At 69.9% G+C, this 327707-nt stretch carries 305 protein-coding genes, 6 tRNA genes and 7 pseudogenes; 133 read left to right on the plus strand and 185 right to left on the minus strand.

Translation table 11 applies throughout. From position 1 onward, the window contains the following. The 5 genes and pseudogenes from AB0M63_RS33515 to iolC form a co-directional block, all read right to left on the minus strand. Positions 1 to 287, minus strand: a 287-nt coding sequence (locus AB0M63_RS33515) for an aldehyde dehydrogenase family protein (protein WP_366021996.1), incomplete at its 3' end; no start/stop codon positions are given. A 14-nt stretch (positions 288 to 301) separates the two neighbouring features. Further along, positions 302 to 2185 (minus strand): 3D-(3,5/4)-trihydroxycyclohexane-1,2-dione acylhydrolase (decyclizing), encoded by a 1884-nt coding sequence (gene iolD, locus AB0M63_RS33520; RefSeq protein WP_366021997.1) that lies wholly within the window; start codon positions 2183 to 2185, stop codon positions 302 to 304. A gap of 32 nt (positions 2186 to 2217) precedes the next feature. Further along, positions 2218 to 2550 (minus strand): annotated as a pseudogene (locus tag AB0M63_RS33525) (5-deoxy-glucuronate isomerase); the annotation flags it as partial. Between the two features lie 178 nt (positions 2551 to 2728). After that, positions 2729 to 3646: a deoxyribose-phosphate aldolase gene (locus AB0M63_RS33530; protein ID WP_355921169.1), complete on the minus strand. Its 918-nt coding sequence runs from the start codon at positions 3644 to 3646 to the stop codon at positions 2729 to 2731. Positions 3647 to 3711: 65 nt separating this feature from the next. Beyond that, positions 3712 to 4662 carry a 5-dehydro-2-deoxygluconokinase gene (iolC, locus tag AB0M63_RS33535; protein WP_355920957.1) on the minus strand — a complete coding sequence of 317 codons (951 nt, stop codon included), beginning with the start codon at positions 4660 to 4662 and terminating at the stop codon, positions 3712 to 3714. A gap of 342 nt (positions 4663 to 5004) precedes the next feature. Here iolC and AB0M63_RS33540 point away from each other — a divergent pair, with 342 nt between their 5' ends. The 3 genes and pseudogenes from AB0M63_RS33540 (at position 5005) to AB0M63_RS33550 (ending at position 6590) form a co-directional block, all read left to right on the plus strand. After that, positions 5005 to 5850, plus strand: a complete 846-nt coding sequence (locus tag AB0M63_RS33540) for a helix-turn-helix domain-containing protein (protein ID WP_366022199.1) — start codon at positions 5005 to 5007, stop codon at positions 5848 to 5850. 131 nt (positions 5851 to 5981) lie between these two features. Then, positions 5982 to 6133: pseudogene (locus tag AB0M63_RS33545) on the plus strand (glycosyltransferase family 1 protein); the annotation flags it as partial. 256 nt (positions 6134 to 6389) lie between these two features. Beyond that, positions 6390 to 6590 carry a MerR family transcriptional regulator gene (locus AB0M63_RS33550; RefSeq protein WP_266461912.1) on the plus strand — a complete coding sequence of 67 codons (201 nt, stop codon included), beginning with the start codon at positions 6390 to 6392 and terminating at the stop codon, positions 6588 to 6590. A gap of 402 nt (positions 6591 to 6992) precedes the next feature. On the opposite strand, the gene AB0M63_RS33555 is transcribed toward AB0M63_RS33550, so the two are convergent. Both AB0M63_RS33555 and AB0M63_RS33560 read right to left on the minus strand, forming a co-directional pair. Then, positions 6993 to 8036: a zinc-dependent alcohol dehydrogenase family protein gene (locus tag AB0M63_RS33555; protein WP_366022200.1), complete on the minus strand. Its 1044-nt coding sequence runs from the start codon at positions 8034 to 8036 to the stop codon at positions 6993 to 6995. Between the two features lie 54 nt (positions 8037 to 8090). Continuing rightward, positions 8091 to 9290 (minus strand): cation:proton antiporter, encoded by a 1200-nt coding sequence (locus AB0M63_RS33560; protein ID WP_366021998.1) that lies wholly within the window; start codon positions 9288 to 9290, stop codon positions 8091 to 8093. A 61-nt stretch (positions 9291 to 9351) separates the two neighbouring features. Here AB0M63_RS33560 and AB0M63_RS33565 point away from each other — a divergent pair, with 61 nt between their 5' ends. The 3 genes from AB0M63_RS33565 to AB0M63_RS33575 all read left to right on the plus strand — a co-directional run bounded on the left by AB0M63_RS33565 (position 9352) and on the right by AB0M63_RS33575 (position 12982). Further along, positions 9352 to 10302 carry a PrsW family intramembrane metalloprotease gene (locus AB0M63_RS33565; RefSeq protein WP_355920963.1) on the plus strand — a complete coding sequence of 317 codons (951 nt, stop codon included), beginning with the start codon at positions 9352 to 9354 and terminating at the stop codon, positions 10300 to 10302. A gap of 83 nt (positions 10303 to 10385) precedes the next feature. After that, the gene (locus tag AB0M63_RS33570) at positions 10386 to 10625 is read left to right on the plus strand and encodes a heavy-metal-associated domain-containing protein (protein WP_366021999.1); all 240 of its coding nucleotides are present in this window, start codon (positions 10386 to 10388) and stop codon (positions 10623 to 10625) included. 104 nt (positions 10626 to 10729) lie between these two features. Beyond that, positions 10730 to 12982 carry a heavy metal translocating P-type ATPase gene (locus AB0M63_RS33575; protein WP_366022000.1) on the plus strand — a complete coding sequence of 751 codons (2253 nt, stop codon included), beginning with the start codon at positions 10730 to 10732 and terminating at the stop codon, positions 12980 to 12982. A 615-nt stretch (positions 12983 to 13597) separates the two neighbouring features. Here the strand turns inward: AB0M63_RS33575 and AB0M63_RS33580 are convergent. Together AB0M63_RS33580 and AB0M63_RS33585 are read right to left on the minus strand one after the other, a co-directional pair. After that, positions 13598 to 14887 carry a citrate synthase gene (locus AB0M63_RS33580; RefSeq protein ID WP_033287238.1) on the minus strand — a complete coding sequence of 430 codons (1290 nt, stop codon included), beginning with the start codon at positions 14885 to 14887 and terminating at the stop codon, positions 13598 to 13600. Positions 14888 to 15067: 180 nt separating this feature from the next. After that, positions 15068 to 17314, minus strand: a complete 2247-nt coding sequence (locus AB0M63_RS33585) for an ATP-dependent RecD-like DNA helicase (protein ID WP_366022001.1) — start codon at positions 17312 to 17314, stop codon at positions 15068 to 15070. Between the two features lie 264 nt (positions 17315 to 17578). On the opposite strand from AB0M63_RS33585, the gene AB0M63_RS33590 reads away from it, so the two are divergent. The 7 genes from AB0M63_RS33590 (at position 17579) to AB0M63_RS33620 (ending at position 25709) form a co-directional block, all read left to right on the plus strand. Continuing rightward, positions 17579 to 19018: a PHB depolymerase family esterase gene (locus AB0M63_RS33590; protein WP_366022002.1), complete on the plus strand. Its 1440-nt coding sequence runs from the start codon at positions 17579 to 17581 to the stop codon at positions 19016 to 19018. Between the two features lie 234 nt (positions 19019 to 19252). After that, entirely contained in the window at positions 19253 to 20272 is a 1020-nt protein-coding gene (locus tag AB0M63_RS33595) for a LacI family DNA-binding transcriptional regulator (protein ID WP_366022003.1), read from the plus strand. Continuing rightward, the gene (locus AB0M63_RS33600; protein ID WP_366022004.1) at positions 20269 to 21798 is read left to right on the plus strand and encodes a sugar ABC transporter ATP-binding protein; all 1530 of its coding nucleotides are present in this window, start codon (positions 20269 to 20271) and stop codon (positions 21796 to 21798) included. The genes AB0M63_RS33595 and AB0M63_RS33600 overlap by 4 nt, the downstream gene beginning before the upstream one ends. Continuing rightward, positions 21788 to 23734 carry a substrate-binding domain-containing protein gene (locus AB0M63_RS33605; protein ID WP_366022005.1) on the plus strand — a complete coding sequence of 649 codons (1947 nt, stop codon included), beginning with the start codon at positions 21788 to 21790 and terminating at the stop codon, positions 23732 to 23734. Before AB0M63_RS33600 ends, AB0M63_RS33605 begins: the two co-directional genes overlap by 11 nt. 47 nt (positions 23735 to 23781) lie before the next feature. Further along, positions 23782 to 24684 carry a ribokinase gene (locus AB0M63_RS33610; protein WP_366022006.1) on the plus strand — a complete coding sequence of 301 codons (903 nt, stop codon included), beginning with the start codon at positions 23782 to 23784 and terminating at the stop codon, positions 24682 to 24684. Then, complete coding sequence (rbsD, locus tag AB0M63_RS33615) at positions 24681 to 25070, plus strand: D-ribose pyranase (RefSeq protein ID WP_366022007.1); 390 nt, start codon at positions 24681 to 24683, stop codon at positions 25068 to 25070. The genes AB0M63_RS33610 and rbsD overlap by 4 nt, the downstream gene beginning before the upstream one ends. Positions 25071 to 25331: 261 nt before the next feature. Then, positions 25332 to 25709: a DUF937 domain-containing protein gene (locus AB0M63_RS33620; RefSeq protein ID WP_366022008.1), complete on the plus strand. Its 378-nt coding sequence runs from the start codon at positions 25332 to 25334 to the stop codon at positions 25707 to 25709. A 95-nt stretch (positions 25710 to 25804) separates the two neighbouring features. Here AB0M63_RS33620 and AB0M63_RS33625 read toward each other — a convergent pair whose 3' ends face one another. The 4 genes from AB0M63_RS33625 to AB0M63_RS33640 form a co-directional block, all read right to left on the minus strand. Beyond that, a complete protein-coding gene (locus AB0M63_RS33625; protein WP_355920995.1) occupies positions 25805 to 26161 on the minus strand; it encodes a hypothetical protein in 357 nt (118 codons plus the stop codon). A gap of 272 nt (positions 26162 to 26433) precedes the next feature. Continuing rightward, positions 26434 to 27234 carry a sugar phosphate isomerase/epimerase family protein gene (locus AB0M63_RS33630; protein WP_366022201.1) on the minus strand — a complete coding sequence of 267 codons (801 nt, stop codon included), beginning with the start codon at positions 27232 to 27234 and terminating at the stop codon, positions 26434 to 26436. A 35-nt stretch (positions 27235 to 27269) separates the two neighbouring features. Then, positions 27270 to 28421: a dihydrodipicolinate synthase family protein gene (locus AB0M63_RS33635; RefSeq protein WP_366022009.1), complete on the minus strand. Its 1152-nt coding sequence runs from the start codon at positions 28419 to 28421 to the stop codon at positions 27270 to 27272. Then, positions 28418 to 29575 carry a Gfo/Idh/MocA family oxidoreductase gene (locus AB0M63_RS33640; protein ID WP_366022010.1) on the minus strand — a complete coding sequence of 386 codons (1158 nt, stop codon included), beginning with the start codon at positions 29573 to 29575 and terminating at the stop codon, positions 28418 to 28420. Before AB0M63_RS33640 ends, AB0M63_RS33635 begins: the two co-directional genes overlap by 4 nt. Before the next feature lie 262 nt (positions 29576 to 29837). Between AB0M63_RS33640 and AB0M63_RS33645 the strand changes: the two genes are divergently transcribed. Continuing rightward, entirely contained in the window at positions 29838 to 30884 is a 1047-nt protein-coding gene (locus tag AB0M63_RS33645) for a LacI family DNA-binding transcriptional regulator (RefSeq protein WP_366022011.1), read from the plus strand. A gap of 2 nt (positions 30885 to 30886) precedes the next feature. Here the strand turns inward: AB0M63_RS33645 and AB0M63_RS33650 are convergent, their stop codons facing one another. Further along, the gene (locus AB0M63_RS33650) at positions 30887 to 31387 is read right to left on the minus strand and encodes an NUDIX domain-containing protein (RefSeq protein ID WP_366022012.1); all 501 of its coding nucleotides are present in this window, start codon (positions 31385 to 31387) and stop codon (positions 30887 to 30889) included. 43 nt (positions 31388 to 31430) lie between these two features. On the opposite strand from AB0M63_RS33650, the gene AB0M63_RS33655 reads away from it, so the two are divergent. After that, positions 31431 to 32462, plus strand: coding sequence for an NAD-dependent epimerase/dehydratase family protein (locus AB0M63_RS33655; protein WP_366022013.1), 1032 nt, complete (start codon positions 31431 to 31433; stop codon positions 32460 to 32462). A 70-nt stretch (positions 32463 to 32532) separates the two neighbouring features. Here the strand turns inward: AB0M63_RS33655 and AB0M63_RS33660 are convergent, their stop codons facing one another. Next, complete coding sequence (locus AB0M63_RS33660) at positions 32533 to 33312, minus strand: helix-turn-helix domain-containing protein (protein WP_366022014.1); 780 nt, start codon at positions 33310 to 33312, stop codon at positions 32533 to 32535. A gap of 55 nt (positions 33313 to 33367) precedes the next feature. Here AB0M63_RS33660 and AB0M63_RS33665 point away from each other — a divergent pair, with 55 nt between their 5' ends. The 3 genes from AB0M63_RS33665 (at position 33368) to AB0M63_RS33675 (ending at position 36588) form a co-directional block, all read left to right on the plus strand. Continuing rightward, positions 33368 to 34669 carry an MFS transporter gene (locus tag AB0M63_RS33665; protein ID WP_366022015.1) on the plus strand — a complete coding sequence of 434 codons (1302 nt, stop codon included), beginning with the start codon at positions 33368 to 33370 and terminating at the stop codon, positions 34667 to 34669. 168 nt (positions 34670 to 34837) lie between these two features. Then, positions 34838 to 35770 (plus strand): bifunctional helix-turn-helix transcriptional regulator/GNAT family N-acetyltransferase, encoded by a 933-nt coding sequence (locus AB0M63_RS33670; protein WP_355921019.1) that lies wholly within the window; start codon positions 34838 to 34840, stop codon positions 35768 to 35770. A gap of 17 nt (positions 35771 to 35787) precedes the next feature. Continuing rightward, positions 35788 to 36588, plus strand: a complete 801-nt coding sequence (locus AB0M63_RS33675) for a sugar phosphate isomerase/epimerase family protein (protein ID WP_366022016.1) — start codon at positions 35788 to 35790, stop codon at positions 36586 to 36588. Between the two features lie 60 nt (positions 36589 to 36648). Here AB0M63_RS33675 and AB0M63_RS33680 read toward each other — a convergent pair whose 3' ends face one another. From AB0M63_RS33680 to AB0M63_RS33690, 3 genes are all read right to left on the minus strand, one after another. Next, positions 36649 to 37491 (minus strand): ABC transporter permease, encoded by an 843-nt coding sequence (locus tag AB0M63_RS33680; RefSeq protein ID WP_366022017.1) that lies wholly within the window; start codon positions 37489 to 37491, stop codon positions 36649 to 36651. 32 nt (positions 37492 to 37523) lie between these two features. Beyond that, positions 37524 to 38129, minus strand: coding sequence for an ABC transporter ATP-binding protein (locus tag AB0M63_RS33685; protein ID WP_355921028.1), 606 nt, complete (start codon positions 38127 to 38129; stop codon positions 37524 to 37526). Between the two features lie 75 nt (positions 38130 to 38204). Continuing rightward, positions 38205 to 39299: a polyprenyl synthetase family protein gene (locus AB0M63_RS33690; RefSeq protein ID WP_366022018.1), complete on the minus strand. Its 1095-nt coding sequence runs from the start codon at positions 39297 to 39299 to the stop codon at positions 38205 to 38207. A gap of 172 nt (positions 39300 to 39471) precedes the next feature. On the opposite strand from AB0M63_RS33690, the gene uppS reads away from it, so the two are divergent. Then, positions 39472 to 40209 (plus strand): polyprenyl diphosphate synthase, encoded by a 738-nt coding sequence (gene uppS, locus AB0M63_RS33695; RefSeq protein ID WP_355921034.1) that lies wholly within the window; start codon positions 39472 to 39474, stop codon positions 40207 to 40209. A 37-nt stretch (positions 40210 to 40246) separates the two neighbouring features. On the opposite strand, the gene AB0M63_RS33700 is transcribed toward uppS, so the two are convergent. Beyond that, positions 40247 to 41176 (minus strand): phytoene/squalene synthase family protein, encoded by a 930-nt coding sequence (locus AB0M63_RS33700; protein WP_366022019.1) that lies wholly within the window; start codon positions 41174 to 41176, stop codon positions 40247 to 40249. A 139-nt stretch (positions 41177 to 41315) separates the two neighbouring features. Here AB0M63_RS33700 and AB0M63_RS33705 point away from each other — a divergent pair, with 139 nt between their 5' ends. Next, a complete protein-coding gene (locus tag AB0M63_RS33705; RefSeq protein WP_366022020.1) occupies positions 41316 to 42560 on the plus strand; it encodes an MFS transporter in 1245 nt (414 codons plus the stop codon). Here AB0M63_RS33705 and AB0M63_RS33710 read toward each other — a convergent pair. Further along, the gene (locus tag AB0M63_RS33710) at positions 42538 to 43113 is read right to left on the minus strand and encodes an alpha/beta hydrolase (protein WP_366022021.1); all 576 of its coding nucleotides are present in this window, start codon (positions 43111 to 43113) and stop codon (positions 42538 to 42540) included. The two genes, AB0M63_RS33705 and AB0M63_RS33710, sit on opposite strands and share 23 nt — an antisense overlap. 50 nt (positions 43114 to 43163) lie before the next feature. Here AB0M63_RS33710 and AB0M63_RS33715 point away from each other — a divergent pair, with 50 nt between their 5' ends. Beyond that, entirely contained in the window at positions 43164 to 44105 is a 942-nt protein-coding gene (locus tag AB0M63_RS33715; RefSeq protein WP_366022022.1) for a LysR substrate-binding domain-containing protein, read from the plus strand. Here AB0M63_RS33715 and AB0M63_RS33720 read toward each other — a convergent pair. From AB0M63_RS33720 to AB0M63_RS33745, 6 genes are all read right to left on the minus strand, one after another. Further along, positions 44081 to 44725 (minus strand): GNAT family protein, encoded by a 645-nt coding sequence (locus tag AB0M63_RS33720; RefSeq protein ID WP_366022023.1) that lies wholly within the window; start codon positions 44723 to 44725, stop codon positions 44081 to 44083. The genes AB0M63_RS33715 and AB0M63_RS33720 overlap by 25 nt on opposite strands. 4 nt (positions 44726 to 44729) lie before the next feature. Next, positions 44730 to 45986, minus strand: a complete 1257-nt coding sequence (gene aroA, locus AB0M63_RS33725) for a 3-phosphoshikimate 1-carboxyvinyltransferase (RefSeq protein WP_355921052.1) — start codon at positions 45984 to 45986, stop codon at positions 44730 to 44732. Positions 45987 to 46089: 103 nt separating this feature from the next. Continuing rightward, entirely contained in the window at positions 46090 to 46662 is a 573-nt protein-coding gene (locus AB0M63_RS33730) for an ATP/GTP-binding protein (RefSeq protein ID WP_355921055.1), read from the minus strand. Between the two features lie 22 nt (positions 46663 to 46684). After that, on the minus strand, positions 46685 to 47068 hold the full coding sequence (locus AB0M63_RS33735; protein WP_355921058.1) for a DUF742 domain-containing protein: 384 nt from the start codon (positions 47066 to 47068) through the stop codon (positions 46685 to 46687). A gap of 8 nt (positions 47069 to 47076) precedes the next feature. Further along, positions 47077 to 47514, minus strand: coding sequence for a roadblock/LC7 domain-containing protein (locus tag AB0M63_RS33740; protein ID WP_355921061.1), 438 nt, complete (start codon positions 47512 to 47514; stop codon positions 47077 to 47079). A 2-nt stretch (positions 47515 to 47516) separates the two neighbouring features. Further along, the gene (locus AB0M63_RS33745; RefSeq protein ID WP_355921064.1) at positions 47517 to 49961 is read right to left on the minus strand and encodes a nitrate- and nitrite sensing domain-containing protein; all 2445 of its coding nucleotides are present in this window, start codon (positions 49959 to 49961) and stop codon (positions 47517 to 47519) included. A gap of 535 nt (positions 49962 to 50496) precedes the next feature. On the opposite strand from AB0M63_RS33745, the gene AB0M63_RS33750 reads away from it, so the two are divergent. From AB0M63_RS33750 to AB0M63_RS33760, 3 genes are all read left to right on the plus strand, one after another. After that, on the plus strand, positions 50497 to 52281 hold the full coding sequence (locus tag AB0M63_RS33750; protein ID WP_355921067.1) for a glycoside hydrolase family 3 N-terminal domain-containing protein: 1785 nt from the start codon (positions 50497 to 50499) through the stop codon (positions 52279 to 52281). A 111-nt stretch (positions 52282 to 52392) separates the two neighbouring features. Next, positions 52393 to 53019 carry a hypothetical protein gene (locus AB0M63_RS33755; protein WP_355921070.1) on the plus strand — a complete coding sequence of 209 codons (627 nt, stop codon included), beginning with the start codon at positions 52393 to 52395 and terminating at the stop codon, positions 53017 to 53019. A 63-nt stretch (positions 53020 to 53082) separates the two neighbouring features. Beyond that, positions 53083 to 54093 (plus strand): LacI family DNA-binding transcriptional regulator, encoded by a 1011-nt coding sequence (locus tag AB0M63_RS33760; RefSeq protein WP_366022024.1) that lies wholly within the window; start codon positions 53083 to 53085, stop codon positions 54091 to 54093. On the opposite strand, the gene AB0M63_RS33765 is transcribed toward AB0M63_RS33760, so the two are convergent. The 5 genes from AB0M63_RS33765 to AB0M63_RS33785 form a co-directional block, all read right to left on the minus strand. Then, a complete protein-coding gene (locus AB0M63_RS33765; protein WP_366022025.1) occupies positions 54090 to 54902 on the minus strand; it encodes a carbohydrate ABC transporter permease in 813 nt (270 codons plus the stop codon). The genes AB0M63_RS33760 and AB0M63_RS33765 overlap by 4 nt on opposite strands. After that, positions 54902 to 55801: a sugar ABC transporter permease gene (locus AB0M63_RS33770; protein WP_355921078.1), complete on the minus strand. Its 900-nt coding sequence runs from the start codon at positions 55799 to 55801 to the stop codon at positions 54902 to 54904. Before AB0M63_RS33770 ends, AB0M63_RS33765 begins: the two co-directional genes overlap by 1 nt. Then, positions 55776 to 57077 carry an extracellular solute-binding protein gene (locus AB0M63_RS33775; protein WP_366022026.1) on the minus strand — a complete coding sequence of 434 codons (1302 nt, stop codon included), beginning with the start codon at positions 57075 to 57077 and terminating at the stop codon, positions 55776 to 55778. Before AB0M63_RS33775 ends, AB0M63_RS33770 begins: the two co-directional genes overlap by 26 nt. 51 nt (positions 57078 to 57128) lie before the next feature. Continuing rightward, a complete protein-coding gene (locus AB0M63_RS33780; RefSeq protein WP_366022027.1) occupies positions 57129 to 58220 on the minus strand; it encodes an LLM class flavin-dependent oxidoreductase in 1092 nt (363 codons plus the stop codon). Positions 58221 to 58356: 136 nt separating this feature from the next. After that, positions 58357 to 58431 carry a putative leader peptide gene (locus AB0M63_RS33785; protein ID WP_355873567.1) on the minus strand — a complete coding sequence of 25 codons (75 nt, stop codon included), beginning with the start codon at positions 58429 to 58431 and terminating at the stop codon, positions 58357 to 58359. A 99-nt stretch (positions 58432 to 58530) separates the two neighbouring features. Here AB0M63_RS33785 and AB0M63_RS33790 point away from each other — a divergent pair, with 99 nt between their 5' ends. Both AB0M63_RS33790 and AB0M63_RS33795 read left to right on the plus strand, forming a co-directional pair. After that, a complete protein-coding gene (locus AB0M63_RS33790) occupies positions 58531 to 58851 on the plus strand; it encodes a hypothetical protein (RefSeq protein ID WP_366022028.1) in 321 nt (106 codons plus the stop codon). Positions 58852 to 58880: 29 nt separating this feature from the next. Then, entirely contained in the window at positions 58881 to 59135 is a 255-nt protein-coding gene (locus AB0M63_RS33795; RefSeq protein ID WP_366022029.1) for a hypothetical protein, read from the plus strand. A 17-nt stretch (positions 59136 to 59152) separates the two neighbouring features. Here the strand turns inward: AB0M63_RS33795 and AB0M63_RS33800 are convergent, their stop codons facing one another. The 14 genes from AB0M63_RS33800 to AB0M63_RS33865 all read right to left on the minus strand — a co-directional run bounded on the left by AB0M63_RS33800 (position 59153) and on the right by AB0M63_RS33865 (position 76586). Continuing rightward, positions 59153 to 60568 (minus strand): S28 family serine protease, encoded by a 1416-nt coding sequence (locus AB0M63_RS33800; RefSeq protein WP_366022030.1) that lies wholly within the window; start codon positions 60566 to 60568, stop codon positions 59153 to 59155. Between the two features lie 72 nt (positions 60569 to 60640). Next, on the minus strand, positions 60641 to 61021 hold the full coding sequence (locus AB0M63_RS33805; protein ID WP_355921089.1) for a hypothetical protein: 381 nt from the start codon (positions 61019 to 61021) through the stop codon (positions 60641 to 60643). A gap of 183 nt (positions 61022 to 61204) precedes the next feature. Next, complete coding sequence (locus AB0M63_RS33810) at positions 61205 to 64924, minus strand: ABC transporter ATP-binding protein (RefSeq protein ID WP_366022031.1); 3720 nt, start codon at positions 64922 to 64924, stop codon at positions 61205 to 61207. Positions 64925 to 65029: 105 nt separating this feature from the next. Next, positions 65030 to 66265 carry an MFS transporter gene (locus AB0M63_RS33815; protein ID WP_366022032.1) on the minus strand — a complete coding sequence of 412 codons (1236 nt, stop codon included), beginning with the start codon at positions 66263 to 66265 and terminating at the stop codon, positions 65030 to 65032. Then, positions 66262 to 67587 carry a hydrolase gene (locus AB0M63_RS33820; RefSeq protein WP_366022033.1) on the minus strand — a complete coding sequence of 442 codons (1326 nt, stop codon included), beginning with the start codon at positions 67585 to 67587 and terminating at the stop codon, positions 66262 to 66264. The genes AB0M63_RS33815 and AB0M63_RS33820 overlap by 4 nt, the downstream gene beginning before the upstream one ends. Continuing rightward, complete coding sequence (locus tag AB0M63_RS33825) at positions 67584 to 68846, minus strand: ATP-grasp domain-containing protein (RefSeq protein ID WP_366022034.1); 1263 nt, start codon at positions 68844 to 68846, stop codon at positions 67584 to 67586. The genes AB0M63_RS33820 and AB0M63_RS33825 overlap by 4 nt, the downstream gene beginning before the upstream one ends. After that, on the minus strand, positions 68834 to 69793 hold the full coding sequence (locus AB0M63_RS33830) for a transketolase (protein WP_366022035.1): 960 nt from the start codon (positions 69791 to 69793) through the stop codon (positions 68834 to 68836). Before AB0M63_RS33830 ends, AB0M63_RS33825 begins: the two co-directional genes overlap by 13 nt. After that, a complete protein-coding gene (locus tag AB0M63_RS33835; RefSeq protein ID WP_366022036.1) occupies positions 69790 to 70605 on the minus strand; it encodes a thiamine pyrophosphate-dependent enzyme in 816 nt (271 codons plus the stop codon). The genes AB0M63_RS33830 and AB0M63_RS33835 overlap by 4 nt, the downstream gene beginning before the upstream one ends. Beyond that, positions 70602 to 72479 (minus strand): M20/M25/M40 family metallo-hydrolase, encoded by a 1878-nt coding sequence (locus AB0M63_RS33840; protein WP_366022037.1) that lies wholly within the window; start codon positions 72477 to 72479, stop codon positions 70602 to 70604. The genes AB0M63_RS33835 and AB0M63_RS33840 overlap by 4 nt, the downstream gene beginning before the upstream one ends. Beyond that, entirely contained in the window at positions 72476 to 73534 is a 1059-nt protein-coding gene (gene argC, locus AB0M63_RS33845) for an N-acetyl-gamma-glutamyl-phosphate reductase (protein WP_366022038.1), read from the minus strand. Before argC ends, AB0M63_RS33840 begins: the two co-directional genes overlap by 4 nt. Next, positions 73527 to 74846, minus strand: coding sequence for a DegT/DnrJ/EryC1/StrS family aminotransferase (locus tag AB0M63_RS33850; RefSeq protein WP_366022039.1), 1320 nt, complete (start codon positions 74844 to 74846; stop codon positions 73527 to 73529). The genes argC and AB0M63_RS33850 overlap by 8 nt, the downstream gene beginning before the upstream one ends. Then, entirely contained in the window at positions 74843 to 75478 is a 636-nt protein-coding gene (locus tag AB0M63_RS33855; RefSeq protein WP_366022040.1) for a DegT/DnrJ/EryC1/StrS family aminotransferase, read from the minus strand. Before AB0M63_RS33855 ends, AB0M63_RS33850 begins: the two co-directional genes overlap by 4 nt. Positions 75479 to 75516: 38 nt before the next feature. After that, a complete protein-coding gene (locus AB0M63_RS33860) occupies positions 75517 to 76401 on the minus strand; it encodes a RimK family alpha-L-glutamate ligase (protein ID WP_355921121.1) in 885 nt (294 codons plus the stop codon). Then, on the minus strand, positions 76398 to 76586 hold the full coding sequence (locus AB0M63_RS33865) for a lysine biosynthesis protein LysW (RefSeq protein WP_355921124.1): 189 nt from the start codon (positions 76584 to 76586) through the stop codon (positions 76398 to 76400). Before AB0M63_RS33865 ends, AB0M63_RS33860 begins: the two co-directional genes overlap by 4 nt. Positions 76587 to 77187: 601 nt before the next feature. On the opposite strand from AB0M63_RS33865, the gene AB0M63_RS33870 reads away from it, so the two are divergent. Beyond that, a complete protein-coding gene (locus tag AB0M63_RS33870) occupies positions 77188 to 78027 on the plus strand; it encodes a LuxR C-terminal-related transcriptional regulator (RefSeq protein ID WP_358849730.1) in 840 nt (279 codons plus the stop codon). Between the two features lie 37 nt (positions 78028 to 78064). Here the strand turns inward: AB0M63_RS33870 and AB0M63_RS33875 are convergent, their stop codons facing one another. Continuing rightward, positions 78065 to 79099 (minus strand): esterase-like activity of phytase family protein, encoded by a 1035-nt coding sequence (locus tag AB0M63_RS33875; RefSeq protein ID WP_366022041.1) that lies wholly within the window; start codon positions 79097 to 79099, stop codon positions 78065 to 78067. A gap of 46 nt (positions 79100 to 79145) precedes the next feature. After that, a complete protein-coding gene (locus AB0M63_RS33880) occupies positions 79146 to 79991 on the minus strand; it encodes a serine hydrolase (RefSeq protein WP_355921133.1) in 846 nt (281 codons plus the stop codon). A 145-nt stretch (positions 79992 to 80136) separates the two neighbouring features. On the opposite strand from AB0M63_RS33880, the gene AB0M63_RS33885 reads away from it, so the two are divergent. Beyond that, positions 80137 to 82398 (plus strand): glycosyltransferase family 39 protein, encoded by a 2262-nt coding sequence (locus AB0M63_RS33885; RefSeq protein ID WP_355921136.1) that lies wholly within the window; start codon positions 80137 to 80139, stop codon positions 82396 to 82398. Positions 82399 to 82547: 149 nt separating this feature from the next. Next, entirely contained in the window at positions 82548 to 83354 is an 807-nt protein-coding gene (locus AB0M63_RS33890) for an endonuclease (protein ID WP_355921139.1), read from the plus strand. A 43-nt stretch (positions 83355 to 83397) separates the two neighbouring features. On the opposite strand, the gene AB0M63_RS33895 is transcribed toward AB0M63_RS33890, so the two are convergent. Then, positions 83398 to 84267 (minus strand): MerR family transcriptional regulator, encoded by an 870-nt coding sequence (locus AB0M63_RS33895; RefSeq protein WP_366022042.1) that lies wholly within the window; start codon positions 84265 to 84267, stop codon positions 83398 to 83400. Positions 84268 to 84403: 136 nt separating this feature from the next. Here AB0M63_RS33895 and AB0M63_RS33900 point away from each other — a divergent pair, with 136 nt between their 5' ends. The 4 genes from AB0M63_RS33900 to AB0M63_RS33915 all read left to right on the plus strand — a co-directional run bounded on the left by AB0M63_RS33900 (position 84404) and on the right by AB0M63_RS33915 (position 87005). Further along, positions 84404 to 84766, plus strand: a complete 363-nt coding sequence (locus AB0M63_RS33900; protein ID WP_366022043.1) for a nuclear transport factor 2 family protein — start codon at positions 84404 to 84406, stop codon at positions 84764 to 84766. Positions 84767 to 84827: 61 nt separating this feature from the next. Next, the gene (locus AB0M63_RS33905) at positions 84828 to 85778 is read left to right on the plus strand and encodes an alpha/beta hydrolase (protein WP_366022044.1); all 951 of its coding nucleotides are present in this window, start codon (positions 84828 to 84830) and stop codon (positions 85776 to 85778) included. A gap of 3 nt (positions 85779 to 85781) precedes the next feature. Beyond that, the gene (locus tag AB0M63_RS33910; protein WP_366022045.1) at positions 85782 to 86084 is read left to right on the plus strand and encodes an antibiotic biosynthesis monooxygenase family protein; all 303 of its coding nucleotides are present in this window, start codon (positions 85782 to 85784) and stop codon (positions 86082 to 86084) included. Between the two features lie 138 nt (positions 86085 to 86222). Next, a complete protein-coding gene (locus AB0M63_RS33915) occupies positions 86223 to 87005 on the plus strand; it encodes a VOC family protein (RefSeq protein ID WP_366022046.1) in 783 nt (260 codons plus the stop codon). A gap of 13 nt (positions 87006 to 87018) precedes the next feature. Here the strand turns inward: AB0M63_RS33915 and AB0M63_RS33920 are convergent, their stop codons facing one another. From AB0M63_RS33920 to AB0M63_RS33930, 3 genes are all read right to left on the minus strand, one after another. Next, positions 87019 to 88704 carry a thiamine pyrophosphate-binding protein gene (locus AB0M63_RS33920; protein ID WP_366022047.1) on the minus strand — a complete coding sequence of 562 codons (1686 nt, stop codon included), beginning with the start codon at positions 88702 to 88704 and terminating at the stop codon, positions 87019 to 87021. Beyond that, positions 88701 to 89669: an agmatinase gene (gene speB, locus AB0M63_RS33925; RefSeq protein WP_355921160.1), complete on the minus strand. Its 969-nt coding sequence runs from the start codon at positions 89667 to 89669 to the stop codon at positions 88701 to 88703. Before speB ends, AB0M63_RS33920 begins: the two co-directional genes overlap by 4 nt. A gap of 63 nt (positions 89670 to 89732) precedes the next feature. Next, positions 89733 to 91190 carry a sodium:solute symporter gene (locus AB0M63_RS33930; RefSeq protein WP_366022048.1) on the minus strand — a complete coding sequence of 486 codons (1458 nt, stop codon included), beginning with the start codon at positions 91188 to 91190 and terminating at the stop codon, positions 89733 to 89735. A 122-nt stretch (positions 91191 to 91312) separates the two neighbouring features. Between AB0M63_RS33930 and AB0M63_RS33935 the strand changes: the two genes are divergently transcribed. Both AB0M63_RS33935 and AB0M63_RS33940 read left to right on the plus strand, forming a co-directional pair. Continuing rightward, on the plus strand, positions 91313 to 92785 hold the full coding sequence (locus AB0M63_RS33935; RefSeq protein WP_366022049.1) for a PucR family transcriptional regulator: 1473 nt from the start codon (positions 91313 to 91315) through the stop codon (positions 92783 to 92785). Between the two features lie 79 nt (positions 92786 to 92864). Continuing rightward, complete coding sequence (locus AB0M63_RS33940) at positions 92865 to 93653, plus strand: phosphatase (protein WP_355923583.1); 789 nt, start codon at positions 92865 to 92867, stop codon at positions 93651 to 93653. 11 nt (positions 93654 to 93664) lie between these two features. On the opposite strand, the gene AB0M63_RS33945 is transcribed toward AB0M63_RS33940, so the two are convergent. The 5 genes from AB0M63_RS33945 to AB0M63_RS33965 form a co-directional block, all read right to left on the minus strand. Continuing rightward, on the minus strand, positions 93665 to 93994 hold the full coding sequence (locus tag AB0M63_RS33945; RefSeq protein ID WP_366022050.1) for a hypothetical protein: 330 nt from the start codon (positions 93992 to 93994) through the stop codon (positions 93665 to 93667). Between the two features lie 18 nt (positions 93995 to 94012). Then, a complete protein-coding gene (locus tag AB0M63_RS33950) occupies positions 94013 to 95020 on the minus strand; it encodes a cation diffusion facilitator family transporter (RefSeq protein WP_366022051.1) in 1008 nt (335 codons plus the stop codon). A gap of 4 nt (positions 95021 to 95024) precedes the next feature. Beyond that, the gene (locus AB0M63_RS33955) at positions 95025 to 95897 is read right to left on the minus strand and encodes an acyl-CoA thioesterase II (protein WP_355923577.1); all 873 of its coding nucleotides are present in this window, start codon (positions 95895 to 95897) and stop codon (positions 95025 to 95027) included. A gap of 36 nt (positions 95898 to 95933) precedes the next feature. Next, entirely contained in the window at positions 95934 to 97091 is a 1158-nt protein-coding gene (locus AB0M63_RS33960; protein ID WP_355923575.1) for an acyl-CoA dehydrogenase family protein, read from the minus strand. Positions 97092 to 97609: 518 nt separating this feature from the next. Next, a complete protein-coding gene (locus AB0M63_RS33965) occupies positions 97610 to 98209 on the minus strand; it encodes a TetR/AcrR family transcriptional regulator (RefSeq protein WP_366022052.1) in 600 nt (199 codons plus the stop codon). Positions 98210 to 98323: 114 nt separating this feature from the next. On the opposite strand from AB0M63_RS33965, the gene AB0M63_RS33970 reads away from it, so the two are divergent. Genes AB0M63_RS33970 through AB0M63_RS33985 form a run of 4 tightly spaced genes read left to right on the plus strand, consistent with a single transcriptional unit; the run spans position 98324 to position 104021 of the window. Next, positions 98324 to 99940 (plus strand): carboxyl transferase domain-containing protein, encoded by a 1617-nt coding sequence (locus AB0M63_RS33970; protein ID WP_366022053.1) that lies wholly within the window; start codon positions 98324 to 98326, stop codon positions 99938 to 99940. 14 nt (positions 99941 to 99954) lie between these two features. Then, positions 99955 to 101907 (plus strand): biotin carboxylase N-terminal domain-containing protein, encoded by a 1953-nt coding sequence (locus AB0M63_RS33975; RefSeq protein ID WP_366022054.1) that lies wholly within the window; start codon positions 99955 to 99957, stop codon positions 101905 to 101907. 8 nt (positions 101908 to 101915) lie between these two features. Next, positions 101916 to 102854 carry a hydroxymethylglutaryl-CoA lyase gene (locus AB0M63_RS33980; RefSeq protein WP_366022202.1) on the plus strand — a complete coding sequence of 313 codons (939 nt, stop codon included), beginning with the start codon at positions 101916 to 101918 and terminating at the stop codon, positions 102852 to 102854. Positions 102855 to 102860: 6 nt separating this feature from the next. Beyond that, positions 102861 to 104021, plus strand: a complete 1161-nt coding sequence (locus AB0M63_RS33985; RefSeq protein WP_366022055.1) for an acyl-CoA dehydrogenase family protein — start codon at positions 102861 to 102863, stop codon at positions 104019 to 104021. Positions 104022 to 104027: 6 nt separating this feature from the next. Here AB0M63_RS33985 and AB0M63_RS33990 read toward each other — a convergent pair whose 3' ends face one another. Both AB0M63_RS33990 and AB0M63_RS33995 read right to left on the minus strand, forming a co-directional pair. Continuing rightward, positions 104028 to 104663: a biliverdin-producing heme oxygenase gene (locus AB0M63_RS33990; RefSeq protein WP_366022056.1), complete on the minus strand. Its 636-nt coding sequence runs from the start codon at positions 104661 to 104663 to the stop codon at positions 104028 to 104030. Continuing rightward, positions 104660 to 105763: a class 1 isoprenoid biosynthesis enzyme gene (locus AB0M63_RS33995; RefSeq protein ID WP_366022057.1), complete on the minus strand. Its 1104-nt coding sequence runs from the start codon at positions 105761 to 105763 to the stop codon at positions 104660 to 104662. The genes AB0M63_RS33990 and AB0M63_RS33995 overlap by 4 nt, the downstream gene beginning before the upstream one ends. Positions 105764 to 106025: 262 nt before the next feature. Between AB0M63_RS33995 and AB0M63_RS34000 the strand changes: the two genes are divergently transcribed. The 6 genes from AB0M63_RS34000 to AB0M63_RS34025 all read left to right on the plus strand — a co-directional run bounded on the left by AB0M63_RS34000 (position 106026) and on the right by AB0M63_RS34025 (position 113154). Continuing rightward, a complete protein-coding gene (locus AB0M63_RS34000; protein ID WP_355923560.1) occupies positions 106026 to 107075 on the plus strand; it encodes an ABC transporter substrate-binding protein in 1050 nt (349 codons plus the stop codon). A 142-nt stretch (positions 107076 to 107217) separates the two neighbouring features. Next, the gene (locus tag AB0M63_RS34005; RefSeq protein ID WP_366022058.1) at positions 107218 to 108039 is read left to right on the plus strand and encodes a siderophore-interacting protein; all 822 of its coding nucleotides are present in this window, start codon (positions 107218 to 107220) and stop codon (positions 108037 to 108039) included. 100 nt (positions 108040 to 108139) lie between these two features. Continuing rightward, complete coding sequence (gene desA / locus AB0M63_RS34010) at positions 108140 to 109582, plus strand: lysine decarboxylase DesA (RefSeq protein ID WP_366022059.1); 1443 nt, start codon at positions 108140 to 108142, stop codon at positions 109580 to 109582. Then, complete coding sequence (locus AB0M63_RS34015) at positions 109566 to 110849, plus strand: SidA/IucD/PvdA family monooxygenase (protein ID WP_366022060.1); 1284 nt, start codon at positions 109566 to 109568, stop codon at positions 110847 to 110849. Before desA ends, AB0M63_RS34015 begins: the two co-directional genes overlap by 17 nt. Continuing rightward, positions 110846 to 111379 (plus strand): GNAT family N-acetyltransferase, encoded by a 534-nt coding sequence (locus AB0M63_RS34020; protein ID WP_366022061.1) that lies wholly within the window; start codon positions 110846 to 110848, stop codon positions 111377 to 111379. Before AB0M63_RS34015 ends, AB0M63_RS34020 begins: the two co-directional genes overlap by 4 nt. Beyond that, on the plus strand, positions 111376 to 113154 hold the full coding sequence (locus tag AB0M63_RS34025; RefSeq protein ID WP_366022062.1) for an IucA/IucC family siderophore biosynthesis protein: 1779 nt from the start codon (positions 111376 to 111378) through the stop codon (positions 113152 to 113154). The genes AB0M63_RS34020 and AB0M63_RS34025 overlap by 4 nt, the downstream gene beginning before the upstream one ends. 77 nt (positions 113155 to 113231) lie before the next feature. Here the strand turns inward: AB0M63_RS34025 and AB0M63_RS34030 are convergent, their stop codons facing one another. Beyond that, positions 113232 to 114773, minus strand: a complete 1542-nt coding sequence (locus AB0M63_RS34030; RefSeq protein WP_366022203.1) for a beta-N-acetylhexosaminidase — start codon at positions 114771 to 114773, stop codon at positions 113232 to 113234. A 99-nt stretch (positions 114774 to 114872) separates the two neighbouring features. Here AB0M63_RS34030 and AB0M63_RS34035 point away from each other — a divergent pair, with 99 nt between their 5' ends. Next, complete coding sequence (locus tag AB0M63_RS34035) at positions 114873 to 115751, plus strand: DUF4429 domain-containing protein (RefSeq protein ID WP_355923547.1); 879 nt, start codon at positions 114873 to 114875, stop codon at positions 115749 to 115751. A gap of 65 nt (positions 115752 to 115816) precedes the next feature. On the opposite strand, the gene AB0M63_RS34040 is transcribed toward AB0M63_RS34035, so the two are convergent. Next, positions 115817 to 117382 (minus strand): metallophosphoesterase family protein, encoded by a 1566-nt coding sequence (locus AB0M63_RS34040; RefSeq protein WP_355923545.1) that lies wholly within the window; start codon positions 117380 to 117382, stop codon positions 115817 to 115819. Positions 117383 to 117547: 165 nt separating this feature from the next. Between AB0M63_RS34040 and AB0M63_RS34045 the strand changes: the two genes are divergently transcribed. Then, on the plus strand, positions 117548 to 117805 hold the full coding sequence (locus AB0M63_RS34045; RefSeq protein WP_019065776.1) for a hypothetical protein: 258 nt from the start codon (positions 117548 to 117550) through the stop codon (positions 117803 to 117805). Between the two features lie 13 nt (positions 117806 to 117818). Beyond that, entirely contained in the window at positions 117819 to 119636 is a 1818-nt protein-coding gene (gene glmS, locus AB0M63_RS34050; protein WP_355923542.1) for a glutamine--fructose-6-phosphate transaminase (isomerizing), read from the plus strand. Between the two features lie 70 nt (positions 119637 to 119706). On the opposite strand, the gene AB0M63_RS34055 is transcribed toward glmS, so the two are convergent. Continuing rightward, entirely contained in the window at positions 119707 to 120276 is a 570-nt protein-coding gene (locus AB0M63_RS34055) for a GPR1/FUN34/YaaH family transporter (protein WP_355923540.1), read from the minus strand. Positions 120277 to 120397: 121 nt separating this feature from the next. Continuing rightward, complete coding sequence (locus AB0M63_RS34060; protein ID WP_355923538.1) at positions 120398 to 120925, minus strand: universal stress protein; 528 nt, start codon at positions 120923 to 120925, stop codon at positions 120398 to 120400. A 301-nt stretch (positions 120926 to 121226) separates the two neighbouring features. Here AB0M63_RS34060 and AB0M63_RS34065 point away from each other — a divergent pair, with 301 nt between their 5' ends. From AB0M63_RS34065 to AB0M63_RS34080, 4 genes are all read left to right on the plus strand, one after another. Next, positions 121227 to 121547 carry a hypothetical protein gene (locus AB0M63_RS34065; RefSeq protein WP_355923536.1) on the plus strand — a complete coding sequence of 107 codons (321 nt, stop codon included), beginning with the start codon at positions 121227 to 121229 and terminating at the stop codon, positions 121545 to 121547. A 386-nt stretch (positions 121548 to 121933) separates the two neighbouring features. Continuing rightward, positions 121934 to 123202: a helix-turn-helix domain-containing protein gene (locus AB0M63_RS34070; protein ID WP_355923534.1), complete on the plus strand. Its 1269-nt coding sequence runs from the start codon at positions 121934 to 121936 to the stop codon at positions 123200 to 123202. A gap of 131 nt (positions 123203 to 123333) precedes the next feature. After that, positions 123334 to 123936: an oligoribonuclease gene (orn, locus tag AB0M63_RS34075; RefSeq protein WP_366022063.1), complete on the plus strand. Its 603-nt coding sequence runs from the start codon at positions 123334 to 123336 to the stop codon at positions 123934 to 123936. A gap of 81 nt (positions 123937 to 124017) precedes the next feature. Further along, positions 124018 to 124090: transfer RNA gene (locus AB0M63_RS34080), tRNA-His, on the plus strand. A gap of 80 nt (positions 124091 to 124170) precedes the next feature. Here the strand turns inward: AB0M63_RS34080 and AB0M63_RS34085 are convergent. Further along, a complete protein-coding gene (locus tag AB0M63_RS34085) occupies positions 124171 to 124902 on the minus strand; it encodes a serine/threonine protein kinase (protein WP_366022064.1) in 732 nt (243 codons plus the stop codon). A 4-nt stretch (positions 124903 to 124906) separates the two neighbouring features. Further along, positions 124907 to 125521 carry a TetR family transcriptional regulator gene (locus AB0M63_RS34090; RefSeq protein WP_366022065.1) on the minus strand — a complete coding sequence of 205 codons (615 nt, stop codon included), beginning with the start codon at positions 125519 to 125521 and terminating at the stop codon, positions 124907 to 124909. Positions 125522 to 125642: 121 nt separating this feature from the next. Between AB0M63_RS34090 and AB0M63_RS34095 the strand changes: the two genes are divergently transcribed. Both AB0M63_RS34095 and AB0M63_RS34100 read left to right on the plus strand, forming a co-directional pair. Further along, entirely contained in the window at positions 125643 to 126419 is a 777-nt protein-coding gene (locus AB0M63_RS34095; RefSeq protein WP_366022066.1) for a VOC family protein, read from the plus strand. 11 nt (positions 126420 to 126430) lie between these two features. Then, positions 126431 to 127177 (plus strand): SDR family NAD(P)-dependent oxidoreductase, encoded by a 747-nt coding sequence (locus tag AB0M63_RS34100; RefSeq protein WP_366022067.1) that lies wholly within the window; start codon positions 126431 to 126433, stop codon positions 127175 to 127177. A gap of 98 nt (positions 127178 to 127275) precedes the next feature. On the opposite strand, the gene AB0M63_RS34105 is transcribed toward AB0M63_RS34100, so the two are convergent. After that, positions 127276 to 128037 (minus strand): SDR family oxidoreductase, encoded by a 762-nt coding sequence (locus tag AB0M63_RS34105; RefSeq protein ID WP_355923522.1) that lies wholly within the window; start codon positions 128035 to 128037, stop codon positions 127276 to 127278. Between the two features lie 197 nt (positions 128038 to 128234). Here AB0M63_RS34105 and AB0M63_RS34110 point away from each other — a divergent pair, with 197 nt between their 5' ends. Next, positions 128235 to 129074, plus strand: a complete 840-nt coding sequence (locus AB0M63_RS34110; protein ID WP_366022068.1) for a helix-turn-helix transcriptional regulator — start codon at positions 128235 to 128237, stop codon at positions 129072 to 129074. Between the two features lie 32 nt (positions 129075 to 129106). Here AB0M63_RS34110 and AB0M63_RS34115 read toward each other — a convergent pair whose 3' ends face one another. Continuing rightward, positions 129107 to 130570 carry an MDR family MFS transporter gene (locus tag AB0M63_RS34115; protein WP_366022069.1) on the minus strand — a complete coding sequence of 488 codons (1464 nt, stop codon included), beginning with the start codon at positions 130568 to 130570 and terminating at the stop codon, positions 129107 to 129109. Positions 130571 to 130653: 83 nt separating this feature from the next. Between AB0M63_RS34115 and AB0M63_RS34120 the strand changes: the two genes are divergently transcribed. Continuing rightward, a complete protein-coding gene (locus AB0M63_RS34120) occupies positions 130654 to 131262 on the plus strand; it encodes a TetR family transcriptional regulator (protein ID WP_366022070.1) in 609 nt (202 codons plus the stop codon). Positions 131263 to 131279: 17 nt separating this feature from the next. Here AB0M63_RS34120 and AB0M63_RS34125 read toward each other — a convergent pair whose 3' ends face one another. The 5 genes from AB0M63_RS34125 to AB0M63_RS34145 form a co-directional block, all read right to left on the minus strand. Then, on the minus strand, positions 131280 to 132335 hold the full coding sequence (locus AB0M63_RS34125) for a LacI family DNA-binding transcriptional regulator (RefSeq protein ID WP_355923514.1): 1056 nt from the start codon (positions 132333 to 132335) through the stop codon (positions 131280 to 131282). A 110-nt stretch (positions 132336 to 132445) separates the two neighbouring features. Next, positions 132446 to 133900: a GH1 family beta-glucosidase gene (locus AB0M63_RS34130; RefSeq protein WP_355923512.1), complete on the minus strand. Its 1455-nt coding sequence runs from the start codon at positions 133898 to 133900 to the stop codon at positions 132446 to 132448. A 165-nt stretch (positions 133901 to 134065) separates the two neighbouring features. Further along, a complete protein-coding gene (locus AB0M63_RS34135) occupies positions 134066 to 134986 on the minus strand; it encodes a carbohydrate ABC transporter permease (protein ID WP_355923510.1) in 921 nt (306 codons plus the stop codon). Positions 134987 to 135000: 14 nt separating this feature from the next. Further along, positions 135001 to 135993, minus strand: coding sequence for a sugar ABC transporter permease (locus AB0M63_RS34140; protein ID WP_355923508.1), 993 nt, complete (start codon positions 135991 to 135993; stop codon positions 135001 to 135003). 268 nt (positions 135994 to 136261) lie between these two features. Then, complete coding sequence (locus AB0M63_RS34145; protein WP_355923506.1) at positions 136262 to 137584, minus strand: extracellular solute-binding protein; 1323 nt, start codon at positions 137582 to 137584, stop codon at positions 136262 to 136264. Positions 137585 to 138065: 481 nt separating this feature from the next. Between AB0M63_RS34145 and AB0M63_RS34150 the strand changes: the two genes are divergently transcribed. The 3 genes from AB0M63_RS34150 to AB0M63_RS34160 all read left to right on the plus strand — a co-directional run bounded on the left by AB0M63_RS34150 (position 138066) and on the right by AB0M63_RS34160 (position 141552). Next, entirely contained in the window at positions 138066 to 139109 is a 1044-nt protein-coding gene (locus AB0M63_RS34150; protein ID WP_366022071.1) for a LacI family DNA-binding transcriptional regulator, read from the plus strand. A 110-nt stretch (positions 139110 to 139219) separates the two neighbouring features. After that, the gene (locus AB0M63_RS34155) at positions 139220 to 140644 is read left to right on the plus strand and encodes a GH1 family beta-glucosidase (RefSeq protein ID WP_366022072.1); all 1425 of its coding nucleotides are present in this window, start codon (positions 139220 to 139222) and stop codon (positions 140642 to 140644) included. Positions 140645 to 140835: 191 nt separating this feature from the next. Further along, a complete protein-coding gene (locus tag AB0M63_RS34160) occupies positions 140836 to 141552 on the plus strand; it encodes a hypothetical protein (RefSeq protein WP_366022073.1) in 717 nt (238 codons plus the stop codon). Position 141553: 1 nt separating this feature from the next. Here AB0M63_RS34160 and AB0M63_RS34165 read toward each other — a convergent pair whose 3' ends face one another. The 8 genes from AB0M63_RS34165 to AB0M63_RS34200 form a co-directional block, all read right to left on the minus strand. Beyond that, on the minus strand, positions 141554 to 143548 hold the full coding sequence (locus tag AB0M63_RS34165) for a beta-galactosidase (protein WP_366022074.1): 1995 nt from the start codon (positions 143546 to 143548) through the stop codon (positions 141554 to 141556). Next, positions 143545 to 144861: a glycoside hydrolase family 36 protein gene (locus AB0M63_RS34170; RefSeq protein ID WP_366022075.1), complete on the minus strand. Its 1317-nt coding sequence runs from the start codon at positions 144859 to 144861 to the stop codon at positions 143545 to 143547. The genes AB0M63_RS34165 and AB0M63_RS34170 overlap by 4 nt, the downstream gene beginning before the upstream one ends. A 40-nt stretch (positions 144862 to 144901) precedes the next feature. Next, positions 144902 to 145795 (minus strand): carbohydrate ABC transporter permease, encoded by an 894-nt coding sequence (locus tag AB0M63_RS34175; RefSeq protein ID WP_355913546.1) that lies wholly within the window; start codon positions 145793 to 145795, stop codon positions 144902 to 144904. Then, positions 145792 to 146772: a sugar ABC transporter permease gene (locus AB0M63_RS34180; RefSeq protein ID WP_355913543.1), complete on the minus strand. Its 981-nt coding sequence runs from the start codon at positions 146770 to 146772 to the stop codon at positions 145792 to 145794. Before AB0M63_RS34180 ends, AB0M63_RS34175 begins: the two co-directional genes overlap by 4 nt. Next, positions 146769 to 148067 carry an ABC transporter substrate-binding protein gene (locus AB0M63_RS34185; protein ID WP_355913540.1) on the minus strand — a complete coding sequence of 433 codons (1299 nt, stop codon included), beginning with the start codon at positions 148065 to 148067 and terminating at the stop codon, positions 146769 to 146771. The genes AB0M63_RS34180 and AB0M63_RS34185 overlap by 4 nt, the downstream gene beginning before the upstream one ends. Positions 148068 to 148341: 274 nt before the next feature. Further along, positions 148342 to 149808 carry a cellulose binding domain-containing protein gene (locus tag AB0M63_RS34190; protein ID WP_366022076.1) on the minus strand — a complete coding sequence of 489 codons (1467 nt, stop codon included), beginning with the start codon at positions 149806 to 149808 and terminating at the stop codon, positions 148342 to 148344. 109 nt (positions 149809 to 149917) lie between these two features. Beyond that, positions 149918 to 151345 carry a HAMP domain-containing sensor histidine kinase gene (locus AB0M63_RS34195; protein WP_355913534.1) on the minus strand — a complete coding sequence of 476 codons (1428 nt, stop codon included), beginning with the start codon at positions 151343 to 151345 and terminating at the stop codon, positions 149918 to 149920. Next, positions 151342 to 152046 (minus strand): response regulator transcription factor, encoded by a 705-nt coding sequence (locus AB0M63_RS34200; protein ID WP_355913531.1) that lies wholly within the window; start codon positions 152044 to 152046, stop codon positions 151342 to 151344. Before AB0M63_RS34200 ends, AB0M63_RS34195 begins: the two co-directional genes overlap by 4 nt. Before the next feature lie 142 nt (positions 152047 to 152188). On the opposite strand from AB0M63_RS34200, the gene AB0M63_RS34205 reads away from it, so the two are divergent. Beyond that, complete coding sequence (locus AB0M63_RS34205; RefSeq protein ID WP_355913528.1) at positions 152189 to 152716, plus strand: hypothetical protein; 528 nt, start codon at positions 152189 to 152191, stop codon at positions 152714 to 152716. 20 nt (positions 152717 to 152736) lie between these two features. Here AB0M63_RS34205 and AB0M63_RS34210 read toward each other — a convergent pair whose 3' ends face one another. Next, positions 152737 to 153606 (minus strand): fused MFS/spermidine synthase, encoded by an 870-nt coding sequence (locus AB0M63_RS34210; protein WP_355913525.1) that lies wholly within the window; start codon positions 153604 to 153606, stop codon positions 152737 to 152739. A gap of 351 nt (positions 153607 to 153957) precedes the next feature. Then, the gene (locus AB0M63_RS34215) at positions 153958 to 154392 is read right to left on the minus strand and encodes a hypothetical protein (RefSeq protein WP_355913522.1); all 435 of its coding nucleotides are present in this window, start codon (positions 154390 to 154392) and stop codon (positions 153958 to 153960) included. A gap of 272 nt (positions 154393 to 154664) precedes the next feature. On the opposite strand from AB0M63_RS34215, the gene AB0M63_RS34220 reads away from it, so the two are divergent. Then, on the plus strand, positions 154665 to 156137 hold the full coding sequence (locus AB0M63_RS34220) for a hypothetical protein (protein ID WP_366022077.1): 1473 nt from the start codon (positions 154665 to 154667) through the stop codon (positions 156135 to 156137). 16 nt (positions 156138 to 156153) lie between these two features. Here AB0M63_RS34220 and AB0M63_RS34225 read toward each other — a convergent pair whose 3' ends face one another. Beyond that, on the minus strand, positions 156154 to 156750 hold the full coding sequence (locus AB0M63_RS34225) for a histidine phosphatase family protein (RefSeq protein WP_355913516.1): 597 nt from the start codon (positions 156748 to 156750) through the stop codon (positions 156154 to 156156). A gap of 219 nt (positions 156751 to 156969) precedes the next feature. On the opposite strand from AB0M63_RS34225, the gene AB0M63_RS34230 reads away from it, so the two are divergent. From AB0M63_RS34230 to AB0M63_RS34260, 7 genes are all read left to right on the plus strand, one after another. Beyond that, positions 156970 to 157923 carry a phosphatase PAP2 family protein gene (locus tag AB0M63_RS34230; protein ID WP_355913513.1) on the plus strand — a complete coding sequence of 318 codons (954 nt, stop codon included), beginning with the start codon at positions 156970 to 156972 and terminating at the stop codon, positions 157921 to 157923. Beyond that, the gene (locus tag AB0M63_RS34235) at positions 157874 to 159019 is read left to right on the plus strand and encodes a hypothetical protein (RefSeq protein ID WP_355913573.1); all 1146 of its coding nucleotides are present in this window, start codon (positions 157874 to 157876) and stop codon (positions 159017 to 159019) included. The genes AB0M63_RS34230 and AB0M63_RS34235 overlap by 50 nt, the downstream gene beginning before the upstream one ends. Then, a complete protein-coding gene (locus AB0M63_RS34240) occupies positions 159010 to 160605 on the plus strand; it encodes a hypothetical protein (RefSeq protein ID WP_366022078.1) in 1596 nt (531 codons plus the stop codon). Before AB0M63_RS34235 ends, AB0M63_RS34240 begins: the two co-directional genes overlap by 10 nt. After that, positions 160602 to 161942 carry an AAA domain-containing protein gene (locus AB0M63_RS34245; protein WP_366022079.1) on the plus strand — a complete coding sequence of 447 codons (1341 nt, stop codon included), beginning with the start codon at positions 160602 to 160604 and terminating at the stop codon, positions 161940 to 161942. The genes AB0M63_RS34240 and AB0M63_RS34245 overlap by 4 nt, the downstream gene beginning before the upstream one ends. Before the next feature lie 340 nt (positions 161943 to 162282). After that, positions 162283 to 162654, plus strand: a complete 372-nt coding sequence (locus AB0M63_RS34250; protein ID WP_355913507.1) for a hypothetical protein — start codon at positions 162283 to 162285, stop codon at positions 162652 to 162654. A gap of 134 nt (positions 162655 to 162788) precedes the next feature. Next, a complete protein-coding gene (locus tag AB0M63_RS34255; protein ID WP_366022080.1) occupies positions 162789 to 163403 on the plus strand; it encodes a bifunctional DNA primase/polymerase in 615 nt (204 codons plus the stop codon). Next, positions 163394 to 163467, plus strand: a tRNA-Lys gene (locus tag AB0M63_RS34260). Before AB0M63_RS34255 ends, AB0M63_RS34260 begins: the two co-directional genes overlap by 10 nt. A 47-nt stretch (positions 163468 to 163514) precedes the next feature. Here the strand turns inward: AB0M63_RS34260 and AB0M63_RS34265 are convergent. Beyond that, entirely contained in the window at positions 163515 to 164831 is a 1317-nt protein-coding gene (locus AB0M63_RS34265) for a M6 family metalloprotease domain-containing protein (RefSeq protein WP_366022081.1), read from the minus strand. A 375-nt stretch (positions 164832 to 165206) separates the two neighbouring features. On the opposite strand from AB0M63_RS34265, the gene AB0M63_RS34270 reads away from it, so the two are divergent. After that, on the plus strand, positions 165207 to 167033 hold the full coding sequence (locus AB0M63_RS34270; RefSeq protein ID WP_366022082.1) for an EAL domain-containing protein: 1827 nt from the start codon (positions 165207 to 165209) through the stop codon (positions 167031 to 167033). Here AB0M63_RS34270 and AB0M63_RS34275 read toward each other — a convergent pair. The 3 genes from AB0M63_RS34275 to AB0M63_RS34285 all read right to left on the minus strand — a co-directional run bounded on the left by AB0M63_RS34275 (position 167024) and on the right by AB0M63_RS34285 (position 169743). Then, positions 167024 to 168142, minus strand: coding sequence for an LLM class flavin-dependent oxidoreductase (locus AB0M63_RS34275; RefSeq protein WP_366022083.1), 1119 nt, complete (start codon positions 168140 to 168142; stop codon positions 167024 to 167026). The genes AB0M63_RS34270 and AB0M63_RS34275 overlap by 10 nt on opposite strands. Before the next feature lie 84 nt (positions 168143 to 168226). Further along, positions 168227 to 168961 carry an aspartate/glutamate racemase family protein gene (locus AB0M63_RS34280; protein ID WP_355913492.1) on the minus strand — a complete coding sequence of 245 codons (735 nt, stop codon included), beginning with the start codon at positions 168959 to 168961 and terminating at the stop codon, positions 168227 to 168229. After that, positions 168958 to 169743, minus strand: coding sequence for an aspartate/glutamate racemase family protein (locus tag AB0M63_RS34285; RefSeq protein WP_355913489.1), 786 nt, complete (start codon positions 169741 to 169743; stop codon positions 168958 to 168960). Before AB0M63_RS34285 ends, AB0M63_RS34280 begins: the two co-directional genes overlap by 4 nt. A gap of 172 nt (positions 169744 to 169915) precedes the next feature. On the opposite strand from AB0M63_RS34285, the gene AB0M63_RS34290 reads away from it, so the two are divergent. Together AB0M63_RS34290 and AB0M63_RS34295 are read left to right on the plus strand one after the other, a co-directional pair. After that, complete coding sequence (locus tag AB0M63_RS34290; protein WP_366022084.1) at positions 169916 to 170878, plus strand: D-2-hydroxyacid dehydrogenase; 963 nt, start codon at positions 169916 to 169918, stop codon at positions 170876 to 170878. Positions 170879 to 170900: 22 nt separating this feature from the next. Next, the gene (locus AB0M63_RS34295) at positions 170901 to 172283 is read left to right on the plus strand and encodes an amidase (RefSeq protein WP_366022085.1); all 1383 of its coding nucleotides are present in this window, start codon (positions 170901 to 170903) and stop codon (positions 172281 to 172283) included. Here AB0M63_RS34295 and AB0M63_RS34300 read toward each other — a convergent pair. Continuing rightward, positions 172264 to 172758, minus strand: coding sequence for a DUF3830 family protein (locus AB0M63_RS34300; RefSeq protein WP_366022086.1), 495 nt, complete (start codon positions 172756 to 172758; stop codon positions 172264 to 172266). The genes AB0M63_RS34295 and AB0M63_RS34300 overlap by 20 nt on opposite strands. Positions 172759 to 172805: 47 nt before the next feature. Here AB0M63_RS34300 and ehuB point away from each other — a divergent pair, with 47 nt between their 5' ends. The 6 genes from ehuB (at position 172806) to AB0M63_RS34330 (ending at position 177016) form a co-directional block, all read left to right on the plus strand. Beyond that, positions 172806 to 173726, plus strand: a complete 921-nt coding sequence (gene ehuB / locus AB0M63_RS34305; RefSeq protein ID WP_366022087.1) for an ectoine/hydroxyectoine ABC transporter substrate-binding protein EhuB — start codon at positions 172806 to 172808, stop codon at positions 173724 to 173726. Further along, a complete protein-coding gene (gene ehuC, locus AB0M63_RS34310; protein ID WP_355913474.1) occupies positions 173723 to 174442 on the plus strand; it encodes an ectoine/hydroxyectoine ABC transporter permease subunit EhuC in 720 nt (239 codons plus the stop codon). The genes ehuB and ehuC overlap by 4 nt, the downstream gene beginning before the upstream one ends. Beyond that, a complete protein-coding gene (ehuD, locus tag AB0M63_RS34315; protein ID WP_355913471.1) occupies positions 174439 to 175089 on the plus strand; it encodes an ectoine/hydroxyectoine ABC transporter permease subunit EhuD in 651 nt (216 codons plus the stop codon). The genes ehuC and ehuD overlap by 4 nt, the downstream gene beginning before the upstream one ends. Positions 175090 to 175099: 10 nt before the next feature. Further along, positions 175100 to 175876 carry an ectoine/hydroxyectoine ABC transporter ATP-binding protein EhuA gene (ehuA, locus tag AB0M63_RS34320; protein ID WP_355913469.1) on the plus strand — a complete coding sequence of 259 codons (777 nt, stop codon included), beginning with the start codon at positions 175100 to 175102 and terminating at the stop codon, positions 175874 to 175876. 220 nt (positions 175877 to 176096) lie between these two features. Next, entirely contained in the window at positions 176097 to 176855 is a 759-nt protein-coding gene (locus AB0M63_RS34325) for an IclR family transcriptional regulator C-terminal domain-containing protein (RefSeq protein WP_355913466.1), read from the plus strand. Between the two features lie 87 nt (positions 176856 to 176942). Continuing rightward, positions 176943 to 177016, plus strand: a tRNA-Lys gene (locus AB0M63_RS34330). Between the two features lie 91 nt (positions 177017 to 177107). Here AB0M63_RS34330 and AB0M63_RS34335 read toward each other — a convergent pair. From AB0M63_RS34335 to AB0M63_RS34360, 6 genes are all read right to left on the minus strand, one after another. Beyond that, positions 177108 to 177506: a hypothetical protein gene (locus AB0M63_RS34335; protein WP_366022088.1), complete on the minus strand. Its 399-nt coding sequence runs from the start codon at positions 177504 to 177506 to the stop codon at positions 177108 to 177110. A gap of 39 nt (positions 177507 to 177545) precedes the next feature. Continuing rightward, positions 177546 to 179162, minus strand: a complete 1617-nt coding sequence (locus AB0M63_RS34340) for a long-chain-fatty-acid--CoA ligase (protein ID WP_366022089.1) — start codon at positions 179160 to 179162, stop codon at positions 177546 to 177548. 40 nt (positions 179163 to 179202) lie between these two features. Then, positions 179203 to 179661: a DUF3592 domain-containing protein gene (locus tag AB0M63_RS34345; RefSeq protein ID WP_366022090.1), complete on the minus strand. Its 459-nt coding sequence runs from the start codon at positions 179659 to 179661 to the stop codon at positions 179203 to 179205. 80 nt (positions 179662 to 179741) lie between these two features. Then, complete coding sequence (locus AB0M63_RS34350; protein ID WP_366022091.1) at positions 179742 to 180347, minus strand: lytic polysaccharide monooxygenase; 606 nt, start codon at positions 180345 to 180347, stop codon at positions 179742 to 179744. A 98-nt stretch (positions 180348 to 180445) separates the two neighbouring features. Next, positions 180446 to 181594 carry an SPFH domain-containing protein gene (locus AB0M63_RS34355; protein ID WP_366022092.1) on the minus strand — a complete coding sequence of 383 codons (1149 nt, stop codon included), beginning with the start codon at positions 181592 to 181594 and terminating at the stop codon, positions 180446 to 180448. A gap of 63 nt (positions 181595 to 181657) precedes the next feature. Further along, positions 181658 to 182989 carry a peptidoglycan-binding protein gene (locus AB0M63_RS34360; protein ID WP_366022093.1) on the minus strand — a complete coding sequence of 444 codons (1332 nt, stop codon included), beginning with the start codon at positions 182987 to 182989 and terminating at the stop codon, positions 181658 to 181660. A gap of 177 nt (positions 182990 to 183166) precedes the next feature. Here AB0M63_RS34360 and AB0M63_RS34365 point away from each other — a divergent pair. The 4 genes from AB0M63_RS34365 to AB0M63_RS34380 all read left to right on the plus strand — a co-directional run bounded on the left by AB0M63_RS34365 (position 183167) and on the right by AB0M63_RS34380 (position 188461). Next, a tRNA-Lys gene (locus tag AB0M63_RS34365) sits at positions 183167 to 183240 on the plus strand. Positions 183241 to 183536: 296 nt separating this feature from the next. Then, positions 183537 to 184250, plus strand: a complete 714-nt coding sequence (locus tag AB0M63_RS34370) for a FadR/GntR family transcriptional regulator (RefSeq protein ID WP_355913445.1) — start codon at positions 183537 to 183539, stop codon at positions 184248 to 184250. 315 nt (positions 184251 to 184565) lie between these two features. Beyond that, on the plus strand, positions 184566 to 186530 hold the full coding sequence (locus AB0M63_RS34375) for a glycosyltransferase family 2 protein (protein WP_355913442.1): 1965 nt from the start codon (positions 184566 to 184568) through the stop codon (positions 186528 to 186530). Beyond that, positions 186527 to 188461 carry a kelch motif-containing protein gene (locus AB0M63_RS34380; protein WP_366022094.1) on the plus strand — a complete coding sequence of 645 codons (1935 nt, stop codon included), beginning with the start codon at positions 186527 to 186529 and terminating at the stop codon, positions 188459 to 188461. Before AB0M63_RS34375 ends, AB0M63_RS34380 begins: the two co-directional genes overlap by 4 nt. On the opposite strand, the gene AB0M63_RS34385 is transcribed toward AB0M63_RS34380, so the two are convergent. Then, positions 188462 to 189490 (minus strand): glycoside hydrolase family 6 protein, encoded by a 1029-nt coding sequence (locus AB0M63_RS34385; RefSeq protein ID WP_366022095.1) that lies wholly within the window; start codon positions 189488 to 189490, stop codon positions 188462 to 188464. It abuts the gene before it with no gap. A 152-nt stretch (positions 189491 to 189642) separates the two neighbouring features. On the opposite strand from AB0M63_RS34385, the gene AB0M63_RS34390 reads away from it, so the two are divergent. Next, positions 189643 to 190392, plus strand: a complete 750-nt coding sequence (locus AB0M63_RS34390) for an ANTAR domain-containing protein (RefSeq protein WP_366022096.1) — start codon at positions 189643 to 189645, stop codon at positions 190390 to 190392. Positions 190393 to 190660: 268 nt separating this feature from the next. On the opposite strand, the gene AB0M63_RS34395 is transcribed toward AB0M63_RS34390, so the two are convergent. Both AB0M63_RS34395 and AB0M63_RS34400 read right to left on the minus strand, forming a co-directional pair. Beyond that, entirely contained in the window at positions 190661 to 191344 is a 684-nt protein-coding gene (locus AB0M63_RS34395) for a class F sortase (RefSeq protein ID WP_366022097.1), read from the minus strand. A gap of 6 nt (positions 191345 to 191350) precedes the next feature. Then, positions 191351 to 191926, minus strand: coding sequence for a hypothetical protein (locus tag AB0M63_RS34400; RefSeq protein WP_355913427.1), 576 nt, complete (start codon positions 191924 to 191926; stop codon positions 191351 to 191353). Positions 191927 to 192076: 150 nt separating this feature from the next. On the opposite strand from AB0M63_RS34400, the gene AB0M63_RS34405 reads away from it, so the two are divergent. After that, complete coding sequence (locus AB0M63_RS34405; protein ID WP_355913568.1) at positions 192077 to 192856, plus strand: HAD-IIA family hydrolase; 780 nt, start codon at positions 192077 to 192079, stop codon at positions 192854 to 192856. On the opposite strand, the gene AB0M63_RS34410 is transcribed toward AB0M63_RS34405, so the two are convergent. The 3 genes from AB0M63_RS34410 to AB0M63_RS34420 all read right to left on the minus strand — a co-directional run bounded on the left by AB0M63_RS34410 (position 192802) and on the right by AB0M63_RS34420 (position 195061). After that, positions 192802 to 192972 carry a hypothetical protein gene (locus AB0M63_RS34410; protein ID WP_366022098.1) on the minus strand — a complete coding sequence of 57 codons (171 nt, stop codon included), beginning with the start codon at positions 192970 to 192972 and terminating at the stop codon, positions 192802 to 192804. The two genes, AB0M63_RS34405 and AB0M63_RS34410, sit on opposite strands and share 55 nt — an antisense overlap. 32 nt (positions 192973 to 193004) lie before the next feature. Beyond that, positions 193005 to 193790: an LPXTG cell wall anchor domain-containing protein gene (locus AB0M63_RS34415; RefSeq protein ID WP_366022099.1), complete on the minus strand. Its 786-nt coding sequence runs from the start codon at positions 193788 to 193790 to the stop codon at positions 193005 to 193007. Positions 193791 to 193927: 137 nt separating this feature from the next. Next, positions 193928 to 195061: an ROK family transcriptional regulator gene (locus AB0M63_RS34420; protein WP_366022100.1), complete on the minus strand. Its 1134-nt coding sequence runs from the start codon at positions 195059 to 195061 to the stop codon at positions 193928 to 193930. A 92-nt stretch (positions 195062 to 195153) separates the two neighbouring features. Here AB0M63_RS34420 and AB0M63_RS34425 point away from each other — a divergent pair, with 92 nt between their 5' ends. Then, positions 195154 to 196233, plus strand: a complete 1080-nt coding sequence (locus AB0M63_RS34425; RefSeq protein WP_355913415.1) for a Gfo/Idh/MocA family oxidoreductase — start codon at positions 195154 to 195156, stop codon at positions 196231 to 196233. After that, positions 196230 to 196748 (plus strand): heme-degrading domain-containing protein, encoded by a 519-nt coding sequence (locus tag AB0M63_RS34430; RefSeq protein WP_355913412.1) that lies wholly within the window; start codon positions 196230 to 196232, stop codon positions 196746 to 196748. Before AB0M63_RS34425 ends, AB0M63_RS34430 begins: the two co-directional genes overlap by 4 nt. 70 nt (positions 196749 to 196818) lie before the next feature. Here AB0M63_RS34430 and AB0M63_RS34435 read toward each other — a convergent pair whose 3' ends face one another. The 4 genes from AB0M63_RS34435 to AB0M63_RS34450 all read right to left on the minus strand — a co-directional run bounded on the left by AB0M63_RS34435 (position 196819) and on the right by AB0M63_RS34450 (position 199413). Then, positions 196819 to 197676 carry a fumarylacetoacetate hydrolase family protein gene (locus tag AB0M63_RS34435; protein WP_355913409.1) on the minus strand — a complete coding sequence of 286 codons (858 nt, stop codon included), beginning with the start codon at positions 197674 to 197676 and terminating at the stop codon, positions 196819 to 196821. Between the two features lie 130 nt (positions 197677 to 197806). Beyond that, positions 197807 to 198463, minus strand: coding sequence for a membrane protein insertase YidC (gene yidC, locus AB0M63_RS34440; RefSeq protein WP_366022101.1), 657 nt, complete (start codon positions 198461 to 198463; stop codon positions 197807 to 197809). A gap of 71 nt (positions 198464 to 198534) precedes the next feature. Further along, a complete protein-coding gene (locus tag AB0M63_RS34445; protein ID WP_355913403.1) occupies positions 198535 to 198825 on the minus strand; it encodes a DUF6412 domain-containing protein in 291 nt (96 codons plus the stop codon). A gap of 60 nt (positions 198826 to 198885) precedes the next feature. Further along, positions 198886 to 199413 (minus strand): helix-turn-helix domain-containing protein, encoded by a 528-nt coding sequence (locus AB0M63_RS34450; RefSeq protein WP_355913400.1) that lies wholly within the window; start codon positions 199411 to 199413, stop codon positions 198886 to 198888. A 69-nt stretch (positions 199414 to 199482) separates the two neighbouring features. Here AB0M63_RS34450 and AB0M63_RS34455 point away from each other — a divergent pair, with 69 nt between their 5' ends. Next, positions 199483 to 200880 carry an MFS transporter gene (locus tag AB0M63_RS34455; RefSeq protein ID WP_366022102.1) on the plus strand — a complete coding sequence of 466 codons (1398 nt, stop codon included), beginning with the start codon at positions 199483 to 199485 and terminating at the stop codon, positions 200878 to 200880. 10 nt (positions 200881 to 200890) lie between these two features. On the opposite strand, the gene AB0M63_RS34460 is transcribed toward AB0M63_RS34455, so the two are convergent. Further along, positions 200891 to 201670 (minus strand): class E sortase, encoded by a 780-nt coding sequence (locus tag AB0M63_RS34460; RefSeq protein WP_366022103.1) that lies wholly within the window; start codon positions 201668 to 201670, stop codon positions 200891 to 200893. Positions 201671 to 201923: 253 nt separating this feature from the next. On the opposite strand from AB0M63_RS34460, the gene AB0M63_RS34465 reads away from it, so the two are divergent. The 4 genes from AB0M63_RS34465 (at position 201924) to AB0M63_RS34480 (ending at position 209068) form a co-directional block, all read left to right on the plus strand. After that, the gene (locus AB0M63_RS34465) at positions 201924 to 203399 is read left to right on the plus strand and encodes a beta-1,6-galactanase (RefSeq protein WP_355913391.1); all 1476 of its coding nucleotides are present in this window, start codon (positions 201924 to 201926) and stop codon (positions 203397 to 203399) included. Between the two features lie 44 nt (positions 203400 to 203443). Then, positions 203444 to 204601 carry an MFS transporter gene (locus AB0M63_RS34470; protein WP_366022204.1) on the plus strand — a complete coding sequence of 386 codons (1158 nt, stop codon included), beginning with the start codon at positions 203444 to 203446 and terminating at the stop codon, positions 204599 to 204601. Positions 204602 to 204708: 107 nt separating this feature from the next. After that, positions 204709 to 205728: an SEC-C domain-containing protein gene (locus AB0M63_RS34475; RefSeq protein WP_366022104.1), complete on the plus strand. Its 1020-nt coding sequence runs from the start codon at positions 204709 to 204711 to the stop codon at positions 205726 to 205728. Positions 205729 to 205903: 175 nt separating this feature from the next. Beyond that, positions 205904 to 209068, plus strand: a complete 3165-nt coding sequence (locus AB0M63_RS34480) for a DUF3427 domain-containing protein (protein ID WP_366022105.1) — start codon at positions 205904 to 205906, stop codon at positions 209066 to 209068. Positions 209069 to 209225: 157 nt separating this feature from the next. Here AB0M63_RS34480 and AB0M63_RS34485 read toward each other — a convergent pair. Next, positions 209226 to 209582 (minus strand): annotated as a pseudogene (locus AB0M63_RS34485) (ATP-binding protein); the annotation flags it as partial. Positions 209583 to 209785: 203 nt separating this feature from the next. Here AB0M63_RS34485 and AB0M63_RS34490 point away from each other — a divergent pair. From AB0M63_RS34490 to AB0M63_RS34540, 11 genes and pseudogenes are all read left to right on the plus strand, one after another. Beyond that, a complete protein-coding gene (locus tag AB0M63_RS34490) occupies positions 209786 to 210631 on the plus strand; it encodes a helix-turn-helix transcriptional regulator (RefSeq protein WP_366022106.1) in 846 nt (281 codons plus the stop codon). After that, positions 210631 to 210837 (plus strand): DUF397 domain-containing protein, encoded by a 207-nt coding sequence (locus AB0M63_RS34495; protein WP_366022107.1) that lies wholly within the window; start codon positions 210631 to 210633, stop codon positions 210835 to 210837. Before AB0M63_RS34490 ends, AB0M63_RS34495 begins: the two co-directional genes overlap by 1 nt. A gap of 420 nt (positions 210838 to 211257) precedes the next feature. Beyond that, positions 211258 to 211794 (plus strand): DUF6879 family protein, encoded by a 537-nt coding sequence (locus AB0M63_RS34500; RefSeq protein WP_366022108.1) that lies wholly within the window; start codon positions 211258 to 211260, stop codon positions 211792 to 211794. A gap of 395 nt (positions 211795 to 212189) precedes the next feature. Continuing rightward, positions 212190 to 212402, plus strand: coding sequence for a hypothetical protein (locus tag AB0M63_RS34505; RefSeq protein WP_366022109.1), 213 nt, complete (start codon positions 212190 to 212192; stop codon positions 212400 to 212402). Continuing rightward, the gene (locus tag AB0M63_RS34510) at positions 212386 to 212904 is read left to right on the plus strand and encodes a DUF6879 family protein (protein WP_366022110.1); all 519 of its coding nucleotides are present in this window, start codon (positions 212386 to 212388) and stop codon (positions 212902 to 212904) included. Before AB0M63_RS34505 ends, AB0M63_RS34510 begins: the two co-directional genes overlap by 17 nt. Next, positions 212894 to 213724, plus strand: coding sequence for a Scr1 family TA system antitoxin-like transcriptional regulator (locus tag AB0M63_RS34515; protein WP_366022111.1), 831 nt, complete (start codon positions 212894 to 212896; stop codon positions 213722 to 213724). Before AB0M63_RS34510 ends, AB0M63_RS34515 begins: the two co-directional genes overlap by 11 nt. A gap of 640 nt (positions 213725 to 214364) precedes the next feature. Then, a complete protein-coding gene (locus AB0M63_RS34520) occupies positions 214365 to 214802 on the plus strand; it encodes a hypothetical protein (protein WP_366022112.1) in 438 nt (145 codons plus the stop codon). 95 nt (positions 214803 to 214897) lie between these two features. Continuing rightward, positions 214898 to 215269, plus strand: a complete 372-nt coding sequence (locus AB0M63_RS34525; RefSeq protein ID WP_366022113.1) for a hypothetical protein — start codon at positions 214898 to 214900, stop codon at positions 215267 to 215269. An 84-nt stretch (positions 215270 to 215353) separates the two neighbouring features. Next, positions 215354 to 215965: a DUF5753 domain-containing protein gene (locus tag AB0M63_RS34530; protein ID WP_366022114.1), complete on the plus strand. Its 612-nt coding sequence runs from the start codon at positions 215354 to 215356 to the stop codon at positions 215963 to 215965. A 308-nt stretch (positions 215966 to 216273) separates the two neighbouring features. Next, positions 216274 to 217119: a hypothetical protein gene (locus AB0M63_RS34535; protein ID WP_366022115.1), complete on the plus strand. Its 846-nt coding sequence runs from the start codon at positions 216274 to 216276 to the stop codon at positions 217117 to 217119. Positions 217120 to 217445: 326 nt separating this feature from the next. After that, positions 217446 to 218378 (plus strand): annotated as a pseudogene (locus tag AB0M63_RS34540) (hydrolase); the annotation flags it as partial. 94 nt (positions 218379 to 218472) lie between these two features. On the opposite strand, the gene AB0M63_RS34545 reads toward AB0M63_RS34540, so the two are convergent. Further along, on the minus strand, positions 218473 to 219837 hold the full coding sequence (locus AB0M63_RS34545) for a HupE/UreJ family protein (RefSeq protein WP_366022116.1): 1365 nt from the start codon (positions 219835 to 219837) through the stop codon (positions 218473 to 218475). Continuing rightward, positions 219834 to 221114 carry a DUF3500 domain-containing protein gene (locus tag AB0M63_RS34550; protein ID WP_355913349.1) on the minus strand — a complete coding sequence of 427 codons (1281 nt, stop codon included), beginning with the start codon at positions 221112 to 221114 and terminating at the stop codon, positions 219834 to 219836. The genes AB0M63_RS34545 and AB0M63_RS34550 overlap by 4 nt, the downstream gene beginning before the upstream one ends. A gap of 379 nt (positions 221115 to 221493) precedes the next feature. On the opposite strand from AB0M63_RS34550, the gene AB0M63_RS34555 reads away from it, so the two are divergent. Further along, a complete protein-coding gene (locus tag AB0M63_RS34555) occupies positions 221494 to 221796 on the plus strand; it encodes a hypothetical protein (RefSeq protein WP_366022117.1) in 303 nt (100 codons plus the stop codon). 510 nt (positions 221797 to 222306) lie between these two features. On the opposite strand, the gene AB0M63_RS34560 is transcribed toward AB0M63_RS34555, so the two are convergent. The 3 genes from AB0M63_RS34560 to AB0M63_RS34570 all read right to left on the minus strand — a co-directional run bounded on the left by AB0M63_RS34560 (position 222307) and on the right by AB0M63_RS34570 (position 225743). Next, positions 222307 to 222732, minus strand: a complete 426-nt coding sequence (locus tag AB0M63_RS34560; RefSeq protein ID WP_366022118.1) for a hypothetical protein — start codon at positions 222730 to 222732, stop codon at positions 222307 to 222309. Positions 222733 to 222797: 65 nt separating this feature from the next. Then, positions 222798 to 224339: an MFS transporter gene (locus tag AB0M63_RS34565; RefSeq protein WP_355913340.1), complete on the minus strand. Its 1542-nt coding sequence runs from the start codon at positions 224337 to 224339 to the stop codon at positions 222798 to 222800. A 51-nt stretch (positions 224340 to 224390) separates the two neighbouring features. After that, positions 224391 to 225743: a DUF445 domain-containing protein gene (locus AB0M63_RS34570; RefSeq protein ID WP_355913337.1), complete on the minus strand. Its 1353-nt coding sequence runs from the start codon at positions 225741 to 225743 to the stop codon at positions 224391 to 224393. A 115-nt stretch (positions 225744 to 225858) separates the two neighbouring features. Here AB0M63_RS34570 and AB0M63_RS34575 point away from each other — a divergent pair, with 115 nt between their 5' ends. Further along, positions 225859 to 227181, plus strand: coding sequence for an SGNH/GDSL hydrolase family protein (locus AB0M63_RS34575; protein WP_366022119.1), 1323 nt, complete (start codon positions 225859 to 225861; stop codon positions 227179 to 227181). A gap of 62 nt (positions 227182 to 227243) precedes the next feature. After that, a pseudogene (locus tag AB0M63_RS34580) lies at positions 227244 to 227393 on the plus strand (SGNH/GDSL hydrolase family protein); the annotation flags it as partial. Positions 227394 to 227418: 25 nt separating this feature from the next. Here the strand turns inward: AB0M63_RS34580 and AB0M63_RS34585 are convergent. The 4 genes from AB0M63_RS34585 to AB0M63_RS34600 form a co-directional block, all read right to left on the minus strand. Then, complete coding sequence (locus AB0M63_RS34585; RefSeq protein ID WP_366022120.1) at positions 227419 to 228264, minus strand: DUF1707 domain-containing protein; 846 nt, start codon at positions 228262 to 228264, stop codon at positions 227419 to 227421. Between the two features lie 33 nt (positions 228265 to 228297). Continuing rightward, complete coding sequence (locus tag AB0M63_RS34590; protein WP_355913328.1) at positions 228298 to 229290, minus strand: ABC transporter ATP-binding protein; 993 nt, start codon at positions 229288 to 229290, stop codon at positions 228298 to 228300. 5 nt (positions 229291 to 229295) lie between these two features. Beyond that, entirely contained in the window at positions 229296 to 230072 is a 777-nt protein-coding gene (locus AB0M63_RS34595; RefSeq protein WP_366022205.1) for an ABC transporter permease, read from the minus strand. 82 nt (positions 230073 to 230154) lie between these two features. Next, positions 230155 to 230955: an ABC-2 family transporter protein gene (locus AB0M63_RS34600; protein WP_355913325.1), complete on the minus strand. Its 801-nt coding sequence runs from the start codon at positions 230953 to 230955 to the stop codon at positions 230155 to 230157. A 222-nt stretch (positions 230956 to 231177) separates the two neighbouring features. Between AB0M63_RS34600 and AB0M63_RS34605 the strand changes: the two genes are divergently transcribed. Continuing rightward, the gene (locus tag AB0M63_RS34605) at positions 231178 to 233601 is read left to right on the plus strand and encodes a transglycosylase domain-containing protein (RefSeq protein ID WP_366022121.1); all 2424 of its coding nucleotides are present in this window, start codon (positions 231178 to 231180) and stop codon (positions 233599 to 233601) included. Between the two features lie 59 nt (positions 233602 to 233660). Here AB0M63_RS34605 and AB0M63_RS34610 read toward each other — a convergent pair whose 3' ends face one another. Together AB0M63_RS34610 and AB0M63_RS34615 are read right to left on the minus strand one after the other, a co-directional pair. Then, positions 233661 to 234017: a co-chaperone GroES gene (locus tag AB0M63_RS34610; protein WP_026178110.1), complete on the minus strand. Its 357-nt coding sequence runs from the start codon at positions 234015 to 234017 to the stop codon at positions 233661 to 233663. Between the two features lie 52 nt (positions 234018 to 234069). Further along, the gene (locus AB0M63_RS34615; protein ID WP_355913319.1) at positions 234070 to 234408 is read right to left on the minus strand and encodes a DUF3618 domain-containing protein; all 339 of its coding nucleotides are present in this window, start codon (positions 234406 to 234408) and stop codon (positions 234070 to 234072) included. Positions 234409 to 234502: 94 nt separating this feature from the next. On the opposite strand from AB0M63_RS34615, the gene bcp reads away from it, so the two are divergent. Further along, positions 234503 to 234970, plus strand: coding sequence for a thioredoxin-dependent thiol peroxidase (gene bcp, locus AB0M63_RS34620; RefSeq protein ID WP_355913316.1), 468 nt, complete (start codon positions 234503 to 234505; stop codon positions 234968 to 234970). 219 nt (positions 234971 to 235189) lie between these two features. Here bcp and AB0M63_RS34625 read toward each other — a convergent pair whose 3' ends face one another. Next, positions 235190 to 235714 carry a GNAT family N-acetyltransferase gene (locus tag AB0M63_RS34625; protein ID WP_366022122.1) on the minus strand — a complete coding sequence of 175 codons (525 nt, stop codon included), beginning with the start codon at positions 235712 to 235714 and terminating at the stop codon, positions 235190 to 235192. A 144-nt stretch (positions 235715 to 235858) separates the two neighbouring features. Between AB0M63_RS34625 and AB0M63_RS34630 the strand changes: the two genes are divergently transcribed. From AB0M63_RS34630 to AB0M63_RS34640, 3 genes are all read left to right on the plus strand, one after another. Further along, positions 235859 to 236485 (plus strand): HNH endonuclease signature motif containing protein, encoded by a 627-nt coding sequence (locus AB0M63_RS34630; protein ID WP_366022123.1) that lies wholly within the window; start codon positions 235859 to 235861, stop codon positions 236483 to 236485. Beyond that, a complete protein-coding gene (locus tag AB0M63_RS34635) occupies positions 236482 to 237321 on the plus strand; it encodes an HNH endonuclease signature motif containing protein (RefSeq protein ID WP_366022124.1) in 840 nt (279 codons plus the stop codon). Before AB0M63_RS34630 ends, AB0M63_RS34635 begins: the two co-directional genes overlap by 4 nt. A 28-nt stretch (positions 237322 to 237349) precedes the next feature. Beyond that, a tRNA-Leu gene (locus AB0M63_RS34640) sits at positions 237350 to 237427 on the plus strand. Between the two features lie 42 nt (positions 237428 to 237469). Here the strand turns inward: AB0M63_RS34640 and rdgB are convergent. The 4 genes from rdgB to AB0M63_RS34660 all read right to left on the minus strand — a co-directional run bounded on the left by rdgB (position 237470) and on the right by AB0M63_RS34660 (position 239731). After that, the gene (gene rdgB, locus AB0M63_RS34645; RefSeq protein WP_355913307.1) at positions 237470 to 238072 is read right to left on the minus strand and encodes an RdgB/HAM1 family non-canonical purine NTP pyrophosphatase; all 603 of its coding nucleotides are present in this window, start codon (positions 238070 to 238072) and stop codon (positions 237470 to 237472) included. Between the two features lie 31 nt (positions 238073 to 238103). Further along, positions 238104 to 238511 carry a hypothetical protein gene (locus AB0M63_RS34650; protein ID WP_355913304.1) on the minus strand — a complete coding sequence of 136 codons (408 nt, stop codon included), beginning with the start codon at positions 238509 to 238511 and terminating at the stop codon, positions 238104 to 238106. Between the two features lie 145 nt (positions 238512 to 238656). Then, a complete protein-coding gene (gene rph, locus AB0M63_RS34655; protein ID WP_355913301.1) occupies positions 238657 to 239394 on the minus strand; it encodes a ribonuclease PH in 738 nt (245 codons plus the stop codon). 103 nt (positions 239395 to 239497) lie between these two features. After that, complete coding sequence (locus AB0M63_RS34660; protein WP_043679504.1) at positions 239498 to 239731, minus strand: glucose PTS transporter subunit EIIB; 234 nt, start codon at positions 239729 to 239731, stop codon at positions 239498 to 239500. Positions 239732 to 239881: 150 nt separating this feature from the next. Between AB0M63_RS34660 and AB0M63_RS34665 the strand changes: the two genes are divergently transcribed. Both AB0M63_RS34665 and AB0M63_RS34670 read left to right on the plus strand, forming a co-directional pair. Beyond that, on the plus strand, positions 239882 to 241174 hold the full coding sequence (locus tag AB0M63_RS34665; RefSeq protein WP_355913297.1) for a PTS transporter subunit EIIC: 1293 nt from the start codon (positions 239882 to 239884) through the stop codon (positions 241172 to 241174). 192 nt (positions 241175 to 241366) lie between these two features. Continuing rightward, complete coding sequence (locus AB0M63_RS34670) at positions 241367 to 242617, plus strand: PTS transporter subunit EIIC (RefSeq protein ID WP_366022125.1); 1251 nt, start codon at positions 241367 to 241369, stop codon at positions 242615 to 242617. Between the two features lie 87 nt (positions 242618 to 242704). On the opposite strand, the gene AB0M63_RS34675 is transcribed toward AB0M63_RS34670, so the two are convergent. Next, positions 242705 to 243457, minus strand: a complete 753-nt coding sequence (locus tag AB0M63_RS34675) for an MBL fold metallo-hydrolase (protein WP_355913291.1) — start codon at positions 243455 to 243457, stop codon at positions 242705 to 242707. A gap of 215 nt (positions 243458 to 243672) precedes the next feature. On the opposite strand from AB0M63_RS34675, the gene AB0M63_RS34680 reads away from it, so the two are divergent. Further along, complete coding sequence (locus tag AB0M63_RS34680) at positions 243673 to 244098, plus strand: type II toxin-antitoxin system PemK/MazF family toxin (protein ID WP_355913288.1); 426 nt, start codon at positions 243673 to 243675, stop codon at positions 244096 to 244098. A 1-nt stretch (position 244099) separates the two neighbouring features. Here AB0M63_RS34680 and AB0M63_RS34685 read toward each other — a convergent pair whose 3' ends face one another. The 7 genes from AB0M63_RS34685 to clpS all read right to left on the minus strand — a co-directional run bounded on the left by AB0M63_RS34685 (position 244100) and on the right by clpS (position 249158). After that, the gene (locus AB0M63_RS34685; RefSeq protein WP_366022126.1) at positions 244100 to 245050 is read right to left on the minus strand and encodes a cysteine synthase; all 951 of its coding nucleotides are present in this window, start codon (positions 245048 to 245050) and stop codon (positions 244100 to 244102) included. A gap of 6 nt (positions 245051 to 245056) precedes the next feature. Then, on the minus strand, positions 245057 to 245335 hold the full coding sequence (locus tag AB0M63_RS34690) for a MoaD/ThiS family protein (RefSeq protein ID WP_355913282.1): 279 nt from the start codon (positions 245333 to 245335) through the stop codon (positions 245057 to 245059). 99 nt (positions 245336 to 245434) lie between these two features. Continuing rightward, positions 245435 to 245530, minus strand: coding sequence for a putative leader peptide (locus AB0M63_RS34695; protein WP_019065921.1), 96 nt, complete (start codon positions 245528 to 245530; stop codon positions 245435 to 245437). Between the two features lie 112 nt (positions 245531 to 245642). Then, positions 245643 to 246071 carry a M67 family metallopeptidase gene (locus AB0M63_RS34700; RefSeq protein WP_355913279.1) on the minus strand — a complete coding sequence of 143 codons (429 nt, stop codon included), beginning with the start codon at positions 246069 to 246071 and terminating at the stop codon, positions 245643 to 245645. Between the two features lie 517 nt (positions 246072 to 246588). Then, positions 246589 to 248016 carry an amino acid permease gene (locus tag AB0M63_RS34705; RefSeq protein ID WP_355913273.1) on the minus strand — a complete coding sequence of 476 codons (1428 nt, stop codon included), beginning with the start codon at positions 248014 to 248016 and terminating at the stop codon, positions 246589 to 246591. 206 nt (positions 248017 to 248222) lie between these two features. Then, the gene (locus tag AB0M63_RS34710) at positions 248223 to 248828 is read right to left on the minus strand and encodes a DUF2017 domain-containing protein (protein WP_355913270.1); all 606 of its coding nucleotides are present in this window, start codon (positions 248826 to 248828) and stop codon (positions 248223 to 248225) included. 12 nt (positions 248829 to 248840) lie between these two features. Then, positions 248841 to 249158, minus strand: a complete 318-nt coding sequence (clpS, locus tag AB0M63_RS34715; RefSeq protein ID WP_355913267.1) for an ATP-dependent Clp protease adapter ClpS — start codon at positions 249156 to 249158, stop codon at positions 248841 to 248843. An 80-nt stretch (positions 249159 to 249238) separates the two neighbouring features. On the opposite strand from clpS, the gene AB0M63_RS34720 reads away from it, so the two are divergent. Both AB0M63_RS34720 and AB0M63_RS34725 read left to right on the plus strand, forming a co-directional pair. Further along, the gene (locus AB0M63_RS34720; protein ID WP_366022127.1) at positions 249239 to 250585 is read left to right on the plus strand and encodes a nicotinate phosphoribosyltransferase; all 1347 of its coding nucleotides are present in this window, start codon (positions 249239 to 249241) and stop codon (positions 250583 to 250585) included. 89 nt (positions 250586 to 250674) lie between these two features. After that, on the plus strand, positions 250675 to 251259 hold the full coding sequence (locus AB0M63_RS34725) for an isochorismatase family protein (RefSeq protein WP_366022128.1): 585 nt from the start codon (positions 250675 to 250677) through the stop codon (positions 251257 to 251259). On the opposite strand, the gene AB0M63_RS34730 is transcribed toward AB0M63_RS34725, so the two are convergent. From AB0M63_RS34730 to AB0M63_RS34745, 4 genes are all read right to left on the minus strand, one after another. After that, the gene (locus AB0M63_RS34730) at positions 251256 to 251789 is read right to left on the minus strand and encodes a DUF1062 domain-containing protein (protein ID WP_355913258.1); all 534 of its coding nucleotides are present in this window, start codon (positions 251787 to 251789) and stop codon (positions 251256 to 251258) included. The genes AB0M63_RS34725 and AB0M63_RS34730 overlap by 4 nt on opposite strands. A gap of 220 nt (positions 251790 to 252009) precedes the next feature. Continuing rightward, a complete protein-coding gene (locus tag AB0M63_RS34735; RefSeq protein ID WP_366022129.1) occupies positions 252010 to 254223 on the minus strand; it encodes an MMPL family transporter in 2214 nt (737 codons plus the stop codon). A 90-nt stretch (positions 254224 to 254313) separates the two neighbouring features. Then, the gene (locus AB0M63_RS34740; protein ID WP_355913252.1) at positions 254314 to 254661 is read right to left on the minus strand and encodes a hypothetical protein; all 348 of its coding nucleotides are present in this window, start codon (positions 254659 to 254661) and stop codon (positions 254314 to 254316) included. Between the two features lie 135 nt (positions 254662 to 254796). Continuing rightward, positions 254797 to 257139, minus strand: a complete 2343-nt coding sequence (locus AB0M63_RS34745) for an immune inhibitor A domain-containing protein (RefSeq protein ID WP_366022130.1) — start codon at positions 257137 to 257139, stop codon at positions 254797 to 254799. 433 nt (positions 257140 to 257572) lie between these two features. Between AB0M63_RS34745 and AB0M63_RS34750 the strand changes: the two genes are divergently transcribed. Beyond that, on the plus strand, positions 257573 to 257887 hold the full coding sequence (locus AB0M63_RS34750) for a hypothetical protein (RefSeq protein ID WP_355913245.1): 315 nt from the start codon (positions 257573 to 257575) through the stop codon (positions 257885 to 257887). Between the two features lie 94 nt (positions 257888 to 257981). Here the strand turns inward: AB0M63_RS34750 and AB0M63_RS34755 are convergent, their stop codons facing one another. After that, on the minus strand, positions 257982 to 258599 hold the full coding sequence (locus tag AB0M63_RS34755; RefSeq protein WP_355913242.1) for an RDD family protein: 618 nt from the start codon (positions 258597 to 258599) through the stop codon (positions 257982 to 257984). 89 nt (positions 258600 to 258688) lie between these two features. After that, positions 258689 to 260512, minus strand: a complete 1824-nt coding sequence (locus AB0M63_RS34760; protein ID WP_366022131.1) for an RDD family protein — start codon at positions 260510 to 260512, stop codon at positions 258689 to 258691. 231 nt (positions 260513 to 260743) lie between these two features. Here AB0M63_RS34760 and AB0M63_RS34765 point away from each other — a divergent pair, with 231 nt between their 5' ends. Beyond that, the gene (locus AB0M63_RS34765; protein ID WP_366022132.1) at positions 260744 to 261217 is read left to right on the plus strand and encodes an SsgA family sporulation/cell division regulator; all 474 of its coding nucleotides are present in this window, start codon (positions 260744 to 260746) and stop codon (positions 261215 to 261217) included. A gap of 31 nt (positions 261218 to 261248) precedes the next feature. On the opposite strand, the gene AB0M63_RS34770 is transcribed toward AB0M63_RS34765, so the two are convergent. Beyond that, a complete protein-coding gene (locus tag AB0M63_RS34770) occupies positions 261249 to 262655 on the minus strand; it encodes an FAD-linked oxidase C-terminal domain-containing protein (protein ID WP_355913236.1) in 1407 nt (468 codons plus the stop codon). 91 nt (positions 262656 to 262746) lie between these two features. Between AB0M63_RS34770 and AB0M63_RS34775 the strand changes: the two genes are divergently transcribed. After that, positions 262747 to 264222, plus strand: a complete 1476-nt coding sequence (locus tag AB0M63_RS34775) for a tetratricopeptide repeat protein (protein ID WP_366022133.1) — start codon at positions 262747 to 262749, stop codon at positions 264220 to 264222. A gap of 9 nt (positions 264223 to 264231) precedes the next feature. On the opposite strand, the gene nthA is transcribed toward AB0M63_RS34775, so the two are convergent. Genes nthA through hppD form a run of 4 tightly spaced genes read right to left on the minus strand, consistent with a single transcriptional unit; the run spans position 264232 to position 266568 of the window. After that, the gene (nthA, locus tag AB0M63_RS34780) at positions 264232 to 264813 is read right to left on the minus strand and encodes a nitrile hydratase subunit alpha (protein WP_366022134.1); all 582 of its coding nucleotides are present in this window, start codon (positions 264811 to 264813) and stop codon (positions 264232 to 264234) included. Next, positions 264803 to 265099, minus strand: a complete 297-nt coding sequence (locus AB0M63_RS34785; protein ID WP_355913228.1) for an SH3-like domain-containing protein — start codon at positions 265097 to 265099, stop codon at positions 264803 to 264805. Before AB0M63_RS34785 ends, nthA begins: the two co-directional genes overlap by 11 nt. After that, positions 265092 to 265382, minus strand: coding sequence for a hypothetical protein (locus AB0M63_RS34790; protein ID WP_355913226.1), 291 nt, complete (start codon positions 265380 to 265382; stop codon positions 265092 to 265094). Before AB0M63_RS34790 ends, AB0M63_RS34785 begins: the two co-directional genes overlap by 8 nt. A gap of 40 nt (positions 265383 to 265422) precedes the next feature. Beyond that, entirely contained in the window at positions 265423 to 266568 is a 1146-nt protein-coding gene (gene hppD / locus AB0M63_RS34795; protein ID WP_366022135.1) for a 4-hydroxyphenylpyruvate dioxygenase, read from the minus strand. Positions 266569 to 266694: 126 nt separating this feature from the next. Here hppD and AB0M63_RS34800 point away from each other — a divergent pair, with 126 nt between their 5' ends. From AB0M63_RS34800 to AB0M63_RS34830, 7 genes are all read left to right on the plus strand, one after another. Then, a complete protein-coding gene (locus tag AB0M63_RS34800) occupies positions 266695 to 267186 on the plus strand; it encodes an Lrp/AsnC family transcriptional regulator (protein WP_355913220.1) in 492 nt (163 codons plus the stop codon). A gap of 12 nt (positions 267187 to 267198) precedes the next feature. Further along, positions 267199 to 267846: an ABC transporter permease gene (locus tag AB0M63_RS34805; protein WP_355913217.1), complete on the plus strand. Its 648-nt coding sequence runs from the start codon at positions 267199 to 267201 to the stop codon at positions 267844 to 267846. Then, entirely contained in the window at positions 267839 to 269083 is a 1245-nt protein-coding gene (locus AB0M63_RS34810; RefSeq protein WP_366022136.1) for a betaine/proline/choline family ABC transporter ATP-binding protein, read from the plus strand. The genes AB0M63_RS34805 and AB0M63_RS34810 overlap by 8 nt, the downstream gene beginning before the upstream one ends. 14 nt (positions 269084 to 269097) lie before the next feature. Further along, positions 269098 to 269892 (plus strand): ABC transporter permease, encoded by a 795-nt coding sequence (locus AB0M63_RS34815; RefSeq protein ID WP_355913558.1) that lies wholly within the window; start codon positions 269098 to 269100, stop codon positions 269890 to 269892. Next, positions 269889 to 270845, plus strand: a complete 957-nt coding sequence (locus AB0M63_RS34820; protein WP_355913211.1) for a glycine betaine ABC transporter substrate-binding protein — start codon at positions 269889 to 269891, stop codon at positions 270843 to 270845. The genes AB0M63_RS34815 and AB0M63_RS34820 overlap by 4 nt, the downstream gene beginning before the upstream one ends. 81 nt (positions 270846 to 270926) lie before the next feature. Further along, positions 270927 to 271523, plus strand: a complete 597-nt coding sequence (locus AB0M63_RS34825) for a helix-turn-helix domain-containing protein (protein ID WP_366022137.1) — start codon at positions 270927 to 270929, stop codon at positions 271521 to 271523. Further along, entirely contained in the window at positions 271523 to 271708 is a 186-nt protein-coding gene (locus AB0M63_RS34830; RefSeq protein WP_355913555.1) for a hypothetical protein, read from the plus strand. Before AB0M63_RS34825 ends, AB0M63_RS34830 begins: the two co-directional genes overlap by 1 nt. Here the strand turns inward: AB0M63_RS34830 and AB0M63_RS34835 are convergent. The 6 genes and pseudogenes from AB0M63_RS34835 to AB0M63_RS34860 form a co-directional block, all read right to left on the minus strand. Further along, the gene (locus AB0M63_RS34835) at positions 271705 to 272499 is read right to left on the minus strand and encodes a S16 family serine protease (protein ID WP_355913205.1); all 795 of its coding nucleotides are present in this window, start codon (positions 272497 to 272499) and stop codon (positions 271705 to 271707) included. The genes AB0M63_RS34830 and AB0M63_RS34835 overlap by 4 nt on opposite strands. 100 nt (positions 272500 to 272599) lie before the next feature. Beyond that, positions 272600 to 273241 carry a helix-turn-helix domain-containing protein gene (locus AB0M63_RS34840; RefSeq protein WP_355913202.1) on the minus strand — a complete coding sequence of 214 codons (642 nt, stop codon included), beginning with the start codon at positions 273239 to 273241 and terminating at the stop codon, positions 272600 to 272602. A gap of 329 nt (positions 273242 to 273570) precedes the next feature. After that, positions 273571 to 275397, minus strand: a complete 1827-nt coding sequence (locus AB0M63_RS34845; RefSeq protein ID WP_355913199.1) for a DEAD/DEAH box helicase — start codon at positions 275395 to 275397, stop codon at positions 273571 to 273573. A gap of 147 nt (positions 275398 to 275544) precedes the next feature. Next, positions 275545 to 275812: pseudogene (locus AB0M63_RS34850) on the minus strand (death-on-curing protein). Next, positions 275809 to 276006, minus strand: coding sequence for a hypothetical protein (locus AB0M63_RS34855; protein WP_355913196.1), 198 nt, complete (start codon positions 276004 to 276006; stop codon positions 275809 to 275811). Before AB0M63_RS34855 ends, AB0M63_RS34850 begins: the two are co-directional and overlap by 4 nt. Before the next feature lie 22 nt (positions 276007 to 276028). Next, on the minus strand, positions 276029 to 277492 hold the full coding sequence (locus tag AB0M63_RS34860) for an MFS transporter (RefSeq protein ID WP_366022138.1): 1464 nt from the start codon (positions 277490 to 277492) through the stop codon (positions 276029 to 276031). Between the two features lie 142 nt (positions 277493 to 277634). Here AB0M63_RS34860 and AB0M63_RS34865 point away from each other — a divergent pair, with 142 nt between their 5' ends. The 3 genes from AB0M63_RS34865 to AB0M63_RS34875 all read left to right on the plus strand — a co-directional run bounded on the left by AB0M63_RS34865 (position 277635) and on the right by AB0M63_RS34875 (position 278512). Beyond that, complete coding sequence (locus AB0M63_RS34865) at positions 277635 to 278105, plus strand: DUF2975 domain-containing protein (RefSeq protein ID WP_366022139.1); 471 nt, start codon at positions 277635 to 277637, stop codon at positions 278103 to 278105. Continuing rightward, positions 278105 to 278326 carry a helix-turn-helix transcriptional regulator gene (locus tag AB0M63_RS34870; protein WP_355913188.1) on the plus strand — a complete coding sequence of 74 codons (222 nt, stop codon included), beginning with the start codon at positions 278105 to 278107 and terminating at the stop codon, positions 278324 to 278326. The genes AB0M63_RS34865 and AB0M63_RS34870 overlap by 1 nt, the downstream gene beginning before the upstream one ends. 114 nt (positions 278327 to 278440) lie before the next feature. Beyond that, positions 278441 to 278512 (plus strand) — tRNA-Cys (locus AB0M63_RS34875). 1263 nt (positions 278513 to 279775) lie between these two features. Here the strand turns inward: AB0M63_RS34875 and AB0M63_RS34880 are convergent. From AB0M63_RS34880 to AB0M63_RS34945, 14 genes are all read right to left on the minus strand, one after another. After that, the gene (locus AB0M63_RS34880) at positions 279776 to 281023 is read right to left on the minus strand and encodes a site-specific integrase (RefSeq protein WP_366022140.1); all 1248 of its coding nucleotides are present in this window, start codon (positions 281021 to 281023) and stop codon (positions 279776 to 279778) included. Positions 281024 to 281108: 85 nt separating this feature from the next. Next, a complete protein-coding gene (locus AB0M63_RS34885) occupies positions 281109 to 281324 on the minus strand; it encodes an excisionase family DNA-binding protein (RefSeq protein WP_366022141.1) in 216 nt (71 codons plus the stop codon). A 480-nt stretch (positions 281325 to 281804) separates the two neighbouring features. Next, positions 281805 to 283280 carry an ATP-binding protein gene (locus tag AB0M63_RS34890; protein WP_366022142.1) on the minus strand — a complete coding sequence of 492 codons (1476 nt, stop codon included), beginning with the start codon at positions 283278 to 283280 and terminating at the stop codon, positions 281805 to 281807. A gap of 2 nt (positions 283281 to 283282) precedes the next feature. Then, complete coding sequence (locus AB0M63_RS34895; RefSeq protein ID WP_366022143.1) at positions 283283 to 284170, minus strand: bifunctional DNA primase/polymerase; 888 nt, start codon at positions 284168 to 284170, stop codon at positions 283283 to 283285. 89 nt (positions 284171 to 284259) lie between these two features. Next, positions 284260 to 284550, minus strand: a complete 291-nt coding sequence (locus AB0M63_RS34900) for a hypothetical protein (protein ID WP_366022144.1) — start codon at positions 284548 to 284550, stop codon at positions 284260 to 284262. A gap of 18 nt (positions 284551 to 284568) precedes the next feature. Continuing rightward, a complete protein-coding gene (locus tag AB0M63_RS34905; RefSeq protein ID WP_366022145.1) occupies positions 284569 to 285036 on the minus strand; it encodes a hypothetical protein in 468 nt (155 codons plus the stop codon). A 20-nt stretch (positions 285037 to 285056) separates the two neighbouring features. Next, complete coding sequence (locus AB0M63_RS34910; RefSeq protein ID WP_366022146.1) at positions 285057 to 285251, minus strand: hypothetical protein; 195 nt, start codon at positions 285249 to 285251, stop codon at positions 285057 to 285059. Between the two features lie 13 nt (positions 285252 to 285264). After that, a complete protein-coding gene (locus tag AB0M63_RS34915; RefSeq protein WP_366022147.1) occupies positions 285265 to 285519 on the minus strand; it encodes a hypothetical protein in 255 nt (84 codons plus the stop codon). A gap of 22 nt (positions 285520 to 285541) precedes the next feature. Continuing rightward, positions 285542 to 285793 carry a hypothetical protein gene (locus AB0M63_RS34920; RefSeq protein WP_366022148.1) on the minus strand — a complete coding sequence of 84 codons (252 nt, stop codon included), beginning with the start codon at positions 285791 to 285793 and terminating at the stop codon, positions 285542 to 285544. A gap of 141 nt (positions 285794 to 285934) precedes the next feature. Beyond that, entirely contained in the window at positions 285935 to 288163 is a 2229-nt protein-coding gene (locus AB0M63_RS34925) for a cell division protein FtsK (RefSeq protein ID WP_366022149.1), read from the minus strand. An 82-nt stretch (positions 288164 to 288245) separates the two neighbouring features. Beyond that, entirely contained in the window at positions 288246 to 289070 is an 825-nt protein-coding gene (locus AB0M63_RS34930) for a phosphoadenosine phosphosulfate reductase (RefSeq protein ID WP_366022150.1), read from the minus strand. Next, positions 289070 to 289930, minus strand: coding sequence for a protein spdB (locus AB0M63_RS34935; protein WP_366022151.1), 861 nt, complete (start codon positions 289928 to 289930; stop codon positions 289070 to 289072). Before AB0M63_RS34935 ends, AB0M63_RS34930 begins: the two co-directional genes overlap by 1 nt. Beyond that, complete coding sequence (locus AB0M63_RS34940; RefSeq protein ID WP_366022152.1) at positions 289927 to 290526, minus strand: hypothetical protein; 600 nt, start codon at positions 290524 to 290526, stop codon at positions 289927 to 289929. Before AB0M63_RS34940 ends, AB0M63_RS34935 begins: the two co-directional genes overlap by 4 nt. Continuing rightward, positions 290523 to 290813 carry a hypothetical protein gene (locus AB0M63_RS34945; RefSeq protein ID WP_366022206.1) on the minus strand — a complete coding sequence of 97 codons (291 nt, stop codon included), beginning with the start codon at positions 290811 to 290813 and terminating at the stop codon, positions 290523 to 290525. Before AB0M63_RS34945 ends, AB0M63_RS34940 begins: the two co-directional genes overlap by 4 nt. A gap of 500 nt (positions 290814 to 291313) precedes the next feature. Here AB0M63_RS34945 and AB0M63_RS34950 point away from each other — a divergent pair, with 500 nt between their 5' ends. After that, positions 291314 to 292072 carry a helix-turn-helix transcriptional regulator gene (locus AB0M63_RS34950; protein ID WP_366022153.1) on the plus strand — a complete coding sequence of 253 codons (759 nt, stop codon included), beginning with the start codon at positions 291314 to 291316 and terminating at the stop codon, positions 292070 to 292072. A gap of 2 nt (positions 292073 to 292074) precedes the next feature. After that, complete coding sequence (locus tag AB0M63_RS34955; RefSeq protein WP_366022154.1) at positions 292075 to 292548, plus strand: NUDIX domain-containing protein; 474 nt, start codon at positions 292075 to 292077, stop codon at positions 292546 to 292548. Here AB0M63_RS34955 and AB0M63_RS34960 read toward each other — a convergent pair. The 15 genes and pseudogenes from AB0M63_RS34960 to AB0M63_RS35030 all read right to left on the minus strand — a co-directional run bounded on the left by AB0M63_RS34960 (position 292536) and on the right by AB0M63_RS35030 (position 308941). Next, positions 292536 to 293102, minus strand: coding sequence for an HD domain-containing protein (locus AB0M63_RS34960; protein WP_366022155.1), 567 nt, complete (start codon positions 293100 to 293102; stop codon positions 292536 to 292538). The two genes, AB0M63_RS34955 and AB0M63_RS34960, sit on opposite strands and share 13 nt — an antisense overlap. 1 nt (position 293103) lies before the next feature. Beyond that, a complete protein-coding gene (locus tag AB0M63_RS34965) occupies positions 293104 to 293565 on the minus strand; it encodes a GntR family transcriptional regulator (protein ID WP_366022156.1) in 462 nt (153 codons plus the stop codon). 132 nt (positions 293566 to 293697) lie between these two features. Next, complete coding sequence (locus AB0M63_RS34970) at positions 293698 to 295266, minus strand: hypothetical protein (protein ID WP_366022157.1); 1569 nt, start codon at positions 295264 to 295266, stop codon at positions 293698 to 293700. A gap of 189 nt (positions 295267 to 295455) precedes the next feature. Further along, the gene (locus AB0M63_RS34975; protein ID WP_366022158.1) at positions 295456 to 296175 is read right to left on the minus strand and encodes a DinB family protein; all 720 of its coding nucleotides are present in this window, start codon (positions 296173 to 296175) and stop codon (positions 295456 to 295458) included. 140 nt (positions 296176 to 296315) lie between these two features. After that, entirely contained in the window at positions 296316 to 297485 is a 1170-nt protein-coding gene (locus AB0M63_RS34980; protein ID WP_366022159.1) for an SUKH-4 family immunity protein, read from the minus strand. Positions 297486 to 297665: 180 nt separating this feature from the next. Then, positions 297666 to 298056: pseudogene (locus AB0M63_RS34985) on the minus strand (phosphotransferase). A 51-nt stretch (positions 298057 to 298107) separates the two neighbouring features. After that, a complete protein-coding gene (locus AB0M63_RS34990; protein ID WP_355913170.1) occupies positions 298108 to 300423 on the minus strand; it encodes a molybdopterin cofactor-binding domain-containing protein in 2316 nt (771 codons plus the stop codon). Next, on the minus strand, positions 300420 to 302054 hold the full coding sequence (locus AB0M63_RS34995) for a 2Fe-2S iron-sulfur cluster-binding protein (protein WP_366022160.1): 1635 nt from the start codon (positions 302052 to 302054) through the stop codon (positions 300420 to 300422). Before AB0M63_RS34995 ends, AB0M63_RS34990 begins: the two co-directional genes overlap by 4 nt. Further along, the gene (locus AB0M63_RS35000) at positions 302051 to 302944 is read right to left on the minus strand and encodes an FAD binding domain-containing protein (RefSeq protein WP_355913164.1); all 894 of its coding nucleotides are present in this window, start codon (positions 302942 to 302944) and stop codon (positions 302051 to 302053) included. The genes AB0M63_RS34995 and AB0M63_RS35000 overlap by 4 nt, the downstream gene beginning before the upstream one ends. Before the next feature lie 255 nt (positions 302945 to 303199). After that, the gene (locus AB0M63_RS35005) at positions 303200 to 304831 is read right to left on the minus strand and encodes a beta-N-acetylhexosaminidase (RefSeq protein ID WP_366022161.1); all 1632 of its coding nucleotides are present in this window, start codon (positions 304829 to 304831) and stop codon (positions 303200 to 303202) included. A 1-nt stretch (position 304832) separates the two neighbouring features. Then, a complete protein-coding gene (locus AB0M63_RS35010; protein WP_366022162.1) occupies positions 304833 to 305678 on the minus strand; it encodes a carbohydrate ABC transporter permease in 846 nt (281 codons plus the stop codon). Continuing rightward, positions 305675 to 306556 carry a sugar ABC transporter permease gene (locus tag AB0M63_RS35015; protein ID WP_366022163.1) on the minus strand — a complete coding sequence of 294 codons (882 nt, stop codon included), beginning with the start codon at positions 306554 to 306556 and terminating at the stop codon, positions 305675 to 305677. Before AB0M63_RS35015 ends, AB0M63_RS35010 begins: the two co-directional genes overlap by 4 nt. A gap of 4 nt (positions 306557 to 306560) precedes the next feature. Continuing rightward, the gene (locus tag AB0M63_RS35020) at positions 306561 to 307856 is read right to left on the minus strand and encodes an extracellular solute-binding protein (protein ID WP_366022164.1); all 1296 of its coding nucleotides are present in this window, start codon (positions 307854 to 307856) and stop codon (positions 306561 to 306563) included. A gap of 195 nt (positions 307857 to 308051) precedes the next feature. Beyond that, positions 308052 to 308339 carry a DUF3039 domain-containing protein gene (locus tag AB0M63_RS35025; RefSeq protein WP_078632165.1) on the minus strand — a complete coding sequence of 96 codons (288 nt, stop codon included), beginning with the start codon at positions 308337 to 308339 and terminating at the stop codon, positions 308052 to 308054. A gap of 29 nt (positions 308340 to 308368) precedes the next feature. Continuing rightward, positions 308369 to 308941 (minus strand): YqgE/AlgH family protein, encoded by a 573-nt coding sequence (locus AB0M63_RS35030; protein ID WP_366022207.1) that lies wholly within the window; start codon positions 308939 to 308941, stop codon positions 308369 to 308371. A gap of 253 nt (positions 308942 to 309194) precedes the next feature. Here AB0M63_RS35030 and murA point away from each other — a divergent pair, with 253 nt between their 5' ends. Then, complete coding sequence (murA, locus tag AB0M63_RS35035) at positions 309195 to 310541, plus strand: UDP-N-acetylglucosamine 1-carboxyvinyltransferase (protein WP_355913149.1); 1347 nt, start codon at positions 309195 to 309197, stop codon at positions 310539 to 310541. A gap of 296 nt (positions 310542 to 310837) precedes the next feature. On the opposite strand, the gene AB0M63_RS35040 is transcribed toward murA, so the two are convergent. From AB0M63_RS35040 to AB0M63_RS35065, 6 genes are all read right to left on the minus strand, one after another. After that, positions 310838 to 311119 (minus strand): HU family DNA-binding protein, encoded by a 282-nt coding sequence (locus AB0M63_RS35040; RefSeq protein ID WP_105974351.1) that lies wholly within the window; start codon positions 311117 to 311119, stop codon positions 310838 to 310840. A 406-nt stretch (positions 311120 to 311525) separates the two neighbouring features. Next, on the minus strand, positions 311526 to 312953 hold the full coding sequence (locus AB0M63_RS35045) for an NAD-dependent malic enzyme (protein WP_355920272.1): 1428 nt from the start codon (positions 312951 to 312953) through the stop codon (positions 311526 to 311528). A gap of 306 nt (positions 312954 to 313259) precedes the next feature. Then, entirely contained in the window at positions 313260 to 315572 is a 2313-nt protein-coding gene (locus AB0M63_RS35050) for a UvrD-helicase domain-containing protein (protein WP_366022165.1), read from the minus strand. 171 nt (positions 315573 to 315743) lie between these two features. Further along, complete coding sequence (locus AB0M63_RS35055; RefSeq protein WP_355920278.1) at positions 315744 to 316499, minus strand: zf-HC2 domain-containing protein; 756 nt, start codon at positions 316497 to 316499, stop codon at positions 315744 to 315746. 38 nt (positions 316500 to 316537) lie between these two features. After that, positions 316538 to 317059 (minus strand): sigma-70 family RNA polymerase sigma factor, encoded by a 522-nt coding sequence (locus AB0M63_RS35060; RefSeq protein WP_019056398.1) that lies wholly within the window; start codon positions 317057 to 317059, stop codon positions 316538 to 316540. A gap of 329 nt (positions 317060 to 317388) precedes the next feature. Then, positions 317389 to 317982, minus strand: a complete 594-nt coding sequence (locus tag AB0M63_RS35065; RefSeq protein WP_366022166.1) for an ABATE domain-containing protein — start codon at positions 317980 to 317982, stop codon at positions 317389 to 317391. A gap of 288 nt (positions 317983 to 318270) precedes the next feature. Between AB0M63_RS35065 and AB0M63_RS35070 the strand changes: the two genes are divergently transcribed. Both AB0M63_RS35070 and AB0M63_RS35075 read left to right on the plus strand, forming a co-directional pair. Next, entirely contained in the window at positions 318271 to 319632 is a 1362-nt protein-coding gene (locus tag AB0M63_RS35070) for a nitrate/nitrite transporter (RefSeq protein ID WP_355920285.1), read from the plus strand. A 125-nt stretch (positions 319633 to 319757) separates the two neighbouring features. Next, on the plus strand, positions 319758 to 320918 hold the full coding sequence (locus AB0M63_RS35075; protein WP_355920288.1) for a uroporphyrinogen-III synthase: 1161 nt from the start codon (positions 319758 to 319760) through the stop codon (positions 320916 to 320918). Positions 320919 to 320996: 78 nt separating this feature from the next. Here AB0M63_RS35075 and acs read toward each other — a convergent pair whose 3' ends face one another. From acs to AB0M63_RS35095, 4 genes are all read right to left on the minus strand, one after another. Next, the gene (gene acs / locus AB0M63_RS35080; protein ID WP_366022167.1) at positions 320997 to 322973 is read right to left on the minus strand and encodes an acetate--CoA ligase; all 1977 of its coding nucleotides are present in this window, start codon (positions 322971 to 322973) and stop codon (positions 320997 to 320999) included. After that, positions 322970 to 323620, minus strand: a complete 651-nt coding sequence (locus AB0M63_RS35085; RefSeq protein ID WP_355920294.1) for an acetate uptake transporter — start codon at positions 323618 to 323620, stop codon at positions 322970 to 322972. Before AB0M63_RS35085 ends, acs begins: the two co-directional genes overlap by 4 nt. A 167-nt stretch (positions 323621 to 323787) precedes the next feature. Continuing rightward, positions 323788 to 325008 (minus strand): acyltransferase, encoded by a 1221-nt coding sequence (locus AB0M63_RS35090; RefSeq protein ID WP_366022168.1) that lies wholly within the window; start codon positions 325006 to 325008, stop codon positions 323788 to 323790. Continuing rightward, positions 325005 to 327131 carry a bifunctional polysaccharide deacetylase/glycosyltransferase family 2 protein gene (locus AB0M63_RS35095; RefSeq protein WP_366022208.1) on the minus strand — a complete coding sequence of 709 codons (2127 nt, stop codon included), beginning with the start codon at positions 327129 to 327131 and terminating at the stop codon, positions 325005 to 325007. Before AB0M63_RS35095 ends, AB0M63_RS35090 begins: the two co-directional genes overlap by 4 nt. Before the next feature lie 323 nt (positions 327132 to 327454). Between AB0M63_RS35095 and AB0M63_RS35100 the strand changes: the two genes are divergently transcribed. After that, the coding region (locus tag AB0M63_RS35100; RefSeq protein ID WP_366022169.1) for a hypothetical protein at positions 327455 to 327707 on the plus strand (253 nt) is incomplete at its 3' end.

Raw genomic sequence — 327707 nt, forward strand, 5'->3', positions numbered from 1 at the left:
TGCACCTTGCCGTGCTCGGCGGTGATCAGCTCGGCGATCGCGTCCCGGTTGGCGTCCAGGAGCGCGCGGAACTTGAAGAGGATCGTCGTCCGCTTCGCGAGGGACGAGGTGCCCCAGGTCGCGTAGGCGTCCTTGGCCGCGGCGACCGCCGCGTCGACCTCGTCGACCGACGCGAAGGCGACCTTCGTGGTGACCGCGCCGGTCGCCGGGTCGGTGACCGGCCCGTAGTTGCCCGAGGCGCCTTCGACGGTCTTGCCGCCGATCCAGTGGTTGACGATCTTCGTCATGCCCAGATACTCCTTCACAGATGGCGGCGTCGGGTGGAGACGTGCCGTTCGTACAGCTCACGTGCCTTGACCGCGGACGACCGGGTCGCGGTCTCGGCCACAGGTACATCCCACCAGGCCTGCGCCGGGGGCGCGCCCGACACTGTGTCTGCGGTTTCGGTCTCCACGTAGACACATGTGGGAGTGTCGGCGTCCCGCGCCGCCGCGAGCGCCTCACGCAGGTCACTGACCGTCTTGGCGCGCAGCACGCGCATACCGAGGCTGGCCGCGTTGGCGGCGAGGTCGACGGGCAGCGGGCGGCCGGTGTAGGTGCCGTCGTCGGCCTGGTAGCGGTAGGCCGTGCCGAAGCGCTCGCCGCCCACCGACTCCGACAGGCCGCCTATGGACGCGTACCCGTGGTTCTGTATGAGCAGCACCTTGATCGCGATGCCCTCCTGGACGGCGGTCACGATCTCCGTCGGCATCATCAGGTAGGTGCCGTCGCCGACCAGCGCCCACACCGGCCGGTCCGGGGCGGCCAGCTTCACGCCGATCGCGGCCGGAATCTCGTAGCCCATGCAGGAGTAGCCGTACTCCAGGTGGTACTGGTCGACCGAGCGCGTCCGCCACAGCTTGTGCAGATCGCCGGGGAGGGAACCGGCCGCGTTGATCAGGATGTCCGACTCGTCGACGATCTCGTCCAGCGCGCCCAGGACTTGGGGCTGCGTGGGGCGTACGTCGGGCTCCTCGGCCTCGTAGCAGGCGTCGACGCGCTGCTCCCAACGCTCCTTGTCCTCGCGGTACTCGGCGATGTAGGACGGCGCGACCCGGTACTCGTGCGGGCCCAACTCCCGTGCCAGCGCGGTCAGTCCGCTGCGGGCGTCCGCGATCAGCGGCTGACCGGCGAGCTTGTGGCCGTCGTAGGCAGCGATGTTGAGGTTGAGGAAGCGGACGCCGGGGCGCTCGAAGAGGGTGCCGGAGGCGGTGGTGAAGTCGGTGTAGCGGGTGCCGACGCCGATCACCAGGTCGGCCAGCCGGGCGAGTTCGTCGGCGGTGGCGGTGCCGGTGTGGCCGATGCCGCCGACGTCCTGCGGGTGGTCGTGGCGCAGGGAGCCCTTGCCGGCCTGGGTGGAGGCGACCGGGATGCCGGTGGCGGCGGCCAGTTCGGCGAGGGCGGCCTCGGCGCGGCTGTGGTGGACTCCGCCGCCCGCGACGATCAGCGGGCGCTGCGCGGCCCGAATCGCCCTTACGGCTTCGGCGAGTTCGGCCGGGTCGGCGCCCGGTCGCCGTACGGACCAGGTGCGTTCGGCGAAGAACTCGTCCGGCCAGTCGTACGCCTCGGCCTGGACGTCCTGCGGGAGCGCGAGGGTCACTGCGCCGGTCTCGACGGGGTCGGTGAGCACGCGCATGGCGTTCAGGGCGGCGGGGATCAGCGCCTCGGGCCGGGTGATCCGGTCGAAGTACTTCGACACCGGGCGCAGACAGTCGTTGACCGACACATCGCCCGCGTACGGGACTTCGAGCTGCTGGAGCACCGGGTCGGCGGTACGGGTCGCGAAGGTGTCACCGGGGAGGAGCAGCACCGGGAGGTGGTTGATCGTGGCGAGCGCGGCGCCGGTGACGAGGTTGGTCGCGCCCGGACCGATCGAGGTCGTGACGGCGTGCGCCGAGAGGCGGTTCGACTGGCGTGCGTAGCCGACCGCCGCGTGCACCATGGACTGTTCGTTACGGCCCTGGTGGTAGGGCATGTCGTCGGCGTACTCGATGAGCGCCTGGCCGAGTCCGGCCACGTTGCCGTGGCCGAAGATGCCCCAGGTCGCCTCGATCAACCGCCGCCGTACACCGTCCCGTTCGGTGTACTGCGCGGACAGGAACCGTACGAGCGCCTGCGCGACCGTCAGCCTCGTCGTTGAGGTCATCGGTAACCCTCTGTGCTTTCTACGTGGTCCGTGAGGACGTCGGATCCGCCCTCATGGGAGGGGAATACGCGCCGACGGCCGAAACCGTTCGGGACCCCTCGGGTGCCGCTGTCGTGCTGTTCCACCGGAACCTCCGGCGCGGGGCCGTAGCGAGCGGGGAGTCGTCGCTCGCACTTCGCTCCTGCCAGGGCGAAGCGGCCTCCCGCGCCGGAGGCGATCTGAGCCCGGGCGTCACGGGGTGTGTAGGCGAGGCCGGTGACCTCGGCGAACACACTTTCCCTGCCCGGGAGTTGGAACTCTTCGTCCGCAATTCGCACGGTACATCCACCGCCGAGCACTAGGGCCTGTTGCGAAAGTCCCGTCGTCCGCCCGAAGGGCGGGCCCGGCGGCGTCCGGTGCGTGCTCTCGGCGTGCCGGGCCCAGACCCTCGTACTGGACGTACTTGGGTTTGGGCCCGGTGCGGCGAGAGTACGTGCCGGGCGTCGCCGGGCAGGCGGAACTTTCGCAACAGGCCCTAGCACGGCGGTCGTCATCAGGCGGCCCTCACAGCAGGCCTACGGCGGTGTCGACGGCGGCGGCCACATCTCCGTCCGGCGGGTAGAGCAGCGAGCGGCCGACCACCAGGCCGCGGACGGTGGGGAGTTGGAGGGCGCCGCGCCACTTCTCGTAGGCGCCGTCCTGGTCGTCGCCGACCTCGCCGCCGAGCAGCACGGCCGGGAGCGTGGAGGTCTCCATGACCTGGGCCATGTCGTCCGGGTTCTCGGTGACGGGCAGCTTCAGCCAGGTGTAGGCCGACGTGCCGCCCAGGCCCGAGGCGATGGCGATCGACTTGGTGACGGCCTCGGCGGACAGGTCGTTCCGCAGCTTCCCCTCGTCGGTGCGGCGGCTGATGAACGGCTCGACGAACAGCGGGAGTCGGCGGGCCGCCATGTCGTCGATCGCACGGGCGGTGGACTCCAGGGTGGTGAGGGAGCCCGGGTCGTCGTAGTCGATGCGCAGCAGCAGTTTGCCCGCGTCGAAGCGGAGCCGCTCGATGTCCTGGGCGCGGTGGCCGGTGAAGCGGTCGTCGAGTTCGAAGCGGGCGCCCTGGAGGCCGCCGCGGTTCATCGAGCCCATGACGACCTTGCCGTCGAGGGCGCCGAGGAGGAGCAGGTCGTCCAGGATGTCGGCGGTGGCGAGGACGCCGTCGACGCCGGGCCGGGACAGCGCGAGGCAGAGGCGTTCGAGGAGTTCGGCGCGGTTGGCCATGGCGAACCTGCGGTCGCCGACGCCGAGCGCGCCGCGCGCCGGGTGGTCGGCGGCGACGATCATCAGCCGGCCGGCCTCGTTGAGCAGCGGCCGACGGACCCGTCGGGCGGCGGCCTCGGCGATCGCCTCGGGGTGCCGGGTGCGGACCCGGACGAGCTCGGAGATGTCGACGCGGGGGCCGGTGCCGCCCTCGTGACCGGAGGGGCCCGGCAGACCGACGAGGCCGTCCCCGCCCTCGTGTTCGTGCTCGTGTTCGGCGCCCGCGACGCGGCCGGCCCTCACAGGACCGCTCCGGCTGCGATCGCGTCCTCGACCTCGGTGGCCGTGGGCATCGCGGAGGAGCACTCCAGGCGCGAGGCGACGATCGCCCCGGCCGCGTTGGCGTGCCGCATGATCTTCTCCAGGTCCCAGCCGGCCAGCAGACCGTGGCAGAGGGAGCCGCCGAAGGCATCGCCGGCGCCGAGTCCGTTGAGGACGTTGACGGGCAGCGGGGGCACCTCGGCCGACTCGCCGTCCCGGTTGACCGCGAGGACACCCTTGGGGCCCTGCTTGACGACGGCGAGTTCGACACCGGCGTCCAGCAGCGCGCGGGCGGCTGCGTGCGGTTCGCGTACGCCGGTGGCGACCTCCACCTCGTCGAGGTTGCCGACGGCGACGGTGGTGTGCCGCAGGGCCTCCTCGTAGAAGGGGCGGGCCGCACTCGGATCGGCCCAGAACATCGGGCGCCAGTCGAGGTCGAAGACCGTCGTCCCGGACTTGGCGCGGTGCGCGAGGGCCGCGAGCGTGGCCGTGCGGCTGGGCTCCTCGCTCAGGCCGGTGCCGGTGATCCAGAAGATGCGGGCCTCGTGGATCGCGTCCAGGTCGAGGTCGTGGGCGTCGATCTCCAGGTCCGGGGCCTTGGGCTGCCGGTAGAAGTACAGCGGGAAGTCGTCCGGCGGGAAGACCTCGCAGAAGGTGACCGGGGTCGGCAGTCCGGGAACCGGGGTGACCCAGCGGTCGTCGACGCCGAAGTCGCGCAGCGCCTCGTGCAGATAGGTGCCGAAGGGGTCGTCGCCGGTGCGCGTGATCACCGCCGTCTCGCGGCCCAGCCGGGCGGCGGCGACCGCGACGTTCGTCGCCGAGCCGCCGAGGAACTTCCCGAAGGTCGTCACCTGGGGCAGCGGCACGCCCGTCTGCAGCGGATAGAGGTCCACCCCTATCCGCCCCATGGTGATCAGGTCGTACGCCATCGACTTCCCTTCGCGCCCGCGCGTCCGGGCTCCCTGGGGCCCGGACGCGAAGCGGCTTCGTTTCGGCTCTCTCCGGTTTGTAGCCCCGCCCCCCGAGCCCTGTCAATGTTTTGTCCAGACATACGGACCAGACCTGGACACCTTCACGGTAAGGGCTTGCGGTCGGACGGTCCGGATCGCTGCGGCCCCACACCCCTATCGGGGCGCCACGACCCGTAGGACGATGGCCGGATGTCTGCTTCCGTGCGCGTCCGTACCGGAGACGGGCCCGGCGGGTCCTGGGAGACCGTGCTCGGGTCGCCGCATCCCCGGCTGCGGCCCGGGGTGATCAGTTATCGCGGGATGCGGCTCGCCCTGGCGCGGCCCCGGGCCCGGCTGGAGGCCCCCATCGGGGCGGCGACGCTGCTGCTCGGGTTCGAGGGGTCCGTGCGGATCTCGCGGGTGGGGCGGGCGCCGGCGACCTTGGGGTCGGTGTTCTGCGGGCCTACGACCACCGCGGCGCTCGGTGAGCACAGCGGGCGGCTCGCGGGGGTCGAGGTGCTGCTGACGCCGTGGGCCGCGTTCACGCTGTTCGGCACGGCTCAGCACGAGCTGGCCGACCGGGTGGTGGACCCCGACGAACTGCCCCACGAGCTCGACCGCCGCTGGGCCGGCATCGGTGAACTGGCCGCCGCGCTCGCCGCGTTGCCGACCTGGACCGCCCGATTCGGGCTGCTGGACGACGTGTTCACCCGCTGGTCGGCGGCCGGTGTGCCGAGTTCGACGCGGGTAGTGCGGGCCTGGTCGGAGCTGGTGCGGACCTGGGGCGCGATGCCGGTGCCCCGGCTGGCCGACGAAGTGGGCTGGAGTGTAAGGCAGTTGGAGAACCGTTTCCGGGAGCAGATCGGGCTCGGCCCCAAGGTCGCGGCACGGGTCCTGAGGTTGCAGCGGGCCCGGCGGCTCCTCGCCTCCGGCCGGAGTCAGGCGGAGACGGCGGCGGTCTGCGGCTTCTACGACCAGGCGCATCTCAGCGGCGAGTTCAAGGCGATGACCGGGTGTACGCCTGGGCAGTTCACGGTGGCCAGGGTGGCTCCGCCGGGAGCGCGGAGCGGGATGCCGGCCGGGGACCGGATGACGGGCGAGGCGACGAGTCTGCTGCTCGCTCCCGGTCGCGGTGCGGATTTCTCCAAGACCGGCCGGGCGCGCTGATGCAGGCTGATCACCTGGCCCGGTGATCCCTGGGGATGCGCAGGCCTCCGGTGGGTCGTCGGGCCCGGGGGGATGCGGGGAGCCGGTGGGCCGGGCCCGGCGCAGCGGGTCCGGCCCACCTTGCTGCGCACCCCGGCACGGCGCTCGACGCCCTGGAGGCGCTGGTACGGCGCGGGCGGCGGGCGGTCCTCGTGGTCGCCGGGGCGGGCCGCTGCGGGCCCGGCTCGAACAGCGGGCGCGGGAGCGCGGGTTGCCGGTCACCTTCCTCGGTCACGTCTCCGACCACTTCGCGTGCGATGTCAACGCGCCGCGCCCGTACGCCAGCGTGCGCCTTTGCGTCACCTGTGTCACAAAAGCCCCCCTCGTGTCACACATGTCGCGTGTACGCGGGTCTTGCGTCACACCCGGTCCACAGCCGCTTCCCGTTCCTCACTCTGTGTCGTTGAGCGGGCAAAGGCTTTGTGATCGCCAGCGCAGCGCACGGCTCCCCCGACGGCCGCCCCCGGCCGCCGCCGCGGCGCGCGCGGGGAGGTGCACTCATGACCGACCGACGGCTCTGGTCGTACAAGGAAATCGCGGCCCACATCAAGGTCCAGCCCGACACCGTCCGCTCCTACCGCAAGCACGGCCTGCTCCCCCCGCCCGACCACGTGGAGAGCGGCAAGCCGTACTGGTACGCGGACACGGTCCGAGCGTGGGTCGCCTCCCGGCCGGGCAACCGGGGGCGCAGGGAGGACTGAGCAGAGGGGGCGTGGACGCGGTGCCGGGGTCCGGGGCCGCGTCGGTCGCTTGGCGAGCGGGCGGTCAATTCGGTTGCCGGTGGGGCCGATCGCCGCCCCTTCGGCTTCGCCTTCGCCAGGTCGAAACGCCGACGGCATCGGGCAGTTGATCCAGGACCCGGAGGTCGTCCGCCGCGTCTTCGGGACTTGGATCCGACCAACACCGGAGCGACCGCGTTCCGGTGCGCGTCCCGGACCGGCCGCCTCGACCTCGCCGTCACCGCCCCCCATAGCCGGGACATCGACACAGAGACGCCCACTTGATCGTCGGCTACAGCTTCGATCAACTGGACTCGCATCACCTCCAGTTGGAGGTCTACGGCCACACCCACCGGACCCGGCGGGTGCGTCAGAAGGCCGGGTTCAGCTCCACGGCTCGATGACCGTCACCCCCGCCCCCGGCGCCGTCCCCATCGCGGCCAGTGCCGTCGGGGTCGCGTCCAGGGTGATCGTGGAGGTGGCCAGGAGGTCGGGGCGGAGCACACCGGCGTGGACCAGTTCCAGCATCGGTGGGTAGGTGTGGGCCGCCATGCCGTGGCTGCCGAGGAGGTCCAGCTCCAGGGCGAGCGCGCGGGCCATGGGGACCGGGGTCGTGCCGGAGGGGGACGGGAGGAGGCCCACCTGGATGTGGCGGCCCCGGCGGCGCAGGCCGTTGACCGAGGCGGCGCAGGTCGTCGGTGAGCCCAGGGCGTCCAGGGACAAGTGGGCGCCGCCGCCCGTCAGTTCGCGTACCGCCTGGGCCGTGTCCGGGACGCTCGCGCCGTTCACGCACTCCGCCGCCCCGAACTTCCTTGCCAGGTCCAGTGCTTGGGGCGAGACGTCGACGGCGACCACCCGGGCCCCCGAGGCCGCCGCGATCATCACCGCGGACAGACCGACTCCCCCGCAGCCGTGCACCGCGACCCACTCCCCCGCCGCGACCCGGCCCCGCTGCACCACCGCGCGGAACGCCGTGGCGAACCGGCAGCCGAGCGAGGCCGCCGTCGCGAAGGACATCTCCTCCGGTATCGCGACCAGGTTCACATCGGCGTGGTCCAGCGCCACGTACTGGGCGAAGGAACCCCAGTGCGTAAAGCCGGGCTGGGTCTGGCGCTCGCACACCTGCTGGTCGCCGGCCGCGCAGGCCGCGCATGTTCCGCAGGCGCAGACGAAGGGGACGGTGACGCGGTCGCCGGGGTGCCATCCCGTCACCCGGGCGCCCACCGCCTCCACGACACCGGCGAGTTCATGCCCCGGTACGTGCGGCAGCGTGATGTCGGGGTCGTGGCCCTGCCAGCCGTGCCAGTCGCTGCGGCAGAGGCCGGTGGCCTCGACCCGTACGACCACTCCGTGGGCGGCGGGATGGGGATCGGGCACCTCACGGACCTCGGCCGGGTCACCGAACCGCTCGAAGACCACCGCTCGCATGTGTGCTCCCATCGTCGTCACGGTCTGCGGGTCCATCGTGACCCCTTGCGCCCCTCACCAGGACTCGGCCCCCTCGGCCACCCCGTCCCCCCGTACCCGCTCGCCCCGCAACCGCAACGCGACCAGCGGAAACACCAGCACCGACACCATCGCCGCCCCCACCAGCGCGGCCGCGTCCGCCGTCCGCAGGACCTTGTCGTCGACCCCGATCGTGGTGATGGCGACGACCAGGGGCAGCGCGGTGGAGGCGAGGAGGGTGAGGGCGCGCCGGTCCTGTCGTAGGAGATCGCGTGGGGCGAGGACGTAGACCGGAAGGCCGCGGACGAGGAGGAACAGCGCCAGGAACACCGGGAGGAGGAGCAGGGCGTGGCCGCCGGAGAGGAGGGCGTCGAGGTCGAACTCGATGCCGGTGACCACGAAGAACACCGGTACCAGGAAGCCGAATCCCATCGCCTCGACCTTCTCCAGGACCGAGCCCGCGCTGCGCGGCACCGCCCCGTGCAGCACCAGCCGGGTGATCAGCCCCGCGGCGAAGGCGCCGAGGAGGGTGTCGAGGCCGAGGGCCTGGGAGATGCCCAGCATCACGGCGAGGAGGAAGACCACGAACCGTACGGCGAACTGGCCGCTGCTGTGCAGGGTCTTGGCGACGACCCGGGAGAACCACGGGGGACGCGGGCGCAGCGCCCACCACACCGCGCCCGCGGTGAGCAGCGCGAACGCGGCGAGCAGTGCCGTGGAGCGGCCGGGCGCGCGCCCGCTGAGGAGCAGCGCCATGGCGATGACCGGCCCGAACTCCCCCACCGCGCCGAACGCCATCATCACGGAGCCGAAACGCGAGTGCAGGTCCCCGGCGTCGCGCAGCACCGGCAGGACCGTGCCGAGGGCGGTGCTGGTGAGGGCCGTACCGACATAGACGCCCCTGGACCAGTCGGTGAGGACGGTGGCCAGGGCGAGGCCGGCGGCCAGGGAGATCAGCCAGGCGCGCACCGAGCGGCTGAGGGTGTCCCCCCGGATCCGGTCGAACTCGATCTCGTACCCGGCGAGGAAGATCAGCATCGTCAGACCGAGGTCGGAGAGGGTGTCGATCACCTGTCCGTCGCCCGCCCAGCCGAGTACGTCGGGGCCGACGAGGATGCCCAGCAGGATCTCGAAGATGACCAGCGGGACCGGTAGCCACCTGCCGATCCCGTAGGCCAGCAGGGGTGCCAGTACGGCGATGGCCATGATCAGGATGAGCGTCCCGGACTGCGACATGAGGCGTATCTACCATAAAGTGCCGGTAAATCTGCCCTGTAGGAGTACGAGGGGATTTGCCGTGACCTACTCTCCGCCGCCCGGCGCGCCCCGGGCCCGTATCCCCGGGCCCCAGCAGCCGCCGCCGACGTACCCCCAGATCCGTACCGGCCGGTGGAAGCACTGTCTGGGCGGCGGGCTGGCACTGTGGGGGCTGACCGCGCTGGTCACGTACGCGACGCGGAACACCACACTGCTGCCGACGCTGATCCTGCTCGGCAGCTTCCTGGTTCCGGTGACCTTCGTGCTGTGGGCGTACGAGCGGCATGGGCGCGATCTGGGCGTCAGCGTGATCCTCGGCTGCTTCCTGACCGGCGGCACGCTCGGGGTGCTGGGCGCCTCGGTGATGGAGTACTACCTGCTGCATCCCTCGCTGTGGATGTTCGTCGGCGTCGGGCTGATCGAGGAGGCCGTGAAACTGGGGGCGCTGATGTTCGTGCTGCGCCGGCAGCCCCGGCTGCACGGGATCCGCGCCGGTCTGGTGCTCGGCGCGACGGTCGGCTTCGGTTTCGCGGCGCTGGAGAGCGCGGGGTACGCGTTCAACGCGGCCGTCTCCGCGAAGGGCATCGATCTGCGGGCGCTGCTGGAGACGGAGATCCTGCGCGGGGTCCTCGCGCCCTTCGGGCACGGCCTGTGGACGGCGGTCGCGGGTGCCGTCCTGCTCTCCTACCGGCAGTTGAACGGGCGCTTCCGCTTCACCGGCCCGGTCGTCGGCACATACCTCGGTGTCTCGCTGCTGCACGCGCTGTGGGACTCGACGCACGGCATCGCGATCTGGCTGGTGGCGCGACTGTCGGGCGCCGGCCTGGACAGACGGTTGTTCGGACAGGGGTACATCCCGACGCCGACCGACCAGCAGGAGCATCTGTTCACGATGTTCTCGGTGGGCGGCCTGGTGCTCGTGGCCCTGCTCGGCGTCGGCTGGGTACGGTCGCTGGCCCGCCGCGACCCCTCTTGGAGAAATACCCCCTAGGGGTATAGTGTGGAGTACCGGATGAGCCACCGTGGGCCACTCCGACCCCAACCGCCTCCACACGCCTCCCCGAGGAGAACGACATGACCTCCCAGACCGACACCCAGGGTTCCGTCACCACCGTCTACAAGGTGAGCGGGATGAGCTGCGGACACTGCGAGGGCTCCGTCTCCGGCGAGATCTCCGCACTGCCCGGCGTCACCTCGGTGAAGGCCGTCGCCTCGACCGGCGAGGTCACCGTCGTGTCCGCCGCCCCGCTCGACGACGAGGCGGTCCGCGCGGCCGTCGACGAGGCCGGTTTCGAGCTCGCCGGCCAGGCCTGAGCGGTACCAGTCGGCATTCGTACGACGCTTCTGTTTCCGACCGGGCCGTGCCGACCAGCTGATACTGGCTCCGCATGGTCCGGTCCGATGTCTGGAGTCCGGACATGACCAGCACCACCGCAGAAACCTCCACGACCCCGATAGCCGCGGCCCCCGCAGCGGCCGAGGTCGAGCTGCTCATCGGCGGGATGACCTGCGCCTCCTGCGCGGCCCGCGTCGAGAAGAAGCTCAACCGCATGGACGGCGTCAGCGCCACGGTCAACTACGCGACCGAGAAGGCGAAGGTCAGCTACCCGGCGGGCATCGTCCAGGTCGCCGACCTCATCGCGACCGTGGAGAAGACCGGGTACACCGCAGAGGAACCCGCACCGCCGGAACCCGAGACACGGACGGCCCCCGACGACGATCCCGAACTCGCCTCCCTGCGCGAGCGGTTGACCGTCTCCGCCCTCCTCGCCCTGCCCGTCGTGCTGCTCTCGATGGTCCCGGCCCTCCAGTTCGACAACTGGCAGTGGCTCGCGCTCACGCTCGCCGCGCCCGTCGTGGTCTGGGGCGGACTCCCGCTCCACCGGGCCGCGTTCACCAACGCCCGGCACGGCGCCGCCACCATGGACACCCTCGTCTCCGTCGGCACACTGGCCGCGTTCGGCTGGTCGCTGTGGGCGCTGTTCTGGGGCGACGCGGGCATGACGGGCATGCACGACGAGTTCCGCCTCACCGTCTCGCGCACGGACGGCGCCTCGACGCTCTACCTCGAAGTGGCCGCCGGAGTCGTCGCGTTGATCCTGCTGGGCCGCTATCTGGAGGCCCGCTCCAAGCGCCGCGCGGGAGCGGCCCTGCGCGCGCTCATGGAGTTGGGCGCCAAGGACGTGGCAGTGCTGCGGGACGGGCGTGAAGTGCGGCTTCCCGTGGCCGAGTTGGCGGTCGGGGACCGGTTCGTCGTACGGCCCGGGGAGAAGATCGCGACCGACGGCACCGTGGTCGAGGGCGTCTCGGCGGTCGACGCGTCGATGCTGACCGGCGAGTCGGTGCCGGTGGACGTGGCACCGGGTGACACCGTCACCGGCGCGACCGTGAACGCCGGCGGGCGGCTCGTCGTAGCGGCGAGCCGGGTCGGCTCCGACACCCAACTCGCGCGGATGGCGCGGCTGGTGGAGGACGCGCAGAACGGCAAGGCCGAGGCGCAGCGGCTCGCGGACCGGATCTCCGGGGTCTTCGTGCCGGTGGTGCTGCTGATCGCGCTCGGCACGTTCGGCGTGTGGCTCGCGGTCACCGGCGACACGGCCGCCGCGTTCACCGCGGCCGTCGCCGTGCTGATCATCGCCTGCCCGTGCGCGCTGGGCCTGGCCACCCCGACCGCCCTCATGGTCGGCACCGGCCGCGGCGCCCAGCTCGGCATCCTCATCAAGGGCCCCGAGGTCCTGGAGTCCACCCGCCGGGTCGACACCGTCGTCCTCGACAAGACCGGCACGATCACCACCGGGCGTATGACCCTCCAGGAGGTCCACGCCGCCGAGGGCACCGACGAGCGGGAGTTGCTGCGGCTCGCGGGCGCCCTGGAGCACGCCTCCGAGCACCCCGTCGCCCGGGCCGTGGCGGCGGGCGCGGAACAGCGCGTCGGCGCGCTCCCCCAGGTCGAGCACTTCGAGAACGTGCCGGGGCGCGGCGTACGCGGGCGCGTGGAAGGCCACGAGGTCGCCGTAGGACGCCTCTTCGACGCTCTCCCGGAGGAGTTGGCCCGGGCCAGGTCCGAGGCCGAGAGCGGCGGCCGTACGGCCGTGGTGATCGGCTGGGACGGAGCGGCGCGCGGAGTCGTCGCGGTCGCCGACGCGATCAAGGAGACCAGCGCCGAGGCCGTACGGGAGCTGCGCGCGCTCGGGCTCACGCCGGTGCTGCTGACCGGCGACAACCGCGCGGTCGCGGAGGCCGTGGCGGCGGCGGTCGGCATCGACCAGGTCATCGCCGAGGTGCTGCCCGAGGACAAGGTCGACGTCGTACGGCGGTTGCGGGGCGAGGGGCGGACCGTCGCCATGGTGGGCGACGGGGTCAACGACGCCGCCGCGCTGGCCACCGCGGACCTGGGTCTCGCGATGGGCACCGGGACGGACGCGGCGATCGAGGCGAGCGATCTGACGCTGGTGCGCGGGGACCTGCGGGTGGCCGCGGACGCGATCCGGCTGTCCCGCAGGACGCTCGGCACCATCAAGGGCAACCTCGTATGGGCCTTCGGATACAACGTGGCGGCGCTTCCGCTGGCCGCCGCGGGCATGCTGAACCCCATGATCGCGGGCGCCGCGATGGCCTTCTCCTCGGTCTTCGTGATCTCCAACAGCCTGCGACTTCGGACATTTCGCTGAAGACCCGCAAAGTTACCGGGAGTTACGGGAACCTGAAGCAAGAGTCCCCCTAGAGACAGAAGACGGCCTCACATAAGCTCTTCACAAGGCTCGCGCATCATCCTTACGCTGGGGTCCCGACCACGACATCGGGGCTCTTGCGTACCTAAGGGACATATGCAAGAGACGCAGATCACAGTGATGTGAACGTAACCATCGAAGGGGTTCGAAGGTCTAAGTTGACGATGTCAGTAAGCGTCTTGGGGGGCGCGAACTGGCATCTGAGGATGTCTTGGGGGACTTCCTCAGAGATGCGTTGCCGGGACACGTACAACCGGGGAGCTTTGAGCGGCCCTCCCGACGTGCGATGTCCCGGCCAACCGCACACATCACTGGCACCACCCAGTAGTACGAGGAGTTTTGCTCGTTCTGCTCAACGAGCCTCGGCTCGATCTGACCTCGGTCCGATCGGGCTTCGGCTCAACAGCGATTCAGGCGCTGTCTCTCAAAGGCGCCCGGCCGGATCCCGTGGGGGGAATCCGCACCGGGACATGGGAAGGCGCCCTGTACGCCGGCCCGTGGGGGGACCGTCGGCAGGGCGCCTTCTTCTTTGACCTCAGGCCTTCCGCGCCTGGATCAACGACCTTCCACCGGCACGAAGTCGCGCTCGACCACGCCCGTGTAGATCTGGCGCGGGCGGCCGATGCGGGAGCCGGGCTCCTTGATCATCTCGTGCCACTGGGCGATCCAGCCCGGGAGGCGGCCCAGGGCGAACAGGACCGTGAACATCTCGGTCGGGAAGCCCATGGCCCGGTAGATCAGGCCGGTGTAGAAGTCGACGTTCGGGTAGAGGTTGCGCGAGACGAAGTAGTCGTCGGACAGCGCGTGCTCTTCGAGCTTGAGCGCGATGTCCAGCAGCTCGTCGGACTTGCCGAGGGCCGAGAGGACGTCGTGCGCGGCAGCCTTGATGATCTTGGCGCGCGGGTCGAAGGACTTGTACACCCGGTGGCCGAAGCCCATCAGGCGGACGCCGTCCTCCTTGTTCTTCACCTTGCGGATGAAGGAGTCGACATCGCCGCCGTTGGCCTGGATGCCTTCCAGCATCTCCAGGACCGACTGGTTGGCGCCGCCGTGCAGCGGGCCCCACAGCGCGTTGATGCCGGCCGAGATCGAGGCGAACATGTTGGCCTGCGAGGAGCCGACCAGGCGGACCGTGGAGGTCGAGCAGTTCTGCTCGTGGTCCGCGTGCAGGATCAGCAGCTTGTCCAGCGCGGAGACGACGACCGGGTCGAGGTCGTACTCCTGGGCCGGGACGGAGAAGGTCATGCGCAGGAAGTTCTCGACGTAGCCGAGGTCGTTGCGCGGGTAGACGAAGGGGTGGCCGATCGACTTCTTGTACGCGTACGCCGCGATCGTCGGAAGCTTGGCGAGCAGCCGGATCGTGGAGAGGTTGCGCTGCTTCTCGTCGAACGGGTTGTGGCTGTCCTGGTAGAAGGTGGACAGCGCCGAGACGACCGACGACAGCATCGCCATCGGGTGGGCGTCGCGCGGGAAGCCCTTGTAGAAGTTCTTGACGTCCTCGTGCAGCAGGGTGTGCTGCGTGATGTCGTTCTTGAACACGGTGAGCTCGTCGACGGTCGGCAGCTCGCCGTTGATCAGCAGGTAGGCGACCTCCACGAACGTGGAGCGCTCGGCCAGCTGCTCGATCGGGTAGCCGCGGTACCGGAGGATGCCCTGCTCACCGTCGAGGTAGGTGATGGCGGATTTATAGGCGGCGGTGTTCCCATAACCGCTGTCCAGCGTCACCAGACCGGTCTGGGCACGGAGCTTCCCGATGTCGAAGCCCTTGTCGCCGACGGTGCTGTCGATCACCGGGTAGGTGTACTCGCCGTCGCCGTACCGCAGTACTACAGAGTTGTCGCTCACGTCATCCCTCACCGACGTTGTGCCTCTTCTTCGAGGTTGCCCTGACTGTCTCTACCATCCCCCATTTGGCGCAGGAGAGTGCACTCGGGGTCGACCATTGGGCCTATTGGCGGCACTCAGTGCCGCCAACCTGTTCATCCTGCCCCCTCCACCCCTGCATCTGGAAGTGCTGTGTGACCTTCACGACTCATTTGATCGATCATTTTTTACGCTCAGTCTGAAGTCCAGTGCCGTGCAGCGCCGGCCCGCCGACACCGTCCGCACCGCCTGCCCGACCGCCTTGCGCGAACCGACCAGCACGACCAGCTGTTTGGCCCGGGTCACGGCCGTATACAGCAGGTTCCGCTGGAGCATCGTCCACGCGCTCGTGGTCACCGGGATCACCACGGCCGGGTACTCGCTGCCCTGGGAGCGGTGGATGGTCACCGCGTAGGCGTGCGCCAGTTCGTCCAGTTCGTCGAAGTCGTACGGCACCTCCTCGTCCTCGTCCGTCAGCACGGTGAGGCGCTGGTCCACCGGGTCGAGTGAGGTGACGACGCCTACCGTGCCGTTGAAGACGCCGTTCTCACCCTTCTCGTAGTTGTTGCGGATCTGGGTGACCTTGTCGCCGACCCGGAAGACCCGGCCGCCGAACCGCTTCTCCGCCAGGTCGGGGCGGCCGGGCGTGATCGCCTGCTGGAGCAGTCCGTTGAGGTTGCCCGCGCCCGCCGGCCCCCGGTGCATGGGCGCGAGCACCTGGACGTCCCGGCGCGGGTCGAGCCCGAACTTGGCCGGAATCCGCCGTGCCGCCACATCGACGGTGAGCCGGCCGGCCTCCTCCGTGTCGTCCTCGACGAAGAGGAAGAAGTCCTTCATGCCGTCCGTGAGCGGATGCTGCCCGGAGTTGATCCGGTGCGCGTTGGTCACCACGCCCGACTGCTGGGCCTGGCGGAAGACGCGGGTGAGGCGTACGGCCGGGATCGGGCCGCCCTCGGCCAGCAGGTCCCGCAGCACCTCGCCGGCGCCGACGCTGGGGAGCTGGTCCACGTCTCCGACGAAGAGGAGGTGAGCTCCTGGGGGCACGGCCTTGACCAGCTTGTTGGCGAGGAGGAGGTCGAGCATGGAGGCCTCGTCGACCACGACCAGGTCCGCGTCCAGGGGGCGGTCCTTGTCGTAGGCCGCGTCGCCGCCGGGCTTGAGTTCCAGCAGGCGGTGGACGGTCGACGCCTCGGCGCCGGTGAGTTCCGCGAGGCGCTTGGCGGCCCGGCCGGTCGGGGCGGCGAGGACGACCTTGGCCTTACGGGCCCTGGCCAGCTCCACGATGGACCTGACGGTGAACGACTTGCCGCAGCCGGGGCCGCCGGTGAGGACCGCGACCTTCTTCGTCAGCGCGAGCCGGACGGCGGCCTCCTGCTCGGGGGCCAGCTCCACGCCCGTACGCCCCTTCAGCCAGCCCAGCGCCTTGTCCCAGGCCACGTCGTGGAAGGCGGGCATCCGGTCCGCCTCCGTGCGCAGCAGGCGGCGCAGCTGGGCGGCGAGGGAGAGTTCGGCGCGGTGGAAGGGGACGAGGTAGACGGCGGTGACGGGCTCCGCGTCGCCGTCGGGGCCGGGGACCTTCTCCCGTACGACGCCGGGGTCGCCCGACTCCTCGTCCGGCAGGGCGAGTTCGGCGAGGCACTCGATGACAAGGCCGGTGTCGACCTGGAGCAGCTTCACCGCGTCGGCGATCAGGCGTTCCTCGGGGAGGTAGCAGTTGCCCTGGTCGGTGGCCTGCGAAAGGGCGTACTGGAGGCCCGCCTTGACGCGCTCCGGGCTGTCGTGCGGGATGCCGACCGACTGGGCGATCCGGTCGGCGGTGAGGAAGCCGATGCCCCAGACGTCGGAGGCGAGGCGGTACGGCTGGTTCTTCACGACGGAGATGGAGGCGTCGCCGTACTTCTTGTAGATGCGGACGGCGATGGAGGTGGACACCTCGACGCTCTGGAGGAAGAGCATGACCTCCTTGATCGCCTTCTGTTCCTCCCAGGCGTCGGCGATCTTCTTGGTGCGCTTGGGGCCGAGCCCCGGGACCTCGATCAGCCGCTTGGGCTCCTCCTCGATGATCCGGAGGGTGTCGACGCCGAAGTGCTGGGTGATGCGGTCGGCGAAGACGGGGCCGATGCCCTTGACGAGGCCCGAGCCGAGATAGCGGCGGATGCCCTGGATGGTGGCGGGGAGGACCGTCGTGTAGTTCTCCACGGTGAACTGCTTGCCGTACTGCGGATGCGAGCCCCAACGGCCCTCCATGCGCAGGGACTCACCGGCCTGGGCACCGAGCAGCGAGCCGACGACCGTGAGGAGGTCACCGCCGCCCCGGCCGGTGTCGACACGGGCGACCGTGTAGCCGTTCTCCTCGTTGGCGTACGTGATGCGCTCCAGGACGCCTTCGAGGACCGCCAGATTCGACATGGTCCGACGCTACAGCCGGGGTCTGACAGGGGGATTCCGGGTGTGGACAGCCGCCCGCGTTGCGACTCGTTCCCACATGTGCCTTCGCTAACAAACTTCGGGACTCATCGACCCCTCACCTGGGCAAAAGGCTATTCCTGACGGTTTTTTCACAGCTCTTTGCCAACTTGCCTTCGTAACGTCGCAATCTGATCCTGGAGTCGGCCGACGGAACCGGGCCGAGCCGGAAGCGACGATCACTCGTCATCGACGAAGGAGCGAGCAGTGGTGGAGAGGCGCACGTTCATCGCCGGAGCCGCGGCGGCCGGAACGCTGGCCGCGGTCGGCGGTGCGGTCTACAGCGCGGCGGCGGACCCGGACGAGGCGAGTCCGAAGACCGATCGCGTCCTGAACGCCACCGCGATCACCCAGGTCTTCGGCGACGGTCAGAAGCTCGTCGCGGTGGCGGTCGAGTACGACCGCGCCATCGACACCGCGTCCCTGTCGACCTCGACGTTCGACGTCACCGACCGCAAGGTCACGAAGGTCTACGCGAACACCAGGGCCGCACTCGCCGAGAAGGGCCGGGACGGCCGCTACGTCATCGTCGAGCTGTCCCCCGACGACACGGCGGCGGCGCTCTGGGTGACCCAGCAGGGCTCCGGCACCGGCCCGAGCGGCTCCGCCGGCGTGTCGAGCTCCAAGAGCTCCACGAGCAGCGCGAGCAGCGCGTCCAGCCCGTCCGCGAGTGCTTCGAGCAGCGGCGGTGGCGGTGTGGGCGAGGGCGGGCCGAAGGTCGGCGACAGCACACCGGGCGGAACGATCGTCGCGGCGAAGGCCACGCTGACCCAGAAGGGCACCGTCACCACCGCCGACGGGACCCGCTACGCGGCCGACAGCACGACGCTGACCACCAGCAAGGTGATCAACCTGATCGTCGACGACTTCAAGCAGTTCTCGTACCACGATCCCGCGACCGGCCAGACCCTGAAGTACAACCTGTTCGTCCCGAAGGGCTACGACCCGGGCAAGAGCTACCCGCTGGTGCTGTTCATGCACGACGCGAGCGTGGTCAACGTCGCGACCGAAGGGCCCCTGGTGCAGGGGCTCGGCGCGGTGTGCTGGGCCAGTACCACGGACCAGGCCCGGCACGAGTCGTTCGTCCTGGCGCCCGAGTACGGCTCGGTCGTGGTCGACGACACCTACAAGCCGTCGCCCCTGTTCGACGCCACCGCGAACCTCGTCAAGGCGGTGACGAAGAAGTACAGCATCGACTCCAAGCGGCTCTACGCCACCGGCCAGTCGATGGGCGCGATGATGACGGTCGGCCTGAACATCAAGTACCCCGATCTGTTCGCCGCCTCCTTCGTCGTCGCCGGGCAGTGGCCGTCCGGCCAGGCCAAGCCGCTCGCCGAGAAGAAGCTGTGGATCGTCGTCTCCCAGGACGACGACAAGTCCTACTCCGGCGAGAACGCCATCACCAAGGTCATCAAGGCCGAGGGCACGAAGGTCGGCACCGCGGTGTGGGACGGGCAGTCCACCTCCGCGCAGTTCGCCGCGGACGTGCGCAGCCTGGAGAAGCAGAAGGCCCCGGTCAACTACGCCTCCTTCCAGGCCGGTACGACCGTGAAGTCCGGCTCCGGCACGAGCGCGCACATGGGCACCTGGCACATCGCGTACACGATCCCGGGCATCCGCGACTGGATCATGCGGCAGTCCGGCTGAGACCTGCCCGCCCCCTATTGCGTTGTGGGGGGGCAGTGCGCCTCGTAGTCGGCACGGGCCGCGTCCGCCGCGTGCGTGGCCGCAGCCCCGCCCGGCGAGATCACGCCAGCGCACCCCGCCCCGTCACGATTGCATCTCGGCCGCCCCCGACCCCTTGCCCCACCCTCATGTAATCGATTCCAATCCTCCGTACACGAGGTCGTGTAATCGATTCCACGAGGAGGTGGACCGGCGATGGCAAGCATCAAGGACGTCGCTGCCCGGGCGGGGGTCTCCGTCGCCACGGTGTCGCGGGTCCTGAACGACCATCCGTCGGTCAGCGACGACGCACGCACGCGCGTGCTGGCCGCCGTCGGGGCGCTGGGCTACCGCCCGAACGCCGTCGCCCGCTCGCTGCGCACCGACCAGACCCGCACCCTCGGGCTGGTCATCAGCGATGTGATGAACCCCTACTTCACCGAGCTGGCCCGCTCCGTCGAGGAGGAGGCCCGCGCGCTCGGCTACAGCGTCATCATCGGGAACGCCGACGAGCGGCCCGAGTTGCAGGACCACCACGTACGGACGCTGCTGGACCGTCGTATCGACGGACTGCTCGTGTCCCCCACCGACGGCGGCTCCCCCGGGATGCTGGACGCCGCCCGCGCGGGGACGCCGATGGTGTTCGTGGACCGGTGGATCCCGGGCGTGGACGTGCCCGTCGTGCGGGCCGACGGACGGGCCGCCATCCGGGACCTCGTCGCGCATCTGCACGGGCTCGGGCATCGCAGGCTCGCCATCATCGGGGGCCCCGCCGCCACCACGACCGGCAGTGAGCGCGTCGCCGCCTTCCGGGACGCGCTCGCCGAGTACGGCATCCCGCTCCCCGACGCCTACATCGGGCAGGGCGACTTCCAGGCCGAGAGCGGACGGCGGGTCACCGAGGGCTTCCTCGATCTGCCCGAGCCGCCCGAGGTCGTGTTCGCCGCCGACAACCTGATGGCACTGGGCGCCCTGGACGCCGTACGCGCGCGTGGGCTGCGGGTTCCCGAGGATCTCGCACTGGCCGCGTTCGACGACATCCGCTGGTTCGTGCACACCGATCCGCCGATCACCGCGATCGCCCAGCCCACCGGCGAGTTGGGGCGGGCCGCCGTGCGCGCCCTGGTCGACCGGATCGAGGGGCGGGCCCCGCGGTCCGTCACCCTTCCCGCCCGGCTCGTCGTGCGCCGCTCGTGCGGCGAGCCGGTATCCCCTGTGCAAAGGAGCACGTCGTGAGCGACCCGGACGAGTTGCTGCGCATCGAAGGCATTCGGAAAACCTTCCCCGGTGTGGTCGCGCTGGACGGCGTCGACTTCGATCTGCGCCGGGGCGAGGTCCATGTGCTGCTCGGTGAGAACGGCGCCGGCAAGAGCACCCTCATCAAGATGCTCTCCGGCGCCTACCGCCCCGACGGCGGACGCATCCTGGCCGGTGGCGAGGAGGTGCGCATCCACAGTGCGCAGGACTCCGCGCACCTCGGGATCGCCACCATCTACCAGGAGTTCAACCTCGTTCCCGATCTGACGGTCGCCGAGAACATCTTCCTGGGACGGCAGCCGCGCCGCCTCGGGATGATCGACCGGAAGCGGATGGAGGCCGAGGCCGCCGTCCTCCTGGAGCGCGTCGGCGTGAACGTGTCGCCACGCGCGCGTGTCCGTGAACTCGGCATCGCACGCCTCCAGATGGTCGAGATCGCGAAGGCGCTCAGCCTGAACGCACGCGTGCTGATCATGGACGAGCCGACCGCCGTCCTCACCTCCGAGGAGGTCGAGAAGCTCTTCGTCATCGTGCGCCAACTGCGCGCGGACGGCGTCGGGATCGTCTTCATCACCCATCACCTCGACGAGATCGCCGCCCTCGGGGACCGGGTCACCGTCATCCGGGACGGGAAGAGCGTCGGGCAGGTGCCTGCCTCCACGCCCGAGGACGAGCTCGTGCGGCTCATGGTGGGGCGGTCCATCGAGCAGCAGTACCCGCGTGAACGGGCCGACGCCGGGGCCGCGTTGCTCACCGTCGAGGGGCTCACCCGGGACGGGGTCTTCCACGACATCAGCTTCGAGGTGCGGGCCGGTGAGGTCGTCGGTATCGCCGGGCTGGTCGGTGCGGGCCGCACCGAGGTCGTACGGGCGGTCTTCGGGGCCGATCCGTACGACAAGGGGGCCGTGAAGGTCGCCGGCTCCGCACTGCGCGGGCACGACGTCAACGCGGCCATGGCGGCCGGGATCGGGCTGGTGCCCGAGGACCGCAAGGGCCAGGGGCTCGTGCTCGACCAGTCGGTGGCGGAGAACCTCGGGCTCGTCACCATGCGGGCCGCCACCCACGGCGGGCTCGTCGACCTCAAGGGGCAGCGCGAGCAAGCCGCGCGGATCGCCGGGCAGTTGGGCGTCCGGATGGCCGGACTCGGCCAGCAGGTACGGACGTTGTCCGGTGGCAACCAGCAGAAGGTCGTCATCGGCAAGTGGCTGCTCGCCGACACCAAGGTGCTGATCCTGGACGAGCCGACCCGTGGGATCGACGTCGGCGCCAAGGTCGAGATCTACCAGCTCGTCAACGAACTCACCGCCGCCGGCGCCGCCGTCCTGATGATCTCCAGCGATCTGCCCGAGGTCCTCGGCATGAGCGACCGGGTGCTGGTCATGGCACAGGGCCGGATAGCGGGCGAGTTGACGGCCGCCGAGGCGACGCAGGACTCCGTGATGGCACTCGCCGTCAGTACACCGAACCAGGCAACTACCGCTGTGGAGGGCCACCGTGGCCACTGACACGCTCAAGGGCACGACGGGCGCGAGTGGCGCCTCGGGAATCCGCCGACTGCTGCTGGACAACGGGGCGTTGACCGCGCTCATCGTCCTCGTCGTCGCCATGTCGGCGCTGTCCGGCGACTTCCTGACCACCGACAACCTCCTCAACGTCGGCGTCCAGGCGGCCGTGACCGCGATCCTCGCCTTCGGCGTCACCTTCGTGATCGTCTCGGCGGGCATCGACCTGTCGGTGGGCTCGGTGGCGGCCCTGTCGGCCACGGTCCTGGCCTGGAGCGCCACCCAGCACGGCGTCCCGGTCGTCCTCGCCGTCATCCTCGCGATCGCCACCGGCATCGCGGCCGGCCTGGTCAACGGCTTCCTCATCGCCTACGGCAAACTGCCGCCGTTCATCGCGACGTTGGCGATGCTGTCGGTGGCGCGCGGGCTGTCGCTGGTGATCTCGCAGGGCTCCCCGATCGCCTTCCCCGACTCGGTCTCGCACCTCGGCGACACGCTCGGCGGCTGGCTGCCGGTGCCGGTCCTGGTGATGATCGTGATGGGCCTGATCGCGGCCTTCGTGCTCGGCCGGACCTACATCGGCCGCTCGATGTATGCGATCGGCGGCAACGAGGAGGCCGCGCGCCTCTCGGGGTTGCGCGTCTCCAAGCAGAAGCTCGCGATCTACGCCCTGTCCGGTGTCTTCGCCGCCGCCGCGGGCATCGTCCTCGCCTCCCGGCTCTCCTCGGCGCAGCCGCAGGCCGCCGACGGCTACGAGCTGGACGCGATCGCCGCGGTCGTCATCGGCGGCGCCTCGCTCGCGGGCGGCACCGGCAAGGCGTCCGGCACCCTGATCGGCGCGCTGATCCTGGCGGTGCTGCGCAACGGCCTCAACCTCCTTTCCGTGTCCGCGTTCTGGCAGCAGGTCGTCATCGGTGTCGTCATCGCGCTGGCCGTCCTTCTGGACACCGTGCGGCGCAAGGCGGGCGCGACTCCCGTCTCCGGCGCCTCCGGTGGTGTCAGGGGCAAGCAGGCGACGACGTACGCGCTGGCGGCCGTGGTCACCGTGGCGATCGTGGGCGCGACCTCCTTCCTGCACAACGACTCCGCTACGGCCGGCAAGCCCAAGGTCGGGCTGTCCCTCTCCACGCTCAACAACCCGTTCTTCGTGCAGATCCGCTCGGGCGCGCAGGCCGAGGCGAAGCGGCTGGGCCTGGAGCTGACGGTCACCGACGCCCAGAACGACGCGTCCCAACAGGCCAACCAGCTCCAGAACTTCACCAGTTCCAGCTACGGCGCGATCATCGTCAACCCGGTGGACTCGGACGCGGCGAGCAACTCCGTGAAGGCCGCAGACAAGGCGAAGATCCCGGTCATCGCGGTGGACCGGGGCGTCAACAAGGCGGCCGTGGACACGCTGGTCGCCTCCGACAACATCGCCGGTGGTGAACTCGCCGCCAAGACGATCGCCGAGAAGCTCGGCGGCACCGGCAAGATCGTCATCCTCCAGGGCCAGGCGGGTACTTCGGCCGCGCGGGAGCGGGCCGAGGGCTTCGCCAAGGGGCTGAAGGCCTACCCCGGCATCCAGCTCCTCGCCCAGCAGCCCGCCGACTTCGACCGCACCAAGGGCCTCGACGTGATGTCGAACCTGCTCCAGGCCCACCCCGACGTCCAGGGCGTGATCGCGGCCAACGACGAGATGGCCCTCGGCGCGATCAAGGCACTCGGCTCCAAGGCCGGCAAGTCGGTCTCGGTGGTCGGTTTCGACGGCACCCCCGACGGCCTGACCGCCGTGAAGCAGGGCACCCTGTACGCGTCCGTGGCACAGCAGCCGAGCCAGTTGGGCAAAATCGCCGTGGACAACGCCCTGCGCGCGGCTCAGGGCAAGAAGGTGGAGTCGACGGTGAAGGTGCCGGTGAAGGTGGTCACGAAGGAGAACGTGGCCGGGTTCACCGGCTGACAGCGGTAAAGGCACCATGCCAAGTCACCACTGTGGGGAGTCAATTGATGTACGACTACGACCTCCTGGTCGTGGGATCGGCCAACGCCGACCTCGTGATCGGCGTCGAGCGGCGGCCGGGCGCCGGTGAGACGGTGCTCGGTTCCGACCTGGCCGTCCACCCCGGCGGCAAGGGCGCCAACCAGGCGGTCGCCGCCGCCCGGTTGGGTGCCCGTACGGTCCTGCTGGCCCGGGTCGGCGACGACGCGTACGGCCGGCTGCTGCTCGACTCGCAGCGGGCGGCCGGTGTCGACACGGTGGGGGTGCTGGTCGGCGGGGCGCCCACCGGGGTCGCGCTGATCACGGTGGACCCGTCAGGGGACAACAGCATCGTGGTGTCGCCGGGGGCCAACGGAAAGCTGTTCCCCGTCGACATCCAGGCCGCCGCGTGTCTCTTCCACGCCTCCCGGGTGGTCTCCGTGCAGTTGGAGATCCCGCTGGAGACGGTCGTGGAGGTCGTACGGAGTCTGGCGCCCGGGAGCCGGTTCGTGCTGAACCCGTCGCCGCCCCGGCCGCTGCCGTCCGAAGTCCTGGCGGCCTGCGACCCGTTGATCGTCAACGAGCACGAGGCGAAGGTGATCCTCGGGGACGCGTGTGTGAGCGAGCGGCCCGAGGACTGGGCGCGGATCCTGCTGGCGAAGGGGCCGCGTTCGGTGGTCGTGACGCTGGGCGCGGAGGGCGCGCTGGTGGCCTCGCGGGAGGGGGTGACCCGGGTGCCGTCCGTGAAGGTCGACGCCGTGGACACCACGGGCGCGGGCGACGCGTTCACCGCGGCGCTGGCCTGGAAGCTGGGCGCGGGTTCGTCCCTGGCCGAGGCGGCGGCGTACGCGGCCCGGGTCGGGGCGGCGGCCGTCACCCGGAAGGGCGCCCAGGAGTCCTACCCGACGACGGACGAGGTCGCCGCGCTGTGAAGAAGGCAGGGATCCTCAACCGTCATCTCTCCGGTGCGCTGGCCGAGTTGGGGCACGGGGACGGGGTGCTGGTGTGCGACGCCGGGATGCCGATCCCGGCCGGCCCCCGGGTCGTGGACCTGGCGTTCCGGGCCGGGGTGCCGTCGTTCGCGGAGGTGCTGGACGGGCTGCTGGCCGAGCTGGTGGTGGAGGGGGCGACGGCGGCGAGCGAGATACGCGGCGCCAACCGGGCCGCCACCGCCCTGCTCGACGCCCGCTTCCCCGACCTGGACCTCGTCTCCCACGAGCGGCTCAAGGAGTTGTCGGCGGGGGCCCGGCTGGTCGTACGGACGGGCGAGGCGCGGCCGTACGCGAATGTGCTGTTGCGGTGCGGGGTGTTCTTCTAGGACACGACCTGAGGCCTGTCGGGTCGGCGCGGGGGCCGGGCACATTCGAGGGGGCCCGGTCCGTCGACCAAGCCCCCTCGGCTATTCCCCTCCAACATCAGGACCCCTCGCGATCCCCCCAGATCCCCCTCCAAGAGTCCTGATGCCAAGTACGACCCGCGGAGTACGGGGAGGGTTGTACGGCATCCGAAGATTTTTTCCGGCGCTCTCCGAGACGCCTTCCGGGTGCCGGTGAAACGGGGCGGACGTAGCGTTTCAGGCATGAGCGAAGACGCTGCTACGACCTTCCGCGACGACGTCCTCGACGAGCTGGGCGACGACCGGGTCCAGGAGATCGCGGACGTGCTGGGTACGGACGAGGCGGGCGCCCTGGACGTGGTCGGCGCGACCGCGTCGGCGCTGTCCGGCGAGGCGGCGGCCGTCGAGACGCCTCAGGAGGCTCCGCTCCAGGGCGTGGCCACGCTGGGCGGTTTCGCGACCGGCGGGCTGATGGCGGGGGTGCTGGCCAAGGCGGCGAAGCCGGTGGCGAACGCGGTGGCCAGGAGGACGGGGCTACCGCCGGCGGCCGTCGCACGGGTCGTCGAGATGCTGGTCCCGGTGGTGCTGACCGTGCTGACGAAACGGGCGGCGAAGAAATAGATCGGGCGGGTACGGCATACTCCTGACCTCCTGCCCCACCCCGGATCGGACGGGGTGGGGCAGGGCTCAGGGGTGTGTCAGCGGTTCGGCCGGCGTCAGCGGACGGTGACCGAGACCGCCTTGGACACGGTGGCGCCGTCCTTGACGCGCAGGACCTCGACGCCCTTCTTCTGGAACTTGTCGGTCAGCTTGTAGGCGCCGCGGTTGACCTTGGCGGTCACCGGCAGGGACTTCCAGGTCTTGCCGCTCTTGACCTGGAGCGTCACCTTGCCGGCGTCCTTCAGACCGGTGGTCTTGCCGGTGAAGGTGACCACGTCACCGAGCTTCACGGTGGTGTGGTTGGCCTTGAGGGTGATGCTCGGCGCCGGGGCGGGCGCGGCGAAGGCGGAGGTGGCGCCGACGGCGACGAGCGCGGCGGAGGCCACGGATACGGCGGCGATACGGACGTTCACAGATAACTCCTTGTTTTGATTCAGAGAATTACTTCTCTTATGCAGCTCTCAGGCTTCTCTCATACGGGAGAAAGCCCGGCCTACCGCGTTTCCGGGCTTTCTCCCGGCCCCGCGGCGAGCACGATCCTATAGACACGACCTGGGGAGATACGGTTCCGGAAGGCTACGGAAAACGTAAATCGACAGGTCGTTCACAGGAATTGCGCGCACCGCGCGGCCCGTGATCTGCATTTATAAAAAGGAGCTGTGTGAAGGTGACTCTCACATTCCGGCTACCGAATGACGTGCTCCACGAACCGCGCCGCCGTCTCCGCCAGCACCTCGCGTCCGTCCCGGGCCCACAGGCCGTCGTTGAACAGTTCGACCTCGATGGAGCCGGTGTATCCGGCGGCCTCGACGTACGACTTCCACTCCCGCATGTCGATCGAGCCGTCCCCGATCTGGCCGCGGCCGTTGAGGACACCCTCGGGCAGCGGTGTGGTCCAGTCGGCGAGCTGGAAGGTGTGGATACGGCCGCCCGCGCCCGCCCGGGCGATCTGCTCGGGCGCCCGGTCGTCCCACCAGATGTGGTAGGTGTCCACCGTGACGCCGACCTGCTGGGCGGGGAACCGCTCGGCCAGGTCGAGGGCCTGGGTGAGCGTGGAGACCACACAGCGGTCGGAGGCGTACATCGGGTGCAGCGGCTCGATGGCCAGCCGTACGCCCCGCTCCTCGGCGTAGGGCCCCAACTCGCCCAGCGCGTCGGCGATCCGCTCCCGCGCGCCGTGCAGGTCCTTGGAGCCGGCCGGCAGACCGCCCGACACCAGGACGAGGGTGTCCGTGCCGAGGGTGGCCGCCTCGTCGACGGCCCGGCGGTTGTCGTCCAGGGCGCGGGCGCGCTCGGCCGGGTCGATCGCCGTGAGGAAACCGCCCCTGCACAACGTTGTCACGGTGAGCCCCGCGTCGCCGACCAGCTTCGCGGTCTCCTCGACGCCGTAGGCCTGGACGGGCTCCCGCCACAGGCCGACGCCCGGTACGCCCAACTCCAGGCAGGCGTCGACCAGTTCGGGCATGCTGAGCTGCTTCACCGTCATCTGGTTGATGGAGAAGCGCGCCAACTCGGGATTGCTCACTGGGTCACTCCGTACAGGGCGAGCAGGTTCTTCATCCGTTCCTCGGCGAGCTTCGGGTCGGGGAACAGGCCCAGGCCGTCGGCGAGTTCGTAGGCGCGGGCGAAGTGCGGGAGGGAGCGGGCCGACTGGAGGCCGCCGACCATGGTGAAGTGCGTCTGGTGGCCCGCGAGCCAGGCCAGGAACACCACGCCGGTCTTGTAGAAGCGGGTCGGCTTCTGGAACAGGTGGCGGGACAACTCGACGGTGGGGTCGAGGAGTTCACGGAATCCGGCCGCGTTCCCGGTGTCCAGGACGCGGACCGCCTCCGCCGCCAGCGGGCCCAGCGGGTCGAAGATCCCCAACAGGGCGTGGCTGAAGCCCTGTTCGTCGCCCGCGATCAGCTCGGGGTAGTTGAAGTCGTCGCCGGTGTAGCAGCGGACGCCCTGCGGCAGCCGGCGCCGGATGTCGATCTCCCGCTGAGCCTCCAGGAGCGACACCTTGATGCCGTCCACCTTGTCGGGGTGGGCCGCGATGACGTCGAGGAAGGTGTCCGTGGCCGCGTCCAGGTCGGACGAGCCCCAGTAGCCCTCAAGTGCCGGGTCGAACATGGGGCCGAGCCAGTGCAGGACGACCGGCTCGGTGGCCTGGCGCAGCAGATGGCCGTAGACCTCCAGGTAGTCCTCGGGCCCCTTGGCGACGGCCGCGAGCGCGCGGGACGCCATCAGGATGGCCTGCGCGCCGGACGCCTCGACGAGGGCCAACTGCTCCTCGTACGCGGCCCGTACGTCGGCCAGGGTGCCGCCGGTGATCTGGTCGGTGCCGACACCGCAGGCGATCAGGCCGCCGACCGCCTTGGCCTCGGCGGAGGAACGGCGGATCAGCTCGGCCGCGCCCGCCCAGTCCAGGCCCATCCCGCGCTGGGCGGTGTCCATCGCCTCGGCGACCCCGAGCCCGTGCGACCAGAGGTGGCGGCGGAAGGCGAGGGTGGCGTCCCAGTCGACGGCGGCGGCCGAGTCGGGGGACGTGTCGGCGAACGGGTCGGCGACGACGTGCGCCGCCGAGAACACCGTACGGGAGGTGAAGGGGGTGCCGGTGGTGACGGCGAAGGGTTCGGGCCGGGGCTCGTAGGCCCGCAACCCGCCCTTGGAGTCGGGGAGTTGGATGGTCACAGCGTGATCTCCGGAACCTCGAAGCGGCGGCCCTCGGCGGAGGACTTCAGCCCCAGCTCGGCGAGCTGGACGCCGCGGGCGCCGGCCAGCAGGTCCCAGTGGTAGGGGGCGTCGGCGTAGACGTGGCGGAGGAACAGCTCCCACTGGGCCTTGAAGCCGTTGTCGAAGTCGGTGTTGTCCGGCACTTCCTGCCACTGGTCGCGGAAGACCTCGGTGACGGGAAGGTCCGGGTTCCAGACCGGCTTGGGGGTGGAACTGCGGTGCTGGGCCCGGCAGTTGCGCAGCCCGGCGACGGCGGAACCCTCTGTCCCGTCCACCTGGAACTCGACGAGTTCGTCGCGGTTGACGCGGACGGCCCAGGAGGAGTTGATCTGGGCGATGGCGCCGCTGTCGAGTTCGAAGATGCCGTAGGCGGCGTCGTCGGCGGTGGCGTCGTAGGGCTTGCCGTTCTCGTCCCAGCGCTGCGGGATGTGGGTCGCGGTGATGGCCTGCACGGACTTGACCCGCCCGAACAGCTCGTGCAGGACGTACTCCCAGTGCGGGAACATGTCGACGACGATGCCGCCGCCGTCCTCGGAACGGTAGTTCCACGACGGGCGCTGGGCGGTCTGCCAGTCGCCCTCGAAGACCCAGTAGCCGAACTCGCCGCGGATGGACAGGATCCGGCCGAAGAAGCCGCCGTCGATGAGCCGCTTGAGCTTCAGCAGACCCGGCAGGAACAGCTTGTCCTGGACGACACCGTGCTTGATGCCGGCGGCGTCGGCGAGCCGGGCCAGCTCCAGGGCGCCGTCGAGGCCGGTCGCGGTCGGCTTCTCGGTGTAGATGTGCTTGCCCGCCGCGATCGCCTTCTTGAGCGCCTCCTCGCGGGCCGAGGTGACCTGGGCGTCGAAGTAGATCTCGACGGTCGGGTCGGCGAGGACCGCGTCGACGTCCGTGGAGACGTTCTCCGGGTCCAGCCCGTGCTGCTCGGCGAGCGCCTTCAGCGCGTACTCGCGCCGGCCGAGGAGGATCGGTTCCGGCCACAGCACCGTGCCGTCACCGAGGTCCAGCCCGCCCTGCTCGCGCAGCGCGAGGATCGAGCGGACGAGGTGCTGGCGGTAGCCCATGCGCCCGGTCACGCCGTTCATGGCGATACGCACCGTCTTGCGTGTCACGTGTTTCCCTTCGTCCGCGTGCGTCCCAGCGACGCAGCAAGCGCTTTCTATCTACGCAGAAGCTAGCCTTTGCACACTGGTCTGTACAAGACCGTGATGGGGTCGAGTTGTTCGAGGGGGCGAACGGTAGGGGTGGATGGCCTTATCGTCTGCTCGGCAGGGGGCTTTCTATGAGCGGCCGACAGGCTTTCTTTGAGCAACCTGTGCACAGACGCCTACATGGCGTACGTACGACAAGACGCGCGACCGGAGGACGAACGACATGACGGTGACCCTGGCGGACGTGGCGGCCCGCGCCCAGGTCTCCCCCGCGACGGTGTCGCGCGTACTGAACGGCAACTACCCGGTCGCGGCGACCACCCGTGAGCGGGTGCTGCGAGCGGTCGACGAACTCGACTACGTCCTCAACGGTCCCGCGAGCGCGCTCGCGGCGGCCACCTCCGACCTGGTCGGCATCCTGGTCAACGACATCGCCGACCCCTTCTTCGGGATCATGGCGAGCGCGATCCAGTCCGAGATCGGCGGACCGGGCGGCCGGGCGGGCGGTGAACGGCTCGCGGTGGTCTGCAACACCGGCGGCTCCCCGGAGCGCGAGCTGACCTATCTGACCCTGCTGCAACGCCAGCGGGCGGCGGCCGTCGTCCTCACCGGCGGTGCGATGGAGAACGCCCCGCACGCGGCGGCGGTCGCGGCCAAGCTGCGGAAGCTGGGCGAGGCCGGGACCCGGGTGGTCCTGTGCGGCCGGCCTCCGGCGCCGGACACGGGGGCGTTCGCGCTGACCTTCGACAACCGCGGCGGCGGCCGGGAACTGACCGAACACCTCATCGGCCTCGGCCACCGCCGCCTCGGCTACATCGCGGGCCCGGAGGAACGCACCACCACCCGGCACCGCCTGGAGGGCCACCGGGAGGCACTGGCCCTGCACGGGATCGACGAGGACCCCCGCTGGACGGTCCACGGACGCTACGACCGCCGCTCGGGCTACGAGGCCACGCTGGAGCTGCTGCGGCGGGACCCGTCCCTGACGGCCGTGGTCGCGGCGAACGACTCCGTCGCGATGGGCGCGTGCGCGGCCCTGCGCGAGTCGGGGCTGCGGATCCCGGACGACGTCTCGGTCGCCGGCTTCGACGATCTGCCGTTCAGCGTGGACGCGGTGCCTTCGCTGACGACGGTGCGGTTGCCGTTGTCGGAGGCGGGGGCCCGGGCGGGGCGGATCGCGATGGGGCGGGAGGAGCCGCCGCCGGGTGGGATCGCCACGGTTCGGGGGGAGTTGATGGTTCGGGGGTCTTCGGGGGCGCCGCGGAAGTAGGTTCAGTTCCAACCGTCGAGCGAGACCTGGTCCCCGCCTGACAGATAACCGCGCAGGGCACTGGCGGTGGTCTCCACGAACGCGTCCGGGATCACCTCGGTACCGACCCAGCGCACTTGGTCGTGCTTGCGTGGCTCGCGGTTCTCGGGTTCGCCGGTCCATTCATGGGTGGCGAAGACGATGGTGAGGAAGCCGTTGGGGGCTTCGACGCCCCAGGCGCCGTGGATGACGTGAGCGACCTTGAGGGACTCCGGCTTCACGGTCAGGCCGGTCTCCTCGTACAGCTCGCGTACGGCGGTCTGCGTGATGGGCTCGCCGGGCTCGCTCTTGCCGACGGGGAGGTCCCACATGCCCTGGGCGAACTTGGCGTTCTGGCTCCGCTGGAGGAGCACAACCCGGTTGGTGGCCTTGTCGTGGACGATGACGGCGGCGACCAGCAGGGTCATGGATTCGAGGGCGGGCGGTAGGGCTTTGGGCTGGTCGTCGGTTGTCCGCTGAGCCACGGCTGGTGTCCCTTCGTCGACCGGGTTGCTCTACGATCCGACCATGCCTCGTGCGCTGCTCCTCGGCGGAACCGGTCTGATCGGGCGGGCCGTTGCGCTGCGTCTACTGGCGGGCGGCTGGCAGGTGGCGGTCACCGGGCGGGACCCGGCCCGCATGCCGACCGAACTGACCGTCGCCGGTGGGAAGTTCATCGCGGCAGACCGAACCGATGACAGGCAACTGCGGGCAGCCTTCGGGGCCGGTGCGGATCTGCTCGTCGACTGTCTCTGCTTCACCGCGGCCGACGCGCGGTCGTTGGTGTCGCTGGCCTCGAACGCCACTTCCACCGTGGTGATCTCCAGCCGGGCCGTGTACGTCGACTCCGTGGGACATCACGTCAACTCGGATACTGCGCCACGATTCGAAGGGCCGATCCGGGAGTCCCAGCCGACGTTGACGCCGCGCGACGACATCGACCGCCGTTCGCGCGAAGGGTACGGCCCGAACAAGGTCGCCGCCGAGCAGGTGGCGCTGGACAGCGGGCTGCCCATCAGCGTGTTGCGTCCCTCGCGGATCCACGGAATCGGGGCGTCCCCGGCGCGTGAATGGGCCGTCGTCAAACGGGTGTTGGACGGCCGTACGACCCTGCCACTGGCCCATCGGGGCGCCGGGGTCGTCCACGCCAACGCCGCCGCGAACCTCGCCGCGCTCATCGAGACGGTCGCCCAAAAGCCCGGCACCCGCGTCCTCAACTCCGCCGACCCGGACGCACCGACCGCACGGGAGATCTGCCGCACGATCGCGAAACACTTCGGCCACGCCTGGAGTGAGATCCCGCTCGACGACACGGCACCGCCTGAACTGGGCCGCACCCCCTGGGACTCCCCGCACCCGATCGTCCTGGACACCTCCGCCGCAACGACGCTCGGCTATCAGCCGGCGGGTACGTATGCGACCACCATCGCGCCCGTGCTCGACTGGCTGGCGGCGGGAAAGGGTGAACCACCTGCCGACGCAGGCTATTTCGAGGAGTACTTGGACTACGCGGCCGAGGATGCGTTTCTCACAGGGCGGGCGGGACAGGCGGGAGGGTGAGGAGGTGGGGGTGGATACGGAGCCGGATCGATTCTGCTCGTCCCCGTGCTCGCGTCAGACTTCGCGGAGTTCAACCGGCCGGGTTACCAGGCCCGATCCGATAAGTTCCCGGCGTCTGCCCCATCGTCCGGCTGAACGTGTCGATGAACGCGCTGGTCGTGGCCCAGCCGCACTGGTGGCCCGTTTCGCTGACGGTCGCTCCCTCCGCGAGGAGGACCATGGCGTGGAAGACGCGGACGTTGGTCCTCCACTGCGGGTACGTCATGCCGAACTCGGTTCTGAACAGCCGGGCCAGGGTGCGTTCGCTCACGCCGATGCGGCGGGCCAGCCAGGTGGCGGTGCGGGGCTGGCTCAGGTCGTCGGTGACCAGTGAACACGCTTGCCGCAGCAGGGAGTTGTGGGGGGTGGGAAGCGTCAGCGGTTCCACCAGGGCGCGCCGTAGCCGGTCCCGCAGGACGGCGCGCAGGCGGCGTGACTCCTGCTCCGGGAGGTCCGGTTCGCTGCACGCGATGATCAGTTCACGGACCAGGGCGTCCACAGCCACCACGACCGGCGTCCCGGAACTCAGCGGAGCGTCGTGGGCGGCGAAGCCGATCGTGTGCACGGAGCTGTGCCCGTACACCCGGTGCTGATGCCACATGTCCGCCGGAAGCCAGATGGCACGCGCGCTGGACGCCACCAAGGATGCCTCGCCCGTCTGCACGGCCAGCACGCCGGCGCTGACGTAGAGAAGCTGGTGGTAGCCGTGCCGGTGGCGGCCGATGACGTCACCGGCGAGGTGGGCGTGGGTGGTGTCCCTGGGCTCCGCCCCCGGCTCCTCCGCCTCGACCGCCTGGCTGTTTTCCGACATATGACGGCAGAATAACGGAAGCGCGGCACCGAGCCGTCCTGCCAGCGTGATGACCATGCCGACGACCTCCCCGCCCACGCCCCCGCCCGCGCTGAAGACCCGCCTCGCCTCCGGGCTGCGCGGTGCCGCGCTCGACACCCGTCCACTCGAACTCCCGGTCTTCCGGCGCCTGTTGGTCGGACAGAGCGCCTCCTACATCGGGGCCATGGTCACCAGCGTCACGATCCCGGTCCAGGTCTACGCGCTGTCCCGGTCGTCGCTGGCCGTGGGCCTGACAGGAGTCGCCGGCCTCGTGCCGCTCGTGGTCTTCGGCCTCTACGGCGGTGCCGTCGCCGACCGCTTCGACCGCCGGACCCTGTACCTGGCGTCGGCGTGTGCGACCTGGGTGATCACTCTGGCCCTGCTGCTCCAGGCGGTCGCCGGGGTGCGCTCGGTCCCGCTCATCCTCGGCCTCGTCGCCGTCCAGGCCGGCGCCTTCGCCGTGTCGTCGTCGGCGCGGGACGCGATCATCCCCCGTATCGTCGCGACCCCGCTGGTGCCCGCCGCGAACACGTTGAACTTCACCGCCGGCAATGTCGGGCAGGTCGCCGGACCACTGATCGCGGGCGTCCTGATCTCGCTGCCGAACGGCTACTGCTGGGCGTACGGCGCCGACGCCGTCCTGTTCTCCCTCCTCCTCTACTCGGCGCTCCGCCTGCCCCCGGTCGTCCCGACCGGCTCGGGGACCGGCACGCTCGGGCTGCGCTCGGTCCTCGACGGGCTGCGGTTCATCGCCGCCGCCCCGGTGCTGTGGATGTCCTTCGCGGTCGACATCGCGGCGATGACGCTGGCCATGCCGACCGCGCTGTTCCCGGCGGCGGCACAGACCCGCTTCGGCGGCGGGGTGGGGCTGCTGTACTCGGCCATCGCCATCGGGTCGGTCGCGGCGGGGCTGTTCAGCGGATGGATCGGACGCGTGCGCCGCCAGGGCCGGGCGCTCGCCGTCGCCGTGATCGCCTGGGCGGCGGCCGTCGCCCTCGCGGGCACCGTCCACCACCTCTTCGCCGCCGCGGCCCTGCTGGCCACCGCCGGAGCGGCGGACCTCGTCAGCGCGGTCTACCGCCAGACGATCCTCCAGACCTACGCCCCCGACGCCCTCCGCGGCCGCCTGCAAGGCGTCTTCACCGTCGTCGTCGCGGGCGGCCCCCGCCTCGGAGACCTACGCGCCGGCGCCATGGCCTCCACCACGGGCTTCGGCCTCGCATGGACGGGCAGCTCGCTGCTGTGCGTGGTCGTCGTCCTCGCGGGCGCGCTGCTGGTACGGCCGTTCTGGCGCTACGACGTCACGCCGACGCCACCCCCTCCCGCGCAGCCGTAGAGCGGGCCACCACGCACGGCAGGTGGACGCGACCGGCCGTAGCCCTGCACGCATGTCCGGGGTTCTGGTGGGCCTGGGCCGTTGCCTCGCGCACCCCGGAGGACTACGGTCAGAACCGCAATACCTCTGACTGAGTCAACTACCCTGAGCGAGCACCGGGAACCGACCATGACCGTCCAGGACATCCGCTCCTTCAACCGCTTCTACACGAACGTCATCGGCGCCCTCGACTACAGCCGCCACCTCTACGCCCCGTACACCCTCACCGAGTCCCGCGTGCTGTACGAACTCGCGCACGCCCCGCACACCGACGCGGCCGATCTGCGTACCGAACTGTCGCTGGACGCCGGGTACTTGAGCCGGATCCTGAACCGGTTCGAGCAGGACGGGCTGATCGAGCGGGGGCCCTCGAAGCGGGATCCGCGGCGGCGGGAGGTGGCGCTCACCGTGCGGGGGCGGGAGACCGCCGGGCTGCTGGCCGAGCGGGCGGACGAATCCGTCGGGGCGCTGCTCGCGACCGTGCCGGCCGCCGACCGGCCCCGGCTCTCCGAGGCGCTGCACACCGTACGGGCGATCCTGTCGGACGGGCGCCGGCCGCGGCCCGAGGATGTCGTGCTGCGGGAGCCGGGGCCGGGTGATCTCGGGTGGATCGTGCAGCGGAACGCGGCGCTGTATGCCGCCGAGTACGACTTCAACGCCGACTACGAGGGGCTCGTGGCCCGGATCGTCGCCGATTTCGCCGAGGATCACGATCCGCATCTGGAGCGGGTGTGGATCGCCGAGCTGGACGGACGGCCGGTGGGGTGTGTGATGTGCGTGCGGGACGAGGCGCCCGGTACCGCCCGGCTGCGGCTGCTGCTCGTCGAGCCCGACGCGCGCGGGCTGCGGATCGGGGACCAACTGGTGTCCGCGGTCGTCGAGTTCGCGCGCGGAGTCGGTTATCGGGACCTCGTGCTGTGGACGAACGACATCCTCGGCGCCGCCCGCCGCATCTACCAGCGGCACGGTTTCGTCCTCAGCGCCGAGAAACCGCACCGCTCCTTCGGGCAGGATCTCGTCGGCCAGGACTGGCGTCTCGACCTGCACACGACGGGCGAGTGACGAGTAGGGTTTTGACCATGAAGTTCGCGTTCTCCACCCTCGGTGTCCCCGGGCTCCCGCTGCCCGCCGTACTGGACCTCGCCGTCACGCACGGCTATCACGGCGTCGAGTTGCGCGCGCACCCGGAGGAGCCCGTGCACCCCGGTATCGACTCCGCCCAACGGGCCGACGTGGTCGCCGAGTTCAAGGCGGCCGGGGTCGAAGTCCTGGGCCTCGCCGGGTATGCGCGGGTGGCCGCGCCGGGGGACGACGAGGTCGTACTCGCGGAGGTTCGTGAACTCCTGGAGCTGGCGCGGGACTTGGGCGCGCCCTTCGTGCGGGTCTTTCCCGGTGGCGGCACCGAGCAGCCGGTGGCGGAGGGCGACGCCGCGGCCGCGCGGCGACTGGGCACAGCGGCGGAGTGGGGTGCCGACCTCGGCGTACGGATCCTGCTGGAGACGCACGACTCGCACCGCACCGGCGCGGACGCGCTCCGCGTGCTCGGGCCGGTCGGGCACCGGAATGTGGGCGCCCTCTGGGATGTGATGCACACCTGGCTGGGCGGTGAGCAGCCGTCGGAGACGTTTGCCGCGCTGGGCCCGTATCTCGGATATGTGCAGGTCAAGGACATCGCGTCGGCCGAGGACACGACCCCGCTGCCGCTCGGGGCGGGTGTGCTGCCGCTCGCCGAGTGCGTGGAGGTGCTGGCCCGGCACGGGTGGGACGGCTGGCTGTGCTGGGAGTACGAGAAGCGGTGGTACGAGGCCGCCGCCCCGCTGGACGGTCTGCTGGCCGCCGGTCACGATCATCTGGCGCGGCTGCTCAACGACTCTGCCTGAATCACATCGTGGGCGGGGGTGGGGTTGCTGGGAACCGCATGAGTCGCAGCCGACCGAGTCTCAGTGCAGATTTTCGGGCTCGACGGCAACCGGCCTACTGAGGTGTGTCGCCGTCACCGCGTCGCCCCCGGACCGCCGCATCTTGGGATGGGCGTTGCGCGTGCGGTGGTGGAAGGTGAGGAGGGCCAGGAGGGTCGCGCCCGTGAACCACACGAGTTCGAGGGCGAGGTGGGCCGGGGTCGGGGTGATGGAGAAGCCCGCGGCGGTGGCCGCCTGGGAGGTGCCGTAGGTCGGCAGGAAGCGGATGAAGGAGCTGTCGGCCCCGGAGCTCCACATGGGGTTGGGCAGGAGGTCGTCGAGGACGCTGATCATGACCAGGGCGAACATACCCTCGACCTCCCGGTGCAGGACGGATCCGAGGATGACGCCGATCGCCCCGTAGGTCAGGGCGGCGCAGAACAGGGCGGCGGCGAGCTGGAGGGTCTGTTCGGGCGTCCAGAAGAGGCGGGTGACGGCGGTGGCGTAGACGGCGACGAAGGCGGAGGTGAGGGTGAGTGAGGTGGCCTTGGCGGTGACGAGGTGGAAACGGGGGTAACCGGCCATCGCCAGGCGGCGGTCGAAGCGATGGCCGGTGAACGTGGCGGCGAACATCATGAAGCCCGTGATCAGGGTGACCGCCATGATGGCGCCGGTGATCTGGGTGAGTTCGTTTCCGGCCGGTGCCAGATGTTCTCCGGTGGAGCGCAGGCGGAGTGGCGCGGGCCGGTCCGGGATGGAGACGTAGGCGAGCGAGATCCACAGCGGGATGTAGACGACGATCAGCAGCATGGCGAAACGGTTTCGGCTGTGCTCGACCAGGTCGTAACGGGCGGCGGTCGCGTACAGGGTCAGGTGTCGTCTCATGGAGCTCATCGAGTTCATGCCGCTCATGCCGCTCATGCCGTCGCCGTTTCATACGGGCGCAGGACGCCGCCCTCCAAGTGCCAGAGCTCGTCGAGGCGTTCGATGTCGTAGGCCAGGTGGGAGACGACCAGGACGGAACGGCCGGCGTCGCGAAGGCGGGCGGCCAGGTCCCAGAAGCGCTGGTAGGTGTCCCAGTCGAAACCCTGGTAGGGCTCGTCCAGCAGCAGGACCTGGGGATCGTGCATGAGCGCCAGGGTCAGGTTCAGCTTCTGCCGGGTGCCGCCGCTGAGCACTGCGGCGCGTTCGTCGGCGTACTCGGAGAAGTGAAGGACGTCCATCACCTCCTCCGCGCGCTTCAGATCGGGCAGTTGAAAGGCCGCCTTGAAGTACCGCAGGTGCTGGCGGACGGTGAGGGCGTCGTTGAGGACCACGTCCTGCGGGCAGTAGCCGAAGCGGCCCGGGTAGCGGACGGTTCCGGCCCGCGCCCGCAGTTCACCGGCCAGGATCTTCAGCAACGTCGACTTGCCGGCGCCGTTCTCGCCGACGATCCCGGACAGCCGGCCCGGCCGCAGGTCGAGGTCGATGCCGCGCAGGACGTCGCGCCGGCCGTAGGCGTGCCGTAGGCCCCGTACTTCCAACGTCCGTCCTCCTTGGTCCACTTCCTTTGATCCGCCGCGTCTTCAACGCTCGGCGGTCAAGGGCGGACACGGGGGCTACCGGGTCCTTCGGGTGTTCCACGCCGGCAGTTGCTCGAAGACGGCGACGGCGTCCTCGCGCCAGTGCCGGCGCCAGGTCGCGGCCTCGGCGGAGGCGGCCTCGGCGTGCCGGTCGATGGCCGACTGCAGGCGGGTGTGTACCTCGTGGCGGTAGGCGATGTCACGGATCCGGTCGATCGTCCGCGCGGTGCGGTCGGGGTTCCCGAGAGCGGACCTGACGGTGGCGTGGTCGTCCCCGTCCGTGGCGGCGAGCAGGTCACGGACCAGGTGGGTGACGCGGCCGGCCCGCAGGTCGGCGCCGAGGGGCTTGCCGGTGATGTCCGGGTCGCCGAAGAGGTCGAGGTAGTCGTCACGCAGTTGGCCGCTGAGGCCGGCCAGGCCGGCGTAGCGGCGCAGGCTCTCCTCGTGCTCGGCCGGCTTCTCGCCCGCGGCCAGCAGGCCCAGGCGCAGGGGGGCGAGGATGGAGTAGCGGGTGGTCTTGTATTCGTACACCGTCTCCAGCAGTGCCTCGTCGGCGGACGGGGTGACGTCGCGTTCGAGGTCGAGGATCTGGCCGATGACGGTGTCCGTCGTCACGCCGAGTTGTACGTCGATCATGGCCTGTCTGCGATCGGCGGGGAGGTCGGCCCGGAACAGCTCGCGCAGGGCCAGGAAACCGGCGAGATCACCGGTCATCATGGCCAGTCCCAGCGCGGTCTGCGGGTTCTGAGGAAGGTCCTCGCGCAGCGCGTAGTACGTCGAGGGGCCGCCACGGCGCAAGGGCGAGTCATCGATGATGTCGTCAAGGACGAGCGCGTGGCTGTGGAGGAGTTCGAGACTCAGCGCCGCCTCCAGCAGCCCCGGGACCTCGGCCTCCGGCTCCTCCTCCGCCGTGACGAGGCGGGCCGCCTCATAGAGCAGGGCGACCCGGATCCGCTTCCCGCCGCGCAGCGACAACTCCGCCAGCAGGTGCAGACACCGGGGCGTGAAGCGACCCAGCCGCGAGCCGTCCATGTCGTCGGCGAGCTCGGCGAAGTACTTCTCGAAGGCCGCGTCGAATCGCCGCTGGTGACCGGCGGCACGCTGCAAGGCGGTGGGGGCACTGCTGTTCATCTGCGATCAGGCCGTCTTTCCGTCATCTCGTGTCCTCAGGGATGTCGGTGGCCAGACTGCCATCGCCGTGGAACACGCCGCGGCTTACGCTTCCGCGCGCCCCCGCGCGCCCCTCGTACGGGGCGGGCGCGTCGCGGTTGATCACTGATCGCCGCTCCTACGATGACGCTCCATGACGACTGGTTCCAGCCGCCGGAGCACACCTCGGCCCGGCGACCGCAGCGGCCCGGTGCCCGGGCACATCGCCGTCATCCTGGACGGAAACCGCCGCTGGGCCAGAGCCGAGGGCCGCGACTGCGCCTGGGGATACCTGCGGGGAGGCGACCGGGCCCGGCAGTTCCTCGGCTGGTGCGACGCCGCGGGAATCGACGTCGTGACGCTGTACGCGGTGTCCCTGGACAACCTGCGGCGCGAGGACGACTCCGTCGCCGCCAGCCTGCGGGCGGTGGCCGTGACGCTGCGGCAGCTCGCCCGGGAGACCCGCTGGCGGATCCGGCTGATCGGCCGGATCGATCTGCTCGACGACCGGATCGTGCGGCAGCTACGGGACACGGTGGACCCCACCCACGCGGTGAGCGGGCCGACGGTGAACATCGCCCTCGCGTACAGCGGACGCGAGGAGATCCTCCAGTCCCTGCGAGTGCTGCTGTCCACCCCGGAGGGCATCACGCAGGCGCGGGCCGGGCTCACTCAGGACATGCTCGCCCGGCATCTCTACACCGGCGGGCTTCCCGACCCGGACCTCATCATCCGGCCCTCCGGCGAACAGCGTCTGTCCGACTTCATGACCTGGCAGTCCATCTACAGCGAGCTGTACTTCTGCGAGACGGGCTGGCCGGGGTTCGACGAGTACCATTTCGAGCGGGCGCTCGCCCACTTCGCGTCCCGCAGCCGCCGCTACGGGCAGTGACAGCACCGGATTCCGACGCTCCAGGATCCCGGGCCGCTCACCGCCGGGTGGCCGCCGCCGCCCGCACCGTCCTCGGCCACGACCGGGCCCCCACCTGGAAGGCGAACGAGGCCAGCCCTCGCGTACCCAGAGCCGTCGGGCGGGTGAAGACGTCGTAACCCTGCCGTTCGACCTGGGTCAGCATGACACGGTAGTGCTCGACGACCGCCCACACGAACGGTTCGCAACGGGGATGAACCAGCTCGGCGACCTCCACCCCGCGGGCGAACAACTCACGGGCGCGCCGCACCTCGAAGCGGATCAGACCGCGCAGTCGAGGCGTGGGCCGGGCCGCGCGCAGCTCGTCATGGGTCACGCCGAAACGCCGCAGGTCCTCGGCCGGCAGGTAGATCCAACCCCGGCGGAGGTCCTCCGCGACATCCCGCACGATGTTGGCCAACTGCAAGGCCACGCCAAGCTCGTCCATGGCCTGGTCGGCTCGGGCGTGGGTCGGCTCCATCACCCGCAGAACCATGCGTCCGAACGACCCGCAGATCCCCTCGGCGTACTCGCGAAGCTCCTGCCAGGTGGCGTACTCGCGCACCTCCAGATCCACGAGCCACCCGTCCAGCATCGTCTCGACGTCATCGAGATCGAACGCGTACACCTCCGCTGTGTGGGCGAACGCCTGCCCCAGGGGATCGGCGCACTGGCCGCGACGCAGATCGGTGAGCATCCGCTGACGCCACACCTCGTACCGGTCGGCGCGCGTTTGGGGGTCCCCGCTGTCCAGCAACTGATCCGCCCACCGGGCAACCGCGTAAACGGCCCAGATGTGCGGTCGCTTGTCCGGGGGCAGCAGCAACGTACCCGCCCAGTCAGCACGCCCGTCGAAGGCCAGCAGCAACCGGCCGCACAACCGGTACGCCTCCCGCAGCACCGGATCAGTGATCCCGGCCCGGTCCAGAGCACTCCGGTCACCCAGCATTCGGTATCCGCCCTTCGGTCAGCAACGCCTGCCTCATGGCAACGCCGCTGGCCGACCCGGGTCACTCCCCTCTCTTGTAAGGTGCTCCGATGCCCCCGCGCCCCGCTCTCCGCCGCCCCGTCGTGCCCTCGTCCCGGTCATGAGCCTCACCCGTACGTTGATCGACATCCGGCCGTTGCGGACGTCACCGGTGTTCCGGCGGCTGCTGATCGGGCGGACGGTGTCCGTGCTCGGCTCGTTCATGACCGCGGTGACCGTCATGTACCAGGTCTGGGACATGACCCGCAGCACGGTCTGGACCGGTGGGGTCGGGCTGGCGAGCGCGGTGCCCATGGTGGTCGTCGGTCTGTTCGCCGGTTCGTGGGTGGACCGGGGTGACCGGCGGCGCATCTTCCTCTTCAACACGGTGGCGCAGGCGGTCTGTTCGCTGCTGCTGGCCGTCCAGGGGTTCACCGGTCATGTCCCGGTGCTCGGCGTGCTCGCGCTGATCGCCGCGCAGTCCGGGTTCGGCGCGGTGGGCGGCCCTGCGTCGGGTGTGTTCATACCCCGGCTGCTGCCGAAGGACCAGGTCGCGGCGGGCCTGGCGCTCAACACGATGTCGTTCACCACGATGATGCTCGTCGGCCCCGCGTTCGGCGGCCTGCTGATCGGCTGGGCGGGCATCGGCGCCTGCTACCTCGTCGACGCGCTCACCTTCCTCATCGCCTTCTACGGCGCCTTCGGCCTGCCCGCGCTGCCGCCCGAGGGCGAGCCGTCGCGGGCCGGACTGCACGGGATCCTCGACGGCCTGCGCTTCCTGGCCGGCCACCGGGTGGTGCGCGGCGCGCTGCTCACCGACCTGGCGGCCACGGTGCTGGCGATGCCGGTCAGCCTCTTCCCGCTGATCAACTCCGAGCGGTTCGGCGGCAGTCCACGCACCCTGGGCCTGTTCCTCTCGGCGATCTCGGTCGGTGGCATCACCGCGTCCGCGTTCTCCGGCGCGGTCACCCGGCTCGGCCGTCCCGGTCTGGTGATGCTGCTCGGCGCGAGCACTTGGGGCGCCGCGTTGGCGGCCTTCGGCCTGATGACGAACCCGTGGGCGGGCCTCGGCTGCCTCGCGCTCGCCGGTGGGGCCGACGCCTGTTCGGTGGTCTCCCGCAGCACGATCGTCCAGACGCACACCCCGGACGCCCTGCTGGGCCGGGTCTCCGCCGCCGAACAGATCGTCGGCCAGGCGGGCCCCAACCTCGGCAATCTGCGCGGCGGCCTGGTCGCGGGCGCGACCTCCGGGGCTACGGCCATGGTCACCGGCGGGTTGTTGTGCGTGCTGGCGGTGCTGACCGTGGGCGCGAGCACACCCGAGCTGCGGGCGGCCGACCCCGCTACGCCGACGGTCGAGCCGTGAGCTTCGTCGTCTCGTCCAGGCACCACTCCAGCACGGCGGGCCAGGGGCCGTACCCCGCGTCCAGGTCGAGGTGCCCCGCACCCGGGATGATCTCGGTGGGGATGCCGAGCGGGTCGCCGTAGACGGCTCCGGCGCCTTCCGGGCAGTACGGGTCGTCGTCACCGGCGGCCAGCCGGGTCACTCCGGGGAGCGTCAACTCCCCAGCGGGCGGGGCGAATTCGGCGATCTCGGGATGCCCTACGACGACGGAGGCGGACGGCGGTGCGACCAGCAGTACCCGGTCGACGTCGCCGTCCCCGACCAGCCCGCGCGCGACGGCGTGCAGCCACAGCAGGACGGAGGCGCTGTGCGCGACGACGACCCGCGGCCCGCCGAGGTCGAGCCGGCGGCGCAGTTCGGCGAGCCACGCCTCCAGGTCGGGGTCGTCGGCATCGGGCAGTTGGGGATAGTCGACGTCGTGGCCGAGGGCTCGGAGCCGGTCGGTGAGCCAGTGCTGCCAGTGGCCCTTCGGGCGGTGGTTCTGCCAGCCGTGGAGGATGAGGTAGGCGGTCATGTGCCGATCCTCGCCGCGTCCCACCCTGTCGATCAAGTTAATCTTTTGGGGTGGAACAGGTAAGCGGGACCTTCACGATCGACCTACGGCGCCTGACCGTCCTGCGGGAACTCCAGCGCCGGGGCAGCCTGGCGAGGACGGCCGAGGCCCTGCGGCTGACCCCCTCGGCGGTGTCGCAGCAACTGGCGGCCCTGGCCCGGGAGGCGGGGGTCCCGCTCACCGAACGCGAGGGGCGGGGCGTACGGCTGACCGGTCAGGCCCGGGTGCTGCTGGCGCATGCCGATGCCATCGCCGCCCAACTGGAGCGGGCGCGCGCCGACTTGGCGGCGTACGGGGAGGGCGGGCGCGGGTCGGTGACCGTGGGCTGTTTCTCCAGCGGGATCCTCGGGCTGCTGCCTCCGGTGCTGCGAGATCTGGGGGAACGGCTGCCGCAGGTGCGGGTGGACGTGGTGGAGGCGGAGCCGCCGGACCTGTTCACCGCGCTCGACTCCGGGCAGGTCGATGTGGCGGTGGCGGTGGACTTCGCGAAGGCGCCGCCGCACACGGACGACCGGTACAGCAGGGAGGACCTGTTCACCGACGTGCTCGATCTCGTCGTACCCGCCGGCCATCGGCTCGTCGGCCAAGGGCCGGTGGGGCTGCGGGAGTTGGCACGGGACGCGTGGATCGTGGGGGCGGCGGAGAGCTGCTGCGGCGCGGTGGCGCGCTCGGTGTGCGCGGCGGCCGGGTTCACACCGGACGTACGGCACGCGGTGAACGACTGGGGTGCGCTCGCGGCGCTGGTGGAGGCGGGGCAGGGGGTGGCGTTGATTCCGCGCCTGGTGCGGGACTTGTACGTGCGGCGCCGGGTGGTGGTGCTGGAGACGGCCGGGGAGCCGGCGGCGCGGAACGTGTTCGCGGCGGTGCGGGCGGGCTCGGACGGGGACGCGGTGCTGGGCGTGGTGCGCGACCAGCTCCGAACGGCCGGTCAGGCGTGGGCAGTTGGCGGGTGAACCGTGAATCCGGCCACCCGCGCCTCCAGCTTCGCCCTGCACTCGCCCCACTCCGCCGCCGTGATCGAGAAGATCGCGGAGTCCCGCAACCGCCCCTCCTCCCCCGGTGCCCAGGACCGCGACCAGTTCCGCAGCACGCCCTCGAAGCGGGCGCCGGTGCTCTGGATCGCCGCCCGTGAGCGGCTGTTGCGGGCGTCCGTCTTCAGATCGACCCGGGAGACCCGCCACTCCTCGAAGGCGTGCCGGAACAGCAGGAGTTTGGCCTCGGCGTTGATGCCGGTGCCCTGGGCGGAGCCGGCCAGCCAGGTGAACCCGACCTCGATGGCGTCGAGTCGGGCATCGCTGATCCAGGAACGGGGTTCCCAGTAGGCCGTGGCGCCGACCGCCTTCCCGGTGGCCGTCGACACCTGGGCGTACGGGGCGAGTTGCCCCGTCGCCGCGCGGGCCGACTGAGCGTCGATGTACGCGTCCACCTCGTGCGCCCTCGGGACCCAGGTGAACGCGTAGGACCCCCGGCTCTCCTCCGCCGCCACCGCCAGCTCGGCGGCGTGCCGGTGGTCCAGTGGCTCCAGGCGCACCAAGTCGCCCCGCAGCACCGGAGCGTCCAGTTCGAAACCCACGTGCCTACACCCCTCGCCCGGGCAGCAGTCGCCCCCTCAGCTCCCCGAACGCCTCGTGGAAGCCCGGGAAAGTCTTCCGTACGCACCCCGGGTCGTCGAACGAAATACCCGGCACGCGGAGCCCCGTCACCGCGAAGGACATGACCATGCGGTGGTCGCCGTAGGACTTGATCTCCGTGGGCGTGACAGGGTCCGCGCCCGGCCTGATCTCGATCCAGTCCGGGCCCGTCGCCACCTCGACGCCCAGTCGCCGGAGGTTCTCCGCGCAGGCCTCCAGGCGGTCGCACTCCTTCACCCTGGTGTTGCCCACGTCCTCGATCCGGACCGGGCCGGAGGCGAAGGGGGCGATCGCGGCCAGGGTCGGCATCGTGTCCGAGATGTCCCGCATGGTGGTGGTGAGGCCACGCAGCTCGCCGGTGCCGCGGACGCGGGTGCCGGTCGCGTCGACCGACACCTCCGCGCCCATCCGGCGCAGTACGTCGACGAAGGCCAGGTCGCCCTGGAGCGCGCCCGTGCCGAGCCCCCGTACCGTCACCTCGGCTCCCGGTGTCACCGCCGCCGCGGCGAAGAAGTAGCTCGCCGTGGACGCGTCCGGCTCGATGTCGTAGGTCGTCGCCGTGTAGCCGCCGGGCGGGACCACGTAGACCGTGCCCTCCCTGCGGACCTCCACGCCGAACGCCCGCATCATCGCGATGGTGATCTCGACGTAGGGGGCCGACACCAGGTCCGTGACCCGGATGCGGAGGCCCTTGCGGGTCAGGGGGCCGAGCAGGAGGAGCGCTGTCAGGTACTGGGAGGACTGGCCCGCGTCCAGGACCACTTCGCCGCCCTCCACGCCCGACGCCCGTACGGTCAGCGGGTGGTGGCCCTCCGCATCCTCGTGGCGCAGGTCCACACCGAGGTCGCGCAGGGCGCGGGTCAGGGGCAGCAGCGGCCTGCGGCGCATCTGCGGGGAGGCGTCGAAGCGGTACGTTCCCCGACCCGCCGCCGCCAGGGTCGGCAGGAAGCGGGCCGTCGTCGCGCCGTCCCGGCAGTACACGTCCGCCTCGGTGACCGCCGGGCCCTGCGGGCGGCCGTCGATCTGCCAGGCGTCCGGGGTCCGGCCCACCCGGTAGCCGAGCCGGGTCAGGCCCTCGGCGAAGCCCTCGGTGTCGTCCGAGCGGAGGGGGCGCCGGAGGGTGGTGACTCCGTCGGCGGCGGCCGCGAGAAAGAGCGCGCGGGCGGTGACGGACTTGGAACCGGGGATGTCGACTGCGGGCATGTCCTCATGATCGGGCGAGCGCGGGCCCGGGCGCCGCCGCGTCCACGGGATGGACCGCTGTCCGTCGCCCGCGCGTCACCCGGAAAACCGCCCCCGATCCCGCCTACGCCTTCGTCCTGGTCGCGATGAGGTGTTCGACGAGGGCGAGCAGCAGGTCGCGGCCGACCGCCTTCTCCCTCATGTCGCCCATCACCAGCGGGACTTCGGGGTCGAGGGTCAGCGCGTCCCGGATCTCCCGCTCGTCCCGGTCCATCCGGCCGTAGAAGCAGTTGACGCCGATGACGAAGGGGATGCCGCGGCTCTCGAAGAAGTCGATGGAGGCGAAGCTGTTCTCCAGGCGCCGGGTGTCGGCCAGCACGACCGCGCCGAGGGCGCCGCGCACCAGGTCGTTCCACATGAACCAGAACCGTTCCTGCCCCGGTGTCCCGAAGAGGTAGACGACCAGGTGGGGGTTGACCGTGATGCGGCCGAAGTCCATGGCGACCGTGGTGGTCGTCTTGTCCTCCACCCCGCCGACGTCGTCGACGCCCTCGCTCGCGACCGTCAGATACTCCTCGGTGCGCAGCGGCGCCACCTCGCTGACCGCGCCGACCAGGGTCGTCTTGCCCACGCCGAAGCCGCCGGCCACGAGGATCTTGGCCGCCGTGGGCGCTGGGGGTGCTGGCGGCGCCGTCATCGTGTCCACTCCGTCTATCGGTTCAGAGTCTGCGTAGACCATCTCTCACCGCCCGCAGAAGAGTCATGTCCGTGTCGCTTCCGACCGCCACGGCGAGCGGCGGCCTCGCCGTCACCTGGCCGAGCGCGACGAGGTCGTCGATGAGGATCTTCGTGACCGACACCGGCAGGTTCAGCTCGGCGGCCACCTCCGCCACCGCCACCGAGGTGCGGCACTGCCGCAGGATCGAGCGGTGTTCGGGCTGCAGCCCGCGCTGGGAGGAGCGGCCCGCCGCCGATTCCACGGTGGTCACCATGGTGACCAGGGTGAGGTCGTCCCGCGCGGGAGCCGTCCGGCCCTGGGTGATCGTGTAGGGCCGGACGGAGAGTTCCTCCGGGTCGCCCGCGCCTGCCTCCAGGTCGTCCATCCAGTGGCTCACTCACGTACACCGCCCTCGACGGACGCCGTCGCGATACCGCGTACCTCGGTGCCCAGCCGCCGGCCCACCTGCTGCATGAGGGTGTGCATGGCCACCGCCATCACCTCGGCGTCCACCTCCTGGGAGGCCACCACCGCCAGATGGGTGCCCTCGCCCGCCGCCGTGATGAACAGCCACAGCTCGGCCATCTCGACGATCACCTGCTGCACCGGCCCGCCGCCGAACAGCTTGCCCGCACCCCGGGCCAGGCTCTGCTGGCCGGTGGCCACCGCCGCCAGGCGCTCGGCGTCCCGGCGGGCGATGGAACGGGACTGGCTCACCACCAGCCCGTCGTCCGACAGCACGATCGCGTGCTGGGTGCCTGGCACCTGTTCGACCAGGCCGTCCAGCAACCAGTCGAGATCCTGATGCGTGGCGGTCGTTCGCTCTGTCATGGTCAGTCTTCCGTCGGTATCCGTCTGCGGTACGGCAGGACCTCGGGGTGGTCCTGCTCTCCGGCACTGTCGTCCGCCGTGCCGGCGCGGTTGATGGGGCCACCGCTCGTGGTGGCCGGTTGGGTGGCGTGGGTTCCCTGCCGGGCCATCCGGGACTGGCGCTGGAAGGCGCCGATCGTCGCGCCCGAACGCCCCGGCCCGGTCTTCCGGGCGGGCGACCGGTCCTCGGCCGTCGGAGCCGGGCGGACGTCCGCGTCCGGGTCCCGCAGCTCGTCGACGAGGCTGGCCATGCGCACCCGCTTGGGCAGCGGCATCGTGGACGGCAGCCCGCCGGACTCCGGCGCGCCGGTGCGGCGCGGGACCGTTCCGGTGCGGCTACGGCCGTGCTGGACACCGGACCGGGAGGGACCGGGGCGGGACGGGGCGTCGAAGCCCGGGTCCGCGGCGGAGGCGAACACATCGGTCCGCGGGCCCGGTACGGGAGCCGGGCCGGGCACGGACGCCGGCATGTGGTCCGGCGGCGGGGGCCACGTGCCCGCGCCGACCGGCTCGGGCACCTGGTCGAGCAGCTCGTCGAAGACGGGGTCGGGCACCGCCTGGGGCCGGCGGGCGTCCTCGTCGATGACGAGTTCCTCGGGGATGAGGACGACCACCCGGGTGCCGCCGAACGACGAGGGCCGCAACTCCACCTGGAGTCCGAGGCCGTGGGCCAGCCGCGCCACCACGTACAGGCCCAGCCGGATGTCCTCGGCCCGCGACATCACGTCCATCCGGGGCGGCTCGGCCATCAGCCGGTTCGCCTCGTCGTACTCCTCGGTCGTCATGCCCATCCCGCGGTCCTCGATCTCGACCGCGAGACCGCGCCCGACGCGGGACGCGTACACCTCCACCGGAGTGGGCGGCTTGGAGAACGACACCGCGTTCTCCATCAGCTCGGCCAGCACGTGCACGACCAGACCGACCGCGCGCTCCGACAGCCAGACCCGGCCGTCCACCTCGATCTGGACCCGCCGGTAGTCCTGCACCTCGCTCTGCGCCGAACGCAGCACGTCCACCATCAACACGGGCTTGCGCCAACGCCGTTGGGGCTGGCCGCCGCCCAGGATCACCAGGTTCTCCTCGTACCGCCTGAGCCGGGCGGTCAGGTGGTCGAGGTCGAACAGGCCCTCCAGGACCTCCGGGTCCTCGTGCCGGCGCTCCAGCTCGCTGAGCTTCTTCATCTGCAGGCCGATCAGCAACTGCGTGCGGCGGGCGATGCGTTGGAGCAGTTTCTCGAAGCCGCGGAACTGGCTCACCTGGGTCATCGTGGTGTCCAGCGCGCTGTGCCGGGCGAGGTTGAGTGCCTCGCCCAGTTGTCCCAGCTCGTCCTGCGCGTGCTGGATCGGGGGCAGTTCGGCGTCCGGGTCGACCGGCTCACCGCGCCGCATCCGCTCCACCACGTCCGGCATCCGGGTCTGGAGGTCGAGGGCCGCCTGCCGCAGCGCGAAGATCCGCCGCCGCAGGGTCCTGGTGAGCAGTGTGCTGACCACGATGACCAGGACCACCGCGCCCGCGCCCAGGAGGCTGGTGAGGAGCAGCCTCGTCTCCAGCGAGCCCAGTTCGGCGTCGATGGAGACAATCAGCCCGGTCCAGAAGTCCGCGTTGACCTGCTGGAGCGGAGCCGCGACCTGCCCAAGGGCGGTGCCCCACTTCTTGGCGACCGCAGGGGAGAGCGTGGTCGTACCGGAGGCGGAGCCGTGCAGGACGCTCTGCTCGACCGCGGTCTTCTGCTGCCACGCGCTGCCGGCCAGCAGCTTGCGGTAGCGGGCCGCCAGGTCGGCGGACATCGCCGGGACGACCTTGTTGTCGTAGATGAACGCCTGGGAGCCCACGAGTTCGGACAACTGGCCGCGTTCGTCGGCGGTCAGTTTCCCGGTCGCGCCGGCGCGGGTGACGATCGCGCTCTCGCGCGAGATCATCTCCATGCCCCAGAGCGAGTCGTTGGCCGGCCGGATCCGGTAGTCGATGTCGTCCATGCCCAGTTTGCTCATGGAGGTGAACAACTGGAGGTCGGTGGCGACCAGTCCGGTGTAGGCGTCGTAGGTCTCCTGCTGGGAGGCGGTCTTGTTGTCCACGGCCTCCCGGTAGGCCGTCAGCTTCTGCTGCTCGGCGATGACCTGGGTGACGCCGTGCTTGATGTCGGACGGGGCGCTGAACCCGCCGGCGTCGAGGTCCTCGATCTTCTTCATCGCCGCGTCGGTGAAGTCGCGCTGCTTCTTCAACTGCGTGCGGTAGGTCCCGGGGTCGGCCAGGTCGGCGGCGCTCAGGCGCCGTTCCTCCTGGAGGCCGTAGAACGCGACCGCGACCAGGACCGAGGCCTGGTGGGAGGAGTCGCTGCGCGCCTTCTGCTGGCGCCAGTCGGTGAACAGTTGCAGGGAGGTCGTCGCCCACAGGGCGGCGAGGGTCACGCACGGCACCAGGGCCAGGACCAACAGGACCGTGCGCAGGGAGAGTTGCCTACCGCCTCCCCTCTCGGTACGACCTGGTCTTTTCGGCGCTCGTGCATGCACTGCCACGGATGTCCCCAGCGCGCTCGGAGTGACGGGTGCGATACAGCCCGTTCGATCTCGCGAGATGCTACCGCCCGTCACGACCGAGAAACACGGCAGGACGCAAACGATTTAGCGAACGCCTGAACGATCATTCAGAACGCAGGAGGTCACAGCACATTCGCACCCTCCACCCCACCCTCACCAACTTCCCAAATTCATCAACGACCCGGGAACCCGTCCCGCCCGCCGTCCGTCCAATCAGCATGCTGCCGGACGAGTCTCCGCGGTACGGCGTCGGCCCTCGCTGCTGGCTGCGATCGCTGACCAACCCTCTCCTCCGTACCGCGGCCGGCGGCAGGCCGTCATCGGCGCGCCCCCCTCCAACTGCGCCGATGGCGGCCCCCCTCCGAGGTACGGTGCGGTCCCCCTCCGGCATCCGTAAGGAGCGCACATGCCCTCCAGACGTACCGTTCTCGCCGCGACCATGGGCGTCACCGCGTCCCTCGCGGTCGGCGGCACCGCCCACGCCGACGACCAGACCCTCCGCTCGCTGATCTCCCGCATGTCCCTGCCGGAGAAGGTGGGCCAGCTCTTCGTGATGCGGGTCTACGGCCACTCCGCCACCGCCCCCGACCAGGCCGACATCGATGCCAACCTGAGCGAGATCGGCGTGCGCACGGCCGCCGAGCTGATCGCGAAGTACCGGGTCGGCGGCATCATCTACTTCACCTGGGCGCACAACACCCGCGACCCGCACCAGATCGCCGAGCTGTCCAACGGCATCCAGAAGGCCTCGCTGGGCCGGCCGCGCGGGCTGCCCGTGCTCATCGCCACCGACCAGGAGCACGGCGTCGTCTGCCGCGTCGGCGCGCCCGCCACCCTCTTCCCGGGCGCGATGGCGATCGGCGCCGGCGGTTCCCGGGCCGACGCCCGTACCCTCGGCCGGATCTCCGGCGCCGAGCTGCGCGCGATGGGCATCAACCAGGACTACTCCCCCGACGCCGACGTGAACGTCAACCCGGCCAACCCGGTCATCGGCGTACGGTCCTTCGGCGCCGACCCGGACGCGGTGGCGGGCCTGGTCGCCGCCGAGGTGAAGGGGTATCAGGGCAGCCGGGTGGCCGCGACCGCCAAGCACTTCCCGGGGCACGGCGACACCGCCGTGGACAGCCACTTCGGGTTCCCGGTCATCACGCACAGCCGCGAGGTGTGGGGGAAGCTGGACGCCGTCCCCTTCCGTGCGGCCATCGGCGCGGGCATCGACTCGATCATGACCGCGCACATCATGGTCCCGGCCCTCGACGACTCCGGCGACCCGGCCACCCTCTCCCACCCGATCCTCACCGGCATCCTGCGCGGCGAACTCGGCTACGACGGGGTCGTGGTGACGGATTCGCTGGGCATGGAGGGGGTGCGACAGAAGTACGGCGACGACCGGGTGCCGGTGCTCGCGCTCAAGGCCGGGGTCGACCAGCTCCTCAACCCGCCCTCCCTGGACATCGCCTGGAACGCCGTCCTCAAGGCAGTACAGGACGGGGAGTTGACCGAGGCACGGCTCGACGAGTCGATCCTGCGGGTGCTGCGGCTGAAGGCACGGCTGGGGCTGTTCAAGGATCCGTACACCACCCCGGCGGGCGTGGACCGCACGGTCGGCACCGCGGCGCATCTCTCCGCCGCCGACCGCATCGCCGAGCGGACGACCACCCTGCTGGTCAACTCCTCGGGGCTGCTGCCGCTGTCCCGTCGTACGCACGGGAAGGTCCTGGTGGTCGGCGCCGATCCGGCCTCCCCGACCGGTACGACGGGACCGCCCACCGGTGTACTCGCGGCCGCCCTGGGCGAGTCGGGCTTCACGGCGACCGCCCGGTCCACCGGCACGGACCCCTCCGCCGCGACCGTCACGGCGGCCGTGGCCGCGGCGCGGGAGGCGGACGCGGTGGTGGTGGCGACGTACAACGTCACGGCGGGCAGCTCGCAGAAGACCCTGGTCGAGCAACTCCTCACCACCGGGAAGCCGGTCGTGGCCATCGCCGTCCGCAACCCCTACGATGTGGCTCAACTCCCCTCGGTTCACGCCTACTTGGCGTCCTACTCCTGGACCGACGTCGAACTGCGGGCGGCGGCACGGGTGATCGCGGGCCGGGTCCGGCCGCGCGGCAGGCTTCCGGTGGCGGTACAGCGCGCGGACGATCCGGCGCAGGTGCTGTATCCGATCGGGCACGGGCTGTCGTACTAGGGGTACGTTCCGCCCCCGCTCCGCCCCCGCCAACGGGACCAAAGCCCCCCGCACATCTGGCGTGCGCCCGCCACCGCGGGTCACGCTGGGCGGGGGCAGTCGGGGGGATCGATGTCGAGATGGAGCGTGGGGGTGGCGTGCGCGCTGCTCGCCGCCCTGGTGACCGGCTGCTCGTCCGCGAGCGGCTCCGAAGCGGGGGACGGCCGGCTCGGCGGGAAGGCGTCCGCCGCGTCGGCGACCACCCAACCCTCCGGGTACGGCGCGGTGTTCCTCGCCGTCGACGAGTGCAGCTCCTTCGGCACCACCAGTTTCACCGAGGTGCCGTGCACCAGTGAGCGGGCCGCGGCCCGGGTCGTCGCCCGCTACGACGGCGAGGTGGGCAAGGGTCCCCCGTGCCCGGCGACCACCGACTTCGTCCTGCACATCGGCGCCCAGGGCTCCTCGGACCCGAACGGCGACAGCGCCGTACCGAGGGGCTACGCCTGTATGCGCAACCTGGAACCGCCGCACCCCGGCGATCCGGGCGGCGGGGGCGGGCCCCGCACGATCGTCGGCGACTGCGTCTACGGCTCGGGCAGCGGACAGGTCCGGGAGACGGCGTGCGACGGCTCGGGGGCGAGGAAACCGCAGTACGAAGTGGTCAAGGCGGTGCTCCGGCGGGCGAGTTGCCCCGCCTCGACCGCCCTGTACGTCCAACTCGGCGGCGCCCAGCCGGTGGGCTGCGCCCGGCCTCTGTGAACGCCGCATGTCGGCCTCCGCCGGGGCCGCCGGAAACCGGCCGCGCCGCCATAGGGTGGGCCGATGCGTGCGCGGATCGGACGGATCGGGCTCAGGGACGTGGCGGAGCGCGCCGGGGTGTCCATGCGGACCGTGTCCAACGTGGTCCGGGGCACCGGGCGCTTCTCCGAGGACACCCGGGGCCGGGTGCTGCACGCGGTCGAGGAGCTGGGCTACCGCCCCAACACCGCCGCGCGCAGGCTGCGCACCGGTCGTAGCGGGGTCCTGCTGCTCGCCGTGCCCGAGCTGTCCATGCCGTACTTCGCGGAACTGGCCGGGCATCTGCTCCGCGAGGCGGCGGCACACGGCTGCACGCTCCTCGTCGAGGCGACCGGCGGGCATCCGGAGGCCGAGCTGGAGATCGCCCTGGGCCGCACGGACCCCCTGGTCGACGGGGTCATCCTGAGCCCGCTCACCCTGGACGACCGGGCCGCCGCGCGGGCGGAAGTGCCGCTGGTGCTGCTCGGGGAGCGGGTGCACGACCTGCCCTGCCCGCACGTCACCATCGACAACACGGGGGCGGCACGCGAGGCGACGGCCCATCTGCTGTCCCGGGGCCGCCGCCGGATCGCGGTCATCGGGCGGCAGACCGTGCCCTACGCGGCGACCTCGGCGACACGGCTCGCCGGTTACCGGGAGGCGCTCGCCGCGGCGGGGGTGCCCTACGACGAGACGCTCGCGCCGGCGGTCGACGCGTACCACCGGGCCGACGGGGCCGCCGCGATGCGGACCCTGCTCGATCTGGCCGAGCCGCCGGACGCGGTGTTCTGTTTCGCGGACGCGATGGCGGAGGGGGCGCTGCACTCCGTGCGGGAGCGGGGGTTGAGTGTGCCGGGGGATGTCGCGGTGGTCGGTTTCGACGATGTGGAGGCGGCTCGGTACACGGCACCACCGCTGACGACGGTCGTGCCGGACAAGGAGGAGCTGGCCCGGCTCGCGGTGAAGGCGTTGCTTGAGCGGATAGACGGGGTGGAGGACAAGGAGGCGACGGTGCTGGTGGCCGGTCACCGTCTTGTCGTACGGGAGAGTTCCTAGCCGCGTACCGCTCCCGCCGTCAGACCCGAGACGAACTGCTTCTGCAGCAGGACGTAGACGATCACCACCGGCGCCGAGGCTATGACGACTCCCGCGAACAGCAGGGGGTACTGGGTCAGGAACTCGCCCTGGAAGTTCAACAGGGCCAGGGGGAGCGTGCGGTGGTCGTCGGAGCGGATGAACAGGAGCGGGTAGAGCAGGTCGTTCCAGTCCATGACGAAGAGGAAGATGGCGGTCGTCGCCAGCGCCGGGCGGGTGAGGGGCATGGCGATGGAGCGGAACGCCCGCAGCGGGCCCGCGCCGTCCAACTCGGCTGCCTCGTACAGCTCTTCGGGGATCGAGCGGAGGAAGCCGCCGAGGATGAACACGGCTGTCGGGAGGGTCATCGTCGTGTCCACGATGACCAGGCCAAGCAGGCTGTCGGTGAGGCCGAGGCGGTCGAAGAGGACGTACTGCGGGACGATGGCAGCCTGGGCGGGCACCGCGAGGCCCGCGACCAGGACGCCGAACACGATCCAGCTCACCCGGCCCGGCACCCGCGCGCAGAAGAACGCGGCGAGGCTCGCGACCACCAGGGTGAGCAGCACCGCGCCCGCCGTGACGACGGCGCTGTTGACGAACGCGGCGCCGAGGCCGCCCTCGTTCACCGCCCGCCGGTAGTTGGCCAGTCCGAGTGAACTCGGGGGCGAGAGCGGGGAGTCGAAGAGTTGCGGCAGGGTCTTGAAGGTGCCGAACAGGACTACCAGCAGCGGGAGTACGACGACGGCGGCACCGAGTGTGAGGACGAGCGGCCGTAGGGTCTTCGGCATCAGGTCACCCTCCGTATCGCCCGCCGCTGCACCCAGGTGAGGAGCGCGATGAGCGCCATGAACACCAGGGACTGGGCGGCGGCGTAGCCGAACTGGTTGTTGGAGAAGGTCGTGTAGACCCGGGTGGAGAGGATGTCGAGGGCGGGGGACGGCGGGTTGCCGCCGAGGCCCAGGACCAGGTCGAACGCCTTGAAGGACTGGACGGTGGTGTACGCGACGACGATCCCGGTCGCCGGGGCCACCAACGGCCAGGTGACATAGCGGAAGCGGGTCCAGGGGCCGGCGCCGTCCAGTTCGGCCGCCTCGTACAACTCCCTTGGTATCGCCTGGAGTCCGGCGATGAAGACGACCATCATCTGGCCCGCGTGGAACCACACCTGAGTCAACGCCAGCCAGAACACGGCCGAGTTGGGGTTGCCCAGGTAGATGGACTGCCAGTCCCCCAACCCCACAGCTCTGAGTGCGGAGTTGAGCAGGCCGCCGTCCGGGTCGTAGACGAATCGCCAGACGAACGCGACCGAGACCGACGACAGGACCGTGGGGAGGAAGAAGACGGCCCTCAGGAGTGTGGAGGCTCGGGTGGTGCGGACCAGGTACAGGGCCAGCAGCAGGGCCAGGAGTGTCTGGGCGAGGACGACGGTGACCGTGAGCTTCAGGTTGTTCTCGGCCGCGTTCCTGAACGTGTCGTCGGCGGTGGCGAGTTGGGTGAAGTTGTGCAGGCCGACGCTGTGGTAGGTGGCGCTGTAGCCGTCCCAGTCGGTCAGGGCGTACTGGACCGCCTGGATCGTCGGGTAGGCGAAGAAGAACAGGTAGAGGGCGAGCGCGGGCACCGGGAAGAGCCACAGTGCCCGCGCCGTGCGCCTCCCCCGCCGGCTACGACCGCTTCTGGTCGATGACACGCTGGGCCTCCTCGGCCGCCTGCGCCGGCTTCTTGCCTCCTACGACGGCGACCGCCGCGTTCTCGACCGCCGTACGGATGTCCAGGTCGAGGAACTGGAAGCGCGGGGCGAGCAGGGTCTTCTTCGTCAGCCAGGGGGCTACGGCCTTGAGGTCCTTGTTGGTGTAGTCGACGCCCTGGACGGTGACGTGCTGGCCGGTGCCGTTGGCGTAAGTGCCCGCGTTCGCCGGGTCGCTGAGGAACTCCAGGAAGGCGTAGGCGGCGGGCTGCACCTTGGAGGCGCTGTTCACGCCGAGGATGAACGTGGTGTTGAAGACGCCCTGGTACTTGGCCTTCGCGGCCGTCGTGGTGATCGGCGCGACCAGGTCGAAGGGGAACTTGGCGCCGAGCGCGCGCACGCCCGCCATCTGGAAGGAGCCGACGGCCAGCAGTCCCGCCTTGCCCTCGGCGAACAGCTGGGTGACCGCGTCGGTGGTGGAGCCGGTGGCGCGGGCCTGGAAGTAGGGGGTCAACTGCCCGTACTGCTCCAGGGTCTTGAGGAACCAGTCGTCCGTGACCTTGTACTCGCCCGACTCGATCTTCGTGAACATGTCGTCGCTGGGCGCGTTGTTCATGACCATCGTGTTGAGCAGTTGGCCCGCGTTGGCGGTGTCGCCGCCCGGCCAGGCGATCGGGGTGTAGCCCTTCGACTTGAGGTCGTCGAGGAGCTTCAGGAAGCCGTCCCAGTCGGTGGGGGCGCTGGTGTGACCCGCCTTGTCGAGGGCGTCCGTGTTGGCGAGCGGCATGTTGAAGACGAGCTGGTAGGGCAGGCCGTACTGAACTCCCTTGGTGGCGCCGGGAGTTATCAGGCTCGCTTGGTACTTGCCGACGACGTCCGCGCCGGTCAGCGGGGCGTACACGCCCGCCTTCACGATCTGCTCGAACTGCGCGCCCCGGAAGGCGGTGAACAGGTCGCCGGTCTTCGAGCCCTGGATGCGGCGCAGCGCGGTGGACTGGTAGTCGGCGGACGGGGATATGTCCTGGTCGACGCCCGCGTCCGGGTACTTCTTCACGAACGCCTTGATCAGCCCGGCGATCACCGCCTTGTCCTCGGCCCGCCAGTGGGCGAAGGAGACGGTGCCCTTGACGGTGCCGGAGGTGGCGAGGGCGGAGGGGGAAGAACCGCTGTCGGTTCCGGAGGAGCCGCCGCCGGGTCCCGCGCAGGCGGCGAGTCCGAGGCCGAGTCCGGAGGCGGCGAAGAGACGGAGGGCGGCTCTTCTGTCGAGGGGACGGGTCATGGCTGGTCTCTCTTCCGTGAACGTGAACGCGAGCGTGATCGTGAAAGGGGCTCAGAGGGCGGCGAGTTGGCGGTCGAGCAGCGGCCGGACGCACTCCCCGAACCTGATCGCCTCCTCCAGATGCGGCTGGCCGGAGAGGATGAAGTGCTCGATGCCGAGCGAGGCGAACTCCTCGATCCGCTCGGCGACTTGCTCATGGCTGCCGACCAGCGCGGTACCGGCGCCGGGCCGGACGAGCCCGAACCCGGCCCACAGATTGGGGTGGATCTCCAGCCGGTCCGTCCGCCCACCGCTCAGCGCCGCCATCGCCCGCTGCCCCGCCGAGTCCGACCGCGCGAACCGCTCGTGCGCGGCCTGGATCGCGGCCGGATCGAGCGAGTCCAGGATCCGGTCGGCCTCGGCCCACGCCTCCTCGGCGGTGTCGCGGCTGATGACGTGCAGCCGGATGCCGTAGGACAGTTCACGCCCCTCGGCGGCGGCCAGCTCCCGCACGCGGGCGATCTTCTTCGCCACGGCGGCGGGGGGCTCGCCCCAGGTGAGATACGTGTCCGCGTACCGGGCGGCGACCGGGAGGGCGGCCTCGGAGGAGCCGCCGAAGAAGACCGGGGGCGCCTGGAGCGGGGGCCTGCGCAGGCGTCCGCCCGCGACCCGGTAGTGGGCGCCCTCGAAGTCGTAGGACTCCCCCGACCACGCGGTGCGGAGCAGACCCAGGAACTCGGCGGTGCGTGCGTAGCGCTCGTCGTGGGACAGGAAGTCGCCGTAGGCGCGCTGCTCGTCGGCGTCCGAGCCGGTGACGATGTTGAGCAACAGGCGTCCGCCGGACAGGCGTTGGTAGGTGGCCGCCATCTGGGCGGCGAGCGGGGGCGCGATGACGCCGGGGCGGAAGGCGACCAGGAACTTCAGCCGGCTGGTCTGCGGGATGAGGGCGGCCGTGGCGAGCCAGGAGTCCTCGCAGTCGCTGCCGGTCGGGGTGAGGACGGCCTCGAAACCGGCCGACTCGGCGGCGCGGGCGACCTGGCCGAGATAGTCGAGCGTGGGCGGGCGGGTGGTGGAGCGGGACTGGAGGGAGTCGCGGGCGGTCACACCGACCACATCGCGGTCGTCGCCGGTGGTGGGCAGGAACCAGTGCAGACGCACGGTCATGGGGGTCTCCAACGGGAGGTGGAGCGGGGGTCCGGGAGAAAGCGGATGCAACGTTGAACCATGCCGAGGACAGCAGGTCGGAACGTGGCGGGGAAGGCGAAAAGGCGCCGGAAAGGACGCGCGGGGGCGCGTGGGGTCAGCTACACAGCGCGGTGGCGACCCTGAGCAGGTCGACGTGCGCGCGCTTCACAAGCTCGACACCGGAATCCATGGGGCGGGACTATACACATCGCAGGTGAAGAACGAGACGGGAGTCTCGTTGTGTGGACAGGGGGAATTGCGGCGTCCGCATGCCGGGGCGACGGGAGCCTTGCACCCACCTCGCCCTCGGCACGCTGCTCACCGCGACCGCCCTCCTGCTGCCGCTCGCCGGCGCACAGGCCGCGGAACCCCACCCGATCGTGTTCGTACACTGCGACTCGGCGCCCACGTCCGTCTGGTCGCCGGCTTCGAGGCCGACGGCTACCCGGCGGACCGCCTGTTCACCTTCGACCACGACAGCACGCGGTCCAACGCGACGACGGCGGCCGAACTCGCCGCCTACGTCCAGTCCGTGCGGGCCGCGACGGGTGCCGACAAGGTCGACCTCGTCACCCACTCGATGGGCTCGCTCAACGGCCGCTACTGCTGAAAACCCTCTCCAGCAGCAGCACCGCCCTGTTGTGCGCCTGGCTGTACACCTCGTGCGCCGAGATGGTGCCCGGCGGCGACTTCCTCACCGCGCTGAACGCGGGGGACGAGACGCCGGGCGACATCGGCTACTTCACGTTCCGGTCCACCTGCGACGAGTACATCAACCCCGACGACAGTACGGCCCTGGAGGGGGCGGTGAACGCCACCTCCGGGTGCCGGACGCACAGTGACATGAACGACGACTTCGAGGTGTACGAGCAGGTGCGGGCGGTGCTGAACTGACCGTCCCCTTCAGGGTGTTAGGGACGCAAGGTGTGCTCGCGCGCCTCGTCACCGACGTCGAGTCGCGCGTCGTACCTCGCGAGCGGCTTCGCCTGTGCGACGGTCGCGGCCGGGAGGCCGGCCCAGGCGAGGATGCGGGCGGTGGCCAGCGCGCTCTGGTCGGCGGTGAGGCCCGCGACGTTCGCGCCGTGGTTCATGCCGGGCGCGGTGAAGACGTACGAGTCCTTCGCGCCCTTGCCGACGGCGAAGCGCTCGGCGCCCCACGGGTCGTTCTGGCCGTAGACGAAGAGCATGTGGTCGGCGTGGTGGCGGACCCAACTGTCCACGTCCCGCATCGCGCCCGGCCGGAACTTCATGGGGATGGAGCGGGGGACGAAGTTCCGGGGCGGCTGGTAGCCGTAGCGGAGGTACTTCTTCTCGATGTACGGGAACTGGATGGTGGGGGCGCCGAGTTGGGTGCCCGCCTGGTAGTAGTACGGGGTGTACGGGTCCAGACCCTGGTCGGTGTAGAAGGAGAAGCCGGAGATCGTGTCGACCGAGGTCCAGATCTCGTCGTCGGTGGCGGTCGCCGCGTTCGCGGGGATGGTGTCGCAGTCGGAGAGCAGGCTGTACTGCCAGAAGCCCCAGACGTAGTCGAGGACGACGGCTTCGTAGGCCTTGTCGAGGCTGCCGACGGTGGTGAAGGTGTAGCCGTTGTCGGCCGCGTACTGCGCGTACTTCTGCTCCAGTGGCTCCCTGCGCACCAGCGCCTCACGCTGTACGGCGTCCAGGCGGTCGCGGCACTCCTTGGTGCCGACCTTGGTGAAGAAGCGGTCGTAGGCCGAATCCTCGTTGTTCACCACGTCGTTGGGGGCGACGTAGGCGACGACGCCGTCCATGTCACGGGGGTAGAACCGCTCGAAGTAGGTGGCCGTCATGCCGCCCTTGGAGCCGCCGGTGGCGATCCAGTTCTTGGTGTAGACCGACTTGAGGGCCTTGAAGACGCGGTGCTGGTCGCTGGCGGCCTGCCAGATGTCGAGCTTGGACCAGTCGGCCGGGGCGGGGCGGGACGGAGTGAAGTAGCGGTATTCCAGGGAGACTTGGTTGGCGTCCGCGATGCGGGTGGGTTCGCTGCGGCTGGGGGTCGTGGAGACGTTGTAGCCGCTGGTGTAGAAGACCGTCGGGCGTGAGATGTCCTTGTGCAGCACGGTGATGCGCTGCTGGAACGTGCCCTTGGACGGGTGCCGGTGGTCGATCGGCTGGGTGTAGTTCAGTACGAAGTAGCGGTAGCCGGTGTAGGGCTTCTCCTGGACCAGGCTCATGCCGGGTATCGCCAGCAGTTGGTCCTTGATGTCCGTGGCCCGGTCGGTCTGGGCGGCGGTGGCCACCCCGGCCGTGCTCAGCGTGCCTATGAACACGGTGAGCGCCAGCAGCCATCTGAGCGCCTTGCGCATACACCCTCCCCTGTGAGGCAGTTGTGAAGCGGAAGCTATCGGAGCAACTCCCGTCACACCAGAGGAGGTTGTTCAGCAGAGGATCCAGCCCGAACTGACCGAGCCACCGCCGACCGCACCTTTGACCCGCACGCACCGGTGCCCGGCGTGCACGGTGACCGGCCCGGCCCGGCGGGTGTAACGCCCCCTGTCGACGACCGGCCGATTACCGCGGGCCTGCACACTGACCGACATCACACGCTTCCCGCCGGCCTTCTTCGGGACGGTGTAGGCGCAGACGTAGCCGTTCCGCCGGAACACATGGACGGTACCGGTGGCGAAGGGAAGCGTCGCGGCCCTGTGCCCCGGACAGACCGAGGCCGCCTGAGCGGTGCCGGGGGCCGCGAGCGCGAGCACCCCGGACGTGGCGAGCACAGCCATACCGAGCGCCACCCGCCGTCGTAGCGCACCCATGTCCACAGTCGTCCCTCCCGCACAGCAGCCGGACAGCGTACTGATGTACGGACGCAAGACGTATGTCGTACGGTTGCGCGCCCCCTCGGGCCACTGTCGCCGCAGTGTCCTCGCCGAGGAACGCGCGCCACACGTTGGCGTGGGACGCGCGCGGCGCCCTGACGGGCCTCCCGGCCACGCCGATCAGGCCGCGGTCGCCGGTGCGTCCTCGCCGATGAACGTGCGCCACAGGTCGGCGTAGTAGCCGTCCAGACCGAGCAGCTCCTCGTGGGTGCCGTCCTCCACGACCCGGCCGTGGTCCATGACCACCACCCGGTCGGCGCGGGCCGCCGTGGTCAGGCGGTGGGCGACCACGAGGGTGGTGCGGCGGCCTGCCAGGCGGTCGGTGGCCTGGTTTACCTGAGCTTCTGTGGCGAGGTCCAGGGCTGCTGTCGCCTCGTCCAGGAGGAGGATGTCGGGGTCCACCAGTTCCGCTCGGGCCAGGGCGATCAGTTGGCGTTGGCCGGCCGAGAGGTTGCGGCCGCGTTCGGCGACCTCGTGGAGGTAGCCGCCGTCGAGGGTCGCGATCATCTCGTGGGCGCCGACCGCGCGGGCCGCCGCCTCCACCTCGGCGTCGGTGGCGTCGGGGCGGCCGTAGGCGATGGCGTCGCGGACGGTGCCCTGGAAGAGGTACGCCTCCTGGGGGACGACACCGAGGTGATGGCGGTACGACGTGATGTCCAGGGAGCGGAGGTCCGTGCCGTCGACCGTGACCCGGCCGCCCGTCGGGTCGTAGAAGCGCGCCACCAGTTTGACGAGGGTCGACTTGCCCGCGCCCGTCTCCCCGACGAAGGCGACCGTCTGGCCCGCCGGGATCGTCAACTCGACTCCCCCGATGGCCTCTTCGTCGGCGCCGTATGCGAAGTGCACGTCCTCGAAGGCTATGTCGCCCCGGAGGGAGAGGACTTCCAACGGTTCCTCGGCCGCTCGTGTCGACGTCGGTTCCTGGAGCAGCTCCTGGATGCGGCCCAGGGAGACCGTGGCCTGCTGGTAGCCGTCGAAGACCTGGGAGAGCTGCTGGACCGGGGCGAAGAACAGGTCGATGTAGAGGAGGTAGGCGACCAGGGCGCCCGTCGTGAGGGTCGCGGCGTCCACTCGGCCCGCGCCCGCGATCAGGACGGACGCCGCCGCTACCGACGACAGCAACTGCACGAAGGGGAAGTAGATCGAGATCAGCCACTGGCCCCGGATACGCGCCGCGCGGTAGCTGCTGCTGCGCTCGGCGAAGCGCCGGCCGCCGTCCTCCTCGCGCCGGAACGCCTGCACGATCCGCAGCCCCGACACCGACTCCTGAAGGTCCGCGTTGACCAACGACACACGCTCACGGGCGAGTTCGTACGCCTTCACGCTCGCCCTGCGGAAGAAGAACGTGGCGATGATGAGTGGTGGGAGGGTGGCGAACACGACGAGTGCGAGCTGTATGTCGATCACCAGCAGGGCGACCATGATGCCGAAGAACGTGACGACCGAGACGAAGGCCGTGACCAGGCCCGTCTGGAGGAAGGTCGAGAGGGCGTCGACGTCCGTCGTCATCCTCGTCATGATCCGGCCGGTCAACTCCCGCTCGTAGTAGTCGAGTCCGAGCCGCTGGAGCTGGGCGAAGATCTTCAGGCGGAGGGTGTAGAGGACGCGCTCCCCCGTGCGCCCGGTCATCCTCGTCTCGCCCCGCTGCGCCGCCCACTGCACGATCACGCCGAGCAGCGCCAGGATCGACGCCGACCAGACCGCGCCCAGCGCCATCTTCGTCACGCCCTGGTCGATGCCGTGCCGGATCATGATCGGCAGGAGCAGGCTCATGCCCGCGTCCACGGCGACGAGGCCCAGGCTGATCAGCAGCGGGGCGCCGAAACCGCGCAGCAGCCGGCGCAGGCCGTAGGAGTCCTCGGCGCGGACCGCGCGCGCCTCGTCGATGTCGGGGACGTCGGTCGCCGGGGGCAACGCGTCGACCTGGGCGAGGAGTTCGGGGGTGGCGGGCATCCCGGACAGCGCGGTGTCCTTGGGTTCGCGGTCGCCGGTCCAGAGGTGGGGCGTGACCCCGCGCTCGGCGTCGAACTCCGCGTCCAGCTCCTCGCGTACGGAGGTGTCCTCGGCCGGTACGGCGGGCAGCGCGTGGCCCGGTGAGACGCCGCCGAGTTCGTCGGGGTCGGTGAGCAGGCGGCGGTAGAGCGGTGAGCGTTCCTGGAGTTCCTCGTGGGTGCCGATGTCGGCCAGCCGGCCGCCCTCCAGGACGGCGATGCGGTCGGCGAGGTTGAGGGTGGAGCGGCGGTGCGCGATCAGGAGGGTGGTCCTGCCCTCCATGACCTGTTTCAGGGCCTCGTGGATCTCGTGCTCGACGCGGGCGTCCACCGCCGAGGTCGCGTCGTCCAGGACCAGCAGTCGCGGGTCGGTGAGGATCGCGCGGGCGAGGGCGACGCGCTGGCGCTGGCCGCCGGAGAGGGTGAGGCCGTGCTCGCCGACCGTGGTGTCGTAGCCCTCGGGGAGTTCCTGGATGAACCGGTCCGCCTGGGCGGCACGGGCGGCGGTCAGGATCTCCTCGTCGGTGGCGTCGGGGCGGCCGTAGGCGATGTTGTTGCGGACCGTGTCGGAGAAGAGGAAGGAGTCCTCGGGGACCAGGCCGATCGCCGCGCGCAGGGAGTCGAGGGTCAGCTCGCGGACGTCGTGGCCGCCGATGAGGACGGCGCCGTGGGTGACGTCGTAGAAGCGGGGCAGCAGGAGCGAGACCGTGGACTTTCCGGAGCCTGAGGAGCCGACGACCGCGAGGGTCTCGCCGGGGTGGATCTCGAAGCTGAGGCCGTTCAGAACCGGGCGGTCGTCGTCGTAGCCGAAGGAGACGTCGTCGAACTCGACCGTGGCCGGGGCGTCGGCGGGGAGTTCCTTGGTGCCGTCGGTCATGGACGGCTCGGTGTCGATCAGTTCCAGGACGCGTTCGGTGCCCGCGCGGGCCTGCTGGCCGACCGTGAGGACCACGGCGAGCATGCGGACCGGGCCGACGAGCTGGGCGAGGTAGGTGGAGAAGGCGACGAACGTGCCGAGCGTGATGTGGCCGCGCACCGCGAGCCAGCCGCCGAGGGCGAGCATGGCGACCTGGCCGAGGGCGGGGACGGCCTGGAGGGCGGGGGTGTAGCGGGCGTTCTGCCGGATGGTGCGCAGGCGGCCCGCGTAGAGCCGGCGGCCGACCTCGCGGAGCTTTCCGGTCTCCTGGTCCTCCTGGCCGAAGCCCTTCACCACGCGTACGCCGCTGACGGCGCCGTCGACGACTCCCGCGACGGCGGCGGCCTGGGCCTGCGCGTACCAGGTGGAGGGGTGCAGCTTGCTGCGGCTGCGCTTGGCGATGATGCCGAGGGCCGGGGCGACGGCCAGGGCGATCAGAGTCAGGGGCAGGGACAGCCAGGCCATGATCGCGAGGGAGATCAGGAAGAGCAGGACGTTCCCGATGGTCATCGGGAGCATGAACAGCAGGCCCTGGATGAGCTGGAGGTCGCTGGTCGCGCGGCCCACGACCTGGCCGGTGGACAGCTCGTCCTGGCGGCGGCCGTCGAGCCGGGTGATCGTGCCGTACATCTCGGTGCGCAGGTCGTGCTGGACGTCGAGGGCGAGCCGGCCGCCGTAGTAGCGGCGGATGTAGGTGGAGACGTAGACGAGCAGCGCGGCGACGATCAGGGCGCCCGCCCAGGGGGCCATGGAGCGGGTGTGGCCGCCGATCACGTCGTCGATGATCACCTTGGTGACCAGCGGGACCAGTGCCATCACCGCCATGCCGGCGAGGGAGGCGCCGAGGGCGAGGACGACGTCCTTCGGGTACCGCCAGGCGTACCCGGCGAGCCGCCGTGCCCAGCCCTGTGTGTCCCCCTGTTGCGCTGCCACGCGGTGCCTTCCGTTCGTTTGTCGTCCCGGAAGGCACCAACGCGGGCGGAACCGGATTTCATCCCTCCGCAACATTTCCGGCCGCGATATGTCGGGCGGGCCGGCTCACACGGTCACCGCCTCCTGCTCGCCGTCCTGCGCCGGTACCACCGGGCCCGGCTCGGGGGACTCGTCCCGGCTGCCCAGGCAGACGAAGGCGCAGACGGCGGCCACTACGGCGGCGACGTACCAGTTGGCGCCGGGCAGGTCGTGCGAGCGGGCCAGGTCGAAGAGGACACCGGCCAGCAGGGAGCCGACCATGTTGCCCGCGCTGCGGAAGAAGTGCATGGCGCCCATGGCCTTGGTGAGCCGCTCCGCGGGGACCTTGCGGGCGATCCAGATGTCGAAGGACGGCACGAAGAGGATGTCGCCGAGGACGACCGTGAAGCAGCCGACGGCCACCCAGGGCGCGGTCCGGCCTGCGCCGAAGAGCGTGAACGCGACCGTCATGCCGACCAGGCCGAGCGCCATCACGGTGCCCGGGTTCAGGTGCTTGATCAGGAACTTGAACAGCGGGTACTGGAGCACCAGCGTGGTCAGGCCGGTGATCCAGAACGGCGCGGACGGCGCCCACTGCGGGGCGAACTCCTCCATGTGCAGCGGGATGCCGACCATGAAGCCGATCGACAGGAACCAGTACACGGCCGACAGCAGGAAGTAACGGGTGGCCCCGCGCACCTCGATGCCCTTGAACACAGCCGTGCTGAACAGCGGGGCACGCCCCCCGGTTCCGCCGCTCTCGGCCGGCTGGAAGCCGTCGCGCGGGATGAACGCGGAGGCCGCGCCGCAGAAGCCGATGAACAGGGCGAACACCACGGTGAAGACGGTGCGCAGGTCCACGTGGGCGAGCAGACCGCCGAGCAGCGCGCCGCCGAAGAGGCCGACCTGCGCGGACATCTGGAAGGTCGAGAAGGCCTTGGGCCGCTCGTCGTCCGGATAGGAGAGCAGGATGTTCTTGAGGCCGGGGAAGGCGGTGCCGGAGCCGATGCCGATGAACAGCGCGAGGACGCTGTAGGCGAGCACGCCGTCGCTGAAGCCCATCAGGCCGAGCGCCGTCGCCTCCACCGCCGTGCCCAGGAACACCGCCCCGCGGATGCCGATCCGGGCCGCGGCGCCCTCGTAGAAGAAGGTGGCGAGGAGGCGGCCCACGTAGGTCATGCACATCACGACACCGGCCCAGAAGCCGCTGTCGGTGCCGCCGAGGGAGGCGACGAGGACCGGGAACCAGATGAAGTTCCCGATGTGGGCGAGGAAGATACCGGCGTCTACGCCGATGAGCGCCCGCCTGCGTTCGGGGGTCATGCCGCGGACCTTTCTGTGGTTTCCAGTGGACGGGAGGGGATGCGCGAGGTGGTGCGGAGGTCCGCGATGGCGCGAGCGAGGGCGGGGCGGTCGACCGGGACGCCCCGGACGACGGTGGCCAGGGGCAGCGCGGTGATCGGCGCGTCGGCCGCGAGCAGGTTGTAGGTGGCGCTCGCGCCGACACGCAGCGGATGTGCCGCCGAGGAGGTGCCGCTCAGCTCGTCGAAGTAGCGACGGCCGCCGATCGTGGCCTGGTGGCGCAGCGGTTCGGTGAGCGCGGGGTCGTCGCCACGCAGCAGGCCCAGCTCGCTGAGCAGTGAATAGCCGTGGTACGCGCCTGTGTTGCCCGAGTCGGTGCCGATCAGCAGGCTGCCCGCGCGCAGGGCGGCCAGGGCGTTGCGCCGCATGTCGGCGAGCGCGGCGGTACGGGTCTCCTGGCAGCCGTACTCGATGCCGTACGGCTGCTCGATGCCGCGGACGAACTCCAGGTTCCGCGGGTCCTGGGTCTCGGCGAAGCCCTCGCGGCCGTACTCGGTGAGGAACTCCTCGCCGGTCATGACCATCGGGCGCAGTCCCGCGAGGGTGGAGACGAAGCGGGCGCCCTCGAACTCCCGCCGGTCGGCCGCGTCGAGGGTGCGGTCGCGCACGGTGTGGGCGAAGAGGCGGAAGCCGCAGTCGTACGCCCAGCGGGTCTCCTGGAGGGTGTTGCAGTCGATGACAGCGGTGATGCCGCGCTCGGCCGCCAACCGGGCGGTGAACCGCAGGACCTGCTCGGACAGCCGGGAGAACCGCACCGGGCTGCCCGGCTGTTCGGTGCCGTCGGTGAACATCACCTTGAGGAAGGTGCCGCCGCGCTCGGCGTTGGCGCGCAGCGCGTGGTCCAGGTCGGCCTCGACGGCGAGCATGTGCACCGGTGCCGGGAACTCCACCCCGTGACCGGTGCGTCCGGCGGCGTCGGTGGTCGCGGTGACCGCGTATCCGCAGTGGACGATCTCCGGGTACGGCCAGGGCGAGGCCGCGCGGCCCGCCGCCCAGGCGTCGGCGGCGAGCGGGAAGCCGAACATGTCCACGACGTGGGTGACCCCGTGGTACAGGTACTGGAGCGCGACGATCCGCGGGTCGTCGACCGTGTCGTCCCAGTTGGCGGGCAGCGCGACATGGGCGTGGGCCTCGGTGTAGCCGGGCCACAGTTCGTGCTCGGTGCCGGTGCGGGTGCCGGAGGGCTCGATCCGGGTGAAGACTCCGTCCGCCACGGTGACGTCGTAGCGGGCGCCCGGATCGAGGGCGGGGATCGCCACCCCGCGCAGATCCCGCGGGGTCACTTCGCCACCTCGACCCGCATCCGCAGGTCGACCCGGTCCAGGGCCTCCTCGCAGCGCTTGTTGACCTCGGCGCGGTCGGCGCCGGTGAAGATGAGGTGGCCGATCCAGTCGAAGTTGCTGCGGGACAGCCGCGTGACCTGGGTACCGGGCTTCTTGTAGGCGAGGGCGCTGTGGTAGCCGGGCAGGCCGGTCAGCTCGTCGAAGCCGATGTGCTCGACGGTGCCGGCGACCGGGGCGCCGAACCAGTGGCCGCCGGCGGTGGTCTCGCCGGGGAAGGGCAGTTCGGGCCGCTCGCCGAGCGCCTGCCGGATGACCTCCAGGTACGGGTCGACGCCCGAGGTCAGGTGCATCAGGCTCGGGACGATGCCGCCGATCAGCCGCCCGTTGACCTCGCACAGGACCGGGCCGTCGGGGCCGAGCAGGTACTCGGTGTGGATGAATCCGAAATCCACGCCGAGTCCGCTGAGGACCTGGCTGGTCATGGCGAACAGCTCGTCCTGGAGGGGGTGGCCGGCGAAGTAGGTGGCGCCCATCTCGATGAAGTGCGGGAAGCCGCTGAGCGGCCGGTCCGTCAGACCGAGGTTGACGATCTCGCCTCCGGCGAGGACGCAGGACTCCACCGAGATCAGCTCGCCGGTGACGAACTCCTCGATCAGCACGTCGGGGATACGGACGACACCGCGGCCGTAGTCGGCGACGTCGGCCAGTTCGGCGAGGTAGGCGCGCAGGTCGTCCTCGTCCTTCAGGTGCAGGACGTGCAGGCTGGCGGTGCCGTCGGAGGGCTTGACCACACAGGGGAAGCCGATCTCGCGTACGGCGGCCTCTACGGCGGCGGGGTCGTCGGCGTCGGCGACGTGCGCGAACCGGGGCTGGCGGATGCCCGTGCCGGCCAGGGTGGTGCGGGTGAGGTGCTTGTGCCGGGCGTTGCGGGCGCCGGTGACGCTCATGCCGGGCAGTCCGAGCGCCTCGGCGACGGCGGCGGTGTGGACGGTGTGGTACTCGCTGTAGGTGGTGACGCCGTGGATCGGCCGCGCCTGGTGCAGGCGGCGGGCGAGGGCGGTCAACTCCTCGATGGAGAAGGCCTGTTCGCTCTTGACGACGTGGCAGTTCGGGTGGGCGTAGGCGGCCTCGGCGAGCGGGGAGGCGGCGAGGTAGAAGTCGGGGTCGACGGAGACGAGGGTGACGTCGTGGCCGAGGTCCAGGGCGTTGGCGATGCCGGCGACGCCGTTCGGGTTGCATTCGATCATCAGGATGTGCACGACAGGCTCCTTGACTGGTCGGCGGCGCGGCCACCGGCGTGGGTGAGTGCTCTGAGTACGGCGGGCAGATCGAGGCCGAGCGCGGCCATCACCTCTTCGTGGTCGCCTCCCTGTGAGGGCCAACTGCGGTTGGCGCTCACGGAGTTGATCTCGCAGTGGGGCAGCAGCAGCGCGAGTGCCTCGGCGACACCGCCCTGGCCGCGGTGTTCCTCCACGACCACGAACCGGCTGTGGTGGCGGGCCAGTTCGGCGGCGGCCGAGGTGAGGTGCTCGTGGTCGGCGTGCACCAGGTGGGCGTGGGCGAAACCCGGGGTGCGGGTACGGGCCTCCAGGGCGAGGCGGGTGCCCTCCTCGCCGAACGACACCAGGCACACGGCGCCCTGATCTGCCCTGAACTCCCAGTTGACGAGCGGGAGTTCGCCGCCCGACGGCAGGTCGAGGGAGGTGTAGCGGGCGTTGCGTCCGGTGCGGATGTAGTGCGGCCGGCCGGAGCGGGCCGCGGCCCGGACCACGGCCCGCATCTCGGCCTCGCCGTAGGGGGCCGCGATGGTCACGCCGGGGATGCTGCGCAGGATCGCCAGGTCCTCCAGGCAGTGGTGCGTGGTCCCGAACCAGGCCCCGGAGACCCCGGCGTACGGCGCCACCACGGTGACTCCCGCGCCGAGGTAGCCCAGGGTCAGCTTCAGGCTCTCCGCAGCGCGCAGTGCCGCGAAGGGGGCGAAGGTGCTGACGAACGGCTTGTATCCACCGGCGGCCAGCCCCGCCGCCATGTCGACCATGGCGCCCTCGGCGATCCCGAGGTTGAAGAACCGCTCGGGATGGGCGAGTTGGAAGGGGTGGCCCTTGCCACCGAGGTCGGCCTCCAGGCACAGGAGGGTGCCGTCGGTGTCAGCGAGCCGGGTCAGCTCGTCGCGGTAGGCGTCCCGCCCGGAAAGAGGGCCGTTCATCGGATGGCTCGCTTCCACTGGGCGGCGCGGGCGGCGTCGATGGTCACGTAGTGGGAGGCCGCCCTGCCCTCCACGGCCCGTACGCCCTTGCCCTTGACGGTGTGCGCGACGACGGCCAGCGGGCGCCGGGCGGCCGAGCGGTCCCCGGCGAACAGCTCGGTCAGGGCGGCGAGGTCGTGCCCGTCCACCTCGGCCGTCTCGAACCCGAACGCGGCGAACCGCTCAGTGAGTTGGGGCAACGGCGAGATGTCGGCGACGAGTCCGTCGTTCTGGCCCCCGTTGCGGTCCACGACCAGCACGAAGTTGCCGAGCTGCTGAGCGGCGGCGACCTGACAGGTCTCCCACACCAGCCCCTCCTGGAGCTCACCGTCTCCGGCGACGGCGATACCGAGCCCGCCCCGCCCGCCGATCCGGCGCGCCAGCGCCCACCCGGCCGCGTACGGAACACCGTGGCCGAGACTGCCGGTCGGGAAGCGGACACCGGGCACCTTGGGCCCCGGGTGCCCGGTGTACGGGGCGCCGGCCAGCCCGTAACGCGGTGCCGGGTTCTCCGGCAGGACGCCACTGACATGCAGCGCCGCGTACAGCCCGGCCGCCGCGTGCCCCTTGCTGAGGACGACCTCGGTGCCGTCACCGACCGAGGCCCGGTGCAGGGCCGCGATCAGGATGTCCAGCACGGACAGGCTGCCGCCGAGGTGACAGCCGCGAGGACTCGCCGCCATGTCGACGACGAGCCGCCGGGCTTCAACGGCACGTGCGGCGAGGGCAGTTGCGCCCTCGGTGGCGAGGGCCGGTTCGAGTACGGCGGTCATCCCCGGCTCCCCTCGGGCAGCGCCAGCCAGCGGTTGACGGCGTCGGCGAGCAGGGAGCGGGCGGTGCGGTACTCCATGGCGTCGATGCGTTCCTCGTCGGTGTGGTCGAGGGCGGAGTCGCCCGGGCCGTACGCCACCATCGGTACGTCGTGCCAGGTCGTGGCCAGGGTGTTCATGTCGGAGGTGCCCTTCTTCACCACGAACCGGGGGCGGATGCCGGCCTCGGCGAAGGCGCGGGTGAAGACCTTCACCAGCGGTCCGGTACGGCCGCCCGCGTGGCCCGGGGTGGCGCGCAGCACCTCGATGTCCACACCGTCGGCGACGCCGGTGCCGGTGCCGGTGAGCGCGGCGGTGCGCAGCGCGTCGAAGTCGGCGCCGGGCGGGATGCGGAAGTTGAGGATTCCGGTGGCCCGGTCCTGTGTGCGGCCGGGTTCGCCGGTGACGTCGATCACCGCGCTCAGCGCGTCGGGTGCGGCGGCGAGGACGGCGGCGCGGATGTCGGCGAGAGCGCCGATGAGGCGGTCCGGGGCGGAGACGGCGTCCAGGCCGGCCGAGTGGCCGGTGGCGACGGACGCGGTCACCCGGAGCTTGAACAGCCCGAAGTAGCCGAGGGTGAGCTTCGCCGCGCCGCTGGGTTCGCCGATGACGACGGCGTCGGCCGGGTAGTGGTCGCGGGCGTGGTAGGCGCCCTTGGAGGAGGAGATCTCCTCCTCGACCGCGCCGACGACGACGAGTTGGCCGTCCTCGGGGATGTCGGCGTGCGCCAGCACCTCCAGGAAGGCGGCCAGGCTGCCCTTGGCGTCGACGCTGCCGCGCCCCCACAGCTCGCCCGCGCGCCACTCGGCGGGCCAGCGGTGCGGGACGGTGTCGAGATGGCCGAGGAGCAGCATCCGGCGGTCGCCCGCACCCCGGTAGGCGACCAGGTTGCCGACCGGGTCGACGTGCGCGTCCATGCCGCGTTCCCGGCACCATTCGGCGAGGTACTCGGCGAGGGGCGCCTCGTCTCCGGAGACCGACGGCACGCAGACCACGCGGGTGAGCAGGGCGAGGTCGGCGGCGGGCTCGCGGGTGCGCCAGAACCGGGTCCGTCCGGTGGCGTCGCCGAGGGTGTGCGGGCCGGTGATGGCGACATCGGCTGCGCTGTCCGCGAGGGCGATCTCGGCGGCGCGGACCTTCTGCCGCATCCGGCCCCGGGCATAGCGGGCCCCGTCGCCCGGATAGGCGTCGAGGAGCGTCGAGCCCGGGTCGTCCGGGTCGGTGAGCAGTCCCGCGGTGCCGGTGACCAGGCGCAGATGGTCGGCGTCCAGGGCGGCGGCGAGGACCGCCGCCAGCACATCGGCGTCCACGTTGAGCGGGGCCCCGCCGTCCGGGTCGGCGACCGGGGGCGCGAGGCACACCACGTCGTAGGCGTCGAGCAGCGCGGTCAGCCGTACGGTGTCGGCCTCGGCGGGGACACCGGCGCGGTGGTCGCGGACCACGACGGGGCGGCCCTCGGCGGACAGCGCCTTGAGGGGGCGGTTGGCCCGGCCGGTCACCAGGCCGCCGCGCGCGGCGACGGAGGTGAACACGCCGATCCCCAGGGCCCGTAGGCCCTGTTCGACGGCGGGCAGGGTGACCTTCTCGTAGGCGTCGACGAGGTGCGGCATCTCCTGGGGCGGGCAGTAGCGCACCGAGTCGCCGTTGGTGAGCCGGAGTTGGGGCATGGGGCGGTCGATCGCCGTGTAGTGGCGCTCGATTCCGGTGGCTCCCCCGGCGACCAGCAGCACCCGGGCGCCGCGCGCCACGATGTCCGCGATCTCCTTGAGGACGATCTCGCGGTCGAGGGTCGCGCTGCCCGCCTTGATGACGTAGAGCGGACTGTCGCTACGGCTCATGGCGACACCGCCGTGGTGGGGAGTCCGGCGGTCTCGGCGAAACCGGAGATCAGGTTCATGGCCTGGATCGCCTGTCCGGCCGCGCCCTTGATCAGGTTGTCGAGGGCGGCCACGGTGACGCACTGTCCGTCGCGGACGGCGAGGGCGACCTCGGCGACGTTCGAGCCGACGACGGCCTTGAGCATCGGGAAGTCCTGGGGCGCCTTGGGCGCCGGGCGGACCCGGACGAACGGCCGCCCCACATACGCTCTGGCGTAGGCGCGCTTGACGTCCAACGCCGTTACTCCGTCGCGGAGTTCGCTGTAGGCGGTGACCATGATGCCGCGCGCCACGTCCAGGCTGTGGGTGGAGAACCGCAGGTCGACGGAGGCACCGGAGAGGTCGGCGAGGGCCTGCCGGATCTCCGGCGCGTGCCGGTGGCCGTACAGCTTGTGCACGCGGAAGTTGCCGGTGCGCTCGGCCGGCGGCTCGCCGCTGCCTCGACCGCCGCCGGTGGAGCCGGTCTTGGCGTCGACGATCACCCGGTCGGCGACCAGTGGCTCGGGCCCGGCGAACAGCGGGTGCAGGGCGTAGATGGTGCTGACGGCCATGCAGCCGGGCAGGCTGACGAACCGGCTGTCGGGGACGACCGGGCTCAACTCCGGTATGTAGTAGGCGAATTCCTCCAACGGCGGGTGCGCGGCGGTGCGCGGGTAGTGGGTACGGATCTGCTCCGCGTCCCGCAGCCGGAAGTCGCCGCCGAGGTTCAGCACCCGCTTGGCGTTCTCGGCGATCAGCGGGAGCCGCTCGGGGAGGGTCCCGGTGGGCAGACAGCCGAAGGCGATGTCGACGGGGCCGGCCTGCGCGAGTTCGGCCAGCGGGCGCAGGGTGAGGCCGGCCGCGCGCGGATGGTTGCGCAGCCAGGGGTGGACGGCGCCGACGGCGGCACCCGCGGCCCGCTCCGCGGAGAGGAACGCCAGCTCCACCCGCGGGTGTTCGAGCAGCAGCCGGACGAGTTCACCGCCGGTGTAGCCGCTGGCGCCGACGACGGCGACCCTGATCCTGTTGTCAGCCAAGGCGGGCCGCCTTCTCGTACGGGCGGCGGTACTCGCGCGTCTCGACCAGCTTGCGGATCGCGTCGGGGCGGCGGGCGACCTTCCGGAAGGCGTCGGCGTAGCGCAGGATCCGCTCGTACTCGACCGGGGAGCGCAGTTCGCGGCAGAGCACCAGGGTGGAGTCGAGCATGCCCAGCGTGACCGGGAAGTCCTCGGGGCGGTGGTCGCGTACGGCGGCCGGGTTGAGCGTGAACGGGTATCCGCCGCCGAAGCCGTCCCGGTGCCGGAAGGGCAGGTGGCAGGGGATCGGGGTGTTCTGCCACTCGCGGGCCGGTACGCCCTCGGCGACGAGCAGTTCGTGCACCGCCTCCTTGACCGCGAACTCGGGTAGGTCGCCCAGACCGACGGCCTCGGGACGCAGCGTCGCCCGGTACATGTTGTACGCGTGGACGTGTCCGGCGGGCACGTGCGGCGGGGTGAACAGGCCGGTCTCGCGCAGCGCGTCGCCGAGCAGGGCGGCGTTGCGGGCGCGGATCGCGTCGTAGTACGGCAGGCGGGCGAGCTGACTGGTGCCGAAGGCGGCGGCGACCCAGGACATGCCGTAGTCGATGCCGTGCCGTTCGAGATACGTGGCCGCGCGGTCGTGGGCCTCCTCGGTGGCGAAGAAGGCGATGCCGCCCTCGCCGCCGAGCGGGAAGTTCTTGTCGGCCATCAGGCTCTGGCCGGCCGCGTCGCCGAAGGAGCCGGCGATCCGCTCGCCGATCTTCGCGGAGTGGGCGTGCGAGGCGTCCTCGACGAGGGCGAGGCCGTGCCGGTCGGCCAGGGCACGCAGCGCGGGCACGTCGGCGGGCAGGCCGTGGACGTGCACCGGCATCAGCGCGCGGGTGCGGCCGGTGATCGCGGCAGCGGCGGCGGCCGGGTCCATGCAGTAGGTGACGGGGTCGATGTCGACGAACACGGGGATCGCGTGCGCGGCGACGACGGCCTGAGCGGTGGCGATGAAGGTGAACGCCGGGACGATCACCTCGTCGCCGGGCCGCACACCCGCGCCGACCAGCGCCAGATGGAGGCTGGAAGTGCCGCTGGCGGTGGGCAGGGCGTGCGCGGCGCCGACGTAGGACCGGTAGGCCTCGGCGAAGTCGGCGACGACCTTCTCGGGGGCCTGCCGCTGGGCGAGCATCAGGTTGAAGACGTCTTCCTTGGTGATGACCGGGAAGAGCGTGCGGCGCAGCGCCTTGGGGATCGTCTCGGTGCCGCCGAGGGCGGCGAGTTCGGCGTCGAGTTCGGCCGGGTCGGGCAGCGGCAGCGGGGCCGCCGGGAAGTCGGTGATCATGAGCGGGCTCCGGAGGTGGCGGCGGGGCGCGCCGCCTGGGTCAGGGCCATCCGTACGCAGGCGGCCACCAGGGGGCTGAGCCGGTAGTTGAACTGGACGCCGGGCACCAGGGAGGCGTCCGCCTCCTCCTGGGTCCACATCGTGCGCAGGTCGTGGGCGCCGAAGATCTTCAGCCGCTCGGCACGGTCCCGGACACCCGCGTCGTCGGTGAGGACGGCGGCGGCCGGCCCGAAGCCCAGCCCGGTCAGGTCCACGACGAGCGCGGGCGCGGTGGCCGTGGCGGCGAAGGCGGCGAGCCGGTCGGCGTTGCCGCCGTCCAGGGCCAGGAAGTCGTACGGCGGCGCCCCGTCGGCCGTGACGGTGACGGTGACGCCGAGCCAGTTCAGGAAGGCCTCGGTGGCGGTGTCGGCGGCGGGCAGGGCGACGGTGTCCCCGTGCCCGATGCCCTGGCCGGCGAGGGCCGCGTGCAGCGCGCCGGTACGGCTGTTGAGGAGGACGGCGTGGGCGCGTCCGGTGAGCCTGGTCAACTGGCGTTCCAGGCCGGGCAGTTCACGGTCGCTCTTCTCGATGCTCATCACCACGCCCGAGGTGAGGACGCGGGTGAGCACCGTCGCGGTGTCGAACAGTTCCATGGGTCGGGGTCCTTCTCCGGTCTCTTCTCCGGGTCTGCTCACGCGGCGGCGGGTGCGGGCGCGCGGTCCGCGAGCCGCTCCGCGACGTACTCGGCGAGGAGGGCGGCGACGTCCACTCCGTGCTGGGCCGAGGAGCGGGCGAATTCCGGGTTGGCGTTGACTTCCAGCACGAGCAGCTCACCGGTGGCCCGGTCCTCGACCAGGTCCACGCCGTAGAAGCCGGGGCCGAGGACGTCGACGACGTGGCCGCACAGCTTGTCGATCTCCGCGGTGACCTCGGTGCGCCGGACGGTGGCGCCGAGGTGGGTGTTGGTGCGCCAGTCGTCCGAGCTGCGCTCGATCGCCACCACCGGGGTGCGTCCGACGACCACCACGCGCAGGTCGTGGCCGGGCTTGTCGACGTACTCCTGCACGACGACGGGGAACAGCTTCCCGGCCGCGTCGGCGGACTCACGGCCGCCGGCCCAGGCCTCCACGCACTCGGCGTTGGCCATCATGGTCACGCCGCGTCCCCAGGAGCCGCTGACCGGCTTGACGACGGCGGGCATGCCCAACTCTGCGACGGTCGCGCGGACTTGGTCGTAGCTGAAGGCGTGCCGGGTGACGGGGTGCGGGATGCCGTGCCGGGCGAACAGCAGGGACTGCAGGCCCTTGTCGTTGCAGGTCTCGATGGCGGCGGCGCGGTTGAGGGTGGTGATGCCCGCGTGTTCGAGGCGGCGGGCGACGCCGATCGCCTCGCGGTGGGACAGGTTCCTGATCAGGGCGAGGTCGGGCGGGCCGGCCTGGCCCGCCACCACCCCGGCCAGATCCTCCAGGAGCAGCGGCCGCACCGCGAGCCCCTGGTCACGCAGGGCACCGAGGAGGAGTTTCTCCTCGGGCCGCAGCATCGTGACCGAGAGCAGGACCTGGTCGGCGACCGTCACTCGCCCCAGTCCTCTTCCACCTCGGGAGCGAGGTCGAGCCGCGTTACCGCGTCGCTTTTCTCCACGACCTCGTGTTCCTGACCGCAGGCCGCGCATTCGGTTATCTCGCCCTTTTCCCAGTCCTCCTGGACCTCGAATTCGGTATCGCAGACGAGGCATTTCGGGGCCGCGACGGCAAGGGGCATTTGCTGGACTCCTTCTGTTAATTGGCATGCTGAAGTCACCGGGTGGTGGGTTCGGTTTCGTGCGTTCGGCGGGCTCAGCGCCTGCCGGTCAAGGGCGTTGACCAGCATTCAACTTGACAGGTCGTCAGGTTGTGTTGCGGCAGGTCAGGCCCATCCTTGATCACTGAGAACGGTCACCGTGGCCGACGTTGCAGTCGCACTCGCATCGGCACCACCAGAGACGGCGGGGAAAGCAAGGAGCGCGACGACGAGTACCGCGAGCGCTCCACCGATTCTGCGAACGTACTGAACACGCTTCATTTCCAGTCCCCCCTGGACTATTCGGGACAGCCACTCCCCTGTGCTGCCCACACAGAGAGAATGCCCTGGTCCAGGGGTTGCCGGAAGGGATTCCAGGCCTCATGATCGTGCACTGCAAGATTCGGAAGGGGCCAAGGTGTGCGACAGGACAGACATTGAAGGAGCGGGCATCCGGACGGAGGTCTGTCCCGAGGGGATCGAGTTCTACCGGAATGTCGTACTGGCTGGAAGGGGGGTACACGACGACGCCCCCAAGTGCCTGTTCGCATTCGGTCTGCTGACGCCTGCGGTGAACGATCCGATGGCCGTCGTGGCGGTACCGCCGGAGATCGCGACCGCCGCACTGCTACGTCCGATGGAGCGGGTGGTCCTGGACCAGCAGCAGGCCATGGCCACGGCACGGGCAGCGATGACCCAGGTTGAAAGCGTGTACCGGGATCTACGGCGAGACAGCACCATCGTCCAGCAGCTCACCGGAGAGTCGGTGATCGCCGCCGCGATCGAGACGGCCGCCCGGTCCGCCCAACGTGAGGTGCTCACCGCCCATCCGGGAGGCGGACGGCCCGAGGAGATACTCGCCAGGTCCCTGCCGCTCGCGCTCGATCATGGAGCCAGGGGAGTGAGCCAGCGCAATCTGTACCAGCACACCGTCCGCACCCACGGACCGACGCTCGACTACATCAAGGCCGTCACCGGAGCCGGTATCGAGGTACGCACGGTCGACGAGGTCTTCGACCGGATGCTGATCTACGACCGCTCGCTGGCCTTCATACCGGACCAGAACAAGAAGCACCGCGACCACGCCCTGCTGGTCACCGACCCCGGCATCGTGCAGTTCCTCGTCTCCGTCTTCGAACACATCTGGGAACGAGGCAGACCGGTCCTCTACGAGGAGAACCAGCACCGCCCCCGCCTACTCACCGACGAGACCCGCCTACGAGTCCTACGGCTCATGGTCGACGGCTACACCGACTCGGCCATCGCGAGCCGGCTCGGCATGAGCACCCGTACGGTGGCGACCCACCTGAAGAAGGTCTCCGACCTGGTCGGCAGCAACAGCCGGGCCCAACTCGCCTATCTGACCGCCCAGAACGGCCTCCTGAACGACCCCGCCCCCTGCGACTGCGGGACCCGGCCCTGACCGGAAGCGGCCGGATCCCCACCGCGCGCTGGGAGTACTAGGCACGCACCCTCAGGTAGTAGAAGCGCGTCGTCTGCGTCGCGCCCTGGTTGTCGTCGCTGACCAGCAGCACCTTGAACCGGCCCTTCTCGCGGCCCGTGATCACCATGCCCTCGATGTTGTCGAGGAGCGGGTTCGGCTGCGGCTGCTTCGCGGTGGCGCCGAGGGACGGGCAGTCGGCGATGTCCGCGAGCAGGGTCTTCTTGACGAGCCGGACGCCGGGCTGACCCGTGAGGGTGTCGATCCCGCTGGTGTCCGTCGCGTGGCGCGGGTCGGCCAGGTAGAGGCGGACGGTGTTGCCGACGCCGCTGGTGAAGCCGCGCTCCAGGACGAGGAGGCGGCCGTCGGGGAGGGCCTGCACCTCGGGGACGCCGAGGAAGGCGGCGTCGGTCTTGTAGGCGTACTGGGCGGCGAGCCTGAAGTGGTCGCCCTTGGTCCGGGTCCAGGTCTGGAAGCGGACGGCGCCCGAGGTGTCGCCCGCGATCGGGTACTCCATCGACGCGAGCAGGGTGTGGCCGCCGGGCAGCAGGGTCAGGCCCTCGAAGGTCTGGTTGGAGACGGCCCGGCCCGCGGGCGCGACCAGCAGCGAGGACGGGACCGGGAGGCGGTCGAGGATCCTGCCGTCGGTGGAGTAGCGGCGGATGGACGGCTCGGTCTCGGAGGTGATCAGCCGGGTGCCGTCGTGGTCGATGACCAGGCCCTCGGAGTCGAGGGCGGCGCCGTTCTCGTCGGCGAGCGCGACGACGCTCTTCGGCTGGAGGGTCCTCGCGTCCAGGTCGAAGAGCGAGGAACGGTCCTCCAGCGCGGCGAGCGAGCCGTCCTTGTCCAGCGCGAGCGCGGAGAAGTTGCCGACGAAGGTGCCGTCGAACGTCGTCTTGTCGAGCGCGTCGGAGAAGCGGTCGATCGAGACGGAGGACGAACAGGCGTTGGCGGTAAGGGAGTTGCTGGTGGCGTTCGCGGGCCCGGCGGCGGTCAGGCAGGTGGCCGCCGCCAGGCCGGCGGTCGCGGTCGCGATTACGGTTCTCAGGCGCATGCCGGTCACCGTAGGACGGGTGGGTGACGGGCGGGAGACCTGGCAGTTAAGCGAGATCCTTGTGAATCGCCTTTGCGACGCCCTGGATGGTCGTGATGCCGTAGCTCATCGTGCTGTTGTCCTGGGTGAGCACGCTCATCATGTAGTCGTGGCCGCCGCCGTTGAAGGTGCCCAGGCTGTGGACGCGCCAGCCGTGCGTGGACCGTTGCAGCCAGCCGTTCTTGACGTGCACGGTGACGCCGGAGGGCGCGCCGTACGGGGTGCCCCAGCGCTGACTGGAGATGACCTGGTTCATCAACTTCAGGATGTAGGCACGGGAGTTGTCGCTCAGCACCGTGTTCTTGGCGGTGACCAGCTTGAGCAGCTTCTGCTCGTCGGTCACCGTCTCCTGGGTGAGGCCCCAGTAGTTGTTGGCGCCCGGCTTGGTCTGGGTCATGCCGGCCGCCGTCAGGAAGCCCTTGATCTTCGTCAGGCCCAACTGCTTCCACAGGGTGGAGGTCGCGGTGTTGTCCGACTTGGTGATCATGGCGGTGGCGAGGCTGGTCTCGCGGCTGGTCAGATAGCGGTTGTGCTTCTTCGCGTCCCACAGCAGCGTGGCGAGGACGGTCACCTTGACGGTGCTGGCCGAGTCGTAGGCACTGGTCGCCCGGAGGGTGCAGGTGGTCTTGGTGGTGCGGTCGTAGAGGCCGACCGCGACGGTTCCCCTGCGGGTCGCGAGGGCGGCGGTGATGTCCTTCTTCAGCTTCGCGGCGAGGCCGGCCTTGGCGGACGTACAACTGACCGTCGGGGTGGCCGCGGCAGCGGGCGTCGCGGCGGCCAGCACGGGTATGAGCACCCCGGCGCCCGCGCCGGCCGCCAGCACTCTGGCTCGGCGGGATATCCATTGAGTCATGCAGGAGTTGACTCACAGGAAGGCCCGAAAGGTTGTACGGGTTGGGGAACGGTTGCACGACGCGTTACCCGGGCCTTTGCGAATTCACAGCCGAGCACAAGGTCGGGCACAGCACCTACCCACCCTGCCTCCGCACGATGGCCGGGTGACATCTGCCACCGATCCACACCCCCACACCGAACCCGCGTCCGCCGACTGGCCGCCGCCGGCCCCACCCGAGGCGGCGCCGCCGGAGAAGGCGCCCCGCTGGTCGCTGCCCGCGCTGGTCGCGATCATGGTCCTGGCGGCCGTGCTGTACTCCTGGAACCTGAGCGGCTCCAGCCTCAACAGCTTCTACAGCAGCGCCGTCTACAGCGGCACGCAGAGCTGGAAGGCCTGGTTCTTCGGCTCGCTGGACGCGGGCAACTTCATCACGGTCGACAAGCCGCCCTTCTCCCTGATGGTGATGGGCCTGTCGTGCCGGATCTTCGGCTTCGGCACCTGGCAGATGATGCTGCCGGAGGTCGCCGCCGCGCTCGGCACGATCTGGATCCTGCACTCGTCGGTGAAGCGGTACTTCGGCCATGTGGCCGCGACGATCGCCGCGCTCGTGCTCGCGCTGACCCCGATCACCGTCGCCATCAACCGTGACAACAACCCCGACACCCTCCTCGTCCTGCTGATGGTGGCGGGCGCGGCCCTCGGTCTGCGCGCCGTGCGCACCGAGCGCCTGCTGCCGCTGATCGGCTCCGCGGTCTGCTTCGGCTTCGCCTTCAACACCAAGCTCCTCCAGGGCTACATCGCCCTGCCCGCCGTCTTCGCCGTGTACCTGTTCGCGTCGAAGCTCGGCTGGAAGAAGAAGCTGGTCCAACTCGCCCTGGCCACGGTCGCGTTGGCCGTCTCCAGCTTCTGGTGGGCCACAGCCGTCTCCCTCGTCCCCGCCGCCGACCGCCCCTACATCGGCGGCTCGACGGACGGCACGGCCTGGGACCTGATCATGGGCTACGACGGCTTCGGCCGCGTGTTCGGCGGCGAGGGCAACGGCGGCGGAGGCGGCGCCGGGGGTGGTGGCGGCGGTACCTTCGCCGGCACCGCGGGCCTCGGCCGGATGTTCAACGACATCCTCGGCGGCCAGATCTCCTGGCTGCTCCCCTTCTCGGCCATCGCCCTGATCGCCGGCCTGGTCCTGGTCGGCCGCGCCCCGCGCACCGACCCGACGCGCGCCGCGCTGGTCATGTGGGGCGGCTGGACCCTGCTGCACTACGTCACCTTCAGCATGGCCCAGGGCACGATGCACCCGTACTACACGACCGCGCTCGCCCCGGGCATCGCGGCGCTGTGCGGTGGCGGCGGCGTCATGCTGTGGCGTGCCTTCCGCGGCGACGACGCCCGCTGGTCCTGGGTCCTGCCGGCCGGCCTCGCGGTCACCGGCATCTGGGCGATCGTGGTGCTGCGCCGGGCCTCCGGCTGGAACACCTGGCTGTGGCCGACGGTCGGTGTGCTGATGGTCCTCGCGATCGTGGGCCTGTTCGTCTTCCGCTCCGGTTCCGGCACCCGGGCCCGGCTGCTGACCGCGTCCGTGGTGGCCGCGATCATCGCCGCGCTCGCCGGTCCGACGGCGTACGCCGTGACTCCGGCCGCGTCCAGCGGCTCCGGTGGCGGCGGCATGGGCGGCTCCAACCCGACGGCCGGTCCGTCCACGGGCGGCGGCATGGGCGGGGGCGGCGCTCCCGGCGGCAACCGCGGCGGCTTCGGCGGCGCCGAGGGCGGTCCCGGCGGCAGCCAGGCGAACGGGGAAGCTCCCGGCGGGATGACTCCGGGCGGCGGCACGGGTGAGCTGCCGCAGGGCGGCGGAGCACCGAGCGGGGCGCCGACCGGGGGCCAACAGGGCGGTGCCACCGGGGAGTTCCCCGGCGGCGGCACGGCACCTGGCGGTGCAGCCTCGGGCGGCACCGGTACGGCTCCGGGCGGCGCCACCGGCGGTACGCGCGGCGGCTTCGGCGGCGGTGGCGGCATGGGCGGCACCACGTCCAGCGCGCTGATCTCGTACCTGGAGAAGCACCAGGACGGCGCCAAGTGGCTGCTCGCGGTGTCCAATTCGCAGAGCGCGGGCCAGCTGATCCTCAGCACCCACAAGCCCGTCATCTCCATGTGGGGCTTCACCGGTTCCGACCAGGCGATGACCCTCGCCAAGCTCAAGGAGCTGGTGAAGAAGGGCGAGTTGCACTACATCCAGCTCGGTGGCGGCGGCATGGGCGGCAACAGCACCCTGAACACCGAGATCACCTCGTGGGTGCAGAAGAACGCGACGGCGGTGAAGGAGAGCGCGTACGACAAGAGCGCGACGGCGGAGACGAGTTCGAGCTCCTCGACCTCCACCACCAACACGTCGACGCTGTACCGGCTGGACCCGTCGGACGTGAAGTGACACCGGCGTAGGCGAACAGCCCACCGCGCCAGCGGCCCCCGACCACACGGTCGGGGGCCGTTTTTAACATTCCGTTAACCACCAATACCTCATGTCCATGCCACCCTCCCTGTGCCGCCTAATCAACCCGCGTAGATGGGAAACTCTTTATGCTGGCGCCCCACATACGGCACTGGAGGTCGGTCGCGCTGGCGACGGCCGCCGTCCTGGTCGGTCTCACCGCCCCCACACTGACGGCGACCCCGGCCGCCGCCACGACGACCGCGTACGACTCGACGTACTACAAGAACGCGGTCGGCAAGACCGGCACGAGCCTGAAGTCGTCGCTGCACACGATCATCAGCACCGGCGTCACGAAGATCTCGTACGCCGCGGTCTGGAACGCCCTCATGGCCACCGACCAGGACCCGAACAACAGCAACAACGTGATCCTGCTGTACAGCGGTGTCTCCCGCGCCAAGTCCCTCAACGGCGGCGACGTCGGCGACTGGAACCGCGAGCACACCTGGGCCAAGTCGCACGGCGACTTCGGCGAGGTGACCGGCCCCGGCACCGACCTGCACCACCTGCGTCCCGCCGACGTCCAGGTCAACAGCATCCGCGGCAACCTGGACTTCGACAACGGCGGCAGCGCGGTCACCAACGGCGGCGGCAGCACCGTCGACTCCGACTCCTTCGCGCCGCGCGCGGCGGACCGGGGCGACGTGGCCCGCATGATCCTCTACATGGCCGTGCGCTACGAGGGTGACGACGGCTTCGCCGACCTGGAGCCCAACGAGAAGGTCAACAACGGCAGCAACCCCTACATGGGCAAGCTCTCCGTCCTCAAGGCCTGGAACGAGGCGGACCCGCCGAGCGCCTTCGAGGAGAAGCGCAACCAGGTCATCTACGACACCTACCAGCACAACCGGAACCCGTTCATCGACCACCCGGAGTGGGTCGAGGCGATCTGGTAGATCGGTGTGACGCTCCTTGAGCCTCGATGAACGTCGATGAGGCTCAAGGAGCTTTTCCGCGCTCCCCGGGATCGTCGGCGTCGTCAGGAGCCGGCCCCGTGTGGAAGACCGGCCAGCCGATCTCCGTGCGCCACTCGGCGGTGTCGGCGGTGTCGCGGCGGCCGACGAGGTAGTACTCGCGGATCGGGCCGTCGACGGCCAGGGCGTGTTCGGTGACGTACGTGGCGAGGGTGCCGTAGGCGCGGTCGATGTCGGTGTGCGGGCCGGGGTGGGTGATCGTGGCCAGTTCGACGGCCGGTACCACCAGCGGCACGACCCGGCCCATCGGCCGTACCGGACCCGTGCAGGGCACGAAGATCGTCGCGCGGCCCCGTTCATGGGTGAACAGGTCGTCGCTGAAAATGCCTCCGGCCGGGCCGCCGGTGGGCAGGTCCTGGGCGTCGAGGGTCGCGTAGATCTCGCCGAGTGCGCCCTGGTACCAGGACAGCGCCTCCTTGACGTCCACCGTCTCGGCGATCGCGGCGGCCGGGGTGGCCTCGACGCGGCGCCGCCCGAGGTCGGCCCGTTCGGCGGCCGGGGGCTGCGACAGGAGGTCGCGCAGTGACGTGACCGCGCTCTGGGTGCGGGACAACTCCGCTTCCAGTTGGCCGAGATGGTCGGCGATCAGTTGGTTGCGGGTCTCGATGTCGGGGGCCGCGATCACCTGCGCCACCTGGTCGACCGGCATGTCCAGGGCGCGGAAGCGGCGGATGATCTGCGCGGTGGGGATCTGGGCGGTGGTGTAGTGCCGGTAGCCCGTGTGCGGGTCCACGTCGGCCGGCTCCAGCAGGCCCACGCGGTGGTAGTAGCGCAGCGTCTTGACGCTCAGGTGCGTGGCCCGGGCGAAGTCGCCGATCGGCAGGGTGACGTCCACCCCTGGAGTCTGGCACCTCCCCCAGGGGGAGAGTCACGCGTCGGAGCGGGGGTTGACCCTCCCGGCGCGGGAGCGCCCAGCGTGGTCCTTGCCCGGCCGACCAGCGCCGGAGCCGCGAAGCGAGAGGAACCCGATCATGCGTGCCACCGAACTCACCGGCGTCGTCGCCGACCACATCGCCGCCGTCAACGCCCTCGACCTCGACGCGGTGATGGCCACCTTCGCCGAGGACGCCTACGTCAACGACAACCGCCGCGAGTTCGTCGGCAGCGCGGCCGTGCGCCGCTGGGTGGAGCGGGAGATGGTCGGCGACAAGGTCACCATCGACGTGCGCGAGGTCCTCGACCACCACGGCGACACCATCGTGCGCGGCGCCTACGACGGGACGTACGACAAGACGAACCTGCCGGACGAGGTCGTGCTGTCGAACTACTTCAGCGTCCGCGACGGCAAGATCGTCAGCCTGGTGGTCATCTTCAACCGGGACCCCGAGTACTGATCGCGACGACCGGCCGCCCCCTGCACACCATGGAAGCGATCACGATGGAAAGCGATCAGGCATGAGCTACATCCTCGACCCGGAACTCGTCCCCGTTCTGGCCGCGTTGGCCCAGGGGGCGGTCGGCGCCCCCGCCCGTGAGCGCGGTGACTGGAAGGCGCTGCGCGAGGTCGGCAACGCGGGCCAGCGGTACATGGCGAGCCTGGTCCCGCCGGTCAGCGGAATCACGACCACCACCCACTTCACCACCGCACCCGACGGCGCCTCCATCGAACTGCGCCGGTACAACACGGGAGATGAGCCACAGCCCGGCCCCGCCGTGGTCTACGCCCACGGCGGCGGCATGGTCCTGGGCAGCCTCGACACCTACGACACCCTGCTGTCGTGGTACGCCGCGCAGAGCGGCGTCCCCTTCCTGTCCGTCGGGTACCGGCTCGCCCCCGAGGCCACCGGGACCATGCTCGCGGAGGACGTCTTCGCCGGCCTGAGCTGGCTGGTCGAGCACGCGGACGAGGCGGGCGTGGACCCGGCCCGGATCGCGGTGATGGGCGACAGCGGCGGCGGAGCGCCCGCGGCCGGCGCCGCGATCCTGGCGCGGGACCGGCGGGTGCCACTGGCCCGGCAGATCCTGGTCTATCCGATGCTCGACGACCGCAACCAGACCCCGGACCCGGCCCGCGAACCGTTCCTGACCTGGACCTACGACAACAACTTCACCGCCTGGAGCGCGGTACTGGGCGACGCCCTCAACACCGCCGACGTCCCGCCCGTCGCCGCCCCCGCCCGGCTGGCGGACTTCAGGGGGCTCGCCCCCGCGTACATCGACACCGGCGACCTCGACATCTTCCGCGACGAGGACATCTCCTACGCCGGGCGCCTCGCGGCCGCGGGCGTCCCGGTCGAACTCCACGTCCACCCCGGCGTCCCGCACGGGTGGGACCGGCTCGCCCCCGAGTCCCGGGCCGCCCGGCGCGCCTTCACCGACCGCCTCCGTACCGTCCGAGGACTGTGAACCATGAGCGTCCACGTCACCACCGAAATGAAGACCAGGCCCGAGCACACCGAGGAGGTCATCGCCGCCCTGTCCCGTGCCCTGCCCGACAGCCTCGCCCACGACGGCTGCGAGGCGATCAGCCTGCGCCTGGACCAGGACTCCCCGACCACCGTGGTCTCCTTCACCCAGTGGGCCACCCGCAGCCACTACGAGGAGTACCTCGCCTGGCGGACGGAGACGGGCATGACCGACGAGATCGACCGGATGCTCACCGAGCCACTGCTCATCCGCTATTTCGACGAGGTCGTCACCAGGACCCGCTGAGCGAGTTCGGCCGTTCGGTGGAAACCGGGGTTCTGCCGGTGCTCACGGGTGGACGACGGCGGACGGAACGGCATCGTGGCTCCCGTCGCGAATCGCCCGACCGCCCGACCCGCCCGTCCCGCAGTCCAGGAGGACTCCATGCTCGGCACCGACTTCACCACCGGCTCCCCCAACTGGCTCGACCTCGGCAGCCCCGACACCGGGGCGGCGGCCGCGTTCTACGGCGCGGTCCTCGGCTGGCGGTTCGTCTCCGCCGGCCCCGAGGCGGGCGGGTACGGGTTCTTCCAGGTGGACGGCAAGACCGTCGCGGCCCTCGGACCGCTCACCCAGGAAGGGGCGGACTCCGCCTGGATGATCCACTTCAAGACCGAGGACATCACGGCCACCGTCCAGGCCGTGACGGCCGGCGGCGGAACCGTACGGATGGAGCCCATGGACGTCATGGGCGAGGGCATGCTGGCGCAGGCCACCGACCCTCAGGGCGCCGAGTTCGCGCTCTGGCAGCCCGGCCGGACGGCGGGACTGGAACTCACCTCCGCGCCCAACACCCTGCTCTGGGCGGAACTGCACGCCCCCGACCCGGAGGCCGACATCGCCTTCTACCAGGGCCTGTTCGGCTGGCGCAGCCAGGACATGCAGGCACCCGGCATGACGTACCGGGTGCTGAGCACGAGCGCCGGGGACCAGCGGGACGCGTCGTTCGGCGGGGTCGCGCCGTTGAACGCCGGGGAGGGCGAACGGCCGCGCTGGGTACCGTACTTCCACTCGACGGACGTCGACGCCACGATCGAGGCGGCGGAGGCCGGTGGCGGTTCCGTGCTGATGCCGGCGACGGACGTACCGGACGTCGGCCGGATGGCCTGGCTCGCGGACCCCTTCGGCGCGGCGTTCGCCCTGCTGAAGCCGGACCCGCGGATGTGACACCGGCGGCCCGTCACCCCAGATGAGTGGGCGCGAACATCCGCAGGACGGCCGGGAGTACCACCACGGAAGGTCCGGCCGTCCCCAGCGCCTTCGCGAGGTCCGACTCCAGTGCCTGGGGGGTGGTCCGCACCCCGGGCACCCCGAACGACTCCGCCAGCGCCACATAGTCCGGCCGGGTCAGCTCCGTGGCCGTGGCCTCGCCGAACGCGTCCGTCATGTACTCGCGGAGGATGCCGTAGCCGCCGTCGTCGACGATGAGCCAGGTGACGTTCAGGTCGTACTGCCTGGCCGTCGCCAGCTCGGCGATCGAGTACAGCGCGCCCCCGTCGCCCGACACCGCCAGCACCGGCCGGGTGGGGTCGGCCACCGCCGCGCCGAGCGCCGCCGGGAAGCCGTAGCCGAGGCCGCCCGCGCCCTGGGCGGAGTGGAGGTGGTTGGGGCCCTTCGCGTCGAACGCCGACCAGGCCCAGTAGGCGAGGATCGTCATGTCCCAGAAGGACGGGGAGTCGGCCGGCAGCGCCTTGCGCACCGACGCCAACACGCCCTGTTCCAGGGTGAGTTCCTGGGCGTCGATGCGGGCGCGCACCCGCGCCAGCACCTCCCGCACCCGCTCCGCCGCCGTCTCGTCCGGCCGCTCCGTCACCGTCTCCAGCAACGCCTGGACCGCGTGCCACGCGTCCGCGTGGATGCCCAACGCCGGGTGGTTGGACTCCAGTTTGCCGAGGTCCGCCTCGATCTGGACGACCCGGCCGCGCGGCGCGAACGTGTGGTAGTTCGACGACAGTTCACCCAGGCCCGAACCCACCACCAGCAGGACGTCCGCGTCCTCCAGGAAGTCCGTGGTGTGCCGGTCCTCCAGCCAGGACTGAAGGGACAAGGGGTGCGTCCATGGGAACGCGCCCTTGCCGCCGGGGGTCGTGACGACGGGGGCGTTGAGCTTCTCCGCCAGTTGCCGCAGCTTCTTCGAGGCGTCCGCCCGTACCACTCCCCCGCCCGCGATGATCGCCGGGCGGGCCGCGCGCGAGAGCAAGTCGGCCGCTACGGCGGTCAGTTCGGGGCGCGGGACGAGGTCCTCAGGGGCCGCGTCCACCGCCGTCACGACCGGGAGCAGGGTCTCGGCGAGCAGCACGTCCTGCGGGATCTCCACCCACACCGGGCCGTGCGGGGCCGTCAGCGCCGACTTCCAGGCCTCCGCGATGGCGGACGGGATCTGTGACTGGGTACGGACGGTGTGCACCGACTTCACCACACCTCTGAACGAGGCGGACTGGTCCGGGAGTTCGTGCAGATACCCGTGCCGGCCGCCGCCCAGACCGGCGCTCGGGATCTGGCTGCTGATCGCGAGGACGGGGGCCGAGGCCGCCCGTGCCTCCTGGAGCGCGGCCAGCGAGGTCAGCGCGCCGGGGCCGGTGGACAGCAGCAGCGGCGCCGCCTCGCCCGTGATCCGGCCGTACGCGTCGGCCGCGAACCCGGCGTTGTTCTCCACCCGCAGCCCGATGTACCGCAGGTCGGATCGGCGCAGCGCGTCGAACATGCCGAGCGCGTGCTGGCCGGGCAGACCGAAGACGGTCGTCGCGCCGAGCCCGGCCAGGGTCTCCACGACCAGGTCGCCGCCGTTGCGCCCGGGGGGCGGGTTCAGGGCGGCGGTGGTCTGCGCGGCCGTCGGGCGGAGTTCCAGGTCGTGGTCGTGGGTCACTTCGAACGAGCCTCGGCAATCTGACGGGACATGATGGTGATCAGGTCGTACGCGGTGTGGGAGGCGGCCACCGAGGTGATCTCGGCGTGGTCGTACGCCGGCGCCACCTCGACGACGTCCGCCGACACCAGGTTGCAGGATGACAGGCCGCGCAGGATCTCCAGCAGTTCGCGCGAGGTCAGACCGCCGGCCTCGGGCGTGCCGGTGCCGGGCGCGTGGGCCGGGTCGAGGCAGTCGATGTCGATGGAGATGTAGAGCGGCCGGTCGCCGATGCGCTGGCGCAGCTGGTCGGCGACCTCGTCGGCACCCCGGCGGTAGACGTCGGCGGACGTCACGATGCCGAAGCCCATCTTCTCGTCGTCCTTGAGGTCCTGCTTGCCGTAGAGCGGCCCGCGGATACCGACGTGCGAGAGCGCCTCCGTGTCGAGGATGCCCTCCTCCACCGCCCGGCGGAACGGCGTCCCGTGCGTGTACTCGGCGCCGAAGTACGTGTCCCAGGTGTCGAGATGGGCGTCGAAGTGCAGCAGGGCCACCGGGCCGTGCTTCTTCGCGACGGACCTCAGCAGCGGGAGGGCGATGGTGTGGTCGCCGCCCAGGGTCATCAACCTCGCGCCGGTGCCCAGGAGTTGGTCCGCCGCGGCCTCGATGGTCTCGACGGCCTCGTTGATGTTGAACGGGTTCGCCGCGATGTCCCCGGCATCCGCGACCTGCGCGAGGGCGAACGGGGACGCGTCCTGTGCCGGGTTGTACGGCCGCAGCAGCCGGGACGCCTCGCGGATCGCGTTGCCGCCGAAGCGCGCCCCCGGCCGGTACGAGACACCGGCGTCGAACGGCACACCGACCACGGCGACATCCGCGCGGCCGACCTCGTCCAGCCGCGGCAGCCGGGCGTAGGTCGCCGGTCCGGCGTAACGCGGGGTGCGGGAGGAGTCGACGGGGCCTCGGGGCGTCTCGTTGCTGGTCATGGGCACTGCCTTCTTTCCTACGCTTCGTCGCGTATGGGCTTCTTTGTGCGTATGGCTACGACTTTACTGGTGGACGGCGACCGGTTCGGACGCGAGTTCGGGCGCACCGCGTCCGGCGAGACGGTCCCGCCAGGCGGCGAGTACGGCCGCGTCGGTCGCGGGGGTGGCGAGAGAGACGGTCACATAGGCGGCCAGGGACAGCAACAGGCCGTAGTACACAGGCTCGTTGGCGAGGATGCCGTAGGCCGCCATCAGGCCGACCACCGCGAGACCGCCGACGACCACCGAGGCGAGTGCGCCCTGTGCGGTGCCGCGCTTCCACAGCAGGCCGCCGAGGATCGGGACGAGGAGACCGCCGACGAGGAGGTCGTAGGCGACGGTGAGGGCCTCGACGACGTTGTTCAGCGCGATCGCCGTGCCGATCACCGCCACGCCCATGACGAGGATGAAGGCGCGGTTGCCCCGGATCTCGTCGTGCTCGCCGGACGCGGTCCGCCCGCGCAGCCGCGACCAGATGTCGTTGTTGGCGACCGTGGCGCAGGCGATCAGCGCGCCGGAGGAGGTCGACATCACGGCGGCCAGGGCGGCGGCGAGCACCAACCCCCGTACACCGACCGGGAGTTCGTCCTTGACGATGGTCGCGAAGGCGTCGTCCGGGCTGGAGAGGTTCGGGTAGAGGACCTTGGCCGCCGTGCCGATGACGGCGCCCGCGAGGGCGTAGACGAGGCAGTAGGTGCCGGCGACGGTGCCGCCCCAGCGGGCCGTCCGGTCGTTGCCCGCCGTGAACACGCGCTGCCAGATGTCCTGGCCGATGAGCATGCCGAACGTGTAGATCAGGACATAGGTGAAGATCGTCTCGCCACCGATGCCCAGCGGGTCGAAGTACTCCGTGGGCAGCTTCGCCTTCATCTCGCCGAACCCGCCGGCCCTGACGACCGCGATGGGCAGCAGGAGCAGGAGTACGCCGATCGTCTTCACCACGAACTGGACCATGTCCGTCAGCGTGATCGACCACATGCCGCCGAGCGTCGAGTAGGCGACGACGATCGAGCCGCCGAGGACGATCGCGAGGGTCCGGTTCATGTCGAAGAGGACGTCGAAGATCGTGGCGTAGGCGATGGTCGAGGTGACGGCGAGCATGAGGGTGTACGCCCACATGACGATGCCGGAGATCACGCCCGCCCGGCCGCCGTAGCGCAGGTCGAGCATCTCGGAGACCGTGTACACCTTGAGGCGGGCGATGCGGGCCGAGAAGAAGACCGAGAGGGCCAGCAATCCGAGGCCGATGGTGAAGACCATCCAGGCGCCGGACAGTCCGTACTGGTACCCCAGTCCGACGCCGCCGATGGTGGACGCGCCGCCGAGGACGATGGCGGCCATGGTGCCGGAGTACATGACGGGGCCCAGGCGGCGGCCCGCGACCAGGAAGTCGCTCTTGGACCTGGCACGGCGCATGCCCCACCAGCCCATGGCCAGCATGCCGGCCAGGTAGACGACGATGACGGTGTAGTCGACGGCCATTGGCGGGGCCTCCTTGAGCGCGCGGTCGCTGCCGGTCCGGACCGACAGTAGGTGGCCGGAAAGCGACTGCGAAGTGTACGTTTCATCCATCCGAGACCGAGGTGATGGAGGAAACGTCCACCATGCCGGACCTCGCCGTTCCGCCCACACCGCCCGTGCCCCTCGCCGCGCTCCTGGCCCGTGAGGACCTGGGGCTGCGACAGATCGCGGGCCCCGCCGACGCCGACACCGTCATCCACTGGGCGCACACCTCGGAGATGCATGACCCGTATCCGTATCTCCTGGGCGGCGAGCTGCTGTTGACGGCCGGCGTGCACATCCCGGAGGCGGCGGGCTCGGGCACGTACTTCGCCGACTACGTCTCCCGGATCGTCGCGGCGGGCGGTGTGGCGCTCGGCTTCGGTCTCGCGCCCGTCCACGACACCGTGCCCCGGGCCCTGGTCGCCGCCTGCGACCACTACGACCTCCCGCTCGTCGAGGTCCCGCCCCGCACCACCTTCTCCGCCGTGGCCCGCGCGGTCTGGCAACTGATGGCACAGGCCCGCCTCGCCGAACTCCGCCGCGTCACCGAGGCCCAGCAGAGCCTGACGGCAGCGGCCTCCCGCCCCGATCCGGTCACTTCGGTGCTACGGCAGCTCGCCCAGCGGGTCGGCGGCCGGGCCGTGTTGTTCGGGCCGGACGGCACGGAGATCGCGGCGGCGGGGAGGGACGCGGCGGGGGCGGAGGCGCTGGCGGGTCTTGCACGAGTGGTCCGCCCCACCGGAACACCCACCTCCGCATCCCCCACCTCCGCGACCGACACCGTCCCCGGCGCCCATCTCGCCGCCTACGCCCTCGGCACCGGTCAGGGCTTCGTCCTCGGGGTCGCCGCACCCCGCCGCGACCAGGGCGACCACACCATCGCCTCCGTCGCCGCCGTCCTGCTCTCCCTCCTCACCGGCGAACACCAGAGCCGCACGGGAGCGGACCGCTCCTCGGCGCTCGTACGACTGCTGCTGGGCGCCCCGCCCGAGGAGGTCGCGGCGCTGCTCGGCGGGGACCGGTGGACCGTCGTGCACGCACGGCCGGACGCCAACGCGCCCGACCCCGTCGCCGCGTCCGCGCTGGGTGCCGCGCTCGGGTCCGCGCTGATCGACCTGGGGCCGGATGTCGTACGGGTCCTGGTGCCCGCCGATCGCGCGCCCGCCCCGCAACCCGGCTGGACCCTCGGGGTCAGCGCCGCCGCCGGTCCGCGGGACTGGCCCGCCGCCGACACCCAGGCGGCCCGCGCACTGGCCCGCGCCCGCGCGACCCGCGCCCCGCTGGTCCGGCACGGCCCGTCCGGCCGCCCCGGCCTCGCCGGACTGGTCCCGCACGAAGAGGCGGAGGCACACGCCCGCACCCTCCTCGCTCCGCTCGCCGGGAACCCCGCGCTCACCGAGACCCTGCGCACCTGGCTCTCCCTGCACGGGAGTTGGGACCGTACGGCGGTCGCGCTGGCCGTGCACCGCAACACCGTGCGGCAGCGGATCGCCCGGTGCGCGGCGCTGCTGGACACGGACCTGGACGATCCGGACGTACGGATGGAGCTGTGGTTCGGCCTGCGTCACCTGTGAGCGGCCGGCGTGAGTGATCCACATCCCAGCGTTCGGGACGTCGGGCACCGGCACAGCCCTCTGCTCCACAATGGGAAGCATGCCGATACCCGGGACACCCAGCCGCGCCGAGCTCGTCGACCACCTTGTGAGGACCCGTATCGCGGGCGACGTGGCCACGCCCCGCGAGAACAACCTCTCCCACTACCGCAAGCTGGCGAACGGCGACCGCCACTACTGGTTCGGCCTGGAGCTCGGCGACCGCTGGACCGACGAGCAGGACGTGCTCGCGGTGATGGCGGAGCGGGTGGGAGTGAACGACGATCCCGAGTACCGCTACGGCCAGGACACCATCGACCCCGAGCTGACCGTCGCCGGGCTCGACCGCCTCGCCGCGCGGCTGCGGAAGGCGGCCGACGGGCAGCAGCGGGTGCTGTTCGCCACCGGTCACCCGGGCGGCCTGCTCGACGTGCACCACTCCACGGCCGCCGCGCTGCGCACGGCCGGCTGCGAGATCGTGGTGATCCCGGAGGGGCTGCAGACGGAGGAGGGGTACGTCATGCAGTTCGCGGACGTGGCAGTCCTGGAGCACGGCGCCACGCTCTGGCACACCCACTCCGGCGAGCCGATGAAGGCGATCCTCACCGCCCTGGAGCGAGAGGGCCGCCCCCTGCCCGACCTGGTCGTCGCCGACCACGGCTGGGCGGGCTACGCGGGCCGCCACGGCGTCGACTCCGTCGGCTACGCCGACAGCAACGACCCCGCGCTCTTCCTCGCCGAGTCCGAGGGCACCGTCCAGGTGACGGTCCCGCTCGACGACCATGTGGTCAGCCCCCGGCACTACGACCCGATGACGGCGTATCTGCTGGCGGAGGCGGGACTGGCCTAGGGCCGTCCCCTTCAGATCCCGTCCGTCCGGTCGAGGAGCCGGACCAGCACGGCCACGGCGGCGGGCATCCCGAGCAGGAAGCCGACGAGAAAACCGACGTCCGGGTCGTCGAGCGCCGGAACGGCCCAGTTCGTCGCCGCGGCCCCGAGCGCCGTCACCGTGACCAGCGCGAGGAGGGCGGCGACGAGAGCGGGATCGGGCAGCCATCCGAACGGCCACCCCACCAGGGCGGCGATCCCGGAGAGGGCGAGGCCGACGAGTTCCAGCAGGACGGTGTCCACCACCGGGCCCCAACTGCGGCCCGGGACCGAGCCGTTCGGGCTGTCCTTCTCGTCGGCCACCTCAGCAGCGTAGCCGTCTCACGGCCACGGGTTGAGCCCCTCCGCCCGCCGCTGCGCATACCCCGGTGTCGGGTCCAGGTACACCCGGTTCACCGCAGGGAACGCCTCCCGCAGGCGCTGTTCGGCCTGTTCGCAGGCCCACTCGATCTGGGCGGCCGTGGACACGTCCCGGAAGTCGATCTTCGCGGCGACCAGTGCTTCGCGCGGACCCTGCACGAGGGTCGTCAACTCCAGTACGGCCTCGATGTGTTGGACGGCGAGGAGTTCCTCGCGGATACGGTCCCGCATGGCCTTGGGCAGCGGGCGGCCGATGAGGAGTTCGGCGTTGGAGCGGCCCAGCACCCAGGCGACGTAGAGCAGCAGCGCGCCGATGCAGAGGGACGCGATGCCGTCCCAGACGCCTGAACCGGTGAGCTGTCCACCGAGCAGGCCGCCGGCCGCGAGGACGAGACCGACGAGGGCGGCCGAGTCCTCCAGGACGACGGCCTTCACGGCGGTGTCGGGGGTGTAGCGGAGGTAGCGCTTGAAGGAGGCGTCGAGGCGGGCGGCCTCGCCGCGCGCCTGGCGCAGGCCGGTGCGCAGGGAGTAGCCCTCCAGGAGGAAGGCGACGCCGAGCACGATGTAGGAGATGAGCGGGTCGCCGAGGTCCTCGCCCGCGACCAGGGTGTGGACGCCGTCGTAGATCGAGAAGACCGCGCCGCCGACGAAGGTGGCGACGGCGGCGAGCATCGCCCAGATGTAGCGCTCGGGGCCGTAGCCGAGGGGGTGTTCCTCGTCCGCGGGTTTCGCACTGCGCTTGAGGGCGGTCAGCAGGAGGAGTTCGGTGACCGTGTCGGCGACCGAGTGCGCGGCCTCGGAGAGCATCGCGCTGGAGCCGCTGATGACACCGGCGACCGCCTTGGCGAGCGCGATCCCCAGATTGGCGACGGCGGCGACGATCACCGTGACGGTGGACTCGCCGCCGCCGTCGCTGTCCTGCGTCTCCGGTGGCCCCTGTGTCTCCCGTGTCGCCTCTGGTTCCGTCATGCCCTCAGTCTTCCCGAGGGACCCGGACCACGCCCTCCTGGATGACGGAGACGGCGAGTTGGCCGTCCTGGGTGTAGATCCGGGCCTGGCCGAGCCCGCGCCCGCCGTACGCCGACGGCGACTCCTGGTCGTAGAGGAGCCACTCGTCCGCGCGGAACGGCCGGTGGAACCACATCGCGTGGTCGAGCGAGGCGCCGACGACATCTCCTACGGCCCAGCCGCCGCGGCCGTGCGCGAGGAGGATCGAGTCGAGGAGGGTCATGTCGGAGACGTATGTCGCGAGGACGACATGGAGGAGGGGGTCGTCGACCAGCTTGCCGTTGGTGCGGAACCAGACCTGTGAGTGCGGCTCGCGCGGCTCGCCGAACCTGCCGTACGGCGGGTCGTCGACGTACCGCAGATCGATCGCCTGACGGGCCTCCAGGAATCGTTCAACGATCCCCGGGTCGAGGTGGTCGTAGCCGAGCAGCCGTTCCTGCCCGGTGGGGACCGACTCCGGATCAGGGGCGGGCGGCATGGGGGTCTGGTGGTCGAGGCCCTCTTCGTACGCCTGGAAGGACGCCGACAGCGTGAAGATCGGCCGGCCGTGCTGGACGGCGACCGCGCGGCGGGTGGTGAAGGAACGGCCGTCGCGGATGCGCTCGACGTTGTAGACGATGGGCGCGCCCGGGTCGCCCAGCCGCAGGAAGTACGCGTGCAGGGAGTGGGCGTAGCGGTCGGCGGGGACCGTGCGCCCGGCGGCGACCAGGGCCTGCGCCGCCACCTGCCCGCCGAAGACGCGGGGGACGACGGCGGAGCGGGAGCTGCCGCGGAAGATGTTCTCCTCGATCTGCTCGAGGTCGAGCAGATCGAGGAGATCCTGTAGTGCCTCGTTCATGGTGTCCAGTTGTACGGGGCGGTAATTGCGGGGACCTTACAGGCCCATGTCCTTCGCGATGATCGTCTTCATGATCTCGCTGGTGCCGCCGTAGATGCGGTTGACGCGGTTGTCCGCGTACAGGCGGGCGATCGGGTACTCGTTCATGAAGCCGTAGCCGCCGTGGAGCTGGAGGCAGCGGTCGATCACGCGGTGGGCGACCTCGGTGGTGAACAGCTTGGCGCTGGCGGCCTCGGCGGGGGTCAGCTCACCGGCGTCGAGAGCCTCTGTGGCCCGGTCGACGACGGCCTCGGCGGCGTCCACCTCGGCCTGGCAGGCGGCCAGTTCGAACTTGGTGTTCTGGAACGCGGCGACGGGCTGGCCGAAGACGACGCGGTCCTGGACGTACTGCTTGGCGAACCGGACGGCGGCCTTGGCCTGCGCGTAGGCGCCGAAGGCGATGCCCCAGCGCTCGGAGGCGAGGTTGTGGCCGAGGTAGTAGAAGCCCTTGTTCTCCTCGCCGAGGAGGTCCTCGACCGGGACCTTGACGTCGACGAACGCCAGCTCGGCGGTGTCGGAGGTCTTGAGCCCGAGCTTGTCCAGCTTCCGGCCGACGGAGTAGCCCTCCGCCTTCGTGTCCACCACGAAGAGGGAGATGCCGTGGCGGCGGTCCTCCTTGGTGGGCGCGGAGGTGCGGGCGCAGACGATCATGCGGTCGGCGTGGACGCCGCCCGTGATGAAGGTCTTGGCGCCGTTGAGGACGTAGTGCGTGCCGTCCTCGGAGAGCTTGGCGGTGGTCTTCATGCCGGCGAGGTCGGAGCCGGTGCCAGGCTCGGTCATCGCGATGGCCCACATCTCCTCGCCGGAGACGAACTTCGGCAGGAAACGCTTCTTCTGCTCGTCGGTGGCGAGCAGCTTGATGTAGGGCAGGCCGAGCAGCACGTGCACACCGGAGCCGCCGAAGGAGACGCCCGCGCGGGCGGTCTCCTCGTAGAGGACGGCCTCGAACTTGTACGAGTCGATGCCCGCGCCGCCGTACTCCTCGTCGACGCGGATGCCGAAGACGCCCAGCTCGGCGAGCTTGTAGTAGAACTCGCGCGGCGCCTGGCCGGCGGCGAACCACTCGTCGTAGACCGGGACGACCTCGGCCTCGATGAAGGCCCGGATGGTCTCCCGGAACGCCTCGTGGTCCTCGTCAAACACCGTACGGCGCACCGCCGCCACCTCCAGCTACCCAGGGTCCGTGTCTAAGCGCTTGCTCAGAACATCACGGTACCGGCGAGTAGGGGGAGCGTCCAGCGGAATGGGCACGTAACGCTCGTCACGCCTTTCGCCCACCCACCCACCCGACTCGGCAGGCCAAGCGACCCTGCCACGGGGCTCCGCCCCGAACCCCGGCGACTCCACACCCGTCGGCGGAACCCAGATCCCGACAGCGCTCGGCTCACGCCTGCGCTCAACTTGCGCCAGCGCTCAGCCCCCGCCGGTGCTCAACTGCCGACGGTGCTCGGCTCCCGCCGCGTCCCGCACCCACCGAAGCCCACCCGCCCGGCTCGACACGCCAAGCAGCCCCGCCACAAAGCTCCGCCCCAAACCCCGACACCACGACCACCGGCCGACACCCAGACCCCGCCAGCGCTCAGCCCACACCGACACCCAGCTCCCGACGGCGCTCGACTCCCCCCAGACCCCGCACCCGCCCAGCCCCAACCCCCCGGGCCCCGCATCCCCCCTCACCCACCCGAAGCCGCCGCCCCCAACGCCCCCCGAGCCATCCGATGCAGCAACTCCGCAGTCGCCCCCCGCCCAGGCAACGACCCCGCCCTCCCCAGATGCGGAGTCGAGTTGAGGAGTCCGAACACCGAGTGGACCGCCGACCGTGCGCTGGGCTCGGCCAGGTCCGGATACAGCTCTCGGACGACCTCCACCCACAGCTCCACGTACTGCCGCTGGAGCTGGCGTACCAGCTTGCGGTCGGAGTCGCGTAGGCGGTCGAGTTCGCGGTCGTGGAGGGTGATCAGGGGGCGGTCGTCGAGGGCGAAGTCGATGTGGCCCTCGATCAGGGAGTCCAGGACCACCTCCGCCGAGCCCCCGTCGGCCTCCGCCAGTCGCCGCTTCGCCCCTGTCAGCAACTGTCCGCTGATGCCGACCAGCAGCTCGGCGAGCATCGCGTCCTTGCCCGGGAAGTGCCGGTAGAGACCGGGGCCGCTGATGCCGACCGCCGCGCCTATCTCGTCCACCCCGACGCCGTGGAAACCCCGCTCGGCGAAGAGCCGCGCGGCCTCCTTGAGGATCTGCTCGCGGCGGGTGGGGGCGTCGGTTCTCGTGGTCATGGAAGTAATTCTAGACAGGGAGGTTAGCGGTCGTTAACCTGAAGGAAATGGTTAACGCTCATTAACAGTCGATGGCAGCCGATAGCAGTCGAACGTTGTGCGAGGGGACGCGTAATGCACGAGGCACCGGAGCTGACGAGCGCGGCGGACCCCGCGTCGGAGGCATGGCGGGCCAACGAGGCGGCGCACCGCGCGCTGGGCGAGGAGCTGCGGCGGAAGCTGGCCGCGGCCCGGCTCGGCGGCGGTGAGCGGGCCCGGGACCGGCACACCGCGCGCGGCAAGCTGCTCCCGAGGGACCGGGTGGACACGCTCCTCGACCCCGGCTCGCCCTTCCTGGAGCTGGCGCCCCTCGCCGCCGACGGGATGTACGACGGGGCCGCCCCGGCCGCCGGTGTCATCGCCGGGATCGGCCGGGTGAGCGGCCGCGAGTGCGTGATCGTCGCCAACGACGCCACGGTCAAGGGCGGCACGTACTACCCGATGACCGTGAAGAAGCATCTGCGCGCCCAGGAGATCGCCCTGGAGAACCATCTCCCCTGTGTCTATCTCGTGGACTCCGGAGGTGCCTTCCTGCCCATGCAGGACGAGGTGTTCCCGGACCGCGAGCACTTCGGGCGGATCTTCTACAACCAGGCCCGGATGTCGGGTGCGGGGATTCCGCAGATCGCCGCTGTGCTCGGGTCCTGCACGGCCGGGGGCGCGTACGTACCGGCGATGAGCGACGAAGCCGTCATCGTGCGCAACCAAGGGACGATCTTCCTGGGCGGCCCGCCCCTGGTGAAGGCCGCCACCGGCGAGGTCGTCACCGCCGAGGAGCTGGGCGGCGGCGAGGTGCACGCACGCGTGTCGGGTGTCACCGACCATCTCGCGGAGGACGACGCGCACGCCCTGCGGATCGTCCGGAACATCGCCGCCACCCTCCCCGCGCGCGGGCCGCTGCCCTGGGAGGTCACCGAGGCGGTCGAGCCGAAGGTCGACCCGTACGGGATCTACGGCGCGGTCCCGGTCGACTCCCGCACTCCGTACGACGTGCGGGAGATCATCGCGCGCGTGGTGGACGGTTCGCGGTTCGCCGAGTTCAAGGCCGAGTTCGGGCAGACCCTGGTCACCGGCTTCGCCCGGATCCACGGCCACCCGGTCGGCATCGTCGCCAACAACGGCATCCTGTTCTCCGAATCCGCCCAGAAGGGCGCCCACTTCATCGAGCTCTGCGACCAGCGCGGCATCCCCCTGGTGTTCCTGCAGAACATCTCGGGGTTCATGGTCGGCAAGGACTACGAGGCGGGTGGCATCGCCAAGCACGGCGCCAAGATGGTCACCGCCGTCGCCTGCGCGCGCGTGCCCAAGCTGACCGTGGTGGTCGGCGGCTCGTACGGCGCGGGCAACTACTCGATGTGCGGCCGGGCGTACTCACCCCGCTTCCTGTGGATGTGGCCCGGCGCCAAGATCTCCGTCATGGGCGGCGAGCAGGCCGCCTCGGTCCTCGCGACCGTGAAGCGGGACCAGTTGGAGGCGCGCGGCGAGGAGTGGCCCGTCGAGGACGAGGACGCCTTCAAGGACCCCATCCGGCAGCAGTACGAGCGCCAGGGCAACGCCTACTACGCCACCGCCCGGCTCTGGGACGACGGGGTCATCGACCCCCTGGAGACCCGCCAGGTGCTGGGTCTGGCCCTGACCGCCTGTGCCAACGCGCCACTGGGCGACCCCCAGTTCGGCGTCTTCCGGATGTGATGAGGGTGCCCGAGATGTTCGAGACAGTCCTTGTGGCCAACCGGGGCGAGATCGCCGTCCGCGTGATCCGCACCCTGCGCTCGCTCGGTGTGCGCTCGGTGGCCGTCTTCTCCGACGCGGACGCGGACGCCCGGCACGTCCGGGAGGCCGACACGGCGGTACGGATCGGTTGGGGGCACCCCCACCTTAAGCAGGGGGACCCGGCGGCCGAGAGCCTCGTAGCCGAAGGCTACTTGTCGGTGGAGCGGCTGCTGGAGGCGGCGGCCCGCACGGGCGCGCAGGCCGTGCACCCGGGCTACGGCTTCCTCGCGGAGAACGCGGGCTTCGCGCGCGCCTGCGCCGACGCCGGGCTGGTCTTCATCGGGCCGCCGGCCGACGCGATCGCCCTCATGGGCGACAAGATCCGCGCCAAGGAGACGGTGGCGGCGGCCGGCGTCCCGGTCGTCCCGGGCGGACGCGACCCCGAACTCGCCGAGGCGGCCCACAAGTTGGGCGCCCCCGTCCTCCTCAAGCCCTCGGCCGGGGGCGGCGGCAAGGGCATGCGCCTGGTCCGTGACCTGGCCGTCCTGGAGGAGGAGATCGCCGCCGCCCGCCGCGAGGCCCGCGCCTCCTTCGGCGACGACACCCTCCTGGTCGAGCGGTGGGTCGACCGCCCCCGGCACATCGAGATCCAGATCCTGGCCGACGGCCATGGCAACGTGGTCCATCTCGGCGAGCGCGAGTGCTCCTTGCAGCGGCGGCACCAGAAGGTCGTCGAGGAGGCGCCGAGCGTGCTCCTCGACTCCGGCACGCGCGCCGCGATGGGCGAGGCGGCCGTCCAGGCGGCCCGCTCGTGCGGGTACGCGGGCGCGGGCACGGTCGAGTTCATCGTCCCCGGGAGCGACCCGTCGTCGTACTACTTCATGGAGATGAACACCCGCCTCCAAGTGGAGCACCCGGTCACGGAGTTGGTGACCGGACTCGACCTCGTGGAGTGGCAGCTGCGGGTGGCGGCGGGCGAGCGGCTCCCCTTCGCGCAGGACGACATCACCCTCACCGGGCACGCGGTGGAGGCGCGGATCTGCGCGGAAGACCCCTCTCGCGGCTTCCTGCCGTCCGGCGGCACGGTGGTCCTGCTCCGCGAGCCCCAGGGCGACGGCGTCCGCACCGACTCCGGGCTCTCCGAAGGCACCGAGGTCGGCAGCCTCTACGACCCGATGCTCTCCAAGGTCATCGCCTACGGCCCCGACCGCGCGACCGCGCTCAGGAAACTCCGGGCGGCCCTCGCGGACACGGTCACCCTGGGCGTGCCGACGAACGCGGGCTTCCTACGGCGGCTGCTGGCCCATCCGGCGGTCGTGGCGGGCGAGTTGGACACCGGGCTGGTCGAGCGGGAGGCGGACTCGCTCGTGTCGGACGAGGTGCCGGCGGAGGTGTACGAGGCGGCGGCGGCCGTACGGCTGGAGGCCCTGCGTCCCAGGGGTGAGGGCTGGACCGATCCCTTCTCGGTGCCGGACGGCTGGCGGCTGGGCGGTGCACCGAAGCCGGTCGGGTTCCACCTGCGGGTGACCGAGCCCGTGGAGTACGTCCCGCGCGGCAGCCACACGGTCACCGAGGACCAGGTGTCCGTCACCCTCGACGGGGTCCGGCACACCTTCCACCGCTCCGGCGACTGGCTGGGCCGCGACGGCGACGCCTGGCACGTCCGCGACCACGACCCGGTGGCCGCCTCGCTCAGCGGGGCCGACCGCTCCGGCGCCGATTCGCTCACCGCGCCCATGCCGGGGACGGTGACCGTGGTGAAGGTCGCCGTGGGCGATCAAGTGACCGCGGGACAGAGCCTGTTGGTGGTCGAGGCCATGAAGATGGAGCACGTCGTCTCCGCACCGCACGCCGGCACCGTCGCCGAACTGGATGTGACCCCCGGCGCGACCGTCGCCATGGACCAGGTGCTCGCCGTGATCGCCCCGGCCGAGGAGGAAGAGTGACACTGCCCATGGTCGTACCGGCCCCCGATCTGCCCGCGCGGGTGCGCATCCACGAGGTCGGGGCCCGTGACGGACTCCAGAACGAGAAGTCGACCGTGCCGACCGAGGTCAAGGCCGAGTTCATCCAAAGGCTGGCCGACGCGGGTCTGACCACCATCGAGGCCACCAGCTTCGTGCACCCGAAGTGGGTGCCCCAACTGGCCGACGCCGAGCGGCTGTTCCCGCTCGTGCGCGGCCTGCCGGGGGTGCGCCTCCCGGTCCTGGTGCCGAACGACCGCGGACTCGACCGGGCCCTGTCCCTGGACGCGACCCGTATCGCCGTCTTCGCCAGCGCCACCGAGTCCTTCGCCAAGGCCAACCTCAACCGCACGGTGGACGAGTCGCTGGCCGTGTTCGCCCCGGTCGTGGCCCGCGCCAAGGACGAGGGCGCCCATGTGCGCGGCTATCTCTCCATGTGCTTCGGCGACCCCTGGGAGGGCGCGGTCCCCGTCGCCCAGGTGGTCCGGGTCTGCCGGGCCCTGCTCGACATGGGCTGCGACGAGCTGAGCCTCGGCGACACCATCGGGGTGGCCACTCCGGGACACGTCCTCGCACTCCTCGCCGCGCTCAACGAACAGCGCGTCCCCACCGACGTGTTGGGCGTGCACTTCCACGACACCTACGGCCAGGCCCTCGCCAACACCCTGGCCGCCCTCCAGCACGGCGTCACCACGGTGGACGCCTCCGCGGGCGGCCTCGGCGGCTGCCCGTTCGCCAAGTCCGCCACCGGCAACCTCGCCACCGAGGACCTGGTGTGGATGCTCCAGGGTCTCGGCATCGACTCCGGAGTCGACCTCGCCCGTCTCACCGCCACCAGCGTGTGGATGGCCGAACAACTGGGCCGACCCAGCCCGTCCCGCACCGTCCGAGCACTCGGCAAAACGACACAGCCCCACAAGGAGCAGTGACCCGCCATGGACCACCGTCTCTCCCCCGAACTCGAAGAACTCCGCCGTACGGTCGAGGAGTTCGCGCACGATGTCGTGGCGCCGAAGATCGGCGACTTCTACGAGCGCCACGAGTTCCCGTACGAGATCGTCCGCGAGATGGGCCGCATGGGCCTGTTCGGGCTGCCGTTCCCCGAGGAGCACGGCGGGATGGGCGGCGACTATCTGGCGCTGGGCCTCGTCCTCGAGGAGCTGGCCCGGGTCGACTCGTCGGTGGCGATCACCCTGGAGGCCGGGGTGTCGCTGGGCGCGATGCCGATCCATCTCTTCGGCACCGAGGCCCAGAAGGCCGAGTGGCTGCCCAGGCTGTGCTCCGGCGAGATCCTCGGCGCCTTCGGGCTGACCGAGCCGGACGGCGGCTCCGACGCGGGCGCGACCCGGACGACGGCCCGTCTGGACCCGGACACCGACGAATGGGTGATCAACGGCTCCAAGTGCTTCATCACCAACTCCGGTACGGACATCACCGGGTTGGTGACGGTCACCGCCGTCACCGGCCGCCAGCCCGACGGCAAGCCGTTGATCTCGGCGATCATCGTGCCGTCCGGGACGCCCGGCTTCACGGTCGCGGCGCCGTACTCGAAGGTCGGCTGGAACGCCTCGGACACCCGTGAGCTGTCCTTCTCGGACGTCCGGGTCCCGGCGGCGAACCTGCTCGGTGAACAGGGGCGCGGCTACGCCCAGTTCCTGCGCATCCTGGACGAGGGCCGGATCGCCATCGCGGCCCTCGCCACCGGTCTGGCGCAGGGCTGTGTCGACGAGTCGGTGAAGTACGCCAAGGAGCGGCACGCGTTCGGCCGGCCGATCGGCGCCAACCAGGCCATCCAGTTCAAGATCGCCGATATGGAGATGAAGGCCCACACCGCCCGCCTCGCCTGGCGCGACGCCGCGTCCCGCCTGGTGGCCGGCGAGCCCTTCAAGAAGGAGGCGGCCCTCGCCAAGCTGTACTCCTCCACCATCGCCGTCGACAACGCCCGCGACGCCACCCAGGTGCACGGCGGCTACGGCTTCATGAACGAGTACCCGGTGGCCCGTATGTGGCGCGATTCCAAGATCCTGGAGATCGGCGAGGGCACCAGCGAAGTCCAACGGATGCTGATCGCCCGCGAGTTGGGGCTCACGGGCTGAGCTCGGCTACACCGGTTCGGCGGCCGGACTGTTCAGGCCCGCCGACAACTCCGCCGAGATCAGGGCGACATGACGGTAGGCCCGCTCGGCGGCGGCCAGCACGCGGTCCTGCACGGCGCCTTCGCCGAGCGCCCGGTCGAGGCGCTCGGCGAAGGCGGCCCAGCGGGCGCGGTCGCCGCTGCCGTAGTACGACACACCGTTCCCGTCCGTGAGCCGGTAGGCCCGGGTGACATACCGGAGCAGGAACAGGGCGCCGAGGGTGGAGCCCTCCAACACATAGAGGAAGCCGAGGAGTTCACGGGGTTCGAGGGCGGCGGTACGCCGTATCTCCGCCGCGAACCGCTCGGCGGCCGGGCAGGGTGCGGGGGTCGTGCCGAGGCCGGCGAAGTGGCACAGGTCGCGTTCGACGAGCGGGAGTTTGCGCAGGTCCGGCGACCAGACCGAGCCGACGGAAGGGCAGGTGGCGCGGGCGAGTTCGGTCTCCAGTGCCCTCAACACCACTCGGTAGGCGGCGAGTTGGCCGACGTAGCGGTCGAGCGGGAGGGTCCCGGCGAGCATCGCGGTGGCGAATCCGGTGGCCTCCAGGGCCTCGTGCCAGGCGCGGGTGCCCTTCCTCAGTCGTTGGGTGGTCGTGTCCGTCATACGCCGCTCCGCTGCCGGACCGTCGCGAGCAGACGGTCGATGAGGTGGCCCTTGCGTTCGATCGTCACGTCGAAGTAGGCGGCACTGCGCTCGGAACGGCACACGCCGTGGACGGCGTCCTTGGCGGAACGCTTCAGGGCCACGGCCTCCTCGGCGAGCGCGAGGAGCGTCCGGTCCAGTCGCGGATGTCCGAGCACGTACCGCTCGAAGCCCTCGCCGGGCGGTGCGTCGTCGAGCAGCTCCAGGACGACCCGGTTGCCCAGGCCGTCGAGGTCCTCGTGCGTGTTGGCACCGCCGAGTTCGGGAACGAAGTCGGTCAGGTCGTTGAACAACTGGCTGGCGAGGCCCAGTTGACGCATCGCGCCGTCCAGGGCAAGGCGGTCGTCCTCGACCACCCGCAGCCCGGCGACCGCCGCGTCGAGCGGCATCCAGAACAGGGTGCCGGTCTTGAGGGCGGCCGTAGCCTCCCAGAAGTCGACCCGGGTGGCGCGTGGCGCGGCGGTCAACTCGGCCCGGGTGAGCGCCGTACGGGAGGACAGGTCGACGGCCTGCCCGGTGAAGCCGTTGCCGACCGAGCGCACCAGGCTGTCCACGACGGCGGGGTCGGCGGCGTGCCGCAGCGCGGACATGATCAGCCAGGCGCCGGTGTTGAGGGCGAGTGGTGCGCCGTGGGTGGCGTGGAGGGCGGGTTCGCCGTAGCGGACGTCGCTGCCGTCCTGGATGTCGTCGAGCGCGACGGCGGCCTTCAGCAGAATCCTTACGGCAACTGCCGTACGGCGGATGACGGCCAGCTCGGGGGCCGTGTCGCCGCGTGCGTTCGGCTCGTCGGGGAAGCCCCGGTAGTTGCGGTACGCCCAGTACACCATCGAGGGGCGCAGGGGAGCCCGGCCGCCGGGGGCTCCGGCGGCGGGTGGCAGTGCCTGCTGGCCGACCTTGGATCCGACGGCGTCGGCGACCGGTTCGTAGAGGGCGCGGCGCAGTGCCGCGTCGTACACGGAGTCCGCCGCCCGCGCCGGGTCGGTCAGCGAGCCGAGGAACTCGGCCAGGTCGTCCTCCAGCAGCGCCGCGTCACCGCGCACCACCGCTTCCACACCCGTCATGTCCACCGTGGTAGCCACTCCACCTCCGAAGGTCACCGAACATCAGTGCGCAGGGCCCGCTAAGACCGAGCATGATCACAACTGGCGGGCGGGACAAGGTGGTTGAAAGCCAAAGTGGGTGAGACATACCCCCACAGGGGCGGCACAGTGCGACCACAGACAGGGCTGCGGTCGCCCCACCCTCTGGACATTCAGTGAGGTTAGGCTAACCTACCTTCGAATTGTCCGGCGGGCGCTCCGCCCTGTTCGAAAGCAGCCATACATGTCCAACGCCCGTGCCACTCACCTCTCCCGCCGCGGCATCCTCGCCGCGGGCGGCGCCCTCGGTCTCGGTGCCGTGCTCGCGGCCTGCGGCGACGACGACGCGAAAAGCGGTGGCTCGGACAAGGAGACGACGGCCGCCAAGTCCGGCCCCTGGACCTTCAAGGACGACCGCGGCCAGACCGCGAAGACCGACAAGACGCCCGCGAACATCGTCTCCTTCATCGGTGTCGCCGCCGCGCTCCACGACTACGGCATCGAGTCCAAGGGCGTCTTCGGGCCGACCAAGCTGAAGGACGGCAAGGCCGACGTACAGGCCGGCGACCTGGACATCAGCAAGGTCACGATCATCGGCAACGAGTGGGGCCAGTTCAACATCGAGAAGTACGCGGCCCTCTCCCCCGACGTCCTCATCACCACGATGTTCGACGCGGCCGGCACCCTCTGGTACGTCCCCGAGGAGTCGAAGAAGAAGATCCTCGCCGTGGGGGCGCCGACCGTCGGCATCTCCGCCTACGACATCCAAATGCCGACGCCGCTCGCGCGCATGCTGGAACTCGCCAAGTCCCTTGGCGCGGACACCACTTCGGCCACCATCACCGCGGCCAAGAAGCGCTTCGAGGACGCGGCAGCCCGACTGCGCGCCGCCGCCAAGGCCAAGCCGGACATCAAGGTCCTCGCGGGTTCCGCGAGCCAGGACATCTTCTACGTCTCCGGGTCCAACCTCTCCATCGACCTGGAGTACTACAAGGCGCTCGGCGTGAACTTCGTCGAGCCGTCCGCGGCCGCCCTCAAGGCGAGCGGCGGCTGGTTCGAGAACCTGAGCTGGGAGAACGTCGACAAGTACGGCGCGGACATCATCATGATGGACAACCGCACGTCGGCGATCCAGCCCGCCGACATCACCGAGGGCACGTGGAAGAAGCTGCCGGCGGTGAAGGCTGGGCAGGTCATCGCGCGGAACCCCGAGCCGATTCTGTCGTACGACAAGTGCGCGCCGTTGCTTGAGGATCTGGCGAAGGCGATCGAGAGCGCGAAGAAGGTCAGCTGAATCTGGGGTGATCTCGCCTCGCGGGGAGCTGTGCTGCTGGCCGGTATTGGCCGTTCGCGCCCACGCGGCGGAGCCGCAGATTCGATACGGCCCCGCGCCCCTTTGGGGCGCCATCACCTCCCGCTTCCTGGAAGGAACCCCCATGACCACGGCCGTCGCCGCCCCCTTCCGTTTCTTCTCTCTTCAGGTCGTGCGGACGGAGCGGCTCGGGCCGTCTCTGGTCCGGGTGACCTTCGCCGGGGACGATCTGGCGTACTGCTTCTCCGACGGGTGCGATCAGTCCCTGTCGCTCTTCCTCCCCCACCCGGGCCAGTCGGAGCCCGCCGTGCCGTACGAGCTGGGCGACGGCTGGTGGCAGGCGTGGCGTGAACTCCCGGACGGGATACGGGCGGTGATGCGCTCGTACACCCTGCGGGCCCTGCGCCGCGACCCCGACGAGATCGACATCGACTTCGTGCTGCACGAACCGGCGGGGCCGGCCTCAGGCTGGGCTTCGCGCGCGTCCGCCGGTGACCGGGTGGTGCTGCTCGGGCCGGCGGTCGCGGACAACCGGGCGATCCGGTTCCGGCCGCCGGAGGACACCGATCTGGTGGTCGTCTGGGCCGACGAGACCGCCGTACCGGCCGCCTCGGCCATCCTCGAAGCGCTGCCCGCGGGCACCCGTGCCCGGCTGTGGCTGGAGGTCGCGCACGCCGGTGACATCCAGGACCTGGTGACCGAGGCCGACGCCGAGGTCACCTGGCTGGTGCGTGAGGGTGATTCCCCTGCCACCCTCGACGCCCTGCGCGAGGCCCGACTCCCGCCCGCCGAGCGGCCGTACGTGTGGATCGCGGGCGAGTCCGGCCAAGTGAAGGCGCTGCGGCGGCACTTCGTGGGTGAGCGCGGGATCGACCGGCGCCGGGTGACCTTCGTCGGGTACTGGCGGCAGGGGCTCAGCGAGGAGCAGTTGCGCGAAGCCGGGTGAGGCGCGAGTGACGCCAGTCACGGGAGGGGCGAATGCCGAAAGATCTAAGTTAGGTTAGCCTTACCTAAGTTCAAACCCGTCCCCACCGGAGGACCCCCACATGCGCTCGCACCTGCTCAATGACACGACTGCGGAGCACTACCGCCGCTCCGTGACGGAAGGCGTGGAGCGGGTGGCGGCCAAACTCGCCACCACCGAACGACCGTTCACCGGCGTCACGGTCGACGCCCTCTCCCCCCTCATCGACCGCATCGACCTCGACCGCCCGCTGCACGACACCGCCGCCGTGCTCGACGAGCTGGACGAGGTCTACCTGCGTGACGCGATCTACTTCCACCACCCCCGCTACCTCGCCCACCTCAACTGCCCCGTCGTCATCCCCGCGGTGCTCGGCGAGGCGGTGCTCTCCGCCGTCAACTCCTCCCTGGACACCTGGGACCAGTCGGCCGGCGGCACCCTCATCGAGCGCAAGCTGATCGACTGGACCAACGAGCGCATCGGCCTCGGCCCGCACGCGGACGGGGTGTTCACCTCCGGCGGCAGCCAGTCCAACCTCCAGGCACTGCTGCTGGCCCGCGAGGAGTCCAAGACCGACAGCCTGGCCAAACTGCGGATCTTCGCCTCCGAGGTCAGCCACTTCAGCGTGAAGAAGTCGGCGAAACTGCTGGGCCTCGGCCAGGACGCCGTCGTCTCGATCCCGGTCGGCGCCGACAAGCGCATGCAGACGGTCGCACTCGCCCGCGAGTTGGAGCGCTGCGGGAACGCCGGTCTCGTACCCATGGCCGTCGTCGCCACCGCCGGCACCACCGACTTCGGCTCCATCGACCCGCTGCCCGAAATAGCCGAGCTGTGCGAGCAGTTCGGGGTGTGGATGCACGTGGACGCGGCCTACGGCTGCGGTCTGCTCACCTCGCTGAAGCACCGGGGCCGGATCGACGGCATCGAGCGCGCCGACTCGGTCACTGTGGACTACCACAAGTCCTTCTTCCAGCCGGTGAGTTCGTCCGCCGTCCTGGTCCGCGACGCCGACACGCTGCGCCACGCGACCTACCACGCGGAGTACCTCAACCCGCGTCGCATGGTGCAGGAGCGCATCCCCAACCAGGTCGACAAGTCCCTCCAGACCACCCGCCGTTTCGACGCGCTCAAGCTGTGGATGACCCTGCGTGTGATGGGCGCCGACGGCATCGGCGAACTCTTCGACGAGGTCTGCGACCTGGCCGAGGAAGGGTGGAAGCTGCTCGCCGCCGACCCGCGCTTCGACGTGGTCGTGGAGCCCTCGCTCTCCACCCTCGTCTACCGCTACATCCCGGCCGCCGTCACCGACCCCGCCGAGATCGACCGCGCCAACCTGTACGCCCGCAAGGCCCTGTTCGCCTCCGGTGACGCGGTGGTCGCGGGCACCAAGGTCGCGGGCCGCCACTACCTGAAGTTCACCCTGCTCAACCCCGAGACGACGACCGACGACATCGCCGCCGTCCTCGACCTGATCGCCGGCCACGCCGAGCAGTACCTGGGAGAGTCCCTTGACCGCGCTTCCTGAACCCGCCACCAAGACGTACGACTTCGTGGGCATCGGGCTCGGACCCTTCAACCTCGGCCTCGCCTGCCTCACCGAGCCGATCCTCGAACTCGACGGAATCTTCCTGGACTCGAAGCCCGGCTTCGAGTGGCACGCCGGCATGTTCCTCGACGGCGCCCACCTCCAGACCCCGTTCATGTCGGACCTGGTCACCCTCGCCGATCCGACCTCGCCGTACTCCTTCCTCAACTACCTGAAGGAGAAGGGGCGTCTGTACCCCTTCTACATCCGCGAGAACTTCTACCCGCTGCGGGTCGAGTACGACGACTACTGCCGCTGGGCCGCCGACAAACTCTCCAACGTCCGCTTCGGCATGACGGTGACCGAGGTGACGTACGAGGAACGGGACGAGGTCTACGTCGTCCACACCGAGGCCGGCGAGAGTTACCGCGCCCGGCACCTGGTCCTGGGCACCGGAACCCCTCCCTATCTCCCGGAGGCCGTCGCCGGTCTGGGCGGCGACTTCATCCACAACTCCCGCTATGTGCACCACAAAGCGGAGTTGCAGGCCAAGGAGTCGATCACGCTGGTCGGCAGCGGGCAGTCCGCCGCCGAGATCTACTACGACCTGCTCAGCGAGATCGACGTCCACGGCTACGAGTTGAACTGGGTGACGCGCTCCCCGCGCTTCTTCCCGCTCGAATACACCAAACTCACGCTGGAGATGACCTCCCCGGAGTACATCGACTACTTCCACGCGCTGCCGGAGCAGACCCGCTACCGCCTCACGGCCGAGCAGAAGGGCCTGTTCAAGGGCATCGACGGCGATCTCGTCAACGACATCTTCGACCTGCTCTACCAGAAGAAGGTCGGCGGCCCGGTCCCCACCCGGCTGCTCACCAACTCCTCGCTGAACAGCGCCGCTTACCGCGACGGAGTCTACGAACTGGGGCTGCGCCAGGAGGAGCAGGAGAAGGACTACACCCTGCGCTCCCAGGGCCTGGTCCTCGCCACCGGCTACAAGTACGCCGAGCCTGAGTTCCTCAAGCCCGTGCACGAGCGGCTGTGTTACGACGCGCGGGGCAACTTCGACATCGCGCGCAACTACTCGATCGACACCACGGGCCGGGGTGTCTTCCTCCAGAACGCCGGCGTCCACGCGCACAGCATCACGTCCCCGGATCTGGGCATGGGCGCGTACCGCAACTCGTACATCATCCGTGAGCTGCTCGGCACCGAGTACTACCCGGTCGAACAGACCATCGCGTTCCAGGAGTTCGCCGTATGACCTTCACCTTCCGCCCTCTGGACCCGCTCCAGGACGCCGAGCTGCTGCACCGGTGGGTCACCCATCCCAAGGCCGCGTACTGGATGATGCAGGACGCGAAACTGGAGGACGTCGAGCGCGCCTACATGGAGATCGCGGCCGACGAGCACCACCACGCGCTGCTCGGGCTCGACGAGAAGGGCGTTCCCGCCTTCCTGATGGAGTACTACGACCCGCACCACCGCGAACTGGTCGGCCTGTACAAGCCGTTCCCCGGCGATGTCGGCATGCACTTCCTGACGCCGGCCACCGAGGCGCCCGTGCACGGCTTCACCCGCGCGGTGATCACCGCCGTGATGGCCCACCTCTTCGAGGACCCGGCGGTCCAACGCGTCGTCGTGGAACCGGACGTGGCCAACACCGCCGTACACGCCCTGAACGAGGCGGTCGGGTTCGTGCCCGAGCGCGAGATCCAAAAGCCGGAGAAGAAAGCCTTGTTGAGCTTCTGCACGAAGGAACAGTTCCTTCTGGCTACGGTGGTGTCCGTATGAGCCTCGCCGACGCCGTCGCCCATCTCTCCCCCGAGCGCTGGGAGAAGGCCAACCGCCTGCTGATCCGCAAGGCCCTCGCCGAGTTCGCGCACGAGCGGCTGATCACCCCCGAACCGGTGGAGAAGGACGGCGACTTGTACGTCGTCCGCAGCGACGACGGTCTGACCCGCTACCGGTTCACCGCCACCCGGCGCGCCCTGGACCACTGGCAGGTCGACGCCGACTCCATCTCCCGGGTCCGCGACGGCGCCGAACTCCCCCTCGCCGCAATGGACTTCTTCATCGAGCTGAAGCAGGCGCTCGGGCTGAGCGAGGAGATCCTGCCGGTCTACCTGGAGGAGATCTCCTCCACCCTCTCCGGCACCTGCTACAAGCTCACCAAGCCGCAGCTCCCGGTCGCCGAGCTGGTGCGGAGCGACTTCCAGGCCATCGAGACGGGGATGACCGAGGGCCACCCCTGCTTCGTCGCCAACAACGGGCGGCTCGGCTTCGGCATCCACGAGTACCTGTCGTACGCCCCCGAGACCGCGAGCCCGGTCCGCCTGGTCTGGCTGGCCGCGCACCGCTCACGGGCCGCGTTCACGGCGGGCGTGGGCATCGAGTACGAGTCGTTCGTCAAGGACGAGTTGGGCAGCGCCACGCTGGACCGCTTCCGCGCCACCCTGACCGACCAGGGCCACGACCCGGACGACTTCCTCCTCATCCCCGTCCACCCCTGGCAGTGGTGGAACAAGCTCACCGTCACCTTCGCCGCCGAGGTCGCCCGCGGCCTCCTCGTCTGCCTCGGCGAGGGCGACGACGAATACCTCGCCCAGCAGTCGATCCGGACCTTCTTCAACAAGTCCAACCCCGAGAAGCACTACGTCAAGACGGCCCTGTCCGTCCTCAACATGGGCTTCATGCGCGGGCTTTCGGCCGCCTACATGGAGGCGACCCCGGCGATCAACGACTGGCTCGCCCAACTCATCGAGAACGACCCGGTGTTGAAGTCCACCGGCCTGTCGATCATCCGTGAGCGGGCCGCTGTCGGCTACCGGCACCTGGAGTACGAGGCGGCCACCGACCGCTACTCGCCGTACCGCAAAATGCTCGCGGCCCTGTGGCGCGAGAGCCCGGTGTCCTCGCTCCGGGACGGCGAGTCGCTGGCGACGATGGCCTCGCTGGTGCACCTGGACCACGAGGGCGAGTCCTTCGCGGCCGCCCTGATCGAGCGGTCGGGACTGGCGCCGGTGGAGTGGCTGCGCCACTATCTGCGGGCGTACTTCACCCCGCTGCTGCACAGCTTCTACGCCTACGACCTGGTGTTCATGCCGCACGGCGAGAACGTCATCCTCGTCCTGAAGGACGGTGTCGTCCAGCGCGCGATCTACAAGGACATCGCCGAGGAGATCGCCGTCATGGACCCGGAAGCGGTGCTGCCGCCGACCGTGGAGCGGCTGCGGGTCGACGTCCCCGAGGACAAGAAGCTCCTGTCGATCTTCACCGATGTCTTCGACTGTTTCTTCCGCTTCCTCGCCGCCAACCTGGCCGCCGACGGCGTCCTGGCGGAGGACGACTTCTGGCGTACGGTCGCGGAGGTCACCCGCGAGTACCAGGAGGCGGCACCCGAACTCGCCGACAAGTTCCGGCAGTACGACATGTTCGCCCCCGAGTTCTCCCTGTCCTGCCTCAACCGCCTCCAACTGCGCGACAACCAGCAGATGGTGGACCTGGCGGACCCGGCGGGCGCGCTCCAGCTCATCGGCACCCTGAAGAACCCCATCGCCGGGTTCTGACCCACGGACAGGCGGGCACCCCGGAGTACGGTCCTCCGGGGTGCCCGCCCATTTCCATCAATCGACAGGACGGTCAACTAGCCTGCGGGCCAAGGCACTTGAGGCGACCGGTAGTAGTCGATCCCCAGTGCGTCCCAGCGTGGGGCCTGCGCCGCGAGCCGCACCTTGTAGGTGTCCCAGTCGTGGGTCGAGGCCGGCGACCAGCCCAGCTCGGCCACCCCTGGCAGCCTGGGGAAGGCCATGTAGTCGATGTTCGCGCCGGTCACGATGGTCTCCGTCCACAGCGGCGCCTCGACCCCTCGGATCGCCGAAGTGGGCACTCCGGCAAGGTAGTTGCCGGGATCCCAGTCGTAGGACCGCTTGACCTCGACCAGGCCCGCCCAGTCCTGGCCGAGTGGGGTGTCCTCGGTGTACTTCATGTCGAGGTAGACCCGGTCGGCGGGCGAGAGGATCAGCCCGGTGCCGTTCTTCGCGGCCTCGGCGACCTGGGCCTTCTCGGCGGCGTCGGTGTCGTCGAGACCCCAGTACTGGGCGAGAGCGCCCTTCACGGGGTGGGCTCCGGTGATCTGGTGCCAGGCGATCACCGTCTTGCCGTACTTGGTGACGATCGGCTGCACCCGGTCCATGAACTTGACGTAGTCCTCATGGCTGGTGGAGTGCGCCTCGTCGCCGCCGATGTGGAGATAGCGGCCCGGGGTGAGCGCGGCCAGCTCGCGGACCACGTCGTCCACGAAGTCGTAGGTGAGGTCCTTGCCGACGCACAGCGAGCTGAAGCCGACGTCCGTGCCGGTGTAGAGCGGGGGTGCCACGCCGTCGCAGTTCAGGTCGGCGTAGGAGGCGAGGGCCGCGTTCGTATGGCCCGGCATGTCTATCTCCGGGACGACCTCCAGGTAGCGGGAGGAGGCGTAGCGGACGATCTCCTGGTAGTCGGCCTTCGTGTAGTAGCCGCCCGCGCCGCCGCCGACCTCGGTCGAGCCGCCGTAGGCCGCCAGGCGTGGCCAGGAGTCGACGGCGATGCGCCAGCCCTGGTCGTCACTGAGGTGGAGATGCAGTTCGTTGATCTTGTAAAGGGCCAACTCGTCGATGTAGCGCTTGACTTGGGCGACCGTGAAGAAGTGCCGGGAGACGTCGAGCATCGCGCCGCGGTAGGCGTAGCGCGGGGAGTCCTCGATGGTGCCGCCCGCGATCTGCCAGGGGCCGCGCTGCACGGAGTTCTTCTCGACGGCGGCGGGCAGGAGTTGGCGCAGGGTCTGCACGCCGTGGAAGAGGCCGGCGGTGTGGGCGGCGGTGAGGGTGACGCCGGACGGGCCGCTGTCCAGGCGGTACCCCTCGGCTCCGAACGGGCCTTTGGCGAGCCTGAGTTGGATGCCGTGCCCGGCGTGGGTGCTCAGGGGCAGGCGATAGCCGGTCGACGGGCGCAGGATGCCGGCGAGGTACTCGCCGATCCGGCGCGCCTCGCGCGATCCGTCGACGTGGATCGCGGTGTCGTGGGTGATGCGGAACGGGGTTTTCCCGGGTGTCACCGACGCGGGCGCCGGAACCACTCGGCCGAGCGGGGTCGCGGTCGGGGTCGCTTTCGTCACCGTTGTCGCTCCTACCGTGAAGGCGCCGACCGCCATCACGAGCAGCAGCGATCCCAGAACGCTGTGTCGTCTCACCTGCGCTCCCTTCGATTGGTAGAGACCACTCTCCCGCAGATCCGGTGAAACAATCCCCCCATGGCGGAAATCATCCAGAAGGACGGCACCTGGATCTTCGACGGCGACGCCCTGCGGCTGACTCCCGGACGGGACAAGAGCGTCGGCCTGTTCCGCCGGACACTCGGTGAACTCGTCGTCCCGCTGGGCGCGTTGGCGGGCGTCTCGTTCGAACAGGGCCGGAAGACAGGGCGGCTGAGACTGCGGCTGCGGGACGGCGCCGACCCGCTGCTGCACGCCACCGGGGGCCGGCTCGCGGAGAGCGACGACCCCTATCAACTGCCGGTCGAATCGGACCGGTACGGCGTCGCCGAGTACTTCGTGGACGAGGTGCGGGGCGCCCTGCTGCTCGACGAGGTCCCGGCCGATCCGGTGGACGCGTATCTGCTGCCGGGCCCGGCCGTGCCGCTCTCGGTCTCCGCCGGGGACGGCACCGCGAGCTTCGACGGCGAGCGCGTACGGCTGGAGTGGAACTGGAAGACCGAGGACGCGAAGTCCGCCGCCGGCGCCCGCACCCTCGCCGTCACGGACCTCGTCGGCGTGGAGTGGCGTCCGTCGGCCGGGCTGGAGAACGGCTACATCCGCTTCTCGGTGCGGAACGCGCCGACGAAGGCGCCGCCCAAGTACGACCCCAACTCCGTGGAGCTGTGGGGCTTCAAGAAGGACCCGCTGATGGCCCTGGTCGCCGCGGCCGTACAGGCCCGGCTCCCGCACCCCGCCGCCGAGACCGACGTACGGCCCGAACGACCTTATCCAGCACGGGAGTTGACGGCCGCGGCGGAGGACGGCCATGACGCGCTGCTGCGGCGGCTGCGTGAACTGGGCGAGCTGCACCGGGACGGGGTGCTCACGGACGAGGAGTTCTCGATGGCCAAACAGGCGGTCCTCAAACGGATGTGACCATCCGGGAGTCGAGGACCGCCTGCGGTGTGCCTACGCCCTGCTGCCCGGGCGCAGGACGGGACCTACTTGGCCTTGCGGGCGACCGTGAAGCGGTCGACCTCGGCGCCGGTCTCGGCGATGCCGCGGACCGTCAGGGTGGTCGTACGGCCCTTGGAGGCGGGCTGCACGTCGACGCGCAGGAACGAGTAGTTGAGGTAGCGGACGCGCGACCAGGCGACCGTCTCGTTGACCTTGCCGTCCTTCGTGTTGATGAAGGCGGCGACGGAGTCGAGGTCGTTGACGTGGCCCTCGTAGGAGTCGGGGGCGGAGAACGCGTACAGGCTGCGGCCGGCCGCGCCCGCCGTCACGTAGACGACGCCCTCGGTCTCCGGGTACGCCGTGCCGCCGATCGGCAGCTTCTTGACGACCGCGTTCTTCTTGATGACGTCGGTGCGCTCGTACTGGTGGTTGTGGCCGTTGATGACCAGGTCCACCGTGTACTTCTCGAACAGCGGCACCCACTCGTCGCGCACTCCCCCCTCCGAGGAGTGCGCGGTCGAGGTGCAGTACGCGCAGTGGTGGAAGAAGACCACGACGAAGTCGATGTCCCTGGAGGCGCGGAACTTCTTGAGCTGCCCCTCCAGCCACGTGGTCTGGGTGCCGCCGGAGATGCCGAGGTTGGCCGGGATCTCGAAGGAGATGTCGTTGGCGTCCAGCGAGATGATCGCCGTGTTGCCGTAGACGAAGGAGTAGACGCCCGGCAGGTTCGTCTTGTCGGGGCCGTTGTCCGGCAGGCTCCAGCGGGCGTCCTCGCCGCCGTAGCCGTTGGGCGAGTACCAGGCCTCCATGTCGTGGTTGCCGTAGGCGGGCATCCACGGCACGGACTTGGCGACCGACTCGGTCTGGGCGAGGAACTGGTCCCAGACGCGCGAGTCGAAGCCGGTGTCGGCGGTCTTGCCCGCGCCCGCCGGGTCGGCGTAGGCGATGTCGCCTGCGTGCAGGTGGAAGGCGGGGTTCTGGGCCAGCAGCAGGCTGTCGTTGGCGAGGCCGTGGTAGCCGACGCCCTCGTCGCCGAAGGCCGTGAAGGTGAACGGCACGGAGCGGTCGGGGGCGGTGGTGAAGGTGCCCAGGGTGCCGAGCAGGTGGGGCTCGGCCGGGTCGAAGCCCGCGTGGCCGACGCCGTAGTAGTAGGTCCGGCCCGGGCGCAGGTGGGTCAGCTTGGCGTGCAGGTAGTACTGGGTGTGGTCGCCGCTCGCGCCGACACCGGCCGGGGTGTACAGGGTGCGCACCTCGGCCTCGATCTTGCGGGAGAGGTCCCAGGGGTGCGCGCCGATGCGGACGAACGGCTTCTTGACGTTGGTCGGGACCTGCCAGGAGACCGTAACCTCGGTGCTCGGGTCGTTGCCGAACGCGAGGTGCCGGCCGAACGGGGAGACGAGGGCCCCGCTGACCGACTCGGTGGACGTGGCGGTGGTCTGGGTGGGGACGGCCGCCTGGGCGACGGCGCCCGGTACGAACACGCCGCCCGCGACGGCGCCGAGGGTCACGGCACCGCCTCTGATCATCGTGCGCCGCGAGAATCTCGCGCGCAGGTACTCGTGCTGCTCCGCCATGCTCATGCTCTCGGCGAGCTCGGCGGGTACTCCCATACGAGGAATGTCCATGGCGACTGAAACTCGTCCATATGAGCAACGTGGCGCAAGACACAGGATGGACAGCTTACGAACAGAGCCCTACAAGACTTTCAACAGCGGGTTGCCCGATATCGGGCAGGATTCTTGCAAAGCCTCCCCCGGTACTCCAGGATCAACCGGGTGCACGACGAACTCGTAGATCATCTGACGCGCTCCACGACCCTCAACCGGGGCGAGGCGCTACGGGTGATCCAGGACGTGCTCGCCTACTTCGACGAGACGACCGAGGACTACGTCCGTCGCCGCCACCGCGAGCTCCAGGCCCAGGGCCTGGTGAACGCGACGATCTTCGACCGGATCGAGGCGGACCTGAAATACCGTGCCGTGGCCCCGCCCGAGCTCACGCTCCGGCAGCTGCGCCGGATTGTCTACGGCTGAGGAATACGTATATATGTGTGGAATCGTCGGGTACATCGGCAAGCGTGACGTTGCTCCGCTTCTGCTGGAGGGTCTGCAGCGGCTGGAGTACCGCGGCTACGACTCCGCGGGCATCGTCGTCACCTCGCCGAAGACGGCCGGCCTGAAGATGGTCAAGGCCAAGGGCCGGGTCCGTGACCTGGAGGCCAAGGTCCCGGCGCGCTTCAAGGGCACCACCGGAATCGCCCACACCCGCTGGGCCACGCACGGCGCCCCCTCCGACGTGAACGCGCACCCGCACCTGTCGGCCGACAGCAAGGTCGCCGTCGTCCACAACGGCATCATCGACAACGCGTCCGACCTCCGGAAGAAGCTCGAAGCCGACGGCGTCGAGTTCCTCTCCGAGACCGACACCGAGGTCCTCACCCACCTCATCGCCCGCGCCCAGGCGGAGACCCTGGAGGAGAAGGTCCGCCAGGCGCTCCGGGTGATCGAGGGGACGTACGGCATCGCCGTGCTGCACGCCGACTTCCCGGACCGGATCGTGGTGGCTCGAAACGGCTCCCCGGTGGTCCTGGGGATCGGCGAGAAGGAGATGTTCGTCGCCTCCGACATCGCCGCCCTCGTGACCCACACGCGGCAGATAGTGACCCTCGACGACGGCGAGATGGCGACCCTCAAGGCCGACGACTTCCGGACATACACCACCGAGGGCACCCGCACCACGTCCGAGCCCACCACCGTCGAGTGGGAGGCCGCCTCCTACGACATGGGCGGCCACGACACCTACATGCACAAGGAGATCTTCGAGCAGGCCGACGCCGTGGACCGCGTGCTGCGCGGCCGCATCGACGACCGCTTCTCCACCGTGCACCTCGGCGGCCTGAACCTGGACGCCCGCGAGGCCCGGCAGATCCGCCGGGTGAAGATCCTCGGCTGCGGCACCTCGTACCACGCGGGCATGATCGGCGCCCAGATGATCGAGGAGCTGGCCCGCATCCCCGCGGACGCCGAGCCGGCCTCCGAATTCCGGTACCGCAACGCGGTGGTGGACCCCGACACGCTGTACATCGCGGTCTCGCAGTCCGGTGAGACGTACGACGTGCTGGCGGCGGTCCAGGAGTTGAAGCGCAAGGGTGCGCGGGTGCTGGGCGTGGTCAACGTCGTCGGCTCGGCGATCGCGCGCGAGGCGGACGGCGGCATGTATGTGCACGCGGGCCCCGAGGTCTGTGTCGTGTCGACCAAGTGCTTCACCAACACCACAGTGGCCTTCGCCCTGTTGGCGCTGCACCTCGGCCGCACCCGCGACCTCTCGGTGCGCGACGGCAAGCGCGTCATCGAGGGCCTGCGCAAGCTGCCGGCCCAGATCTCCGCGATCCTCGAACAGGAGGAGGAGATCAAGAAGTTGGCGGCCGAGTACGCCGAGGCCCGCTCGATGCTGTTCATCGGCCGCGTCCGGGGCTACCCGGTGGCCCGCGAGGCCTCCCTGAAGCTCAAGGAGGTCTCCTACATCCACGCCGAGGCCTACCCCGCCTCGGAGTTGAAGCACGGCCCGCTCGCGCTGATCGAGCCCGCGCTGCCCACGGTCGCGATCGTCCCCGACGACGACCTCCTGGAGAAGAACCGCGCCGCCCTGGAGGAGATCAAGGCCCGCAGCGGCCGCATCCTCGCGGTGGCCCACCAGCACCAGGAGAAGGCCGACCAGACGATCGTGGTCCCCAAGAACGAGGACGAGCTGGACCCGATCCTGATGGGGATCCCGCTCCAACTCCTCGCCTACCACACGGCGTTGGCCCTGGGCCGGGACATCGACAAGCCGCGGAACCTCGCGAAGTCGGTGACGGTGGAGTAGCCGGTCCCTCCCCGGACAGAACGAACCCCCACGTGCGCCTCCTGCACGTGGGGGTTCCTTCCGCTGCCGATCAGCCGGTTGCCGTCACGCCCCGGCCCGCAGCCCGCCGCGGAAGCGCCGTCGGCCAGTGGGCGAGAGCCGCAGTGGCCGAATACCAGGCGACAGCCCCGGCGGCGACACCGAACCACCCGCCGACCTTGGCCAGCCCGTCGTTGCCGGCGAACTGGGCGATGGCGAGCAGCACGAGGGAGACGAAGAACAACCCGTAGGTGCCCTGGGTGAGTTGGTCCCCGCCCGCGAGGGTGACCGAGAGGGCGACGAGGGCGAACAGGACCAGGAACAGCCCCGCCGCGTTGTCCGACACGGAGTTGCCCGCGCTGACGGCCCAGGTGAACCAGAGGGCGCCGAAGGCCGCGAAGGCCGTACCCGTCGCGGTGTCGCCCTCGCGGAAGGCGAACAGTCCGGCGACGAAGAGGGCAACTCCGCCTACGTAGTGGGCGAGTGACACGGCGTCAGCCGCCGACACTCCGTTGATGACATCGGTGTACCCGAGCCCGAAGGCCAACAGGGTGATTCCCAGGGCGAGTCGGCCGACGATCGAAGTGGTGGTGGTGCTTCCCGCGGAGACGTCATTGTCCACGGCGGGCTCCCTTCATGCATGTGCGGTTGTGCGGTGTGACCGATATATGCCCTTCACAAGGACACAAACACCTCTGCACAGCAGCGAATTCGGGAGCCTGCCCGGGTGTTCGACCCGCAGGTCAGGGGATGACGACGACGGGCCGCTGGGCCCGCTTGGCGAGCCGCCCGGCGACGGAGCCGAAGAGGCGTCCGACGATGCCGTGGGTCGAGCCCACGACGATCGCGTCCGCCTCGTACTCCCGCCCCACCTCTTCGAGTTCGTGGCAGATGTCGCCGCCGCGCTCGACGAGGATCCAGGGCACTTCGGCGAGGTATTCGGCGCACGCCAGCTCGAGACCGAGCACTTCGGTGCGGTGATCCGGCACATCGACGAAGACCGGCGGCTCGCAGCCCGCCCACACCGTGGTGGGCAGCCGGTTGGCGACATGCACGATGACCAGGCCCGAACCCGAGCGATGGGCCATGCCGATCGCGTACGCGAGGGCACGCTCACTGGACGTGGAGCCGTCGAAACCGACGACGACGCCGTGCTTGAAGGCGGGGTCGCAGGAATGACGTGGCTGTTCCGCCGCCAGGGGCTCGGCCGCCGTGGGATCGGCGACGGGCCGCTTGCGGTCCGCGGGTTCGAAAGATTCGTGACCGGCCATGGGTGTCTCGGCTTTTTGATCCTCTTGGGAGGGGACGACAGGGTGCGGCGGAGCTGTGTCCGGGAATCATCTTCCCAACCCCATACCCCCAAGGGTACGGCGGCACTCCTCCTGAGCCCATATCCCGCACAGGCTCCGGCGGAGTTCCCCGGAGCATGCACGAGGGGGCGCCCGTAACGCAATGGTTGCTGCCCCGTACAGGCGGTTTGCACAGGATTCACTTACGTACGGGGTGCCCTACAGTGACCGACGCATCGAACACGCGTTGAACCCGGCGAGCCGCCGCCCCAGGGAGCACGCCATGTCCGGACACCGTACGACCTCCGAGGCACACTCCAGCCCGGACACCGCGACCGACGTGGTCCGCTGGGCGGTCTTCAGCTGTGTCCTCGTGCCCGTGGTCCTCCTCTGGTACGGCACCTCGCTCGCCGGCGCCACCGGTACGGCCCTGGGCCTGGCGGCCGTCACCGCCGCCTGCCGGGTGCTGCTGCGCCGGTCCGAGCAGGGCGCGGCCCGGCTGTCGGCCGAAGAACAGCCCCCGCACCGCGGGCACCGCCACCGGGCCCAGGCGGGGGCGCACAGGGGCGGTCGGCACGCCGGGGGAAGTACACCGGTCGACTGACCGGTTTCCGCGCACGCGCCCGATGCTTTTCAGCCAACTTCCGGTCACCGCGCATCTCTTGCCCTGACCACCCCCCAACCCCGGTTCCACCTGCACGGAAAGGGTCCTGGAGGCCCTGCGCACCCTACGGGGATTGGCCACTACGACGAGGCGCACTTCCCTGCACGGCCCACGAGTGCAACGCTTCGTGATCGAATGCTTCACGCCAAGTTGCCATGTCGACAATGTGCCGGTTGCCGAACTGGTCACCCCGGCACCACGGGACACAGTAGATTCGATCTTGACGTCTTACGGCGGGGGACTCGTGCAGGACCGAGGGGAAACGTGCTGGAGCGACAAGCCCGACAAGATAGGGGCGCCGCGACCACCGAGGGGGGCTTAGCAGTATGAGCCACGACTCCACTGCCGCGCCGGAAGCCGCGGCCCGGAAGCTTTCCGGGCGACGCCGCAAGGAGATCGTCGCGGTGCTGCTGTTCAGCGGCGGCCCCATCTTCGAGAGTTCCATACCGCTGTCGGTGTTCGGAATCGACCGGCAGGACGCCGGAGTTCCGCGCTACCGCCTCCTGGTGTGCGGCGGCGAGGAAGGTCCGCTGCGCACCACCGGGGGGCTGGAACTCACCACACCGCATGGCCTGGAAGCGATCTCCCGGGCGGGCACCGTCGTCGTGCCGGCCTGGCGGTCGATCACCTCGCCACCGCCGGAGGAGGCACTCGACGCACTGCGCCGGGCGCACGAAGAGGGCGCCCGCATAGTCGGCCTGTGCACCGGCGCGTTCGTGCTGGCGGCGGCGGGCCTGCTGGACGGCCGCCCCGCGACCACCCACTGGATGTACGCGCCGACGCTGGCCAAGCGCTATCCGTCGGTGCACGTGGATCCGCGGGAACTCTTCGTCGACGACGGAGACGTACTGACGTCCGCCGGTACGGCGGCCGGAATCGATCTCTGTCTCCACATCGTGCGGACGGACCACGGCAACGAGGCGGCCGGCGCGCTCGCCCGGCGCCTGGTGGTCCCGCCGCGCCGCAGCGGCGGTCAGGAGCGCTACCTCGATCGATCTTTACCAGAGGAGATCGGCGCCGACCCGCTCGCGGAGGTCGTCGCCTGGGCGCTGGAGCACCTCCACGAACAGTTCGACGTGGAGACGCTGGCGGCACGCGCGTACATGAGCCGTCGTACGTTCGACCGCCGGTTCCGCTCGCTCACCGGGAGCGCTCCTCTGCAGTGGCTGATCACTCAGCGGGTGCTCCAGGCGCAGCGCCTGCTGGAGACGTCGGACTACTCGGTGGACGAGGTCGCGGGCCGCTGCGGCTTCCGCTCGCCGGTGGCCCTGCGCGGCCATTTCCGCCGCCAGTTGGGCTCGTCGCCCGCCGCCTACCGGGCCGCGTACCGCGCCCGCAGGCCCCAGGGCGACAAGCAGGTGGACGGCGACGGCGCCCCGGGCCAGCCCGGCGGTCCGGCATCGCTGGGTCCGGCGGGGCTGCCGCCCGCGCTGCACCCGGAGGGTCCGGTGCCGATGCAGTCACGTCGCGCGGCGGCGAACGCGCTGTCGTCGGCCACGGCGTCCGCGGCGCCCTCCCCCGCGGAGAACGGCCGTGAGGCGTACGCCACAAGCCGGACGGCGGCGAGTCTGCCCGGCCAGCGCAGCGCGACATAGCAACGGGAAGGCTCCCGGAGGTCTCCGACAGGAGATCTCCGGGGGTTTTCGCGCGCCCGCGCGCGTTCCCGCACCACAAGGTCACCGCACGGTCGGCTCAGCTGAGCGGCGCGCACCTTAAGGTTAGACACATGAACGATCGCATGGTGTGGATCGACTGCGAGATGACCGGCCTCTCGCTGTCAGACGACGCTCTCATCGAGGTGGCCGCCCTCGTCACCGACTCCGAGCTGAACGTGCTCGGGGAAGGGGTGGACATCGTCATCCGCCCGCCGGACCAGGCGCTGGAGACGATGCCGGACGTAGTACGCCAGATGCACACCGCATCCGGCCTGCTCGACGAGCTGGCCGGCGGTACGACGCTCGCCGACGCCGAGGAGCTGGTCCTGGCGTACATCCGGGAGCACGTCAAGGAGCCGGGCAAGGCCCCGCTGTGCGGCAACTCGGTCGGCACCGACCGCGGTTTCCTCCTCCGTGACATGCCGTCCCTGGAGCAGTACCTCCACTACCGCATCGTGGACGTCTCCTCGGTGAAGGAGCTGGCCCGCCGCTGGTACCCGCGGGCCTACTTCAACAGCCCCGAGAAGAAGGGCAACCACCGCGCCCTCGCCGACATCGTCGAGTCCATCGCCGAGCTGCGCTACTACCGCGAGGCGATCTTCGTCCCGCAGCCCGGCCCCGACTCCGACACGGCCCGCACGATCGCCGCGAAGCACGTCCAACCTGCACGTTAAAGGCGTGCGCGAGCACCCCTTCGGACCCTGTACACTTTTTCTCGGCCGGTCGGTAACTCACTGAGTGAGCGACCGGGCATGGTGGGTGTAGCTCAGCTGGTAGAGCACCTGGTTGTGGTCCAGGAAGTCGCGGGTTCAAGTCCCGTCACTCACCCTGAGTAATCAGCCGGTGACTCCGGAAACGGGGTCACCGGCTGATTCGTTTGTCGGCGGAGCGGACACAGCCCGGCCGGATCAGGCGGCAGCGCGCCACGCGTCCGTGAACTCCCGTACGCCCGCGAACCGTTCACCGAGTTCGGCCCGAGTCGCCCTTTCCACGACGGTGAGTTGACCCGCCGTGCCGCGCCAGGCCCGTCGGTCGCCGCCCTCCAGGAGGACATGGGCGGTGCGGCCGAGGGCGTAGACCGTCGTGCGGATGTCGATGAGGGCGCCGCGGTGCCACTCCTCGGGGGCCATGAAGCGGGCCGAGCCCGGGAGGCGGTCGTCCTGGAGGACGAAGGGGCCGGGGCGGTACTCGTCGAGGTCGATGAGGTGGAGCGTGTCGGAAGAGAAGTCGTAGAGGAACGCGCCGTCGTAGAGGTCGACGGCCACCATGCCCGCCGCCTCCACGGCGAGGTGCGCGTCCAGGACGCGGTCGATCGCGCGCAGGACGGAGGCGAGGGGGAGGGTGCGGAAGCGGGCGCGGGCGGGGCCGTAGAGGGACTCGCCGGGGCGCCAGGGCATGACGGTCGCCGTGCGGCCGTTCGGCATGGGGATCCGGTGCAGTTGGGGGACGATCGCCGGGTGGCGTACCGCCTGGTGGAAGGTCCAGGCTCGGTCAAGTGAGGCCTGGGCGGGGGCGGTTGTCGGCTCCTTCACGAACCGGCGCTCGCCGTCCGGGAGTTGGACGCCGTACGAGACGCATCCGGAGTCCTGCCCCCGGAAGGAGCGGAACACCTCGCCCAGCGTGCGGAGGTACGACTCCATCGTCCTACTCCCGGATCGCCGCGATCGCCGTGTCGAGCAGCTCGTCCAGGGGCTGCGTGCCCTTGGACGCCGTCCACTGTTCGACGGCGACATCCAGGCAGGCCAGTGCGGTGGCGACGACGGCGCGCGCCTGGTACTCGCGGGTGGCCGCCGGGCCGGTGAGCCGGTCGACGACGGCGGGGGCGAGGAGGGCGTTCCACTCCGCGTGCTTGTGCTGCTGGGCCGCGCGCAGGGACGGGGTCGTGGCCAGCAGTGTGGTGCGGGCCAGGGCGATTCCGCCGTCGCTCTCCAGCGCGCGCAGCGGTTCGTCGAACGCCCGCCGCAGGGCCTCCCACACCGGCTCGTCGGCCGGCCGCGCCCGCAGGGCCGCGGCCAGCTCGTGGCCCACCTGCTCCATGGACCCTACGACCATGTCCTCCTTGGTGGCGAAGTAGCGAAAGACGCTGCGCCCCGACATGCCCACAGCGGCGGCGACCTGCTCCACCGTGGTCTCTTCGAAGCCCCGCTCCATGAACAGGGTCATCGCGGCATCGGCGATCTCGGCGCGCACGGCCCGCCGGGTGGCTTCACGCAGCCCCGATCGTCGGCTCTTCGCGGTCTCCGTCCCAGTTTCCGTCACGCTACGCAGCATAGCAAGACATAACTGTCATGGACTGCTCTTGTTGTCAGTCACTGACGAATATGTCTATGGCTGACACGTCGGGGTCGAACGACCCGCGTTCAGTTCGAGGAGAGACGTCGTGGACATCCACAGCTATGAGGAGGGCGTTCCGTCGTGGGTCACCCTGACCACGCCGGACGCCGAAGGCGGCAGCCGTTTCTACGGCTCGCTGTTCGGGTGGGCCTACCAGGAAGGGCCGGGTGGCCCGGGTGGGCCGCACCCGTCCTGGACGGCTCTGCTGCACGAAAGGCCGGTGGCCGCGATCGCCCCCGCGGAGGGAGCCGAGCGTGCCACGTGGTCGATGCACGTGAACGTCGCCGACGCCGACAAGACGGCTGAGACGGTCATCGCCGCGGGAGGCCGGGTACTGACACCGCCGTACGACCTCGGCGCCACCGGACGGGCGGCCGTGTTCGCGGACCACAGCGGCACCACGTTCGCCGTGTGGCAGGCGGGCGGTCACCCTGGCGCCGGCGCGGTCGACGAGCCCGGGGCCTTCCACCGGGGGGAGTTGATCACCGACGACGTCGAGGCTTCGAGGGACTTCTACCATTCCGTCTTCGGCTGGACGCTCACCCCTCCGGAAGGCCCACTGTCCCGCCGCACCTGGCAGCTCAACGGACGCGCCGTCGCCGAACTACTGCCCAGGCCCCCGGCGATGCCCGTCGAGATCCCTCCCTACTGGGACATCTACTTCACCGTCGGTGACGCCGAGGCCGCCATCACCGCCGTCACGGCCCTCGGCGGCACCGTGCTGATGGGCGCCACCCCGCTCGCGCACGGCACCATCGCCGTCTTCGCCGACCCCGCCGGCGCGGTCTTCACCGTCAACGCGCCCGCCACGTCCACGAATTGAGGAGCAGCGCCATGTCCGTCAACGGAAGAACAGGCATCGTCACCGGTGCCGGCTCCGGGCTCGGTGAGGCGGCCGCCAAGCGTCTGGCCGCCGACGGCGCACGGATCGTCGTGGCCGACCGGAACGCGGACGCCGCCGACCGGGTGGCCAAGGAGATCCGGGCCGCCGGCCACCAGGCCACACCGTTCGTCGTCGACGTCTCGGTGTTCGAGGAGGCAGAGCGGCTGGTCGAGTTCGCGGTCTCCACCTACGGACGGCTCGACTTCGCGTTCAACAACGCGGGCATCACCCCACGGCTCGTCGACGCCCACGAGATCGAGCCGCAGGACTGGCTGGACGTCATCCGCGTCAATCTCACCGGCGTCTTCTTCTGCATGAAGGCGGAACTGGCCCACTTCGTCGAGCACGGAGGCGGCGCGATCGTCAACATGGCGTCCACCGCCGGGGTCATGGCCCACGCCGGACGTGCCGCGTACTCGGCCTCCAAGCACGGCATCGTCGGTCTGACCCGGTCGGCCGCCGTCGAGTACGCCCAGCGGGGGATCCGGATCAACGCGGTCGCCCCCGGCCCCATCGACACGCCCTCCGCCCAGGGACTGGCCCCCGAGGTGCTCGCCCGGATCGCGGCCAAGACGGCGATGAACCGGCCCGGCACCATGGAGGAGGTCACGGGCGTGGTCACCTTCCTGCTCTCCGACGACGCGGCCTTCGTCACGGGATCGGTGTACGAGGTCAACGGCGGCCAGACCCAGTTGTGAGTTGCCGACCCTGAGTTCCCAACTCCGAGTTCCCGACCCTGGGTTCCCAACTCCCCTTTGGGAACCCAGAGTTACGCCACCGGGGGCCTTGTGACTGATCAGATGCCCTGTCCGCCGGAGATCTCGACGCGCTGCGCGGTGACCCAGCGGTTCGCGTCCGAGAGCAGTGCGGCGAGGGCCGCGCCGATGTCGTCGGGCTCGCCCACGCGGCCCAGTGCGACCTGCGCGGTGAGGTACGCCCGGACCTGCTCGTTGTGCATCATGCCGCCGCCGAAGTCGGTCGCGGTCGCTCCGGGGGCGATGGTGTTGACGCGGATACCGCGTGCTCCGAGTTCCTTGGCCTGGTACCGGGTGAGGACCTCGACCGCGCCCTTGACCGCGCCGTAGGCGGCATGGCCCGGGACGATGATGCGGGTCAGGCCGCTCGACACGTTCACCACGGCGCCGCCGTCGGCGAGTTGCGGCAGCAGGGTCTGGGTGAGGAAGAAGACGCCCTTGAGGTGGACGTTCACCAGGTCGTCGAAGTCCTGCTCGGTGGTCGCCGCGAACGGGGCCTCCAGGTCGTGGCCCGCGTTGTTGACCAGGAAGTCGAAGGTCGTCCTGGACCAGCGGCCCTTGAGTTCGGCGCCCAGCCGCTCGGCGAAGTCGGCGAAGGAGCCCACCACGCCGGTGTCGAGGCGCAGGGCGACCGCGGTCCGGCCCCGCTCGGTGACGGCCGCCACGACGTCCTCCGCCTGGGCCTGGTTGTTCCGGTAGGTCACGACGACGTCGACACCGGCCTCGGCCAGGTGCAGGGCGTGCGCCCGCCCCAGCCCGCGGTTGGCCCCGGTGACGAGGGCGATCTTCTGGTCGGCGCTCATGGTGGCTCCTCCATGGGTACGGAAGGTGGGTCCGGACGGTGGGTCCGGGTGGGTGTTCCACCAGTTGGCGCGCCGGCCGCGACGGCATCCAGTGCCCGCTTGTCCACTGTCCGGCGATCCCAGGCTGTGCGGGGGTGCCCCCAGCCTGGGATCGCCGGACAGTGGCTACGGGTCGCCGGCCACGGCACAGTGTTCGTATGGATCAGACCGGACTGGCGACGTTCCTTCGCCGGCGCAGAGAGGCGTTGCAACCGGCCGACGTGGGCTTTCCCCAGGGGCAACGGCGTCGTACGCCGGGACTGCGGCGCGAAGAGGTGGCCGTGCTGTGCCAGATGTCGACCGACTACTACAGCCGCCTCGAACGCGGGCGCGGACCCCAGCCGTCGGAACAGATGCTGGCCGCGATCGCCCGCGGGCTGCGGTTCACCCTGGACGAGCGCGACCATCTGTTCGTGCTGGCCGGGCACAACGCACCGGCCCGCGCGACCCGTGACGACCACGTCAACGCGGGCATGATGCGCATCCTCGACCGGCTCCAGGACACACCGGCCCAGGTCGTCACCGGCATCGGCGAGACGCTCGTCCAGACGCCCCTCGCGGTGGCCCTGCTCGGTGACCAGACCCGCTTCACCGGGCCGGCACGCAGCATCGTCCACCGCTGGTTCACCGACCCGGACGAGCGCGGAGGCTACGCGCCGGAGGAACACGCGACGCACAGCCGTATCTACGTCGCGCAACTGCGCACCGTCGCGTCACGCGAGGGAAACGGCTCGCGCGCCGCCGTCCTCGCCCGCCAACTCCGCGCCGAGAGCACCGAGTTCGCGGAGCTGTGGGACGCCCATGAAGTCGGCGTCACCTACACCAACCGCAAACGGATCATCCACCCCGAGGTCGGACCGATCTCCCTGTACTGCCAGACCCTCGTCGACCCCGACCAGTCCCAGTGCCTGCTGGTGTTCACGGCGACACCCGGCACGGAGGACTACGACAGACTCCAACTGCTGTCGGTCATAGGGAGCCAGCGGCTGGCGACCTGAGCGGCCCCGGCGGCGGGCGCGGAGCCTGCCGCTCACGGCTTCGGGATCGACGGGGCGGGCGCGTCGGTGGTGGGGGCGTCGGTGCGGGGCGGAGCCGTCGGCACGCCGCGCAGCGGGACCTCCTTGATGAACACCGCCGCGAGGAAGCCGGCCGCGCAGATCACGGACGCCGTCAGGAAGATGTGCCGGGTGCCCACGGCCACCGAGTGGGCGTACGTCGAGCCCGGCCGTAGCGCCCTGGTGAACAGGGACCCGAAGACCGCGACGCCCAGGGAGCCGCCGAGCGTGCGGAAGAGGTTCGTGGACGCCGACGCGGCGCCCATGTCGCGGAGTTCGACGCTGTTCTGGGCGATGGTCGTCCCCATCTGCATGGTCAGGCCGAGGCCGAGGCCGAGCAGGGCCATGTAGCAGGAGGTGAGGGTGCGGGAGGTGGTGGTGTCCATGGTGGACAGAAGCAGCATGGCCGTCGCGAGCAACGCCGTGCCGAGGACCGGGAAGATCTTGTACCTGCCGGTACGGGACATGACCTTTCCCGCGACGTTCGAGGCGAGCACCACCGGGACCATCATCGGGAGCAGAAGCAGGCCCGAACTGGTCGCCGAGGCGCCCTGGACCGTCTGCTGGAACAGCGGCAGGTAGAGCGCCGAGCCGAACATCACCACGCCGACCGCGAGCAACAGGGCGGTCGCGAGGGGGAAGTTGCGGTGGCCGGTGAAGATCCGCGGCGGGAGGAGCGGCTCGGCGGTGCGGCGTTCCACCGCGACGAAGGCGACCGAGGTGAGGAGCGCGGTCGCGGCGAGCGCGAGGACCTGCCAGGACGTCCAGGGGTACGTCGTACCGGCCCAGGTCGCCATCATGACCACCGAGCTGATCGCGGCGGTCAGCAGGGCCACGCCCGGCCAGTCGATACGGGCCTGGACGCGTTGCGCGGGCAACCGCAGCGTCGACTGGACCCAGACCAGGGCGATCAGGCCGAGCGGCAGATTGATGTAGAACGTCCAGCGCCAGCCGAGGTGGCCGGTGACGAAGCCGCCGAGCAGCGGGCCGCCTATCGTGCCGATCGCCATGACGGTGGCGGTCATGCCCTGGTACCGGCCGCGTTCGCGCGGTGCCACCAGGGTGCCGATCAGGGCGAACGCCCCGGCGGCGAGCCCGCCCGCGCCGATGCCCTGGAGGGCGCGGAACTCGATGAGCTGGGCCATCGAGTGAGCGGCGCCGGCCAGCAGCGAGCCGGTCAGGAACACCACGACCGAGGCGAGGAAGACACGCTTGCGGCCGTACAGGTCACCGAACTTGCCCCACAGCGGGGTCGAGACGGCGGTGGCGAGGGTGTACGCGGTGACGACCCAGGAGATGTGCTCCAGGCCGCCGAGGTCCCGGACGATCGTCGGCATCGCGGTCCCGACGATGTTGTTGTCGAGCATCGCCAGCAGCATCGCGAGCATGACGCCGAGGAGGGTCCAGCGGACGTTCACGGGTGTTCGGGGTGTGGTCATGCCGCCAGAAAAGCACACCGACTCACTAAGTGCAACGAGTCAACTTTTATATTCAGACAACTGAGGAGGGTAGGCTGGGAGGCATGACCGAGACCGAGACGTCCACCACCGCGCCGACCGTGGGCCGCCGCGAGCGCAAGAAGGCCGCCACCCGGCAGGCCCTGGCCGACGCGGCACTGGAGCTCTTCCTGGAACACGGCTACGACCAGGTGAGCATCCGGGACATCGCCGAGGCGGCGGACGTCTCCACGACGACCCTCTTCAAGCACTTCCCCAGCAAGGAGGCGCTGGTCTTCGACCTGGACGCGGACCAGGAAGCCGCCCTGGTCGGGGCGGTGCGGGACCGGGCCCCGGGGACGTCGATCCCCCAGGCGCTGCGGGAACATCTGCTGCGCGCCCGGTTCTTCTCGGCCGAGTACGGCGAACAGATCGCCGTGTTCCACCAACTCATCCGCAGCACACCGGCGTTGACCGAGTACCACCGCCGCATGTGGATGCGCCACCAACACGCGGTCGCCCGTGCCGTCGCCGCCTCCACCGGCGCCCCCGCCGACGACCCCACCTGCGCGGCCCTGGCCCACTTCGCCCTGGAGGCCCGCACCCTCGCGGAGACCTCACCCGATCCGAGGGCCACGGTGAACGCGGCGTTCGACCTGCTGGAGCGGGGGTGGGGCGCGGTACAGCCCCGATAGGGGCGGCAGCAGCCCTCTTACGACGACGCCCGCGTCACCAACTCCGTTGCCAGTACCGCCTGTCGGCGCTCAAGCCCCCGGGACGTGGCCGGCCTGCGCTCCGCGATCTCGGCCAGGAGGAGGTCGATCATCGCGCGGCCCATCTCCTCGATGGGCTGGCGGACGCTGGTCAGCGGCGGGTCCATGTGACGGGCGATGGCGGAGTCGTCGTAGCCGACGAGGGCCACGTCGTCCGGGATGCGGCGGCCCTCCTCGCGGAGGACCTGGCGGGCGCCCGCCGCCATCACGTCCGAGCCGGCGAAGACCGCGTCGACGTCGGGGCGGCGGGCGAGCAGCTCCTTCATCGCCCGGCGGCCGCCCTCCTCGGTGAAGTCCCCTGGCTGGATGAGGTGTTCGTCCAGTTCCTGCCCGGCGTCGAGGAGTGCCTCGCGGTAGCCGTCGACGCGGCGCTGGGCGCCGTAGACGTCGAGGCGGCCGGTGATGTGCGCGATGCGCGTGCGGCCCCGGGACAGCAGGTGTTCCACCGCCGAGCGGGCGCCGCCGTAGTTGTCCGAGTCGACCGAGGCCAGGGTCTCGCCCGCCGAGCGGGGGCCGCTGATCACCGCCGGGATCTCCAACTGCGCCAGCAGATCGGGGAGCGGGTCGTCCGCGTGGACCGAGACCAGCAGGACGCCGTCCACCCGGTGCGCGGCCAAGTACTGGGCCAGGCGCTGCCGTTCGCGGTCGCTGCCCGCGAAGATCAGCAGCAACTGCATCTCGGTTTCGGACAGTTCGGAGCCGACGCCCTTGAGCATGTCCGAGAAGTACGGTTCCGCGAAGAAGCGGGTCTCCGGCTCGGGGACGACGAGGGCGATGGCGTCGGTGCGGTTCGCGGCGAGGGCGCGGGCCGCCGTGTTCGGGACGTAACCGAGCTCGGCGACCGCCGCCTCGACGGTCGCGCGGGTCGCGTCGCTGACCCTCGGCGAACCGTTGATCACCCGGGAGACCGTGCCGCGGCCCACACCTGCACGGGCGGCGACCTCCTCCAGGGTCGGCCGCCGCCCGCCCCGGTTCCGTCCACCGCTGACCGTCATGGTCGCCGCCTTCCGTTCGCAGCTTTCAGGCCAGGAATGTAACAGTCAGGCCCGGCTGCCCCCTTCCATCCTCCCCCGCCGACCGGGGCTTTCGCTCGCCGAGCCGGGCCTCACCCGGGTGCGCCGGCGGGCGGCAGCGCGTTGCCCCGGATCACCTCGGCGTACCAGTGGGCGCTCGCCTTGGGGATGCGGCGCTGGGTGGAGTAGTCGACGTAGACGGCACCGAAACGCTTCGAATAGCCGTAGGACCATTCGAAGTTGTCCAGTAGCGACCACAGGAAGTAGCCGCGTACGTCGGCTCCGTCGGCGACGGCCCGGCGGACGGCGTCCAGGTGGGAGTGCAGGTAGTCGATCCGCTGCGGGTCGTTCACCCGGCCCTCGGGAGAGACGTAGTCGTCGAACGCGGCGCCGTTCTCGGTGACCATCAGCGGCAGTCCCGGGTGCGACGCGGCGAGACCGGTCAGCAGGGTGTGCAGGCCGCTGGGGTCGATGGCCCAGTTCATCGCGGTGAGCCGGTCGTTGGCGAGGTGGAAGTCGACATCGTCGGAGCCGGTCCACGGAGAGTGGTCGCTCGCGCCGTGTCCGTCGTTCTTGGTGGCGCCGGAGCCGTCGCTCGCCGAGACGACGGTCGGCGCGTAGTAGTTGACGCCGAGCACGTCGATGGGCCGGGAGATCTCGGCGAGGTCGCCGTCCCGCACCAGCTCCGTCCAGTCGACGAGGTGCGCGGTGTCGGCGAGCAGGTCCTCGGGATAGGCGCCGTCCAGGATCGGGCCGGTGAAGATCCTGTTGCCGACCGCGTCGATACGGCGGGCGGCCTCCGCGTCCTGGGCACTTTCGGTGAGCGGACGGACCTGGTGCAGGTTGAGGGTGATGGAGGTCTGCGCGGACGCCGGCAGGACCGAGCGCAGCATCCCGATCGCCTGGCCGTGGCCGAGGTTGAGGTGGTGGGCGGCGCGCAGGGTGGCCGCCGGGTCGGTGCGGCCCGGCGCGTGCACCCCGGAGCCGTAGCCCAGGAAGGCACTGCACCAGGGCTCGTTGAGGGTGGTCCACAGCCCGACGCGGTCACCGAGGGCACGGCCCATGATCTCGGCGTAGTCCGCGAAACGGTGTGCGGTGTCGCGCTGCGGCCAGCCACCCGCGTCCTCCAACTCCTGTGGCAGGTCCCAGTGGTAGAGGGTGGCGACGGGGGTGATGCCCGCCGCCAGGAGTTCGTCGGCGAGCTTGCGGTAGAAGTCGAGACCCCGCTCGACGGCGGGTCCGCGGCCGGTGGGCTGAACCCGGGACCAGGAGATGGAGAACCGGTACGCCTTCAGGCCGAGGTCCTTCATCAGCGCCACGTCGTCGCGGTAGCGGTGGTAGTGGTCGGCGGCGATGTCACCGGTGTCGCCGTTGCGCACCTTCCCGGGCGTGTGACTGAAGGTGTCCCAGATGGAGGGGGTCCTGCCGTCCTCCGCGGCGGCGCCCTCCACCTGGTAGGCGGCGGTGGCGGCACCCCAGACGAAGCCCGGAGGGAAGGAGGTGACGGGGGCCGGCGCGGCCTTGGTCTCATGTCGGACGGCAGTCATGTGAGCGCTCCCGGAGTGGGGTGGGTGAAGGCCGGACGGCGATCCGGCGGAGAGGGGAAGCGGACGGGGCACGACGACGGGCACCCCGCCGGGTACGGCCCGCGTGCGGGGCGGGCCGTACTGGACGGTGAACAGGGCTTGCGCGAGCGGAGTCGGTGGCCGGCGTCAGCCCTTGACGGCGCCCGCCATGATGCCTCCGATGATCTGCTTGCCGAAGATCACGAACACCAGCAGCAGCGGCAGGGTGCTGATCAGGGCTCCGGCCATGACGATGCTCTGGTCGGGGGTGTAGGAGGCGCTGAGCTGGCCGAGCGCCACCTGGATGGTGGGGTTGTCCTGGTTCAGGGCGAGGAAGGGCCAGAAGAAGTCGTTCCACGCCTGTACGAAGGTGAGCATCCCGAGCACCATCATCGCGGGCCTGGCCGCGGGCAGGACCACGTTCCAGACGATGCGGATGTTGGTCGCCCCGTCCACCTTGGCCGCCTCGATGAGCTCGTAGGGCAGGGCCTCCAGCAGGTACTGGCGCATGAAGAAGACACCGAAGGCGCCGACGAGGGTCGGGAAGATCACCGACTCCAGTTTTCCGCCCCAGCCGATGTCGGCCATCATCATGAACAGCGGTACGACGCTGAGTTGGGGCGGGATCGTCAGGGTGGCGATGACCGCCGTCATCAGGACGCCACGGCCGCGGAAGCGCATCTTGGCGAAGGCGTAGCCGGCGAGGGTGCAGAAGAACAGCGTGGCCGCGGTGATGGATCCGGCCACCACGACGGTGTTGACGATGGCCTTCCCCAGGTGGGCCTGGTCCCAGGCCGCCTGGAGGTTGCTCCACAGCCGGCCGCCCGGCACGAGCGGTGGTGGGCTGTCGAGGACCCGCTGCTGGTCGTGCGAGGCGGCCACCAGCGTCCAGTACAGCGGGAAGATCGAAAGCAGGCCGACGACGGTCAGGGTGGCGTAGGTGAAGGGGCCGCCCTTGAGCTGCTGGCCGGCGCCGATCTTGAAGCGTCGGCGGCCTGTGCCCGGGGTGACGGGAAGCGGCGCCGGGTCGAGGTCCGGCGTGGTCGGGGTGGGACTGGTCGTGGTCATCGATATCGCTCCCGTCAGGCCGCGCTGTTGCGCACGAGCCGGCCGACGATCCAGTTGATCAAGGCGATGAGCAGCAGCAGGACGAGCATGGCCCAGGCCACGGCGGCGGCCGGGCCCAGATGCCCGAGCTTCCAGCCGTAGTTGAAGAGATAGATGCTGAGCGTCTCGTACTGGTGCTCGCTGCCTCCGGTGGAGCCGAGCGTGCCGCCCTGGAGCAGCAGCGGCTCACCGAACAGCTGCATGGAACCGATGGTCGAGATGACGATGGTGAACAGGATCGTCGGTCGCAGCGAGGGAATGGTCACCTTGCGGAACTGCTGCCAGCGCGTCGCTCCGTCGATCGAGGCCGCTTCGTAGAGGTCGGCGGGCACGGACTGCATGGCCGCCAGATAGATCAGGGTGTTGTAGCCGGTCCAGCGCCAGATCACGATGATCGAGATGGCGATCTTGGACGTCCACTCCCCGTTGCCCCAGTCGGTGTTGCCGACACCGACGAAGTGGAGCACCCAGTTGAGCAGACCGCCGTCGGCCCGGAAGACCAGGGCGAAGACGAGGGCGGCGGTGGCCACCGAGGTGGCGTACGGGGTGAGGATCACCGTCCGCCAGACCGTGCTGGCACGCAGCTTGTAGTTGAGCAGGTGGGCCAGGCCCAGGGCCATCAGGAGCTGCGGGACGGTCGAAATGACGCCGATGACAAAGGTGTTGGTGACGGCCGTCCAGAACTCGGAGTCCTGGAGGATCGTGGCGAAGTTGTGCCAGCCGACCCACTCGGACTGGTTCAGGCTCGTCATCTCCACCCGGTGCAGGGCTATCCAGCCCGTGTACAGCATCGGATAGAGGCCGAAGGCGCCGAAGATGAGGAAGAAGGGGGCGATGTACGCGTACGGAGACGCCTTGTCGTCGAAGCGCCACAGCCGGCTGCGCCAGGCGCCGCGTCCGTTCGACGCGACGGTGGTGCCGCCGGGTGGCGGGACGGGGGCACCCCGTGTGGGGGTTGTCGTTGCCACGGAGGGAGTCCTTCCCTGGATCTCGGCCGGGGTACGGGCGGGGGCGCGGGCATCCGGCCTGGGACACGTCGTCGTACCCGGTCGGTGGTCCCGGCGGACACGGTGCGGCGGTGTCCGGTGAGTGTGCGCCGAACACCGCGGAGAAGACCGGCACCTGACGACCGGGGCCGGTGCGGTCGGCCCCGCGCCTACGGCAGGAGCCACCGCACGGCCCCAGGCACGTAGCGCGGTGCGGGCGGCCGCCGGGCCGCCCGCACCGCGGCTTGGGTCAGCCGATCACCTTGTCGATCGAGTCCGTCGCGGCCTTCCACGCCTTGGCGGGCGAGGTGCCCCGCGTCTCCATGTTGTTGATCTGCGTGGAGATCGTGTCCTTGATCGTGCCGTCCTTCGGGCCGAGCACGGCCTCCGGGATGGCCTTCGCCTCGTCGGCGTAGATCTGGCCGATCGGGGCGTCGTTGAAGTACGGCAGCGTCGCGCTCTTCACGTCGGCGAGCTCGTAGGCGCCCTTGTTCGACGGGAAGACACCGATCGCCTTGAAGACGGCGGCCTGCTGCTCGGGAGAGGTCAGCCACTTGACCAGGTCGCCGGCTTCCTTGACGTGCTTGCCGCTCTTGGGCACGGCCAGGAAGGAGCCGCCCCAGTTGCCCGCGCTGGTGCCGGGCGCCCGGGCGATGTCCCACTTGCCCTTGTAGGCGTCACCGGAGTTGATGGAGATCTGGCCGGCCATCCAGGCGGGGCACGCCACAGTGGCCACGGTGCCCTTGCGCAGCGCCGCCGTCCAGGCGTCGGTGAACTGGGGCAGGCCCTGCGTCAGCTTCTTGGACGCGGCTTCCGCGGCCAGGTTCCAGCCCTGCTGCACGGCCGGGCTGTCCTTGTAGACCGCCTTGCCGGAAGCGTCGTAGTACTGCTCCGCGGAGGAACTGACCACCGCGTTGTACATGGCACTCGCGGAGTCCATGAAGTAAGTGCCCTTGGGGGCCTTCTTCTTGAACTGCTCACCGAGCTTGAGGTAGTCCTCCCAGCCGCCCGCGACGGCCTTGGCGACGGCGTCCCGGTCGGTCGGCAGACCCGCCGCCTTGAAGAGGTCCGAGCGGTAGCACAGGGACATCGGGCCGATGTCGGTGCCGGCGCCTATGACCGAACCGTCCGACGCGGTGGCCTGCTTCTCCTTCCAGGAGACCCAGTCGCTCACGTCGATCGTCTTGCTGAGGTCGGTGAACTTGGCCGCCTGGGTGTCGACGACCTCCTTGATACGGCCGACCTCGATGCCCGTGACGTCCCCGAGGCCGCTGCCCGTGTTCAGCTGCTGAAGAAGCTTCGGGTAGTAGTCCTGCTCGTTGGCGGTGGTGTTTTCCTTCACCGTGATGTTCGGGTGCAGCTTGTGGTACTGGGCGAACAGGCCGGCTTCCTTGTAACCGAACTGACCGAAGTCGGCCACCGTGAGAGTGATGTTCCCGTTCGAGTCCTTGGCTTCCGAGGAGCTGTCGTCGCTGCTGCAGCCGGTCAGCAGCAGGGCGGAGGCCGTCAGGACCGTCGTGGTCACGGCCGCCACTCTGCGGCCGCGGCCGCCGGCGGTACGGGTGATGCGCATTCCACTACTCCTTGTTCCAGTGGGGAACGGGATCTCAGGAATCGGACCGCCGAGGCTCGACGATCCGGACCTGCCCTCTCTTTTCGAGCAGCGGCCAGCACACAGCACTGGGCGTGCGGTGAAAAGGTGCTGGTCAACGGTGTTTCAGGCGAGGCAGAGGGACGGGCCGTTGGTGGTTCGGTCCACACGGGAGAAGGTCCCCGAGGTTCCGTGGGACCGCTCCCACGCGGCATGCCGGAAGACTCCTTCGTGCCGGGCCGGGTGTCAAGACTTGAAAACGGCGTTGTTGCGCAAGCGTGTTCCGCACGTCACGTGAATGTGTCGCTCCATCAGGCGCCACCGGCCGGTCCCGCACAGCATTCACGCAGGTCGTTCAAGGGTCCGCCGTGCGGACCGGGAGCCGACCGGGTCCGTCCGGGCCGTTGCCCGAATTTCTGGGCCAGAATGAGGCCAGCCCCCACTGATCGCCGGAAGGTGAACAATGAGCCCTGCCGAGCAGCCGCTCCCGCGCGCGGACGTCCGGCGCCCGACCCTCAACGCCGTGGCCGCCCTCGCCGGTGTCGGCCGCGGCACGGTCTCCCGGGTCATCAACGGCTCCCCCAAGGTGAGCGCCCCCACCCGCGCGGCCGTGGAACAGGCGATCGCCGAACTCGGCTACATCCCCAACCCGGCCGCCCGCTCCCTGGCCAGCCGCCGTACCGACTCGGTCGCCGTGGTCGTTCCCGAGGGCCAGGCCCGGCTCTTCTCCGAGCCCTACTTCTCGGAGATCATCCGCGGCGTGTCCGCCGAACTGGCAACCGCCGGGATGCAGTTGCTGCTGGTCCTGGTGCCGGACGAGAAGGAGTACGCGCGGCTCGCCACCTACCTGTCCGCGCATCGGGTGGACGGTGTGCTGATGCTCTCGGTCCACAGCGGCGACACGCTGCCCGACCGGCTGCACGAGCTCGCCGTACCGACCGTGCTCGCCGGCCGGCGCGGCCCCGGGGAACGGCTCGGGCATGTCCGCGCGGACAACAGCGGAGGCGCCCGGAGCGCGGTCGAGCACCTGCTGGCCAGGGGGCGCCGGATCATCGGCACCATCACGGGCCCACTGGACATGGACGCCGCCCAGGCCCGACTCGACGGCTACCGCGAGGCGTTGGAGCGCGTGGGCATGGCCGTCGACGAGGACCTGATCGCGTACGGCGACTTCCGGGAGGAGGGCGGACGCGCGGCCATGCGGGAACTGCTGCACCGACGGCCCGACCTCGACGCGGTCTTCGCCGCGTCCGACGTGATGGCGTCGGGTGCCGTGCTGGAACTGCGCGCGGCGGGCCGACGCGTGCCGCACGACGTCGCCGTCATCGGCTTCGACGACTCGACCGTGGCCCGGCACATCGATCCTCCGCTGACCAGCGTCCGTCAGCCCCTGGAGGAGATGGGCCGGACCATGGCGACCCTCCTGCTGCACGAGATCGCCCACCGCGGCGGCGATCACCGCGAAGTGGTCCTGCCGACCCGGCTGGTGGTACGGGAGTCCGCCTGAGCGGTGTACCGGGAGGGCCTGGGCCGGCGTATCGGGAGGGCGGACCCCCTTTGTGCATGGGAGCGCTCCCATGCATAATGGGCGCCACCCGACCCCATGGGAGCGATTCCATGCCCGACCTGACGACCGTGACGTTTCCTCCTGCCTTCCTCTGGGGGGCCGCGACCTCCGCTTACCAGATCGAGGGGGCGGTGCGGGAGGACGGTCGCACGCCCTCGATCTGGGACACCTTCAGTCATACGCCGGGCCGTACAGCCGGTGGCGAGCACGGCGACATCGCTGTCGACCACTACCACCGCTACCGCGACGACGTGGCGTTGATGGCGGACCTGGGCCTGAGGGCGTACCGCTTCTCGGTCTCCTGGCCGCGCGTGCAGCCGACCGGCCGGGGCCCCGCGGTCCAGGTCGGCCTGGACTTCTACCGCCGCCTGGTCGACGAACTGCTGGCCGTGGGCATCAAGCCGGCGCTCACCCTCTACCACTGGGACCTGCCCCAGGAGTTGGAGGACGCGGGCGGCTGGCCGGAGCGCGACACCGCGTACCGCTTCGCCGAGTACGCGCAGATCGTGGGCGAGGCGCTGGGCGACCGCGTGGAGCAGTGGATCACGCTCAACGAGCCCTGGTGCAGCGCGTTCCTGGGCTACGGCTCGGGGGTGCACGCGCCGGGCCGCACGGACGCGGCGGCATCGCTGAAGGCCGCCCATCACCTCAACCTGGCGCACGGTCTGGCCACTTCGGCGCTGCGCGCCGCGATGCCGGCCCGCAACTCGATCGCGGTGAGCCTCAACTCGTCGGTGGTCAGGCCCGCTTCGCAGTCTCCTGCGGACCTGGCGGCGGCCCGGAAGATCGACGACCTGGCCAACGGGGTGTTCCACGGTCCGATGCTGCACGGGTCGTATCCGCAGTCGCTGCTCGACGGGACGAGGTCGGTCACGGACTGGTCGTACGTCCACGACGGCGACCTGACACTCATTCACCAGCCGCTGGACGCTCTGGGGTTGAACTACTACACGCCGACCCTCGTGGAGGCGGCGGCCTCGGCTTCGGTGGGCCCGCGCGCCGACGGCCACGGCCTGAGCGCGTACTCCCCCTGGCCCGGCGCGGACGACGTCGCGTTCCTCCAGACCCCGGGCGAGCGCACGGAGATGGGCTGGACGATCGACCCGACGGGCCTCTACGACCTGATCATGCGCTACGTCCGAGAAGCACCGGACCTGCCGCTGTACGTCACGGAGAACGGCGCGGCCTACGACGACAAGCCCGACCCCGAGGGCAACGTCCACGACCCCGAGCGGATCGCCTACCTCCACGGCCACTTGTCGGCGGTACGGCGGGCGATCGCGGACGGGGCGGACGTACGCGGCTACTACCTGTGGTCCCTGATGGACAACTTCGAGTGGGCGTACGGGTACGAGAAGCGGTTTGGGGCCGTGTACGTGGACTACGCGACACTGGCGCGCACGCCGAAGTCGAGCGCGCGGTGGTACGGCGAGGCGGCGCGGACCGGCGTACTGCCGACGGTGGGGGGCGTCTGACCGACGGGGGACTCCGGGGGACGGGGCGCGGCACGCCTAGGGGACGTGCCGCGCCCCGCGGGTTGTCCCGTTGAGGCCCGTTCACCTCATTCACAGCCACCCCTCAGACCCCCTCCAGCAACCCCTCAGCCCCAAGACGTCTGATCTCCATGTACGGGGTGATTCGATCCCGGCGAAGACGGGAGGACGTCATGTTTTTCATCGTGTTGGTGCTGCTGGCCCTGATCGTCGGCGGGGCGGTCGCGTTCGGTAAGAGGCAGGCGGCGGGCGGGAGTTCGCGGTTCGGGACCGGTTACGTCCCCGGAGCCGGAGCCGCACCCGGACTCGCTTCGCAGAGCTACGACGCCGATGCCGACGCCGGTGCCGAAGCCACCCGCTGGGTGGAGCGGCTCGGGGGGAGTCTGTCCACGCTGGACGCGGGTGGCAACACGGCCGCGCGGCAGGCGCTCGCCGATGCCGCCGAGCGGCACCGGGCGGCCGAGGGACAGCTCGCCACCGCCTACTCCCCCATGCAGTACGGACTGGTGACGCAGACCGCCATCGAGGGGCTGCATCACATCCGGACCGCCCGCAGCGCGCTGGGCCTGGACCCGGGGCCGGCGCTGCCGGAGCAGGGTGCCGGTGGGCAGGTCACGGTCGGTGGGCAGACGTACACCGCCTCCGCACGGCCCGGCACGCGCACGCCGTACTACTACCCCGGCGGCGTCGTCAACGGCCGTTCCATGCCCGGGGGTTGGTACAGCACCCCGTGGTGGAAGACCGCCCTCGTCGCGGGTGCCGCCGGTGTCGGTGGGATGTTGCTCGCGGACGCGTTGTTCGACGGGTTCCATCACCATGGGCCGCACGGTGGGATGTTCGGCGGGGGGCCTGGTGGGTTCGGGGGCTTCGGCGGCCCCGGGCCGTTCTGAGTCAGTCCCGTCGGCGCGGCTCCCGGACCACCGCCACCCCGCCCGGCGGGACAATCACCGGACCGTCCAACGCCCGCCCACCGGTGAGGAGTTCGACCGCCCCGGCCGCGACCGGCACCTCGGCGCCCCGCCCCGCGTGGTCGATGAGGAACAGGTAGTCCGCCTCCGACCCGCGTCGCACCACCGCCTCCACTCCCTCCGGCGTCACCCGCACCGGCTCCACTCCCGCCTCCGCGCGGATGCGGTCCAGGAGGGCCCCGAGGGTTGCCGGGTCGGGGCGCGTGGCCACGTACCAGGCCGTGCCGGTGCCGTGCGTGTTTCGTGTTATGGCCGGTACGCCCGTAAGCGGGCCCTCGGCGAACGACGTGATCGGCTCGGCGCCCGCCAGCGCGACCCGCTCCGACCACAGGGAAGCCGTACCCCCGCCGCTCAGGCCGAGCGACTCGCCCGGCAGCAACGGGAACAGTTCGTCCGTCCGTATGCCCAGTGCCTCGCGGAACGCGCCGGGGTAACCGCCCAGCCGTACATGGCAGTTCTCGTCCACCGCGCCGCTGTGGAAGCCGACGACCAGCGTGCCGCCGGACGCGGCGAAGGCGGTCAGGTTGGCCGCGCCCGTCTCGTCCACCAGGTAGAGGCTCGGCGCCAACACCAGGCGGTACGGGGACAGGTCCGCGTCGGGGCGTACGAAGTCGACCGCCACTCCGGTGCGCCACAACGGCTCGTACCAGGAGCGGACTTGGTCCAGGTAGCGGAGCTCCTCGCTCGGCTGGGAGGGGAGTTCCAGGGCCCAGCGGGCGCTCCAGTCCCAGACGACGGCCACCGAGGCGGTGCCGGTGCTTCCCTCTACCTCCGCCAACGACCTTAGATCCGCGCCCAGTTGGACCACGTCCCGCCAGATGGCGCTGTCCGTGCCCGCGTGCGGGAGCATCGCCGAGTGCCACTGTTCGGCGCCCGCCTTCGCCGCCCGCCACTGGAAGTAGGCGATGCCGTCGGCGCCGTGGGCCACGTGGGCGAGCGCGTTGCGGCGCAACTCCCCTGCGGACTTGGCCCTGTTGACCGGCTGCCAGTTCACGGCGCCCGTCGAGTGCTCCATCAGCAGCCACGGGCGGCCGCCCGCGAGGGAGCGGACCAGGTCGCCGCTCATCGCGATGTCGATCTCCGACTCGGGGTCCGTGGAGCGGAGGTAGTGGTCGTTCGACACCACGTCCAACTCCGGTGCCCAGCGCCAGTAGTCCAGCGCGTCGAAGTTGAACATCACCATGAAGTTCGTGGTGGCGGGGGTTGCCGGGGCCGCCTCGCGCAGCACCTCCCGCTCCGCCTTGTACAGGGACAGCAGCTCGTCGCTGCAGAAGCGGCGCCAGTCCAGTTGGTGGGTCGGGTTGGGGACCGCGCCGGTCGCGCGGGGCGGCAGGACCTCGTTCCAGTCGTAGTACCACTGGCTCCAGAAGGTCGTACCCCAGGCGGTGTTGAGGGCCGGCAGGCTGTCTCCGTACCTCGCGCGCAGCCAGCGCCGGAACGCCTCCGCGCTCTCGTCGCAGTAGCAGGCCGGGTTGTGGCAGCCGTACTCGTTGTGGATGTGCCACATCGCGAGTGCCGGGTGGTCGGCGTAACGGCGTGCCAGCTCGCCCGCCATCCGCAGCGCCGCCTCACGGTACGCGGGGCTCGACGGGCAGAAGGTCTGGCGGCTGCCGTACGACAGTCTCCGGCCGTCCCGGTCGACCGGCAGGGCCTCCGGGTGCGCGCGGAAGAACCAGGCCGGGGGTGCCGCCGTCGGGGTCGCCAAGTCGGCCGCTATGACGTTGTGTTGGAGCAGGTCCAGGACGCGGTCCAGGAGGGTGAAGTCGTAGACGCCCTCGGCCGGTTCCAGCAGGGCCCAGGAGAAGATGCCGATGCTGACCATCGTCACCCCGGCCTCGCGCATCAGGCGCATGTCCTCGGCCCAGACCTCCTCGGGCCACTGCTCGGGGTTGTAGTCGCCGCCGTATGCGATGGTCATCGCTCAACTCCCGTCAGGAGGCGGCGGGTTGTCGTCACGCCCCACTGGTCAAGGGAGAGCAGGCGGTCGCTGGAGGCCATCAGGCCGCCGGTGGCCTCCACATGGGCGGCCCAGCGTTCCCTGGTCTCCACCGCGGGGCGGGCCATCAGGCAGTCGGGGTCGTTGACCCAGAGGCGGCCGTGCTGCCACTGGCGGGCCGCGCCCGTGAACTCGGCTGGATCCTGGCCGGGTTGGGAGTAGTCGTCGGCCTCGGGGCGGCGGTGCGGTGCCGTGTCGGGGCTGACCCGCATCGCGTCGAACAGGCCGATGGAGGGGAGGATCGGCGCGCCGCAGCCCAGCAGATAGGCGTCCTCGCCGATCGCCGCACGGATCAGCGCGATGCCGGTCCGGTAGGCCTCGACGGCGTCGACTTCCCTGTGGCGTACGCCGTCCAGGGCGCCCGCGTACAGGAAGTCGGTCTTGAAGTAGTCGTAGCCCTCGGCGCGGAGAGTGGCGAAGACGGTGGTCAGGTAGGCCGCCGCGCCCGGGTGGGTGATGTCCAGGACGCACAGGTCGTGGCCCCAGTTGCGGCCCGCGTGCGCGAAGCCGCCCGCCGCGTCGCGCACCAGCCAGTCCGGGTGCTCGGCGGCGAGGTCGCTCGCGGGGTCGACCAGGAAGGGCGCCGTCCAGATGCCCGCCCTGCGGCCCCGGGCCCGGATCGCGTCGGCCATCGCGGCCCGGGAGCGGAAGCGGCCGGACAGCGTGAGCCAGTCGCCCAGCGCCTTCTGGTAGCCGTCGTCGATCTGGACGACGTCGATGGGGAGGTCGAGGGTGTCCATCGCGCGCAGGTTCTCGTGGATGTCGTCCTCGGTGACGGCGGTGAAGTACTCGTACCAGGAGCACCAGACCGTCGGCGCCGGGCGGGGGTCCGGGACGCCGAGGGCGTCGGCCCAGTCGCCCAGCACCGCTTGGACGCTGGTGCCCGTCCACTCCTTCACCGGGCCGTCGGCGGCGACCTCGGCCACCCCGTCCCGTACGGCCAGCCGGATCGAGGGGACCGATCCGGTGGGGTCGACCGCCGCCCACAGGCGGGCCGGTGAGCCGTCGCCGGGGTCGAGGGCGAGCAGGCCCTCGCCCTGGAAGACGCCGGCCGGGACGGTGGCGCCGGGGCGGTAGCACACCGTCGCCCAGTTGGCGTCGGTCGGCCGGTGCGGCCGGGCGCCGAGGGCGTAGGCGCCGCTCGGACTCCAGGACTGCCAGCCCTCCTCGTGGACCCGGGCGGTGCGCGGGTCCACGGGGACGGAGACGAGCGGGGTGAAGGGGTGGTCGTACACGGTGGTTCTCTTTCGACAGAAGGGCGCGACGGGCGGGCCGTCAGCCCTTGTTGGCGCCCAGCGTGAGACCGCTGACGAACTGGCGCTGGAGCGCGAAGTACACGATCAGGGTCGGGATCGCGGTGAGCAGGGCGCCGGCGGCGACCAGGTTGGGGTCGGTGAAGTACTGGCCGGAGAGGTTGTTCAGGGCCGAGGTGATCGGCATGTTCTCGCCGGTCGAGATCAGCACGATCGCCCAGAAGAAATCGTTGTAGATCCAGATCGAGAGCAGGGTGGCCAGGGCCGCCATCGCGGGCTTGCACAGGGGCAGCACGATCTGCCAGTACTGGCGCCAGACGGACGCGCCGTCCACCAGGGCCGCCTCGGTCAGCTCGTGCGGCAGCATCCGCATGTAGTTGCTGAGCACGAAGGCGCAGAAGCCGGACTGGAACGCCACATGGATGAGGACCAGGCCGAGCGCGGAGTCGTAGAGCTTGCCGCTCATCGTGATGCCGGGCAGGTCGATCAGCAGGTACATGCGGTACAGCGGGGTGATGATGACCTGCTGCGGCAGCAGGTTGCCGGCCGTGAACACCAGCAGCAGGAAGATGTTCAGCCGGAAGTCGAAGCGGCTGACGTAGAACGCGACCATCGACGACAACAGCAGCGTGAGCACCACGGCCGGGACCGCGATGATCAGCGTGTTGACGAAGTAGTGGATCATGTCGGACTGCTGGAACGCGTTCTTGAAGTTGTCGAAGTTCAGCGTGTCCGGCCAGGAGACGTAGCCCTTGTTGCTGGTCTCCGAGTACGGGCGCAGGGCCGCGTAGACCGCCCACAGCAGCGGGGCGAGCCAGGCCAGCGAGGTGACGACGAGGAACGTGTGCAGCAGGACCCGGGCCGGGCGCAGCGGGGTGCGCTGCTTCACGCCGAGCGCGGCGGTGGGGGTGGTCATGCGCGCCGCTCCTTCCGGAAGGTCGCGATCAGGTACGGAATGATGACCGCGAGGGAGATGACCAGCAGGACGACGGCGATCGCCGATCCGTAACCGATCCGGCTGGACTCGCCGATGATGTTGTTGGTGATCAGGATCGACAGCAACTCGGTGCCCTGGGCGCCCTTGTTGAAGACCCACACCAGGTCGAAGGCGCGCAGCGACTCGATGATGGTGACGACCAGGACGACCGTGTTGGTGGGGCGCAGCGTCGGGAAGATGACGTTCTTGAACGTCTGCCACTCGTTGGCGCCGTCCAGTGCGGAGGCCTCCCGCAGGGACGGGTCGACGCCCTTGAGGCCGGCCAGGTACAGGATCATCATGTAGCCGGCGTGCCGCCAGGACGCGGCGATCAGGACGGCCCACAGGTTGAGCTTGGGGTCGCCGATCCAGTCGATGTAGTGGCCCGGCTTGTTGGCGCCGATGAGGCTGTTGATCAGGCCGGTGTCGGGGTTGTAGATCAGCTGCCAGACGAATCCGGTGACCGCCAGCGACATGACGACCGGCAGGAAGAACGCGGTCTGGTAGACGCGGCTGAAGCGGATGTTCTTGTCCAGCTGGACGGCCAGGAACAGGCCGAAGGGCGTCGGCAGGAGGATGAGCACGACGAACCAGATGACGTTGTGCTGCAGGGCGGGCCAGAACTGCGGGTTGTCGGTGAACAGCTGGCGGAAGTTGTCCAGCCCCACCCACTTGATCGTGTCGAAGCCGATGCCGTCCCAGCTGGTGAAGGCCAGGGCGATCGAGGCGAGGGCGGTGACCCATACGAGGGCCACGTGCAGAACCGTCGGTACGCCCGCCATGAAGGCGAGCGTGATGCGGTCACGGCGGGTCAGCAGGCGCTTGTGGCCCTTCGGGACCCGCTTCTTCTCAGGCGCGGGGCCCGGAGACGGAACGGCGTCCGCCTCCGGGCTCGTCGTGGTCGTCTCGGAGATCATGAGGAGGCGAAGATCGTCTTCTTCTGGCGCTCGATCGACGTCAGCAGACTGTCGACGCCCTTGGGGTTCTGGAGGAACTTCTGCAGTCCGGGCTGCATCACCGTCGAGGTGAAGTCCGGACGGGAGTCGCGGTCCATGAACTGGGTGAGGCTCTTGGCGGCGCCGATCATGTCGAACGCCTTCTTCTGCAGCGGCGAGTACGCGGCGGTGGAGGCCTTGTTGGAGGCGGCCACCACGCTCGGGTCGGTCTTGAGGTAGAGCTCCTCGGCCGCTGGGCTGCCCAGGTACTCCATGAGCTTCACGACACCGTCGTGGTTCTTCGGGGCCTTGCTGACCATGAAGCCGTCGGTGGGCGCCTCGACGGTGTCCTGGCCGTACGCGGAGTTGATCTCCGGGAAGGCGAAGAAGTCGAGGTCGTCGAGGTCGGCCTTGTTGGTGAACTGCTGTGCCACGAAGGAGCCGAGGAGGTACATGCCGGACTTCTTCGACACGATGCCCTGGGCGGCGTCCTGCCAGGTGCGGCCCATGAAGCCGTCCTGGTGGTACGGGAGCAGCTCGGCCCAGTGGTCGAAGACGGCCTTGACCTTGGCGTCGGTCCACGACTCGGTGCCCGCCATCAGCGCCTTGTGGAAGTCGTAGCCGTTGAGGCGGAAGTTGATCTGGTCGAAGGTGCCCATCGCCGGCCAGGCGTCCTTGTCGCCGAAGGCGATCGGGACCAGCCCGTCCTTCTTCATCTGCTTGCAGAGGGCGACCAGCTGGTCCCAGGTGGTGGGGACGGAGTAGCCCTTCGCCGCGAAGAGGCTCTTGCGGTAGAAGATCGCCCACGGGTACGTGGTCAGCGGCACGAAGTAGTACTTGCCGTCCTCGCCCTTGCTGAGCTTCTTCATCGCGTCGGGGAAGTTGTCCCCGATCTTCGCCCAGACGTCGTCGATCGGCGTGGCGAGCTTCTTGGCCGCGAAGAACTGCATGCGGTAGCCGGCGAACCAGTTGAACACGTCGTCCGGCGTGCCCTGGAGGTAGGAGTTGATCTGCTCCTGGAAGGTGTTGTGGTCCTTCGTGTTGACCTTGACGGTGATGCCGGAGGTCTTCTTGAAGTCCGCGTAGACGCTCGCGAAGGCCTTCTTCGGCACCGCGTCGGACGCGTTGGAGCCGAGTGAGACGGTCTTCGGGTCGGACGAGCTACCGCTGCTGCCGCAGGCGCTCAGCAGGGGTATGCCGGCTCCGAGGACGGCGGCGCCGCCTATCCCGCGCAGGACTGAGCGGCGGCTGGCGGCGGGGAGAGAGAAGTCGGTCATGAACGGCTCCTGAGGGACGGGGTTCGGCCGGAATGCGCCACGCCCCAGGTCGTCGTAACCGACCAGAAACCAACGCGACCAAACACGGTGGCGTAATAACAGTCCTATGTCTGGTCATGCGTCAACACCCGATGCCTTCATTTGTCGAAACGTAATCGACACGATGGAGCAAAAGAAGCGGACGCACAGCCGAGTGGCTGCGCGTCCGTCCTGAGCCGCCTGGGGTAACTGGGCCTGTGGGTGACTTGTGGGGCTCGCGGGGCCCGTGGGGCGCCTACTGGAAGGCGGAGAAGGCCTTGGAGAAGGCGGACGGGGCCTGCGTGATCGAACTGCAGGTCGCGTCGGCGGTGGGCTTGGCTCCTCCCGCGCACTGCTTGTCACGGGTCGCGGACCACATCGCGAGACCACCCAGACCCTTCGCCTTGGCAAACGCGACCAGTTGGTTCGAGTCCTCGACCGTGAAGACCTCCGATGACACGTCGTTCACACCGATCATCGGCGTTACAGCAACCGCTTTCCATGCTGCGCCTTCAGAAAGCCCGAGAACGCTCTTGACTTGGGCCTGAGTCGCTGTAGCCGCTTGCTGTGAGTACGTTCCCATATCTCCGCTGTACGCCGGTCCGTAATCCATCGCCATGATGTTGACCGTGTTGATCTTCACGCCGTTGGACTTGGCATTGGACAACAGGTTCACCCCGTCCTGGGTGAGGCCCTCGGGCATCACCGGGAGGGTGTAGGAGACGTCCAGGTTCGGGTGCTCCTGCTGGAGCTTGGCTATCGCCTGGGCGCGGATGGTGTTCGCCGCCGTGTTGGGCAGCGCGCCGCCCTCGACGTCGAAGTCGACCTTGGTCAGGCCGTACGCGTCCACGACCTTGCCGTAGGCCGTCGCCAGCGCGCTCGCCGAGCCGCAGGTCGTCGCCAGCTCGGAGCCGGAGGCACCGCCGAAGGAGACCCGGACGTCGCCGCCCTTGGCGCGCAGGGCGCCGATCTGGGAGGCCACGCCGTCGCTCGCGAGATCCGTCACACCGCCCCACTTCGGGGTGCAGCCGCCGCCGTCGGTGATGAAGGCGAGTGTGTAGTTCTTCACACCGGTCGCGGCGACGTTCGCGAGCAGGTCGTAGGCCGGGTAGAGGGAGGTGTCGACGTACGGGGCGAAGACCGCGCCGGCCGTCGTCCCGGTGCCGCTGCTCTGGGACGGGGAGGCGGTGGGGGTGGGGGTGGACGTGGGGGTCGGCGAGGCGGTGGGCTTCGACGAGGCCGTGGGGGTCGGCGTGGGGGTCTGCGTCGGGCGGCCACTCGGCTCCGGCGTCGCGGTGCCGTCCGCCGAGCACTGGGCGTCGTCGATGAGGCAGCCGGTCGGCTGGCCGGTGCCGCTGACCACGAAGCCCACGGTGACCGACTCACCGGCCGCGAGACCGTCCGTGTCCCACTTCGGCGGCTTCACGGTGACGTGCCGGCCGCTCACGCTCGACTCGGCGTTCCACAGCGAGCTGAGCGTCGAGCCGGAGGGCAGGTCGAACTCCAGTGTCCAGTCCTTCTCCCTGGCACCGGTGGTGTTCGTCACGACGTACTGCGCGGTGTACCCCGTCGACCACTCGCTGGTCCGCGTGTAGGCCGCGCCGACGCTCGCCGCCTGGGCGATGCCGGTCAGCATGATCGCGCCGCCACCGACCACCGCCGCGGCGACCGCTCCGCCGATCACCTTGTTCCTGTTGCTGATCCTGCGCCGGTGCGTGCTCATGGCGTGCCTGCTTTCACTGTCCGCGGGGGGTGGGTGCGGCAGCACGCTAGCGAGCCGGAATCGGGCAAAGCGCCTGATCCGGGCGGGGGTTGGCGATCTTAGGGTGCGCTTAAGGAAGGGATCGGGAACGGTTAAAGGTCGAGACCAATGCTGAGACCGATCGGGACCGCCGACGCCGTCGTACGGCCCCGCGATGGCCCCTGCGCTCGGGCTCCCGCCCGTCCAACTGGATCCAGATCCGCACCTCCGTGCCGCCGAGCACCGAGGAGCCGATCCGTACGTCCCCGCCCGTCGACTCCGCGAGCCGGCGCACGATGTCCAGGCCGAGCCCGGTCGACCCGGCGCTGCCGGAGCCGCGCCCGCGGGCCATCGCCGACTCGGGGTCCCGGATGCCGGAGCCGGCGTCCGAGACGAGCATGATCACCGCGTCCTCGCCGTTGTGCACGTCGACCGCGAAGGCCGTGCCCTCGGGGGTGTGCCGGAACACATTGCCGAGCAGGGCGTCCAGCGCGGCGACCAGGTCGGCGCGGGCCACGGGTATCCGCACCGGCCGCTCCACCCCGGCCACCCGCACCTTGCGGCCCTCGTCCTCGGCGAGCGCGGACCAGAACCGCATCCGCTCGCGCACCACCTCGGCCGCGTCGCACCCGGCACCGGGCCCGGCCGCCACCGTCTGCGGCTTGGCCTCGCGCGCGGTCCGGATGATCGTGTCGACCTCCCGCTCCAACTGCGCGACGGCGGTCCGCGTCTGCTCGGCGGCAGGCCCGTCACCGAGCGAGGCCGCGTTCAGCCGCAGCACGGTCAGCGGCGTCCGCAGCCGGTGCGACAGGTCGGCCGCCAACTCCCTTTCGTTCGCCAGCAGTTGTACGACCTGGTCGGCCATGGAGTTGAACGCGACCGCCGCCAGCCGCAGTTCGGTCGGCCCCTCCTCGGGCACCCGCGCCCCCAGCTTCCCCTCCCCCAGTTCGTGCGCGCCCTCCACGAGGCGCTGCGCGGGCTGCACCATCCGTACGCCCAGCCGGTCGGCGACCGCGACGGACCCGACGATCAGCGCGAGGCCGACACCGGCTAGCACCGCCCAGGCCGTACCGACGCCGTTGGTGACCTCGGACTCCGGGACGTACACCTCGACGACGGATATCTCGCCGGAGCTGAGCGCGACCGGCTGGAGCAGGGTCGAGCCGCCGGGCACCTCGGTGGTGGAGGCGCGGCCCACCTTCCGTACGGTCGCGATGTCCTTGTCGGCGGCGCGCTGCCGACCGATGTCGACGGCGGCCTTGCCGTCCCCGGCCGGTATGTGCACGGCCATCCCGGCGTCCGCGCCGGAGTTCGAGCCCGCGGAGGCGACGACCTTCTCCAACTGGTCCCGGTCGGTGGTGATGGAGAGCGCGGGGGCGACGGCGGCGGCCTCCCGCTCGGCGTTCGAGAAGGCGCGGTCGCGGGCCATCTCCTTGATGACCAGGCCGAGCGGCACCGCGAAGGCGACGACGACCATCGCCGCGATCGCCAGACAGACCCTGACCAGTGCCCACCTCATCGCAGGGACTCCGCTCCCGGTGGCTCCAGCTTCACGCCGACCCCGCGCAGGGTGTGCAGATAGCGCGGCCGGGCCGCCGTCTCCCCCAACTTCCGGCGCAGCCACGACAGATGGACGTCGATGGTCTGGTCGTCGCCGTACGACTGCTGCCACACCTCGGCGAGGAGTTCCTTGCGCGGTACGACGACGCCGGGGCGGCCGGCCAGGAAGGCGAGGAGGTCGAACTCGCGGCGGGTGAGGTCGAGTCGGACGCCGTCCAGCTCGGCCTGGCGGCGCAGCGGGTCGACGGTGAGGCCGCCGACGCGGATGACCGTGGACGGGGGTGCCTCGCCGGTGGCGGCACGGGAGCGTCGTAGGACCGCGGACATGCGGGCGGAGAGGTGGTCGACCGAGAAGGGCTTGGTGAGGTAGTCGTCCGCCCCCGCGTTCAACAGCCGGACGATCTCCGTCTCGTCGTCCCGCGCGGTGGCGATGATCACCGGGACGTCGGTGATCCCGCGCAGCATCTTCAGCGCCTCGGACCCGTCCAGGTCGGGCAGTCCGAGGTCGAGGATGACCACGTCGAAACGGAAATGGGCGACCTCGCGCAGCGCCTCAAGTGCCGTACCGACACTGCGCACCGTGTGCGCGGCATCGGTCAGATGCCGGATGAGGGCCGAGCGTACGAACTGGTCGTCCTCGACCACGAGCACACTTGCCATGCGCCGCACCGTACGCCATGTGGACGACCCGTATCCGGGCCTGTGGACAACTCCCCTTCTGTGGACAACCGGTGGGAGCGCTGTCGCCGCCGGAGCGAGATCGGCGGGACACCTGTGGGGCGCGTGGGGCAGTATGGCCGCGATGCCCAGAGGACTCGTCAACGGATTCGCGCACGTGCTGGCCTGGTCGCTCGCCACCGGCGCGGCCGTCACGCTGTCCTGGTGGGGCGTCCACACGGTCATGACGGGCACGGCCTACGATCCGCCGCGCGCCCTGCCCATCACGGCGGCCGGCGCGAGTGCGCAGGCCGCTCAGCCACCGGCCTCTCCGACGCCCCGCACCGAGTCCTCGCCGAGCCCGTCGAGCACTCCGACGCCGACCCCCACCGCCGGCCCCACCGCCACGAGGACGACGACGGCGAGCCCGTCCCCCTCGACGTCCGTCTCCGGCCAGGTGAAGAGCTACGCCACCGACGGCGGGCGGGTGGTGCTCGACCTCGCCCCGGCCTATGTGACGCTCGTGTCGGCGACGCCCGGGACGGGCTGGGCGATGCAGGTGTGGAAGACGGACTCGTGGCTCCGGGTGGAGTTCACCAAGGGCACGGACAAGGTGTCGGTGATCTGCACCTGGCACGACGGACCGCCGCGCGTGGATGTGGGCAACTACTAGAGGAACCGCTGACGGAACTGCTAGCGGAACACCGACGGGGGCGGCGCCGGTGAGGCGACCGCCGCGGCGTCCGTCACGGGTAGTGCGCCGCCCGTGAAGTCGGTGAGTTCCCGGCCGTGTTGGAGCCGGCCCGGGTGCGGGTCGGAGGCCGCGCGCCGGGTGAGTTCGGCGAGCGGCAGCGGGTGGTCGGAGGCGACGAGCACCGCGTTGCCGAACCGCTTGCCGCGCAGCACCGTCGGGTCGGCGATCAGCGCGCGTTCCGTGAACCTGGCGGCCACGGTGGCGATCTGGCCGCGCAGGTGGGCGAGCGGGGGTCCGTCGGCGAGGTTGGCGGCGTAGAACCCACCGGGCCTCAGTACCCGGCGTACTTCGTCGAGGAACTCGACGGAGGTCAGATGGGCGGGCGTCCGGGCGCCGCTGAAGACATCCGCGACCACGAGGTCCGCCCAGCCCTCGGGCAGCTTCGCGAGGCCCGCGCGGGCGTCCATGGAGCGCACCCGGATCCGCGCGTTGGGGTCCAACGGCAGCTCACGGCGGACCAGTTGGACGAGCGCCGAGTCGAACTCGACGACCTGCTGGGTGGATCGGGGGCGGGTGGCGGCGACGTACCGGGCGAGCGTGAGGGCGCCACCGCCGAGGTGCACCGCCTGGATCGGCTTGCCGGCCGGTGCGACGAGGTCGATGACGTGCCCGAGGCGGCGCTGGTACTCGAAGGACAGATACGCCGGGTCGTCGAGATCGACGTACGACTGCGGTGCCCCGTCGATCAGCAGGGTCCAGGCACGCGCGCGGTCCCGGTCGGGTATCAGCTCGGCGAGCCCGCCGTCGACGGCCTCGACGACGGCCTCGGCGGTGCCGGCACCGCGCCGGGGGGTCCTGGACTTTCCCATAGGGTCATTATCGGGGGCCCTCGGCGGGACGGCGCGCCCGGGCGGGGCGTCCCGGGCGGGCGGCGGGAGCGTGTCCATCGGGCGGCCGGAGCAGCGCCCGACGTCGACAGAGCCGCCGGCTGTCCGAGGCTGGGCCTGTCAGGCGTCCGCACAGCGCACGTCGGGCGTCTGCTGTCCACGCCGGCACGGCGTCGGCCGGAACTCTCGGCCGGAAGTCGGCGCGGGACGTCCGTCCGACATCCATCGCGGTCGTCCTCCGCGCCGCATGACGAGCCGTCTGTGCGAGGGCGCGTCCCTACGGCTCCTGCGAGTCCGGGGCGCCTGAAGACCGTCCGTGCACCCCCGCGGAACTCACCGGCAGCCGTCCGCCGCCTCGATCAGCCGGGCCGCCTCTCCCAGCGCGGCCCGCAGGACCTCCGGGTCGGTCGCCAGGTCGGCCTCGCCGGGGGGCAGCAGCCAGTCGGAGCCCTCGACCGGGGGTTCGGGGTCGGGGGCGAGGGTCAGGCCCCTGCCGTTGGTCTCCGTGCAGGTGCTGCCCGGCAGGTCCCAGGCGGCCGCGGTGCCCGGCGGTACCAGGAAGCCGAGGGTGTCGCCGCCGTCGTCGTGCAGGACGGGGCCGACCCCGTCGCAGGCGCCGCGCCGCAGGATGTCGACGGCCTCCAGGCCCTGCCGCGTCGGCACCGTCACCAGGTCGCAGGCGGGGTCCGCGACCGGTGGCGCACCGCACTCGGCGCTCGGCATTCGAGGATCGACGCTCTGACTGGTCTCCATCCCGGTCTCCACCACGGAACCCCTCCTTGGACGAGCGGGTCGGGAGTCGGGTGGCTCCCGGACGCATGGAGTTCAACGCGTCGAAGCGTCAACGGCTACGGCACAAGTCAGCCGCAAAGGATGGCAGTTCATGGCAGATCCCGGATGAGATATCCGGTTTGTAGCCAAACCCTGTGTGGCGGGTCGTTCACAGCAGGTACGTTCTTGCCCGCTGGAAACAGGGCGTCACTCACACAAGTCACCCTGAATCCGGCATGGTTCGACGGTTCGCACGAGAGGACCCGGCCATGGCGTCGTCAATGGTGACCCCGTCCCCGTTCCCCCGACCACCGAGACCCAATCTCGCCTTCCGGCGGCTGCGCGGACAGCGCTCACCGGCGGAGTTCGCCGCGGCCGTACGCCGGTCCGCGCGTGAGATCGGCGAGCGGGTGAGCTGCGACGCGCGCTACGTGGGCCGCGTCGAGGCGGGTGAGATCCGTTGTCCCAACTACGCGTACGAACGGGTGTTCCTGCACATGTTCCCCGGCCGCACGCTCGCCGACCTCGGCTTCGCGCCCCGCTCGTCCGTACGCGGACGTGGAGCGCGCACCGCCGAGGACACGCTCCCCGTGCACCCCGCGAGCCCGGCATGCACCCCGCATGAACCGGGCGGAGTGGGTGAGACGGGGAGGGTGTACGAGCCGTATGACCCGCAGGACCCGTACGACACGCACGAGAACGACGAGAACCACGAGGAGAGCGACGTGCTGCGTCGCGCATTCATGAGGGGCGGCACCGTCACGGTGGCCGCCGGCACTCTGGGCCCGCTGGGGCTCGCCTTCGATGCCGTGGCGGCGGAGTGTTCCGTCCGCCGTCCCGGTACGAGCGAGGCGGGCGCCCTGGAAGAGGCCGTCCGCAGAATCCGGCTGCTCGACGACCGGCACGGCGCCGACGGCCTCTACCGGCGCGCGGCGGCCCCGTTGCGCGCCGCCTACGCCCTGCTCGACGCGGGCACCACCCGGCAGTCCGTCGCCGAGCGGCTGCACTCCGGCGCCGGTGAACTCGCCATCTCGGTGGGCTGGCTGGCCCACGACTCCGGTCGCTTCGACGACGCGCGCTCGCACTACGCGGAGGCGCTCGCCACGGCCCGGGTGACCGGGGACCCGGGCCTGGAGGCACACGCCTTCTGCAATACGGCGTTCCTGGCGCGGGACACGGGCCGCCCGCGCGAGGCGGTGCGCGCCGCCCAGGCCGCGCAGCGCGTCGCCCGCCCCCTGGGCTCCGCCCGGCTGATGTCGCTGCTCGCGCTGCGCGAGGCGGGCGGCTGGGCGGGGCTCGCCGACCGCACCGGCTGCGAACAGGCGCTGGCCCGGGCGCAGGCCCTCTACGAGCGGGGCCACTCGGACGCCGATCCCGAGTGGATGAGCTTCTACGGAGAGGCCGAACTGGAGGGTCTTGAGGCGCAGTGCTGGTCGACGCTGGGCGACTGGCCGCGCGCGGCCCGCCACGCTCGACGTGCGGCACAACTCCAGGACCCGCACTTCACCCGGAACATCGCCCTCTACACGGCCGAACTCGCGGACGACCTGGCCCGCGGCGGCCGTCCCGACGAGGCGGCGACGGCCGGGATGCGGGTCCTGGACCTCCTGGACCTGGTCCAGTCGTCCCGCATCCAGACGATGCTGGCGAGCACGGCCCGGGTCCTGCTGCCGCACCGGCGGGCTTCTGGGGTGTCGACGTTCCTGGAGCGGCACTCCGGGGTGCCTCGTACGGCGGCCTAGCTCGCCAGTAGAGCTGCTAGGCGACGAGGTGCCCCAGGTCGTTCCAGCTCTCGATCGCCGGTTCGCCGTAGGCCCAGCCGAGCACCGACAGCGAGGTCGGGTTGAGGCGGATACGGGCCGCGAAGTCGATCGGCAGGCCCAGCCAGCGGGCGCCGATGGAGCGCAGGATGTGGCCGTGCGCGAAGACCAGCACGTCCCGGTCCGCGCCGCGCGCCCAGGCGACGACCTCGTCCGCGCGGGCGGTCACCTCGGCGAGGGTCTCCCCTTCGGGGACGCCGTCGCGCCAGATCAGCCAGTCGGGCCGTACGGAGCGGATCTCCTCCGGGGTCAGGCCCTCGTAGGCGCCGTAGTCCCACTCCATGAGGGTGTCCCAGTGGGTCGCGCGCTCGCCGAAGCCGGCGAGTTCGCAGGTCTCACGCGCGCGTGCCAGCGGGCTGGTGCGCACCTCCACCCCGGGGAGGCCGTCGAAGGGGGTCCGGTGCAGTCGTTCGCCGAGCACCTTGGCGCCGCGTCGGCCCTCTTCGAGGAGCGGGACGTCGGTCCTGCCGGTGTGCTTCCCGGACAGCGACCATTCCGTCTGTCCGTGCCGGGCCAGCAGGATGCGCGGTGCCATGAAGGACCTTTCCGGGAGACTTCCCTGGAGAACTGAGATGCGGACCACTCCATCATCGCGCACCCTTCGGAAGGGCAACCCGGCGGGCGATCTCTGCGTCTTTGAGGTCCGGGGCGCCCGAAACGGGCGCGCTCATACGCCGTAAAGTGTCCAGACCGACCAACCGGGCAGCCGGATCACCAGGGCACCGCACCAGAACAGAAGGGGGAGGGCGATCGGATGCCGCAGACCGAGACACCAGGCATCGAGGCGGATCGCCGAACCCGGCTGCGCTGGTGGACCGAGCTGCCGCTGATCCTCATGGTGTACGCCTCGTACTCGGCGGGACGGCTGCTGGCCAGGGGCGACACGGCGAGCGCCGTCGACCACGGTCTGTCGATCCTGCGCGTCGAGAAGTACCTGCACATCAACGCCGAGCACCCGCTCAACCGCCTGTTCACACGCGAGTCCTGGATCGGCGTACCGGCCGACTTCTGGTACGCGTCGCTGCACTACCTGATCACGCCGGCGATCCTGATCTGGCTGTTCCGCTCCCGCGCCCAGGTCTACCGCGCGGCCCGCACCTGGCTGATGACGTCCACCTTCATCGGCCTGATCGGCTTCACCCTGCTCCCGACCTGCCCGCCCCGACTGCTCTCCCCGGACTACGGCTTCGTGGACACCATGGCCAAGTACAGCTCGTACGGCTGGTGGGGCGGCGACGCCAGCGCGCCGCGCGGCCTGGGCGGCATGACGAACCAGTACGCGGCGATGCCGAGCCTGCACTGCGGGTGGGCGCTGTGGTGCGGTGTGATGCTGTGGCGGCACGGCGGGACGCGGCTCACGAAGGTGATCGGGGTCGTCTATCCGCTGCTGACCGCGATCGTCGTCATGGGCACGGCGAACCACTATCTCCTCGACGCGGTCGCGGGCGTGGTCGTGATGGGGCTCGGATTCCTGCTGGCACCGCGGGTGATGAAGGTCGCGGACCGGATCCGGGCGCAGTTCGAGGGGCGCGGTTCACTCGTCGCAGCCCGCTCTCGTGGCGCAGGGACCTCAATTGTCAGTGGCGGATGCCAGACTTCGGCGGGTGAGCGAATTCCACGGCAGCGCGAGTCGCAGCTCGGTACCGGAGCCGAGCCGGGTGCCTCCCCCACGGACGCGGGGGACGGCGCTCCGGCACCGGCTCGCTGAGCTGCGCGGTCCGGACGTCCCGGCCAAGGCGCTGGACGCGCGAGCCCTCGCGGCGCTGGCCGCGAACCCGGGCTGCAAGCGGCGGGCGATCCTGGACGGCGCGGGGGTGAACAAGGCGGTGCTGGCCGACGCGCTCGGCTCGCCGTCCGCCTTCGGGCAGTCCCAGTTCGCCTTTATGCGGGGCAACGCCTTCGAGGCCCGGGTCAAGGCGGACGGCGGCGCGGAGCTGCTGCGGCTGGTGCACGAGAAGCTGGACCCGGGCGCCGAGCCGCCGACCCGCGCGCGGGTGCCCGAGCTGGCGGCGATCGGCCCCGAGGGGCGGGCGGCGCGTACGGCGCTCGCGCTGCGCGAGGCCACCGAGGCCGCCGCCTGGACCTTGCTGGACCACCCCATGCTCGCCCTGGACGTGGCGGGCTCCCCGGCCTTCCTGGAGCCGGACGCGGTCGTCGTGCACCCGGACGGCAGTTGGACGGTCGTGGAGATCAAGTCCTTCCCGATGCTGGACGGTTCGGCGGACCCGGCCAAGGTCGGCGCGGCGGCCCGCCAGTCGGCGGTGTACGTACTGGCCCTGGAGGAGGTCGCCGCCCGCCTGGAGCCGGCTCCCCGCGTCCGCCATCGCGTCCTCCTGGTGTGCCCGAAGGACTTCTCCAACCTGCCGACCGCGTCCGCCGTCGACGTCCGCAAGCAACGCGCGGTCACCGGCCGCCAGTTGGCCCGGCTCACGCGCATCGAGGACATCGCCGACGCGCTCCCCGAGGGCACCTGTTTCGCCCCGGACCGCCCGGTCGCCGAGCTGACGGCCTCGGTCGAGTCGGTCCCGGCGACCTACGCACCGGAGTGCCTGGCCGCCTGCGAGCTGGCCTTCCACTGCCGCGACCACTCCCGCGCGTCCGGCGCGGTCACCGCCCTCGGCCGCTCCCTGCGCGCCGAGCTGGGCGACCTGACGACGGTCGACGAGGTCCTGGCGGCGGCCCACGGCGAGGCGGGCGACCCGGACGACCCGGCGGTGGCCGCGCTGCGCAGGGCGGCGGAGCTGCGGGCCGAGGCGCTGGCGTTCGTGCCGGCGCCCGACCCGGAGGGTGCCGCATGTCACTGATCTCAACTCTCGCCCGGCTGGAGGCCGTTCGCACCGGCCGCGCCCAGCCCGCCGCCACCGTCCGGCACCGGCACCTCTCCGAGCGCCCCCTCGTCCTCGTGCCGCTCACCACCGCCGGTGAGGCCGGGGCGCCCCTCGGCGCGCTCGTCGGCACGGACCGGGACGCCCCGCGGCTGCTCGTCGTACCGCAGCCGCGCGACCGCGACCTCAGGTTCACGTTCCTGGCCGAACTCGCGGACGTGGTCCTGCCGTACATCGACACGTTCGCCGACGACGTGGAGGCCGCCGAGCGCAGCGAGACCGACCCGGAGACCGGCAAACGCGTCAAGGTCGAGGTCGAACTGTGCGCGGACGCCCCGCAGTTGATCGTGCCGAGCCGCCCGGGCATCGAGCTGGTCCGACTGCTCGGCCGGTCGATGCGGTTTCGCCGTACGGCCGAGCAGGACCCGGAGACCCCGCACCCCGCGCCGCCCCGCGTACCACTCCTCGGCCGCTGGCTGACGCACTACGGGGAGCGGGCCCGGGTGCCCGGCTCCGCCCTGCTGCTGGCGCTCACCGAGGTGCTCGGCCGGCACTGGGCCACCGGGCAGTCCAGCCTGGAGGACCAGCACCTGGGCGCGCTGCTCGCCTGGATCGACCCGCCGGGCGGGGTATCCGGCGCCGAGGCCGCGCTCGACGCGGAGCTACGGCGGGACGCGCAGGGCCAGTTGATCTGCCCGCCCGCGGGCCCGGCCACCGACCCGGCGTTCGACAACAAGCTGCTCGCCCCCGCCATCGAGCGCTACGACCGTGCCCGCACCGCCCTCGCCGCCGCCGAGGACGGCCTGGAGGCCGACGACCGGCTCGGTGAACTCACCGCCGCCGAGCGGGAGATCAGGGCCCTCGTGGAGAGCCGCACCCGCCCCACCTGGGACGCGGTGTGGCACGGACTCGACCTGCTGCGGGCGCTGCCGGAGGGCGCGCACGCCGTCGACCGGTGGACCCGCGACCGCTGGTCGTTCACCGGCCACCGGGACCGGATCGTGGCCGGTGAGCCCCCGCAGCCGCGCCGCGACGACGCGGTCACCGCCGCCAACAAGCTCGCCACGCGCGAGCGGGAACAGGCCCGTCTGGATGCCCAGGAGGCCCTGGACGACCCGCTGGTGATGGCCGGACGGCGGCTCGCCGGGGAGGCGTTCGCGGGCGAGGTCACGGATGTCGTCATGGCGTACAGCGAGGGCAAGAGCCCCCGCCCGCGCCCGCTGGTGACCGTGCGGACGGACGACCGGCCGCATCTCGGGGAGCGGGTGAAGGTGTTCCGGTCGCTCGGCGGGAAGCCGCAGTCTGCGGAGTTCGTGGGGCACGAGGAAGACGGCGCACTCGTCATCCTCCGGGTCGTCGACAAGATGGGCCGCGGGAAGGAGCCGGAGACCGGCTCGGTGCCCGAGAAGGGCGACCGGATCTGCTTCACGCTCTTCGAGCACGAGCAGCGGGGCGGCGCGAAGCTGCCCGACCAGGAGCAGACACCGTGGACGCACGGCGGGCCGCCGGGCGAGGAGCCCGTGCGCGAGTCCGCCGACCCGGTGACCGAGGAGGACGTGCTGTGACCGCGGACACCGTGTTCGACCCGGGTGCCGAGGCCGGCCGCGCCACCGACGCGATCCTCCGCGACACCCTGCACAGCACGGCACGCGGGGTCGTCGTCGACTCCCCGCCCGGCGCCGGCAAGTCCACCCTCGTGGTCCGCGCCGCGCTCGAACTGGCCGACGCGGGGCGCCCGTTGATGGTGGTCGCGCAGACCAACGCGCAGGTCGACGACCTCGTCGTCCGGCTCGCCGAGAAGAACGGCGAGCTGCCCGTGGGCCGGCTGCACAGCAGCGACGCGGACCCGTACGACAAGGCGCTGGACGACCTGCCGAACGTACGGAAGTCGGCGAAGGCCGGTGAGCTGGCCGGGCTCCCGGTCGTCATCTCCACGGCGGCGAAGTGGGCGCATGTCACGGTGGACGAGCCGTGGCGGCACGCGATCGTCGACGAGGCGTACCAGATGCGCTCGGACTCACTGCTGGCCGTGGCCGGGCTGTTCGAGCGGGCGCTGTTCGTGGGCGACCCGGGGCAGTTGGACCCGTTCGCGATCGTCGGCGCGGAGCAGTGGGCGGGCCTGTCGTACGACCCCTCGGCCTCCGCCGTGACGACCCTGCTCGCACACAACCCGGAACTCCCGCAGCACCGCCTGCCGGTGTCCTGGCGGCTCCCGGCATCGGCGGCCCCGCTGGTCTCGAACGCCTTCTACCCGTACACCCGCTTCCGCAGCGGCACCGACCACGGCGACCGGCGGCTGGGCTTCGGTGTCCCGTCGGACGGTTCGGGCCCGGACCGGGTGATCGACGAGGCCGCCGAGTCGGGCTGGGGCCTGCTGGAACTCCCCGCCCGCCACACCCCGCGCACGGACCCGGAGGCGGTGCGGGCGGTGGCGACGGTCGTACGACGCCTGCTCGACCGGGGCGGCGCGGCCACCTCCGAGCGCTCCCCCGACCCCACCCCCCTGACCGCCGATCGCATCGCGGTCGGCACCGCGCACCGCGACCAGGCGGCGGCGGTCCGCGCGGCGCTCGCCGAGCTGGGTGTCACGGACGTCACCGTGGACACGGCGAACCGGCTCCAGGGCCGGGAGTTCGACGTCACAGTGGTCCTCCACCCCCTCTCCGGCCGCCCCGACGCCACCGCCTTCCACCTGGAGACGGGCCGCCTCTGCGTCCTCGCCTCCCGCCACCGCCACGCCTGCATCGTGATCTGCCGGGCGGGCGTCACCGACCTCCTGGACGACCACCCGTCGACGGAGCCGGTGCAGCTGGGGGTGACGGTGAAGTTTCCTGACGGGTGGGAGGCGAACCATGCTGTGCTGGCGCACCTGGCGGAGCACCGGGTGGTGTGGAGACCATGAACCGGCGCTCCGGCACCCGGCCGACGAGCACTGGGCCGCCTCCCCGCCGGACGGAGTCCGGCACGCCGCCGGAGGCGGCCAATGGAAACAGCCTGATGGGTGGGAGGCGAACCACGCTGTGCTGGCGCACCTGGCGGAGCACCGGGTGGTGTGGAGACCATGAGAGGTCCGGGGCGCCGGTGATGAATAGCGCGACCGGTGGCTGGGCAGCCCCTTTCACGGTGGTGGATCCCGTGCCCCGGGGGTATGCCTGGGGCCTCTTGCGTGGGCGGGGGACAATGGACGGTGGTCCGGCTCCCGAGGCGGGTCATCCATGACGTACGTACGAGGAGGAGAAGACATGGCGGAGCACACGCCGCGTCGCAACAAATCGCGGCTACGCCCCGCGCCCCTGCTCTTCGAGCCCGCGCAGGCGGCCGAGGACCCGGAGCACTTCTTCGACCTGGAGTCGATGGACGACCCGCGCGCGCTGCTGGCCCGTGCGACGGAGCTGACGCACGCGTTCCGTGCCGCGACCGACCGTGCGGTGGAGTTCCAGGCGATCGCGGCGGCGCAGCTCGCCGATCCGCGCCGGTTCGACCGGCTGACGCCGGCGGACATCGCCGAGCGGGCCGAGTGGACCGAGGACTACGCGAAGAAGATGGTCGAGTTCGGCCGGGATCTGCTGCGCGGCACCGAGGGCCGGGACAGCGGGGCCGTCGACCCCGTGTGACCCCGTGTGGCCCAGGGGGCGAAAGCACCTTTGGCATATGCCGGTCGGGCAAGATACTCCCACCCGACCCCTCCTGTCCCGATTTCGGGCAACCCTCGGGGATCGGGCGCTCACGGTCGGTAGACCTGTACGACATGAGCAGCCCACAGGATGAGCCCTTCGCCGACCGCTTCGACATCTCGGGCGTCACCTCGGACGGTGCCGCCTGGCTCGCCTCGGCCGAAACGTATCCGCGCAGCACCCTCGCCCACTGGCGGGAACGGCCGGACGCCCCGGTCGTGCTGCCCTGCGGCACCGCCTTCGACGTGGTGAACGCACCGGCGATCTTCGGCCGCCGTATGGTCGACCGCTTATGGGACGAGGGCCCCGGCTCCGGGCCCGTCGCGACCTACCGGGGACGGATGCTCCTTTTCGCCACCCCCGGCACGGCCCAGCGGCTGCCCTCACTGCTGGGCTGGGAAGAGTGGGGCGCGCGAACCGGCGAGCGCGGTCGTACGGGGTCGATCCCGCCCCTGCTGTGTCACGGCAAGGGCGACGCGGTGACCGTCCCGGCCCTGGCCGGCGCGGGCGCACCGAGCCCGTCCGGCTCCCGCTGGCTGGTCGCCCCGGACACCCGCCGGCCCTGGCTCCCCGGCGCCGAAATCCTGCTCTGGGCGGCCGTACGCGCGGCCCGGACCGCCGTGCGGATATCGATTTTTCCTCCTCCGGATCAGGATGCTAAGGTCTACGACGTCAGCAGGCGCCGCTAGCTCAGTTGGTTAGAGCAGCTGACTCTTAATCAGCGGGTCCGGGGTTCGAGTCCCTGGCGGCGCACCTGTGAAGGGCCCCTCGTGAGAGCGAGGGGCCCTTTGACGTGTGCCTCAGCCCGGCTCCCCCGGCGTGATGCTCACCGTCCAGGCCCCCGAAGCCGTCCGTCCCTCCACATCCACCCGTACGTTGTCGCCGGGCACCGTGAAGTGCTCGCCGAGGGAGACCGGGGCGTCGGCGAGCGGGGGGTAGACCGAGGTCTCCCAGCAGGCCTCTGTGTGCGGGTGGGCGTCGACGACCTGCATCGGGCCGCCCCCGGAGGCCGCGCCGCTGCGCACCCGGTACACGAGGACGCCCTGCTTGCAGGCCGTGCTGTCGTTGCCGAGGGAGCCGCGCGCCTCGAAGGCCAGCGCGCTGTCGGTCCCGGTGCGCACCACAGCCAGCTTGACCCCGAGGCCGAGCCCGAACGCCGGCGATCCCGCCGAGCCCGCCACCCCGGGCCCGGCGTCCAGGGGTTCCAGGGTCAGCCGGGTCGGCCCGGTGCCCCGTACGCACTTCACCTGGCGCGGATCCAGCCAGCCGAGCTTCCACTTGTGCCAGGCGAACAGGTCGGGCGCGAGGCCGAATTGACTGCCCATCAGATCCCAGTCGCCGACATAGGTGTCCCAGTCGCCCTTGCCGTCGACCGGCCGGTGGTAGAGGTCGGGCAGGTCGAAGACATGGCCCGTCTCGTGGGCGAGGACGAGCCGGTCCGGCGGGTGCTTCTCGAACACCGTGACGACCCGTCGGACGTCCGTGCCGTCGGCCCGCAGCGGGGTGTCCAGGTTGACGACCTTCGTCGCGTCCGAGTCCACACCGGGCGCGTCCGGATCGGCCACGAAGTAGACGATGTCGTAGCGCGAGAAGTCGACCTGCGGGTCGGAGGCGGCGAGCGCGTCGCGGAGATAGGCGGCCCGGTTCACCGGGTTCCAGTCGCGCTGTATGGCGTACGAGGTCGACGAGTGCGGCATGCGGATCCAGTTCCGCAGCGGATGCGGGCGCAGGGTGAACCTGCCATAGGAGGCACGTTCGTAGAAGCGGGTGGTGGCCGGGAAGTGGTCGGCGGCGAGCTCGGCGGGGGTGGTGCGCGGGGTCGCGTCGGGGAAGGAGAGGAAGATCATCACCGCGTCGAGCGAGCGGGCGGGGCGCGGGTAGGCGGCGTTCCAGGTGTCCAGGCCCTCCGAGTGGTGGGCGTCGGTGCGCTTGAGGGCGCAGGGGGTGGCCGAGAAGGGCTCGGCGACCGACTGGCTGGACATGATCGAGGTCGCGGCGAGCGCGGACATCGTGGTGAACACGGCCGCGGTGCCGCGCAGTCCGGGTCGCGACCGCCACTGGGCGAGCCCCTTGAGCGCCGTACGGGAGAGCCCCTTGAGGGGGAGCTGACACGGCACGTTGGACCTCCGGGAGCGGTTCGCGGGACACCGACACCCAGCCTGTGATGGTTTGTTGGGGTACGCCCTGTTTATCTGCACCAGATGAGTGAGGGGGCGGTCCGGGACGGCCGGGACACGCCCGGGCCGACATCCGGAAACACTCACGGAACGTCACATGTGATCGGCCATTTGAAGAACCCGTCCAGGTGCGGGCGGAATCGATCTGCCAGAACGGGCCGTTGTTCCGGGACACTGGACAGTGGCTGGAAGGGCCGGGGGCCAACCTCTATGATCGGCACACTTTCCTGCACGGACACGGCACGGCGGCCCCCCACCCGGTCGGCCATCCCGACGAGACCCATCCGAAGATCGAGTGCACTGCGGGAGCGAGCGGTGAGCGGAACGTCCGAAGGACCGGTGCCCGCGGCAGACCTCATCCGGCCGGCCGTCACAGAGAGTAGCGACGAGGCATCGCCTCGTACCGAGTGCCCCGAGGGCGGCCGGCTCGGCTCCGCCTTCTCCGTGTCCCCCCTCGCGATGGCCGTCGTGGACCGGGACGGCCAGGTCGTCAGCGCGAACGACACCTTCGGCGCGCTGCTCGGCAAGGGCGGTGCCGCGCTCGCCGGGCTGGTCGCGGCCGATCTGGTGGACCTGAGGTCGGACGCGCGCACCTGGCACGCCTATTGCGAGGTGCTGCGCGGCCGGCAGGCGAAGCTGAGCTGCACCCGCCGGGTCAAGCACCCCGACGGGCACTCCCTGTGGGTGCAGGTGGCCGTGGCGCCGCTGGCGGCCGCGGAGCACGGGGTGCTGCTGTCACTCACCGACATCAGCGCCCGCCGTGAACTCCAGGCGCGGCTACGGCACTTGGAGATGCACGACCCGGTGACCCGGCTGCCCAACCGCACCCTGTTCTTCGAGCGGCTCTCGGCCGCGCTGGAGGCGGAGTCGTACGAGCAGGGCGGCACCGGGCGGATCGGCCTGTGCTATCTGGACCTGGACGGCTTCAAGGCGGTCAACGACACGCTCGGCCACCGGGTCGGAGACCGGCTGCTGGCCGCCGTGGCGGATCGGCTGACGCGGTGCGCGGACGAGGCGGGTTACTCACGGGCGACCTCTCCGCTGGTGGCGCGGCTGGGCGGTGACGAGTTCGCGCTGCTGGTCGAGGACTCGACCGGCACGGATCAACTGGCCGATCTCGCCGAGTCGGTGCTGAAGGCCCTGCAGGCGCCCTTCGACCTGTCCGGGCAGCGGCTGTCGCTGTCGGCGTCGATCGGTGTGGTCGAGCGGCAGGCCGCCGGTACGACGGCCACCGGTCTGATGCAGGCCGCCGACACCACGCTGTACTGGGCGAAGGCCGACGGCAAGTCCCGCTGGACACTGTTCGATCCGGAGCGCAACGCACACCGCATGACCCGCCAGGCACTGGCCTCCACCCTCCGCCCGGCCATCGAGCGCGGTGAATTCACCCTGGAGTACCAGCCGTTGGTGGGGATGGAGAACGGACGGCTGCGCGGGGTCGAGGCGTTGGTTCGCTGGAACCACCCGCAGTTCGGCATGCTGACGCCGAATCGGTTCATCGGACTGGCCGAGGAGGACGGCTCGATCGTGCAGCTCGGCCGCTGGGTGCTGGTCACCGCCTGTCGCCAGGCCCGCCGTTGGCAGCTCGACCACCCGGACGAGCCGCCGATCTTCGTGAGCGTCAACGTGGCCGTACGTCAGGTGTGGGACTCGGACCTGGTCGCGGATGTGGCCCAGACGCTGGCCGAGACCGGACTCGCCCCGCATCTGCTCCAGTTGGAGCTGACGGAATCCGCGGTGATGGGATCGGCGGGCCGGCCGTTGCAGACCCTCCAGGCGCTCAGCGACATGGGTGTGCACATCGCCATCGACGACTTCGGCACCGGCTACTCGAACCTGGCCTACCTCAGCCGGCTGCCAGTCTCCGTCCTGAAGCTGGACGGCTCCTTCGTCCGGGGCTTCCAGTACGAGGGAGAAGGCGTCCCGCCGAACCCGGCCGACGAGGTCATCGTCGAGGCGATGATCCAACTCGCCCACCGGCTGGGCCTGTCGGTGACCGCCGAGTGCGTGGAGACCTCGTCACAGGCCTCCCGGCTGCGCCGGATCGGCTGCGACACCGGACAGGGGTGGCTGTACTCCCGTCCGGTGGCGCCGGATCGTATCTCCGAACTGCTCGGCCCGAAGGCATGCCCTCAGGCCTGATCGGCCGTCAACTTGTAGGCATCGGCGATCAGTTCGTACGAGCGCACCCGCAGGTCCGGGTTGTGGGCGTGGGAGGTGAGCATCAACTCGTCGGCGCCCGTGCGTTTCTGGAGGTCGTCGAGGCCGGCGCGGACCTCGTCGGGGGTGCCGTGGATGACGTTGGCGTTCCAGGAGGTGATGAACTCCCGCTCCATGGGGCTGAATTCGTACGCCTCGGCCTCTTCGGGGGTGGGCACGAGTCCGGGGCGGCCGGTGCGCAGCCGGACCATGTTGAGGGCGGCGGCCAGCACCTGGCGGCGGGCCTCCTTCTCGTCCTCGGTGGCGAGGGCGGAGACACCGATCAGGGCGTACGGCGCGTCGAGCACCGCGCTCGGCCGGAAGGACTCGCGGTAGAGGTCGAGCGCCGGGACGGTGTTCTGCGCGGAGAAGTGGTGGGCGAAGGCGAAGGGCAGGCCGAGCATGCCGGCCAGGCGGGCGCTGAAGCCGGAGGAGCCAAGGAGCCAGACCGGGGGGCGGTGCGGGGACTGGACCCCGCCGGGCGAGGTCGACTGGATCGGGCCGGGGACCGCGTGGATACGGGCGTAGGGGTGGCCGTCGGGGAAGTCGTCGTCCAGGAAGCGGGTCAGTTCGGCGAGCTGCTCGGGGAAATCGTCGGCGCCCTCGCCCAGGCGGTCGGTGCGGCGCAGGGCGGCGGCGGTGGCGCCGTCGGTGCCGGGGGCGCGGCCGAGGCCGAGGTCGACACGGTTCGGGGCCAGCGCCTCCAGGGTGCCGAACTGCTCCGCGATGACGAGGGGCGCGTGGTTCGGGAGCATGACCCCGCCGGAGCCCAGCCGGATGCGGTCCGTGTGGGCGGCGAGGTGGGCCAGGATCACGGCGGGCGAGGAGGAGGCGACGCCCGGCATCGAGTGGTGCTCGGCGACCCAGTAGCGGTGGAAGCCGCGCGACTCGGCGAGCCGGGCGATCCGCACGCTGGTCCGCAGCGCGTCCGTGGCGGTGCGGCCGGCGCCGACGGTCACCAGGTCCAGTACGGAGAGGGGGACGGGGGCGGTGCCCTGCGCCGTACCCCGGATCTCGTCGGTCGCGCTCCGGACCTCGTCGTCTGCCGCCACGGTGGGTGCCTCCTGTTGTGAACTGTGCGGATTCCTGCCGGGGCTAACAGGAGGCTGTCTCCGCTTTATTCCCCGGGGAGCGCCTCAGCCCACCTGCACGATCGGCTCCCTCGTGAACAGCGCCCCCAGTTCCGGCGCGTTGACCCTGCGGTCCGCCAGACGCAGGGCCTCCCAGACCGTGACCTGGTTGGCGGTGAGGACCGGCTTGCCCAGTTCCTTCTCCAGGTCTGTGAGGTGGCCGGCCGTGTGCAGGGCCGTGTCGGGGAGGAGGATCGCCTCGGCGTCCGGGGTGTCGGCGGCGCGGGCCAGGGCGAGGACCTCGTCGCGGCCCCAGGTGCCGACCTCGGCGGCGGTGATGATGCCGGAGGCGCGGACCTCGGTCGGTTCCAGTCCGCCGGCGCGGAGGAAGTCGGCGAAGAGTGCCGCCACGTCGTCCGGGTACGTCGCGCCTACGGCCACCCGTCGCACCCCCAGCTCCTTCGCCGCGTAGACGAAGGCGAAGGACGTCGAGGAGGCCGGGAGGCCCGCCGCCCGGGCCAGGCCGCGCACCTGGTCGTGGGCGCCCTCCCAGCCGTAGACGAAGCTGCCGCTGGTGCACGCCCAGACGACCGCCTCGGCGCCCGACATGCGCAGTTGCTCGACGCCTGCCGTGAGCCGGTCGGGGGAGCCCATCTCGCGCAGGGCGTCGACGCGGTGCGCGTCCTCTCCGATGTCCGTGTGGACGAGGTCGAGGCGGACGTCGCTGCCGAGGAGCTGCTCGATGCGCGGGTAGTCGTCCTCGGCGGAGTGGCCCGGGTAGAGGAATCCGAGTGCGGTCATGACCAGCCTTCCTGGTGTTCTTCCGGCAGTACCGGCCCCCGGTGGCGCGCCGACTCGTCCAGCAGCGCCTGATAGGGGCCCACCGCACGCGTACCCAGCCTGCGCAGCGCTGCCCACATCGTGACCTGGTTGGCCGACACGACCGGTATACGCAGTTCCGCCTCCAGTTGGGGGATCACGTCGTACGTCGGGAGGTTGGTGCAGCTGATGAAGAGCGCGTCGGCGGCGCCCCGGACGGCCTGGTGGGCCATGTCGACGACGTCCCGGTACGGCACCTTCCAGATGTGCCGGGTCAGGCCCATGAAGGCACGCCCGGTGACCTGGACGCCGGCCTCGGCGAGGTACTCCTCCAGGGACTGGGTGACGGAGACCGTGTACGGCGTGACCAGGGCGATCCGGCGGGCGCCCAGTTCGGTGAGGGCATCCAGCAGGGCGCCCGAGGTGGTCAGGGACGGCACCTCGCCGGCCCGGGTCATCGCCTCGCACATCGCGCGCTCCCCGGCGAGCCCGCCGACGAAGCTCCCGGAGGTGCAGGCGTACGCGACGACCTCGGGGGCGATCGCGTTCAGTGTGCGGACCGCGTCGTGCAGGGTCTCGTGCTCGCTGACCAGCCGGGCCAGGTCGAGGCTCACCTCGACGGGCACGAACGGCGTCCGCGTGAGGTGCAGCGAGATGTCGTCGGGGACCCAGCGCCACAACTCGCGGTCCAGCGCGAAGTCGAAGGGGGCGACGACACCGACACCGCGCTGCGGGCGGGGTCCGCCCAGAAAGGAAACGTGCATGGCAACACCGGCCTCACCAAGAGAAACGGGGTGACAACGGTCCGTGCGGGCGTCCGTGTTGACGAAGGTAGATTCGAGTGCGAGCGTGGTCAATCCGCGCATGTCAGACAGTCGCCGATCCTGTTGTTTCCGTGTTGCTGCCCGTGTTGCCTCCCGCGAGAGCCGGCTCCGCATGACCGCACCGCCCAGCGCCCCGCCCACCCTTCTCGTCCTGGACGCCGACCCGCTTCCCCGCCTCGGAAAGCTCACCGGGCGGGTGCGGATCAGGCACGCGGACGAGTCGACGCTCGCGGCCCAACTCCCGTCCGCCGACGTCCTGTTGGTGTGGGACTTCACCTCGCACGCGGTGCGCGCAGCCTGGCCGGGCGAGGGTCCGCGACCGCGCTGGGTGCACACCGCGAGCGCGGGCGTGGACCATCTGATGTGCCCCGAACTCGCCGACTCCGAGACGGTGGTGACGAACGCGCGCGGTGTCTTCGACCAGCCGATCGCCGAGTACGTCGCCGCGCTCGTCCTCGCGATGGCGAAGGATCTGCCGAGGACGCTGGACCTCCAGCGGGAGCGGACCTGGCTCCACCGCGAGGCACAGCGGGTGGCCGGAACCCGCGCCTGCGTGGTCGGCTCCGGGCCGATCGGGCGGGCGATCGTCCGTACCCTCAAGGCACTTGGCGTGACGTGCGCGCTCGTCGGCCGCACCCCGCGCACCGGTATCCACGGCCCCGGCGAACTCGACCGGCTGATGGCGCGCGCCGACTGGGTGGTCGCGGCGGCACCGCTCACCGACGAGACGCACGGCATGTTCGACGCCCGCCGCTTCGGCTGTATGCAGCCCTCGGCGCGGTTCATCAACGTGGGCCGGGGTCAGCTCGTCGTCGAGGACGCGCTCGCGGAGGCACTCACCAAGCACTGGATCGCGGGCGCCGCGCTCGATGTCTTCGAGGCCGAACCCCTCACCCCGGACAGCCCGTTGTGGCAGGTCCCGGGGCTGATCGTCTCCCCGCACATGAGCGGCGACACGATCGGCTGGCGGGACGAACTCGGTACGCAGTTCGTGGCGGCGTACGAGAGATGGGAGGCGGGCAAGCCGCTGCCGAACGTGGTCGACAAGAAGCGTGGGTACGTACCAGGGCACTGAACTCCCAAGCCTGGAGGGCCGGATGACGACCGAACTCACCGAGCTGACCGCCGTGGAACTCCTGGACGGCTACCGCAGGCGGGAGTTCAGTCCCGTGGAGGCGACCCGCGCGACCCTGGATCGGGCGGAGGAGATACAGCCCGCCGTGAACGCGTTCGTACGGCTCGACGCGGAGGGCGCGTTGGCGCGGGCGGCAAAGGCGGCGGAGCGCTGGCGGCGCGGGGAGCCGGCCGGGCTGCTGGACGGGGTGCCGGTCACGGTCAAGGACATCCTGCTCCAGCGCGGCGCCCCGACCCTTCGTGGCTCCAGGACCATTGCGGAGCAGGGCAGTTGGGACGAGGACGCGCCCTCGGTGGCGCGGCTGCGCGAGCACGGCGCGGTGTTCCTCGGCAAGACCACGACCCCGGAGTTCGGCTGGAAGGGCGTGACGGACTCCCCGCTGACCGGCATCACCCGCAACCCGCACGACCCGTCCCGCACGGCCGGCGGTTCGAGCGGCGGCAGCGCGGCGGCCGTAGCGCTGGGCGCGGGTCCGTTGTCGCTGGGCACCGACGGCGGCGGCAGTGTCCGTATCCCCGCGTCCTTCTGCGGGATCTTCGGACTGAAGCCGACGTACGGCAGGGTGCCGCTGTATCCGGCGAGCGCGTTCGGCACGCTGTCGCACGTCGGCCCGATGACCAGGGACGCGGCGGACGCGGCGCTGATGCTGGACGTGATCGGTGTACCGGACGCCCGCGACTGGTCCGCGCTGGACCGGCACTCAGGCTCCTTCACCGCCCAACTCGCGGATGGGGTACGGGGTTTGCGCATCGCGTACTCCCCCTCCCTCGGCGGTCAGGTCGCGGTCCGTCCGGCGGTCGCGGCGGCGGTACGGCGGGGCGTGGAGCGGCTGGCCTCACTCGGCGCCTACGTCGAGGAGACCGACCCCGACTTCACGGACCCGGTGGACGCCTTCCACGCCCTGTGGTTCAGCGGGGCGGCCCGCGTGACCCAGAAACTCGCGCCACAGCAGCGGGAGTTGCTCGACCCGGGACTCCGGGAGATCCGCGCGACGGGGTCGGCCCTGACGGCGCTGGACTATCTGGCGGCGGTGGACGTCCGGATGGAACTCGGCCGCCGTATGGGCCTGTTCCACGAGCGCTACGACCTGCTCGTCACGCCCACCCTCCCGATCACCGCGTTCGAGGCGGGAGTCGAGGTCCCGAAGGGTTCCGGGTACCGCCGCTGGACGGGCTGGACGCCGTTCACGTACCCCTTCAACCTGACCCAACAGCCCGCCGCCACCGTCCCCGTGGGGAACGACGGGGACGGGCTGCCGATCGGCTTGCAGATCGTGGGGGCCCGGCACCGGGACGATCTGGTGCTGCGGGCCGCTCATACGTTGTTCACGCCCGCCGGAAGCTGAGCGTCTCCCCCGCCGCCCCCGCCCGCCACAGGTCGTTGCAGGCCTCCGCCATCTCCTCCAGGCCCTCGGTCACCTGGCCCCAGACGATGCCGGGCACCCAGCCCACATCGCCGTTGAGCAGCAGGTTGTTGCGTTCGTAGAACAGGGCCAGGTCCACGACCGTGGCGCCGGCGCGGACCTCGCGGTCGTAGCCGTAGGCCTTGGTGCCCAGTTCCGTACCGGCGAAGGCGAAATAGCACAGGTCGCCCGGAATAGGGGTGACCGTGGGGTTTTCCAGCGGGGGTTCCGTTTCCGCGAATGGCGGGAAAAGGGCGTAGATCTCGTTGCGGGCGTATTTGGCGTGGTAGACGTCACCGGCGAGCGGCAGGGCGTCCCAGATCGCCGCGCAGGTCACCGGCGCGCGCTCTACCAGCAGTTTCGCGGTGCAGTGGACGTTCCTCTTGACGAGCGAGACCTCGATGAAGTGATCCGTCATGTGATCCAGGGTGCATAACCCTGGCGCGCTCGGGTAGCTGCGCGCCCATGGCTCCACCAATTGGGAACGACAGACACACATCCGGTCACACGCCGGGTCCCACCCGCCGGGCGCTGCTCGCCGGGGCGGCGGCGGCCGGTGCGCTGGGCGCGGCGGGCTGCAGCCGTGTGGCCACCGCGTCGACCACGAGCGGCGGTGACCTGCTCGAACGGCTGAAGGCGCAGGGCGTCGTACGGCTGGGGATAGCGGGCGAGATCCCGTTCGGATACATCGACAAGGACGGCCAGCTGACCGGTGAGGCACCGGAGTTGGCGAAGGCGATCTTCAAGCGGCTGGGCGTCGACAAGGTGCAGCCCGTGCCCACCGAGTTCGGCTCGCTCATACCGGGGCTGAACTCCCAGCAGTTCGACGTCGTGGCCGCCGGGATGTACGTGAACCCGGACCGCTGTGCGCAGGTCATCTTCGCCGACCCGGACTACCAGATGCTCGACTCCTTCGTCGTCCGCAAGGGCAACCCGAAAGGGCTCCACAACTACAAGGACGTCGTCGCCAAGAAGGCGAAGTTCGCCACCGGGACCGGGTACGCCGAGATCCAGTACGCCGTCGACGCCGGGTACAAGCAGAGCGACATCCTGATCGTCCCGGACCAGGTCGCGGGGCTGAACGCGGTGGAGGCCGGGCGCGTCGACGTCTTCGCCGGTACGGCGGTCACCACGCGCGCGGTCGTGAAGACGTCGAGCAAGGCGGAGGCCACCACGCCCTTCGCGCCCCTCGTCGACGGGAAACCGCACATCGACGGAGGCGCGTTCGCGTTCCGGCCGACCGAGACCAAGTTGCGCGACGCCTTCAACGTCGAACTGCACAAGCTCAAGAAGAGCGGCGAACTGCTCCGCATCCTGCGGCCCTTCGGGTTCACCAAGGACGAGATGACGACCCTGACCGCGAAGGAGCTCTGTGGCGGCGGATGACCTCCGGACTCTGGGAACTCGTCCTCAAGGGGATCTGGACCACCGTCCAACTCCTCGTCTTCAGCGCGCTGTTGGCGACCGCCGTGTCGTTCGTCGTCGGTATCGCCCGCACCCACCGGCTGTGGATCGTGCGCTTCCTCGCCGGTTTCTACACCGAGGTGTTCCGCGGCACCTCCGCCCTCGTCATGATCTTCTGGGTGTACTTCGTGCTACCGGTCGCCTTCGGCTGGCAGCTGGTCCCGTTGTGGGCGGGCACGCTCGCGCTCGGGCTGACGTACGGGGCGTACGGCACGGAGATCGTGCGCGGGGCGCTGAACGCGGTCGACCCGGCGCAGCAGGAGGGCGGGGTGGCGCTGAGCTTCACGCCCTGGCAGCGGATGCGGCTGATCCTGCTGCCGCAGGCGGTGCCGGAGATGATCCCCACCTTCTGCAACCTGCTGATCGAACTGCTCAAGGGCACCGCGCTGGTCTCGATCATGGGCATGGGCGATCTGACCTTCAGCGCCAACCTGGTGCGGCTCGCGCTGCAGCAGAGCGCGGAGATCTACACGTACGTCCTGCTGATCTACTTCGTGATCGCCTTCACGCTCACCCGGCTGATGCGCGGACTGGAGAAGAAGCTGAAGGCCGGGATCGGCAAGGACACCGGAGGCGGGTTCGCAGCGCGTGAGCTGAGGCGCCCCGAGACCACGGGTATCGGAGGCGGGGTCGCATGAAGTGGGACTGGAACGCCGTGAGCGACTTCATGCCGTACTTCTGGGACGGCCTCGGGGTCACCGTGCAGGCGCTGCTCCTCGGGTCGCTGATCTCGTTCGGGCTGGGGCTGGTGTGGGCGCTGCTGATGCGGACGCCGACGCGCTGGGTGCGCTGGCCGGTCGGGGTCGTCACCGAGTTCGTCCGGGACACCCCGCTGCTGGTGCAGCTGTTCTTCCTGTTCTACGTGCTGCCGGAGTGGGGGCTGACCTTCTCCGCGCTGACCACCGGCGTCTTCGCGATCGGGCTGCACTACTCGACGTACACGATGCAGGTCTACCGCGCCGGTATCGAGGCGGTGCCCGTCGGCCAGTGGGAGGCGGCGACCGCGCTGAACCTGCCCGTCCGCCGGACCTGGACGGCGGTGATCCTGCCGCAGGCTGTCCGCCGGGTGATCCCGGCCCTCGGCAACTACGTGATCGCGATGCTCAAGGACACTCCGATCCTGATGGCGATCACCGTGCTGGAGATGCTGGGGCAGGCGCGGCTCTTCTCTCAGCAGCACTTCCAGTTCACGGAGCCGATCACCGTGATCGGCGTGGCCTTCATCCTCATCTCCTATCCCGCCTCCCTGCTGATCCGAGCCCTGGAGCGACGCCTTGTCCGCTGACACGCCCCTGATGAAAGATCCCGACGCCAACGCCAACCCGCCGGTGGACGGCAGCGAGCTGATCCGCCTGGACCACGTCACCAAGCGGTTCGGGTCCAACACCGTGCTCGACAGCCTCGACTTCTCCGTGGAGTCCGGCAAGCACGTCACCCTGATCGGCCCCTCCGGGTCCGGCAAGACCACGATCCTGCGGCTGCTGATGACCCTGACTAAGCCGGACGAGGGGACGATCACCGTCGGCGGGGAGCGGCTCTTCCCCGCGCCCGAGAAGCAGGTCCGCGAGATCCGCAAGAAGATCGGGATGGTGTTCCAGCAGTTCAACCTGTTCCCGAACATGACCGTGCTGCGCAACATCACCGAGGCACCGGTCACCGTCCTCGGCATGCCCAAGGACGAGGCGGAGGCCCGCGCCCTGGAACTGCTCGAACTGGTCGGCCTCTCCGACAAGGCCGGCGCCCGCCCGACCCAGCTCTCCGGCGGCCAGCAGCAGCGCGTCGCGATCGCGCGGGCGCTGGCGATGCGGCCGCAGGTGCTGCTCCTTGACGAGGTGACCTCGGCGCTGGACCCCGAGCTGGTCGCGGGCGTGCTCGACGTGCTGCGGGACATCGCCCGCACCACCGACATCACCATGCTCTGTGTGACCCACGAGATGAATTTCGCCCGGGACATCTCGGACCAGGTCCTGATGTTCGACTCGGGAAAGGTCATCGAATCGGGGCCGCCGGAGCGGATCTTCGGCGATCCGGAACATCAGCGGACCCGGGAATTCCTCGGCGCGATTCTTTGACATTTATTCAACTACGGCAAGTGAACTCTCGAACACCCAAGGTCTACGCCACGTGGCATTCCGTCGGCATATGCCAAACGGCTTGCGCCCCAGTTGGGAGGGCATCAGGAGAGCCATAATCTCGCCAACAGCCGCTCCACATCGGCCGTTTGACGGCTATCGTGGAGAGGATTCGCTGTCCGGTATCACGGCCCACAAAGCGAGCGCAGGGAGAAACACCGTGGCGCTGATGCACGAGCCGACCGCTCCCCACCATTCGGCCCAGGACGCGCTGCGCGTCCTGGAGACAGTGTCAGCCCACTCCGCCGGCGTCACCGACACCGAACTCGCCCGCCTCACCGGCGTCGGCACCGCGCGTCTGACCGCACTGCTGCGGATGCTGCGCCGCGAGGGCTACGTCGAGCAGCTCACCGACGGCGCCTACGTCACCGGCGAGGCCCTGAACCGGCTCGGCTCCGCGGCCGGCCGGGACCAGGCGGTGCGCGAGCAGATCCAGCGGACCCTCGACCGGCTGCGCGACTCCCTGGGCGCGGCGGTCTACGTCAGCCGGTACGTCGACGGCGAGGTCACGATCACCCAGTACGCGGCGGGCCCCACCACCCCCGCGGTCAACGAGTGGGTCGACTTCCGCGTCTCCGCGCACGCCACCGCGCTCGGCAAGAGCCTGCTGGGCCAGCTCGACCACAACGGCCGGCGCGACCACCTCTCACGCCACAAGATGGCCCGCCTCACCTCGCGCACCATCACCAGCGACAAGCTGCTGCTCTCCCGCCTGGAGACCCAGCCGCCGACGATCCCCCACCTCGACCTCCAGGAGTACGCGGTCGGCACGGTCTGCGCGGCCGTCCCGATCACCGCCGGTTCCTCGGTGGGCTGCCTGGCCCTCTCCCTCCCGATCGAACACGCCCACCGCCTGCGCCACGCGGCGGACACCCTGAACCGCGGAGCGGGACCTCTCCTTCTCTCCCTGGCCATCTAGCGGCTGGTTCGAAGCACCCCTCCGGACCAGGTAGTATTTTCTCGTCGCCCTCCGCGAGACACAGATCCAGCGGAAGGCGTGAGTCATGCGCCGCTAGCTCAGTTGGTTAGAGCAGCTGACTCTTAATCAGCGGGTCCGGGGTTCGAGTCCCTGGCGGCGCACATGTGCGATCTGGGCGTTCTCCCTTCGGGGAGGGCGCCCTTGGTCGTTTTCAGGGCCGGATACCGCACCTTCCAGCACCCTGCGTCAGCGCTAGCCGACCGAACCCTCGAAGCCCGCGCTGTCGCAGTAGGACACCGCACGCCCCTCGGCCCCGGCGTCGCCGCCGATCGCGTTGACGGTGTCGTCGAGGATCTTGGTGCCACCGTGGTTGAGGCCTTCCCGGTCGAGCCTCTTCGAGGCGTCGATGGCCGCCCGGCCCTTCGACGCGACGATGTCGTACCCCGTGTCCTCTCCGTCACCGGCGGCAGCCGTACTGGCCACCGAGGCACGCTTGGCCTTCTCCCAGGCCCCCAGCTTGGCGCAGTAAAGCCCCTGCCACTCCTTGGCCTGCGCCGGATCGCCCGACGAACAACCGCTCATCAGGACGGCGACGACGACAACTGCCGCTGCCTGCACTGCTGTTCGCGCACTCCCCCTGCTGTGCCGCATGTACATGCCCTCCCCGAAGCTGTCGGCACAGAGTATCGATCACCGGCTCGTGGAAACGAAGGGCCCTTCGGCGTCCTCGGGAGTCAGCCGTCGGTAGGCCGCCTCCCCCGGCGGCCGCCACCACACCGGGTCGGCGCACGCGAGCCCCTCCCGCCGCAGCCCCGCCCGGTGGATCTTGTTGGTGGCCGTGACCGGCATCCGGTCCACCACCCGTACGAACCGGGGTGCCATCTTCGTCCCCAGGTCCGGCTGGGCCAACAGGAACTCCGCGAAGGCGAGGGGGTCGAAGGTGCCGGCGATGGTGGCCATGACCTGGTCGCCGGTGACCGGGTCCGGGACCGCGTAGACCGCCACGGCGTCGGCGCCCTCGTAGCGGGCGACGATGTTCTCGATCATCGCGGCGGCCAGGTTCTCGCTGTCGACGCGGAGGCGGTCGTCGGTGCGGCCGGCGAAGTAGAGGTAGCCGTCGGTGTCGCGGTAGAAGAGGTCACCGGTCCAGTACCAGCCCGCCCGGCGCCGTTCCGCGTCCGCCTCCGGATTGCGCCAGTAGCCCTCGAAGGGATTGGCGCCCCGGTTCACCAACTCCCCTATCGCCTCTTCCCCGTTGAGCAGTCGGCCGGCCGAGTCGAAGGCGGCCGGCGGGCACTCCGTGTGCGTCTCGGGATCGAGTACGGCGAGACCGGGCGCCGCCCGCCCGACCGCCCCGGCCGGCGTCCCCGGCGACCACTGCACCGCCGCCCCGCCTTCCGAGGACCCGTACCCCTCCACCAGCCGCACCCCGAACCGCCGCTCGAACGCCGCCGCGTCCACCGCCCCCGCCTCCGTGCCGAAGCCCATCCGCAGCGGGTTGTCCCGGTCGTCGGCGCGCTCCTCGGTGGCCAGGATGTACTGCACGGCCCGGCCGACGTAGGTGAAGTACGTGGCCCGGTACGCCCGTACGTCGTGCAGGAAGCGCGATGCCGAGAACCGCCGCCGCAGCGCCACCCCGGCCCCGGCCGCCAGCGCAGGCGCCCAGTCGGCGATCACCGCGTTGCCGTGGAACATCGGCATGCAGATGTAGTGCACGTCGTCCGGGAGGACTTTGAAGCTGTCGACCAGTGAGCGGCCTGCGGCGGCCAGGCGGCCCTGGGTGCAGATCGCGGCCTTCGGGGCGCCGGTGGAGCCGGAGGTGAAGTAGAGCAGGATGCGGTCTTCGGGGGTGGCGCGGGAGAAGGCGTCCGGTCGCGTGCCCGCGTACGGGGCGATCAGGTCGGCGTAGGGCTGAGTGTCCGTCACCAGGAGGTGTATGCCAGGGAGTTGGAGGCCGTCGAGGAGGGGGAGATGGGTTTGCTCGGTGACCAGTAACCGGCACTCGGTGTGCAGGATGTCGCGGGCCAGTTCGGGGCCGCGGCGGGTGGGGTTGATGCCGGCGACGGCCGCACCCGCGAGGGCCGCCGCGCTCAACCACAGGGGATATTCAGGGGTGTTGTCGAGCAGCACACCGACATGGGGTGCGGCGCCGGGCGGCAGCAGGTCCGTCAGCAGCGCCGCCCTGGCCGCGGCACCGGCCGCCACCTCGTGGTGACTCAGCACCCGTTGCCCGAACCACAGGCCCGGCCGGTGGTCACCCCACCGCGCCTGTACGAGTTCCGCGACCGTGCGCCTGGTGGACTCCATGGGGGCGCACGGTAGTTGACGTACCGTCAGATGTGGAGCCTTACGGCAGATCGCCTCCTACCCTGAACATCTCGTGAGCCACGAGCATGAACCCGAGGCAGAAGACGACAATCACGCCGAAGAACGCCAGCGCACAGCCCGCCCCCGCCGCGAGCTTTCCGCGGGCCGGAGCGTGGGCGGTGGCCCGCTCAGGGTGGTCCGCCGCGTAGTACACGGTGACGATGTCACCCTCCAGGATCGTCCCCGGTCCGTTCCGCTCCTCGAACCGGACGGTCCCGCCCTGATACGTCGTGAACTCGTAGACGTGGTGCAGTGTCGTCGACACCATGGTGTCCCCGCCGCCGCTGGTCGTCGTGTACGTCCGCAGACAGCGCGCCTGGGCCGTGAGCCCGCTGCTCCAGGCGCTGTTGACCTGTCGCGAACGGCGGATCACGGCGGCCGCGCCGAGCGACACGATGGCGATGATGAGCAGAGGTGCGATGTAGAACAGCGCTTCCATGGTGTCCCCCGAGGTCAGGCACGTACCGCTTGGTGTGGGGAACCTACCCCCGGGGGACGCCGGACTGTCTCAAGCGAAGCTCAGAACGTGACGTCCGAGCAGGCGTAGAACGCGTTGGCCGTGTCCGCGATCGTCCACACCGCGACGATCACATGGTGGCCGGAGAGACCGGACGGAAGGGTGCCGCTGTGCGAGAGGGTGGCCGGCGGGCGCTGGCCGTTGTAGGGGACGGTGAGGAACGGCGTGGTGTTGAGGTCCGAGCGGGCCAGGTTGTGGTTCTGGTTCCAACCCTGCTTGGTGACGTAGTACTTGAAGTCCGTGGTGGCGTGCATGGCGGTGAACTGCCAGCGGAAGGTGTACGACTGACCACCCGTCACCTTTGTCGTCGGCCAGGCGCCGCCCGACGGTGTCTTCGGCGCGCTGAGCTGGCTGAAGCGGCTGACGCCGCCGTTGCAGATCTGGCCGTCGGCGGGCCCGGCGGCCGGGAAGCCCTTGGGGCCCTCGACGCTCTGCGGCTCGTACTGGATGTCACCGCAGTTCGTCACCGTGCCGTTGGCGCAGAGCTTCTGCCTGCTGATGGGGAGGTCGGTGTAGCCGTGGCTGCTGGCGGCCCCGGACGAGAGCACGATGGCCCCGGCCGTGGTGAGCCCGAGCACGGCGGCGTACCACTTGGTCTTTTTGCGCATGCTGCCGCTCCTGGAGAACGTGTGGGGAAGTTCCGTGAGCCGTGCAGGTCTAGACCAAGTCCCAGATTATTGCCACTACTTGACTGTGTCCATACCAGTCACGGGCTCGCTTCCCCCCGCCCCGAGCAGAACGCCACCGTCAAGTCCTTGACCAGCGCCTTGCGTTCGTAGTCGTCCAGCTCCACCAGACCGCGCACGGTCAGCCGGGTGACGGTGTCCTCCACCGAGTCGACGACCGAGGTGAGCATCGTCGCCCGCTGCTGCGCGTCCAGCGCGGCGATACGGCGCCGGGTCATCGCCGCGGCGACCTCCGGGGCGTACTCGACGCGCAGCGGCCGGACCGAGAACACCTCGATGCCGACCGGCGCCGAGTCCGCCGCGACCAGCCGGGTCAGCGCGTCGGCGGCCAGGTCGGCCGCGCCCTTCGCGCCGCCGCCCGGCGGCTCCACCGGCACCCGGGCCAGCGCCGCCTCCACGCACTCGCGCAGATACGTCTCGTGGTCCTCGACCCCGAGCGTGGCCCGCGCGGTGTCCCGCACCCGCCACACCACGAGCACCACGACCCGCAGCGCGACCCCGTTCGCGTCGGCGGCCGCCATCGGCTCGCCGCGCCAGTGCCGCAGCCGTACGTCGACGCGGCGGCGCAGCAACAGCGGGTTGACCCACATCAGGCCGGTGCGCCGGACCGTCCCCCGGTAGCGGCCGAACAGACCGAGCACCCAGGCCCGTCCGGTACGGCCCCGGGCCAGCCCGCCGAAGCCGAACAGACCGAGCGCGCCCGCCCCGGCGTAGGCCGCCCACTGCGCGGGACCGAGTCCGGCGCCGGCGTAGAACGGCAGCCGTAGCGCATGGGCCGCGAGCGGAGGCAGGACGCCCGCCCACCACGAGGTGGCTAGGCAGCCGGCGAGTCCGCAGGCACCGGCGAGCACACCCGCCGTGCCGGGCAGCACCCGGGCGGGCCGCTCCACCAGCTCGGGGTCGACCTCCGGCGCCGGGCGCGGCTTGGCCGGTACCGGGCGGCGGAAGCGGGGCTGCTCGCCGGTGCCCTGGCGGCGGGCCACGACGGCGGGCCTGAGCGGCACCGGCGCCGGGTCGGGGTCGTCGCGGAACAGCAGGTGGACCGGGATCTCGGTGGTCGCCTCGTTCTGGATGAGCCGCGCGGGACGGGTCTGCCCCTCGGGCGGCCCAACGGGCGGTCCTGCGGGTTCCTCGTTCTCGGGCGTCTGTGAAGTGGTCGTCGTACTCATGGTTGCCTCCAGCCTCCGCGCCAGATGCGTCACAACGGGTGGGGTCGAGCGTGCTGGGCTTCGTTACGAGAAGAGCCGGCGCCAGGTCTCCGGGCCTGGGTAGCCGTCCGCCGCGCCGCCCCGCCAGCCCTGGGCGCGCTGGAAGGCCTCGACGTTGCGCCGGTCCGGCTCACCCCAGCGGGGTCCCGGACCGGTCGTGTAGTACGTGCCGAATCCCTTCTTCACGAGCTGTTTTCCGAGCTGGGTGACGTACTTGTTGTTCGCTCCCGGGCGGAACATGCCCCGGCCGGGGTAGCCGGGGACGCCGTGCGAGGCGGGGGCGGGCGGGCCCGCCGCTCCCACGGGCGTGCCGCCGATGCTCCGGCCCCTGCCGGTGACGAGGAGTTCCCAGGTCTGCGGGCCGGGCAGGCCGTCCGCGTCCGCGCCGGTCCAGCCCTGCGCCCGCTGGAACGCCTGGGTGGCCCGCCGGTCCGCGTCCGACCAGCGCGGCCCCGGACCCGAGGTGTAGTAGGTGCCCGCGCCCCGGGCGACGAGCATCGTGCCGAGCTGGGTGACGTATTTGTTGTTGGCGCCGGGGCCGAAATACGTCGCTCCCGGATACCCCGACTTCGGCGTGCCCGTCCCGGCCGGGGTCACCGGGGGCACCGCGGGCTTGTCCCCCGCGCTCTCCGCCAGGCCCTTGGAGCGGTAGGGGACGTAGTTGGCGGAGTGGCTCCAGTACGCGTACGGCGTGGACTGGCGGCGGGCGTGCGAGGGGGTCTCCTCCAGGGCGATGTAGTAGGTGTGCGTGTAGTCGGTCCAGCCGCCGAAAATGACGACGTGCGAACCCTTCTCGGGGTTCTCCGGATTGTGGAACAGCAGAATGTCGCCGGGCTGCAGTTCCTCCTTGGAAATACGCACCCCGTACTGGTCGAGGCTGCCGGTCCATTCGTTCCCCGGCAGCCCCCAGGCCATCGAGACGAACCCCGAGCAGTCCTGCCGGTAACCGTCGGACCAGTATTCGTCCATGCTGTACGGAACCTGCGCCGCGATCCAGGTCTTGGCCCGGTTGATGATCTCGGCGCGGGTGGTGGTGGGCACTCTGACGGCACCGGCCGGCTTCGCCGGTTTCCCGCTCGGGCCGTGCAGCGGGGCCTTGGAGCCCTGCGGGGTGGCGGGTTCGTCACCCGTGTCACCTGCGGGAACGCCGGGGTGGGCCGGGGCGTGGGGAGCGGCGAGGGCGGGTACGGCGTGCCCGGCGGCGAGGGCGGCGGTCGCGGCGGTCGCCACGACGAGGACCCGCTGGGCCGTGGCGCGACCGGTCGGTGAATACCGCTCGGCGTGCCGCCGGTGAACACATCCGGGGCAATCGCAATCGCTCGCGGGCTCGAATTCCTCGAATACCGGAGTCTCCATGCGATGCCCCTCACACTCCAGGTGGAAATTTCCGCACTCGTGCACGTCCGTCAGTTTCTCAACTGTCTTCCGGACTCGCATGTTGACGGTCCGAATGATGTACGACGGCCCCTGGGCGGCCGGGGAGGGTGGTCCGGAGCACCCCCGGCCGTCCGGTAGAGTTGTGCAGGTCAGCGCGCGCCGCTAGCTCAGTTGGTTAGAGCAGCTGACTCTTAATCAGCGGGTCCGGGGTTCGAGTCCCTGGCGGCGCACGATGACGATGGCGAGGCATGTTCGCGGAAAGCGCGAACCGGCCTCGCCATCGTCGTTTTTGCACGGCTTCGCCGCGCGCCGCGGGGGCTCCGCCACCCACACCCCCGCGCCCCGACACTCCGGTACCCCTGGCCGAGAGGTGGCGCCCCTTGCCAGGCAGGCCGGAGCCCAAGTCCCCTCGCTCCGCCGGAGGCCCTCGCACTGCGGAGGGCCTTTCGCATGGGCGGAACACCTGGGGAACATCCGTCCGGGCGGAACACAGCTCTCCCCCCGTTTGGCCGGATACCCTCTGGCCATGGCAGCCCGTGACCTGCAGGAGCGGATCAAGAAGCTCATCCTCGACCGTCGGCTGCCCTCCGGGGCCCCGCTGCCGACCGAGCCCGAGCTGATGGTGTTCCTCGGCGCGAGCCGGAACTCGGTGCGGGAGGCGCTCAAGGCCTTGCAGGCGGTGGGGATCGTCGAGATCCGGCACGGGTTCGGGACGTATGTCGGCCCGATGTCGCTCGCGCCGATGGTCGAGGGCCTCGCGTTCCGTACCGTCGTCGGGCACTACCGGGGCGAGGACAGCCTGCTGCAGTTGCTCGAACTGCGGGAGGCGGTGGAGTCGGGGCTCGTCGCCCGGCTGGCGGGGCGGCTGCCCGAGCGGGACCTCGTCGAACTGGACGCGCTGGTGGCCCGGATGGAGCGGGAGGCCGCCGAGGGGGTCGGGCTCGCGGCCACCGACCGCGCCTTTCACGCCACCCTCTACCGGGGGCTGGACAACGCGCTGCTGAGCGAGGTCCTGGAGGCGTTCTGGGACGCCTTCCACCGCGTCCACACCGATCTCGCGGCCGGCCCGCAGGACCCCGAGGTCACCTGCCGCCAGCACCGGGCGATCCTCGACGCGGTCCGGTCCGGAGATGCGAAACGCGCCGAGAACGCCATAAGAGAACACTTCGACAACGTGCGCACAAGACTGTCCACAACGGCTCCACATGATCCCCACACGCGCCCCAATGAACGCGTATGACCGGTAAACACCGCGTTTCGTCTCTTGCGATCAAGCTGAACACCGTAGAACCCTGGTTTTGAAGATGCTGTCGATACACGGCAGTTGAGGGGGTACGGAACCGGTTGCGCGGTTTCGCGGGGAGGAGGGGCCCCGCCCAGGAACGGATGTCGAGGGGGGCATTCCGCAACCGGACGGTCGCAGTGCCATGTCTCCGTGAGTGGACTGTGTGGTGACTGTGGCCACCACTGACACGCCCGTCGAGAGTCGAGGGGGACCCTGACGGGCGGCCGCGACGAACAGACACGCGCTCCTGTGCGTGTGGGGGGATGACTCATGACGTCGACGCCGACGGGCGCCCGGCAGAACCTCGACCCGTCACAAACCACCGAACTCAGAGTCCCAGGACACCCGACCGGCAGCTTCCGCCGGATCAAGAAGACACTTCCGAGATACGACTACGAGCACTACAGCCGTCTGGCGGGACCCCTCACCCAGCCCGCCCCGGACAAGCCGTACAAGGTCCAGTACCGCTCGCTGCTCTCCCAGGAGACCCACCGGATCCGCGCCGCGCTCATGCTGGGCGCGGCGCCGCTGCTCTCCCTGGTGCTGCTCGGCTGGCTGATGCGGCCCGCGCACTGGACCCAACGCGACTATCCCGCCTACGACTTCCTGCCCGCGCTGGACATCGTGATGCTGGTCGCGATCGGTCTGATCGAGTTCTTCCGCTGCATGAACGTGCTGTCGAACGCGCACGCCACGCTGGTCGCCCGCGACCCGGTCCCGGTGGTGCCCGAGACCGGCACGAGAGTCGCGTTCATCACGACGTTCGTGCCCGGCAAGGAACCCCTGGAGATGGTCACCAAGACCCTGGAGGCGGCCATGCGGCTGCGCCACCGGGGTCTGCTGCATGTGTGGCTGCTCGACGAGGGCGACGATCCCGAGGTCAAGGCCGTGTGCGGGCGGCTCGGGGTACATCACTTCACCCGCAAGGGAGTTGAGCGCTGGAACCAGCCCAAGGGGCCGCACCGCGCGAAGACCAAGCACGGCAATTACAACGCCTGGCTGGAGGCCCACGGGTCCGAGTACGACTACTTCGCCTCCGTCGACACCGACCACGTGCCGCTGCCCAACTACCTGGAGCGGATGCTCGGCTTCTTCCGCGACCCGGACGTCGGCTTCGTCATCGGCCCGCAGGTGTACGGCAATTACGACACCCCGGTCACCAAGGCCGCCGAGTCGCAGCAGTTCCTCTTCCACGCCCTGATCCAGCGGGCCGGCAACCGCTACGGCTCACCGATGTTCGTCGGCACGTCAAACGCCGTACGGATCAAGGCACTTCAGCAGATCGGCGGCCTGTACGACTCGATCACCGAGGACATGGCCACCGGCTTCGAGATGCACCGGGCCAAGAACCCCGCCACCGGGAAGAGGTGGAAGTCGGTCTACACACCGGACGTGCTCGCGGTCGGCGAAGGGCCCAGCGCCTGGACGGACTTCTTCACCCAGCAGCTCCGGTGGTCCCGCGGGACGTACGAGACGATCCTCAAGCAGTACTGGAAGGGCTTCTTCTCGATGCCTCCGGGGAAGCTCTTCAACTACACCATGATGATCATCTTCTACCCGATGTCCGCCCTCAACTGGATCCTGGCCGCGCTGAGTTGCGCCCTGTTCCTGGGCCTGGGCGCATCGGGCGTGAACATCGACCCGACGGTGTGGCTGATGCTCTACGGCAACGCCTCCGCGCTCCAGATCGGCCTCTACGTCTGGAACCGGCGGCACAACGTCTCCCCGCACGAGCCCGAGGGGTCGGGCGGGGTCGCCGGCATGGTGATGTCGGCGCTCTCGGCGCCGATCTACGCCCGCTCGCTGTTCGACGCCCTACTGCGCCGCAGGAGCAGGTTCGTGGTCACGCCCAAGGGCGACTCGGCCAGCCCCGACACGTTGTTCGGGACGTTCCGGGTGCACTGGTTCTTCATCCTGGTCTTCGGCGGCTCGCTGGTGGCCGGGTTCGAGAACGGGCACTCCCACCCGGCGATGATCACCTGGGCCACGTTCGCCCTGCTGATCACCGCCTCGCCGATCCTCGCCTGGCGGTACATGCTGCGCCAGGAGAAGAAGGCACCTTCCGTCCTGCCGGCCGAGCCCCAGGACGCCGTCCCGTATGCCCCGCATGTCCCGCAGCAGCGGCCCAGTTGGGTGCCCGCCGCCACGGCCACGGCGTCGGACAGCGGCGGCGACGAGCAGACCATGCAGATCGCGCTCGGTGGGCTCGGTGGAGTGGGGGGTCGTAAGGAATGAAGGAAGCCGGCCGGCGCCGTGCCCGTCGACTCGCGATCAGCACGGTGGTCGTACTCGCCCTGGCCGGGATGAACGGACCCTGGCTGTACAGATTCGGCACCGAGAGATACCACCAGTACGTCATCAACAAGCCCGAGTACAAAGCCGACAACGGGCACTGGGACATCATCCAGTTCCCCAAGGAGTACCGGCAGGACACCATTCACGCGGCGCTGCTGCGCACCGGCAAGGTGCTGCTCATCGCCGGCTCGGGCAACGACCAGGACAACTTCGATGCCAAGAAGTTCGACACCCGGATCTGGGACCCGGTCAAGGGCACCATCAAGAAGGTGCCCACCCCGGCCGACCTGTTCTGCACGGGCCACACCCAGCTCGCCAACGGCAATCTGCTGATCGCGGGCGGCACCAAGAAGTACGAGAAGCTCAAGGGCGACGTCAAGAAGGCGGGCGGCGTCATGATCCTCTACAACGAGAACCCCGACAAACCGATGACCCTGCCCCAGGGCACGAGGTTCACCGGCAAGACGAACGGCAAGTCGTTCGTGTCCACGGACTCGGTCCTCATCCCGCGCGCGACCAAGGTGTTCGACAAGAAGACCGGCAAGTTCCTGCGGAACAACCCCGGTTACGCCCGGGTCGTCGTGGAGGCGCCCAAGGAGGGCGTCACATACGAGACCGGCGCCCAGGACAACTACCGCGTCCAGGGGCTGACCGGCGCCGACGAGCGCAACACGTACGGCATCGGCAACAAGTTCGGCCTCGACAAACGGGACTTCGAGGGGATCAAGAACGCCTACGAGTTCGATCCGGTCGCCGAGAAGTACATCAAGGTCGATCCGATGAACGAGGCCCGCTGGTATCCGACGCTCACCACGCTGAGCGACGGGAAGGTCCTCAGCGTCTCCGGGCTCGACGACATCGGGCAGTTGGTGCCGGGCAAGAACGAGATCTTCGATCCGGCCACCAAGAAGTGGACGTACACGAAGACGAAGCGGCAGTTCCCGACGTATCCGGCGCTGTTCCTGACGGAGAACGGCAAGCTCTTCTACTCGGGGTCGAACGCCGGATACGGACCGGACAACGTGGGCCGGGATCCCGGCATTTGGGATGTCGACACCAACCAGTTCACCAAGGTGCCCGGGCTCAGCGACCCGAAGATGCTGGAGACCTCGGCGACCGTGCTGCTGCCTCCGGCGCAGGACGAGAAGTACATGGTGATCGGGGGCGGCGGGGTCGGGGAGTCGAAGTTGTCCACGAACAAGACGCGGCTGGTCGATCTGAAGGACGCCGACCCCCGCTTCGTGGACGGGCCTTCGCTGGAGAAGGGGACCCGGTATCCGCAGACGTCGGTCCTGCCCGACGACACGGTGCTGGTGTCGGGCGGGTCCGAGGACTATCGGGGGCGCGGCGACTCCGACATTCTCCAGGCGCGGCTCTACCACCCCGACACGAACACCTTCGAGGAGGTCGCCGATCCGCTGGTGGGGCGGAACTACCACTCCGGGTCGATCCTGCTGCCGGACGGGCGGGTGATGTTCTTCGGGTCCAATCCGTTGTACGCGGACAAGGCGAACACGAAGCCGGGGGTGTTCGAGCAGCGCATCGAGATCTACACCCCGCCCTATCTGTACCGCGATTCACGGCCCGATCTGTCCGGGGGACCGAAGAGCATCGCGCTCGGGGCCTCGGGGACGTTCACCTCGCAGCACGCGTCGTCCATCAAGAAGGTGCGGTTGATCCGGCCCAGCGCGTCCACGCATGTCACCGATGTGGATCAGCGGTCGATCGCGCTGGACTTCAAGACCTCGGGCAACAAGGTCACGGTGACGGTGCCGAAGGACCGGAACCTGGTGCAGGCGGGGTGGTACATGCTGTTCGTGGACGACGACCAGGGGACACCGAGCAAGGCGGTGTGGGTCGAAGTCCCCTGATCACTGGCTGGACTTGGCCAGGGCGAGTGCGTAACTCGCCCACCACTGGCCCGCCTTGGGGCCGCCCTTGCACGTGCCGTCCGACTCCCCCGGGCGCTTGACCCACAGGTAGGCGTCCACCAGGGGGTCGGCGGTCTTCGTCGTCGGGGTCTCGCCCAGGGACCTGCCCGGGGGGTTGCACCAGTTCTCGTCGGCGTCGCCGGCCGTATACGGGCCTTTGCCGTTGCGGCTGGTGTCGATGACGAAGTGCTTGTCGTCGACCTTCGCGGAGAGCTGTTTGCCGTACTCGATGGAGTCCTGGGTGGAGTAGAAGTTGGAGACGTTCACCGCGAAGCCGTCGGCCTTGGCGATGCCCGCTCGCTGGAGGGGCTGGTAGATCTCGTCGGGGTGGCCCCAGCCTGCGTTACCGGCATCCAGGTAGACCTTCGTGTTCTTCAGGGACTTGAGCTTGCCGATGGCGTAGTTCAGGAGGTCGTAGCGCTCGTCCTGGTACTCGGCCGGGGTGCAGCCGTCCACCAGGTGGAGCAGGGCGTCCGGTTCGAGGATCACCGTGGCGGAGCGGTCGTCGATGCCCTGGGCGACGGCGTCGACCCAGGCGCGGTAGGAGTCGCCGTCGCCCGCGCCGCCCTGGGAGTACTGGCCGCAGTCGCGGTGCGGGATGTCGTAGAGGACCAGGAGCGCGGTGCGGCCTGCCTTGTCGGCGGCCTCGGTGAAGCCCTGGGCCTCGGCCTTCGGGTTCTCCGGGCCGATCCACTCGCCGGTCGGCTGCTCGGCGATCTTCCTGATCTGTGCCGCGTCGGCGGTCTTGCCGGCCTTGGCGTAGGCGGCGACCTGCCGGGCCGCGTTGGTGTCCGGGTTGACCCAGATCGGGTCGGCCCCCGTGGGCTGCTGGCTGATCCTCGCGCCCGCGTCCGGTTCCTTGTCCCCGCCCCCCGAGGAGGAACACCCCGCGAGCAGCAGCGCGGCCCCCAGGACCAGCGCCGACGTCCGTGTGCCGATGGGAACCGGGGCCCCCTGGCTGCCGTACATCCAACTCCCCCTTGGCTGTACCGATCCAAGGCTCAATCGTGACATAGGTGGCGTGCCGCCCACGAGAACGCCCGGGGTGTTGTCGGCGGGCTGTTACACCTCCGCCGCTCCGGGTAGGCGCTCGGTCCCAAGGGCAGGGGAAGGTGGCCGTCATGCACCACACGGGCCGAGAGGGCCGACTCGCCGCGGCGCTGGTGGAGGCCGCCGACACCCTCACCGAGACCTTCGACACCGCGGACTATCTACGACGGCTGTCCGACCACTGCGTGGAGCTGCTGGCGGCGCGGGCGGCCGGGGTCATGCTGATCGACGGCGGCGAGGCGGTGTCGCTGGCCGGGAGCAGCCGCCGGGAGGAGATGGCGCTCGATCTGCTGGCGGCCCAGCAGGGCGGCGGCCCCTGTCTGGAGAGTTACGGCTCCGGTCGCGCCGTCCCGCCGGTGTCGATCGACGTGGCCCACGCGGCCGCCCGCTGGCCCGAGTTCACCGAGCGGGCGCTGCGGCACGGCATCGTGTCGACCTTCGCGGTGCCGGTGCGCCGACGCGAGACCCTGCTCGGCGCGCTCAACGTGTTCGTGCCGGCCCTGCCCAACGGCGGTCCGGACGGGGGCGGTTCGGAGCTGATGGTGGCGCAGGCGCTGGCCGACGCGGTCGGACTGGGGCTGCAGAACCACCGGGCGTATGCCCAACACCGTTCGCTGGCGGGGCAGTTGCAGGAGGCGTTGTCGAGCCGGGTGCGGATCGAGCAGGCGAAGGGGATGCTCGCCGAGCGCTGGGGAACCGGTACCGACGAGGCGTTCGTGGTGCTGCGTGGATATGCGCGGCGCAACCGGCTGCCGCTGGACCGGGTGGCGCGGGCGGTGATCGAACGGAGCCTGGACGACACCGAGTTGACGGGCCCGTAGAACCGTGAACCACCTGTGCATATGACAGGGAGCCACCACACCGGGACATGGCGTCATTCGCCCTCTAGGCCCGGGCGCTCATTCGTTCTACAGTCGTCTCGAACGATCCCGGCCCCGGGTCGTTCCACACCCTCCAGCACGGTGTTTTCCAAGCCTCCCGCGCCGTCCGCCGGGTTACTCCCGCAGCCCGTGCGCGCGCGGTCGAGGACCAGCCCGGTCGGCGACCTCGGGGGGAGCGGGTCGTCGGCCGGGCAAGGTGGTGTCGGAGTCAGAGGCCGGTTCCGGTGAGGTAGGCGGAGACGATCACGTTCGCCGTGTAGCTGCGGTCGGCGCGGTCGAAGGTGCCGCCGCAGGTGATCAGGCGCAGTTCGGCGCGGCCCGACTTCCGGGTGCCGTAGGCCTGTTGGGCGTCGAAGTGGTCGCGGCTCAGGACGCGTACGTCGTCGACGGTGAACTCGGCGACCTTGCCGTCGTCACGGATGACGCGGATGACGCGGCCCGGGCTCAGCGTGCTGAGCTTGTAGAAGACGGCGGGCCGGGTCTCGGTGTCGACATGCCCGACCAGCAGCGCGGTCCCGGCGGCCCCGGGCCGCACCCCGCCGCCGTACCAGCCGACCACGCCCGGCTGGTCGAAGGGCGGTGGGTCGATCGCGCCCTGCGCGTCCAGCGGGCGGGCCACCACCGGTGCCTGCACGGCCAGTTGGGGAATGTCGATGCGCTGGGGCAGCGCGTCCCCCAATGGCCGTGCGGCAGGCGGCAGTTCGGCCTCGGGGGGCCGTCCGACCGCCGCCACGTCACCGGTCGTCGGCCCGGATATGCCCTGCCGTATGTCGGTCAGGTCCTGCCCCCACAGCCACAGGCCGAGCAGCAGCACGGCCCAGGCCACACCGGTCAGCAGACGACCCGTACCGGAGGAACGCTCGTGCTCGGAGGGCCTGTCGTGATCGAACATGGGTCGTCAGTCCGTCCTGCGGCTCCGGCGGGCGCCGCGCAGCACGATGACGGTCGCCGCGGCGACACCGGCCAGCAGCAGCCCGACCACCGCCTGCCCTGTACCGGGGCCGGCCGCACGGACGTCCACGGCGTCCGCGGCGGAGGACAGGTGTGCCGTACCGCCGCCGCCCGCGTGCACGGGAGCGACCGGGGAGGCGGGGGTGACGGGGGCCGAGGGGGGCGCCGACGGCGACTGGGACGCGTCTCCTACGACCGTGATCGCGCCCTTCACCGTGACGCTCCCGCAGGTGATCTTCACGTCGTAGCTGCCCGGCTCCAGCGAGCCGCGCACCCGGGTCTCACCGGCGAGGGTGCCGGCCGTGCCGACCAGTTTGGCGTCGGCGACGAACGCGGCCGACGCAGCCGAGCCCGTCGTACCCGCACAGCCGCTGATCTTGAGGGCGACCTCGGCGCCGGGGGCCGGGGAGGCGGGGGTCACCGTGACAGCGCCTCCGTCCGCCGCGTACGCCGCGTACGCCGTCGGGGTGAGCGCCGCGAGGACCGCCACGCCTGCACAGAGAGTGATTTTCAGTGAACCCATCGTGAACCTCCAGATATCTGGAGACTCCTCCTCGGCACCCGCCCGCGCATCCCTGGCGGCGCCCGATTGGGCCGAACGGGGGAGGTGGTACCGGGAGTGCATAGCATGGCCACCACACATGCCCGCGTACCGCAGCAGGAGTGCCCGCCCATGACAGAGCGCAAGCCCATCGAATCGTGGCTCACCGACATGGACGGGGTGCTGATGCACGAGGGCATCCCCGTGCCCGGCGCGGACGCGTTCATCAAGAAGCTGCGGGAGACCGGACGTCCGTTCCTGGTCCTCACCAACAACTCGATCTACACCGCGCGCGACCTGCACGCCCGGCTGAACCGCATCGGTCTCGAAGTGCCGGTGGAGAACATCTGGACCTCGGCCCTGGCCACCGCCGCCTTCCTGGACAACCAGCACCCCGGCGGCACCGCCTATGTGATCGGCGAGGCCGGACTGACGACGGCGCTGCACGACGCCGGATACGTGCTGACCGACGTGGACCCCGACTTCGTGATCCTGGGCGAGACCCGCACCTACTCGTTCGAGGCCCTGACGAAGGCGATCCGGCTGATCAACAACGGGGCCCGGTTCATCGCCACCAACCCCGACAACACCGGCCCCTCCCCCGAGGGCGCCCTGCCCGCGACCGGCTCGGTCGCCGCGCTGATCACCAAGGCCACCGGCAAGGAGCCGTACTTCGTCGGCAAGCCGAACCCCCTGATGATGCGCAGCGCGCTGAACACCATCGGCGCGCACTCGGAAACCAGCGCCATGATCGGCGACCGCATGGACACGGATGTCCTGGCCGGTCTTGAGGCCGGGATGGAGACCTTCCTCGTGCTGACCGGGCTGACGACCAAGGACGACCTCGACCGCTACCCCTACCGCCCCACGAAGGTCGTGGACTCCATCGCGGACATCGTCGACCTGGTCTGACACCTGCGGTCCAGGGTGGTCAACTGCCCCAACTCGTCGAGGACTTGGGCCGCCCCGGCCGACCGCAGCGCGTCGGCGTCGTGCGCGCCGGGGGCCTGGTCGTTCGGACAGTCCACGCGGAGATCGTCGCAGAAGCGGCGAGCCCGCGTTATCGGCGCCTCCGGGTCAGCAGCAGGGCGCCGGCGGTGACGAGGAGTGCGGAGATGGCGGCGAGGACGAGATGTCCGGTGCCGATTCCGGTGCGGGCGAGTTCGTCGGCGAAGGAGAGGTCTTCGGCGGGGGTGGTGGAGGGGGCGGGGGTGGCCGCGGAGGCGGTGGGAGTGGTGGCGGCATCGGACGGCGCGGCCGGATCGGCTTCCACATCGAACCGGTAGTCGTTCGACTGGCCGACCCAGTCGCCGTCGTCGGCATGGCGTTGTACGACGGCCGCGTTGGCGGTGATCTCGTTCGCCACGGCGTCGGAGGCGAGCGCGAGGCGCACCTTCACCGTGAGGGTCTTGCCCGGGTCGACGGTGAAGCCCGGGAAGCCGTCGTCGAAGGCGCCGACGAGTTCGGCCTCGTCGGTCCTGGCGAAGTGCACGGGGTGCGGGCGCGGGTGGGTGCCGTCGTAGAAGTCGAGTCTGGGCTCGGCCGGTTTCAGCGCGTGCCGCTCGTCGACGAGGACGACGACCGGGTGGATCTCGGTGCAGCGGCGGGTGGTGGTGTTGGTGAGGTCGATATACCAGGTGCCGTAGCCACCACCGGCGCCGTAGCTGTCGGGGCCGTCGTGGATGCGGGTGGTGAGGGGGAAGGCGCGGGCGCCGGGGGCGGCACAGGCGGGGGTGCGGTCCGCCGCGTGCGCCGGGGTCGTGAGCGTGGGGAGGAGGAGCAGGGGGGCGGCTGCGGCGAGGCAGAGGGACAGGGGCTGGGGGCGGAGTCTCAGGGGCAGTCGCATAAACACATGAGCGTGCAGGGCAGGGGCTGTGGATCGGGGGTGCCGTGCCGGGCGCGGGCCTCGAATGCCTCGAACGGGGGCGAGGGGACGCCTGTTCGGCGGAGGGGCTCCTGGTTCCACGGGTCGCGTACGGCCGCCTACCCGTCCGCCCGTCCGAACAGCGGCCCCAGCAGCAACTGCGCAGCCCCCTCCGCAACCACCCGCCCCCCGCCCGAGGCAACCCGTACCGGCACGGCGGCCTCGCGCGCCCCCTCGCGGTGGGCGTGTTCGATGAGGACGGCGTCGACGCCGTGCACGAAGGGTTCCGGGTCGGCGGTGACAGTGCGGCCGCCGAGCAGGACGAGGTCGATGTCGAGGAGGCCCACGAGGTTCGCGGCGCCCGTGCCGAGCACCCGTGCCGCCTCGGCCAGGTCGCCTCGCGCCACGGCGGCCAGGCACAGAGCCTCGATGCAACCCCGGTTCCCGCAGTCGCATTGCGGTCCGTCGAGCTGGATCACCTGGTGCCCGAACTCACCGGCCCCGGTCCGCGCGCCCCGGTGCACGCCCCCGCCGATCACCAGCCCTGCCCCGAGCCCCGTCCCGAGATGCAGATAGGCGAACGACCCGCCCTCCCCACCCACGGCCAGCCCCAGCGCGGCCGCATTGGTGTCCTTGTCGACCACGACCGGCATCCCGAGCCGCCCCACGAGCGCGTCCCGCAACGGAAACCCGTCCCATTCGGGGAAGCCGGTGACACGGTGCAGCACGCCGTGCGCGTGATCGAGGGGACCGGGGAGGGCCACGCCCACGCCGAGGAGGTGGCCGGGGGCGGGGAGAGTGGCGGACCCGGGACGCGCGCCCGCCGCACCGGCGACCTCCGGCACGATGCCCTCCACCTCACGAGCCACCGCCTCCACGACCACCCCACCCCCCGCCCCCAGATCCAGCGACGCGCCCCGCTCCCCCACCACCGCCCCGGTGAGATCCACGAGCACCACCCGCAGCTCGTCCCGGTCCAGGTGCACGCCGACCGCGTGGCCGGCCTCCGGTACCAGGCGCAGTACCGTGCGCGGCTTGCCGCCGGTGGAGGCGCGCTGGCCCGCTTCCGTGGCGAGGCCGGACTCGCGCAGCCGGGCCGTGATCTTGCTGACGGCCTGGGGGGTGAGGCCGGTGCGCTCGGCGAGTTCGAGCCGGCTGATCCCGTCCGCGCCGGCCCTGCGCAGCAGGTCGAGGACCAGCGCGGCGTTGTGACTGCGGACGGCGAGCAGATTCGCCCCGACTGTGCCCGTCACGCCCACTCCGACTCTCCCGCCCCGCTCCCTGTTCACACCCCCATTGTCCCCGCCACTTGCACTTTGGCAACAGCGTTGCCAAAGTGGACGGCATGACTGGACGCACGACTCGCACACCCCTCCGCGTCGGCCTCGTCGGCTACGGCCTCGCGGGCTCCGTCTTCCACGCCCCGCTGATCGCCGCCACCGAGGGCCTCGCGCTCGACACGGTCGTCACCTCGAACCCGGAGCGGCAGGAACAGGCCCGCGCGGAGTTCCCGGACGTCCGCCTCGCCGCGAGCCCGGACGAGCTGTTCGACCGCGCCGATGACCTGGACCTGATCGTCGTCGCGTCCCCGAACAAGACGCACGTCACCCTCGCCACCACCGCCCTGAAGGCCGGACTGCCGGTCGTCGTGGACAAGCCGATCGCCGGCACCGCGGCCGAGGCCCGCGCGCTCGCCGCGCTCGCCGAGGAGCACTCCCTCCTCCTCTCCGTCTTCCAGAACCGCCGCTGGGACAACGACTTCCTGACCCTGCGGGGGCTCCTCGCCGAGGGCGAGCTGGGCGACGTATGGCGCTTCGAGTCCCGGTTCGAGCGCTGGCGCCCGCAGCCCAAGGGCGGCTGGCGCGAGTCCGGCGACCCGGCGGAGATCGGCGGTCTGCTCTACGACCTCGGCAGCCATGTCGTGGACCAGGCGCTGGCCCTCTTCGGCCCGGCCGCCTCGGTGTACGCCGAGTCGGACATCCGCCGCGCGGGCGCGCAGACGGACGACGACACGTTCATCGCGATCACCCACACCAACGGCGTCCGCTCGCACCTGTACGTCTCCGCGACCACCGCCCAACTCGGCCCCCGCTTCCGGGTGTTGGGCTCCAAGGCGGGCTATGTGAAGTACGGCCTCGACCCCCAGGAGGCGGATCTGCGGGACGGCAGGCGCCCCGGGCCCGGCTGGGGTGAGGAACCCGAGTCCCTCTACGGCCGGGTCGGCGCCGGCGAGTCCCCCCTCACCGGCGGTGGCCGCCCCGAGCCGACCCTCCCCGGCGACTACCCCGCCTACTACGCGGCCGTCGCCGCCGCCCTCCGTGACGGCGCCCCCAACCCGGTGACCGCCCTGGAGGCGGCCGCCGCCCTCGACGTACTGGAAGCCGCGCGCCGCTCGGCTCGCGACGGAGTGACGGTGACCCTGTGACCCAGCACAAGCCCGCGATCACCCAGCGGATCGCCCCGGAGCTGACCCCGACCGTCGAGGAACTCGAAGCGCAGGAACGCCGCCTGGTGTTCCGGCAGTTCACCTACGACGACGCCTGGGCCCTGGGTTCGCTCCTCGTGGAACTCGCCCGCGAGAGCCAGGCCCCGGTCGCCATCGACATCCGCCGCGCCGGTCAGCAGCTCTTCCACGCGGCACTGCCGGGCTCGTCCCCCGACAACGACGCGTGGATCGACCGCAAGCGCAGGGTCGTCGAGCGCTTCGGCGCGGCCTCCTACCTGGTCGGCACCCGCTTCCGAGCCAAGGGCAGCACCTTCGAGGAGTCCTCCCGCCTTGACCCCGACGAGTACGCGGCACACGGCGGCTCGTTCCCGATCACGGTCGAGGGCGTCGGCGTGATCGGCACGGTGACGGTCAGCGGACTGCCGCAGCTGCAGGACCACCGGTTCGTCGTGGCGGCGCTGGAGCAGTTCCTGGACGACGACCAGAAGAAGTGACCGGCGCCCGGAACTGACCTGCGGCTCCCTCCGTCTGCGCCGACTGGCCGCGCCGCTCAGCCAGTCGGACTCACGCGTCCTTCAACTCCTGCCGCTGACGCCCCAACCCGGAGATCTCCAGCTCCACCACATCCCCGGCCCGCAGGAACGGCTTCGGCTCGGGCTGCCCCAGCGCGACCCCCGCCGGCGTCCCCGTATTGATGACATCCCCGGGGTACAGGGTCATGAACTGGCTGACGTAGCGCACCACTTCGGCGACCGGGAAGATCTGCTCGGCGGTGGTGCCGTCCTGCTTCAGCTCGCCGTTGACCCAGAGCTTCAGCGAGAGGGCCTGCGGGTCCGGCACCTCGTCGGACGTCACCAGCCACGGCCCCAGCGGGTTGAACGTCTCGCAGTTCTTCCCCTTGTCCCAGGTCCCGCCCCGCTCGATCTGGAACTCCCGCTCGGACACGTCGTGCGCCACCGCGTACCCGGCGACATGCGCGAGCGCCTCCTCGTGCGAGGACAGATAGCGGGCCGTACGTCCGATGACTACCGCCAGTTCGACCTCCCAGTCGGTCTTTACCGACCGGCGGGGGACGAGCACGGTGTCGTACGGCCCGACGACCGTGTCCGCCGCCTTGAAGAAGACGACCGGCTCGGCGGGCGGCTCGGCGCCGGTCTCGCGGGCGTGGTCGTGGTAGTTCAGCCCGATGCACACGACCTTGCCGATCCCGGCCAGCGGCGGCCCGACCCGCAGCCCGTCGGCGTCCAGCGCGGGCAGTTCCCCGGCGTCGGCGGCGGCCCGGATCCGGCCGAGCGCGGCGGTGTCGGCCAGCAGCGGTCCGTCGATGTCGGGGACGAGGCCGGACAGGTCCCGCAGGGTCCCCTCGGCGTCGAGCAGCGCGGGCCGCTCCGCCCCCGCCGTACCGACTCGCAGCAGCTTCATGTTCCACCATCTCCATCGATCGTGCGGGCCGTCGACCGACGGGTGCAGCCATCGGAGGACTGGTCGATCCTCCAAGCTCACGGTCCAGTCCGCAATACCCGGTTCACGGACTGGACCGTCATCGTGCCGCTCAGCTGTACAGCAGGGCCCGCTCGACCGCGCTCCAGGCCGTGCTGGTCACCACGTAGAGGGCGACGGCGAGCGGCACCACCGACACGGTGACGAGGGTGAGGAAGGACGCGAAAGGCAGCACCCGGGCGACCGCGCCACCGTCGACGACCGTCCGCCGGGCACGGACGCAGGTGAAGGTCGCGACCGCGGCGACGACGAGGAACAGCCCGACGTAGACGAGCCCGGCCGGCCCGAACACCCCGTCCCCGGCGAGCGCGTCGGCCCACCGTCCGCCGAGGGGCGCGGCGAGCAGTCGGTGGGAGAGCAGGCCGTCACCGCCACCGGAGAACAGGCGGTAGAGCAGGAAGAACGCCGGGAGTTGGAGCAGGCTGGGCAGCAGTCCGGACAGCGGTGACACCTTCGCGTCGGCGTGCAACTCCAGTACGGCCGCCCGCAGTTTTTCGGGCTGCCTCGCGTACCGCTTCTGCAACTCGACGACCTGCGGCCGGAGTTGCGCCCGCTCCCGCTGTCCGCGCGCCGCGGCCCGTGACAGGGGATGGACGAGGAGTCGTACCAGAGCGGTGAACAGGACGATCGCCGCGGCGACCGCGGACGGGCCGAACAACGGGTGGAGCAGGTCGGCGAGTTGGCCGACGACGTGGGTGAGAACGGACATGGGTGAGCCCTCCGTGGGTCTCGTCGTGCCGGAATGGGGCATGGCGATGTGACGACCCGCGCGGGAACGCGTTACGCGGTGGTCGTCCGGAGGGTGCGTCCGGGGGCTCGGGGGCGTGGCCGGCCCGAGGCGTCGGGGTCGCGCTGCGGCAGGAAGGCCGTGCGGCGGGCGCGGTCGCGGATGGCCGTACGGACCCGGGTGGGCGGTACGGCGGGCGCGCAGCGCGAGGTGAGGAGGGCGGAGAGGGCGAGGGCGGTGCCGGTCGCGGCGAGCGCGACGGTGGCCGGGAGGCTGCCGGTGTCCGCCAGCACGAGCGGGAGAAGCAGCAGGAGAAGCAGCGCGGCGGCGCGACCACGGATCATCGGCTGCCCACTCCCCCTCGATCAACTGCCGTTCTCGTACCCCCCGTTATACCTGATCGGCTATGCCGGGTCGGTCTCGATCGGCTGGAGCAGTCGCCTCGGCTTGAGGAAGACCCGGCTGACATGATCCGCGGGGTCCTGGTTGAGTCCGGGGCCCGGCTCCATGAGGACGTCCCCGGCGGGGACGACGAGCCCGCAGGCGGGGCACTCGCCGTACGGGCCGAGTTCGGTGCCGCAGTCCGCGTGCCGGAAGTAGCGGAGCTGGGGTTCGTCGAACTGCTCGCGGCCCCAGCGGCCGAGTGAGCGCAGCGTCGGCCACAGGGCGATCGCGCGGTCCGTCGGCACGTACTCGTCGCGCGGCGGGGACTCCTGGTACCGGCGCTTTTCGAGGATTCCCTCGGCGGTGAGCGCCTGGAGGCGGGCGGCGAGGACCGCGCGCGGGATGCCCAGGTGCACGAGGAAGTCGTTGTAGCGCCGTACGCCGTAGAGGGCGTCGCGGATGACGAGCAGTGTCCAGCGCTCGCCGACCACCTCCAGTGCCCGGGCGATCGAGCACTCCTGTGTCACGTAGTCCTTGCCCAGTGCCATGCCCTCCACCTTAGCCAGTTTTCGACATCTAAGTTCAATGAATGAACCTACAGTGCTACGGTACTCCACATGACTAGGTTCAATGAGCGAACCCTCACTGAGGCTTCCGCGACACCCCGGACCGCCGAGCCGGAGGCGCCGCGCCCCCGCGCCACCCTCGCCCTGACCAGCGCCGCCACCGCCGTGGCGCTGATGACGTACACCGCGCCGATGGTCACCCTCCCGGACATCGCCGCCGCCCTGCACACCCCGCTCTCCGCCCAGGCCTGGCTGCTGAACGGAACCCCGCTGGGCCTGGCCGCGCTGCTCCTGGTCGCCGGCAGCCTCGCCGACGACTACGGCCGCCGCCGGATCTTCCTCGCCGGCACCTTCGCGCTCGGCATCACCACCGCGCTCTCCGCGCTCACCTCCTCGACCTTGCTGTTCACCCTGACCCGGATCGCGCAGGGTGCCTCCAGCGCGGCGCTCCTGGCCAGCGGCCTGGGCCTGATCGTGCACGCCTTCCCGACCCCGCGCGGACGCCTGCACGCGACCGGGGTGTGGGGCGCGTTCGTCAGCGGCGGCATAGCGCTCGGCCCGCTGGTGACGGGCGCGATGCCCGACTGGCGGGTGGCCTACGGCGTGCTGGGCGCCGCCACGCTCGTCGTGGCCGCCCTCGGCGTCCGTACGCTGACCGAGTCCCGCGCGCCACGGGGCGGACGCCCCGACCTGGCCGGAGCGGTCACCTTCGGGCTCGCCCTGGTCGCCCTCGTGGCCGCCCTGACCCTGGGCCGCGACGGCTGGCTGCGCGCACCGGTGGGCCTGCTGTTGCTGGCGGCCGTGCTGCTCGTCGGCGTCTTCGCGCTGGTGGAGCGCCGGGGTGCGACCCCGATGATCGACCTGGGTCTGCTGCGCCACCGCCCCTTCCTGGCCTCCTCGGCGGGCGGCCTGTTCACGGGCTTCGCGGTGATCGGCCTGTTCAGCTTCCTGCCGGCACTGTTGCAGCAGACGCTGGGCCTGTCGGCGATGGACACGGCGTGGCTGTTCCTCCTCTGGTCCGGGCTGTCCTTCGCGGTCGCCCTCCAGGCCCGCCGCCTCGCGGGCCGCGTCTCCTCCCGGCACCAACTCGCCCTGGGTTTCCTGCTGCACGCGGCCGGCGTCCTGACGATGCTCGGCGCGCTGGACTCCGGCTCCTGGGTACGGCTGCTGCCGGGCCTGGTGATCGCCGGTGTGGGCAGCGGCCTGCTGAACGCCGCGCTGCCCCTGCTGTCGGTGGAGTCCGTACCGGCGGCCCGGGCCGCGATGGGCTCAGGCGCACAGCAGACCTTCCGCTACATCGGCTCCTGCGCCGGAGTCGCGCTGACCATCGCGATCGCCACCTCGACGAGCGGCGGCCTCGCGCACGGCGCGGACATCGCGATGGCGGTGTCGGCGGGGCTCGCGGTGCTGGCGGCGGGGAGTGTGGTGGTGCTGCGGGAGCGGGCGTGAACCACCTGTCTCACCGGGGTCGCGTGGAGGTGAGCGTGCCCCACACCACCATGCGGTACTTGGAGGTGAACTCCGGGGTGCAGGTGGTGAGGGTGACGTAGTAGCCGGGGCTGCTGTAGCCGTAGGCGGGCTTGACGATCGAGCGCGGGATGGGCCGGATGACGCCGGAGTCGGCGGCGGAGGTCTGCGGCAGGATCTTGTCGACGGTGTACGTGTAGGTGGCCGCGCTCGTCTCGACCAGGACGGTGTCCTTGAGCCGCAGTCGCGGGAGATACCTGAACGGTTCGCCGTGGGTGTTGCGATGCCCGGCGAGCGCGAAGTTCCCTGCCTGGCCCGGCTGTTGGGTGCCGGGGTAGTGGCCGACGTACCCCTTGTTGAGCACGTTCTTCTTGCTGACGCCCTCCGCGATCGGGACGCGGAGGTGGAGGCGGGGGATGGTGAGGATGGCGTAGGCCTGGGAGGGGCGGGGGCCGGTGCCGTCGGCCCCGGTGGTGGTCCGGCGCGGTGAACTGCCGTCGGTCGTATGCGTGTTGGCGGACGGGCTACCGCTGGCGCCCGGTGTCGATGTCGCTGTCACTGTCGGCGCCGATGTCGCCCATTGCCGTTCCAGGGCCTGCACTTGATGCTCGGCGCCGCGGCGGGCCTCGCGGTTGGTCCACCACAACTGGTGGACGACGAGGAGCAGCAGGACGACCCCGGCGGTGACGAGGAACTCGCCGCCGGTCCACAGGGCGCGTCGGCGCAGCGCACGGCGTCGACGGCTGCGGTGCTGCACGACGGGGACCCGCATGGGCGGCACCATAAGGGCCGGTTCGCGAACTCACCAGAGCCGTGACGCCCGTTGACGGTGAAGGCGCCCGTTCGATCCTTCGTACACGGGTTTTAGAAAGGGGCCGAGAAAGGGGCGTCACAACCCTCGACAACCTCACACGGCACACCCGATGCTTCCTGGTGGCACGAGCTGGGGGGCCGACGCCGGTGGGACGACCGGCGGTTGAGCGAATCGACTCGGGAATCGATCGGGAATCGAATCGGGAGAAGAGATGATCCGACGCAGAACCCTGCTGGCCGCGGCGGGCGGTGGCCTCCTCGGCAGCGCCCTGGCGACCGGCACCGCACGCGCCGACGCGACGATCGCGGTCAACCCGGCGACGAAGTACGGCACTTGGGAGGGCTGGGGCACCTCGCTGGCCTGGTGGGCGAATGTCTTCGGCGCCCGCGACGACTTCGCCGACATCTTCTTCACCACCAAGTCGACGACGTACAACGGCACTTCACTGCCCGGCCTGGGCCTGAACATCGCCCGCTACAACCTCGGCGCGTGCAGTTGGAACACGGTGGGCGGCGAGTCGATGGTCGCCTCCGCCAACATCCCCGCGTTCAAGCAGATCGAGGGCTACTGGCAGGACTGGAACAACGAGGACCCCACGTCCTCCGCCTGGGACTGGACGGCGGACGCGACCCAGCGGGCGATGCTGGTGAAGGCGACGGCACGCGGGGCGACGAGTGAGTTGTTCGCGAACTCGCCGATGTGGTGGATGTGTCTGAACCACAACCCCTCGGGCGCGTCCGGCGGCGGCAACAACCTCCAGTCCTGGAACTACCGCCAGCACGCCTCCCACTTGGCGGCCGTCGCCCTCTACGCAAAGAACAACTGGGGAGTGAACTTCGCGACGGTCGAGGCCTTCAACGAGCCGTCGTCGGCCTGGTGGACGGCGACCGGCACACAGGAGGGCTGCCACATGGACTCGACGGTCCAGGCAGCCGTACTCCCGTACGTCCGCAGCGAGTTGGACTCCCGAGGCCTGACGAGCACAAAGATCTCGGCGTCCGACGAGACGAGCTACGACCTGGCGCGGACGACATGGAATTCCTTCTCGTCCACGACGAAGGGGTACGTCAACCGGGTCAACGTCCACGGCTACCAGGGCTCGGGCGGCCGTAGGGACCTGCTCTACACGGACGTGGTGACCACGGCCGGCAAGGCCCTGTGGAACTCCGAGACGGGCGACAGCGACTCCACGGGCCTGACCCTGGCGAGCAACCTGCTCTACGACTTCCGCTGGCTGCACCCCACGGCGTGGACGTACTGGCAGGTCATGGACCCGTCCTCCGGCTGGGCGATGATCGCGTACGACCAGAACACGCTCACGCCCGGCGCCGTCCAGACGAAGTACTACGTGATGGCCCAGTTCAGCCGCCACATCCGCCCCGGCATGACGATCCTGGACACGGGCGTGAGTTACGCGGCGGCGGGTTACGACGCGAGCGCGAAGCGCCTGGTGATCGTCGCGGCCAACACCGGCTCCTCCTCTACGACGTTGACCTTCGACCTCTCCAAGTTCACGACGGTGGCGGGCGGTTCGAGCGGCCTGGTCCCGCGCTGGAACACGGTGACGGCCGGCGGAGGTGACCTCTACACCGCCCACTCGGACACGTATCTGAGCGGAAAGACGGTGGCGGTGCCGTTCGCGGCGGGGGCGGTGCAGACCTTGCAGATCGACGGGGTGGTGATCTGACCGCCCGACTCGGCGGTGGCGGCGGGCGGTTCGGCCTCCTCGCCCTGGCGCTCGGCGGTTTCGGAATCGGTCTGACCGAGTTCGTGATCGCCGGGCTGCTGCCCCAGGTGGCCAGGAGCCTCGCCGTGTCGACGGCCGCGGCGGGCTGGCTGATCTCCGGCTACGCGCTGACGGTGGCGGTGGGCGCGATCGCGGTGACGGCGGCGACGGCGCGGCTGCGATGGAAGCCGCTCCTGGTCGGCCTGGTGGCACTGTTCGTAGCGGGCAACCTGCTGTCCGCCATCGCGCCCGACTACCCGACGATGCTCCTGGGCCGAGTGGTGGCCGCCCTCTGCCACGGCACGTTCTTCGGCATCGGCTCCTTGGTCGCCCGCCGCTTGGTCCCCCCGGAACGGTCCTCCCGCGCGGTCGCGACGATGTTCGCCGGCCTGACGGTGGCGAACGTCCTCGGCGTCCCCTTCGGCGCACTGGTCGGCGAACGGTGGGGCTGGCGCGCGACGTTCTGGGCGATCACGGCGACGGGCACGGTGGCCCTGATCGCGATCGCCACCCTGGTACCGAACGTCACCGGCTCACGACCGCCCCCGCGCACCCAACTCCACGCCTTCCGCTCCCCCCAGGTCTGGCTGACCCTGACGGCCACGGCCCTCGGCTACGGCGGCATGTTCGGCGCGTTCAGCTACATCGCGTACACCTTCACCCGCGTCACGGGCTTCTCCACGACGGACGTGGCCTGGCTCCTGGTGGTCTACGGAACGGGCCTGGTCGTGGGCAACATCGCGGGCGGGAGGGGTGCGGACCACAATCGCGAGGCGACCCTGATCGCATCGCTGGCGGGCCTGGCACTCACGCTGACCGCCTTCGGCCTGCTGGCGAGCAGCCGCCCGGCCTCCGTGATCCTCGTCTTCCTCCTGGGCGTGTTCGGTTTCGCCACGGTGCCCGGGATGATCACGCGGGTGACGGATGCGGCAGGGGGCGTACCGCTGGCCGCGAGTGCGAACGTGTCCGCGTCGAACGTGGGGAACGCGGTGGGGGCGTGGCTGGGGGGCTTGGCGATCAGCGCGGGCTGGGGCTACAGGGCTCCGCTGTACGTGGGCGCGGCGATCGTACTGACGGGCTTGGCGATGATGACGTACGCGACGACGACGGCGGCCCGGGCGTCGTCGCCGCGACTCCCCGAAGACCAGATGACGCCAAGATGACGAGAACACGAAGTCCCTCGGTGCCGCGCCCCACCCTCACCGTCGGACCTGCGGATATCTCTCCCCTTGCCTCCATCTGTGTCGGCATCGGCAGTACCGTGTCGTTCATGCGCCCCGACACGCCTGCCGAGAACGTCGACCACCCCGCCGAAGCGGCCCGCCTCGAACGGACCGCCGCCCGTTACCCCGAGGACGCCGAGGCCCTGCTCCTCCAGGCCGCGGCCCACCTGGAACTGGCCGGCGACCGCCCCGCCGCGACCGCGCTCTACGACCGCCTGCTGTCGTCGGCGGCCACCTTGGAGACCCCGCACCTGGTACGGGCCCTCAAGGCCTCGAACCTCTGGGAGTACGGCCACGAGGCCGAGGCCAGGGCCATCATCGACGGCGTCCGCACGGCCGCCCCGCGCGATCCCGCCCCCTGGGTGATCGTCGCGGAGTCGTTGGAATCCCACGACGAGCTGGAGGCGGCGCAGGAGACGTTCACGGAGGGCGTGACCCTGTTGTTGACGGACGTACCCGAACCGCCGTACTCCACCCACCCGTTGCTGTTCGGCCGACACCGCGTCCGCCGCATGCTGGGCGTCTCCCACGACGAGTGGGACACCCTGGCGGACACGCTGCATTCGTCGCACGCGTCACCGGTGTCCCTCGACGAGCTGCACGACCCCAAGCGGGTGTGGTCCCTGGGGTCCGACAACCCCGCGGAGCTTGAGGCCGAGATCTCGCGGCTGCGGGCGGAGCTGGGGGCGTACCGGGAGGCGTTGTCGCGGCCGTTCCCGGTGGCTGTACTGCACTGGCCCGAGGGGGAGTTGGCGGAGCTGGTGGGGGCGTATGAGTCCCTGGCGGTGGAGTACCCCTCGCATGAGGAACACCTCGCGACGATAGAGGCTTCGCTGCGCGAGCTGGCGGCTTCTGGGACGCCGAACCTTGGGATCGTCACGGGGACTGTGCCTTCTTATGAGGCGTTCGCTGCGTCTGAGGGGGCTTCTCCGGGGGACGTCGAGTTGCTGCCGCAGTATGCGACGACGCTGGCGGCGCGGGGGCGGGCTGTGGTTTGGCCGCCTCAGCGGGGGGGTTCTTGTTGGTGTGGGTCGGGCAGGGCGTATGGGGAGTGCCACGGGGACTGAGGGTCGAGCGCGACGGGGGTCTGGTCCGGCGGCGACGGTGAGCAGAGTGATCTGCCCGGTCTGCGTTCGGGATGGCCTACTGGCCGAGGTGTAGACGTATAACGCGAGCTCTGTCAGTGCCTCTTGATAGAACAGATGCCTCGGCCATCTACACATTCAACGGGGGAACAGAGCCGTGCCACCGTCCCAAAGCAACGTGTCTGCTCCATCCACCGGGCTCTACGAACAGCTCATCACGCTGCGCTTTGAACAGCACCTGAAGGAGCTCGCCCGCCTCGGATGGCACCCCGTGAGCGACGAGGTGGGTCCGGAATCGGTGCCACACGTCCTGGCTCGGCACGTTTCGGGGACCGTACGACATGTGCTGCAAAGCCTTCCAGCCGAGGAGCGCGTACACGCGGCGAACCACATCCTGGAGTCCATCAGCACTCTGGAAGGCGCTCGGGAGTGGGTGGATCTCGTCGCGGAAGGCCCTCGTCAGCTCCTCGCACTCACGCGGCAAGAGGCGCCGGGCGTCTTTGCCGTGCGCCCAGGTGTCCCCCTGTCCGACACAGCTCTCATCACCAACTCGCCGGAGGACCCGAGCCTCGGCTTCGAGCTGCGTGCTGAGCTCGCCACCGCTGACCATGTGGACCTGCTCTGCGCCTTCGTGAAATGGCATGGCCTGCGCATCATCGAGCAGTCCTTGAAAGCAGCGCGCGACCGAGACGTGCCGATACGTGTGATCACGACGACCTACATCGGCGCGACTGAACGGCGCGCCTTGGACCGTTTGGTGCGGGAGTTCAACGCAGAGGTCAAGGTCAACTATGAGACGCGATCGACAAGGCTGCACGCCAAGGCGTGGTTGTTCCGCCGCAACAGCGGCTACGACACCGGATACGTAGGCAGTTCCAACCTCTCGAAGGCTGCGCTTCTCGATGGCTTGGAATGGAATGTTCGGCTGTCTTCGATCGCCACACCCGACGTCATGCGGAAGTTCGAGGCCACCTTCGAGGCGTATTGGAACGACCCGTCCTTCGAGACCTACGATCCCGACGCTGATGGAGAACGACTCCAGGAAGCCCTGGCCATCGCGGGAGGGACCACTTCCACCGCCACCGCAGACCGCAGGATCACGCTGTCCGGGCTTGAGGTACGTCCGTATCCGCATCAACGCGACATGCTGGAGCGATTGGAAGTCGAGCGGGAGGTGCATGACGTACACCGGAATCTGCTGGTCGCAGCGACTGGCACCGGTAAGACCGTGATGGCTGCACTCGACTACAAGCAGTTGCGGAAGAAGCTAGGCCGGGACTTGCGGCTGCTGTTCGTCGCTCACCGCAAGGAGATCCTGCAACAGTCTCTGCGGACCTACCAAGACGTCTTGATGGACGCGAACTTCGGGGAGTCGCTGCACAGCGGTGAGATCCCGGAGCGTTGGACGCATGTGTTCGCCAGCGTCCAGTCGCTGAATGCGCGAGCGCTTGACCGTCTCGCTCGTGATCACTTCGACGTGATCGTGATCGACGAGTTCCACCACGGGACCTCACCGACGTACCGAAAGATCCTTGACCACTTCCAGCCGCTTGAGTTGCTCGGGCTCACCGCGACTCCCGAACGCATGGATGGCAAGAACATCCAGGACGAGTTCTTCGACGGTCGCATCGCCGCCGAGATGCGGCTGTGGGAAGCACTTGAGAACGAACTCCTCAGTCCCTTCCACTACTTCGGTATCACCGACACCACCGACCTGAGCACAGTGGAGTGGAAGCGCGGGGCGTATGACGCGAGCGCCTTGAGCAACGTACTGACAGGAAACGTGGCACGAGCACGGCTGGTGGTGAAAGCCGTCGGGGATAAGGTCACCGACCCTGGGACCATGCGGGCGCTGGGTTTCTGTGTCTCGGTTGCGCACGCGCACTTCATGGCAGAGTCCTTCCGCACCGCCGGCATCAATGCGGTTGCCCTATCCGGGGAGTCCTCCGCCCAAGAACGCGGACAGGCCCTGGCAGACCTCAAGTCGGGCGCCTTGCAAGTGATCTTCTCGGTCGACCTCTTCAACGAGGGGCTCGACATCCCTGACGTGGATACGCTGCTCCTCCTGCGCCCCACCTCCAGCGCCACCGTCTTCCTTCAGCAACTCGGCCGGGGCCTTCGCCGCACGGAGGACAAAGCCGTGCTCACCGTGCTGGATTTCATTGGGCAGCACCGCAAGGAGTTCCGCTTCGAGAACCAGTTTCGGGCGCTCACGAACCTCACCCGTAAGCGACTCCTGGACAACATCGAGCGTGACTTCCCGCAGCTACCGTCCGGCTGCCAGATCATCCTTGAAGAGAAGGCCAAGAAGACGATCATCGCCAACATCAAGGACCAGATTGGCGTCAACGTCACAGCGCTGGCCCGCGAGGTGGCCGACTATGCCGAGCCGAGGCTCAGCCGGTACCTGCACGAGAGCGGCCGCGAACTAAAGGAGTTGTACCGCGGCAATGGCAACTCCTGGACCGGGTTGCTGCGCCGCTCCGGTCTGCTGCAAGGGGAACCGCCGGAAGGGGAAGCCGCCCTCCTCAAGCGCGTATCCGCCTTCCTCCACGTAGACGACCCTCTGCGGGTAGCCGCATACACGCGGATGCTGACGGACGACGCTCCGTCGTACGACGAACTCGACGAGCAGGGCCAGGCTTATGCCCGCATGCTCTTCTTCCAGCTATGGCCGCTAGGCGGTGTCACCCGCAAGGGCTTCGCAGACTACGACGCCGGATTCACAACTCTGCGTGAGCAGCGGGCGGTTCGCAGTGAGCTGCGCCAGGTTCTGGAGTACAACCTTGCGCACACAGAGCACGTCCCGATCCCGCTTCTGGGCGTGGGCGGACAGGGCGGCATTCCGCTGACTGTGCATGCCTCGTACAGCCGCGAAGAGATCCTTCCCGCCCTTGGCCAGTCCTACATCGGTGGCTTTATGCCAGGCGACTTCCGCGAGGGCGTGAAGTGGTGCGAGTCAATCAAGACCGACGCGCTCCTCATCACCCTGGAGAAGGACGAGAAGGACTTCTCTCCGCAAACTCGCTACCACGACTACGCGTTGAGCGAGACCCTCTTCCACTGGGAGTCCCAGAACCAGACGTCGGAAACGTCTCCCACAGGTCTGCGCTACCAGCATCACGTAGCCGAGGGCAGCCACGTCCTGCTCTTCGTCCGCCGATACAAAAGCACTGACATCGGGGGCGCCCAACCGTGGATGCTGCTCGGCCCTGCCGAGTTCGAGGACCACACGGGGAGCAAGCCGATGGCGATCAAGTGGAAGTTGAAGCACGCGCTCCCGGCGGACGTCTGGACGTACTCCGCGATTGCTGCTGGTTGACGTCACTCGGCTTCAGAGGGTCAGAGATGGCATCGATCACCGCTACCTCTGTCGCTACCGCCCCAAGCCGGCTTGCCCGATGACTAGGGCAGTACCCGTCGCGCACGTTCAGACCAGTGGCGAACTCGCACCAGATCGCCTTCCGGTCAGCAAGGAGTCGAACACCCCATCGGTCGGCAGTGGCTGAAACGAGAGCCATGCCTCTCCCCGCTTCCGCATGGTCGGTTGCGTCCAAGAGGGTCGGTAGGGCGCGCGTGTCGGGGTCGTAGACCTCGACACGCAGCTGGGTGCCGTTCATGGAGACGGCGAGGGTGGTCGGCGTACCTGCCCCCACGTGAGTGATCACGTTGGCGACGAGCTCACTCACGCAGAGCTGGACATCGCCGGTCAGTTCTTGCAGGCACCAGATCCTGAGATGGATCCGTAACACCCGCCGCAGCGCTGCCACTTCTTCGGGCACCGCCAGAAACGGCAGTTCCCACGCCCTTCTTGGCGTGCACGTCATGCAGTCCATGCCTCAACCCCTCCACCTGCATGGCAGGTTGCGATGCGTAACTACCTTCACACCGAGGGTTGCACTGGAACTCTCAAAATGGAACTCTCATCTCCTACAAGAAGGAGCGTGCATCGACGTCGCGCGCCCCCAGCGCGCGCTGTCTTGCCGTCGAGCTCGCGCAACCAGCACGATCTGACAGATCGACATGAAGGGCTGAAGGCATGCCAGTTGGACCCACTACCCGAAGGCGCCAACTAGGCGCCGACCTGCGCCGACTCCGCGAATCCAAGGGCTTGACCCTGGAGGAGGCAGGCGCCCGGGTCGGCATCTCGAAAGCCACATTGAGTCGCTATGAGACGAAGGAGGGCACGGTCAAGTGGCCGGCTATTGACGCCCTTTGCCGCGAATACGGAGCCTCCGAGGCAGAACGTCTCGCTCTCGTTGAGCTGGCCAAGGGCGCCAAGATCCAAGGCTGGTGGCGATCGCTTGCCGACCCCATCCCCGAATCCATGAACCTCATGCTCACGCTTGAGGACGAGGTCGTACGCGAAGACCACTACGCCTGCATGTACGTCCCCGGACTGCTCCAAACTCGCGCCTACGCCGAGGCTGTTCACCGAGCATCGGAGGTGGGATGCCCGGAGCGCGAGGTACAACACATGGTCGACATCCGGATGAAGCGCCAGGAGCTCCTCGACCGAGACGAACCACCGCGCATCTGGTGCGTGATCGACGAGGCAGCACTCCGTCGTCAGGTCGGCGGACGCGAGGTCATGCGAGAGCAGCTCGGGCACCTACTCGCCCTCGCCGAGCGCCCCCACGTCACCATCCAAGTACTCCCCTTCTCAAAGGGCGCACACGCAGCGGCCGTTGGGAGCTTCGCCATCCTCCGAGGCCCGACTCCGGACCTGGACGTGGTCTACGTAGACCTGCTCAGCGGCGGCCTCTTCATGGAGAAGCGACCGGAACTGGAGCGTTATAGGTTGGCGTTCGAGTACCTCAGCGCACAGGCACTCGATCTTGAGTCCTCCACGGACATCGTCCACCGCATAAGCAAGGAGTCCTGATGTCGGCGCTCTCGACGCACCAGTGGTTCAAGTCGTCCTACAGCGGCGGTAGCGGAACCGAGTGCGTGGAGTGCGCTCACATTGACGGCGCCATCCTGTTGCGTGACTCGAAGCATGACGGCGGGGAGTTGCTGAGGGTTGGATTGCTGGCTTGGAGGGTCTTCATAGGCACTGTGGGCCGGCGGGCGGTATCGGAGCGCTGGTGAGCGCACACCACACGGAGACACTCGTTTACCGCCGGGACGGCGGCTCGGCACCTTTAAACAGCGCGATCAGGGCGGTAACGCCCGTTCCTGTATCGGGAGTTGGGGCGGGTTCCTCGGCTCGGAGCATGGCTGCTTCACCCTCTTGCCTCAACCGCTCCTGACCAGGCTCACTCACACCCACCGTTCTATGCGACTACGTGACTAGAGCCGTGATGACCTTGTCGCTCAAGTGCAACGGTGCATAGTTTGCTCGCTACACAACGTGGCGAAGACGACGAGTTCCAGAACGGCGACTTCCGGCCGTGTGCGCCATGCCGGGACCAGACTTGCCGGCCGTACAGAGCTTCGACTTGGCACGACCGACACCAGACAGTAAGTCAGTCGTACTGACCCCAGAACGCATCCCGAAGGAGGCCGCACGTGCCCGAGTCTGGCCCTGAACCCGTGTACCTGGAGGGCGACCAGTGGAAGGCGTACGCTCGCGACTTCAAACGCTCCGCCTTCCGACTCGAAGTGCATCAGACGTACACGATGCCCGCCGAGTCTGAGACCTTCCACTCCTTCCTCGCCGGAAAGCCGATGCCGGAAGGCTTCAACGGGGCTTGGCACAAGACGCTCCGGGATCACGCGACGGCGGGACGGACAATGACCCGCGCCAAGATCGTTCGTCGGCCGCTCACGCCATGCAGCCGCTACTCGTTCGCGTGGGGCATCCCTGGAAACGTCGACGCCGGGGAGGACTACCGAATCATTGATGTGACCGAGAAGGGGAATCCCGGACTGCCTGAGCAGGACTTCTGGATGTTCGACGAGACGACCGTCGTCCACCTCAACTACCGTCCCGACGGAACGCAGGTCAATCGGGAGCTGATCCAGGAGCCGGACGTCGAGAAGTATCTCGCTTGGCGGGATCTCGCCCTGGAAATCGCTGTGCCGTTCAGTGCCTATCAGACCTGAGCCGCCAGGCTTCTTGAACGCGCCAACCTCGGCATGGCGAAGGATTCACCGGATGGCACGCGCATCGCCCGCGTGCCATCCATGTCCCATGTGGGCGCCAACTGCGGCGCATTCGGCGACTTATCGCGTGACTGGCCGCGACCACTGGACCCAGGCTTTCAACTCCGCGTCAGCCGTGGACCATTGCCTCTCCTGGTCACGCACCGCGCCACTCATCTGAATCACCGCCCGTACTACCGACACGCCTCGAAAGCGTTGCCGGAGAGGGTCAGTCCACGAGATCAACTACCCCGCTACAGGAATATCTCCATGCCGTCATAGACGACGACCCGGCGATCGGCCTAGCGTTCATCCCCGAGGCAGGGAGCGACCCTGCCCGACGCACAGGGGGCACAATGGCGCGTGAGGAACTGACCCGGCTGACTGGCAATGGGAACGGGAACGGCGAGTGCGGGGGCGACGACTGCCCCAACGTCTACCGAACCGCCTCGGGGTCGTTCGTGGTCCAAGGAGGCGTGTCGAACGTATTCGACCCGCCGGACGGGGAGGCACTCGTGGAGATCCCGGAGGCTGTCTTGAAGGAGGCTGTCCGTGCTCTTGGTTGGTGAGGACTGGCGGAGGACGTTCGACTCCATGGAGCAGGAGGCATGGCGTCTGGAGACTCTGCCTGCCTACGGGGTGCCGCAGGAGGTCGAGGCGATCCGTCGGTTCCTGGCCGGTGAGCCGGTTACTCGCGAAGCGACACAGCCATGGTTCGACCGGGTCAAGGCGTACGTGGCTGGTGGCCGCAGCATCGGGCGGGTGCACATCGTCACACAGCCTCTCTCCGACTACCTCCGCTTCGAGTTCGAGCACTACCGCCACAACGTCGAGGCCGGCGAGGACGTTCGCATCCTCGACGTGACCAACCGCCCCAACCCGCTTGACGGGGTGCAGGACTTCTGGATGTTCGACCGCCGTCAGGTCGTGCTCATGCACTACGAGCCGGACGGAACCCAGATCAGCCGGGAAGTGTACGAAGGCGAACCCGAGCCCTTCCGGGAGTATCAGCGCATCGCCCTGGTGGAATCGGTGCCCTTCGAGGAGTACGTGAAGGGCCTTGACGCTTGACCCTGAGCAGCTAGGGCAGTCAAAAGCCGACCTGGCCGAGACTCTGAGAACGCTGCGCAAGCGAGCCGGACTCTCCCAGGTCCGGCTCGCCGCGCGTTGCAATATGTCCCAATCCAAGATCAGCAAGATCGAGACCGCTGAGATCATACCGAGTTTGGTCGACGTCGAACTCGTTATGAGGGCACTTGGAGCCCCGGAGCAACTGACGGCCGAAGTTACAGCCCTGGCTCGCATGGCAAACACCGAGTGGCAGCCAATTCGCTCATCATGGCGACGCGGTCTGGAGAAGCGGCAGGTCGAACTGGCCGGCCTGGAAGCCGACGCCGATGAACTTCGGTACTTTCTCCCCGCGATGATCACAGGCCTGCTGGCCACTCCCGAGTACATTCGCGCCAGCCTCGAATACTCCCCGGGAGACATCTCGAAGACGGTGGCGCGAAAGCTGGAGCGTCAGGTCGTGCTCTACGACAGCACAAAACGCTTCACTTTTCTGTTGACGGAGCAGGCTGTTAGGTGGGCCGTGGTTCCTCCACCTGCCATGGCTGTGCAGATCGACCGCTTGGCCTCCCTGTCTCATCTACCCAATATCCGCATAGGAATCATACCCATTGGCACGATCATAAGCCGCGGCCCAATGAACACTTTCACGGTCTACGACGACAGGATGGTCACTGTCGAAACGTTCACCGGGCGAACCATTTTCCGTGACTCCCGCGATATCGCCGAACATGTGGAAGTTTTCAAACAATGCGAACAGAAGGCTCGGTTCGATGACGCGGCCAGAAATCTTCTTCAGGAATGGTCCAGCCTCTATCGCTGATCTTTAGTAGGCAACGAGAATATTGCTCGATTACCCCCTCCAACCGGCGGATCATAGAAGAGTCAGAAACCGGGGAGGAATGATGCCTGATACGCGAAAACTGCAGGGTTATGAGCTTACGGAACTTCCAGCGGAACCGAAAGCAGTATCAGGGTGTGGCGCATGTCTCGGTATTTGCGTGAGCCGAGAGAATGCTCGCTCTAGAAGCGACTACAGCGCTGTGTCCGATGCGAACGTGAAGCTGCGTCAGCACCAAGCTACGGCGCATACCCCATGAGTGCTGGGCCGGATCCCCAACTCTTCGCCGATGCCCCGCTCATGACCATGCGCGTCTCACGGGACTCCGGAAAAACGTGGGGCCCCGAACGGGTCGTCTTCACCACGGGTGACCTTTCCCCCCTGATCACAGCCGAGTGGCCCCCGTGCCAGTGCTGGCGTTGCGCCGGCCCCGGCAAGGGCTTCGTCCGCTGAGGCTTCTGCCCTCCCCATTCCCCAACTCTCCCTGCGCTCCAGGAGAGGTCCGCCCGAAATCCCACCAACCATGAGGTGAGCCATGCTCCACACAACCCCGCCCGCACCAGAACGACCGCCAGGACCGACCCCCGCCCCGCGGTCACGCGAACGCGAAAGGGGCGTCTCGATGACCACCACAGCCGTCACCGGAACCCGCACCGGCCAATCCCTCGTCACCGAGGCCGAGTTCGCCATGCTCGCCGCCTTCTGCGCCGACGAGTACCGCCTGGAACGCTCCGTCGCCGCCCGGGTCGTCGACCAGGCGCTCGCGCTCGTCCACGTGATGGGCTCGACCGGTGAGGGCGCCACCATGGCTCCCTCTCAGGAGGTCGACCCCGGCTGGCACACCCTCGTGCTGCACACCGACTGGTACGCCAACTGGTGTGCGGAGCAGTTCGGTTACTTCGTGCACCACCAGCCGAACAGCAAGACCCGCACACGCGGCCTGATGACAGATGTCGTCGGGAAGATCCGGGCGGCGGGGTTCGTGGTTGACGAGCGGCTGTGGGGTACGGCCGCCGAGTGCAACGCGCCGGCCTGCTGCGGCGACGGCCCCTGCTGCTGACCTGGATGTAACCAGCCGCTTCTCACCGGGTCTGGCGAGCCTCTCCCTCAAGGGCGGCTCGCCCGCCCTTCACCGCCAGAACGGATCAACCTCTCGTGTCCCTGACCGAGTTGACCGGGACGAGCCGTGTCACCGTCTTCCCCCTCGAAGCCCTCACCCTCGCCTACACCACGCAGTCCAGCGACCAGCGCGGCCTGGGCGACATCGGCCTCGTCGCCGTCGTCGACGTACTCAGCGAAGGCGACGAACTATGGCGTCTGGCCCATGACTTCAGCGGTCGCACCAACAGCACGGACCAGGCCCGCTGGATCCTCACCCAGGCAAACCGGGCCCGCGTGGTCGCCGCGTACACGGATCTGCCGCGCGCGACTTGGACGGCGTACATCCGACGCCGTATCGACCTCGACTCTCTCTTCGCCAACCACGACATCCTGCTCACCGGCCGGATCGAGCTGCCTGGCTTCTGAGCAACTGGACTGCTCCACATCACCATTGACACCTTTGGTGGTCAAGTTCCCCCCGTACAGCAGACAACAGACAGGAGAGACACGGTGACCAGTTCCATCCCGTGGCAGCAGCGGCTTTCCAGCGGTACCGAAGACATCCAGGACGAGGTGATCCGCTGGTACCAGCAGACGCCGTACGGAAAGGGCTATGTGCCCAACATGATCTGGGGCACGCTCCAGACCGAGGCCTACGCGACCGTCATCCTCCGCCGGGTTGTCGACTTTCTCGGTGTCCCGGACGACGTGCAGGCGGGGGTGGCGAAGCGGATGGAGCGCCAACAAGTTCTGTACGACGGTGAGCACCGCTACGACGTCATCCTCGGCGAGCAGGGCCTCTACACGAACGTCGGCGGACCGGAGGTGATGTGCGAGCAGATGGAGCGTCTCCTTCGGGACATCGACCTGCCCTCCCTCACCCTCGGTGTCCTCGCAACCACCGCCGAAGTGAGCGTGGTCCCCATGCCTGGCTTCAACATGCGCGGCAGCGACAGCGTCCACTACGAACTCGTCTCCTCCGGCGTGGACTTCACCGACTCCGCCGAACTCGCCCTCCACGAAAGGGCCTTCACCGCCCTGAGCAACGCGGCGAGTTATGGAGAGGACGCCAAGGGTCTGATCACCAAGGCGCTGAAGTTCTGGAGCGACGAAGCCAAGTGAAGAGATCTACGTGAACCACCCATCGCCCCATGCCCGCCATGTACGCGGATCTGCCGCGCGCGACCTGAAGGAGTACGTGCAGGGCCTGGGCACTTGACCCTGAGCAGCTGGGGCAGCCGGCGATCCACCTCGTCGTCCACTGGGGCCTGCCGCCACAACACCCCTCTCCCCAAGGCCTACTGGTCCGTTACGCACTTATTGCACATGGGATCTTCACTATTTCCGAACTGAGTTCATATGATGCGAAGATCAACAGGCCTGGCTGGAGGGCGACTTCGGCGGGCCTCTCAGGTTCCCGTGGGGGATTCATGCGTATACGCGTTGCGGCCGGCGCCGTCTCCGGTGCCGTCGTTCTGTCCGCGCTCGCTCTTCCGGTTGCCGCCCAGGCGGCGGAGCGGCCGGCGACGGCGAAGCTACGTTCCTTCGCCTCGACGGTCGTTCAGCCCAGAGACTCGTTGGGCAACACCAAGTTCTCGCACGCGGTCATCAACGGGGGCAAGGACATCGTCCTCGGCACCAGCGGCACGAAGTCCGTCACCGTCACGTACACCGCCACGGACCAGAACGGCGTCGCCCTCACCGAGGCCTTCCTGTGGCAGGGGACGGACAGTTCGACCACCGACGGGATCACCGGTGGACTGGGGACGGACGACGACCCCAACTGCACGGAGACGGCTACGCAGGGGACGTATACCTGCAAGGCCGTCTTCAACATCCATCCCGCCACCGACATGAAGAACAACGGCGTGGCCGGGACCTGGAAGCTCTTCCTGGGCGCCTGGGACCTGTACGCGAACGCCAGTTACAACGACGACGTCGCCACCGCCTCGATCAAGAAGCTCTCCACCCTGACCGCCAATGCCACGCCCGAGCCGGTGAAGAAGGGCAAGACCATCACGGTCACGGGCAAGATCGCCCGCGCGGACTGGTCGACGGGCAAGTACTCGGGCTACGCGTCCCAGCCCGCGAAGCTCCAGTTCCGCAAGAAGGGCAGCAGCACCTACACCACCCTCAAGACGGTCAAGGCCAACAGCACCGGCGTCCTGAAGACCACCACCAAGGCCACGGTCGACGGGTACTTCCGCTACGTCTTCGCAGGCACCGCCACCACCGCCGCGTCGACGGCACCCGGCGACTTCGTCGACGTCAGGTAGGCAGCCCGAGTCCAGCAGCACCGCAGCACCGCACGTCAGCACTCCGGTGCCGGGCAGCCATGCGTCACGGCGCCCGGCACCGCACCATTACCGCGCCATTTCCTCATGCCCACACCGCCGGGTAAGAGGTGTACGTGAACCGCCCGTAGGCTCTCCCGACGCTCCCGATCTTGTGTGTACCGTCCTCCCTTGTGTCGGCCGGTGATCGTTCAACTGCCGTTCTACGCGCGAAGATTCACCGCAGTCGGCACAACAGTCAGCACCCGCACCCCCTGTTCCCTCCACCCCCCACACCTGGATTCCCCCCACTCACGGAGGCTCACCGGATGCTCAGCCTTGGCAAGTTCACGTCACGCCGTAAGCTCACCACCGCTCTCACCGTCCTCGGCCTGCTCTCCACCGGCGCGGTCGTTCAGGCGGCCACCGTCACCCCCGCCGCCGCGGCCACCACACACCGTGTCCTGTTCGACGACGGGCATGCCGAGGAGGCCGGTAACGCGGACTGGATCATCTCGACCAGCAAGCCGGATCCGCTCGCCCAGGACTCCTCGCCGTCCTCCGACAAGGACTGGACCGGGGCGCTCTCGTCATGGGGCGTCGCGCTGCAGAAGACCGGCGACTACAGCCTCAAGACCGCTACCAGCGCGCTGACTTACGGCGGTTCGTCGGCCACCGACCTGTCGAACTTCGACACGCTCGTGCTGCCGGAGCCGAACATCAAGTTCACGACGGCCGAGAAGACCGCCATCATGAACTTCGTGAAGGCCGGTGGTGGTCTGTTCATGATCTCGGACCACACCGGGTCCGACCGGAACAACGACGGGTACGACGCGGTCCAGATCCTCAACGACCTGATGACCAACAACAGCGTTGACTCCACCGACCCGTTCGGCTTCTCCATCGACTCGCTGAACATCACCTCCGGCTACCCGGCCGCCATCAGCGACAGCACCAACCCGGTGCTGCACGGCTCCTTCGGCACCGTCACCAAGAGCCTGATCGCCAACGGTACGACCGCCACGATCAAGCCCGCCGACAACTCCGCCGCCAAGGGGCTGCTGTACCGCAGCGGTTACTCCGGCAACACCGGCGCCTTCTTCGCCACCAGCACCTTCGGAAGCGGCAAGGTCGCGTTCTGGGGCGACAGTTCGCCGATCGACGACGGCACCGGGCAGTCCGGCAACACGCTCTACGACGGCTGGAACGACACCGGCGCCACCAACGCCGCCCTCGCCCTCAACGCCACGGAGTGGCTCTCCTCGTAGCGAGCATCCCCATAGGCGCGGGGCCGGGGGGATCAATATTCCCCCGGCCCCGCGCCTCTCGCGCTCCACACCCCGCACATGCTTTTTTCTACGGCTGCGGGGAGAGCGCCAACTCCGGGAGCGTCCGGCGTCGTTGGCGGCTTACCAGCGTCCACCCACCCGCCGCGACCGCCGTCACCGCGAGCGTCACCAGCAGCGCCGTCGTATGTGATCCCGCGCTGTCGGCCGCTCTCGCCACCGGGTTGGGCAGGCCCAGGCGGTCCGCCAGCCAGCCGATGGACGCGATGGCGGTGATCAGGGCTCCGGTCACCCGTAGGGCGGGGCCTACGCGCAGTCGCGCGAGGACCAGCAGCGAGGGCAACGCCAGGCAGACCAGCAGGAGTTGGACCAGTTCGATGCCCAGGTTGAAGGCGAGGAGGCTGGTGGCCAACTGGCCTGTGGACAGGTGCATTTCGGCTAGTACGAAGGAGAACGCCATGCCGTGGCCGAGGCCGAAGACGCCCGCCACGATCGCTTCCCGGCCGGGGAAGAGGGGGCGGATCGCGTGCACCGCGCCCACGAGGATGCTCGCCGCTATGAACGCCTCGACCGGTCGGCCGGGGATCTGGACGCGGGTGAGTGCGGTCGCGGCCAGCGCTACCGAGTGGCCGACGGTGAAGGCCAGTGTGATGCGGCCGATGCTCCCGAGCGCCGCGCGCGGGCCCGCCAAGCCCCGCCAGCGTCCTCCGGCGGCCAACAAGGGGGCCGGCAGCAGCAGGATGAGCAGGAACAGCAGGTGGTCCGTGCCGGTGAGGATGTGGTTGCCGCCGAGTTGGAGCATGGCCACGAAGCCTCGCCAGGCGCTGCCCGCGCCCAGGTCGACGGTCAGCGGCGGGACCTTCATGTGCCGGACGTCGAGCCGGATCGTGCCCACCTGGGTGGCGCCGTCGCCGGTGACCCGGCCGGCCGCCCAGTCCTGACGGACCGACACCAGGGTTACGTGGGTGACCACTTGGTGCACGATCACGTCGTAGTCGAGGGTGAAGTGGCGTACGTCCGCGCCGGGGGGTGGGGTGAGTACGGCCTTCGCGACCAGCTCGCGGTACGGGCCCGTGGAGGTCTGTTCGGTGCGGCTGAGGCTCAGGGCGCCGATGCTCACCTGCCATGCCTGGCCCTTGAGGGTGGTCGGGTGGATGTGCCGGGCCAGGTAGGTGCGTATCGCCGCAGCCTTGGTGGGGAGGGCCGACGACGCGAGGGTGTTGAGGTCGATGCCGCTGGCCGTGGTGAAGTCACCGACCGGCAGGGCCAGTCGGGCGGTGACCGAGTCCTTGTACACGTCGAGACGGACCACTGAGTGCGGCATCGGGTGCGCGGCGGCCGGCGACGCTCCGAGCAGGAGCGCCGCCGGTACCGCGATCGCGATCCCGGCCACCAGGCGAAGCGCTGTGGTCAGCCAAGTTCGCGGTCCGGTCATGAGAAGGTGAACTCGCTGCCGTAGTCGCTGGTGTGGTCGCGGTACACGGTGTGGTAGTGGATCTGGTCCCGGTACACGACACCGTTCTGGCAGACGAACTCGACCCAGACGCCCGGGCCGTCGATGCGCACGTAGTCGCCCTGGGTGTCGAGGGCGGTGCCGCCGGAGTAGGCGATGTAGGTCTCGTTCAGCTCACGCTCGTACGTCTTCATGAGCTTCTTCGCGGTGGCGTCGTCCACGTTGGCGATCCAGGGGTGGATGGCCTTCAGGACGAGTGCCTTCTGCTTCGGGGAGAGCGAGCTGGCCTTGATGCCCTCCTTCGTCTCCGGGAACTGGCCGTCCTGGCCCGGGCCGAGGAGTACGTCGCTGAAGGACTCCGACAGCTTGGCGGTGGCCAGTTGCTCCGTGCTCAGGCTGCCGGTCAGGGCGAGCAGGCCGTTGCGCATGGTGGCGAGCGGCGAGTACGTGGTGCCGTCGTCGTCGGTCCAGGTGCTGGGCTCTACCCCGACGAAGAACGGGCTGGAGCCTGCCACCTTGCCCTTCTTGTAGGTGAGGTTGAGGGCCAAGTGGTGGCCGCCGAAGTGCAGTTGCCAAGTGCCGGTGGCGGAGGGGGTGCCGAGGAAGGCGAGGAAGTAGACGCCGCTGCCGTAGCCGCCGAGGCCGCCGCCTCCGGCGCCGCCGGAGGGCGGGGTGCCGGTCGGGACGTCGGTCGGGGCGTCGGTGGCCGTCGAGGTGGGGGTCGCCGTGGCGGAGGGGTCCGCGGAGGCCGTGCTCGACGCGGTGTCCGACGGGGCCGGACCTGCGGAGCTGGTGCTCTGGGCCGCGTTGAGCACGTCGTCGGCCTTGATGATCTGCGTGATCTGGTCGTAGCCGGTGTTCTTGCCGGTGCCCGTGGCCAGCTTCAACACCTTCATGGCGGCGGCCAGTTGGGTGTCCGTCAGGGAGCCGAGCTGGATGCCGGGGCGGCAGGACGAGCCGCAGGGGAGGTTCGACCACGCGGTGGCGTTCGCCTGCGAGAAGTCGAGCAGGGTCGAGGCCTGCTGGTCGGCGTCCAGCGTGTTCAGGAACTCGTTGGCCGCGCTGACCACTGCGCCGACGCCGGTGGCCTTCTTGTCGACCGGGCGCTTCACGCCTGCGGCCGATTTACCGGTCTGGGTGTCCGTGGACGCATTTGCCACGGCGAAACCGCCGCCGACCAGCACAATTGCTGTGACGGCTCCGGCTATTCCACGCCAGGTCCGCTTTGCGCGGACCAGACGGGTTCTTTCTCTGCTCACGAACGACTCCTTCGGTTCCGGAAATTCCAGAAATCTCAGAACGAGGTCCCAGCCTGCCCGGGCAGCGCCGGGCGGTGCCCGGGCAGCACCCATCGCCGCTCGTCAGCGGTCACAGGCAGGGGTGAGAAGCGCTGCGGGCAGCCGACTGCCCGTCCACGCGATTGCTCACAAGATTATCGACGTTCTTACGGAAATCTCAATGGATCGTCACGTGAACACAATAAGTTTCAGGTTTCATAGCAACGCGGCGCGAATTCAAGGAATTCGCTTATCTATTTGACAGGCTGCGCTTATCGCGTGAATAGGGTCCGCTGCTAGGGCGGGTGGGAGCGCACGTTAGCCTCAGGGGCGATATCCAGTCAGCTTCAGGAGGCACGTCATGGTCAAGGTACCCAGCGCGGTGATCGCGGCGAGTGGACTCGTCGGTGGGTACGGCGTGGCCCGCTGGACCAGGAAGCGGCAGCTCGGCGGGGTCGTACTGGCCGTCGCGGGTGCGGCCGCCGCGCAGCAGTGGCGCGAGCGGGCCGGCGGAAAAGCGGCCTGCGCCCTCACCGTCGCCTACGTCGCCGCCTTCGCCGGATCCCATCCCCTGGCCAAAAAGGTGGGCGCCTGGCCCGCCGTCTTCGGAGTCGCCGGCGCGGTCGCGGCAGCGTCCTGGGCAGTGGCCGACCGGCGGGGCTGAGCCTGCTGCGGGCCGGAGCATCTGCCGCACCCAGCACCGCCCCTGCCGGAATCCCACCCCACGGGCAAGAAAGCACGCGTCCCATCAGCCGGCATCAGGGCCCCCTGGACCACCGCGACCGCATCCCGAGCAGTGGCCGACCGGCAGGGACTGAGCCCGCGCAGAGCCACAGCACCTGCCGCACCCAGCACCGCCCCCGCCGGAATCCCACCCCACCGGCAAGAAAGCACGCGTCCCATCAGCCGACAACAGGGCCCCAGGACCACCGCGACCGCATCCCGAGCAGTGACCGAGCTACCGGACTGAGCCTGCACAGAGCCGAAACGGCTGCCGCGCCCAGCACGGCCCTCCCTCCGTCGGGCAAGAAGGCACGCGCCCAGCCAGCCGACAACCGCGTCCCCAGCGCGATCGCGGCAGCCTCCCGGGCAGTGGCCAGCCGGCGGAGCTGAGCTGAGCCTGCACAGGGCCACAGCACCTGCCACACCCGGCATTAGACAGGTCCGACCCGCCTCACGATCGCCGGGCGTGGGCGTGGGCGTGAGCCCGGGCGCACAGCAGGCCGTCCGTCTCGTCCTCCTCATGTGGCCTGGAGCAGCGTCCCACCGTCGCCGCGATCAGCGCGCCCGCCGCGATCACCAGCGTCGCGGAGGCCCACTGCAACGGCTGTTCCGACTCGAACGACATGTACATCAGGGCCGTCGGCGGTGCCGCCACCAGCAGCAACGGCCAGGCCAGGTCGTCCCTGCGGCCGAAGTAGGTCGCCAGGAGGAGCAGGATCACGGCCAGCGCCAGACCGCCGGGCCCGACTCCGGGTACGTCCGCCGATGGGGCGCAGACCTCGTACGCCCCCGTCGCGAGCGCCGCGCCGAGTGTGCGGGTCAGCCAGCGTTCCGGCCAGGGGCGCGTCCGCAGGGGGCTCAGCAGCTTCTCGGTCATGCGTACGAGGGTTCCTCGGCGGGGCAGGGGCGCGACAGAGTACGAGTACTCAGATCGGGCGGCCCTCACGCCGGGCGCGCGGCTGCCCTCGTCGCGCTCCCCGCGCTCCCCGTGCCCACCGCCGTCAGCGGCTTCGCCACGTCCTCCAGCGAGCGTCGCTCCGCGCGTACCGCCAGAACCGCCGCCACCAGCCCGGCCGCGCACATCAGCCCCGCCCCGATCTGGAACGCGAGCACCGTGTCGGCGACCTTGCCCGTGCCGGTGAGGTCCGCGAACAGGAGGGGGCCGCTGATGCCGCCCGCGGCCGTGCCGAGGGCGTAGAAGAAGGCGATCGACATCGCGCGGGTCTCCATCGGGAAGATCTCCGACACCGTCAGATACGCGCTGGACGCGCCCGCCGAGGCGAAGAACAGGACCGCGCACCAGCAGGCCGTCAGCGTCGCCGCGCTCAGCGAACCCCGGTCGAACAGCCACGCCGTGCCGAACAGCAGCAGACCGGAGAGGAGGTAGGTGGAGGAGATCATCACCCGTCGGCCCACCGTGTCGAAGAGTCCCCCCAGCAGCAGCGGGCCCATGAAGTTGCCGACCGCGATGACCGCGAAGTAGTAACCGGTGTTGCCCGTAGGGACGTTGAAGAACGTCGTCAGGATCGCGCCGAAGCCGAAGGTGATCGCGTTGTAGAGGAACGCCTGGCCGATGAAGAGGGAGAAGCCGAGCGTCGCGCGCTTGGGGTAGTCCCGGAAGATCGTGCGGGCGATCTCGGCGAAGGAGACGCTCTTGCGCTGGTGGATGGTGATCTCGCCCTCGGCGGGCGGCAGTTGGTGACCCTGTTCGGCCTCGATACGGCGCTCGATCGAGGTCACCACCTCGTCCGCCTCCCGGTCCCGGCCGTGGATCAGCAGCCAGCGTGGGCTCTCCGGCACATGGCGTCGTACGAGGAGGATCACCAGGGCGAGTACGGCGCCCAGCGCGAAGGTCAGCCGCCAACCCACGTCCGCCGCGAAGATGTTGGTGTTCAGCGCGACGATGGAGAGGAGTGAGCCGCCTACCGCGCCCACCCAGAAGCTGCCGTTGATGACCAGGTCGACGCGGCCCCGGCAGTACGCCGGGATCAGTTCGTCGATCGCGGAGTTGATGGCCGCGTACTCGCCGCCGATGCCGAAGCCGGTGAGGAAGCGGAAGGCGAAGAACCACCAGGTCGAGAAGGAGACGGCGGTGAGTGCCGTCGCCGCCAGGTACACCGCGAGCGTGATCATGAAGAGCTTCTTGCGGCCGTAGCGGTCGGTGAGGTGGCCCCAGAAGAGGGCGCCCACGCAGGCGCCCGCCACATACAGCGCCGCCGCGATGCCGGTGACCTGGCCGGAGCTGATCGGCAGGCCGCTACCGGGCTCGGAGAGGCGGCTCGCGATGTTGCCGACGACCGTGACCTCCAGGCCGTCGAGGATCCACACGGTGCCGAGGCCCACGACGATCGTCCAGTGCCAGCGGGACCACGGCAGGCGGTCCAGGCGGGCCGGGATGGACGAGGTGATCGTCGGGCCGCTCCCGGCCGGGGCGTCACCGCTCCCGCTACCGCTACGGCTGTCGCTGTCCGTGCTGCTGGACATAGGGCCTCCTCGTCGGGCGAACCCCCACCGGGTGCCCCGGAGAATCCCCGCCTACACCCCCACCAGCCGCGACACCGTGTAGATCAACAGCCCTGCCAAGGACCCCACCACCGTGCCGTTGATCCGGATGAACTGCAGGTCACGGCCGATGTTCGCCTCGATCTTGCGGGTCGTGTGCTCGGCGTCCCAGCCGGCCACGGTGTCCGTGATCAGGGAGGTGATCTCCTTGCGGTAGGTCGTGACGACGTACACCGCCGCGCCCTCGACCCAGCCGTCGACCTTCTCCTGGAGCTTGGGTTCCACCGCCATCCGCGCGCCCAGGGACAGCAGCGACGCCCGCACCCGCAGCCGTAGCTCACTGCGCTCGTCCTCGGCGGCCGACACGATCATCGACCGTACGGACGTCCAGGCGCTGGCGATCAGGTCCTGGACCTCGCCGCGGCCGAGGACCTCGCCCTTGAGCCGCTCCACGCGCGCGCGGGTGTCCGTGTCGGACTGGAGGTCGGCGGCGAAGTCGCCCAGGAAGCGGTCCAGGGCGCCCCGCGCCGGGTGGGAGGGCATGTCGCGCATCTCGGTGACGAAGCGGAGCAGCTCCTTGTAGACGCGCTCGCCGATGCGCTTGTCGACGAATCTCGGGGTCCAGCCGGGCGCGCCGCCCTCGACCGCGTCCATGACCTGCTCGTCGTGCAGGACCAGCCAGTCGTGCGCGCGGGTGACGATCAGGTCGACGACCCGCTTGTGGCCGCCGTCGGCGACGATCTTCTCCAACGTCTTGCCGATGCCGGGGGCGATCTCCTGGGCGTCGGCGCGGCGGGTGATCGCCTCGCCGACCACCGCCTGGACGTCGGAGTCCCGCAGCACGGTGAGGGCGCCACGCAGGGCCGCCGACAGCTCCGCCGTCACCCGGTCCGCGTGGTCCGGCACGGCCAGCCAGGCGCCGAGGCGGCTGCCGATGCCGACCGCGCGCAGGCGCTGCCGTACGACCTCCTCGGAGAGGAAGTTCTCACCGACGAACTCGCCCAGCGAGACGCCCAGTTGGTCCTTCTTGTTGGGGATGATCGCGGTGTGCGGGATGGGCAGGCCGAGGGGGTGACGGAAGAGGGCCGTGACCGCGAACCAGTCGGCCATCGCACCGACCATGCCGGCCTCGGCCGCCGCGGCGACATAGCCGGCCCAGGGTCCCGCGCCCGCGTTCGACGCCCACTTCGCCAGGACGTACACGACGGCCACGAAGAGCAGCAGGGCCAACGCGGTCAGCTTCATCCGGCGTACGCCGCGCTGCTTCTCCTCGTCGGCCGCGCTGAACGTGGTCATCGTGCGGCGGGACGTCTCGCTCCCGGTTCTGCTCGCTTCCGTAGGTTCCACCCGCTCCATCCGCTCCACCCGTTCGCCGGTACCGTGCATATTGTCCCTTCCTGACCGACTCCTGGAACGGGACAGGAGTTCCCGCCGTCACCCGAAAGGGCAAAATGGCAGGGCCCCCGCCTTCCGCCGAGTCGCCCGAGGAGATACGCACCGCATGACCAAGCCTCGTGGTTATGCCCTGCTGTCCGCGATCATCACCCTGATCGTGGTCCTTTCCGTCTCGATCTACGTCGGGGTCTCGGCCGGTGACGGCAGCGGCGCGAACTCCCCCGCCGGAGGCCGCGCCCCGCACAACTCCGCCGCGCCCGCCTCGGCCGGTACCTGGGTCGGCGCCTGGTCCGCGGCCCCGGTGGCGGGCGAGCCCGGCACGGAGCAGACGGGCACGGCGGGCCGCTCGGTGCGCAACATCGTCCACACGAGCGCCGCCGGCACGGGCGCCCGGATCACCCTGTCCAACCTCTACGGCCAGGCCCCGCTCACCCTCACGCACGCCTCGATCGCCCTCGCCACCGGCCCGAACAGTTCCGCCGCGGCCACGGGCACCATGCGCGGGCTGACCTTCGGCGGGGCGACCTCGGTCACCATCCCGCCGGGCGGACAGATACTCAGCGACGCCGTCCGCCTCTCCATACCCCAGGGCGCCGACGTGCTGGTCAGCACCTACGCGCCCACCGAGTCCGGACCGGTCACCTACCACCCGTACGCCCGCCAGATCTCCTATCTCGCCGCCGGCGACCGCACCGAGGACATGACCGGCCGGCCGTACACCCAACGGACCGCCATCTGGCGCTACTTGACCGCGCTGGACGTGCTGAGCCACGAGGCGGACGGCACGGTCGTCGCGTTCGGCGACTCGATCACCGACGGGTCCACCTCGACCGAGAGCGCCAACCGCCGCTGGCCGGACGCGTTTTCGCGGCGGCTGCGTGCGGCCGTGACGGCCGGGCAGGACGTGCCCCGCTACAGCGTCGTCAACGAGGGCATCAGCGGCAACCAGATACTCACCAGCCTCGCCGGCCGGCCCGCCGAGAACCAGAGCGGCCTCGACCGCTTCGCCCGTGACGTGCTCGGCCGCCCGCACGTCAAGGTCGTCGTCATCGACCTCGGCGTCAACGACGTCATGCACGGCGCCGACGCCGACCGGGTCCTGGCCGGCCTGCGCACCCTGGTCCGCCAGGCGCACGCCCACGGCATCAAGGTGATCGGCGCGACCCTGATGCCCTTCGGCGGCCACCCCCGCTACTCGGCCACCCGCGAGGCCGCACGCCAACAGGTCAACGCGGCGATCAGGAGCGGCAAGGTCTACGACGCCGTCGTCGACTTCGACAAGGCGCTCCGCGACCCCTACGCCCCGCGCAGGCTCGCCCCCGAGTACGACTGCGGCGACCACCTCCACCCCAACGACCGGGGGTATCGCAAGATGGCCCGCACCATCGACCTGGGCGACCTCAAGGGCGCGGTCCCGGCCCAGTTGTGAGCCGTTCCTCGCTCATAGAGGCGCCGCCCGTCCCAGTCCCGATGCCGCTCACGCCGCTCCTCAAGGCGCTGCGCAACCCGTACACCCCGCGCAGGCTCGCCCCCGAGTACGACCGCGCCGACCACCTCCACCCCAACGACCGGGGGTATCGCAAGATGGCCCGCACCATCGACCTGGGCGACCTCAAGGGCGCGGTCCCCGCGCAGTTGTGAGCCGGTCCCGCTTGGAAGGGTGCCGTCAGTCCCAGTCCCGGTGCCTGCGCTCCCGGCGGTCCCGGTGCCGCTCGCGCCGCTCCTCGTGGCGCTCCCGGCGCTCCTCGTGCCGGCGCCGGATCGCATCGCGGTACTCGTCCATCGCCTCGCGGTGCTCGTCCAAGGCGTCGCGGTGGGAGCCGTAGAGCTCCCTGGCCGGGGAGCCGCCCTCCAGTTTCTGGCGGCGCCGCTCCTCCTTGAGGCGCTGGCGTTCCGCCCGGGGGAGTTTGCGTTCCACGCCGACTCCGCCCCAGAAGGCGAAGCCCGTGATGATCACGCGCGGGGCGCCGGGGTCACCTGGGACGCCCTCCTGGCTGTGGTCGAACGCGCCCATGACGCCGATGCCGCGGACGACGACCTCGACGCCCGGCGGCACGGTCACCTCCACACCGCCCATGATCGCAATGCAGTTGATCTCGACCTCGCGGTCCGCGAAGTTCGCCTCGCGCAGGTCGATCTCGCCGCCGCCCAAGAAGCTGAAGCAGGTGAACCGCTTCGGGACCGTCCAGCGCCCCTTGCGCTGGAACCCGGACAGGATGGCCACGCCACCGGTCGAGGATCCCTCGCCCCCGACGATCCGCGCGGCCCAACTCCCGCTCTCCACCGGCTCCTTGACCATGTTCACCGGCGGCGGGGCGACTCCGGCGGCCGGCAGGTCCCGGGTGATGGGCGTCAGTTCGCCGTACGTCCGCGCCTTGTACGTCGCCTCCAGCCGCTCCTCGAACTCCTCCATGTCGAGGCGGCCCTCCGCGAGGGCGTCCCGCAGGACCTCGGCGACCCGCTCACGGTCGGCGTCGGATGCGCGGAGCTCCGGGACTGCGTCGTCGGTCATACGGAGCAGCCTACGAGGTCCCTCAACGGACGGCTACGAGACCGCTTTCTCCGCCTGCTCGGCTTGCTCGGCTTGTTCGGCGTACATCTTCGCGATGACCGCCTCGATGTCCGGCTCCCGCACCGACAGGTCCACCATCGGGTACTCCGCCGCGATCCGCGCGACCAGCGGAGCCGCCGAAGCCGAGGCCGGGAAGGCCAGCCACTGCCGTGGGCCCTCCACCTTCACCACCCGCGCGTCCGGCACCTCGATCGGGGGCAACTCCCGCTCCAGGTCCACCACCAGGGTCCGCTCACTCTCCCCCGCCTCGTGCAGTCCGGTGAGCGGACCGTCGTACATCAGGCGTCCGTGGTCGATGACCATCACGCGGGAGCACAACTGCTCGATGTCCTGGAGGTCGTGGGTGGTGAGGAGGACCGTGGTGGCCCGCTCGGCGTTCAACTCCCGCAGGAAGGAGCGCACTTTGGCCTTGGAGATGACGTCCAGGCCGATGGTCGGCTCGTCGAGGTAGAGCACCTCGGGGTCGTGCAGCAGGGCCGCCGCGATGTCGCCGCGCATCCGCTGGCCGAGCGAGAGCTGGCGGACGGGGACGTCCAACAGGGCGCCCAGTTCGAGGAGTTCGACACAGCGGTCGAGATTCTCGGCGTAACGGGCCGCCGGGATGCGGTACATGCGGTGCATCAGCTTGTACGAGTCGATCAGCGGAAGGTCCCACCACAGGGTCGTCCGCTGCCCGAACACCACGCCGATGCGGTGCGCGAGGCGGGTGCGCTCGCGGGACGGGTCGATGCCGGCCACCCGCAACCGGCCCCCGGACGGGGTGAGGATGCCGGTCAGCATCTTGATGGTGGTCGACTTCCCGGCGCCGTTCGGACCGATGTAGCCGACCATCTCCCCGCGGGCCACGCCGAAGGAGATCGAGTCGACGGCCCGCACCTGCCGTCGCTCCCGTTTCATGAACCCGGTCCTCTTGCGCACGTCGAAGACCTTCTCGACGCGGTCGAGTTGAATGAAGTTCTCGTCCACAACCCTCAACTCCCAGTGCTTCGATACGACTTGAGCCCCGCCCGCCAGGCCAGCCCGGCCAGCGCACAGCAGGCGAACGCCACCAGCGGCGACGCGAACGCCGACCACTCCGGCAGGTCCAGCGGGTACGGCCGCCCCAACACATAGGACGCGGGCACCCAGTTGACGAAGGCGAGCGGCAGCATGAAGGTCACGCCCCGCACGAAGTCCTTGCCGAACACGGCCGGTGGATACGACAGCAGGGTGTTGCCGCCGTAGGTGAACGCGTTCTGCACCTCGGCCGCGTCCTGCGCCAGGATCTGGAAGGCCGCGCCCGCCACGAACAACGCCCCGAAGATCACCGCACCGCACACCAGCATCACCGGCACCAACAGCAGCTTCCCGGCGGTCCATTGGACGTCGACGTGGAGCAGCGCGTACCCGAGCACGATGCCGCCCTGGGTGATCCGGCCGAGCCGGCGCAGTGCGAAGCGGTCCGCGCCGATCTGGGCCAGCACCGGCGCCGGGCGCACCAGCAGCGTGTCGAAGGAACCGTCGCGGATCCGGGCGCCGAGCACGTCCATCGAGCCGAGCACCAGGTCGGAGATCCCGAACGCGGTCGCCGACAGGCCGTACAGGAAGGCGACTTCGGGCAGCGACCAGCCGCCGAGCGAGTGGACCTGCGAGAACATCAGCAGGATGGTGGCGAAGTCCATGCCGGTGATCAGGAGATTGCCGACCACCGTGATGACGAAGGAGGTGCGGTAGGCCATGCTCGACCGCATCCACATCCCGGCGATCATCCCGTAGGCACGCAACCCCTCACGCCAGCGGGGCAGTTCACCGTCGCGCCGGGGCGACGCCCCCTCACTCCTTCGGGTCGTCTCAGCCACCCTGGACCACCACCCTCCGCGTTGCCGCCGACTGAAGCATCCGCCCCACCGCGAGCAGCGCCACCGCCCAGGTCGCCTGGAAGACGTACGCGTGCAGCGGATCGGTCTTCCCCATCAGCACATCCGCCGGGAGCTGGATCAGCGCCGCCCACGGCAGGGCCCGTACGACATCGCCGAGCGCGCCCGGGAAGGCGTTCAGCGGGAGCACCATGCCCGAGCAGAAGATCCCCAGGATCATCATGGCCTGGTTGACGCCCGTGCCGTCCAGCAGCCAGAACACGCTCAGGGCCGCCAGATAGCGGATGCCGAAGCTGACGAGCATCGCCAGGAGCACCGCCACCAGGAGCGCCGCCCAGGAGCCGACATCCGTGGGCAGTGCCATCGGGAAGAACAGGGCACCGAACGTGAACGGGATCACTCCGCGCCCCAGCAGTTGGAACAGGGACCGGCCGAAGTCGCTTGCCAGCCACCACAGTTGGAGGTCGGCCGGGCGGTACAGGTCGACGGCGATGTCGCCCGTGCGGATGCGCTCCATCAGGTCCTTCTCGAACCCGCCGCCCTGGATCGCCAGCGTCGCGTACAGGCACTGCCCCAGCCAGACGTACGTCACCGCCTGCGCCTGGTCGTAGCCCCCGAGATGCGGCCGCTCGTCCCACAGCGCCAGATACGTGTAGACGAGGACCACCCCGAACACGGTATTGGTGAACACACCGGCGAGCGTCGCCGCCCGATACGTCGCGTACCGTCTGAAACCCCCCGCCGCGACGGCCGCGTACAACCGCCCAGCACCCACCAGAAACCACCCTCCACCGCGCCCGGACACCGAAGCGCAGGAGCCTAATCGGCAGGTGGTGACGCACGCCACGCATTTTCCGGGCAAGTGCGTGCCGATCGGCGGGAACGGAACGCATGGTGCGAGAGTCTTCGTCTGGGGGCGCAGAAGCGCACAAGGCCGTACAGGAACGTACGAGGCCGTACGCGACCGTACGACGCGAAACAGGAGTCCGTGCACCACATGAGCGACCAGCCGCAGCCGCAGCAGCCCGACCAGGGCTGGGCACCGAGAGAGCCGGAAGCGGCCGCCGCACCCGAGGCGCCCGGCGGCAAGAAGCCCAAGCGGCCCAAGCGCACCGGATGGCGCCGGATCATCCCTACTTGGCGCATGACGCTCGCCGGGGTCGTCACCCTGGTCGCGCTGCTGATCGGCGCGTTCTACCTCGGCTACTCGATGGTCAAGATCCCGCCCGCCAACGCGCTCGCGACCAAGCAGTCCAACGTCTACCTGTACGCGGACGGCACCCAACTCGCCCGCGACGGCGACGTCAACCGCGAGAACGTCGGCCTCGACCAGGTGTCCGCGGACGCCCAGCACGCCGTACTGGCCGCCGAGGACCGGGACTTCTTCTCCGAGTCCGCCGTCGACCCGAAGGCGATGATCCGCGCCGCGTGGAACACCGCCACCGGCAAGGGCACCCAGTCCGGCTCCACGATCACCCAGCAGTACGTCAAGAACTACTACCTGGGCCAGGAACAGACCGTCACCCGCAAGGTGAAGGAGTTCTTCATCTCGATCAAGCTGGACCGCACGGAGTCCAAGTCCGAGATCCTGTCGGGCTACCTCAACACCAGCTACTTCGGCCGCAACGCCTACGGCATCCAGGCCGCCGCCCAGGCCTACTACGGCAAGGACGCGACCGACCTCGACGCCGGCCGCGGCGCCTACCTCGCCGCGCTGCTGAACGCGCCGAGCGAGTACGACGTCGTGGCGCACCCGGAGAACAAGGCCGCGGCGGTGGCCCGTTGGAACTACGTCCTCGACGGCATGGTCAAGAAGCACTGGCTCACCCAGGCCGAGCGCACCGGCATGAAGTTCCCGATGCCGAAGGAGGCCACGGCCTCGACGAGCATGTCCGGGCAGCGCGGTTACATCGTCAGCGCGATCAAGGACTACCTCGCCACCAACAAGATCATCGACGCCGACACCCTCGAAGCCGGCGGCTACCGCATCACCACCACCCTGCAGAAGAGCAAGCAGGACGCCTTCGTGAAGGCGGTGAACGACCAGGTGATGTCCAAGCTCGACAAGAAGAACCGCAAGGTCGACAACTACGTGCGCGCGGGCGGCGCTTCGGTCGACCCCAAGACCGGCCAGATCGTCGCGATGTACGGCGGCATCGACTACGTGAAGCAGTACACGAACGGCGCCACCCGCGGCGACTTCCAGGTCGGCTCCACCTTCAAGCCGTTCGTCCTCGCCTCCGCGATCCAGAACGGCTCGCAGACCCAGGACGGCCAGACCATCACCCCCAACACCTACTACGACGGCACCGACAAGCGCCCCGTGGAAGGCTGGAGCGGCGGCTCGTACGCCCCCGAGAACGAGGATGGCGTCTCCTACGGCGACATCACCGTCCGTACGGCCACCGACAAGTCCGTCAACTCGGTGTACGCGCAGATGGCCGTGGACGTCGGCCCCGCGAAGATCAAGCAGACCGCGATCGACCTCGGCATCCCCGCCGACACCCCCGACCTGACCGCCACCCCGTCCATCGCGCTCGGCCCGTCCACCGCGAGCGTCCTCGACATGGCGGAGGCGTACGCCACCCTCGCCAACCACGGCGAGCGGCACACGTACACCCTGATCTCCAAGGTCACCAAGGACGGCACCGACGACATCAAGCTGCCGGCCCAGAAGACCACGCGCGCGGTGAGCCGCGAGGCCGCCGACACCACCACCAACGTCCTGGAGAGCGTCGTCGACAACGGCACGGCGACCGCCGCGCAGGGCGCCGACCGCCCGGCGGCCGGCAAGACCGGCACGGCGGAGAAGGACACGGCGGCCTGGTTCGCGGGCTACACCCCCGACCTCGCCACCGTCGTCTCCGTCATGGGCCAGAACCCGACCACCGCCGCCCACGAACCGCTCTACGGCGCGATGGGCCTCGAACGTGTCAACGGCGGCGGCGCACCCGCCGAGATCTGGGCCCAGTTCACCAAGGCCGCCCTCAAGGGCACCGCGGCGAACGACTTCGACCTCCAGCTCCAGGACGGCGCCGAGACGGTCGCACCCCCGAGCCTCACCCCCTCCCAGCCGTCGGCCACGAACGGCCAGGACAACGGCGGTACGACCACCACCGGCGGCCAGGGCGACCAGGGCCAGACCCAGGGCGGCACGACGGACGGCGGCACCACCAACGGCGGTACGACCACCACCGACGGCGGCACCACGACGACCGGCGGCACCACGGGCACCACGACCACGGGCGGCACGACGACCGACGGCGGCACGACCACCACGGGCGGCACGACGGGGACGACGACGGACGGCACGACGACGAACGGCGGCACGACGGGGACCACGACGGACGGCACCACCGGCGGCACGACGACCGGGGGGACGACGGCCGGACCGCAGAGCACGGCACGAAAGAAGGAGTGACCGGCGGAGAAGGCTGAAGGGGCCGGTGACCATGGTCACCGGCCCCTTCAGGGTTGGTACTACAGATACAGGCCGGTCGAGTCCTCGGACCCCTCGAACCGGTCCGCGGCCACCGCGTGCAGATCACGCTCACGCATGAGGACGTAGGCGATCCCCCGCACCTCGACCTCGGCACGGTCCTCGGGGTCGTAGAGAACCCGGTCGCCGGGCTCCACGGTCCGCACGTTCTGCCCCACCGCCACGACATCCGCCCAGGCCAGCCGGCGCCCCACGGCAGCCGTCGCCGGAATCAGGATCCCGCCACCCGAACGCCGCTCGCCCTCGCTCTTGTCCTGCCGCACGAGCACACGGTCGTGCAGCATCCGGATGGGCAGCTTGTCGTGCTGGGTGCTCTGCTCGTCTCTCTTGGCGCTCACGCCACGAACCTACCTGCCTTGGACCTGTCCGTACGCGGTCGGGCTCATGACTTCAGTGCTTACGGCGCCGGGAGCCCAGGAAGATCAGCCCCACGACCCCGACGGCGACGAGAGCGACCGGCACGATCCGCTCCACCCTCGGCGCGCCCTCCTCGTCCACGAACTGACCCTTGACGTCACTCACGACCCGGTTGACACCGACGTACGCCCTGCCGAGGGTGTGGTCGATGTTGGACGCGACCTTGGCCTTCGCGTCGCCCACGATGGTCTTCGGGTGCACCCGCACCCCGATCTCGTCGAGCGTGTCGGCCAGGACATCGCGGCGACGCTTGATGTCCGCCTCGATCTGCGCCGGGGTTCTGGTGTCCGGCGTGTTCGACGTGTCCGCCACCGTACGGCCTCCGAAGTCTGCTGGTACTTGTGCCGGACAGTCTGTCAGCTCTTGGGCGGAGTGCACTGTCAGGACCCCCGGTTACGCTAGCGCGATGAGTGAACGACTCCAGCCCGGGGACGTTGCCCCCGCCTTCACGCTCCCCGACGCCGACGGCAACAAGGTGTCCCTCGCCGACCACAAGGGCCGCAAGGTCATCGTCTACTTCTACCCCGCGGCCCTGACCCCCGGCTGCACCAAGCAGGCCTGCGACTTCACGGACAACCTGGAGGTGCTGGCGGGCGCCGGCTACGACGTCATCGGTATCTCCCCCGACCAGCCGGAGAAGCTCGCCAAGTTCCGCGAGAAGGAGAACCTCAAGGTCACCCTCCTCGCGGACCCCGACAAGCAGGTCCTCGACGCGTACGCGGCCTTCGGCGAGAAGAAGAACTACGGCAAGACCTACATGGGCGTGATCCGCTCCACGATCATCGTGGACGAGTCCGGCAAGGTCGAACACGCGCTGTACAACGTGCGGGCGACGGGCCATGTGGCGAAGATCATCAAGGACCTGGGCATCTAGGGCCTGTCCGGCGGATCAGGTCGCAGGGAAGCGACGGCGCCTGATCAGCGCCGGAGAGCGGGGCCTGGTGCGTGCGGCTGCAAGGCGGAGGAGGGCGTCAACGCGATGGGGGTCCCCCCGCGCGAGGTTGTTCGAGCGTGGGGGAGTTGGCAACCGACGACAACGCCGCAGACGCGCGTGCCAGGCCCCGCGTCTGCGGCATGATCCGCCGGGCAGGCCCTAGCAGCCCCCGCAGCTGAACGAGATCCACACATCGGGAGGCAGGTCGGCCCGCCCCGGCACCGGCCTGCGCTCCTCGCCCCACTCCCCCGGAGCAAGCTCCTCCCCCACCCGCCGCCAGAACCGAACGGCCCCCGGATTGGCGTCCTGAAAAGCGACCTCCCAGTCCCCCGGACACCGCCGCACGACCTCCCGGACGGCCCGCAGCCCGACCCCGGCCCGCCGCGCCCCGCGCACGACGAAGAAGCTGTTGAGCACGCGAGTGGGCCCGCTGAGCCCCCGCACGAACGCGAACCCGACGGGCCGCTCCCCGCTCGTGAAGAGATACGGGGCCCAGTCACCCGGGTCCCCGAAGGCGGCGTCCAGCCGCTCGCTGCGGAACGTGCCGTCGGGGTTGGGTAGTTCAGACTGCCCACCCGTCCCGAACTCGGACAGGTCATGCCGGAACATCAGCCAGAGGCGTTCGATGGTGGGGCGGTCGGCGGGGGTGGCTGGTCGTACGTGCACTGCCATGAATGAGGTCATGAAAAAGCCTCCCGGGCTGGCAAGGGGCCGACTCCGAGAGGCTCGCTGTGTGATCAGCAGCATATCGACTTGGCGTGACCGGCTGATAGGCGATTCGTTTTTCCGTGCGAGGCCACGAACGGGTGGTCGAGATCGGAGGGGAACATGGCTGCCAGGTACACCCGTCAGTTACTGGAAGAGGCGGCTCACCGCACGAAGCACATCGATGACGCGGTTCGATGGTGCGGAGGTGATCCCACTCCTGGCAGCAGGCGTTACCTACGCCAGAAGATGGCGAAGGCGGATATCGACATCTCCCATTTCATGACGAACCAGGTTCGCCACACCGAAGAACGGCTACGGGCGGCCGTGGCGATGTCGACCAGCACCAAGGACGTCGTACGTCACCTCGGTATCAGCCAGGTCGGCGGTAATCAGACCCACATCAGTCGCCGTATCGCCGCTCTCGGAATCGACACGAGCCATTTCGTGGCCGTAAGACGAGGGCGCCCCAAAGGTTCGCTCGGGGACACTCTCTCGCTTCGGTCCGCAGCGGACGGCAGAGTGCCGGGAGACCGACTGCGCCGAGCGCTGCTGAGCACCGGCATCAAGGAACGCTGCACGATGTGCGGTACAGGACCGGAGCGGAACGGTCTGCCGCTCCGGCTTGAGGTGGACCACATCAGCGGCGACTGGTGGGACAACCGCCAGGAGAACCTCCGGTTGCTGTGCCCCAACTGCCATGCGGTGACCGACACTTACCGGGGTCGCAGGCGAAGGGCCCTGGGATGAGTTCCCCGACGTACACGAACGACCTGCTCGCCCGTACCGCAGTCGTCTCCACGAGCCTGGTCGACCTTATGCGCAGACTGGACGCTCCCATGGGCAGCGCTCCACGCAACTACCTGCGCGGCAGACTCGCGCACTACGGGATCGACACCTCGCATTTCGTCGACGAGCCGATACCCGAACGAGAGCGGCGAAGTTACTCGAAAGAGCTTCTACAGGAGGCCGCGGCCTGTTCGTTCAGCATCCGCGAGATGGTGCAGTACATGGGCCTCGAACCGCGCGACAGCCCGTACGGCCATATCCGCAGGAAACTGGACCGGTTCGGGATCGACACCTCCCACTTCACCAGCGGCCGTGGATACGGCCCGGGAATCCTGCCCCGCGACCGACTCGCGCCTGCCATAGCATCCTCCCAGAGTATTGCGGGTGTCCTGAAGGCGCTCGGCATAGTCGACAACGGAGCGGCTCGGGAGCGCCTCAAGCGAAGCTTGGCGGCCCACGACCTGTCGACCAGTCATTTCGTCGGCCAGGGGCACCGCCGTGGCGTTCCCGGCAAGGACCGCAAGTCCGCGTCCCAGATCCTCGTGAGACTGGAGGCGGGGTCCTCCCGCACCAAGACGGTGCGACTGCGCCGGGCACTCGACGACCTCGGCGTCCCGCACCTCTGTGAGGTCTGCGGTGTCGGGGACGTATGGCAGGGCAGGCGGCTCGTCCTGGAGATCGACCACATCAACGGGGACCGGCTGGACAACCGGAGAGAGAACCTGCGGTACCTGTGCCCCTCCTGCCACAGTCAGACGAAGACCTTCTCGAATCGATCTCCGCGTACGCCCTCGTAGCGGCGCACAGTAGAGTTGGTGGCGCTGCGGGCCCGTACCCCAGCAGGCTAGAGGGCGCCGGTTTAGGTCCGGTGTGTCGTGGGTTCGAGTCCCACCGGGCCCACCACGAAGGGCGCGCCACCGGCGACGGAGCGCGCCCTCCGTCGTCTCACCCCAACAACTCCCGAACCACCGGCACCAACCCCCGAAACGCCTTCCCCCGATGGCTGATCGCGTTCTTCTCCTCCGCCGTGAGTTCCGCGCAGGTCCGCGTCTCGCCCTCCGGCTGCAGAATCGGGTCGTAGCCGAAGCCGTTCGTGCCCACCGGAGCGTGCCGCAGCACCCCCCGCAGTTGCCCCTCGACCACCCGCTCCGTGCCGTCCGGGAGGGCGAGGGCTGCGGCGCAGGCGAAGTGGGCTCCCCTGTGCTCGTCCGCGATGTCCGACAACTGGGCCAGCAGCAGGTCGAGGTTGGCCTTGTCGTCGCCGTGGGTGCCCGCCCAGCGGGCGGAGAAGATGCCGGGGGCTCCGTTGAGGACGTCGACGCAGAGGCCCGAGTCGTCGGCGACGGCCGGGAGGCCGGTTGCCTGGGCGAGGGCGTGGGCCTTCAGCAGGGCGTTCTCGGCGAAGGTGATGCCTGTTTCCTTGACGTCGGGGATGTCGGGGTAGGACTCCGCGCCGACGAGGTCGTGGGGCAGGCCGGCGTCGGCGAGGATCGACCGCAGTTCGGTGATTTTCCCGGCGTTGCGGGTGGCGAGGATCAGGCGTGTCATGGCGTCCAGTATTCCAACGTCCGCCCCGCGCCTATGACGTGCAGACCTTCGTCAGTTCGCCGGCCGCGTCCGTGACGGGGCTGATATCGGGGGTGTTGTCGCCGTTCTTGACGGCCGTACGGACGTTGTCGACGGCTTGGCGGAGGTCGTCGACGGCCTTGTTCACGTCGGTGTTGTCGGTCTTGTCGCCGATCTTGTCGAGGTCCTTCTCGATGGAGTTGAGGGACTGGTCGGTCTGGGTGGGGTCGTCGGCCGCGTTCTCCACGGCCTGTTGGAGGCCGGTGACGCTGTCGGCGATGGTGTCGGCGGTCTGGACGCAGTCGATGGCCTTGTCCACGGCGTCGCAGCCGGTGGCGAGTCCGGCCGTGAGGCCGATCACCGCCATGGTGGCGGCTGCGGCGATACGGCGACGACGACTGCGTCGGCTTGCGCTGGCCATGGTTCGGTTCCTCCCCGTGGGGGGTGGGCTTCCGCGGCCACTCCCCGTTTCCGTTCCGTATGCGTAAGGACGCGGGTGCGGGCTGCCGGGTTGCCCCCGCAGCCCGCTCCTCTTGGTACGCCCTTTACTCGACCGGCCGAGTCTCCTACTTCTCCAGTGCCGCCTCAAGTGCCTTTAGCTGTACGGCGGTCAGCTCGCCGCAGCCGGCGACGGCGAGGTCGAGGAGTGCGCCCAGCTCGTCGCGGGCGAAGGGTTCGGCCTCGGCGGTGCCCTGGACCTCGACGAAGCGGCCGTCGCCGGTGCAGACGACGTTCATGTCGGTCTCGGCGCGGACGTCTTCCTCGTAGCAGAGGTCGAGGAGGGGGACTCCGCCGACGATGCCGACCGAGACCGCCGAGACCGTGCCGGTGAGGGGCTGGCGGCCGGCCTTGATCAGTTTCTTGCCCTGGGCCCAGGCCACGGCGTCCGCCAGCGCGACGTACGCGCCGGTGATGGCCGCGGTGCGGGTGCCGCCGTCGGCCTGGAGGACGTCGCAGTCGAGGACGATGGTGTTCTCGCCGAGGGCCTTGTAGTCGATGACGGCGCGCAGCGAGCGGCCGATGAGGCGGCTGATCTCGTGGGTGCGGCCGCCGATCTTGCCGCGTACGGATTCGCGGTCGCCGCGGGTGTTGGTGGCGCGGGGCAGCATGGAGTACTCCGCGGTGACCCAGCCCTCGCCGCTGCCCTTGCGCCAGCGGGGGACGCCTTCGGTGACGGAGGCGGTGCAGAAGACTTTGGTGTCGCCGAAGGAGACGAGGACGGAGCCCTCGGCGTGCTTGCTCCAGCCGCGTTCGATGGTGACGGGGCGGAGCTGTTCGGGGGTTCGGCCGTCGATGCGAGACATGGCGAAGAGCCTAGTCGTAGACGGCGAAGGGGCTCCTCCCGCGGTGGGAGGAGCCCCTCAGGAGCGAGCCTCGGAAGTGAACCTCAGAGGTGAACTGCGGTGTTCACATCATGTCTTCGATGTCTGCCGCGATCGGGTCGGCGTCCGTGCCGATGACGACCTGGATGGCGGTGCCCATCTTGACGACGCCGTGGGCGCCGGCGGCCTTCAGGGCGGCCTCGTCGACCTTGGAGGGGTCGTGGACCTCGGTGCGCAGGCGGGTGATGCAGCCCTCGACCTCTTCGATGTTGTCGATGCCGCCCAGCCCGGCAACGATCTTCTCAGCCTTGGTGGCCATGTCGTTTCTCCCTGAAGTCCCTGATATGAACCGCTTTGTCGCAGTAACCCACAGTTGGCCCAGCTTCGCGAGCGGTCATGTCCCACGTGTCGAATGATGTTGAGTGATCGCGTCACCAACTGGTCTACACCACATTACCGAGGGGCGTCCATGAGTGCCGACAGTGCCGCCGCCGGTCCCGGGCGCATCTCCTGGAACAAGGTGTTCCAGGGACTGCAGAAGATGGGCCGCAGTCTTCAACTCCCCATCGCCGTACTGCCGGCCGCCGGCATCCTCAACCGGCTCGGCCAGCCGGACGTGTTCGGGGACGACGGGCTGGGGTGGACCAATGTCTCCAAGGTGATGGCGGGTGCGGGCGGCGCGCTGCTCGACGGGCAGCTCGGGCTGCCCCTGCTGTTCTGTGTGGGCGTCGCGATCGGGATGGCGAAGAAGTCGGACGGGTCGACGGCACTGGCCGCGCTCACCGGCTTCCTCGTCTACTACAACGTGTTGCGCCAGTTCCCCAAGGACTGCACGGGCGGCACGACCGTGGTGCCCGGGATCGGGTGCCAGGCCGCCGATCACTCGGTCTCGGCGTTCACGTACCAGAATCCCGGGGTGTTCGGCGGGATCGTGCTGGGGCTGCTGGCCGCGTTCTTCTGGGCGCGGTTCCACCGGACGAAGCTGGTGGACTGGCTCGGGTTCTTCAACGGGCGGCGGCTGGTGCCGATCATCATGGCGTTCGTGGCGATCGCGGTCGCGGCGGTGTGTCTGTGGATCTGGCCGCCGATCGGCAGCGGCCTTGAGCACTTCAGCAACTGGCTGAGCGACCGGGGTGCGTGGGGCGCCGGGGTGTTCGGTCTGGCCAACCGGGCGCTACTGGTCGTAGGGCTGCATCAGTTCCTGAACGTGCCCATCTGGTTCCAGTTCGGCAGCTACACCAAGCCGGACGGGACGGTGGTGCACGGTGACATCAACATGTTCCTGGCGGGCGACCCGAACGCGGGGCAGTTCACCTCGGGCTTCTTCCCGATCATGATGTTCGCGCTGCCGGCGGCGGCGCTCGCGATCGCACACTGCGCGAAGCCGAGCCGTCGCAAGGAGGTCGGCGGTCTGATGCTCTCGGTGGCGCTGACCTCTTTCGTCACGGGTATCACCGAGCCCATCGAGTACTCGTTCCTGTTCATCGCGCCCCTCCTGTACGCGGTCCACGCGGTGCTCACGGGGGTGTCGATGGCGGTGACCTGGGGGCTCGGGGTACATGACGGGTTCAGTTTCTCGGCGGGTCTGATCGACTACGCGATCAACTGGAACCTGGCGACGAAACCGTGGGCGATCATTCCGATCGGGCTGTGTTTCGCGGCGGTGTACTACGTCGTCTTCCGCTTCGCGATCACCAAGTTCGATCTGAAGACTCCGGGGCGGGAGCCGGAGGAGGAGCACGAGGACGTCACAAAAGCCTGACAGCACTGGGGAGTTGGGCCCTCGGACCACTGGTCCGGGGGCCCTTTGGCGTGCCGGTCGCCGTATGCGCGGCCATGTACGGCGCGTAGCGCTGCGGTCGCAGGATTCGCGGGTTCCTTTATGCGGACTTCATCTGCTACAACAGGTCTACACCACTGAGTGGTGTAGACCACCACCCGATGGAGGAAGTCTATGAGCACCGCCACCGCGCCAACGGCGGCCCCCACGAAGAAGTGGGGATCCGGCCTGTTCCAGGGCCTGCAGAAGATCGGTCGCAGCCTACAGCTGCCGATCGCTGTGCTTCCGGCGGCGGGCATCCTGCTCCGGTTCGGGCAGACCGACATCCACGACAAGCTGAACCTGCCGGACAAGGTGACGGCGGTCTTCGCCACCGCCGGTGGCGCGATCTTCGACAATCTGCCGCTGCTGTTCTGCATAGGTGTCGCGATCGGCTTCGCCAAGAAGGCCGACGGCTCCACCGCCCTCGCGGCGCTTGTCGGCTTCCTCGTCTACAGCAATGTGCTCAAGGCGTTCCCGGTCACCGACGCGAAGATCATGAAGGGCGCGGACGTGGCCGCGACCTACAACAACCCCGGTGTCCTCGGCGGCATCATCATGGGTCTGCTCTCCGCGGTGCTGTGGCAGAAGTTCCACCGGACCAAGCTCGTCGACTGGCTCGGCTTCTTCAACGGCCGCCGGCTGGTGCCGATCATCATGGCCTTCGTCGGCACGCTCATGGGTGTCTTCTTCGGCCTGGTCTGGAAGCCGATCGGTGAGGGCATCTCGAACTTCGGCGAGTGGATCACCGGTCTCGGTGCCTTCGGTGCCGCTCTGTTCGGTCTGATCAACCGTGGGCTGCTCCCGGTCGGCATGCACCAGTTCGTCAACTCCGTGGCCTGGTTCCAGATCGGCGACTTCAAGGACGCCAGCGGCGCCGTCGTGCACGGCGACCTGACCCGCTTCTTCGCCCATGACCCGACCGCCGGTCAGTTCATGTCGGGCTTCTTCCCCATCATGATGTTCGGCCTCCCGGCCGCCGCGCTCGCCATGGCGCACACCGCCCGTCCCGAGCGCCGCAAGGCCGTGACCGGCATGATGATCTCGCTCGCGCTGACCTCCTTCGTGACCGGTGTGACCGAGCCGATCGAGTTCTCGTTCATGTTCATCGCGCCGCTGCTGTACGCGATCCACGCGGTGCTGACCGCCCTGTCGATGGCGATCACCTGGTCGCTCGGCGTCCACGCGGGCTTCACGTTCTCGGCCGGCTTCATCGACTACGCGCTCAACTGGAACCTGGCCACCAAGCCGTGGCTGATCATCCCGATCGGTCTGGTCTTCGGCGCGGTCTACTACTTCGTCTTCCGCTTCGCGATCATCAAGTGGAACCTCCCCACTCCGGGCCGCGAGCCCGACGAGGAGGTCGAGGACCTCACCAAGGCGTGATCCTCGTACGGCGATGACGAAGGCCCCGGCACCGAAGAGGTGCCGGGGCCTTCGCGTGCGTGTGTACGGCCAGATCTCGTACGACGGCTAGATCTCGTACGCCGCCCTCGGCGCCGCCAGTTCCACCGGCCCCGCGAAGACCTCGCGCGCGTCGGCCAGGTTGGCCTGGGGGTCGGTCCACGGGGGGATGTGGGTCAGGACCAGTCGCCTGACGCCCGCCCTGGTCGCCGTCTCGCCCGCCTCGCGGCCGTTGAGGTGGAGGTCGGGGATGTTCTCCTTGCCGTGGGTGAACGCGGCCTCGCAGAGGAACAGGTCGGTGTCCCGGGCGAGTTCGTCGAGGGACTCGCTGACGCCCGTGTCACCGGAGTAGGTGAGGGACCGGCCGCCGTGCTCGACGCGGATGCCGTACGCCTCGACGGGGTGGCGGACCCGCTCGGTGTGCACGGTGAAGGGGCCGATGTCGAACGTGGACGGCTTCACCGTGTGGAAGTCGAAGACCTCGCTCATGGAGGAGGCGGTGGGGGTGTCGGCGTAGGCCGTGGTGAGGCGGTGTTCGGTGCCCTCGGGGCCGTAGACCGGGATGGGGTCGCAGCGACCGCCGTCGTGGCGGTAGTAGCGCGCGACGAAGTACGCGCACATGTCGATGCAGTGGTCGGCGTGCAGATGGCTGAGGAAGATCGCGTCGAGGTCGTAGAGACCGCAGTGGCGCTGCAGCTCGCCCAGGGCGCCGTTGCCCATGTCGAGGAGCAGCCGGAAGCCGTCGGCCTCTACGAGGTAGCTCGAACAGGCCGATTCCGCGGACGGGAACGACCCCGAGCAGCCGACGACGGTGAGCTTCATAAAGCAGAAACCTCCGCTGGCGGATTACTTCTGGAGTTGAGGGACGGGGGTCGTGCGGTCCGTCGAGCGTAAGGCGCAAAAGGGCCGGTCGCTCCTCCGCCAAGGGCTGTTGTGGGGGAACTCACCTGTGGTGTCACCGGTTCGGCTGGAACCGGGGCGCGTGGGGTCTGCGAGAGGGCGCGCGGCTGGGTTTGCGCGCCGGTACCGTCGTCCGCATGGACAGGTTCTGGTGGCTCGCGCTCGCGGTGGTGATGTTGCTGGCGCTGATCGCCACGCTCGTCGACGGGTGGGGGCGAGGGCGCCGGCCGGCCCGGAAGGTGCGGGGGGACCGGCCGCGGGCCGCCGAGATCTGGTGGGCGAACGTGCCCTTCGAGGACCGGCCGGGGGTGGCGAAGGACCGGCCGTGTCTGGTGCTCACGGTGCGGGGGCGGACGGCGACGGTCGCGAAGATCACCAGCAAGTACCACGACGAGCGGGGCGGGGTGATCGCGCTGCCCCCGGGCTCGGTGGGGGACGCCCGGGGCCGGGCGAGCTATCTGGAGACGGCCGAGCTGCGCTCGGTGCCGGTCGCCGCGTTCCGGCGGCGGGTGGGTGTCGCGGACCCGGTCCTGTGGGACCAGGTCCGGCACCTCACCCGTTGAGTCACGCCCAGAGCTGACCCTGCAGGGTCTTGATCGCTTCCTCTGTCGTCGCCGCCGTGTACACGCCGGTCGACAGGTACTTCCAGCCGCCGTCGGCCACGACGAACGCGATGTCCGCGGTCTCCCCCGCCGCTACGGCCTTCTTGCCCACGCCGATCGCCGCGTGCAGGGCCGCGCCGGTGGAGACGCCGGCGAAAATGCCCTCCTGCTGGAGGAGTTCGCGGGTGCGGGTGACCGCGTCGGCCGAGCCGACCGAGAAGCGGGTGGTGAGGACGGAGGCGTCGTACAGCTCGGGGACGAAGCCCTCGTCGAGGTTGCGGAGGCCGTAGACCAGGTCGTCGTAGCGCGGTTCGGCGGCGACGATCCTGACGTCCGGCTTCTGCTCGCGGAGGTAGCGGCCGACGCCCATCAGGGTGCCGGTGGTGCCGAGGCCCGCGACGAAGTGGGTGATGGAGGGGAGGTCGGCGAGGATCTCCGGGCCGGTGGTGGCGTAGTGGGCGCCCGCGTTGTCCGGGTTGCCGTACTGGTAGAGCATCACCCAGTCGGGGTGCTCGGCGGAGAGTTCCTTGGCCACGCGTACGGCCGTGTTGGAGCCGCCCGCCGCAGGACTGGGGATGATCTCCGCGCCCCACATGCCGAGCAGTTCACGGCGTTCCTGCGAGGTGTTCTCGGGCATCACGCAGACCATGCGGTAGCCCTTGAGCTTCGCCGCCATCGCGAGGGAGATGCCGGTGTTGCCCGAGGTCGGCTCCAGGATGGTGCAGCCGGGGGTGAGCCGGCCGGCCTTCTCCGCCTGTTCGATCATGTGCAGGGCGGGGCGGTCCTTGACCGAGCCGGTCGGGTTGCGGTCCTCCAGCTTGGCCCAGATGCGGACGTCGGTGGACGGCGAGAGCCGCGGCAGGCGCACCAGAGGGGTGTTGCCCACCGCGGCCAGCGGGGAGTCGTAACGCATCGACGATCAGGCCATACCGCCGGCGACGGCCGGCAGGATCGTGACGTTGTCGCCGTCGGTCAGCTTGGTGTTGATGCCGTCGAGGAAGCGGACGTCCTCGTCGTTCAGGTACACGTTGACGAAGCGGCGCAGCTCGCCGCCGTCCACGATGCGGGCCTGGATGCCCGCGTGCCGGGTTTCGAGGTCGGCGAAGAGCGCGGCGAGGTTCTCACCGGCACCCTCGACGGCCTTCTCGCCGCCGGTATAGGTGCGGAGGATGGTGGGGATGCGGACCTCGATGGCCATGGCAGGGGGCTCCTGTCGGAAAGCGGGAGGGGTCGTCTGGTGTCGGTGGGCACACGTCTGCTTGCCGCGGCGCACGGGCCGTACGGCGACAGCGCGCTGTCAACAGATGGCGCTGTTCAGCCTGCACAGGTCGACGTGCAGCCGCGCCACGAGCAGCGTGCCCGGCGCCTTGTCGCTCACGTCGAGAAGAACCATGGGCTCATCGTATCGATTCCCTGTCCGGTCCTCGGTATGTGATCTCACACTTCGGACCGATTTCATCCGCAGTACGAGATCAGGCCGGGATCGGGGCGGGATGAGGTCGGGATCAGTACGCCTCCACCACCTTGACCTCCTCCTCCGTGACCTCGCCCTCGACGATCCGGTAGGAGCGGAACTGGAAGGGGCCGGCCTCGTCCGTGTCGGCGGTGGAGACCAGGACGTAGTGGGCGCCGGGCTCGTTGGCGTAGGAGAGGTCGGTGCGGGAGGGGTAGGCCTCGGTCGCGGTGTGGGAGTGGTAGATGATCACCGGCTCCTCGTCGCGGTCGTCCATCTCGCGGTAGAGCTTCAGCAGGTCCTGCGAGTCGAACTCGTAGAACGTGGGCGAGCGGGCCGCGTTCAGCATCGGGATGAAGCGCTCGGGGCGGCCCTCCCCCACCGGGCCCGCGACGACCCCGCACGCCTCGTCGGGGTGGTCCGCGCGCGCGTGGGCGACGATCTGGTCGAAGAGGGCCTGAGTGATGGTCAGCGTCGGCATGGTCGTCAGGATAAGCAGAAGGGCCGCCGCGTACCGAGTGGTGGTACGGGGCGGCCCATATGCCGGGATCGGTCGGCCCGGTCGGCCCGGTCGGCCCGGTCGGCCCGGTCGGCCCGGTCGGCCCGGTCGGCCCGGTGGGTCCGGTCGATCCGGTGGGTCTGGCGGGTCCGGTGGGCCCGGCGGGTCCGGCGGGTCCGGTCGATCCGGTGGGTCTGGCGGGTCCGGTGGGCCCGGCGGGTCCGGTCGGCCCGGTCGGCCCGGCGGGCCCGGTGGGTCCGGTCGATCCGGCGGGTCCGGTGGGCCCGGCGGGTCCGGTGGGCCCGGTCGGCCCGGCGGGTCCGGTCGATCCGGCAGGTCCGGTCGACCCGGCCGGTCCGGTGGGCCCGGCAGGTCCGGCAGGTCCGGTCGGACCGGTCGGACCGGCAGGTCCGGCAGGTCCGGCCGGCCCGGTCGATCCGGTGGGTCCGGTCGATCCGGCCGGTCCAGCCGATCCAGCCGATCCAGCCGGTCCAGCCGGTCAGCGGACTTTCGCGTATGCCGGTTCGCGGCGCTCGGTGACCTGCGGGTTGCGGGACTTGAGGACCAGCCAGCCGATCCACAGGGCGAAGGCCCAGCCGGCCATGACGTAGAGGCAGACGCGGGAGTCGGCGTCGTAGGCGATGAGGCCGGTGACGAAGAGCAGGAAGGCGATGGCCACGTAGGAGCACTTCGCGCCGCCGGGGGCCGGGAAGGACGAGGCCGGGAGGCGGCCCGCGTCGACCGCGCGGCGGTAGAGGACGTGGCTGATCAGGATCATCAGCCAGGTCCAGATGCCGGCGGCGGTGGCCACTGAGGTGACGTAGCCGAAGGCCTTCTCCGGGACGACGTAGTTGAGGACCACGCCGATGCCCATGAAGGCGACGGAGATGGTGATGCCGAGGGCCGGGGTCTTCGAGGCGGAGAGGCGGCTGAAGGCCTTCGGGGCCTCGCCGTTGTCGGCCAGGGTGCGCAGCATGCGGCCGGTGGAGTACATGCCGGAGTTGCAGGAGGAGAGGGCCGCGGTGAGCACCACGAAGTTGACGATGCCGGCGCCCGCCGGGATGCCGATCTTGGCGAAGGCCTCGACGAACGGGCTGACGCCCGGGGCGAATTCGGTCCACTTGACGACGCAGAGGATGACGGAGAGAGCGCCGACGTAGAAGAGGGCGATGCGCCAGGGCAGGGTGTTGATCGCCTTGGGGAGGGTCTTCTCGGGGTCCTCGGACTCGCCCGCGGTGACGCCGACCAGCTCGACGGCGAGGTAGGCGAACATGACGCCCTGGAGGGTCATCAGGGAGGAGCCGATGCCCTTGGGGAAGAAGCCGTCGAACTGCCAGAGGTTGGCGACGGAGGCGGTGTCACCGGCCGAGCTGAAACCGAAGGTGAGCACGCCGAGGCCGATCACGATCATGCCGATGAGGGCGGTGACCTTGACCATCGAGAACCAGAACTCGATCTCGCCGAACAGCTTCACCGAGATCAGGTTGGCCACGAAGAGCACGACGAGGAAGACCAGGGCCGTGGTCCACTGCGGGACCGACGGGAACCAGTAGTTGACGTAGATGGCGGCGGCCGTGAGTTCGGCCATGCCGGTGACCACCCACATCAGCCAGTACGTCCAGGCGGTGAAGTAGCCGAAGAACGGGCCGAGGAATTCCCGGGAGTACTCCGCGAAGGAGCCGGAGACCGGGCGGTACAGGAGCAGTTCGCCCAGTGCCCGCATGATGAAGAAGATGATCACGCCGGCGAGGGCGTACATGAGGATGAGGCTGGGGCCGGCCTTGGCGATGTTCGCCCCGGCTCCCAGGAAGAGGCCGACGCCGACGGCGCCGCCGATCGCGATCATCTGGACCTGGCGGCTGCCGAGCCCGCGCTCGTACCCCTCTTCGGGGGTCTTGTCCGTCTCTTCGACCTGAGCGGAGGTCATGTGTGATGTGCCTTTCGCCGAATCCCCCCGTGTGCGGTCGTGAAGATCTATCACGGTCACTTCGGTGATCGACGTGGGCGTTTGTGGCACACACCACAGGAAGAAGCGGACAAAGAGCGGCCGGGATCGGCATAACCGGCCGTCGCGGTGACGTGATCGTTATCCGGATTTGAGCGTCCGCTGAGCAAACACGGAACGCCTGCCCGTCACTGCGTCAGCGTGGCGACGAGGGTCTCCTGGAGGCCGCCCAGCCAGAGGTACGCCATCACCATCGGCTTGCGCGGGTCCTCGTCCGGGAGCCGGTAGAGGTCGTCGGTGTCGTCCTCGTCGGTGATGTCGAGGCGTGAACCGATCGCCAGGCGCAGGTCGTTGAGGGAGCCGAGCCACTGCCGGGACTCCTCGGCGGTCAGCTTGAGGACCGCGCCGCCGTCGCCGCTGGGGGTCAGCGAGTCCAGGGTGCGGACCACCGCGAGGGCGTTCTCGCGCTTGCCGGCCCTGAGGTCGTTCTCGGTGAAGCGGCGGAACTCCGCGGAGTGCGCCAGCTTCTCCTCGGCGTCCTGCGGGGAGTCCGGGGCCTGCTCCGGGTCGGTGTAGGCGTCCGGGAACAGGCGCCTGAGCACCGGGTCGGCGGGCGGTTCGCTCGGGCCCTCGGCGAAGAGTTCGGCGAGCGGGTCGCCGGGGGCGTCCTCGCCCGGGCCCGGGCCGATCAGCTCCAGGAGCTGGACGGCCAGCGACCGGATGATGGAGATCTCGACGTCGTCGAGGGCGACGGCGGCACCGCCGCCGCGGAGCGGTTCGAAGTGTCCTGGCATCGGGATGTGTCGCTACTTCCGGTCCTGCTGGAGGGTGGCCCACAGACCGTAGCCGTGCATGGCCTGCACGTCGCGTTCCATCTCCTCGCGGCTTCCGCTGGAGACGACCGCGCGGCCCTTGTGGTGGACGTCCTTCATGAGCTTGGTGGCCTTGTCCTTGGAGTAGCCGAAGTACGTCTGGAAGACGTACGTCACATAGCTCATCAGGTTGACCGGGTCGTTGTGCACGATCGTGACCCAGGGGACGTCGGGCTCGGGTACGGCGAAGACCTCCTCCGCCGACTCGGTGCGTTCGATCTCCAGGGGTGCGGGTGACGTCACATCGCCCATGCTGCCACCAGAAGGGGGTCCCCGCACAAACGGACCCCACAAATCGTCAGAGTGACGAGATGGGAGTACCATCCCTTGCCATGAACACAGCGGACCTTGGGCTGCCGGTGGACGTTCCCTCGACGGCGCTCTTCACCGACCACTACGAGCTGACGATGCTGCAGGCCGCCCTCAAAGCGGGGACGGCCGACCGGCGTTCGGTCTTCGAGTGCTTCACCCGACGACTGCCCGAGGGCCGCCGCTACGGCGTCGTCGCGGGCACCGGACGCGTCCTGGACGCGGTGGAGAACTTCCGGTTCGACGCGGACGTCCTCGGCTTCCTGCGCGAGCGGAACGTCGTCAACGAGGAGACCCTGGAGTGGCTCGCCTCCTACCGCTTCAGCGGTGACGTCTGGGGCTACCCGGAGGGCGAGGTGTACTTCCCGGGCTCGCCGATCATGCGGGTCGAGGGCTCCTTCGCCGAGTGCGTGCTGCTGGAGACCGTGATCCTCTCCATCCTCAACCACGACTCCGCGATCGCGGCCGCCGCCTCCCGTATGGCGTCGGCCGCCGGTGACCGCCCGCTGATCGAGATGGGCGCCCGCCGCACCCACGAGCTGGCCGCCGTCGCCGCCTCGCGCGCCGCCTACGTCGGCGGTTTCGCCACCACCTCCGACCTCGCGGCCGGCTTCCGCTACGGCATCCCCACCGTCGGCACCTCCGCGCACGCCTTCACCCTGCTCCACGACACCGAACGCGACGCGTTCCAGGCCCAGGTGGACTCGCTGGGCCGCAACACCACCCTGCTCGTCGACACCTACGACGTCACCGAGGCGGTCCGTACGGCGGTCGAGGTCGCCGGGCCCGAACTGGGCGCCGTCCGCATCGACTCCGGCGATCTGCTGCTGGTGGCGTACCGGGTACGGCAGCAGTTGGACGAGCTGGGCGCCCGTGACACGAAGATCATCGTGACCTCCGACCTGGACGAGTACGCCATCGCCTCGCTGGCGGCGGCGCCCGTGGACGCGTACGGCGTCGGCACCCAGCTGGTGACCGGCTCCGGGCACCCGACCTGCTCGATGGTCTACAAGCTGGTCGCCCGCGCCGAGTCCGCAGACCCGAAGGCGCCGCTGGTGCCGGTCGCGAAGAAGTCCCTGGGCGGCAAGACCTCGATCGGCGGGCGCAAGTGGGCCGCGCGGCGGCTGGACGGCGACGGGATCGCGGAGGCCGAGGTGGTCGGCACCGGGCCGGTCCCCGCCGAACTGGCCGACCGGCAGCTCCTGGTGGAGCTGGTCAAGGGCGGCGAGGTCGTCGCCCGCGAACCGCTGGACGTCGTACGGGACCGGCACGCGGTGGCGCGGGCCAACCTGCCGTTGTCGGCGACCCAGCTCTCGCGCGGGGAGGCCGTCATCCCCACGGAGTACGTCCAGGGGCGTCCGGGTAGCTAAGTCAGGCCCGAAAAACCGGGGTGCGCCCTCCCGTAGTGCCGCCGGAGTCTCTAGGCTCGAATCTCACTCACCGTCGAAGGACACCCACCATGCGCCGCGCCTTGATCGTCGTTGACGTGCAGAACGACTTCTGCGAGGGAGGCAGTCTCGCGGTGGCCGGGGGTGCCGACGTGGCCGCCGCCGTCACCGAGCTGATCGGGCAGGCGCCCGCCGGCTACCGGCATGTCGTGGCCACCCGCGACCACCACATCGCGCCCGGCGGCCACTTCGCCGACAACCCCGACTTCGTCCACTCCTGGCCAGCGCACTGTGTCGCGGGCACGGAGGGCGTCGGCTTCCACCCGAACTTCGCGCCCGCGGTCGCCTCCGGCGCGATCGACGCCGTCTTCGACAAGGGGGCGTACGCGGCGGCGTACAGCGGGTTCGAGGGGCAGGACGAGAACGGCGTGCCGCTGGGCGACTGGCTGCGGGCCCGGGAGATCGACGAGGTGGACATCGTCGGCATCGCCACCGACCACTGCGTGAAGGCCACCGCCCTGGACGCCGTGCGGAAGGGCTTCCGCACTCAGGTGCTCCTGGACCTCACCGCCGGGGTGGCGAAGGAGACCACCGACCGCGCGCTGGAGGAACTGCGCGCGGCCGGTGTGGAGTTGACCGGGAAGCCGGTCGTCTAACAGCCGCGTTTGAGGGTGAAGCTGAAGTCGCCGGAGAGCCTGCCGGACAGGCGGACCGCCGACACCAGGTTCCCCTCCGCGAGCAGCCTTCCGGCCGCGGCCCGCGAGAGGCCGCATCCTTCGGCGATCAGCCGCAGCGGGCGCACGGGTATCGGCGCCGCGAACCGGACCGAGACGTCGATCACCTCGCGGTCGAGGTGATCCGGTCCGCCGGTGTCCAGGCGCCAGGCGCCCTCCCAGTCGAGGGCGACGCGGTTGCGGCGCCGCATGAGCGGGTCCTGGAGCAACTCGGCTGCCAGGAGCGGGTCGTTGGCGTGCAGCCGGTCGAGCAGCTCGGGTCGTACGGAGCGCACGTTCGTCCGCTCCAGGACCGTGAGGCCGGTCGTCTCCCCGCAGGTGGTGCAGAGCGCGAGGAGCCAGACGTCGAGGAGCTTGTGGTGGGCGTTGACACGGAACTTGCCGTCCGCCCGGAAGCGGTCGGACGAGCACGCGTGGCAGCGGCGGATGACGAGGGGGAGGCAGGTGGGCATGACCACCCAGCGATTGAGCACAGGAGTACACCGGTTCCAGTGAGAAGTCCGCAGCAGGAAGCGGCGCGGCGCACAGGCGCGACGCGCGACAGATCAGCTCTCGGGGGGTCTCACACGGTGTACAACGGCACGCCCTTCCCTGGACGAAGAGATTCGCAAGGACGATAGAGGCATACGGCGGCGCCGCTCCACCGGTTTTCGGAGCGGCGCCGCCCGCCGGTCAGACCGGGGCCTTCTCCGGGTCGTCCGTGGGCTCCGTGGGTTCCGTCGCCGGGTGTTGGCGGCTGAGGGTCTCGCCCTCGATGTCGACGTTCGGGAGGAGTCGGTCCAGCCAGGCCGGCAGCCAGGAGATGCGGTCGCCGAGGATGGCGAGGACGGCCGGGACGAAGGCCATGCGGACGACGAACGCGTCGAAGAGGACGGCGATCGCGAGGCCGAAGCCGATCATCTTGATCATGGAGTCGCCGGCCGTGATGAAGCCCGCGAAGACCGAGATCATGATGAGGGCGGCGGCGGTCACGACCCGGGCGCTGTAGCGGAACCCGGTCGCGATCGACGCGTGGGCCGCGCTGCCGTGGACGTAGGCCTCGCGGATGCGGGAGACGAGGAAGACCTCGTAGTCCATGGCCAGACCGAACACGATGCCCACCAGGAAGATCGGCATCAGGCTCATGATCGGGCCGGTGGTCTCCACGCCGAGCAGGCTCGCGCCCCAGCCCCACTGGAAGACCGCCACCACACAGCCGAGCGCGGCGAGCACCGAGAGCAGGAAGCCGACGGCCGCCTTGATCGGGATGACGATCGAGCGGAAGACCAGCAGGAGGAGCAGGACCGCCAGGCCGACGACCACGATCAGGTACGGGACCAGGGCGCCGCTGACCTTCTGGGCGACGTCGATGTTGAGGGCGGTGGTGCCGGTGACCTCGAAGGTCGCGCCGGGGGCCGCCGCCTCGACCGTGGAGCGGTCGTCGCGGATGGTGTGGACGAGGTCGACGGTCTTCTGACTGGTCGGCGCCTCGGCCGGTACGGCGGTGAACAGGGCGGTGTTTCCGGCCTGGTTGAAGCGGATGGGCGAGACGGAGACCACGCCAGGCACCGCCGCGATCCGCCGCTCGACGGTGGCCGCCGCGGCCTTGGGGGCGGTGGCGTCCGAAAGGTCCACGACGACGGTCAGCGGGCCGTTGAAGCCCGGGCCGAACGCGGTGGCGAGGTCGTCGTAGGCACGGCGTTCCGTGGTCGCGGTGGACTTGGCCTCGTCGCCGGACTGGCCGAGCTGCAGGCCGATCACGGGGAGGGCGAGGACCACCAGGCCGGCGACCGTACCGAGCAGAACCGGCCAGGGGTGGCGCAGGACGACCCCGGCCCAGCGGCTGCCCATGTTGCCGGCCACGCCCTGGATGCGGCGTCCGGTCGTCTTGTAGCGGCGGGAGAGGACGGCCCGGGGCCAGAAGCCGAGCAGGGCGGGGACGAGGGTCAGCGCGATGAGGACGGCGATGACGACCGCGCCGGCCGCGCACAGGCCCATCTTGGTCAGCAGCGGGATGCCCACGACGGAGAGACCGGCCAGGGCGATGACGACGGTGAGACCGGCGAAGACCACCGCCGAGCCCGCGGTGCCGACGGCGAGGCCGGCCGCCTCCTCGGTGGTGTGGCCGTTGGCGCGTTCCTCGCGGTAGCGGAAGACGACGAACACCGCGTAGTCGATACCGCAGGCCAGGCCGAGCATCGTGGCGAGGGTGCCGGTCGTGTCGGAGAGGCCGAGGGGGCCCGCCAGGGTGGTGATCGCGGTCATGGAGATGCCGACGCCGAGGATCGCGGTGAGCAGCGGGAGTCCGGCGGCGGCCAGTGAACCGAAGGTGATCAGGAGGACCACGGCGGCGATGGCGACACCGAGGACCTCGCCCACTCCGCCCGCCGAGGGGTTGGCGGCCAGCGCGGTGCCGCCGATCTCGACGGTCAGACCGGAGTCGCGGGCCTGCGCGGCGGCGTTCCTGAGGTTGTCCTTGGCCGCGTCGGTGAGGTCGTTGGCCTGCACCGTGTACGTGATGGTCGAGTAAGCGGTGCTCGCGTCCTTGCTGACCGCGTCCGCCTGGAAGGGGTTGACCGCGCTCGCGACCTGGGGCCCGCCGGAGACCTCGTCGACGAGCCGGACCACGGCCGCCCGGTCCTTGCCGGTGGTGATCTTCTGTCCGTCGGGGGCGACGAGGACCACGCGGGCCACGGCGCCGTCCGCCTGCGCTCCGGGGAAGCGCTGCTGGATCAGGTCGAAGGCCCGCTGGGACTCGACACCGGGGGTGGAGAAGGTGGTGGCGGGCGCTTCGGCGGCCTTGGCGGAGGCGAAGCCGAGGGCCGCCAGGATCACCACCCAGAGGATGGTCACGTACCAGCGCTTACGGAAGGCCAAGCGGCCCAGACGGTAGAGGACGGTAGCCACGGAACGGCCTCCGCTGCGGTCTAGGGTGCCCCGAGCCATCCCAGCATGGGGGCGATCGCCGCGAGCCGCCTGTCGAGCGGGTGGCGCCCCTCACGCCGGGGCCGCGGGCCTCCGCAGCAGCGCCCGGATCGGGTGCCACAGCTCCTGGGGCAGCTCCGGGCCGGCGCTCACGACAGCGTTGTCAGGGGCCGTACGCCATATCAGGCCGTCGGGGTGGTGCAGTACGGCGGTGATCTCGTCCGGGGTCGGCGGGGAGCCGTTGCCCCGCAGGTAGACGGCCCGCATACCGAGGTTGCGGAGCCTGGTCAGGGCCCGGGCGCGGTTGCGGGCGTGGACGAGCACGCGGACGCAGCCGTCCCCCTGGGCGGTGGGTCTTGGCAGGTTCAACGCCACCACCACGCTGCCTGTGGGCAGCTTGCAGAAACCTCCTGCGGACAATGCGGTCACACCCCCGTGCGAGTCGGTGTCGATGTCGGTGTCAATAAGGCAAGCACAGGACGCACCTAAACACGTATCGGCGGCGACCCGCCAGGGGGTCACCGCCGATACGCCTCTGACCTGCTGTTTTACCGACTACTTGACCGAGGGGCCGACCTGGACGCTCACCGTCGAGCCGTTCAGCGGCTCCTTGACGATCTTGATCCGGGTGTTGGTGTCAGTGATCTTGACACCGGCTGTCGGGTTCGACATGTCGTAGTAGGTCGACGTCCCGTCGTCGAAGACGGGGACGCCGGGCTGCGACTTGACCTTGGTGGCCACGTCCGCGTTGTGCAGCGTCATCGAGTCCGTCCGGTACAGGCTGAACGGCGAGTCGTAGGCCTGGACGCGGTTGCGCATCAGCGTGCCATCGGACCACTTGAGCTGCTTCGGGTGCGAGTCGATCGGCAGGATCAGGCCCTCACCGGCGTGCGCGCTGGTGTTGTCGTCCGTCTGCGAGGTGTCCCACTTCCAGATCAACAGGCCGTTCTGGTAGGCGTAGTGCTCCACCCAGTCCGGACGGGTCGTCGAGAAGCCGAAGTTGTACGGGCCGACCTTCAACACCTTGTCGTACGACACGTATTGACGGTTCTCGGCGATGTAGTACTGCGCGTAGTCGTCCGTGAAGGACGCGCCGATGCGCGAGAAGCCCTTCGCGGTCCAAGCGGCGTCCGCGGACTCGGCGTTGTCCGAGAAGAGGGTCGCGCCGTCGGCGGTCACCGTGATCTCGTCGGCCGCGAAGCCCTTCTGCGCCACCCCGCTGTCCGTCTGGTAGCGGAAGCGGACGTCGATCTTCTGGCCCGCGTAGGCGTCCAGCGGGTACGTCAGCTTCTGGTACGCGGCCGCCGTTCCGGTGAGCGCGGGGTTGCCGCTGCCGTCACGCGGGATGGCGGAGCCGTCGGCCAGCTTGCCGTCGATCGGGGTCCAGCTCGTGCCGCCGTCGGTCGACACCTCGGTGTAGAGGAAGTCGTAGTCCTGCTCGGCGTCGTACCAGCCGTCCAGGGTGAGCGCGGCGGACGACTTGCCCGTCAAGTCCACCGACCGGGAAAGGGTGTTGCTCAGGTCGTTGCCGCTGCCGCTCCACCACTGGGTGGCACCCTGCGCCGGGGCGACCACGTCCGTGGTGACCGCCTTCTCGGGCAACTGCACCACCAGCGCCTGCGGGTTCTTGGTGTTGTACTCCGCGACGCCCAGCGTGTGCTTCGACTTGGTGCCGGCCTTGGCCACGTCGTAGTCCAGCCAGCCCAGTTGGAGCTTGTCCCAGGCGTTCATGTCGCCGGGCAGGTCGCCGATGGCGTCCTTGCCGGTGCCGAGCCAGGAGCCGGAGGACATCAGCGTCCAGAACCCGGTGGAGTTCTCGCCGCCCGCGGTGTCGTACTCGTCGGGCAGGCCGAGGTCGTGGCCGTACTCGTGGGCGTAGACGCCGAGTCCGCCGTTCTCCGGCTGGATGGTGTAGTCGCCGACCCAGACGCCGGTGTCGCCGACCTGGGTGCCGCCGAGCTTGTTGGTGTCCGGGCCGGTGGAGCCGGCGTCGGTGCCGAAGGCGTACCAGCGGTGGGCCCAGATCGCGTCCTCGCCCTGCGCACCGCCGCCGGCGGACTCGTCCTCACCGGCGTGCACGATCTGGAAGTGGTCGATGTAGCCGTCGGGCTCGTTGAAGTCGCCGTCGCCGTCGTAGTCGTAGCGGTCCCACTGGTCGAATTGGGCCAGCTCAGTCTTGATCTCGGCGGCCGTATCGCCGGCCGCCTCGCGCTGGGCGACCCAGGCGTTGACGCCGTCCTGGACCGCGTACCAGGCGCCGGTGGAGGCCTTGTTGGAGCCGTAACGGGCCTCGTTGTAGGGGACCTTGACCCAGTCGGTGACCTCGCCGTCGACCGAGTAGCGGCCCGAGGACTGCCTCTCGTAGTACTTCTTGAGCGACTCGGTGTTCTTGCCGGTGCCGAAGTACAGGTCCTGGAAGTGCGCCTGGTTGTAATCCGCCTGCCAGGCCGTGGAGTTGTCCTTCGCGCGGTCGGGCGCGGCTATCTGGTTGTGCAGCGGGCCGGCGGTGCCGCCGTAGCGGGTGTCCACCTGGTCGCCGAACTCGACCAGGATGGTGAAGATCTTGTCGGTCTTCTCCCGGCCCAGCTCTACGTACTTGCTCTTGCCGCCCTTGCTCTTGAGCTGGACGACCTTGGAGCCGTCGCGGTCCTTCACCGAGGCCTTGCCGGCGATGACCTGGTTCAGGGCCTCCTGGCGCTGAGCGTCCTGCGTCTTGCTCAGCGGGCCGTCGAGGTCGTGCTCCTTCTGCGCGACCGGCGCGGGGTCGTGCCGGTCCACACGGGCGGAGTCGGCCGTGGTGCCTGCTTCGGCCACGGCGAACGTCGAGAACGTGGCGGTGGCCGCCGCGAGGGCCACGCCCACCGCGGCCGCTCTGAACGTCCAGGGTCTACTGGTCACTTGAGGTCCTCCCCTGCGCACCCGACCGCGCGGAAGGGGGGTCCTGGAAGTCATGGAAGGTCCGCGCGCGGTGTACGCGTGATAGTCAAGTGCCGTTATTTGACTAGAGGTTTACGAGAAAAGACAGATCTTGACTTGAGCAGGACAAGTGCACTATGCGAAGCGGGAGTCCGCTTTACGGACACCCGGGGCCGACTCGTACATCGCTCAACAGGCGCGTACATCCGTCCACTTGGTGGACGGTATGACTCCGTGCGCCCCCCATGCTCCGGAGCCGTGTGTTAGGTCACGCTTACTGCGCGTTCCACTCGGGCATGCAGGCGAATAGAGTCGATTGGCGGAACGCCAGGAACCGGCGGAAAGCCAGGCCGACATCCTTGTCGCACCCCCGTTTCATAGCTCCCCTCCACCCCCTAACGAGGACTCGATTGCCATGCCTCGTCCGACTGCCGCACAGCTCGCCTACGGCTCGTTCACCGTGATCTTCTCGACGCTCGCCATGCTGCTGCTGTCACAGACGAGTTCGGGTCTGGGCATCGCGGTCATCGCCTTCGCGGCGCTCGCCCTCGGGCTGCTCGTCTCGCTGACGGTGCCCCAGCCGAAGGCCCGCACAGCCGCCGCCCAGCCCGCGGCCCCGGCCGCCGTTCCGGTCGCTCCGCGGCATGTGCGGGTGTCGGTGCGGCGCGAGACCGTGTCCGCCGCCGCCGTGTCCGCCGCGGAGCCGGTACGGGAGCGGAGCACTCCCTAGACCAAGCACAAGCGCAAGCACAAGTCCCGGCTCAGCAACGCGAATCGGCGGGTCCGTTGACCACGGACCCGCCGATCGCTGTGTACCCGCCGCCTCAACGCGTGCTGACCACCACCGTCTTGGCGGCCTTGTCGTGCAGGCCCTGCTTGTACGGCTTGTCGAAGAAGCTCCAACCGCCGCTGATCGCCGTCCAGATGCAGGCGCAGCAGAACGCGAACGGGATCCACAGCACCGCCGCGCGGATCAGGTTGGTCTGCACGGAGGGCGTCGAGCCGTTGTCGAGGTTGGCCACCCGCAGGCCCAGCCACTTCTTGCCCAGCGTCTGGCCCGACTTGGCGAGCATCACGGTGTCGTAGCCGATGTAGAGCACGGCCGCCGTCAGCGACTGTCCGAGCGACTTGGCATAGGACATGTTGTCGGAGTTCACGTCGTACTCATGGACGCCGAAGGCCCAGGTGAGCAGCCAGACGACGATTCCGACCAGGATCATGTCGATGATCCGGGCGAGCGTGCGCCGGCCGCTCTCGGCGAGCGGGGGCATGCCGGCGAGGGGGTCGGTGGGGTAGGAGCCGCCGCCGTACGGATCACCGCCGTACGGCTGGTTTCCCTGGTCGTACGGTGAGCCCGATCCCTGGCCAGGAGGGGGCTGCTTCCTGAACGGGTCGTCTTCCGGCGGCTGCTGGCCGGAGCCCGGAGGCGGTTCGGTGCTCATGGCCCGAGTCGACCGCGAACGCCCCGGCTCCGCATCCGGCGAGCGGCCGTCCGAGGTACGGAATCAGGTACCCCGGACGACGTATCCCCCTATGCCGCTACGAACGTATGTGCTGCCTTGTCGTGCCAGCACTGGTGCCACGGCCGGTCGAACAGACACCAGGCGACGCCGACGATCCCGATGCCGAGCAGGCCCGGGACGCTGTACACCAGCCAGCGCCGCAGCGCGCCGCCGAAGGTGGGCGGCTCGTGGCTCTCGATCCCGCGGACCTCCAGACCGCAGAGCTTCTTGCCCAGGGTGCGGCCCCACTTGGCGGTGGGCAACGCCTCGTAGAGGACTCCGACGACCAGGAACACGGCGAGGACGATGCCCAGGTAGAGGGCCGTGGTGCCGTCGAGCAGCCAGACCGTTTCGGTATGTCCGGAGAGCTTGGCCGCGTCGATCTTCTCGTTGATGTGGTCGGCCGCCCTGGTGCCGAGCGGGACGGCGGCCGCGGCGGTGACCGCGCCGAGCACAAGCGTGTCGACGAGCCGGGCGAGCAACCGCTTCCCCAGCCCCGCGGGCCGGGCCGCCGCCTGCCGCCGCGCCGCCGCCTGGAACACGTCCTCCACGGGCGGCTTCCAGGGCGCTACGGCCCCGTCCTCGTCCCCCGCCAGCCGATGCACCTGCTGCGCCCACGAGGGCTGCCCACCACCGGCACCGGCGGCCATGGGCGTCCCCTGCGGCTGCACCGGGCCGCCCTGCTGGGGCACACCGGGGGCGGCCTGCTGCGGCCCGGAGAGGGCCGTGGGAGCGACGGAGGCGGACCCCGCCTGGGATGCGGCAGCGCGGGCGGCCGCCGCCTTTCCAGCGCCGAAGCCGGGGCCGGAGGGGTCGCTGGAGGAGACGTTCCCACCGACCCCCTGCGAACCGGGGCCTCCGGCGGCGGAGCCGGTTCCTACGGGGCCTTGCACACCGGGGCCTCCGGCGGACGAGGGGGCTCCTGCGGGACCTTGCACACCGGGGCCTCCGGCGGACGAGCGGGACCCTGCGGGACCCTGCACACCGAGGCCTCCAGCGGACGAGCCGGCCCCTGCGGGCCCCTGCGCACCGAAGCCACCGGCACCGGGGCCGGACCGCGCCGAACCCTCCGAGCCGTAGCCACCGGCACCCGGACCTGACCCCGCCGGTCCCTCCGAGCCGTAGCCACCGGCACCCGGACCTGACCCCGCCGGTCCCTCAGAGCCGTAGCCGCCAGCACCCGCGCCTGATCCCGCCGAGCCCTGCGGGCGGAAGCCGCCGGCGCCCGGACCTGATCCCGCCGGTCCCGCCGCACCAAAACCACCGGCACCCGGGCCGGACCCCTCACGACCCTCCTCACCGAACCCACCGGCATCCGGGCCGGACCCTGCCGACCCCCGCGCACCGAAGTCGCCCGCGCCGCCCGCGTTCCCCGCGCCCCCGCCCTGCGCCCCCGGCGCCCCACCCTGTTGGGGTGTGCGCGGGGTCGGGCGGCGGAAAGTTGTTGTGCCCTCGTCGGGGGTGTCCGTGCCCGGGGTGGGGCGGCGGAAGACGAAGGTGCCGGGGTTGGGGGGTTCCTCCTGCGGGGCAGGGACCCGGGGGTCCGGGGCGCCCCAGGAGACGCGGCGGTCCTGGTCGCCGCCGAAGCCGCTCTGGTGGGAGCGGTCCGCGCCCCACGCCGCCGCCGGCTCGGGGCGGCCGGCCGGGCCCGGCGCGGGGTCCTCGTCGAAGAAGTGCGGGCCGGTCTCCTCGACGGGCGCGGTCAGCGGCAGCCCGTCCGACGGTGCCGGGCGGCTGGTGCCGGGCACCCAGGCCGTGCCGTTCCAGTACCGGACGTATCCAGGAATGGACGGGTCCGGGTAGTACCCCTCGCGGGGCCTGTCGTCACCGGGTGCCGGGGTTGGGGCGCTCATGTCCGTCGTCCCGTATCTGCTCGGAGGTCAAAGGGGGTGTCCACATCTATCAGACCCGAGCAACCGCCACTGCCCGTCCCGTCCGACCCACCCCTTTCCGGGCAACCTCGTGCACGGAGTCCACACGCCCGGAAAAAAAGTTTCCCGAACTCGCGTAATGCTTCGCGCCGCACGCCCTCTCCACTCGTACGGGCCCACCGCGGGCCCCGTCGACGAGAGGAGACCCACGTCATGCACACAGTGGTGGAGCGGGAGTTGGAACTGCAGCTCATCCTGTCGCCGGAGCGGAGCATTCCGGTCCCGGCCCGGCTCAGCTACCGCACCGACGATCCGTACGCCGTCCACATCACCTTCCACATCAACTCCGACCACCCGGTGAACTGGACGTTCGCCCGCGAACTGCTCGTCGAGGGGGTGTTCAGGCCCTGCGGCCACGGTGACGTGCGGGTCTGGCCGACGAAGGTGGCGGGGCGCAGCGTCGTCCTGATGGCGCTGAGTTCACCCGACGGGGACGCCCTCCTCCAGGCCCCGGCGGCCCAGGTGTCCGCATGGCTGGAGCGCACCCTCCGGGTGGTCCCCCCGGGCTCTGAGGCGGAGCAGCTCGGCATCGACGACGGCCTCGCCGAGCTGCTCGCACCGACCCCGGCCGACGACCTGTGGCTGCGCGACCCGTGGCCCTCGGACGAGTCGAGGGACGGGGAGTGAGCCGTACGAAGAACAACAACAAGAGTGAACGTCAGAACAGCTTGCCCGGATTGAGGATCCCCAGCGGGTCGAACGCCGCCTTGACCGCCCGCTGCATCTCCACGCCCACCGGGCCGATCTCGCGGGCCAGCCACTCCTTCTTCAGGACGCCGACGCCGTGTTCGCCGGTGATGGTGCCGCCGAGTTCCAGACCGAGGGCCATGATCTCGTCGAAGGACTCGCGGGCGCGCAGGGACTCGTCGGGGTCCTGCGCGTCGAAGCAGACGGTGGGGTGGGTGTTGCCGTCGCCCGCGTGGGCGCAGACGCCGATCGTCAGCCGGTACTTCTCCGCGATCCGTTCCACCCCTTCGAGCATCTCGCCGAGCCGCGACCGGGGCACGCACACGTCGTCGATCATCGTCGTGCCCTTGACCGCCTCCAGCGCCGTGAGCGACAACCGCCGCGCCTGGAGCAGCAGTTCGGACTCCGCCGCGTCCTCGGCGGGCACCACTCCGGTCGCTCCCGCGGCCTCGCAGAGCGCTCCTACGGCGGCCAGGTCGGCGCCCGGGTCCGCCGTGTCGAAGGCCGCGAGCAGCAGCGCCTCCGTGGTCTCCGGCAGTCCCATGTGCGCCAGGTCGTTGACGGCCTTGACGGTCGTACGGTCCATCAGTTCGAGGAGGGACGGGACGTGCCCGCCCGCCATGATCCGGCACACGGCGTCGCACGCCGCCGCCGCGGACCCGAACTCGGCGGCCAGCACGAGCTGCCCGGGTGGCTGCGGCTTCAGCGCCAGGATCGCCTTCACCACGATCCCCAGCGAGCCCTCGGAGCCGACGAACAGCCGGGTCAGGTCGTATCCGGCGACGCCCTTGGCCGTCCGCCGGCCCGTGCTCATCAGTCGGCCGTCCGCGAGGACGACGTCCAGGCCGAGGACGTACTCGGCGGTCACCCCGTACTTGACGCAGCACAGCCCGCCTGAGGCGGTGCCGATGTTGCCGCCGATCGTGCACATCTCCCAGCTGGAGGGGTCGGGCGGGTAGTACAGACCGTGTTCGTTGACGGCGCGGGAGAGCGTCGCGTTGACGACGCCCGGCTCGACGACGGCGATGCGGTCGACCGGGCTGATCTCCAGGATGCGGTCCATCTTGGTGAGGGACAGCACGATGCAGCCCTCGGAGGCGTTGGCCGCGCCCGACAGGCCGGTGCGGGCGCCCTGCGGGACGACCGGGACGCGCAGCTCGGTGGCGACCCGCAGCACGTGCTGGACCTGTTCGACCGTGCGCGGCAGCACGACGACGGCGGGCGTGCCGGACGGGCAGAAGCTCGCCATGTCGTTGGCGTACGAGACCGTGATGTCCGGGTCGGTGAGCACGGCCTCGGCGGGGAGGCCGGTCAGCAGCCGGTCGAGAAGGGTTCCGGTGTCGTGGTCGCGAGGCGCTTCGATACGGCTCATGATCACAGCGTCGCACTCGCGGCCATCGGTGTGAACCCGTCCACGCGAGGCTTTGGGTGCCTGGGTGTGGTCGTCGTACTGACGCAGAGTGAGCGCCATGGAGAACGAACAGCGCGGCCCGGGCACGTCCCTGGTGGCGGAGGTGCGCAGGCGCCGCTCCCCCGTTCTGCGGCGGGTGCTGATCGCCTCGGTCGCCGGGTGTGCCGTCGTCGGCGGGCTGCTGTGGCTGCTGCCCGAGGAGCCGCGCCCGGCGCCGCCGCCCGCGCCGGGGCCCAACGCGCAGGCGCTGACCGCGGTCACCGCCGGGGTGCCGGCCGCGCTGCCCGACCTGGCCGCGCTGATCGGCGACCGGGAGGCCCGGGTGCGGGTCCGTCCGAGGGACGCGCGGTCGTGGGCGGTGCTCGGGTCGGCGTATGTGGAGCAGGGGCGGCGGACCGGGGAGGCGCTGTACTACCCGAAGGCCGAGCAGGCGCTGCGGACCTCGCTGAAGGTGCGGTCGAGGGGGAACGACGCGAGCGCCGTGGCCCTGGACGGGCTGACGGCCCTCGCGAACGAGCGGCGGGACTTCCGGGCGGCGCGGACCTGGGGCGAGGCCGCGGTGAAGCTGGCGCCGAAGCGGTGGACGACGTATCCGCTGCTGATCGAGGCCTACACCGGCCTCGGCGACTACAAGGCGACCCGGCGGACCCTCGACAAGCTGCTGGAGCTGCACACCGGGCCCGCCGTGATGGCGCGGGCCGCCGCCGTCTACCGCGACCGGGGCTGGCGCGAGGACGCCGCCGCCCAGCTCGCCGACGCGGCCGCGAAGGCGACCGCGCCGGCCGAGCAGGCGGCTTGGTGGCAGCGGGCCGGGGAGCTGGCCTGGGAGCGCGGGGACCGGGAGGTCGCGCTGCGGCACTTCGAGGCGGCCGTACGGATCGATCCCGACCAGCGGGAGGCGCTCGCCGGTGAGGGCCGGGCGCTGGCGGCACTGGGCCGCACCTCGGAGGCTCTGAACGCCTACCAGGTCGCCCTCGCCAAGCAGCCGACCCCCCAATACGCCCTGGAACTGGGCGAGTTGTACGAGTCGCTCGGTCTCGCACAGGCGGCCCGGGTGCAGTACGACACCCTGCGCACCCTGGTGGCGCAGGACACGGCGGGCGGGGTCGACGACGAGCTGGTGCTCGGCGTGTTCGAGGCGGACCACGGGGACGCGCTGGATGCCGTACGGCGGCTGCGGGGCGAGTGGACGCGGCAGCCGGGGATCGCGGTGGCCGACGCGCTGGGGTGGGCGCTGCACCGGGCCGGGCAGGACGCGGAGGCGCTGAAGTTCGCGTCGGTGGCGACGGACAAGGTGCACGGGGGCGGGGTGCGGGACGCGCTGTACGCGTTCCATCGGGGCATGATCGAGCGGGACTCGGCGAAGCCGGCGTCCGCGCGCCGGCATCTCCAGGAGGCGCTGCAGATCAACCCGTACTTCTCACCGCTGCGCGTGCCCCTGGCCCAGGCCGCGTTGGCGGGGCTGGGCGAACCGCCGGACGAGCCCCTGCCCTCGGACACTCCGGACAAGGACCCTCAGGACAAGGTGAGTTGAACCCCTGGCTCAGACCGCTGCCGTGCCGATCAGGGCGTTGCGGGTCACGAGGGCCGCGAGTTCGTCCTCCGTGAGGGACTCCGTGCCCTCGGGCCTGCGGGGCAGGACCAGGTAGCGGGTCTCGGCGCTGGAGTCCCACACGGTGATGTCCGTGGACGTCGGCAGGTGCAGCCCGAACTCGGCCAGCACCGACCGGGGTTCGCGGACCACGCGGGAGCGGTAGGCCTCCGACTTGTACCAGCCCGGGGACGGGCCGAGGAGGGCGAGCGGGTAGCAGGAGCAGAGGGTGCAGACGACGACGTTGTGGGTCGCGTCCGTGTTCTCGACGACCCGCAGCCGCTGGTACGAGCCGTCCATGTAACCGAGTTCCTGGACGGCCGCCGTGCCGTCCGCCAACAGCCGTGCCCGGTACGCCTCGTCGGTCCAGGCGCGGGCCACCACCCGCGCCCCGTTCACCGGTGACGCGCCCGCGAGGAAGGCGTCCAGCACCTCGTCGACCGCCCCGCCCGGGACGATGCCCTTCTCCTCCAGCAGGGTCTCAAGTCGCCTCACCCGCCGGGAGATCGAGGCGTCCGCGTGGTCACCGCTCATCGTCAGGCTCCTCCTCGCACGCCGCCAAGTAGCTTTCCCACAGGTCCAGTACGACGTGATGGTCGCCCTCGCCCCACAGGTCCCGGGCCGCGAACCGCACCGCGTACACCTGCTCCACCGGCGCGTCCCCGCGCCCCTGCGCACTGACGTCCGCCAACTCCGCGCGCCCTTCCGGCTCGACGACGACACCGGACTTGCCGCGCGCGTACCGGGGCAGGCGGGTGTGGTGCGGCGGGTCGTGCGGGAAGGTCCGGACGCGGGTGCCGGGCGGGAAGCGGTCAGTCATCCGGCTCCCCCAACTCCCCCGGTGCGATGACACCCTTGCGTTCCAGCAGGGCGGCGATCGCGGTGAACCAGCGTTCGTAGTACGACATCCGGAGGTAGGCGGCGGGCGGGATCGCCTCGATCGCGTCCCGGAACTCGTTGGTGTTGAAGATCCCTCGCGCGCGCAGGGCGTTGAACAGCCCGACGACCCGGGCCTCCCAGTCGGCGTGGAAGGGCTCGGGGTCGTCGGTGGTGTCGATGGCGCCGAAACCCTGGGTGCCACCCACGTCGTTGATCCTGGCCATGGGACCAGTGTCCTCCCAAGTCCCGCGCGGGACCCGTGAGTTACAGGTTGCCGCGCTTCTCCTGCTCCCGCTCGATCGCCTCGAACAGGGCCTTGAAGTTGCCCTTGCCGAAGCCCATCGAGCCGTGTCGCTCGATGAGTTCGAAGAACACCGTAGGCCGGTCCTGGACCGGCTTGGTGAAGATCTGCAGAAGATAGCCGTCCTCGTCGCGGTCGGCGAGGATCTTCAGTTCGCGCAGGGTGTCGAGGGGGACGCGGGTGTCGCCGACCCACTCGCCGAGGGTGTCGTAGTAGGAGTCGGGGGTGTCCAGGAAGCGCACCCCGGCCGCGCGCATCGTCCGTACCGTGCGCACGATGTCGTTGGTGTTGAGCGCGATGTGCTGGACGCCCGCGCCGCCGTAGAACTCCAGGTACTCGTCGATCTGGGACTTCTTCTTGGCGACGGCCGGCTCGTTGATCGGGAACTTGACCTTCAGGGTGCCGTCGGCCACGACCTTCGACATCAGCGCGCTGTACTCGGTCGCGATGTCGTCGCCCACGAACTCCTTCATGTTCGTGAAGCCCATGACCTTGTTGTAGAAGCCGACCCACTCGTTCATGTGGCCGAGTTCTACGTTGCCGACGCAGTGGTCGATCGCCTGGAAGGTGCGCTCGGCCGGGACCTCGACCAGCGGGTCGGCGGGGGTGAAGCCGGGGAGGTAGGGGCCGTCGTAGCCCGTGCGCTCGACGAGTGTGTGGCGGGTCTCGCCGTAGGTGGCGATCGCGGCGAGGACGACCGTGCCGTGCTCGTCCTTCAGTTCGTACGGCTCGGCGAGCGAGCGGGCGCCGTGCTCTACGGCGTAGGCGTACGCGGCGCGCGCGTCCGGCACCTCGATGGCGAGGTCGACGACACCGTCGCCGTGCTCGGCCACATGCCGGGTGAGGAACTCGCCCCAGGCGGTGACGGGCTTGACGACGGAGGTGAACACGAAGCGGGCGGAGCCGCTGGTGAGGACGTACGAGGCGGTCTCGCGGCTGCCGTTCTCCGGTCCGGAGTAGGCGACCAGCGTCATGCCGAAGGCCGTGGAGTAGTAGTGCGCGGCCTGCTTGGCGTTGCCCACGGCGAAGACGACCGCGTCCATTCCCTTGACCGGGAAGGGGTCGGCCTGCCGGGCGGTGTCGGGAGTGTGGTGAGTGGTCTGGGTCATAGTCGAAGGCTCTCCCTGCTCCGCAAGGTGCGCAATAGTTCGCGTATTCGCTGGGCATCTTGTTCAGTGATACGACCGTTTCGGCGGGCTTTCTGTACAGGATGACCATCCTCGGAGGCGGACACCATGGGGATCGATCAGCTCGACGGCCGGATCATCGTGCTGCTGGCCGAGGAGCCGCGGATCGGGGTGCTGGAGATGTCCCGGCGGCTGGGGGTCGCGCGCGGGACCGTGCAGGCGCGGCTGGACCGGCTTCAGTCGAATGGAGTCATCCGCGGGTTCGGTCCGCAGGTCGATCCGGCGGCGCTCGGCTATCCGGTCACGGCGTTCGCGACGCTGGAGATCCGCCAGGGCCAAGGGCCGGACGTCCGGGCGCACTTGAGAGCCGTCCCGGAGGTCCTGGAACTGCACACCACCACCGGCAGCGGGGACATGCTGTGCCGGCTGGTGGCCCGCTCGAACGCCGATCTCCAGCGGGTCATCGACCGGGTTGTCGGTTTTGATGGCATTGTCCGGGCCGCCACCGCGATCGTGATGGAGAACCCCGTTCCGCTGCGGATCATCCCGTTGGTGGAGCAGGCGGCCGAGGACCAGGAGAGGACGACCTGGCCGACGTAGGGGTGAGGGCATGTGAGCTTCTGGGAGTACTTGGGCAACCGGCACCAGCAACTGCTCACCGACGCCTACCAGCACGCCAGCGCGGTCTTCCAGTGCATGGTCGTGGCCACGCTGATCGGGGTGGTGATCGGGGTCGTGACCTATCGGAGCGAGTGGGCGGGCAACCTGGCCACCACGACCACGTCGACCATTCTGACCATTCCGTCGCTCGCCATGATCGGTCTGCTCATTCCGATCGTGGGGCTGGGTGTTCCGCCCACCGTGATCGCTCTGACGCTGTACGGGCTGCTGCCGATCGTCCGTAACTCGATCGTGGGCCTGCGCGGTGTCGATCCGTCCCTGGTGGACGCGGCGAAGGGCATCGGGATGTCCCGGCCGATGCGGCTGGTGCGGGTCGAACTGCCGCTGGCCTGGCCGCCGATCCTCACCGGCATCCGGGTCTCCACGCAGATGCTGATGGGCATCGCGGCCATCGCGGCGTACGCCTCCGGGCCCGGCCTCGGTAACGAGATCTTCCGCGGCATCGGCTCGCTGGGCAGCAAGAACGCCCTCAATCAGGTGCTCGCGGGCACGCTCGGGATCATCGTCCTGGCGCTGCTGTTCGACGCCGCGTACGTCCTTCTCGGACGGCTGACCATTCCCAGGGGGATCCGTGCCTGAGCCAGCGACGACCACCTCGGGCGCCTCCATCGAGCTGGAGAACCTGACCAAGAGATATCCCGGCTCTCCGCAGCCGGCGGTCGACAACGTCAACATGGAGATCAAGGCGGGCGAACTCGTCGTCTTCGTCGGTCCCTCCGGCTGCGGCAAGTCCACCACGCTCAAGATGATCAACCGGCTGATCGAACCGACCGGCGGCCGGATCCGCATCAACGGCGAGGACGTCACCGACATCGACCCGGTGAAGCTCCGCCGCAAGGTCGGCTACGCGATCCAGTCGAGCGGTCTCTTCCCGCACATGACCGTCGCCCAGAACATCGCGCTGGTGCCGAGGATGATCGGCTGGTCGAAGTCCCGGATCAGGGACCGGGTGGAGGAGATGCTCGACCTCGTCGGGCTCGACGCCGGCGAGTTCCAGGGCCGCTATCCGCGCCAGCTCTCCGGCGGCCAGCAGCAACGCGTGGGCGTGGCACGGGCGTTGGCGGCCGACCCACCGGTCCTGCTGATGGACGAACCGTTCGGCGCGGTCGACCCGATCACCCGCGACCACCTCCAGGACGAGTTGATCAGGCTCCAGCACGAGCTGCACAAGACGATCGTGTTCGTCACCCACGACTTCGACGAGGCGATCAAACTGGGCGACCGGATCGCCGTGCTGCGCGAACGCTCGCACATCGCGCAGTTCGACACCCCGGAGGCGATCCTCACCAACCCGGCGGACGACTTCGTGTCCGGGTTCGTGGGCGCCGGGGCCGCCCTCAAGCGGCTGAACCTGACCCGCGTACGGGACGTGGAGATCACCGACTATCCGACGGTGACCGTGGACGACCCGCTCCAGAACATCTTCGACCGGCTCCGCGACAGCGGCACCAACGAGATCCTGCTGCTCGACAAGCGCGGCCGGCCCTACAAGTGGCTGCGGCGCGGCGACATGATGCGCGCCAAGGGTTCGCTGGCCCGCGCCGGCACGCTGGTCAGCGACACCGTGACCCGGGACGCGACACTCCGGGACGCGCTGGAGGCGGTGCTGACGGACAACGCGGGGCGGGTCGCGGTCACCGGGCGGCGCGGCGAGTACACCGGTGTCGTCGACATGGAGACGCTGATGAACTCCGTGCACGAACTCCTCGAAGCGGACCGGCTGGAGGCGATGGAGGCGCAGCACGAGCTGGAGGAGGCGCGGGTCCTCCAGACGCACGCCGAGCAGGAGGGCGCCGGAGGGGAGGTGAAGGCGTGAGCATCACCCCCGAGCTGGACGAACTGGACGAGGACGAGACGGAGGCCCCGACGCCGCCGACTCCCCCGAAACGCCGGATCACCTGGCAGAAGCTGACGATCCTGCCCGCGTTCCTGGTGGCGGTGCTGCTGGCGACCTGGCTGTGGTTCAACCAGGCGGACCTGGACGCCATCTCCGAGAACGCGCTCTCCAACGGCCAGGTGAGCAAGGCCCTTTGGCAGCACGTCCAACTGACCGTGATCTCCACGTTCTTCGTGCTGATCATCGCGATCCCGCTGGGCATCCTGCTGACCCGCAGGGCGTTCCGTAAGGCCGCCCCGGTGGCGATGACGTTCGCCAACATGGGCCAGGCGACCCCGGCGATCGGCCTGTTGGCCCTCCTGGTGATCTGGCTGGGCACCGGCGAGAAGGCCGCGCTGATCGGCATCATCATCTACGCCGTGCTGCCCGTACTGTCCAACACCATCGCCGGCCTGAAGGCCAACGACCCCACGCTCCTGGAGGCGGCCCAGGGCATCGGCATGTCCCAACTCGGCGTCCTGGCAAGGGTGGAGCTGCCCCTCGCGGTCCCACTGATCCTGGCGGGCGTCCGTACGGCCCTCGTCCTCAACGTCGGTACGGCGACGCTGGCGACCTTCGGCGGGGGCGGCGGCCTGGGCGTCCTGATCACCACCGGCATCACCACTCAACGCATGCCGGTGCTGGTCCTGGGCTCGATCCTCACGGTCAGCCTCGCCCTGCTGGTGGACTGGCTGGCCTCGCTGGCCGAACTGCTGCTGCGGCCAAGGGGATTGGAGGCGGGCGCGTGAAACGCACCTGTCTGGTGACGGTCGGCGCGCTCGTCGTGGTCTCCGGCTGCGGACTGACCAGCGGCTCCCCCATGGTCGACGACGTCGGCCCCGGCACGGTCGGCAAGGGCGAGCCCCTCAAGGGCGCCCATCTCACCGTCACCTCCAAGGAGTTCACCGAGCAGCTCATCCTCGGCGCGATGATGGGCATCGCCTTCGAGGCGGCCGGCGCGGACGTCCTGGACCGGACCGGCATCCAGGGTTCGATCGGCGCCCGGGAGGCGGTCAAGTCCGGTGACGCGGACGGGATGTACGAGTACACCGGCACCGCGTGGATCACCTACCTCGGCAACAGCAAGCCGATCACCGACCCGATGAAGCAGTGGCAGGCGGTCCGGGACGCGGACCTCAAGAACGGCCTGACCTGGCTGCCCCCGTCCACCCTCAACAACACCTACGCCCTCGCCATGAACCAGGCCAACTTCAAGAAGTACGGCACGAAGACGCTGTCGGAGGTGGCCGCGCTGGCGAAGAAGAACCCCGGTGCGGTGACCCTGTGCGTGGAGAGCGAGTTCGCCAACCGCGCGGACGGCCTGCCCGGCATGGAGAAGGCGTACGGCATGAACATCCCGGCGAAGAACATCACCCAGATGGACACCGGGATCATCTACACCCAGGTGGCGAAGGGCAGTTGCACCTACGGCGAGGTCTTCACCACCGACGGCCGCATCAAGTCGATGAACCTCGCGGTGATGTCCGACGACAAGAAGTTCTTCCCCAACTACAACGCGGCCCCCGAGATCAACACCAAGGCCCTGAAGAAGTGGCCGGCGATCGCGGAGGTCCTCGCCCCGGTCACGAAGAAGCTGAACAACACGGTGGCGCGGACGCTGAACGCGAAGGTGGATGTCGACGGGGAGGATCCGCATCAGGTGGCGTTGGACTGGATGAAGGCGGAAGGGTTGGTCAAGTAGGGCTCGCGAAGGGCGAGTTACAAAGGACAAGTTGCAAAGAAGACGTTGCAAGCAGTCCTTTGCAACGCTACCTTTGTACGCATGCCGGAACAGCACAACTTGCGGAAGCTGGACGCCCGTTCGCTGCGCGGACTCGCCCACCCCCTGCGGATGGAACTGCTCAACGCGCTGCGGCGGCACGGCCCCGCCACCGCGTCGATGCTCGCCGAGCGGCTGGGCGAGTCCAGCGGCGCCACCAGTTACCACCTGCGGCAGCTCGCCACACACGGCTTCGTCGAGGACGCCCCGGAGCGCGGCAAGGGGCGGGAGCGCTGGTGGAAGGTGGTGGACCAGGGCATCTCCATGGAGGACGACCTGCACCAGAGCTCCGATCCGACGGTGCGCGGAGCGGCCGAGGTACTCCTCCAGGGACTCGCCTCCCAGCACGGCCGGGAGCTGTCGGAATGGCTGGCCACCCGCGACCAGTGGTTCGGCGCATGGTCGGACCACGCGATGGACCTGAGCGACTGGGAACTACGCCTGACCCCGGCGCTCTCCCGCGAACTCATCGGAAAGATCCACGAGTTGCTCAGCAGCTACAAGGACAGCGAAGCCGCCGAGGACAACCCGGAAGCGGAGCAGGTCCGCCTCCACACGCACGTCTTCCCCATCGCCACGGACCGAAGGAAACCCCAGTGATCGACCCCGAGACCCATCTCGCCCTGCACCACACCCGAGCTGCCGACCTTCGCGCCCAGGCCGACGCCCACCGCCTCGCCCTCGCCGCCAAGCCTCCGCGGGAACTCCGTACCCGCCTCGGCTGGACCCTCGTAGAACTCGGTCTGCGTCTCGCCGCGTCCGCCCCGAAGCCCGCCGCCGCCTAACAGCCCGGCACCGACCCCTTACCCGTCTCCAGCGCCCCCAGCGCACTGACCGCACCCTTCAGCGAAGTCACCGCAACGAGCCGTAGCCCCTTGGGCAGTTCGGACTTGGCGTCCGTGCACTCGGCCTTCGGTACCAGGAACACCGTCGCGCCGTCGCGTCGCGCGGCCTGGGTCTTGAGGGCCACTCCGCCGACCGCGCCGACCGTGCCGTCGGTGCTGATCGTGCCCGTACCGGCGATCGTGCGGCCGCCCGTGAGGTCGCCGCCGTTGCCGTCGCCCTTGAGCTTGTCGATGATGCCCAGGGTGAAGAGCAGACCGGCGCTGGGGCCGCCGACGTCGGCGAGTTTGAGGGTGACCTTGACGTTCTTGTCGCTGAGGTTCAGGTAGTCGAGGGCGGCCGTGGTCGCGTCGTCCTGCGACTCCTTCATCTGTTCCGTGTTGTGCTGCTCGATCTCCTTGACGCTGTTGCCGCTCGGGTAGACCGAGTCACGCGGCATGACAGCCCGATCGGTACGGAACCAACTGTCGATCACATCGCTCAACGAGACATGCTGATCGGGTCCGGTCGCCTCGATCGTCGTCATGCGCAACTGACCGCTCGTCGTCCGCACCGGCGCCCCGGAGATCGTGATGACCGGGGTGCCCTGGTTCTCGCCGAGCACGTTCGCGGTCAGCCCGGGCTGCGCCAGCGAGAAAGGCAGCGGCGCGAAGCCCGCCGTGGCGAGCAGTGCCACGACGGGCAGGGCGCAGACGGCGACGGCCTGGGGGCGCGTGAGGCGAGAGAGGAGCACGGGATCAATCTAACGCGACGGTCACTTCCGGCCACGCGCCGGTCACCTCACGAACACGTCTCCCCGTCCGCGGAAGCCCCGCGGAAGCCCCGCGGAAGCCTCAGCGCAGCGCCTCCGCGACCTCCCTCGCCGCGTCCACGACCCGCGGCCCCACCCGCTCGGGCACGGCGTCGGCCAGCATCACGACCCCGACGCTGCCCTCGACGCCGGTGACACCGAGCAGCGGTGCGGCGGCGCCACTGGCCCCCGCCTCCAACTCCCCGTGCGTCAGCGTGTATCCGGGCTCGTCCGCCCCCTGGTGCCGGGCGGCGAGGATCGCCCGGCCCGCGGCTCCCTTGTCCAGGGGATGACGGAAGCCGGCCCGGTAGGCCACGTGGTAGTCGGTCCAGGTCGGCTCGACCACCGCGACGGCGAGGGCGTCCGCCCCGTCGACCAGGGTGAGATGAGCGGTCGCCCCGATGTCCTCGGCCAGCGACCGCAGCGCGGGCAGTGCCGCCTCCCGTACCAGCGGATGCACCTGCCGGCCGAGCCGCAGCACCCCCAGTCCGACCCGGGCGCGGCCGCCCAGATCACGGCGTACGAGTGCGTGCTGTTCGAGTGTTGCCAGCAACCGGTACACGACGGTCCGGTTGACGCCCAGTTTGTTGGATAGCTCGGTGACGGTCAGCCCGTGGTCCGTATCGGCCAGCAGTTTGAGGACGCGCAGTCCCCGGTCGAGCGTCTGAGAGGTCTCCGCGGTCACGACGCCCACTCCTTAGGTGGTGAGGTCGGCAGCCTCCTCGCGGCGGATGCGTCACCGAGTCCCGTCAGTGACGCGCTTCAGAGGCCGCCGATAGGCAGGACGGCCCGGTGAGTCCGGGCCCAGTCGCTTCACGGCTGCGCTCCGCGGCGGCGCTGCCACGGGGCGTGTGCGTAGCGGGACAGTAGCGAAGGCGGTTCGCTGAGCGGAAGTCTCCGTCCAGAATCCGGTCACCGACTGGTACGGACCGACTCGCTTCCTGTCGTTATGTCCTGACCTGCCCCTCGGCCTTACGCAATTTCCGCACAGATGTGCGGGCCGACCGGGCGGGGTCAGCGCATACGCGTGGCCCACTCCTGGACCTTGGCGATGCGCTGCCGCAGCTGCCCGGCCGTGGCCTCGGCGCTCGGCGGGCCGCCGCAGGTGCGGCGCAGCTCGGTGTGGATGACCCCGTGCGGTTTGCCGGTCTGGTGGACGTACGCGGAGACCATGGTGTTGAGCTGCTTGCGCAGCTCCATCATCTCCTTGTGCGAGACGACCGGCCGACGCTCCGCCGGCAGCTCCAGTAGGTCGGCCTCCTCGTCCGGCTTCTTGCGGCTGTGCGCGATCTGCCGGGCCTGCCGCTTCTGGAGCAGCATCTGCACCTGGTCGGGTTCGAGGAGCCCGGGGATACCGAGGTAGTCCTGCTCCTCCTCGCTCCCCGGGTGCGCCTGCATGCCGAACTCGGCACCGTCGTAGAGCACCCGGTCGAAGACGGCCTCGGACTCCAGCGCCTCGAAGGCGAACTGCTCCTGCTCGCCGGTGTCCTCGTCCTGCTCCTTGTTCGCCTCGTCCATCTCCTTCTCGGACTCGGCGTAGGGGTCCTCCTCGCCCTCCTTCTTCGGCTTGTCGAGGGCGTGGTCGCGTTCGACCTCCATCTCGTTGGCGAAGGTGAGGAGGTCGGGCACGGTCGGGAGGAAGACGGAGGCGGTCTCGCCGCGCCGCCGGGAGCGCACGAAGCGTCCGACGGCCTGGGCGAAGAAGAGAGGGGTGGAGATGGTGGTGGCGTACACCCCGACCGCGAGCCGCGGCACGTCGACGCCCTCGGACACCATGCGGACGGCGACCATCCACCGGTCGTTGCTCGCCGCGAAGTCGTCGATCCGCTTCGAGGCCCCGGTGTCGTCGGACAGGACGACGGTCGCCTTGCTGCCGGTGATCTCGCGGATCAGCTTGGCGTAGGCGCGTGCGGAGTCCTGGTCGGAGGCGATGACGAGCGCGCCGGCGTCCGGGATGCCCTTGCGGACCTCGGTCAGCCGCTGGTCGGCGGCGCGCAGCACGCTCGGCATCCACTCGCCGCGCGGGTCCAGGGCCGTACGCCAGGCCTGGCTGATCGCGTCCTTGGTCATGGGCTCGCCGAGCCGGGCGGCGATCTCGTCGCCGGCCTTGGTCCGCCAGCGCATGTTGCCGCTGTAGGAGAGGAAGATGACGGGCCGGACGACGTGGTCGGCGAGCGCGTTGCCGTAGCCGTAGGTGTAGTCGGCGGACGACCGCCGGATCCCGTCGTTCCCTTCTTCATACGTCACGAAGGGGATGGGATTGGTGTCCGACCGGAACGGCGTACCGGTCAGCGCGAGCCGTCGCGTGGCCGGCTCGAAGGCTTCGAGACAGGCCTCGCCCCACGATTTCGAGTCACCGGCGTGGTGGATCTCGTCGAGGATCACGAGGGTCTTGCGCTGTTCGACGCGGTTGCGGTGCAGCATGGGCCGCACGCCCACACCCGCGTACGTGACGGCGACACCGTCGTAGTCCTTGCCGAGCGGCCCGGCGCTGTACTCCGGGTCGAGCTTGATCCCTATCCGCGCGGCCGCCTCCGCCCACTGCTTCTTGAGGTGCTCGGTCGGCGCGACGACGGTCACCTGCTGCACGACATGGTGGTGCAGCAGCCAGGAGGCGAGGGTGAGCGCGAAGGTCGTCTTGCCGGCGCCCGGCGTCGCGACCGCGAGGAAGTCCCGCGGCTGCTCCTGGACATACCTCTCCATCGCCCCCTGCTGCCAGGCCCGCAGCTTGCTCGCGGTGCCCCAGGGGGCGCGGCCGGGGAAGGCGGGAGAGAGGTGGTGGGAGGACGTCGCAGAAGGGACGGACGGGGCGGCTGAGGCGGAGGAGGCGGTAGTAGTCACGGTCTCCGGGTTCGGGGGTAGGGCGGCTCGGCTACGGCTGGCTACGGCAACGGGGCTACGTATGACAACCGGGCCACCCTACCGGCGGGGTGGTGTGGGGGCGGGCGGACTGCGCCGGGGGTGAGGGGGATGGGACTGAGGTCACAGTCAGCGCGCGAAGCGCGGCAGCTGGGCGGCGATCCTGGGCACGTCCAGGGCACCTTGGCAGACGTCCAGCACGGATTTCTCGGCCTCGTCCGAGGGACTCCATGAGCACGGCGGCCTTCCGCCACCCGTCCGGACAGGCGTCCTGCCCTACGACACTCAACTGGGGGTGAACGAGCGCCGAGTCGAGGAGGCCGTGGTCGCGCACCTCCTCCGTCCGGAGCCGCCTGCCGAGGTCGAGCTGCTCGGGGAGCGGGAGGTAGTGCGTCAGGCGAGCCTCCGGTTCAGCTCGGCGCCGGCCTTCAGCACGTGCTGGGCCGCCTCGTCGAACAGCCTGGCGTGCTCGCCGATGGCAGCCATCACAGCGTCGTGGGCAAAGGCCTGCATGCTGCGTCCCTCCGCGACCGCGCGCTCGCGCAGCGCGTCGAGTTCCCCGTCCGTGAACCGCAGATTCAGCCTGGCCATATGCCGACGGTACCGGGCGGTGTTACTTCGTTCCGGCCCGCACCCGCGTGGACACCCACGCCCCCACCAACGCCACCCCCGCCATCGGCAGGAACACCGCGGCGAACGCGCCCGGATGCGCACCGGAGACCCCACTCGCCCCGCTCCCCGCATGGGCCACCGCCCCACCCCCCAACGCCCCGAAGGCCGCGCCCCCGACCGAGAGGAGCACGACGTTGGACAGCCCGTCGGAGATCTGCAGCGCGGCGGAGTTGGCGCCGGCCTCCGCCGGAGCGGAGAGCTGGAGCAGCAGCACGCTGGTGGAGGAGATCACCAGCCCCATCCCGAAACAGCCGAACGCCCATGCGACGGCCAGGGTCCACACCGGCACCGTATGGATGAGGACACTGGGCGCCGCGACGATGGCGGCGGCCACCAGCACCATCCCGAACGTCATCAGCCGTTCCCGGTACGGCTCGGCCCGCGCCCGCGCCTGCACCCACGACCCGAGCGCCCAGGTCCCGCCGCCCGCCGCGAGCGAGAACCCGGCCAGGGTCGGCGACAGCCCCCGCTGGGTGACCAGCATCAACGGCACGAAGGACTCGGCCGCGATGAACGACCCCGCGGCCACCCCGCGCAGCAGCACGACCGAGGGCAGTCCGCGCGCCGCCCGGTACGTACCGCGCGGCAACAGCCCGAGCACGGCGGGCACGAGCAGCGCGACTCCGAGGAGCGCCGGGACGACGGACAACCACCGCAGATCCTGGGCGGCGTACTGGAAGAGCCCGGCGCCGAGGGAGATACCGAGGGCGAGCCGGATACGGCGCCGGTCGAAGGAAGCGGGCGACGCACCGTTGTTCACCACCGGCCCGGCCGCCCGCCGCCGTATCTGCGGAAGCGCGAGCGCGAGCGGGAACACCACGAGCACCGGGATCCCGACGAACACCCAACGCCAGCCGAGCTGTTCGGTCACCGCCCCGGCGGCGAGCGGCCCCACGACGGACGGCACGACCCAACTCGCCGCGAACGCGGCCATGATGGCGGGCCGCAACCGCTCCGGATAGGCCCGTCCCACGACCACATACAGAGCGACGATGACCAGCCCGCCCCCGAGCCCCTGCACGGCCCGCCCCAGGATGAACACCCACATGACCCCGGCGGTCCCCGACACCAGCAGCCCGGCCGCGAAGGCACCGATCCCGGTGGTCAACGGCCCCAGCGGCCCCCGCCGGTCCGACCACTGCCCGGCGAACACCATCCCGAACAGGCTGGTGGTGAAGTACCCGGAGAACGCGAACGCGTACAGCGACACCCCGCCCAGCTCCCGAGCCGCGATGGGCATGGCCGTCCCAACCGCCGTCGCCTCGAAGGCGATCAGCAGCACGACGGACACGATCCCGACGCTGAGCGCCCGATACGACCGCCCGAGCACCCCCTCGCGACATTCGCCCGTCAGGTCGGTGGCGGTATCCGTGACAGCGGCGTCACGCGGTTCGAGGACGGTCATGGGGGCCAGCGTAAGACCCATCCGCCAGGTTGACCCCTGTCGAAAGAAGGGCCCACCACTGAGACCTTGGTCGTACGACCGAGCTTGCCCAACCTATCGACATTCGATAGATTCCCATCGCAACTCGATGGAAGGACAAGCCGTGGGAACACTGACAGTGCGTGCGCTGCGCGCCGTGCTCGTGGTGGTGCTGGCCGGCACGGTGTTCGTGCAGGCAGGGATGGTGTGGACGCTGGTCAGCGGGAACGACCCGGAGGACGGCTCGCTGCCGCTGACCCCGCTGCGCGTGATCACGATCCTGGGCATGGTGACGGCCCAGGTCGCCCTGGTCTGCGTATGGCGGCTGGTGACGATGGTGCGGCACGGAACCGTCTTCTCCCGCGGCGCCTTCCGGTACGTGGACATGATGATCCGCGCGATCGTGGCGGCGGCCCTGCTGTGGTTCGCGGTCACGGGCATCAACGCACCGGGCCAGCGGGACGACCCGGGCGTCACCGTCATCATGGCCGGCGTCGGCGTGGCCATCCTCGGGGTCGCGCTCATCGTGCTCGTGCTGCGGATGCTGCTCGCCCAAGCGGCGCGGATGCAGGCCGAGTTGGACGAGGTGATCTGATGCCGATCGCCGTCGACATCGACGTGATGCTGGCCAAGCGCAAGATGTCCGTGGGCGAACTGGCGGACCGCGTCGGTATCACCCCCGCCAACCTGGCGGTCCTCAAGAACGGCCGCGCCAAGGCGGTCCGCTTCGCGACACTCGCCGCCCTCTGCGAGGTCCTCAAGTGCCAGCCGGGGGACCTGCTGCGCTGGGAGGCGGAGGACACGGCGGGCGAATGACGGAGTGCCCTCCCTCATCCTCATTCATGAACGCGGTATGGCAGTCCTGTTGCACCAGCCCCGGCACTCTTGTCCGAGCCTGCCTCCCGCCCCTACGGTCAACTCACCAAACACGGCCGTGTGCCCGAGTGGTTCAGGGACTCGCCTGCAAAGCGAGTTACGCGGGTTCGATTCCCGCCACGGCCTCAAGTGCCTGACCAGGAAAAACGGAAGGGCGACACTCCAGGAGGAGTGTCGCCCTTTTGGTCGTCCGTCTCAGTTGCCGTCTCAGTTTGCCCGCTCAGCAACCTTCAGTTCCTGGGGCGACGCCAAAGGGCAATCACACCGGCTATGAACGCAACCACAAGCCACCGCGCCCTCCGCGATGCAGTTCGGCCACCAGAGGCTTGAGTCCGAACTGGCAGTTGCCTACCGGCTGCCGTCTGAGTCCGTCGTGAGGGCCTAGAAGACTCAAGCGCCACAAGAAGTCCAAGAATCGCGCCCACTCCGAGGACTATCAAGTCCGTCGAGTGATCGACCCAGAAACGTGTCTGCTCGTCTGTGCAGGTGACGCCCACAAAAGAGTCCTGCTCCAAGTGATCCCACACGACCACATTGGGCGCAGTCCGCTCGGCGGTGTCAGGATACGCCTCTTGGGGTTCATCTTCACCCTGGCACTGAACAGCCAAATTTTCACCGGAAGTTACGGCACGATATCGAGCAACGGGCAGGTCTTTGGGAACTGCCACCGGCCCGGGACCCTGCGGCTTCGCACCCGGCAGATGGAAAGAGTATTTCCCCCACCCGACTCGCCGAATATGCGGTGTCGTGTAGGTTATTTCAGCGTAGTCATCCTTCAGTTTTTCTCCAGCGCTGACACGCAGCACCGCAGCATCACCTTTCGCGGGGCCTTGATCAACGCTTTGCTCTCGGGTGAACCCAGTCAAGTGCACGTTGGCAGCGTCGTCAGGTATCAGAGTTGCGATAACACAGGACCCCTCACCCGAGAATTGCCGAGTTATGTTAAAGCTGGCGTTGAATTGATATCCGCGACCAGCGACGACCACGACGATCGAGTAGTCCGATATACCGACGCTCGCGCCTTCCGTGCACCAGGTGCTGAGTCCAACAAAATCAGGGTTTCGAGGCGGATCAGATGGGCGGTCTTGAAAGACAACCCAGGCTCCGAACACAACCATCCCGGTGGCCAAAAGCAGGGCGCCACGACGGACCCAGGCGACATTACGGCGCGCTCCAGCAGCGCCACGTCGCATCACACGAATCAAGCCCTCCAAGCCCCTCACGGTGTCAGTCCATCACATACGCGCTACGCGCATGTGCCGCTTGGTTGGATCGATTGCGCAGCTTTCGCTCGCTGACATACATCTCGGCCTCACCGCGCCACCGAGCTATGGGAGCAGAGGCCGAGGCGAGGTCTGGACGGCCGCCCCGGCCTCGTATAACTTTCGCTCAGGCAGATTCCGAGGGACCTTCCTCCGCCTTCCAGATCAGATCGTCAACTTGCTTCGCGACACCCGACCGCACGGCATCGACGATGTGCTGGTACCTCGCGGCCATGGCCGTGGTGGACCACCCCATGAGCCCCATGACGGCACGCTCGGGGACACCGAGGATCAGCAGGACCGTGGCGGCCGTGTGGCGCGCGTCGTGCAGCCGACCGTCGCGCACCTTCGCCTTAACCAATAGATCCTTCCACTCAGTCCAGTCGCGACGGTGGGACGGGCTACGGCCGTGTTCATCCGGGAAGACCAGGCCGTTCTCTTCCCAACGCTTCCCGGCCGCTTCCCGCTCGGCTTCCTGCGCCTTGAGGTGCGCACGGAGTAGGTCAACGAGCTGTTCGGGGAGGCCGACCGCGCGGCGGCCGGCGCGCGACTTGGTGACGGTCAACTCCGGGTTCGTCCGTCGCTTCTGCGGGCAGTACCCGGCGGCCTTGCGTCCACACGGCTCGGTGCACCCGTGGGCGTACTGCGGCCGGTGGCGGCTACGGCGGACCATGAGGAACCCACCGTCAAGGTCCACGTCCACCCACTGCAACCCCAGCACCTCCCCTTGACGCAGACCGAGCGCGAGGGCAACGGCCCACCGTGCCGAGTTGCGGTACTGGTCGGCGGCCTTCAACAGCCGCTGTACCTCTTGGACGGTGTAGGGCTCTACCTCGTGATCCCCCGTCTTCGGCGCCTTGGCCAACAGCACCGGGTTCTTGCCGAGATGCCCCCGCCGTACAGCCTCGTTGAGCGCGGCGCGGAAGGTGCGGTGCACCTGGTGAGCGGTCGCGGGCTTACTGCCGTTGGCCTGCATCTTGGCGTAGAACACCTCGATGTGCTCCGGCTTCACCCTGTCGAGACGGTGGGCCCCCAAACCGGGAATAAGGTGCTTCCGAACGGCCACGCGGTACCCGACCATCGTGTTGTCGTTGACGGCGAGGGGCGCGACGTTCTCAACCCAGTGCGTCAGCCACGCCTTGACCGTCCACGCTTTGCCGGGCTTCCGCACGGTCTTGGCTTCACGCTGCTTCTCCAACTCGCTTACAGCGGACGTCACTTCGGCGCGCGTCTTACGCTCGACATGACGGCGGTCCGGCGTGCCGTCATCGCGGACACCGACGGTGACACGGCCGTGCCATTTGCCGTCCTTACCGAAGTAGATCGAGCTTCGGCCGTTGGGTTGCCGAGTGCGCTTCTTCTTGTCCTCTGCCACAGGCAGACTCCTGTTTCTCGTGTGTCGGGATAGAGACCAGGGCGGCGGGCTGTCCTGTCCGGGAGTGCCGCCGCCCCGGGCGTCGTCAAGCGGCTTGGTGGGCGGTACGGAGTCGGGTCACGTACGCGGCCGGCGCGTCGGCGGGGACACGCCGAAGTCCACCGACCATGACGGACTCCAGTTGTCCGGTGCGGATGAGCTGGAAGCAGGTGGTGCGGCCGATTCGGAGGCGGCGGGCGGCCTCTTCGACCTTGAGGAGTACGAGGGTGTCGTCGATTGCGTTGGCAGGGGCCGTGTCCATGCGGAGATCTCCCAGGGGCGAGGAGCGGGCTTGGGGGCCTTGCGGGGTGGCGGATGGCGCGTCTGTCCGAGGTGAGGATTTCTGCGTCATTGCGTCATCCGCGTCATTCAGGCTTCTGACCTGCGGCTTTGAGTGACGCAGGGGGCAAGGCCTGCGTCATGGGTGCGTCATCGGTGACGCGGCCCATGACGCAGGTGACGCAGGATGACGCAGGCACGGCCGTCTGCGTCATGCTTGTCTGCCCAGGCCAAGGGCCGTTTTCCGACTCGCATGACGCAGATGACGCAGCGTCTCCCCCTCTTAGGACAAAGAGAGAGGAGGGTGTCTTCTGTAGTGCGCCGCCTCGCTCAGAACGTGAAGAAGGAGCCGCTGCGCGGCGCGACCTTGGCGCGGCGCGCTGCGCCGAACAGCAAGAAGAGCACCCCGGGCGAGGCGCGTGGTGCTCTTCTTGCTTGTCCGCGTGAGCGTGTGGAGCGCGGGTCAGTACATCCGCTGTTGCTCGTGCGGGGGCGCCGGGGCGGGGCGGGTCATTTCCAGGTACCGGCCCTCGCTGGTGCGGCCCGTGTCGATGAGGACACCTCGGGCCGCGAGGGTGGGCTGTAGGCGCTTGAGACGGTCGGAGAGCACCTTGCCCGTGGTCGGCCACCCCTTGGGCAGCGGGCGGCAGTCGTCGCCGCTGTAGCGCTGGCTGAGACAGTTGAGCCACTCCGTGGACGTCATCCGCTCCGCCGTGCCCGGCTCGATTGTCTCGGCGTGCTTGAGGACGGTCTGTGCCAACAGGTCGCCCTCGATCACGTCGTCGTTCAGGTCGTCCAGCCGAGCCCGGTACGCAGCCAGCGCTCCGAGCCCGGTCGCCGCATCGAGCTGCGCGCACAGGTGCGCGAAGTCCGCCATCCGCAGGTCGGTGGGCGTCTCCGCGTCCACAGCGCGGACCTTGACCGTGAGGTCGAGCAAGGACCCGAGCACGACGGGCAGAACTTCCTTGTACTCCGCCCACAGTTCGGCCTCAGTTCGCCTCACTCGGGGCCGTTCCAGGCGCAGCGGCAGAAGCCGTTCCGCAAGGTCGGGACGGATGACGCCCACGTCGATGCCGGTCAGCAGCAACGGCCGGCGGTAGCCGACGCGGAACACGTCCCCGTCCGTGAACAGGGCACGCTTGACGCTTTCGGCGCCTGTAACGATGCAGCACATGGCGTCGGACAGGTCCGGCGTCATGTGGGAGAGGTTGTCCAGAGCGGTGACCCATCCCGCTGCCACGGCGGCGATCAGGTTCTCCTCATCCTTCGGAGCGCGACGCAGATCGCCGCTCATGCCCTCGATGATCCGTACCAGCATCCGCCCGCCGGTCGACTTCCCCGCGCCCTGGGGGCCGGTGAGGAACGGGGCGGGCACTGGGACGGACGGACCGAGGCAGCCGATCAGCCACGCGATGGCCAGGCACTCGGTTTCCGCGCCGGCGAAGTTGCACAGCCGCATCAGCAGGTCGATGCCCTTGCCGTTGGTGTCCTTGACGGGCAGGGGGAGTTCCCCGGTGAGCTGGGTGCGACGCCAGCACACTTCCTGCGGGTCCGGGGTGAGGATGTCCCAGCCGGTCGGGTGGATACGCACGGACTGCCCGTCGTCGCGTCCCAGGTCCAGCCAGGTTGCCCCGTCGAATCCGGGGGCGACGCGGATGTGCACGGGCTGCACGTCCTCCGTCAGCGCGAGTGCTTCGATGAGGTCCAACGCCTCTTTCAGCGCGCTGCCGTTGAACGCGCCGCGTCCGTCGCGGTAGAGGCCGACCATGAGTTCCTGGCGGTGACTGCCGGTGGTGCCCTGGGAGCGGATCGGGCGGGCGATGGGCTGGCCGTTCTTCTGCGCGTACACGGTCCCGTCCGGGGTGCGGAAGTACCGGAAGTGGGCCTGCGCGTAGTCGGTGATGATCGCGCGGGCGGGGGTCTTCTCGTCGTCGGACATGGTCACAGTCCCAACGTGGTGAGGGCGTTGGTCCACGCGTCCGTGCAGTGCCGGGGCGTTTCACCCTTGGCCTGCGCGGCGGTGAACAGCCGGGCGACGTGCGTGTCCGTGAGGCAGCCACACCGCCCGTGCGTGGACAGCACCGCCAGGAACGTCCGGTAGACGGTCGCGTGCACCGCCTCCCGGGCGCCGGTGATGCTCTGCTCCGCCATCGCGATCCCACGGTCCAGGAACACGGGCGAGCGATGGCGGCACACCCCGCTTTGGCCTCCCAAGGGTGCTGAGACGGCCTGTGGCGCCCTACGGGCCGCCGGACGGTCCGTTAGCGCCAGGGAGCGCACAGAGTCCGGGAGAGGGGCCATGGCACCGCTTCCCCATCCGAGCCAACGGGCGTATGCCATAAGGGACTTGATGTCCACGCCGAGCCGCACCGCGTTGGCGGACGGCATGACGCCCCGGTAGATCCAGTGCTCACCTCGGGTCGTCGGCACAGTCCGGGTGGCGGGCAGTGCCGTGCGGGCCCATGCGATTGCCGTCGCGTTGTCCAGGTCGACGACGGTCAGCCCGGCGCCGCCGGGGTGGTAGGCGACCGCCGCCGCCCGACGCCACGCGGTCGCCCACTGCGGCGAGGTGAGGGTGTGCGGGTTGGTGGTCGCGGCGGCCCACGCGTGGCACGGCGCCGCGCACCGGCAGGGGCCCGCCGCCTTCATGTTGGGCCGTCCACCGCACGCATTCTCCTTGCACGTACGGCAGTTGCCGAACGGGACCTTGCCCGCCCGCAGGGGCAGGACCGGAACACCGGCCGCCGCGAGGTGCAGCGCGCTACGCAGGTGGTTCCCGTCCGAGTGATTCCCGTCGGCGTGCCGCCGGGCCTTGCAGTCAGGTGTCATGCTGTAGGTCTCCTGTTCTGCTACGTCGGGATCGGAGACCGTGGGTGGCGGGCTGTCCTGTCCGGGAGTGCCGCCGCCCACGGGCAGAGCTAGAAGGGCGGTTCGTTGCTGTAGCCGTCGGGCCCCCACGGGTCGCGGCTGTTGGCGCGGCGACGCAGCCACCGGGGCCGGCGCGGCAGGGGCATCAGCGGCCAGCGACGGGACTCGTTCCAGCAGTCGCAGAACTCGATGTCGCTGCCGGCGTACTCGCCGTTGTGGTCACCGTAGGGGTGCTCGATGCCCCCGAATCCCTCGCAGTTGGAGCAGTCGGTGCGGGGCGTGTCGGTCAGGACCAGGGACCTGCGGGGCCAGTGGGCGACCTGAATGCGCAGTCGGATCATGGGTGTTGTCCTCCCTTGTCAGCCGTAGAACTTGTTCCGCTTGATGACGGCCCTGCGGATGTTGACCGTGGTCCCGCCCCGGTGCCCGCCCGCGCTGAAGACCTGCACGGCGATCCAGCCGCCGAAGATGACGGCGGCGAGGATGACGAGTTGGGTGATCAAGGCGGTCAGGGCGGTGATGAAGGCGGTGAGCATGAGCAGTCCGCCGCACACCGCGAGGAACCCCACTCCCCCGAGCGCGATATTCACCGCCGTCCGCGAGACGGCCGGCTTGACGGCGACCGGTTCGGGCTTGGCGGGCTCCATGGCGTACCCGGTGACGATCCGTCCATCGGGGAGGACGATGCTCGCCACGGACGGGATGGTGCCCGGCTGCATGGGCATGAGCGGCGCGGTGTGGGCGGGGACGATCGGGGTGGGGGTGTGGACTTCGACGGCCGCCGTCTCGTGTCCGGCCGGGCGGCCGTACGCGGTGGGTTCGTTCACGGTGCGTCTCTCCCTTCGAGTCAGCGGCTGATGCCGGGCACGGCGTCGGTGAAGGCGGTGACGAGTTGGTTGACCGTGTCGGCCGCGCCGGTGTGGGCGAGGTAGAAGCCGAAGAGCGCGACGACGACCAGCGCGCCGGCGCCGACCGCGCGGAAGCGCAGCAGCATCACGACGACGACGGCGAGCAGCAGAACAAGGGGGATGGTGAGGGTCACGGAACCTCCTGGGTCAGCGGTGGGTGCAGGTGGGGTAGGCGGAGCCGTGGAAGCAGCTCTTGTAGTCGTGCCGGGTAACGCGGAAGGCGTGGCGCTGGCCGTCGGTGGTGGTGACGGTGAGTTGGTAGCGCCAGCCGCCGGACTTGTAGTAGGTGGCACTGCGGTCGGTGACGGTCCCGGCCGGACCGGGCGCGTACTGCGGGCTGCACGCGGTCAGGGCCAGGACGGCGCTGATGACCGCGACGGCAGCGGCGAGAGCCTTACGCATGGCGGTTGCTCCTCCGAGGTGGTCAGCGGGTGCCGGTGCGGTAGGTGCGCGCGGCGCGGTTGTAGATCCAGCGGCCGACGCGTATGCGCTTGCCGGTGGCCTGGCAGCGTCGGCAGTCACGGCCGCGCTTGGCCTTGCCCTTGCGGTCGGTCTTGAGTTCGTGGCCCATGCCGGCGCACTTGCGGCAGTCCCCGAACGGGCTCAGCCAGCACGTGACCACGTAACCGAGGGTGACGTTCAGCAGGAATGCGGTAGCGGGCGCTGCAAGGCTCATCAGAGGCCTCTCAGAGGGATTGAAGGGGGTTTCCGCAGGTGGGCCGCTACGTGCTAGCGGCCTGATCAGGGGCGGTTTGGGTCGCTAGCAGGGTTGCTACCGGTAGCGACGCATGCCGCTACCGGTAGCAGGCTGTGAAACCTATCCGGCGTCCCGCTTTTCGTTGCGCTGCGTAATCGCGGTGGCGATGTCGTCGCGCTTGATGCCGCGCTTGTTGACCTGTTCGCCGTCGATGCGCCGGCTGATCTGCATGGTGCCGATGCCGAACGGCTTGAGTGCGGCGGTGAGCGCTTCGGCCTTGGGCTTGGCGTCCAGTTCGGCCCACGGGCCGTAGACGTCGGGGCGCAGGTCGGCGAGGCGGTCGACGATGGTCTCGGACCACACCTTGGCCTCGCCCTTGCCGAGCACGGCCGCGACGTCGTCAAGGATCGTCGCGGACGTCTCCGGGGCCGGGGCCTCGCCGGCCGCGTCGCCGGACAGGGTGCCCTCCGCCTCGCGCAGCGCGGCGGCACGGCTCAGGATGCGTTCGGCGTCGCGGCCGTCGGCGAGGTAGGTGCGCACGATCCCGGAGTCGTCGGACATGCCCTTGAGCAGGCCCACGCCCTTGTGGGACTTGAGCAGCTTGGACGCGTCCAGGCCCTCGCTGTACGAGCCGGCGCCGAGGATGACGTCGGAGACCTGGTAGGCGCCGACCCGCAGGGCGAAGCGGGCCTGGTGCTGGTCACGCAACTCCGAGGGGCAGGCCTTGTCGTCCGGCTTCTGCGTCGACGTCATCACCGAGACTCCGACGGCGGGGGCGACCCGGGCGAGGTAGACCATCAGGGAGAGGATCTCCTTGCCGTGCTCGGGGTGGGTCAGGTACTCCTGCACCTCGTCCACCACGAACAGGGTCAGCGGCATGTTCAGCTTCTTGTCCCGGCTGATCTCCGGGGTGAGCTTGCCCTCCGGGCAGACGTGCAGCGGCAGTTCGGACAGCCGGTGGTAGCGGTCTTCGACGTCCGCCTTGAGTTCCCGCAGCGAGGTCAGCAGGTGCTGAACCGGGTCGAACCCGTTCTTCGGCACGATCCCGAACCCGATGCGGTGCGCGACCAGCGCGAACTTCCGCCAGTCCGGGGACGCCTTGCCGTCGAACACGTACAGGCGCACGTACGGGTCCAGCGCGGCGGCCAGCGCGATCGTGCGGGCAGAGAACGTCTTGCCCTGACGCGGGACGGCGCCGACCAGCAGCGACAGCCACAACATCGTGGCCATGACCGGGTTGCCGCGCTCGTCGACTCCCCACGGGAACGGCTTCCAGAAGTCGACCCGGGTTGCCCCCAGCAGCGGGGACTTGCCCGACGGGACGGCGAGCGGGTCACGGTCGGCGATCCAGTACGACACCCGACGTCCGCTCGTCTCGTCCTTGTCCAGGAAGAGTTGAGTGGGGGCGATGTCCATGCCGGAGGCGAGCCGGGCGTGAGCCTTCACCGCGTCCTCGAACGTCTTGCCGTAGGGCAGATCCACGACCACGCGCCAGCCGTCGCCGTCCCGGCCGATCGGGCGGGGGAACGCGATCGTCTGGTCTTTGGTGGTCAGCCCGGACGCCTCGTGCGCGCGGATGACGATGTCACTGGATAGCCGTCGCTTGCGGAACGTCACCTTGGCCATGTCGATCAGCGGCCGGTCCGCCGGCGCTCCGACCGCCCCGAGCGTGGTGGTCAGCGTGGTCATGGCCAGCAACAGCAGCCACGAAGGCGCCATGACGAACACGGTCAGGGCGGCGGTGAGGCCGACGACTCCGGCGAGGAAGGCGACGATGCCCCGCAGCCGGACGCGGTCGTTGCGCTGCCGCGACAGCTTCAGGTACTCCGCCGCGTCCTCGTTCGCCACCGAGGCCAGGCGCAGCGTCTTGCCCTCCGCGTCGAACACCCACCGGCCGATCGCGGTCGACCAGCGCCACGCGCCGCGCGGCGAGTACCACAGCACCTTCGGGGTGTAGATGCAGGGCAGACGAACGGCGTGATAGCCGATCACAGCCGAGTAGTGGCGGACGGCCCACTTGCGTACGGCCGTTCGCTGGTCAGGGAGCTTCACCCAGTCCGGCAGCACCGGCAGACGGGCCTTGTCCCTGGCCTCCATCCATTCCGCGACCGAGGGCGGGTAGACCTCGCTCGGCGGGTCGACCGGCGCCCCGTCGGTCAGCCCTTCGGCCTCGTAGTCGTCGGTGTCGGGGAGTTCGGCCTCCCACTCCCCCGGCTTCACCGCGCCCTCGCTCGGGGTGGTCGGGTCGGGGTCGGTCTTCTTCTTCAGCGGGAACGGCAGCACGGCGGCCGTCGCCTGTTCGGTGTCCTCCGGGTCCCCGGCGGGCGTGGACGTGGTGGTCTCGGTCACGATGTACGTACTCCTTCGGGAGTTGGGGCCCGGCCGGTTGCTGTGGAAGGTGGGCGGCCGGGCCCGGCAGGGGTGGAACAGGTCAGGTCATGCACCATCCGGAGTCGCATCCGGAGTCCCATTCGTCGAACGGCAAGGTGTCCACGCCGTCCGGAATCGCCTTGCGCAAGGGCCGGTTGAACCGGGTCAACCACACGTGGTCTTTGCCGAGTTCGTCACGGCGGCGGTTGAGGAGTTCTTCGAGCTGGCACGCGCGCTCGAACAGGTCGGGTTCGTCCCGACGCATGTCGTGCCAGGTTTCCGGCCGGTGGAAGGGGCAGAACCAGCACGAGGACTTCGGCGGCACGGGCAGGCCCGCGCTACGGATGATCCGGGCACAGTCGATCCGGCGGATACCGCGTTCCAGCAGCGGGTACTCGATGACCTCGTGCGGCTCGCAGCGCCGCTTGTTCGCCCGGTGGATCTCGTCCAGGCTGATGCCGATCCCGACCGTGGCCGGCGCATCCTTGCTCGCGCCACGGCGCTTGAGTTCGTCCCCGACGACCTTGATCTTGAACTGGGCCGTGCACGAGCGGGTGCCAGGGGCCCCGTTCGACATCCGTACCGGGATCTTCAAGGAGCGCGAGCCCTCGCGGGTGAGGTCCTGATACAAGGTGCGGACCTCGCCTGAGCGCTTCATCACCCGATCCAGAACCACCAGTTCGAGACCGTGCGCTTCGGCGTAGGGGATCGCGTACTCGCGCAGATAGGCCAGCGTGCCGGGGTGCTCGGAGTCGTCCCCGACGTTGGCCATCAGGAACGTGCCGTAGTCCAGCTCCCCCGTCGCCGCAAGGACCAACGCGGCCGTCGACTGCACCCCGCCGCCAAAACTGAACGTCTTGACCGGGGTCGCGCTCACCGCAGTCATCAGGCAACCCGCTTCCACGCGGCCCGCAACCGGACCTCAGAGGCGGAATGACCCGCCTGGCGAAAGCGGGTGGCCATCTCGCGGTAGGAGAGGGCCGGGTCCTCGCTGTGGGTGATCCCGTCCACCAGTGCCTCAAGCGCCGCGTCAGTGAGGGCCGGTCCCGACTCCAGAGAGAGCGCGGGGACCGGTTCAGTGGGACCCCACACGGGCAGTTCCCAGACCGGTGTGACGCCGGGCGTGACGCGGCTCGTCACGCTGGTCAGCGCCCTGCCGGTGTCCTCGCCCTGCCGGGCCTCTTCCAGCGTCGACCACGCTCGCGAGAGGGTTTTGGCGGTCTTGGCCTGTACGCGTGCGACGCGGGCACCGGCCCCCGTCACGGCCGTCAGCCGGGTCTCCTCAGTCGCCGCGTCTGCCCGCAGCCGGGCACGCGCCACGGCCGCCTCATCGCGCGCTTCCTGCTGAATGCCCCGGATCGCGTCCAACGCGACCGGGGTCAGCGCGGTGCGCTCCCACAGCCCGTGAACCAGCCACAGCGCCTTGGCCGCGACTGGCAGCCACGCCACGGCCAGCCACGCGCCGGCGGACTGTTCGGCGGTGAGGGCGTGAGCGACCAGGACACCGGCCGCGATCAGTCCGAAGAACCAGCCGACGCCGGTGACGACGCGGCTGTGGTCGCCCTGCGCCGCGAGGCGACGTTCATAGGCGAGGGTGGCCAGCCAACCCCCGTCGATCCCCAGACCGACGACCAGGGCGACCGGCCACGGCACGGCCGCACCCAGCCACATCATGACCACGGCCAAGGTGAGCACCATGGACACGGCCGTCATCGCGACGGCGGGCAGTACGGTCTTGGCCTTCATGCCGCACCCCCCTCGAACCGGGGGTTGACCATGCCGGTGAGGTCGGCGATCTCATCGCCGCTCAGCACGGTGTTCGCGTCCATGGAGTGAGCCACGGTGCGGATCTCGCGCCACAGGTGGCCGACCTTGCGCCGCGCCATCCCGCGCACCATGCCCCACGACTTCCCGCCCTCGGGGACGCGGGTGCGACCGAGGCGGTAGCCGAACTGGCGCAGGACGTCGATGGCCAGCTCACGGTCATGCTCAGCCGCGCAGGCAAAGGCCCGCTCCGGCGTCCACAGGCCGTAAGTCATCAGGTAGTTCACGTGGGCGAGTTCGCCGGCCGCACACTGCGCCGCGAAGTGCCACGGCGAGGTGTCCTGCGTCTGATGCGCGGTATTGCCGGTGACCGCCCACATGCCGGGCTCCGGCTCCCACGCGATCACCTCGGACGTGATGACGTGCATGCCGTAGGACATGGACAGCACCGCGTGGCCGGCTTCATGAAAGGCCATGCCCAACCGGGCCTGTTCGTAGGTCAGCGGCATGGCGAGTACCGGGCGGGGCTTGCCGGTGTGGTCGGCCAGCGTCTCGGGGGCGGGGGCGGTGGTCCTCATGCCGCTTCCCCCACCCCGGACTGCCGGCCGCGAGCGGAGCGCAGGAACGGCACCGTACGGGTCAACGCGTCGGCGTACAGGGCGTCCCAACCGGCGATCTCGTCACCGGCGTCGCCCATCACCACCAGCTCGGCGAGGACGTCACGGGCCGCGTCCTCACGGGCGGCACGCTCACCGTCCGTCTCGAACTCCAGCGGGCCCCGGAACAGGTCGACGTCGATACCGAGCGCCAGTTCCGCGAACTCCAGGTCGCCGTACGCCTCTTGGCCGGCGACGAAAGTGCGCATACGCATGGTGGATCTCTCCATTCAGGTACGTCGGGATAGGGAGATCCGGCGCGGCGGGCTGTCCTGTCCGGGAGTGCCGCCGCGACCGGGGAAAGGGCCAACGCCGCATGTCACGGCGGGCCAAGTGACCCCGGGCGGAAGTCGATTCCGCGCCCTCGCGGCTGGATACCGGGGCCGACGGACCTCACCCGGCCGTCACGGGGACGGGGTCAAACCCCGTCGTTCTCAAAGCACTCTGTTGAGTTCTCAAGGAACTGGCGTTTCCTTCGTACTCACCCCTGCGGGCTTTCCTCCGGACGCTGCGTTGCAGTACCTGTTTTACAGGTACTGCACGGGGTGCCGTCAAGTACACCGACGGAACCTCTTGGTTTTGCGCCGGGACTTCTTGGCGCACCATCAGAATCACCCCAGGTCAGGGGACTTGGTTACCCCTTGCATGGACGTCCCGAGGACGTCTAGGTACCTTCAAGACGTCCCAAGACGTCCCACCAGGAGTGCAGATGTCCAACGAGCGCTTGCGGTCGGCCCTGTTGGCGCAGGGCATGACGGTGCAGGATCTGGCCGACGCCATCAACGTCAACGCGAAGACCGTCGAACGCTGGATCACGCAGGGGAAGGTCCCGTACCGGCGACACCAGTACGCGACAGCGTCAGTCCTGGCGGTCGACGTGACGACTCTGTGGGACGACTCCCGCGCCGTCGAAAGCGCTGCGGACATGAGCAAGGCGGAGATCGTCACCATCTATCCGCACCGCCACATGGTGCCCGCAGGGCTCTGGCGCGAGATGTACGGACGGGCAAGGCTGAGGCTGGACATCCTGGTCTACGCGGGACTCTGGCTGTCGGAAGATCCCCAGTTCATCGACCTTCTCAAGGCGAAGGCTGAAGAGACCGCTCAAATCCGGATCTTGCTTGGCGATCCTGACTGCCCAGCAGTTCAGCAGCGCGGGATAGACGAAGGTCATCGGATCATGGGCGGCAAGATCCGAAATGCCTTGATGAACTACCGCCCGCTCTTGACCAGCCATCCGGATATCCACTTCCGGTTGCACAACGCGACTCTGTACAACTCGCTCTTCCGGTCGGATGACGAGATGTTGGTGAACACCCACGTCTACGGCATCGGCGCCTACATGGCTCCCGTACTGCACCTGCGGCGAGTGCCCGGCGGCGGGCTCTTCGACACCTATGCGAATAGCATCGAACAGACCTGGGGAGGCGCGCGCCAGGTGACGGAACACGACTTCACGGGAGCTTGAGCATGGGACGCATCGACTACTTGCACGACCCCGACGCACCGCCGGCCAACTCGGTAGTGCCATCCGTCGTGGCGTTCGTGGAGAACGACGCGGCCCAAGTGCTGATGATCCAGCGGTCCGACAACGGACGTTGGGCACTACCAGGTGGCGGGCACGACGTCGGCGAATCCATCAGCGACACCGTGGTGCGCGAGGTCTGGGAAGAGACCGGGATCAAGGCCGAAGTCGTCGACCTGTCCGGGATCTACACAGATCCGGGTCATGTGATGCAGTACGACGATGGAGAGATCCGCCAGCAGTTCAGCATCTGCTTCCGCGCGCGGCCGGTCGGCGGCGAGGTACGTACGAGCAATGAGACAACTCAGGTCCGATGGGTGGACCCATCGGACCTGTCGAAGTTGGACATCCACCCCACGATGCGCCTCCGGATCGAGCACGCCATGGACCGGACCCGCCCGGTTCCCTACATCGGCTGACGCTTCGCAGCGGCGACCCGTTCGAGCACACGCGACGTACTCGCCAGAATCTCAGGTTCGGCGCGACGGATGAACGTGCCGATCAGGCTGTCCGGCCCGTAGCGACCGGCGATCTCGTTGACGCGGTCCACGGGATTGGTGGGCGTGCCGTCCGGCGTGGTGTTCATGTCGCAGTAGCAGAGCGCCTCGTTCAGGTGCGCGCTCTCACGAGGGAACTCCCCCTCCAACTCCGCGCGCAGGCCGCGCGCTTCGGCCTCCATCCAGGCGCAGGAGTGATGCGCCACCAGATGCACGACCCGTTCGTCGGCGTTGACCACGTCTCGCAGGTAGCGGGCGCCATCGAGCGGGTGGAAACCGGTCGTAGCGAGGTCGGGTGCATAACCGATGTCGTGCAGAACGGCCGTAGCTTCCAGCAACTCAGCATCTTCCCCGAGAATGAGTGCGATGCTGCGCGCACGCTCGGCGACTCCGAGGCAATGCTTCCAGCGACGCGGCAGCGGCTCAGCCAGCAGGGACTCAGCCAGGGAATACGCCCACTTCGTCAGCTCCGACAAGCTACGAACGCTCCTCTCGATTCGGCACAGCGCGGACGGTCCGCACCTTGCCCTGCCCTCCACTTGCCAGCACGCCAGCGGCCTCCAACTTGTCGAGCGCCTTTGTCACGGTGGGGCGCGAGACGCCGAACCTGGTGGCGAGAGCAGACGCACTAGGGAACGGTGCCCCGATCTCCAGGCGATCATCCGTGATGATGGCCGCGAGCCGCTCCTCAAGCGGCCGCCGATCGACCGCGTCCCCCGGCCTGATCACGCGCCAACGGCCACCGGGTACCGGTTCTGCCTCACCGCTCCGTCGGAGTGCCTGGAACGCCCGCAGCACGACACCACGTGAGACGGCGTACCTCTCCATGAGTTCTGAGACCGGAGGTAGTTCTACCATCTCCTGGTCATCGTTGATCCGAGTCTTCAAAGCGTCCGCGATCTGCCGGAAGGTATCGCGCGGGCTCGCCTTCTGCGACACTCGCCCTCCCTCTTCGTCTCTCATCGTCAGGGCCAAGCGTGCCATGTCGAGCGTCCGACCGGAGCATCCAAGCATCTGAGGCGGATTGCTGCCGACCGGCTCTTGAGCGACAGAACGCCTCCTATGAAACGTTCACCGCTTAGGCAAGAGTTCTGCCCCAAGTTTCGTAACCGGACCCATACGATCGTAAATCGTGGGATCCACGAATCCCGCCAAAAGTGCAGCCGCAACCATAAATGGTGCCGCAACGGCGTAATTCCCCATACTCTCGGACCAACTGAACGGCCTTACAAAAACAAGCACCACAGCCACAGCGAGGACGAAGAGTGCGAGCATCCTACGGAGGACCTTAAAGAGGCGGCGGCTGAACAATTCCCTGGCTGATACATCGCTGGCCAACTGCCCCCACTCTCCGTCCGCAGCATTGAGGACGGCCAGGGCGAATGCCCCCCTCATTTCCTCCAAGCCTTCCTGTCCCCCTACCGCCAGCACAGGCTTCCAGCGACGCACAGATGCAGCAATTCCATCGGCTATTCGCCGAACTTCAATATTTACCGTATGGTCTTTCAGGCGTGCAGTCTTGTACCAATGACCTTCAACGAAGCGAGCCGTCGATTCCAACTGGTCAACAAGCTGCTTTCGCTCGGGCGATGAGAGATATTCGTATGCGTTGATTAAAGACTCCCCCTCCCCCGGGTCGCGCCGAATTCTCCCCGCCACATCTTCTAGACGCCAGGCTACGTCTAGAAACGAGTCCACTAACACAGCAGATGCAGACGCACTCGGCGCCGCCGTGCCAGCAGTAAGCAGCATCACCTTGCCTCCTTCTATAAGGAACCAGAGGAAGGAGACCCTGAACCAAATCTTCGTCATCGCGGCCAGCATGGCGCCCCCTTCCATGCCACCTGTCGAGCGACCGTCATAAGGATGCCAGGTTTGAATCGCAGGGTCGGCAGTAAGTTTTAGCACCTCATGAATCCACCAATCACGCGTCAGAGCCAAGAGGGCCGAAAAACCAACTATTACGAGGGCGGATTTTAATGCACCGTAGCGCTCATTACGACGCTGTAGCAGCTTCCCGAAAGGTGAGATGACAAAAATAAACACTACGGCAGCAAGAGCAGTCGCGTCCGATCCATCGGAAGGGGAAAGATGCGCTAGCGGCAGCGAGACAGCCCACACCAAAAGCACCCACCACAGAATGAAAGCAACCAAGAAATTCGAAATCCATCGCATCCAACGGTGCTGGGCCCGAAATTCACGGAGGGTGGTCATCCTGCCCTCGCCAATATGGGCTTCGCGGGCCGTAGCAGAGATGGTGGCCTCAATCCGAGACCGCACAGTTTCGTCCAGACTGCTCAACGCATGAAGCTTCTCGACCCGCTCCTGCGCGTAGCGCTCGACCCGGCGTTCCCCCTCCTCAGGCAGGCTCCTCAACTGCTGCATTGCTGACCTTATTCGCGCCTGCAGTGCCCTGATCCGCTCAAGCGTTCCCCGCTGAGGCTGACCCAGTTCCCCATCCGCGCTGACCATCTCTACGTCCCCCGCCTCGTTGTTCTCCCAGTCGCCTACAGATTGTGCGATCGATGGGTCTGCTCTGCATGGCTTCCGGTGGAATTGCTCGGCGTAGAGCAGAACGACCATGTGACGGCCGGGGCCCGTCGACCCAGCCGCGCCCGTCTCAGTTTCCGTCTCGTTCATCGCCGTACGCGGCCGTCCAGAGCCGTTCGCCCCGCCCCTTTGCGCACAACTTCCGTGCGGGTCTGAACGCCAGTGAACGCGTCCGGACCAAGCTCTGACCAGCCCGGACAAACCTGCAAAGCGAGTTACGCGGGTTCGATTCCCGCCACGGCCTCCAACTGCCTGACCAGGCAGAACGAAAGGGCGGCGCTACCCGCTGGCCGTGAGGCGGGTTCGCCACAGGTCCCGTAGCAGGGCGATCTCCGCCATGTGGTGGATGAATTCGAGGTTGGCGCCGGCCAGCACGGCGATGTACGGGTCGTCGGGGTCGGAGCCGTAGGGGTACTGGGAGAAGCCGACCGTGTCGAGTTGGGTGTCGGTGACTGTGGCGATCGCCGTGCGCCAGCGGTCGATCACCGGCCAGAAGCGGTCGAGGGTCAGGGTCGCCGAGGGGGTGAAGTCGACCATCTGCTTCGGGTCCTGGCGCCGCTCGCCGAACGTCCACTCCCACGCGCCCGCGAACTCGAAGTGCAGGTGGCCCAGGCGCCACGCGATGGTCGTGATCGGGGTCGTGTCGGGTTCCGGTTCGCCGGTGTGGGCGAGGATCTGCTCGACCCGTTCGACGCTCACGCTCCAGTCCTCGGCGATCTTGGCCACGGTCATGCCGTCGGCGGACTGGCGGGCGACCTCGGCGTACTCGCTCGCCGGGATGTCCGGTGCTCCCAGGTCCAGCACCCACTCGCCCGGTCCGAACGCCCTCGGTGTCACCGCCTCGCTCCGGCGCCGCAGCGACCAGCAGTCGGGGGCCGGCTCCCAGAGGTACTCCTCGTCACCGAGTCCCGTCAGTCGGACCTGGGCCATCTCCCGGGCCTTGTCGAACTGTTCGAGGAGTATGTGCAGTCGGTCGGTCCTTGTGCGCTCGGTCGCCATGCCGGTTCCCCTCGCCGTCGCGGCTCGTGCATCGTCGCGGTCAGGCGGACCGTAGCGGCTCGCCTCATAGCGGCGCGAACGAATTCCCCGGCTTCCTCGGCGCGGCGTTCGTGACAGGACACACGCTCAGAACACCCCGCTCAGAGCACGCCGCCCGCCTCGTCCTGGAACGCCTCCGTCCAGTAGTGCCAGTCGGCGGTCCGGGCTCCCGTCCCTGTCGGGTCCACCGCCGACAGGGTCTGGAGCATCGTCGTGGCCAACTGGTCGTACGCCTCTGCCGTCAGCTCGCCCGCCAGGTCCGCGTCGAGGGACCTCTCCCGGTGCAGCAACCAGAGAGTGAAGGCGAGGGTCGAGACGTCCGTGTTCAGCGGGGACAGCGTGGCCTCGGGCCCGCTCCAGGTCAGGATCTCGCCCGTCGTGCCGTCCACCACCAGGCTGTTGTCCTCTATCAGGTAGCCGAGGCGGATCAAGTGGTCGGCGCGGGGCGGGAGTTGCTCGGCGGGCTCGTCCTCGTAGAACTCGGTGAGGGTGGGGAGCGGGACGTCCGTGTCCAGTTGGAAGAGGAAGGCGTCCTCGGGCAGGCCCGTCTCGCGCAGGAAGCGGCGGGTCGGTTCGTGGGTGAGGGTCGCGGGGAAGTCGACGTCCTCGAAGCGGGCGACCGTGCCCTGGCCGAACTCCTGGTCCAGCAGGCGGGCCGGGATGTCGAGGGTCAGTCCCGAAGTGGTGCCGGGGCCGGCGACGAGGGCCAGCGGACGGATGAGTGCCGCCGCCTTCCAGAACGGGGGCACCTCGCCGTCCGTCTCCGACTCGAACACCGCGAGCAGTTGGCGTGAGGCCTCCGCCGCCGTCCTGGTCCCGTGACGGCCCTCGTAGGAGGCGAACTGACCGCGCAGGCCCGTCAGTTCGTCCGTCGTCGCGGTGAAGCGGGTGAGCGTCTCGACCGACGGGGCCAGCGGGCCGGCCTCCATCAGGTCCGGGCGGTCGTGGAGGAAGTACGTCGTCGCGATCTCGCCCGTCTCGCCGTCCAGCAGGATCGACTCCGCCTCCCCGCCGCCGGGTCCCCTGAGCGCGCCTATCACCAGCTGGTTCCGGAGGTCCTCCGACAGCGGGCCGGGGTCGCCCAACGAGTCCGCCACCGTCCGCAAGCCCTGCCTGAGCAGCTCCTCGAACGTCAACAGGCCGCTGTCGCCCGGCAGTCCGGGGCCAGTGAGCCAGCGGCGCGTCGAGGCGTGCGTGACGTACGGATCGAGGTCGTCCTCGCTCAAGGTGATCGTGAGCGCCGTGTACCCGGCGTCGGTCGTCGTGCTCATTGCTCCCCCGTGCATGAATCTTCCCCGTCGTCCGCCCGTGCGACATCGGTGTTCGGCCGCCTCAGCCCCACTGCCCAAAACACTACGCGGCACCACTGACAACGACTCTGACCAGCGAAAACGCCTCGCGCGGCACGGAACCACGCAGAACATCCGAAACGCCCTCACCTCACCAGACGCTCAGACCACCCGCGAACGTTCCCGCCCCTCGACGATCGCGTCCACCGTCTCCCTCACGGTCAGCGCGGAGTTGTCCAGCCACAGGCCGATGCGTGGGGTGTGGCTCCGCAGCACGCCGTCCAACTCCTCGACCGTCCATGCTCCGTATCTCCGCGCCCAGCACCACGTCCTGGACGATCGCCGTGAAGCCCGCCGCCGCGTACCCGTCCGCCGTCGCCGCCGACAGTCGGTGACGCAAGCGGAGTTGGGACTCCCCCGCGCCGCCCGCACCGGGAACGTACTCCTCGCGCCCCGACACGATCATCCGCCGGAACACATCTCCCCGGACATGCGCCGCCCTTGGCAGCCTCTCGGCGAGCGCCTGCGCCACAGTCGACTTCCCCGCGGCCATCACCCCGGTGATGAGGACAACCCCCTCAAGCACCCCGAAGCACCCGCCCGCCTACTGCCCGTACTGCCCGTTCGTCACCACCGCGGCCTGCGGCCGGATCGGCAGCCGGTTCACGGGGCGGCCCGTCGCCGCGCGTACCGCGGAGGCGATGGCCGCCGGGGAGGTGACCACCGGTACCGCGCTGACCGGCTTCGCTCCGAAGGGGGCGACCACGTCGCGCTCCTCGACGAGTTTCACGATGCGGATGTCGGGGGTGTCCAGGGCGGTGGGCAGGGCGTAACCGGTGAGGTCGGGGTGGCGGATCAACCCGCGCGCGGTGCGCAGGTTTTCCGTCAATGCGATGCCTACGCCCTGGGTTACGCCGCCCTCGATGCGGGCGACGAGTTGGGTCGGGTTGAGGATCCGGCCGACGTCCTGGGCCAGGGCCAGTTCGACGACCCGTACCGAGCCGAGTTCGATGTCGACGTCGACCACCGCGCGAATCGCGCAGAACGCGAGCCCTACGAAGGCATCGCCTTGGCCCGCCTCGTCGAGAGGTTCCGTCGGGTGGGGGCGGCATTGGGCGGTGGCCCAAAGTTCCTTGCCGTCCATGGCCTCCGTGACGGTCGTCGAGAGGACTCCGTCGTAGGAGGTGATTTTTCCGTCTGTGATCTGGAGGAGTTCGGTCGACATGCCGAACTTGTGCGCCAGGGGCTGGAGGAGCTGGGTGCGGACCATTTTCGCGGCCCGTTCGACCGCGCCGCCCGAGACCCAGGTGTGGCGGCCCCGGCAGCCGGGGCCGGCGGGGGGCTGGTCGGTGTCCACGGGGGCGACGTGCACCTCGTCGATGCCGAGGGTCTCCTGGACGATCTGCCGGGCGAGGGTGGTGAAGCCCTGGCCGGTCTCGACGGCCGCGCACAGGACGGTCGCGATGCCGTCGTGGACCTTCACGGTGGCCGTGGAGACCTCGTCGGCGCCCTCCGCGCCGAGCATGTGCACCATGCCGACGCCGTAGCCGACGCCCCGGCGCACCGCGCCCGGTTCGCCCGCGCCCTCGGGGCCGCCGGGCAGCAGCCACTCGTCCTCGGGGGTGTCCTTGGGGAGGGCGGGCAGCGGGAAGTCCCGTACGGCCTGGAGGAGTTCGGCGACCGGTGCCGGGCAGGTGACCGTCTGGCCGGTCGGCAGGACGTCGCCGGTGGCCAGGGCGTTGCGCAGGCGCAGCTCGGCCGGGTCGACGGCGAGCTTCTTGGCGAGCTTGTCCATCTGCGCCTCGTAGGCGGCGCAGACCTGCATGGCGCCCTCGCCGCGCACATGCCCGGAGGGCGGGTTGTTGGTGCGGACGGCCCAGCCCTCGATGAAGGCGTTCGGCACGACGTAGGGGCCGCAGGCGAAGGAGACGGCGGCGGCCAGGGCCTCCGAGGAGGTGTCGGCGTAGGCGCCCGCGTCGAGCAGCACCTGGGCCTCGACCTTCACCAGGCGGCCGTCCTCGTCGGCGTGGTGGCGGTAGCGCAGGAGCGTGGGGTGGCGGTGGGTGTGGCCGAGGAAGGACTCCTCGCGCGTGGCGGTGAGTTTGACCGGGCAGCCGGTCTTCAACGCCAGCAGTCCGAGCGGGAGTTGGAAGCCCTGGTCCTCGCGGTCGGCGGTGGCCCCGGGGACGCCGGTGACGACGACCTTCACGCGGTCGGGTTCCAGGCCGTAGCAGGCGGCGGCCGTGTCGCGGTCGGAGTGCGGGTCCGTGGAGGCGAGGTACAGCTCGACGCCGCCGTCGGGGCGGGGCACGGCGAGACCGGCCTCGGCGCCGATGGGGGCGGGGTCCTGGCGGCCGATGCGGTACAGGCCCTCGACGACGATGTCGCCGGCCGCGTCCGGGTCGCCGTGGCGCAGCGGGATGTGCCGGATCAGGTTGCCGTCGGGGTGCAGCGGTTCGGCCTCGAAGGCCTGCTCGGGGTCGGTCACCGGGTCGAGTACCTCGTACTCGACCATGATGGCCGCGGCGGCCATCCGCGCGGTGTCGGGGTGGTCGGCGGCGACGGCGGCGATGGGCTCCCCGTGGTGGCGCACCACCTCGGAGGCGAACACCGGGCGGTCGGCCGTGCCCCGGCCGTACCGGTCGCTGCCGGGCACGTCCTCGTGGGTGATGACGGCCCGTACGCCGGGCATGTCGCGCGCGTGGGACGTGTCGACGGACACGATGCGGGCGTGCGGATGGGGTGAGCGCAGGACGGCCGCCCACAGGAGGCCCTCGGCCCACAGGTCGGCGGCGTACGGGAAGGTGCCCTCGGTCTTGGCGCGGGCGTCGGCGGCCGGGAGGGAGGCGCCCAGGCCGTGTCCCGGATGCTCCGGGGCGGGCGCGGCCTCCGTGGTCGCGGCGACGGTTTCGTTGCTCACGCCTGGCCTCCGTCCTGGCCGTACACCTGGTCCTGCGTGCGCGGTGACTCGAACGCCGACTGGTGGACACCACCGGCTCCGGGGCCCGCCTGATGGGGAATACGCGGCTCGTCGCCGTCCGACTCAGGTTCGGCGGCAGCGGCGTGCGCCTCCCGTTCGGCGACGACTTCCTGTACGGCGTCCAGGACGCCCCGGTAGCCGGAGCAGCGGCACAGGTTCCCGCACAGGGCCTGGCGCGCCTCCAGTTCGGTGGGTGCCGGGTTGCCCTCCAGGAGGTCGTGCACGGTCATCGCCATGCCGGGCACGCAGAAACCGCACTGCACGGCCCCGCACTTGGCGAGGGCCCGCTGCACGTCGGAGGGCTGGCCCTCGACGGCCAGTCCCTCGACCGTACGGACCTCGCTGCCGGCGGCGGTGACGGCGGGCACCAGGCAGGAGGCGACGAGCCGTCCGTCGACCTGGACGTTGCAGGCCCCGCACTCGCCCTGCGAGCAGCCGTCCTTGGCGCCCGCGAGCCCGAGCCGCTCGCGCAGCACGTACAGCAGCGACTCGCCGATCCAGGCGTCGGTGACGGGGCGGTCGGCGCCGTTGACGCGCAACACGTAGGAGGCGAGCGGGTGTTCCTCGCCGGGGATCTTCGGGGTCGGTTCGGCGGCCTCGTCCGGCGCGTCGGTGTCGACGGCCGTCACGGGCGCCTCAGCGGCCTCCGGAGCGGCTTCGACACCCTCGTCCACTTCGGCCGCCGCGGAGGGCTCAGCGGGCCCCTCAGCGGCCTCCGCGGGCCCTTCGGTGTCGTCGCCCGCCCCATCGCTCCCGTGCGCCGACTGCACGTCGGCTGCGGCGAGTTCGGCGGCGGGGTCGTCGTGACGGTCTGCGTGCGCGTCGCGGTAGGGGTCGCCCGCGGTGTCGCCGTACGCGTACGGGTCGCCCTGGGGTTCCGTGTACGGCTGCCGGGTCGTCTCGGGGGGCGGTCGGGTGGCCGCCTGCGCCGAGACCTCGCCGGTCGCGCGCGTGTCCGGCGGGAGTTCCACGCCCCGGCCGTCGGTGTGCTCGGCCACGTCCGCGCCGGACGCGGCCTGCTGTGCCCAGTTCTGGCCCGCGCCGTCCGTCGCCCAGGGCGCGGGGGCCCCGCCGGGCAGGGTGGCCGGCGGGGTGCCGCCCCACTGCTCGACCAGGGCCGACGTGGTGAACTCGCCCGATTCGTCCGGGAGATCACCGCCGGCCACGGGGATCGACCACTCCCCGGTCACATCGCGGCCGGGAGCGGCGCCCGCGTCCTGGGCGCCGGTGTCCTGGAAGGTCCACTGGCCGGTGGACCCGGGGTGGTACGAGAACCGGTCGTCCCCGGCGGTGCCCTGCTGCCCCACGGCGTTCGGGTCGGGCCACTGGACGCCCTCGGCGGGCCGCGCCCAGGAGCCGGTGCCCGACGGGTCGCCGTCGGCGTCCGGGGCGGGGGTGGCCTCTATGGGCGGCGGCACATAACCGTGGCCCGGGGCGGCCAGGAGGGCGTCGATGCCCCCTTCGGGGAGTTTCACGAAGGCCGTGGCACCGTCGTCGTAGTCCCCTTGGGGCAGCGGGTCCCAGCGTCCGCCTCCCTGGGGGGTGCCCTCTCCGTGCTGGTCGTCGGTCACGACAGCGCCCTCCCGAGTGCTCGTCGGGCCAGTGCGGCGACGGTGCGCCGCAGGTGCAGTACGGCGGGCGGCAGTTGCTCCACGGTCCCGTCCTCGGCCGGGACCGGGTCGGGGATGCAGGCCGCGGCGACGTACTCCCCGAAGGCGCTGAGCGCCTCGGGGACGATCGTGCGGCTGTTGTCCCAGTCGATCAGCCGGGCCACCCACTGCTCGGCGTCCAGTGGTCTCAGCGGCATCGGCGCTATGGCGCCGACGGCGCACCTGACCCCGCGCCGGGCGGGGTCGAGGACGACCGCGACGGACGCCACCGAGCGCCCCGGGCCGGTCCGGCCGGTCGCCTTCAGGAAGACCTGCGGGGCGTGCAGCAGGGGCACGCGCACGAAGCCGATGAGTTCGCCGCCGCGCAGCATCTCCACGCCGGCCAGGAGGTGCGACACCGGGATCTCCCGGCGGGCGCCGTCCTGGCCCGCGATGATCAGCGTCGCCTCCAGGGCGGCCAGTACGGGCAGCGCGTCACCGGTGGGCGCGGCCGAGGCGATGTTGCCGCCCAGGGTGCCCGCGTTGCGGATCTGCGGCGGGCCCGCCGCACGCGCGGAGGCCGCGAGCGCCGGGATGAGGGCGGCGAAGTCGGGGCGGCCCATACGGGCGTGCGTGAGGCCCGCGCCGAGCAGCGCGTGCCCGTCCTGGTACTGCCAGCCGCGGATCTCGCTGATCCGGCCGAGACCGACCAGCGCGCTGGGCCTGAGCTGCCCCGAGTTGACGGCCGCCATGAGGTCGGTGCCGCCGGCCACGGGAACGGCCGTGGGCAGGGCCGTGAGCGCCGCCACGGCCTCGTCCAGCGTTGTGGGCAGCGTGACGGACTGCCCCGCCTGCGGTGCGTGCGTGGTCAAACCGGCTGCCCCTTCCCGCTGCCCCACCTGGTCCCACCTGTTGCTGCCGTACGGTACGTGCTGACAGGGCGGACGTGGCAACTCTGGCACATCTTCGCAAGACCCGAACGCGGGGGTCCGCTAGGAGGCATTCGCCCGCCTCATCAGGGAGATGGTCCGTTTTCGTACGGCATCACCGGTACGCGCGAATTGCCACTCATCGGTGACTCTTGGGGTCTTTTTCCATTACGTGTTCTACGCGTCCTCCACGGTGCTTCACGCGTTCGGGGGCGGGCCGTCCTTGGGTCGGCCGAGCACTCCGGGGCGTCGCTGCCACGGCAGTGGTCCGGTGGGCGGGCGGTAGGCGACGCCCAGGGCGTCGAGTCGCCGGTAGTGGGCGGTCATCCGGCGCTCGAAGTCGGCGAAGTCCCGTTCCGCCGGGGCCGGAAGCGCGCTCCAGGCGACCTCGGCGAAGGCCGCGAGCCTGGGGAAGGTCTGGTAGTCCACGCGCGCGTGGTCCTCCATCACCTCGGTCCACACGTTGGCCTGAGTGCCCAGCACATGACGGGCCTCGGCCTCGGTGAGCCGCGAGGGAACCGGCTCGAAGCGGTAGACGTCCTCCAGGGTGCGCACATGGGCGATCGGTACCGGCTCGTCCTCTCCGGGGGCCTGCCGCCAGTCCAAGTACACGTGCTGTTCAGGGCACATGACGACGTCGTGGCCCGCGCGGGCGGCGGTGATCCCGCCCTCGTAGCCGCGCCAGGACGACACCACGGCCCCCTCCGCGAGACCGCCCTCCAGGATCTCGTCCCAGCCGACGAGCCTTCTCCCGCGCGCGGAGAGCCACTTGTCGAAGTGTCCGATGAACCACGACTGCAACGCGTCCTCGTCCGCGAGCCCGAGTTCCGCGATACGCGCCTGCGCGGCCGGAGACTGCTTCCACTGGTCCTTGGGGCATTCGTCGCCGCCGACGTGAATGAACTCCGAGGGGAACAGCTCCAGGAGTTCCTCGAAGACCCCCTCGTAGAAGCGCAGGGTGTTGTCAGTGGGGGCCAGTACGTTTGGGTTGATCCCCCAGGTGTCCCAGACGGAGAGGGAGTTGGTGTCGATGGTGTCCGTGTTGCCGAGTTCCGGATACGCGGCGATGGCGGCCTGCGAGTGTCCCGGTACGTCGATTTCGGGGACCACGGTGATATGCCGCTCGGCGGCGTAGGCGACGATCTCGCGGATGTCGTCCCGCGTGTAGAAGCCGCCGTGCGGCTTGTCGTCCCACAGGGGTGAGGCACGGTGGCCGAATTTCGTGCGGGACCGCCAGGAGCCGATCTCGGTCAGCTTCGGGTACCGCTGGATCTCGACGCGCCAGCCCTGGTCGTCCGTCAGGTGGAAGTGGAAGACGTTGAGTTTGTGCGCCGCCATGAGGTCCAGGTAGCGCAGGACGCCATCCTTGGGCATGAAGTGCCGAGCGACGTCGAGCATGAGGCCGCGCCAGGGGAAACGGGGCGCGTCGTCGATGGTCTGGTGCGGCACGACGTGGGTCATGTCAGGACGGACGGGGGCGCGCCGGAAGGCGGCGGGGCCCAGGAGTTGACGTAGCGTCTGCGCGCCCCAGAACACGCCGGCCGGGCTGCCGCCCGTGATCACGACACCCCATGTGGTGACCACTTCCAGGCGGTACGCCTCCGGGGCCAGGGTGCCGTCGAGGCGCAGCGCGACCGTGTTGCGGGCGCCCTCCTCACCCGGCGGCAGCGGCAGCCCGAGGGCCCCGCCGAGCGTGGAGCGGAGCCACCGCTGCGTGCCCTCGGTGCCGGGTTCGCCCCACAGGGCCGTATCCGCCTCGAAGAGGAAACCGCAGCGGGTGGGGCCCTCGACGGCGACGGGCGCCGGAATCAGTTCCGTCTCTGAAGTCACGTCAGTCCTTTACCGCTCCGCCCAGCCCCGAGACCAGACGTCGCTGTACGAGTACGAAGAACACCAGCACCGGAATCGTCATCACCGTGGAGGCCGCCATGACCCCGCCCCAGTCCGGGTCGTCGGGCTTGTAGAAGACCAGAAGGGCCATCGGCAGGGTGGACTGGGAAGTGTCGCTGATGATGAAGGACTTGGCGAAGAGGAAGTCGTTCCAGGCCGAGATGAAGGAAAAGACGCTCGTGGCGACCAGCCCCGGGAAGACGAGCGGGAAAAGGATCTGCCACAGGAATCGCGTCCGGCTCGCCCCGTCGATGTACGCGGCCTCCTCCAGCGCGTCCGGTACGGCTTTCACGAACCCCCGCAGCATCCAGATCGCGAACGGCAGCGAGAACGCGATCTGAGGCAGGATCAGCGACCCCAGGGTGTTCAGCAGACCGAGGCCCCGCATGGTGAAGAACAGGGGGATCGTCAGCGCCTCCACGGGCACCATCTGGGCCACCAGGAACATGATCAGGAGGGTGGTCCGGAAGCGGAACCGGAATCGGGTCACGGCCGTCGCGGCGAGAAAGGCGACCAGTGCCGAGACGATGACCACCGTGCCCGCCACGACAAGGCTGTTGACGAAGTAACGGCCGAATTCCTGCTGCCCGAACACCCGCCGGAACGAGTCCAGGGAAGGCGCGAGCGTCCACGGCCGCGGCTGGCTCGACTCGATCTCACCGGCCGGTTTGAAGGCGCTGAGCACCATCCAATAGAGGGGGAAGGCGACCACGACCGCGATCAGCAGCGCCGAGGCCTCGGCCGCGAGCCGCCAGGGCCGTCGTACAAAACCGCGGAGCAGACTCACAGCTCCTCCCCCTGCCTGCGCAGCAGGCGCAGATAGACCAGCGTGACGGCGAGCAGCATCAGGAGCATCACGACGCCGATCGCCGAGCCGAGGCTGTATTTCGAGGACGCGAACGCCTGTTGGTAGGCGTACACGTTCAGGACGAGGTTCTGGCCCGCGATACCGCCGCCGCCCGTCATGACGTAGATCTGGGTGAAGACCTTGAAGTCCCAGATGACGGACTGGATGGTGACGACGGTCAGGATCGGCCGGAGCATCGGCGTGAGGACGGACCGCCAGATGCGCCACTGAGAGGCGCCGTCCAGGGCAGCGGCCTCCAGGACCTCGGAGGGTACGGCGCGGATGCCGGCGTAGACCGTCACCATCACGAACGGGAAGGAGCACCACACCACTTCGAGCAGGACGAGGAGGAACGCGCTGATGCGCCCGTACGTCCAGGAGTGGTCCCCGAGGCCCAGGACCCGGTTCACCGGGCCGAAGTCCGGGTCGAACAGGAGCAGCCAGACCGTCGACCCGGTCACCGCCGGTGTCGCCCACGCCCCCAACGCGGCCAGCATCAGGACGAGTCGGGGCACGGCACGCACCCGGGTGAGCAGCACGGCGAGCGCGCAGCCGACGGCGAGGGTCGAGACGACACAGGCCCCCGCGAACAGCACGGTCGACAGGAGCACCTGCCAGAACTGGCTGTCGGAGAACAGGGCCGTGTAGTTGCCGAAGCCCTCGAAGGTGGTCGGCGCGCCGCCGCTGACCTGGGCCTGGGTGTACTGGAAGAAGGAGATCAGGCCGAGTTGGTAGATCGGGTAGACGAGCAGACCGCCGAGGACGACGAGGGCGGGGGCGAGATAGAGCCAGGGGGTCCAGGCCGTTCGGGTACGCACCAGCTCAACCCGCGGAGCTGAACGCGTCGTTCATCTTCCCCGCGGCGTCCTTCGAGGCCGCCGCCACGCTCTTCTTGCCGCTGATGACCTCCTGGAGCATCGTCGGCAGCACCAGCGAGGAGTCGATCTCCGACCAACCGGGCGACGCGGGAACGAACTTGGTGCCCGCGGCGAGCGTCTGGACGAACGGCTTCTCGAAGGGCACCTTCGCGGCGGCGGCGTCGCGGACGTCCGTGAACGTCGGCAGGAAACCCATCGCGTCGAACATCGAGGCCTGGGTGGTCTTCGAGGTGAGCTGTTCCATCAGGTCCACCGCGAGCGTGCGGTGCGAAGTGCTCTTCAGGACACCGATGTTGTTGCCGCCGGCGAACGCGGGGGCGACCGAGCCGGACGCGACACCGGGCAGCGGTACGACCGCGTACTTGCCCTTGACCTTGCCGGCCTCGACCGCGCTGTGGCTGAAGTCGCCGCCGATCGCCATGCCCGCCTTGCCGGCCGCGAACGCGGTGATCGTGTCGTTGCCGCCCATGACCGCGCACTTGGCGGCGGGACAGTTGTCGCCGGTGAACAGCGAGGTGTAGGCCTTGATGCCCTTCTGGGCGGCGGCGCTGTCGATCGCGGAGGTGTACGAACCGCCCTTGGCGGTGGCGAGTTCACCGCCGTTGGCCCAGACGAAGGGCATCGCGCCGTAGGTGTAGGCGCCGCCGACGACAAGGCCGTAGAGATCGGACCTCGCCTTGTGGATCTTGCGGGCGGTGGCCGCCAACTCGGCCATGGTCTTGGGGGGTTGGAGGCCGAGGCTCTTGAAGACGTCGGTGCGGTAGTAGAGGGCGCGGACGCCGACGTAGAACGGCGAGCCGTACACCTTGCCGTCGACGGTGACCGACTGCTTCGCGGTGGGGTCGGTGTCCTTGGCCTCGCTCCAGGCGCCGAACTCCTTGGTGACGTCGAGGAGTCCGCCGTCGTGGACGTAGCCGGCCGTGTCCGTGTTGCCGTACTCCATCACGTCGGGCGCGGACTTCGGGTCGTTGAAGGCGGCCTTGACGCGCTGGGCGCGGGTGTCGATCGGGATGTACTCGACGTCCACCTTGGTGCCCTTGTGGGCCTTCTCGAAGGCGGTGACCACGGAGTCGACGACCTTCGCCTTCGGGTCGTTGCCGACCTCCTGGAAGAGCCACACGCGCAGGGTGCCGCTCTGGTCGTCCTTGTCCGACGAGGAGTTGTCGGAGGTCTGGGGGGCGCAGCCGGCGACGACAGCGGCGGCCGCCAGGAGTACGGCGAATCTGGGGGCGAGCTTCATGGAGCGTTCCTCCGAGAGTCCGGGCGTGCGTTGCAACATGCGCAATTGGCGTTTCGCTCTGCACAACACCACGGAGATTAAGGAGTAGATGAACGCGCCCACAAGAGGTCTCAACCACTTCGTGACACGCGAAAGGCCCTCGGGGCGCGCCGAAGCGCGCCCCGAGGGCCTCAGACCGTCAGACGGACCGACCGGCTACTTGTCGCCGCCCTTGCCCTTGTCGCCGTCCCCGCCGGCGCCCATGGACTCGTAGATCTCCTTGCACATGGGACACACCGGGTACTTCTTCGGGTCGCGGCCCGGCACCCAGACCTTCCCGCACAACGCCACCACAGGAGTGCCGTCCAGGGCGCTCGCCATGATCTTGTCCTTCTGGACGTAATGGGCGAAGCGCTCATGGTCCCCGTCGCCGTGCGACACCTGGGGCGTCGGCTCTACGAGGGTCCCCGTACCAGTCCCGCGCTCGGGCTCAAGAGTGCTCATACGGCCAAGGGTACTGAAGCCCACCGCCATCAGTTCAGCGAAGGGTCGTCCGGATAGGTCGCCACCATCGCCAGCTCGCTGCGCTGGCGGCGCAGCACCTCGCGCCAGAGTCTCTCCGGGGACGGCGAGGAGACGTCACCGGGCTCCGACTCGACGACGTACCAGGCACCCTCGCCCAGTTCGGCCTCCAGTTGCCCGGGGCCCCAGCCCGCGTAGCCGGCGAAGATCCGCAGCGAGCCGAGCGCCGAGGCCAGCAGCTCCGGCGGGGCCTCCAGGTCGACGAGTCCGATCGCGCCGTGCACGCGCCGCCAGCCGAGCGGTGCCCGCTCGCCGGCCGCGCCGCCCGGGATGACGGCGACACCGAGGGCCGAGTCCAACTGGACCGGGCCGCCCTGGAAGACGACTCCCGGTTCGCCGGCGAGATCCGCCCAGCCCTCCAGGATGTCGCCGACGTCCACGGGAGTCGGTCTGTTGAGGACGACACCGAGGGAGCCCTCCTCGTCGTGGTCGAGAAGGAGCACCACCGCGCGGTCGAAGTTCGGGTCCGCCAGGGCGGGTGTTGCCACGAGCAACCGCCCTGTGAGCGAGGACACCTCGGTCATGCCAGACATGATCCCGCATCTTCCCGTGGAAGGGGGAGGCAATGCGGGTTCGGGAGTGAATGCAGCTCAGGGCGGAAGGAGGCGTCCCCGGCGCACGGACCCGTCCCGTGACCCCATGTGCCCGATTGGGAACGGTTCGTGTTGTGACACAGCTATGACGTAGCTGGGTGGTCCTTGGGCTTTCTGAAGGGGGGTGGGCGGCCATTACGCTTACGTCTTCGGCCCCTGCCCAACTCCACGGAACGCGAGATTCATGACCGTCAACGGCTCAGACGACGTACTGCTTGTCCACGGCGGAACCCCGCTGGAGGGCGAGATCCGTGTCCGCGGTGCGAAGAACCTCGTACCCAAGGCCATGGTCGCCGCCCTGCTGGGCAGTGAGCCAAGTCGACTGCGCAACGTACCGGACATCCGTGACGTTCGGGTCGTACGCGGACTGCTGCAACTGCACGGGGTGACGGTCCGTCCGGGTGAGGAGCCGGGCGAGCTGGTGATGGACCCGTCGCACGTCGAGAGCGCCAACGTCGCCGACATCGATGCCCACGCGGGCTCGTCGCGCATCCCGATCCTGTTCTGCGGTCCGCTGCTGCACCGGCTCGGGCACGCGTTCATCCCGGGGCTCGGCGGCTGTGACATCGGCGGCCGGCCGATCGACTTCCACTTCGAGGTGCTGCGGCAGTTCGGCGCGAAGATCGAGAAGCGGGCGGACGGGCAGTACCTGGAGGCTCCGCAGCGGTTGCGCGGCACGAAGATCAAGCTGCCGTACCCGTCCGTGGGCGCGACCGAGCAGGTGCTGCTGACCGCGGTGTTGGCGGAGGGCGTCACCGAACTCGCCAACGCGGCCGTGGAACCGGAGATCGAGGACCTCATCTGCGTGCTGCAGAAGATGGGCGCGATCATCGCCATGGACACCGACCGGACGATCCGCATCACCGGTGTGGACTCGCTCGGCGGCTACACCCACGCGGCCCTCCCGGACCGCCTGGAGGCCGCCTCCTGGGCGTCGGCGGCGCTGGCGACCGAGGGCAACATCTACGTCCGGGGCGCGCAGCAGCGCTCGATGATGACGTTCCTCAACACCTACCGGAAGGTGGGCGGTGCCTTCGCGATCGACGACGAGGGCATCCGCTTCTGGCACCCCGGCGGCCAGTTGAAGTCCATCGCGCTCGAAACGGACGTCCACCCGGGCTTCCAGACGGACTGGCAGCAGCCGCTGGTAGTGGCCCTGACACAGGCCACCGGCCTCTCGATCATCCACGAGACGGTCTACGAGTCCCGCCTGGGCTTCACCTCCGCGCTCAACCAGATGGGCGCCCACATCCAGCTCTACCGCGAGTGCCTCGGCGGCTCCAACTGCCGCTTCGGCCAGCGCAACTTCCTCCACTCGGCGGTCGTCTCGGGCCCGACCCGCCTCCAGGGCGCCGACCTGGTCATCCCCGACCTCCGAGGCGGCTTCTCCTACCTCATCGCAGCACTGGCGGCCCAGGGCACGTCCCGCGTCCACGGCATCGACCTCATCAACCGCGGCTACGAGAACTTCATGGAGAAGCTCGTGGAGCTGGGCGCGAAGGTGGAACTCCCGGGCAAAGCACTCGGCTGACCCGGACTTCGTCACCCCAGCCCGGGCGGCCCGCTCCCGTCCGGGCACGGCATCCGCTGCCCGTCGGCCGCGGCGCGGCCCAAGGGCAATGCCGTCTCTGCTGGGGGTCCGGGGGTTATCCCCCGGGTAGACACAGCATGGAGAAGCTCGTGGAGCTGGGCGCGAAGGTCGAGTTGCCGGGCAAGGCGCTTGGATAAGCCCCCCGGATTACGACGATGGGGCGGCCACCCTCACCGGGTGGTCGCCCCATTCGCGTTACTGAGCCTCGTACGCAATCCCGTCGCGTACGCGAAGGCTTACTTGCCCTTGGCGGCTTCCTTGAGCTTCGAGCCCGCGGACACCTTGACGCTGTAGCCGGCCGGGATGTTGATCGGGTCGCCGGTCTGCGGGTTGCGCGCGGTGCGAGCGGCACGGTGGGTGCGCTCGAAGGTCAGGAAGCCGGGGATGGTGACCTTCTCGTCGCCCTTGGCGACGATCTCGCCGACGGTCTCGGCGAACGCGGCCAGAACGGCGTCGGCGTCCTTGCGGGTCACCTCGGCACGGTCGGCCAGCGCGGCCACCAGCTCACTGCGGTTCATGTTGTTACTCCCGTGTTCTTCTTGCCGTTTGAGGCGTGCCACGCGGCGGAGCCGCATATCGGGCACGGTGAAGCCGATGCTGCCAGGGTCCTGGGTGAGTCCCCGGACCCGGGTCCGTCGTCCAGACCCTCGCGCCCGAAGACGCATCCTGCCCCTACCTGCGGCGGGAAAGCCAATCCGGCACCCGTAGGAGTCGCGAGAACACCCTTGGGAGTCACACGAAGAGCGCCACACCCTCGGTGTGGTGACGCTCCGTCGGCTCCCGGCAGCGAGGACCGGGCCTGGACAGGCCCGAAGCCTGGCCGCCACGATAAACGGCCGCCGAAGGCCCCGGGTTCCGCGACGCGCCGGTGTGCGGTCGGCCGTGGCGATCCTCACAGCCGCCGCACACACTCCGTTCGAGGGGCTACGACGCGCCGGGCGCCGTCGCCCCCGCCGCCTTCGCCGCGTCGCGGACCGCGCCCGCGACCGCACCGGCGACCTTGTCGTTGAAGACGCTCGGGATGATGTAGTTCGGGTTCAGCTCGTCCTCGGTCACCACGTTCGCGAGTGCGGTCGCGGCGGCCAGCATCATCTCGGTGTTGACGGTGCGGGACTGCGCGTCCAGCAGACCGCGGAAGACACCCGGGAAGACCAGCACGTTGTTGATCTGGTTCGGGAAGTCCGAGCGTCCGGTGGCGACAACAGCCGCCGTTTGACGGGCGATCGCGGGGTCGACCTCGGGGTCGGGGTTCGCGAGCGCGAACACGATCGCGCCCTCGGCCATCGCGGCCACGTCGTCGCCGTCGAGGACGTTCGGGGCGGAGACGCCGATGAAGACGTCGGCGCCGCGCACGGCCTCCTTCAACGTGCCCGTCAGGCCCTCGGGGTTGGTGTTGTCGGCGATCCAGCGCAGCGGCGAGTCGGGCTTGGCGTCCACCAGGTCCTCGCGGTCGGCGTGCACGACACCGTGGATGTCGGCGACGACCGCGTTCTTGACGCCCGCGGCGAGCAGCAGCTTGAGGATGGCCGTACCGGCCGCGCCCGCGCCGGACATGACGACCCGGATGTCACCGATGTCCTTGCCGGCCACCCGCAGCGCGTTCGTCAGCGCGGCCAGCACCACGATCGCGGTGCCGTGCTGGTCGTCGTGGAAGACGGGGATGTCGAGGGCCTCGCGCAGCCGGGCCTCGATCTCGAAGCAGCGGGGCGCGGAGATGTCCTCCAGGTTGATGCCCGCGAAGCCGGGGGCGATCGCCTTCACGATCTCCACGATCGCGTCGGTGTCCTGGGTGTCCAGGCACAGCGGCCAGGCGTCGATGCCGGCGAACCGCTTGAAGAGGGCCGCCTTGCCCTCCATGACCGGCAGCGCGGCCTTGGGGCCGATGTTGCCGAGGCCGAGCACGGCCGAGCCGTCGGTGACGACCGCGACCGAGTTGCGCTTGATGGTGAGGCGGCGCGCGTCCTCGGGGTTCTCCGCGATCGCCATGCACACCCGGGCGACACCCGGGGTGTAGATCATGGAGAGGTCGTCACGGTTGCGGATCGGGTGCTTGGACTGCATCTCGATCTTGCCGCCGAGGTGCATGAGGAACGTACGGTCGGAGACCTTGCCGAGGGTGACGCCCTCGATGTCCCGCAACTGCTGGACGATCTCGTCGGCGTGGGCCGTGGAACTCGCGGCGATGGTGACGTCGATCCGGAGCTTCTCGTGGCCGGAGGCGGTCACGTCGAGGCCGGTCACCGAGCCTCCGTGGGACTCCACGGCCGTGGTGATCTGGGAGACCGCCGTTCCGCCGGCGGGCACCTCCAGACGGACCGTGATCGAGTAGGAGACGCTGGGCGCCGTAGCCATGGCCGACTTCCTCTGCTTTCACCGTTGAGCTGAGTACGCGCTCCGATGGTCGCACCTACTGTCGGGTAGACGTTAGCCGCCCCCGATTGCGAACGTTTTGTTCGCGAAAAAAAGAGGGCCCCGTCACTTTTCCCGTGACGGGGACCTCTTCCTCGATCAGTGACACCGACCCGCCATGCTCGCCTCGCGGCAAGTGGTCGCTCGTAGCGACGAAGGTTGGGCCCGGGGGCTTGGATCGGGCCGGTGTCACATCCAGGCTAACAAACGGATCCCGTAAGACCATTCCCATCCCGCGGGTTCACAGCATCAGTCCCGCAGGAGGTCCGGCACCCCGTTCGCATCCGGCTCGTCGCGCTCGGCGGAGACGACCGTGAGCTGCTGGGTCGCGCGGGTGAGGGCGACGTAGAGCACCCGCAGTCCGGCGGGCGACTCGTCGGCGATCTCGGCCGGGGAGACGACGACGGTCGCGTCGTACTCCAGGCCCTTGGCCTCCAGGCTGCCGAGGGCGACCACCCGGTCGCCGAGGCCGGTGAGCCAACGGCGGGCCTCCTCGCGGCGGTTCATGGCGACGACCACGCCGACGGTGCCGTCGACCCGGTCGAGCAGCCGGGCGGCCTCCGCGCGGACCGACTCCGACAGCGAGTTCCGTACGACCGCGAAGTGAGGTTTCACTCCGGTCGAGCGGACCGCAGACGGGGACTCGGAGCCGGGCATCGCCAGGGCCAGGACCTTCGCCGCCAACTCCGCGATCTCGGCCGGGTTGCGGTAGTTGACGGTGAGGGTGAAGCGGCGGCGGGGGCGGGAGCCGAGGGCCTCGTCGCGGGCCTCGGCGGCCTCGTCGGGGTCGGACCAGGAGGACTGGGCCGGATCTCCCACGACCGTCCAGGTGGCGTGCCGGCCGCGGCGGCCGACCATGCGCCACTGCATGGGGGTGAGGTCCTGGGCCTCGTCGACGATGACGTGCGCGTACTCGGTGCGCTCCTGGGCCAGCCGCTCGGCGCGTTCGCGCTGGGTCTCCTCGCGTACGGGCATCAGCTCGTCGAGTCCGGTGAGGTGGTCCAGCGGGTCCAGGTCGCGCCGCTTGCGGGGGCGGGCCGGGGTGCCGAGGATCGCCTGGAGTTCGTCGAGGATCGCCACGTCGTGGACCGAGAGGCCGTCCCGCTTCAGGGCGCGGGCGACCCGGCGGACCTCGCCGGGGTTGAGGATGCGCCGGGCCCAGCGGCCGAGCTTGCGCTCGTCGGACATCGCCTCCAGGACGGCGCGCGGGGTGAGTTCGGGCCACCAGGCGTCGAGGAACGCGATGAAGTCGTCCTCGCTCGCGATGTCCTCGTCGAAGGACGAGCGCAGTTCGGCGGCGAGTTCGGGGTCGGTGTGCCGGCCTCCCGCGCCGGAGCGCTCCCACAAGGTGTCCAGGAGGAGCTTGCGGGCGCGCGGGCGCAGCAGGTTGACGGGGGCGGTGCCGCTGAGGGCGCTCTGCCGGACGCGCTCCAGGTCGGCGGCCTCCAGTTCGAGCCGGCGGCCGAAGGCGACGACCCGCAGCCGGGTCGGCGAATCGTTCAGCTCCAGGGCTCCGCGCGCGGCCTTCCGCAACACCCTGAGCATGCGGTACGAGCCCTTGGCGCGGGCCACGGCCGGGGAGTCGTACAGGGTGGCCTCTGCGCCGTCCACGAGCGCTCCGATGGCCCGGATCGCGACCTGGCCCTCCTCGCCGAGGGACGGCAGGACGCCCTCGGTGTACGCCACCAGCAGCGGGGTGGGCGAGACGATGAGGATGCCGCCCGCGTACCGGCGCCGGTCCTGGTAGAGGAGGTAGGCGGCGCGGTGCAGGGCGACGGCCGTCTTGCCGGTGCCCGGGCCGCCCTCGACGTAGGTCACCGAGGCGGCGGGGGCCCGGATCACCAGGTCCTGCTCGGCCTGGATGGACGCCACGATGTCGCGCATGGTGTGGCTGCGGGCCTGGCCGAGCGCGGCCATCAGGGCGCCGTCGCCGATGACGGCCAGTCGGTCGCCGTCGAGGTGGGCGGTCAGCTCGGGGCGCATCAGGTCGTCCTCGACACCGAGGACCCGGCGGCCCTTGGAGCGGATGACCCGGCGTCGTACGACCCGGCCGGGGTCGACCGGCGTCGAGCGGTAGAAGGGGGCCGCTGCGGGCGCCCTCCAGTCGATGACCAGCGGCGCGTACTCGGAGTCGAGGACTCCGATGCGGCCGATGTGCAGGGTCTCGGCGATGTCGGCGGTGCGGTCCTCCCGCACGGCGCCTTCGGCCGGTTCCACGGCGGTGTAGGCGCCGTCGGGTCCCTTCTTGCCGTCCTTGCCGAGCAGGAGGTCGATCCTGCCGAAGAGGAAGTCCTCGAACTCGTTGTTGAGCCGGTTGAGGTGGACACCGGCGCGGAACACCTGCGCGTCCCGTTCGGCGAGCGCGCCGGGGGTGCCGACCTGGCCGCGCTTGGCCGCGTCGTTCATGAGGAACTCGGCCTCGTGGATCTTCTCCTCAAGCCGCCGGTACACCCGGTCCAGGTGTGCCTGTTCGACGCTGATCTCCCGGTCCCGTAGCGAATCCTGGGCGGATTTGTCGGTCACCGTGTCGAGCGCGGTTTCCTGTTGAGCCTGTGCGGCCACCGGGCCCCCTTCTGACGTGCTGGGCAGCCGTCAACCGTACGCGAAAGAAAGCCTCTGTAGCGAGGGGCCTGCCCGGTGGATCATGACAAAGACGTGGGGTCCGGTACGCGACCTGCCGCGTACCGGACCCCACTGAACACGGTTGGCCCACTGAACAAGGTGGACCAGGTGCTACGCGTCCACTTCCACGAGCCGCTTGCCGTCGAAGGTCATGACCTCGAAGTGGTCGATCTCGTTCGGCGAGAGGGCCGCTCCGCCCTGGGCGTAGAGCGGGGCCTTGGCCTCGGCCTTCGTGGCGTTCGCGATGCCGTAACCCCAGGCCGGGACCGACCAGGAGCTCATCGTCTCGCGCTCGCCGTTCTTGCCGACCGCGATCAGGGAGCACTTCAGGGGGCCCTTGACGTTCTTGAGCTCCACGACCCCGAGGGTGCCCCAGTCCTTCTTGGACATCGCCACGGTCGCGGTGACCTTGGTGCTCTTGTCCGTCGCCGAGACCTTGTCGGACAAAGTGTCGAAGGTGGTCTTGGCGGTGGCCACCGCCTGTGTGCCACCCGAACTGTCGCCGCCGTTGGCCGCGATGACGGCCAGCGGTCCCGCGATGATCAGCGCGGCGGCGGCGGCGATCATGTAGAAGCTGCGCCGGCGCTTCTGGGCCCGGCGGTCGCCGACGTCGTCGACCAGCCGCTCCACCAGTCGTGGACTGGGCTTCGCGGACAGGGACTCACCGATCGCGGGAGTGCCGGAACCCGGCAGGTCCGCGAGCGCCGCCAGCATCGGTTCCATCCCGGCCAGCTCGTCGAGCTGCTGGGCGCACCATTCACAGGTGGCGAGATGGGCCTCGAAAGCGGTTGCTTCGGCGTCGTCGAGAATCCCGAGGGCGTAGGCGCCGACGGTCTCGTGTTCGTTCGAGCCCTGAGATCCCTGCATGGAACCAGGACTACCCGTTCCGTATCCCCCGTAAATGCTCATGCCGTCACCCCCCGCTCCTCCAGAGCAAGCTTCATCGATCGAAGGGCGTAGAACACCCTTGAGCGCACCGTGCCACTGGGGATGCCAAGCGTCTCGGCCGCCTCATTGACGGTACGCCCCTTGAAGTACGTCTCGACGAGCACCTCCCGGTGGGCCGGGGTCAGGTCGTCCAGCGCGTCCGACAGTGTCATCAGCCACAACGCCTTGTCGATCTCGTCCTCCGCGGGGATGACCTCCAGCGGCGACGGGTCCACCTCCTGCGGCCGGGCCTGCCGGCTGCGGTGACCGTCGATGACGATGCGCCGTGCGACCGTCACCAGCCAGGGTCGTACCGATCCGGTCGCCCGGTTGAGCTGGCCGGCGTTCTTCCAGGCCCGGATGAGCGTCTCCTGCACCACGTCCTCGGCACGTTGCCGGTCGCCGGCGACGAGCCGCAGCACATAGGCGAGCAAGGGTCCGGCGTGCTCTCGGTACAGGGCACGCATCAGCTCCTCATCAGGTTCCGAGGACTGGGACATGCGATGTCGGGCCCTCGGTGCGTGTTCATTGGCCACGACGGAATCCTTGCGCACGCCCACCTCCGGTGTCCGGGGGTTCCCCCAGTCGGTCGCTCATGGAGAGGTACGCGGGCGGGTGGTGGAGTGTTCAACGTGGGGCGACAGTTTTCTTCTTAGTGACGTGACGAGGGGGACATGAGTGCACATTCCCACCGTACGATCTTTACATTTCCACCACACCAGCAAGATCACGCGGGCTGCCCGGGCGGCGGCGGAGTGAAACGCACTGTTGTCGAAATCACTTCGACAATTGACGACCCCTCACTCCACAGAAGCCGCATATGGGATTCTCAGGCTCGGGCAAGGGCCGCGCGCCGCCGATGCCGGGCCACTCTTTCGCGGTTCCCGCAGACCTCACTGGAGCACCAACGCCTCCTGCGCCCCCGTGAGGTGTCCAGATAAACGATCGGGCAGTTGTCGCCCGCGCACTCACGCAGCGAGGCCCGCGCGACCGGATCGGTGAGCAGTTCCACGGCGTCCCGCGCGATCACCGCGAGCAGCGCCTCGCACCCCGGCGGACCGTCCAACCGCCGTACCAGCGCGCCGTCTTCGGCCCGTACGGCACGAGGGGCCGGGGGCGCCGGACGGGCCAGCTCATTGACGCGGGCGAGCGCGAGGTCGTAGGCCCGGAGATCGTTCGACGACTTGCTCCGGACCAACTGGCTCACCTGGCCCCGCAGTTCACGGAAGCCGACCAGCCAGGCGGAATCGACGTGCGTGAGCGGGGTGACCGCCGGGACCAGCCCGGAGCGGACGATCCACGCGCACAAGGGCTCCGGAGCGTCGAGCCGTTCCTCTGGATGCGTGGTCGCGAGGAGATCCAGGCAGATCCGCCCGGCGTCGAAGCGCAGCTCGTACGGGGCCATGGTCGTACCCAGTGCCATGTGCCTGTCACCGCCTAGGGGTTACCCCGGTCGTCAGGGGTCGGTGCGTTGCCGAGTGGAGGGGGCGTGGGAACCGTTCCCTCTACAGTGCCTGCCCGCTCACGCGGCCGGAACCCCTCGTGCGGGTGCGCGGACCTCACCGCTGCCCCTCTCCGTTCGTGAGAGCAACGTTCCCTTGCAGTCACTCACAGCCACAGCGTGGAAACGCGCCCTCCCTACCTTCGGGATGCATCACCGCTCGTTTGCCCATAACGGCACCCCCGAGCCCCGGACCACCGTGGAGGCGTCATGACAGCCCCGGCCCCTAGCAAGTGGATCGAGCACTGGGATCCGGAGGACGAGACCTTCTGGCGGGAGACCGGCGAGAAGGTCGCCAAGCGCAACCTCCTCTTCTCCGTCCTCTCCGAACACATCGGCTTCTCGATCTGGACCCTGTGGTCCGTGCTGGTGCTCTTCATGGGCCCGGAGTACGGGCTGACCCCGGCCGACAAGTTCCTGCTGACGTCGATGGTCACCCTCGTCGGCGCGGTCGTCCGGGTGCCGTACACCTTCGCGGTCGCGATCTTCGGCGGACGCAACTGGACGATCATCTCCGCGAGCCTGCTCCTCATCCCCACCGTCGCCGCCTTCGCCGTGATGAAGCCGGGGACCTCCTTCGACACCTTCCTGTGGATCGGGCTCCTCGCCGGTATCGGCGGCGGTAACTTCGCCTCGTCCATGACCAACATCAACGCCTTCTTCCCGTTGCGAAAGAAGGGCTGGGCCCTCGGGCTGAACGCGGGCGGCGGCAACATCGGCGTCGCCGCGATCCAGCTCGTGGCCCTCGCGGTCATCGGCGCGAGCGGCGGTCCGCGCGTGCTGCTCGGGATCTACATCCCGCTGATCGTCGTCGCGGCCATCCTCGCGGCGCTGTTCATGGACAACATCGCGAACGTCAAGAACGACACCGGTGCCGCCAAGGACGCCGCGAAGGACGCCCACACCTGGATCATGTCGGTCCTCTACGTCGGCACGTTCGGCTCGTTCATCGGCTACAGCTTCGCCTTCGGGCAGGTGCTCACCAACCAGTTCGGACGTACGCCGCTGCAGGCCACGTATCTCACCTTCATCGGCCCGCTGCTCGGCTCGCTGATCCGCCCCGTGGGCGGCTGGCTCGCCGACAAGTACGGCGGCGCGAAGATCACCCTCTTCAACTACGTCGCCATGGCCGCCGCGACCGCCGTGCTGGTCCTCGCCAGCATGCACAAGTCGCTGCCGCTGTTCGTCGTCGCGTTCGTCGTCCTGTTCGCGCTCACCGGGATCGGCAACGGCTCCACGTTCAAGATGATCCCCGGCATCTTCCACACCAAGGCCCTCGCCAAGGGGCTGGAGGGCGACGAGGCGGTCAAGCACGGACGCCGGCTCTCCGGTGCCTCCATGGGCCTCATCGGCGCGGTCGGCGCCCTCGGCGGTGTCGGCATCAACATGGCCTTCCGGCAGTCGTTCCTCTCCTACGGCTCCGGCACCGGCGCGTTCGTCGCCTTCCTCGCCTACTACGCCCTCTGCTTCGCGGTCACCTGGGCCGTATACCTTCGCCGCCCGACCGCCCAGGCTCAGGCCAAAGCCTCCGCATCCGAGGCGAAGCCGCAGCTCAGCTACGCCGAGGTGTGACGTAACACCGTCGACATAAAGTCGAACCGAGCCTGTCACGCACCATTGACAGGCTCGTTCGGCATGTAGGGACCACATGTAGGGGCCGCACCACTGCATGTACGACGACGTTCGGGACGAGAGCCATGTACGAGCAACAGCAGACACCGGACAGCGGGCAGCACGGGCCGCTCTCCGGCTTCACCGTGGGTGTCACCGCCGCGCGCCGCGCCGACGAACTGGGGGCACTGCTCCAGCGGCGCGGCGCGGCGGTCGTGCACGCGCCCGCGCTGCGCATCGTGCCCCTCGCCGACGACAGTGAACTGCTCGCCGCCACCAAGCAGCTGATCGACCAGGCGCCCGACGTCGTGGTGGCCACCACCGCGATCGGCTTCCGGGGCTGGGTCGAGGCCGCCGACGGGTGGGGGCTCGGGGAGGCGCTCCTCGACCGGCTGCGCGGGGTGGAACTGCTCGCGCGCGGACCCAAGGTGAAGGGGGCGGTACGGGCCGCCGGTCTCACCGAGGAGTGGTCGCCGTCGTCCGAGTCCATGGCCGAAGTGCTCGACCGGCTCCTGGAGGAGGGCGTCGAGGGCCGCCGGGTCGCCATCCAACTGCACGGCGACCCACTGCCCGGGTTCGTGGAGTCGCTGCGCGCGGGAGGAGCCGAGGTCGTCGGGGTCCCCGTCTACCGGTGGATGCCGCCGGAGGACATCGCCCCGCTGGACCGGCTCCTGGACGCCGCCGTCTCGCGCGGCCTGGACGCGCTGACCTTCACCAGCGCGCCGGCCGCCGCCTCGCTGCTCTCCCGCGCCGAGACCCGCGGCCTGCTCTCCGAACTCCTCGCCGCCCTGGAGCACGACATCCTCCCGGCCTGCGTCGGCCCGGTCACCGCGCTCCCGCTCCAGAACCACGGCATCAGCACGGTCCAGCCCGAGCGCTTCCGCCTCGGCCCGCTGGTCCAGCTCCTCTGCCAGGAACTCCCCGCCCGCGCCCGCACCCTGCCCATCGCCGGCCACCGGGTGGAGATCCGCGGCCACGCGGTCCTCGTCGACGGCGCCCTACGCCCCGTCCCGCCGGCCGGCATGTCCCTCCTCCGCGCCCTCTCCCGCCGCCCCGGCTGGGTCGTCGCCCGCGCGGAACTCCTGCGCGCACTCCCCGGCGCCGGCCGCGACGAGCACGCCGTGGAAACGGCGATGGCCCGCCTGCGTACGGCACTTGGGGCGCCGAAGCTGATCCAGACGGTGGTGAAACGGGGGTACCGGCTGGCGCTGGACCCGGCGGCGGACGCGAAGTACTCCGACGAGTGAACCGATGTCGCCGAGGCGCCCCATCGCCGTGCGGGCCCTGCCGGAACTCCTCCGGCAGGGCCCGACGCACACCGGTGACTACGCCTCCTCCTCCCCCGTCGCCGCAGGCAACCGCTCCCTGATCTCGTCCATCACCGACGAGTCCGTCAGCGTCGTCACATCGCCGAGGGTGCGGTGTTCGGCCACGTCCCGCAGCAAGCGGCGCATGATCTTGCCGGAGCGGGTCTTGGGGAGTTCCGCTACGACCATGATCTGCCGGGGTCGGGCGATCGGGCCGATCTCCTTGGCGACGTGGGTGCGCAACTCCGTGGAGATCTCGTCCGGTTGGGGCTGTCCGGCGTCGCCGCGCAGGATGACGAAGGCGACGACGCCCTGGCCGGTCGTCGGGTCGGTGGCGCCGACGACGGCCGCCTCGGCGACCAGGGGGTGGGAGACGAGGGCCGACTCGACCTCCGTGGTGGAGATGCGGTGGCCGGAGACGTTCATGACGTCGTCGACCCGGCCGAGCAGCCAGATGTCGCCGTCCTCGTCCTTCTTGGCGCCGTCCCCGGCGAAGTACACACCGGGGAAGCGGGACCAGTACGTGTCGACGTACCGCTGCTCGTCGCCCCAGATGGTGCGCAGCATCGCGGGCCAGGGCTCGGTGAGCACGAGGTAGCCGCCGGAGCCGTTGGGCACCGGCTTGCCCGTGTCGTCGACGACGTCCCCGGCGATGCCGGGCAGCGGGCGCAGCGCCGAGCCGGGCTTGCAGGTGCTCACGCCCGGCAGCGGGCTGATGAGCTGGGCGCCCGTCTCCGTCTGCCACCAGGTGTCGACGACCGGGCAGTGGTCGCCGCCGATGTGCTTGCGGTACCAGATCCACGCCTCGGGGTTGATCGGTTCGCCGACCGAGCCGAGGAGGCGGAGCGAGGAGAGGTCGAAGTCGGCCGGGATCTCGCCGCCCCACTTCATGAAGGTGCGGATCGCGGTCGGGGCGCAGTAGAGGATCGTCACGCCGTACTTCTCGACGATCTCCCACCAGCGGCCCTGGTGCGGGGTGTCCGGGGTGCCCTCGTACAGGACGGACGTCACGCCGTTGGCGAGGGGGCCGTAGACGATGTACGAGTGGCCGGTGACCCAGCCGATGTCCGCGGCCGTCCAGTAGACGTCGGTCTCCGGTTTGACGTCGAAGACCGCCCAGTGGGTCCAGGCCACCTGAGTGAGGTAGCCGCCGGTGGTGTGCAGGATGCCCTTCGGGCGGGCCGTGGTGCCGGAGGTGTACATGATGTACAGCGGGTGTTCGCTGTCGAAGGGCTCGGGTGTGTGCTCGGCGGATTGGCCGTCGACCAGGTCGTGCCACCACACGTCCCGGCCGTCGGTCCAGTCGACGTCCTGGCCGGTGCGGCGGACCACGAGCACGGTGCGGACGTCGGGGCACTCGCGTACCGCCTCGTCCACGGCGGGTTTCAGCGCGGCGGCGGAACCCTTGCGGTAGCCGCCGTCCGCGGTGATCACCACATGCGCGTCGCAGTCGAGGATCCGGCCGCGCAGCGCCTCGGCGGAGAAGCCGCCGAAGACCACGGTGTGCGGGGCGCCGATGCGGGCGCAGGCCAGCATCGCCACCACGGTCTCCGGGATCATCGGCATGTAGATCGCCACCCGGTCGCCTGCCCGCACGCCGAGGGACAGCAGGGCGTTGGCCGCCCGGCAGACCTCGGCCGTGAGGTCGGCGTAGGTGATCGTGCGGGTGTCGCCGGGCTCGCCCTCCCAGTGGAAGGCGACCCGGTCACCGTGACCGGCTGCCACATGCCGGTCCAGACAGTTGTACGCCGCGTTGAGGCGGCCTCCCGTGTACCAGCGGGCGAACGGGGCGCGGCTCCAGTCCAGCGTCTCGTCCCAGGGCTGTGCCCAGTCCAGCCGGCCGGCCGCCTCGGCCCAGAAGGCGAGGCGGTCGGCGTCGGCCCGTTCGTACTCCGCCGCGGTGGCGTTCGCCGTGGCGGCCAGCTCGGGTGGCGGCGGGAACCGCCGCTCCTCCCGCAGCAGGTTGGAGAGTGTCTCGCCTCCGGTGTCGGTCATGCGTGGGCCCCGGCGACCGGGCCGCGGTCGTGGGCGCGATGCGGCAGCAGGCGTTCACCGACGTTCGGGAAGACCGGCACGACGGTGCGGTGGTAGGTGGAGTTGGTGACGCCGGCGAACGACGCGTACCAGGCGCACACGGCCGTGACCAGGCCGAGCCAGCCGCCGACCTTGGTGGTGTCCGGTGACTGTGCGAAGTCACCGACGCACAGGACGATGAACGTCGCCGACAGGGTGACGAACACCGAGAGGATCGCTCCGGTGGTGCGGAGCGCGGCGACGGTCATGTAGACCGTGAAGATCGACCAGACCAGCAGGAACAGTCCGGTCGCCTGGTGCGCGGTGGCCGGCGGCAGGTCGCCCGCGACGAACTTCGCGTAGGCGGCGTACGACAGCCAGAAGGCGCCGTAGGAGGCGAACGCGGTGGCGCCGAAGGTGTTGCCCTTGCGGAACTCCCACATGCCTGCGAGGAGTTGGGCCAGCCCGCCGTAGAAGAGGGCGAGCGGCAGGACCACGGCGACCAGCGTCTTGTCGGTGATGAGGTTGGCGTTGAAGGTGCTGAGGACGAAGGTCGTCGCGGCGAAGGCGGCGAGGCCGAGCGGGCCGGGGTCCGCGATGGTGTCGGGGGTGGTGGTTGGAGTGCTCATCTGCGCCTCCTCCTGTGATGTGGATCACATGGATGCAGATCCATTGTAGGCACCACCTACACCCGGCGACGCCCTGCGCACGGACGGCATCGGTGAACGGTCCCGCCCGCGCGACGAACGGCCGCCCGGCATCGCCGAGCGGCCGGAATCAGCCATTCCGTGGGGCCTCAGGCCCTGCTTCGCCGCCGCTGCCTCGCCCCGTCCGGCCACAGCCGCGGCTTCCGCTTCGCCGCGATGTCCTCGATCCAGCCGAAGGCGAGGATCGCCAGGGCGACGAGGGGCCAGATGAGGATGAACATCAGGAACGTGTCCGCCTTGTCGAGGAACGACGTCGCCGCGTCGCTCTCCAGGAAGGGGAGGTTGTACAACTGGTCGATGATCGGGACCGCGGCCATGATGAGGAGGTTGTGCCAGAGGTAGATCGTGACCGCGCGGTTGTTGGAGAGCGTGACCAGCTTGTCCCAGCGCGCCAGTCTGCCCGGCAACTCCTGCCAGGACGGGGCGTACTGGAGCAGGATCACCACGATCCCGAAGGACCAGGTCGCCTGGGCGAGCGGAATGTCGTTCAAGTCCCAGCCGTCCGGGCCCAGATGACCCGACGCCCACCACAGGCCGAAGCCCATGATCAGGGTCGCGCCCGAGACCGCGAGATAGCGCGGGACCTTCTTCAGCACACCCTCGTGGTGGGCGAAGCCCAGGACCCAACAGCCGCCGTACACCGCGAAGTCCGAGACCGCGTTGCCCGTCTCGCCGGGGATCGTCACCAACCCCGTACCGACAACTGCCGTCAGGGCCAAGGGAGCCAGCAGGGTCGCCCACGGGACCCTGCGGAACGCCCACAGCAGGAGCGGTGACGCGATCACGAACCACAGGTACGCCCGCAGGTACCAGAGCGGGCCCGCCGCCTGGTCCGCCCAGGTGCTCTCCAACAGGCCCGACTCCGACCCCAGATGCTCGGGGTACGGCGGTGCGCCGAACGGCACGACGTAGTCGAACAGCTTCGCCGCGCCCCACCAAGTGCCGCCCATATCGGGGTCCTTGAGGGGATGCCAGCCGCTCGCGAACATCATCACCAGTACCACCGCGCCGAACGCCCACAGCGGCGGCAGGAGTCGGCGCAGCCGGCCCCTGATCACACCCAGCGCGGGACGGTTCAGCGAGCGGGCCATCAGGGAACCCGCGAGCGCGAACATCACGCCCATCGACGGGAACAGCACGGACAGCCAGGCCCAGCCGAAGAGGTGGTAGACGACGACCCGGACGAGGGCGATCGAGCGGAGGAGGTCGAGATAGCGGTCCCGGCCCGAGCCCGAAGCCTTCGGGGCGGGTGCGGGTACAGGGGCGGTGGCCGGGGCTACCGCCCCCGTCGGGTATTCGTGCGTCGTCATGCCACGGGCCTCCGATCACTGCCGCTGCGGCTGCGCTGGGTCGGTACCGGGCCGCCGGGTGCCTCCACGACTCCGGTGCGCCGCAGTTTCTGCCAGCGCAGGCGGCCGCCGGTGAGGGCGGTGATCCAGGACTGGAGCAGAACGACGTACATGAGCTGGCGGTAGAGGATCTGCTGCAGGGGCAGCGAGACGAGGTGGGTCATGCGTTCGCGGTCCAGGCGGAAGGCGTAGGCCGCGCAGAACGCCTGGATGGCGAGGACGCCCAGCCAGGCGAGGAAAGTCTTCTCGGTGGGGCCGAACACCAGGCCGTAGAGGAGGAAGACGTCGATCAGCGGGGCGAGGATCGGGGCCACCACCATGAACAGGGCCACCAGCGGGAGGCCGATCCGGCCGAAGCGGCCGGAGGGGCCGCTGTCCAGCAGGGCGCCCCGGTGTTTCCAGATCGCCTGCATGGTGCCGTAGGACCAGCGGTAGCGCTGGGACCAGAGCTGCTGGACCGTCTCCGGTGCCTCGGTCCAGGCGCGGGCCTTCTCGGCGTAGACGACGCGCCAGCCGTCGCGGTGCATCGCCATCGTGATGTCGGTGTCCTCGGCGAGGGTGTCGTCGCTCATCCCGCCGACCCGCTCCAGCGCGCTTCTCCTGAAGGCCCCCACGGCGCCCGGGATCGTCGGCATGCAGCGCAGGACGTCGTACATCCGGCGGTCGAGGTTGAAGCCCATCACGTACTCGATGTGCTGCCAGGCGCCGATCAGTGAATCCCGGTTGCCCACCTTGGCGTTGCCCGCGACGGCGCCGACGCGCGGGTCGCCGAAGGGCTGGACCAGTTCGCGGACGGTGGCCGGTTCGAAGACCGTGTCGCCGTCCATCATGACGATGAGGTCGTAACTGGCGTTCGCCAGGCCCCTGTTGAGGGCGGCCGGTTTGCCCGCGTTGAGCTGGCGGACGACCCGGACGCCGGGCAGCGCCATCGCCTCGACGATTCTCGCCGTACCGTCCGCCGAGCCGTCGTCGACGACGATCACCTCGACGGGATGCTCGCTGGCCATCAGTGAACGGACCGTGTTCTCAATGCACTTGGCCTCGTTGTACGCCGGCACGAGGACCGTGACCGGTTCGGTGACCGGTGGTCCCCAGGCGAAGTCCTTGCGGCGCACCCGGCGGGCGTGGATCGCGGAGAGCAGGAGCATCAGCAGGAAGCGGGCGATGACGAGGGAACCGGTGATCGCCAGGCCGACCACCAGCACGTCGGTGATGCTGTCCGAGGCCTGGACCAGGAAGATCCACGCCTTGCCCTTCCACAGGTCGACGCCGGTCACCGGGGTGAGCGCGCTGCGCGCGCCGAGCGCCTGGGTGAGGTTGTCGAAGGTGTAGCCCTTGGCCTGCATCTGAGGCAGGAACCTGTCGAGCGCCTGCACGGTCTGGTGGCGGTCGCCGCCGGAGTCGTGCATCAGGACGATCGCGCCCTTGCCGCCGTGCGGGGTGGCGTTGCTGATGATCTTCGCGACGCCGGGCTTCTGCCAGTCCTCGCTGTCCGTGTTGTTGACGACGGTGATGTAGCCGCGGGTGCCGATGTACCGGGTCACCGGCCACGACAGGTTGTCCATCGCGTCGGCGGAGGACGAGTACGGCGGCCGGAACAGCGACGTCCGGATGCCGGCCGCGCCGCTGATCGCCAACTGGTTCTGCGACAGCTCCCAGTCGATGCGCTTCTTGGACTGGAAGGAGAGGTCGGGATGGCTGAAGGTGTGCAGGCCGACCTCGTTGCCCTCCGCCACGATGCGTCTGACCAGGTCCGGGTAGCGCGAGGTCATGGTGCCGGTGACGAAGAAGACGGCGTGCGCGTGGTGCTTCTTGAGCACGTCCAGGACCTTGGGCGTCCAGGTCGGGTCGGGGCCGTCGTCGAAGGTCAGGACGATGCGGTGGTCCGGCACGTCCAGGCTGGTGGCCCGGCCGCTACGGGTGTCGATGACCGGGCCGCCGTCGAGGATCTTCTCCGGCACCTTGTCCGTCGCGGCCTCGGGCCGGATGCGGTGGTCGGCGAGGATCTCGCTGTGCACATAGCCGCGCAGCATCAGCATCGCCAGCATGGCGACGAGGAGCAGCATCGGCAGCAGGAACCGCATGGAGAGCCGGCGCCGCCGGGCCCCTGCGGGGGCGCCGGGCGGGGCGCCGTGACGGCCGCCCTGGGCCGAGTGCGTGGCCTTGGGGCGGCGGGTGTGCGATGCCATCAGAGGATGTGCTCCGGGGTCGTGGACGGTGCCGGCGCCGGCTCGGAGGACCCGGCCGGACCCTGCGCCACCGGCGACGGACTGCTCGGCGCACCGGTGCCCGCGGTCACGCTCGGACTCGGCGTCGGGGCGGCCGGCGCGCTCGTGCTACTCGACGGCGTCGGGCCGGACGACGCGCTCGCGGCCTTGGGACGGCGGATATGCGATGCCATCAGACGATGTGCTCCGGGGTCGTGGACGGTGCCGGCACCGGTTCGGAGGACCCGGCCGGACCCTGCGCCACCGGCGACGGACTGCTCGGCGCGCCGGCCACCGTGCCGGTGCCCGCGGTCACGCTCGGACTCGGCGACGGGGCGGCCGGCGCGCTCGTGCTGCTCGACGGCGTCGGGCCGGACGACGCGCTCGCGGCCTTGGGACGGCGGATATGCGATGCCATCAGACGATGTGCTCCGGGGTCGTGGACGGTGCCGG

This window comes from Streptomyces sp. NPDC051576, from assembly GCF_040681835.1.
Lineage (GTDB): Bacteria > Actinomycetota > Actinomycetes > Streptomycetales > Streptomycetaceae > Streptomyces.

Coding starts and splice junctions, on each gene's coding strand:
- iolD (WP_366021997.1), bottom strand. CDS start 2,185: ATGACCTCAACGACGAGGCTGACGGTCGCGCAGGCGCTCGTACGGTTC.
- iolC (WP_355920957.1), bottom strand. CDS start 4,662: ATGGCGTACGACCTGATCACCATGGGGCGGATAGGGGTGGACCTCTAT.
- AB0M63_RS33540 (WP_366022199.1), top strand. CDS start 5,005: ATGCGGCTCGCCCTGGCGCGGCCCCGGGCCCGGCTGGAGGCCCCCATC.
- AB0M63_RS33550 (WP_266461912.1), top strand. CDS start 6,390: ATGACCGACCGACGGCTCTGGTCGTACAAGGAAATCGCGGCCCACATC.
- AB0M63_RS33555 (WP_366022200.1), bottom strand. CDS start 8,036: ATGCGAGCGGTGGTCTTCGAGCGGTTCGGTGACCCGGCCGAGGTCCGT.
- AB0M63_RS33560 (WP_366021998.1), bottom strand. CDS start 9,290: ATGTCGCAGTCCGGGACGCTCATCCTGATCATGGCCATCGCCGTACTG.
- AB0M63_RS33570 (WP_366021999.1), top strand. CDS start 10,386: ATGACCTCCCAGACCGACACCCAGGGTTCCGTCACCACCGTCTACAAG.
- AB0M63_RS33575 (WP_366022000.1), top strand. CDS start 10,730: ATGACCAGCACCACCGCAGAAACCTCCACGACCCCGATAGCCGCGGCC.
- AB0M63_RS33585 (WP_366022001.1), bottom strand. CDS start 17,314: ATGTCGAATCTGGCGGTCCTCGAAGGCGTCCTGGAGCGCATCACGTAC.
- AB0M63_RS33595 (WP_366022003.1), top strand. CDS start 19,253: ATGGCAAGCATCAAGGACGTCGCTGCCCGGGCGGGGGTCTCCGTCGCC.
- AB0M63_RS33610 (WP_366022006.1), top strand. CDS start 23,782: ATGTACGACTACGACCTCCTGGTCGTGGGATCGGCCAACGCCGACCTC.
- AB0M63_RS33620 (WP_366022008.1), top strand. CDS start 25,332: ATGAGCGAAGACGCTGCTACGACCTTCCGCGACGACGTCCTCGACGAG.
- AB0M63_RS33630 (WP_366022201.1), bottom strand. CDS start 27,234: ATGACGGTGAAGCAGCTCAGCATGCCCGAACTGGTCGACGCCTGCCTG.
- AB0M63_RS33645 (WP_366022011.1), top strand. CDS start 29,838: ATGACGGTGACCCTGGCGGACGTGGCGGCCCGCGCCCAGGTCTCCCCC.
- AB0M63_RS33655 (WP_366022013.1), top strand. CDS start 31,431: ATGCCTCGTGCGCTGCTCCTCGGCGGAACCGGTCTGATCGGGCGGGCC.
- AB0M63_RS33660 (WP_366022014.1), bottom strand. CDS start 33,312: ATGTCGGAAAACAGCCAGGCGGTCGAGGCGGAGGAGCCGGGGGCGGAG.
- AB0M63_RS33665 (WP_366022015.1), top strand. CDS start 33,368: ATGCCGACGACCTCCCCGCCCACGCCCCCGCCCGCGCTGAAGACCCGC.
- AB0M63_RS33670 (WP_355921019.1), top strand. CDS start 34,838: ATGACCGTCCAGGACATCCGCTCCTTCAACCGCTTCTACACGAACGTC.
- AB0M63_RS33675 (WP_366022016.1), top strand. CDS start 35,788: ATGAAGTTCGCGTTCTCCACCCTCGGTGTCCCCGGGCTCCCGCTGCCC.
- AB0M63_RS33680 (WP_366022017.1), bottom strand. CDS start 37,491: ATGAGACGACACCTGACCCTGTACGCGACCGCCGCCCGTTACGACCTG.
- AB0M63_RS33690 (WP_366022018.1), bottom strand. CDS start 39,299: ATGAACAGCAGTGCCCCCACCGCCTTGCAGCGTGCCGCCGGTCACCAG.
- uppS (WP_355921034.1), top strand. CDS start 39,472: ATGACGACTGGTTCCAGCCGCCGGAGCACACCTCGGCCCGGCGACCGC.
- AB0M63_RS33700 (WP_366022019.1), bottom strand. CDS start 41,176: ATGCTGGGTGACCGGAGTGCTCTGGACCGGGCCGGGATCACTGATCCG.
- AB0M63_RS33705 (WP_366022020.1), top strand. CDS start 41,316: ATGAGCCTCACCCGTACGTTGATCGACATCCGGCCGTTGCGGACGTCA.
- AB0M63_RS33710 (WP_366022021.1), bottom strand. CDS start 43,113: ATGACCGCCTACCTCATCCTCCACGGCTGGCAGAACCACCGCCCGAAG.
- aroA (WP_355921052.1), bottom strand. CDS start 45,986: ATGCCCGCAGTCGACATCCCCGGTTCCAAGTCCGTCACCGCCCGCGCG.
- AB0M63_RS33730 (WP_355921055.1), bottom strand. CDS start 46,662: ATGACGGCGCCGCCAGCACCCCCAGCGCCCACGGCGGCCAAGATCCTC.
- AB0M63_RS33735 (WP_355921058.1), bottom strand. CDS start 47,068: ATGGACGACCTGGAGGCAGGCGCGGGCGACCCGGAGGAACTCTCCGTC.
- AB0M63_RS33740 (WP_355921061.1), bottom strand. CDS start 47,514: ATGACAGAGCGAACGACCGCCACGCATCAGGATCTCGACTGGTTGCTG.
- AB0M63_RS33750 (WP_355921067.1), top strand. CDS start 50,497: ATGCCCTCCAGACGTACCGTTCTCGCCGCGACCATGGGCGTCACCGCG.
- AB0M63_RS33755 (WP_355921070.1), top strand. CDS start 52,393: ATGTCGAGATGGAGCGTGGGGGTGGCGTGCGCGCTGCTCGCCGCCCTG.
- AB0M63_RS33760 (WP_366022024.1), top strand. CDS start 53,083: ATGCGTGCGCGGATCGGACGGATCGGGCTCAGGGACGTGGCGGAGCGC.
- AB0M63_RS33765 (WP_366022025.1), bottom strand. CDS start 54,902: ATGCCGAAGACCCTACGGCCGCTCGTCCTCACACTCGGTGCCGCCGTC.
- AB0M63_RS33775 (WP_366022026.1), bottom strand. CDS start 57,077: ATGACCCGTCCCCTCGACAGAAGAGCCGCCCTCCGTCTCTTCGCCGCC.
- AB0M63_RS33780 (WP_366022027.1), bottom strand. CDS start 58,220: ATGACCGTGCGTCTGCACTGGTTCCTGCCCACCACCGGCGACGACCGC.
- AB0M63_RS33800 (WP_366022030.1), bottom strand. CDS start 60,568: ATGCGCAAGGCGCTCAGATGGCTGCTGGCGCTCACCGTGTTCATAGGC.
- AB0M63_RS33805 (WP_355921089.1), bottom strand. CDS start 61,021: ATGGGTGCGCTACGACGGCGGGTGGCGCTCGGTATGGCTGTGCTCGCC.
- AB0M63_RS33815 (WP_366022032.1), bottom strand. CDS start 66,265: ATGACCCCCGAACGCAGGCGGGCGCTCATCGGCGTAGACGCCGGTATC.
- AB0M63_RS33830 (WP_366022035.1), bottom strand. CDS start 69,793: ATGAACGGCCCTCTTTCCGGGCGGGACGCCTACCGCGACGAGCTGACC.
- AB0M63_RS33835 (WP_366022036.1), bottom strand. CDS start 70,605: ATGACCGCCGTACTCGAACCGGCCCTCGCCACCGAGGGCGCAACTGCC.
- AB0M63_RS33840 (WP_366022037.1), bottom strand. CDS start 72,479: ATGAGCCGTAGCGACAGTCCGCTCTACGTCATCAAGGCGGGCAGCGCG.
- AB0M63_RS33850 (WP_366022039.1), bottom strand. CDS start 74,846: ATGATCACCGACTTCCCGGCGGCCCCGCTGCCGCTGCCCGACCCGGCC.
- AB0M63_RS33855 (WP_366022040.1), bottom strand. CDS start 75,478: ATGGAACTGTTCGACACCGCGACGGTGCTCACCCGCGTCCTCACCTCG.
- AB0M63_RS33865 (WP_355921124.1), bottom strand. CDS start 76,586: ATGCCCCTTGCCGTCGCGGCCCCGAAATGCCTCGTCTGCGATACCGAA.
- AB0M63_RS33870 (WP_358849730.1), top strand. CDS start 77,188: ATGGCCGTCGTGGCGGTACCGCCGGAGATCGCGACCGCCGCACTGCTA.
- AB0M63_RS33875 (WP_366022041.1), bottom strand. CDS start 79,099: ATGCGCCTGAGAACCGTAATCGCGACCGCGACCGCCGGCCTGGCGGCG.
- AB0M63_RS33880 (WP_355921133.1), bottom strand. CDS start 79,991: ATGACTCAATGGATATCCCGCCGAGCCAGAGTGCTGGCGGCCGGCGCG.
- AB0M63_RS33890 (WP_355921139.1), top strand. CDS start 82,548: ATGCTGGCGCCCCACATACGGCACTGGAGGTCGGTCGCGCTGGCGACG.
- AB0M63_RS33900 (WP_366022043.1), top strand. CDS start 84,404: ATGCGTGCCACCGAACTCACCGGCGTCGTCGCCGACCACATCGCCGCC.
- AB0M63_RS33905 (WP_366022044.1), top strand. CDS start 84,828: ATGAGCTACATCCTCGACCCGGAACTCGTCCCCGTTCTGGCCGCGTTG.
- AB0M63_RS33910 (WP_366022045.1), top strand. CDS start 85,782: ATGAGCGTCCACGTCACCACCGAAATGAAGACCAGGCCCGAGCACACC.
- AB0M63_RS33915 (WP_366022046.1), top strand. CDS start 86,223: ATGCTCGGCACCGACTTCACCACCGGCTCCCCCAACTGGCTCGACCTC.
- speB (WP_355921160.1), bottom strand. CDS start 89,669: ATGACCAGCAACGAGACGCCCCGAGGCCCCGTCGACTCCTCCCGCACC.
- AB0M63_RS33930 (WP_366022048.1), bottom strand. CDS start 91,190: ATGGCCGTCGACTACACCGTCATCGTCGTCTACCTGGCCGGCATGCTG.
- AB0M63_RS33935 (WP_366022049.1), top strand. CDS start 91,313: ATGCCGGACCTCGCCGTTCCGCCCACACCGCCCGTGCCCCTCGCCGCG.
- AB0M63_RS33940 (WP_355923583.1), top strand. CDS start 92,865: ATGCCGATACCCGGGACACCCAGCCGCGCCGAGCTCGTCGACCACCTT.
- AB0M63_RS33950 (WP_366022051.1), bottom strand. CDS start 95,020: ATGACGGAACCAGAGGCGACACGGGAGACACAGGGGCCACCGGAGACG.
- AB0M63_RS33955 (WP_355923577.1), bottom strand. CDS start 95,897: ATGAACGAGGCACTACAGGATCTCCTCGATCTGCTCGACCTCGAGCAG.
- AB0M63_RS33965 (WP_366022052.1), bottom strand. CDS start 98,209: ATGACCACGAGAACCGACGCCCCCACCCGCCGCGAGCAGATCCTCAAG.
- AB0M63_RS33970 (WP_366022053.1), top strand. CDS start 98,324: ATGCACGAGGCACCGGAGCTGACGAGCGCGGCGGACCCCGCGTCGGAG.
- AB0M63_RS33975 (WP_366022054.1), top strand. CDS start 99,955: ATGTTCGAGACAGTCCTTGTGGCCAACCGGGGCGAGATCGCCGTCCGC.
- AB0M63_RS33980 (WP_366022202.1), top strand. CDS start 101,916: ATGGTCGTACCGGCCCCCGATCTGCCCGCGCGGGTGCGCATCCACGAG.
- AB0M63_RS33985 (WP_366022055.1), top strand. CDS start 102,861: ATGGACCACCGTCTCTCCCCCGAACTCGAAGAACTCCGCCGTACGGTC.
- AB0M63_RS33990 (WP_366022056.1), bottom strand. CDS start 104,663: ATGACGGACACGACCACCCAACGACTGAGGAAGGGCACCCGCGCCTGG.
- AB0M63_RS33995 (WP_366022057.1), bottom strand. CDS start 105,763: ATGACGGGTGTGGAAGCGGTGGTGCGCGGTGACGCGGCGCTGCTGGAG.
- AB0M63_RS34000 (WP_355923560.1), top strand. CDS start 106,026: ATGTCCAACGCCCGTGCCACTCACCTCTCCCGCCGCGGCATCCTCGCC.
- AB0M63_RS34005 (WP_366022058.1), top strand. CDS start 107,218: ATGACCACGGCCGTCGCCGCCCCCTTCCGTTTCTTCTCTCTTCAGGTC.
- desA (WP_366022059.1), top strand. CDS start 108,140: ATGCGCTCGCACCTGCTCAATGACACGACTGCGGAGCACTACCGCCGC.
- AB0M63_RS34020 (WP_366022061.1), top strand. CDS start 110,846: ATGACCTTCACCTTCCGCCCTCTGGACCCGCTCCAGGACGCCGAGCTG.
- AB0M63_RS34025 (WP_366022062.1), top strand. CDS start 111,376: ATGAGCCTCGCCGACGCCGTCGCCCATCTCTCCCCCGAGCGCTGGGAG.
- AB0M63_RS34030 (WP_366022203.1), bottom strand. CDS start 114,773: ATGGCGGTCGGCGCCTTCACGGTAGGAGCGACAACGGTGACGAAAGCG.
- AB0M63_RS34035 (WP_355923547.1), top strand. CDS start 114,873: ATGGCGGAAATCATCCAGAAGGACGGCACCTGGATCTTCGACGGCGAC.
- AB0M63_RS34040 (WP_355923545.1), bottom strand. CDS start 117,382: ATGGGAGTACCCGCCGAGCTCGCCGAGAGCATGAGCATGGCGGAGCAG.
- glmS (WP_355923542.1), top strand. CDS start 117,819: ATGTGTGGAATCGTCGGGTACATCGGCAAGCGTGACGTTGCTCCGCTT.
- AB0M63_RS34060 (WP_355923538.1), bottom strand. CDS start 120,925: ATGGCCGGTCACGAATCTTTCGAACCCGCGGACCGCAAGCGGCCCGTC.
- AB0M63_RS34065 (WP_355923536.1), top strand. CDS start 121,227: ATGTCCGGACACCGTACGACCTCCGAGGCACACTCCAGCCCGGACACC.
- AB0M63_RS34070 (WP_355923534.1), top strand. CDS start 121,934: ATGAGCCACGACTCCACTGCCGCGCCGGAAGCCGCGGCCCGGAAGCTT.
- orn (WP_366022063.1), top strand. CDS start 123,334: ATGAACGATCGCATGGTGTGGATCGACTGCGAGATGACCGGCCTCTCG.
- AB0M63_RS34085 (WP_366022064.1), bottom strand. CDS start 124,902: ATGGAGTCGTACCTCCGCACGCTGGGCGAGGTGTTCCGCTCCTTCCGG.
- AB0M63_RS34100 (WP_366022067.1), top strand. CDS start 126,431: ATGTCCGTCAACGGAAGAACAGGCATCGTCACCGGTGCCGGCTCCGGG.
- AB0M63_RS34105 (WP_355923522.1), bottom strand. CDS start 128,037: ATGAGCGCCGACCAGAAGATCGCCCTCGTCACCGGGGCCAACCGCGGG.
- AB0M63_RS34110 (WP_366022068.1), top strand. CDS start 128,235: ATGGATCAGACCGGACTGGCGACGTTCCTTCGCCGGCGCAGAGAGGCG.
- AB0M63_RS34115 (WP_366022069.1), bottom strand. CDS start 130,570: ATGACCACACCCCGAACACCCGTGAACGTCCGCTGGACCCTCCTCGGC.
- AB0M63_RS34120 (WP_366022070.1), top strand. CDS start 130,654: ATGACCGAGACCGAGACGTCCACCACCGCGCCGACCGTGGGCCGCCGC.
- AB0M63_RS34125 (WP_355923514.1), bottom strand. CDS start 132,335: ATGACGGTCAGCGGTGGACGGAACCGGGGCGGGCGGCGGCCGACCCTG.
- AB0M63_RS34130 (WP_355923512.1), bottom strand. CDS start 133,900: ATGACTGCCGTCCGACATGAGACCAAGGCCGCGCCGGCCCCCGTCACC.
- AB0M63_RS34135 (WP_355923510.1), bottom strand. CDS start 134,986: ATGACCACGACCAGTCCCACCCCGACCACGCCGGACCTCGACCCGGCG.
- AB0M63_RS34145 (WP_355923506.1), bottom strand. CDS start 137,584: ATGCGCATCACCCGTACCGCCGGCGGCCGCGGCCGCAGAGTGGCGGCC.
- AB0M63_RS34150 (WP_366022071.1), top strand. CDS start 138,066: ATGAGCCCTGCCGAGCAGCCGCTCCCGCGCGCGGACGTCCGGCGCCCG.
- AB0M63_RS34155 (WP_366022072.1), top strand. CDS start 139,220: ATGCCCGACCTGACGACCGTGACGTTTCCTCCTGCCTTCCTCTGGGGG.
- AB0M63_RS34160 (WP_366022073.1), top strand. CDS start 140,836: ATGTTTTTCATCGTGTTGGTGCTGCTGGCCCTGATCGTCGGCGGGGCG.
- AB0M63_RS34165 (WP_366022074.1), bottom strand. CDS start 143,548: ATGACCATCGCATACGGCGGCGACTACAACCCCGAGCAGTGGCCCGAG.
- AB0M63_RS34175 (WP_355913546.1), bottom strand. CDS start 145,795: ATGACCACCCCCACCGCCGCGCTCGGCGTGAAGCAGCGCACCCCGCTG.
- AB0M63_RS34180 (WP_355913543.1), bottom strand. CDS start 146,772: ATGATCTCCGAGACGACCACGACGAGCCCGGAGGCGGACGCCGTTCCG.
- AB0M63_RS34185 (WP_355913540.1), bottom strand. CDS start 148,067: ATGACCGACTTCTCTCTCCCCGCCGCCAGCCGCCGCTCAGTCCTGCGC.
- AB0M63_RS34190 (WP_366022076.1), bottom strand. CDS start 149,808: ATGAGCACGCACCGGCGCAGGATCAGCAACAGGAACAAGGTGATCGGC.
- AB0M63_RS34195 (WP_355913534.1), bottom strand. CDS start 151,345: ATGAGGTGGGCACTGGTCAGGGTCTGTCTGGCGATCGCGGCGATGGTC.
- AB0M63_RS34200 (WP_355913531.1), bottom strand. CDS start 152,046: ATGGCAAGTGTGCTCGTGGTCGAGGACGACCAGTTCGTACGCTCGGCC.
- AB0M63_RS34205 (WP_355913528.1), top strand. CDS start 152,189: ATGCCCAGAGGACTCGTCAACGGATTCGCGCACGTGCTGGCCTGGTCG.
- AB0M63_RS34210 (WP_355913525.1), bottom strand. CDS start 153,606: ATGGGAAAGTCCAGGACCCCCCGGCGCGGTGCCGGCACCGCCGAGGCC.
- AB0M63_RS34220 (WP_366022077.1), top strand. CDS start 154,665: ATGGCGTCGTCAATGGTGACCCCGTCCCCGTTCCCCCGACCACCGAGA.
- AB0M63_RS34225 (WP_355913516.1), bottom strand. CDS start 156,750: ATGGCACCGCGCATCCTGCTGGCCCGGCACGGACAGACGGAATGGTCG.
- AB0M63_RS34230 (WP_355913513.1), top strand. CDS start 156,970: ATGCCGCAGACCGAGACACCAGGCATCGAGGCGGATCGCCGAACCCGG.
- AB0M63_RS34240 (WP_366022078.1), top strand. CDS start 159,010: ATGTCACTGATCTCAACTCTCGCCCGGCTGGAGGCCGTTCGCACCGGC.
- AB0M63_RS34250 (WP_355913507.1), top strand. CDS start 162,283: ATGGCGGAGCACACGCCGCGTCGCAACAAATCGCGGCTACGCCCCGCG.
- AB0M63_RS34255 (WP_366022080.1), top strand. CDS start 162,789: ATGAGCAGCCCACAGGATGAGCCCTTCGCCGACCGCTTCGACATCTCG.
- AB0M63_RS34280 (WP_355913492.1), bottom strand. CDS start 168,961: ATGACCGCACTCGGATTCCTCTACCCGGGCCACTCCGCCGAGGACGAC.
- AB0M63_RS34285 (WP_355913489.1), bottom strand. CDS start 169,743: ATGCACGTTTCCTTTCTGGGCGGACCCCGCCCGCAGCGCGGTGTCGGT.
- AB0M63_RS34290 (WP_366022084.1), top strand. CDS start 169,916: ATGACCGCACCGCCCAGCGCCCCGCCCACCCTTCTCGTCCTGGACGCC.
- AB0M63_RS34295 (WP_366022085.1), top strand. CDS start 170,901: ATGACGACCGAACTCACCGAGCTGACCGCCGTGGAACTCCTGGACGGC.
- AB0M63_RS34300 (WP_366022086.1), bottom strand. CDS start 172,758: ATGACGGATCACTTCATCGAGGTCTCGCTCGTCAAGAGGAACGTCCAC.
- ehuB (WP_366022087.1), top strand. CDS start 172,806: ATGGCTCCACCAATTGGGAACGACAGACACACATCCGGTCACACGCCG.
- ehuC (WP_355913474.1), top strand. CDS start 173,723: ATGACCTCCGGACTCTGGGAACTCGTCCTCAAGGGGATCTGGACCACC.
- ehuD (WP_355913471.1), top strand. CDS start 174,439: ATGAAGTGGGACTGGAACGCCGTGAGCGACTTCATGCCGTACTTCTGG.
- ehuA (WP_355913469.1), top strand. CDS start 175,100: ATGAAAGATCCCGACGCCAACGCCAACCCGCCGGTGGACGGCAGCGAG.
- AB0M63_RS34335 (WP_366022088.1), bottom strand. CDS start 177,506: ATGCGGCACAGCAGGGGGAGTGCGCGAACAGCAGTGCAGGCAGCGGCA.
- AB0M63_RS34340 (WP_366022089.1), bottom strand. CDS start 179,162: ATGGAGTCCACCAGGCGCACGGTCGCGGAACTCGTACAGGCGCGGTGG.
- AB0M63_RS34345 (WP_366022090.1), bottom strand. CDS start 179,661: ATGGAAGCGCTGTTCTACATCGCACCTCTGCTCATCATCGCCATCGTG.
- AB0M63_RS34350 (WP_366022091.1), bottom strand. CDS start 180,347: ATGCGCAAAAAGACCAAGTGGTACGCCGCCGTGCTCGGGCTCACCACG.
- AB0M63_RS34355 (WP_366022092.1), bottom strand. CDS start 181,594: ATGAGTACGACGACCACTTCACAGACGCCCGAGAACGAGGAACCCGCA.
- AB0M63_RS34360 (WP_366022093.1), bottom strand. CDS start 182,989: ATGGAGACTCCGGTATTCGAGGAATTCGAGCCCGCGAGCGATTGCGAT.
- AB0M63_RS34370 (WP_355913445.1), top strand. CDS start 183,537: ATGGCAGCCCGTGACCTGCAGGAGCGGATCAAGAAGCTCATCCTCGAC.
- AB0M63_RS34375 (WP_355913442.1), top strand. CDS start 184,566: ATGACGTCGACGCCGACGGGCGCCCGGCAGAACCTCGACCCGTCACAA.
- AB0M63_RS34380 (WP_366022094.1), top strand. CDS start 186,527: ATGAAGGAAGCCGGCCGGCGCCGTGCCCGTCGACTCGCGATCAGCACG.
- AB0M63_RS34385 (WP_366022095.1), bottom strand. CDS start 189,490: ATGTACGGCAGCCAGGGGGCCCCGGTTCCCATCGGCACACGGACGTCG.
- AB0M63_RS34390 (WP_366022096.1), top strand. CDS start 189,643: ATGCACCACACGGGCCGAGAGGGCCGACTCGCCGCGGCGCTGGTGGAG.
- AB0M63_RS34395 (WP_366022097.1), bottom strand. CDS start 191,344: ATGTTCGATCACGACAGGCCCTCCGAGCACGAGCGTTCCTCCGGTACG.
- AB0M63_RS34400 (WP_355913427.1), bottom strand. CDS start 191,926: ATGGGTTCACTGAAAATCACTCTCTGTGCAGGCGTGGCGGTCCTCGCG.
- AB0M63_RS34405 (WP_355913568.1), top strand. CDS start 192,077: ATGACAGAGCGCAAGCCCATCGAATCGTGGCTCACCGACATGGACGGG.
- AB0M63_RS34415 (WP_366022099.1), bottom strand. CDS start 193,790: ATGCGACTGCCCCTGAGACTCCGCCCCCAGCCCCTGTCCCTCTGCCTC.
- AB0M63_RS34425 (WP_355913415.1), top strand. CDS start 195,154: ATGACTGGACGCACGACTCGCACACCCCTCCGCGTCGGCCTCGTCGGC.
- AB0M63_RS34435 (WP_355913409.1), bottom strand. CDS start 197,676: ATGAAGCTGCTGCGAGTCGGTACGGCGGGGGCGGAGCGGCCCGCGCTG.
- yidC (WP_366022101.1), bottom strand. CDS start 198,463: ATGTCCGTTCTCACCCACGTCGTCGGCCAACTCGCCGACCTGCTCCAC.
- AB0M63_RS34445 (WP_355913403.1), bottom strand. CDS start 198,825: ATGATCCGTGGTCGCGCCGCCGCGCTGCTTCTCCTGCTGCTTCTCCCG.
- AB0M63_RS34450 (WP_355913400.1), bottom strand. CDS start 199,413: ATGGCACTGGGCAAGGACTACGTGACACAGGAGTGCTCGATCGCCCGG.
- AB0M63_RS34455 (WP_366022102.1), top strand. CDS start 199,483: ATGACTAGGTTCAATGAGCGAACCCTCACTGAGGCTTCCGCGACACCC.
- AB0M63_RS34460 (WP_366022103.1), bottom strand. CDS start 201,670: ATGCGGGTCCCCGTCGTGCAGCACCGCAGCCGTCGACGCCGTGCGCTG.
- AB0M63_RS34465 (WP_355913391.1), top strand. CDS start 201,924: ATGATCCGACGCAGAACCCTGCTGGCCGCGGCGGGCGGTGGCCTCCTC.
- AB0M63_RS34475 (WP_366022104.1), top strand. CDS start 204,709: ATGCGCCCCGACACGCCTGCCGAGAACGTCGACCACCCCGCCGAAGCG.
- AB0M63_RS34490 (WP_366022106.1), top strand. CDS start 209,786: ATGCCAGTTGGACCCACTACCCGAAGGCGCCAACTAGGCGCCGACCTG.
- AB0M63_RS34495 (WP_366022107.1), top strand. CDS start 210,631: ATGTCGGCGCTCTCGACGCACCAGTGGTTCAAGTCGTCCTACAGCGGC.
- AB0M63_RS34505 (WP_366022109.1), top strand. CDS start 212,190: ATGGCGCGTGAGGAACTGACCCGGCTGACTGGCAATGGGAACGGGAAC.
- AB0M63_RS34520 (WP_366022112.1), top strand. CDS start 214,365: ATGACCACCACAGCCGTCACCGGAACCCGCACCGGCCAATCCCTCGTC.
- AB0M63_RS34535 (WP_366022115.1), top strand. CDS start 216,274: ATGCGTATACGCGTTGCGGCCGGCGCCGTCTCCGGTGCCGTCGTTCTG.
- AB0M63_RS34545 (WP_366022116.1), bottom strand. CDS start 219,837: ATGACCGGACCGCGAACTTGGCTGACCACAGCGCTTCGCCTGGTGGCC.
- AB0M63_RS34555 (WP_366022117.1), top strand. CDS start 221,494: ATGGTCAAGGTACCCAGCGCGGTGATCGCGGCGAGTGGACTCGTCGGT.
- AB0M63_RS34560 (WP_366022118.1), bottom strand. CDS start 222,732: ATGACCGAGAAGCTGCTGAGCCCCCTGCGGACGCGCCCCTGGCCGGAA.
- AB0M63_RS34565 (WP_355913340.1), bottom strand. CDS start 224,339: ATGTCCAGCAGCACGGACAGCGACAGCCGTAGCGGTAGCGGGAGCGGT.
- AB0M63_RS34570 (WP_355913337.1), bottom strand. CDS start 225,743: ATGCACGGTACCGGCGAACGGGTGGAGCGGATGGAGCGGGTGGAACCT.
- AB0M63_RS34575 (WP_366022119.1), top strand. CDS start 225,859: ATGACCAAGCCTCGTGGTTATGCCCTGCTGTCCGCGATCATCACCCTG.
- AB0M63_RS34585 (WP_366022120.1), bottom strand. CDS start 228,264: ATGACCGACGACGCAGTCCCGGAGCTCCGCGCATCCGACGCCGACCGT.
- AB0M63_RS34595 (WP_366022205.1), bottom strand. CDS start 230,072: ATGATCGCCGGGATGTGGATGCGGTCGAGCATGGCCTACCGCACCTCC.
- AB0M63_RS34605 (WP_366022121.1), top strand. CDS start 231,178: ATGAGCGACCAGCCGCAGCCGCAGCAGCCCGACCAGGGCTGGGCACCG.
- bcp (WP_355913316.1), top strand. CDS start 234,503: ATGAGTGAACGACTCCAGCCCGGGGACGTTGCCCCCGCCTTCACGCTC.
- AB0M63_RS34625 (WP_366022122.1), bottom strand. CDS start 235,714: ATGACCTCATTCATGGCAGTGCACGTACGACCAGCCACCCCCGCCGAC.
- AB0M63_RS34630 (WP_366022123.1), top strand. CDS start 235,859: ATGGCTGCCAGGTACACCCGTCAGTTACTGGAAGAGGCGGCTCACCGC.
- AB0M63_RS34635 (WP_366022124.1), top strand. CDS start 236,482: ATGAGTTCCCCGACGTACACGAACGACCTGCTCGCCCGTACCGCAGTC.
- rdgB (WP_355913307.1), bottom strand. CDS start 238,072: ATGACACGCCTGATCCTCGCCACCCGCAACGCCGGGAAAATCACCGAA.
- AB0M63_RS34650 (WP_355913304.1), bottom strand. CDS start 238,511: ATGGCCAGCGCAAGCCGACGCAGTCGTCGTCGCCGTATCGCCGCAGCC.
- rph (WP_355913301.1), bottom strand. CDS start 239,394: ATGTCTCGCATCGACGGCCGAACCCCCGAACAGCTCCGCCCCGTCACC.
- AB0M63_RS34660 (WP_043679504.1), bottom strand. CDS start 239,731: ATGGCCACCAAGGCTGAGAAGATCGTTGCCGGGCTGGGCGGCATCGAC.
- AB0M63_RS34665 (WP_355913297.1), top strand. CDS start 239,882: ATGAGTGCCGACAGTGCCGCCGCCGGTCCCGGGCGCATCTCCTGGAAC.
- AB0M63_RS34670 (WP_366022125.1), top strand. CDS start 241,367: ATGAGCACCGCCACCGCGCCAACGGCGGCCCCCACGAAGAAGTGGGGA.
- AB0M63_RS34675 (WP_355913291.1), bottom strand. CDS start 243,457: ATGAAGCTCACCGTCGTCGGCTGCTCGGGGTCGTTCCCGTCCGCGGAA.
- AB0M63_RS34680 (WP_355913288.1), top strand. CDS start 243,673: ATGGACAGGTTCTGGTGGCTCGCGCTCGCGGTGGTGATGTTGCTGGCG.
- AB0M63_RS34685 (WP_366022126.1), bottom strand. CDS start 245,050: ATGCGTTACGACTCCCCGCTGGCCGCGGTGGGCAACACCCCTCTGGTG.
- AB0M63_RS34690 (WP_355913282.1), bottom strand. CDS start 245,335: ATGGCCATCGAGGTCCGCATCCCCACCATCCTCCGCACCTATACCGGC.
- AB0M63_RS34695 (WP_019065921.1), bottom strand. CDS start 245,530: ATGGTTCTTCTCGACGTGAGCGACAAGGCGCCGGGCACGCTGCTCGTG.
- AB0M63_RS34700 (WP_355913279.1), bottom strand. CDS start 246,071: ATGCCGACGCTGACCATCACTCAGGCCCTCTTCGACCAGATCGTCGCC.
- AB0M63_RS34705 (WP_355913273.1), bottom strand. CDS start 248,016: ATGACCTCCGCTCAGGTCGAAGAGACGGACAAGACCCCCGAAGAGGGG.
- AB0M63_RS34710 (WP_355913270.1), bottom strand. CDS start 248,828: ATGCCAGGACACTTCGAACCGCTCCGCGGCGGCGGTGCCGCCGTCGCC.
- clpS (WP_355913267.1), bottom strand. CDS start 249,158: ATGGGCGATGTGACGTCACCCGCACCCCTGGAGATCGAACGCACCGAG.
- AB0M63_RS34720 (WP_366022127.1), top strand. CDS start 249,239: ATGAACACAGCGGACCTTGGGCTGCCGGTGGACGTTCCCTCGACGGCG.
- AB0M63_RS34725 (WP_366022128.1), top strand. CDS start 250,675: ATGCGCCGCGCCTTGATCGTCGTTGACGTGCAGAACGACTTCTGCGAG.
- AB0M63_RS34730 (WP_355913258.1), bottom strand. CDS start 251,789: ATGCCCACCTGCCTCCCCCTCGTCATCCGCCGCTGCCACGCGTGCTCG.
- AB0M63_RS34750 (WP_355913245.1), top strand. CDS start 257,573: ATGCCTCGTCCGACTGCCGCACAGCTCGCCTACGGCTCGTTCACCGTG.
- AB0M63_RS34755 (WP_355913242.1), bottom strand. CDS start 258,599: ATGAGCACCGAACCGCCTCCGGGCTCCGGCCAGCAGCCGCCGGAAGAC.
- AB0M63_RS34760 (WP_366022131.1), bottom strand. CDS start 260,512: ATGAGCGCCCCAACCCCGGCACCCGGTGACGACAGGCCCCGCGAGGGG.
- AB0M63_RS34765 (WP_366022132.1), top strand. CDS start 260,744: ATGCACACAGTGGTGGAGCGGGAGTTGGAACTGCAGCTCATCCTGTCG.
- AB0M63_RS34775 (WP_366022133.1), top strand. CDS start 262,747: ATGGAGAACGAACAGCGCGGCCCGGGCACGTCCCTGGTGGCGGAGGTG.
- nthA (WP_366022134.1), bottom strand. CDS start 264,813: ATGAGCGGTGACCACGCGGACGCCTCGATCTCCCGGCGGGTGAGGCGA.
- AB0M63_RS34785 (WP_355913228.1), bottom strand. CDS start 265,099: ATGACTGACCGCTTCCCGCCCGGCACCCGCGTCCGGACCTTCCCGCAC.
- AB0M63_RS34790 (WP_355913226.1), bottom strand. CDS start 265,382: ATGGCCAGGATCAACGACGTGGGTGGCACCCAGGGTTTCGGCGCCATC.
- hppD (WP_366022135.1), bottom strand. CDS start 266,568: ATGACCCAGACCACTCACCACACTCCCGACACCGCCCGGCAGGCCGAC.
- AB0M63_RS34800 (WP_355913220.1), top strand. CDS start 266,695: ATGGGGATCGATCAGCTCGACGGCCGGATCATCGTGCTGCTGGCCGAG.
- AB0M63_RS34825 (WP_366022137.1), top strand. CDS start 270,927: ATGCCGGAACAGCACAACTTGCGGAAGCTGGACGCCCGTTCGCTGCGC.
- AB0M63_RS34855 (WP_355913196.1), bottom strand. CDS start 276,006: ATGGCCAGGCTGAATCTGCGGTTCACGGACGGGGAACTCGACGCGCTG.
- AB0M63_RS34860 (WP_366022138.1), bottom strand. CDS start 277,492: ATGACCGTCCTCGAACCGCGTGACGCCGCTGTCACGGATACCGCCACC.
- AB0M63_RS34870 (WP_355913188.1), top strand. CDS start 278,105: ATGCCGATCGCCGTCGACATCGACGTGATGCTGGCCAAGCGCAAGATG.
- AB0M63_RS34885 (WP_366022141.1), bottom strand. CDS start 281,324: ATGGACACGGCCCCTGCCAACGCAATCGACGACACCCTCGTACTCCTC.
- AB0M63_RS34890 (WP_366022142.1), bottom strand. CDS start 283,280: ATGTCCGACGACGAGAAGACCCCCGCCCGCGCGATCATCACCGACTAC.
- AB0M63_RS34895 (WP_366022143.1), bottom strand. CDS start 284,170: ATGACACCTGACTGCAAGGCCCGGCGGCACGCCGACGGGAATCACTCG.
- AB0M63_RS34900 (WP_366022144.1), bottom strand. CDS start 284,550: ATGATCCGACTGCGCATTCAGGTCGCCCACTGGCCCCGCAGGTCCCTG.
- AB0M63_RS34915 (WP_366022147.1), bottom strand. CDS start 285,519: ATGCGTAAGGCTCTCGCCGCTGCCGTCGCGGTCATCAGCGCCGTCCTG.
- AB0M63_RS34920 (WP_366022148.1), bottom strand. CDS start 285,793: ATGAGCCTTGCAGCGCCCGCTACCGCATTCCTGCTGAACGTCACCCTC.
- AB0M63_RS34930 (WP_366022150.1), bottom strand. CDS start 289,070: ATGACTGCGGTGAGCGCGACCCCGGTCAAGACGTTCAGTTTTGGCGGC.
- AB0M63_RS34935 (WP_366022151.1), bottom strand. CDS start 289,930: ATGAAGGCCAAGACCGTACTGCCCGCCGTCGCGATGACGGCCGTGTCC.
- AB0M63_RS34940 (WP_366022152.1), bottom strand. CDS start 290,526: ATGAGGACCACCGCCCCCGCCCCCGAGACGCTGGCCGACCACACCGGC.
- AB0M63_RS34945 (WP_366022206.1), bottom strand. CDS start 290,813: ATGCGCACTTTCGTCGCCGGCCAAGAGGCGTACGGCGACCTGGAGTTC.
- AB0M63_RS34950 (WP_366022153.1), top strand. CDS start 291,314: ATGTCCAACGAGCGCTTGCGGTCGGCCCTGTTGGCGCAGGGCATGACG.
- AB0M63_RS34955 (WP_366022154.1), top strand. CDS start 292,075: ATGGGACGCATCGACTACTTGCACGACCCCGACGCACCGCCGGCCAAC.
- AB0M63_RS34970 (WP_366022157.1), bottom strand. CDS start 295,266: ATGAACGAGACGGAAACTGAGACGGGCGCGGCTGGGTCGACGGGCCCC.
- AB0M63_RS34975 (WP_366022158.1), bottom strand. CDS start 296,175: ATGGCGACCGAGCGCACAAGGACCGACCGACTGCACATACTCCTCGAA.
- AB0M63_RS34980 (WP_366022159.1), bottom strand. CDS start 297,485: ATGAGCACGACGACCGACGCCGGGTACACGGCGCTCACGATCACCTTG.
- AB0M63_RS35020 (WP_366022164.1), bottom strand. CDS start 307,856: ATGAAGCTCGCCCCCAGATTCGCCGTACTCCTGGCGGCCGCCGCTGTC.
- AB0M63_RS35025 (WP_078632165.1), bottom strand. CDS start 308,339: ATGAGCACTCTTGAGCCCGAGCGCGGGACTGGTACGGGGACCCTCGTA.
- AB0M63_RS35030 (WP_366022207.1), bottom strand. CDS start 308,941: ATGACCGAGGTGTCCTCGCTCACAGGGCGGTTGCTCGTGGCAACACCC.
- murA (WP_355913149.1), top strand. CDS start 309,195: ATGACCGTCAACGGCTCAGACGACGTACTGCTTGTCCACGGCGGAACC.
- AB0M63_RS35040 (WP_105974351.1), bottom strand. CDS start 311,119: ATGAACCGCAGTGAGCTGGTGGCCGCGCTGGCCGACCGTGCCGAGGTG.
- AB0M63_RS35045 (WP_355920272.1), bottom strand. CDS start 312,953: ATGGCTACGGCGCCCAGCGTCTCCTACTCGATCACGGTCCGTCTGGAG.
- AB0M63_RS35055 (WP_355920278.1), bottom strand. CDS start 316,499: ATGCAGGGATCTCAGGGCTCGAACGAACACGAGACCGTCGGCGCCTAC.
- AB0M63_RS35060 (WP_019056398.1), bottom strand. CDS start 317,059: ATGTCCCAGTCCTCGGAACCTGATGAGGAGCTGATGCGTGCCCTGTAC.
- AB0M63_RS35065 (WP_366022166.1), bottom strand. CDS start 317,982: ATGGCACTGGGTACGACCATGGCCCCGTACGAGCTGCGCTTCGACGCC.
- AB0M63_RS35070 (WP_355920285.1), top strand. CDS start 318,271: ATGACAGCCCCGGCCCCTAGCAAGTGGATCGAGCACTGGGATCCGGAG.
- AB0M63_RS35075 (WP_355920288.1), top strand. CDS start 319,758: ATGTACGAGCAACAGCAGACACCGGACAGCGGGCAGCACGGGCCGCTC.
- acs (WP_366022167.1), bottom strand. CDS start 322,973: ATGACCGACACCGGAGGCGAGACACTCTCCAACCTGCTGCGGGAGGAG.
- AB0M63_RS35085 (WP_355920294.1), bottom strand. CDS start 323,620: ATGAGCACTCCAACCACCACCCCCGACACCATCGCGGACCCCGGCCCG.
- AB0M63_RS35090 (WP_366022168.1), bottom strand. CDS start 325,008: ATGACGACGCACGAATACCCGACGGGGGCGGTAGCCCCGGCCACCGCC.
- AB0M63_RS35095 (WP_366022208.1), bottom strand. CDS start 327,131: ATGCGGTTCCTGCTGCCGATGCTGCTCCTCGTCGCCATGCTGGCGATG.